A 459,799-nucleotide genomic window follows, 5' to 3' on the forward strand; every position below is an offset into this window, starting at 1 on the left:
CGCGGCGTACATCCCGGTGCTCACCCTGGTCGATCACCGCGATACCGGAGGAATCGTAACCACGGTACTCAAGCCGCTTCAGGCCTTCGATCAGCACCGGCACTACGTCGCGATCAGCGATCGCACCTACGATTCCACACATGTCAGGCGTTTCCTTGAAGACGATCGGCGCATTCTAGCCTGCGCGTCCAGCGTCGCCCTCCTGTCCGCTTAATGAAAGTGTCCGGAAAGGTGTCCGCGGACACGCGGACACTTTTCGCACCCATCCAAACCATTGAACTGAAAGGAAATAAAGTTGGCATGCATCGTGCTTGTATCGGGTACCACCCAGGCACCACCGACAGGCACGCATCGATGATCCGCGACACCTCCGCACAGGACCAGATCGTTTCCTCCGCCCCGGCAGGCACCACCCGCGCCTCCTGGCAGCGCTACCGCTGGCCGGCGCTGGGCGCCATCGCACTGCTGGCCGGCATTGGCTGGGCGGTACATGCCTGGTCCAATGCCAGCCGCTCCTTCGACAGCAGCCGCGTGCGCATCGCCGAAGTGAAGCGTGGCGACCTGGTCCGCGACATTGCTGCCGACGGCCGCGTGATCGCCGCCAACAGCCCGATCCTGTATGCCATCTCGGCCGGTACCGTGGACCTGAAGGTGGTCGCCGGCGACGTGGTCAAGAAGGGCCAGGAACTGGCAGTCATCGACAGCCCGGAACTGCGCAGCAAGCTGGCCCAGGAACAGGCCACCCTGGCCGGCCTGGAGGCGGAGTCGAGCCGCGCCGCACTGGACGCCACCCTGGCCCGCGCCAAGTCGCGCAAGGAAACCGATCAGGCCACCATTGAACGGCAGGCCGCCGACCGTGATCTGCAGCGCTACCAGCGCGGCTATGACGGCGGCGCGGTGCCGCAGATCGACCTGGCCAAGGCCAAGGACTCGCTGAAGAAGGCCGACATCACCCTGGCCAACGCCACCACCGATGCACACCTGCAGAGCCAGGGCGCGGACCTGGACGCCCGCAACAAGCGTCTGCTGGCCGATCGCCAGAAGGCCGTGGTGGCCGAGGTGCAGCGCCAGGTCGATGCGCTGACCCTGCGCGCACCGTTCGACGGCCAGGTCGGCCAGGTGCAGGCCATCCAGTCCACCAACCTGGCCGCCAACGCGCCGGTGCTGGGCGTGGTCGACCTGTCCAAGTTCGAAGTCGAGATCAAGGTGCCGGAGAGCTTCGCCCGCGACCTGGCGATCGGCATGCCGGCGCAGCTGACCGGCGGCAACGGCAAGCCGTTCCCGGGCGAGATCAGCGCGGTGTCGCCGGAAGTGGTCAACGGCGAGGTCAATGCCCGCGTGCGCTTCGCCAGCGCGCAGCCGGAAGGCCTGCGCCAGAGCCAGCGGATGTCGGTGCGCGTGCTGCTCGATACCCGCAAGGACGTGCTGAAGGTCGAGCGCGGCCCGTTCGTCGAACAGGGCAACGGCATCGCCTACGTGATGGATGGCCGCACCGCAGTGCGCCGCCCGGTGGAACTGGGCGTCAGCAGCCTGGGCGAAGTGGAAATCAAGTCGGGCGTGCAGCCGGGCGACCGCATCGTGGTCTCCGGCAGCGACCTGTTCAAGGACGCCGAACGCGTCTCCGTCAACTGATACCTGATACCTGAATCCTGGAGAGAGGACACCCCATGTACATGCTCGAAATGCGTTCGGTCGCCAAAGTCTTCCGCACCGAACAGGTGGAAACCCACGCACTGCGCTCACTGGAACTGCAGGTCAAGGAAGGCGAGTTCGTCGCCGTCACCGGCCCGTCCGGCTCCGGCAAGACCACCTTCCTCAACATCGCCGGCCTGCTGGAAACCTTCACCAGCGGCACCTACATGCTCGACGGCCAGGATGTGAGCAAGCTCGGCGACGATGCGCGCAGCCGCCTGCGCAACCAGAAGATCGGCTTCATCTTCCAGGGCTTCAACCTGATCCCCGACCTGAACCTGTTCGACAACGTCGACGTGCCGCTGCGCTATCGGAAGATGAGTGCCAACGAGCGCCGCGAGCGCATCGAGAAGGCACTGAGCCAGGTCGGCCTCGGCTCGCGCATGAAGCACTACCCGAACGAATTGTCCGGCGGCCAGCAGCAGCGCGCGGCCATCGCCCGTGCACTGGCCGGCAGCCCGCGCCTGCTGCTGGCCGACGAACCGACCGGCAACCTGGACACGCAGATGGCTCGCGGCGTGATGGAACTGCTGGAGGAGATCAACGCTGCCGGCACCACCATCGTGATGGTCACGCACGATCCGGAACTGGCCGCACGCGCGCAGCGCAACGTGCACATCGTCGACGGCCAGGTGACCGACCTGGTGCGGGAGCCGGTGCTGGCCACCCCCCCGCGCCACATCGTCGCCGTCAACGAGTGAGGGCCCGACCATGTTCGCCTACTACGCCCGATTGGCGGTGCGCAGCTTCCGCCGCAACAAGATACTGACCGCGCTGATGGTGGTTGCCATCGCGCTGGGCATCGGCGCCTCGATGACCACCCTGACCGTGTTCCATGTGCTGTCGGGCGACCCGATTCCCGGCAAGAGCGACCGCCTGTTCTATGTCCAGCTGGATGCGGCGACCGGTGCCTATGTCGCTGGCGAGGAACCGGAAACCCAACTGACCCGATTCGATGGTGAAGCGCTGCTGCGCGAAGCCAAGGGTGAACGCCAAGCGCTGATGAGCGGCGGCGGCGGCACCATCGAACCCGACAGCAGCACCCTCAAGCCCTTCAGCATTGATACCCGCTGGACGTCGGCCGACTTCTTCCCGATGTTCGAAGTGCCGATGCAGTACGGCCGCCCGTGGAGCCGCGAGGACGACGAAGCCAGGGCGCGCGTGGTGGTCATCTCCAAGGCGCTCAACGACAAGCTGTTCCAGGGCGCCAACAGCGTGGGCCGCGATCTGCGCATGGAAGGCCAGAGCTACCGCATCGTCGGTGTGATGAAGGAGTGGAGTCCCGAGCCGCACTTCTACGACCTGACCACCGGCAGCTACGGCAAGGACGAAGACCTGCTGCTGCCGATCTCCACCTCCTTCGACCTCAAGCTGGGCAACAACGGCAACATGAACTGCTTCGGCGAAAACCCCGACGGCAACAGCTACTCGCTCAATGCACCGTGCGCCTGGCTGCAGTACTGGGTGGAACTGGACCCGGCCAAGGCCGCCGACTATCGCCGCTACCTGGAAAACTACTCGACCCAGCAGCGAGAAGCCGGCCGTTTCAAGCACCCGCCGAACGTGCGCCTGCGCACGGTGATGGAATGGCTGGACTTCAACGGTGCGGTGCCCAGCGACGTGCGTCTGCAGCTGTGGCTGGCCCTGGGCTTCCTTGGCGTCTGCCTGGTCAACACGGTGGGCCTGCTGCTGGCCAAGTTCCTGCGCCGCAGCGGTGAGATCGGTGTGCGCCGTGCCCTCGGTGCCAGTCGTGGCCAGATCTTCCTGCAGTGCCTGGTGGAAGCCGGCGCGGTCGGCGTGGTCGGTGGCCTGCTTGGCATCGGACTGGCCCTGCTCGGCCTGTTCGCGGTGCGCCAGCAACCGGTGGAGTACGCCAAGCTGGCCCATCTGGACGGCAACATGCTGCTGCTCGCACTGGGCCTGACCCTGTTCGCCAGCCTCGCCGCCGGATTCCTGCCCGCCTGGCGCGCCATGCAGGTCACTCCGGCCATCCAGCTCAAGTCGCAGTAAGTACGAGAACGAGGACTCCCATGGACATCCGCCCCATCCTCAGCACCCTGCGCCGGCACAAGACCGCGGCCGCCCTGATCGTGCTGGAAGTCGCGCTGACCTGCGCCATCGTCTGCAACGCGCTGTTCCTGGTCAGCCAGCGCGTCGACAAGATCAGCATGCCCAGTGGCATCGCCGAGAACGAACTGGTGATGCTGCGGGTCAGCGGCATCGGCGAGCAGACCAACGCCATGGCCCGCACCCGCGAAGACCTGGCCTCGCTGCGCGCCATTCCCGGCGTCACCAGCGCCACCATCATCAACCAGGTTCCGTTCCGCAATGGGTCCTCCAGCAGCAGCATCTCGCGTGTGCTCGACCAGGAGCGCCCGACCACGAATGCCTCGATGTACACCCTGTCCGAAGGTGGATTGGGAACCATGGGCATCAACCTGATCGCGGGTCGTGACTTCCTGCCCAGCGAGTACAAGGACATGAAGGAGGCGACCAAGGGCGGCGCCAAGGAACAGGCGATTCCGGTGATCTTCACCCAGGCCACGGCCGCCAAGATGGAACCCAACGGCAGCGCGCTGAACAAGACCTACTACATGGGCAAGCAGCCCCTGAATGTGGTCGGCATCGTCGACACCCTCAGCACGCCCAATGGGTGGAGTGACAACTGGACCAACTCGATGCTGCTGCCGCTGCGCCGCAGCTTCGATGAAGGTGGCACCTATGTGCTGCGCACCGACCCTGCGCGCCGCGAGGAAGTGCTCAACGCCGGCGCCACTGCACTGGAGCGCAATGATCCCAACAGGCTGATGCGCGACAAGCTGACCTATGAAGACCAGCGCAAGGACTTCTTCAAGAACGACCGCGCGATGGTTGGCCTCCTGATCACGGTCAGCATCTCGTTGCTGGTGGTCACTGCACTGGGCATCATCGGCTTGGCCAGCTTCTGGGTGCAGCAGCGCAGCAAGCAGATCGGCATCCGCCGCGCACTGGGCGCCACCCGTGGGCAGATTCTGCGCTACTTCCAGACCGAGAACTTCCTGCTGGCCACGCTGGGCATCGTGCTGGGCATGCTCGCCGCCTATGCGATCAACCTTGCACTGATGAACATGTACGAGCTGCCACGCATGCCGCTGTACTACCTGCCGCTGGGCGCGCTGCTGCTGTGGGTGCTGGGCCAGATCGCGGTGTTCGGGCCGGCCCGGCGTGCTGCAGCCGTCCCGCCGGCGGTCGCCACCCGGGGCGCGTGAGATGCGCGCCCGCTGGATGCTGCTGGTGATGCTCCTGCCGCTGCCGGCTCTGGCTGGCGGTGGCAACTCGCAGACGCTGGAATGGCGCCAGGATGATGCACGGCTGGCACTGCGCTCGACCGAGGGCCAGGTGCATGTGGACGCCGCCAGCCCAGAGGCCCGCTTCGGCGTGCGCAGCGGCGATCGCATCCTGCGCGTGGACGACACTGCGGTGCGCCGGGTCGAGCACCTTGCCGGCGCCCTGCGCCACGCCACCGGCCCCACCGTCTATCTGTTGCTGCGCCGCGACAGGCGCGAAATGACAGTCCCGGTGAATGCGGCTGCCTGGCGCCTGGCGCTGGTCGCTCCGCCTCCACCGGCACCACCCCCTCCGCCAGCGCGGCGCTGACCCCGCCTGCCCCTGCGGCCACGGGTTTGGCTATGCTTGATGGGTGGCGCCGGGCTCTCCCGGTGCGTGGACACGATCGGCTCCATCGGCGCCGCCCATCCCTTTCTGCAGAACCGCTTGATGCCTTCGATCCTGATCATCGACGACAACGCCAGTGTAGGCACCGCACTGGATGTGCTGTTCTCCCTGCACGACATCGACACCCTGCAGGCGCAGAGCCCGACCGAGGGGCTGGCGCTGCTGGAATCGCAGGCGGTCGACCTGGTCATCCAGGACATGAACTTCAGCGAGGACACAACCTCCGGGGAAGAAGGTGAGGCCTTGTTCGCGCAGATCCGCGCACGCCATCCGGACCTGCCGGTGATCCTGCTCACCGCCTGGACCCACCTGAGCAGCGCGGTGGACCTGGTCAAGGCCGGTGCCGCCGACTACCTGGCCAAGCCGTGGGACGACCGCAAGCTGCTGACCACCGTCAACAACCTGCTGGAACTGTCCGAGGCGCGTCGCGAACTGGACCGGCGCCGCAGCCGTGAACTGCGTCAGCGCAATGCGCTGGAAGAGAAGTACGACCTGTGCGGCGCGGTCTTTGCCGATCCGGCCAGCGAGCGCGTCATTGCCCTGGCCTGCCAGGTCGCGCGCTCGGAACTGCCGGTGCTGATCACCGGCCCCAATGGTGCGGGCAAGGAAAAGATCGCGCAGATCATCCAGGCCAATTCGCTGGTGGCCAAAGGACCGTTCATCACGGTCAACTGCGGTGCGCTGCCGTCGGAACTGATCGAGGCCGAACTGTTCGGTGCCGAGGCCGGTGCCTACACCGGCGCCAACAAGGCACGCGAAGGCAAGTTCGAAGCCGCCGATGGTGGCACCCTGTTCCTGGATGAGATCGGCAACCTGTCGCTGGGCGGGCAGATGAAACTGCTGCGCGTGCTCGAAACCGGCCGCTTCGAGCGGCTGGGCTCCAACCGCGAACGCCAGGTCAAGGTACGCGTGGTCAGTGCGACCAACGCCGACCTGCCAGCGATGATCCGCGAGGGCAGCTTCCGCGAAGACCTCTATTACCGCCTCAATACGGTGGAACTGGTGCTGCCGCCGCTGGCCGAGCGCGCGGGCGACATCGTGCCGCTGGCCGAGCGCTTCCTGACCGCTGGCAAGCCGCTGTCCAGTGCTGCCACCGCTGCCCTGCAGCGGCACCCCTGGCCGGGCAACGTGCGCGAGCTGCGCAACGTGATCCAGCGCGCCGAACTGCTGGCCACCGGCAACCGCATCGAAGTAGCTGATCTCAACCTGCCGCGTGCAGCCGCCGCTCCGCGCCCGGCGCCCAGCGTGGGCAATGATCCCGACCGCGCGCGCATCGAAGACGTACTGGCGCGCAACCACGGCGTCATCGCGCAGGCCGCCGCCGAACTCGGCCTGAGCCGGCAGGCGCTGTACCGGCGGATGGATCGCCACGGCATCCCACGCGAATGAAACGGCGCTCGTTCACCTTCCGCCTGTTCCTGCGCCTGCTGCCGGTGCTGGCGCTGGCCGCCGCCTTGCCATGGCTGCTGGCGTACTGGATGGACCATGGCTGGGTGGTTACCACGGTGTCGGCGCTGGTCCTGCTGTCGCTGATGTGGTGGACCCTGCGTCGCGCCACCGCGCCGGTACGTTCGCTGATGCGCGCCCTGTCCGGCACCACCAGCAGCTACCGCGATGGCGAGTACAACTTCGGCGTGTACTGGCCCGGCAACGATGAACTGGGTGACCTGGTAGAAGCCCACCGCGAGCTGGGTGATGTGCTGCGCGCGCAGCGACAGGGCCTGGTGCAGCGCGAGCTGCTGCTGGACACCATGGTGCAGAACACGCCGGTGGCAATGCTGCTGATCGCTTCCGGTGGCGATGGCATCGCCCGCGTGGTGTTTTCCAACCTGGCCGCGCGCAAGCTGCTGCACGGCGGCTGGAAGCTGGAAGGCCAGCGCCTGGAAGAGGTGCTGGAACAGGTGCCGGTGGAGCTGCGCGATGCCATCGCCCGTGGCGGCGACAGCCTGTTCGCAGTACACGCCGAGGGAGAGGATGGTGATGAGGACGACGAGCAGGTCTACCACCTGTCGCGGCGCGCCTTCCAGCTCAACGGCCGACCGCATGACCTGCTGCTGGTGCGTCTGCTGACCGCCGAGCTGCGGCGCCAGGAAGTGCAGACCTGGAAGAAGGTGATCCGGGTGATCAGCCACGAGCTCAACAACTCGCTGGCGCCGATCGCATCGCTGGCCCATTCCGGCGGTGTGCTGGTGCAGCGCGAACGCTTTGATCGGCTGCCGGAGATCTTCACCACCATCGAAGACCGTGCGCGCCACCTGGAAGGTTTCATCCGCGGCTATGCGCGCTTTGCCAAGCTGCCGCAACCGCAGTTGCAGACCGTGCACTGGGCACCGTTCCTGTCCAGCATGCGCCAACAGATTCCGTTCGGCATGGAGCACGAGCCGGACGAGGAACTGAGCAGCCGCATCGACATCGCACAGTTCGGGCAGGCGCTGTTGAACCTGCTGAAGAACGCACATGAAGCCTGCGCCGAGGCTGATCCGCCGAACGACGATGTGCAGGTGCAGCTGACGCGGTTGCCGCAGTGGCTGCGCCTGGACGTACTCGACCGTGGCAAGGGCATGAACGAGCAGGTGCTGCAGAACGCGTTGATGCCGTTCTATTCGACCAAGCGCAACGGCACCGGATTGGGCCTGGCCTTGACCCGCGAGATCGTGGAAGCGCATGGCGGCCGGGTATCACTGCAGAATCGCGGCGATGGCGGGTTGTGCGTGTCGATCCTGTTGCCGGTGGGTTGAGCGGGAAGATCCACGCCATGCGCGGATGTGCCGACCAAGGCCGGCAGCTACCAGACGCGCCGCATCACCACCCGCAGGTTCATCGGGAACCCCAGCGCGGCCTCTTCGGCCATCACCGCGCGCAGGCCATCGTTCCACTCCGCCTGCGGCACTACCGCGAACCCTTCGCTGGCATAGAAGGCCGCATTCCACGGCACGTCGGACAGCGTGGTCAGCACCGCGGCTGCGTAGCCCCCGCCCCTCGCCTGCGCCATTGCGTGGCGCAGCAATGCACGGCCGTGGCCACGCCGCGCGTGCGTGGGATCCACGTCCATCTGCAGCACATGGAACTCACCGCACAGTTCGCCGGCCAGCAGGTAACCCGCAACGCCACCATCAGCTGCATCGACCACCCACAACTGACCGCGCTGCAAGCCCTCCTGCAGGGTCTGCAGGTCCAGCCCATGGCCGGCGAACACCGTGTAGGCCGGATGACCTTTCAGCAGTTCGCCGGCACGTTGCTCAATGGCAGGCAGCGCACCGAGCTCTTCGGCGCGCGCTGCACGTGGCTCAGGACTTCTTGAGCGGGCGCTTCCAGCCATCGATGGTTTCCTGTCGTGCACGTGCCAGGGTCAGCTTGCCATCCGGGGCGTCGCGGGTGATGACCGAACCGGCGGCAATCGTCGCGCTGTCGCCAATGGTCACCGGTGCTACCAGCGAACTGTTGGAACCGATGAAAGCGTTGTCGCCGATGGTGGTGGTCGACTTGTTGACGCCGTCGTAGTTGCAGGTGATGGTGCCGGCACCAATGTTCACCTTGCTGCCGATCACCGCGTCGCCCAGGTAGGTCAGGTGGTTGGCCTTGCTGCCCACTCCCAGGGTGACCTTCTTGGTCTCGACGAAGTTGCCCACGTGCACGCCGTCGGCCAGCACGGTACCGGGGCGCAGGCGGGCGAACGGTCCTACCTGCGCAGCACCTTCGGTGATCACGCCTTCCAGGTCGCAGTGCGCACGCACTTCGGTGCCCGGGCCGAGATTGACGTCCTTCAGCCGGTTGAACGGTCCAATGGTCACGCCATCGCCCAGCACGATGTTGCCCTCGAGCACGACGTCAACATCGATCAGCACGTCGTTGCCGACACTGACAGTACCGCGGATGTCCAGGCGCGCCGGATCACGCACGCGCGCACCCTGCGCGCACAAAGCGCGCACGGCGCGGCGCTGCCAGGCGCGCTCCAGCTGCGACAGCTGCCAGGGATCGTTTGCACCTTCGGCTTCCTGTGCATCAGCCACCAGCGCCATCTCGGCCGGGGTGTACTCATGCGCGGCGAAGGCGAACACGTCGGTGAGGTAGTACTCGCCCTGTGCATTGCTGTTCGACAGCTGCGACAGCCAACGGCGCAGCGCGGTGGATTCGGCGGCGATGATGCCGGTATTGATCGTGCGTACGCGCAGCTGGTCGTCGTTGGCGTCCTTCTGCTCGACGATCGAGCCGACCTTGCCCTCGGCGTCGCGCAGCACGCGGCCATATCCGGTCGGATCATCCATCTCGGCCACCAGCACGGCCAGCCGACCGGGCTGCGCCAACAGGTCACGCAGGGTCTGTGCGCGGATCAGCGGCACGTCGCCGTACAGCACCAGCACCTGTGCGGCATCGGGCACCTGCGGCATCGCCTGGGCGACCGCATGGCCGGTGCCCAGCTGCTGCGCCTGCTCGGCCCACTGCAGGTCGGGCTGGCCGGCGAAGTGCTGGCGCACCGCTTCACCACCATGGCCATAGACCACATGGATCGCCGCCGGTTCCAGTTCGCGGGCGGCCGCGATCACGTGCGCCAGCATCGGCTGGCCGGCGATCGGCTGCAGCACCTTCGGCAGCACCGATTTCATGCGCTTGCCGGCGCCGGCGGCGAGGATGATGACGTGCAGGGGTTGGGTCATGGGAGCGGCAATCCGTGGTTCGTTGCCCGTGATTCTAGAGCGTAGGCCGTTAACATGGATGTCCTCCTGCCTTCACCACGCCCATGACCCTCGTCCGCCAGGGAAGCACCTACCTCGTCATCGGGCTCATGCAGCTGCTGGTTGACTGGCTGGTGTTCGTTGTCACCACCGCGCTGGGGTTGCCGATAGTACCGGCCAACGTCGCCGGACGCCTGGCCGGGATGCTGCTGGGCTTCTGGCTCAACGGCCGTTACACCTTTGCCGAGGCAGGCACGCACAAACTGGGCTGGAGGCGCTTCGCGCGCTTCTTCGGGCTGTGGCTGCTGTTGACCGTGGCCAGCACACTGCTGGTAAGCCTGGTCGACCACACACTGGGCCTGCAGTACACCTGGCTGGCCAAGCCACTGGTGGAAGGCGGGCTGGCCGGCGCGTCCTTCCTGCTGATGCGCTACGTGGTGTATCGCTGACGCGGCGCAGGGATCGGGATCGGTAGAGTCGACTGTCAGTCGACTGCTCTTCCATCAGACCGCGAAAATCCCGCGCTGCGCGCGATAGTCGACTGACAGTCGACTCTACCCAGTCGGCCCTGCCCCACCAGCCAAACAAAAACGCCGGCGCAGGGCCGGCGTTCTCGTGGATGCAGCGCGAGAAACCTCAGTGCTTGAGGGTCTTGCGCAGGCGCTCCAGCGCCTGCAGCTGGACAACAGCTTCAGCCAGCTTCTGCTGGGCTTCGGCCACTTCCATCGCTTCGCCGCGATTGGCCAGGATGCGCTCGGCTTCTTCCTTGGCCTTGCGGACCGAGGCTTCGTCGATGTCCTGTGCGCGGATCGCGGTGTCGGCCAGCACGGTCACGACCTGCGGCTGCACTTCCAGGATGCCGCCGGAAATGGCGAAATCCAGCTGCTCGCCGTTCGGCGTGGTCACCACCACCTTGCCCGGCTTCAGGCGGGTGATCAGCGGCGCGTGCTTGGGCGCGATGCCCAGTTCGCCCAGCTCACCGGTGGCCACGACCAGGGTCGCTTCACCACGGAAGATTTCCTGCTCGGCGCTGACGATGTCGCAACGGATGGTGCTCATGGAACTCTCTTCGCTAGGGGGCGGGTGTTACCCACCGCAGGGGTTTCCGCAGCGGTGGGCGCAGGCCCACCCCGTGTCACGGATGGGACAGGCCGAAGCCTGTCCCCGCCGCATCAGGCCTTCTCGGCCATCTTCTTGGCCTTCTCGACCGCTTCTTCGATGCTGCCGACCATGTAGAACGCCTGCTCCGGCAGGTGGTCGTACTCGCCATCGACGATGGCCTTGAAGCCACGGATGGTGTCCTTCAGCGACACGTACTTGCCCGGCGAGCCGGTGAACACTTCGGCCACGTGGAACGGCTGGCTGAAGAAGCGTTCGATCTTGCGTGCGCGCGACACGGCCTGCTTGTCTTCTTCGGACAGTTCGTCCATGCCCAGGATGGCGATGATGTCCTTCAGTTCCTTGTACTTCTGCAGGGTCTGCTGGACGCGCTGGGCGGTGTCGTAGTGCTCGTGGCCGATGACCAGCGGGTCCATCTGGCGGCTGGTGGAATCCAGCGGGTCGACTGCCGGGTAGATACCCAGCGAGGCGATCGAACGCGACAGGGTCACGGTCGAATCCAGGTGGGCGAAGGTGGTCGCCGGCGACGGATCGGTCAAGTCATCCGCGGGAACGTAGACGGCCTGGATCGAGGTGATCGAACCGTTCTTGGTCGAGGTGATGCGCTCCTGCAGGACGCCCATTTCCTCGGCCAGGGTCGGCTGGTAACCCACTGCCGACGGCATGCGGCCCAGCAGTGCCGACACTTCGGTACCGGCCAGGGTGTAGCGGTAGATGTTGTCGACGAACAGCAGCACGTCCTTGCCCTTGCCGTTCTCGTCCTTCTCGTCGCGGAAGTACTCGGCCATGGTCAGGCCGGTCAGCGCAACGCGCAGACGGTTGCCCGGCGGCTCGTTCATCTGGCCGTACACCATCGCGACCTTGTCCAGGACGTTGGAGTCCTTCATCTCGTGGTAGAAGTCGTTGCCCTCACGGGTACGCTCACCCACGCCGGCGAACACGGACAGACCGCTGTGCGCCTTGGCGATGTTGTTGATCAGTTCCATCATGTTGACGGTCTTGCCGACGCCGGCGCCGCCGAACAGACCGACCTTGCCGCCCTTGGCGAACGGGCACATCAGGTCGATGACCTTGATGCCGGTTTCCAGCAGCTCGGTGGCCGGGGACTGGTCTTCGTACGACGGCGCGTCGCGGTGGATTTCCCAGCTGTCGCTGGCGGCCACCGGGCCGGCTTCGTCGATCGGACGGCCAAGCACGTCCATGATGCGGCCCAGGGTACCGGCGCCGACCGGCACCGAGATGCCACGGCCGGTGTTGACCGCAACCAGGTTGCGCTTCAGGCCATCGGTGGAACCCAGCGCGATGCAACGGACCACGCCGTCGCCCAGCTGCTGCTGGACTTCAAGGGTGATCTCGGTGTTTTCCACCTTCAGTGCGTCATACACCTTCGGCACCGACTCACGCGGGAATTCGACGTCGACGACGGCGCCGATGATCTGAACGATCTTGCCCTGACTCATTGCTGCATCCTCTAAATGTGTGCTTTGAACGAACGCGGTCAGACTGCTGCCGCGCCGCCGACGATTTCGGAAATTTCCTGGGTGATCGCTGCCTGGCGCGCCTTGTTGTAGACGAGCTGCAGATCGCCGATCAGCTTGTTGGCGTTGTCGCTGGCCGACTTCATCGCGACCATGCGTGCGGCATGTTCGGACGCGACGTTCTCCAGCAGCGCCTGGTACACCAGCGATTCGATGTAACGCGTCATCACGTGCTCGAGCACGGTCGCGGCATCGGGTTCGTACAGGTAGTCCCAGTCGTGATGGGCGACCTGCTTCTCGGCGGCCGGCAACGGCAACAGCTGATCGAAGCTGGCCTTCTGCGTCATCGTATTGATGAAGCGGTTGTAGACCAGGTACACGCGATCGATCTTGCCTTCGGTGAAGGCATCGAGCATGACCTTGATCACGCCGATCAGCGATTCCAGCTTCGGCACGTCACCGATGTGGGTCACGCTGCCGACCATGTTGACCTTGACCCGGCGGAAGAAGGTCGACGCCTTCTGGCCGATCGTCACCATGTCCACTTCGGCACCCTTGTCCTGCCAGGCCTTGGCTTCACCCAGGAGCTTGCGGAACAGGTTGTTGTTGAGGCCGCCAGCCAGGCCGCGATCGGAAGAGATCACGATGAAACCGACCCGCTTGACCTGCTCGCGCTCGACCAGGAACGGATGCTGGTAGTCGGTACTGGCCTGCGCCAGGTGGCCGATCACCTGCTTCATCGCCTGCGCGTACGGACGCGAGGTCTTCATCCGATCCTGCGCCTTGCGGATCTTGGAGGCCGAGACCATTTCCAGGGCGCGCGTCACCTTGCGGGTGTTCTGCACGCTCTTGATCTTGGTTTTGATTTCGCGTCCGCTTGCCATCTTTGATTCCCGTAGAGCGGGGCTCTGCCCCACTGCATTCAACGGTGTGGCGGGGCCAGGCCCCGCCACACGTTCGTCTTACCAGCTGCCGGTGGTCTTGAACTCGGCGATGCCCTTCTTGAAGGCACCTTCGATGTCGTTGTCCCAACCGCCGGTGGCGTTGACCTTGTTGATCAGCTCGCCCTGGGTGTTGGCGAAGTGGGCGTGCAGGCCTTCTTCGAACGCCAGCAGCTTGTTGACCGGCACGTCGTCGAGGTAGCCCTCGTTGACGGCGTAGATCGACAGCGCCTGGTTGGCGATCGACATCGGCGCGTACTGCTTCTGCTTCATCAGCTCGGTGACGCGCTGGCCACGCTCCAGCTGCTTGCGGGTCGCTTCGTCCAGGTCCGAGGCGAACTGCGCGAACGCAGCCAGCTCACGGTACTGGGCCAGCGAGATGCGGATGCCGCCCGACAGCTTCTTGATGATCTTGGTCTGGGCCGAGCCACCGACGCGCGACACCGAGATACCGGCGTTCACGGCCGGGCGGATGCCGGCGTTGAACAGGTCGGTTTCCAGGAAGATCTGGCCGTCGGTGATCGAGATCACGTTGGTCGGAACGAACGCGGAAACGTCGCCCGCCTGGGTTTCGATGATCGGCAGCGCGGTCAGCGAACCGGTCTTGCCGGTGACCTTGCCTTCGGTGAACTTCTCGACGTACTCCTCGGACACGCGGGCAGCGCGCTCGAGCAGACGGGAGTGCAGGTAGAACACGTCACCCGGGTAGGCTTCACGGCCCGGCGGGCGCTTCAGCAGCAGCGAGATCTGGCGGTAGGCAACGGCCTGCTTGGACAGATCGTCGTACACGATCAGCGCGTCTTCGCCGCGGTCCATGAAGTACTCACCCATGGTGCAGCCCGAGTAGGCGCTGATGTACTGCATGGCAGCCGATTCGGAAGCAGTGGCGGCAACCACGACGGTGTGTGCCAGCGCGCCGTTCTCTTCAAGCTTGCGCACGATGTTGGCGATGGTCGAAGCCTTCTGGCCGATCGCAACGTACACGCACTTGATGCCGGTGCCCTTCTGGTTGATCACCGCATCGATGGCCATCGCGGTCTTGCCGGTCTGGCGGTCGCCGATGATCAGCTCACGCTGGCCACGGCCGATCGGGATCATCGAGTCGACCGACTTGTAACCGGTCTGCACCGGCTGGTCGACCGACTTGCGCCAGATCACGCCCGGTGCAACGCGCTCCACCGGAGCGGTCAGGTCGGTACCCAGCGGGCCCTTGCCATCGATCGGCTCGCCCAGGGCATTGACGACGCGGCCCAGCAGTTCCGGACCAACCGGCACTTCCAGGATGCGGCCGGTGGTCTTGGCAACGTCGCCTTCGCGCAGGTGCTCGTAGCCGCCCAGGACCACGGCGCCGACCGAGTCGCGCTCCAGGTTCAGGGCCAGGGCGAAGCTGTTGTTCGGCAGTTCGATCATTTCGCCCTGCATCACGTCGGCCAGACCGAAGATGCGCACGATGCCGTCGGACACGCTGGTCACGGTGCCTTCGTTGCGCGATTCCGCGGCCAGCTTGACCTTCTCGATGCGGTTCTTGATCAGTTCGCTGATTTCGGAGGGGTTGAGCGTGGTTGCCATCGTCAAGTCCTAGTGCCGGCAGCGGGGCCGGACGTTAAATGAATTCAGTTAGCGAGCGCGGTCTGCAGACGGGCCAGCTTGCCCTTCAGCGAACCATCGATGACCACGTCACCGGCGTCGATCACGGCGCCACCGATCAGCGAGGCGTCGACCGCGGTGGTCACTTCGACCTCGCGGTTGAAGCGCTTGCGCAGCGCGGTCTTGATCGCGTCCAGTTCACCGGCCGAGAGTTCGGCGGCAGAGGTCACGTTGGCCTTGACCACGTGCTCGGCATCGGCGCGCAGGGCGTCGAACATGCCGGAGATTTCCGGCAGCAGCGGCAGACGATGCGATTCGGCCAGGATGGCCAGGAAGCGCGAGTAGGTCTCGCCGTGGGTCACCGGCGCCAGCAGGGCGACGGCGTCGTCACGGCCCAGCTCCGGGTTGGCGAGCAGGGCCGCCACGCGCGGGTCGGCGGCGACGTGGGCGGAGAACGCGAGGGCGTCCGACCACGGCGCGAACGCGCCTTCGTCGCGCGCGGTCGCGAACGCGGCGCGGGCGTACGGGCGGGCAAGCGTGAGGGCCTGGCTCATCCTTAGATCTCCGAGGCCAGCTCGTCGAGCAGCGCCTTGTGGGCGTTGGCGTCGATTTCGCGCTTGAGCAGCTTTTCGGCACCGGTCACGGCCAGCGCGGACACCTGCTTGCGCAGATCTTCACGGGCACGATTGGCGGCGGCGTCGATCTCAGCCTGGGCCAGATCCTTCTGACGGGTGGCTTCGGTGATCGCTTCGGTACGGGCAGCATCAACGATCTGGTTGGCACGCGCGTGGGCCTGATCGATGATCTCGTTGGCCTTGGTGCGGGCTTCCTTCAGCGCTTCGTTGACCTTCTCCTGCGCCTGGGCCAGATCTTTCTGGCTGCGGTCGGCAGCAGCGAGGCCTTCAGCAATCTTCTGCTGGCGCTCTTCGATCGCGTTCATCAGCGGCGGCCAGATCTTGGTCGCGATGATCCAGATGAGACCAGCGAAGGCGAGCGCCTGCGCAAGAAGGGTGAAATTGATATTCATGGTTAGCTCGATCGCTGGTTTCGGGGTGGACGCGCCGCCGAAGCGGCGCATCCGGCCTTCATCCGAAACCGGGTGCATCAGCACCCGGTCGTCTCAAACCGCTGTATCAGCCGGCCAGAGCCTTGGTGACGGCGCCAGCAAAGGCAGCCGACAGCGGGTTGGCGAAGGCCAGCAGCAGGCCGACGGCGACCGAGATGATGAACGCGGCGTCGATCAGGCCAGCGGTGATGAACATGCGCACCTGCAGGACCGGGATCAGTTCCGGCTGGCGGGCGGCCGACTCCAGGAACTTACCAGCCATGATGGCCAGACCCAGACCGGCGCCCAGCGCGGCCAGGCCGATCATGATGCCGACGGCAAGGGCGGTGGAGCTCTGAATCTGCGCGAAGTTGGTCAGGACGGCGAAGTACATGGTTATCTCCAGGAACTTAAGTTGCTAAGGGTGATGAAACGGATGAAGGTTGAAACGCGTTGAAGCTTGAAACTCAGTGAGCGTCTTCCGACAGGCTCAGGTACACGATCGACAGCATCATGAAGATGAAGGCCTGCAGCGGGATCACCAGCAGGTGGAACAGCATCCAGCCGAGGCCGAACGCACCACCGGCAATGGCACCGAAGAAACCGGCACCACCCAGCACCCAGATCAGCAGGAACACGATTTCGCCGCCGAACATGTTGCCGAACAGTCGCATCGCCAGAGAAATCGGCTTGCTCAGCCACTCGACGATGTTGAGGATCAGGTTGAACGGCATCATCCACTTGCCGAACGGCGCCGTCAGGAATTCCTTGATGAAGCCGAGCAGGCCCTTGGACTTCAGCGCGAAGAACAGCATCAGGAAGAACACGCTGAAGGCCATGCCCAGGGTGGCATTGACGTCAGCGGTCGGCACCGGCTTCCAGTAGTGGACGCCCGCCCATTCCAGCGGCTTGGCGATGAAATCGGCCGGGATCATCTTCAGCAGATTCATCATCAGGATCCAGAAGAAGATCGTGATGGCGATCGGCGTCACCAGCTTGCTCTTGCCGTGGTAGGTGTCCTTGGCCTGGCGGTCGACGAACTCCAGGCAGATCTCGACGAAAGCCTGCCACTTGCCCGGCACGCCGGCGGTGGCCTTGCGGGTTCCCAGCCAGAACGCGACAACAATCACCAGGCCCATCAGGACCGCGGTGAGGAAGGTGTCGACGTGGATGTGCCAGAACATACCCTCACCCTTGCCGACCGGCGCGGTCAGGTTGTGCAGGTGATGCTGGATGTAGCTGGTAGGGGTTAGAGCCTCGCCCGCCATGTGTCCGGAACCTTAGTTAATTGAATTCTGTCAACGCCTGGCCATGGCCAGGACCTGGAACATCAGACCGACGGCGATACCGGCCAACAGCGCCAATGCAGGCAGCTTGAAGACCAGGAACCCCACCAGCAGGACGCCGAATACCACCACCCACTTGGCGACGATCGCAATGATCAGGCGAGCCATCGCCGATCCTGCGGCCAGTGCCCCACCGCCCAGTGCCATCCGTGCCGCAACCCAGCCACCGGCCGAAATGGCCACACCGGACGCCAGCGCGCCGAGGGCATACTTCGGACCAACCAGCAGGAAGGCCAGGGCCAGGACAGCCACTGCGGCCAGCGGGTAGACCGCGGCGCGCAGCATCAGTCGCCGACCCGCATCAACGGAGTTCAGCACAGGACGTCCCGCGTGGTTGCAAGTGGAAGGCTGAGGCAACTACAGCAAGGGGGGCCTCATCGAGCCGCCAAATTATAGCAATGGGACAATTTGCGAGACAACCGCTGCCTGTTCATCCCGGGAAGCCGCAAGTTGCGGTAGCGCTTACATTTTTGCGTGCCACCCGGGGGACAATGACGTCCGCGCGATGTTGCAGCGCAGCATTGAACTTTGGTCGCAGGCCACGGAACTTTCGCCGCAGCGTGCCGGTCCGATCTTTCGACCTGCCTGCAGCAACCTCGTCGACGCTTCGCCCCGCAGGTCCCACGATGGCCCCGAAGCCCCGCTCCGGGGCCATCTTTTTTGCATCGTCGCGACAGCGCTGAACCGTGCACATGCCGTGGACCATACGTTCACGGATGGTGGACGGCGCCGTCCGGCACAGTGGTCTTCATTCTGATGAACCACTGCAAGGACTCTTCGATGCGCCCCGTACCCACCCTGCTCGCCCTTTCTCTGCTCGCCGCCGGCGCTTCGTTCGCCACAGCCGCCCACGCCGCTGAAGGCGATGACCGCTTCGCCCTGCGCCTGGGTGCGATGAACATCGACTCGGACAACACCCTTCGCGGCAAGACCAACGTCGCCGGCCAGGACATCGGTTTCTCCGAGGACTTCAAGCTGGGGGGCAAGGAATGGGAGCCGCGCATCGACGGCATGTTCCGCATCAGCAACCGCCAGCGCCTGCTGTTCAACTACTTCAAGTACGACAAGGACCGCCGCGAGACCCTTGGCCAGGACATTTCCTTCGGTGACGTCAACGTGCCGTCCGGCAGCTTCGTCAAGGGCGAGCTGAAGTACCAGGTCGCCAGCCTGGTCTATGACTACTCGGTGGTGGACACCGATACCTTCGACCTCGGCCTGCAGCTGGGTGCCGAGTACGCCAAGGTCAGCAGCAAGGCCTACGCCGATCTGGGTACCGTCTATGAGGGACAGTTCCTCAACGAGAAGACCGACGGCGTCGCTCCGGTGGTTGGTGCGCGCCTGAGCTTCACGCCGTCGGAGAAGTGGATGATCACGCTGCAGGGCCAGTACCTCAACACCCGCTGGGGCAGCTTCGATGACTACAAGGGCGACTTGAGCCGCGCCAACGCCATCGTCGATTACCGCTTCACGAAGAACTTCGGTGTGTTCGCTGGCTACGACTGGTTCAAGCTCGACGCGGACAAGAAGGGCAGCGACGGCACCATCGGCCTGAAGCAGGAGTTCAAGGGCCCTGTGGCCGGCGTCAGCTTCGTGTTCTGATCCCCCGCCCCTTCCACGGCACTCTCTCTCCTGGCGCGGCCTCCGGAACATCGGGGCCGCGCTTTTTCTTTGCATCGTCGAGCAGAGAAGTAGGTTGGTCGAGCGCTGGGGGGAGAGGGGCTTGCGTGCGAATGTCCCCCGGCGCCGGCCTGCGGCCGTCACCTCCTCCTTTACTTCGCACGCAAGCCCCTCTCCCCCCGCGTGTCAGGCATCCACGCGGCCTTTGCAGTGGCAGTGGCTCTACTTTCCGCAAGCCGAGCCGCTGCGCGGGTGGCAGGCATTTCGACAAAGTAAAGGAGGAGGCGACCGCCGCAGGCGGGCGACGGGGGACATTTGTCGAAATGCCTGCCACCCGCGCAGTGGCCCGGACCCTCGCGATGACAACAGCCGAAGACCTCCCCGCAGCCAACAAAAAAACCCCGGCAGAGGCCGGGGCTTTTCGTTCGGAACGGCGCGGGCGCCTTACTTCTTCTTCGGCATGTACAGATCGGTGATCGTGCCGTCGTAGATTTCCGAGGCCATCGCCACCGATTCGCTCAGCGTCGGGTGGGCATGGATGGTGTGGCCGATGTCTTCGGCTTCGGCACCCATCTCGATGGCCAAGCCGATTTCGGCCAGCAGGTCACCGGCATGCACGCCAACGATGGCACCACCGATGATGCGGTGGGACTCTTCGTCGAAGATCAGCTTGGTAAAGCCCTCGGTGCGGCCGATGCCGATAGCGCGGCCGCTGGCGGCCCACGGGAACTTGGCCACGCCGACCTTCAGGCCCTTGGCCTTGGCTTCGGTCTCGGTCACGCCGACCCAGGCGATTTCCGGGTTGGTGTAGGCCACCGACGGGATCACGCGGGCCACCCATTCCTTCTTGTGGCCGGCAGCCACTTCGGCGGCCAGCTTGCCCTCGTGCGTGGCCTTGTGGGCCAGCATCGGGTTGCCGACGATATCGCCGATGGCAAAGATATGCGGCACGTTGGTGCGCATCTGGCGATCCACCGGGATGAAGCCACGGTCGGTGACCTGCACGCCGGCCTTCTCGGCATCGATCTTCTTGCCGTTCGGCGAGCGGCCAACAGCCACCAGCACGCGGTCGAAGGTGCCCTGCGCCAGCGCGGGCGACTGGCCTTCCTCGGCGGCTTCGAAGGTCACGGTGATGCCCTTGGCATCGGCGCTGACGCCGGAGGCCTTGGTCTTCAGGTGCACGTCGATGCCCTGCTTCTTCAGGCGGTCAGCCAGCGGCTTGACCAGGTCCTTGTCGGCGCCCGGCATCAGCTGGTCCATGAACTCGACCACGGTGACCTTGCTGCCCAGCGCGCCATACACGGTGGCCATTTCCAGGCCGATGATGCCGCCGCCGACAACCAGCAGCGAACCCGGCACTTCGGCCAGTTCCAGCGCGTCGGTGGAATCCATCACGCGCTTGTCGTCCCACGGGAAGTTCGGCAGCTTCACTGCCTGCGAACCGGCGGCGATGATGCACTTCTGGAAGCGCAGCAGCTGGGTGCTGCCGTCAGCCGCGGTGATTTCCAGCTCGTTGGCAGAGACAAACTTGCCGACGCCCTGCACGCTGCGGACCTTGCGCTGCTTGGCCATGCCGGCCAGGCCCTTGGTCAGCTGGTTGACGACCTTTTCCTTGTACTGGCGCAGCTTGTCCAGGGTGATGGTCGGCTTGCCGAACTCGACACCGAAATCACCGGCGTGGGCCACTTCGTCGATGACCGCTGCAGCGTGCAGCAGCGCCTTGGACGGAATGCAGCCCACGTTGAGGCAGACGCCGCCGAGGCTGGCGTAGCGCTCGACCAGCACCGTATCCAGGCCGACGTCGGCGGCGCGGAAGGCAGCGGTGTAGCCGCCCGGGCCGGAGCCCAGCACGACCATTTCGCATTCGATGTCGGCCTGCTTGCCGCTGGACAGCGCCGGCTTCGGCGCAGCAGGTTCAGCCGGGGCGCGGTGCGACGGGGTCACCGGCGGCTTGCTGGCCGGAGCGGCCGCTGCCGGGGCCGGCGCGGCGGCCTTGGCCGGGGCTTCGGCGGCACCTTCGGCGTCCAGCACCACGACCACGGCGCCTTCGGACAGGGTGTCGCCCAGCTTGACCTTGATTTCCTTGACCACGCCGGTGGCCGAGGACGGCACTTCCAGGGTGGCCTTGTCCGACTCCAGGGTCACCAGACCCTGATCCTTCTTCACCGTGTCGCCGACGGCGACCAACACTTCGATCACCGGCACATCACTGTAATCGCCGATGTCGGGAACCTTGACTTCAATCGTGGCCATGGTGGGTTTTCCTCGTGCCCGCCCGGCGGCGCCGGCGGGCTGTGTCACTGCATCTGTTCACGCGGCCGCGCAGGGGCGGCGGCCGCACGGTGGGGGCGAAGCGGTGCCTTACAGCAGCACGCGGCGCATGTCGGCCAGTACCTGCGACAGGTACGTGGTGAAGCGTGCGGCCAGGGCGCCGTCGATGACGCGGTGGTCGTAGCTCAGCGACAGCGGCAGCATCAGCTTCGGTGCGAATTCCTTGCCGTTCCAGACCGGCTGGATGGACGACTTGGAGACGCCGAGGATGGCCACTTCCGGTGCATTGACGATCGGGGTGAACGCGGTGCCGCCGATGCCGCCCAGCGAGCTGATCGAGAAGCAGCCGCCGCTCATGTCGGCCGGGCCCAGCTTGCCGTCGCGCGCCTTCTTGGCCAGTTCGCCGGTTTCCTGCGCGATCTGCACCACGCCCTTCTTGTCCACGTCGCGGATGACCGGCACGACCAGACCGTTCGGGGTGTCGGCGGCGAAGCCGATGTTGAAGTACTTCTTCAGGGTCAGGTTCTCGCCGCTGGCATCGAGCGAGGCGTTGAACTCCGGGAACTTCTTCAGCGCCGCGGCACTGGCCTTGATCAGGAAGGCGAGCATGGTCAGCTTGATGCCGGCCTTCTCGTTTTCCTTGTTCAGCGCCACGCGCAGGCCTTCCAGGTCGGTGATGTCGGCCTGTTCGAACTGGGTGACGTGCGGGATCATCGCCCAGTTGCGGGCCAGGTTCGCGCCGGAAATCTTCTTGATGCGCGACAACGGCTGCACTTCAACGTCGCCGAACTTGCTGAAGTCGACCTTCGGCCACGGCAGCAGGTTCAGGCCACCCCCGGCAGCGACAGCAGCACCGCCGGCAGCCGGCACGCCGCCGCTGAGTGCGGCCTTGACGAACTTCTGCACGTCACCCTTGGTGATGCGGCCACCCTTCTCAGTGCCGTTGATCTGCAGCAGGTCCACGCCCAGTTCGCGGGCGAACACACGCACCGCCGGGGTGGCATACGGCACCTTGGCCGGCAGCACGCCATCGGCGTTGAACTGCACCGGCGGGCTGGTCGGGGTACCGGCCGAGGCGATCTCGCGGGCCGCCAGCTTGTCCGGCTGCGCCGGCACAGCGACCGGCTCGACCTTGGTGGCGGTCTCGGCGGCAGCCGGAGCGGCAGCAGCGGCTGCCTTGGTCGGCGCCGGCACGGCAGCGCCCTCGGCCTCGATGATGGCGACCACATTGCCCTGCGACAGATTGTCGCCGACCTTGACCTTCAGTTCCTTGACCACGCCAGCCACCGACGACGGCACTTCCATGGTGGCCTTGTCGCTTTCCAGCGTGACCAGGCCCTGGTCCTTCTTGACCGTGTCGCCGACGGCGACCAGCACTTCAATGACCGGAATGCCGGAATAGTCGCCGATATCCGGCACCAGCGCTTCAACCGCACCACCGCTGGCAGCCGGAGCGGCCGGCGCAGCTGCGGCCGGGGCCGGCGTGCTCTGGGTGGCAGCGGCCGGCGCTGCGGCCTTGGCCGGTGCCGGGGCGGCAGCAGCCGGCTTGGCAGCCTCGCCTTCAGCCACTTCGATCAGCGCCACGACCTTGCCCTCGGACAGGGTGTCACCGACCTTGACCTTGATCTCCTTGACCACGCCGGCCACGGCCGACGGCACTTCCATGGTCGCCTTGTCGCTTTCCAGCGTCACCAGGCCCTGGTCCTTCTTGACCGTGTCGCCGACGGCGACAAGCACCTCGATTACCGGGATATCGCTGTAGTCACCGATATCGGGGACAAGTGCTTCCTTGATTTCGGCCATGGGGATAACTCCGGCAATCTGGTGTAGGGAAACGTCTATTGTGCGGCCAGCGGGGGCCAGCGCCAACCGTTACAGGTGTTTTCAGTACGCACGCAGCCGGGACACGCTGTTGCCCATGGGTTGCGGCTGCATCCAGTCGGTAGCGTATTGTCCGGACGATGTCCGCTTCATGTCGCCAGTGCGTCGGCCACCGGCTGCCAGGCCAGGCGCAGGCGCGGCAACGACCACGCGGCATTGGCCGGGCTGGTGGATGGCAGCGCCAGCAGCGTCGGCGGGGCTTCCAGGCGGGGCAACACCCAGCGCTGGAATGCCTGCAGCGACGCACCACCGTTGCAGCCGATCAGCTCCAGCTCAGGAAGCGAAGCGATCAGTGCCGGCAGCGCATTGGGCACTTCCGTGCCGCGCACGATATCCGCATCCAGGCTGCCGCGCCGCTCGCACTGGCCGATCACATCCCACAGGCCGACCTTTGCCGCCGCCAGGGCCTGCAGCCGTTGTGGGTAGGCCAGTCCTGCGTCAAAGCCGCAGATATCGGCCAGCAGCGGCCAGAAACGATTGCGTGGATGGGCGTAGTAGCGCTGCTCCTGTAATGACGCAACGCCGGGCATCGAGCCCAGCAGCAGCACCCTGCAATCCGCCTTCACCTGCGCTTGCAGGCCGATGCACAACGTTGCTTCGCTCACATCTTCTCCAACTGCATGAATGCCACTGATGGTCGGAAAGCCCATGAAAACAGGCTTTCCGCTCCAGTCGCTGAACAAGGAAAACTATTTTTTAACGCGCGTCGGATTCGATTCATGTTGGGGCGACTACGGTGTGCTCGCCCCGCAACCGGGGGCCCAAAACAAGAAACATTAGGAGATACCCCCATGCGCTCCATCCGTATCCTGAGTCTCGCCCTGCTGACCTCCGCCGCATTCGCGCCGGCCGCTTTCGCCCAGGACAGCAGCACCACCGATACCGCTTCGGGCAAGCATTTTGCCGTGGTTGGCGGCGTCGCGCTGCTGCAGCCGAAGAACGATCCGATCGACGGCATCAAGAAGGTCGATGGCGGCCCGGCGCCGACCGTCAGCTTCAGCTACTACATCAACGACAACTGGGCCGTTGAACTGTGGGGCGCCGCCGACAAGTTCGACCACAAGGTGAAGGGCCCGAACAACGCCCGCCTGGGCAACGTCGAGCAGCAGCCGGTCGCACTGAGCGGTCAGTACCACTTCGGCCAGGCCGACAACGTGTTCCGTCCGTTCGTGGGCGTGGGCTACTACCAGTCCAGCTTCAGCAATGAAACGCTGGCTGACGGCAGCAGCTCCGACATCCGCCTCAAGGATGCGAAGGGCGTGATCGGCACCATCGGCGTGGACATGAACATCAATTCCACCTGGTTCGCCCGTGCCGACGCCCGCTACATGCGCTCGCGCCCGGACGTGAAGGTCGGCGGCGAGAAGATCGGCGAAGCCAAGATGGATCCGTGGACCGTCGGCTTCGGCATCGGCGCCCGCTTCTGATCCAGGCAGTAACTGCTTCATTGATGTAACGCGACGGGCCCTGCGGGGCCCGTCGTCGTTTCCGTCACCCGCGTTCTGTAGAGTCGACTGTCAGTCGACTGCTTTTTCGATAGCCGAGCATGGCTCGGCTCTACAAGAGCAGTCGACTGACAGTCGACTCTACATACACACAGGATGCGGAGGCGCGATGCACGACGTCGACCTGCTGGTGATCGGTGGTGGCATCAACGGTGCCGGCATCGCCCGTGATGCCAGCGGTCGTGGCCTGCGCGTGCTGCTGTGCGAGCAGCACGACCTCGCTGCGCATACCTCCAGCGCCAGCAGCAAGCTGATCCACGGTGGCCTGCGCTACCTGGAACAGCGCGAGTTCGGCTTGGTACGCAAGGCCTTGGGCGAACGCGAGGTTGTTCGCCGACAGGCTCCTTACCTGGTCCGGCCACTGCGTTTCGTGCTGCCCTGGGAACCGCACCTGCGCCCACGCTGGCTGCTGCGCATGGGCTTGTGGCTGTACGACCACCTGGGGCCGCGCAGCCCGGCCTTCCCCGCATCGGGCGCACTGGATCTGCATCAGGACCCGCTGGGCGCACAGCTCTCGCCATCGCTGCGACAGGCGTTCAGCTATGCCGACGCACAGGTCGATGATGCGCGCCTGGTCGTCCTCAATGCGCTGGATGCCGCGCAACGCGGTGCACAGGTACGGGTCCACAGCCGCTGCGTCGACCTGCGCGCCGAACAAGGCCGCTGGCACGTGACGCTGGAAACAGCCGACGGCCAGCAGCAGGCGGTGATCGCCCGTGCCGTGGTCAATGCCGCCGGTCCGTGGGCAGGCGGCCTGTTGGATCGGATGCAGCCGCGCAGCGCCGGCCCTGCCCTGCGCCTGGTGCAGGGCAGCCACATCGTGCTGCGCCGCGCCTGGCCTGACGACAGTGCCTGCCTGCTGCAGCAGCCCGATGGCCGCGTAGTGTTCCTGCTGCCGTTCGCCCACGACCACCTGCTGGTGGGTACCACCGACACCGACTACCGCGGCGACCCGGCGCGCTGCAACGTGCTGCCTTCCGAGGTCGCCTACCTGTGCGAGGCGGCCAACCGCTATCTGCGCGAACCGATCAGCGCGGCAGATGTGGTCTGGCAGTTCGCCGGCGTGCGTCCGCTGCTGGCCGACCCCGACCCGCGCGCGGCGAAGCTGAGCCGCGACTACCGCCTGCAGCTGCAGGTGGATCCGGCACCGGCTTTGCACATACTGGGAGGGAAACTGACAACCTACCGGGTGCTGGCCGAGGAAGCGCTGGAGCTGCTGCGCCCTGCCCTGTCACAGATGGGAGCGGCATGGACCGCAACGGGAGAACCGCTACCGGGCAGTGACTGGGGTGACGCCGGGCAGGCATGCTCGCGACTGATCGCTTTGGCGCCGTGGTTGCCAGCGGACATCGCGCGGCGCTGGGCCGAAGCCTACGGCAGCCGCAGCGTGGCGTTGCTGGAGGGTGCGCAGAGCATGGCCGATCTGGGCGAGGCATTCGGTGCTGGCCTGCATGCACGCGAAGTGGCGTTCCTGCGCGAGCATGAGTGGGCGCATAGCGCCGAGGATGTCCTGTGGCGGCGGAGCAAGCTGGGCCTGCGGCTGGATGCCGCGCAGGCGGCGCGGCTGCAGGCGTGGATGACGCAACGGTAGCGCCGGGCCATGCCCGGCGGATCACGGTGACGCCGGGCATGGCCCGGCGCTACCGATGCATTAGGATTTCCCAATCGCTACCGGAGACGCTGCATGACGCCCCGCTACGTGCTGGCCATCGACCAGGGCACCACCAGTTCGCGCGCGATCCTGTTCGACCGTGCCGGCGACATCGTCGGCAGCGCGCAGCGCGAGTTCGCGCAGATCTTCCCGCAGCCGGGCTGGGTCGAACATGACCCGCGCGAGATCCTCACCAGCGTCTATGCCACGCTGACCGAACTGCTCAGCCGCGGGCAGATCGACCCGCGCCACATCGCCGCACTGGGCATCACCAACCAGCGCGAAACCACCGTGGTCTGGGACCGCGCGACCGGCCAGCCGATCCACAACGCCATCGTCTGGCAGTCGCGGCAGAGCCACACCATCTGCGAACGGCTGAAGTCCGAAGGACATGAGGCGCTGGTCCGTGAGCGCACCGGCCTGCTGATCGATGCCTATTTCTCCGCCACCAAAGTGCGGTGGATCCTCGACCACGTAGAGGGCGCGCAGCAGCGTGCCGAGCGCGGCGAGCTGCTGTTCGGCACCATCGACAGCTGGCTGGTCTGGAACCTGAGCGGTGGCCAGGCGCACGTGACCGACTACAGCAATGCCGCGCGCACCCTGCTGTTCAACATCCACACGCTGGACTGGGACGACGACCTGCTGGCGCTTCTGGACATCCCGCGCGCGATGCTGCCGCAGGTACGCGACTCCAGTTCGGTGTACGCGCACACCCGGCCGCAGTTCTTCTTCGACCATCCGATTCCGATCGCCGGCATCGCCGGTGACCAGCAGGCGGCGCTGTTCGGCCAGGCCTGCTTCCAGCCGGGCATGGTCAAGAATACCTATGGCACCGGCTGCTTCATGCTGATGCACACCGGCGCGCAGGCGGTACGCTCGCGCAATGGCCTGCTGACCACCATCGCCTGGGGCCTGGACGGGCGCGTGGAGTACGCGTTGGAGGGGTCGATCTTCGTCGCCGGTTCCGTGGTGCAGTGGCTGCGCGATGGACTGCGCATGATCGAGCGCGCCGGCGACAGCCAGGCGCTGGCCGTGCAGGTGCCCGACAGTGGTGGCGTGTACCTGGTGCCGGCGTTTGTCGGCCTGGGTGCACCCTACTGGCGCAGTGACGTACGCGGGGCGATGTTCGGCCTGACCCGTGGCACCCACAAGGCCCACTTCGTGCGCGCGGCACTGGAGGCGATGGCCTACCAGACCCGCGACGTGCTTGATGCGATGCAGTCCGATGCCGGCATCGCGCTGACCGAACTGCGCGCCGACGGCGGTGCGATCGGCAACGACTTCCTGGCCGGGTTCCAGGCCGACATCCTCGGCGTACCGCTGCTGCGGCCGCGGCTGACCGAAACAACCGCCCTGGGTGCGGCCTATCTGGCCGGGCTGGCGGTGGGGTTCTGGACCAGCCGCGAACAGATCGCCGCGCAGTGGGGGCTGGACCGGCGCTTCGAGCCGCAGATGGAAGTGGCCCGGCGCGAGAAACTGTATGCGGGATGGCAGCAGGCCGTGGCGGCCACCCTCGCCTTCCACGTGGATTGAGGGCGGTAGCGCCGGGCCATGCCCGGCGAACACCCATTCCGCCGGGCATGGCCCGGCGCTACCCCAACATCAGAACGCCGGCAGCACCGCGCCCTTGTACTTGGACTCGATGAATGCCTTCACCTGCGGGCTGGTCAGGGCCTTGGCCAGCTTCTGCACGCGGGCGTCGTCCTTGTTGTCCGGGCGTGCGACCAGGAAGTTCACGTACGGCGAATCCTTGCTCTCGATCGCCAGTGCATCCTTGGTCGGGTTGAGGCCGGCATCCAGCGCGTAGTTGGTGTTGATCAGGGCCAGGTCGACCTGGTCCAGCACGCGCGGCAGCATCGCCGAATCCAGCTCACGGAACTTCAGCTTCTTCGGGTTGGCGGTGATGTCGCGCTGGGTCGACAGTGCGTTGGCCGGGTCCTTCAGCTCGATCACACCAGCCTTGTGCAGCAGGATCAGCGCGCGGCTGTTGTTGCTCGGGTCGTTCGGGATCACCACGTCGGCGCCTTCGCGCAGCTCGGCCAGCGACTTGATCTTGCGCGAGTACGCGCCGAACGGCTCGATGTGCACGCCGATCACCTTCACCAGATCGCTCTTGCGATCGCGGTTGTAGGCATCCAGGTACGGCTCGGTCTGGAAGTAGTTGGCATCCACCTGCTTCTGCACCAGCTGGTCGTTGGGCTGCACGTAGTCATTGAACACGCGCACGTCCAGGTCCACGCCTTCCTGCTTGAGGATCGGCTTGACCACCTCAAGGATCTCGGCGTGCGGCACGGCCGTGGCGGCCACCACCAGCTTCTGCGAAGGCTCGCCGGACTTGCCGCAGGCGGTCAGGGCCAAGGCAGCGGCGAGCAGGGGCAGCAACAGGGTCTTCTTCATGGGCAAAAGGGTTCTCGGGGGGAGGGTCAGGAGTTGTCGTAGTTGCTCAGGGCAAGCTCAAGCAGCGCCTTGGCCTGCTCGCGCAGCATCACCGGTTCGACGATCTCGGCATCCGAGCCGTAGTGCAGCACGTCCATCAGCAGTTCGCGGGAGACGCTGTACGGTACCTTCAGCTCATAGCGGCCGTCGGCCAGGAAACGGCCCTGCTGCTTGGAGTGCCAGTGTTCGTCGGCCACCCAGCGAGCGGCCTTGGCGCTGAACAGGATGGTCGCCCAGCCCTTCGGTGCACCGGAGAAGATGCCGTAGCTGGCGCCGAGCTGTTCGTCGAGCTCGCTGTCGGCAACGTCGCGGGCGGTGTTGTCGACTACCCGCGCCTTGTGGATGCGGTCCACGGCGAAGCTGCGCAGGGCCTCGCGGTCGTGGTCCCAGGCATCCAGGTACCAGTTGTCGCGATAGTGGGTCAGGCGCTGCGGCGAAACGGTGCGCTTGGTCGGCTCGTCGGTAGAGCGTGCGCGGTACTCGAACGCCAGCTGGCGGCGCTCCAGCACGGCCGAGGCCACGCTGCGGAAGCTGCCCTCGTCGAACTTGCGGCCACGGTGCGGGATCACCCGCACACGGTCCACCGGCCAGTTGGAGACGCCGGCCTGGGCCGCCAGCAGGCTCTCGATGCGCTGTTGCAGCGGTGCCAGCACCGAGGACAGCACGCCGCCGCCGGTCCGTGCCAGCAGGTGCTGCGAGGCCAGCAGGGCGTGCAGCTCCTCCGAGCTCAGCCACAGGCCGGGCAGCTCGAAGCGGTCACTCTCGTCGGCCTGGTAACGGAAGCCGGCCTCGCCGTCGCCCTCGATCGGTGCCATCAGCGCATCGCGCAGGAAGGCCAGATCGCGGTAGACGGTGGCACGGGAACAACCGAGCTTGTCCTGCAGGGTCGCCACCGTCACCGGATAGCGCGCGGACTTGAGCAGACGATGCAGGGCGGTGATGCGTTCGTATCGGTCCATACCCCCGATTATGTCCGAGTCGCGGGTCTTGTGTGGGACGTTTGGGCTATCGTGGGCGCCCCGCCCCATGGAACACCCGATGCGCCGGTTGCCTGCCCTGCCCCTGCTGGCCTGCCTGCTGCTGGCCGCCTGCGATCGCGCACCGGCTCCGGCCGGCACTGAAGCCGCCGTCCCAGCCGCCGTCCCTGCCTCCGATCCGGCGCAGGCCGTGCTGGCGGCCAGCCAGCGCTTCGCCGCCCTGCGCAGCTTCCATGCCGAACTGGAGGTTCTGGGCGCGCCGCAGCCGGTACGCAGCGCCATGGACTTCGTTGCCCCCGACCGATTCCGGCTGCAGACCGCGGCCGGGCCGCAGACGATCATCGGCGACACCATGTTCCTGCAGGCCGACGGCGGGGTCCGCCAGGTCCCGACCCCGCCGGGCCTGCTCGAGCAATGGCGCAACCCGCTGCCGGCCGATGCCCTGCCCGCCGACCTGCAGGCCGAAGACCTCGGCGGCCAGTCGCTGGATGGAGTCGAAACCCGTCACTACCGGTTGCGCGGCACCCAGCCCGGCGAACGCCTGGAGTACTGGGTGGACGCACAGGGCCTGCCACGGCAGATCGTACGCAGCGGCAGCAGCAACGGCCGCAGTTTCCAGCTGCGCCTGCGCTATTCGCGCTTCAACGACCCGGCATTGCGCGTCGATCTACCCTGAATGGGCGGTGGCAGGAACGTTTCCTGAAGCGGGTTTTGGATCGATTCGGACCGCCATCACGCTTCCAGTATCATCACCGGCTGTCAACCGCTTCGGAGAAGCCCCGATGTCCCTGCGTGTGTCCCTGCTGATCCCCCTGCTGCTGTGCGCGCCGCTTGCGTATGCGCAGGATGCCTCCGAACTGGCGGCGATGTCTTCGCCGTGGAGCGGCAGCGGCGGCGAGCTCGGCTTCGCCTCGGCACGCGGCAACAGCAGCACCGAGAGCTTCAACGGCCGCCTGCGCCTGCGCTATACCGACGGCGACTGGGTGCACAGCATGGACCTGGCTGGCCTGCGTTCCAGCTCCAAGGTGACCGAGACCCGCGACGACGGCTCCACCAGCCGCCGCAACAACACCACCGCCAACCGCTACACCGGCAGTGCCGGCAGTGCGCTGCAGCTGGGCGAGCACCGCCAGCTGACCGCGACGGTGCGTACCGAGCGTGACGACTTCGCCACCTACGACCGCCAGAGTTCGTTCGGTCTGGGTTACGGCACCCGCCTGTGGAACACCGAGCGCTTCTCGTTCGACGCGCAGATCGGCCCTGGTGTGCGCCGCACCCACAGCACCGAGGACGACCGCACCCGCACCGGCATGATCGGCCGCGGCCTGTTCGACATGAAGTACTCGCTGACCGACAACACCGACCTGGTCAACACCCTGCTGGTCGAATCGGGTTCGTACAACACCTTCGGCCAGAACGACTTCGGCGTCTCGGTGAGCATGAACGAACATCTGGCGCTGAAGGCCGGCTGGCAGGCGCGTTACAACAGCGACGTAGCCGCAGACAAGCGCAAGACCGATACGCTGACCACGATGAACGTGGTCTACAAGTTCAAATAAGAAACGGGCGCCAAAGGCGCCCGTTCTTCTTTCGGTAGTGCCGGCCGCTGGCCGGCAACTGCATTCAATCGGGGCACGAGGTTGCCGGCCAGCGGCCGGCACTACCTGCGATGCCTCAGACGTTCAGCAGTTCGCCGGCACCGGCATCCAGCAGCATCTTCGCCACGCGCTGGCCCAGTACTTCCGGGTCACTGGCCGGGCCGACGGCCTCGGCGCGCACCGCGCGGCCATCACTGGCACTGCCCACCAGTCCCTGCAGGTGCAGATCCTGCCCCTGCCACTGCGCGATCGCCGCCACCGGCACGTGGCAGCTGCCATGCAACGCACGGTTCATCGCCCGCTCGGCTTCGACGCAGGCACGGGTCGCCGCGTCATCCAGGCCGGCGAACAGCGCCATCAAGCGCGCATTGCTGCCATCACATTCCACCGCAACCGCGCCCTGTGCCGGCGCCGGCAGCCACTGCGGCGGTTGCAGGCGGGCAACGATGCGCTCGCCCAGCCCCAGCCGTTCCAGCCCGGCCACGGCCAGCACGATGGCGTCGTAGCCGCCGTTGTCGAGCTTGGCCAGGCGGGTGTTGACGTTGCCACGCAGGTCCAGCAGCTGCAGGTCCGGTCGCAGCGCGCGCAGCTGCGCCTGCCGACGCAGCGACGATGTGCCAACCCGCGCACCGATCGGCAGCGCATCCAGCGAGGCGTACAGGTTGGAAACGAAGCCATCGGCCGGATCGTGGCGGGTCAGCATCGCCGGCAGCGCGAAGGGTTCGTCCAGCTCCATCGGCACGTCCTTCAGCGAATGCACGGCGCAGTCGGCCTCGCCACGCAGCATCGCCAGCTCCAGCTCCTTCAGGAACAGGCCCTTGCCACCGATGGCGGCCAGCGAACGATCGAGCACCTCGTCACCGCGGGTGCTCATCGGCACCAGTTCCACATGCAGGCCGGGGTGGGCCTGGCGCAGGCGATCGGCGACGTGTTCGCTCTGCCAGAGGGCGAGCGGGCTCTTGCGGGTGGCGATGCGGACGGTTTCCATCCGGTCATTATCGCGCCTTCGGCGCGGATACGGCCAACGGCGGAGCCCCTCGTGGATGACCGTCGTGAAAGCAACAGCCGCGCTTGGCCGGGTGGGTGGGTCGCGCAGGGGACGCTGCAAGTACGTCCTTGTAAGCTCGTAGGCGCCATCCATGGCGCCTGCGCCCCTGCGCAACCCACCCACCCGGCCCCTGACAGTTTCCGTGTGCGCCAGCCACGGAAGATCAAAAAAAAGAGCAGAAGCAGAAGCAACTGCCGACGGCTTCCGGGGTCAGATCCCTTTTCCGCAGGAAAAGGGATCTGACCCCTCTTCCCAAGCCGATAACAACAATGCTTTTGCTGTCCGATGCAGTGGAGAACGAGAGGGTGGGGCCGGGGTGGGGTTGCGGGACCGTTGGCGCCATGGATGGCGCCATCGAGCCCCCATGGATGGGTTTACGGCGTGTCCCGCCACCCCACCCCGGCCCGACCCAGCACGTAAGAACAACGAGCCGACCAACCTGCTGTTGATGTTGATGTTGCTGTTGATGTTGATGTTGCTTCAGACGTTGCTCGTCAGCAGTCGCGGCCGCAGGCCGCGCGGAACCTACAAATGCCGCAGTTCTTGCTTCAGCGTCGCCACGCAGCGGCGGCTGACTTCCAGCGGTTGCTTGCCATGCCGCAGCACCGCCTGCACCTGCCCACCCGTGCCACGGCGCAGCTCGACCAGTTCGTGGCGCGCCACCAGGCAGTTGCGATGGATGCGGATGAAGCGGCTGGCGAACTCTTCTTCCAGCGACTTCAACGACTCCTCGATCAGGTCCTCGCCGCGCGCGTGGTGCACCACCACGTACTTCTCTTCGGCCTGCAGGTAATGGATGTCGTCCAGCGGAATCAAGCGCAGGCTGCCGCGCAGGCGCGCGCACAGCATGCTGCGGGCCTGCTGCCCGCGGTGGTCCTGCGGCTGGCCATCACGGCCGGCCAGGAACGTGCGTGCACGTGCGATCGCTGCCGCCAACCGCTCGGCACGAACCGGCTTCATCAGGTAATCAATCGCGGCCGCCTCGAACGCCGACAGCGCATGCGCATCGTAAGCAGTGCAGAACACCACCGCCGGGCGCGGCTCGAAGCTGGCCAGGTGGCGGGCGGCTTCCAGGCCATCCAGCCCGGGCATCGCGATATCCAGCAGGACCAGGTCCGGCTGCAGTTCCGCGCACGCGTGCAGGGCCTGCTCGCCGTTGCCGGCCTCGGCCACCACATCCACGCCGTCCTGCGCTGCCAGCAGGCTGCGCAGGCGCTCGCGTGCCAGCGGTTCGTCATCGGCGATGACTACCCTCACGGTCGTCCCCTCACTGGATCGGCACTGTCACCTGGCAGGCATAGTAGCCCTCGCTCCAGCCGGCCGTCATCCGCGCGGTGCTGCCGAAGCGCCAGGCAAGGCGATGGCCGATGCTGTGCTGGGCATGACCCGCGCCCCGCGCCAGGGCCAGTCCCGGGGCCTGCGGGTCGGGCGCCGGATTGCGCACACGGATCTGCAGCTCATTGCCCTCGCGGACGAGCTGCAGTTCGATGGTGCCGCCCTCGGGCAGGCGCGAGATGCCGTGCAGCACGGCATTCTCCACCAGCGGCTGCAGTACCAGCCTCGGCAATGGCAGGTCCCAGGGCAGCGGCTCGTCGCGCTGCCAGCGCACCTGCAGGCGCTCGCCCAGGCGCAGCGATTCAATCGACAGGTAGCGCTCGGCCAGCTCGCATTCGTCGCGCAGGGTGGAATCACCCTCGCCCGCCCCCAAGGCTGCGCGGAACAGATCGGACAGGTCGAGCACCGCGCGCTCGGCCACTGCCGGGTCGCGATGCAGCAGGCTGGCGATCAGGTTCATGCTGTTGAACAGGAAATGCGGGCGGATCCGTGCCTGCAGCGCATCGGCCTGCGCGCGCGCGTTGGCCTGCACCTGTGCGGCCCAGCGATCACTCACATAGAAGTAGCGCAGGGCCAGTGCGGTGATCAGTGCGGTGGTTGCGGCGCTGCCGAGGGTGAAGCGCCAGAAGCTGATGCCATGGGCGAAGTTGTCCCCCAGCACCGCATACAGGGCGTGCACGATGCCGGCGCAGACCACTGCGATCAGCGCCGCCAACGCAATCGCCGCGACCGCGCCCAGCAGCTGCGGCAGCTTCGACAGCGCCTGCCGCAGCAGGCACAGGCTGGCGGTTACCGCCAGCGCCAGCCACAGCGCGAAGCCACTGGCCGACAGCAGTTCGCCAAAGGTCCAGTGGCGGCTGCCGTCGGGCGCCAGGGCCAGCACCACCACCACCAGCTCGGCCAAGCCGAGCATCGCCGCCAGCCGTGGCAGGCGGCACAGTTCCGGCATCCACGGCGGTGTGCTGGCCGGAGGCATGGCTCAGGCGGCGCCCAGGCGTTCCTGCAGCCAGTCACCCAGCGCCTGGATTTCTTCGGCGCAGACCTGGTGGGCCATCGGGTAGCTATGCCATTCCACCACCAGGCCCAGCGACTGCAGTGCCTGCGCGCTGTGCGCAGCCACTGCCTGCGGAATCACCGGATCGGCGCTGCCGTGGGCCATGAACACCGGCACCTGCACGGCACCTTCAATACGCTTGGCGGTCTCGGCTTCGGGCAGGTAGGTGGACAGCGCGATCAGGCCAGCCAGCGGCGCGGTACGCGACAGCGCGGCGGTGAGGATGACGGCACCGCCCTGCGAGAAACCGGCCAGGAAGATCTTCTCCGGTGCGATGCCACGTTCGATCTCGCGGGCGATCAGCGCATCCAGCTGCAGCACCGATTCCTGCACGCCGGTCATGTCGGCACGCGATCGGAAATCCATGCCGACGATGTCGTACCAGCCGCGCATCGGCACGCCGTTGTTGATCGTGATCGGCCGCACCGGTGCATGCGGGAACACGAAACGCAGCGCCGGCCAGTGCGGGCGTACCAGTTCCGGCACGATCGGCGCGAAGTCATGGCCATCGGCACCAAGGCCATGCAGCCAGATCACCGACCACTGCGGCGAAGCGCCGGTTTCCTGTTCCACCGTTTGCAGCATGATGCGGCTCCTTCAAGTTCGAGCCGCATTATGCCGCTGGCGCAGAGGAATCAGTACAGCGGCGGTTGCTCGGCCGCTTCCCGGCGCAGCTGGGCGGCGCGCACCAGTACCGGTGGCGGGATGTTCTCCTCGGGGATATCGAGCAGGCCAAGGCGGTGCAGGAAGGCGCCCGGGCCACGCGAGGACGTAAGTGCCACCACCGGAATGGCCAGCACCATGCCGATCACCACCGGTGCCATCCACGCCGCCAGCGATGGCGACACCGCCCACGCCAGCACGCCCATGAAGGCACCGAACACGCCCAGGCCACCGTAGCCGCGGATCAGCGCCATCCAGGATATGCCGCCGTCGTCGCGCTGCTGGGCGTCCCAGCCCGAATCGCGGCCGGACAGCACTTCGGCCACGCCACGCGACTGCACGTACATCACCACCGGCGCCATCAGTGCGGCCAACACGGTCTCCACCAGCATCGACACGAATGCACGGATCGCGCCGCCGCAGCCGCGCCGGTCGACCGAGTCCAGCAGCATCGCCAGGTACCCCAGCACCTTGGGCATCAGCAGCACCGCCATGGTCGCGGCGAACAGGCGTACCACCTGTTCCTCGTCCTGGGCGCGCCAGTACACGCTGGGCGACAGGTGCAGCAGGGCGTTGAAGTCGATGCCCTCCTGGAACAACGGGATGGCGATGCCGATCAGCATCAGCATCGCCCACATCGGCGCGGTGAAGTAATGGCCGATGCCGATCAGCATGTGCACGCGGCTGATCCAGTGCAGGCCGCGGCTGCCCACCACCTTGCCGTGCTGCAGGTTGCCCTGGCACCAGCGGCGGTCGCGCACCAGCATGTCGGTCAGGGTCGGCGGACCTTCCTCATAGCTGCCGCCCAGGTACGGCACCATGTGCGCGGCCCAGCCACCCCGACGCATCAGCGCCGCTTCGACAAAATCGTGGCTGAGCACATGGCCCCCGAACGGCTTGCGTCCCGGCAGCGCCGGCAGGCCGGCCTGATCGGCGAAGGCGCGCGTGCGGATGATCGCGTTGTGGCCCCAGTAGTTGCTCTCGGCGCCGTGCCACCAGGCCACGCCGCGGGCGATCACCGGCCCGTACACGCGGCCGCCGAACTGCTGCATGCGGGCAAACAGGGTGCGGCCACCGATCACCGAAGGCAGGGTCTGGATCAGGCCAACGTCGGCGTTGTGTTCCATGCCGGCCACCAGGCGCACGATGCTGTCGCCGGTCATCAGGCTGTCGGCATCCAGGATCAGCATCTGCGGGTAGGCGCCGCCGAAGCGGCGCACCCAGTCGGCGATGTTGCCGGCCTTGCGCGCGCCGTTGTCACTGCGGCGACGATAGAACAGCCGCCGCTGGCCGTCGGGCACGCGCTCACGCAGCTCGGCGAACACCTGCTCCTCGGCCCGTGCAATGTCCTCGCGGCGGGTATCGCTGAGCACGAAGAAGTCGAAACGTTCCAGCTGCCCGGTGGCCGCCACCGATTCGTAGATCGCCTGCAGGCCGGCCAGCAGCCGGCGCGGGTCCTCGTTGTAGGTCGGCATCAGCAGCGCGGTGCGGCTGTGCACGGTCGGCAGCGGTTTGTCCGGGTCGATGCCGAGGCGGTAGCCACGGTCGAACACGGCGGTCAGGAAGCCGGCCACGGCGCTGGCGAAGGACAGCGCGATCCAGGCGAACAGGCCTACGAACAGCACCAGCAGGCACGCTTCCAGCACGCTGATGCCGTTGCCCGACAACACCCGCCACATCATGCGCGTGGCCACGGTGGTCATCACCGCGGTGCCGCCGAGGATGTACAGCCGGCGCAGGCCGATCATGCGCGGCGAGGTGCGATGCCTGCGGACTTTCAGCTCGCCTTCGCGCAGGGTCTGCTCGGGCATCTGCAGCGGCGATTCAGCAGGCAGCAGCGCCCAGCCGGCGTCAAGCCGGGGCGTATCCGCTTCCGCGTGGATGGTCTGCACCCCCATCGCCGCCTACTCCGCGCAGTCGGCACGGCCGGCCATCCCGGCCGGGCTGCATGCACGAAGGTTCCCGGCGCGCCTTCCCGGCGCCCGCACTTGTCCTGGCTGTGCCGGCCTGTGGCCGCACAGTCGATGTCTGTCACTACCGGAACCCACACGATCTCCAACGGGGCGGAATCGAAAATGCGGCGCCAGTCTAGGGCGCTGGATGTAAGCCGCGCGCGAAGGTGTACGCCGGGATTTACCCCCATTCAGCAAACAGCAGGCGATCTCCGGGCGGGACAGCCGGATGTCGCTTGATCGCCCCAGGTACTGGATCGTAACAAACGCGAACGGTTATCATTTCATTAACCAGGCAGGTCACCGTCCTCACACGGTCGAGACCCACCCAGCTGCGCCGGTCCAATCCGCGCGCCCAACGACCCATGGAAGGGGGCTGCCTGCTGTCTGCGTGCGCCTGCTGCTTCCACCGGGTCTCCCTCCTCCGATGGAAGCCGTCATGTCCCTGTCGTCCCACCTCCGTAGCGCGCGCCTGTCGCGTACCCGCCTGGCCACTGCCCTGTCTGCCGCCTGCCTGCTAGCCCTGCCCGGCCTGGCCGCCGCCGAAGCCAGCGCCGATGCCTCCACCAAGGACCTGGATACCGTGGTGGTCACCGCCTCGGGCAACCAGCAATGGATCAAGGATGCCCCGGCCAGCATCAGCGTGATCAGCCGCGAGGACATCGCGCGCCAGCCGGTGCATGACCTGGCCACCCTGCTCAGCCGCGTTCCGGGCGTGACCGGTGGCCTCAGCGCCGTTGGCGAACAGTCCAAGATCAAGCTGCGCGGCATGCCGTCCAACTACACGCTGGTGCTGGTGGACGGCAAGCGGATGGGCAGTTCGGCCTCGACCAACTATCGCCCCGATCTGGGCCGCCAGGATCTGAACTGGATCTCGCCCGACCAGATCGAGCGCATCGAAGTGGTCCGCGGGCCGATGTCGTCGCTGTACGGCTCCGACGCCATGGGCGGCGTGATCAACATCATCACCCGCCGCATCGGCGACGAATGGAACGGCAGCGCCACCCACAGCTACACCCGCCCGGGTGACGGCAAGCGCGGCGACACCCAGCAGATCGGCGCGACCTTCTCCGGCCCGCTCGGCGAGCGTTTCGGCCTGCGCATCGGTGCAAACAGCATGCGCCGCGATTCGGACCAGTCCAATGGCGGCGTCTACGGCAATGCCTATGCCGGCGAGAAGGACCGCAATGTCGACGCACTGCTGCAGTGGAAGCTCAGCGACGCGCAGGAACTGTCGCTGGAAGCCGGCCACGGCGTGCAGCAGTCCTTCATCGATGCCTCGCTGGAAAAGCAGGACGAAGGCGCCTGGGGTGCCAGTGAACTCAAGCGCAGTTCGCTGGCGCTCAACCACGATGGCAAGTGGAACTTCGGCAACTCGAAGATCAGCGCGTACTGGACCGAGTACAAGAATGACATCGGCGCCACCGGCCGCTCCGAGGCGACCGACACGATCATCGAAGGCAGCCTGACCACACCGTTCACCCTGGGCGTTGAACACCAGTTCGCCGTGGGTGGCCAGTGGAAGCGCCAGGAACTGACCAACACCGATACCATCGGCCGCGCGCCGATCGACTACGCCGGCAACGCGGTCAACGGCTCCGACCTGCAGGTGGATACCTGGGCGCTGTTCGTCGAGGACGAGCTGAAGCTGCACCGCACGCTGGCCCTGACCCTGGGCGCGCGCCTGGACCACCATGAGAAGTTCGGCGGCCACGTCAGCCCGCGTGCGTACCTGGTCTGGCATCCGGCCGAACAGTGGACGATCCGCGGTGGCGTCTCCAAGGGCTTCCGTGCGCCCAGCCTGACCGAGAACTCGCCCAGCGCGGCCACCCAGTCCGGCGGCCGTGGCTGCACCTCGCTGATCCCGCTGGGCTATACCCGTGGCGGCTGCTACATGGCCGGCAACCCGGACCTGGATCCGGAAACCAGCACCAACCGCGAGATCGGCATCAGCTTCGACAACGACCTGGTCGATGCCGGCCTGACCTACTTCCATACCGACTTCAGGAACAAGATCGAATACGCACCGCTGGGCAAGTTCAACGGCATCTGGTGGACGCGCATGAGCAACGTGCAGCGCGCGCGTACCAGCGGCATGGAAGGCAACCTGAACTTCCGCTTCGGCGAGCACTGGCGCTGGCGCACCTCGGCGACCTGGATGAAGGAAGCCAAGAACCTGACCACCGGCAGGAACCTGATCGATACCCCGGAGTTCTCGGGCTACTCGTCGCTGGACTGGACGCCCAACACGACGTTCTCCAGCAGCCTGTCGGCGCAGTACACCGGCAAGCAGACCGGCACGGCGACGACCTTCCTCAAGGCCTACACCCTGTATGACCTGACCGCCGCCTGGAACGTCAACGAGGTACTGACCCTGCGTGGTGGCGTCAGCAACCTGGCCGACAAGAAGCTGTACGCGGAGGGCTCCACCGACTACTTCGTGGCCGGGCGCAGCTACTTCCTGAGCATGACCGCGCGCTTCTGACCGGCGACGCGCGCCGCGATCGCGCTGGCGGCGGGCCAGCGCGATCGGCGGTGTTGCGGGTTACTCGCTTTCCAGCGCGGCCGGTGCCGCGTTCTGCGTGGCCGCCGTGCGCGCACGGTCCATTGCCACCGCCAGTTGCTGGCGTGCGAGCAGTTGTTGTGCCTGCACCACTTCAGGTGTCGGCAGGAGCACCGGTCCCGGTGCGTTTTCCGGTGTAGCAGGTGTGGTCATGCAACCTCCATGGACATCCCGCCGCTGCCCGGATCCAGCTGGGGCGGCGGCGGAACTGCGCACCCTATCCTAAAAACAAGGCGGGTGGGTGACGGTGCGGCGCCCCGCCGCAGGCCCATACATGCCGGACGCGTCACATTTTTGACGGCCAAGGGTAGTTTCCTGAACCGGCGGCCTCGTATCATGTAATCGTTTTCCTACAAGGACGTAATCGTCAATGAACGCAGTCGACCTCACCCGCTTCAGCCCGAAGTGGCAGTTCCGCTTCAACTTCTTCCAGCAGCACGGCGCTCCCAAAGAGCCGGGATTCAAGCAGGCCTGGAAGGCGCTCTCCTTCGGCGACCGCCTGAAGATCAACATCAATTTCTTCGCGTTCTTCTTCGGCTTCATCTACCTGCTCATCCTGGGCATGTGGCGCAAGGCGCTGGTGGTGATCGGCATCGGCATCGTGCTGGGCATCGTCTCCCTGTTCCTGCCGGACGTCGTCGCGCGTCCACTGTTCATTGCCATGAACTTCCTGGTCGCCGCCAGCACCAACTACAGCTACTACCTGGAGCAGGTGAAGGGCAAAGCCAGCTGGAACCCCTTCGAAGGCATGTTCTGAGCGATTGCGGTTGCCGGACCCGGTTCCGGCATGCCAGCAAGCTGAAACAAGGACGCCCGGCCTTTGCCGGGCGTCCTCATTTGTGCGGGCTGTGGCTCAGGCCGCGTAGCGTGCCACGGCTACCGGCTCGGCCTGCAGACGGAAGCGCGATACTGCCACCGCCAGCTGTTCGGCCTGCTCTTCCATCGCGCGTGCAGCAGCACTGGCTTCCTCCACCAGCGCAGCGTTCTGCTGGGTGGTCTCGTCCATCTGCACTACGGTCTGGTTGACCTGCTCGATGCCCGCCGACTGCTCGCGTGACGCCGCCGAGATCTCGGCCATGATCTCGTTCACTCGACCGACCTGGCCGACGATTTCCTGCATGGTGCGGCCCGCACCGTGCACCAGCTGCGCACCGGCACCGACCTGTGCCACCGAGACGTCGATCAGCTCCTTGATCTCCTTGGCCGCGCCTGCCGAGCGCTGGGCCAACGCACGCACTTCGCTGGCGACCACGGCGAAGCCACGGCCCTGCTCACCGGCGCGCGCCGCTTCCACTGCCGCGTTCAGTGCCAGGATATTGGTCTGGAACGCGATGCCATCGATCACCGAAATGATCTCGGCAATGCGCTGCGAGGAGGCCTCGATCTGTTCCATGGTCTGCACCACCTGGCTGACCACCTGCCCACCCTCACTGGCGACACCTGCTGCGGAGCCGGCCAGGGTGTTGGCCTGAAGCGCGTGGTCGGCATTTTGGCGCACGGTGGAGGTCAGTTCTTCCATCGAAGCGGCGGTTTCTTCCAGGTTGGCGGCCTGCTGCTCGGTGCGACGCGACAGGTCACTGTTGCCGGCGGCAATCTCACCGGCGGCCAGGCGGATGCTGGCGGCCGACTGCTGGATCTGGCCGACGATCCGGGTCAGCTGCTGCACGGTACTGTTGGCATCGTCGCGCATCACTGCGAACACGCCGCGGAAGTCGCCCTGCATGCGCGCGCTGAGGTCACCAGCGGCAATCGCGCGCAGCAGCGTCGACAGCTCGGCCAGGTTGTGGTCGCTGACCTCCATCATGGTGTTGAGGGTTTCGACCATGCGGCGGAAATCGTGGTCGAAGCGCAGGGCGTCGCCGCGCACCGCGAAGTCACCGGCAGCGGCTGCAGCAGCCAGCTGCTGGATCTGATCGTTGATCGCCGCCAGATTGCTCTTGGTGGTGGCCATCGCGGCGCTGAACACTGCCTTCTCGCCCGGCAATGCTTCCATGTCCACGCTGAGGTCGCCCACTGCGTAGCGCTGCATCACCTCGACCAGGCGCTGGGTGACCGCATTGCTGGAGGCCACCAGCTGGTTGCTGTCGGCCACCATGCGGCCGTACTCGCCAGGGAATACAGAGGCGTCCATGCGGTAGCTGAGCTCGCCGGCATCGTGGCGACGCGCCATTTCGGACTGCGCGGCCATCACCGACTGCAGCTGGCCGCGCATGCCCTGCATCGCCTCCAGCAGGCGCCCCACTTCGTCATTGCTGCGCGTCGGCAGCGCACTGTCCAGCTTGCCGGCGGCGACGTCAGAGGCCACGCGCACCGCTTCGGCCAGCGGGCGGATCGCCAACCGGCGCAGCAGCACGTAGACACCTGCGCTAAGGGTCAATGCGGCCACCACGCCGACCAGCAGGGTCAGCCACAGCAGCTGGCGCGCCTCTGCCACGATCACCGCATGCGGCATCACCACGCCCAGCGCGAAGCGCTGCGGGGCATCGCCCACGCGCAGCGGCACGTACACACGCACATTGCCGGCTGCGTCCGGGGTGAAAGCTTCGAAGCGACGATCGGCAGCGATGTCGGCCAGCATGCTGCGGGTCAGTGCATCGCTGCGCGGCTTGCCGATTTCAGCGGCATTGGCCGAGGCCAGCACCACGCCATGGGGTGAGAGCAGCTCGACGCGGCCGGCGCCCATCGGCGTCAGCGTGGCGAGGTGCTTCTGCAGCGCGGCCAGCGAGAAGTCGACGGTAAACACGCCGAGGAACGTACCGTTTTCGACGATCGGCGTGCTCAGCGTGCTCATCAGCACCTGCTGGCCGCCGATGTCATAGGCATAAGGCTCGCTCACCTTCGCCAGCTTGTCGCGGCTGGGCACCATGTACCAGTCGCCGGAGCCGCTGGCGGTCTCGGTGTAGTCGGTCATCGTCGACTGCTGCGGCTTGCCATCGTGCCAGGCCCAGTAGCTCATGTAACGACCGGTGGCATCGTGCGCCTCGGTGTCGACGAATTCGGCATCCTTGCCATCAAACGCATCGGCTTCCCACATGGTGCTCTTGCCCAGCCATTCAGGATGGGTACGCAGCTGTTCGCCGAGCACGGCGGCCAGGCTGGCGCGGTCGGGCGCGTCACCACGCGCACGCTGGGCCAGCACGGCCTCGACCATGGCATCGTTGCTGGCGAAAGCCGTGCCAAGGTCGGCCGCGACCTGGCGTGCCTCGGCGGTGGCTTCGCTGGCCATGGTCTGGCGCGAGGCATTGACCAGGCTGGCGCTGGCTTGGCGATAGATCAGGAACGCGGTCAGGCCGAAGCACAGCAGCGCGATCACGGCGGTGCCGAGCATCAGCTTGTGGGCGATGCTGCCCGGGCGGCGGGCGGCGACGGAGCGGGAAGAAGGCATGGAAGGATCCGCAAGGCAGTTCAGGACGACCGGCACCGCGAGGGCACCGCGCAGGCGCGCGATCCATCGCGCAGGCCACCGGTCGCCGGGCCGGGCCCAGCGCAGGAAGCGCACCGGGTTAGCGGCCGCCCGCCAACGAGGTTGAGGTGGCCCGCCCGCACATTCCTGAACGCACTCAGGAACAGCTCAGCAAGCTGTCAGCTGCCGCCTCATTCGGCCACGCGGTCCTTGATCCACTGCGCCCTCGGCAACACCTCGATGCTGCCGGCGGCGTACTGCTGCAGCACGTCATCGGGGCCGAAGCGCGGTTGCCAGCCCAGCAGGCTGCGGAGGCGCGCGCTGTCGTAGACGCGGTCGATGCTCAGCGGCAACGGCCAGCCCCGGCGTTCGAACTCGGCCAGCAGCTGCGGCGCACGCCGGGCCAGCACCCTGCGCGGTTGGGTCGCCAGCTCAAGGCAATCCTCGCGCAGGAACGGTGTGGGTGCGCAGGCAATGTAGCGCGCGAAGGCAGCGCCCTCATCGTGCAGCAGCGCGGCATGCGCACTGGCGACATCCCGTGCGTCGATGCCGCGATGCAGGCGGAACATCGCCATACGCTCGGGCGGCTCCGGAAAGCAGCGACCCATGCGCAGTACACGCACACTGAAGTCCGCGCTCGCCGCCGCTTCGGCCAGCGCCTCGGCCTGCAGCTTGCTGCGGTGGTAGATGGTGCGTGGCAGCGGCTCGGTGTCTTCATCGATCCAGCGGCACCCACCAGCCACCACCGCATGGCCGTACAGCGCGGTGGTACTGGTCAGCACGAAGCGACGGGCACCGGCCTCCCGGGCCGCCGCCAGCAGGTGCCGGGTCGCATCCACGTTGATCTGCTGGAACACCGCATCCGGCACCAGGCCCACGTGCGGCGCATGCAGGGCGGCGGTGTGGATCACCGCGTCGACACCCTGCACCGCGCGTACGACCGCCTGATGATCGGTGACATCGGCGATGATGCGCGTCGTTGCGAACGGGCTGCGATCCAGCCCCACCACTTCATGGGCAGCGGCCAGGGCGCCGAAGATCGCACGCCCGATCCGCCCGGAACTGCCGGTCAACAGAATCTTCATTGAGTCCATTCACTCGAAGCGCCCGGGAACTACCGGGATGTTTCGATTCTAGGCACCCCGCATGTCGTCTGCGATAGGGCACGGTTGCAATTGTGCGTTCATCTTGACGATGTCGACGTGGCCAGCAACTGCCGTGCGACGAACAGTGGATCGTCTCCGCCGGCGACATCAGGCGTGACCCCGGCGCGTTCCCAGTTGCCGCCGGTACGGAGATTGATCGGTTGCCGGTCCGGAATGCTGATCTGATAGCCATCCGGCAGCAGCACAGGATCATCGAACATATGTGCGGCACCGCCACTGCGGCTGCCAACGATGCGCGCGCGACCCAGCGCCTGCAACGAATAGGCGACGTATTCGGCAGCCGAGCCGGTACGGCGGTCGATCAGTACCACCAGCGGCTTCAGGTACGCCGGCAGGCTCGCCGGTGGCAACGGCACCGGCGTACGTCGGCCACGCTGATCCAGTGCCTGCACCTGGGTGATGTTCGCCTCCAGCAAGGTACGCACCAGCAGGTCGGCGCTGCCGTCATCACCACCGCCGTTCTGGCGCAGGTCCAGCACCAGGCCATCGGTGTCGGCCAGCAGGGTGAAGGCAGCCTCCAGCTTCGGACGGGCCAGATCGAGCGGATAGAAGGTACTCAGCCGCAGGTAACCGATATTGCCCTCCAGCACCTTCACCTCGCGCACGCCGGCACCGTTGGCGCGGGCGTCGGCGCGCCAGGCCATCAGCCAGTCCTCCTGTCCGGCGTGGGCATCCACCCGCTCGACGTGGAAATGGCCATCGAATACGTCCAGGTCCTGGTTCAGGCGCGCGCTGAAGGCCTTCGGATCCGCACAGGTATCGGCGTAGCGCTGTTCGTTCGACCAACCACGCAGGGCATCGGCGATGCGGGCACCTTCCACCGCGTCCAGGTACTGCGCCTGTATCGCCGTGGCCGCCGCCTGCAGCACCGCATCCTGTGCCGGGCAGGAGGCTGCAAGCAGTGCGCCAAGCATCCACGAAACCGCCATGCCCCACCCCGCATTGATGATATGTAAGTGCTTATATATCATCGCGACCATGGATCTCCAACATGCCACCCTGGGCACCCTGCTGCGTGCCCTGCTCGATCAGCTTGACCCGGCCGTCGAGCAGGCCTATCGCGATCTGCAACTGGACTACCGACCCCGCTACACCCCGGTACTGCGCACGCTGGTGGCGCAGGGGCCCTGCCGGATCAAGGACCTGGCACTGGCCTGCGGGCTCAGCCATTCCGCACTCAGCCAGACGGTTTCAGCGATGGTGCGCGACGGCTGGCTGCACTCCGCCGTTGGCGAAGACAGCCGCGAGCGCATCCTGCAGCTGAGCCCGCATGCACTGCAGGCGCTGCCGGCGCTGCAGGCGCAGTGGCAGGCGACGGCGCGCGCGGCACGCAGCCTGGACATCGATCTCGGGCAGTCGTTGGAGCAGGTGCTCCGCGACACACTGCAAGCGCTTGAGCAGCGGCCCTTCGCGCAGCGCCTGCGCGATGGGCGCGTGCGCTGACGCGCTTACTGCTCCGCCGCCATCTCGATCTCACTGAGGAAGGTCCAGCTGCCATTGGCCCACCGAAGCTCCAGCGTGCGGCACTGCGCGGCCAGCGGCGCAGCGTTGCCCAGCACGTATTCCTCTTCGGTCGAACCGCTCAGCCCGGCCTGGGTGAATGGCGCCGACAGCATGCCGATCTTCACGGCGGCGGCGCCCGGCTCGGCACACATCACCTCCACGGCTGTCGGCGTGACGATGCCCCACCCCGGGCGGGTCATCGTATGCAGGCCGATCCAGTCCACCCGCCGGCGCTGGCCAAGATCGATGGTGATGGCGACGTTGCCATGCACGCCCACCCAGCCGGCATCCATCGGATTGCGCGGGTCGCCAACCCGGCGATCGAACAGCTCGTGGCCTGTGCTGTCGGGATAGTTCGCATCCGGCGCCACGCTGTAGCTGTAGGTGGTATGCACCGGATCGACGACGTATGAGGCACCCAGGCCGTACAACCCGCGGTAAGTGTTCATCATCCGTGGCGCTTCGGCATGGCCCTGGCCAGGGCCAACCACCTCGGACATGTGGAACTGGCTGAGCCAGGCAACGCGCTTGCCAGCCGAACGTGCACTCCACAACTGCTGGTTGATGCGCTGCACCGAGGCAGACCGGTAGGCGCCGGACAGCCCGTTGCCGGTATCCAGGAACAACGGACTGCCATGGTTGAACAGTTCGATGTCAGCCCACAGACCGCTGGCACCCAGCGCCGCCGACAGCGCCTGGTAATACGCCTCGGTGGAATGTCCCGGACGATCCCACTGGAACAACCTGGCATGCGAGGCCGCACCGATGCCGTCCTGCCATATCTGCACGTCCACGCCGGTGGCCGTGCGGAACTTCGCCGCAGCGCTGGCCACATTGGCCGGATCGATGCTGGATGACGCCAGGTAGGGCGCGACCATCACTGGCCTGGATGGCGTACTGGCTTTGAGGGCAGCAACGATCGCGCGGTAGAAGGACGCGCGGTCGGCAGGTACCTGTGCAGGCTCATCGGTGATGTACCAACCCGCGAAGGCCGGATGCGAACCGTACTGCTGGCCCAGCTGGGCCAGCGACTGCGCTGCATCCTGCGCCACCGCCGTCGCGTTCTGGCCCTGCCAGAAGGTGGCGCATTGCCCCGAGCTGTAGGTGGTGCCGACCACGACCTCCATGCCGCGCGCCGCCGCAGCATCGAGCACTGTGCCGAGTTTGCCGGGGAATCCAGCGATCCATTCGAAATCCTGCGCGCCGCTGGCGCATCCCACGCCAGCGCGCGTGGCACGGGTCTGGCCGAGGATGATCGTGTCGTTGCCCAGGTCCTGCAGCTCGTCCAGGAACAGCGGCAACTGCGCGGCCGGCAGCTGCTCATCGCTGGCCGAATAGCCAACGTGGACGAAGCTGCCGGTCAAAAGGTTACTGCCTGCATGGGCCGGCGCGGCACATGCGAGCAATACGATCAATCCAATCCTGTTCATTCTGTACGTCCCTGTCGTGGCCAAGTGAGTGGCGTCGTTGCCCATCCTAGCAACAGCGGCCGGCACCCCGCCGCGATCACCGGCACGGCTGCGCAATCGCCTACTTCCGCTGCGCCCGCGGCAGCGCGCGCCCAACGCCATTTCAAGCGGTTGATTCATTCAGCTGCGTGATCGAGCCTGCGCGCACCTTCCCCTTGGAGTTCCTCTCATGCGCACGCCACCGGCACCACTGAGCCTGGACGAACGCAACCGCCGCTGGGCCCTGGCCCGCGACATCATGGCCAGTGAGCAGCTCGATGCGCTGGTCGTGCATGGCGATCGGGAAGCCGCCGCCCCCGCCGGCTTTTCCCCGGACTGCTATTTCACCAACGATCGCCCAGGCTCGATCGTGGTATTCGTCGGCGACGAGCCGCCACGGGTATTCACCTTCGCCTCGTTGATGATCGCCGACCACCTCCAGGCCGGCCTGCGCGGCGACCTGCAATGGATCGCGCCCGAGCAGCTGTGGGTAGGAAAGTCCGGTCAGGAAGTCGGCCGCTGGCTGCAGCACTGTGGCCTGCACAACGCCCGTATCGGCGTGCTCGGGCTGGAACCATACCCGCCGTTCTACTTCGATGGTGCCATGCCTGCCCGCACCCTGCAGGGCATGCAGGCCGCAGTACCGGCGGCGCAGTTCGTACCGGTCTACCGTGCGTTCTTCCAGCGCGCCTCGGTGAAGAGCCAGGAAGAACTGGCACTGATCGCTCATGCTGCCTGGATCGGCGAATCCATGAGCGAGGCACTACGCGCCACCGCCCGCCCGGGGGTCTCCGAAGCCGAGCTGGTCGCCGCAGTCACCGCCACCTGCTTCGCGCTGGGCGGCTACACCGCCGAAGTACTGCTTGGCTCCGGGCCCGAGTATGTCGGCTGGGGGCCGCCCGCCTGGCAGTACCGTGCACAGGCGCCGCGCGTGCTGCGCGATGGCGACCTGGTGCTGTCGGAGATCTTCGCGCTGTATGGGCTGATGGAAACGCAGCATCAGGCTGCCGTCGCGATCGGCGAAGTACACGATGACATCCATCGCGCCGCTTCCGTGGCACGGACCAGCTATGAAGCCGGCCTGTCCACACTGCGTGTGGGCAACACCTTCGGCGATGTCGTCGATGCGATGGAAGCACCGCTGCTGGAAGCAGGAGGCTGGCATGTGCACCCGCTGGTCCACAGCCTCAATCCCTACGGGCCCGTTGGCTTCGGCCGTGCGCCAGGCATCGAGGTGTTGCCGGAGGCCGCGCGCTATGCGCACATCACGCCACTGCCGACGGTGGGGCGCGAGCTCCCGTTGCAGGCCGGCATGTGCTTCGCCTTCGAACCCAACTGCGCGTTCGGCCGGCACATGGCCAACATCGGCGGCACGGTCATCGTCGGCGAGCACGCCGGCGTAGCCCTCAACGACAACTCCACCTGGTTGATGCAGGCCGATGCCTGAGTTCATCGCGCACCTGCAGACACCGGCGCGACGGCGGGCGGCTGAGACACGCAGCGAACAGACCCGGACCCGGTTGCTGCAGGCTGGACTGCAGTTGTTCAGTGCACTGGGAGTGGAAGGCGTGCGCACCCGTCAACTGGTGGATATTGCAGGCTGCAGCCAATCCGCCATTCCCTACCACTTCGGCGGCAAGCTGGAACTGTATGCCGCCGTACTCAGGCGCGCCGCACAGGCCATCGCTGAACAGCTGCCGCTGCCCGCGGTACCACCCGCCGGTCCACGCCAGGCCGCACAGCAGCTGCAGCGGCTGATGCGGGCATTCGTGCACGCGCTGCTGGCTGCACCCGATGCAAGTGCGCGGACCCTGTTGCTGGCCCGCGAGCAGATCCAGCCGACGGCCGCGTTCGCCCGTGTCCACCATGAGCTGTTCGGGCCTCTGCATGCGGCATTGGCCGAATGCGTCGCTCATCTTCGAGGCGCCGATGCATCCAGCATGGAGACGGTGCTGCGTACCCACGCACTGCTCGGCCAGGCGATCGTCTTTGCTGTCTCGCACGGCGCCCTGCAGGCGCGGCTTGGAGAAACGGCAGCGGCAGCCGACGTGGAGACAATTGCAGCCATCGTCGGCGGTATGGCTCTGGCCGCAGCCCGGGCGGCGCCAGCCTGAATGGCCATAACCGTCAACCGGATGCGCAGGCCAGGTGAAGGTGGCCTCGAGAATGGCGACCTGGACTTAGCGTGCCATGCCCAAGGATGGGCACCGTCGCCGACTGCGGCGACGCCCACGCAACGGGAGACGTCACATGGCTGACCAGCAACACGGCACCTCCAGTCGGGGTTTCGCCTCGATGGACCAGGGCAAGCAGCGTGAGATCGCTGCCAAGGGTGGACGCGCTGCGCATGCGTCCGGCAACGCACATGAGTTCAGTCCCGCTGAAGCGCGCGTCGCAGGTCGCAAAGGCGGCGAAGCGATCAGCCGTGATCGACAGCACATGGCTGCGATCGGTCGCGAAGGCGGGCATGCGCGCCACGCCAATACGCGGCAGCAGCAGCAAAGCGAGTCCACGACAACGGCAGATGACCCGAAGCGTCAGCAAGGATGAGTAGCCCGTAGTCAGGCCTGCAACCGCCGCCGATGCAGGCCGATGGCCGCCAGCAGCGCCATGGCACCCGCCACGGCCATCGCCCAGCCGAAGCCACTGGCCATCGCGCTGCGGTACCAGGCCAGCATCTGCGGCGTGGACACCATCGAGGTGGGCCGCAGGATCAGCGCGCGCGCCTGCTCGGCTACCCCTGACTGCCCTGCGGCTCGCGCGGAGCTGGCGAACTGCTGCACCGCGCGCACACTCATCAGGCTGCCCAGCAAAGCGATTCCCAGGCACATGCCAGCTTGGCGCAATGCGTTCATCGTGGCCGAGGCAATACCCGCGCGCTCGGGGGGTACGCTGGCCATGACCGCCATGCCGGTGGCCGGCACCGCCAGGCCCATTCCAACCCCAAGCAGCATCAGCAACGCATTGGCGCGACCCTGCGACGTATCCGGTTCGAACGTCGTCATCGCCAACAGCGCCACCCCGGTCAGGACATAGCCCAACACCAGTGCGGTGGCCAGGCCGATATGGGTGACCAGCCGGCCGAACAGCAGCGACACCGCGCCCATCAGCAGGAACTGCGGGACCAGCTGCGTCCCCGCCAGCACCGCCTCATGGCCCTGTGCCTGCTGGAAGAACAGCGAGAGGAAGAACAGGCTGGCATAGGCGGTGAAGCCCAGCACGAACGAAGCCAGGTTGAGCATGCCGAAGCGCCGGCTGGCGAACAGGTCCAAGGGGAGCAGAGGGCGCGCCACACGACGTTCGACGACGCCAAACGCCATCAGCCCGGCAATGGCGATACCCAGGGCCAGCAGTGTCCCTGGCACCATCAGTCCGTGTTCGCCGATGGCGATCAGGCCGTAGCTGAGCGCGCCCAGGGCAACGATGCTGAGCATCTGCCCGGCCGGATCCAGTGCAGCGTGCTGCGGATGCCGCCGTTCTGGAATGGCCCAGGCCCCCAGCACGAGCGCCAGCAGGCCCAGCGGCAGGTTGATCAGGAAGATGCTCGGCCAACCGGCACGCTGCACCAGCACGCCACCGAGCATGGGTCCCAGTACCAGGGCCAGCGCACTGAACGCCGACCAGCCACCGATCGCGCGCGCGCGCTGGCGCGGATCAGGAAATGCATGACTGAGGATCGGCATCGCGCTGGGAATCAACAGCGCACCCGCGACGCCCTGCACCGCGCGCCCGACCACCAGCATCGACAGGCTGCCGGCGCAGGCGCAGAGCAACGAGCCCAGGGTGAAGGTCGCCACGCTGAGCAGCCACATCCGCCGATGGCCATAGCGGTCACCGAGCGGACCGGCCGACAGCATCAGCGCTGACAGCGCGATCGCATAGGCGTTGATCACCCACTGCAGGCCGGCCATGTCGGTCCACAATGCCAGCTGCAGGGTCGGCAGGGCGACGTTGACGATGCTGATGTCCAGCGAGGCGAGGAACGTGCCGAGATAGGCCGCCAGCACCAGGGCCGGCCGTTGGAAGCGATGCATGTACGGATCCCGCGGAGGATGTGCGCGCATCGTAGCCACTGACTGACCGTCGGTCAATGACTGACGGTCAGTCGCCTGCACAGGGCAGCTAGAATGGTGGCCGCCGCACCCGGATCACGCCCACCATGCAGACCCCAGCTGTCGCCAGGCCGCGCACCAAGCCCGCCGAAACCCGCCAGGAAGAACTGATGGACGCCGCGCAGGCGCTGTTCCTGTCGCAGGGCGTGGAAGCGACCACCATCAGCGACATCGTCGCTGCCGCCGACGTGGCCAAGGGCACCTTCTATACCTACTTCGCCTCGCGCACCGAAATCCTGCAGGCGCTGGCGCAGCGCTATACGCGGCAGTTCATGGAGGAGGTCGACCTGGCCGTGCAGCAGCAGCCCGCCAATGATGGCGTGGCGCGCCTGCGTGCCTGGATCCGCGCCAACATCGAGCTCTACGTGCGTACCCACGCGCTGCATGATGTGGTGTTCGCCAACCACCACCATCACCAGCGCGGCAATGCCGAACGCAGTGCGATCCAGCAGCAACTGCTGGGCATCCTCGAAGCAGGCAACGCCGCAGGTCTGTGGCAGCTTCCAGCGCCCAAGGTCACCGCCTCGTTGATCTATGCCGGTGTGCACGGCGCCACCGACGACCTGATCGCTGCACCGGCACCGGATGCCGATGCCTTCATCGCCGCCGTGCAGGCCGATTGCCTGCGCATGGTCGGCGTGCAACCGACCGGTGCCAAACGGCGCTGACGGACTTTCTGCCGCTCAGGTGTGGGCGAGGATGTTCAACAACCGCCCGAACGGGTCGCGGACGAAGAAGCGGCGCACGCCCCAGGGTTCATCGGCGGGGCCGTACTCCAGCGCAATGCCGGCCGCGTGCATGCGATCCAGCACCTCCTGCAGGTTGTCCACTTCGATCGACAGGTCCGGCACCGGGGTTCCGGCGCCGCCTTCGCTGGCGAAGCTGACCTGTGCCAGCGCACTGCCCTGGCCGCCATGGGTGATGATCCAGCCGTGGTCCATCAGCACCGGCATCCCAAGCAACTCGCCATAGAAAGCGGCCGCGCGCGATGGATCGGGCGTGGCAATGTTTGCGACGACGCGTTTGACGGCCATGACACGCTTCCGTTGGAAAGGACGCGTCGAGACTGCCCGACCTTGCACCCAAACAGAAGAGCCCCGTCGGTGACGGGGCCCCACGCACGGCTCAAACGGCGCGACTCACACGCCCATGCACAGGTCGACCACGCAGGTGTTGTACGCCTGCTGGCATTCACCGGCGTCGGCACCACTGGCCAGGCACATCTGATACGCCCGCCAGCACGGCTTGTCGCAGGGCTCGGCCGGTCCTGCCACCGCCACCGAACCGGTACATGCCAGCGCGAACACCGCTACTGCGATCATTTTCCTGAAAGCACGCATCGACATCACTCCTTGATAAGCCTGGTGAGCCCAGGCCGGCTCACGGTAGCGAGGCGGCCGAGAGATGGAGTGAACGCTCACGTCACGAAACATTAATCTGTTCATTAAATTTCCTTCACATAACTGGGGGTGATCGTCGCACTGCGGGGTTAACGGCCTTGTTGTCCGTCAATCAAGGAAGTTGTCTGATGAATCACCCGCTGTATGGCCGTTCGTCCCACTCCCGTTCCCCGCGCAGCCGCTTGGCGCTGGCAGTTGCCAGTTGCCTGTTGTTGGCTGCTGCCACGCCCGCCACCGCCAGCGCATCACTCGACACCTGGCAGCAACAGCGCCAGTTGCAGGCAGCTTGGGCGCAACCGGCCACTTCGGCGATCCCTTCCTCAACGGCTCAGTTTCCGGTTGCAGCACCCACAGCGGCAACCAGCACCACGGCGACCCTCGGCAATCCGGGCGACCCGGCCAGTTGGCGCACGGACGAATTCAACGCCGACTGGGGTTTGGCTGCGACCAACGCCGACCATGCCTATGCGCGTGGCCTGACCGGTACCGGCATCCGCCTGGGCGTTTTCGACAGTGGCACAGGCCTGGACCACCCGGAGTTCGCCGGCAAGAACCATCGCAGCCTGCGTCTGGCCGATGTGCTTGCCGATGGCAGCCTGTGCGACCGCGAGGTACTCGACGGCCCGGATGCCTGCTTCACCAGCGACGGCAACCAGGTTGCTATCGATTACACCCTGATTGATCCGGCCTACAGAGACCTGCTCAATCGAAACGGCTACTTCGAGGGTCCGGGCTACAACGTGCACGGCACCCATGTATCCGGAACCATCGCCGCCAACCGCGATGGCAATGGAATGCACGGCGTCGCGTTCGGCGCTGACCTCACCGTAGCCCGCCTGTTTGCCAACAGCGTGAACTACCTGACCGTCGTCGAGCGGGATGGCGGACTGTACCTGGACAGTAAGTCGGTTGCCGCGCTGGGAGCCTCCGATTCGATCTTCCCGCAGCTGTACGCACAGCTCAACGAACAGCACGTACGCGCAGTCAACCATAGTTGGGGCCTGACCAACGAACCGGACACCGCCGAGAAACTCGACTTCTATCTGTCGCATCCGGATCTTGCGGACAGCCTCGGCGCGATAGCAGAAGGCTCACGTGCCCGCGGCCTGATCCAGGTATGGGCTGCGGGAAACACCGACTCGGTCAATCCCTCACCAGAGCAGGCACCGATAGCAGGCATGTATGCATCGATGCCACGCGCCTTCACTGACATCGAGCCGTACTGGTTGGCCGTAGTCAACGTCAACCAGGCCCTGGAGCTGAGCAATCGCTCGATGCGCTGCGGCCTGGCCGCAAACTGGTGCCTGGCCGCGCCGGGTTCGAACATCAATTCGACCGTCTATGGCGAAGACTCGGTCATTGATGCCATCCCCCGCGAGGACAATGGCAATGTGATCCTCGAGGTCTCCGGTCAGGCCCCAACTTATGCCTACGGGAACCTGAGCGGCACCTCCATGGCGGCACCCCATGTAACCGGCGCGCTGGGCCTGCTGTTCGAGCGCTTCCCCTATCTGGACAGTGCGCAGGTCCGCGACGTGCTATTGACCACCGCGCGCGATCTTGGCGCACCAGGCATCGATGAGATCTATGGCTGGGGCCTGATGGACCTGCGCAAGGCCATCGAAGGCTACGGCTCGCTGCGCGTGGATACCAACGTGGTGATGAACCAGAAGGCCGGTGGCCTGAAGGTGTGGGAAGGCGACGCCTGGGATGACTGGACCAACGACATCGGCGGCGCTGGCAAGCTGACCAAGTCCGGCATCGGCTGGCTGCGCCTGAGTGGCGACAACAGCTTCAACGGCGCGGTACTGCAGGACGGCACGTTGGAATTGAACGGCACCAACACACTCACGTCAGCGGTCGAGGTCCAGGGTGGCCAGTTCCTGCTCAACGGTTCGCTGGTTTCCACCGCCTTGAACACCACTGGAGGCGTGAGCACGGTCAGCAGCAGCGGCCTGCTGAAGGACAGCAACCTGACCGTCGATGGCGGCGTGGTGTCCTTCAACGGCACGCAGACCGGCGGCACCACCACGGTCGGTTCGAACGGCCTGTTGAAGGGCATCGGCACACTGGGCAACACCCGTGTGGACGGCATCATCGCGCCCGGCAATTCGATCGGCACGCTGACCATCAACGGCAACTACGTGCAGGGTGCAACCGGCGTCTATGCCGCCGAACTTGCCCCGGGCGGCCGCAGTGACCAGTTGCACGTAACCGGCACCGCCACTCTCGGCGGTACCCTGGTCGCACTGCCGGAGCCGGGTACCTACTACCTCGGCGAGCAGTTCAATTTCATCCGCGCCGACGGCGGTGTCAGCGGCCAGTTCGCGAAAACCGATTTCAGCGCGTTCTCGCCGTTCCTGCAGTTCAGCCTGGCCTACGGTGCCAATGGCACCCGCATCGACGTGGCACGCGGCGCCTCTCTGGCCAGTGCTGCTGCCACGCCGAACCAACGCGCAGTGGCCACCAGCGCCGATGGACTGGCGATCAACCAGGGCCTGCCCAAGCCGCTGACCCAACTGTTCCCGCAACAGGTAGGTGGCGTGCTCGACGGTCTCAGCGGCGAACTGCATCCGGCCACGGCACTGGCCCTGGTCGAGGGCAGCCGCTACGTGCGTGATGCCGCGCTGTCGCGCCGTGCCGGTACCACCGCGCCAGGTGCCGACGCGGGCGATGCCACCGGCGCCTGGGTGCAGGCACTCGGCGGCAACAGCAAGCTGGATGGCAACAGCAACACCGCCCGCACCGAAGCCAACAGCAACGGCCTGTTGATCGGCATCGACCGCGAGTTCTCCGGCTGGCAGGTGGGCGTGCTGGCCGGTACCGGCCGTACCGACGTGAAGCAGCAGGAGCGTCGTGCCAAGTCGAAGATCGACAACACGCACTTCGGCGCCTACGCCAGCCACAACTGGGGCGGCTTCGGCCTGCGCGGCGGTGTGGCCTGGAGCAAGCACGAGGTGAAGAGCACGCGCGACGTGGCGTTCGCTGGCTTCAGCGACAGCCTGAGCGCACGCTACGACGCCCGCACCCGCCAGGCCTTCATCGAAGCCGGTTACCGCTTCGGTGGTCCGGAAGCCGGGCTGGAACCGTACCTGCAGGTTGCGCGCGTGGAAGTGGACCTCAAGCGCATCAACGAACGCGGTGGTGCGGCCGCCCTGCAGGGCAAGGTGGATGACACCGCAACCACGATCGCTACCGCTGGCCTGCGCTTCGACAAGGGCCTGAAGGCCTCGTTCCAGCAGGACAGCTGGCTGCACCTGCGCGGTGGCGTGGGCTATCGCCGCGCCTCTGGCGACCGCAGCCAGGTGGCCAACCTGGCCTTCGCCAACAGCAGCAGCACCTTCGCGGTCGAGGGCGCACCAATTGCCGACAACGCCGTGGTGGCCGAGCTGGGCCTGTCGGCATGGCTGACCCCGCGGCAGCAGCTGGAGCTGGGTTACAGCGGCCAGTTCGGCAGTGAAAGCCGCGACCATGGTGCCAATGCACGCTGGTCGGTCCGCTTCTAGTTCAAGGCACGTGTTCTCTTGATGGATTGGGGCGGCCTTGCGGCCGCCCCTTTTTTGTCCGCCGCCGGCCGCTATGCGCCACGTGGCAGGCAGCTTGCGGCCAGCAGGCTGGCCAGCGGCAACAGCAGCCCACAGGCCACCAGCGGCCACACCGTGTCTCCCGGCAGCAGCACGGTAGCCAACGTCCCCACGCCGGCAACGATCACGCTCTGCAGGGCGTAGTAGAGCGCCACCGCCATCCCCGAGGCATCGGCGAAATCACGCAATGCGCCGTTGGCAGCCACCGATACCACCATCACCAGGCCCACCGCGATGGCCCACATCGGCAGCACCACGCTGGCGAATGACGGCGGCCACAGCGTCGCTAGTGCCATCAGCAACGCCCCGCCGATCATCACCCACAGCCCACGCAGGAAGGTCCCGCGCACCTGCCAGCGGGCGATCAGCCTCTTCGCCAAGCGCGCGCTGAAAATCATCACCAGCGCCACCGTTGCGAACGCCAAGCCGAAGGACAGCGGCGAGTACTGCATGCGTCCAACCAGGATGCGGGGGGCGATCGAGAAGAACACGAAGAAGGTGCCCATGCCCGCACTGAAACCCAGCGTGTACACCCAGAACCCACCGCTGCGGAGGATGCGCTGCAGCACCGGGCCTGGCGCGTCGCTGCGCGGCGGGCGGGTCTCCTGCCAATGACGTTGCGCGCGCAGGCCGGCGATCAGGCCGAGCACGCCCAGCAATGCGAAGATTGCACGCCAGCCGAATGCGCCTGCCACCAACGCACCAAGGATCGGACCGAGCGCGGGCACGAAGGCCAGCATCGAGGCGAACAACCCATACAGCGAAGCACCCTCCGGCGTATCGGCATATACATCACGCACGGTGGCGAAGGTCGCCACCAGCGCCGCCGATGCACCGATCGCCTGCACGGTACGCCAGGCCAGGAACGCCGCACCGCTGCCGGACGCCGCCAGCGCTATCGACGCGACGGTGAACAGCAACGCGCCCAGCAACAGCACCGGCCGCCGCCCGATGCGGTCGGACAGTGGGCCGAACACCAGCTGGCCCACGCCGAGCACCAGCAGGTAGGCACTGAGCGTCAGCTGCACCAGCACCGGCGAGGTGCCCAGCGCGCGTGGCATTGCAGGAACCACAGGCAGGTAGATATCCATGGCCAGCGAGGCCAGGAGATCGAAGGGGGCCATCAGCACGATGGCCGACGCCAGGGAATGGGCCCAACGTGGGGCCTGTCGATTGAACATGGGGAGTCTCCGCCCAGAGTGAATCCGGCGGTGATCCATCCACTTCGCGTGCATCGCAGGGATGATCACCGCAACAACGTCTGCATCGTTGTTGCGGCTCAGCGAACTGTCTGCGGACCGTTCCCGTTGTTCATGGCGCCATCGAATACCTGTACAGGTGGCGCAAGTGTAGCAACCACCGGCAAGCGGCCGCAGCGGTCAGCCCAGCGGCAGCATGTCGATGCGCCTGCATGGCGTCTGTTTCACCTGTTCGATCAGGCGCCGCACCACCGACGAGGTCTCGGCCTGGCGGTACTGCACGGCAATGGTCGAAACGATGGTCGGCCCGGCCAGCGGCAGATAGACCATGCCCGGCAGCACCAGCGTGCGTTGCAGCACCGATGGCACGATCGCCACCGAACCGACACCGACGGAAACCTCGGCCAGCACCGCTGCCAGATGGCCGGGCTGCGAACGGATGCGTGGAATGAAGCCGCCCCGTCGCGCGACCTCCATCGCGCCGGCCGGCTGTTCCGGCATCACGAACCCTTCCCTGGCCAGCGCCGCCGGTCGCACCGGACTCCGCGCCTGCGCCAGCGGATGGGTTTCCGGCAGGGCCACGCAGAACTGGTCCTCGACCAGGGTGTGTTCACCGAAACTGTCGGGCACATCCATCGGCGGCCGGCAGAACACCACGTCCACCCGGCCTTGCTGCAGCAGCTCCGGCAGCACGCCCATCGGCCATTCGCTCACCTGCAGGTCAACGCCGGGATAGCGGTCGCGGAACCGGCTCAGCTGGTCCTGCAGCGCGCCGGCATACAACGCCGAACCCACATAACCGATCTCGATCTTGCCGATCTCGCCGCGGCCAGCCCGCCGGCCCACGGTTTCGGCCTGCTCGAACCGGCGCAGCACGTCACGTGCTTCGGCCAGGAACACCTCGCCTGCCGAGGTCAGCGCCGCCTCCCGACGTCCGCGCTCGAACAGGCGGGTCCCGAGCCGGCGCTCGATGTCCTGGATCTGCACGCTCAGGGTCGGCGTGGCGATCCCCAGCCGCAGCGCCGCGCGGCCGAAGTGCAGCTCCTCGGCCAAGGTGACGAAGTACTCCAGGTGACGGCGTTCCATGGGCGGCGATTTGTTAGGCAAAACCTAACGTACCGGGAAAACACCGAGAATGAAACAAACACCGATCGCTGCTGGAATGCCTGTCCTCTCCCTCTTGCGAGCGACCGGTGCCGCCCTCCCCCACCCCTTCCCCCGTGCCACGCAGGCTGCCCGACCGGGTCCTGCTGGTGGCCTCGCTGGGCTGCACGATGACCGTGCTCGAGACCAATGCAGTGGCGGTCGCACTGCCCGGCATCGCGCGTGACCTGCATGCCGGGTTCGCGGATATCGAGTGGGTGATCAGCGCCTACATCCTGTCATTCACTTCGCTGCTGCTGCCGGCCGGTGCCATCGCCGACCGTTGCGGCCGCCGCCGCGTGCTGCTGATCGGCATCACCGTGTTCGCCCTCACCTCTTTGCTGTGCGCGTTGGCGCCGACCGCAGCATCGCTCTACCTCGCACGGGCGCTGCAGGGCGTGGGTGCCGCATTCCTGCTGGCGCCGTCGCTGTCGATCATCGGCCACACCTTCCACGAGGGGGCCGCCAAGGACAACGCGTGGGCATTCTGGGGCACGGCGATGGGCATGATGATGGTGCTCTCGCCGTTGATCGGTGGCGCGCTTTCCACACTGTGGGGCTGGCGCGCGGTGTTCATCGCAATCCTGCCGTTCCTCGCCCTGCTCGGCTACGGCGCGCTGCGCTGGATACCGGAATCCTCCGACAGCGTGCTCCGCCCGCTCGACCCGCCCGGCATCGCCACCTTCAGCCTGGCGATCTTCGGCATCGTGCTGTTCCTGGTGGAAGGCCTGGCGCAGGGCTGGGGCGCTGCAACGGCGTTGACCGGGCTGGCCCTGGCCTTCGCCATGGGGACCGCCTTCGTCATCGTTGAGCGGGCACGGCCGCATCCCATGGTGGACCTCGGGCTGCTGGCCAGCCCGCGCTTCGTCGGCGCGCTCATCGCCATGGTCGGCTATTCGGTAAGCGCCCAGGTGATGGCCTCGATGCTGCCGCAGTACCTACAGAATGGCATGGGGCTGGGCGCGTTGGCCGCGGGTGTCGGCATGCTGCCCTTCGCCGGGGCGATGCTGTTGTTCCCTGCGATCGGCCGGCGGCTGGGCCGCCACCTGACGAGCCCTGCCGTACTGGCCATCGGCCTGTCGATCACCGCCGCCGGCAACGCCGTGGCCGGCCTCGCCGCGTGGCAGCAACGGCCATGGCTGGCATTGGTCGCGATGATCGTGATCGGTGCCGGTGGCGGCATCCTCAATGGCGAGACCTCCAAGGCCATCATCGGTGCGGCACCGCGCGACCGCGCCGGCATGGCCTCCGGCATCAGCGCCACCACGCGTTTCGTCGGCATCCTGCTGGGCTTCACCATCCTTTCCAGCGCACTGAGCCTGGGCATCCGCGAGGCGTTGGCGGCGGCGGTGCCACCCGACGACGTGCGGCCGATAGCCGATGCGATCGCCACCGGTACGTTCGCCGGCACTCACACCGCGACGTTCGCACAGGCGATCTACAGCCACGGGTTCGCCAGCGCCCTGTGGACCTCGGCCATCGCCGCAGCGCTGGCCAGCCTGGCGGTGGCACTGCTGGGACGCCCACAGCAGAGCCGCGCAGCACGCGCCTCTGCTTCACGCCGGGAGCCACACACATGCGACTGAACCTTCCACTGATCCTGCTTCTGATCGCACTGCCGGCCACCGATGCGCTGGCGGTGCCAGCCCCGCCCCTCGGTACACCGCCGCGCGATGCACTGCTCAAGCAGATCGACATGGGCATGGCCAATGCCGTGGAGTGGGAATACGCGTTCAATGCCGTTGCGTCCTGCGATGTCGCTCGGCTGGACCACGCGCTGCGCGAGCTGCATGGCAACCACCCCGTGCAGATCCAACCGATGCTGGACGCCGGCTACACCGCAACCTATCGCTCGGCCGAGCCCTATCCCCGCCTGCAGGACCGGCTGGCAGCACTGCGCGATGCCGAAATCACCTGCATGGCCATTGCCAACAGTCGCAGCCATGCCAGCGTCGTCGACAGCGCCGCTGCGCTGCTGGCGTACATCGCCGATCAGCCGCTGTAGCGACGCGATCGATGTCCAGCGGTGTACGCAACAGGAGCCTTTCCCCACGTGCAGCACGCGGCCATGATTTCCGCCGCCGCTACCGCCTGACCTGCGCAGCACTGGTCGCGATGGGCGGCCTGCTGCTGGCACGCGCGGCCGATGTACAGATCATCCACCATCGTTTCTACCTGCGGCAAGCCGAAGCGCGGATGCTTCGGCACCATCCCCTGCGTGCCCATCGCGGCACGCTCTACGATCGCCATGGCACCGTCATCGCCGGGTCAGCGCCGGTGGCTTCGCTGTGGATCGACCCCAGGGAATTCTTCGATGCATCCGGGTCGGTCGAAGCACTGGCAACGGCACTGGACGCTGATGCCACCGCGCTGGCCCGCCTGCTCGCGCGCGACCGAAAGCGGCGCTTCGTCTACCTGCCCGGCTTCCGCCGGGGTGATCCAACGAGCTTCGAAGCTCTGCTCGCCAGGGCTCCCGCCGGAGTGCACCTGCAGCGGGAGTTCAAGCGCTTTTACCCGCAGTCGGATCTGTTCGCGCAGGTCATCGGCATCACCGATATCGAAGGCCGTGGTGTGGAAGGACTGGAACGGATGTTCGAGGCGCGATTGGCGGGCCGGGCGGGCTACCGCGACGTCATCATCGACCGCAAGGGCCGCCCGGTGGAGCTGCGCGACCGCGGCCGTCCTGCGCGCGCCGGCGAGGACATCGTGTTGTCGCTCGACAGCCGCATGCAGTACACCCTCCATGCAGGCCTGGGGCCGGCGGCCCAACGCCACGGCGCTGCGGCCGCCAGCGTGGTCGTGCTGGAAGTCGGTAGTGGCCAGGTCCTGGCGATGGTCAACTGGCCCACGTACAACAGCAACAATCCCGGCGCGGGGCCGATCGACGCCCACCGCAACCGCGCCGTCACCGATGTATTCGAGCCCGGCAGCACGGTGAAGCCATTCACGGTGGCTGCGGCGCTCGATGCCGGCGTGATCACCACAACCAGCACGTTCAACACCCATCCCGGCTGGATCCGCAACGGACGCTTCACCACTCGCGACTACCAGGACCTGGGTGTACTGGATACGACCGAGGTACTGAAGAAGAGTTCAAACGTCGGCATCTCGTTGATCTCGCGTCGCCTCAGCAGCGACCAGCTTCACGACATGTTCGCGGCCCTGGGGGCCGGGCACCCGACCGGTAGCGGCTTTCCCGGAGAGCGCAGCGGTACGCTGGCCGATACGCACGCCTGGAGCGGCACCAGCAAGCAGACCATGGCCTATGGCTACGGCCTGTCGATGACCACGCTTCAGCTGGCCAATGCCTACGCCACGCTGGCCAACCATGGCGTGCGTGTGCAACCAACGTTCGAGCTAGGGCGCTCACCGGTCCGCACACGGGCGATGCCTGCACATGTTGCCGAGCAGGTACTGTCGATGTTGGCAACCACCTCTGGGCCGGGCGGCACTGCGACCCGTGCGCGCATCATCGGCTACCCGATCGCGGGGAAAACCGGCACCGCGCGCAAGGCCAGTGCCGGCGGCTATGCACGCCGCTACACATCGCTGTTCGCCGGCCTCGTTCCCGCAGACCATCCGCGCTATGCGGTCGCCGTGGTTGTTGACGATCCGGATGCGCGGCTGGGGGGCTATGGCGGCGGCACCGTCGCTGCACCGATCTTCAGCGAGCTGATCGGCCGCGTGCTGCATTTGACGGACATCGCACCTGAAACGCGGGATTGAGCCGCCTGCTGCAAAGATGGCCGGAGCGGCAATGCCGCCCCGGCCGTGACGGCCCCGGGGAGAAGGCCGCCAGTGAGCGTCAGGCCGCCTTCATGGCGTGCTTGCGGGCGCGCATGACGTTGTGGCATTCCTGCACTTCCGGAAGTAGCTGGGTCACTTCCTGGCGCACGGCCGGCGGCAGCTCGTTGTCCTTCAGCACGTCCTTGAACGCGCCAAGCAGGCGATCTTCGGATTCTTCCAGTTCGGCCACATAGCCGTAATTGGTGTCGCCAAACGCGGCACGCACCTTGCCGTAGAACTGCTGCATCGAACCGACCATGGTGCCGTGCTCGGCCGGCTTGCCGCCGCTGGCAGCAACCGAGCTGCTCAACGCCGAGACGATACGACCCTTGACGCCGGCGATGCGGGTGAACAATGCCGACAGCTCGGCATCCTTCACCTTGGTCGCGGCTTCTTCATAGAACGACTTGCCGTCGCGGGCGATCTCGATCAGGTCGTTGAGGCGATGTTCAATGGTGGACTGGGTGCTCATGGAGTCGCTCCTGTGTGCTCGAAAGTCTGTGGGGAATGGCAGCGCGATTGCGTTGCCTTCGACCCCACTGTGGCGGGTGTGCCGTGGCTGTCGGGTGAGTACGGATTGATGTGCACATCACCACATTCAACGCGCGCTGACTTCTTCATGCGCAGGCTCATTTCCATTCACGGTGAATGAGCGAATCGACGTCGATTCACCAGGGCGCGATGATGATGATCAACGCGACCAGCAGCACGATCGCCAGTACAAGCAGCAGTACATGCCTCTGCCGCCAACTGGGTTTTGGCTTTCCAGGGGTATTCACTACGCGTCTCCTTCGATCTGCAAAAGGTGCGCAGACACACTGATGCAAAGCAGCATGTGGACGCGTAGAGATTTCGTGCAGGGCCCGTGCATGAATGCAGGATCCCGCGCGCGACGATAACGCGTCCATAACGTAATCAGGATGTAAACGGAGTGTTAGGTTCCTTCCGATTCCGCACAGCGGAGTTTCAGATCGGTTTCCACGCAGCCATGCACGAAACCCATTCAACTGGATTTGGAGAGAGCCAAATGCATTACAAGTACACCCTGCTTTCACTGGCAGTGGGCACCGCCCTGGCGGCCACCTGGTCGCCGGCCGCACATGCCCAGGATGGCAGCGAGAAAACACCGAAGAACCTCGATCGCATCCAGGTCACCGGCTCGGCCATCCGCAGCGTCGACATCGAGACGCAGCAGCCCATCATCGCCATCACCCGCGCGATGATCGAACAGCAGGGCTTCACCACCATTGCCGACCTGCTGCAGAACCTCACCTCCACTGGCGCCCCGACCATTTCGCGTGCGCGCGCACTGGCTTCCGGCGAGAACGTCGGTGGCTACTACGTGAACATCCGCAACCTGGGCGCCACCCGCTCGCTGGTACTGGTCAACGGCAAGCGCCTGGGCGCCACCACCGGCGGCTACCAGGATCTCAGCCAGATCCCGATGAGCGCGGTGGAGCGCATCGACGTACTGAAGGACGGCGCCTCTGCGCTGTACGGCTCGGATGCGATCGCCGGCGTGGTCAACATCATCACCCGCAAGAACTACGAAGGCCTGGAAGTGTCCATGCAGCATGGACAGTTCAGCCAGGGCGACGGCAAGGACAGCACCTTCTCGCTGGTCACCGGTGCACGTGGTGAACGCGGCGGTTACACGCTCGCGCTGGAGTACCAGAAGTCGGACCCGGTGTTTGCCCGCGACCGTGAGTTCTCCCGGTACGGTGGTGCTGGCCCCAACTACCCCGGCGCGGACTGGAGCAACATCAGCCAGAACGGTTCGTGGTGCGATCCGGCCCTGTACAAGTGCAACACCGGTGATGCGGTGTTCAAGACGCTCAATCGTGGCGGCAACCCGAAGAACCCGAACGACTACCATCCGATCACGCCGGCCGAGTTCGCCAACGGCAACGAGCAGATGCACCTGCAGACCGGCATCGAGCGTCGCTCGCTGTTCCTCAGCACGGACTACGCGCTGACCGAGCAGATCAAGTTCACTGCCGATATCGGCTACAACGAACGCACCACCGACCAGCAGATTGCAGGTTACCCGTACCAGTCGACCAAGTTCGGTACGCCGCTGGATGCGGCCAGCGTGTTCAATCCCATCGACCACAGCATCGCGTTCAATCGCCGCCTGTGGGAGGTGCCTCGCACCACCGAAAGCAAGCTGAAGTCCCTGCGCGTCGCGCCCAGCCTGTCCGGCTACTTCGAGCTGGGAAGCAAGGCGTACGACTGGGAAGTCGGCGCACTGTTCAACCGCAATGAAGTTACTAAAACGGGCCGTGGCGACATGAGCCTGATCGCTTCCCGGCAGGCGTTGGGGCCCTCCTACCTCGACGCCAATGGTGTGGCCCGCTGTGGTACGGCGGCATCGCCGGTCTCGGGCTGCCTGGCTTGGAATCCTCTGCTGCCGTTCGGGGTCGCGGGGGCTGGCTCTCTCTCCGATCCCGAGCTGCAGCGCTTCCTGTTCCCGACGTTCAACGATACCGGCATCACCAAGACCCGCAGCTACTTCGCCAACATCTCAGGACCGGTGATCGAACTTCCCGCCGGCGACCTGTCCGTCGCCCTGGGCTACCAGTACCGCAAGGAAGAGGGCCGCTTCGTGCCCGACGCCTTCGCGCAGTCGCGGCAGAGCACGGCGCTGGGTGCCTCCACCACCGCCGGTGATTACAGCCTCAACGAGTTCTTCGCCGAAGTAAACGTGCCGGTGCTGCGTGACCTGCCGTTCGCCAGGGAGCTGACCGTGAACCTGGCCACGCGCTATTCCGACTACAGCAACTTCGGCAGCACCACCAATTCCAAGGCCAGCTTCGCCTGGCGCCCGATCGAAGAGCTGATGATCCGCGGTACCTTCGCCGAAGGCTTCCGCGCACCGAGCATCTCCGATCTGTACGGCGGCCTGGGCACCAGCTTCGAGACGTATGTCGATCCCTGCGGTACCGGCGCCACCAACAGTGTCAACGGCAATGCCGCCTGCAACGCGGCGGGCGTACCGCTTGGCTACCAGCAGCTGAACCAGAGCCTGAAGCCCTGTGCCAGCTATCCCTGTGCCACCCCCGACGAGTTCACCACCGGCTCCAATCCGAAGCTGCGCCCGGAGGAGTCCAAGAGCAAGACGGTGGGCGTGGTCTGGAGCCCGCGCTGGGTCGATGGCCTGGACATCAACCTCGACTGGTACAGCTACAAGATCACCAACATGATCATCCAGGACAGCGTCGACCGCATCCTGCGTGACTGCTACGTGCTGGGTAATGCCTCGCGCTGCGGAAGCGTAAAGCGCGCCGGTGATGGCCACATCACCAGCATGTTCTACGGCCTCGCCAACCTGGGCTCGATGGAGACCGAAGGCTGGGATCTGGGCATCCGCTATCGCCTGCCCGAGTTCTCCTTTGGCCGGTTCACCATCGACCTGCAGAACAGCTACGTCTCCAAGTACGACGAGCAGAACCAGAACTCGGCTGGCGACACGATCATGATGGGCCGGATCGGCCAGCCGGGCATTTCCCGACTGCGCTCGAACCTGGGCGTGAATTGGCAGCTCGGCAACTTCAGCACCCAGTACACCGTGCGCTACTTCTCCGGCATGGTTGAAAACTGCGTGCCGAACCGGCCCTGCACCCTGCCCGACCGCTACGCTTACGGCGAGCCGGATGCGCTGCGCAAGGTGGGTTCGAACACCTTCCACGACATCCAGGTCAGCTACAAGCTGCCGTGGGATGGCACGGTGGCATTGGGCTCGAACAACGTATTCAACCACCAGGGCCCGATCATGTTCTCCAAGCCCTCCAGCTCGTTCCCCTACTACGGCGGCTTCGACATCGGCCGCACCGTGTACGTGAAGTACTCGCAGCGCTTCTGATCGACAGGTACGTGCTCGTGGCCGGCGGAAGGGGAGTCCGCCGGCCACGATGCACACAACCTCCACTCGATCTCCATCGTTCTTCGACGGAATCTCCAAGGTTCCCGGCAACACTGATGTCATGACGGCATGGGAGCAGGACCGCATGGATCGCCACGCGCCTCGACACTGCACGCCCGTCTCCAGGTTCACCACTGAACGCGACGGTGTGGCCCGGTCCCGATCCTCCGGACGTGCCGCCGCAAGGGAAGTACGAGATGACGACGGCAGTTCGCACTGGCCTGACCGACCTGGTCACTGACGCGCAGCGGTACCTGCGCAGGATTCTCCCCGGGCTCGCCTCTGCGGTGCACCCGCTTGCCTCATCACACGCCATTCCACGCGCGATGTCCTCGCGCTATCACCTTGCCGAGCTGATGCTGTATGGGGAAACCCCTGCGATGCTTGCCGTGGCCCGCGAGCCCAGCGAGTCCAGCAGCCGCGTCATCCAGGACGTCCGCTGCCTGCGCGCTGCGGCAAATGCACTGGTCCTGTATGTCTCTCCCTATCTCACCCCCACCCAGCGGCGGTTCCTGGTGGAGGCCCATATCGACTTCGTGGTTCCGCATGCCCAGCTGTTCGCGCCCAGCCTGGCCATCGAGTTCCGCGACGCGCCCGATCACGAGAAGAAGGCCATCTCGCTGCTGCCCTCGGCACAGGCCGTGTTGATCCACGTGTTGTTGTCGGGGCAGCCGCGATGGTGGTCTCCCCGCGAGATCAGTGCGGCCGCCGGCTACACCTCCATGACGGCATCGCGCCTCTCTGCCGAACTGGTCGAACGCGGCCTGGTCGAACGCTCCACCGGTGGCCGCGAGCGCTTCCTGAAGCTGGCCGGCAACCGCGACGAGGTCTGGGCCCGGGCACAGCCATTCCTGCGCTCCCCCATCCTGAAGGAAGTGGATGTCTGCTGGGGCCCGACCGCCGAGATGCTCCGCGATGCCGGGCACCCGGCGCCGACGGCAGGCCTCGATGCACTTGCTGAAACGTCACCGATCTGCGGCACCCGCGCGCTGCACATCGATGCGTGGCGGTTGTTGGGTGCACTTCCCATGCCCGGTCCGGACTGCGTGCAGACCGCACGGCTGCAGGTCTGGGCCTATCCGCCCGCGTTCACCAGCATCGGCGATGTGGTGGACCCGCTTTCGCTCCATCTCAGCCTTCGGGGCAAACGCGGCCACGATGCGGACGCGCTGGAGCAGCGGGTGGAACAGGCGCTTGGCGGGGACACATACCCCGCATGACCGAAGCCCTATGCGGGTTGCTCGCTCGACACTGCAGCGGCGCGCCTGGCGCTGTACTCAGCGAACACCACGCCGGACACCGCCAGCAGGCCACCGCCCAGTACCCAGCCACTGAGCGATTCGCCCAGCAGCATCACCGCCAACGCTGCGGTGACGATCGGCACCAGGTTGAAGAAGCCGGAAACACGCGCTGCGCCCAGCCGGGAGAGGCCCGTCATCCAGGTCAGCGGCGCGAGAATGGATGCACAGACCGCCGCGAAGCCGATACAGCCGACCGCCGTCAGGTTGTCCACCCCGGTCCCGATCAGCAGCTGCAACGGTAGCAGGATCAGCGACGCCGCCGTGGCCTGCAGGAACAGTGACTCCAGCACCGACAGCGGGATCTTCCAGCGTTGCATCAGCACGTTGTAGGCGGCGAAGGCCAACGCGCCGACCAGCATGATCGCATCACCGCGGTTCAGGCCCTGCGTAGCCAACCGCGCCAGGTCGCCCTGGGACACCACCGCAACCACGCCGATGCTGGAGATCACCGCTCCGAGGATGGAGGTGCCACGTACCGGATGGCCCATGAACACGCGTGACAGCGCCAACGCGATCAGCGGGATCAGGGCCTGGATCACCCCCATGTTGGTAGCCGAGGTGAAGTGTGCCGCGTAGTAGGCCAGGCACTGGTACATCACGCCGCCCAGGCACCCCAGCACCAGGAAGCGGCCGAGGTTTGCACGTACGGTCGGCAGATTCTGGCACAGGCGTGGCAGGGCAAACGGCAGCAGCAGGATGGCGGCCACCAGCCAGCGGAAGAAGCCGATGTCGATCGGGCCCACTGAACCGGAGGCAAGCTTGGTGACGATGGTGTTCGCGCCCCATAGCAGGCACGCAAGGATCGGGAAGAGATAGTTCAAGACGGCAGCTGTACGCAGGGGAATGGCCAGCGTACGCTTGGCGCATATCGAGGACATCCCGAAAATGCGCCATTCCGCCTCTCGCTTGCGGCAACCGCTTGAGCCCATCCCCACCTTCAGCCAGCTGCCCGGCCCGATCTACTTCCGGCAGGGCGCAATGGAGCCCACCAACTGGGGCACGCACAGTCATCCGTGGGGACAGTTCAACTTCGTCGCACAGGGCGTCATGGAGATGAAGATCGATGGTGAGTGGATGGTATCTCCGCCCCATTACGCCATCTGGATTCCACCCGGCATGGCCCACTACTCACGCAACCGGTCGGCACTGGCCTATCGTTCGGCCTACCTTTCACCCGCGTTGTCACGCAGGTTGCCCGTGCGTTGCCATGCGTTGGAGGTGAGTCCATTGCTGCGTGAGCTGCTGCACGAACTGGCGCAACAGGGCGTGACTGATCCGAAGACACCCGCGCAGAAGCGCATGGCCGCGGTGGTGATCGATCAGATCGTCAATGCCGCGGTGCTGCCCAGCTTCCTGCCGGTCGCCAGCAGTGATGTGCTGAAGCAGGTGATGGTGCATGTGGAGAAGCACCTGAGCGCCGCCGAATCGGTGGCCGATATTGCGCGCCGCCACCACATGAGTGTGCGCAAGCTGGAGCGCCTGGCACGCAGTGAACTGGGCATGTCGCTTGGCGACTGGCGTGGGCGGGTGAAGTTCGTGCGCGCCACCGAGGCGCTGTGCACGCGCCGACCGATCAGCCGGATCGCCGAAGAGCTGGGCTACTCCGGCGTCAGCGCCTTCGCCGAGATGTTCAAGCGGCACGCGCAGTGCACGCCGGATCAGTACCGGAAGCTGCATCGGGTTGGGTGAGGGCTCGAATCGGGCGATGTCGATTTCCCGCCCCGTCGTTCGTCGGAACAGGAAAGGCGGGCCCTTCGGCCTGCAGGAGTGCCCCGATGTGCCCCATCCTCACCGCCTTCGCCACTTCCCCGGACCGCGGCCAGGGCCTGGCCCGTGACATGCGCGTGCGCTGGGCGCTGGAGGAGCTCGGCGTGCCCTACGACGTGCAGCTGCTCAGCTTTGACGAGCTGAAGCAGCCCGCGCACCTGGCCCGCAACCCCTTCGCGCAGATCCCCACCTGGCAGGACGGCGGCCAGATCCTGTTCGAATCCGGCGCGATCGTCCTGCACCTGGCCGAGCAGCATCCCGGTCTGTTGCCGACCGATCCGGATGCGCGCATGCGCGCCATCATGTGGGTGTTCGCCGCGCTGAACACGGTGGAGCCGCCCATCGTCGAGCGCTCGATGGCCTGGGTGCTGGAACGCGAGCAGCCCTGGTATGCGCAGCGCCTGCCGATGCTCGATGAGCGTGTGCGTATGCGGCTGGTGCAGCTGTCAGCGTGGCTGGGCAAAACCCTGTGGCTTGAGGGCGACTTCAGCGTCGGCGACCTGATGATGGCCTCTGTGCTGCTGCGCCTGAAGAGCAGCGGCCTGCTCGATGAGTACCCGCAGGTGGTGGCCTATGTGGGCCGTGCAACGCAGCGCCCCGCCTACCAGCGTGCGTTCGCTGCGCAGCTGGCGGTGTTCCAGAACGCCTGACGCTACGCCCGTGGGCAGCCCTCAGTGCAGACTGCGCCGGCATGCGGCCTGCACCAGCATCAGCTGCGCCACCAGGATCAGCATCGCGCAACCTGACAGCAGCCACGGGTCGATGTACCACTGCGCGTTGAAGCTGAAATCCCCGGCGGAAATGCGCTTCCAGCCGTTGAAGTGCTGCATCGCCGCGACCACGAACGCGAAGCCCCCTGCGGTGTACGACAACCAGGGCACGATGAGACCGCCCGGTCGCGCGAACAGCACCAGCACGCCCAGCACGCCGATGACCGTGCGCTGCACGCGGCAGTACGGGCAGACATAGGCCATCCCGCTCCATTCCACCGCCCAGGCCAGCAGGCTGACCAGCACGGCCGCGCCTGCCGCGATGTAGAGGACTCTGGGTGAGATCGTCAGGTTGCCATCGTGTGCCATCCCGTGTTCCTTCGTTCAAAGACCCCGGCAGGGTAGCAGCGCGGCAGGTTCAATCCTTCTTGAAAACCGTGCGCTTGCCGATCGGGCTGCTCTTGCGCGCCGTCGGCCGGGCCAGGCCGGGAATCAGGAAGTCGGTCACCTTGTGGCCCTTCTGCACCTTGGACGCCAGCCAGCGCGGCATACGCCCGCGGCCGGACCAGGTCAGGCGCTTGTACTCCGGGTCACGGTACTTGGCAGCCACTTTCCCGGTTCTGCGCCGTGCCGGTTTCCTGCGGGGAGCGGCCTCTTCGTTCGCCTCTCCGCCGAACAGCTCTTCGAGGGTATACCCCGCTTCTGCTGCTGCGGCCTTCAACATCCGCCGTACCGCACTGGCCGGACGGCGGCTGGAAATCAGCTGTTTCCGCTGTTCAGCGGCAACCACCAAGGCGCCCAGCTCCCGAAGGCTGAGCGATTCAATATCAATCGTCATGGGAGAAAGGTCTCCTGCGGACGGCCAGCTGTCAAGGCGCCTTGCCTTTGGCGTAGACACGGGCTTCACTGCCGGTGGGCTCCGATCGCCTTCGCCGGCCATCTCCGAGGACACCGACGTGAGCCACTCATCCCATTCGCTCGCTTACCTGCTTGCACGCATCCTGCTGATGGCGCTGTTCCTCATCTCCGGCCTGGGCAAGCTTGGTGATCTCAGCGGCACCCAGGGCTACATGGAAGCGATGGGCGTGCCCGGCATCCTGCTCTGGCCCACCATCGCCTTCGAGATCGGCAGCGGACTGTGCATCCTGTTCGGCTTCCAGACCCGGCTGGTGTCGGTCGTGCTGGTGGGTTTCAGCCTGGTCACTGCCTTCATCTTCCACCACAACTTCGCCGACCAGACCCAGCAGATCATGTTCCTGAAGAATCTGGGACTGGCCGGTGGCTTCCTGCTGCTGGCCTGTACCGGCGCCGGGCGCTACAGCATTGACGGCAGGGGGCGGCGCGGGTAAGCGCCGATCGGCGACCCGCACGCGCTAGCGCCGAAGCTCAGCCTCCGGCGCCAATGTGTGGAGCACCTTGCCCTGCGCATCGAGGAACTCGATCGCGCCGTAGCCTTCCGCAGTGACAGTCAGCCGCAGTCGCGTGCGGTCTGCCTTGTCGTTCAAGGCAATGGCCGGCGTGCCGTCAGGCCCGACCACCAGACCGATGCGGGTCGGTGCTTGCACCCCAGGAATCAGCTTGTTGCCCAATGCAGGCTCACGGATCAGTTTCGGCGCCTGGTTGATCGAAAAACTCACCGCGCCGTCCGGCGATACCCGCCAGCCGATCGCATCCATCGCCGGATGATCCAGAGCCAGCACTGCCATCCCACCATCGACATCGGCAGTACCGAAGCCACCACGCTCGCTGCCCTTGTCGTCATACAGCACCATGCCGGCCACGTTGAAGGCGCGCTTGTACTGCAGGCCATCGATGATCGGTGCCGGTGTCTTGCCGGACAGCGTCATGCGGATCACCCCCGTGTCATCGACGATATCGATGCGCCTTGCGGTGATGCGCTCGTGGTCCGGTGTTGCTACGCGCGTCTGCGGTGCCTTGTCGACGATCAGGCGTTGCAGGGTGTCAACCGACGGGCGCTTGGGTGAGTCGGATGGCTCGGCAGCGGCAGGCAGTGCCGCAAGGGTAGTCAGGGCGACGAACATACGGGCACTGCGCTTCATGCGGGCTCCTTGTCGTACGGATCGGCGGAAGCCGCATCATGCCACCCTTGCAGCGCCCTCTCATGAGGGAGGCGGAATTTCCGGCAGCTGGAGCCCCTGCGCCAGGGCGAATGCACGTGACGCGCGCCAGTACGCCTCAGGCGGCCTCTGCAGTTCGGGCCGGCTCCAGTAGTCATTGATGTGCAGCACGCTCATCACGTCGACCCATGCAGCGCGCGCATCGTGGACGCACATGCGCCAGCGATGATGCGGCGGAAAGTACGCGTAGTACTCAAGCGCCTGCCGCTGTGCCTGCTCTTCGTCAATCCCTGCCTGATGGATCAACGTCCACGCATGCATATGGCGCGCGTGCGCAAGCGCACCGAGATACTCATCCTCATCCAGCAAGGGAATCGGCTCGCCGCGCGCCAGGCACAGCGCGTCCAATTCGGTGTCGTATTCCAGCGAAGGCTGCGTCAGTTCCGGGTGCTGGTGCCAGTACCTTTCGCCCAGCACGTGCAGCATCGCCCAATGCCAGGGCTCGTCGTGGAAGAGCAGTTCGTGTTCGTATTCGTGGCCGGCGGTCTGGTCGGGATAACGTTCGCGTGCCTGTTCGATTGCCAGCGCTTCGGGAATCTGGCCGTAGCGCACCAGGCACCAGGCGAACAGATGCCGGCTGTCTTCGATTTCAGTGGTGAAGTCTTCCACCGGGGCGCGGGTGTCGGCATGTTCGATCCTTGCGTGTGGATCAGATGTTGCCTTGAAGGCAGTGCGCGCGGGGAAGAGGAGACCAGCTGTTCCTACAATCGTAAGTTGTCCACGGGAAACAACCACAACCTGGCCCTCACACGGCCGAGCGTTGACATGAATGGCTTAGCTAAGGAAAAGAACTTCAGCGTGCGCGATTCATGGCACCTAGACCACTCTCATTCCAATAGTCCCGGGGCGACTGATCGACGACGTGGATGAGTTCAGGCCGACCTAGCTGTACATAATTCATCGAATCGGTGAACCAAGCATAGTTCTCGCGATAAGCCCGCACTTGGGAAAGGTGAGTGCCCGTGGCCAATGCAAGGCTTCGTTCAAGCCTCTGTAGCCACTGCGGATTCCGTTGATTAATTTCCATGTTGGCTTCGACCAGCGAGTGCCGAACACTCGACCATCCCAACCCGACAGACGAGCTATACGAATGTGCCACCTCACTCGCATAGACCATTCGGAGCATCCCACTCATCAAGTCCCTCCAGTTCACGCCATGGCGCGATCGCTTCATGATCAGCGGCAAAAATTCAGATAGACGAAGAATCAACCGGGCGAGAAAGACACTTGACCGCATTGAATGGACTGGCGAGAGAGTTCCAAGTACGGTACGCGCTCCCAAGGCAAGCATGCCGATGGCTGACGACCCGTGACTTCCATCAATTGGATAAGTATCACAGGCACTGAGGAGGACGATTGGTGGCAGCGCAAGCTTGTCCCTAAGGCTCCAAATATCGAGCGGCTCGCCACCAACGATGATTGATCCTACGCCAGTCTCAGAGTCGCGCGACCCGTGACCATCAAATATCAACAAAGAGCCATTATAACCTGATACGGCATCAACAAACTCTTCAGAATTTCGCACATCCTTAAAGTTGACAATCGGCCTCTTCCCCGTCTGCCCGTCAATCTGTGTTCGCAGAGCCAGTTCAAGATGCCCGGAAATTGGATCTGATTCGGAGAAACTACGGACTACTAGTATTTCCTCTAGGCTAGCCTTCGAAACAAATATTATTTCGTTCTGCACGCATTCGGCAAACATCAAATTTCCGGGATTGCATGGAATGCGCGAAACATCGTGCCTAAGCGCTAATGGCACCCCATCCACTGGCAACAACTCGAGTGGAAGATCTGAAACTAGCGATACTTTCCCTATGCTGCGTGCAGAACCTCGGATCTCGGAAATCATTGAGTCACCCACAGAAGAGGCCATTCTGAGGGAGAGCCTCCGGGCCAGCTTGTTAAGCTTAAAGTCACGGTGCGGGCCATTTCCACGCGCACAGTTCCCAAAATCTATAAGATCTGGACGGATGCAATTCATGCCGGGATTAAGGCGCACCACCGGCGTGAGTACCAATCCGCTGTGCAGCGTGATCCCGCTTGAGAAGGCACTGAGCTCTTTGGAACGTGTCGCAAGAGCCGATCCGGCCTCCGGACCATCCAAGCCGAGATTTGATCCCGGCCTCTTGGGCATACTAATCTTTGATGCGTACCCGGTTCTCTTCGCGATAGCGTGAACAAACTCCGCGACCTGACGAGACATACCCGACTTTACGACCATCTTCCGAATATCAGAACGCGCAAGCGACCAAGTGATAGAGTCGACACAAACCGTCAAATGATTAATGTGTAACGCGAGAGCATTCTGCTGAAGGATCTTGAGGCGCATTGCACGAACTGCCCGAGCGCATCGAACGGAGCCCGTGAAGTAGAGGTTCGGAGCACTTGGCGTCATTGGCTCCTCCCCGCGCATATCGACTCGAATCCCAGCCAGCGCCAGCTCGTTTGGCCGCGTAATATTGTGAGCGTAACTCGGACAATCGACAGACAGCTTTCCCCACCTTCGCAGCGGGGCCTCCAAGAATTCTTGGCAGAGTTTCGCAAATTCCGGACTATTCTTCGACCGAACTAAGTTGCGGAAATACTCATAGAAGACTCCATCATTAGCATGATCAAGCGCAGTTGCCCGAGGCTCGCCCCCTTCTGACAGGTGAAGCCAATCACTACCAGCGGCTTCAAGTATGTCAGCCACTTGCGACGCTAGATCCGAAGTAGAGAGAACGACATTGAATGGACTTCTATCAATTGCCATCAGGATTGCGAATGCGGACATTTGAATCGGAATTACGCGCATCTTGACGATTCCAAGCTGGCGCGCATTTAGAACCGCCGTGCGATCTGAGAACAGCTCACGCATATCCATCGGCATCCGGATGACGTGCTCGAAAAGATGTGACGTCCTCAGAATCCCAGGCAAGAACTCTTGGAATAGACTCGCATCCACAAGCTCGTCATCCTCATGCGGCACCCAGTACGTCACACCGAACGTCTCTGCCATGGCATGAACGGCCGTTCGCATCTTGGCCAAATTTTCTTCCATGATTTTCGCTCCCAACATTATCATTCGACACACCCACAACCCGACTGCGCGGCCTGATGAGCACGCCGCTCATCTGAGTTAATCCTTACAACAGAACTCGAGGATACAGCCTCCACTGAACAAGTGCGCCATAGGATGTACGCGCCAGCGTCAAACGGCGCTGCAGCAAGCGGCCCCAGAGGATATGCCATCCCAGCTCATCCGTAGCATTGCAAGATTAATTTGAGCCGCATTCGCGCCGACTAGCAGCCTGCGAATCGATCTGGTACGCCTGCATAACGTACGCCGGCGCCGGTTAGCCGCGGGGGAAGTAGCGCTGCGCTAAACGAGCCCAGAGCGCAGTAGTAGCCCGATCGAGCACTCGAGACGCTGCTTGAGGTCGACCGGGCTTGCACGCCCGACCGCCAATCAGCCCTCTACAACCTCATCTGCTACGGGCTCGAACTCTGCGACAGCCGCCGATAACGCAGCCTCGTCGTCCCACTCCAAAGCGCCGGCGGGACAGTCATCCGAGCTCCTTACAAGGAACTCCAGCAGATCAAGTACTCTTTTCCTAGCCAGTGCATCCTCCCGAACTCTTAGCCACGACGCGTAAGGTTTCTCTCCTGATACGAGTTCACCAAACATTGCCACCTCGAATGTGTGCAGAGAGGCAACAAGGCGAACATCGGATGGAGAGTTCTTCACCTCTTCGAGAATCCTTCCGTTGGCTACCCATGCACTGTTTGCGACCAGCTGGCCTTTCCGATTCTTTGATCTTTGCAAATCTGCATCGTGAAGCACGGAATAGGAACACTTGAACTGGTTCAAGATCTTACAGAGCGCAACAATGGTGTACTTCCCGCGCGCCCGCACGATGTGCACATCGTGGAATTTCGCCGGATCATCTGCAATAACCTCCCGAAATGCCGCGTACTCAGTGTCCCCTTCGACGATCACCGTCCGACCACCGAAGAAGAACTCGGCAACATAGGGGTCATACATATTCAGGAGCTTCAGCCGCTCCTTGTCTTCATCGCCTAGCCTAGCCCGATCAGGACGGAAGATCGTTGTGCCTGAGACGGTTCCGGCCTGAGATCGCTCCACTCTTACAATTGAAGTATTGTTACGCGAGAGATCGATGAAAGCGGGCGAGTGAGTAGTCACCATCACTTGCCATGTTTTTCCGCCAGGAAGCGAGTAAAGCACGTTGCAAGCATCACGTACTGCGGCAGGGTGCAGGCACAGCTCAGGCTCATCCAGTAGCAGCACATGGGGCCTTTCCGTTCCTTTCGCTCCCGCTTTGTGGTCCGCGATGATCCTGAGCGCGTTCCACATAAGCGTTCGCCTGGCTCCACTGCCCTGTCGCTCCAGATCCGATTGATGCCCATCTGCAGGCCCCATTCTGAGAACTGGCGGGGCCTTGAAGAAGGATATGCTCCTGCTTAGATCGTCCTCTGGACGAGCGTCCAACGTAATACTGTAGCCTGGGAAGACATCGGCCATAGCCCTCACCAGTTCTAGACGCACCTCATCGATCGCCTCCATTGCCTCGGTTGCGACTGCCTTTTGGAGTTCCGCGACTCCCGCAAGGAGCTTTGCGTAAGCACCTTCCTTGCCCTCTTCTTCGATAAGTGCCTTGACCCGCTGCTTAGTCGCCTCCTCCAGAAGGGAAATGATGCTATCGGCTTGCTTCTTGGGATCGTCGAAGGCTTCAATCCTGTGCATCTCGGGCCTATTGGACTGAGCAACGGATGCGGTTCCCCAAGGGCCATGGTTAGCGTCCCAAGCGTTGAGCTCGACGTTGAAGCCCCTTTTCTTAGGCTTACCAGGGCAACACCAAGTCCAACGCTCCCTTACATGTCGATCTCCATTGGGTCGAACATCAATCCATTTATCAGCTGGCGGCTTACTATCAGCGAAGAGGACGGTCTCTAGTTCGATACTCGGCATGTCCTCGTCTTTCAACTCTGCACCCGTGACGTAGCCTCCAGGAAAATCCTCGGCCAGCAGGTCCCCCTTCGCGCCCGACTCCATCACAAGCTGGTACGCGCGAAGGATGGAGCTCTTCCCGGTGTTGTTCGCACCTACCAGGACAACGATGTCGTCTAGCTCGATTTCAACAGCCTGCCTGCCTATTGCCCGAAAGTTTCTAATTACTAGCTTGTGCATTCGAGCCCGCGGTGCTACCTGATCCTCGGCCACAAGCTTTTTCTCTGCGACCTTCTTCTTTTCAGTTGCCATTGCGCCCCCTGTTTTTCGAACCGCCATATTGCGGTCGCACCAATACTCGCCTCGATCGAGGCATCCTGTCTGTCAGATTACCCCTACGCAGATAGCTTTCTTATGTGGAGGTTCCTGCAATTGAGGCGTTCACCATCGTCAACGAAGCCAAGCAAGGAGCGGCGGTGATCAAGGTGAAGCGTCTTTCTCTGGCTACGAAGTGGCTTGCGCGCTGAATCCAGGCGCTCACCCGAGGCGTGTCGCACGCTAGCCGGGCCACCAGTGGCAAGGAATTCTGGGGCAAAGAGACAGTGGCGTGACATAGATGCCCGATAGCGGGACGAAAGCTGCGAATGCGGCTTAGTTCAAGTGGCTGAGGCAGCCGCCAACCCCGGATCCGAGTTCGATATATTTATATCTTACTTTTCAACAACTTGCGCCAGATCAACAATAGGTCTATACAGGTTCAATCAGACCGGACAGAGCGCGACTAGGCATGCCAGGCTCTCAGATCCCTCCCGCACCGCCCCCTCCCGGCTCGTTCTGGGCGGCACCGCCACTTGGCGTAACCGTCCCCGACAGCCCCATCTTCTCAGCGGCGGACACAGCCAGGCTGTTGGGCTTCCCCACAAGGGAGGCCCTCGCAAAAGCACGCCGAACCGGACGGCTCTCTATAAAGATGTTCCAGATTCCTGGACGTAGAGGCTGGTTCGCTCGTCGCGAAGAGGTATGCGCCTGGCTACACCAATCCCTGAACAGCGAGGAGGAAGCCCGATGAGCTAGCGAAAGCACGGGCCCTCAATAGAAAAGGCCGCACATTTGCAGTGTGCGGCCTTTGATACGGCAAACGGCTTCTCGATCCGTTGCCCGATATTGAGCTTCGCCCTCCATGCAAGTCAAGCCCCGTGGCATAGCGCCGCGCGGCCGCCCTTTGCCCGTCTGCGCTGGATCCAGCGCGGATTAGGAGGTCTCATGCCTTTATCTGCCCCAGAGTTCCAGTCGTACGTAGAGCGATTGTCTCTTTCGGCCGCTGCAATCAGCTACATAGCCGACACCCGTTCTAGTGAGCCGGCGCGATCCGTCAGATCTGTCGGATACCACAACACCGTCTGGCGCTACCCAAGCGCGAAGATGGGGTTTTCAGTGGCGCTTGAGAGTACGGAGGAGCACACATGCGCCGCTCAGCTTGAGTACGACGCAAACGTCATCGAGTACTGGGACCAGCCGCCCGCTGTAAGTCTAGATGTGTTGGATTGCCACGGGAGGAGGAGAAAGGCGAACTACGTAGCCGACTTCCTCACATTGAAGGAATCCAGCGTCGAGGTGGTCCAGGTCAAGACTGCCTCCGAGTGTGAACGCTTGGCCAGTTCCAATCCCAACAGATGGACGTGGGACGGAACGAAGGCAGCTGACCTTGCAGCTGACGCGCACTTCCAAGAAATCGGCCTAGTACACCGCGTGGTCTCTGACGGATGCTCACGAAGAATTTTCGCTGAGAACTGCTTGCTTCTGCTGCGTCTTCGGCAGGCCTCTACGCGAAGCATCGATGCTCGTCAGCTTGCTAAAGCCTGCTCCGCGCTAAGGCAGCGAAAAGTCTTCACCCTGGGCCAGCTAATGCTTGCTGCGAATACTTCCTCAGCGAATGAGGTCGTGCGGTTGATAGAGCTAGGTTCTCTCTTCACCGATCTCAATCGATGCCGCCTGTCGGTACCTGATGAGTGCCTGGCCTCCTTTGAACCTGACATCGTGACCAGTCATCTTCATCGCCTAGACATGCTGGGCACTGCAGCCGATCATCCATTCCAGCTGACACAAGCAGAGGCAGTAGAGGTCCACGGCCGATTGCTCGTCATACGTGGCCTGGTGCCTGCGATGAAGTCTGATCGAACAACGAGGCGCTGGCGCGCGCGGTTTCTCCGAGCAGGGGGTGACCCATCGGCTCTCCGCCCACTACATCGGTCAAAGGGTAATAGAACGCCCAGGCAGACACCTGAAGAATTCGCAGTGATGGATCGCGCCATCAGCACTTACTTCCTCAGCGCAGATGCCCTAAGTGTTCAGGCGGCATACTCGCAGTACCTACTTGATCATCAGCTTTCTATTGCCGAGGGCAAGCTACTAGGTAACTCAGTGGCCGCATCCAAGGAGACCTTCCGTCTTCGGTGCAAACGGCTGCCAAAGGAAATCGCTGAAGGGGCCCGGAGCGGGACAAGAGCTGCTGCAGCTTCCGCCCCACCGGTGGACCCGGCGCTGACACACCTATCTCCGGCACGGGCATTTGAGCGGGCGCATACCGACCACTACCAGTGCGATCTGCACGTAGTCGTGATTGACACCAAGCCGCCAATCACCAGCAAGCCTTGGATAACTGCACTTCGAGATCATGCCACCGGTCAAGTGCTAGCTACGTCCTTGAGCTTCAGCAGTCCAAGCAATTACAGCGTGCTGGGAGTTCTCCGCGACTGTGCACGGCGCTGGGGACGGCTCCCTGAGTCGATCGTCGTGGACAACGGAGCCGAGTTCAACTCCATATACTTTGAAACCACCCTGGCCAGCTTGGGCGTTTCAAAGCAAAGCAGGCCCCCAGGAGAACCACGCTCTGGCGGGCAGATCGAAGGGTGGTTCCGTTCGCTCAAGTCCTACCTCAGCCAGCAGCCAGGGAACACGACAAACGACGCTAGAGGACGATCAGCTACAGCAAAGTTCAAAGGACGAAGTCAAACAAGCTGGACGCTTGTAACGGCTTATCAGACCATGGATGAGTTCATCTTCAGCATCTACAACAACAACATTTCTGATGGCTGCCTTCACAGTCGATCACACGCCTCAGAGTCACTTCTAGCTGCATTCCCCGAAAGTGGAGTACCCACACCCTTCACCCGCGAGCTGCTCGCCAGAACGGCAATTCCGCTCCGGAGGCCACTGAGGCTTGATCGAGCGCGGGGAATTCGTCATTGCGCGAGATGGTACAGGCATCCCAAATTGTTCGAGTCAAGATCCGGTCGGGGACCCTTCGAAGCCTATGTCGAGCCTTGGGACGCCAATACACTCTATGTGCTGATAGACGGGCAACGTATCCCCTGCCGGCATGGCTCTCAACATGCGATTGACCTTACGACGGACTTTACGCCGGCTCTGGACTCGATACGGTTCCTGGGCAGCACCAGAGGCCGTGCGCTCCTCGCTAAAGCCGCGTCGATCGAGACAGCCAAGCTGACAAGGCGGTTCGCTGAGGCTGACAAGGCCAGGCAAAGGGCGATTAGCGTATCCAAGGCGCAGAAGCCAGCTGTGCCCCGCAAGAGGCTACCAGCGCGACGTGCCCTGATACTGCCTTATGGTCCCGGTGATGCATCATGAACAAGCATCTTCGAGAGGCCGTAAATAGCGCTCGATTTCCGCATCCTCGCTACGTTGAGGCAGTGAGGTCTGCAGCAGCATTGATCACATTCAGCGGGGATGGATCTGTGATTGCAATGGTGGGCCCACCCAGAGCGGGGAAAAGCACTGCCGGAAGGGCCGCCGCGAGAGAGGTGTACCCACACTCCAACCCGGATTCCATTCCTTACGTAGTTGTGGATTGCAGTCGAACCGATGCCGGCTACATGTCCATGCGCTACCTAACCCTAGACCTCCTCGCCCAACTCGGCCATCCGTTCTATGGCGATCCCGAGCACTCCCTAAGGCTGAAGCTTACAGAGACCAATGCGCGCCTACAGCTTCGTCGCGCGATTGAGTACAGGCGCACCAAGCTACTGATCATCGACGAGGCCCATCATCTTCTACGCGTTAAGGACCGGTCCGGACGCGAAGCCGCATTGGAATCACTGAAGTGCCTTGGGAATGAAACTGGCGCCTTGATATTTCTCATCGGCGGATACGAACTTCTCAGGGAATGCTTCTGTTCTGCTCACATGAACGGGAGGCTGTCTATCCTTCACTTTCCGCGCTACGGAACTAGCACCTCTGATGCAGGGTGCTTCGACAGGATTCTCGCATCCTATGACGTTCTACTCCCATGGGCAAAGGGGCACTCCCTTCTCGAGATGAGAGATCTCCTATACGAAGGATCACTGGGGTCGTGTGGACTTGTTGGCAACTGGATCCTTCTTGCGCTAGCGCGGATGACCTCGTTGCGATCGCAGCGGCTTCGCATGGAGCATTTCAAGTCAGCCAGGTATAAGCAGCAGCTGGCGGAGATCGCGGAAGACATCACGTTTGGCGAGTCTGCTCTCCAGCCGATTGAGAAAAATCACACAGGCATCTTGGAACTCGCGCCAACCACGGACTTCTCTGGAAGAAAAGCAGTTCGCAGACCAGGCAAGCGGCTTCCAAAGCGGGATCCAGTTGGCAACGCTGAGCGTCGGCGATGAACGCATACTTCCATGTTGCACCTATCGCCCTTGGCACATTGGAGGTTGAGTGCTTGTCCTCGCTGCTCCACCGCATTTCATATGCCCACGGCGTTTCGCGGTTTCAGTTCATATCGCACCTGCAGTCTCGCTGGTGGACCGAAACTGGAAGCCATCTCCCTCGATGTGAAGAGCTGAGATGGGACGGCTACAGTCCGAATGTCTCTATTGCGCTAACCGCACTCAATTATGCGTTTGGCTATGACTTGGAGGGAACGACCCTCGTCGCTTTACAGGGCATTTGCGCAGGAAATTGCATCGGATCCATAAAGCATGAAAGATGCTGGTGCCCTGCTTGTCTCAGGGGTGATCGTGAAGCCGGCAGGCCACCCTATGATCGTCTACTGTGGCGAATCCAAGGCGTTGAACGCTGCAGTCTTCATAAGCTTCGGCTTCGACGCAACTGCCCTCACTGCGGGTCAGGGCAAACCAAAGACAGCAGCAAAGTCGAGCTAGACCAATGCAGTACCTGCGGTCAAAGCCTATCCAACCTAACGTCTATCGGGGACTATGCGCCGCGACCGCCATTCGGTGAGGAGCAGACAGAGCAACTGATCCTCCGACTGGGAGAGGTCCGTGGAGCAGCCTCGGGTTCGCTGCAGGTGTTCCTTAGCAACGTCAGCAGCCCTACCAAGGATTGGGGAAAGCATCTTGGCGACATCTTCCACACGAGGCACTGCCCGATTCTTCCGCAGCTGACGTCGTTGATTGCAGTGGCTACCCACTTTGGTGTGGACATCGTGCAACTGATAACCTCGCCAGCTTCGGCAGCCGCCCAATCTGGATTGGAGATTGGCAATGCATCACCGCGAAAGGTGCGCAGACCAAGTTCCCACTTGCGAGCGAACCGTACCGCGTGGTTTCGGAAGGAACTGGAGGCTGCCCTCGAGGCAGGCCCGCCCTACCCTTCTACAGCTCAGTTCTGCCGCAGCCGGAACTACAGCGCCACCGCTGCCAGAAACAGCTTTCCGTGGCTTACCGGACAACTCAGTGCTCTGCATCGTGAGTGCAGCAGAGCCAAGCTGGAACGGCAAACCCTGGCTGCCGCAAAAGCGATTCGATCCATGACGCAAGATACGAAGCGCCTTCCAGTAAAGATCCGAGCGCGCCTGATTGCCGAGCAATCAGGCGCTCCCATGCATGTGGTACGGAGAATTCTGTCCGCCGATCATTAGCGGCCGAGGAGAGATGTTCGCTATCAAGCAGGACATGACGTACCGGCTGAATGTAGTACGAGAATCGATTGCGCAGGGGAACTCTTGTAGTCTCCTAGAGAAGTAGTAACAGCACTGACCAGCGAACCGGGCTTGCGTGACGACAAAGAGCCTAGCGGCTACGATCGGACTAGAGAACCACGCCGGATGAGATCGATTGCTTCGGTACATGCCTCCGCGCTGCGCATCAAATCTGCAGCTGCTACATTGACTGCATGCTTTCCATCCTTCCAGCTTAAGTAGTGACGACCGACCGGCCGATCTGCCGTCAGAAGCTCGACTGTTTCCTGCAGTAGCCGTATCCCGGTCAAGCAAACAGCACAACGCTCAACTACTGTCGTTGGCAGCGATGAAAGGTCGTCCGCATGCCGCTCAAGGGAGCCGATGCTCAATTGCTCCGCCCGCTGTGTAAGGTAAAGATCAGCGCGTGAACTTCGCTCGGGATCATCGATCGACAACGAAGCCGCGTACATCCCCATCTCCCTCGACTGCCTGGCAAGGCGAACCATATCCTGAGCCAGGAATTCCATCACCACTGTGCTGGAAGCCGCGAGTCGTTGCCGCTTATCCCTGCGGTCAGCAACGAACACTAGAACCGCGACGGCTACTGAAACAGCAGTCCAATCAACACTGAACATCTCCAACCCCGGCGTAGTCTCTAAGCGCAGCGAGCATTACCCTAGCAGGCCTCAGATTCTGCCCATGAGGAAGCACTGCTCCACGCGATGTTGATTTACCCAATTGAAGCCAACAGACGCTATTCGCTCTAGGTGCACCGGAAAGAGTCACCAAAAACAGGACGTTCCAACGCATAAGCCTGCAAAGGCCTGCTCCTGAGATGCCTCAGATCTGGCGACCGATCACTTTCAGCGCATCCTCGATAATTTTTGCTTCTGCCAGACGGCCCATCGCACGTAGCTTGGCAGCAAAGTGAGGCCAGGGTGGGAAGTTCCCCACGTAGGGTGAGGAGTCCGCCCCCCGATACATGCCACCACCGGGTCCGGTGTAAAGCCCACCGCCGGGCCCCTTGTATAGGCCACCACCAGGCCCGGTATACAGGCCGCCACCCGGGCCTGAGTAAGCGCCGCCCCCTGGGCCGGTGTACATGCCACCACCAGGGCCGGTGTACGCACCACCTCCCGGACCAGTGTAAAGGCCTCCTCCTGGGCCGGTGTAGGCGCCTCCGCCCGGGCCGGTGTACATCCCACCGCCTGGCCCGGTATACGCCCCGCCCCCAGGTCCGGTGTACATGTTTCTGGGCCACTTACCTTCATTTGCCATCAGTCACCCCGCCTACAAAGCAAGTTGCGGAAACCATCTCGGAGCGCGTAGGCCCATATTCAAGATGTTGCACCGTCTTTTCGGCAACATTCAAGTTCAGGGCTCGGGCCGGGAGGAGTAGCGCCGGCGCACCGCATCGCGCGGCGCACGGTGCATGGCTATCAGATGCTCTGCGCTATAATTTACACATCGGGATGGATTGCCAATGACCAGCAAGTCGCAGCGCCAGAAGGCACTCACTGAGGCGACAGCATCGCTCCGCTTGGAAGGCTTGCCAATTTCACGGCGCGATGATGATCTTTACACCGCGGCCATCGATGGATTGCGCCTTGGAACGCTGCGCGATGTCGTACTGGCACGTATCGGCGCCGAATTGGCATCAGCAACGAAGTCCACACGCTGATAGTACAGGCGTGCCGGTTCCACGGCCCATGCTGGACTCGCAGGGGACGGAGCAATCACTGCAGCCTCGAGCATCTCAAGCCAGGCTCGACTGGGGCTTGCTTGTGTAACGTCTCCCATCCGCTCCGCCAGGGGGCGTGCCGAAGTCCGCGCTAGCCTAGCGAGTCGGGCGCCTTTTGGTTGTTTAACCATCATAAGTTGTCCAAAACGGTCAACTTATGCCTGCAGGAACACCAGCAGCCGATCATGCACGCTGAATTGGTGGGCCCACCAGGATTCGAACCTGGAACCAAGGGATTATGAGTCCCCTGCTCTAACCGTTGAGCTATAGGCCCGGCGCAGCGTCACAGTGTAGTGGAGCCTGCGCTCAACCGGCTACCCGCCGGCGCCAAGACACACTGAAAAACCCTCAGCCATCGCTGCGCAACGCCACGCGCCTAGGCTTGCGCAACAGCTGGCTCACCCAAACCGCTCGCCCATCTCCCGCACCCGCTCGGCGTTCGCCCCCGCCAATGACCGCATTGCTGGCGACTGGATCCGCCCGTCAACAGCCACACACTGCCAGAATGCTTCAGCCACCGGTGCCGCCCAGCGCAGATGCTGCAGATCACCACTGCCCAGCGGCGCGACCGGCGACAGCGGCTCGTCCGCGCGCAACACGCCCAGCTTTGACGGCGCCAGCGACATCGGCAGCATGTCGTAGACCGGCGCCAATGGCAGCGGGCCGCGATCAATGAAGTGGAAGGCGATGTTGCCGTGGTGCATGTCGCTGTTGCCGATCAGCCGCCCGAACGCGTGGCGTCGGCCCATCGCCTGCACGGTGTCGGCCGTCAGCCAGCCTTGATCACGCAGTTCGGCGCCTGCAACCGGCCACGCTGGGGTGACCTCGCCGGTGAACGCTGACGATAGCGACAGCAGCGAGACCAGGCCTCGCCGCCCCAGCAGATCGGGCGTGCGGTCGAAGCGCTCGATTTCCAGGAAGGTGTGCGTGGGCGACTGCAGCAGTTCGCTGGACGCCGCGGCTTGTCCGGACTCGCGCAGGGCCTCAAGCGCCAGATGTTCGCAGACCAGCAGATCGCTCCAACGCTGGGCGGCGGCGCCTTCATCGGGTTGCGCGAACTTGACCAGGACCGAGCGGCGCCTGCCGTAGGCCTCTACGGTGGCGGTGAACTTGGGTTGCTCGCCACCCGGCGAGGAGCCCACGTCCTCTCCGTCCAGCGCAGCACGCGCACGCTCGCGATAATGTGCAAGACGATCGTCGGCCGCAACCCGATCGATCGGCACCTGCAACGTCTCCATCGCCGCCTCCACGGCGGCGGCACCGAGCAGCAGATCGCCCGCTTCAGTCCCGCCAGCGGTTACCAGGACCATCAACACATCGTCCGGTTGCCAGCTCTTGAGGTCCTTCGGCAGGCCGAGCGCCTGCGCACGGCCATGGGCGAAGCTGCGACCAAGAAAGCCCTGCGGTCGCAGGTCATCCAGGTACCACGGCAAGTCAGGAAAGAAGGCGGCAACGTCACCTTCGGGCGCGCGTCGCAGGTTCGGGCAGTCAGGCCCGGCATCGACGTGGAAGCCGCCTCCTACCAGCGCAATTACCCGCCCCAGCTCCTCCAGCGTCGCATCTTCGCGCAGCCGGTACAGCGGCCATTCGCTGCCGACCCGGGTGGGCCGCCGCAGCGCATAGGCGGTTGCCCGGGTGCTGCCCATGCGCACCACCTGCGGGCCACTGGCGGCCACCAGCCGGCTGAGCGCCATCCGGTCCACCCCCAGACGCTCGGCCAGCGCCGCGGCAGGTAGCGGCTGGCCGGGGGCCAGCTGAGCGATCAGATCCAGTACCTGTGGGCGTTGAGCGCGTGGCATGTGCATTACGTAATACGAAATTTGTTACGTAATTAGCATCAAAAAAGCGGGACTGCAAGCGCGGTCGTGCACCTATGAGCTTGAAAATAATGGACATATTCACGAAGAGCCAGCTTCGACGCGGGCCTTTGTTACATTATTTGTTACGTAATTATAAGTCTCAGCCAAGCAAAGGCTCGGCTTTACAGGGATGTGGTGGGCAAAGAAAAACCCCGCCGAAGCGGGGTTTCTCTCAAGGCTTCAACAGTCGCTGGAAATCAGTCGATATCCAGGAAGCTGCGCAGCTGCTCCGAGCGGCTCGGGTGACGCAGCTTGCGCAGGGCCTTCGCTTCGATCTGGCGGATGCGCTCGCGAGTCACGTCGAACTGCTTGCCGACTTCCTCGAGGGTGTGGTCGGTGTTCATGTCGATGCCGAAGCGCATGCGCAGCACCTTGGCTTCACGCGGGGTGAGGCCGGCCAGCACGTCGCGCACGGTTTCAGACAGGTTGATGTTGGTGGTGTTCTCGATCGGGGACTCCACGTTGGTGTCCTCGATGAAGTCGCCCAGATGGGAATCCTCGTCGTCGCCGATCGGGGTTTCCATCGAGATCGGCTCCTTGGCGATCTTCATCACCTTGCGGATCTTGTCTTCCGGCATGTCCATTTCCTTGGCCAGCTCCTCCGGCGTAGCCTCGCGGCCGTACTGCTGGAGCATCTGGCGGGAAATGCGGTTCAACTTGTTGATCGTTTCGATCATGTGCACCGGGATACGGATGGTGCGCGCCTGATCGGCGATCGAACGGGTGATGGCCTGACGGATCCACCAGGTCGCATACGTGGAGAACTTGTAGCCACGACGGTATTCGAACTTGTCCACGGCCTTCATCAGGCCGATGTTGCCTTCCTGGATCAGGTCGAGGAACTGCAGGCCGCGGTTGGTGTACTTCTTGGCGATCGAGATCACCAGGCGCAGGTTGGCCTCGACCATTTCCTTCTTGGCCTTGCGCGCCTTGGCTTCGCCGTAGGCCATGGCACGGCTGAGTTCCTTCAGATCGTCCAGGTCCAGCTGGGTCAGCTTCTCGATGTCGATCGTCGCCTGCTGTTCGGCGATGATCTGGTCCTTCACTTCACGCAGGGCCGAAGACCACTTCTGCTTGCGCTTCAGTGCGTCTTCCACCCACTCCAGGTTGGTCTGGTTGCCTTCCCAGGAGCGGATGAAATCCTTGCGCGGCATGCGCGCGGTGACGGTTGCCAGGTTCAGCACGCGGCGCTCATGGGACTTGATGCCGGCCATGGTGTCGCGCAGCTGCTTGGTCAGCACGTCGGTCAGCGGCAGCGGCAGCTTCAGGGTGACGAACACCGCCGACATCTCCTCGCGGAGCTTCAGCAGGCTCTTCTTGTCGCCCTTGGCCACAGCCTTCTTGAAGGCATTGAAGGCATCGCTCAGCGCCTGCATGCGCGCAGCGACTTCCTCCGGGTCCGGACCGGTCGGTGCGGCTTCTTCATCGCCGCCGTCGACATCATCGTCCTCTTCCTCGTCAGCGTCGGCGCCTGCGTCGTCACCGTCATCGGAGGCAGCGGGCGCGGCCGGCGCGGCAACTTCTTCGGCCAGGTCGTTGAAGCCGACGATCACTTCGGCCAGGCGCTTCTTGCCTTCCTTGTGGGCTTCGTAATCGTTCAACAGCGATTCGACCGACACCGGGAACTGGCCCAGTGCGGCCTGCACCTGCGAAAGGCCTTCCTCGATGCGCTTGGCGATGGCGATTTCGCCTTCGCGGGTCAGCAGCTCGACGGTGCCCATTTCGCGCATGTACATGCGCACCGGGTCGGTGGTACGGCCACCTTCGGTGTCGAGTGCGCTCAGCGCGGCGGCAGCTTCTTCGGCCGCGGTGTCATCGACTTCGCGGTTACCGGTGTTGCCATCATTGAGAAGCAGGGTTTCCACATCCGGCGCAACTTCATGGACATCAATGCCCATGCCGTTGATCATGCCGATGATGTCTTCGATCTGTTCCGGGTCGACCATGTCGTCCGGCAGATGGTCATTGACTTCGGCGTAGGTCAGGTAGCCCTGTTCCAGGCCCTTGCTGATCAGTTGCTTGATTTCGGATTGGGCAGGACGTTCGTTGGCCATGTAGTGCTCGCGCCACCGGCTAGGGAGAAATAGGGAACGTAGCATTATACCAGCCCGGGGCCCCGCCTGCCGGGCGGTGGTCCCGCAGGCTCAGGGCCTGAGAAGGAAGGTCACGGGACCGTCATTGACCAGGCTGACGACCATATGGGCACCAAATCGGCCCGTTTCCACCCCCGGCGCGTGATTTTCACGACAGATCTCGACAAATCGATTGAACCCCTGTTCAGCCTCTGCCGGCGGAGCGGCGCTGGTGAAACTCGGGCGCATGCCCGAACGGGTATCTGCGGCCAGGGTGAACTGACTGACCAGCAGCAGCCCGCCACCGGTGTCGCGCAATGATCTGTTCATCTTTCCGGCCTCGTCGGCGAACACCCGGTAGCCCAGCAGGCGCTCGGCCATCCGCTGCAGCTGGGCCTCGGTATCGCCCGGCTCCATCCCCACCAGCGCCAGCAGGCCGGGGCCGATCTGCCCCACCACTTCATCATCCACATGGACGGCGGCCTGGCTGGCACGTTGGATCAGGACGAGCATCTTGGGGCTTCCAATGAACGGGCGGGCCACGATAGCAGCGCCCTTGGCTAAACTGGCACCGATGAATCCGCAACGCAAAGCCCGGCTGGTCTACCGCGCCACCACCCTGTTCGCCCGCCTGCCCTGGCCACTGCTGCGGGGATTCGCGCGCGCCCTGGCGTGGGCGTGGATCAATCTCAACGCCCGCGAGAGCCGCGTCACCCGGCGCAACCTGGAACTGGCCTATCCGGAACTGGACCGCACCGCGCGCGACCAGCTGCACCGCGAGCTGCTGCGCTCCACCGCCCTGCAGGCCATCGAGACCCTGCGCCTGTGGAGCCAGGAACCCGCCGACAACCTGCGCCTGCACCTGAAACAGCGCCATGGCGAGGCCCTGTACGACGCAGCGCTGGCCAGTGGCAAGGGCGTGATCGTGGCCGCGCCGCACTTCGGCAACTGGGAGCTGCTGAACCAGTGGCTGGCCTCGCGCGGGCAGATCGCCATCGTCTACAAGCCGCCGGAGGACGAGGCCAGCGACGCCTTCCTGCAGATCGTGCGCGGCGGCCAGAACGTGCAGCAGGTGCGCGCCGAAGGCCCGGCCGTGCGCCAGCTGTTCAAGGTACTCAAGGACGGCGGTGCCACCGGCATCCTGCCCGACCAGCAGCCCAAGGCCGGCGATGGCGTGTTCGTGCCGTTCTTCGGTGTGCAGGCACTGACCATGACCCTGGTCAACCGCCTGGCCGAGCGCACCGGGGCCACCGTGCTGTACGGCTGGTGCGAGCGGATCGGCCCGGACATGGAATTCGCCCTGCACATCGAGCCGACCGACCCGGCCGTGGCCGACCCGGACCCGCAGGTGGCCGCCACCGCGCTCAACGCCGGCATCGAGCGGATCGCCCGCCGCGACCCGTCGCAGTACCAGTGGACCTACAAGCGCTATACCCTGCGACCACCGGGCAGCGACGAGGAAGACCCGTATGCGACCGAAGAGCATCCGCACTGAAAGCCGCTCCCGCCGGCCTGCGACAGACCGCCGCAGCACGTTGAATACGACGCTGGCGCCCCCATAGAGACACCGATGTCTGCCTCCCCCGGTCCTGCCATGTCTGCTTCTTCCCTGTTCGGCGATCCGGCCGCGATCCGCTGCGAGCGCGCGGTGGCCGAACTGCGTGCCGGTCGCCCGGTCCTGCTCCACGATGGCCAGGGCCAGCGCCTGGCGGTAATCGCCTTGGACAGCGCCACGGCCAGCAGCTTCGCCGCCTTCGCCAGTGCCGCCCGCGAGCGGCATTACCTGTTCCTGACCGCCACCCGCGCCCGCGTGCTTGGCGTGGAGGCCCCGCAAGGTGCGCGCCTGCCGCTGGCCGGTGTTGCCTTCGACGCCCTGCCCTCGTTGGGCTACCTGCGCGAGCCGGGCCCGATGCCGGACGGCTGGAGCGCCGGTGACGCCTTCGATGCCGGCGCTGTTGAACTGGCCCGGCTTGGCCTGCTGCTGCCGGCGATGGTGGCGGTGCGCCTGGACGCCGATGACCGCACCTTCGATGGCGCGGCCGAAGTCGCGCTGTGCGACCTGGCTGAAGGCGCGGCGCATGCCGCCCACGATTACGAACTGGTGGCACGTTCACCGGTGCCGCTGCGCGACGTCGGCATGACCACCTTCGCGGTGTTCCGCGGCGGCGTGGCCCAGCGCGACCAGGTGGCGATCATCGTCGGCGAACCGGACCTGTCAGCCGTGGTCCCGGTGCGGGTGCATTCCTCTTGCCTGACCGGCGACCTGTTCGGTTCACTCAAGTGCGACTGCGGCGACCAGCTGCGGCGTGGCCTGCGCAAGCTGAAGGAACTGGGCGGCGGCGTGCTGCTGTACCTGGACCAGGAAGGCCGTGGCACCGGCATCGCCGCGAAGATGCGTGCTTACGGCTACCAGCACGACGGCCTGGACACCATCGACGCCGATGCACAGCTGGGCTTTGGTGCCGACGAACGCCGCTACGGCAGCGCGGTGGCAATGCTGCGGGGCCTGGGCATCGCGCGCGTGGCCCTGCTCAGCAACAACCCGACCAAGGCGCAGCGCCTGCGCAACGCCGGCATCGAGGTGCTGGACTGTATCCCGGTCACCGGCGAGATCACCGCCGAGAACGAACACTACCTGCGTACCAAGGCCGATCGTGCCGGCCACATGCTGGATGTCGACGCGCTGATCCAGGCTGCCCAGTAATACGGCCGACCTGCTACCGTCTGCGCGATGCGGCCGTCGCCGCCATCGCCTGCCCTGCTGCCTGACGGAGCCCGCGTGACCGAAGCCTCGATACCTGCACTGCTCACCTCTGACTGGCAGGCGCTGCCAGCACGCGCCGCGCGCCTGGCAGCACTGGAAGGCGCGTTCGGCGGCCTGTTCGTGCCAGGCCTTCCGCTCGCAGCGGCCTGGTGGTTCTTCGATCTGCCCGCCGGCCTGTGGGGCGCTGCGGTCGGGCTGCTGGTGGGCATCGTGTTCGGCGCCTGGCTCGGCCGCCGGCGCCTGACCCGCACCCGCTGGCGCCTGGATGCGCAGGGACTGGGCCTGCGCCGCGATCTGATGTGGCAGCTGGAAACGCGCATTCCCATTTCGCGCGTACAGCACCTGGACCTGCGCCGTGGTCCGCTGGAGCGCCGTGCCGGGTTGGCCACGCTGATCGTGCACACCGCCGGCACCCGCATGAGCGCGGTCACGGTGAGCGGCCTGGACGAGGCCGATGCCGAGCGCCTGCGCGACACCCTCTCGCACCAGCTCGACCAGGACGCCGACGCCCTGTGAGCCAGCCGCCCCCCCTGCCCGCGTCGCTGCCCAACGGTGGCGAGGATCATCGCCTGCACCCGTGGTCGTGGCTGTTCGTGCTGCTGATGCAGCTGCGCCACTACTTCCTGCCGCTGGTGGCGCTGCTGGTGTTCGGCCAGCGCGGTGACCGCGATCCGATGTGGGCCCAGCTCATTCCGCTGTCGGCGATTGCCGTGCTGGTGCTGGTGTCGGTGCTGCAGTACCTCAGCTACCGCTACCGCATCGGCAGCGATGCGATCACCGTGCGCAGCGGCCTGCTCGCGCGCAACCGGCGCGAGATTCCGTTCGCCCGCATCCACAACGTGGAAGTGCGGCAGAACCCGCTGCACCGCCTGTTCGGCGTGGCCGAGCTGCGCCTGGAATCGGCCGGCGGCGTGCGTCCGGAAGCGGAGATGCGGGTACTGAAGCTGGACCAGGCACTGGCCTTGGAACGGCTGGTGCGCCAACGCGGGCAGGCGCCACAGGCTGACGACGTGGCCACATCAGGGCAGGTGGCCGACGCTGACAGCGAACACGTGTTGCTGCGCCTGTCGAGCTGGGACGTGGTGCGCATGGGGCTGCTCTCCAACCGCGGTTGGGCGCTGGCGATCGCCGCGTTCGGCGTGCTGTTCCAGACCGTGCCGCGGCCGGTGATGGACGACGCCCTCCAGCGCGGCGGCCGCGAGGCCTTCGGCTATGCCAGCCACCTGCACCCCGGCGTGGCCGGCGCCTTCCTGCTGCTGGCCGCGGCCTTGCTGCTGGGGTGGCTGGCACTGCGTGCGCTGTCGGTGGTGCTGACCCTGCTGCGCTACCACGGCTTCACCCTCAGTGAGCAGGAGCGCCGCCTGACCGTATCGGCCGGCCTGCTCAGCCGCACCCGCAGCAGCGTGGCGCGGCGCCGCATCCAGGCCTGGACACTGCGCGAAAGCACCCTGCATCGCTGGTTCGGCCTGCGCCAGCTGCGCATCGACAGCGCCGCTGGCGGGCCCTCGCGCGATGAGGACCGCGCCCTGCGCGAACTGGCGCCGCTGGCGTCCCGTACGCGTTGCGAGCAGCTGGTGCAGCACCTGCTGCCGCAGCTGCAGTGGCCGCCGCTGCAGTGGCAGGCCATTCCGCAGCGTGGCTGGTGGCGGTTGTGCCTGGGCGCGCTGCTGGTGGTGCCCCTGCTGGCCGTGGCCGGGTACTGGCGCTGGGGGCCCTGGGGCCTGGTAGTGCTGGCCTGGCTGCCGGTGGCACTGCTGGTCGCGCACCGGCAGATGGCGCGCATGGGCTGGTACCTGGACGATCATTACGTCGCGGTGCGCGGCGGCTGGTGGAAGCGCTGGTGGCGCTGGGCCGAACTGGACAAGGTGCAGGGCCTGCGCCTGCAGCGTTCGCCGCTGGACAAGCTGCTGGGCACCAGCAGCCTGCAACTGGACACCGCCGGTGCGCATGGCGACGTGGCGCTGACCCTGCACCACCTGCCGCGCGCGCAGGCGCAGCAGGTGATGGAGCAGTTGGCTGCGGCGCTGGCACGGCGCAAGCTGCGCTGGTAAGCACTACAGGTAGTGCCGGCCGCTGGCCGGCAACTGCAGACATCTCCCGGGTTGCCGGCCAGCGGCCGGCACTACCTCAACGCTGCGACGGGCCCCAATACCCCAGGTCCTTGCGGATCTGCAGATCGCGCAGCCAGGTGCCGAACGGCTTGCGCCGCAGCGCGCCCATTTCGCCGGACAGGAAATCCTCGGTAGCGGTGATCACCCGCTCGCTGGACAGGCCATCGCGATACGGGTGGATGGCATCGGCGTAGCGCACGATCTCCGCCTGCAGCGCGGCGTCCGGATGCAGCGCGCGCTGCAGCATTGCCGGCAGCTGCGCCGCATCGTCGAAGTCAATCATGTGCGGTTTGGGCACGCGGTTGCGGAAGGTCACCACCGGCTTGTGCTGGACGATGAACTCCGAAACGATCGACGACGTATCCGACACCAGCACATCGGCAGCACGCTGCGCGGCCATCACCTGCTCAGGCTCGATGAAACGGGCATTGGCACCGGCCAGCGCGCGGTAGCGCTCGAACAGCTCCGGCGGGCACTTCGGGTGCAGGGTCAGCAGCCAGTAGCGCTCACCGGCGGCGATGTCGGCGGCAATGTGAGCATGCAGGTGCGGGGCCGCGCTGAGCCGCTCGGTGAAGGTCGAACCGAACAGGATCACCGGGCGCTCGCCCGCCGGCGCGCGCAGCGCAGCGCTCTCGCCGCCATCGTCGCGGAACAGCGGGTCCAGCTTCGGCCAACCGGTCTCTGCTACCGCGAAATGGCCCTGCAGGGCGGCGATCTCGCGGAACGGCGCGGTGGTGGCCGGGCCCTGGGTGCAGTACAGGTCAAACATGCCGCGCACCCGGAAGTGGCCGCGCGCACTGTCCCGCTTCTCCACATTGAACCCATGGAACAGCTGCACCTTGGCCCCCGAAAGGAAGGTCGGCACCCAGTTGGCGGCGCTGAATACCGCCCGCGGGCGCATCGCCAGGGCCTGCTTCAAGCCGACGTTCGGCACGCCCGGCAGGGCACCGCCCGCGGCGCCGCCTTCGAACCAGGCTGCCACCTCCTGCCCGGAGGCGTGCAAGGCCTGCGCCAACGGGGCGAGAATAGGCAGCGCATAACGCTCCGTCGCAAACAACAGGTACCCGGCCATCATGTCCTCCACGACCGCTCCCACCGAACGGCCTCGCATCTCGGCCTGCATTATCGCGTTCAACGAGGCCGGGCGCATCGGCGACTGCCTGGCCTCGCTGTCCTTCTGCGATGAGATCGTGGTGGTGGACTCGTATTCCAGCGACGCCACCGTGGCCATCGCCGAGGCCGCCGGCGCCCGCGTGCTGCAGCGCACGTTCGAGGGCTTCCGCAGCCAGAAGGCGTTCTGCGTCGAGCAGGCCAGCCACGACTGGGTGCTGTGCCTGGATGCCGACGAACGCATCAGCCCGGAACTGCGTGCGGCCATCGAACAGGCCCGTGACGGTGGCTTCAGCGGCCATGCCGGCTATCGCTTCGCCCGCCTGTCGGAATACTTCGGCAGGTTCCTGCGCCATGGCAACGCCTACCCGGACCGGGTAATGCGCCTGTTCGACCGCCGCCAGGGCGGCTGGCGCGGCAAGCGCGAGATCCACGAGGCGGCCAGCGTCGACGGCAGCGTCGCTACCCTGCATGGCGACATGATCCACTACCCCTACCGCTCATTGCAGCAGCAGCTGGCCAAGACCGAGAAGTACGCGCGGATGATGGCCGAGCACGAATTCGCGCGCGGCAAGCGGGCCACCTTGAGCAAGCTGGTGCTGGCGCCGGCCTGGCGGTTCTGGCGCGGCTTCCTGTTCCGCGGCGGCTTCCGCGACGGCTGGCATGGCCTGGTCTACGCCTATGTTCGCGCCAATTACGTGCGACAGAAGACCATCATGCTGTGGATGCTGGGCAACGGTCAGGCGGTGGCCGACCCCGTGGTCCGTCCGGACCGGCCCTGAGCCGGCTGTGTCACACTGCCCGCGCGTTGCCTGAAGATTCCCCCATGAAAATCCTGTACACCAACTTCCACTATGGCGACGGTGGCGGCCACACCACGTACATCGTGTCGCTTGCGCGTGCCCTGCATGGCCAGCACACGCTCCACGTCGCCGCGCCCGCCGACAGCCGCCTGCTGCGTACCGTTGCCGAGGAAGGCATCGCCACCGCCGTGCCGATGGCCTTCGGCAGCGGCCTGCCAACCCTGCCGCAGCAGCTGGCCGAACAGCGCGCGCTGCGCCGGCGGGTCCGCGACGAAGGCATCGATCTGGTCCACGTCAACGGCGCGCGCGATCATCGCTTCGTGATGCAGGGCCTGCTCGGCATGCGTCGCCCGCCGATCGTGCTGACCAAGCACAACAGCAAGCCCACCAATACGCTGGGCAATGCCTTCCGTGCGCGCTGGGCCACCGACCGCGTGATCGCGGTGTCAGCCGACACCAAACGCCTGCTGGAACAGGGGCCGTACCGGCGCTGCCCGATCGACGTGGTCCGCAACGGTGTCGATCTGGAGCGCTACTCGCCGCTGCCCGCCGGAAGCGGCCACGCACTTCGCCAGCAATGGACGCGGGACCCGCTGGCGCTGGTGCTGGTCAGCAACGCCGGTACCGACGACTACAAAGGCTGGATCGACCTGGCTCAGGCCATCGTCCTGCTCCCCGACGCGGTCCGGCCCCATGTGCACATGGCGGTTGCCGGCCATCTGCCCAGCGCACAGCAGCGCGAACAGGTGCAGGCCCTGGGTGAGGTCGCCGCGCAGGTGCACTTCACCGGCCTGCTGGGTGATACCCGCGCGCTGATCGCCGCCGGTGATGCTGGCTTCGTGCTGTCCAACGACATCGAGACGATTTCCTTCGCCTGCCGCGAGATGATGGCCAGCGGCAAGCCGATGCTGGTCAGTGACTACGCCGGCCTGCCGGAGAACATCGAGCAGGGCGTGGACGGCTGGGTCGTACCCACCCGCGATGTCGCTGCGATCGCAGCGCAGGTGCAGGCAATGTACGAACAGCGGCACGCCCTGCCGACGATGGGCATGGCCGCGCGTCGCCATGCGCAGGCCGAATTCGGCCTGCAGACCTTCGCCGAGGCCACATTGGCCAGCTACGAGGCGGTGCTGGCGGCGTCCTGAGTTCCACTGCGCGGTTCGGACAGGGCCAGCAGCAGGGCCACCCAGGCGGCGTAGAACGAGGCGGTGCGCATGTCACGCAGCATCATCTCGGTGACGCCGAAGACGGCAAACGCCACGCAGATGCTCAGGCCCGCCGCAGCATGCAACCGCGATCGTTCATCACCACGCCACAGGCGTGGCAGGAACACCAGGGCGGGCGCCAGGTACACCAGCACCAGGCCCAGCCCACCCAGCACACCGTAGGTGGCCAGGAAGTACAGCAGGTCGTTGTGGGTCTCGCCGAAGTCACGCGCGACCATCGCCGAGACCTTGCCCTCGGCGGCCAGCCGCTCCAGCTCCCTGCGGAAACGATCGCCGCCACCGACACCGAACACGGGCTGCTCGCGGATCATGTAACCCGCCGCGGTCCACAGCTGCAGGCGGATGCAGACCGAGGTGTCGGCCAGATGGTCGGCACTGCAGTCGCCATACTCGTTGACACCGGCATCGATGCGATCACGCAGCGCGCCATCATGGGTGGCCATGACCCCCACGCCGGCCGCCAGCACCAGGCCCAGCAGGATCTTCATGCGGCCCAGCCGACGGCCCATCACCAGCAGCCCGATCAGCAGGAAGCAGGGAATCGCCAGCAGGCCGCCACGGGTCTGGGTCCACAGGAATGCGATCAGGCCGAGGATACCGGTAAGCAGCTTCAGCGTTGCCTCGATCCTGGTGAAACGGGTCACCGGCAGGCCCAGCGACAACAGGCTCAGCACACCGAACAGCAGGGTCAGATCGCCGTAGGTCACCGCGTTGAACTGCTGGGTCGCAGGCCGCACGCCGGTTTCCAGCGCCAGCCAGCCGATGATCGCCGCTGCCGACCACACCGCCGGCAAGGTTCCCAGCAAAGCGCGGGAGAGAATCGCGCGCGGCACCCGCAATGCAGCGAACAGGATCATCAGCATCGACAGCAGCCGCGCCGCCTTCTCCACTTCCGAGCCCTTCCAGATGCCGTGAACCGCCAGGCTGGTCAACACGCCGATCAACATCACCGCCATGCCCGCAGCCATCCAGCCATAACGCCTGGCTGAGCCGGGCAGCAGGGCCGGCGATGCCGAAGGCGTCAACAGCAGGATGATCGACAACAGGATCGCCAGGTAGAAGCCGGCGCTGCCGCCCTCCATGGTGATCATCAACAGCGTCGGCAACGCACCCAGCACCAAGGTGTAGGCGCCAGCCAGAAGGCCGGTGGTGCGGGTGTTGGGCGGGGAAAGCGGGATCACGTGATGCGGTCGGCGGGTCGGTAGCGGAAAACCGGCACGGTGCCGGGAGCGGTGCCCATTCTAGGCCAGAGCGCCCTGCCGGTTGCCGCATTCCCGCCCTGTTTATGCTTCATTCGTTCAGTCCTCATCGGGCGGGCCCTGCAGGCGATACTCACGCGCCAGCTCCGCCCTCGTCGGCGTGCACGAGCCAACCACCGCCCCGGCGGGGACCAGCCACCAGCGGCGACGATTGGAGATACCGGCCACCGCGGCCCGCGAACGGTCGACGCACCCCTGCAGCGCGTCTTCATTCACCAGCAGCCAGCGACGATGCGGCGCCAGTCGCTGCCAGCGCACGGCGGCCTGCAACTGCGCGTGCCAGCGGTCCTCGAAGCCGAAGGTCGCCGCCGGGCGATCGGCCATCAGCAGATTCTGCTCCTTCCAGGCCACCAGCCCCAGTTGCGCCTCCGGACCGATGCGCACACCGACCTCGCGCATCAGACCGCGCGCGGAGCTTGAATCGTTCAGCAGCGGGTAGCCGATCAGGCTGTACAGCACCCAAGCCACGGTCAGGGTCGAAACCAGAGCGAGATGGGCACGACGTCGCCCGAACACCCACACGCTCAGTGCCGCCCAGATCCCCATCGCCAGCACCGCCCATGCCAGCGCATCGGTGGTACCGGGCAGCAGCCCGCGATCCAGGGCCAGGCGCAGCTCGTAGCCCGGCTCGCCCAGCAGCGCCAGCGCCCCGACCAGCGCCAGGCCTGCCGCCAACAACACCGTGAACACGCCAAGCACGGCCTGCACATCGCGCCGTCTCAGCAGCCCGGGCAGCAACGGCGCCAGCGCCAGGCAGAACATCGGCAATGCCGGCAGGATGTAGACATCGCGCTTGCCATGGGGAATCGAGAAGAACAGCACGACCAGCAACCACCAGGCCAGCGGCAGCAGGTAACGTGAATCACGCCGCCGCAGGCGCCGGCGCCAGGCGGGAATCGCCCATGGCAGCGCCAGGAATGCCGGGATCCACATCGACGGCATCACACCGAAGAAGTACCACCATGGCTGGTGATGGTCCCAGGACTGCGTGTAGCGACGCGCCGTCTGCCGGAACAGGATGTCGTCAATGTAGGCACGGTACTCGTCCGAGCCGGTGCCCAGCCCGGCCAGCAGCATCGGCACCAGCCACAACGACACCGCCAGCAGGAAGGCCAGCGGCGCCAGCCAGTAGCGCCCATCGCGCGCGTGCAGGGACACACGGGGCCAATGCAGGGCCGAAGCAATGGCGGCCGGCACGATCATCAGCAACGCCAACACACCCACGCCCTTGGTGATCACCCCGATGCCGGCGAAGAACCAGCCCAGCCACCACCAGCGCCAGGCCGGGCCCAGCAGCAGGTGGCGCAGCAGGCCATAGTTGGCCAGGGTGATGAACAGCATCACCAGCGGATCGATCTGCGCCTTCTTCGCCTGGAAGGTGAAGTGCAGTGCGAACAGCAGGGCCCAGCCCGCGTACAGCCCGACCTGCCGCGTCCACAGGCGGCGGCCGAGATCGACCACGCACCACAGCGTGCCCAGCGCGGCCAGCAGCGAAGGCAGCAGGAACGCCACCCGCCAGTGGCCGACCAGGCCGTACAGCGTGGCCTGCCACCACATCAGCATCGGCGGCTTGTCCGCGTACAGTTCGGTGCCGCGATGCGGGAACAACCAGTAACCACTGTCGACCATCTGCCTGGCCACCAGCGCGAAACGTGGCTCATCCGATGGCCACGGATCACGGAGGCCCAGGCCAGCCCCCAGCACCAGCAGGGCCATCACCACCAACAACCACGTCTGGCGCGACGCGTGGGTTTTCAGCATGAGACTCGAAACGGCAGCGGGGGTCAGGCTGTTTTTAGCAGACGCGCGTAGAAGAAACCGTCAGCGTCGTTTTCACCCGGCAGCCGCTGGCGTGCCACCCCTTCGCAATCCACGCCGAACGCGTCGCCGAGCGGCTGCGCCACGGCATCCGGATGCCACTTCAGGAACGCGCGCACCTGATCGATGTTCTCGGCGCGCAGGATCGAACAGGTGGCATACAGCAGCACGCCGCCCGGGCGCAGCATCGACCAGCAGGCTTCCAGCAAGCGCGCCTGCACGCCGACCAGCGCGTCGATGTCCTCGGCACGGCGGTGGAACATCACATCCGGCTGGCGGCGGATCACGCCGGTGGCCGAGCACGGCGCATCCAGCAGGATCGCGTCGAACGGCACGCCATCCCACCATGAACCGGGATCACTGGCATCTGCGGCCAGGGTCTGTACGTGCTCACCCACGCCGGTGCGGATGTAGGTATCGCGTGCGCGCGCCAGGCGGCGGGCATCGATATCCAGTGCCAGCAGGCGCAGGCTCGGATCGCGTTCAAGCAGATGCGCGGACTTGCCACCGGGTGCCGCGCAGGCATCCAGCACGCGCGCACCAGACGCCGGCGCCAGGGCATCTGCCGCGCATTGCGCCGACAGGTCCTGCACCGACAACGCGCCTTCGGCGAACCCCGGCAGCTGGTTCACCGCAACGGGAACCGCCAGCCGCAACGCATCTGCACTGAGCGTACTTGCTTCGGCAGCGATGCCGGCTTCGGCCAGCGCTGCCAGTGCCTTGTCACGGCCGCCCTGCTGGCGGTTGGCGCGCAGCCACAGGGGCGCCGGTTGCAGGCTGGCGCTGAAGATCGCGTCGGCCTGTGCCGGCCAATCGCGTTCCACCGCATCGGCCAACCATTCCGGGAAGGCGTCGCGTGCGGGCTGCTCCGGGAAACCCTCGCGCTGTGCGCGGCGCAGGATTGCGTTGACCAGGCCGGCCTGGCGCTCGCGGCCCAGCGCGCGCGCGGCATCGACCGTGGCCGACAGTGCCGCATGCGCAGGCAGCTCCAGCACGTCCAGCTGGGCGAACCCGACCATCAGCAGCGTGCGCAGGTCGGCATCGCGGGCCGACAGCGGCTTCTGCATCCAGCCCTGCAGGGCAGCGTCATAGGTGCTGCGACGGCGCAGGACCGCGAAACACAGCGCTTCCAGCAGTGCGCGGTCGCGGCTGTCAGCCAGCTTGGGCAGCGCCCAGGCCAGTTCGGCCTTCAGCGAACGGCCACGGGTGAACACCTGTGCCAGCACGCGTGCGGCCAGCATGCGCGTGGCCGCGCCCGGCGCCGCCTTGGCGACGGAGAAATCGTTCTGCTTCGACACCGCTTATGCCCCCACGCGCAGGTCGCGGCGGGCGTTGAGGTAGTCGGCGGCGGTGATCGCCTTGCCACCCTCACGCTGCAGCACGCGCAGGCGCAGCGCGCCCTGGCCGCAGGCGATGTCGATACCGTCGCGGCTGGCCGCCAGCACCGTGCCCGGCGCCTGGCCATGGGCCAGATCCAGCGCCACTGCGCCATGGATGCGCACGCGTTCGCCAGCCAGGCTCGCCTCGGCGATCGGCCACGGGTTGAACGCGCGCACGGTGCGCGCCAGCGCGCCGGCATCCAGTACCCAGTCCAGCCGGGCCTCGGCCTTGTCCAGCTTGTGCGCGTAGGTCACGCCCTGCTCCGGCTGCGGCCGCGCGACCGGCTTGATGCCCGCGCGCAGCAGGCCCAGGCCATCAGACAGCACCTGCGCGCCGAGTTCGGCCAGCTTGTCGTGCAGCTGCCCACCGGTATCGGTGGTGGCGATCGGGAGCTCCTGGTGCAGCAGCACCGGGCCGGTATCCAGGCCAGCCTCCATCTGCATCAGGCACACGCCGGTCTTCGTATCGCCGGCCTGGATCGCACGCTGGATCGGCGCGGCACCGCGCCAGCGCGGCAGCAGCGAGGCATGCACGTTCCAGCAGCCATGGGTCGGAATGGCCAGCACCGCCTTGGGCAGGATCAGGCCGTAGGCCACCACCACCATCAGATCCGGTTGCAGGTCGCGCAGCTGCTGCTGGGCGGCCTCGTCCTTCAACGACTCGGGCTGGTAGACCGGAATGCCACGGGCCACGGCTTCAAGCTTGACCGGCGACGGCGCCAGGCCACGGCCACGGCCGGCGGGGCGATCAGGCTGGGTGTAGACAGCGACGACCTCGTGATGGCGCGCGGCCGCGCGCAGCGACGACACCGCGAATTCCGGCGTACCGGCAAAGACAATCCTCATGGCTACCCCACTTGCAGGATGGATTCGTGCAGGAAAGAAAAACGGCGCCGTCGGCCGGCGCCGTACAGCCCGCGCGTGCCGCGCAGGCACGGGCCACCCCAAGGGCGGCCCGGATTGGCGATCACGCCACGTGCTTGCGCTGCTTGGCCAGCTTCTTGCGCACCATCTCGCGCTTGAGCGGCGACAGATAGTCGATGAACAGCTTGCCGTCCAGGTGGTCCATCTCGTGCTGGATGCAGGTGGCCAGCACTTCGCCGGCCTCCAGCTCCTGCTGCTGGCCATCACGGTCCAGGTACTTCACGGTGATGGTGTCGGCGCGGGTCACGTCGGCGAAGATGCCCGGCACCGACAGGCAGCCTTCCTGGTACACCCGGCCCCCGTCCTTGGCGACGATTTCCGGGTTGATGAACACATGCGGTTCATTCTTTTCTTCACTGACATCGATGACCATGAAGCGCTTGTGCACGTCCACCTGGGTGGCGGCCAGGCCGATGCCCGGTGCGTCGTACATGGTCTGGAACATGTTGTCGACCAGTTCCTGGAAGGCCGGCGTGGTGACTTCGGCAGCGTCGATCAACGCAGCCTTGGTACGCAGGCGCGGATCGGGGAACTCGAGAATGGGGAGAAGAGCCATGGCAGTTTCCGGATTGGGGGCCGGCACGCCGGCATACGTCGCAGATTCTAGCTGCAACGCTTGCCTTGCGCCCCGGTTTCTGGACTATAGTGCGCGGACCTGTTGGGGAATCAGGGCTTCACACCTATGTTGCTTCGTTTTCGTACGGTCGTCGCCGCGGCGATGCTGACCGTGGCTGCCTATGCTACCGCCGTGGAAGTGAATGGCGGGCACCCGGACACCTATGTGGTCCGAAAAGGGGATACGTTGTGGGATATCGCCGCACGTTTCCTGCAGAAGCCGTGGCTGTGGCCGGAGATCTGGCAGGCCAATCCGCAGATCGCCAATCCGCACCTGATCTATCCCGGTGACGTGCTCAGCCTGGCCTATCTGGACCGGGTGACCGTGGCAGCCCAGCCCGGCCCGCGCCAGGAGGCTCCGATCGACGCCATTCCGCTGGCCCAGGTCGAGCCGTTCCTGAAGCAGCTGAGCGTGGTCGACAGCATCGAGCAGCTGCCCCAGGTGGTCAGCCTGGAAGACAGCCGCCTGCGCGTTTCCGGCGGCGATACCGCCTACGTGCGGCTGGCTGACGCCCAGCTGGGCCAGCGCTGGGCCGTGGTCCGCCCGACGGTACGCTATGCACAGCCCAAGCCGACCGAGGACCTGTCGGCCAATGGCGACGTCACCCCGGGCAGCGGCAACCTGTGGAAAGCCTACAGCGCACCGAACGCGCGTCGCGGCGTGCTCGGCTACGAGCTGGCCCAGCTTGCCACCGGCACCATCACCCGGGTTGCCGACGGCAAGGTCGAGGCCTCCACCCTGGTGCTGGACAAGAACGTGGGCGGCCGCGAAGTGCGTGTCGGCGACCGACTGGTCCCGATCGAGGCGAAACCGTACGACCTGCAGTTCGTGCCGCATGTACCGGCTGCGGGTGTCGAAGGCGTCGATGTGCGCGTGCTGGCTGTCACCGACATGTTCACCGCCGGGGGCCCGCGCGACGTGATCGCGATTTCGGCCGGTCGTGCCCAGGGCGTGGACAACGGCACGGTGTTCTCGCTGTGGCGGCCGGGCCGCCATGTGGCGCACCGCATGAAGTACCCGACCTCGTCACGCATGGACGACTCGCTCAGCAGCGGCGCCGGCCGGGTCTCGCTGCCAGACGAATATGCTGCGCACGCGATGGTGTTCCGTACCTTCGACAACGTCAGCTACGCGCTGGTGATGCAGGGTGTGAAGCCGGTGCGCGTGGGTTACAACGCCCTGCACCCGGACGCGAAGTAACCAGTCCCGGGTTGCCCGGCCACTGCAGGTAGTGCCGGCCGCTGGCCTGCAGACACCTCCGGCAAAGTCTGACAGCCACATGCGAAGGCGCCCTAGGGCGCCTTTGTTGTATGCACTCGATAGTGGGGGGATGACCAACCAAGCTGACGAGGCGCTGCTGCGCCTGTTGATGGCAGGCGGCGCGCTGGCGCCACGGCGGGCCCTGCTGCAGGCCGCAGGCAGCGCGGAGATTGCGATCGCGCAGGGCGCCGCGAACTGGCGCGCGCACGGCTGCACGCCGGAACAGTGCGCGGCACTGGAGCGCCCCGATACGCGGACCTGGGCGACGGGCCTGCGCTGGCTGCAGGGCGACAGCCAGCATCTGCTGGCCTTCAGCGATCCGGCCTTTCCTCCGTCCCTGCTGGACGTCCCCAACCCGCCGCTGGCACTGTTCGTGGCCGGCGACCCCAGCCTGGCCTGGCGCCCGTCGGTGGCGCTGGTCGGCAGCCGCTCGCCGACACCGGGCGGACGCGCGCTGGCAGCCCGGTTTGCCGGCTGCTTCGTCGAAGCCGGGCTGGCGGTGACCAGCGGGCTGGCCGCGGGTATCGACGCCGCCGCCCACCTGGCCGCGCTGGAGGCCGGCGGTTGCACCGTGGCAGTGATCGGCACCGGCCCCGACCGGGCCTACCCGGACAGCCATGCCCGGCTGCAGGCGCGGATCGCCGCCGAAGGCGCGGTGCTCAGCGAGTACCTGCCAGGCACACCGGCTCGTCCAGGTCACTTCCCTGCGCGCAACCGGCTGGTGGCCGGGCTGGCGCTGGCCACGGTGGTGGTCGAAGCAGCGCAACGCTCCGGCGCACTGATCACGGCCCGCCTGGCCGCCGAGGCCGGACGCGAGGTCTGCGCCCTGCCCGGCTCGGTGCTCAACCCACGCGCGGCGGGTTGCCACCGCCTCATCCGTGAAGGTGCCGCGCTGGTCGAGCGCCCCGAGGAAGTGCTGGAGCTGCTGGCCCCGGCCCTGCGCCAACAGCTGCCGGGCTTGCAATCGCGGCTGGCCACCCCCACTGAACAGGCACCGCCGGCGCTCCTGCCGGCGCGCTGGGCCGACGACCCTGACTACCAGTGCTTGTGGCGGGCCCTGGACCACAACCCAAGCGGTATGGATTCACTGATCACGCGCTGTGGATTGACGGCGTCACAGGTGTCCTCCATGCTGCTGGCCATGGAACTGGCGGGAATCGTGGTGTGCGTACACGGCCGCTACTGTCGAACTCCCTAGTTTCTTCACCTCCACAGCGTCGCGCGACGCAGGCCGAGGGGCAATGAAAGAGAGCATCCTGGACGTACTGCTGTACCTGTTTGAACACTATTTCAGCGAAGATGCGGACCTGATCCGTGACCGCGATTCGCTGCAGAACGGCCTGATCCAGGCCGGTTTCAGCCCAACCGAGATCAACAAGGCGTTCGACTGGCTCGACGCCCTGGCCGCGCAGCGGCCGAGCGTGGCCCAGGCGAGGGTCGATGGCCCCGTGCGCGTCTATCACGGTCCCGAGCTGGACAAGCTGGACGTGGAATGCCGTGGTTTCCTGCTGTACCTGGAACAGCACGGCATCCTCGACGCCGACCAGCGCGAGCTGGTGCTGGACCGGGCCATGGCCCTGGACCAGGACGAACTGGACCTGGATGACCTGAAATGGGTCGTGCTGATGGTGCTGTTCAACCAGCCCGGTTCCGAAGCGGCCTATGCCTGGATGGAAACGCAGATGTTCATGGACGAGCCAGAACCCCTGCACTGACCGTACACTTGGGGGCATAGCGCATTCAGGAGCGTCCCCGTGAGCGAGTGGTTCCACGCAGAAGGCAACCGGCAGCAAGGCCCGCTGCCGGCGGAACAGTTGGTCGAGTTGTTCCGCAACAACCAGATCTCCCTGGACACCCTGGTCTGGCGCGACGGGCTGCCGCAATGGCAGCCGTTGCGCACGGTCGTCGACGAACTCGGCCTGATCGTACCGGCACTGGATATCCCTGCGGGCGCCGCCGAACCCGAGCCGGAAGCGGTGGCGACAGCGCCGCCTCCGCCGCAGCCACCCGTGCTGCCGCCGTCCACACCCTATGCCACCAGCACGGCGACGACGGCCCTGCCGCCTCCGAAAAAGAAACTCTCCGGCTGCGCGCTCACCGCCATCATCGGCGGCGGCCTGCTGCTGGTCCTTGTGCCGATCATTGCGATCCTTGCCGCGATCGCCCTGCCGGCCTACAACGACTACACCCTGCGTGCCAAGGTCGCTGGCGCGGTGACCGTGCTGCAACCGCTGAAGGACCAGGTCCAGCATTTCGCCGATGACGAAGGTCGTTGCCCGGGCGCCAACGACGCCGGCTTCCCGGCACCTGGCGACTTCGCCCATGCCGGCCTGTCGGCGGTGAACATCGGCCGCTTCAACAACGGCCATTGCGGTATCGAAGCCACCCTGGCCGTGCCCGGCAAGAGCATCGACGGCGACCTGCTGTGGCTGGAATACGACCGCGACAGCGGCCGCTGGGAATGCACCGGCGAAAGCGACGACAAGTACCTGCCGCCGTCGTGCCGCGGTTGAGCCGCACGCACGCCAGCCCCTCCAAGGACGACCCAACAGGGAACATGCAATGACTGAGTGGTATTACGCCGAAGGACAGCAACGCCAGGGCCCTCTGCCGGTCCAGGAGATCCGCCAGCGCTTCCAGCGCGGCCAACTGAACCTGGACACCCTGGTCTGGCATGAAGGCATGGCGCAGTGGGCTGCGCTGCGCCAGGTGGTCGACGAGCTCGGACTGCAGACGCTGGCCGATGCCAGCACTGCCACCGGCAGTGGCGGTTTCGACCTGCGCGGCGACTATGCCGCCATCGACAACGGCACCGCGCCGCTGCCCGGCACCGGCGCCATCAGCAGCTCGCCGTACAACGCACCGGCCGCCGCCGGTACCGCCGGCCATGTACAGCCAGTGATGGGCGGCGAAGTGATCTACGCCGGTTTCTGGAAGCGCGTAGCGGCCTACATGATCGACTACTTCGTGCTGGTCATCCCGGGCAGCATCATCGGTGCCATCCTCGGCGTGGTCCTCGGCGCCAGCATGGGTGCGGTCGGCAGTGGCGAATCGTCCATCGAAATCGTCGCGCAGCTGGCCAGTGCGTTGATCAACCTCGGCATCGGCATGGCCTACTACACCTGGTTCCATGCCTCGCGGGGCGGTGCCACACTGGGCAAGATGGCGGTCGGCATCAAGGTCGTGCGCGGCAACGGCGAGCGCCTGACCAAGGCCCGCGCCTTCGGTCGCTACTGGGCCATGCTGCTGAGCAGCTTCACCCTCGGCATCGGCTTCCTGATGGCAGCGTTCACCGAGCGCAAGCAGGGCCTGCACGACATGATCTGCGACACCCTGGTGGTCGACCGCTGGGCCTATACCGACCAGCCGCAGCTGCAGCGTCGGGAACTGGGCACGGTCACCATCCTGGTCCTGGTCCTGACCGCCCTGCTGTCGCTGGCGGGCCTGGTCCTGCTGGTGGCAGCGGTCGGCTTCATCGCCAAGATGGCCTCATGAACGACCATCCTCACGCCTCGCTGCTTGACATGGGCTGGCCGGGCGTGATTCCTCTAATAAGGTGAAACCTGAACGCCCGGCACACTACCGGGCGTTCAGTTTATGGATTTGCCCGTGGCCGCTTCACTAATGCGGCCGTTTGCTCCACCCTAGCGGCCCCTTCCCCCGGTCCGCCCACAGACCTTTCCTGACATGCCCAAGCACCTGCTCATCGTCGAATCGCCGGCCAAGGCCAAGACGATCAACAAATACCTCGGCAAGGACTACACCGTCCTGGCCTCGTATGGGCATGTGCGTGACCTGATTCCGAAGGAAGGCGCAGTCGACCCGGACAACGGGTTCGCCATGCACTACGACGTGATCGACAAGAACGAAAAGCATGTCGATGCGATCGCCAAGGCCGCCAAGAGCGCCGACGACATCCTGCTGGCGACCGACCCGGATCGCGAGGGTGAGGCGATCAGCTGGCACATCGCCGAGATCCTGAAGGAACGCGGGCTGGTCAAGGACAAGCCGATGCAGCGCGTGGTCTTCACCGAGATCACCCCGCGCGCCATCAAGGAAGCGATCAGCCAGCCGCGCGCGATCGCCAGCGACCTGGTCGATGCCCAGCAGGCGCGCCGCGCGCTGGATTACCTGGTCGGTTTCAACCTGTCGCCGGTGCTGTGGCGCAAGGTACAGCGCGGTTTGTCCGCCGGCCGCGTGCAGAGCCCGGCGCTGCGCATGATCGTCGAGCGCGAGGAAGAGATCGAAGCCTTCATCGCCCGCGAGTACTGGTCGATCGCCGCCGAGTGCGCGCACCCGTCGCAGCACTTCAACGCCAAGCTGATCAAGCTGGACGGGCAGAAGTTCGAGCAGTTCACCGTCACAGATGGCGACACCGCCGAGGCGGCCCGCCTGCGCATCCAGCAGGCCGCGCAGGGTGCGCTGCACGTCACCGACGTGGCCAGCAAGGAGCGCAAGCGTCGCCCGGCACCGCCGTTCACCACCTCCACGCTGCAGCAGGAAGCCTCGCGCAAGCTCGGCTTCACCACCCGCAAGACCATGCAGGTGGCGCAGAAGCTGTACGAAGGCGTCGCGATTGGTGACGAAGGCACCGTCGGCCTGATCTCGTACATGCGTACCGACTCGGTGAACCTGTCGCAGGATGCACTGGCCGAGATCCGCGACGTGATCGCCCGTGACTACGGCATCGCCTCGCTGCCGGACCAGCCCAACACCTACCAGACCAAGTCGAAGAACGCCCAGGAAGCGCACGAAGCGGTGCGCCCGACCTCGGCACTGCGCACTCCTGCGCAGGTCTCGCGTTACCTGACCGATGACGAGCGCAAGCTGTACGAACTGATCTGGAAGCGTGCAGTGGCCTGCCAGATGATCCCGGCCACGCTCAACACCGTCAGCGTCGATCTGTCGGCCGGCAGCGACCACGTGTTCCGCGCCAGCGGCACCACCGTGGTGGTGCCCGGCTTCCTGGCCGTGTACGAAGAAGGCAAGGACAACAAGAGCGCCGAGGACGAGGACGAAGGCCGCAAGTTGCCGGCGATGAAGCCCGGCGACCGCATTCCGCTCGAACGCATCGTCGCCGACCAGCATTTCACCCAGCCGCCGCCGCGCTTCACCGAAGCGGCGCTGGTGAAGGCGCTGGAAGAGTACGGCATCGGCCGTCCTTCCACGTACGCCTCGATCATCCAGACCCTGCTGTTCCGCAAGTACGTGGAAATGGAAGGCCGCAGCTTCCGCCCGTCCGATGTCGGCCGCGCGGTGTCCAAGTTCCTGTCCAGCCACTTCACCCGGTACGTGGACTACGATTTCACCGCCAAGCTTGAGGACGAGCTCGACGCCGTCTCGCGCGGCGAGGAAGAGTGGATCCCGCTGATGTCGCGCTTCTGGGAACCGTTCAAGGAACTGGTCGAAGACAAGAAGGAATCGGTCGATCGCGCCGAGGCCAGCGGTGCCCGCGAACTGGGCACCGACCCGAAGACCGGCAAGCCGGTCAGCGTGCGCCTGGGCCGTTTCGGACCGTACGCGGCCATCGGCAGCACCGCCGAGGACGCCGAGGAGAAGCCCAAGTTCGCCTCGCTTCGTCCGGGCCAGTCGATGCACACCATCACCCTGGAAGACGCGCTGGAGCTGTTCCTGATGCCGCGTGCCCTGGGTGAAGACAAGGGCGAGGACGTCAGCGTCGGCATCGGTCGTTTCGGCCCGTTCGCCAAGCGTGGCAGCACCTATGCCTCGCTGAAGAAGGAAGATGACCCGTACACCATTGACCTGGCCCGCGCCGTGTTCCTGATCGAAGAGAAGGAAGAGATCGCGCGCAACCGGATCATCAAGGAGTTCGAGGGCAGCGACATCCAGGTGCTGAACGGCCGCTTCGGCCCGTACATCAGCGACGGCAGGATGAACGGCAAGATCCCCAAGGATCGCGAACCGGCGTCGCTGACCCTGGCCGAAGTACAGCAGCTGATGGAAGAAACCGGCAAGCCGGTGCGCAAGGGCTTCGGCAAGAAGGCCGCGGCCAAGAAGGCACCTGCGAAGAAGGCGGCGGTGAAGAAGGAGGCGGCACCGAAGAAGGCCGCCGCCAAGAAGGCCCCTGCCAAGAAAACGGTGAAGAAGGCTGCCGCGAAGAAGGCGCCAGCCAAGAAGGCCGTCAAGAAGGCCGCGAAGTAGATCCACGCCCTGCGTGGATAAGGGGTAGTGCCGGCCGCTGGCCGGCAACCCCCAGAAGCATCAGATGCCGGCCAGCGGCCGGCACTACCAGGGTGCCTGGTTCCACCCTATCTGCACGCAGCGGGGGGATAATGAAGACCCACGCCGGGCCGGTCGCCGCCATGAAAGAACTCACCCTGGACTCCGCTGTCGCCTCGCTCCGCGCAGGCGGCGTGATTGCCTATCCGACCGAAGCGGTCTGGGGCCTGGGCTGCGATCCCTCGCACGAAGCCGCCGTGCACATGGTGCTGCGGCTGAAGCAGCGCCCGATCGAGAAAGGCATGATCCTGGTCGCCGCCGAGCTGGCGCAGCTGGAAGGCTGGGTGCGCCTGCAGGCATTGCCCGATGCCCGCCAGCGCGCGGTGCTGGCCAGCTGGCCCGGCGCCAACACCTGGATCCTGCCTGCCGGCCCACGCGCCCAACTGTGGATTACCGGCGAGCACAGCGGCATTGCCGTGCGCATCAGTGCCCACCCGCTGGTGGCCGCGCTATGCCGCGCCTGGGGTGGCCCGCTGGTGTCCACCAGCGCCAACCTGGCCGGCGAACCACCGGCACGCAGCCGCGAGGAACTCGACCCACGCCTGTTGCGCCTGCTCGACGGCATCCTCGATGGCGAGACCGGCGGCCTGGCCCAGCCGACGCCGATCCGCGACGCGCTCAGCGGCAACGTGCTGCGCTCCTGAGCCGGCGATTGCACAGCCACCGACAATCGCGCACCCTGCCGCCATGAACCTGCTGCGTGCCACCTTGGGCCTGAGCCTGCTGCTGCCTTGGACGGCACCGGCCGCCGAGGACGTGCGCGTATACCGCTGCGTGGCCAGCAACGGTGCCGTGGCGCTGCAGGACACGCCCTGCAACAGCGGCCGCCAGGAAGTGCGCGACCTGCAGCGTCCGCGCGATCCTGCGCCGCGTGTGGTGCGCAGTGACGCCACGCCATTGCCGCCCAGCGAAACCCCGGTCATCCGCGAGCGCGAAGTACGCCACGTCTACATCCAGCCGCCGCAGCCGATGTACGAGTGCGTGGCCGAGGATGGCCGGCGCTATACCAGCGACAACAACGACGGCAATCCGCGCTGGGTCCCGTTGTGGACCAGTGTCTGGCTGCCGCATGGGCATCGTGGCCCGGCCTATCCCGGACCGCGCCCGGCCTTCGGTACACCGGTCGGGACCCCCATCGGTGAAGGCGCGGGTTATCGTCCGCCCTCGGTGGGCATGGGGGTACAGGTTCCGGCCGGCAGCGTCCTGGTGCGCGACAGCTGCCATGCGCTGCCACCGCAGGAAGTCTGCGCGCGCCTGCGTGACCGCCGCTGGGAACTGGACCGCCGCTACAACAGCGCGCTGCAGAGCGAGCGTACGGCCATCAGCAACGAACAGCGCGGCATCGACGCACGCGTGTCGCGCGACTGCCAGCGCTGAGCGCCAACCACCTTCGCAGCCTGTACGCTGTGTGCATGAAAAGAGTGATCTGGCTGGCCCTGGTGCTGCTGCCCGGCAGCGCACTGGCCGAAGAGGGCGTGATCTACCGTTGCACTTCCGGCAGCAGTGACGTCCCTACCCTGCAACGCACCCCCTGCCCCGCCGGCAGCAAACAGCAGGTGCTGCGCGTGCCCGATCCGTCCAGCACGCAACCCGCGGCGGTTGCAGCGTCCCCTGCACCTGCACCGGCCCTCATCGAAGCGCCCACGCTCGCAGCGTCCGACCCCATCGCGGCGCCTGAGGCCACAGCAGCCCCGCGGCGCGCCGACGAAGGGCGCACGATCATGGAAGCGGGCATGGTCGAACGCGAAGGCGGCGACCTGATTCTCGACAGCGCCACCTTGCGCCGCGATGCTGATGCCCAGGCCGCCAAGGACGCGTCATCCAAACCACCACCGCCATCGATCTTCCAGTGCAACGACAACCAGGGGAGTGGCTACCTGCATGAATATGAGGCTTCACCCGGGCGTTGCGAACTGTTGACGGTGCAGGGTCTTGGCGGGGTCACGCCGGAGAATGCAGCCAGCTGCGAAGTGGTACGTGATCGCTGCGAGGAACTGCCCGAAGCGCAGCGGTGCGGCGGCTGGCAGCAGCGCTTCCGCGATGCACGCGGCCGCGAGCGTTTCGCCGCACCGGAGAACCTCGACGGCGCACGCAGCGAGCGCGAGCGGCTGCAGGGCGTGCTGGAGGCCAGCAACTGTCCTGTGCCGGGGTGACGGCCACCCGGTAGTGCCGGCCGCTGGCCGGCAACTGCAATCATCTGAAGATCCTGCGGTTGCCGGCCAGCGGCCGGCACTACCACCTCATGATCAGAACCCGTAGCGCAGGAAACCACCATCCACCGCGATGCACTCACCGGTGACATAGCTGGCGGCCGGCAGGCACAGGAAGCCCACGGCCGCAGCCACTTCCTCCGGCTCCCCGATGCGGCGCATCGGCGTGCGGTTGATCACTTCCTCGTAGTAGTCCGGGTCCGACAACGGGCCGGACGTGCGCCGCGTGCGGATGTACCACGGCGCCACCGCGTTGACCCGGATGCCATCCTCGGCCCACTCGACGGCCAGGTTGCGGGTCATCTGGTGCATCGCCGCCTTGCTCATGCCGTAGACCACGCCGCTGCGCACATGGGTCAGGCCGGATACGCTGCCGACGTTGACGATGGATGACGAGGCATGGCGTGCCAGCAGGGGGTGCGCGTAGCGCGACAGTTCGAACGCAGAGAACAGGTTGGTCTCGAAGATGTTGCGCCACTCGTCCTCGGAATACTCGGTAGCCGCTTTGCTGATGTTGCCGCCGGCGTTGTTGACCAGGATGTGCAGGCCATCGCTATGGTCTTCCACCCAGTCCAGGATCTGCCGGCGGTCTTCGTCATCGGAAACATCGGCAGCCAGCGCGTGCACCTGCATCTGCGGATACACATCCAGCAGCTCGTCGCGCGCGGTCTCCAGCATGTCGATATCGCGCCCGACGATCATCAGGTCGGCACCGAAGCCAGCCAGTTCATGCGCGATCGCAAGGCCGATTCCGGCGCTGGCGCCGGTGATCAGGGCGGTCTGGCCGTCCAGGCGCCACCGTTGCTGGGTCATGTGTCCTCCGGGGCCGCGCCCGCTGTGTTTCGATGCGGCAAGGATACGCGCTCACGGCAGCTCCCTGCCCGGAATGCGACACTGCACGCACGCCCACTGCGGAGAGCCGCCATGCGCATCCTGATCGTGTCCACGTCCCTGCTGGCCGCCGTGCTGCTGGCGGCGTGCCAACGGCCGCCGACGCCCAACCCGGAGAAGCCACCGGCACCGCAGGCAATGACCCGTGCGATGCATGAGCCGCTGGACCGCGCCAAGAGCGCGCAGAAGGCCGTGGAAGATGCTGCCGCACGCGAGCAGAAGGCCGAGGCCGACGCGACGCAATGACCTGTGGGGTCAGAGCCCTTTGCGGAGCAAAGGGATCCGACCCCATGAACGAGAACGCCCGGCCGGGGCCGGGCGTACTCAGTCGATCCACGCCATGCGTGGATGGACTTCCGATCAGAACCCGCAGAAGCAGTACGCCAGTGCCTTCACCGGCGCGCCGTTGCCCTTGTCGCGGGCCGCGTTCTCGACGAAGCGCAGCTGCGTATCCACTTCCGGCATCGCACGCGCCAGCATCATCCGCGCCATGCCCGAGTCGGACAGCATCCAGGCACCGGCACGGCTGCCAGCGAAGCCGCTGACGAACTGCGCGAACGGCGTTGCCGCCTTCTCGATGTAACGTACGCGATAGGCATCGGCCTTGCCCAGCTTGGCACGGCTGGCGGCATCGGCCACCGCATCCTTCAGGCCACCGAAGGCGTCGACCAGGCCACGTTCCTTGGCCTGCGCACCGCTCCACACGCGGCCACGGGCCACTTCGTCGACCGCCTCGACCGGCTTCTTGCGGGCGTCGGCAACGCGACCGGTGAAGTCGGCGTAACCCTTGTTGATCACCGACTGGATGACCTGGCCCACCGCCGGGTCCATCGGGCGGGTGACGTCGAAGGCACCGGCGAAGCGGGTCGTGCCGACGCCGTCGGTGTGCACACCGATCTTGTCCAGCGCGCGGCTGAAGTTCGGCACCATGCCGAAGATGCCGATCGAACCGGTGATGGTCGACGGATCGGCGTAGATGCGGTCGGCATTCATGCTGATCCAGTAACCACCGGAGGCGGCCAGGTCGCCCATCGACACCACCACCGGCTTGCCGGCAGCCTGCAGGGCCACCACTTCGCGACGGATCTGCTCGGAGGCGAACACCTCACCACCCGGCGAATTGACGCGCAGCACCACGGACTTCACGTTCTCATCGTCACGCGCGGCACGCAGCAGTGCCGAGGTCGACTCGCCACCGATGCGGCCGGCCGGCAGGTCGCCACCGCTGATCTCGCCGGCGGCCACCACCACCGCCACCTGCGGACGCGAGTCCACCGGGTTGCGGCGCGCATCGAGCTGGCCCAGGTAGCTGCCGAAGTCGACGTTGCGGAAACCACCGTCGGCATCGTCGTCAGCCACGCCGCGCTCGATCATCAGATCCTCGAACTCCTCGCGGGTCTTCAGCGAGGTCACCAGCTTCTGCTGCAGGGCGAACTTGGCCAGGTCGCCACCGGCGGCGGAGATGCCTTCCGGCAGCGTGTCGATGCCGGCGGCCAGCTGTGCCGGATCCAGGCGGCGGGCCTTGGCGATGTCGCCCAGGTAGCGCTGCCACACGTCGTTCATCCAGAACAGATCGGCTTCCTTGGATGCCGGCGAAGCGGCGTCGAGCACGTACGGCTCGGCGGCGGACTTGTACTCGCCCACCTTGAACAGGTGCACGTCCACGCCCAGCTTGTCCTGCAGGCCGGTGCGGAAGTACTGGCGGTAGCGGCCCAGGCCCTCGAGCACCACCGACCCCATCGGGTCCAGGTAGACCTCATCGGCCTGCGCGGCCAGCAGGTACTGCGACTGGCCCATGCTCTCGCTGTAAGCCACCAGCTGCTTGCCGGATGCACGCAGGTCCTGCAGCGCAGCGGCCACTTCACGCAGCGACGCGAAGCCCGACGGCTGCAGCTTGTCCAGCTCCAGCACCACGCGCTCGATCTTCTTGTCTTCCTTGGCCGACTCGATCACCCGCAGCAGGTCACGCAGCTGGATCTCTTCGGCACCGTTGTCGCCCACCGCTTTGGCCAGTGCGCGGCTGACCGGGTCAGCGCTGAACTGCTCGACCAGGCGGCCTTCCGGCGCGATCACCAGGGTGGTGCGGTCCTGCAGCGATTTGCTGGCACCGGCACCCATGCCGGCGGCGATGACGAACATCACCAGCAGCAGGAACAGCAGGCCGAAGAACACCAGGTTGAGGATCAACCGGCGGGTGAAATTCATGACGTCCCACAGCCCGATGAAGAAACTGGCGACGGGGTTGCGACGCGCCGGGGGCAGCGGGGGCACGGGTTGATTCATGGAACGCTCCGGAAGGCTTCTTGCCGTACTGCCAGCATAGCCGGTGCCGCGTGATGCGGCATCGGACACAAGTCAGGGGATCGCCCGCCACGGGTCGCCGGGGCGGGCGGGACGGATCAGGACAGGCTGGACTGCCCGATGCGCAGGCTGCTGCGGCGCAGGCGCCAGCCCATCAGGATGGCGGCGGCGGTGAGGCCGACGATCAGGCCGATCCACATGCCCTGCGGGCCCATGCCCAGGCCCAGGCCGAGCCCGGCGCCGAGCGGCATGCCCAGGCCCCAGTACGCGAACATGGCGATGAACATCGGCACGCGGGTGTCCTTCAGGCCGCGCAACGCGCCCGCCGACAGCACCTGGATGCCATCCGGGAACTGGAAGGTGGCCGCGTACAGCAGCAGGGTCGAGGCCAGCCCGGCCACTGCCAGGTCGTTGGTGTAGACACCGACGATGGCGTCATGGCCGAACAGCAGCACCGCCGCCGACAGGGTCTGCGTGCCCATGATGATCGCGTAGCCGGCCCAGGCCGCACGGCGCACGCCGAAGCCATCGCCACGGCCGACCGCATGGCCGACGCGCACGGTGGTGGCCTCGGCCACGCCCATCGGGATCATGAAGCACAGCTGGGCGACGTTGATCGCGATCTGGTGCGCGGCCGCTTCATTGGCACCGAGGCGGCCGATCAGCAGCGCGGTAACGATGAACAGGCCGCCCTCCATCAGCACGGTGATGCCGATCGGCAGGCCGGTGCGCAGCAGGTCCCAGATCGCCGGCCAGCGCGGGCCTTCGAAGTGCGAGAACAGCTGCAGATGGGCGAAGCGCTTGGTGAACCACAGGTAGGTGGCGAAGGCGATCGCCTGCAGCCACATCATCACCGCCGAGGCGATGCCGAGGCCTTCGGCACCCATTTCCGGGAAGCCGAGCTTGCCGTTGGCCAGCACGTAACCCATTGGTGCCAGCACCAGCAGGCCGCCGAAGCCGATCAGCATGGTCGGCAGGGTCCAGTGCATGCCCTCGCTGAGGTAGCGCATGCAGAAGTACAGGGTCAGTGCCGGGCCACCCCAGCGCACCGCATGCAGGAACGCGGTCGCCCCCGGCACGATGTCCGGCGCGATGCCGAACGCAGGCAGCAACGGCGGCACTACGGTGAGGAAGGTGAACATGATCAGGCCCAGGCCCAGCGCCAACCACAGCGCCTGGCGGAACAGCGGGCCGATCTCGCGTTCACGGCCAGCGCCATGCAGCTGCGACACCGAGGCGGTGAGCGAGATCAGGGTACCGATCGGGATCAACATCGGCAGCCACAAGAGCGCCGTGCCGATGGTCACCGCGGCCAGGGTCGCTGTGGCGTGGTGGCCGGCAATGACGTTGTCGACGAAGGAGATCAGACCGGTGGAGACATGCCCGAGCACAAGCGGCAGGGCGAGCAGACCGGTGGCGCCGACTTCCTTGCTGAAGCGCGGCGTGGAGGTTGCAGTAGACATAAGGTGCTTGACGCGAACTGCGGTTGCGCGCGAAGGGCACAGGCACCGGGTTGCGGCCGGTCATCTTACGCGCGCAGCGCGCGCATTCCCATGACATGGCGTGAATGCTGGGTTTCAGCAGCCCCCGGCATCACGCGTTGCGATCGCGTTACGAACAGAAAAAGGGGACGGAGGGAATTAAGTCGTTTCAAGCCCGACTGTGCCGAATACGACTTAATCCCCTCCGTCCCTTTTCTTTCTACTGCCCGGCCTGGCGCTTGAGCCAGCTGTCGCGCTCGGCGGCGGGCACGGCGAGGAAGGCGCTGCGCACCGCGTCGCGTTCCTGCGGCGGCGTGCGCTGCGCGACCAGGGTCAGCTGGGCCAGCTGCGCCGGGCTGAGCTGGCGCAGCACGGCCAGCGCGGCCTCGCGCTGTTCCGGCGGCACGAAGCCAAACAGACCATGCAGCTTGGGGAATTCCAGGCCCAGCTGCGGGCCCAGCCGCCAGCCTTCGCGGAATGCCTGGTCCTGCGCCTGGAACTGCTGGCGCAGGCGCTGCTGCTGATCGGCCGGCAGCGCACTGAAACGCGCTGCAGCCTGGCGGATACGCTCACGCTCACCTTCCGGCAACGCCCGCCACGCCTCGTAGTCGGCACGGCGCTGGCGCTGCTGCTGGGCATCCAGGTGGGCAAACGCCGGCGGTGCCGCGGCGGGCGTCGGCGCCACCGTCGGAATCCCGGGCGACGGCGGTGGCAGCGGCACGTTGACGGTCTGCGGCGTGGCCGACAGCGACAGCGGCAGGGCCAGCAGCAGGCTGGCGAACACGGTCTTATTCATCGGCAGCAGCGGTTTCCAGCGTGGCGCTGGCCGGCTCCGGCCGGCTCGGCTTGGATTGCGATTCGTCCACCGGCAGCGGGCCGCCAGCGGCCGTCCACGCATACAGGTCGGCATCGGCCACCAGCGGATAGTCGCGGTCGGCCAGCATCGTGGCGTCGTCGGCAGCCTGGGCCGGGGTCGCATCCGGCGCGGCGTTGACTTTGCTCGGCGGCAACGCCTCCACCGTGACCGGACCGGCATCGCCCACCACGCCTTCCGGCAGCGGTGCATCGCTACCGAGCGCACGGCCCTGCCAATGGCGCCAGCCCAGCGCGGCGGCCAGCAGCACCGCCACGGTCAGCAGCAGGATCAGCGGACCGCGCCAACGCGGCTTGGCGTTCGCACGGCGGCGCTTGCCATTGGTGGCGGCACGCTCATCCCGCTGCGGTGCGCGCCAGCTGGAGGCAGGAGCTTCATTGTTGGTGGCCGGTGCGGCCGGTTGTTGCAGCTGCTGCAGGCGCTTGGCCGGCAGGTCGCGGATGCGCAGCTGTACCTGCTCGGCCAACTGCCGCCAGGCCGAGGCATCGGGCTGGCCGTGGGCATCGCGCGGACAGGCATCGGCCAGCAACTGCTGGTAACCGGCCTCGTCCTGGTCGAGCACGCGCATGGCAATGCCCTCCTCCAGGCTGCCGCCCACCCGCAGCAACAGCGCCAGCCGCGGCAGCGGCCCCATCTCGCCCAGCGCGGCCAACGGTGGCGCCCACTGTCCGCCCAGCGGTTCGCGCAGCGCCTGGCGCTGGCCCAGCAGGGTCCAGAAGCGGGTCGGCCACTGCGCCATCGGCAGGTCGCTGGCGACGGCGGCAAAGGCGCGCATCACCGCCACCAGGGTCTGTTCGGCACGGGCGGCTTCGCCGCACTGCAGTTCAGCCACCACCAGGGCACGGCGTTCGACGCCACGCAGGAACGCCGACAGCGCGCCGGCCGCGGTCGAGGAAACAGGGGCGGGCACAGCCGTCATCGGTCACTCCAAAGGTCTGCCGGCATGATAGCGGCAGGCCATCGACGCCCGGCAGGACTTGCGCCCGCAGGTACTTCGTGCTGCAGGTTGTGCACAGCACCACGGCCCTTGCACGGGAAACTGCGGCATCCAGCTGAATTCACTCTGTTTCAGCAATGTTTCACACTTAAGTTATTGATTTTGATTGATTTTGAAGTGTGGCGATTTTTTGACCAACCCAAGCGTGAGGCCGTCGCCATCGGCCTCCTGCGCGCCCGCCGACCGTTAACGCACAGTCTTATCCACAGAACATGTGGATAAGACTGAATCTCCAATGGACACCGATATTTAGGTGACATTTATGATTCAACGGGCGTCGCCCGGCCGCCCTCGCGCCTGCCATCCGCGTGCGCATGGCCCGTTACACTGCCCCGATGCTTTCACCGATTCCGACCCTGCAGGTCGCCCTGCCCGTCCCGTTGCCCCGCCTGTTCGACTACCTGTCGCCGGAGGGCGAGGCTCCCGCGGTGGCGGTTGGCTGCCGCCTGAAGGTGCCGTTCGGCAACCGCGAGCTGGTTGGCGTGGTAGTCGGCCATGGCCAGACCGATGACGGTCAGGGCCTGCGCCAGGCGCTGGCGTGGTGCGACCCGCAGCCGCTGCTGCAGGGCGAGCTGTGGCAGAGCCTGCAATGGCTGTCGCGCTATACCCATGCGCCGCTGGGCGAGGTGCTGAGCACCGCACTGCCCGGCCCGCTGCGCCACGGTGAAGCCCTGCCCGACACCCATCACTGGGGCTGGCAGCTGACCGCAGAAGGCCGCGCCCAGCGCGATAAGCTGCGCGCCGGCAGCCGCCCGCGGCAACTGGCCGAACTTCTGGCAGAAGTCATCGTGGATGAGGACGTGCTGGGTGAACGCATGCAGGACTGGCGCACCGCCGCGCGCAGCCTGGCCAAGCGTGAGCTGGCCGAGCGCGTCGCCCTGAGTGTGGCCCCGCAGCACGCGCAGCCGCTGCCCGGCCCTACCCTCAACCCGGACCAGGCCGAGGCCGTGGCCGCGATCAACGCCGCCGAGGGTTTCCAGCCGTTCCTGCTGGATGGCGTGACCGGCAGCGGCAAGACCGAGGTCTACCTGCAGGCGATCATCCATTGCCTGGCACAGGGCAGGCAGGCGCTGGTGCTGGTGCCGGAAATCGGCCTGACTCCGCAGACCCTGGCACGCTTCCGCGGCCGCCTCGGCATCGCCGTGCACGCGCTGCATTCGGGCTTGAACGACAACGAGCGCGCACGCGTCTGGGCGGCCGCATCACGCGGTGAAGCACGCGTCATTGTCGGCACCCGCTCGGCGGTGTTCACGCCATTGCCGCAAGCCGGCCTGCTGATCGTCGACGAGGAACACGACGGCAGCTACAAGCAGCAGGACGGCATCCGCTATCACGCGCGCGATTTCGCTCTGGTGCGCGCCAAGGCACTCGGCATCCCGGTGCTGCTGGGCAGCGCCACGCCCTCGCTGGAAACCCTGCACAACGCCTATGCCGGGCGCTACACCCACCTGCGCCTGAAGCAGCGTGCCGGCGATGCACGGCCACCGCGCGTGCGAATCCTGGATGTACGCAAACGGCCGTTGCATGACGGCCTCTCGTCCGATGTGCTGGCCGGAATCGGCGAACACCTGCAGCGTGGCCAGCAGGTGCTGGTGTTCAAGAACCGTCGCGGCTACGCGCCGGTGCTGCTGTGCCATGACTGCGGCTGGACCGCCCCCTGCAACCGCTGCGATGCACCGATGACCGTGCATGGTGGCGGCCGTCGCCTGCAGTGCCACCACTGCGGTGCGCGGCAGCCGGCACCGCTGGCCTGCCCGGCCTGTGGCAGCCTGGCGCTGCAGCCGCAGGGTATCGGCACCGAACGCCTGGAAGAGCACCTCACCGCGGCCTTCGCCGATTTTCCGGTGGTGCGCATCGACCGCGGCACCACCTCGCGACGTGACGCGCTGGAACATCAGCTGGCGAAACTGGGCGACCAGCCCGGCATCCTGGTCGGCACGCAGATCCTGGCCAAGGGCCACGACCTGCCCAAGCTGACCCTGGTGGTGGTGGTGGGCATCGACGAAGGGCTGTTCTCGGCCGACTTCCGTGCCAGTGAAAAACTGGCACAGCAGCTGATCCAGGTCGCTGGCCGCGCCGGCCGTGCACGCGATCCCGGCGAGGTCTGGCTGCAGACCCACCATCCCGGGCATCCGTTGCTGGAAACGCTGGTGAGCGGCGGCTACCACCCATTCGCGCAGGCCGAATTGAACCAGCGCGAGGCCGCCGGATTCCCTCCGTTCGCGCACCTGGCGTTGATGCGTGCCGAAGCCCAGCAGATCGAGCATGCCAATGCCTTCCTGCTGGCCGCGCGGCAATTGCTGGGCGAACAGAACGTGGTCGAGGCCTACGGGCCGATGCCGGCGCCGATGCCGCGCCGCGCCGGCTACCAGCGCACCCAGCTGCTGCTGTCTGCGCTGCAGCGGCCGCCGTTGCACGGTGTGCTTTCGCACTTGGTGCCGCAGTTGTACGCGCTGCCGGAAGCACGCAAGGTGCGCTGGTCGCTGGATGTGGATCCGACGGACCTGTATTAAGGGCACGCGCAGAACCCGCCGGGGGGGCCGACCCCGATGGCCTGGGGTCGGATCCCTTTTCGCAGAAAAGGGCTCTGACCCCGAACGCCTTCGCTTACGTCAGCGGCGACATCACGCCGCGCTGGTAGGCCGGCCGCTCGCGCAGGCGGGCGTACCAGTCGGCCAGGTGTGGCAGTTCCGGGCGCTGGATCGGCAGTTCGAACCAGGCATAGATCAGCGAGCCCAGCGGGATGTCACCCATCGCGAACGTCTCGCCCGACAGCCACGGCTGTTTGGCCAACGTGGCGTCGGCCATCGCCAGGTAGTCGCCGGCGCGCACGATGGCGGCATTGATCCGCGCTTCGTCGCGGTCAGCCGGGGCGGTGCGCATGATGCCCCAGATCAGGTCACTGTAGATCGGCGCCATCCGCGAAGTGCTCCAGTCCATCCACTTCTCGGCCTGGGCGCGTTCCATCGGGTCCTCGGCGTACAGCGTACCCAGCGCGTAACGCGCGCTCAGGTAGCGCACGATGGCGTTCGATTCCCACAGCGGCAGGCCATGGTCCTCGATCACCGGCACCAGGCTGTTGGGATTCATCGCCTGGTACTCCGGTGTCTGCGTGCCGCCATGGCTGCCACCGACTTCGATGGATTCATACGGCAGGCCGATCTCCTCGGCACACCACAGCACCTTGCGGACGTTGCTGGAATTGCGACGGCCCCAGATCTTCAACATGCGGGTTTTCCTTGCTGGCAATGCGAGCGGCAACGATACGCCTGATCGGAGTGGGTATGTGGGTGGCGGATGTGGAATCGGGCATCTGGGGCTTGCCGGCCAGCGGCCGGCACTACCGGTTCTTCTTTGGCCAGCAGCCGGAGCTACCGGTTCTTTTTCGGCAGCGCGCGCACGTAGGAGGACTTGCCGTCCTTCTTCAGCTCGAACAGGCCAATCGCTGCCAGCAGGTCACTGAGCTTGCCGTAGCCATAGTTGCGCGGGTCGAACGAGGCCTGGTTGCCGATCTGGCTGCCGACCGGGCCCAGGTGCGACCAGCCATCCTCGCCCTCGGCCGAGGACACCGCACGCCGCAGCATCTTCACCAGCCGCGTATCGCTGCGCATTTCCGCGCCGCTCTTGCGCGGACGGGCATCGTCATTGGCCACCGGTTCGTTCGGTGCCTGCTCGTTCGATGATTGCTCGACGTCCTGCACGCTGGCATGGGTCTGGCCCAGCGCTTCCAGATAGGTGAACTTCGAGCAGGCGTTGACGAACGGTTCCGGCGTTTTCTTTTCACCGAAGCCATAGACCTTCACGCCATCGGTCAGCAGGCGCATCACCATCGGGGTGAAATCGGCATCGCTGGACACAATGGCAAAACCATCGAGGTTGCGCGCGTACAACAGGTCCATGGCATCGATCACCATCGCCATGTCCGAGGCGTTCTTGCCCTTGCTGTAGGCGAACTGCTGGATCGGGCGGATCGCGTACTCGTGCAGCACCGCCTCCCATCCCTTCAACCGTGGGCTCTTCCAGTTGCCATAGGCGCGGCGCACGTTGGCCACGCCGTAGCGGGCGACTTCAGCCAGGACCTCGTCGATCTTCGAGGCCGGCGCGTTGTCGGCATCGATCAACAGGGCGATGCGCTTTTCCGGTTCGCTCATGGATTCCTCGCGGGCGGTTGCCTGAACCCGAGTATCGCCGATCCGCGCGGGCGCTGACGTGACAACCGCCTGCCGTGCGAAGATGCCAAGCGCTTCCCCCATGCCCCCACTGGAGTGAGTCGATGAGTCGCGAGCGCGTTCCCCACCTGGTTGTTGTCGGCGGCGGTTTTGCCGGTCTCTGGGCCACCCGTGCCCTGGCCCGCGAGCGCATACGCATCACCCTGGTCGACCGCCGCAACCACCATCTGTTCCAGCCGCTGCTGTACCAGGTGGCCACCGCCGGCCTGTCCGCCCCGGATATCGCCGCACCGCTGCGCCACATCCTCGGCCACCAGCGCAATGTGGAAGTCCGCCTCGGCGAAGTGGTCACCATCGACAAGCAGGCCCGGCAGATCCGCATGGCCGATGGCAGCACGCTGGACTACGACACTCTGCTGCTGGCCACGGGTGCCACCCACGCCTACTTCGGCAACGACCAGTGGGCCGATGATGCCCCCGGCCTGAAGACGCTGGACGATGCCATCGCGCTGCGCCGCAAGCTGCTGCTGGCATTCGAACGTGCCGAGGCCGAACCGGACCCGGCGAAGAAGGCCGCGTGGCTGAGCTTCGCCGTGGTCGGCGGCGGCCCCACCGGTGTTGAACTGGCCGGCACCTTGGCCGAAATCGCGCGGCATACGCTGCGCAATGAGTTCCGCCACATCGACCCGGCCAGCGCCAAGGTGCGGCTGGTCGAAGCCGGCCCGCGCGTGTTGTCTTCGTTCCCGGAAGTGCTTTCGCTGAAGGCACGGCGGCAACTGGAAAAACTGGGCGTGGAAGTATTGACCGGTACCCCGGTGAGCGACATCGACAGCCAGGGCTTCAAGCTCGGCGATCAGTTCGTACCGGCCCGCACCGTGGTCTGGGCCGCCGGTGTGGCCGCTTCACCGCTGGCGCGCACCCTGGATGTGCCGCTGGACCGCGCCGGCCGCGTGCAGGTGCAGCCCGACCTCACCCTGCCTGACCACCCGGAACTGTTCGTGGCCGGCGATCTGGCCGCGCTGAACCAGGCCAACGGCAAGCCGGTGCCTGGCGTGGCACCCGCCGCCAAGCAGATGGGCAAGTACGTGGCCGAGGTGATCCGCGCGCGCCTGCACAACAAGCCGGCACCAGGTCCCTTCAAGTACGCCGACTTCGGCAACCTGGCCACCATCGGCCGCATGGCCGCGATCGTGCACCTGGGCAGGCTGCAACTCTCGGGCGTCCTCGCCTGGTGGTTCTGGCTGGCCGCACACGTGTTCTTCCTGATCGGTTTCCGCAACCGCGTCGTGGTGCTGCTGAACTGGGCGGTGGCGTACTGGAGCTACCAGCGCAGCGCGCGCATCATCTTCGGTGACGACCAGGAAGACCGGCGACCCCGACGGTAGTGCCGGCCGCTGGCCGGCTGCTGCGCGGTCGGATCCCTTTCCGCAGGAAAGGGCTCTGACTCCGTCAACATCATCCACGCATGGCGTGGATCTACCGGTTCATCGGGCCGCCCGGCACCCGCTGTTTCGACCAGGTGCGGCAGAAATCCTCCTTCCTCGCGGTGTCGGCAATCTGCGCGGTACTCCAATGCCGGGTGATCCAGATTGTCAGTACGGTACTGCTGAGATGCCAGCGCAGCATGTCGTGCCTTGGCTGCCGCATCAGGTGGCGGCGTGCAACCCAGAACGCTTCGCGCTCGACATCAGTCGCCTTCTTCAACGCCTCAGGATCGAAGAACCGCGTCGTGAAGCTCCATGGATTCATCGGCTGGAATCCCGTGCGCTGCTCACTGCTGCATGCGGCCACACCACTGGGCGCACGGTCTGCCGGCTGCGGCCGGCCTTCCACCAGCGCCAGCCCGAGCAGGTACAGCAGGCCAGGCAGCAGCGCGATACCGGCGACCAGTACGACGACGGAGATCCATGCTTTGCCGGCGGCACGCATCGCTCTACAGCGCCTTCGGCTTCGGATACCACAGTGCGTTGACGATGACCCAGCGCTGGTCGAAGCGCCCCATGTGGAAGTAGTCGACGAACCACGGGGTTTCCAGCCGCACCGAGGCCGCGTTGCCGGTCACGTCCAGCACCGTGCAGCGGCGGTTCCATTGATCCTTCGGGGTCTTCAGCGCGCCCTGCTTCGTCAACGAAACCAGTTCTTCCTTCGACATGCGGCGCAGGCCCAGCCGTTCGTCGGGTGTATCGCCGAGGACCGCGCGCTTGGCCAGGTCCGGGTGCAGGGAGCGGGCGACGCGTTGCGGGTCGGCCTCCAGCTGGCCGTCGACGTAATCGTGGCAGGTGGCTTCGATGGCCGCGATCGTGGCCGGGTCGGCGGCGGGGCTTGTCGCACCAGCAACAGCGAGCAACATGGCAAGCGTGGACATCCTGGTCTCCAAGGCTGGGGCGGGATGATCATGGCATGGGCGGCGTACTTACCCACGCGTGGCGCGGATCTATTGCATCAGGCCCATTTCGTCGACGCCCAGCTGCATGTACATGAACGCGGCCGCTTCGTCGGTCATCGGCTGGCCCTTCGGGAAACTGTCGAGCCAGGCGGTGATGCGCGCATGCCGATGCTTCAGTGCATCGGCCATCGCGCGCTTTTCCGCGTCGGTGGCACGTTCCTGCATCTCGTCGCGCAGCAGGTCATCGCCGATGCCCCATTTTTCGGCCAGCGGAATCAGGTCGACCAGATCGGGCGGCACTCGGTCACGGCGCAGGTGGATGGGGTCAGCAGTGGCCGGGCCACGCTGCGCGGCCAGCTCTGCGGCGGTTCCGATCTGCCCGTGCTGCAGTGGCGGCGAGGTCGGCGCCTGGGCGCAGGCCGGCAAGGTCATGCAGGTGGTGAACAGCAGCATCCAGCAGGTCTTCATCGGACCAATCCTATGTCCATGGCTGTGGCGATCATGGCATGGGCGGCGTCTCCATCCACGCAAGGCGTGGATCTACAGGACCGGTGCCTGCAGCCAGGCCAGTTTGCGTTCGCGCGGCTGCTGCTTGAGCTGCCATTCGGCGCGCGAGGCGGCGGCCCGGTCCGGGTACTCGCGCACGGCCAGTACGCGCAGCGGCGGCCGCGCCCGGGTGTAACGCGCGCCCTTTCCGGCCTGGTGGGCAGCGAAACGCGCGTCCACGTCGGTGCTGATGCCGGCGTAATAGCTGCCATCGCGGCATTCGAGCAGGTACAGGAACCACGGGCGCAGGGACGAGGCCATGGCCGGATTATGCCGTGTTGCACTGCAGCGGATATACTGGCGCCCGAATGCAGGAGAGAGGCGCCGCGCTGGCGCCCGCCGAAGGCGCAGGCTCCCATGATCGCTCAGGCCGGTGGGCTGGAATCCCACCAACCATGCATTCGACTCGCCGAGCTGGAGAGAGGTCACCGGGCTTGCCCGGCACGATCCGCCGAAGGGGCACGCGGCCCATGCCGCTGAACTCTCAGGCAAAAGGACAGCGGGAGCGGCACCGGTCATCGTCATCCCGTCATTGCGCAGGCAGTGGCGGTACACGCGCATGGCCGGCCCCACCGCGCCCGGAGCCTGTCCCATGCTGCTGTCCATCATCTACCTGATCGCCATTTCCGCCGAAGCCATGACCGGCGCGCTGTCCGCCGGCCGCCGCCGCATGGACCTGTTCGGTGTGATCATGATCGCCTGCGTTACCGCCCTCGGCGGCGGATCACTGCGCGACATCCTGCTCGGTCACTATCCGCTGGGCTGGGTGAAGCATCCCGAGTACCTGGGCTTCACCGTGTGTGCGGCGCTGATCGCCACCTGGGTCGCACGCTGGATGCACCACTTCCGACGCACCTTCCTGGTGCTCGATGGACTGGGCCTGATCGCCTTCACCCTGATCGGCTGTTCGATCGCACGTGAGGCCGGCCATGCCATGCCGATCGTGCTGATTGCCGGCATGCTGACCGGCGCCTTCGGCGGCGTGCTGCGCGACATCCTCTGCAACGAGGTGCCGCTGATCTTCCAGAAGGAGCTGTACGCGATCATCGCGCTGCTGACCGGCGCGGCCTACCTGTTGCTGCTGCACTGGGGCGTGGCCGACGCCACCGCGATCTTGTGCTGCCTGGGCGGCGGCTTCGCGCTGCGCCTGCTGGCGATCCACTACCGCTGGGAAATGCCGAAGTTCGTCTATCACGACGAAGTGCATTGATTGTTTGACGGTAGTGCCGGCCGCTGGCCGGCAACACGGCACGCGCCCGCAGATTCCGGCAGGTTGCCGGCCAGCGGCCGGCACTACCGAATGCGTTGCATGACCATGGTCATGCGGCATTGGCCGGGGTGATTGGCTACCATTGTCACCCCGTCGCTGCCGCGACGGCATCCAGCCACGCCGCGCCCGCGGCCCCGCCAGACAACTCCCTCCCCGCTGCCCGTGGTGCCGTGAACGCGCCGACGGGCCCGCATGTCCCTGCGCGCGCAGGGCGCAGGATGCCCCATGTCTGTCGCCGAAAATTCCCGCTTCCGTCGTGCCCGCCTGTTGTGGGCGGTGCTGGCCATCGCCCTCGTCGCCGTTCTGGCGTGGTGGCTGTGGCCCCGGAACGGCGCCGGCAGCAGCGACGATGCGCCGGGCAAGACGGTGCCGGTACGCGTGGCACGCGCCAGCGCCGAGCCGCTGGTGCTGCGCCTGAAGGCGGTCGGTACGGTCACCCCGCTGCACAGCGTGGTGGTACGCAGCCGCGTGGATGGCGAACTGCTACGGCTGCATTTCCAGGAAGGCCAGCAGGTGAAGGCCGGCGATCTGCTGGCGCAGATCGACCCGCGCCCGTATGAAGTGAAGCTGGCACAGGCGCAGGGTACCCAGCAGCAGAATCTGGCCGAGCTGGAAAACGCCGAGCGCCAGCTGCAGCGCTACCGCGAACTGCAGAAGCAGAACTACGTGTCCGGGCAGGAACTGAGCGACCAGCAGAGCAAGGTGCGCCAGCTGCAGGGCCGCCGCCTCAGCGATCAGGCGTCTGTTGATGAAGCGCGCCTGCAGCTGCAGTACACCCGCATCACCGCGCCGGTCAGTGGCCGCGTCGGGCTGCGCCGGTTGGACGTGGGCAACCTGGTGCGCGCCAGCGATGCCGAAGGCCTGGTGACGCTGGCGCAGACCGCGCCGATCAGCGTGCTGTTCACCGTGCCCGAACCCGAGCTGCCTGCGCTGCTCGATGCCGTGCAGGCGCAACCGGCACTGGCGGTGGAAACCTGGGACCGCGAAGAACGCCGGCAGCTGGCCCGCGGCTCGCTGTCCAGCGTCGACAACCGCATCGATACCACCACCGGCACATTGAAACTGCGTGCGCACTTCGACAACCACGATCTGGCGCTGTTCCCCAACCAGTTCGTCAACGTCCGCCTGCAGCTGGGCGAGCAGCCCGCGCTGCTGATTCCCGATGCCGCCGTGCAGTTCGGCAGCCAGGGCAACTACGTGCATATCGTCGACAAGGACAGCAAGGCACAACGCCGCACCGTGGTGCTCGGTCCGGCCGATGATGGACGCGTGGCCGTGCGCTCCGGGCTGGCCGCAGGGGACAAGGTGGTGATCGAAGGCATCGACGGGCTGGAAGACGGCACGGCGGTGGAGATCATCACCGAGGAGGCCGCGACCAAGGCCGGCGCATGAACCTCTCGCGCCCCTTCATCCTGCGCCCAGTTGCAACGACTCTCCTGATGGTGGCGCTGCTGCTGTCCGGTGTACTGGCCTATCGCCTGCTGCCGGTGGCGGCGCTGCCGCAGGTCGATTACCCGATCATCCAGATCACCACGCTGTATCCGGGGGCCAGCCCCGAACTGACCACACGCACCATCACCGCACCGCTGGAGCGCCAGCTCGGCCAGATTCCCGGCCTGAAACGACTGTCGTCGACCAGTTCCGGTGGCGCCTCGGTCATTACCCTGCAGTTCGGGCTGGAGGTGTCGCTGGGTGTGGCCGAGCAGGACGTGCAGGCCGCCATCAACGCGGCGGGCAGCTTCCTGCCCGGGGACCTGCCGGTGCCGCCGGTGTACCGCAAGGTCAACCCGGCCGACACCCCCATCCTGACCTTGGCGGTGACCTCGCAAGGCCTGTCGCTGCCGCAGGTGCACGATCTGGTGGATACGCGCATCGCCCAGCGCCTGGCGCAGTTGCCCGGCGTCGGCCTGGTCAGCCTGGCCGGTGGCCAGCGCCCGGCGGTGCGCATCCAGGTCAATCCAGCGGCGCTGGCCGCCAACAACCTGGGCATGGACCACATCCGCACCGCCATCGCCGCCGCCAACGTCAACCTGCCCAAGGGCAGTTTCGATGGCCCGATCCGCGCGGTGATGCTCGATGCCAACGATCAGATGCGCAGCGTGGATGAGTACCGTGCCCTGATACTGGCCTGGCGCGACGGCGCGCCGCTGCGGCTGGGCGATGTAGCCACCATTACCGATGGCGCCGAGAACCGCCAGTTGGCTGCGTGGAGCGGTACCACGCCGGCAGTGCTGGTGAACATCCAGCGCCAGCCCGGCGCCAACGTGATCGCCGTGGTCGAGCAGGTGCGTACGCTGCTGCCGCAGCTGCAGGCCACGCTGCCCGCCGGCGTGCAGATGAATGTACTGAGCGACCGCACCGAATCGATCCGCGCGTCGGTGCGCGGCGTGCAGAAAGAACTGGTACTGGCCATCGGCCTGGTGGTGCTGGTCACCTGGGTGTTCCTGCGCAATCTGCCGGCCACGCTCATTCCCAGCGTCGCGGTGCCGCTGTCGCTCATCGGCACCTTCGCGGTGATGCTGCTGGCCGGCTATTCGCTCAACAACCTCACGCTGATGGCGCTGACCATCGCCACCGGCTTCGTGGTGGACGATGCCATCGTGATGCTGGAGAACATCGCCCGCCATCTGGAGGAAGGCGAAAGCCCCCGCGAGGCGGCGCTCAAGGGTGCAGCGGAAATCGGCTTCACTCTGGTGTCGCTGACCGTTTCGCTGATCGCGGTGCTGATCCCGCTGCTGTTCATGGCCGACCTGGTGGGCGCACTGTTCCACGAGTTCGCGGTAACGCTGGCGGTAGCCATCGGCATCTCGCTGCTGGTCTCGCTGACGCTGACGCCGATGCTGTGCGCGCGCTTCCTGAAGCCACATGCGAAGGGGTCAGAGCCCCACGGGGATCTGACCCCGGCCCAAGGGTCGGATCCCGCCAGGGCTCCGACCCCAAAACCAGATGTCTTCGACCGCATCATCGCCGTCTACGACCGCCAGCTGCGCTGGGTGCTGCAGCGCCAGCCGCTGATGTTGCTGGCCACCGTTGCCACCCTCGCACTGACCGTGGCGCTGTACTTCGCCGTGCCCAAGGGTTTCTTCCCGGTGCAGGATGCCGGCCTGGTGCAGGGCATCAGCGAAGCGCCGCAGGCGATCTCGTTCCAGGCCATGCGCGAGCGCCAGCAGGCGCTGGCCACGGCCATCGAAGCAGACCCGGCGGTGGCCAGTGTGTCCTCCTACATCGGCGTGGACGGCAACAACGCCACGCTCAACACCGGCCGCCTGCTGATCGAACTGAAGCCGCATGGCGACCGCGATGGCGCTGCGGTGGTGATGGCGCGGCTGCAGCAGCGCGTATCGAAGATTCCGGGCATCACCCTGTACCTGCAACCGGTGCAGGAGCTGGGCATCGAGGACCGCATCAGCCGCAACCAGTACCAGTTCACCCTGACCACGCCGGATCTGGAAACGCTGGAAAGCTGGACACCGAAGCTGCTGCAGGCCTTGCGCCAGTCGCCGGCACTGCGTGATGTCGCCAGCGATCTGCAGATGCAGGGTCGGCAGGCGCGCGTAGCAATCGACCGCGATGCGGCGGCGCGCCTGGGCGTAAGCGTGGAAGCGGTAGCCGATGCCCTGTACAACGCCTATGGGCAGCGCCAGATCTCGACCATCTTCACCCAGGCCAGCCAATACCGGGTGGTGCTGGAAGCCGATCCGGCGCGCCAGCCGGGACCGGAAGCCATCACCGGCCTGCGCGTGCGCAACAGCGCCGGGCAGACCGTACCCCTGGGTTCGGTAGCGCGGGTAGAGGTGGGTCCGTCCGCACTGCTGCGCAATCACGTGGGCCAGTTCCCGGCGGCCACGCTGTCGTTCAATCTTGCCCCGGGTGCTTCGCTGGGCGAAGCGGTGGATGCCGTGCACGCCGCGCGCGCGCAGGTGAACCTGCCGCAGAGCATCGAACTTCGCCTGCAGGGCGCGGCGGCCGCCTTCAGCAGCTCGCTGTCGTCCACGCTATGGCTGATCCTGGCGGCCGTGGTGGTGATGTACATCGTGCTGGGCGTGCTCTACGAGAGCTTCATCCATCCGATCACCATCCTCTCCACCCTGCCCTCGGCCACCGTCGGTGCGCTGGCGGCACTGTGGGTAAGCGGACGCAGCCTGGACCTGATCGCGGTGATCGGCATCGTGCTGCTGATCGGCCTGGTGAAGAAGAACGCGATCATGATGATCGACTTCGCACTGGACGCGCAGCGCACACGCGGCATGTCACCGCGCGAGGCGATCCATCAGGCCGCGCTGCTGCGTTTCCGGCCGATCCTGATGACCACGCTGGCCGCGCTGTTCGGCGCAGTGCCGCTGATGCTGGCCAGTGGTTCCGGCGCGGAGCTGCGGCAACCACTCGGCTGGGTGATGGTGGGCGGGCTGCTGGTCAGCCAGGTACTGACCCTGTTCACCACGCCGGTGATCTACCTGGCCTTTGATCGCCTGCAGCGTGGCCGTGCGACGTCCCCGGTGGCCGTTGACGAGGCGCGCGCGTGACCCCCATCGCGCGCCTGGCGCAGGCCTGCGTGCAGCGCCCGGTAGCGACGATCCTGCTGGCGGTGGCGCTGGTGCTGGCCGGCCTGCTGGCATTGCGCCTGTTGCCGGTGGCGCCGCTGCCACAGGTCGATTACCCGGCCATTGAAGTCAGTGCCAGCCTGCCCGGCGCCTCGCCCGAGTCGATGGCAGCCACCGTCGCCACGCCGCTGGAGCGCGCACTGGGCAGCCTGCCCGGCATCTCACGCATCGACTCGGCCAGCACCCAGGGCCAGACCCAGATCGAACTGAAGTTCGTACTCGGCCGCGACATCGATGAGGCAGCGCGTGAAGTGCAGGCCGCCATCAATCTTGCACGCGGGCAGTTGCCCAGTGGCATGCCCGGCATGCCGCAGTACCGCAAGGTCAATCCCTCACAGGCACCGATCCTGGCGCTGGCACTGACCTCGGACACGCGTTCGCCAGGCCAGCTGTATGACCTGGCCTCCACCGTGCTGGCGCAGAAGCTGTCGCAGGTGCCGGGCGTGGGCGAAGTGCAGGTGGGCGGCAGCGCCTTGCCCGCCGTGCGTGTATCGCTGGACCCGAATGCACTGAACCATGCAGGCCTGGCGCTGGAGGACGTGGCCCAGGCCATCGGCCGCGCCAACGCCATGCGCCCGCTGGGTGCCGTGGGCGATGACCGCCAGCAGTGGCAGCTGGAAGCGCCGCTGCAGCTGCGCCAGGCCGCGCAGTACCGCGAACTGGCATTGAAGGTCAGCGACGACCGCACGCTGCGGCTGGGCGATGTCGCCGCCGTTGCCGATGGCGTGGAAGACCGTTACGCCAGCGGCTTCCACAACGAACGCCCCGCCGTGCTGCTGATCGTCAGCCGCCAACCCGGCGCCAACATCATCGCCACCGTTGATGCCATCCAGGCGCAGCTACCGCAACTGCATGCGCTGTTGCCCTCCAGCGTGGACATGCGGCTGGTGATGGACCGCTCGCCGGTGATCCGCGCCACCCTGCACGAAGCAGAGCTCACGCTGGTGCTGGCGATCGTGCTGGTGGTGCTGGTGGTGCTCGGCTTCCTCGGCCACTGGCGTGCAGCGTTGGTGCCCAGCGTGGCGATTCCGGTGGTGCTGTTCGGCACGCTGGCGCTGATAGCGCTGATGGGCTTCTCACTCAATACGCTTTCATTGATGGCGCTGATCGTCGCCGCCGTGCTGGTGGTGGACGATGCCATCGTGGTGCTGGAGAACATCGCCCGCCATCGCGAACTGGGCGCCGACCGCTGGCAGGCGGCAGTACGGGGTGCATCGGAAGTCGGTGCCACGCTGCTGTCGATGAACGTTGCACTAGCCGTGGTGTTCGTCTCCATCCTGTTCCTGGACGACTTCGTCGAACGCCTGTTCCGCGAATTCTCGTTGACCCTGGTGGCGGCCATGACGGTCTCCGTGCTGGTCGCGCTGAGCCTGGTGCCGATGCTGTGTGCACGATTGTTCGTGGATGCCGCGCAGCAACCCTCGCGCTGGCAGCGGGGCAGCAATGCGCTATTCGAACGTGTGCGCAGCGCCTACCTGCGCACGCTTCAGGCCAGCCTGCGCCGGCTGCGCTGGCCGTTGCTGGCCTTCGTTGCAGTCATCGCGCTTAACACGTGGCTGTTCCAGCAGGTGCCCAAGGGCATCGTGCCCAAGCAGGACACCGCGCAGCTGCGCGGCTTCGCGCGCGGCGATGACGGCCTGTCCTTCCAGGCCATGCAACCGAAGATCGATGCGTACAGGAAGCTGTTGCTGTCCGATCCGGCCATCGAGGACATCATCGGCTACATCGGTGGCAGCAACGGGGTCAACAACGCCTTCATCATGATCAAGATGAAGCCGCTGGCCGAGCGCAAGGTGTCCAGCCAGCAGGTGATCGACCGCCTGCGCGCGCGGCTGCCCAAGCTGCCCGGCGGCAATCTCTATCTGTGGGTGGACCAGGACATCCGCCTGGAGGGCGCCGGCAGCAGCGGCAAGTACGAGTTCCAGCTGCTTTCAGCCGATACAGCGCCCCTGCGCGAATGGGCACCGAAGGTGGCTGCCGCCCTGCGTGGCCTGCCCGAACTGGTTGACGTGGAAGCACAGGGTGAAGCGGGCATGCGCCAGGTGGTGCTGGATATCGACCGCGAAGCAGCCGCGCGCCACGGCGTGGACCTGCGCACGGTGGCCAATATGCTCAACAACTCCTTCAGCCAGCGCCAGGTCGCCACGCTGTACGACAGCCTCAACCAGTACCGCGTGGTGATGGAGCTGGACCCGAAGCACACCCAGGACCCGGGCACGCTGTCACGCCTGCAGGTGATCGATGGCAACGGCCAGCGCATTCCGCTGTCGAGCATCGCCAGCTGGCGCTATGGCATGGCACCGGACCGGGTGTACCACAGCGAGCAGTTCGCCTCGATCTGGATCGAGTTCGCGCTGGCACCGGGGATGGGCCTGGAACAGGCCACGCAGGCGATCGATGGTGCGATGTCGAAACTGATGCTGCCGCGTTCGGTCCAGGGAAAACTGTCCGGTGAAGCCGGCGGGCTGGATCAGCTGCGCGCGCGCCAGCTATGGCTGGTGCTGGGCGCCACGCTGGCGGTCTACCTGGTGCTGGGCATCCTCTACGAGAGCTTCCTGCAGCCGCTGGTGATCCTGTCCACCCTGCCCTCGGCCGGTGTCGGTGCGCTGCTGGCGCTGTGGCTGTTCGGCAACGAACTGAACCTGATCGCCCTGCTCGGCCTGTTCCTGCTGGTGGGCGTGGTGATGAAGAACACCATCCTGCTGGTGGATTTCGCGCTGGCCGGCGAGCGGCGCGGGCTGAGCGCGCAGGATTCAGTGATGGAAGCCGCACGGTTGCGCCTGCGGCCGATCCTGATGACCTCGCTGGCAGCGCTGCTGGGCACGCTGCCGCTGATGCTGGCCAACGGCGAAGGCTGGGAGCTGCGGCAACCGCTGGGGATCGCCATTGTGGGCGGGTTGCTGGTCAGCCAGTGGCTGACGCTGTACACCACCCCGGCGATGTATCTGGCCTTGGCGAGGATTCGGGCGAAGCGGTGAATGTGGGGCGGGGAATTCATCCACGCGTGGCGTGGATCTACCGTCAATGCCGCACGATGAACCCGCCGGACCGGCCGCTGGATGGCGCCTGCAGCTCCTCGTTGAAGGCTGCCTTGATGGCCTCGACCACCACGTCACGGTCCATGCCCTCACTGGTCACCAGCGCGTCGGCAACGTGCTGGGCAACGTCGGCAAGAATTCGCCCCCAGGCACGTTCTTCGCGGATGTCGGGGCGATCCTCGTACAGCCCCACTTTCAATGATACATGCAGCCCGCGCTCAGCGATCCACACGCGAATCATCTCGACCGAAGATTCGTCGCGTTGGGCAGCTTCAGGGATGATCAGTTCTTTCATGGCGGCAGCCGCAAGGAGAAGTGATCGCATTGTGGCCCACATCCATGCATGGCGTGGATCTACTGCGGACCTTGAGTAGAGTCGAGCTTGCTCGACTGCCATTAGTGCACGTTTTTCCGCAGTCGAGCAAGCTCGACTCTACGTGTCCAAGGCGGATCATCGCACTGTGCGGACTGGACCACTTGGCGTGCCGGGTGCGACCCGACGGGCCCGCGACAAATGTGGCCTCCAGCGGGTCGTAGCCGTCATTGCCAGGGACGGCGAATCGTCCACGCATGGCGTGGATCTACTGCCACCCCGGCGATGTACCTGGCGCTGTCGCTCATGCGCAGCGCCAGGCGCATCGCCGGTGCAGATGGGCCGGTCTCCAACTCCGACCGGCCCTGATCGCGGCCGCACCCCCGCAGGCGCTGGCCGCCATCCACACACGTGCCGCACTCAGGCGGCTTCCATCAAGCTGCTTCGGATACCTTCACGTCGCGACGGGCGCGCACGGCCGCAGCCAGTCGCTCCAGCACCGTCACGGTGGTGTCCCAGTCGATGCAGCCATCGGTGATGCTCTGCCCGTAGACCAGCGGCTGGCCTTCCACCAGTTCCTGGCGACCACCGACCAGATGGCTCTCGATCATCACGCCAACGATGCGCTGTTCACCGTCTTCCAGCTGAACGGAGATGTCGTCGATCACCTTCGGCTGGTTCTCCGGGTTCTTCAGGCTGTTGGCATGGCTGGCGTCGATCATCAGACGCGTCGGCAGCTTGGACTTGGCCAACACCTGGCAAGCCTCGGCAACACTGCCTGCGTCGTAGTTCGGCTGCTTGCCGCCGCGCAGGATCACATGGCAATCCGGGTTGCCGGTGGTCGACACGATGGCGGTACCGCCCTGCTTGGTGACCGACAGGAAGTGATGAGGATTGGACGCCGCACCCACCGCGTCAGCGGCGATCTTCACGTTGCCATCGGTGCCGTTCTTGAAGCCGACCGGGCACGACAGCCCCGAGGCCAGCTCGCGATGCACCTGGCTTTCGGTGGTGCGTGCGCCGATCGCGCCCCATGCCACCAGGTCGGCGATGTACTGCGGCGAGATCACGTCGAGGAATTCGACACCGGCCGGCAGGCCGAGCTTGTTGATGTCGCGCAGCAGGCCACGGGCAATGCGCAGGCCCTTGTCGATCTTGAAGCTGCCGTCCAGGTCCGGGTCGTTGATCAAGCCCTTCCAGCCCACCGTGGTGCGCGGCTTCTCGAAGTACACGCGCATGACGATCTCCAGCTCACCGGCCAGCGCGTCACGCAGCGGCTTCAGGCGCTGGGCGTACTCGATGGCGGCCTTCGGGTCGTGGATCGAGCACGGGCCTACCACCACTGCCAGGCGGTCGTCGCGGCCGTGCAGGATCTGGTGCAGGGCCGCGCGCGAGGCGCTGACGGTGTCGGAGGCTTCATCGTCACAAGGCAGCATCGCCAGCAGCTGGGCAGGCGGTGTCAGCGGTTCGATGGTGCGGATACGCAGGTCGTCGGTGTGCGGGGGCATTGCAGGAGATCTCCGGAACGTTGGGGGTCCCCAGCGTGGCGGCATGAAAAAAGCCGCCAGGTTCGCTGGCGGCTTTCGGGAATGCGTCTGAAGCTTTCTTCAGGGTGAGCGCAGTCCTTCCTCCGCCAGTGGCTTCGGAAAGTAATACCAGTAAAAGCTGGTGGGGGCTGCGTTCATGGGATCTATTGATAGCACAGCTTTTGCGCAGTGCAAAATGTTTCATCCGCAACTGGGGATGCGGTTCAGCGATGTGCCCGCTTGAGACGACTACGCGGCGGCACGCATGCAAAGTCGCTCATCTGCCATGCACTTCCACATCCAGCAGCAGGCCTTCATGGATGTCCGCCCAGCGCTCCAGCACGCGGTCCAGCTCCTGCCTGGCTTCGTCCAGCTGCTCGGGGTTGAGCAGGGAGCGCGCGGTGTAGAGATCGGAGACCAGCTGCCGCAGGGTCGCTTCCGGAATGGCCACCGACGGCCCCTCCTGCCCCGGCAACTGCAACGCCGGGCTGTCGCCAAGAGGGCCGAACAGCGTGACCTGGAGCTTGCTCTGCATGATCAACTTCCCTGCGGACGGACATGGGCAATGCACTGTTTACCGTGTCCGGGTGACAGGCGCATGTGCCACCCCTGCCGAGGACCGGGATCTGCCTGCGTCTGCCGCCCCGCTACAAGGCGGCCAGGTCGGCCAGGTGCTGGGTCATGCTGTCCACCGCGCCCACCGCATGGGTGGTGGTGAAGTAGTCGTGCCAGCCGGTGGCGGCGATGCCCGCCATCAGCGCGTCGGTCTCCTCGCGGCTGGCGCAGCACCAGACTGCATAGAACTGCTCACCACAGCCGTGCGGTACGCCCGTGGCAATGCGGCCCATCGCCAGCGGCGTGATGCGGGCTGGATCGAACTGCTGCATACCGGCGCCGATGCCGGCGAAGAAGGCATTCCGCTGCTCGGGCGGGAGTGTGGTCCAGGCAGGTGTGGCGGTATAGAGCTCAATGAAGGTGTGCGGCATGGTGGTCTTCCCTGAGGTGGTCGATTGGCGTCCGCCGGGCATGGCCCGGCGCTACCGGGATTGCAGCGAGCGCAGTGCGCGCTTGCGGATGTAGGCGTTGGCGGCGCTGTCGTGTTCGCGCTGCCAGCGTGTGCAGAGATCACGCAGCCACTGTGGCTGCGTCTTGCCAGCATCGTTGAGCCAGTTGCCAACCGAATCCTGCACATAGCGCATGGGATCGTTGGCGAGTGCTTCCAGCACCGGCAGCGCATGTTCCGGATGCTGCTTGAACAGCGCGATATGCGTGGCCCAGACGCCGCGCGGGCGCAGCGCCTCGCAGGCGAAGCGACGCAGGTATGGCGATGCGTCCTGTGCCCACGGCTGCAGGTACTCCAGCGCCTGCATCGGCGCAGCAACGATGTCGGCACGCAATGCCAGCCACGCCCATTCGCGCACGCCGAAGTGCGGGTCATCGGCCAGCGGTCGCATCGCCTGCAGCTTCGTTGCCAGCGTTGTAGAGGCATCGCTGCCGATCAGATAGCAGGCCCAGCCACGCACGGTGTCGGAGCTGTGAGCCTGCCAGAGCGCAGGCGCGCCCTGTCCCGCCCCGCGCAGCAGCTGTGCGGCCAAATCCATGCGCTGGGTGATGCCCTTGTCTGCAGCGTCGCGCATGCGTTGCAGCACCTCCGGTGCAAGCGCGGGGGCTACCACCTGCAGCAGCGCAGCGAAGTCCACTGCAAGGCACTCGGCCAGATGGGTCGTCGCGACGCTGCCACTGTTGAGCGCACACAGGCGCTCTGCGGCGATGGCACCGCTCATGCCGCAGTCTGACGCCCGGCGTCGGTGTGCTGCCAGACCTTGTGCAGCAACTGCGAAAGCTGCCGCTGTTCACTCGCCTCCAGGCCATTGAACAGTCCACCGATCCACTGCGTGTGCTGGTCGAACAATGACTCGGCCAGGCGCGCGCCCTTTGCGGTCAGCACGATCTGCAGGCGGCGACCATCCTCGGCATCGCTGCGACGCTGCAGCAGGCCTTCGCGCTGCAGGCCATCGAGCAGGCCACTGATGGTGGCGCGGGTGACGGCTGCACGCTCGGCAAGTTCATGCGGCGGCAGCGTGCCACCGGCACCGTGCAGCAGGAACAGCACGATGAAGCGCCCCTCGCTGAGACCCTGTGGCGCCAGACGTGTGGCGCAGTCGCGATCGATCGACGATGACAGCGACAGCAGCTGGAAGCACAGGTGCAGCTGCGCGACGTTGGCATGGCCTCGTCGCTGTGCCTCGTCCAGCAAGGCATGGTGCTTGGCTTCGATCATCATTCATATCCATATGATTAGGCGCCTAATTATAAATCAGGAAGATGATGTCCAGTCAATCGACATGCGATGTCAGGAGGCCGATCCCAGCACCAGGCGTGCGATCAATCCCCCTCCGTCACGCTGCAGCAGCTGCAGTTCACCCGCATGCCGTCGTGCCACATTGGCGGCGACGGCCAGACCGAGGCCGGTCCCACCGGTGGCACGACTGCGCGAGCTTTCGCTGCGCTGGAAGGGTTGCAGCAGGCGCACGCGATCGGCCTCGGCGATGCCCGGTCCGCGATCCATCACGTCCAGCTGCATGCGATTGCCTGCCATGGCAACCCGCAGGTGCACGGCACCGGCATAGCGAGCGGCGTTGTCGATGAGGTTGTCGATAGCCCGCCGCAGCAGGAGCGCATCCCCCTGCCACGGCAGCACGTCCGGTCCCTCTGCAGAGATATCGACACCGCGCAGCAAGGCGCTCTGCACGCATTCCTCCAGCAACGCGGCCACGTCCAGTACTCGCAACTCCAGCGGTTGCAGCTCCCCGCGCGCGTAATCGAGCACCTGCTCGATCATCGTGTCCATGCGCTCGATGTCGGCCACCATCCGTGCTGCCTGTGGCGGCGGTGCAAACTCCGCACGCAGGCGCAGGCCGGTCAGCGGCGTGCGCAGGTCGTGCGCCACGGCCGCCAGCATGCGGGTCATGTCCTGCGCCTGGTCGCGCAGGCGCTCACGACCGCTGCTGATCGCTGCGGCCAGCACCTGCACCTCGCGTGGGCCATCGTCCGGCAGCGGCGTCCCGTCCTGCAGGTCAACCCGCGCACTGGCTTCGGCCAGCCGGCGCAGGGGCCGTCCGATGCGAAGCGACGCCCAGGCCGCCAGCGGTGCCAACAGCACCGTGCCGGCCAACAGTGCAAGCAGAACCTGACCGCGCCAGGCCGCCAGATCACTGTGATCGCTGCCGACCACCTGCCAGCGATCATCGGCCTGGCGCACACCCAGCTCGAACGGCGGCCACTGCATGGCGGTCAGCAGTGCCGCCTGTGACGACAGCACCCCGGCACGCCCTGAAGCATCCAGCACCGTGCCGCCCTCGATGACCTGCACATCGGGGGCCTTGCCCTGCCCGGTCCAGACCAGGCGCACGTGATCCACCGGTACACCCAGCTGCAAGGCGGCCAGTTCGGTCAGCCAATCGCTGCTGCGGCCTTCCGGCGCCGAACTGACGACGGATAGATGCAGCCCCAGCGGCGCCGCCGCCTGTTCCCCCTGCAGTACCTGCAGGGCCTGATCCAGGCGCATCGGTGGCGGCGCCGGTCGTGGCATCCAGCCCACCACCGCGACGCTGACCAGGGTGGCCAGCAGCAGGCTGGTGAGGGCCAGCATCGCGATCCAGCGCGCAGTGGACCAACGCGCACTCACAGCACCTGGACCTCGGCATCGAAGCGATAGCCCTCGCCACGCAATGTCTGTACCAGGGCTTCAGCGCCGGGCGCGGCCTGCCCCAGCTTGCGACGCAGGCGGCTGATTGCCAGGTCGATGGCACGATCCACGCTGTCGCTCGGCTCGCTGCGGCTCAGCTGCAGCAGCTGCTCGCGCGCCAACACCCGCCCTGGACGTTCGGCCAGCACCAGCAGAAGAGAGAACTCACCACGGCTCAGTACCAGCTCCGCTCCATCCGGTGCGATCAGGCGGCGCTGTTCGGGCAGCAGCCGCCAGCCGGCGAAGCGCATCTCACTCGCCACCTGGGTGCGCAGCTTGTCCTGCCGGCGCAGCAGCGCACGCACCCTTGCCAGCAGCTCACGCGGATCGAACGGCTTGGCCAGGTAATCATCCGCGCCCATCTCCAGACCGATCACCCGGTCCGGGGCACTGCCCATCGCCGACAGCATCAGGATCGGGATCGCCCGTGCCTGCAGCCGGCGGCAGACCGACAAGCCATCCTCGCCGGGCATCATCCAGTCGAGGATGATCACATCCGGTCGTTCGGCCTGCAGCAGCATATCCAACGCCATGGCACCGGCCGCCACGCGCACCTGGTAGCCATGCAGCAGCAGGCAGTCGGCGATGGCGTCTCGGATGCTGGCGTCGTCATCGACGACGATGACCCGGGCGGGAGCGTTCATGTGCTCAGTATCAGCCAGCTGTGTATCAGGACGGTATCAACGCCGATATTCCCGCGATACGCCCGTGCCCGCCAATGGGCTCTCCACCCTCACTGCGGAGACATCCCGTGCGCCTCACCCTGCTTCCCCTGCTTGCTGCCTCGCTGCCTGCGCTGGCGGCCGATGCTCCCGAACACGTACTGCCGATGTGGATGCAGGGGGGTCATCCGGCCGTGGCTGTCTCGCTGGACGGGCGTGCCGAACCACTGCGTTTCGTGGTCGACAGTGCGGCCGGTGCAACCCTGGTGGATGACCGTGTGGCCCGGCGCTATGGCCTGGAAGACACCGATGCGGCGGTTTCGCATGCCCAGGGTGCCAGCGCAAAGGCGGCCGCGCTGCGGAGGATGCGCACCACCTCCTGGCGGCTGGGCAGCTGGCAGCTGCAGGCCAGCGGCACGCAGGCCGACCTGTCCTCGTTGGCGAAGGATGATGAAGCGGCCATTGATGGCCTGGTCGGCAACGACCTGACCGGGCGCTGGGACACGCGTTGGGACTTCGGCCGTGGCGAGCTTGCCTTGTGGACGCCGGGGCGTCTCGCGCTGGATGGAAACGGCTGCCAGGCCAATGCCCTGCCCGATCGCAGTGCCGGCCTGCGCCAGTTCGGCTTCATCACGCTGGCGCTGGGCGAGACCGGTGTGGAAGCCATCGCCGTGGTCGATACCGGCGCGGCGCAGACCGTGCTCAATGCCGAAGCCGCCCGTGCGCTGGGCGTGCGCACCGACGGCAGCGACATCCGCGTGCGGGTACGTGAGAAGGGCACCGAGGGCCTGGGCGGCGGGAAGCAGGCCACCTGGCTGTACACCCTGCCGAGCATGACCAGCGCTGGCTGGCGGCATCCACCGATGGAAGTCCGGATCAGTGAACTGCCCGTGTTCAAGGCGATCGGCCTCGAGACACGACCCGCGCTGATTCTCGGCGCCGACGCCATGCAGGGTGGACAGGTGGACATCAGCGCCGGGGCGTCACGCATCTGCCTGCGCCGGCCGGCCCGCTGAGCGCCGGCCGACGCCATTCCTACTGTGCTACCAGTCCATCACCCGCGGCGCCGGCCCCGGGTGCGACGGGAACAATGGCAGCACCTCTTCGGCCAGTTCCTGCAGCACCTCATCTGCGGGCCGATCGGCGAACTGGATGCCCAGCGCGGCGTGGTTGACGCCTGCCCGCTGCCAGGCCTGCAGCAGGTCGATCAGGCCCTTGCGGCCGGTGCGCAGGGTATAGCCCCCTTGCAGCGGCGTGCGTGGATGATCCGGGTCATCCACCAGGTCGATCCATTCGTTGGTCACGTGCGGGCGGAAGCCGCCGTCCGGGATCAGCGCGCGCCACGCGCGGATCTTCGCGGCCAGCCGTTGCGGACCGGCATCGTCATGGGTGGCCTCGGGATAGGTCAACCAGCCATCGGCATGCTGGCCGATCCACTCCAGCGGCTGGCGTGCGCCACCGGTGACAACCAGCGGAATGCGGCCACTGACCGTAGGCGGCAGCAACTGCACGCCCTGCTCGGCCCAGGCATGCGTCATCCGCCCGTCCGCGCCCGGCTGCAGCCAACGGCGCATTTCACCCATGGCGCTGGCGAAGCGCTCACCGCGCGCCGCGTGCTCCAGTCCGTAGGCGGGAAACTCCAGCGGACGATCACCGGAGGCAACGCCCATCACCAGGCGGCCACCGGACAGCTGATCGACCGACGCCGCCGTCTTGGCCAGATCGATCGGATGGCGCAGCGGCAACACCACGCTGCCGGTGGCCAGCGCTACGCGCTGCGTGCGCGCCGCCAACCATGCAAGGTAAGTGAACGGGTCGAACAGCTGCCCCGCATCGCCGAACATCGGGTCGTACAGCGGCACATCACGCACCCACACCGCAGCAAAGCCGTGGCGGTCGATGTCCTCCACCAGCCGCGCCTGGCCCTGCAGCACGGCCATGTCACCCTGATAGAAGCGCAATGGCAGGTAGATGCCCAGGGTCAGTGCATCGGCACGGAACATGCGCTGGTAGCCCGGGTGCATGGCAAAGGCCGGGGCCGACGCACCCGGCATCACGATGGAGTCGTTCATGAGCGTCGTCTCCTTACGGGCCGGTGGCCGGTTCGGGCAGCTGCACGCCGCGCTGTACCGCAGGGCGTGCGGCAACGCGCGCGTACCACGCGCTCAGATGGCGATGCTGCGAGATATCGATATCGATGATGTGGGCGATATGCAGCCAGCCGAAGTGGGCGATGTCGGCGATCGAGTACTGGTCACCGGCCAGCCACTCGCGCCCGTGCAGGCGCTGGTCGAGCACGGCGAACAGATCGTCGCTCAACCTTCGATAGCGTTCGATTGCGGCCATGTCGGGCCGTTGTGCGAAGTACTCGAAGTGCACGCGCTGGCCGAGGATCGGGCCGACGCTGGCGGCATGAAACATCAACCAGGTCAATGCCTGCCAGCGTGCAGACGGCTCGGAAGGCAACAACGCGTTGCCCTGCTCAGCCAGGTACATCAGGATCGCCGCGGATTCGAAAATGACGATGCCACGCGCGCGATCCTCCAGCACCGGGATGCGGCCATGCGGATTGAGCCGCAGGAATTCGGGATGTCGGTGCTCGCCTTCGTCGATGCGGACGTGATGCAGGCGATACGGCAGGCCCAGTTCTTCCAGCGCGATGGTGGCCTTGAAGCCATTGGGCGAGCTGTCGGTGTACAGGTGCAGCGAAGGTTCGTTCATGGGGTTCCTGGACGGCAGGGAGCGACGGCACGCGCCAGCCTTCGATGCACGAGGGCCGACGATGCGGAAACAGGCGCTGCAGCAGCCGTGCAGGCAGTCTAGGAAAAGCCGGCGTGGCGTGGAAACGATGTCTTCTGCACGGGGAGTTGAGCCTGGCTCAACTTGCGAGGCAGGTGCGCGACAGCCTGCGCCACGGCCGATATGCTGTCGCCGCGCGGTGGATGCCGGCGAAGCAACGGGAGAACGGAATGGGTGCGGTTTTGCCGCTGCTGGGCCTGCGGGCCTTTGTTGAAACCGGCCGCCACGGCAGCCTGACCGCTGCCGCCGAAGCGATGGGGGTGACACCCGGCGCAATCAGCCAGCAGCTGCGACAGCTGCAGGAACGCCTGGGCGTGAACCTGTTCGATCGCACCCGTCATGGCGTGGTGCTCAGCGCGGCGGGCGCGCGCGTGTACCCGGAACTGCTGCTGGCTTTCGAGCAGATCGCACAGAGCCTGCAGACACTCGAACGCTGGGAAACGCGGCGCACGCTGCGTATCAGCGCCGCACCCAGTTTCGCCGCGCAATGGCTGGCGCCACGCCTGGGCGAATTCAGCGCACTGCAACCGCAGGTGGATGTGCAGCTCGATGCCAGCCCGGCGCTGGCCGACCTGCGCCGCGATGGTGTGGACATCGCGATCCGCCACGGGCTGGGGCGCTACCCCGGCCTGCATGCAGAGCATCTGCTGGCGCCGGTGCTGCTGCCAGTGGCCAGCCCTGCGCTGCTTTCCAGCGCCCCCGCCGTGGGCACCGTGCAGGATTGCCTGCAACTGCCGCTGCTGCAGGATGCCGATCGCAGCGACTGGCGGCTGTGGTTCCAGGCACTGGGTCTGGCAACCGATGATCGACTTGAGCGCGGCCCTGCTTTCGATGACGACCTGTTGCTGATCCGTGCGGCGGTGGCCGGGCAAGGCATCGCGCTGGTACGCGACATTCATGCGGCCGAAGAACTGGCCAATGGGCACCTGCAGGTGGTGATCGACCAACCATGGCCGCAGGCCTTCGCCTACTACGCAGTGACGCGCGCCGATGCAGATGGCAATCCGGCGCTGCCTGCCTTCCTGGCGTGGTTGCGCGCAGCGCTGCAGGGCCAGTAGATCCACGCCATGCGTGGATGATTCCCCCGCTTACCGCGCCTGCTCGAAGAACATCAGGTACACCAGCCGGCCGTTGTCCGGACGGTCACCGAATGCCGGGCCGGCGGTGTGCCAGAACCAGGGCCGCAGCAGCACCAGGCGGTTGAAGCGCATCGGGATGCGCATCGTCATCTCCCACTGGCTGTCGTCGCTGCTGTCGCGCTCGATGATGTCGCGGTGCATGTCGCCGCCATTGGCATAGCCCAACGCGGCCAGCTCGCTGGCGTCCAGGGCCATCCGTTCGGTGTTGGTGCGGCGATGACGGAAGAACTCGGTGCCGCCCTCGCAGTGCTCTGGTGCGCTCAGGTAGAGAATGCCGGACCAGTGCGAGTGATCGGTGTGCACTTTCGCGCGGCCGACATCCCCGGCCAGGGTCAGACGGAATTTGCCATGCGACTGCAGTGGGTTGACCGGTCGCAACGGTTCATTGACCAGCCGCGACGCAGCTTCGGACAGGCCGTCCAGCTCCAGCCGCTCCAGTGAGTTGCGACCGGGGAATGCACCTTCCTGCGCCGGGTAGGTCAGGCCCAGTGCCGCCTGGCGCAGCCCCTGCGCATCGGCCGGGGAGAGGAAGTCGTCAACGACAATGAACGAGGTAGGCATGGTCACCGAGCGTAGCGATGCGCTGCCGTGGCGGCAACCTGGCAACGAAAAACCCCGCCTTGCGGCGGGGTTCTTCAGTGCAGCAGGGAAGCGTGCCGACCAGGGTCGGCAGCTACCGGTGCAGGCGCGGACCTTAGAAGTCCATGCCGCCCATGCCACCCATGCCGCCCATGCCACCGGCGCCACCCATGGCCGGCTCGTCCTTCTTCGGAGCTTCGGCAACCATGGCTTCGGTGGTGATCATCAGGCCAGCGATCGAAGCTGCGTTCTGCAGCGCCGAACGGGTCACCTTGGTCGGGTCCAGGATGCCGAACTGCAGCATGTCACCGAACTCGCCGGTGGCGGCGTTGTAGCCGAAGCTGCCGGTGCCTTCCTTGACCTTGTTGACGATGACCGACGGCTCTTCGCCGGCGTTGGCGACGATCTCGCGCAGCGGGGCTTCCATCGCGCGCAGGGCGATCTGGATGCCGTGGTTCTGGTCTTCGTTGGCACCCTTCAGACCAGCCAGCGCGGAGACCGCACGGACCAGGGCAACGCCGCCGCCCGGGACCACGCCTTCTTCAACGGCTGCACGGGTGGCGTGCAGGGCGTCGTCGACGCGGTCCTTCTTTTCCTTCATTTCGATTTCGGTCGAGGCACCGACCTTGATCACGGCAACGCCGCCGGCCAGCTTGGCCACGCGTTCCTGCAGCTTCTCGCGGTCGTAATCCGAGGAGGTGTCCTGGATCTGGGTCTTGATCTGCGCAACGCGCGAATCGACCGCAGCCTTGTCACCCACGCCATCGATGATGGTGGTGTTTTCCTTGGAGACCTGCACCTTCTTGGCGCGGCCGAGATCCTTGATGGTGGCCTTTTCCAGCGACAGGCCCACTTCTTCGGAGATCACGGTGCCGCCGGTCAGCACGGCCATGTCTTCCAGCATCGCCTTGCGACGGTCGCCGAAGCCCGGAGCCTTGACGGCCACGACCTTGACGATGCCACGGATGGTGTTGACCACCAGGGTCGCCAGCGCTTCGCCTTCGACTTCTTCAGCGACGATCAGCAGCGGCTTGCCGGCCTTGGCGACGCCTTCCAGCACCGGCAGCAGGTCACGGACGTTGGAGATCTTCTTGTCGTGCAGCAGGATGAACGGGTCATCCAGATCAGCGGTCTGCGACTGCTGGTTGTTGATGAAGTACGGGGACAGGTAGCCGCGGTCGAACTGCATGCCCTTGACCACGTCCAGCTCGTTGTCCAGGCCCGAGCCCTCTTCAACGGTGATCACGCCTTCCTTGCCGACTTCCTTCATCGCGTCAGCGATGATCTGGCCGATCGACTCGTCCGAGTTGGCCGAGATGGTGCCGACCTGGGCGATCGCCTTGTCGTCAGCGGTCGGCTTGGAGATGCTCTTCAGCTCGTTGACGGCGGCCACGACGGCCTTGTCGATACCGCGCTTGAGGTCCATCGGGTTCATGCCGGCGGCAACAGCCTTGGCACCTTCGCGGATCAGGGCCTGGGCCAGCACGGTGGCGGTGGTGGTGCCGTCGCCAGCGTCGTCGTTGGTGCGGGAAGCAACTTCCTTCACCATCTGCGCGCCCATGTTCTCGAACTTGTCAGCCAGTTCGATTTCCTTGGCGACGGAGACGCCGTCCTTGGTGATGGTCGGAGCGCCGAAGCTCTTTTCCAGCACGACGTTGCGGCCCTTCGGGCCCAGGGTGGCCTTGACGGCATTGGCGAGAACGTTGACGCCGCGCACCATGCGCGAACGGGCGTCTTCACCGAAACGAATATCCTTGGCAGCCATTGCGATTACCTCGATGTTTGCGCCGGGCCGGGCCCGGCGACGAAAAGGGATGTCTTACAGAAAAGCAGGTCGCGCCGAGGCTCAGCCGATGACGGCGAGCACGTCGTCTTCGCGCAGGACCTTGTACTCGACGCCTTCGCTCTTGTACGAGCTGCCGGCGTACTGGCCGTAGATGACCTTGTCACCAACCTTCAGGGACGGCGCACGCACGCTGCCGTTGTCCAGCGGCTTGCCCGGGCCCACGGCCACGACTTCACCCTTGGTGGACTTTTCCTTGGCCGAATCCGGAATGACGATGCCACCGGCGGAGATTTCGTCGGCTTCGATCGGCTTGACCACAACGCGGTCGTGCAGCGGCTTGATGCTCATGAGAGACCTCTTAAGTTATTGATTGGTCTAAAAAAGTCCGGCGATGTTAGCAGTCACACCAGGCGAGTGCCAGCAACGCGCGTGAAAAAGCCCGACAAGTCGGGAGCACGACAGAGATGGAGACCTCCACAGGCCTTTCAAGGGCCGATCCCGAAATTTTTCTCCGGGCCCGGAAACCTCCTTCCCTGCGTGGACGCCTGTATAGGGATGCAGCGCCGCAAGCCAAGGGGGGAATAGGTGACATTTGGTGACCAATGTCCCACTGTCAGATATCTGACGTTCATTTACGACAAAGTGTCACTGGATCGGCCTTAGGCTCGGCCGCGCATTCCCAATCACAAGGAGTAGTCGATGCGATTGCTGTCCCCGCTTGCCGCTGCCTGCCTGCTTGCACTGGCCGCCGCGCCGGCCCAGGCCGAGGTCTTCATCAACGAACTGCACTACGACGACAGCACCGCCGCCGGCGACGTCGGCGAAGCGATCGAGGTCGTGGCCACAGCCGGTGAGGATCTGTCCGGCTACCGTCTGTACCTCTACAACGGCAGCAATCCGTCGGCGGCCGTGGTCTACGCCAACAACCCCGTGCCTGCCGGTACCGCTGCAGGCTGCGGCAGCGCCAGCATCGCCGTGGTCACCTACCCGACCAACGGCCTGCAGAACGGCCCGAACGATGGCATTGCCCTGGTCGACGCCAGCGGCAAGGTGGTCCAGTTCCTCAGCTACGAGGGCGCCATCACCGCGTCCGGCGGCCCCGCGGCCGGCATGACCAGCCAGAACATTCCGGTGGCCGAGACCAACAGCACGGCCCCGGGCACCTCGCTGCAGCTGACCGGCAGTGGCAGCCAGTACGCCCACTTCACCTGGGCCGAGTCGGCCAGGCAGACCTTCGGCAGCTGCAACAACGGCCAGACCTTCAGCGGTGGCGGCACCCCGGGCCCGAACACGCCGCCGTCGGTGTCCACCACCACCCCGGCCCAGGGCAGCAGCACCTTCCCCGCCGCCGCCGACCTGGAAGTGGTGTTCAGCGAGACCGTGAACCTGGCCAGCGGCGCGTTCGCCCTGAGCTGCGGCACTTCCGGCAGCGTGCCGCTGACCTTCCCGTCCAGCGGCCGCAGCGTGAAGCTGTCCACCAACACTGCACTGGTGGCCGGTGAAGCCTGCCGCTTCGACATCCGCGCCGCGCGCATCACCGACCTGCAGGGCGCACACCCGGCCGCCGACAGCCGCATCGCCTTCACCGTGGCCAGCACCGGTGGCAATCCGGACCCGGGCAACCCGGGCGTGCCGGCCGGTTACTACTCCAAGGTCAACACCAGCAGCCCCAGCCAGCTGCGCTGCTCGCTGCACGCCACCATCAAGGGCCACACCGCCTACCCGTACAGCGGCTCGGGCACCAGCACCTGGACCATCCTGGAGATCGCCGACGAGGATCCGAACAACAGCGGCAGGATCCTGGATGCGTACCGCAACCGCAGCTACGCCAAGGTGACCGATCGCGCCGGCAGCGGCGGCGGCCTGAAGTACAACCGTGAGCATACCTGGCCGAACTCGCTGGGCTTTGCCAGCACCACCGGCGACAAGGGCCTGCCGTACGCCCCGTACACCGACACCCACATGCTGTACCTGACTGACGCACAGTGGAACGCCGACCGCGGCAACAAGCCGTTCGGCAAGTGCGACGCCAACTGCGGCGAGCGTGCCACCGAGGCCAACAACGGCCAGGGCGGCGGCAGCGGTGGCTATCCGGGCAACTCGAACTGGGTACGCACCCCGGACGGCAACGGCGGCACCTTTGAAGTATGGGGTGCACGCAAGGGCGACATGGCGCGTGCGGTGCTGTACATGGCCATCCGCTACGAAGGCGGCAAGGATGCGGCCACCGGCCAGTCCGAGCCGGACCTGGAGCTGACCGACGACCGCAGCAAGATCGTCAAGACCAGCAGCTCGCCGGCCTACATGGGCCTGCTGTCGACGCTGATCGACTGGCACCTGGCCGACCCGCCGAGTGCTGCGGAACGCGCCCGCAACGACGTGGTCTACAGCTTCCAGGGCAACCGCAACCCGTTCATCGACCACCCCGAGTGGGCCACCCCGGCCCTGTTCACCTCGGCCAAGCCGGCCACCTGCCAGCTGGCCAACTGACCGCGCAACGCAGCGGTCCACTGCCGCCGCCGGGCCCTGACCCGGCGGCGGCCCTATACTCGACGGTCATGTCGACCGTCGATCCCGTCCTGCTGCTGTTGACCACCTGCCCGGACCGGGCCAGTGCCGAGCGCATCGCGCACGCGCTGGTTGGCGAGCGCCTGGCCGCGTGCGTCACACGACTGGAGGGCGCGCAGTCGACCTACCGCTGGCAGGGCGAAGTCACCACCGACACCGAACTGCAGCTGCTGGTGAAGACCACCGCGAGCCGCGTCGATGACGCAATCGCCCGGATCGTCGAACTGCATCCGTATGAACTCCCGGAGTGCATCGCGGTCGAAACCCGGGCCGGCCTGCCGGCGTATCTGGACTGGATCCGGGCACAGACCCGGGAGGACACTGATTGAAGACTTTGTTTGCGCGTGGCGCCGCCCTGTGCGCCCTGTTGTGGCTCTCGCTGCCGGCCTTCGCGCTGGATGAGAAGGACCTGCTGCCGGTGGACCAGGCGTTCGCGCTGACCGCGACCGCCCCCGAACGCGGCCAGGTGCAGCTGCAGTTCAAGATCGCGCCGGGCTACTACCTGTATCGCCACCGCACCAGCGTCAAGGCCGACCCGGCCTTCAACGCCGGCGCGCTGCAGATGCCCAAGGGCGACAAGCACCACGACGATTTCTTCGGCGAGGTTGAAACCTATCGCGAGCGGCTGCAGGCCACCCTGCCCGGCGCACCGACCGATGCAGCCGGCACCATCAGCCTGGAAGTGCGTTACCAGGGCTGCGCCGACGCCGGTGTCTGCTATCCGCCGCAGAAGCGCGTGGTGCAGGTCACCCTGCCCGGCGGCGGTGCACAGGCGGCGGCCCCGGCCGCACGCCCCGGTGCGGCCAGCCCGTTCAACAACCCGCTGGCCGGTGCCGGCAACAGCGGCGGCCTGCGCCTGCCGGGTGCAGCCAGCAACAGCCAGGCGCTGCCACTGCCGTCGGAGCAGGCATTCGGCTTCGATGCCATTGCCAGCGATGGCAACACCCTGCTGCTGCGCTTCAGCCCGGCGCCGGGCTACTACCTGTATCGCGACCGCACCTCGCTGAAACTCGAAGGCAGCGCCGGCGTGCTGGCCGACAAGCCGCGATGGCCGGCCGCACAGTCGCATCGCGACGAGCACTTCGGCGATGTCTCGGTGTACTTCAACCAGGTGGAGGTGCCGCTGCCGCTGCGCCGTTCTGTCGCCGACGCGGTCGACAGCACCCTGGTAGTGACCTTCCAGGGCTGCCAGACCGACGGCATCTGCTACCCGCCGATGACGCGGCGGGTGAAGCTGTCGATCCCGGCCGGCAGGATCAACGCCAGCGCCGACCAGGCGCCGCCGCGCAGCGAGGTGCTCAGCCCGCTGCCCACCGCTACCGGTGCTCCGCGCGAGGCTGCCAATGGCGCGCCGCTGCGCCTGCTGCCGACCGTGCCCAACACCGATGCAACGGCCCCGGTCGCAGCAGGTGACGGCGCTGCCAGCAGTGAATTCGCCGCCGATGCACAGGGTGACAACGCACTGCGCACGCGCCCGCCGGCGACCACGCCGAACCCGGACCGTTCGTTCCTGTGGGTCCTGCTGCTGGCCCTGGCCGGCGGCCTGGTGCTGAACCTGATGCCGTGCGTGCTGCCGATCCTGTCGCTGAAGGTGCTCGGCCTGGCACAGAGCGGTGAAAGCCCGCAGCGCGCGCGCAGCCATGCGCTCTGGTACACGCTGGGCGTGCTGGTCGCGTTCGCGGTGATCGGAGCGTTGATGGTCGGCCTGCGCGCGATCGGCAACGCGGTCGGCATCGGCTTCCAGCTGCAGCACCCGGGCGTGGTGGCCGCACTGGCCTACGTCATGTTCGCAGTGGGCCTGAGCCTGTCCGGGGTGTTCACCCTCGGCGGTGGCCTCGGCAACCTCGGCCAGTCGCTGGCCAGCCGCAGCGGCCCGGCCGGAGACTTCTTCACCGGTGCGCTGGCCTGCGTGGTCGGCAGCGCCTGCGTCGGCCCGTTCATGGGCGGCGCTGTGGCCTATGCATTCATCGCAACGCCGCTGCAGGCGATGACTGTGTTCCTGTTCCTCGGCCTCGGCCTGGCCCTGCCGTTCCTGCTGATCGGCTTCGTGCCGGCGCTGGCACGCCGCCTGCCCAAGCCGGGCCCGTGGATGGAAACGCTCAAGCACGTGCTGGCTTTCCCGATGTATGCCACCGCGCTGTGGCTGCTGTGGGTGCTGGGCAAGCAGCGCGGCGTGGACGGCATGTCGCTGGTGCTGGGTGGCCTGCTGCTGTTCGCTTTCGGCCTGTGGCTGTTCGAACGCAACCGTTGGACCGGCCCGCGTGCCGTTGCCCTGCTGGGCGTGCTGCTGGCCATCGCCGCACTGGTGCCGGCCTGGGGCGTCACCCAGTTGGCGCCGCCAGCGCGCGCCGCACAGGCGGCCACCGACAACGTGGTCGAGTACTCGCCGCAGCTGCTGGACCGCCTGCGCGCCGACAAGCGCGTGGTGTTCGTCAACATGACCGCCGACTGGTGCGTGAGCTGCAAGGCCAACGAGCGCGCGGTGCTGTCGCGGCCGGAGTTCAAGGAACTGCTCAAGCGCACCAATGCGGTGTACATGCGCGGTGACTACACCAATGTCGATCCGCAGATCACCACCTTCCTGGAAGAGCACAAGGCCGTGGGCGTGCCGCTGTACGTGGTGTATGGCCCCGGCGCGCCGCCGACCGTGCTGCCGACCCTGCTGACCCAGGCGGTGGTCGAGGAAGCGCTGCTGCGCACCGCACGATGAAATGGCAACGGCCAGCGCTGCTGTGGACAGCGGTGCTGGCCGCCGGCCTCGGCCTGTGGGCCGGGTACCGGCTGGCACCAACGCCGACTGCACCTGCCGCAGCGCCGGTCGCTTCCCCTGCCGCCCCCGCGACGCCTGCGCTGCAGGTGGGTGACCCACTGCCTGTTCTGACGCTGCCGGATCTCGAGGGCCGACCGCTCGACCTGCACCAGCACTTCGCCGGTCGCCCGCTGCTGATCAATGTCTGGGCCAGCTGGTGCGCCCCCTGCGTGGAAGAGATGCCGGAGCTGGCACGCTTTGCCCATACCCAGGGCAGCGAAGGCGTGCAGGTGCTGGGCCTGGCATTGGATACGCCGGAAGACGTGCGCCGCTTCCTGCAGCAGGTACCGGTGGACTACCCGATCGTGATCGAGACCCCGGGCCCGCGCGACGCCAGCGTGCAGCTGGGCAATACGCAGGGACTGCTGCCCTACAGCGTGCTGTTCGATGCGCAGGGGCGATTGCAGAAGGCGAAGCTGGGACCGTTCGCCCACGGCGAGATCGACAGCTGGGTGAAGTGAGGGTTCGGCAGGGCTGCGCCCTGCACCCGCGATAGTGCCGGCCGCTGGCCGGCAACCTCAGAAGCAACAACCGGAGCAACTCCGTATTGCTGAGTGTTGGGCGGGGCGGTGTCGGAGTGCGGGGACGCTGCAAGTACGTCCCTGTAAGCTTGGCAGCCGCATCCATGCGGCTGACACCCCGCACTCCGACACCGCCCCACCTCTGACAGATTCCGATGGCTGTTGGTAGATGTCGACCTTGGTCGACACGGTAGATCCACGCCATGCGTGGATGAATCTCCATCGAAATCGAATATTTCGACAATTGAACGAAAAGCATCCACGCATGGCGCGGATCCACGGCAGGTTGCGAAGAACTGTCGAAGGCGGGGTTGGGCCGGTTGCGGGGGTGTCCGCGGCATGGATGCCGCGGCCAAGCCCCCAAGGACGGGTTTACGGCGTCCCCCGCAACCGGACCCACCCCGCCATCCACCGATAGCCAGCTTTTGACGTTGACGTTGCCTCCGCGGGTGCCGGGCGCCGCCCGGCCGATACCCCCCTGCTTGACCATAGCCGGAGCGCCACGGAGAATTCCGCGACTAATTCTCATTTGCTGTTGCGCAGGATGCGGGCGGCAGCCTTCCAGGCCCTCCTCCTTCGATGTTCAAGAACGTCCTGTTCCAACTGCACTGGCTGCTGGGCATCACCGCTGGTGCCGTACTGGCCGTGATGGGCCTCAGCGGCGCCGTGCTGTCCTTCGAGGACGAACTGCTGCGTGCCGCCAATCCCGGCTTCGCCGCGATCGCCGAGCACCATGCCGATGGCCAGCCACCGCTGGCGTTGAGCGAGCTGATGCCTTTGCTCCAGGCCGGCAGTGAGCGTCCCCTGCAGCGCCTGCGGATCGACGCCACCGGCCAGCGGCCCTCGGTGGCGCGGTTTGCCGGAGGCAAGGAACACTGGGTGTACTTCGATCCGTACAGCGGTGAGCGCTTCAGTGCCCTGCGCGGTCAGGCCTTCTTCGACTTCATCGAAGACCTGCATCGGCACCTCGCTGCCGGCGAGCGGGGCAAATGGATCACCGGCAGCTGTGCGATCGCGCTACTGTTCTTCACCCTCTCCGGTCTCTACCTGCGCTGGCCCCGGCGCTGGTGGCACTGGCGCAGCTGGTTGGCGGTGGAGTGGAAGCGCAGCGGCCGTGGCTTCCTGTGGAGCCTGCACTCGGTGGTCGGCACCTGGGTGCTGCTGATCTACCTGATGAGTGCGTTGACCGGCCTGTGGTGGTCGTTCGACTGGTACCGCAGTGCCGCCAACACGCTGCTGGGCGTGACTCCGGCTGCGAAGCTCAAGGTTGCCGCCGACGCGGCACTGGACCTGGATCGCATCGAGGCCACGCTGTATGCATTACCGGGCGCGCGCAACGGGTACATCGACCTGCGCCTGCCGGAGAAGCCCGGGCAACCGCTCAATGTGCGCGTGATGGCCGGTGATCCGGCGCAGCGCGGCGGCCACCACGATCGCGCACATGACCTGCTGCAGCTGGACCCGGCCAGCGGTGCGATCCTCGATGCCCGCCCGTATGCAGGCCAGGGCGCCGGTGGACAGCTGGCCACCAGCGTGTTCGCGCTGCACTCGGGCAGCTACTTCGGCGTGCCCGGGCGCGTGGTGGTGATGCTCAGCAGCCTGGGCATGAGCCTGTTCTTCATCACCGGCTGGATGCTCTACCTGGACCGCCGCCGCAGCCAACGCACCGCGCGTGGGCTTCGCCAGTCGCTGCCGGTAACCACTGGCGATGGCAGCAACACACCCTGGCTTGTGGCGCACGCCAGCCAGAGCGGGCTGGGCGAGCAGCTGGCCTGGCGCGCAGCCGCGCAGCTGCAGGCCGCCGGGCACACGGTGCAGGTGTTGCCATTGGCTCGCGTTGACGCCACGCAGCTGGGGCGTACTGCGCATGCGCTGCTCGTGCTGAGCACTTTCGGCGATGGCGAACCACCGGATGCGGCGCGACGCGCTTCGCGGCTGCTGCTCGCACAGCGCGTGGACCTGTCGGGCCTGCAGTTCGCCCTGCTCGCGCTGGGTGATCGCCAGTACCCGCACTACTGCGGTTTCGGCCGCCAGGTCGATGCCTGGCTGATCGGCAACGGCGCGCGCCCGCTGTTCGAGCGCATCGATGTCGATGCTGCCTCGGTACCGTCCCTGCGCCAGTGGCAGCAGCAGCTGGGCGCGTTGACCGGCATCACCACCGATGACAGCGTGCTGCCGGCTGCCACGCAGATGCATGACTGGCGCTTGCTCGGCCGCGACCGTCTCAATCCTGGCAGCATCGGTGGCGCGATCTGGCGTATCCGTCTTGCCGCGCCCGCCGAGGTGCGGTGGCAGGCCGGTGACATCCTGCATATCGCACCCCGCCACAATGCAGGGCACGCCAGTGCAGTGCTGAAAGCGCATGGGCTGGATCCACTGCAACCACTGCTGGTGGAGGGCAACCCGCGCACGCTGTTGGCCCTGGCCAGCGAGCGCGAACTGCCAGATGCAGACGCCGCGCTGGCGGTGCAGGATGCCTGCCTGTGGCTACGCGGACTGCCGTTGCTGCCGGGCCGCGAGTATTCGATCGCCTCGTGCACCGATGACGGCGCAGTGGAACTGGTGGTGCGCCTGGTACATGACGCAGCCGGTCGTGCCGGACTGGGTTCGGGGTGGCTGTCACTGCATGCACCGATCGGCGCCAGCATCATCGCCCGCGTGCACCGCAATCCCGGGTTCCATCGCGTGCCGGGCGCGCCGATGCTGCTGATCGGCAACGGCACCGGCATCGCTGGCCTGCGCAGCCTGTTGCGCGAAGCCGCCCATGCTGGCGAGCACGGGCATTGGCTGCTGTTTGGCGAACGCCAGCGCGCGCACGACTTCCTGTTTGCCGAAGAAATCGAGGCCTGGCAGGCCGATGGCCATCTGTCGCGGGTGGACCTGGCGTTCTCGCGTGATGGCGACGGCGGCTACGTGCAGGATCGACTGCACGCTGCAGTCGATGCGCTGCGCGACTGGATGCAACATGGCGCGGTGATCCATGTCTGCGGTTCGCTGCAGGGCATGGCCGAAGGCGTGGACCAGGTACTGCGCGCTGCGCTGGGCGATGACGCGGTGGAAACGCTGCTGGAGAACGGGCGCTACCGGCGCGACGTGTACTGAGCCATCCCGCCGGGCATGGCCCGGCGCTACCGCTTCAATCTGCCTCGGGTAGCGCCGGGCCATTCCCGGCGACCGCGGTCATGCCGCGCGTGCGGCCTGCCGCGCCGGCTGCAGCTGGAACGCCCCCACCGCCTCGGCCAAGGCATGCACCTGCGCCTGCATCTGTGCGGTCGAGGCGCCGGCCTCTTCCACCAGGCTGGCGTTGCGCTGGGTGCTGGCCTCCATCTGCACGATGGTCTGGTTCACCTGCGCGATGCCGGCATGCTGGTCCTGCGACGCGCTGCGGATGCCGGCCAGCAGGTCAGCCAGCTGCTGCACGCTGCCGACAATCTCGCCCATCGTGGTGCCAGCCTGTTCAGCCTGCTGGTTGCCTTGCCCGACACGCGCCACCGAATCCTCGATCAGCCCCTTGATCTGCTTGGCCGCCTCGGCGCTGCGCTGTGCCAGCAGGCGCACTTCGGCGGCCACTACAGCGAAGCTGCGACCCTGCTCTCCGGCGCGCGCCGCTTCCACCGCCGCATTGAGCGCAAGGATATTGGTCTGGAAGGCGATGCCATCGATCAACTGGGTGATGTCACCGATGCGTCGCGAGGCTTCGCTGATGCCGTGCATGGTCGCCACCACCTGGCCGACGGCCTCACCACCTCGTCGTGCCACCGTCGCTGCGCCCTGCACCAGTGCATCGGCGCGGCCTGCGGCGTCGGCGTTGCGGCCGACCGTGTCGGTCAGCTCATGCATCGACGCTGCGGTCTCTTCAAGGTTGGCCGCCTGCTGCTCGGTGCGCTGTGACAGATCGTGGTGACCGGCAACAATCTCGCCAACACCCGTATCCAGACTGGACGTAGCCTGCTGGATGCGGGTGACAATGCGGCCCAGCTGCGCCACGGTGGCATTGGCATCGTCGCGCATGCGTGCGAACACGCCCTGCAGATCGCCCTCCATGCGCACGCTGAGGTCACCGCGTGCCAGCGCGGCCAGCAATGCCTGCAGATCGCCGAGGTTGGTTTCGAAGGTCGCCAGAAGCCGGTTGATGCTGGTCGACAGCGTACGCACGAAGCCTTGCTTGCCGTCCAGCGCGATGCGCCCGTGCAGGTCACCATGTGCAGCGGCATCGACCAGTGCCGCGACCTCGGTTTCCAGCAGGGTTTCCAGCGCCCGGCTGCGCCATTCCACCGCAACACCGAGGAAATGGCCCTCGTCGATGATGGCGTTGGCGATCAACTGGTAGCGCACGCCGGCGTGGCCGATCTCGCGCTCCTCGCGCTGGCGCACGCCGGCCAGGCTGGCCAACGCCGGATGCAGGCGCACCGCATCGCTGCCCACCAGCTCCTCGGCCTGCAGATCCAGCAGCTGCAGCAGCGCAGGGTTGGCATAAGCCACCTGGCCTTCGGCATCGACCACCATCAGGCCGGTCTGTGCGCTGTCCAATGCCTGTCGCACGCGGGTATTGCCGCGCGCTACCGCACGCTCGGTTTCGATACGCGCGCGCAGGCGCTGCTGCATGTCGACCAGGCGCTGGGCCAGCTGGCCGATTTCATCGTTGGCGTTGTAGACGCGCAGCGTGGTGTCCAAGCGGTCGTCGGCAATGTCGCTGGCGAAGCGCAGGGTGTCCTGGATCGGCTGGCGTACCGCGCGCAGCACCAGTACCAGGCTGGTGATCAGCACACCGGCAACCAGCAGCAGGGTCAGTGCGAACAGCACGCTCATGGTGCGTGCCCCGGCCTGCTGGCGCGCCTGTGCCTTTCCCAGCGCGGCGACCTGGGCCTGCTGGAAGGCGGCCAGCGCTGGTGCGACGCTGGCCGCAGTGTCCAGCAGCGACTGCGCTTCCACATCCAGGCCGACGCGGGCCGCGGTGTAGCCCAGCAGCGCGACCTGATAGTTGTCCATGCCGGTGCGCACGGCTTCCTGCACATCGGTGGGCAGGCCCACCAGTGCGAGGTCGAACGGCAGCTTCTCCTCGCTGGCACGGTCGGCATGCACGGAATCGCCATCAAGCAGCAGCAGCGCTTCCTGTCGGCGCATCTTCTGCAGGGACAACCCCAACGACGGCCGCTGCAGCGCATCCACCTGCACCTGCAGGGTGTCTGCGGCCTGCTGCAGCTGTGCGGCAAGGCCGGCATCGCCACGACCCATCTCATCGACGCGTTCGAACAGGGCGACCACACCCTGCGAGAACGCGCCGGCGGCTTCGGTCAGCGCCTGCAGCGCCTTGCGCCGTCCGGCATCCATCGGTATCGCGCGCAGTGCCTGAAGATCGGCCTGCAGCGCCTTCTGCGTCGCCAGCAGCTGCGCGCGGTCGGCATCGTCGAAACTGCGTGCATACTGGGTCTGCAGGCGGCGCGCTTCCGCCACCCGCGTGGCGAGGCTGGCGGCGAGATCGCTGCCGCGCTGGTAGCTGGCCTGGTCGTGTGCGGCCCGCGTGCTGCTGTGCCCGGTCCAGGCATGGACGGCGGCGATCGCGATCAGGCCCAGGCCACAGACCCACAGGGTCGCCTTGAGCTTGTTGGCCACGCTGAGCCGGTGCGGCTGCAGCCACAGCAGCAGGCCGGGGGACGCCGAGCGCAACGCGGCAAGCCGCATGCGCAGGGACCGGAGGTGGGGGACAACGGCCGACATGACAGACTCCAGGCGGAAGGACGCACCTGTATCGGCTGGATGTGGAGCAACTTTAGGCGTTTTTTCATCCGTGGCGGCGGTCGCCGATGGATACGGCCTTTGTACCGGGCCCAGGCGACGGGGGCATGACACCGCTATAGCGCTTGACCTCAACCCCGGTTGCGGGAGCACAGTGGACCTCCCTCCCCCGACCGGTGCCCGCATGACGACGCTCGATGTCCCCCGCTACCTGCAGCGGCTTCAGCTGGATGCGCCACCGCCGTTGACACTGGCCGGCCTGATCCTGCTGCAGCAGCGCCACAACGCACTGCTGCCGTTCGAGACCCTCAGCTGCCTGCTGCGCGATGCCGTGCCGATCGACCTGGACAGCGTGCAGCGCAAGCTGCTGGACGAACGCCGCGGCGGCTATTGCTTCGAGTTGAATGGCGGCCTGCTGGCGCTGCTGCAAGCGCTGGGCTTCGATGCGCGGCCACTGAGCGCGCGCGTGCTGCTGGCGGCAAAGGACGGCGAGCTGACGGCGCGCACCCACCTGCTGCTGCGCGTGCAGGTGGAGGGGGATGACTGGCTGGTGGACGCCGGCTTCGGCAGCCTGACCCCGACCATACCTCTGCGCCTGCACGATGCGCAGCCACAGGCCACACCGCACGAGCGCTATCTGCTGCAGCGGCTGCCCAACGACGGAGATTTCGTGCTCTCTGCCGAATCCAACGAGGGCTGGCGGGCGATGTATCGCTTCGACCTGCAGGCGCCGGCGCCGATCGACAACGTGGTGGGCAACTGGTACGTGTGCACCCATCCGGATTCGAGCTTCCCCGGCCAGCTGCGCGCGTCGCTGACCGGACCGGACTGGCGCCGCACCATCGGTAGCGGCAACTACACCGAATACCGGCCCGGGCAGGCACCGGACAAGCGTCCGCTGCATGATGTTGGCGACGTGCGCGAGGTGTTGCAGCAGCGCTTTGGCATGCAGCTGCCGGACGACCCGCGGCTGGACCCGGCGATCAACGATTGGTTGCAGCGCTCGCGTGCCGCGACGCTGTAGAGCCGAGCCTACGCTCGGCTGAGGCCTTTTCGCGATTGCCAACAGCAGCCGAGCATAGGCTCGGCTCTACAGAATCCTGTGCGCCTGCAACGCAATGCGGTTGCCTTCGCTGTCGCGGATCTCGGCCACGCGCCAGTCGCCGGCATCGGCGGGGCCGAAACGTAGTTCGGCTCCAGCCTGCAATGCTCGCTCGAGGCTGGCATCAAGGTCATCGACCCCGATGTAGATGCGCGCGCCCTGTTCTGACGGCCGGTAGTCCGCCCCCTGCACCAGCGCCATGCTGGCCCCTGCCGCTTCATCGGCGAATGGCAGGTAGGCCATCCGGCAATCGTGCAGCAGGATCGGTTCGTCCACCTGCACCTGCAACCACTGCTGGTAGAAGGTGATGGCACGGGCCAGGTCACTGGACGGGATCTCGACATGCAGGATCGGGTTCATCCGCGCAGGATAACCGGACGCTGACATCGCCTGCGCAGCAGCACTGGCATGCTGGACGCCCCCCTGTTCCGCGGAGCCCTGCATGTCCCTGGCCGATCATCGAAGCACACTGGCACCGCAGGGTTTCCTGCGCGTGGCGATCAACCTGGGCAATCCGGTGCTGGCGCAGGGCGATGCACGCTCACCGCGCGGCCCCTCGCTGGAACTGGCCACAGCGTTGGCGCAGCGGATCGGCGTGCAGGCACGTTTCACCTGCCACGACGCAGCGGCGTCGGTAGTCGCCGCAGCAACCGAAGATGCCTGGGACCTGGCCTTCCTGGCCATTGATCCGGCGCGGGCCGACCGCATCGCCTTCAGTGCCCCATACGTGGAGATCGAAGGCACCTACCTGGTGCGCGAGGACAGCCCTGCGCAACAGGTGGCCGACCTGGACCGCGACGGCCTGCGCATCGCGGTGGGTCGTGGTGCGGCCTACGACCTGTTCCTCAGCCGCGAGCTGCGCCACGCCATGATCGAGCGAGCGGACACTTCGGCGGCCGCCATCACCCTGTTCGATCAGCGGCGTCTGGATGCCGCCGCTGGCGTGCGCCAGCCGTTGGCGGCATGGGCACAGGCCCATCCTGGCCACCGCGTGCTGGCCGACCGTTTCACCGCGATCCGGCAGGCGGTCGCGGCACCTGCGTCACGCCCGCCCGATGCGCTGCAGGCATTGTTCGAGGAAGTGGAGGCGATCAAGGCAGGCCCGTTGCTGGCTGAAGCATTCGCCCGCGCCGGACAGGCGGTCACGCTGGTGCGATGACTGTAGAGCACAAGCAGTCGAACATGGCTCGACGCTACAAATGCGCGTCTGCCATGTGCCGCACGTGCTCGGCGGCCTGCGCATGCAACCAGTCGCGGAAGGCGAGAAAACCACGATGACTGGCAGAGCGCTGCGGGTACACCAGCCAGTGCGGCCAGGCGGTCTTCAGGCGCTGGCTGGACAGCGCGACCAGCTGGCCGGAGTCGAGCAGCAAGCGCGCCCGGGTCACACGTCCCAGCGCCACGCCCACGCCATCCAGTGCGGCGCGATGATGCGCTTCCGAATCATCCAGCACCGCTACGAAGCGCGGCGGTGGGCTCTGCCCGCTCAAGGCGAACCACGCGCCCCACGCGCCGTCGGGATCACCCAGCAGTGGCCACTGGGTCAGCGGCACACGGTCGATACCGCCCATGCGTTCGATCAGCGCCGGGCTGGCCATCGGCAGCAGCCACTCGTCAAACAAGGGCTCCACCACCAGCCCCGGCCAGTGCCCGCTGCCCAGCCGCAACGCCGCATCGAACTGCCGCTGCCGCTCGAAATCGATCAGGCGTTCACTCGACTGCAGGTTGATCTCGATCTGCGGGTGCGCAGCGACGAAATGTCCCAGCCGCGGCACCAGCCACGCCGAGGCCATGGATGGCACCGCGCTGATCGTCAGCACGTGCTCGGCACGCGCCGCATATGGCTGGAAGGCGTCATTGATCGCATCCAGATGCGGACCGACCTGGTCGAGCAGGCGCTGCCCTTCCAGGGTGAGGGTGACGCCACGTGGCTGGCGGATCAGCAGCGGCTGCCCGAGTCGCTCCTCCAGCTGGCGCATCTGGTGGCTGAGTGCGCTGACGGTCAGGTTCATCGACGCCGCGGCACGCGACAGGTTGCCCAGCCGGGCGGCAGCCACGAAACCCTGCAGGGCATGGAGGGGTGGGCGGGACATCAGGCTTGAATTCCTCTCAAGGCAAGCTTGCGGAAATGTCGCTTTTTGCCCGCCCATGCTGCCCGTATCGTGCAATCCACTCAAGTGGAGGTACGCACATGAACATCTTCAGCGGCCTGTTGTTCCTGCATGGCCACGTGACCAACGCCGAGCTGGCGCGGCAGCTGGCCTGCCCGTCGCCGACGCCCAGCACCACCCCCGGTAGTGCCGGCCGCTGGCCGGCAACCTCGTCGACCGGGAAACCTGCAGCTGCCAGCCAGCGCCCGGCACTACCCTAGCGCTGCAGCGCTTCCTGCACCGCCGCAGCCACGTCGGTGTTGTCGATGTAACTGCCGTCATTCCAGCGCACATGCTGGCGGTAGCCCGCATCGACACCACGCACGCGCTTGCCCAGCAGTTCCGCACCTGCGCCCTTGGCCCACAGCGGCACCAGTGCATTGGAGTGGTTGCCGGTGGGCCGGAAGCTCATTCCTGGCATGTGCCCGCGGCCGTTGTTGCGCACCGGTTCGAAGGCCACGCTCTGTGCATCCGGGCCCATCGGCATGCTGTTGTCGTGGTCGGTGGTGACGATCAGCAGGGTGTGTTCCCAGCCACCGTTGCGTTCGATCCACTCGATCACTGCCGTCACCGCGTCGTTGAACTCTACGGTTTCTTCGATCAGCCGGCCGTACTGCGGCTGGTCGCTGCACTGCCCGTAATGCCATTCGGTGCCACAGGCGCTGGTGTGCGCGGCCCAGTCGGTAGCGCCACCTTCAACCATCAGGAACAGGCCCTTGGATGAACGCTGCTGCAGGAACCGCAACGCACCGCGGGTCATGCTCGCAAGATCCGGCACGCTGTCGATCTTCCTCACACCGGAAGGCGTGGTCGCATCCTTGCCCACCACCTGCAGCTGCCGCGCCTGCTGCAGCGTGTTGGCCACGCGCGGCACGCCGATCAGCGGCCGGTCAGCCGGCAGCCGTCCCTGCGCCAGTGCAGCGAATTCCTCCTTGCTGCGGATCAGGCGCCACGGTCCCGCCGGATTGCCGCCAATGGAGGTGCCGGCTTGCAGCTGCTGCCAATCCTGCTGCGACACCCATTCCCACGGGTTCGCGCAGCCCTCGGCCTTCGCCGCACCCGCATCCCCGCCGCAGGCACGGCCATCAACGCTGTAGCCGGGACCACCGGTGCCCATCACCAGGTCCATGTGGCCCTGCGCCAGCATCTGATGGGCGATGGCGTGGTAGTTGTTGCGCGACTCGTTCTGCGCAGCGAACGCGGCCGGCGTGGCATGTGCGAACGGCACCGAGGTGACCACGCCGGTGGCCATGCCCAGGCGCTTGGCACGCAGCGTGTTGAACTCGACCGCGTTGCCGTCATTGTTGTAGTTGATGGCGTTGTTGTAGGTCTTGATGCCCGAGGACAACGCCGTGCCCGCCGCTGCACTGTCGGTGGCGACCGCGGCCAGGTACTGGTAGCCGGCGAACGGCAGGTCCTGCGCCGGCACCGGGGAGTCATCCCACGCTTTGGCCGCGTCGTAGCCCAGGGTCTGTGCGTTGTCGCGGGTCGGCTGGCTGCTGGCGTTCAACGGGAAGGTCGCCACCGCCAGGCGCTGCGGAAAGTCCGCATACGGTGCGCCTTCGCGGCTGCCGTACTGCCAGTAGGCCGCCGCATCCCAGGTACCCCAGCCAGCACCGTCATTGATCATCACGATCACGTTGTGCGGGCGGGCTTCGGCAGGGGGAACAGCATCGGCGCGCAGATTCGGCTGGCAGCCGCTCAGGGTGGCCAGTACGGCCAGGATCGACGGGCACAGCCAACGTCGCGCAACGGGTCGGGTCATGGTCTCCTGCAGACGGATCAGCGACGGATCGCGCCGCTTTTGTAACGTTATAGCATTGCTATGTTGCAGGAGTATGCGGGTGCCACCGCGGCAGCGCCCAAGGGGCCGGACCCGCCGTCGGATCCGGCCGACGGCCTCAGGATGCCGTGTCCTGCGGCAACGTCAGCGAGCTGCCATCAACGAACACCACGGCTTCCGGCGTCCATACCACCGTGTACTTGCTCTCGTCCAGGCTGGCCAGCTTGCGGTCATTGCTCTTGGTCTGCGCGAAGCGCACCGAACGGCTGCCCTGCCAGATCACGCTCTGGCCGGCCGGAATGGTCACGTCATTGGTGATGGCGAATCCGGAAATTTCCTCGCCGAACAAGTCGCGTACCGACACATAGCCCTTCACGCCGGCGATGTCCTTGCCGGTGTTGTTCTGATACCCGAAATCCACGACCAGCAGTTCGTCAGTGGTGATGCCGTGCGAACGCTGCACTTCGATGTCCTTGGACACCACGGTGACGGTGACCGCCTCGCGCAGCGGCTTCATCGCGGCTTCGCGACGCGCTTCAAGTTCCGCCTTCAACGCGGCCTGGCGCGCTTCCTCGGCCTTGCGCTCTTCGATGAAGCGGCGCTGCTCTTCCACGGCCTTGCCCAGCGTCATGCCCGCTGGAATACCCTGGCCTTCCTTGCCGCCGAACACACCGGCCATCTTCGAGGTCAGGGTCACACGCACGATGTAGGCGGCGGCCAACTGCTGTTCTTCAGGGGTGAGCTTCTCCAGCTCGGGCTTGATCGTGGCCAACTGGTCCACGTCCTGCGGAATCACCGTGTTCTTCGGGTTGGCGCATGCCACCAGCATCAGGCAGGCCAGGCCGGTGACGATCAGACGCTTCTTCATGGATGTCCCTTCGCTACTGAAAAATCGGGCTTTCCGGCCCGGCGGAGGCGCAACGTTACCGTACTTGCTGGCACATTCGTACGGGTCGACGCACAGGCAAGATTCATGCCGGAAGCCGATCCACACACCCGTGATCCGCTATCCTCGTGCGGCGTTCCCGTACAGCCCTCCCGACATGCCAGCACCGCCGACCGCGCTCTCCTCCATCACCATCGAAGCCAGTACCTTCGAGGTGATCCATCAGGACAACGCCGGGGTCGCACGGCAGCCGGCGTCGCTGACCAAGCTGATGACCGCCTACGCAGCGTATGCGTGCCTCGAAGAAGGGGGTCGCACGTGGGACGAGGCGGTCACCATTGCCGCTGAAGACGTGCACGTGGTGGCCGATGATGAAACGCGGATGGGCCTGGTGCCCGGCGAAAAGGTCAGCCTGGCACGCTTGCTGGAAGGGTTGATGATCGTCTCCGGCAATGATGCGGCGCTGGCCATCGCGCGCCATCTGGACGGATCACAATCTGCATTCCTGGACCGCATGAACCAGCACGCACGCCAGCTCGGCCTGCGCAGCACCTGGTTCGCCAGCGTCTCCGGCATCACCACGCCGCACCATGCGTCCAGCGCGCGCGACATGGCAGTGCTGGCGGCCTGCCTGCTGAACGATCATCCGCAGATTCTGGCGGTCACCGCACAGCGCGCGTTCGCGCACGGCAGCTTCAGCCGCAACAACCAGAACGCTCTGCTTGGCGATGACGGCGTGGATGGCTTGAAGACCGGCTACACCCAGGCCGCGGGCTTCTGCCTGGCCGCCACCGCCTGCCAGCCTGTGCCAGGGCGCGCGCATCCGGTACGGCTGATCACAGTGGTGCTTGGCTCGGACAGCCGTGACGCACGCGATGCCCTGGCGCGCGAACGGCTGGCCGCCGGATTCGCTGCGCTGGCCGGCAGCACCGCCGACGCCTGAGCGGCTCAGCGCCGTTTGACGGTGGCCACGATCAGGCGCTGCAACTCATGTTCGGCCTCCCTCTTGTCCAGGGCACCGGCGGCTACCCCTTCTGACAGGGTTTCGGCAGCACCGAGAATCGCCCAGCGTCCCGCCAGCGGCACCGAGCCATCGGCGGCGAACGGGCCCAGCCAGGCGTCGCAGTTGTCAATGAAGTCCTGCTGGTAACGCCGCCGCACCTCGTGCAGTTCCGGTGCGCCGACCAGCGCTGCAAGGATGCCCTGCACTTCACTGCCCTGGCTGAGGATGCAGTCGATGTAGCCCGAGGCGATGGCCGCCGCACGATCGGTGAGTTGCGCCCTGGCGCGGCCGATGCGCTCGTTGTACACCACCGTCTGCCGGCCGTCGTAGTCGTCATAGAGCGCGGCCAGCAGACCATTGCGGGTCACGAAGTGATCGTAGGCCACCGGCTTGGTCACGCCTGCGGTCTCGGCCAGCCGCCCCAGCGTCAGCGCGTCGGTACCTTCGTCTCCGACCAGCGCCCAGGCCACGTCCAGCAACTGGCGGGCGCGTTGCTCACGGGTCAATCGGCGGCGCGTGGGAGCGGCGTTGGCGGGCATCGGCGGAACAGGGCATCAGTGCATCGGAGTGCCGATTTTACGACCGATCTCGCCTGCCGACTGCAGATGCCCCTCGGCTGCGCCGGAATCGGCGTCCAGCAGCAGTTCCGAAGACAGTACGCGCGCGCCGCAGTAGTCGAAGATGCCCATGTCGATCTGGGCCTTCATCGCCGCGCCGTAGCCGCGCCGCTCGATCATCTCCGCACCCGCGCCGCCGATGCCGACCAGGTGCACGCGCAAACGCTGCAGCTTCTTCTGTACCTTGCCGTCGGCACCGTCCTGGTAGGCCCAGCCCTGGGTGAACACGCGGTCGATCCAACCCTTCAGCAGGGCGGGGAACGACCACCAGTACAGCGGGTAGACCAGTACCAGTGTGTCGGTGGCGTCCAGCCGCGCCTGCTCGGCGGCGACGTCGGCCGGAACTGCGCCGGTGCCACGGAACAGCGCCTGGTCCTGTGGGTTGAAGCGTGGATCGAAACCTTCGGCCATCAGGTCGGCGTGGGTCACGGTGTTGGCGGCATCCGCCGCGGTGATGGCTTCGCCGATGCGCTTGGCGATGGCATGGGTCAACGAGCCGGATTCAGGATGGGCGGTAACGATGAGGCTGTGCATGGGGGATGTCCGGAATTCACTAACTACCAATAGTAAGTAGTGGCGGCCGGGATACCAGCGCCATGCGTGGGACGCTGTTTCCGCATCCGCCGTATAGTGCGGCGCTTCCCCCAGAGACAGCCGAGAATGGATCGACGCCTGCTTCTCCCTTTGCTGGCCCTGCTGCTGTCGGTCGTGCTGCCATCGGCCTTCGCAGGCGAACTCAGCCCCAGTGATTCAAAGGCATTGCGTCAGGACGTGCAGGCGATGCTGGATGCGTTCGGCCGCGGCGATGCGGAGCTGATCATCGCGCGCACCCACCCCAGCCTGAAGCAGCTGGCCGGCGGCGATGACGCCTATGCACGGATGACCCGCGATACCGTGAAGGAACTGCGCAAGTCGGTCACCGTCATCAGCGACGAAGCCGGCATGCCCGGCCGCACCTACGCCGCTGGCGACGAAGAGGTCAGCTTCGTGCCACGCCAGTCACTGTTGCGCGTGCGCGAGTCGCCGATACGCAGCACCTCGTTCATGGTCGCTGTACGCCGCGTGGGAACTGCGGACTGGCGTTATCTCGATGGCACCGCGCTGCTGGACAACCCCGGGCTGCTGCGGCAACTGCTGCCGGCGCTGGAGCCGGAAGTGTCCATGCCCAAGGGCGGGATGGAGGCGCTGTAGTCACGGCCTCATCCGTCCACGCATGGCGTGAATCTACTGCCAGTCAGTTCACCTGGGCCTGCACCGGGGTGCCGTCAGCGGCGGAACAACGCGTTCAACGCCGCGCCCGAGGCCGCCTGCTGCAGGCCATCGAAGCGGCCGTCCTGCACGATCGGCTGGGTGGCCTGCATCAAGCCACCCCACGCCGCACGCGCCAGCGCACCGCCGAGGCTGACCCGGCGCACGCCAAGTGCGGCGATGTCCTGCAGGCTCAGCGGCGTCGGCCCACCGACCAGCAGGTTCACCGGCTTCGAGCCCGCAGCGGCGACCACCGCACTGATCTGTTCGCGTGTACTGATGCCTGGTGCATACAGCACATCGGCACCCGCTTCGGCATAGGCGCGCAGCCGCTGCAGCGCGTCCTGCAGATCGGGCACGCCGACGAAGAAGTTCTCCGCCCGGCCGATCAGCAGCACCTCGCCGCCGGCACGGTCGATGGCCGCGCGCGCTGCACGCAGGCGCTGGACCGCCTCGTCGATCGGCCTCAACGGCGCATCGGCCACGCCACTGGCGTCCTCGATCGACAACGCGGCGACGCCGGTATCGATTGCCGCCGCCACGGCCTCCTCCACCGCGCGCGGTGTGGCGCCAAAGCCATCACCGAAATCGGCGTTCAACGGCAATGGCGTCGCCGCCACCATCAGCCGCAGATGTTCCAGCGTGGCCTGCAGCGAAACCGCGCCGTCCGACCGCCCCTCGCTCCAGGCACAGCCGGCGCTGGTCGTGGCCAGCGCCTGGAAGCCCTGCCGCTGCAGGTAGCGGGCGCTGCCCACATCCCACGGATTGGGCAGCACGAAACAACCCTGTGCATGCAGTTGGCGGAAGGTCGCGCGCTTGCGCCGGGTGTCGGCATCGGGCGAGGTCATGACGGGCTCCAGGGCGGCAGACCTGCACCCTAGCCCGCCGATCGGCCGCGCTCAATGACATCGCGGGTGAACGGGCATGAGGTGATGCTGCCTGCTTATTGGACGCTGCCGAGGCAGGTGCCTGAGCGTGCTTGCCTGCCCCCGCCGCACGCTGCCATGGAGCCCTTCATGCACCCGGACCCACAGACTTCCGCTACCGACGCCTTGTTCGATGCCGACGACGACGCCCAGTGGGCCGACCTGCTCTCGCCCACGCGCCGGCGGCTGATCGCCTCGGCCGGGCTGGCCGCCGGTGGCCTGGCCAGCGCTACCGCTGCCGCCGCGCCGCCGCGCGCCGAGGCCGCTGTGAACACGACCGAGCCGGGCCGCCCCGGTTTCCGCGCCCTTGTTCCGCCCGCGCCCCAGGGCCGCAGCCCCTGGGGCGAGGCCACGGCCAGCGAGCCGACGCCGCGTCCGGCCAGCGTGCGCCCCGGCGAGGCCACCCTGCCGGCCACCCCGCGTGCCTACACCGACATCAAGAGCTATCACGCGCATATCTACTTCGATGAAGACAGTTTCGAGAAAGCCGCACTGCTGCGACGCTGGGCCGCCGAACGCTTCCCGGTGGAGCTGGGCAACTGGAACCTGGAGCCGCGCGGCCCGCACGTCACGCCCTCGTTCTACTTCGGCTTCACCAACGACCTGCTGCCGGTACTGGTGCCGTGGCTGCAGCTCAACAGCCTGGGCCTGACGATCCTGATCCATCCCAATACTGGCGATGGCCGCGCTGACCACCTCCATTACGCGTTGTGGGTGAACCGCGCACAGCCGGTGAACGCCTACAACTGGCCGGCGCCGAAGCCGGGCGAGCAGGAGCCGCTGGAAGAAGTGTTTCCGAACGTGGTGCCGACGGTGCCGCTGGAGACGTGAGGGGTGCCAGATGGCTCAGTGATGGGCGCGTAGCTTGATGCACACGGAACTCCCACATCCACGCATGGCGTGGATCTACGGCATCACGGCCCATCGCAGCGTCAGCCATCGCCCACCCTGACGCCATCGTCGGTCTACGTGCACGCATCCCCCGCCTGCACGGCGTTCAGCGCGCCTTGATCCAGCGCCCGCCATACGGCCACAAGCCCTTCGGCAGATTTCAAACGTTAGATTGAAACGCGCCAAACTTCGCCGAACTGGACAGCATCCGCCGGTTCCGCCAGACTGCCGCCCTTTCCCGTCTTCCGGATCCCATGGCGAAGCTGCTGGTCCTGCACGGCCCCAACCTCAACCTGCTCGGCACCCGCGAGCCGGAGGTCTACGGCCACACCACGCTGGCCGACATCGACCAGGCGCTGGCCGCCCAGGCGTCCACTGCCGGGCACGCGGTGGAGAGCCTGCAGTCCAACGCCGAGCACGTCCTGGTGGACCGCGTGCAGGCCGCGCGCAATGACGGAACCGCTTTCATCCTGATCAATCCGGCCGCCTTCACCCACACCTCGGTGGCCCTGCGCGATGCGCTGGCAGCGGTGGCGGTGCCGTTCATCGAGATCCACCTGTCCAACCCGCATACCCGCGAACCGTTCCGCCAGCACAGCTACTTCAGTGACAAGGCCGTGGGCGTGGTCTGTGGCTTCGGTGCCGACAGCTATCGCTATGCGATGGATGCAGCGCTGGCACGCGTGCGGGTGGCCGGCGCGTGATGATGCTGCCGCGCGTGCTTGCCAGCGTCGTGCTGTGGGCCGGCATCTGCGGCGCGGCCACGGCGTTCGACCGCAAGGACGAAGGCATCGACTGTGCGCACCCGACCACCACGATGGAGAGCGACCTGTGCGCCTCGGACGTAGCGGCGGCTGCAGACGCTGAACTCAATACCGTGTACGCCCAGGCGCGCCAGCAGCTGCGCACGCCGGACCACGGTGGCAGCTGCAGCTACTGCGGCGAGGCCGAACAGCAGCTGGTGCTGGCCCAGCGTGCCTGGATGCAGCTGCGCGACCACGACTGCAACGCCGTCTATGCACTCAATTCCGATGGCACGGCGCGCAACGGCGCACAGATGCGCTGCCTGACCACCCTCGCGCGCGACCGTACGCGGCAGCTGCGCGAGTTCTACGAACTGCTTTGACCCGAGCGCGACGCGCTTCCCACCACACTGACATCAAGAGCAAAGAGGCCACCATGGATCTCCGCAAAATCAAGAAGCTGATCGACCTGCTGGAAGAGTCGAACCTGGCCGAAATCGAAATCAAGGAAGGCGAAGAGTCGGTGCGCCTGTCGCGTGCCCCGGTGGCCGGCTATGCCGCACCTATGCCGGCACCGGTGTATGCCGCCCCGGCCGCCCCCGCACCGCAGGCGATGCCGATGCAGTCGCCGACCGAAGCCTCCACCGGCGGCACCGCCAAGCCGGGCCCGGCGCTGCCGGAAGGCCACGTGCTGCGCTCGCCGATGGTCGGCACCTTCTATGCCTCGGCCGCCCCGGACAAGCCGGCCTTCGTCAGCGTTGGCCAGCAGGTCAAGGAAGGCGAAACCCTGGCCATCATCGAAGCGATGAAGATGTTCAACCCGATCGAGGCCGACAAGTCCGGCACCATCGTCGCCATCCTCGGCGAGAACGGCCAGCCGGTGGAGTTCGACCAGCCGCTGTTCGTGATCGGCTGAGGGGCACGCCATGCTCGACAAAGTCGTCATTGCCAACCGAGGGGAAATCGCGCTGCGCATCCTGCGCGCGTGCCATACCCTGGGCATCCGCACGGTGGCCGTGCATTCCACGGTCGACCGCAACCTCAAGCACGTGGCCATGGCCGACGAGTCGGTCTGCATCGGCCCGGCGCCGTCGCCGCAGAGCTACCTCAACATCCCGGCGCTGATCGCCGCGGCTGAAGTCACCGACGCCCAGGCCATCCACCCGGGCTACGGCTTCCTGTCGGAGAACGCCGACTTCGCCGAGCGCGTGGAAGAGTCAGGCTTCATCTTCATCGGCCCCAAGGCGGACACCATCCGCATGATGGGCGACAAGGTCGAAGCCATCCGCGCAATGAAGTCCGCCGGCGTGCCGTGCGTGCCCGGCTCGGGCGGCCCGCTGGGCGATGACATCGTCGCCAACACCAAGATCGCCCGTGAGATCGGCTACCCGGTCATCATCAAGGCGGCCGGTGGCGGTGGTGGCCGCGGCATGCGCGTGGTGCACGCCGAAGCCTCGCTGAAGACCTCCATCGAAACCACCAAGAGCGAGGCCAAGGCCGCGTTCGGCAATGGTGAGGTCTACATGGAGAAGTTCCTGGAGAACCCGCGCCACGTGGAGATCCAGGTGCTGGCCGACGGCCAGGGCAATGCCATCCACCTGGGTGAGCGCGACTGCTCGATGCAGCGCCGCCACCAGAAGGTGGTGGAAGAAGCACCGGCGCCGGGTATCAGCGCCGAACAGCGCGAGCAGATCGGCAAGGTGTGTACCGAGGCCTGCGTGCGCATCGGCTACCGCGGCGCCGGCACGTTCGAGTTCCTGTACGAGGACGGCCGCTTCTACTTCATCGAAATGAACACCCGCATCCAGGTGGAGCATCCGGTCACCGAAATGGTCACCGGCATCGACCTGGTGGCTGAGCAGCTGAAGATCGCCGCCGGCCAGAAGCTGTCGATCAAGCAGAGCGACGTGGTGCTGACCGGCCATGCCATCGAGTGCCGCATCAACGCCGAAGATGCTGAAACCTTCGTGCCGAGCCCGGGCACCATCACCGGCTTCCATCCGCCGGGCGGCCCCGGCGTGCGCGTGGACACCCACATCTACAGTGGCTACCGCGTGCCGTCGAACTACGACTCGATGATCGGCAAGCTGATCGTGCACGGCCCGGACCGCGAGACCGCCATCGCCCGCATGCGGGTGGCACTGAGCGAAATGGTGGTGGACGGCATCAAGACCAACATCGCGCTGCAGCAGCGGATCATGCGCGACAAGGGCTTCCAGGCCGGTGGGCAGAACATCCACTACCTGGAAAAGCGCCTTGCCGAACGCAAGAACAAGCCGATCGCGTTGACCTGATCGGCGCCAGGTGCTGGACATGAAAAGGGCGGGGATATCCCCGCCCTTTTCTGTTTCTCTTCCGGTAGCGCCGGGGCCATGCCCGGCGAAATGGCAACGAAGCGCGAGGCCGCCGGGCATGGCCCGGCGCTACCTTCAGTGCGCGTCGGCCGCCGTCGCCGGAATCTGCGATTTCGCCAACGGGCGGACACCATTGGGCGAGGTCGGGTCGACGATCACCATGGTCTCGGTCGAGCCGTCGGGCCACACCACCTGGAAGGTGCTGCCGGCCGGCAGCGAGGCGAACGGCATGCCGCTCTGCGCGCGATACACCGCTGCGACCTGGCTGGCGCCCGCGCGGCGCACGTCTTCCTGCGCCTTCACCGTGGTCAGCTCCACCTTTGATAGATGCCGGTAACGATCTTCATAGGTGTCGATCATCAACAGGCCAACCGCACCGGCCGAATAGGCCACGAACAGCGCCACCCAGAACCAGAATTTGGCCCCATGCAGGAATCGACGGTAATTCATTGCCCGTCCCTCTTTCCAACCAATCGCTTGATCCATTGCCTCATCTTCCCCGCACCTTGCCGCGAAACCGCAGCGTCATACACGAAATCCCGGAAATCCTGCGTTCCATCCTGCGAACAGATCCCTCCGTTCGCACAAAAGCTGTTGACCAGCACGCTGTCTGCTCCACACGGTAGACCGAGTTCGCAGGCCGCAAGCCGCCATGCCAGTTCACTGAGCTGTTCGCCGGCCACCAGGCCGTTCAGCGCTCGATCGCCCGAGGCGCGCACGCCCATGCCCGGCGCGATGGCCATGAATGCCTCCGGATCGCGCGAAGTGCGCACCCGCTCGACCAGGTCGCGGCGGTACTCGGGGCTGTCCTGCAGCGGCTCGCCTTCGGCGAACAATGCTGCCTCGGCCGCAAGGTTGCCCTGCACAGCCGCCTTGCGGCGCTCGGCCAGCACCAGCGGCGGCCCCAGCTTGTCGCCGGGCACGAAGCCACCGCAGCGCTGCGCGACACGTTCGCGTGCCTGCACCATCGCCGGCGCGGCGGTCAGCCCCGATCCGGCCAGCACGTTGTTGTCCAGGCGGTAGCCGCCCGGGTCGACCGCATACTGTGCGCAGTAGTCATAGACCCTGCTGAGCATCCAGCGCGCCTCGTGGTTGCCTTCATCGGCCTGCACGCGCAGGCGCTGCGCGTAGGCATACAGATCGGTGGCATCTTCGATATCGGCACGGAGATCCAGTGGCAGGCCTGAAGGCAGCGCGTTGCCGCGCTCGAAGGCCGCCAGCCGGCGCGCCAGTGCTTCCGGCATCACCTGCAACGCTGCTGCGCTGCCATCGGCGACCGCGACGCCCGGCAGGTCTGCCTCCACCGTGGACGGCGCCACATGGCCGCTGGCCCGATACCCGGCCACGCCCAGCACGGCCACCGCCGGCAGCACGAGCAACCAGGTTTTCAGGGTCGGAGCAAAGGCCATTGGCGGCGGTGGAGCATCACGGCGCACAGGAAAGCACGGAGTTTAGCAAGGCCCGGCAGGCCTGTCTGAACCGGCGTCGTTCATCCCAGGTCGGCATCTCAGGCAATACGGAGACGCCCCGATGGTCTAGCATGGCCCCCTTTCCCGCGATTGCCCCCACTGCCATGCCGTTCCTGGAACTGACCCTGCGCTGCACCGAAGCGACCCAGCCCCGCTATGAAAACGCGCTGGAGGACGTCGGCGCACTGGCCGTGACCCTGCTTGATGCCGAGGCCGATACCAGCAACGAGCAGGCCATTCTCGAGCCGGGCGTGGGCGAAACGCCTCTGTGGGACACCCTGGTGCTGAGCGCGTTGTTCCCCGCCGACAGCAATGCGCTGTTGCTGCTGGCCGCACTGGAAGCATTCGATCCGGAACTGGACTGGAGCGGCGGCAGCTTCCGCGCGGTCGAGGACGAGGACTGGGAACGCGCCTGGCTGGACCAGTTCCAGCCGATGGATTTCGGCAGCCGGACCTGGATCGTGCCATGGAACCATGAACTTCCGGAGGCCGCGCAGGCCGCCGATGCCGCCGTGGTGCGACTGGATCCGGGCCTGGCGTTCGGTTCGGGCACCCACCCGACCACCGCGCTGTGCCTGCGCTGGCTGGACCAGTTGGCCGTGGATGGCCTGCTGCAGGGCCAGCGCGTGCTCGACTTCGGCTGTGGTTCGGGCATCCTCGCGCTGGCCGCACTGAAGCTGGGCGCGGCTGAGGCAATCGGCGTCGACAACGACCCGCAGGCACTGGTGGCGACCGCCGACAACGCCGAGCGCAATGGCGAACAGGCACGCATGCACGTGTACCTGCCACAGGACGAACCCGTCGCGACCTATCCGGTCGTGGTCGCCAACATTCTTGCCTCGGCGCTGGATGCGCTGGCCGAACTGCTGGCCGCGCGCGTCGCTGCCGGCGGTCGCATCGCCCTGTCGGGCATCCTGCACGGCCAGGAAGGCGAACTGCTGCAGCGCTATGCGCCGTGGTTCGACGACCTGCAGGCGACCCAGGATGGCGACTGGATGCGCATCACCGGCGTGCGCCGCGCCTGATCGTGGTTGAATGACCGCTGGATCCGAGCCCGCGCCCTGAGCATGTCCGAGCCGAACCCACCGCGCCGTCCGCTGGCCACCTTCCTGCGCCCCACGTCGGAAGGTGATGCCGCGCCTGCGACCGAAGCGCACACGCCGGACGCAGCCGCGCCGGTGCCCATTGCTGCAGCACCGGCTGAACCTATCGACCCTGTATCGCAACCGGCAGCGATGAAGCACCACCACGATGACACTGTCATTGCCGATGAGGCAGTGCGCATCGAGCCCGTACCGGCTGCGGTACAGGCAACCGCCGTTGCCAGCGACGCGCCCAGCTTCCTCGGTGCCGCACGCGCGCGCAGGCTGCCGACGCCGCGCTGGCACTGGCTGCTGGTCGCCGGGCTGGCCCTGCTGCTGGTCCTGCAAAGCGTGCTTGCCGATCGCGCGCGACTGGCCGCCGACGCCGGCAATCGTGCGTGGCTCGGGGCGCTGTGTGGCGTCCTGCGCTGCACCCTGCCCGCCTGGCATGAACCGACCGCGTTCACCATGACCAGCCGCGAGATCCGGCCGCTGCCCAACCAGGCGGGTGTCCTGCAGGTGCAGGCCAGCATCCGCAACGATGCACGCTGGGCGCAGGCCTGGCCGGCACTGCGCCTGTCGCTGTCCGATGCGGATGGCCGGGTGATCGGCAGCGCAGTTTTCACGCCGGCGCAGTATCTGGGTGAAGACCCCGGTGCGGCCCTGCTGGAACCGGGACAGAGCGCGCGTATTGCCTTCCGTGTACAGGAGCCGGCTGCGTCCACCGTCGCATTCACCTTCGACTTCCTGTGACCAGGATGGACACGACTGGCCGTGGCAGGTCGGGCACGCTCGCGCTAGACTGACCGCCACCACCTCGTCCGGCCGCGCGCTCCGCGCGCACGGGCCAACCGAATCGGGAACCCCCTTGAACGCTGTCCTTTCTCGTCCTGACAACAGTCGTGGCGCTGCCCGGCCACCGCTGCGTGAACATGTCGCCCAGTCCGTGCGCCGTTACCTGCGTGACCTTGATGGCTGCGACGCGGACGATGTCTACGAGATCGTGCTGCGCGAGATGGAGATCCCGCTGTTCGTGGAAGTGCTCAACCACTGCGAAGGCAACCAGAGCCGGGCTGCAGCGATGCTGGGCATCCACCGCGCCACCCTGCGCAAGAAGCTGAAGGAATACGGCATCAGCGCGTAAGCGCGCACGAGGGTCGTGCCGGCCGCTGGCCGGCAACCCCATGAACGATGGCAGGATGTTGCAGTTGCCGGCCAGCGGCCGGCACTACCGGTAGATCCACGTCATGCGTGGATGACGGCCCAGCGGCATCAACCGCCGCCGCCCGCCTTCCAGTAGTACCGCACCACGTGGAAGAACACCGGCGCCGCGAAGCACACTGAATCCAGCCGGTCGAGCATGCCACCATGGCCCTCGATCATGTGGCCCCAGTCCTTGATGCCACGGTCGCGCTTGATTGCCGACATCACCAGGCCGCCCCAGAATCCCATCAGGTTGATCAGCAGCGACAGGCCGAACGCCTGCAGCGGCGTGAACGGGGTGATCCACCACAGCGCCGCGCCCAGCGCGCTGGCACTCAGCACGCCGCCCACGAAGCCCTCCACCGTCTTCGACGGCGACAGTTTCGGTGCAATCAGGCGCCTGCCCAGCAGCTTGCCCCAGATGTACTGCAGCACGTCCGAGGACTGCACCACGATCACCAGGAAGGCGAACAGCAGCACGTTGCGCGCCGGGTCGTAACCGGGCACACGCAGGTTCAGCAGCAACGGCACGTGCGAAATGCAGAACACGCAGATCATCAGGCCCCACTGCACCTTGGAGGTACGTTCCAGGTAGTGGGTGGTGTCGCCGCCGATGGTGGCCAGGATCGGCAGGAACAGGAACGCGTAGACCGGGATCAGCAGCGTGTACATGCCGTACCAGTCGATCCACACCAGGTAGTACTGCCACGGCAGCACGATGTAGAAGGCGGCAAGCAACGCGTAATAGTCACCTGACCGCGTGGGTGCCAGGGTAATGAACTCGCGCAGTGCGAACAGCGAGATGATCGCGAACAGCACGATCACCCCGGCACGCCCGAAGAACAGCGCCAGCCCGACCACGATCGCCATCACCCACCACGCGCGGATACGCGAGACCAGGTTGGCGATCACCGCGCTGGGCGCGCCGCGCTGGCGCCACCGCAATGTCTCGGCCACCAGCGTGGCCAACACCAGCACCGCACCGACGCCAGCGAACAGCAGACTGGTTTGCTGGCCGACGCTCTGCGTAGCCAGGTCACCAGACACATCGATCAGGAAGCTCATGCCTTGCCCCCGTTCGGCGCCAGGTCCAGCAGCGCCTGCCTGCTGCGTGCCAGGAAGGCGGCCTTGTCCTCATCGGCCCGCAGCCGTAGCGGCGTACCGAAGGTGGCCGTACACAGCAATGGCAGCGGCAGGAAACGGCCCTTGGGCATCACCCGCTTCAGGTTGTCGATCCACACCGGTACGAACTCCAGCTCCGGCCGTTGCCGTGCCAGGTGATAGATGCCGCTCTTGAACGGCAGCAGCGGCTCGTCGCCGATGTTGCGCGTACCTTCTGGAAACAGGATCAACGAACAGCCCTCGTCCACCGCATCACGCAGTACCTGCAGCGGATCCTGATGGCGGTTGCCCGCCTCGCGTTCCACCAGTACGCCATTGAACACCGCATCGATCAGGTACCTGCGCAGGCCATCGCGCTGCCAGTACTCGGCGGCAGCCACCGGCCGCACCTGCCGCCGCAGTGCCGGCGGCATCGACGACCAGATCAGCACGAAGTCGCCGTGGCTGGCATGGTTGCCGTAGTACACGCGATGCTCGCTGGACGGCGCACAGCCGACCCACAGCGCGCGTGCACCGGTCACTACATGGATGGCCGCACTGCTGGCCCGGGCGATCAACTCAGCAAACATCATCGTCTCCCCTCAGGTCTGCGGCCACAGCACGGCCAGCAGCAGCGCGGCAAACTGCAGCAGCGTTGCCGCGAACTGGCGTACCAGCAGACGGCGCATGCCCATCCAGCGTGCGTCCCAGCCGCGCAGCGGCGCCTGCGCGTCCAGCCTGCGCAGGCCGGCCGTGTGCAGCGCCTGATCCACCCGTTGCGCGGCCTGCTCACCCTGCAGCGCTTCCTGCTGCAACAGCCGCAACAGGCTGGCATCGAGCTGCACACGCACCGCGTAGTACGCCTGCAGTACGCCGGCAACCACACTCAGCAACAGCAGGCCGGCAGCGACCATCGCCAGCCCAGGCTCGATGCCCAACAGCAGAAGCGCCACCAGCAGCAGGCCCAGCGACAATGCCGCAGGCAGGCGTCCCTGGCGCAGCAGCAGGTGCATCATCGGCAGATCGGGTCCGGCACTCATGCTGTTCTCTCCTGCGCGGCGGCGGCCGCGATGGCCTGCAGATGAACCTCGTGCAGCACGATGGACGGCCGCGCCGCGCGCACCATCGCCACGGCATCGACCACGTTGCACGCACGACCACTGCGCAGCAACCAGGTCGCCACGCTGGCGGCACTGCGCGAATAACCCAATGCACAGCAGACCAGCACCGGCCCCTGCGCGCGCAGGCACTCAATGGCATCGGCAGCGTCGCGCAGCTGCGCGGGGGTCGCCACCACCAGGTCCAGCATCGGCACGCCGGCATACGCTGCACCCGGCGCGCAGCAGGAAAGCTCGGCACAGGTATCGACCACGCCCCGCAGCGGCGCCGGCAGCGCGGTACACGGCAGGCGTCCCAGCCAGACCTCATCGGCCACCTGGACCGGCTGCGGCGCGCGTCGCGTCCACAGCCGCGAATTGATCCAGGCGGCGGCCAGATACGGCGCCAGCAACCAGCGTGCCGCCATGGTCAGGCGACCATCGGCACGCTTCTGGAACACCGCCGTACCGAGCCCCGCATACGCCAACGCCACCAGCAGCAGCGATACCACCGGCCACAGCAGCCACAACGCCGCGCCACGCAGAAGCACCACCGGCACCAGCAATGCAGCGGCCCCCAGCAGGTACAGCGTTGCCAGGCGCCAACGTTTGGCGTCACGCGCGGTGCGCCAGGCGCGCAGCGGCGGCGTGCCCTGCTCCGGCCACAGCCAGACGCACAGCCAACCGGCCAGCAGGCCGGTCGGGATATCGATGAAATGATGCTGGAATGTGGTCAGCACCGAGACGCCGATCAGCAGCGCCCACACATGCAGCACCCCGCGCCAGGCGCCATGCAGGTACTGCGCGAACTTCACCCACAGCACGATCAGCAGCACGATGTGCAGCGAGGGCGCCTGGTTGAACGGCTTGTCAAAGCCCAGCAGCACATCGAACAACCAGCCGAACACACCATCGATCTCGGGCCGCTGGAAGCTGAAGCGCAGCGGCCACAGCAGGAAGCAGGCCACGGCGATCAGCTGCGCACTGAGCAGGCGCAGCGCATGCCGGTCCAGTTCCAGCCGGCGCCTGCACAGGAAGAACGAGACCGCATAGAACAGGTCGATCGACCAGTACGGCACGATCGTCCACGGCACGAACGGAATCTGCGTTTCCCAGCCGAACGCCATCACCGGCAGTTCGGCATGGCGCCCGGCCATCCAGTTGGCAAAACCATAGCTGGCGAAGAAGAACGGCCCCAGCAGGGCCAGCCACAGCAGGGCGCGTCGCCAGGGACGCGCCTCGCTGGCCAGTGGGGTCGCTGCCAGCGTCGCCATCACGCGATCCGGCGCGCCAGCGACACGGTGAAGATGCCGAAGTCGTCGATGCGCTGTGCAACCTTCTGGAAGCCGGCCAGGCGCACCAGCTCATCCATCTCGTGCTGGGTGCGACGGCGCATCACCCATGCCACGCCATCGCGATGGCTGGTCAGCGCGCGCGCGATGAACTCCAGCTGCGGATGCCACGGCTGGCCGGTGTAGGCCAGGTAGCCGCCGACCGGCACCGTCGCGGCAATCCCCTGCAGCGATCGCAGCACCGCATCGTTGTCCGGGAACAGTTCATACAGCCCAGACACCACCGCCAGCGTGGGTGCGGGGTCCACGGTCGCCAGCTGCGCGGGATCGAACGCATCGCCCTGTTCGAAGCGGGCGATATCGGTCGCGCCGAGGCGTTCGATCAGCGCCCTGCCCTGGGTCACGTTCAGATCGCTGAAATCGCGCAGCACGATGCGGTCCGCACGCTGCTCGCCCGTTCCCAGCGCTTCCAGCACGTAGCGGCCATGACCAGCGGCCACGTCCAGCACGCGTACCGGCGCGCCCTGCCCGCGCAGGCGCTGGGCGGCATCGCGCAGCAGCTCCTGCAGGTGCTTGCCACGCACGCGGATGCCGCGCCAGCCGATCGCATCCAGGTAGTTGCGGTCGATCATGCGCCCCAGCGGGCCCTTGCCGCGTGCTTCGTCGCGGTAGATGTAGTCGAGCGTGCTGCCCGAATCGAAACCGGTCTCCAGGCCCAGCGCGATGCCTTCAGACAGCGTGCCACCGAAGCGCAGGCCGCCACGCACCACACGCCAGCGCAGGTCGGCCAGGCTGTTGCGCTCTGGCGGCCAGGCCAGGATCTCCGATTCCTCGAAGGTCGGCCCATGCCGATGCGCATCACGCCGTGAAAGTTCGCGCAGCGGCTCGGCAAAGCGGGCCTGGATGAAGCTGCGGATGCGCGCCAGTGCCGGCGCGCGATCACGTTCACCCAGGGTGTCATGGAAGAAGCCAGGCAGGTGCACGCGCTCCTTGATCGGGCTGGACAGGCGCTCGTAGAAGCGATCCTGCGGACCGCGATGGACCACGAAATCCGAGCCGGAGACCAGCAGCTGCACCGGCACGCTGATCGCCTGCGCATCGGACACGATGCGGTCGGCCGCCTCGTACAGGCCCAGCAGCACACGCACCGAGATCGGCCGGGTGATCAGCGGATCGGTGCGGTAGCTTTCCACCCGTGCCGGATCGTGCGTGAGCCACTGCGGCTTGACGTAGCTGTTGACGAAGAAGTTGCCGCGCAGCTTCTGCATCAGCGTCAGCCCAGCACGAGCGAACGGCACGTACAGCTTCACCTTGAACGCCGGCGATGCCATCACCAGCGCACGCAGGCGCGGTGCGTAATCGTGCACCCAGGTCGCGGCGACCACCGCACCCACGCTCTGCGCGATCACCACGATGTCTTCCACCGCGATGCCGTGCTCAGCGCCGATGTGGGCAATGAAGCTGTCCAGATCACGCACCAGCGCCGGGAAGCCCGGTGCATCGCCACGCGCGCCGGGCGAACGGCCATTACCGCGTGCATCCCAGGCGAAGAAGGCGGTGTCGGGCAGATCCAGCTCATCGACCAGGTGGGTGACCCGCCCGGAGTGCTCGTGGCCGCGGTGCAGCAGCACGATGGCCTTGGTGGCCGGCGTTGCAGTGGTGCCCGCCCAGTACCGGTAGAACAGCGGTACCTGGTCGAAGCTGTGGAATTCCCGTTCCTGCGCCTGACGCATGCAATCTCCTGATTGTCTTCTTGTATCTGCTTGATTAGTTCGGCGAAACCGCCGCTTCCCGCAGTCCGCGACGGACGCGATTGATCATCGTCAGCACGCACAGCACCGCCATGGCCGCGGCCACGCCAGTGACCGTCATCGCGCCAACCCACTCAAACGCCAGCAGCAGGCCCAGCACGCCGATGACGAACGCGCGGTCGCTCTTGCCCATCGGGCCGTCATAGCGACGGTTGGCACCGACCATCAGCCCCAGCACGCCGGCGTACTCGCTCAGGGCCGCCGTCCAGGCCAGCAGCCACAGCGCTTCCGGGCGCACGCCCGGCACGCTGAGCAGGCTCAGGTACAGCGCCGCGTCGGCGATAACGTCACACAGCTCGTTCAGATAGGCGCCCAGCCGCGACTGCTGGCCGAACTCGCGGGCCAGCATGCCATCCACGGCGTTGAGTGCCATGCGCAGGAGCATCCACAGCGGCAGCAGCAGGTACAGCAGGGGCTGGGCCGGCGCGCAGCACCACACGGCGGCAGCCACCAGCAGCGAGACCACGGCGGCGGCCACGGTCACCGTATTGGCGGTGATCCCCATGCGGTACAGACCGCGTACGGCTGGACGCAACAGGTCCTGGAAACGTCCTTTCAATGCATAGATCGACATGATCCGTACCCGCTGATCCTTGGCAGTGCGGGCACAGCCTACCCCATCAAATACGGGTACCGGCAAGTTCCGCCGGGCCCAGCCAGTCCTGCCATGGCAGCTGCGGATCGATATGGCAGCGCAACCAGACCGCGTCATGGCTGCGCTGCATGGCATTGCGCACCGCCTGCACGGCCCGCTCCCGCGCCCCAACATCGGCGAACCCCGCCTGCAGCGCCAGCAGCCGGTACACACCGCCGGGCGAGCGCTGGAAGTGGATGATGCCGCCGGCAGGCAGCACGATGGCGCCCTCATCCAGGTCATCGGCGTACAAATACAGCTCGAACGGGTCCAGCCAGCACTGCGCGTGCATTGCCTGCAGCAGTTCGGCCACGCCCGGCGCGCGCCGGTAGGGCGCGATGGCATCGCCATACCAGCACTTGTTGTCGTCCAGGTAGACCTTGAACTCCAGCCGCCGCCAGCGCCGGCGTTCACGGCGCTGCACGTCCCAGGACAGGATCTCAGCCTGCTCACCCCAGCGCTCGGCGGCTTCAGCCTGCAGCGTCGGTACATCGGCCGAGCCGCACCAGCCCGCGACCTGGCCACAACGCGCGTGGCGCACATAGCGGGCCAGGAACAGCAGCGCCCCTTCGGCATCGAGGGCGGCCTGCAGGCGCTTGGCGACGGTCATGGGACGGCATCCTGCACACGGGGACAGGCGGCACCGTGCCGTGCCCGGCGGTGGCTGACAAGCCCGCGAATCGTGCCCATCACGGTCAAGCCGGCCTTGAACGCGGCGAATCTGCTCCTGCGGCACCCGCCACCGGCCCCCACCGCCTACAATATCGGCCCCGCTCCGCTGCCGATTCTGTCCCATGACTGCTGATCTGTTGCCCGTCCGCCGGGCCCTCCTCTCCGTTTCCGACAAGACCGGTCTGGTCGAGCTGGCCACTGCGCTGGCGGCACGCGGCGTGGAGCTGCTGTCCACCGGCGGCACCGCCAAGGCGATCCGCGATGCGGGCCTGGCCGTGAAGGACGTGGCCGACGTCACCGGCTTCCCGGAAATGATGGACGGCCGGGTCAAGACCCTGCACCCGATGGTGCATGGCGGCCTGCTGGGCCGTTCGGGCCTGGATGATGCGGTCATGGCCGAGCACGGCATCGGTGCCATCGACCTGCTGGTGCTGAACCTGTACCCGTTCGAGTCGGTCACCGCCAAGGCCGACTGCAGCCTGGCCGACGCGGTCGAGAACATCGACATCGGCGGCCCGGCCATGCTGCGTTCGGCGGCCAAGAACTTCGCCCGCGTGGCAGTGGCCACCGACCCGTCGCAGTACGCCGAACTGCTGGCCTCGCTGGAGGCCAACAACGGCCAGCTGACGGCCGCCACCCGCTTCGCGTTCTCGGTGGCCGCGTTCAACCGCGTCGCCCAGTACGACGCCGCGATCAGCAACTACCTGTCGGCGGTCACCGCTACTGACACGGCGGTGCCGGTGCGTGCCGAGTACCCGGCACAGATGAATTCCACCTTCGTGAAGGTGATGGACCTGCGCTACGGCGAAAACCCGCACCAGAGCGGCGCGTTCTACCGCGACCTGTACCCGGTGCCGGGCACGCTGGCCACCTTCCAGCAGCTGCAGGGCAAGGAGCTGAGCTACAACAACCTGGCCGATGCCGATGCGGCGTGGGAATGCGTGCGCCAGTTCGACGCGCCGGCCTGTGTCATCGTCAAGCACGCCAACCCGTGCGGCGTGGCCGTCGGTGCCGGCAACGGCGATGCCTATGAGCTGGCCTACGCCACCGACCCCACCAGTGCCTTCGGCGGCATCATCGCCTTCAACAAGCCGCTGGATGCAGCCACCGCCAAGGTGATCCTGGACCGCCAGTTCGTCGAAGTGCTGATCGCTCCGGACTACGAGCCGGCCGCGCTGGAATACGCGCAGAAGAAGGCCAACGTGCGCGTGCTGCGCATCCCGCACGGCGACGGCCTGAACAACTTCGACAACAAGCGCGTGGGTTCCGGCCTGCTGCTGCAGTCCTCGGACAACCGCGGCATGACCCGCGACGAACTGAAGGTGGTCAGCAAGCTGGCGCCGACCGACAAGCAGTTCACCGATCTGCTGTTTGCCTGGAAGGTCGCCAAGTTCGTGAAGTCCAACGCGATCGTCTATGCCAAGGACAACCGCACCATCGGTGTCGGCGCCGGCCAGATGAGCCGCGTGTACTCGGCCCGCATCGCCGGCATCAAGGCAGCCGACGCGAACCTGGTGGTGGAAGGTTCGGTGATGGCCTCCGATGCGTTCTTCCCGTTCCGCGACGGCATCGATGCCGCGGCTGCTGCCGGCATCAAGGCGGTGATCCAGCCGGGCGGTTCGATGCGCGATGCCGAAGTGATCGCCGCCGCCGACGAACATGGCCTGGCCATGGTGTTCACCGGCGTGCGCCACTTCCGCCATTGATCCTGGAGCGACACGGATGTCCACAGTTTCGATGAAATCGCTGGCCGCCCTCGCCCTCGCGGGTGCGGCCATGCTGGCGGGCTGCAAGCCTGCTGCCGAGCCCGGCGCGGGCCCGAAGGCAGATGCGCCGGCGGCGGCCCCCGCCTCACCGGCGCAGCATGTCAGCCGCACCGCAAGACTGCAGGCTTTCCTGGTCCAGCGCTACGGCAGCAACGCCACGCTCTCCGCTGAATGGCGCGGCCGCTGGACCGACGATGGCGACACCCATGCGGTGGACTGGCAGGTCTGCGCGGAACAACCGGTGGTGAGCGGGGACAGCTGGCAGCAGTTGTTGGCCGTGTGCGGTGCGCTGGTTGATGGCGCGCATATCGACCCGGGAACCATCGAGTTCTTCGTGCTGCGCCCCAAGGGCGATGGCTTCGAGGTGACCAGCGAACTGACCGGCGAGCGCTTCGGCAGCGGCGGCCAGCCCGGCACCGCCAGCGTCATTCGCGCCGGCAGCGACTTCTATGGTTTCCGCGTCGAGGACGGCTGGTTCGGGCAGGGCTTCTCGCTGCTCTCGCAGTCACTGATCCTGCCGGGCCCGAACGGCCTGGTTGCCAGTGGCAGCGTGCGCAGCCATATCGACAATGATGCCCAGTACGAGTGCGACGCCAGCACCGACCCCGACACGGCCAACGACTGCCGCACCCGCCGTTTCAGCATCGATTTCGCACTGCGTTTCGACGACAGCGACCGCAGCGCGCGGGTCTGGCCGCTGCTGATCGAAGAAACCGGCACCACCTGCGGTGGCAAGCAGGTCCGGCAGGAACACCGCTTCACCCTGGACCCGAAGACCTGGGCCTATTCCTTCCCCGAAGCGCTGCGACGCGAAGGCTGCGAGTGAGGTAATCGACCAGCATGAATAGCTTCCTCGGCGAACTGATCCTCTACCGCACCGACGACGGCCGGACGGAGGTCCACCTGCGCGCTGCGGAGGGGACGGTGTGGATGACCCAGGGCGAGATGGCCGAACTGTTTGATACGACCAAACAGAACATCAGCCTGCATGTGCGGAGAATCCTGGAGGAAGGCGAGCTTGCCGCCGATTCAGTTGTCAAGTTTGACTTGACTACTGCTGCCGATGGCAAGCGATACAGGACGCAGCTTTATCGACTTGAACTGATCCTGGCAGTCGGATTCCGGGTGCGGTCACCACGCGGTCGCCAGTTCCGACGCTGGGCAGGCTCAGCACTGGCCGAGTACCTGCTCAAGGGCTTCCTGCTCAACGATGAAAGGCTGAAGGATGCCGAGCGCGCTGACTACTTCAAGGAACTGCTGCGTCGCATCCGCGATATCCGCAGCTCCGAGAAGCGCTTCTACCAGACGCTGCGCGACCTGTTCAAAGCTACCAGCAGCGACTATGACGGTACGGCACAGACGGCCAAAGCGTTCTTCGCCACGATCCAGAACAAGCTTGTCTACGCTGTCACCGGTCGCACCGCCGCGCAGTTGATCGTCGAACGTGCCGATCCGGACTCGGCGACCCTCGGCCTGACCCACTGGAGTGGTGACCGCATCAGGAAGTCCGATGCCTTGGTCTCCAAGAACTATCTGGCGCAACCAGAGCTGGAACAACTCAACCGCTTGGTAACCATGTTCCTGGATTTCGCCGAGGACCGCGCCGAGCGTCGCGTCGAGATGCGGATGTCGGACTGGATTGCTCAGACGGATCGGTTCCTGGACTTCAATGAGCGCGCGATTCTGGAGGGCGCGGGGCAGGTCTCGCACCAACAGATGGCGACAGTCATTGCCGAGCGCTACCGCCAGTTCGACGAACAGCGCCGCAGTGGTGACCGAATCGTGTCCGAGCAGGAAGTAGATGAGGATCTCCGCCAGCTCGAAGCAGAAGCAAAAGCACTCATCGCTGCAGCACCGAAGCGCGAGGATTGAGCAGTACCCCTCCCCCACCACCGTTTTCCTTCCTGATTCCCAGTTCGGATACTTCCCAAATGAAGAAGATTCTTGTCATCGGCTCTGGCGGCCGCGAACACGCCCTGGCATGGAAGCTGGCCCAGTCCTCCCGTGTCACCGAAGTGATCGTGGCGCCCGGCAACGCCGGCACCGCCAGCGAAGACAAGTGCCGCAACGCGGCAGTGAAGGTGACCGATATCGACGGCCTGCTGGCGTTGGCGCAGGCCGAAGGCGTAGCGCTGACCGTGGTCGGCCCGGAAGTGCCGCTGGTGGCCGGCGTGGTCGACCGCTTCCGCGCTGCCGGCCTGCGCATCTTCGGGCCGACGGCTGCCGCCGCGCAGCTGGAAGGCAGCAAGGCCTACGCCAAGGACTTCCTGGCCCGCCACAACATCCCCACCGCGTTCTACGCCGTGCATACCGAGGTAGACGCCGCGCTGGCCTACATCCGCGAGAAGGGCGCACCGATCGTGGTCAAGGCCGATGGCCTTGCCGCTGGCAAGGGCGTGATCGTCGCAATGACCCTGGCCGAAGCCGAAGACGCGGTGCGTGACATGCTCTCCGGCAACGCGTTCGGCGATGCCGGTGCACGCGTGGTCATCGAGGAATTCCTCGACGGCGAGGAAGCCAGCTTCATTTCGATGGTAGACGGCGTGCATGCGCTGCCGATGGCCACCTCGCAGGACCACAAGCGCGTTGGCGACGGCGATACCGGCCCGAACACCGGCGGCATGGGCGCGTACTCGCCGGCCCCGGTGGTCACGCCGGAAGTGCACGCTCGCGTGATGCGCGAGGTGGTGAACCCGACCGTGCGGGGCATGATTGCCGACGGTATCCCGTTCACCGGTTTCCTCTACGCCGGCCTGATGATCGATGCCAGCGGCGCGCCGAAGGTGATCGAATTCAACGTGCGCTTCGGCGACCCGGAAACCCAGCCGGTGATGCTGCGCCTGCAGTCGGATCTGGTGGAGCTGGTGGAAGCCGCCATCGATGGCCGGCTGGACCAGGTGGAAGCGCAGTGGGACCCGCGGCCGTCGCTCGGCGTGGTGCTGGCGGCCAGCCCATACCCGGAGTCGCCGATCACCGGTGATGTGATCTCCGGCCTGGACGACGTACCTGCCAGTGCCAAGGTGTTCCATGCCGGTACCACGCTGGACGCGCAGGGCCACGTAGTCAGTGCGGGCGGTCGCGTGCTGTGCGTGGCCGCACTGGGCAACAGCGTGCGCGATGCGCAGGCCAACGCCTATGCCGGCGTGGCCAAGGTCAGCTGGGCCAACGAATTCCACCGCAACGACATCGGTTGGCGCGCGATCGCACGCGAGGGGTGAGGCCGGCATCAGGTTATCCACGCTTGGCGTGGATGGAGGCCCGGCCTTGCCGGGCCTCCTCCCGAATCACTGTCGTTGTGTTCAATCAGGTCGCGCCGTGGACGGCCGCGATTTCCTTGCCCGCGAACTGTCGCACTCGGATCACGCCCAAGACAAAGCGCCTCGTAGATCTTCAAACGAGGCGTATCGATGACGCCATGACCGTGCAGGCTCACAGCAGCGTCGTATATCGCCTCCAGTAGTGTTTCTTTTGCACGCGTTCCCTTCGGAGCCATGATGAGTGCACACCTTCTGCGCCGTTTCGCATATCCCAGCAGAATCAGCTCGTCAGTTCGATAGCTGATCGCGTCAGACCATGGCTGCACTGCAGCCACGCATGGCGTGGATCTACTGGTTCTGAATAGCTGGGGTAGATCCACGCCACGCGTGGATTGAACACCCAAAAAAGAAAAGGCCCGGCAGTGCCGGGCCCTTTCATTGCTTCAACGCCAACCCGCCTTACGCGGTGAACAGCGCCTTCATCTTCTTCAGCGCATTGGCTTCAACCTGGCGGATACGCTCGGCCGACACGCCGTACTCGTCGGCCAGCTCCTGCAGCGTCACCTTGCTGTCGGCATCCAGCCAGCGGCGGCGGATGATGTCACGCGAACGCGCATCCAGCTCGGCCAAGCCTTCGCGCAGCAGCTGCATCTGGTTGTCTTCGCTGTCGGCACGCTCGTAGGCCATCGACGGGTCTTCGTCATTGGCCACGAGATAAGCGGCCGGCGACGGCGGCGCGTGCTCGTTGTCCTCATCGGTCGGCGCATCGAAACCGATATCGCGACCGGACAGGCGCGACTCCATTTCCATGACCTCGCGCTCGGACACGTTCAGATCCTTGGCCACCGCGCTGACTTCGGCCGCGTTCATCCAGCCCAGGCGCGTCTTCGACTTGCGCAGGTTGAAGAACAGCTTGCGCTGCGCCTTGGTCGTGGCGACCTTGACGATGCGCCAGTTCTTCAGGATGAACTCGTGCATCTCGGCACGGATCCAGTGCACCGCGAAGGAGACCAGGCGCACGCCCATTTCCGGGTCGAAGCGCTTGACCGCCTTCATCAGGCCGATGTTGCCTTCCTGGATCAGGTCGCCCAGGGCAAGGCCGTAGCCGTTGTAGCCGCGGGCCACGTGCACCACGAAGCGCAGGTGCGAATGCACCAGCTCGCGGGCGGCGTCCAGATCGTTGCCGTCGCGGAAGCGACGGGCCAGGTCCTGTTCGTCATCGACCGACAACACCGGGATCTGGTGCACGGCACCGATGTAGGCGTCCAGCGAACCGAGCGCACTGGGAATCGGGAGATTGTTTGCCACAAGGGCAGTAGAGGTGTTCTGGCTCATAGGCACCCATCTTAGCAGTCCGGGATTTGGACTGCTAAAGGAGGAAAAAGTTCCAGCATCCTATTGATGCAACACTGGTCCCAAACAGAGCCCTACCGTAGCGCGATTTGATGACAGTGGCGAGCACGCTTTTCGGGATTCACAATCCCTTGGAATTCAATCAATTACCCACCGGAAACCGGCGATTTCCGGTCAAGCGGAGCTGAACGGGCCGTCCTGGAGGTCCATTCAGGCCAGGAGACGTTGCCCGGTGTTCAGGCCCGAGGGCTGAGGGTCGTCCCTTTACTACTAAGAAACCCGTTGACAGCCACCCGGCGACATGCTCCGATGCATCAACTAATTCATACGTAGAAGCGCATGGCCCGCCCTGTCTCGCAGAATCCCACTCCCGCCGAGCAGGCCATCCTGGACATCCTCTGGGACAAGGGCGAAGCGTCCGTGCGCGATGTGGCGGATGTGCTCGGCCAACAAAAGCCGGTCGCGTACACCACGGTGCTGACCATGTTCAACGTGCTGGCGAAGAAAGGCTTTGTCAGCCATCGCCAGGAAGGTCGCGCCTACATCTATCACGCCACGCTCAGCCGCGAACAGGCCCGCCGGCAAGCGCTTGACCATCTTCTGCATCAGTTCTTCGACGGCTCACCGAACGTGCTGGCACAACACTTGGTGGACGAACGCGAAATCGACCGCAATGAACTGCAGGCACTGCAGCAGCGCGTCAGCGATGCCAGGGCCGGGAGGAAGGAATGAACCTCATCGACCTGGCAATGGCATTGGGCGTACGACAGTTGCTGTTGTCCACAATTGTGCTGCTGCCCGCGCTGTGGCTGGCACGGCGGCAGGCCCTCAGTGCCGAACAACGCTCCTGGCTGCTGACCGCAGCGATGGCAGCGGCCCTGCTGTTGCCACTCAGCGCGTTCCTGCCGGGCTGGTCGACCACCCTGCCCGCACCGGCACCGCCCGCAGCCGCGTTCCACCCCATGCCCGGCGAAGGGGCAACGGCGGAAGAAGCCATCTTCGAAGCCGGACGACAGCCCGACATCTACTACGTCGAACTGCCGAAAACCCTGCCGACACTGCTTGCACTGCTGTGGCTGCTGGGCACCCTGTGGCTGGGCATGCGCCTGCTGGACGCGATGCTGCACGCACGCCGGCTGCGGCGGCTGGCGCAACCGGCGACCGCCGGACTGCGCGCGGTCCTGGCCGACATCGTGCCCGCCCACGTGATGATCGCCACCTGCGCCGTCGACGGGCCGATGGTCGTCGGCCTGTGGCACCCGCAGATCCTCCTGCCCCGTCCCTTGCTGGCACGCCTGGACAACAACGTGCTGCGCGACATCGTCCGCCACGAGGTTGCACACCTGCAACGGCGCGACCTGTGGACAAGCACGCTGCTGCGGGCGGGAACAGCGCTGTTCTGGTGGAATCCGCTCCTGCACCTTGCCCAGGCACGCCTGGCGGTACTGCGCGAGATGGCCTGTGATGCACGCGCTGCGATGCAGGCACGCGAACCGCTGGACTATGCAGGTTCGCTGCTGGCCAGCGTCGAACAGCTGCAGGCCCTGCGCGAGGAGGCGCCGACGCTTGCACTGGGTATGTTCAGTGCGCGCAGCCAGCTGGCGCAGCGCATTGATCAGCTGGTGGACGCCGGGCCACCCACACCCCGGCACCGCAGCCTGTTGGTGCTGGGCCTGCTGCTTCTGCTGGCCTGCACCGGCACCGCCGTGGCTATCTCACCACGGCTCGCCCCATCACCGGCTGCGAGCGCCTCCGATACGCGCGTCATCAAGCTGTTCCAGGCCGCCAGCACGCATGACGTCGCGCAGGTCCGTCTGTTGGCGGCGGCCGGCGTCGATCTTGATGCACGCGTGCTCGGTGATGGCACGGCGCTGATCCAGGCCATCCGTGCACGCGATCCGGCGATGGTCGACACGCTGCTGCAACTGGGCGCCGACCCTGATCGTGCCGCACTGGGCGAAGGCAATCCGTTGATCGTCGCTTCCGCGCTGGGCCTGCAACCCATCGTCGAGCAACTTGTGCAGGCTGGTGCCGACGTCAACCGGGTCGTGACCTATGACGAGACGCCACTGATAAATGCCTCGCGCGAAGGGCACCTGGTCACCGTGCAGTTCCTGCTCGCGCACGGCGCCGACATCAACCTGGGCGTGGAAGCCGACGGCTGGCTGGGGCGCTGGCGGACACCGCTGAACCAGGCTGGCAACGCGGCCGTGCGCGATTACCTGCTGGCGCAGGGCGCCCGCCGCGAACGACGCTGACGCCTCCGCCGCATCACCTCCTGCACTGCGGCGGTAACCCGTTCCACCCGCAACGACCGGACGCGACAGGCGTGCGTGGCAACGCGTGCGCCGATCCCGCCCCTCTTCCACTCCTGCAAGGATGTCGATGATGAACCGCCTGTTGCTGTGTTCACTGCTGGTCTGCCTGACCCCGTTCCACGTGATGGCCACTGACGCCAGCGCTGAAGACGCTGCGCGCTTTGCGCAGGCAATGGCCCATGGCCTGCGCCCCAGCACCGCGCAGCTGGGCGCCGCGCTGCCGCAGTGGTCGATCGAAGAACGCCTCGCCCACTACAAGGTACCGGGTACCGCAGTTGCGGTGATCCGCGATGGCAAGGTGGTGTACGCCGCCGGATACGGCCTGCGCCAGGCGGGCACGCGCGACGCGGTGGATGCCGATACCGTGTTCTCGGTCGGCTCGGTCAGCAAAATGGGCACTGCGGCAACCACCCTGAAGCTGGTTGCTGCCGGCAAGGTCTCGCTGGAGGAGAACATCGACCATCGCCTGCGCCGCTGGCACCTGCCTGCCGATTCGCAGGGACAGCACCCGCCGATCAACCTGCGCATGCTGCTCTCGCACACTGCCGGCTTCAACGTGCATGGCTTCCAGGACTACCAGCCCGCCGAACGCCTTCCGACCTTGCTGCAGACACTGGATGGACTGGCGCCTGCAAAGAATGAGCCGGTACGCCTGATCCACGCACCCGGCCAGCAGGTCGACTATTCCGGTGGCGGCTACACGGTGGTGCAGCTGGCGATCGAAGATCTGACCGGCAGAGCATTCGCTGAGGTCGCACAACGCGAGGTTTTCTCGCCACTGGGCATGTCGCGTAGCACGTATCAGAATCCCTTGCCTGCCGGCTACGGCAACGTTGCCCATGCGCACGACAACAAGGGCCTGCCGGAGGCCCTGCCACGCGGCTGGCAGAGCTTTCCAGAACAGGCGGCGTCGGGGCTGTGGACCAGCGCCAATGACATGGGCCTGTTCGTCGCGGCCTTGCTGCGCAGCATCCGCACCAAGGATGGATGGCTGCCGCAGTCGTTGGCCCTGCAGATGGTCAGCGAAGTGGCCCCGGCCGGCCGGGGACTGGGGCCGGAGCTCGCCGGCTACGGCGCCGCCCGGCGCTTCTTCCATAACGGCAGCAACGACAGCTACCACGCCGGTATCGAGGGATATCCGGAAAGCGGCGACGGCTTCGTCATCCTGACCAATGGTGACAACGGGCCGGCGCTTCGCGCAGAAATCCGCAACGCCCTGTCCGATGTGCTCGGCCACAACGCCAAACCACTCATCCGCACATTGGACCCAGCGTTTCTGCGGGACAGCTATCCTCGCTTCAGCGGCCGGTTTGTCCTCGACGATGCGTTGCCGATGGATGTCCGCGGCGGACTGGCCGACTGGTTCGAGGCCCAGACGCTGGACGTGCAGGCGAATGAAGGTGGGCTGGAACTGCGCCTGCCAGGTCGAGACAAGGCCATCGCACTTCAGCCCGTGACGCCGGTGCGCTTCCTGGCCGGCAGCGCAGGTGCGGAACTGCTGTTCCATCGCGGAGGCGACGGTACGGTACAGGCCCTCAGCGTGCTGGCCGATGGTGCGCGTGCGTACTACCGCCGCGACAAAACCCACTGAATCTGCATCGCTCCTCCCTGTGGCATAGGCCGGGCGCGGGCCCGGCTTACGCTCAGAGCGCCGAACGCGGCGGCAGCGACCAGTCGATCGGGGCCTGCCCGCGGCGCTGCAGGTACTCGTTGGCCATCGAGAAATGGCGGCAGCCGAGGAAGCCGCGATGGGCCGACAGCGGCGACGGATGTGGCGACTTCAGCACGCGATGGCGGCGGGTATCGATGACCTTGCCCTTCTGCTGCGCATAGGCGCCCCACAGCATGAACACCAGCCCTTCGCGCTCACGGTTGAGCACGTCCACCACGTGGTCGGTGAAGCCTTCCCAGCCGCGCCCCTGATGGGCGCCGGCCTTGCCCTCTTCCACCGTCAGCACGGCATTGAGCAGCAGTACGCCACGCTGCGCCCACGGAATCAGGCAGCCATGGTCCGGGCGCGGGATACTGAGATCGCTCTCGATCTCCTTGTAGATGTTCAGCAGCGACGGCGGCACCGGCACGCCCGGCGGCACCGAGAAGCTCAACCCATGGGCCTGGCCACGGCCGTGGTACGGGTCCTGGCCGAGGATGACCACCTTCGCCTGTTCGAACGGCGTGGCATCGAACGCGGCGAAGATCTGCGGGCCGGGCGGGAACACCGCCGCGCCACTGGCCTTGCGCTGGCGCAGGAAGCTGGACAGCTCGCGCATCTGCGGCTGCAGCAGGTAATCGCCGACATGCTGCTTCCAGCTCGGTTCCAGCTGGATCGTCGGGGTGTCGGCTACTTCATCCATCATCGAATCAGGGGTCCATCGTTCAATCGGGCCAGCCGCAGCTGGAACAGCACCTTGGTGACCAGCAGCCGTTCTTCGATCGGCTTGAGCACCAGGTCGTTGGCGCCGGACTGCAGCAGCCCGGTCTGGTTGTGCGGATTGCCATCGCCGGTCATCACCAGCACCGGCAGGCGGCGCTTGCCGTAGCCGAAGTCCACGCGCACGCGCTGCACCACGTCGCGGCCGCTCAGTTCACCCTTCAGGGTGACGTCGGTCAGCACCAGGTCGATGCGGTGGCGGCTGCGGCCCAGCGACTCGGCGGTGAGCAGGGTGAACGCCTCTTCGGCGCTGACCACGTGCAGCACATTCAACTGCTGGCGCTCCAGCATGCGCTTGGTGGCCTCGGCCACCACGCGGCTGTCCTCGATATAGAGGATGGTGGCGCCGGGAATGGTCTGCGGCTGCACATAGCCGCGGATGAAGGTCGCCAGTGCCTCATGGCCCAGCGCCTTGTCGAAATAGTCGGTGACGTACTCGGTGAAGCGGCGCTGCTCCAGGTGCTGCTGGGCGTCGCCGGAGACCACGATCACCGGTACATAGGCCTGGCCAGCGGCTTCGCGGATCATCCGCGCCAATGCCAGGCCGTCGCCATCACGCAGGGTCAGCGAGGTGGTCACCAGGTCCACCGGACCCTGCGCCAGCGCCTGCTGCGCTTCCTCGATGCTGTCGCAGCCGATCACCTCCACGCCGGGCAGGTCACGCCTCAGCACGTCGGCGATCAGCTTGCGTACCAGCTTCGAGCCATCGACCACCATCACCCGCGTCGCGGGCCCCTCAAGGTGCTTCAACGCTTGCGGTTGCATGCCGGCCTCAGGTGTCGGTCGGTCGGGTCTGGCGCAGGAAATGGCCGGTCACCAGCCACGCTCCCAGCCAGCCCAGCAGCAGCGTGCCGAGCAGGACCAGGCCGCCATGCAGCAGGTCCAGGCCGTGCAGCACGAACGGGCTGCCGTAGCTGCGCGAGAGTTCGGCCAGCGGCATGCGCAGCGCGGCACCGGCGGCGGCGATCAGGGCCAGCGCCACCGCGCCGGCGCCCAGGCCATACCAGGCGCCCAGGTACAGGAACGGACGGCGGATGAAGCCATCGCTGGCACCCAGCAGCTGCAGCACGCCGATCTCTTCACGGCGGGCCTGGATGTCCAGGCGCACGGTGTTGCCGACCACCAATGCGGCACCGACGCCAAGCAGCACCGACAGCACCTGCACCAGCCGCGCGCCAAAGGCGAGCCAGGCATCCAGGCGCTGGCGCCACAGCGCGTCGTGTTGCACCAGGTCGGCCTCGGGCAGGCTTTCCAGCGCGCGCGCCAGGCGCGCATCGTCCTTGCCCTGGCCGGGAGTGATCACCAGCAGCGAGGGCAGCGGGTTGTCGTTGAGCGCATCGATCGCCTCGCCGAGGCCGGCATCGCGCAGTTCCTGCAGGCCCTGCTCGGGCGTACGCACGTTCACTTCGGCAACGTCGTCGCGGTCGCGCAGCTGCCCGGCCAGGCGCAGTGCGCCGGGGCCATCGACATTGCCCTTCAGGAATACGTTGATGTCGCGCGACTGCTGCACGCTGCCGGCGAACTGCTTGAGGTTGTCCAGCGCGATCGACAGCCCCAGCGGCAACGCCAGTGCCAGTGCCATGACCATCACCGTCAGCAGGGTCGCCCACGGCTTGCGGCAGGCGCGGCCAAGGCTGAACACCACGCTGTGCACGTGGTGCTGGAACCACACACCCACGCGCGAGGGGGCGGCGGCTTCGCTGTTTTCGTTCTTCGCCATGGTTACTCCGCCAGGTCCTGCGGCGAGATGTCATCCACCAGCCGGCCGTGATCGAGGATCAGCACGCGCTTGCGCATGCGGCGCAGCAGCGGCAGGTCGTGGCTGACCACCAGCACGCTGGTGCCGCGCGAAGGCAGCTCAGCGAACAGCGCCATGATCTCCGCCGCCAGGGTCGGGTCGAGGTTGCCGGTCGGCTCGTCGGCCACCAGCAGCTTGGGTTCGCCGACGATGGCGCGGGCGATGCCGACGCGCTGCTGCTCGCCGGCCGACAACTGCGAGGGCAGCGCCTTCTCGCGGTGTCCCAGGCCCATCCGTTCCAGTACCGAGCGCACCCGCTTGTTGATGTCGCCACGGCGGGTGCCGCGCAGGATCAGCGGCAGTGCCACGTTCTCGGCAATCGAGCGGTCCATCAGCAGGCGGTGGTCCTGGTAGACCGCACCGACCGCGCGACGGTGGCGGGGCACATCGCCGCCGCGCACCTTCAGCAGGTTGCGCTCGTCGAACACCACCGCGCCACGGCTGGGCCGCTCGTCCAGGTGGATCAACTTGAGCAGGGTGCTCTTGCCCGCACCGGAATGGCCGGTGACGAACAGCATCTCGCCCGGCGCGACCTCGAAGCTGACATCGGTCAGCGCCTCGTGGCCACCGGCGTACTGTTTGCTGACATTGTCGAAGCGCAGGACACTCATGCCCCGATTATGCAGGACCAGCGCCGCCGATCGGTAGCGCCGGGCCATGCCCGGCGGATTTTTCGATCTGCCGCTGCGCTCGCCGGGCATGGCCCGGCGCTACCTGCTGCATCGGCGGGTGCCGACCGTTGGTCGGCACACCGGTCAAGGTCACCCGACCAACGGTCGGGTGCTACCCGCTGATCGGCAGCGCCGATCAGCTGCCCGACAGCATCCGGCGGATCTTGCGGCCGATGCGGGTCAGGAACGAATCACCGGTATCGGCGGCGGTGCGCACCGGCTTGGCCACCACCTGCACCGGGGTAACCGGGCCGGCGCCATTGCCGGCCTTGGCCTGCACGCCTTCGGCACCTTCGACCGGACGGCCGTGGCGACGACGACGGCGCTTGCGCGGCTTGTGCTCGCCATCCACTGCCACGTCCGGTGCACCTTCGGCACGCGGCGGGCGCGGCGGACGCGGGGCCTGGGCCGCAGCAGCTTCGGCGCCGGCAACCGGGGCGGCAGCAGCCTGTTCGCCTTCCACGCGCGGCTTGCGCGGGCCACGCGGGCGGCGTTCGCCGCTGCGCTCGCCGTCACGACCACCGCGGCCACCGCCACTGCCAGAGCGGCCACCACTACGGCCGCCGCCACGACGCTCTTCTTCGGCGGCGCGGGCTTCGCGCGCTTCACGGAAGATCTGGCCGACGCTCTCGTTGTCCTCGCCGTCCTCGCCTGCCGCCGGGGCCGGGCGTTCCGGGCGCGGCAGCGGGGTCAGCAGTTCCTTGGTGACCGGCTCGGACGGAATCTTCTGCTCGATGTAGGCCTCGATGTCCGGCAGGCCCATCGCGTAGCGCTCGCAGGCGAAGCTGATCGCATCGCCCTCTTCGCCCAGGCGCGCGGTACGGCCGATGCGGTGCACGTAATCTTCAGCGTCGAACGGCAGGTCGTAGTTGTAGACGTACTTGATGCCATCGATGTGCAGGCCGCGCGCGGCCACGTCGGTGGCGACCAGGATTTCCAGCTGGCCCTTCTGGAAGCGGTTGAGCAGGCTCTCGCGCTTCTTCTGCGGCACGTCGCCGGACAGCACGCCGACGCGGTAGCCGGCCTTTTCCAGCGAACGGGCCACGCGCTCGACGAACACCTTGGTGTTGACGAAGACCATGGTGCGGGCGCCTTCGCTGCGCGACAGCAGGCCCAGCAGCAGCGGGATCTTCTCGTCGTCGGCCGGGAAGTAGATGCGCTGGCGCACGCGGGCGGCGGTGATGGTCTCGGCTTCGACCACCAGCTTCTGCGGCTCGTTCATGTGCTCGTAGGCCAGCTCCAGCACGCGGTGGCTGAGGGTGGCACTGAACAGCAGGGTCTGGCGGGTGGTGCGCTCGGGCATGCGGCGCAGCAGGAAGCGGATGTCCTTGATGAAGCCCAGGTCGAACATGCGGTCGGCTTCGTCCAGCACGCAGATCTCGCAGGCGTGCAGCGAGACCACCTTGTGCTGCTTGACGTAGTCGATCAGGCGGCCCGGGGTGGCGATGATCACGTCCACGCCCTGCTGCAGGATCTCGCGCTGCTTGTCGTAGTCGACGCCGCCGTAGACCAGCGCGAAGCGCAGGCCCAGGTCGGAACCGAACTTCACCGCATCCTTGTGGATCTGGATGGCCAGTTCGCGGGTCGGCGCCAGGATCAGCGCACGCGGGTCTTCCGGCTTGCGGTCGGCCAGGGCCGGGCGGGTCAGCAGGCGGTTCACGACAGCGACCAGGAAGGCCAGCGTCTTGCCGGTACCGGTCTGCGCCTGGCCGGCAACATCACCGCCGGGCAGCGCGACCGGCAGGGTCAACGCCTGGATCGGGGTGCAGCGGGTGAATCCGGCTCCTTCAAGGCCAGCCTGCAGGGCCGGATGCAGCTCGAAGGAGGAAAAGGTCAAATCGGTCAGCGGTTTGTCGCTCATGAGTCCGTCTTGGTATGGCCACCGGCCAGCGGGCGGGCGGCACTGCATCGTCTGGGGGCACCGTCGCAAACTGCGGCCCCTGCGGCGGGTCGGCGGGCCGGGACCACCGGGTCCGCGCGCCGCTCAATGTCCCAGTTTAACGCACTCGGGCCGACAAACCGGAATGGCCTGTCTCATGGCGCCGAGAGACGCTAACCCTTCACCCAGCAACACCGGGCTTGAACGGCCCTGCAGGGAGCGCTGGTGTCGCCCGCTGCCAGCCCCATGTACAGGAAGACAGTGAAATCCGACACATATCAGGCTTCGAAGCGATCACGATACGCTGGGTTCCAGCCGGCGCCTGTCCCTGCCCTGCGATAGGGGTACACTGCCGGCCGTGAGCGTCCAGGCATCCCGCCGAACGCACCGCGGCAGTGCGCCGCGAGGCAACGACGAGGGTCGCGCCACCGGGCATGGCCCAGTTCACCCACCTCCGGCATGGCCGGGTGCAATCCAAGACGAGAAACCAAGATGAGCGACAAGGTTGTACATGTCGGCGACGCCGACTTTGATAGCGCAGTGCTGAATTCCAAGGAACCGGTGCTGGTCGATTTCTGGGCCGAGTGGTGTGGCCCGTGCAAGATGATCGCCCCGGCGCTGGACGAACTGGCCGATGCCTACCAGGGCCGCGCCAAGATCGCCAAGGTCAACGTCGACCACAACCGTGCGCTGGCCGCCAAGTACCACGTGCGCTCGATCCCGTACCTGGTCGTGTTCAAGGACGGCGAGAAGGTCGGCGAGCAGATCGGTGCGGTGGGCAAGGCCCAGCTGGCCGGCCTGCTGGACAAGGCGCTGGCCTGATCCTGCGTGACCACACCGGCGGCCGCCACCTGCGGCTGCCGGTGGGCGCATACCGCGCCAGCATGAATGCAGTTCCCGGTGACCCTTGCACGGCGCCGCGGGCCGATGATAGTGTCGGCATATCCGGCCGCGTTCGCGTGCCGCACCCTCTGGACGCAGTTTCTTCCAGACCCATTCCCAACGTTCGCCGCCCCAGCCGGGCGCTCGCACCTTCAAGCGAGGAATAACGCTCTTGTCCGATAACACTCCCGAAACCGGCAGCGCCGAAGCGCCCGCCGAAAAGCGCGTGCGCAAGCCCCGCGTAGCCAAGGCTGCCGCTCCGGCCGCCGCCGAAACCAGCGCCGCACCGGCGCAGCCCGCCCTGCCGCTGGCAGCCGCGCCCGAAGCGCCGGCACCGGCCGCAGCGGCCCCCGCGCCGAGCGCGCCCGCCGCCGAGGCCCCTGCCAGCAGTGGCGGCGGTGACGGTGGTGAGGGCCGCGAATCCGGCCAGCCGCGGCAGCAGAACCACCAGGGCGGTGGCCAGAACCAGAACCCGTACAACCAGAACCAGCAGGGTCAGGGTCAGGGCAATCGCCGCGACCGTTTCCGCAACCGCCGCGATCGTGATCGCAATGGCGGCGGCGGCGGTGGTCGCTTTCGCGATGACGGCATGCCCAACGACAACGGCGAGCAGCAGCCCTTCGTGCCGCGTCCGCATGCCAGCGTGCCGGAAGGTTTCCCGGTCTACTCGCTGAGCGACCTCAAGCGCATGCCGGCACAGAAGCTGCTGGAGATCGCCGAACAACTGCAGATCTCCGAAGGCGTGGCGCGCGCGCGCAAGCAGGACGTGATCTTCGCCCTGCTGAAGGTGCTGACCCGCCATGGTGACGGCGTTGCCGCCGACGGCGTGCTGGAAATCCTGCCGGACGGCTTCGGCTTCCTGCGCGCGGCCGAAGCGAGCTACCTGGCCGGCCCGGACGACACCTACATCTCGCCCAGCCAGATCCGCCGCTTCAACCTGCGCACCGGCGACCACCTGTCCGGCCGCATCCGCTTCCCCAAGGACGGCGAGCGCTACTTCGCGCTGTCGATCGTGGACACCATCAACGGTGAGCCGCTGGAAGCATCGAAGAACAAGGTGCTGTTCGAGAACCTGACCGCACTGTTCCCGCGCCGCCGCTTCACCCTGGAGCGTGGCAACGGTTCGTCGGAAGACATCACCGGCCGCATCCTCGACCTGATGGCGCCGCAGGGCAAGGGCCAGCGCTCGCTCATCGTTTCCCAGCCGAAGGCGGGTAAAACGATGATGATGCAGCAGGTGGCCACGGCCATCACCACCAACCACCCGGACGTGCACCTGATCGTGCTGCTGATCGACGAGCGCCCGGAAGAAGTGACCGAGATGCAGCGCACCGTGCGCGGTGAAGTCATCAGCTCGACCTTCGACGAGCCGGCCGCGCGCCACGTGCAGGTGGCCGAAATGGTCATCGAGCGCGCCAAGCGCCTGGTCGAGCACAAGAAGGACGTGGTGATCCTGCTCGACTCGATCACCCGCCTGGCCCGCGCCTACAACAACGTGGTGCCGAGCTCGGGCAAGGTGCTGACCGGTGGTGTGGACGCCAACGCCCTGCACCGTCCGAAGCGCTTCTTCGGTGCCGCGCGTAATGTGGAAGAAGGCGGCAGCCTGACCATCATCGCCACCGCGCTGGTCGACACCGGCTCGAAGATGGACGAGGTGATCTACGAAGAGTTCAAGGGCACCGGCAACAGCGAAGTGCACCTGAGCCGCCGTATCGCTGAAAAGCGCGTGTTCCCGGCCATCGACATCAACCGTTCCGGCACCCGCCGCGAAGACCTGCTGATCGAGCCGGAGCTGCTGCAGAAGATCTGGATCCTGCGCAAGCTGCTGCATCCGATGGATGAAATGGCCGCGATGGAGTTCCTGCTCGACAAGATGAAGAACACCAAGTCCAACGACGAATTCTTCGGTTCGATGAAGCGCTGAGCCCCGGCCCGGTCCTGCATTGGAAGGAAACCTGCCGCTCGCTGCGGCAGGTTTTTTTTTGCCTGCAGGGCGACCCACTTCACTTCGCCGCCGCCGACTTTTGGCGATAATCCGCCAGCCCCCTGCCCGGCCATGCCGGCCTGGCCACCGATTCCCGCTGTCGCCCCTTCCGGAGAACCGGTCGGGTCCAGCCTCCTGCCGGATCCGTCGACGCATGCCAACGCTGTCCCCCCGCCTCAACCTGGGCAAGCTGATCCTCGCCCTGGCCCTGCTCAGCGCCATCATCGCCCTGGCCAATACCCTGCTGGCCAGCTATCGGGTGCAGCGCGACCAGCTGGTCGGCAACACCCTGGAAGCCAACCGCGTCTACGCCACCAAGCTGGCCGAAACCACCCAGAACTTCCTGCTGGCCGCGCAGCAGGAGCTGGCCTATGCCGCCACCCGCCTCGGCCAGGGCGACCTCGATCCGACGCAGGCCCAGGATGAAGCCAGCCGCCTGCAGCTGCAGACCAACAGCTTCAACTCATCGCTGGTGGTGGACGCCGATGGGCTGGTGATCGCCACCTCGCCGCAGACCCTGCAGCTGCAGGGCGAGATACTGCACAGCGTCGGCAACAACGCGGCACTGGCAGCGCGCCAGCCGATGATCAGCGACCCGTACCAGTCGGCCACCGGCAAGCTGCTGGTCTCGCTGTCGCACCCGATCTTCGACCGCCAGGGCCACTATCGCGGTTACGTCAGCGGCACCCTGTACCTGCGCCAGCGCAGCGCGCTGCATACGCTGCTGGGCAAGCACTACTACCGCGACGGCTCCTATCTGTACGTGGTCGACCGCCACGGCCGCCTGCTGTACCACGCCGATGGCGATCGGGTGGGCGACTACGTGGTCGGCAACCCGGCAGTGAAGGCGGTGGTGCGCGGCGAACGCGGTGCGCAGCAGGTACGCAACAACCGTGGCGTGTCGATGCTGGCCGGTTATGCGCCGGTGCCGGCCACCGGCTGGGGCATCATCGCCCAGCGCCCGACCGAATCCACCCTGCAGCCGCTGTCGCGGTTGATGACGGCGGTGATCTGGAACGCGATTCCGCTGGGCCTGCTGTCGCTGCTGGTCACCTGGTGGTTCGCCCGTCGCATCTCGCTGCCGCTATGGCAGCTGGCGCGCAACGTGCAGGGCGGCGAGGACACCGGCAACGCGATCAACCACGTCAGCGGCATCCGCGCCTGGTACTTCGAGGTCGCCCAGCTCAAGCAGGCGGTGCTGCACAGCTTCAACGCGCTGCAGGACCGGATCGGCACGCTCAACCGTGCCAGCCGCACCGATCCGCTGACCGGCCTGCTCAACCGCCGCGGCCTGCAGCAGGCGCTGGATGCGCTGCAGGTGCAGGGCATCCCGTTCGCGATCCTGGCGCTGGACATCGATCGCTTCAAGACGATCAACGATGCCCATGGCCATGACGTCGGTGACGCCGCCATCGTCCACATCGCCGACCAGATGCGCCGCTACTCGCGTGACAGCGACATCCTCTGCCGCGCCGGTGGCGAGGAGTTCCTGCTGTTGCTGCCGGGCATCGGCACCGAATCGGCGCGACAGGCCGGCGAGCGCCTGCGCCAGCACATTGCCGACCATCCGTTCGAGCCAGTTGGCACCATCACCGTGTCGCTGGGCGTGGCGCATTTCCCCAGCTTCCATGTCGACGCCGAGCAGGCGCTGCGGCTGGCCGACAAGGCGCTGTACCTGGCCAAGGAACAGGGTCGCAACCGAGTGGTGGTGTACCCGTACGCGGATTGACGCGGAGCCGGGCTGGCCGGCTCCGCAGTGATCGTCAGCCCTGCTCCAGCGGGGTCAGCAGGCGCAGGCCGCGCCTGGCGCCGTCCACCATGTAGATGCCGCCCTCGGGCAGCAGGTCGCTGCCGGCCTGCTCGATCGGGTCCGCCTTGCGCCACGGCACGGTCTGCCGCGGGCCAGGAATGAAGGCACGCCAGCGGCCATAGCGCTCCGCTCCATTGGGATCATCGTTCAGGCCGAAATTCACCGGTATGCGTACCGTCCAGGTGTCGCGGGTGCTGGCCTCGCCGGTGGTCGGTGGGTTGAACGTCCACTTGCGGGCACTGCTGACGGCGGCCTTGGCCAGGATCTCGCGCATCTTGGCGAGGGTGCGCTCGCGTCCGACCACGGTCATGTTCACCTGCTCGGCAACGACATCGGCCACCCTGCCGTCACGCGCGATCTTGACCACCAGCAACACTTCACCCTGCCCACCGCTCCGATAGACCTCTTCCGGATAACGAGGGGGTGTCATGCGCCCTTGGGTCACCGAATCGGTGGCTTTCTCATCGTACTCGCTGAAATTGACGCTGGTCATGCTGACTTCGTAGCCACCATCGGCCATGGCCTTGCCCCGCAGGCGCACCCGCAATGGTGCACGCGCCGCCACCGCCTTGCCATCGCGCAGGGTGGGTTCGAAGCGCCAGCCACCAATGGTGCCCTCCACGAAGGACGCGATGCTCGGAGACAGCATCGACTTCTGGTCCAGTACCAGCGAACTGACCGCGCCCTCGGGCGTGACCTCGATATGGCCAGAGAGCACCATGCTCATCTCCGCGGTGGCACGCACCGCGCGCGTGGTCTGCGCGCTGGCGTCGCCAGCAAGCAGGGGAGCGCCGGCACCAACGGCCAACGCGAGAGCGAGGAACAGGGGGGGACGCATCATTGCCGGATCCTTGGTGATGAGCGCTGAGCGTAGCGCAGTCTTCACACCCGGGACAGCTCGGCCCGGCTACGCCAGCCGGTGCGCGCCAGCATAGGGTGGCGTATCCGGATAATCCGCGCGGGCGAAGCGTTCCTGCAGACCCTGCCACCACGCCGGATCGAACAGATGCCGGTAGTGCTCGCGTACCGCCGCCAGCTCGCTGGCAGGCAGGCCCATGAACGGGCCGAAGCGCTCGGGAAACACATCGCGCGGCCCCACATGGAACCAGGGCTCGTCGGCCATGGCCTCCTCCGGCGTGCGCGGCTGCGGCCAGGCACGGAACACGCAGTCACTGACCAGGCAGAGCTCGTCGTAGTCGTAGAACACCGCACGGCCATGCCGCGAGACGCCGAAGTTCTTCGGCAGCATGTCGCCGGGGAAGATGTTGTTGCGCGCCATGTCGGTGATTGCCTGCGCGTAGTCGAGCACCGCCGCGCGCACCGCCTCACCGCCCTGCTCACGCAGGTAGAGATTCAACGGGCGGAAGCGGCGCTGCACGTAGCACAGGTTGATCTCGACCTCGTCGCCATCCAGCCGCACGCTCTGCGCGCACTGCTGCAGCAGTTCCTCCAGCAATGCCGGAGCGAAGCGGTCACGTGGGAAACGCAGGTGGCGATACGGTTGTGCGTCCAGCAGGCGGCCGACACGGTCCAGGTTGAACACCAGCGCATACTTTTCTTCCACCTGCTGCCGCGACATCGCCTTGGGCCAGGCGAAGCGATCGCGGATCAGCTTGAACACCAGCGGGTAGCTGGGCAGGGTGAACACCGCCATGACCATGCCCGGCGTGCCTTCGGCATGCACCAGGCGTTCCTGCGGATGCTCGTTGAAGTGGCGGAAGAAGGTTCGGTAGCGCTCGGTCTTGCCCTGCTTGGCCCGGCCCAGCACTGTGTAGATCTCGTCGATCGGCTTGCCCGGCAGCAGGCTGCGCAGGAACACCACGGCATCGCCGACCGTGGCCAGATTAGCCTGGAAATAACTGCGTGACACGCCGAACAGGTGGGCGACATCGCGGCGCCGGGTCAGTACCGCATCGGCACGCAGGCCACGCTCGTCATTGACCAGGGCGATCACGCACGGCGAGAAGCGATGCTCGCCGAACACCCGGCCGACCAGATAAGCACGGCGCTCGCGGTAGAACACGGTATCCAATAGCTCGATGCTGCGCACCGGCGTGTCGCCCCAATGCGTGAGGTCATCCTGCAGGCGTACGGCGATCGCTGCCGCACAGCGCAGCTGGTGAGCATAGGGAATATCGAAGCGGTAATCGGCCAGTACCCTCTGCAGCGCCTCCACCGGTCGCGTCGGCGAGACGGCATAGGTATGCCGGGCGACCGGATGGGTGATGGCATCGGACGGTTCGACATCAAAAGCAATGAACTCCAGCGCCGGATCCACGCCACGAGTGGCGAACAGCCGCCGCGACAACGTGTTGTAGAAGGTCTTGTACAGCTCAGCGTCGATCAGCCCCTGCAGCAGCGCGCTGTACTCCGCGTGCACCTGCAGCCACAGCGCGCGCTCGCCGATCACCTCACCGGCCAGGCGACGCAGCGCGTCCATCTGTTCGGCGATGCACAGGTCGTACAGGGCAATGCGCTCGACCGCATCCTGGCGGGCACCAGCCCAGTCGCGCTGCTCGAAACGCAGGCGGGCGCGAACGGTGATCGCCGCGAAGCGGGCGTGGTAATCCTCGAAACCATCGCGGATGGCGCCGGCGATGCGCGGCGCCAGTACGGTTGCGATGACAGGCTGGGACATGCACGGCTCGGCAGGGAGACGGGTATCCACCATACGCCGGCGTGTGTGATGCCGTCGAGCGCAGAGGTAGTGCCGGCCGCTGGCCGGCAGCCCCTGGACCGCCGGTGGATCCATGCAGATGCCGGCCAGCGGCCGGCACTACCGGCTCAGATCGCCAGTTCGGCCTCCACGTCCTGCACCTTGCGCCGGGCCAGCGCCAGGTTGGATTTGGTCCGGTCCAGCACGATGTAGAAGAACAGGCCCTGCTTCTTCGCCACCGGACGCATGATGTGGTACGCCTTGCCCAGCGAGATCAGGATGTCCTCGATGCTGTCGTTGAGGTTCAGCGACGCGGCGGTCTTCATCTTGGCGCGGATCACTTCGGTGTTGCCGGCGGCGGCCACTTCCATGTCCATGCCGGCACCGGCCTCGCCCAGCAGCATGCCGCTCTCGTAGTCGACCAACGCTACTGCCTGCGCGCCGTCGATGCCCATCAGTGCGTTCAACGATTCATTCAATCCAGCCACGTCGCACCCCTTGTCGATGTTGGTTCGAGCCCCTCGTTCCCCTGCGGCCGGGCTCACGATCCGCCGAGTTCTGCCAGGATCGCCTGGCCACATTCCCTGCTCTGCCACAGCACCTGGCCGATCACGCTGCGCTGGTCGCAGGCCGCCATCAGCAGCAGCGGTGCGCGCCCTTCAGCTTGGATCGCCAGCATCAGCACCTTGCCGCCCGCCGCTTCCAGCATCAGCGTCTGCAGATCGCCCAGCAGCAGTTCGCGGCCAACTGCCGCGGCCAGCGCCAGCATCGCGCTGGTCATCGCCGCCAGCCGCTCGCCGCGCCCTTCGGCACCGGCACTCACCAGCGCAAAACCATCGACGCTGGCCAGCACGACCGTGCGCACGCCTTCAACACGCTGCAGCAGATCCTGCAGCAAGGGCTGCAGGCGCTCTCGCTGGCCGGCATCAGGCAGTACCGCCGCCTGCCCGTCAGCCATGCGCAACCACCAGCGCGTGCGCTTCCATTTCGCTCATCAGCACATCCATCAGCAGCAATCCCTGTTCGCGGTCGCGGGCATCCACCGCCAGCAGCGGCAGCGGTTGGTCGTCCAGGCTGGCGCGGGCACTCCAATCGTCCAGCAACGCATCCGGCATCTGGTCGAGGTGAGTCACTGCCACCACCAGCGCCAGCCCACCTGCGAAGGGCCGCAGCACCTGCAGGTAGGCGTCCAGCTCGGCCGCCACGCCCGCGCGGCGCGCATCCAGCAGCAGCACCGCACCACGCGCGCCCTGCAACAGGATCGGCCACAGGAAATCAAAACGTTGCTGCCCAGGCGTTCCGTACAGTCGCAGGCGCTCGCCGTTGGGCAGGTCGATATCGGCATAGTCCAGCGCTACGGTGGTCGAGGCCTTGTCCGCACCCATACGGTCACTGTTGGCAACGTCGGTGTCGATCACCGCACCGGCGGCAATACTGCGCACCAGGGTCGACTTGCCGCTGCCCATCCCGCCCAGCACCACCACCTTGTGCTCACGCATTGCGCTCGCCCCCGCGCAGGTGCCGCCACAAGCGGGCCAACAGGCCGCTATCGGTTCCGTTGCTGCGCATCGACATTACCGGTGCGGCCGGCGCCAGCTGCAGCTGTGCATAGCCGCACAGGTAGGCGGCATGGATGAAATCGCGCACCGCCGCAGCCGGCAGCTCGAGCAGCATCGCGCACTCTTCAACCGTGCACGCGCGCTTGAGCAGCAACGAGCACAGGCGGAAGCCATCGTGGTCGTGCCCCAGCACGCGGAAATCCGGCCAGCGCAGCAGCTTCACCGACGCGCTGCGCAGGCGTTCATCCAGCACCTGCCAATGGCGGCTGCGCTGCGCCCATTGCCACAACAGCGGCCGCAGCGGTTGGCGCGGCCGCTCGCCGGCCAGCGCCTGCAGGCGCGCCGGCGTCAACGCATCCAGCTGCAGGCGTTCGAAGCCATCGGCAAGACGTTCCACGAGGGCGGCCGCCGGCTCCTGCAGCAGCACCGCCTGGTCGTGTTCCAGATCCATCAGCAGCAAGGGCTCGCCGGCATCGCCGAGCAAGGCCTGTCCCTGCCGCAGCGGCAAGCGTTCGCGCAGCAGGCGGGTGATGGCATGCGCGCCATCGGCCAGGCGGATCGGTGCAGGTGCGTGCATGGCCAGGGGCTCCACTGCCAACTGCATGCCGCGCAATGCGCGGCCGATGGCACCGTCATCAAGTACATCCTGGTGGCCATCGCCGTCACGCAGCTGGCCACCCAGGTCCTCGATCCAGCACTGCAGGCGCGGGCGTTGCTGGCGCATGCGCTGGGCCGCATTGCGCAGCGCCGGGGTATCGCGGATGACCAGCAGGTCACAGTCGTCCAGGTCCTGGCTGCGGCGGATCTGGCCATCGGGCAAGGCCGAGGCCAACCGCAGCCGCTGCAACAGGGCGTGCTCACCCTGGATGTCGGTTCCCACTACCAGCACGCGTGCCATCGGTGTTCCCCGTGCGACCACCTCCCCGGTGGTCTCGCGTCGCCAAGGCTAGGGCATCGCCAACGGCGGCCGTCGTGATCGACTGCTCAGATCGAGGGCGCTTGCAGATTCACTCTTATCGGTTCTGCGACGGCTATCGTGGGCAAGTTTCATGCCCCTTTGACGGCATTCCGACAGCCGATGGATGTCACGCTTTCCGGCTGGGGTCAGAGCCCTCTGCGGTGCAGAGGGATCCGACCCCAGAGCCCACCGCGGCCCGCAAAAAAACCCGCGCCGAAGCGCGGGTTCCTGTGTCACGGCCGAGCGGCGATGGATCAGCCGCGCAGCTGCTCCAGTGCGGCGTTGAAGGTCGCACTCGGGCGCATTGCGGCCGCGGCCTTGGCCACGTCCGGGCGGTAGTAGCCGCCGATGTCCACGGCCTTGCCCTGCACCGCGATCAGCTCGTCAACGATCTTCTGCTCGTTGTCGGTCAGCGCCTTGGCCAGCGGGGCGAAGCGGGCCTTCAGTGCGGCGTCTTCGTCCTGCGCGGCCAGGGCCTGCGCCCAGTACAGCGCGATGTAGAAGTGGCTGCCGCGGTTGTCGATGCCACCCAGCTTGCGCGACGGCGACTTGTCGTTGTCCAGGAACTGGCCGTTGGCTTCATCCAGCGCCTTGGCCAGCACGCGGGCGGCAGCGTTGTCGTAGCGGTTGCCCAGGTGTTCCAGCGACGCGGCCAGGGCCAGGAACTCACCCAGCGAATCCCAGCGCAGGTAGTCCTCTTCAACGAACTGCTGCACGTGCTTCGGGGCCGAACCACCGGCGCCGGTCTCGAACAGGCCGCCACCGGCCATCAGCGGCACGATCGACAGCATCTTGGCGCTGGTGCCCAGCTCCATGATCGGGAACAGGTCGGTGAGGTAATCGCGCAGCACGTTGCCGGTCACCGAGATGGTGTCCTCGCCCTTGCGGATGCGGTCCAGCGAGAACGCGGTGGCTTCCACCGGCGGCAGGATGCGGATATCCAGGCCGGCGGTGTCGTGGTTCTTCAGGTACTGCTCGACCTTTGCGATGACCTGCGCGTCGTGGGCGCGGGCGGCATCCAGCCAGAACACGGCCGGGGTGCTGCTCAGGCGGGCGCGTTCGACGGCCAGCTTGACCCAGTCCTGGATCGGCGCGTCCTTGGTCTGGCACATGCGCCAGATGTCACCGGCTTCCACGGCGTGCTCGAACACCACGGTGCCGGCATCATCGGTGACCTTGACCACGCCATCAGCGGCGATCTGGAAGGTCTTGTCGTGCGAGCCGTACTCTTCGGCCTTCTGCGCCATCAGGCCGACGTTCGGCACCGAACCCATGGTGGCCGGATCGAAGGCGCCGTGCGCCTTGCAGTCGTCGATGACGGCCTGGTACACGCCGGCGTAGCAGCGATCCGGAATGACCGCCTTGGTGTCCTGCAGCTTGCCTTCGGCGTTCCACATCTTGCCGGAGTCGCGGATCATCGCCGGCATCGAGGCGTCGACGATCACGTCGCTCGGCACGTGCAGGTTGGTGATGCCCTTGTCCGAGTTGACCATGGCCACGCCCGGACGCTGTGCGTACTCGGCGGCGAGGTCGGCTTCGATCGCAGCGCGGGTGGCTTCCGGCAGCGACGGCAGGCGTGCGGCCAAGTCACCGATGCCGTTGTTCGCATCGAAACCGGCCTGCTTCAGCGCGTCGGCGTGCTTGGCCAGCACGTCCTTGTAGAACTCGTTGACCGCCACGCCGAACATGATCGGGTCGGAGACCTTCATCATGGTCGCCTTCAGGTGCAGCGAGAACAGCACGCCCTGGGCCTTGGCATCGGCGATCTGCTCGCCGATGAAGGCGGCCAGTGCCTTGCGGCTCATGACGGCGGCGTCGACGATCTCGCCGGCCTTGACCGCGGTCTTTTCCTTCAGCACGACGGTGCTGCCGTCATTGCCGTGGAAGGTGATCTTCAGCGAACCGGCGTTGGCCAGGGTGGCCGACTTTTCGCTGCCGTAGAAATCACCGGCGGCCATGTGCGCGACGTGCGACTTCGAATCCGACGCCCAGGCGCCCATGCGGTGCGGGTGCTTGCGCGCGTAGTTCTTCACCGAGAGCGGTGCGCGGCGGTCCGAATTGCCTTCGCGCAGCACCGGGTTCACCGCGCTGCCCTTGACCTTGTCATAGCGCGCCTTGTAGTCGCGCTGCTGGTCGTCAGCCGGGGTTTCCGGGTAATCCGGCAGCGGATAGCCCTGGTCCTGCAGTTCCTTGATGGCCGCCTTCAGCTGCGGCACCGAAGCGGAGATGTTCGGCAGCTTGATGATGTTGGCGTCCGGGGTGGTCGCCAGCTGGCCCAGCTCGGCCAGGTCGTCGCTGACCTTCTGCGCGTCGCTCAGCAGTTCCGGGAACAGCGACAGGATGCGGCCGGACAGCGAGATGTCACGGGTTTCCACCGCGATGCCTGCAGTGGAGGTATAGGCGTCGACGATCGGCAGCAGCGACTGGGTGGCCAGGAACGGTGCTTCGTCGGTCAGCGTGTAGAGGATCTTGGACATGGGGGACTTGGACTCTGTAGCAATGCTCAGGGGAAGGCCGGCGCCAGCGCCGGGCCACGTGCAACCGTGTCACTTCCCCCGCCGCCGTCAGGGTGGGCGCGCGGCGGGGAAACCCCTGCATTGTCGCGTTTTCAGCCGCGCGGGGCAAAGCCGCGCCATACGCGCCGGTACTGCAACGCAGTGATTCGTTCGGCCGGGCTTGTGCGGCGATGATGCGTTCCCATCAGACCCACGTCATGCGTGGATGAGGAAGAACCCGCCGTTTCAGTAGATCCACGCCACGCGTGGATGAGACTCCGCCATCGCGCAAAAAAAAGACGCAGCCTCGCGGCTGCGTCCATCGTGAGCCCTGCCGGGAGAGAGTCGGCAGGACTTACTTGACCTCGAACTCCTGCGGCGTTCCGGCCGCCTTGCCATCGACGGTGACTTCGGCGCGGTACTTGCCGGCCGGCCAGCCCTTTGCATTCTTGAAGGTGACGTTGGTGGTTTCCGCACCGCTGGTGTTCAGGGTCGCGTTCTGTTCGCCGGCCACCTGGCCGTCCTGGAAGGTCAGCTTGGCGCCGACATTCACGTTGTTGGCGGCACCGTCGGTCTTGACCGAGACGATGACGTCATCCTTCGGAGCGAACAGTGCCGCCGTTGCAACCGACTTGTCGGCGGCAGCGGTCTTGCCCACGGTGACCGCCGAGACGCTGACAGCAGCGGCCTCAGCCATCGGCGGCGGTGCGCCGGTCATCGGCGCCGGTGCCGGCTCGGCCGGAGCGGTTGCGGCGGGCGCGGCATTGCTGTCGGTCGACTCTTCTTTCTTCTTGCAACCAACCAAGGCAACGCTGCCCAGCAGGGCGGCGATCAGGGCGGTCTGGAGCGGGGTGGTCTTGATCATTCGGGGTTCCTCCCAGGGATTGTCGGACGGCGTTCGGCCGGCTTACTTCGGCGGCAGTTTCAGGGTCTGGCCCGGGAAGATCTTGTCCGGGTCATCAAGCACATCGCGATTGGCTTCGAAGATCTTCTTCCAGGCATTGGCGTCGCCCAGATGCTGCTTGGCGATCTTCGACAACGAGTCACCCTTCTGCACGGTGTAGGTGCCGCCGCTGACGACGTCTGCGGTGCTGTCCACCGAAGCGCTGACGCCAGAGAAGTCCGCCTTCGGCACCTGCTCGGCGGTACTGTCGACACTGCCACTGACGCCGGAGAAATCGGCTTTCTTCTCGGTACTCATCCACAACTCCCGTCTGCATGACTACGTGGTTCGCACGGTGCCATGGAGGTTGTTAAATGGGGATGGTGCAGATGTGAAGCCGCCCCCGGGACGGCTGAACAATCGGGTCTCAAGCGGTAGCGCCGGGCCATGCCCGGCGGCTTTGGCTCTGGCCGCTGCGCTCGCCGGGCATGGCCCGGCGCTACCTGTGACAGAGCGGCACCACGGTAGTGCCGGCCGCTGGCCGGCTTGGCCTGCACGCGGGTTCCACGCGGTTGCCGGCCAGCGGCCGGCACTACCCGTAACCGCCTGCGGCGGTTACTGGCGCAGTTCGCGGTAGGTCGCAGCCGGGGCGGTGATGCCAGGGCTGGCGCGCCAGGGGTTGATGTCCAGGCCACCACGACGGGTATAGCGGGCCTCCACCTCCAGCCATTGCGGCTGGCAGCGCGCGGACACTTCGCTGAAGATCCGCTCAACGCACTGCTCGTGGAACTCGGCGTGTTCGCGGTAGCTGACCAGATAGCGCAGCAGGCCCGCGCGATCGATCTTCGGCCCGCAGTAACGCAGGCTGACCGTGGCCCAGTCCGGCTGGCCGGTCACCGGGCAGTTCGACTTCAGCAGTGCCGAGACCAGCGTCTCCTCCACCACCTGGCTGGTATCAGCCGCAAGGAAGTCCGCCTGCGGCGGGCCGTAGCAGTCGATGTCCACGTCCAGCCCGTCGATGGATTCGCCCAGCGGCGTCTCGCGCAGGCCCGGCAAACCGAACGCGACCTGGACCGGCGCACCGGCACACGCCGACAGATCGGTCACCAGGCGTTCGCGCAGTGCCTCGACGCTGTCGATGCGGGTGCTGTTGAGGGAGTTGAGGTACAGCTTGAACGACTTCGATTCGATCAGCCGCGGCGAGGTGCACGGCACCTGCACGGTAGCGACGGCAACCTGCGGCTTGCCACGCGGGTCGAGCCAGCTCAGCTCGAAGGCATGCCAGCGGTCATGGCCGACGAACGGCAGCGCGGCGTCATCGAGGCCGATCTCGGCGCGGGCACCGCTGCGCGGGATGGGAAACAGCAGGCCGGGATCGTACTGCGACGGGTAACTGACCTCGCGACCGAGGCTGGAATCCTGTGGGGTGTTCATGCTGCTTATTGTATCGCGCGGAGGGCGGGCCTTCGGCCGGGCCGGCCAACGGCGGAGCCCCTCCGTGGTGGTTGTGTTGGATGGTCGCGAAAGGCGGTCTATCGGCCTGGCCGGGTGGGCAGGCGGGTCGGGGGACGCCGTTAACCCGTCCTTGGGGGCTTGGCCGCGGCATCCATGCCGCGGACACCCCCGCCCCGCCTACCCACCCGGCCCCTGACAGTTCCCTGCACGCGGCCACCACCACGGGAAAGATCAGAAAAATCAAAATCAAAAGCCAATCCTTCAGACATTCCGGATGTCTGCCCGTGTCGACCAAGGTCGACACCCACCAACAGCCGCGTGAACCTGTCGGGGGCGGGGCGGTGTGGGCCTGCAGGACCGTTGGCGCCATGGATGGCGCCATCGAGCCCCCATGGACGGGTTTACGGCGTGTCCTGCAGGCCCACACCGCCCCGCCCAACCAGCAGAAATCCAGCACCGCTTTTGACGTTGACGTTGATTCAAGCGGGTGCAGGGCTGCAAGCCCTGCCGGAAACCCTCACCCCGCAGGAGTGCCGGCACCGTTCAAGTAATCCAGGCTCACCTGCAGCAACGCCCGCAACCCGACATCCAACGCCTTCTCGTCCAACAGGAACTTCGGTGAATGGTTCGCCGGTGCCGTCGCCGGATCGATGCCCATGCTGGTCGAACCGACGAAGAAGAACATCCCCGGCACTTCCTTCGCGTACAGCGAGAAATCCTCCGCGCCCATCTGCAGCGGCGGCTCGTACACGTTGTCCTTGCCCACCACCGCCTGCAGGCTCGGCAGCATCTTCGCGGTCAGCGCCGGGTCGTTCACCGTGGCCGGGTTGCCTTCAGACTCGTAGATGTCGGTCACCGCCTTGGCACCGTGCGCGGCGGCAGTGTGCTCGGCCACGTTGCGCAGGTCGGCGAAGATCTGCTGGCGCATGCCTTCATCGAAGGTGCGGATGGTGCCGACCATCTCCACTTCATCGGGAATGATGTTGTAGCGGATGCCGCCGTTGATCGCGCCGAAGGTCAGTACCGCCGGCTGCTTGGACAGGTTGGCGCGGCGGCTGACGATGGTCTGCGCGGTGCCGACCAGGTCGGCGGTGGCCACGATCGGATCAACACCATTCCACGGCGCCGAGCCATGCGTCTGCCGACCGATCACCTTAATCCCGAAACGATCCGAAGCCGCCATCAACGGGCCACCACGCACGGCGATCTGCCCAGCCTGCACGCTTGAGAAGACGTGCAGGCCGAACACGGCTTCCGGCTTGAAGTCGGCGAACAGGCCTTCCTTCAGCATCAGGGCAGCACCACCCTCTTCCGGCGGCGGCGCGCCTTCCTCGGCCGGCTGGAAGATCAGCATCACCTGGCCCGGCAGGTCTTTCTTCATCGACACCAACGCTTCGGCCACGCCGAGCAGGGTGGCGGTGTGCGCATCATGGCCACAGGCATGCATCACGCCAACGGTCTGCCCGCGGTACTGGTCGGTGGCCTTGGAGGCGAACGGCAGGCCGGTCTGTTCGGTCACCGGCAGCGCGTCCATGTCCGCACGCAGGGCGATCTTCGGCCCGGGCTTGCCACCTTCAATGATCGCCACCACGCCGTGGTGGGCGATGCCGGTCTTCGGCTTCAGGCCCATCGCACGCAGGCGCTTGGCGACCTCGGCCGAGGTGCGCACCTCACGGTTGGACAGCTCCGGGTGCTGGTGGAAGTCGCGCCGCCACTCCACCACCTTGGCCTGCAGCCGCTGGGCGGCGGCGGTCACTTCCGGGCGCTGCGCGTCCTGGGCGTGGGCGAGGGCCGGCAAGGCCAGCAGCAGGGCGGACAGCAGCAACGAACGGCGCATCACGATCTCCACGGCAGGGGGTTCCAGCTGAATGTAGGGCAACACCGCCGTCACGGGAACCTCCGCGGCCGGATCCGGTCTTAGCGCCCGTCCCATCCGTCATGCAGGAAACGTGATGTGGCACAGGTATGCTTTGCGCATTGCCAACCGGGGCGCCGCCCCGTCCAGCCCCCTTGGAGTCCTTGAATGTCACGTGTTTGGAAGATCGTGCTGCTGGTCGTGGCGGTACTGGTGCTGGCCGTGGTCGGCCTGCGCGTACTCGGCGGGGGCAAGGACAAGGCCGGTGGCCCGGCGGCAGCTGCGCGCCAGGGCGGTGAAGACCCGGATGCCGGCCCGGTGCCGGTGACCGTGGTGGATGCGGCACGCCAGGACGTGCCGGTCTATGCCAGCGCGCTGGGTACGGTGACCGCAATGAACACCGTCACCGTCAGCCCGCAGGTTGGCGGCCAGCTGATGAGCCTGAATTTCCGCGAAGGCCAGGAAGTGAAGAAGGGCGATGTGCTGGCGGTGATCGACCCGCGCACCGCCCAGGCCAGCTACGACCAGGCGGTGGCATCCAAGCGCCAGAACGAGGCGCTGCTGGCCACCGCGCGTTCCAACTACCAGCGCTCGAACGCGCCGGAGTATCGCCAGTTCGTCGCCAAGACCGATCTGGATACACAGCGAAACCAAGTGGCACAGTACGAAAGCGCAGTCGCGGCGAACGAGGCCAGCATGCGCTCGGCGCAGGTGCAGCTGCAGTACACCAAGGTCACCGCGCCGATCACCGGCATCGCCGGCATCCGTGCGGTCGACGCCGGCAACGTGGTCAACGCCGGCACCGCACTGGTCACGCTGACCCAGATCCATCCGATCCACGTGCTGTTCAACCTGCCCGAGCGCCAGCTCGGCGATGTGCGCCAGGCGCAGGCCGCCGGTGCGGTACCTGTCGCGGCACTGGACCGCGCCGATTCGCATGTGCTGTCCGGCGACGGCAAGCTCGACGTGGTCGACAACCTGATCAGTGCCGACAGCGGCACGTTCAAGGCGCGCGCGATCTTCGACAACACCGACAACGGCCTGTGGCCGGGCCAGTTCGTCAACGTGCGCATGCAGCTGCGCACGATTGCCGGTGGCGTGGTCATTCCGACCCAGGCGGTGCTGCGTGGCCCGGACGGCGAGTACGTCTATGTGGTGCAGGGCGACAACACGGTGAAGATGCAGACCGTGCGCAGCGGCGTGGAAGTGGGCGACAGCCAGGTGCAGATCGCCGAAGGCCTGAAGGGCGGCGAGCGGGTGGTCAGTGAAGGCCAGTTCCGCTTGAAGCCGGGCAGCAAGGTCACCGCGCTGAAGCCGGGCGAAACCCCGGCGGTGCCGACCGAAGCCGAGCTGAAGGCGGCCGAGCAGAAGAACGCTGGCGGCGGTGGCCGTCGTGGCGGCGGCCCGCGCTGAGCGCAGGCTACCGACCTCCCTCGCGCCGGCAAGCCTGCCGGCGCTGCCATTGAAGTGCCAGCAAGGATCAGTCCGTGGGCTTTTCGACGATCTTCATCCGCCGTCCCATCGCCACCTCGCTGCTGATGGCGGGCCTGTTGCTGCTGGGCATCCTGGGTTACCGCAAGCTGCCGGTGTCGGCGCTGCCGGAAATCGATGCGCCCAGCCTGGTGGTCACCACCCAGTACCCCGGTGCCAACGCCACCACCATGGCCTCGCTGGTCACCACGCCGCTGGAGCGCCAGTTCGGGCAGATCTCCGGGCTGGAGCTGATGACCTCCGACTCGTCGGCCGGGTTGTCGACGATCATCCTGCAGTTCTCGATGGACCGCGACATCGACATCGCCGCGCAGGACGTGCAGGCGGCGATCCGCCAGGCCACCCTGCCCTCGTCGCTGCCCTACCAGCCGGTCTACAACCGGGTGAATCCGGCTGACGCTGCCATCGTCACCTTGAAGCTGACCTCGGACACGCGCCCGCTGCGCGACGTCAACAACTACGCCGACTCGATCCTCGCCCAGCGCCTGTCGCAGGTGCAGGGCGTGGGCCTGGTCTCGATCGCCGGCAACGTGCGCCCGGCCGTGCGCATCCAGGTCAATCCGGCGCAGCTGTCGAACATGGGCCTGACCCTGGAGCAGCTGCGCAGTGCGCTGACCCAGGCCAACGTCAACGCACCGAAGGGTTCGTTGAACGGCAAGACCCAGTCCTACAGCATCGGCACCAACGACCAGCTGTCCAGCGCCGCCGAGTACCGCGACACCATCATCAGCTACAAGAACGGACGTCCGGTGCGCCTGTCGGATGTAGCCCAGGTGATCGATGGCGTTGAGAACGATCAGCTGGCCGCCTGGGCCGATGGGAAGCCGGCGGTGCTGCTGGAAGTGCGTCGCCAGCCCGGCGCCAACATCGTGCAGACCGTCGAGCGCATCCGCGCCCTGCTGCCGCAGCTGCAGGGCGTGCTGCCGGCCGACGTGCACCTGGAGATCTTCAACGACCGCACCGAGACCATCCGCGCCTCGGTGCATGAAGTGCAGTTCACCCTGATCCTGACCATCGGCCTGGTGGTGGCGGTGATCTTCGTGTTCCTGCGCCGGCTGTGGGCCACGATCATTCCCTCGGTGGCGGTGCCGCTGTCGCTGGCCGGCACCTTCGCGGTGATGGCCTTTGCCGGCATGTCGCTGGACAACCTGTCGCTGATGGCGCTGGTGGTGGCCACCGGCTTCGTGGTCGACGATGCGATCGTGATGATCGAGAACATCGTGCGTTACATCGAGCAGGGCAAGAGTGGCAAGGAAGCGGCCGAGATCGGTGCACGCCAGATCGGCTTCACCGTGCTGTCGCTGACGGTCTCGCTGGTGGCGGTGTTCCTGCCGCTGCTGCTGATGCCCGGCGTTACCGGCCGCCTGTTCCACGAGTTCGCGTGGGTGCTGAGCATCGCGGTGGTGCTGTCGATGCTGATCTCGCTGACGCTCACCCCGATGATGTGCGCCTACCTGCTCAAGCCCGACGCACTGCCCGAGGGCGAGGACGCGCATGAGCGTGCGGCGGCGGCCGGCAAGCAGAACCTGTGGACGCGCACCGTGGGCCTGTACGAGCGCAGCCTGGACTGGGTGCTGGACCACCAGCGCCTGACCCTGGCCGTGGCCGGCGGCGCACTGGTGCTGACCGTGCTGCTGTACGTGCTGATTCCCAAGGGCCTGCTGCCCGAACAGGACACCGGCCTGATCACCGGCGTGGTCCAGGCTGACCAGAACATCGCCTTCCCGCAGATGGAGCAGCGCACCAAGCAGGTGGCCGAAGCGCTGCGCCAGGACCCGGACGTGACCGGCGTGTCGGCGTTCATCGGCGCAGGCAGCATGAACCCCACGCTCAACCAGGGCCAGCTGTCGATCGTGCTGAAGGAACGCGGCGAGCGAGACGGCCTGGACAAGATCCTGCCGCGCCTGCAGAAGGCCGTCGCCGGCATTCCAGGTGTCGCGCTGTACCTGAAGCCGGTGCAGGACGTGACCCTGGATACCCGCGTGGCCGCCACCGAGTACCAGTACTCGCTGTCGGACGTGGATTCGGCCACGGTGGCCACCCAGGCCACGCGCCTGACCGAAGCGCTGCGCAAACGCCCGGAACTGGCCGACGTCGACAACAACCTGTCCAACCAGGGCCGTGCGCTTGAGCTGAACATCGACCGCGACAAGGCCAGCGTGCTGGGCGTGCCGATGCAGACCATCGACGACACCCTCTACGACGCGTTCGGCCAGCGCCAGATCTCGACCATCTTCACCGAGCTCAACCAGTATCGCGTTGTGCTGGAAGTGGCGCCGGAGTTCCGCACCAGCACCGCGCTGATGGAGCAGCTGGCCGTAGCGTCCAACGGCGCCGGTGCGCTCACCGGCACCAATGCCACCAGCTTCGGCCAGGTCACCTCGTCGAACTCGTCGACCGCTACCGGCATCGGTGCGCAGAACACCGGCATCACCGTCGGCGCCGGTAACATCATCCCGCTGTCGGCGCTGGCCGAAGGCAAGGTCAGCAGCGCGCCGCTGCTGGTCAGCCATCAGCAGCAGCTGCCGGCAGTGACGGTCTCGTTCAATGTGGCACCGGGCTATTCGCTGTCCGAAGCGGTGCGGGCGATCCAGGAAACCAAGGACAGCCTGGACATGCCCACCCACCTGCATGCCGAGTTCATCGGCAAGGCTGCCGAATTCACCGGCAGCCAGACCGATGTGGTGTGGCTGCTGCTGGCGTCGCTGGTGGTGATCTACATCGTGCTGGGCGTGCTGTACGAGAGCTACATCCACCCGATCACGATCATCTCCACGCTGCCGCCGGCCGGTGTCGGTGCGCTGCTGGCGCTGATGCTGTGCGGGCTGAGCCTGTCGGTGGATGGCATCGTCGGCATCGTGCTGCTGATCGGCATCGTCAAGAAGAACGGCATCATGATGGTGGACTTCGCGATCGAGGCACGCCGCGCCGGTGCCAACGCGCACGAAGCGATCCGCCGTGCCTGCCTGCTGCGCTTCCGCCCGATCATGATGACCACGGCTGCGGCCATGCTCGGCGCGCTGCCGCTGGCGCTGGGTACCGGCATCGGTTCGGAGCTGCGCCGCCCGCTGGGCATCGCCATCGTCGGCGGCCTGCTGCTGTCGCAGCTGGTGACCCTGTACACCACGCCGGTGATCTACCTGTACATGGAACGCTTCTCCGAGTGGCTGGCACGCCGCCGTGAACAGCGCGCACTGCGCGATGGTTCTCTGCAGGAGCCGCAGGCATGATCCACGCCCCGCTGCCGTGGCGGGCCGCATGATGAACCTGTCCGGTCCCTTCATCCGCCGTCCGATCGGCACCGCGCTGCTAGCCATCGGCCTGTTCATGGTCGGCCTGATCTGCTACCTGCGGCTGGGCGTGTCGGCGCTGCCGAACATCGAGATCCCGGTGATCTTCGTGCACGCCAGCCAGTCCGGTGCCGACGCAGCGACCATGGCCTCGACGGTCACCGCGCCACTGGAACGCCACCTCGGCCAGCTGCCCGGCATCGACCGCATGCGCTCGTCGAGTTCGGAAGGCAGCTCGCTGGTGTTCATGATCTTCCAGAGCGGCCACAACATCGATTCGGCCGCGCTGGACGTACAGACCGCGATCAACTCTGCGCAGGCCGACCTGCCCTCGGGCATGGGTTCGCCGATGTACCAGAAGGCGAACCCGAACGACGACCCGGTGATCGCCATCGCGCTGACCTCGCAGACGCAGTCGGCCGACGAGCTGTACAACGTCGCCGATTCGCTGTTGGCGCAGCGCATCCGCCAGATCAGCGGCGTGGCCTCGGTCGACATCGCCGGTGCCTCGACGCCGGCGGTGCGTGTGGACGTCAACCTGCGCCTGATGAACGCACTCGGCCTGACCGCCGATGACCTGCGCAACGCGGTGCGTGCGGCCAACGTGACCTCACCCACCGGCTTCCTCAGCGATGGCAACACCACCACCGCGATCATCGCCAACGATTCGGTCGCACGCGCTGCCGACTTCGCCGACCTGGTGGTGAAGACCCAGGGCGATGGCCGGGTGATCCGCCTGAAGGACATCGCCAACGTCTACGACGGCCAGCAGGACGCCTACCAGGCGGCGTGGTTCGACCACAAGCCGGCGGTGGTGATGTACGTGTTCACCCGCGCCGGCGCCAACATCGTGGAGACCGTGGACCGGGTCAAGGCGCAGATTCCCACGCTGCGTGATTACCTGCAGCCGGGCACCACGATGACACCGTACTTCGATCGTACGCCGACCATCCGCTCGTCGCTGCACGAAGTGCAGATCACCCTGCTGATCAGCCTGGCGATGGTGGTGCTGACCATGGCGCTGTTCCTGCGCCGGCTGGCACCCACGCTGATCGCCGCCGTGACCGTGCCGCTGTCGCTGGCCGGTGCCGCGCTGGTGATGTACGTGATGGGCTTCACCCTGAACAACCTGAGCCTGCTGGCGCTGGTGATCGCGATCGGCTTCGTGGTAGACGACGCGATCGTGGTGATCGAAAACATCATGCGCCACCTCGACGAGGGCATGCCGCGGATGCAGGCGGCGCTGACCGGTGCACGCGAGATCGGATTCACCATCGTCTCGATCACCGCCTCGCTGGTGGCGGTGTTCATCCCGCTGCTGTTCGCCAGCGGCATGATGGGTGCGTTCTTCCGCGAGTTCACCGTTACCCTGGTCGCGGCCATCGTGGTGTCGATGGTCGTCTCGCTGACGCTGACCCCGGCGCTGTGCAGCCGCTTCCTCAGTGCCCACGACCACAAGGCGGCGCCGTCGCGCTTCGGCCGTTGGCTGGATGCCGGCCACGAGCGCATGCTGCGCATCTACACCGTGTTCCTCGACTTCTCGCTGCGCCACGCGTTGCTGCTGTCGTTGACGCCACTGATCCTGATCGGCGTCACCATCTTCCTGTTCGGCGCAGTGAAGAAGGGCGCGTTCCCGCCGCAGGACACCGGCCTGATCTGGGGCCGCGCCAACTCCAGTGCCACCGTCTCCTTCGAGGACATGGTCGCCCGCCAGCGCCGCATCACCGACATGCTGATGGCCGACCCGGCGGTGAAGACCGTGGGCGTGCGCCTGGGCAGCGGTCGCCAGGGCTCCAGCGCGCAGTTCAACGTCGAGCTGAAATCGCGCAAGGAAGGCCGACGCGAAACCACCGCGCATGCACTGGCACGCCTGAGCGCCAAGGCCGACCGTTACCCCGACCTGCAGCTGCGCCTGCGCGCGATCCAGGACCTGCCCAGCAACGATGGCGGCGGCTCCAGCCAAGGTGCGCAGTACCGTATCTCGCTGCAGGGCAATGACCTGGCGTCGCTGCAGGAATGGCTGCCCAAGCTGCAGGCGGAGCTGAAGAAGAACCCGAAGCTGCGCGATGTCGGCACCGACGTCGACAATGCCGGGCTGCGCCAGAACATCGAGATCGACCGCGCCAAGGCCGCGCGCCTGGGCGTCTCGGTCGGCGCCATCGATGGGGCGCTGTACGGCGCGTTCGGCCAGCGCCAGATCTCGACGATCTACTCGGACATCAATCAGTACAGCGTGGTGGTCAACGCCCTGCCCTCGCAGACCGCTACGCCGGCGGCACTGGACGAGGTGTACGTGCGGGCGCGCAATGGCGAGATGGTGCCGATCACGGCGATGGCCAAGCAGATGCCGGGGCTGGCGCCGTCGCAGATCACCCACGAGAACCAGTACACGACGATGGACCTGAGCTACAACCTGGCGCCGGATGTGAGCATGGGTGAGGCCAAGGCGATCATCGACGCCACCGTGGCCGGCATGCGCATGCCGGGCGACATCCGCCTGGCTGATGACGCCGGCTTCGGCTTCAACTCCGACCCCAGCGACATGCTGATCCTGGTATTCGCGGCGATCCTGACCGTGTACCTGGTGCTGGGCATGCTGTACGAGAGCTTGATCCACCCGGTCACCATCCTGTCCACGCTGCCGGCGGCCGGCGTGGGCGCGCTGCTGGCGCTGTTCGGCACCAACACCGAACTGTCGGTGATCTCGATGATCGCGCTGGTGCTGCTGATCGGCATCGTCAAGAAGAACGCGATCATGATGATCGACTTCGCGCTGGTGGCGCAGCGCGAGCATGGGCTGGCACCACGCGAAGCGGCGCGCGAGGCCAGCATCGTGCGCTTCCGGCCGATCATGATGACCACGATGGTGGCGATCCTGGCCGCGGTTCCGCTGGCGATCGGCCTCGGCGAAGGGTCCGAGCTGCGTCGTCCGCTGGGTATCGCGATGATCGGCGGCCTGCTGTTCTCGCAGAGCCTGACCCTGCTCAGTACGCCGGCGCTGTATGTGATCTTCTCGTGCCTGGCCGAGCGCTGGCGGGCACGTCGCGCACGCAAGCGCGAAGCGAAGCTGCTCAAGCGCGCGCAGCAGGCGTAGAAGGGCCATCCACGCATGGCGTGGATCTACTGGTAGAGCCGGCCGCTGGCCGGCGTTCTCCATACAGCCAATCTGCCGGCCAGCGGCCGGCACTACCGTGGATGCAGATGGTGGATGCAGATGGTGGATGCAGATGGTGGATGCAGATGGTGGATGTGGATGGTGGATGTGGATGGTGGGTGTGGATGGTGGGTGCGGACCGTTGGTCCGCACGCTTCCGGGTTTGACGCGCCGTAACGAAAAGAGAACAATTCTCATCCAGCCATGGTCCTGCGCCCCTTCTCGGCGCCCCGCTGCCATCTCCGGCCAGCCTGCGTGATCCCAGCCACTGCCCCTTCCCCCACCCGTGGGCGGATGGCCTGTGGCCGTCCGTCGAGGACCACCATCGATGCTGCCTTCCCTTTCCCCCCGCCTGGCCCTGCTGGCCGTCGCCCTTTCCGCCGCCTGTACCGCCCATGCCGAAGCGCCGGCCGGCAGCCGTAGAGCCACCGATCTGGATGCAGTGAAAGTCACCGCCGAACGCACCCATACCGACGCTGGCGCACTGGGCGACCGCGCCCTGCGCGACACTCCGTTCGCGATCACCGCTGTTGGCCGCGAGCAGATCGAGCAGCGCCAGGTGGTCTCGCTGGGCGAAGCCTTCCTGCTCGACCCTTCGGTCAGCACCCAGGTCAGCGCCTATGCCAGTGGCTGGAGCTCGCCCATCCGCAACCGCGGTCTGGAGCTGAACTACGACAGCTACCGGGTCAATGGCCTGCAGGTCTCGTCCTGGGGCACCGAATGGCCGCTGGAAGTGATGGAACAGGTCGATCTGCTGAAAGGCCCGGGTGGATTCCTGTATGGCTTCGGCACCCCCGGCGGCATCGTCAACTACATCACCAAGAAGCCGACGGACACGCCCACCTTCTCCGCCCAACTGGGCTGGCGCGAACAGGGCATCGTCAGCGGCGGCATCGACGTTGGCGGCCGCTTCGGCAACGAGCAGATGTTCGGCTACCGCTTCAACGCCTTCCAGGAAAAGGGCGAGACCTTCAACGGCGGCCATGTCGATCGCAAGGTGGGTGCACTGTCGCTGGATGCGCGCCTGAGTGATGCGCTCACCTGGACCTTCGATGGCGTGTTCCAGTCGCGCGAGCTGCGCGAGGAATCGCCGCAGTACTACTTCCGTGGCCTGACCTCGTTGCCGCGGCCGATCGCCGGAGATACCGACAACAGCGTACCCGGCACCTACTACGACACACGCTCCAGCCTGCTGTCGACCGGCTTGAACTGGCAGATCAACAGCGACTGGAAGGCCAGCCTGAGTTATGGCGTCACCACTTCATGGAACGACGTCAACAAGATCTTCGCCTACATCGACGATCTCAACGGCGACTACGACGTCAATGTCTACGAGCTGGGTGGCAAGAGCGAGTGGAAGCTGGCCCAGGCGATGTTGCAGGGCAGCTTCCGCACCGGTCCGCTGCAGCATCAGGTGGTGGCGGGTATCAGCCACCAGACCGGGCTGGGCTGGGACCGTCCCTACGAGTGGAACCTGATCGGGCGCGCCAACCTGTACCAGCGCCATGCCATCCGCCACGACGCCGTCGGTTCTCGGGTGATGACCCGCGGCGACGAGACGGTGCAGCAGGCGGTGTTCGCAAGCGATACGGTGAACCTCGGCAGCGGCTGGTCGGTGCTGGCGGGCTGGCGCTACAACGACTTCGAAACCAAGGGGCGATACCACACCTACCCGGTCACCCCGACCTACGCCGTGATGTTCAAGCCCAGCGAGGCGGTCACCCTTTACGCCAGCTACATCGAGTCGCTGGAAGCGGGCAGCCGCGTAGGCAACAGCTACATCAACGCCGGTGACGTGCTCGATCCCACCATCAGCAAGCAGTACGAGATCGGTGCCAAGGTCGAAGCGGCGCGTTGGAATGCGAACGTGGCCGCGTTCCGGCTGGAACGTGGTGCCAACATCGATGAGCTCACGCCGGCCGGCAAGCGCCTGGTGCAGGACGGCATCACGCTGTACGAAGGCATTGAAGCCAGTGCTGACCTGCACCTCAACGATGCACTGACCGTCGGCGGCGGCGTCACCTGGCTGGATCCGACCTACGACAAGCTGTCCCCGGGCAGCGCCGCACAGGAAGGCAACCGTACCGCCGGTGCTGCGCGCTGGAGCGGCGTACTGCACGCCACCTACCAGCTGCCGTGGGTAGACGGCTTGGAAACCTATGCCGCCGTGCGCTACTACGGCGATGTCTGGTACGACGCCGACAACACTCTGAAGCTGCCCGACTACACGCTGGTGAATGCAGGCATCGGCTATCGCCTGCTGGCGTCCGGCCATCCGGTGACCCTGCGTGCCAGCGTCGAGAACCTGGCCAACCGCAGGTACTGGTCCAACGCCGGCGCCGGCCTGCCGCGCACGTTCGCCGTGAGCGTGCGGTTCGACATGTAGTACCCGACAAACCGGTAGTGCCGGCCGCCGGCCGGCTCCTCGCACCTCCGTCCGGGCGCATGAGAGCCGGCCAGCGGCCGGCACTACCGGGTATTCCTTCGCGGGCTGTCCCCTTCACCCCGCACCCGCAATAATGGTGGGAGACCCTTCCACCGAGCCTGCATGCCCGCCCGCCAATCCAGTCTCAGTCGCCTGTGGGCCCACGAGAAGGCCAGTTATGGCCTGCGGGTGTTCATCGCCCTGACCGCAGCTGTCGCCGTGTGCTGGCAGCTGGATGCACTGACCGCGCTGCCCGGCGTGTTCCTGGGCATCATCGCCAGCGCCATCGCCGAGACCGACGACAACTGGTGGGGCCGGACCAAGGCCGTGGCGCTGTCGCTGCTGTGCTTCTGCCTCGCCGCAGCTTCGGTGATCTGGCTGTTCCCCTGGCCATGGATCTTCATCGGCGCGCTGGCGCTGTCCACCTTCGGCCTGACCCTGCTGGGTGCGCTCGGCGAGCGCTATGCGTCCATCGCCCAGGCCACGGTGACGCTGGCGATCTACACCATGATCGGGCTGGAACAGCACGGTGCCAGCGATCTGCACAGCGCGCTGGAAGCGGTCAGCCACCTGCTGGCCGGTGCGGTCTGGTACGGCCTGCTGTCGATCCTGTGGACCACGCTGTTCGCCAACCGACCGGTGCGCGAACGGGTGGCGCGCCTGTATGTGGAACTGGGCCGCTACCTGCAGCTGAAGGCCGCGCTGTTCGAACCGGTGCGTGAGGCCGACCTGCAGCGTCGCCAGCTGGACCTGGCCGAACAGAACCGGCGCGTGGTCGGTGCGCTCAACGAAGCCAAGACCGCGATCCTGGCCCGCTTCGGCCGCTCCGGGCGGCCGGGCGTCAATTCCGGCCTGTACCTGCGCCTGTACTACATGGCGCAGGATTTCCACGAGCGCGCCAGCTCCTCGCATTATCCGTACGGCGCGCTGGTCGATGCGTTCTTCCACAGCGACGTGCTGTACCGCTGCCAGCGCCTGCTCGACCTGCAGGGCCAGGCCTGCGCGCGGCTGGGCGAGGCGATCCGCCTGCGCCGTCCGTTCGTGTATGGCGAAAGCAACCAGCAGGCCGGGCGCGACCTGGCCGATGCGCTGGCCTACCTGCGCGACCAGCAGCGCCCTCAATGGCAGCGCCTGCTCGGATCACTGGACCTGCTGGTGCACAACCTGCGCAGCATCGAGCGCCGCCTGCTCGATGCGGAGCGTTCCGAGGCCAGCCTCGACAACGTTGACACGCGCCTGCGCGACAGCAACCCGCATAGCCTGCGCGAGATGGGCGTGCGTATCCGCCAGCAGCTCACGCCGGGCTCGGTGCTGTTCCGCCATGGACTGCGCATGGCGCTGGCACTGATCGCCGGCTTCGCGGCGATCCGCTTGTTCAATGCACAGAACGGCTCGTGGGTGCTGCTGACCATCGTGTTCGTGTGCCGCCCCAACTTCGGCGCGACCCGCCAGCGCCTTGCACAACGCATCGTCGGCACGCTGTTCGGCCTGGTGCTGACCTGGGCACTGCTGCAGCTGTTCCCACAGCTGCACGTACAGCTGCTGATCGCGCTGCTGTCGGCGCTGCTGTTCTTCTTCACCCGCACCGACCGCTACCTGGTAGCGTCGGCGGCGATCACGGTGATGGCACTGACCTGCTTCAACCTGATCGGCGACGGCTTCGTGCTGATCGTGCCGCGCATGGTCGATACGCTGCTGGGCTGTGCGATCGCCGCCGCGGCCGCCTTCCTGATCCTGCCCGACTGGCAGGGCCGGCAGCTGCATCTTGTGCTGGCGCGGGTGCTGGACACCGCCGCGCGCTATCTGGATTCGGTGCTGGGCCAGTACCGCAGCGGCATGCGTGACGATCTGGCCTACCGCATTGCCCGCCGCGACATGCACAACGCCGACGCCGCGCTGTCCACCGCGTTGTCGAACATGCTGCGCGAGCCTGGCCATGTGCGTCGCAACCTGGATGCCGGCTTCCACTTCCTGGCGCTGTCCAATACGCTGCTCGGGCACCTGTCGGCCCTGGGTGCGCACCGCGACCAGGTGGACAGCTACGCCGGCGATCCGCTGGCGCTGGCTGCCGGTGAGCGCGTTCGCAAGGCGCTGCAGCAGCTGGCGACGGCCCTGACCGCACGGCAACCGGTAGCGGAGGACGACAACGATGCCGATCGAGCCGTGGCTGCCGAACTGGAACAGCTCGACGAGGGCATGCCACCCAAGCTGCAGCTGATCCGCACCCAGATGGCGCTGGTGCTGCGGCTGCTGCCGAAGGTGCGGGCGGCGGCCAACGAGGCGGTACGCACGCTCACCTGACAGCCTGCCGCCGGGCATGGCCCGGCGCTACCGCCAACGCAACATCATGTTGCATCCAGTGCTGCATCCCGATCACGCGCTGGCGCGGATACTGGGCGATCCCCTGCCCCGGATTCCTCCATGAAGATCGAACTCACCGGCCGTACCGCGCTGGTCACCGCCTCCACCGCAGGCATCGGCCTGGCGATTGCCCAGGGACTGGCCGTCGCCGGAGCGCGGGTCATCCTCAATGGCCGCAGCACCGACAGCGTCGAGCGCGCCCGCCAGCGCCTGCTCGACGCCGTTCCAGGCGCCGATGTGCTTGGCGTGGCAGCCGACCTGTCCGATGCGGCCGGTGTCGATACGCTGCTGGCCGGCTTGCCCAAGGTCGACATCCTGGTCAACAACGCCGGCATCTTCGGCCCCGAGGACTTCTTCGAAACCAACGACGCGACCTGGGAGCGCTACTGGCAGACCAACGTGATGTCCGGCGTGCGCCTGTCGCGGGCGCTGCTGCCGGCGATGGTTGATGCCGGCTGGGGCCGCGTGCTGTTCATCTCCTCCGAGTCGGCCCGCAACATTCCCGCCGACATGATCCATTACGGGGTCAGCAAGACCGCGCAGCTGTCGCTGTCGCGCGGCCTGGCCAAGCGCGTGGCCGGCAGTGGGGTCACCGTCAACGCGGTGCTGCCCGGACCCACCCTGTCCGATGGTTTCGCGGCGATGTTCGAAGATGAACGCCAGCGCAGTGGCAAGCCACTGGAGCAGATCGGCCGCGAGTTCGTGATGGCGCACCGGCCGTCTTCGCTGATCCAGCGCACCGCCACGGTCGAGGAAGTGGCCAACATGGTGGTGTACCTGGCCTCGCCGCAGGCTTCGGCCACCTCCGGTGCAGCGCTGCGCGTGGATGGCGGCGTGGTCGACGATATCGTCTGAGGCCTTTCAAAGTGTGCGGACCAACGGTCCGCACCCACAGGTCCGCACCCACAGCGGATAGGCAGGAATGCTAGGCTGCGCCGGTCAAGGAGGCTCCATGTCCGGTCACAACCAGTTCGCCCTGCTGCGCCAGCGCCGTTTCCTGCCGTTCTTCGTCGTGCAGGCGCTCGGTGCGTTCAACGACAACGTGTACCGGCAGGCGATCATCAGCATGTTGCTGTTCATGGCCGTGCCGGAGGAAGAACTGGGGCTGTACGCCACGCTGGCACCGGCCATCTTCATCCTGCCGTACTTCCTGTTCTCGGCACTGGCCGGGCAGATCGCCGACAAACTGGAAAAATCGCGGCTGATCGTGATCACCACCAGCATGGAGATCGTGATCATGTCGCTGGCGGCCACCGGGTTCCTCACCCAGAGCCTGCCGGTGCTGCTGATCGCGCTGTTCTGTACCGGCATGCAGTCGACGTTGTTCGGCCCGGTGAAGTACTCGGTGCTGCCGTCGGTGCTGAAGCCCGAAGAGCTGACCGGCGGCAACGGCCTGGTCGAGATGGGCACCTCGATGTCGATCCTCTCCGGCATGATCGTCGGCGGCCTGGTGTTCACCGTGGCCGGCAGCCACGGTACGGTGGTGGCGGCGTGCGCGATCATCGCGCTGGCGATCTGCGGCAACATCGCCGCGCGGCTGATTCCCAAGGTCGATGCTGGCGACCCGAACCTGAAGATCAACTGGAACCCACTGCCGGAATCGCTGGCGGTGCTGCGCATGGCGCGTCAGCAGAAGGCAGTGCGCAACGCGATCCTGGGCGTGTCCTGGTTCTGGTTCGTCGGCACCGTGCTGACCTCGCAGCTGCCGGCCTATGCGGTGACCAACCTCGGCGGCGAACCGACCCTGTACATCTTCGCCCTGGCCCTGTTCTCGGTCGGCACCGGCGTTGGCTCCCTGCTGTGCGAGAAGCTGTCGGCGCGGACGGTGGAAATCGGCCTGGTGCCGCTCGGTGCGTTCGGCATGACCGCGTTCCTGCTCGACCTGTACTTCGCCCGCAGCGGCGAGGCGACCGTGCACGGGCTGGCCATCGGCCCGTTCCTGCAGCAGCCTGGCAGCATCCGTATCGTCATCGACCTGATCGGCATCGGCTTGTTCACCGGCATCTTCGTGGTGCCGCTGTTCGCGCTGATCCAGAGCCGCACGCCGAAGGCGCAGATGTCACGCGTGTTCGCCGCGCTGAACATCCAGAACTCCGGCTTCATCGTCGGCGCCGCGTTGCTGTCACTGGCTGCGCACAAGCTGCTGCACTGGACCATTCCGCAGCAGTTCCTGGCGCTGGCCATCGCCAATGCACTGGTGGCGATCTACATCTTCACCATCGTCCCCGAATTCCTGATGCGCTTCCTCAGCTGGGTGATGGTGCGCACGCTGTACCGGCTGCGCCCGCACGGCATCGAGGCCAACGTACCCGACGAAGGCGCCGCGCTGCTGGTCTGCAACCATGTCAGCTACATGGACGCGCTGATCCTGTCGGCGACGATCCCGCGCCCGGTGCGCTTCGTCATGTACTACAAGATCTTCAACATTCCGGTGATGCGCTGGATCTTCCGGACCGCCAAGGCGATCCCGATCGCCGGCGCGCGCGAGGACCCGGCGCTGATGCAGCGCGCGTTCGACGAAATCGACGCGGCGCTGGCCGAAGGCGAGCTGGTGTGCATCTTCCCCGAGGGCGCGCTGACCCGTGACGGGCAGATGGCACCGTTCAAGTCCGGGGTGGAGAAGATCCTCGAACGGCGGCCGGTGCCGGTGGTGCCGATGGCGCTGCGCGGCATGTGGTCGAGCATGTGGAGCCGACGTGATACCCGGCTGGGCCGCATGCGCGTACCGCGCCGTTTCCGCGCCACCATCGAAGTGGTCGCGGCGCCGGCGGTGGATGGCCACACCACCTCCGCCCCGGTGCTGGATGCCCAGGTGCGGGCCCTGCGCGGCGATCACGCCTGACGAGATAGGCCCGCCGCGCGGGCGCGGCAAACTCCCCCACATACGTCACCGTCCAGTGGCGTACGCGACATGCCGTGACTGTAAACGCATACATGCAACGCCGGTTGCGGTAGATTACGCACCCACAGGGGGGAGGTCCGGCCGATTCATCACGGCCGGCCACCAAGGAATGGAGTCTCGCTTTGAATCAACCACCACCGCTCAGCCGTCCGGTCTACATCCCCAACCACTTGGTCTGGGCGATCCTGACGACGCTGTTCTGCTGCCTGCCGTTGGGCGTGGTGTCGATCGTCTATGCCTCCCAGGTCGATGGCCGCCGCGCGGCTGGCGACCTCCCGGGGGCCTACAGCGCGTCGCGCAAGGCGGGCTGGTGGGCGGTGGCTTCGGCCGTGTCCCTGCCGGTCCTGTTGCTGTTGTGGTTCGGGCTGTTCGGCGGCTTGGCCGTACTGGGCGCTCTTTCCGACCAATGATTCACCACCACCACCCATCAAGGAGCTTGAACCCATGAATACTGCTACTCCGCAGGTCCCGAACAACCTGGTCTGGGCCATCCTGACCACCCTGTTCTGCTGCCTGCCGGCCGGCATCGTGTCGATCGTCTACGCCGCACAGGTCAACGGCAAGCTGGCTGCTGGCGACATTGCCGGTGCCCAGGACTCCGCTGCCAAGGCCAAGAAGTGGGCCATCTGGTCGGCCATCGCCTGGGCCGTGCTGGTCGTGCTGTACGTGCTGTTCTTCGTTGTGCTCGGCGGCATGGGCGCGATGAGCAACAGCGGCTACTGATACGCCTGGACGGATCCGGCGCCTGCGCCGGATCCGTTGTTGCATGTCCGCGCTTCCCGCTCGTTCCCGACTCGCCCGCTGGGCACCGCTGCTGGTCTCCGCCGGCCTGGCCGTGGGTGCCACGGTGGTGCTGCGCAACGTCAATCCGTATGTCGCCGGCAATCCCCTGCCGAGCTGCCCGCTGTACGCGCTGACCGGCCTGTACTGCCCGGGCTGTGGCAGCACCCGCTGCCTGTATTCGCTGGTCCATTTCGACCTGCCCGGCGCGATGGCGATGAACCCGCTGCTGGTCATCAGCCTGCCGTTCCTGTTGCTGATGCTGCTGAACATCGCCGGCATCCGCCCCCGTGTGCTCGACCCGCTGATGCGGGTACTGGCCAATCCCGTGTTCTGGCTCTGGGTGCTGCCCGGGTATGCGCTGCTGCGCAACCTGCCGTGGGCACCGTTCACTGCGCTGGCACCGATCTAGGTTTCCAGCCAACGGCGCAGCCCCTCGTGGTGGGCGACGTTTGTCGATCATGGGGTTGGCCGGGCGGGATGGGTTTGCGGGGGACGCCGTGAATCCGTCCGTGGAGGCTTGGCCGCGGCATCCATGCCGCGGACACCCCCGCAAACCCATCCCGCCCGGCCACGGACAGTTTCCGTGCGCGTCCACCACGGGAAAGAAAGAGAAGATCAAAAGCGAAAGCGGATCGCTTCGCTGCGCTTGCTCGGAGCCGAGCATGGCTCGGCTCTACAGAACAACCGTCACCGGGAAACTGTCGGGGGTGGGGCGGTGTGGGGCTGCAGGACCGTTGGCGCCATGGATGGCGCCATCGAGCCCCCAAGGACGGGTTTACGGCGTGTCCTGCAGCCCCACACCGCCCCGCCCAACCATCAGCAATCCAGAGCTGCTGTTGCTGTTGCTTCTGCAGGTGCAGGGCTGCAAGCCCTGCAAAAGCCACTACGTCACCCAGCCTGCAATCACCAGCAGGGCGAGGATCGCCAGCCACAGCAGCAGCATCCGCCACACCAGGCTCATCGCATCACGCAGGTCCGGCAGCCGCTGCCATACCGGCAACAATCCCGCCTCGGTGTAATCGTGCGCGTCCTCGCGCAGCTCAGCATTGACACTGGCCCGCGCCACCGCGCCGAGGAAGCCGATGTCACCGGCCAGGCGTTCGCCATGGGCCTGGCGCCAGGCCTTCCACGCCGTATCGAAGTTGCCCACCAGCGCCATCGAGAACGCCATCAGCTGCGCCACCGGCCACTCGATCCAGCCCAGCAGGCGCTGCGCCAGCGCCAGCGGCTCCACCGGCACGCGGGCGCGCATCGGGCTTTCCGCCATCAGTGCCAGCAACCGGTAGCCCAGCGCACCGGCCGGGCCCAGCAGCAGGAACCAGAACAGCACCGCGAACCAGCGCCGCAGCGCGTTGAGTACGGTCGCCTCGACCAGTGACGGAATGTCCTCACGCAGGCTGCCACCGGCCGCCTGCAGGTTGCGTACCGCGGCCTGGCGCGTCGCCGCGTCATCGGCATCGATGATCGCTTCGATATCACGGTCCAGGTCGCGCGGGCCCCAGCACCACGCCAGCACCGCCACGCCCAGCAGCAGCGATGGCAGGCCGAACAGCACGCCGCGCAGCAGCCACGCCAGCAGCGCCATCAGCAACAGCGGCGGCAGCAGCGCCAGGGCGACGCCTGCCGGCCCCTGCCAGGCCTTGCCACCCCGCGCGTCCAGCCAGCCCAGCCAGCGCCGGAAGCCGTCGAAACGGCGCAGCGAAGCGGCAGCGGCCGGGGCCACATGGCCCAGGGCCAGTGCTACCAGCACGGCGGCCAGAGTGGTGAACATGGCAGGTCTCCCTACGAAACAGAACGCTAGGCGTCGCTACCTTACCTGTCGCAGCGACGCCTCCCGCGGTGGATCGCACTGTAACCCGAGGCGTGTTCAGGTGGCGGCAATGCTGGCATCAGCGCAAGCCTTGCAGCCCCTCGCCATCAGCCCCGCTGCTGGCGGTACCAGTGCTCGATCAGGCCCCGCGAAATCGAGATCGGCGGCGACAGGCGGATGCCCTGGCCATCGTCCTCGACATCACGTGCCAGTGCCGCGCCGACCTCGTCGGCACTGAACCAGCGCGCATCTTCCAGCTCTCCGTCCACGGTCGGCAGGTCATCCTGCGCCTGTGCACGGAAGCCGATCATCAGCGCGCCCGGGAACGGCCACGGCTGCGAACCGAGGTATTGGCAGGCACTCACCCGCACCTTGCTCTCCTCGTGTACTTCGCGCACTACGGTCTGTTCGAAGGTCTCGCCGGGTTCGACGAAGCCGGCCAGCACCGAGTAACGGCGCGGTGCCCAGTTCGACTGCCGGCCCAGCAGCAGCCGGCCCTGGTTCTCCACCGCCACGATCACCGCCGGGTCGACCCGCGGGTAGTGCTCGGTGGAACACTGCGCGCAGCGGCCGACGAAGCCGCCACGGGAGAACGCCACGGCCCCGCCGCACACGCCGCAGAAGCGGGTGCGCGAATGCCAGTAGGACATGCCGCGGGCGTAGCTGAAGGCGGTCGCATCGGCCATCGACCACAGCAGCGCGGCTTGGCGCAGGTCGAGCCGGCGCGGCGCGGCAACAGTAACGCTGGCGGCTTCGACCGAGAACCAGGCCTGCTCGCCGCGCAGGCCGAGGAAGACTGCGGCACCGGGACCACCGCCGATGTCGGCGCCGGTCAGCGCCAGTGGCTGGTCGTCATCGCCGGTGAAGGCGGTACCGTCCTGATCGAGCACGAGGATGCGCGCGCCCGGCCACAGGCGCGCCAGTGCATCGGCATCGTCGCGCAGGGCATCGGCGCGCTCCAGCGGTTCGCCCACGAAGGCGAAACCGGAAAGCGGCGAAGAAGTATTGGGCATCCGACAAGCGTGCCGTCAATCGATGCGGGTGGCAAGCCGCAGGCTTTGCGGAAACCAGCTGTGGGGTGGAGCTTGCTCCCCACACCTTGTCGCGCAGGGGGCAGGCCCCGCGCCCTGCTTACATGCTGAAGCTGCTGCCGCAGCCGCAGGTGGTCTTGGCGTTCGGGTTGCGGATCACGAACTGGGCACCGGTCAGGCTCTCGGTGTAATCCACTTCGGCGCCCATCAGGTACTGCAGGCTCAGCGGGTCGACCAGCAGGGTCACCCCGCTGGTCTGCACCGCAAGATCGTCCTCGGCACGGTTCTCGTCGAACTCGAACCCATACTGGAAGCCCGAACAGCCACCGCCTTCGATATACACGCGCAGGGCCAGGTCGAGGTTGCCCTCTTCCTGGATCAGGGATTTGACCTTGGCGGCCGCCGACTCGGTGAAGTTCAGCGGGCGCTCCAGCGACTGGTAATCGGGCGCGGCAACCGGGGTGGCGCCGGGCAGGGAGACTAGCGTGCTCATGGCCTCAGCATGGGGGTGCCGACGATGGCTTTCAAGCCATCGCCTCGGCCAGCTTGCGGCGCGCGGCGGTGTCACCCTTGCCGCCATTGGCCTCATCACCTTCCGGGGCCGGCAGGGCCGCCATCGGGGCGCTGGCATGGATCAGGCGGCCGTTCAGCTGGGCACCCGCATTCATCTCCACCACCTGGTAATGGACATTGCCGTTGACCCGCGCGCTCGGGGTCAGTTCGACTTTCTCGGTAGCATGCACGTCACCGTCGAGGCGACCGCTGATGACGACCACCTGGGCACGGATCTCACCCTCGATCACGCCATGCTCGGCGACCGTCAGGGTCGCGCCACTGGCACCTTCGGCGGCGATCACCTTGCCATGGATGCGGCCTTCCACGTAGAGCCCGCCACTGAATTCCACATCACCGCGGATCACCACCTGGTTGCCGATCAGGGCATCCACCACCAGCTGGCCTTCACGGTTGGATTTGCTGCTTCCGAACATCTGCCTACTCCCCTTTGGCGGCCGGCGCACCGGCCTGTTTCCAGTCGAATACCTGGGTGGTGCCCCCCGCACCACTCCCCAATGTCACCCGCACGCGTTGCGGGGTGAAGTCAGCCGGCAGCATCACGCTGCCGCTGATCTGCTGGAAGTACCGGAACGAGTAATCCTGTCCCGGCACCTTGCTGCGCTGGTGCAGATCATCCCAGCTGATCGTGGCCAGCTTGCCGTTCTTCACGCCTTCCACGGTGAAACGCATCTGCCCCTGGCTGATGGCACCGCGGTTGAGATTCTGGGTCAGCACGGCGGTGTACTGCCAAGTGCCGGCCGCTTCCGGGCTGAACTCGATGGAATGGGTGTTCAGGCCCTTGCGCTGGCTGGTTGAACCCACCAGGCGCTCGTAGAAGGCGACGTCGGCGCGCAGGCCGGCGATTTCTTCGTCACGCTCGGCCAGCGAGGACTGCACCTCGGTGTTGGCGGCGCGGCTGATGCGGTCGGAGGCTTCCAGCGTGGCCTGTTTCTGGCGCAGCTCGGTCAGCTGCGTCTGCAGGCCCTCGGCACGCTTCTCGGCGGCCTGCAGGCGCTGGCCCTGCGCATCGCGCGGCGTGGCCATCCAGCAGCCACCCAGCGCGGCCAGCACCAGGCTGAGCAGCCAGATGCCACCGATCACCAGCAGGCGGCGACGGTCCATCGGCGGTTGCGGCGCGCCGGGCAGGCGCACCTGCACGCGCATGGGAGGGCGGTTGTTCATGGGTGGTTTCCGGGGCATCGCGAGGGCGACACCGATACGGCCCCTGTGGCAAACGACGGGCTAGTGTATGACAGGACAGGTGGGTTTCCTGCGCAGGGAGCGGCGGCGGTCTGTGGCGTTCAGGCACGCCATCACCGATAGTGTGGCCCCCTGCACAGTTCCGCCGCCGGAGCATCGCCATGACCGAAGCCCACCTGTTCGTGATCGGCATCCTGCTGGCCTGGCTGGCCGGTATCCGTGTCTACCTCACCGTGTTCGGCGTCGGCCTGGCCGGCCTGCTCGGCTGGGTCGATCTCCCACCCGCCCTGCAGGCCACTGAGTCATGGTGGGTGCTGGGCACCTCGGCGGCGCTGGCCGTGGCCGAGTTCTTCGCCGACAAGATTCCCGGCGTGGACTCGGCCTGGGACCTGGTGCAGACACTCGCGCGCGTGCCTGCCGGCGCCTTCCTCGCCGCCGCCACGCTGTCGCCCGATGGGCAGCTGGGCACCGGCGCGCTTGCTGCCGGCGCCGGTGTCGCGTTGGCCAGCCATGGCCTGAAGGCCGGCACCCGCGCGTTGCTCAATACCTCGCCGGAACCAGCCAGCAACTGGGTTGCCTCCGCTGCCGAAGACACCGTGGTGATCGGTGGCCTGGCCCTGGCCCTGGCACACCCGTGGATCGCGCTGATCGTGGTGCTGGCCTGCAGCCTGGCCGGTGCCCTGCTGGTGTGGATGGTCTGGCGCACCTTGTGGAAAGGCGTGCGCTGGCTGGCGCGCGGCGTCTCCGCAGACGGTCCGCGACAGCCCGGCACCGGTTGAACGTCGGGCTTGTCGCATAATGGACGCGAACACCAGGAGCACCGATGGCCGCAAACGAATCCCCCGCGGGCGCCCGCCCGGGACGCGCTGAAACCCCTCCGGCCGATCATTGGCAACGCTGGGCCGCTGACCCGGCAAGCGCGGTCGTAGTGGCACCGGCGGCAACGCCGTCGTTGGCCACAGTCGACACGCCGGCGACGATCGGCAGCGCACCGCCGCCGCTGCCCGGCCCGGGCGCACTGGCTGAAGCAGGCAACAACGACCAGGCACCGCCGCCCTCCGATTCGCCCTACCGCGTGCTGATCGTCGAGGATGACCGCGCCCAGGCCCTGTTCGCGCAGAGCGTGCTGCACGGTGCCGGGATGCAGGCGATCGTGCACAGCGATGCCGATGGCGCGCTGCAGGCCATCAAGGAACATCGCCCCGATCTGATCCTGATGGACCTGCACCTGCCCGGCCTGGACGGCATGCGCCTGACCGCGCTGATCCGCCAGCAGCCTGGCCTGCAGCTGCTGCCAATCGTGTTCCTCAGTGGCGATCCGGACCCGGAGCGCCAGTTCGAGGTGCTCGACAGTGGTGCCGATGACTACCTGAGCAAGCCGATCCGCCCCCGCCACCTGATCGCGGCGGTGGCCAACCGCATCCGCCGCGCACGTGCCCAGGCCGCGACCCTGCCCGGTGCTACCGGCGCACCGGCCACCAGCAATCCGGAAACCGGCCTGCCGACCCGCCACCACGTGCTGCAGCAGCTCAACACCGCGCTCGCCCACCGCGACCACGGGGGCGTGTTCTTCATTGAAGTGGCCAGCGCGCTGGGCCTGCGCGAGCGCTACGGCTATGCCGCGTTCGAGCGCCTGATGGTGCAGGCCGGGCAGCGCCTGGCTGAGGCCGGTCATCCGCACCTGCTGGCGCGCTTGAACGACAATAGTTTCCTGCTGCTGGCCCGCAGTGCTGACGAAGACAGCCTCGAAGGCATCGCCGCGACCCTGCGCGAGCAGTTGTCGGCGCGGGCCTTCGTGATCCGCGACGACGAATCGGTGCACCTGCGCGGCGTGGTCGGTTACGCGCCGATGTCGCCGGGCTTCGACGATGCCAACAGCGCGCTGGAAGCGGTCGAACGCACCACCCTGCAGGCGCGGCTGCTCAGCGCCGGCGTCGCCGGCCATGTGCATCGCCAGGCGATCACCGAACAGGAACACCTGGCCCTGCTGGAAGGCCAGCTGGAACTGGCGTACCAGCCGATCGTCGCCGTCGCCGGTGGCAACACCGCGCAGTACCAGCTGCTGCTGCGCCTGCGCCAGGCCGATGGCACGGTACTGGCTGCCGGCCAGGTGATTCCGGCTGCGGAAGCGGCAGGCCGCATCGCTGATCTCGACCAGCAGGTGATGGACCATGCGCTGGGCCTGCTCGATCTGTACCGGCATGCCACACAACCGTTGAACCTGTTCGTCTCGCAGTCACTGCGTACCCTGCAGCGCGATGCCTTCGCCGACTGGCTGCTGGAATCGCTGCAGCGGCGCGACCTGCCCGGTAGTGCGCTGGTGATCGACGTACGCCTGCCCGACGCGTTGATCCACACCGTGCCACTGCAGCAGTTCTGCCAGCGCATGGCCGGCGCCGGCGTGCGTTTCTGCCTGAGCCAGTTCGAACCCAGTGCCGACGCCGATGCGTTGCTGACCCAGCTGCCGCTGTCGTTCGTGCGCATGGCCGCGCGCTTCTCCAGCAGCCATGCCAACCCGGCCACCCGCGAAGAACTGCGCAGGGCGATCGAGCAGGCGCATGCCGCCGGCCTGCAGATCATCGGGCAGCAGATCGAAGACCCGCAGGCCGCCGCCGCGATGTGGGTCGGTGGCGTCGACTACATCCAGGGCAACATGGTGCAGTCGGCCGGCAGTGACCTGAACTTCGACTTCCACAACGCGGTGCTCTGACGTGCCGCTGTGGGGCGCGCTGCTGGTTGCCCTTGCTGCGGCCGCCATCGTGCTGCTGATGGGCCTGCGCCTGCGCACGCGCAACCGTGCGCTGGCCAGCCTGCAGCGCGAGCGCAGCGTACTGGCCAGCGAGCGCGACCAGCTGCGCCGCACCACCGAACGCCAGGGCCAGCTGGAACAGCAGCTGCTGCAGGCCAAGCAGGCCGCCGAAGCGGCGGTGCTGGCCAAGGGCGAGTTCCTGGCCACGATGAGCCATGAGATCCGCACGCCGCTCAACGGCATCCTGCCGATGCTGGAGCTGATCGCACGTGGACCGCTGGGCGAGGACCAGCGACAGATGCTGGCCACCGCCTCGGCCAGCTCGCAGCAGCTGCTGCGCATCGTCGACGACATCCTCGATTACTCGCGCCTGGAAGCGCAGGCGCTGGAACTGGAGATCACCAGCTTCAACCTGCGCGAGCTGCTCGATGGCGTGGTGCAGCTGATGCAGCGCGCCGCCGATTCGAAGGGCCTGGTACTGGGCCTGCAGCTGGACCCGTCGGTACGGCTGCCAGTGCGTGGTGACCCGGTGCGCCTGCGCCAGGTGCTGAGCAACCTGCTTGCGAACGCGATCAAGTTCACCGCGCGTGGCCAGGTGCAGCTGCGCGTGCAGCGGCTGGGCGAAGGTGCCGCGCAACACCAGCTGCGCTTCGAGATCACCGATACCGGCATCGGTATCGACCAGGCACTACAGGCGCGACTGTTCCAGTCCTTCAGCCAGGCCGATGCCTCGACTACCCGCATCTATGGTGGCACCGGCCTGGGCCTCGCCATCTGCAAGCGCATCATCGACCTGATGCAGGGCCGCATCGGCGTGCAGTCCACGCCGGGCCAGGGCGCCACGTTCTGGTTCGAGATTCCGCTGCTGAAGGTACCCGGCGATCTGCCCGCGATGGCGCGCACACCCGCAGCGCTGCTGTTGTTCAGTGCCGATGCCACGCTGCAGGCACGCGTCGAGCGCGTCGCGGCCCACCATGGCCTGCAGGTTCAGCCGCTGCCGCAACTGGATGCACTGGTCGAACGCCTGCGCGCGGTGCCGCGCCCTGGCCGGCAGGCACCTGCCTGGCTGCTGGTTGATGCACGTGCGCGCCGCAACGGCGAGGTGACGCTGCAGCGGGCATTGGCCGAACGTGGCGAGGACGACGCACTGCGGGTGCTGTGGCTGCAGGATGAGGCGCTTTCGCCGCACCCGCGCCAGCACCAGCTGCCCGCCCATTTCGACGATGCCGCCCTGCATGCGCTGCTGGCCGTTCCGGTGGCGCATGCGCGCCCGGCTGCGCTGCTGGCCAACGCGGAAGACGGGCAACCGGCTGCGGCGTTGCCGCCGCTGCACCTGCGCGTGCTGCTGGTGGAAGACAACACGGTCAACCGCATGGTGGCCGAACAGCTGCTGCGGGTATTCCAGTGCGAGGTGCGCAACGCCAGCGATGGCGAACAGGCACTGCTCGCGCTGCGCGAGGGCGGCGTGGACGTGGTGCTGATGGACTGCCAGATGCCGGTGCTGGATGGCTACGCCGCCACCCGCCAGTGGCGCGCCGAGGAAATGGAAGCCGGTCGCCCGCGGTTGCCGATCATCGCGATGACCGCCAATGCCATGGCCGGTGACCGCGAACGCTGCCTGCAGGCCGGTATGGATGACTACCTGTCCAAGCCGATCGCGCGCGCCACGTTGCATGCGCTGTTGCAGCGCTGGGGGGGCGGTAGAGCTGCATCACCTGCACGGCCTTCTGTAGAGCCGAGCCATGCTCGGCTGACGGCCAATAGCAGTCGCGCTCCATCAGCCGAGCATGGCTCGGCTCTACAAGACGATGACAGCCGGGTCGGCTCCAAGCCACAGCCGGTGCTTGACCGCGGTGTTCTGGACGAACTGCACGCGGTGATCGGCGATGCCGCGCTCCAGATCGTCGCGGTGTTCCTGGAAGATGCACCCGCAATGGTGCAGCAGCTGCAGCAGGCCGCGCAGAACGGCGACGAGCCGCGCCTGCAGGCGCTCGCGCACACCCTGAAATCATCCAGTGCGAATGTGGGCGTGTTGTCGCTGTCGGCGGTCGCGCAGCGCATCGAGCAGGAAGCCCGTGCCGGCAGCCTGCAGCGCCCCGCCGTGGCGGTGGCGCTGCTGGTTGCGGAATTCGCCCGCGCGCGCGTGGCGCTGACGGGCTACCTGGCACAGCATCGGTAGCGTCGAGCTTGCTCGACCGTCGCCATGCTGATCACAGTCGAGCAAGCTCGACGCCAGGTCACTCTTCCAGCTTGCTCAGCAGGTACTTCGGCTCACCGATACGCTCGATCAGGTCAAGCTGGGTTTCCAGCCAGTCAATGTGCTCTTCCTCCGAATCGAGGATCTTCACGAACAGCTGGCGGCTGACGTAGTCGCCGACTGAATCGGAATAGGCCACGGCCTCGCGCAGGGTGACCACGCCGTCGCGTTCCAGCGACAGGTCGCACTGCAGGATCTCGGTCGGGTTCTCGCCGATGCGAAGCTTGCCCAGCGCCTGGAAGTTCGGCAGGCCTTCGAGGAACAGGATGCGGTCGGCGAGCATGTCGGCATGCTTCATCTCGTCGATCGATTCCTTGTACTCGTGTTCGGCCAGTTCCTTGATGCCCCAGTTCTTCAGCATCTTGGCGTGCAGGAAGTACTGGTTGATCGCGGTCAGCTCGTTGTAGAGGACCTTGTTGAGGAATTCGATGACCTTGGTGTCGCCCTTCATGGGGGTGCTCCTGCGCGCTGAAAACGCAGGCACTTTAGCGCCTTGCGCGCGCCGGTGAAGGAACGCGAATCGTGCGCATTGGCCTGTGCGGCACGCAGTGAAGGAAACGAATGCGCGGCGTCAATGCGCCGCGAAAGAAGTCGCTCAGGCGACCTGTGCCAGGCCGAGCACCGGCAACGGCAGGTCGTGGGTGGCGTGCGCCTTGGCCAGCAGCTCGCCGGCCATGTCCAGGCAGGAACCGCAGGTGGCGCCACAGCCGGTACGCATGGTCAGCTCGGCCACCGACGTGACGCCATGGCTGGCGGCTTCGCGGATCTGGTGGTCGGTGACTCCGTTGCAGATGCAGACGTACACAGGCGTGAACCGGGCTGACAGGCCAGAGGCGGCCTGTTGGCTATTCCAATGGAAACGAGAATGGTTGTCAATCAGAGACCTGAACCATTCTCGATACCGTTCAGCAGTTTACGTCGGCGGGACGTCGCCCTGCGCCTTCTTCGGCCAGTAGCCGCGGCTGCGCGGACGCTTTCGCGGGCGATCGTGGCCAGCCGTGTGGCCAGGCATCCAGGCCTCGGCAGCGCTCTTGGGCATGGCCGTGACGCCCTGCCCGGCCACCCCCTGGGCCAGCGGAGCCAGATGTCGCAAAGCACGTGCGTAGACGCCGCGCTTGAACATCACCACGTGCTCCACCGGGTACCAGAAATCCACCCATCGCCAGTGGTCGAACTCCGGCGAGTCGGTGTGGTCCAGGCACACATGGGATTCGTCACCGGTCAGGCGCAGCAGGAACCAGACCTGCTTCTGGCCGATGCAGACCTGCCGCTCGTTGCGGCGGATGGCCCGCGCCGGCAGCTTGTAGCGCAGCCAGCCGGGCGTTGCCCCGAGCACTTCCACGTGCTCAGGCAGCAGGCCGGTCTCTTCCTGCAGTTCACGATACATGGCCTCGACAGGCGTCTCGTCGGTATTCATGCCACCCTGCGGGAACTGCCAACCGTCCCGGCGCACGCGTCGTGCCCAGAACACCTGGCCGTCCTGCCGCATCAGCACAATGCCGACGTTCGGTCGATAGCCGTCCGGATCGATCACGATGCGGACTCCTAAAAAATCTACTGGTTGGGACTATCCCATGCCGTCTGTCGGCCTACAAGCACGACACAAAAGTGTTGACAGGGTCGATACACATCAGCAGAATAGCGGGCTCACCAAGGCTATGTAGCTCAGCCGGTTAGAGCACAGCACTCATAATGCTGGGGTCGGTGGTTCGAGTCCACCCATAGCCACCACACTGAAATTCAAGTTGTTTTTCAGTGTGAAGAGTGAGAAAATAGTTACACGTTACATTGCCCCTTAGCCAAGCGGTAAGGCACCTGACTCTGACTCAGGCATCGGTGGTTCGAATCCATCAGGGGCAGCCAAATTAAAAGCAAAAGGCCAGATCGAAAGATCTGGCCTTTTGCTTTTAATTTGGTCGCGCATTCCACCTTATCCCCGCACCTGTCGGCGCGCCCCCTTGAACAACAAGGGGGCTCCTCTCCAGAGATAGATTCGGGGTCGGATCCTTTTCCAAAGGAAAGGGCTCTGACCCCACCCCATCTGGCCGGCAACCTCGAAATGCATACCCCCAGAACGACAAAAGCCCGGCCGAAGCCGGGCTTTTGCTTTTCCAACCAGCGGGCCCCCGAAGGAGCCCAACCAGGCACGGTAGATCAGCGCTTGGAGAACTGGGTGGCGCGACGGGCCTTATGCAGACCGACCTTCTTACGCTCGACTTCACGGGCGTCACGGGTCATGAAGCCAGCCTTGCGCAGCTCGGACTTCAGGGTTTCGTCGTACTCGACCAGCGCACGGGCGATGCCCAGACGGATCGCACCGGCCTGGCCGGTGGTGCCGCCGCCAGCGGCGGTGACCAGGATGTCGAAGCTTTCGGTGTTCTTGGTCAGCTCGAGCGGCTGGCGCACGATCATGCGCGCGGTCTCACGACCGAAGAACTCGTCCAGCGGACGGCCATTGACGGTGATGTTGCCCGAACCCTTGCGCAGGAACACGCGAGCGGTGGAGGACTTGCGGCGGCCAGTGCCGTAGTTTTGAGTGATAGCCATGATTAGATATCCAGAACCTGCGGCTGCTGTGCGGCGTGCGGATGCTCAGTGCCGGCGTAGACCTTGAGCTTGCGGTACATCTGGCGACCCAGCGGGCCCTTCGGCAGCATGCCCTTGACGGCGGTCTCGATCACGCGCTCCGGGTGACGCTCCAGCGCCTGAGCCAGGGACTCGGTCTTCAGGTTGCCGATGTAGCCGGTGAAACGGTGATACATCTTGTCCTGCAGCTTCTTGCCGGTGACGACAATCTTTTCTGCATTGATGACGACCAGGTAGTCGCCGGTATCAACGTGCGGGGTGTAGACCGGCTTGTGCTTGCCACGCAGACGGCGGGCCAGCTCGGTGCAGAGACGGCCCAGGGTCTTGCCCTCGGCGTCGACGAGGTACCAGTCGCGCTGGACGGTCTCGTTCTTGGCAGTGAAAGTGCTCATGAAGAACTCTAGTTAGGTCGGGCTCATTGCGGCGAAGGACTCACCGGAACTCTGCCACGCGTTGTGAAAGATGAAGCGTAAGAGGCGGGATTGTACGCAGGTCAAGCCCCCGGTGCAAGCTGCCCCCAGCCGCGGGTTGGCAGGGGGTCGGGGCCGGGCGAGAATCGCGGGGTCTTCCGCCCCATCGCGTACCGCCATGACCGTGCTCCGCCAGACCACCCCGCTGGACCATCTGCTGACCCAGGCGCAACGAGCCCTGGACACGGTCTTCGGCAATCCGCCGGCGGCCCGCCCCTACCCGGCCGCGGATACCGACGAGCCGGGCATGGACAGCGCCGAGCGCCGCCACGCGGCCGGCCTGATGCGGATCAACCACGTGGGCGAAGTCTGCGCACAGGGCCTGTACTTCGGCCAGGCCGCCGTGGCCCGCGACCCGGCCACGCGCGAACACCTGCTGGAAGCGGCACAGGAAGAAACCGACCACCTGGCGTGGTGCGCCACCCGGCTGGGCGAGCTGGACAGCCGCCCAAGCCTGTTCAACCCGCTGTGGTATGCCGGCAGCTACACCATCGGCACCCTGGCCGGGCTGCGCGGCGACGGCTGGAACCTGGGCTTCGTGGTCGAGACCGAGCGCCAGGTGGAGGCCCATCTGGACGAACACCTGGTCGACCTGCCCCCAGGCGACCTGCGCAGCCGCGCGGTCATCAAGGTGATGAAGGACGACGAGGCTCGCCACGCGGAGCACGCCGAGCAGGCCGGCGCACGCCGCCTGCCGTTCCCGATTCCGGGCGCGATGGCGCTGGCCTCCAAAGTGATGAAGACCATCGCTTACCGCATTTGACCGGGGCGCCCCCACCAACGGTGGGGGCCTACCCAAGGGCACGATGGGCCCCGACGGTGGGCCCCGACGGTGGGGCCCGACCGTTGGTCGGGCCGCCTTAGTTCGGCGAGACCAGCTTCAGGCCGATCACACCCGCCACGATCAGGCCCACGCAGGCCAGGCGTGCCGGCGACGCGCTGTCGTTGAACAGGTAGATGCCCAGCACCGCCACGCCCATGGCGCCGATGCCGGTCCAGATCGCATAGGCCGTGCCGACCGGGATGCTCTTCATCGCCTGGCTCATCAGGTACAGGCTGATCAGCGCGGACACCACCGTGGCGGCGGTGGGCAGGGGTTTGCTGAAGCCTTCGGAGTACTTCATTCCGAGGGCGAAACCGATCTCGAACAGGCCGGCCAGCAGCAGGTAGATCCAGGGCATGGGTGGGGGCTCCTTACCTTTTTTGAAAAAACGAAACGGCCCGGTGTTTTCACACCGGGCCGTGGGTCGGTACATCACCGTGGAACTATACAGTGCGCAAAGCGCAGGTTCCACGGGGCGGGTCGTCCCGCCTGGGCAGCGATGCCTGCCGGCATCGCGCATGGGGCTTACTCGGACAGGTTCCGGCCGTGGAACAGCTCTTCGATCTCGCGCTTGAGCAGCGCTTCGATCTTCATGCGTTCCTTGAACGACAGGTTCTTGGCCTTCTCCTCGAACAGGTACTGGTCCAGGTCGAAGTCCTTCAGGTGCATCTTCGTGTGGAAGATGTTTTCCTGGTAGACGTTGACGTCGAACATCTCGTAACGCGACTTGATGTTCTTGGCCAGGAAGTTCTGGATCGAGTTGATCTTGTGGTCGATGTAGTGCTTCTTGCCCTTCACATCGCGGGTGAAGCCACGCACGCGGTAGTCCATGATCACGATGTCCGATTCCAGACTCTCGATCAGGTAGTTCAGCGCCTTCAGCGGCGAAATGACGCCACAGGTAGCCACATCGATGTCGGCGCGGAAGGTCGCGATACCTTCCTGCGGGTGCGTTTCCGGATAGGTGTGCACGGTGATGTGCGACTTGTCCATGTGCGCGACCACGGCATCGGAGATAAGCTCCTTGCCGGCCTGCTTCTTGTCGATCACCGGTTCTTCGGAGATCAGGATCGTCACCGAGGCACCCTGCGGATCGTAATCCTGGCGGGCCACGTTGAGGATGTTGGCGCCGATGATCTCAGCGACATCGGTCAAGATTTGAGTCAGCCTGTCGGCGTTGTACTCTTCATCGATGTATTCAATGTAACGCTGACGCTCCTCTTCGGTGCGCGCGTAACACACGTCATAGATGTTGAAGCTCAGCGCCTTGGTGAGGTTGTTGAAACCCTGCAGCCTCAGGCGAGGCAACGGCTTGACCACGGCGGTCGATTCCTGTGTAAGAAGGGAAAGGGTGAATTATGGGGCAAACTGTCCCCGGGGGGAACGTGAAGACCGCTCACATCTGGCACACTGTTTGCCCTTAACAATTGCGCTGGTTAAGCTCCGCTATCGACCCCGTGAATCCGTTCATGCGCAGAGGGAGCGCTCCTATCGTGTCAACCGTGCGCCTAGCTAGCAGTCCACTGGCCCTGGATATCGCCACAATCGATCGTTTCCTGGCGCACAGCCACAGGCGGCGATACCCCACCCGTACCGACGTCTTCCGACCCGGTGACCCGGCGGGAACCCTGTATTACGTCATCAGCGGCTCGGTTTCGATCATGGCCGAGGAAGATGACGATCGCGAGCTGGTGCTGGGCTACTTCGGTGCCGGCGAGTTCGTCGGCGAGATGGGCCTGTTCGTTGAATCGGACCGCCGCGAGGTGATCCTGCGGACCCGTACCGCCTGCGAGCTGGCCGAAATCAGCTACGAACGCCTGCACCAGCTGTTCCTCGGCCCGCTGTCGGCCGATGCCCCGCGCCTGCTGTACGCGCTGGGCCAGCAGATCTCCAAGCGCCTGCTCGACACCAGCCGCAAGGCCAGTCGCCTGGCGTTCCTGGACGTCACTGACCGGATCGTGCGCACCCTGCACGACCTGGCACAGGAGCCGGAGGCGATGAGCCACCCGCAGGGCAGCCAGCTGCGCGTCTCGCGGCAGGAACTGGCCCGTCTGGTGGGTTGCTCGCGCGAAATGGCTGGCCGCGTGCTGAAGAAGCTGCAGACCGACGGCCTGCTGCATGCACGTGGCAAGACCGTGGTGCTGTACGGCACCCGTTGATCGTTGAGCATTCGCCGGGCATGGCCCGGCGCTACCCAGGATCACCGGCGACGGTAGCGCCGGGCCATGCCCGGCGGATCGCGGGACATGCGACCTACCATCGCATGCCCCGCACACCCGCTTCCGCTAGGCTCGGTGCATGGAACTGAGCAGCGAATTCTGGTGGTTCATCCTCATCGGCCTCGGCGCACAGCTGGTGGACGGCGCTTTGGGCATGGCATTCGGCCTGGTGTCCTCGTCGGTGATGCTGAGCATGGGCCTGCCACCGGCACAGGTCAGCGCCAGCATCCACACTGCGGAAGTGTTCACCACCGGCGCCTCAGGTGTGTCGCACCTGGCAGCCGGCAATGTCGATAAGCGCCTGTTCCTGCGCCTGGCCCTGCCCGGCGCAGTCGGCGGTGCCGTGGGCGCCTACGTGCTCACCCAGATCCCTGGCGACATCATCCGGCCACTGATCTACCTGTACCTGCTGGTGCTGGCCATCATCATCCTGGCCCGCGCGGCCGGGCGCTGGATGCCCAAGGGCGAGATCCGCCGGGTGCCGGTGCTGGGCTTCTTCGCCGGCCTGCTCGATGCCAGCGGCGGCGGCGGCTGGGGGCCGGTGGCCACCTCCACCCTGCTCGCCCGTGGCGGCCAGGCGCGTACCACCATCGGTACGGTCAACGCGGCCGAGTTCATCGTCACCCTGACCATCTCGGCCACCTTCCTGCTGTCGATGGGCGTGCAGCACCTGCAGATCGTCGCCGGCCTGCTGATCGGCGGCATGATGGCCGCGCCGGTGGCGGCGATCCTGGTCAAGCGGGTGAAGGAGCGCTGGGTGCTGGTGGCCGTCGGCGTGCTGGTGCTGGCCATCAGCCTGTTCCAGATCGGACATGCGCTGACCGGGTATCTGGCGCGCTGATCGTTTGCCGGCCAGCGGCCGGCACTACCAGGACGGAAAAGGGGTAGTGCCGGCCGCTGGCCGGCAAATCCATTACCGTGCGGCGGGATCAGGCCTTGTCGCCGCCGCGGTCGACGCAACCCCAGTTGAGGATGCGGGTACCGGCCGGCAGCACGCGGCGGAAGAACTCCACGCGGCCCGGTTTCGGGTTGACCACGACCGGCGCCTTCGCCGCCAGCAGCAGCGGCAGGTCGGCGGTGCTGTCGGAGTAGGCGATGTCGATATCGCCGTAGCCGCGCTCGCGCAGCATGCGCATCTTTTCTTCGTTGTGGCAGTGGCGGGTCGGGCCAACACCGCCCAGCCGCGGGCCGACCTCGGTACCGATCACCGGCACGTCCTGATGGGCCACGAAGGCCAGGATCGCGCGTGCAAGTTCCGGTGGCGCGCCGGTGGCGACCACCACGCGGTCCCCCTTGGCACGGTGCGCGGCGAACACCTCCAGCGCCTGCGGCAGCAGCTTGGCGCGCATCTGCGCCTCATTGCGCAGCACATAGGCGTCGATGACCTTGTTGAAATCGCGCGCACGGTGCAGGCCGAAACTGCCGATCCACACATAGACCGAAATGCCGGTACGGCGGGTTGGCAGCATCGCCACCAGCGGCCCGGCGATCGGGGTGACCAGCAGCGCCGCCAGCATCCGCAGCGGATTGCGCTTGATCAGCGAAGCGAACAGATGCGTGCCCGAATCGCCGTCGTACAGGGTGTGGTCGAAGTCGAAGACCACCAGCGGCGCATCCTCGCGCGGCGTTGGATAGTGCGTTTTCATGCCGCGAAGAATAGCTGACGCAGGCCCTCGCCCGGCTCTTCCACGCGCATGAAGGCCTCGCCCACCAGGAACGAGTGGATGCCGGCGTCGCGCATCAGCGCCACGTCCTGCGGGCCGAGGATGCCGCTCTCGGTGACCAGCAGGCGATCGCGCGGCACCGCCTTCTGCATGTCCAGCGTGGTCTGCAGCGACACCTCGAAGGTGCGCAGGTTGCGGTTGTTGATGCCGATCATCGGTGCCGGCACCTGCAGCGCACGCTCCAGCTCGTCGATGTCGTGCACTTCCACCAGTACGTCCATGCCCAGCGACATCGCCAGTTCGGACAGCGTGGCCAACTGCGTGTCGTCCAGCGCGGCGACGATCAGCAGGATGCAGTCGGCACCCAGCACACGCGCCTCATACACCTGGTAGGCGTCGATCACGAAGTCCTTGCGCAGCACCGGCAGCGTGCAGGCGTCACGGGCCTGCTGCAGGTAGGCATCAGCACCCTGGAAGAAGTCCACATCGGTCAGCACCGACAGGCAGCTGGCGCCGCCGAACTCATAGCTGACCGCGATGTCGGCCGGGCGGAAATCCGGGCGGATCACGCCCTTGGACGGGCTGGCCTTCTTCACCTCGGCGATCACCGCCGGGTCGCCGTTGGCCACCGCCGCCTGCAGCGCGCGCACGAAGCCACGTACCGGCGGGGCGCTGGCCACGGCGACCTGCAGGTCCTCGAGGGGACGCTGGGCACGGCGCTGGGCCACTTCTTCGGCCTTGCGGGCCAGGATCGTCTGCAGGATGTCGCTCATCGTCGTCGGTTCAATGCGGGGGCGGTGAGGACGGCCATTATCGGCCATCGAGGGGGTCAGGCTGAACCGCGCGCTCAGGCTACCAGCGTGCGGGTGGTGTCAACGTACTGCTGCAGGCGCTGACGGGCGCTGCCGTTGGCGATGGCGGCACGGGCGCGGGCCAGGCCGTCGCCGATGTCGCTGGCCACGCCGGCCACGTACAGCGCGGCGCCTGCGTTCAGGGCCACGATGTCCAGCGCCGGGCCGGGGGTGTTGTCCAGCACCGCACGCAGCATGGCAATGGACTGCTCCGGGCCGTCCACGCGCAGGTTGCGGCTGGCCGACATGGCGATGCCGAAGTCCTCCGGGTGGATCTCGTACTCGCGCACCTTGCCGTCGCGCAGTTCGCCAACCAGAGTGCCGGCGCCCAGCGAGATCTCGTCCATGTTGTCGCGGCCCCAGACCACCATGGCGCGCTCGGTGCCCAGCTCGCGCAGCACCCGCGCCTGGATACCCACTAAATCGGGGTGGAACACGCCCATCAGCACCGACGGTGCGCTGGCCGGGTTGGTCAGCGGGCCAAGGATGTTGAAGATGGTGCGCACGCCCATCTCGCGGCGGACCGGCGCAACGACCTTCATCGACGGATGGTGGATCGGCGCGAACATGAAGCCGATGCCGGTCTGTTCGATGGCCGCGGCCACCTGTGCCGGCTGCAACTCGATGGCCGCACCCAGCGCTTCGACTGCATCGGCGCTGCCGGACTTGGACGACACGCTGCGGTTGCCATGCTTGGCCACGCGCGCGCCGGCGGCAGCCGCGACGAACATCGCGCAGGTAGAGATGTTGAACGTGTGCGAGCCATCGCCACCGGTGCCGACGATGTCGACCAGGTGGGTGCTGTCAGCCACCGGCACCGCCAGCGCGAACTCGCGCATTACGGTGGCCGCCGCGGCGATCTCATCGATGGTTTCCTTCTTCACGCGCAGGCCGGTGAGGATGGCAGCGGTCATCATCGGCGACACGTCGCCGCGCATGATCTGCCGCATCAGGTCGACCATTTCGTCGAAGAAGATTTCGCGGTGTTCGATGGTGCGTTGCAGGGCTTCCTGGGGGGAGAAGCTCATGGGAATGCTCCTAGGATCAGGCCGCCGGACGCTGCAGGAAATTACGCAGCAGGGCGTGGCCGTGTTCGGTGAGGATGGATTCGGGGTGGAACTGCACGCCTTCCACCGGGAACTGGCGGTGGCGCAGGCCCATGATCTCTTCGATCGAGCCGTCGTCGTTCTCGGTCCAGGCGGTCACTTCCAGCGCGTCGGGCAGGCTGTGCTTGTCCACCACCAGCGAGTGGTAGCGGGTGGCCTGGTAGCGGTCCGGCAGGCCGGCGAACACGCCCTTGCCTTCATGGCGGATGGGCGAGGTCTTGCCGTGCATGATGTTGCCGGCGCGGATGACCGTGCCGCCGTAGACCTGGCCGATGCCCTGGTGGCCCAGGCAGACGCCGAGGATCGGCGTGGTCGGTCCCAGGCGCTCGATCAGCGCCAGCGACACGCCCGCTTCGTTGGGCGTGCACGGGCCGGGCGAGATGACGATGCGTTCGGGCTTCTGCGCGGCGATCTCGTCCACGCTCATCGCATCGTTGCGCACCACCTTCACCTCGGCACCCAGCGTCTGCAGGTACTGCACGAGGTTGTAGGTGAAGCTGTCGTAGTTGTCGATCATCCACAACATGGTCAGGTTCCGTCGCTTATCAGGAAAATGGCGTATACGTTTTCGGTGTAGGTGATGGGGCCGGCTTCGATGGATTCGCGTTCAGCGGGCGCCGGCGCCGAGGCCGGTGCGTAGCTGCCGGTCACCGAGATCCTGTCGAGATACTCACCATCCTCGCCCAGCTGCGGCCATTGCCCGGCCTGGATGCCATAGGCAAAGTTCGGCGCCACATCGGAGATGCTGTACAGGCCGCGCACTTTTGTTCCATAGGCCTTGGCCAGCCCCTGCGCGGACTCGCGGGTCTTGGCCGCGGCCTCGCCCTTGAGCTCGCGGCGCAGCGCCACTTCGCCCGAGTAGGTCGGGGCAACACTGCTGACCTGCACGTTCTCATTGGCCTTCAGCGCACCCAGCACGTCCTGCATCTGCTTCACGCTGGCGAAGCTGGCGCGCAACTGGCGCGACACCTGGGTACCCATGAAGACCTGCCGGCTCTGCTCAAAGCGGGTTGCCGGACCGATCCGCAGGTTGTCCGCACGTACGCTGCCTTCCACCGCCTTGTACTGCTTGAACAGCGCCAGCACGCGGGCAACGTTGTCCTGCACGCGGCGGCGCGCTGCATCCGCATCCATGTCGGTCTCTTCGATGTTCAACTGCAGGCCGAACCGGTCCGGCATCACCACGCGGCGCGCCTCGCCCTTCACCAGCAGGTGCGGCTGCGAGGGAATGGTGTTGGCCTGCGCCCACGCAGACGGGGCCATCGTGGCCAGCAGTGACGACCACAGCAATGCGCTCAGCAGCTTCATGCGGTACTCCTTGTCTTGAATGGGAACAGCGGAAGGTGCCGCGGCGTCGGCCACGGCACGGCAGAACTCACAGGCCCTTGGCGGCCTGGGCGACGGCGCGGAACAGCGCGCGGCCCTTGTTCATCGTCTCGTCCCATTCCTTGTCCGGGTCCGAGTCGTAGACGATGCCGGCACCGGCCTGCACATACAGGCGGCCATCCTTGATCACCGCGGTGCGGATCGCGATCGCGGTATCGGCATCGCCGTGCCAGCCGATGTAGCCGATGCTGCCGGCGTAGACATTGCGCTTGATCGGTTCCAGCTCGCGGATCACTTCCAGCGCGCGGATCTTCGGCGCACCGCTGACCGTACCGGCCGGGAAGGTGGCGCGCAGCACGTCGGCGTAGCTCAGGCCCGGCTGCAGCTGCCCGGTCACTTCGCTGACGATGTGCATGACGTGGCTATAGCGTTCGATCACGAACTGCTCGCCCACTTCCACGGTGCCGGCCTTCGAAACACGACCGGCGTCGTTGCGGCCAAGGTCGATCAGCATCAGGTGCTCGGCGCGCTCCTTCGGATCGGCCAGCAGCTCGGCTTCCAGCGCCTGATCCAGTTCGGGCGTGGCACCGCGCGGGCGGGTGCCGGCGATCGGGCGCACGGTCACTTCACCATCCTGCAAACGCACCAGGATTTCCGGCGAGGAACCGACCACCTGCAGGTCGCCGACATCCAGGAAGTACATGTACGGCGAGGGATTCAGTGCACGCAGCGCGCGGTACACATCCACCGGGCGCGCCTTGAACGGCACGCTCAGGCGCTGGCTGAGCACCACCTGGAAGATGTCGCCGGCACGGATGTATTCCTTGCTGCGCTGGACCGCATCGACGAAGCCTTCGCGGGTGAAGCCGGAGACGAAATCGGACTCGTCCAGCACGTCGCTGTTGAGCGGTGCGGGATAGCCGGCACCCGGTGCGCGCAGCTTGGCGGTCAATGCATCCAGGCGTGCCAGCGCCTGCTCGAACGCACCCTCGACACGCGGGTCGGCATGCACGATCAGGTACAGCCGGCCTTTGAGGTTGTCGAACACCGCCAGCTCGTTGGAGTCCAGCAGCAGGATGTCCGGCGTGCCCAGCTCGTCGCGGCCGGCCGGCGGGGCCAGGCGCGGTTCGATGTAGCCAATGCACTCGAAACCGAACCAGCCGACCAGGCCACCGGTGAAGCCCGGCAGGCCTTCCAGCTTCGGTACCGAGTGGGCGCTGCGAAGCGCCTCGACTTCGGCGAAGGGATCGGCCACTTCGCGGGTGTCGACCACCTGGCCATCCTCGCGCACGGTCAGGGTGTGGCCGTGGAAGGCGTACACGCGACGTGCCGGCAGGCCGATGATCGAGTAACGACCAAAGCGCTCGCCGCCTTCGACGGATTCAAACAGGTAGGTATTGGGGCCGTCGGCGAGCTTCAGATAGACCGAAAGCGGCGTGTCCAGGTCGGACAGCACTTCGCGGACAACGGGAATATGGGTGTGGCCTTCAGCGGCCTGCTGCAGAAACTGAGCGTGCGAGTTCAAGACGACTTTCCTTCCGGGACACAGCGTTATGGGGACGGACGACGGCAACAGGCCACCATCGCCACCAACGGCGTGCGGAAGAAAGGGTATGCGGGGTCGTCAGGCTGGACACCCTTTGACTGTATCGCAGCTTGGGCGGGAGGGGAACCCTGTGAAACTGAATCACTGGACGCCTGGGGCCGGCCACGGGGACCGATGACGGGGACCGGTAGGGTCGACTGTTGGTCGACTGCTCTTCGTTCCGACGGCGTAAAACCCCGCGCTGCGCGCGCAAGTCGACTGACAGTCGACTCTACCCCTGCCGGCCCTGCAACCCCTGCCCACCCAGCAACGGGCAGTCGGCCGGCAGATGCATCCTCACCCTGCCCGGCACGCACTCGATGCGGAAGTGGCGGGCCTGTACCGGCTCGCCGTCCAGGTTGAGCGTCAATGGGCGCTCGGATTCCACCTGCAGCCACGGCAGGCGCGCGCGCGTCGCCAGCTGTTCCAGCGCGGCCTGGGTGCCGGACTTCAGCATCTGGCCAAGCGTGGCGGTGACCTCACCTTCCAGCTCCGGAAGCACCGTCACGTCCAGCTGCCCGTCATCGATCAGTGCCTGTGGGCACAACTGCTGGCCACCACCGGCCTGGCGCCCATTGCCGATGCCGAGCGCAATGAAGTCGCCTTCCCAGGCGAAATCCGGGCCCGACAGCCGCGCGTTGATCGGCTCGATCCGCCCCAGCTTTGCAATGCCGGTAATCACGTAGGCCAGCCCGCCCAGCATCTTCTTCAAGCCGGCATCGGTCTCCACCGTCACCTGCGTGCCGAAGCCCCCGCTGGCGAGATTGGCGCACCACCAGGGCGTGCCATCGGCGTCTACGCGCAGCAGATCGATGGCATGCGGCGTGGCCTGCCCGATCAAGGCCAAGGCCGCCTTCGGCTCGGTCGGGATGCCGGCCGCAGTCGCGAAGTCGTTGGCGGTCCCCATCGGGATCAGCGCCAGCGAGGGCAACGCATCTGCCGGTTCCTCGCGATGCGCCAGCGTTTCTGCAACCGCGCTGAGTGTGCCATCGCCGCCGGCAGCAACAATCACGTCCACGCCATGGTCGATGGCCTCGGCCACGTAGCGCTCGGCGTCGCCGTCCTCCCAGGTCACCCGCACGTCCAGCTGCACGCCCTGCCCGCGCCAATGGCCGACGGCGTCGCGCAGCTCCTCGTTGCCTGCGGATTTTCCGTTGAGGATCAGGCGCCAGCGCGGGGTGGTCATGCGGTGCTTCCAGGACGGGGGTGGCACAGGCTAGCAATGCGCCGTTTGTCCGCAGTGAATGTCACGCAGGTGTCATTCAGCTACTGGAGAATGGAAGGCCATAGCAGGGACGACGGATGGAGGCAGGATCAGCCTCCCACGCATGCAGCAAGGCCACGCCAGTGTTTGGCGTGGCTTTTTTTTTGGGTGCGTAGGGAGTGCGAACCAAGGTTCGCACCCACCGGGTTGCGGTTCGCACCCACCCGATGGGTAGATCCACGCCATGCGTGGATGCACTTCGCCTCAACCGTTGGCGAAATCGTGCAGCGCCTGGCCCTGCAGCCGGTACACGGTCCACTCGTCCTGCGGTTTCGCGCCGACGGCGGTGTAGAACTCGATGGCCGGGGTGTTCCAGTCCAGCACCGACCATTCAAAACGGCCGCAGCCTTCGGCCACGGCCTGGCGCGCGATGTATTTCAGCAGCGCCTTGCCCGCGCCTGAGCCCCGCTTCTGCGGGCTGACGTACAGGTCTTCCAGGTAGATGCCCTTGCGGCCGAGCCAGGTGGAATAGTTGTAGAAATACACCGCATAACCGATCGCTTCACCGTCGGCTTCGCAGATCAGCGCGCTCGCCGTGGCGTCGGCGCCGAACAGGCTTTCGGCGATGCCGATCTCATCGGTCTGCACCGAATGCTCGGCTTTCTCGTAGATGGCCAGTTCGCGGATGAACTGCAGGATCAGGCCGGCATCGGCAACGGTGGCCGAGCGAATGTTCAGGAGTGCCATGGGCAGAAAAAGAGGACGGAGGGGTCAAGCGAGCTTAATCCCCTCCGTCCCTTTTTTGTCAGCGCGCCGCGGCGACGTTGGCGCGCATCTGCGCGATCACGTCCTGGTAGCTGGTCTTGGCGTTGAAGATGGCCGAACCGGCGACGAAGGTGTCGGCACCGGCCGCAGCGATCTCGCCGATGTTGTCGGCCTTCACGCCACCGTCGATCTCCAGGCGGATGTCGCGGCCGCTGGCATCGATCTTCTTGCGCACCACACGCAGCTTGTCCAATGCCGAAGGAATGAAGGCCTGGCCACCGAAGCCCGGGTTGACCGACATCAGCAGCACCAGGTCCAGGTCATCCAGCACCCAGTCGAGGATGTCCACCGGGGTGGCCGGGTTCAGCACGATGCCCGGCTTGCAACCCAGCGAGCGGATCAGCTGGATGGTGCGGTGCACGTGGCGGCTCGCTTCCGGGTGGAAGCTGATGTAGGTGGCACCGGCCTCGGCGAAGTCCGGGATGATGCGGTCCACCGGTTCGACCATCAGGTGCACGTCGATCGGCGCGGTCACGCCGTGCTTGCGCAGGGCCTGGCAGACCATCGGGCCGATGGTCAGGTTCGGCACGTAGTGGTTGTCCATCACGTCGAAGTGGACCCAGTCCGCGCCGGCGGCGAGGACGTTGTCGACTTCCTCGCCGAGGCGGGCGAAGTTGGCGGACAGGATGGAGGGGGCGATGAGGCAGTTGGACATGGCCGGGCCTTGCAACGGTAGGAAAGGGGGTCAGCGCTTGCGCAGGGTCTTGATGCGGTCGTAGGCGGCGTTGATCCGCCGCGACTTCTGCTCGGCCTGCTGCTGCAGCTCGGGGGCCGCGCCACCGAGCTTGTCAGGGTGGTACTGGGAAATCAGCTTGCGGTAGGCGCGCTCGACCTCGGCATCGGTGGCCTCGGAAGTCAGCCCCAGCTCCCGGTACGGGTTCTCCTTGTTCAGGCGGAACCAGTCCGAATCGAAGGCATGGCCGATCAGCAGGCCGATGACCGCACCGAACAGCGGATTGGGCCGGAACAGCAGCGCGCCGGCGATGAATCCGAGCAGTTTTCCGTACCAGCGCATGGCGCCCCAGGGTCGACCGGCGAAATGGACGCTCATTTTACGTCACAGCGGGCCCGGACCGCTTTACACTAGGCCGCCCGCTGGTCAGCGGGCCCGCCGGGTCCGTTGGGCAGCCGTATCGACGAAGCCCCAGGAGTGCCCGTGCCAACCACGCTGTTGCAATCCGATCTCCCCGGCCTGCCCTTGCGCCACCGCGGCAAGGTGCGTGACGTGTTCGATATCCCGCGCGAGCGGCTGCCAGCCGGGACCCCACCAGGCGACTACCTGCTGATGGTGGCCACCGATCGCCTGTCGGCCTTCGATGTGGTCCTGCCCGACCCGATCCCGGGCAAGGGCGAGATGCTCTGCCAGGTCTCCAACTTCTGGTTCGCCAAGACCGCGCACCTGATGCCCAACCACCTGACCGGCATCGATGTGGCCAGCGTGCTGCCCGAGGGCGTGGACCCGGCCCTGTACGCCAAGCGCGCGGTGGTCACCCGCAAGCTGAAGCCGGTGCCGGTGGAAGCGATCGCCCGCGGTTACCTGATCGGCAGCGGCTGGAAGGACTACCAGCGCACCGGCAAGGTCAGCGGGATCGACCTGCCCGATGGCCTGCGCCAGGCCGAGCAGCTGCCCGAGCCGATCTTCACCCCCTCGACCAAGGCCGCCGTGGGCGACCATGACGAGAACATCGATTTCGATGCGATGGTGAAGCAGGTCGGTGCCGAGATGGCCGAGCGCGTGCGTGATGCCACCCTGCGCATCTACAAGTTCGCCGCGGACTACGCCCGCGAGCGCGGCATCATCCTGGCCGACACCAAGTTCGAGTTCGGTACCGACGCCGATGGCCGCCTGTACATCATGGACGAGATGCTGACGCCGGATTCCTCGCGTTACTGGCCGGCCGACGAGTACGAAGTGGGCACCAGCCCGCCGAGCTACGACAAGCAGTTCGTGCGCGATTACCTGGAGACGCTGGACTGGGGCAAGACCGCCCCGGGCCCGACCATCCCGGCCGAGATCATCGAGCGCACCCGCGCCAAGTACGGCGAGGCGCTGCAGCGCCTGGCCGGGATCAGCGTCGACTGATCCCCCTGCGCCCCCGGCCGGCCCGGCTGGGGGCGTTCTGAATGCGGTACTGCCGGCCGCTGGCCGGCAACCTCGCGAACCTGCAGCCAGGCATGGCCTGGCTCTACTGCCGGTTGCCTGGGGTAGTGCCGGCCGCTGGCCGGCAACCTCGCGAACTCGGCTATGCTCTGGATTGCCGGCCAGCGGCCGGCACTACCGTTGTCCGGGGAAGCAACGCAGCATGCAGACCACCACCGAGCTTGCGCGGCCGATCGACCGCTATTTCGCCAGCTATTCCGACGACCACCGCAATGTCATCAACCAGCGCATCCACGTGGTGGCGGTGCCGGCGATCCTGTGGTCGGTGGTGGCCCTGTTGTGGTGCGTGCCGCCGCTGATCACCTGGTTCCAGTACGGCATCTGGTCGGCGTTCGCGATGTTCAGCGCCTGGTGTTTCTACAACAAGCTGTCGCGCTCGCTGGGCATCGGCATGCTCATCCAGTTCTTCGTGTTCGGCTGCCTGTGCCGGCTGCTGGAGGCGGAAATCGGCCTGCACAACCTGTTCTGGCTGGCGGTGGGCGTGTTCGTGGTGGCCTGGATCGCACAATTCATCGGCCACACGTTCGAGGGCCGCAAGCCCAGCTTCCTGACCGACCTGACCTACCTGCTGATCGGCCCGGCCTGGGTGATGGCCAAGGCCTATCGGAAGCTCGACTGGCGTTACTGACCCGACCACGACCGGCAAGAGCTGTTGTTTCCTGAACGGGCAGATTCCGTCACCCGTAGTCCACGGCGGCCCTGCCAGCCTGCGCCGGTGACCCGCCCCCCACCTCCCGCCCGTCGACGGCAGCCCCTGTGCGACAGGGCCTGCGGTCTCCCTGCGTGGGCGTAGGGTGATCCCCGAGGGCAACCCGGGAGCGACTGCAGGAACGTGATGTTGCGCCGCAGAAAAAATGAATCAGCGAACGTTACATGCAATTGATCGCTGTTCGATGGGTTTCGGCGACATTTCGCAGCCTGTTATCCTCCCTGACCTGCTCGTGAATCATGGATTCCCTGCATGCTCCCCAGCCTGCCCCTGCTGCTGGCCCTGCCGTTCCTGATGGCAGTGGCTGTTGCGGCCTTCCCCCGTAGTTCGCGCTCGACTGCTGCCTGGCTGGCGGCGCTGGCGCCGTTGGGCGGGCTGGCCATCCTCGGCTGGCTGACCCCATCGGTGCTCGACGGCCAGGTGGTGCGGACGATGGTCCCCTGGCTGCCGCAGATCGGCCTGGACTTCACCCTGCGCCTGGACGGGCTGGCCTGGATGTTTGCCGGGTTGGTGCTGGGCATCGGCGCACTGGTGGTGCTGTATGCGCGCTACTACCTGAGCAGCCAGGACAACGCACACCGCTTCTATACCTACCTGCTGCTGTTCATGGGCGCCATGCTGGGCATGGTGGTATCGGGCAACCTGCTGTTGCTGATGATTTTCTGGGAAATGACCAGCATCAGCTCGTTCCTGCTGATCGGCTTCTGGTCGCACCGCCAGGACGCCCGCGAGGGCGCGCGCATGGCGCTGGTGATCACCGGCGGCGGTGGTCTGGCCCTGCTCGGTGGCGTGCTGCTGATCGGCCGCATCGTCGGCAGTTTCGACCTGGACGTGGTGCTGGCCGCAGGCGAACAGATCCGCGCCAGCGCGCTGTACCCGTACGCGCTGTTCCTGGTGCTGGCCGGCATCTTCACCAAGAGCGCGCAGTTCCCCTTCCACTTCTGGCTGCCGCACGCGATGGCCGCGCCCACGCCGGTCTCGGCCTACCTGCACTCGGCCACCATGGTGAAGGCCGGTGTGTTCCTGCTGGCGCGCCTGCATCCGGCATTGGCCGGCAGCGATCTGTTCTTCTACACGGTCAGCGGCATCGGCGCGCTGACCCTGCTGATCGGTGCCTGGAACGCGATCTTCCAGCACGACCTGAAAGGCCTGCTGGCCTACTCGACCATTTCGCACCTGGGCCTGATCACCCTCCTGTTCGGCCTGTCCACGCCGATGGCGGTGGTGGCCGGCGTGTTCCACATCCTCAACCACGCCACCTTCAAGGCCTCGCTGTTCATGGCCGCCGGCATCATCGACCACGAAACCGGCACCCGTGACATGCGCAAGCTGGGTGGCCTGCGCAGGCTGATGCCATTCACCAGCGCGCTGGCGATCATCGCCTCGCTGGCGATGGCTGGCATCCCGTTGCTCAACGGTTTCCTGTCCAAGGAAATGCTGTTCGCCGAAGCGCTGACCGCCGGTGGCGGCCCGGGCGCGATGCGCACGGCCGTATCGATCGCGGCGCTGCTGGCCGGTGTGTTCGGCGTGGCCTACAGCCTGCGCTTCGTGCACGACACCTTCTTCGGCCCCGGCCCGCACGACCTCGACCGCGTTCCGCATGAGCCGCCGCGCTGGATGAAGGTGCCGGTGGAACTGCTGGTGGTGATCTGCGTGGCGGTGGGCATCGCCCCGGCACTGACCGTGGCGCCGGTGCTGCATGCCGCTGCGGCCTCGATCCTCGGCAACGCCATGCCCGAGTACAGCCTGGCCGTATGGCACGGCTTCAACCTGCCGCTGGCGATGAGCGCGATCGGCGTGGTCGGCGGCGTGGCGCTGTACTTCGGCCTGCGCAGGCTGATCAACCTGCACGGGGTGACCAATACCAGCCCCGGCCGCAACGTGTTCCACCGCCAGCTGGACCTGCTCTCAGCCGCAGCACAGCGACTGACCAACGGCATCGCCAACGGCAGCCTGCAGCGCATGCTGCTGGGCCTGGTGCTGGTGGCGATCGTGGTCGCCGCCGCGCCGTTCGTGGCCAATCCGGCCTCGCCGAACTGGACCGCGCCGCAGCCGATCCCGCTGCTGGGCTGGGCGCTGTGGCTGGTGATGATGGCCTGTGCGGTCGCCACCCTGCGCGTCTACAAGCAACGCCTGCTGGCGGTGCTGCTGGTCGGCGGCGTCGGCCTGATGGTGGCGCTGACCTTCGTGTTCCTGTCCGCACCGGACCTGGCGCTGACCCAGCTGCTGGTGGAGATGGTGACCCTGGTGCTGATGCTGCTGGGCATGAACTACCTGCCTGCGCAGTCCGGGCCGGAGCGCCCGCGCTGGCGCAAGCGCCGTGACGCGGTGATCGCGATCATCGCCGGTGCCGGCCTGGGTGCGCTGGCCTACACCGCGATGACCCTGCCGCCGAACACCATGGCCGGCGAGCTGCTCGCCCGCGCCCTGCCCGAGGCCTACGGCCAGAACGTGGTCAACGTGATCCTGGTCGACTTCCGCGGCTTCGATACCTTCGGCGAGATCACCGTGTTCGGCATTGCCGCGCTGGTGGTACACGCACTGCTGCGACGCACGCGGATGGCACCGGAGCAGATCATGCCCGGCCCGCCGATCAAGCTGCCGGTGCCAGCCGACCTGGCCCAGATCATGTTCCCGCTGACCCTGACCGTGTCGATCTTCCTGTTCCTGCGCGGCCACAACGCGCCCGGCGGTGGCTTCATCGCCGGCCTGGTGCTGGCCGTGCCGCTGCTGATCCAGTACGTGATCCAGGGCACCGCATCGGTGGAATCGCGCTTCGGCTTCGACTACATCCGTTGCATCGGCATGGGCCTGCTGATCGCCATCCTCAGCGGCAGTGCGTCGATGCTGTTCGGCGTGCCGTTCCTGACCAGCGGCCACCTCGACCTGCACCTGCCGCTGATCGGCGAGGTACCGCTGGCCAGCGCGATCGGCTTCGATATCGGCGTGTACCTGGTGGTGTTCGGAGGCGCGATGCTGATGCTGTCGATGATGGCCACCGTGAAACCCTCTCGTACCCGCACCGCGCGCAAGGGCGAGATCGACCTGCAACGCCGCTCGGCACGTACCGGGGAGATGCACTGATGGAACTGGCCCTGGCCTCCGCGATCGGCGTGCTGACCGCCATCGGCGTCTACCTGCTGCTGCGCGCACGCAGCTTCGATGTGATCCTGGGCATGACCTTCCTGTCCTACGCCACCAACCTGCTGATCTTCGCCGGTGGCCGTGTGGTGCTGGGCAAGGCGCCGGTGCTGCAGGAGGGCGTGGACAGCAACCTCGGCAACTACACTGATCCGCTGCCACAGGCGCTGGTGCTGACCGCCATCGTCATTGCCTTCGCGATGACCGCAGTGAGCATCGTGCTGGCCATGCGCAGCCGCAGCGACAACCACAGCGACCACGTGGACGCTCACGAGCCGGATGACGACCTGCAGGATGAGGGTGTGCCGCCGCGCCAGGGCGAGGACCGCGCATGAACCACCTGGTGATCCTGCCGATCCTGGTTCCCCTGCTCGGTGCCGCGCTGTCGCTGTTCGTCGAGCACCGCCGTTATGGCCCGAAGGTGCAGCGCGCGGTGGCCTGGACTTCGCTGTCGGCGCTGGCGCTGGTGGTGGGCCTGTTGTTCGCCACCACCGCCAGTGGCGATATCAGCGTCTACCTGCTCGGCGACTGGCCGTCGCGGCTGGGCATCGCGCTGGTCGCCGACCGGCTGTCGGCGTGGATGCTGCTGACCACCCTGCTGCTGGCCATTCCCTGCCTGCTGCATGCCTGCTCGGGCTGGGACCGCCGCGCACCGCACTTCCATGCGCTGTTCCAGTTCCAGCTGGTCGGCCTCAACGGTGCGTTCCTGACCGGCGACATCTTCAACCTGTTCGTGTTCTTCGAGGTGATGCTGATCGCCTCCTACGGCCTGCTGCTCAGTGGCGGCCGCGGCCTGCGCATGCGCATCGGCCTGCACTACGTGGTGTTCAACGTCACCGCCTCGACGTTGTTCCTGATCGCGCTGGGCCTGCTGTACGCCTCGCTGGGCTCATTGAACATGGCCGAGCTGTCGCAGCGCATCGCCGAGGTGCCGCCGGCACAGCTGACCCTGGTGAAGGCGACGATGGGCCTGTTGCTGCTGGTGTTCTGCGCCAAGGCCGCACTGATGCCGCTGTACCTGTGGCTGCCTGAAGCCTATTCGCGCGCGCCGGCCGCCGTGGCCGCACTGTTCGCGATCATGACCAAGGTCGGCCTGTATGCGGTGCTGCGCATCCAGATGCTGTGGTTCGGCGACGATGCCGGTGCGATGGCCGGCTATGGCCGCGACTGGCTGCTGTGGGCCGGCGTGGCGACACTGGTGCTCGGCGGCCTCGGTGCACTGGCTGCGACCCGCCTGCGCGTGCTGATCTCCTATCTGGTGATCGTCTCGGCCGCCACGCTGTTCATCGCCTTCTCGGTGGGCACGCCGCAGGTGCTGTCGGCCGGCCTGTACTACCTGCCGCACAGCAGCTTCGTCGCCGCCGCGCTGTTCCTGATCGCCGACCTGATCCGGCGCCGCCGTGGTGGCGCCAGCGACCGCAAGGAAGTGGTGGCACCGATGCCGGGCAAGGAAACGCCGGCGGTGCTGTTCCTGATCGCCGCGGTGTCGGTGGCTGGCCTGCCGCCGCTGTCCGGCTTCCTGGCCAAGGCCGCACTGCTGGCCGGCATGCCGGCGCAGTACACCGGCCCGGTGTGGACAGCCGTTCTTGTCAGCAGCCTGCTGGTGATCATGGGCCTGACCCGCGGTGGCATCCGCCTGTTCTGGCGCGTGCCGCCAGTCGATCCGGATGCGCCGCCGCCGCGCAAGGCACGGCTGCGCCGGGTCGAGCTGTACGCGGCCTGCATCCTGCTGGCCTATGGCATCGGCATGACCCTGGCCGCTGCACCGCTGATGCGCTACACCGACGCCACCGCCGCACAGCTGCTGCAGCCCGGCGAATACGTGCAGCAGCTGCGCGCGACCGCACCGGAGATCCGCCAGCCATGACCGCCCAGCGCTCCCTGTTCCGCCGCATCATTCCCTCACCGATGCTCAGCATCATGGTGGTGGCGTTCTGGCTGCTGATGTCCGACAGCTTCACCGTCGGCCAGACCGTGCTCGGCCTGGTGCTGGGCGTGGTGGTGCCACTGTTCGCCGCGCGCCTGGACCGCGAATTCGCCCGCATCGGTACTCTGCGCCCGCTGCCGAAGCTGCTGTGCGTGACCCTGTGGGACATCCTGATGTCCAACATCCGCGTCGCCCTGCAGGTGCTGGGACCGGAGAAGAACATCCATCCGGGCTTCATCTGGCTGCCGCTGGACATCGCCAACATCCACGGCATCGCCGCGCTGACCAGCATGATCACGCTGACCCCGGGCACGGTTTCGGCCGCGCTCAGCGAAGACCGCAGGTTCCTGCTGGTGCATGTGCTGCACCTGGAAGACCCGCAGGCGCTGATCGATACGATCAAACGACGTTACGAAGCCCCGTTGATGGAGATTTTCCCATGACTGGATTCCAGATCATCCAGACCACGCTGGTGGTGTGCATGCACGTGGTCGGCCTGGCCATGCTGCTGGCTACCTGGCGCCTGCTGCGCGGACCGACCGTGCCCGACCGCATCCTTGCGCTGGATACGCTGTCGGTGACCGCCATCGCCGAGCTGATGCTGTTCGGCATGTACCTGAACTCCGCGATCTACTTCGAGGCTGCCCTGGTCATCGCCATGCTCGGCTTCGGCAGCACCGTGGTGCTGAGCAAGTTCGTGCTGCGCCGGGACATCGTCGAATGATCACCGCGATCCAGATCGGCCTGTCGATCCTGCTGCTGTTCGGCTGCTTCTTCATCCTGGTCGGTGCGCTGGGCCTGGTGAAGCTGTCCACGTTCTTCAAGCGCCTGCACGCGCCGACCAAGGCCAGCACGCTGGGCGTGGGCTGCGTGCTGGTGTGTTCGGTGTGCTACCACATCTTCCTCGGCCAGGATCCGCAGCCGCGCGAGCTGCTGATCACCGTGTTCCTGTTCATCACCGCACCGATCAGCGCGCACATGATGGCCAAGGCCGCGCTGTCGCTGCTGATGGAAACCCGCCCCAGCCTGCCCGGCAACGAACCGGCTGCCGAAGAGCAGCTGCCGCCGCCGGAGCCGGTGCGTGAGGAAGAAGGTTCGCAGGGCCGGTAACCCCGGTAGAGGCCGACCTTGGCCGGTACGGAGCCAACCGCATCCACGCATGGCGTGGATCTACCGACCGCAATGCCCGGTAGAGGCCGACCTTGGTCGGCGCTTTGTTGCTGCGAGTGCCAACCAAGGTTGGCAGCTACCAGGTGATCGGTGGTGGGTGCCGACCGTTGGTCAGTACGGAGCCAACCGCATACACGCATGGCGTGGATCTACCGACCGCAATGCCCGGTAGAGGCCGACCTTGGTCGGCGCTTTGTTGCTGCGAGTGCCAACCAAGGTTGGCAGCTACCGGGTGATCGGTGGTGGGTGCCGACCGTTGGTCGGCACGGTGTTCTTGGCACCAACGGCAGCCGAGCATGGGCTCGGCTCTACAACCCCGGTGCGCCCACCAGCAGCAGCTCCAGCATGAACCAGCCCAGGAACGCGACCAGCAGGATCGCGCCTTCGCCGCGGCTGATCTTCAGGTCGCCACGCAGCATCGGGTACAGCACCAGCGCGAAGGCCAGCAGTGCCGGTAGTTCCAGGCGCACGAACGAGGCCGGCAGCGCCAGCGGCTGCAGCACGGCCATCGCACCGATCACCAGCAGCAGGTTGACCACACTGGAGCCCAGCACGTGGGCCATCACCATGTCGCCATGGCCACGGCGTGCCGCAGCGATCGCGGTTGCCACCTCCGGCAATGCGGTACCGATCGCGACCGGCAGCAGACCGACCAGCAGCGGCGTCCACCCCAGTGCAACACCGAAGTCCGCCGCCGCACCGACCACCAGGCGGGCACCCCAGTACAGCGCCAGCGCCGCGATCACCACGCGCAGCACATTCAACGGCAGGCTGGTACGGCTCAACGCGGATTCGGCGATCGCCGCCTGCACCTCGGCGCTCTCGCTGCGGCCACGACGCAGCAGCACCACCTGCACGATGATGAAACCAGCCACCAGCACGCCGCCTTCCCAGCGCGCCAGGCCGCCATCAAGACCGAACAGGATCAGCACCACGCCCGCCGCCAGCAGCGACCACCACAGTACCGTCTGCAATCGCGCGCGCAGCAGCAGCGGCGCAGCCATCGCAGCGACGGCCAGGGTCAGGCCCAGGTTGACGATGCTGCTGCCCACCGCGTTGCCCAGCGCCAGCTCCGGCTGACCGACCGCCAGCGCGCGTGCGTTGACCGCCAGTTCCGGCAGCGAAGTGGTCACTCCAAGCAGCAACAGGCCGGCCGTGAACGGACTGGCCCCGAAGCGTTGCGCCAGGCCGGACACGGCCTTGACGATGGAGTCCCCGCCCAGCGCCAGCAGCAGCAGGCCAAGCAGGAACCAGGCAATTGCAATGGCGATCATCGAGCACTCCCCCAGCGGTCGTGGCGCGATTCTACGCTTGGCCCGTGCGCAAGGCTGGGCCGTGGATCAAGGATCAGCCACAGCCTTCCACATAATCGACCTGCGGAGTCTGGCCCACCCGCCACGCGCCGACCCGGCCGTCCGCGCCGAGCGCGAAGTCGATCACCGCACCGCCCTCCTGCGCCGGCCGCACGCGCAGGTGCTGGGCCTTCTCGTCGTACTTGTCGGGGACGACATCACCACGCTCGGGATACAGCACCTGCAACTCGCCCAGGGTCATGCCGACCTTGCCGCCGCCCGGTGCGATGACCGCAGCACTGTGCACGTCATAGCGCACCAGCTTGCGGCCTTCGATCATCAGGCGCGGATCCTCGGCATTCTGCGGTCGCAGGAAATAGCAGCCATCGTTGCTGTCGTCGACCGGCAGCGGTTTGCCGGCAGCATCGCTGCCCAAGCCCTGCAGCGGGGTGCCGAAGCCGCTGCGGACCTCAGCGATGCCGGCGCCCAGCTTCGCGCCGGCGAAGCCCTCCAGGTGCGCGGGACTGTCCTCGCGGCGGTCATTGGCTGGACGGGCTGCCAGATCAGGATCCGTCGACTGCGCGGGCCCGGTCGCCGCAGCGGTTTCGGCCGGGGTATCGCTGCCACTGCCGGCCGCCCCCTGTTTGTCCTGGCCGCCGCAGGCGGTGAGCGAAAGCAGCAACAGACCAGCAATCGGAAGGTGCTTCATCGGTGCGGTTCCCTGGCACGAAGGTGGCTGCACGCTAGCGCAGCAGATGTGCAGGCATTGCATTGTCATCGCCGTTTCATCGCCTTCGTTCAGGCTCGGCGAGCACCGACTTGGCTGTCCCTTCCATGCAACCGCGCAAGACCGATCTCGCCCGAACTGCGCTGCAGGCCCACCGCGCGCCGCTGGACATGCGCCAGCGCCGGCTGCTGATCCTGTGCGACGGCCAGCGCACCATTGCCGACCTGACCGGCCTGCTCGGCCAGGACGCACCTGCGATGGTCATCCAGCTGGTGCAGGCGGGCTATCTGAGTACAGGGCCGGCCGCACCTGTCCCCTCTCCCGGGCCGGCCGCCGGATCCGTCGCTGCCCCGCCCGCACCGGCGCCGTTGCCGCCTGCGGCCACACCGGTCGAACGCCGCCGCTCGCTGGTGGCCGCGCGCATCTATGTGCTGGGCATCCTGGAGATGCAGCGCCACCCGCAGGCGGCAGCACTGTTCCGCGACCTGCAGCAGGCGCGTGCGGAAGACGAGGTGTTGCAGCGGCTGCAGTCGGCGATGCAGATGCTGCCCGGGCTGACCTCGGACGGCTACTGCCAGCGCGTGCGGCAACGCCTGCTGGAGGCGCTGCCGCTGGAGCATTGCGACGCGTTCGCGGAGGCCGCCTGAAGAAAAGGGGACGGAGGGGATTAAGTCGCAATCAGCACACGTGTGCCGATTGCGACTTAATCCCCTCCGTCCCTTTTTCGGGTCAGCGGTAGTTGTTACGCAGGCCGTTCCAGCACTGCTGGTAATCGCCCTGCCGATGGCCGGCAGCCAAGGCCTGCGCGGTCGGGCGGATCACCGCGCGGGTCTCGAACATGAAGGCCATCGTGTCCTTGATCACGTCCGGCTTGGACAGGTCCGCGTTGGAGGCCTTGTCGAAGGTCGGCGCATCCGGGCCGTGGCCGCTCATGCAGTTGTGCAGCGAGGCGCCGCCGGGCACGAAGCCTTCGGCCTTGGCGTCGTAGGCGCCATGCACCAGGCCCATGAACTCGCTGGCGATGTTGCGGTGGAACCACGGCGGACGGAAGGTGTTCTGTGCTACCAGCCAGCGCGGTGGGAAGATCGCGAAGTCCATGTTGCTGGTCCCCGGCGTGTCGCTGGGCGAGTGCAGCACCAGGAAGATCGACGGGTCCGGATGGTCATGGCTGATCGAGCCGATGGTGTTGAAGCGGCGCAGGTCGTAGCGGTACGGCGCGTAGTTGCCGTGCCAGGCCACCACGTCCAGCGGCGAATGGTCGATCGGCGCGCGCCACAGGCGGCCCTCGAACTTGGCGATCAGCTCGAAATCACCGTCAACATCCTCGAACGCCGCGTGCGGAGTTTCGAAGTCGCGCGGGTTGGCCAGGCCATTGGAGCCGATCGGGCCGAGGTCAGGCAGCTTCAGCAGCGCACCGTAGTTCTCGCAGATGTAGCCGCGGCTCGGGCCATCGGGCAGTTCGACGCGGAACCGCACGCCACGCGGGATCACCGCGATCTGCTGCGGCTCGATCTCGATCACGCCCAGCTCGGTCAACAGGCGCAGCGCGCCCAGCTGCGGCACGATCAGCAGTTCGCCATCGGCATCGTAGAAATAGCGGCCGACCATGTCGCGGTTGGCGGCGTAGAGGTGGATACCCACACCGGCATGCGCATCCGGCGAGCCGTTGCCACCCATCGTATACAGACCTTCGACAAAGTCGGTCGGCAGCTCCGGCAGCGGCAACGGGCTCCAGCGCAGCTGGTTCGGCGACGCCGGCTGCGCAGCGAAATCGCACTGCAGCTGCGACTGCGCGAACGGGGTGAACTCACCATGGGTTACCGCCGGGCGGATCCGGTACAGCCAGCTGCGGCGATTGCTGCCACGCGGCGCGGTGAACGCGGTGCCGGTCAACTGCTCGGCGTACAGGCCGTGGGCCACCTTCTGCGGCGAGTTCTGCCCGACCGGCAGCGCGCCGGCGACGGCCTCGGTGGCGAATTCGTTGCCGAAGCCGGACTGGTAGCCGCGGGCGGTGATGGCGGGGGACATGGGGGCTCCTGGGTACGGCGGGACCGGAACGGAAAGCAGCCGAGCATGGCTCGGCTCTACAGATGAGCAGGCGCCGGGACTGGCCCGGCGCCTCCCGGAACGTTACAGCACGCCGCGGCGGATCTGGTCGCGCTCGATGCTTTCGAACAGCGCGGTGAAGTTGCCTTCGCCAAAGCCTTCGTTGCCCTTGCGCTGGATGATCTCGAAGAAGATCGGGCCGATGCAGTTCTGGGTGAAGATCTGCAGCAGCTTGCGCTGGTGGGTTTCCGGATCAGCGTCGATCAGGATCTTGTTCTTGGCCAGGCGCGCCACGTCTTCACCGTGGTTCGGCACGCGCTGGTCGATCACGTCGAAGTAGGTCTCCGGAGTGTCGAGGAAGTCCACGCCCTGCGCACGCATCGCTTCGACGGTCTCGTAGATGTTCTCGGTGAAGCAGGCGATGTGCTGGATGCCTTCGCCCTTGTACGCATCCAGGTACTCGTTGATCTGGCTCTTCGGGTCGGACGATTCATTCAGCGGAATGCGCACGATGCCGTCCGGCGCGGTCATCGCCTTGGACACCAGGCCGGTCTTCAGGCCCTTGATGTCGAAGTAGCGGATCTCGCGGAAGTTGAACAGGCGCTCGTAGTAGTCCGACCACTGCTGCATGTTGCCGAAGTACAGGTTGTGGGTCAGGTGGTCGATGAAGGTCAAGCCGAAGCCCTTCGGGCGCAGTTCGGCGCCGGCGATCAGCTCGTAGTCGCCATCGAAGATGCTGCCGGCGCTGCCGTAGCGGTCGACCAGGTACAGCATGCAGTCGCCGATGCCCTTGATGACCGGCGCGCTGACCGCCTTGCTGTCCGGCTTGAAGGCGATGGCTTCGGCGCCGTTGCCCAGCGCGGTCTGGTAGACCTCCTGGCCCGGCTTCTTGAAGCGGATGGCGAAGCCGCAGGCGCACGGGCCGTGCTTTTCGGCGAAGTCCGAAGCGAACGAATCCGGGTCTTCATTGACCAGGAAGTTGACGTCGCCCTGGCGATAGACGGTAATCGGACGCTGCTTGTGCTTGAGCACCGCGCTGAAGCCCATCTTCCGGAAGTACTCGTGCAGCTCCTGGCCACGGCCGGCCGGGGCGGCGAATTCGACGAACTCGAAGCCGTCGATGCCCATCGGGTTCTCGAAGGTGGTGACCTGCATGCCGGGGTTGGGGTGCGAGGCGGTCGGGACTGCGGTATTCATGGCGTGGCTCCGAATCGGTACCGCATCGGTACAAACCAGGTGCGGGCAGGTAGGGACCCGGCGAGAATGCAGGGTCTGGACCTACCCCTTATAGTTACACTTGAAACCACCAGCAAGGTGCACCGCAACATGAGCCCCGCCGATCCCGTTTCGACCCGCCTGCGTTCCTCGCACGTCCTGCTCGACCTGGAACAGTTCCTGCCGTACCGGCTGAGCGTGCTGTCCAACCGGGTCAGCGGCAACATCGCCAAGCTATACGGCGATCGTTACGGTCTGGCGATCCCCGAGTGGCGGGTGATCACCATCCTGGCGCTGTACCCGGGTTCCTCGGCCAGCGAGGTCTCCGACCGCACGGCGATGGACAAGGTGGCAGTCAGCCGCGCCGTGGCCCGCCTGCTGGAGCGTGGCTTCATCAAGCGCGAGACCCATGGCGACGACCGCCGTCGCTCGGTGCTGGCGCTGTCGGCAGCCGGCTTCGAGGTCTACGAGACCATCGCGCCGATGGTGATCGAGATCACCCGCAAACTGATGTCGGTGCTGAGCGACGAGGAAGAGCAGGTGCTGGAGAAGCTGATCCTGCGCCTGGCCGGCGACGGCCTGGAGCGGATGGGCGAAGGGGTCTGAAAGAAAAAGGGGACGGAGGGGATTAAGTCGTTTTGTGCCCCAGGTCGCGGATGTCGACCCTGGTCGGTAGCGGAACAGTGGCTGGGCGATTGTCGTCCGCCCCCTTTGTTCTGACGCGACCCGCTCTTTGGCGGGCCGTGGGCGGGACGCAAGCGAGGCCATCGAACGCATTCACTTCCCGCAGATCCCGTCCTCGGGTGTCGCCCTCGCCCGCCGACATTTCCGCAGATGCACAGGACCATCAACGCCGAGCTGACCCTGCTGTACTGGCGAATAGGCCGCCGCATCCATGTGGATCAGATGGCTGGGCAACGGGCCCGCTACGGAGAGCTTCTCTTCACCCGGATCGCAAAGGCACTGTCTGCCGAGTTCGGCACGTCCTTCGGTGAGAAGAGCCTGCGCCGGATGGTGCAGTTCTCCATCGCATTTGCAGACGAGCAGATTGTCGTATCGCTGATACGACAATTGAGCTGGACCCACTTCATCGCGCTGATCCCGCTTGCGGATCCGCTCAAGCACGATTTCTATGCACAGATGGCCGGCACCGAGGGCTGGAGCGTGCGCACGCTACGCCAGCGCATCGATTCGATGCTGTATGAGCGCACCGCGCTTTCCAGTCAGCCCGAGCAGACCATCGCCGATGAGTTGGCGGCACTCCGCGGCAACCAGCAGCTGTCTCCAGGGCTGGTACTGCGTGATCCCTACGTACTGGATTTTCTTGGCCTGAAGGACAGCTGGGACGAGCAGGACCTGGAAAGCGCGATCCTTCGCGAGATGCAGGGCTTCCTGCTCGAACTTGGCACGGGCTTCAGTTTCGTCGCTCGCCAGAAGCGCATCCAGATCGACGGCGATGACTTCCATCTGGACCTGCTGTTCTACAACCGCCGCCTGCGTAGGCTGATTGCCATCGAGCTGAAGATCGGCGAGTTCAAGCCTGCGTACAAAGGACAGATGGAGCTCTATCTGCGCTGGTTGGACCGCCATGAACGTGAGGACGGTGAGCAAGCGCCGTTGGGCATCATCCTCTGCACAGGGAAGAAGGCGGGCCAGATCGAATTGCTGGAGCTGGACCGCTCAGGCATCCATGTTGCGGAATACCTGACCACCCTGCCCTCTCGTGAGGTCCTCAAGCAGAGATTGCAAACCGCCATGGAGCGGGCCCGGCAACAGATGGAGAACCTGCCGCCCAGCCCTCTGTAGTTCCACTGCACCCACGCCTCAGCTCAGATGCTTGCGCCGTGCATGGATCCACGGCACTGCGAGCGCGGCGATGGCGCCACCGGCGAAGCCCAGCGAAGCCGCAACCGTGGCCGCTTCGACCGCCCCTGGCAGCGCCAGCGCCGCGGCCACCAGCAGCAGCGACGGCAGGCCGACGAAGGTGCCCAGGAAGAAGTGCCAGCGCGGCGACCAGGTGTTGAGCTGCAGCAGGCTGACCGGTTGCCAGGCATCGGACGCTGCATCCTCGGCGATCTTCGCCACCACCTTGCCCAGGTCCACTTCCGGCAGCGCGCGCCCCTGGCGTGCGGTCGCCAGCAGCTCGGCCACGGCCTCCACCGGCGGGAAACTGGACGGCCACGCCACCGGTGCCGGCACGCCGTAGGCGGTCAGCAGCGGCACGCTCAGCCACGGCGCCACCAACGGGCGCATGCGGCGCCGGCCATGCACGCACCAGATCTGTGGCTGGCCGTGGGCGGTGACGCTGTACAGCGCCAGCTCCCCGGCTGGTGGGTAGCCGAGCATGGTCACCCGCGCCGCCAGGCTGTCCTGGCCCATCGCGCGCAGGAATCCAGGACGGCTGCGCCCTTCCTGCATCCACGCCAGGCCGAGTGCACCCACCAGATAGGCCTCGGCCACATCCTTGCTGCCGGCAGTGGCGCGCTCATCACTGGCCAGGTACCAGGCCAGCGATTTCGGTTCGGAGACATCGTCCAGGCCCCAGCGGCTGTCATCGCCCAGCACATGGCGCACCGGCAGGCGTGCGGGCGCGGTTTCGCCACGTTCGCCCGGCTGCAGGAACGGCAGTACGCCCTGGATGAAGGTGGACAGTTCGATGGCACGCACGCCATGGCCCTGCCATTCCGGCGGCAGCAGCCCGGCCAGCTGGCCTTCGGCGGCCAACGCATCGAGCCGTGATTTCTGCTCGACCAGTTTCTGCACCGCACCCTTCAGCACCACGTTGTCGGGCAGCGCGATCTGCGGCAGGCGGTGACGCGGCGGTGCCAGTTCAACGGTATCCCCGCCGGTACCCGCGTCATCCAGCAGCGCCTCCTGCGGGGGCAGGGTCACGCCCTCATCTGCTCCGCCCTCGGCCAATGCGCTGGCAGGTTCGGGCAATCGTTCGGCGTGGTCGCTGTGCATGGGCGTTCCGGTAGGTTGCATCGACGGGGCGTCGACTGAAGTCCTTGCCGGTAGCGGCGTGCACGCAGTGAAATTGAGACACCGATTCGGAGAGTGTGACGGCGCGCGCAATAGATCCACGCCCTGCGTGGATGCACTTCTGTGCCGACCAACGGTCGGCACCCACCGAGGTTGCTGGCCAGCGGTTGGCAGCCATCAGAGCCTGCTGACCAGCAGGCGGCACCCAGCGAGGTTGCCGGCCAGCGGCCGGCACTACCGGTCAGGTGCCCACTGCTTGAGGAACGCGGTCACGCGCGCGGGCTGGAAAGTTTCGCCCTTGCGCAGCTCACCAGTCGCCTGCGATACCAGCAGTCCACCATCGGCATCGAGCACCAGCAGATACGGGTAGTCGCGTTCCATCATCGGGAACTGTGCGAAGAAGGCGGTGTTGGGCTGCTCGTCGCTGGCGTTGACCTTCACCCACACATAGTGGGCGTCGCGGAAGCGGCGCAGGTCGCCATTGCCTTCCACCAGTTCGTCCAACGCATGGCAGCGCTCGCAGGCGGCGTTGCCGACCTCGAGCAGGATGCGCTTCTTGCCACGCTGGGCTTCCACCTTGGCGGTGGCCAGGTCATTGGCCGGGTCGCGGGCCGGGTCGAACTGAGCACCGAGCCCTGCGATGGCGGCGATGTCCGCCGCCACCGGGGTGTTGCCCGAGGCCACCGGTTCGCTGGGGTCAGCGACCGGTGGCTCGGTGGGTCGGGTATCCAGGGGCTGCGTAGGCTCGGCGACGGCAGGCGGTTGCGGTTGGGAACAGGCGCCGATCAGCGCCGCACAGACCACCACCATTGCACCACCGAGCTTGCTACGCATGCCTTCTACCCTCTCATCATCATTTGACGCCGTGCATCAGCTTGTTGATCAGCGGGGCGACCAGGAACAGCACCACGCCGGAGCCGATCAGAGCCCAGAACCCGAAGGTATACCCCTTCAGTGCCGACTCGACCGTCATGCCGCCTTCACCACTCACAACGCCGGCGAAGATGCCCGACAGATTGTTGCCGATGCCGGTGGACAGGAACCAGCCACCCATGCCGAAGCCGACCAGGCGCACCGGGGCCAGCTTGGTCACCATCGACAGGCCGATCGGCGACAGGCACAGCTCACCGACGGACTGGATGACGTAGACCATGAACAGGGTCCAGAACGGGATCTTGCCGTCCACCACCATCTGCGACAGCGCATACATCAGCAGGGCGAAGGCGGCGCCGTTGAACAGCAGGCCGAGGCCGAACTTGCGCGGAATCGACGGATTGGCGCGGCCCAGGGCCACCCAGATCCAGGCGATGATCGGCGCCAGGGTGATGATGGCCACCGAGTTGACCGACTGGAACCAGGCGGTCGGGAAGGTCCACTCACCCATCTGGCGGTTGACGATGTTCTCGGCCAGGAAGGTGAACGAGCTGCCGGCCTGTTCGAAGAACATCCAGAACATCACGTTGAAGGCGAAGATGATCAGCATGGCGATCACGCGGTCGCGCTGCACCTTGCCCTCGCGGATGCCCTCGACCAGCAGCAGCACGGCCAGCGCGGCGAACATCACGCCCAGGATCCAGGCCAGCGCGGTGGCGCCGGTGGCCAGCAGGAAGTAGGCCACCGGAATGGCGAACAGCGAGCCCACCAGCACCATGACGACACGGCCGAAGCCTTCAGCGCCGGCCGGCGGAGCACCGATGCCCTTCAGGCCGGCACGTCCGACGTAGAACCACACCAGCGAGATCAGCATGCCCACGCCCGAGGCGATGAACACGACCTTGTAGGACGGCATTTCCGAGGTGCCGAAGACCTTGCGGGCCAGGTACTCGGTCAGCACCGGGGCGATCATCGCGCCGATGTTGATGCCCATGTAGAAGATGGTGAAGCCCGAATCGCGACGCTCATCCTTCAGGCCGTACAGCTTGCCGACCATGGTCGAGATGTTCGGCTTGAACATGCCGTTGCCGACGATGATCGTGGCCAGGCCGAGCTTGAACAGATGCTCTTCCGGCAACGAAATCATGAACAGGCCGGCGGCCATGATGACTGCACCGGTCAGGATCGAGCGCTGGTACCCCAACACCCGGTCGGCCACGTAGCCACCGAAGATCGCCGCGGCGTACACCAGCGCCAGGTAGGCACCGTAGATGCGACTGGCGTCGGCTTCACCGGCGGCACTGCCATCACGGAACTGGGCGACGATGTACAGCACCAAGGCCCAGCGGATGCCGTAGAACGCAAAGCGTTCCCAGAACTCGGTCATGAACAGCATCCACAACGGGCGCGGGTGGCCCATCATGGTCTTGAAGTCCGGCACGGCCGGCTCTGGGGTGTTCGCAGTGGCGTTCAAGCTCATGCGGATTTCCTGGTTCGGTGGATGACGAGCACGTCCGATGTGCAGTGGAGCAACGCGCGAGGATCACCGACTTCTGGCGTTCACGTCAAATACACGCCGTTTGAGGCAGGTGCCGGCCTGCTCGCTGAACTTGCATCTGAAACGATCCAGCCGCCGGCCGGGAACCAAGCTGAATGGGAGTCAGGCCAGATCGGCCGGGGGTGCGGCCTGCAGGCTGGTGCGCACCTGGAACAGTTCCGGGAAAAAGGTCAGTTCCAGCGCCTTGGCCAGGAAGCCGACGCCGGACGAGCCGCCAGTGCCGCGCTTGAAGCCGATCACCCGCATCACCGTGCGCATGTGACGGAATCGCCACAGCTGGAACGCGGTCTCCAGGTCCACCAGGTCCTCGCACAGCGAATACTCGCGCCAGTAGCGGTCGGTGTCCTGGTAGATGCGTTCGAAGACCGGCTGCAGTGCGTCATCGGCCACATGCGGCTGGGTCCAGTCGTGGGCCTCGTACACCGCCGGGACGGCGTGGCCGAAACGGGTCAGGTACTTCAGGAATTCCTCGTACAGGCTCGGCGCTTCCAGTGCCGTGCGCAGCTGCGCCTGGCCGGCCGGGTCGTGCTCGAACACCTGCAGCATCTGCGCGTTCTTGTTGCCCAGCAGGAACTCGATGTAGCGGTACTGCAGCGACTGGAAGCCGGAGGACGGGCCCAGCACGTCGCGGAAGCCCATGTACTCGGACGGGGTCAGCGTTTCCAGCACCGACCACTGCTCGGTCAGCTGGCGCAGCACCTGCTTGCTGCGCGCCAGCACCTTGCGGCACTGCCAGACTTCATCACGCTGCAGGAAGCCGATCGCGGCACGCAGTTCGTGGCCGAGCAGCTTCAGCCACAGCTCCGAGGTCTGGTGCTGGATGATGAAGAGCATCTCGTCGTGGTGCGGCGGGTTGGACAACGGCTGCTGCGCGCTGAGCAGCTGGTCCAGCCGCAGGTAGCCGCCATAGGTCAGCCGCCCCTGCAGATCGGTGTGGATGCCAGCTTCGAGATCGCGTTGGTTGTTGTCGACGGACATGGGCGGGACCAGATCGGGGGCGGCAAGGGTAGCGCGTTGCCGCCATGCTGGCAGCCGCCGCGTCCATACCGGGGCGTCCGGGCGCCCGTGGAGCATCCCCTGATATGGGGGCTGCGCGTGGAACCGTTCGGGCCGTTGCACGGACAGTCAGCCAGAGGCGTATTCTGATGCTTTGCAGCAACGACTGAATACGTTGTTGTTATTGGCCCCCCACCCGCCGGCAGGGGTAAAACAGGGCGTCGCCGTGTTGCGCCGCAGGAAGGCTATTCCGTACGCGTTCCTTAACATGGCGATTCATATCATTTGTAACTTCTCTGTCGAAGGTGCAGTACGCAATGACGGTTGCCGCTGAATTCAAGATCGAATACCTGCAGTACCTGGACGTGGACGGCAAGCTCGTCCGCGATGACCTGCCCGCGTCGCTGCGCGACCCCAAGGTCCTGGTACCGCTGTTCAAGCAGATGCTGTTCGTACGTACGTTCGACAGCAAATCCATCGCGCTGCAGCGCACCGGCAAGCTCGGCACCTATGCCGCCTGCCTGGGCCATGAAGCTGCGCACGTGGGTATCGGCGCTGCGATGCAGAAGGACGACGTGTTCGCACCGTCCTACCGCGAGTATGGCGCGATGTTCATGCGCGGCGTGCGCCCGCACGACGTGCTGATGTACTGGGGCGGCGACGAGCGCGGCAACGACTACGGCGGCAACGCAGCCAAGGACTTCCCGTTCTGCGTGCCGATTTCCACCCAGTGCCTGCATGCCGCAGGCGCCGCGCTGAAGTTCAAGCTCAACAAGGAACCGCAAATCGCGGTGGCCGTGTGTGGCGACGGCGGCAGCTCGAAGACCGACTTCTACGCGGCACTGAATTCGGCCGGCGCCTACAAGCTGCCGCTGATCCTGTGCATCGTCAACAACGGCTGGGCCATCTCGGTCCCGCGTTCGGCCCAGACCGGTGCCGAAACGCTGGCACAGAAGGGCCTGGCCGGCGGCCTGCACTGCCTGCAGGTGGACGGCAACGACCTGATCGCAGTGCTGGCGGCGATGGAGCAGGCGCGCGAACGTGCGCTGGCCGGCGATGGTGGCACCGTGCTGGAACTGATGACCTACCGCCTGTCCGACCACACCACCGCCGATGACGCGCGCCGCTACCGCGACGACGCCGAAGTGAAGGATGCCTGGCAGCGCGAGCCGATGCTGCGCCTGCGCAAGTACCTGATCAATGCGGGCGTCTGGAGCGAGGAAGAAGAAACTGCTTGGGTCGCCCAGTGCGGCACGCGCGTGGACGAGGAAGTGAACCTGTACCTCAACACGCCGGTGCAGCCGGTCGAGGCGATGTTCGATTTCCTCTACGCCGATCCGCCGCAGGACCTGCTGGCCCAGCGTGCCCAGGCGATCGCCCTGGAGCAGCGCCATGGATGAGATCAAGAACGGCGCGCCCGGCGCGCACACCAACGCCGCCGACAGCGCCGCCGTCGCGCGCGGAGAACAGAGCATGACCACCACCCCCATCACCCTGATCGAAGCCATCACCCAGGCACTGGCCTGGGAGCTGGAGCACGACCCGTCGGTGCTGGTGCTGGGCGAGGACGTGGGCGTCAACGGCGGCGTGTTCCGCGCCACCGCCGGCCTGCAGCAGCGCTTCGGCTCCGAGCGCATCCTCGACACCCCGCTGGATGAAACCACCATCGCCGGCCTGACCATCGGTCTGGCGGCACAGGGCATGAAGCCGGTGGCCGAAGCCCAGTTCGACGGTTTCATGTACCCGATGGTCGACCATATCGTCTGCCATGCCGCACGCCTGCGTTACCGCACGCGTGGCCGCCTGCACTGCCCGATGGTGCTGCGCGTGCCGTGGGGCGGTGGTATCCGCGCACCGGAACACCACAGCGAAGCCAACGAGGCGATCTTCACCAACGTGCCGGGCCTGCGCGTGGTGCTGCCGTCGTCGCCGCAGCGTGCCTACGGCCTGCTGCTGGCCGCGATCCGCGAGCCGGATCCGGTCATCTACATGGAGCCCAAGCGCATCTACCGCCAGTACAAGGAAGTGGTCGTCAACGACGGCGAAGCCTTGCCGCTGGACGTCTGCTTCGTGCTGCGCGACGGCACCGACGTGACCCTGGTGACCTGGGGCGCGCAGGTGAAGGAAGCGCTGGAAGCGGCCGACAAGCTGGCCGGTGAAGGCATCAGCGCCGAAGTCATCGACGTTGCCACGCTGCGTCCGCTGGATTTCGCCACCATCGCCGAATCGGTGGCCAAGACCGGCCGCTGCGTGATCGTGCAGGAGGCCCCGAAGACCGCGGGCTTCGGCGCCGAGATCGCCGCGCGCCTGGCCGAGGAATCGATCTACGACCTGCTGGCCCCGGTCGAGCGCGTCACTGGCTACGACACCCACATTCCGCTGTTCCGCCTGGAAATGAAGTACCTGCCGAGCGTTGAGCGGATCGTGGCTGCGGCCAAGCGCGCGGTGGCGGCCGGCTGACATGCGGGCCCGCCTCCTGGGGGCTTACCGCAGCCAGTATCCCAACCCGCTCCGGTTCCGCACCGGCCAGATCGTCGAAGTAGGTGTACGTGACGAGGAATGGCCGGCGTTTGCCTGGGTACGCACCAACGATGGGCGCGCTGGATGGGCGCCCATCGCCTGGTTGCAGCTGCTGGACGAGGGTCGCGCCGAAGCGCTGTGCGACTACGACGCCCGCGAGCTGGATGTGGAAAGCGGCGAGATGGTGAAGCTTCATCACGAACACGGCGGGTGGTGGTGGTCCGAGCGCGCCAATGGCGCGACGGGTTGGCTGCCGGCCCGCGAACTGGAACTGCTGGAAGAGAACTGCAAATGAGCCAGACCAAGAACTTCAACCTGCCCGACCTGGGCGAAGGCCTGCCGGACGCGACCATCGTCGAGTGGTTCGTCAAGGAAGGCGATGTGATCAAGCTGGACGAGCCACTGGTCTCGATGGAGACCGCCAAGGCCGTCGTCGAAGTGCCGTCGCCGTTCTCCGGCACGGTGCTGAAGCTGTCCGGCGCTGCCGGCGACATCATCCCGACCGGTTCGGTGCTGGCCAGCTTCGCGCTGGACCCGAACCTGCCGCAGCGTGCCGATGGCCAGGACACCGGCCACAGCCACGGTCATGCAGCGCCGGCCGCTGCACCGACCCCGCCGCCGCTGCCGGCCGCTGCCGCACCGGTGGCCGCCGAAGCCGCCAAGCCCGCCGCCGCCGAACGTGATGACGCCGGTACCGTGGTCGGCGCGATGCAGAGCTCCAACGCCGTGCACGCCGAACAGGCGCTGGCCGTCGGTGGCGTCAAGGCCGTACCGGCCGTGCGTGCCACCGCGCGCAAGCTGGGCGTGGACCTGTCCCGCGTACGCGCCACCGGCGCCGATGGCGCGGTGACCATGGCCGACGTCAAGCAGGCGGCTGCGGATGGCAGCGCAAAGATCGGTGCCGCTCCGGCGCCGGCCGCTGCTGCCGCCTACGCCGCGCCGGCACCGGCGCAGGTGTCTGCCCCGGTGCAGAGCGAAGCGCGCACCCCGCTGTCCGCCGCCGGCAAGCCGATGCGCACCCAGCCGCCGGGCGTGGTCGCCAAGGGCCAGCCGGAACCGCTGAAGGGCGTGCGCCGCAACATGGCGCGGGTGATGGCCGATGCGCACAGCAAGGTCGTGCCGACCACGCTGAACGACGACGCCGACATCCACGCCTGGCTGCCGGGCAACGACGTCACCGCGCGCCTGGTGCGTTCGATCGTGGTCGCCGCACAGAAGGTGCCGGCGATGAACGCCTGGTTCGACGGTGAAGCACTGACCCGCACCCTGCACGCCCAGGTCGACATCGGCATTGCCGTGGACACCGACGACGGCCTGTTTGTGCCGGCCCTGCGCAATGCCGACATGCTCGACGCACGCGGCATCCGCGAAGGCGTCAACCGCCTGCGCGAGCAGGTGGAATCGCGTTCGATCGCCGCCTCGGAACTGAGCGGCTACACCATCTCGCTGTCCAACTTCGGCATGTTCGCCGGCCGCTACGCGACCCCGGTCGTGGTGCCGCCATGCGTGGCCATCGTCGGTGCCGGCCGTGCCCGCCACCAGATGACCCCGGTGATGGGCGGCGTGGAAGCGCACAAGGTAATCCCGCTGTCGGTCACCTTCGACCACCGCGCGGCCACGGGTGGTGAAGCGGCACGCTTCCTGCGCGCGATGATGGACGATTTGGCGCTGGCCAGCTGATCGGCCACCTTATCGGTGGGTGCCGACCTTGGTTGGCACATGAAACTGATTGGTGGGTGCCAACCTTGGTTGGCACATGAAGTGGAGAAACGCCGGGCAATGCCCGGCGTTTTTTTGTGCCTGCTCCGTCGCACCCCATCTACGCATGGACGTGGATCTACTGGGCTCTCCGACGGTCGGGCGAGAGCGCAAGGGGGCATTTTGAGAATAGTTGCATGGATTCCCAAGAGCAGCTCGATAGCATTGAGCCTCTCTGCAGACGTCGAACTTCCGTGATTGAGACACCACCCACACTCGAAGAATTCATGAAGGCGGGCAATGATTTTTTCCGCGCCTCTCCATTCTTCCTACGGTTGACGAGGGATGAGGATCCGTCAGACACGAACTGGGTCCTTGGCATCATCTTCCTGCGCTGGCTCGCCCGAAATCACGCTTTCCTTGACGCATCGGTCGGCTCTACGGTGGCAGCCGCCCCCTCGCCGACAGACACCCTGGCATGCATCGAAGCTGCCTTCCAGGACGAAATCCCCGGTGCTGCGTTCGACCCGGAATTGCTGGAGTTCACCGTTCGCTACTTCTGCATGGCCGCACCCTACTTGTCGGACTTCTTCTCGTTGTTCCCTCAAGACGCCATGCCTTCGCCGAACGCCATGTGGGACAAACAGGAGCAGGTTTACGCAATTATCGACTCCCGCCTGCAGTCATGGCGCAACGGCGAGCCAATCGTCCGCGCGGTCATTCCCAATGCCGATCAACAAAGACATGCCAAACCGTCTACACCGCTGGACGCTGACGTCTGGATCACGACGCTGGCAACGCTATCGGATGCTGCGGTCACCCACGAAGGATGCTGTGCATACGCCGACCACTTCTACACGCCTCTGACGAAACCAGCGTCAGTAGAAGTCGTTTTGGCGGTCATGAAGGAATTTCTTCGGAACCCGCCACATGACGCGTCGATCATGTGTGCAGCAGAGAACTTCCTGTCGGATATTCCGCTCTCCCGCTACATCAAAGCGTATTCCATCCTCGCACCCGACCTATTGGACGTCTCTTCAGATGCTGCGCTCAATCTCTTCAACTATCCGGGCAGTGAATTAACGCCACGCCAGGTCCGACAGTTCATCAAAGAGCTCAGGCGATGCAATCCAGGCCGCGACGTGGTCGCAGAGCTGGCCCAGCTGGCCGTTGAATGGGATTCGGAAGACGACGAGATATTCTCAATCGTCGTCGACGCAGCGCAGAAGCAAGGGTAGGTCCAGGAGCCAGCAAGTGCCGGCCCCCTCCCTTGATCAGTTCCGCGCGACCATGCCCTCGGCACGGCTGTACACACGCAGACGGTGGCCATCCGGGTCTGCCCCGACAAAAGTGTGGCCGAATTCCAAGGTCACCGGTGCCTGCAGAATCCGCACGCCGAGCGCTTGCCACGCATCGTGCATCTGCTGCACGGCCTCCGGGTCGGCGACCAGCATCGCCAGTTCGGCGGCACCGGCCTGCGCGGACACCGGCGGCTGCACGTCATCGCGTTGCCACAGGCCCAGTGCGGCGCCATCGCCGAGCAGAAACAGGGCGAAACCGGGCGACTGCTCGACCGGTGGCTTGCCGAGAATACCGCGGTAGAACGTGGCGCTGGCGGCGACGTCGCGCACGTACTGCAGCAGGGTGCTGGGCGTGAACATGGGGAAGCTCCGTTGTTGGGAGCGCTCATGGTGGAACGAGCCTGCTGACGGATTCTGTCAGTAGTGGCGAGCGTGCTCGACTGCCGTTGCCCTCGCCCTGGTAGAGGTCGAGCTTGCTCGACTGCTGTTCGCGAAGATCAAGGGCAGTCGAGCAAGCTCGACATCTACCAGGAGCAAGGAGCAAAGGCCGCCCTGCCCCAGCAGCAGGAAACGAAACGCGGAAGCAGGCGGGCAAACCCGACGCTACGAACGGTCCAGCCAGTCTGGGGCGATGCCCTGCGCCTTCTGCCAGCGCCGCAGCAGGGTGGCGCGCGGCACGGGGTAGTGATCTTCCAGTGCACGCACCTGGCGGATGCGGTCCAGGCGGAAATGGCGGAAGTCCTCTCGGCTCTCGCACCACGCCGCCAGCATCGGCACTTCATCGAAGTAGCCCAGCGCGAACGGCCAGACGATGCGCTCGGTACGTTGGCCCTGCGCATCCTGGTAGCCGAACTGCAGTCGTCGTTGTGCACTCACCGCCTCACGCACAGCCTGCAGGCGCGCAGCAGGAACCTTGGTCGCCGCACGCGAAGGGCCAACGCGCAGGCCGCTATCACGCAGCGCTTCGCGCCGCGCGGCAGGCAACACATGCGCGATGCGCGCCAGGGCATCGCGTGCGGCCTCGGCCAGCGCAGGCTCAGTGCGCGCCGCAACCCAGCGCAGGCCAAGCACCAGTGCATCGATCTCGGCGGGCGGCAGGGTCATCGGCGGCAGGGTATCGCTCGGCGCCAGCTGGTAGCCGATGCCGGCTTCCCCGCGCAGGTCAGCGCCCTGCTCGCGCAGGGTCTCGATATCGCGGTACAGCGTACGCAGGCTGATGCCCAGGGCTTCGGCCAGCACCTGCCCGGCCACCGGCCGCCGATGGCGGCGCAGCAACTGCAGCAGCTGGGTCAGGCGCAGCGCACGCGACATCAGCCGGCCAGCGCGCTCGATGCCACCACGTGTTCACCCGGTTGCGGGGCGAGTGCGGCCTCGACCAGTGCCTTGGCAATTTCGCTGGCCGGATTGATCCGCCACGCCCGTGGCAGTACTGGCCCCAGTGCGCCGAGTACCGTCAATGCGAAACGCTCGCCGCGGCGCACCTCGTTACGCTCGCCACCAATCAACCCTGGACGTACCAGCGTCAGCGAAGCGAAGTCGAGCGCGCGCAGGTCATGCTCCAGCTCACCCTTCACCCGGCTGTAGAAGATCGACGACTGCGGGTTGGCACCGGCTGCGGAGTTCAGCACATAGGTCTGCGCACCCTGCGCCTGCGCCAGCCGGGCGAACGCCAGCGGGTAGTCATGGTCGATGCGATGGAAGGCCTCGCGGCTGCCGGCCTGGGCAATGGTGCTGCCGAGCGCGCAGATGACCGCGTCCACGCGCGCCCACTCGGCTGCAGCGGGCAGTGCATCGAAGGCCAGCACCGGGTTCTCAAGCGTCCCGTGGGTCATGCCCAGCGGGCGGCGGGTGGGAGCGACCACGGCACTACAGCGCGGGTCGTCCAGCAGCCTGCGCAGGGTCAGCCCGCCCACCAGCCCGGTCGCCCCCAGCAACATCACGCGCATCACCACCTCCACTGCGGCATCCTGTCGCCCATCCTAGCCGTTCAAGCCGTCGGCGGCCGCGCCGATATGCTGGAACCAGTCCCTGCCAGCCCCCAGGATTTGCTCCATGACGGACCAGCCCGACCACCGCCCTGCCCCCGGTACCGCCCTTGGGCCGCCGGCACGCGTGCGCGCGGTGGTCGATGACGGGCTGGGAGACCGCGTGGTGCTGCAGGGCGGCGGTGGCGTGGCCCTGCAGCAGCTGTTCGCCGGGGCCGATGCGCCGGAACCGCTGCTGGCCGCGTTCGCCAATGGCATGGCCACCCTGCCCGGCGAACTGGGCGATATGGGCGACCGCCTGCAGTCGGCGCAGGCCAGCGCCGATTGGCCGCGCTATGGGCGCGCGATGCGGCAGCTGATCGACAAGTACATCCGAACCATCGAACAGCATTCGCCGGATGGCCAACCCGAAAGCCTGCGCCTGTCCGAGCAGCTGCGGTTGCTGCTGGGTGGCGCGGTGGTGGCCCTGCTGCAGCACGACCCGGACCTGCGCGAGCAGGCGCAGACGCTGGCCATGCAGCTGCGCCAGTGGCAACCGGGCACGGCGCTGGAACCGATCGAACAGGGCGTGCGCGAGCTCGGCCACCAGGTCGGCGTGCGTGCCGAGAGCTGGCAGGAGCAGCAGGCGCTGCTGCTTGAGCTGTTCGCGCTGCTGCTGGAGAACGTCAGCGAACTGCTGGACGACCGCAGCTGGCTGCAGGGCCAGATCGCGGCGGTGCGCCATCTACTGGACGGACCGCTGGAAGCCGAAGCGGTGGAGCGCACCCGCGCCGAGCTGCGCGAAGTGATCTACAAGCAGGGCCTGCTGCGCCAGGGCATCGACGATTCGAAGGCGGCGATGCGCGGGCTGATGGGTGAGTTCATCGAGCGCATGGATGGCATGGCCACCAGCACCGGTGAGTACCACGACCGCATCGGCAGCTATGCACTGCAGCTGCGCGAGGCACGCAGCATCGCCGACCTCAACCAGCTGCTGCAGGAAGTGATGCGCGATACCGGCAAGGTGCAGCAGCAGGCCGCGCAGGCGCGCGATCATCTGGCCAGCGCGCGCCAGGAAGTGGAACGTGCCGAGCAGCGCATCGCCGAGCTTGAGCAGGAACTGCGCGCGGCCGGCGATCTGGCCCGCATCGATCCCCTGACCCAGGCACTGAACCGCCGCGGCCTGGACGAACTGCTGCAGCGTGAGCTGGCCCGCGCCGCGCGCAACAACTCGCCTTTGGGCGTGGCGATGATCGACCTGGATGATTTCCACCAGACCAACGATGCGCACGGCCATGCCGGTGGCGATGCACTGCTGCAGCACCTGGTGGCCGTGTGCAAGCTGCTGCTGCGCGCCACCGACGGCATCGCGCGGCTGGGTGGCGACGAGTTCGTGCTGGTACTGCCTGAAACCCAGGGTGCCGACAGCATGGCCACCGTGCAACGCCTGCAGCGCTCGCTGGCGCACCGCTTGTTGACCGTGCAGGACCAGCGCGTGCCGGTGCACTTCAGTGCCGGGCTGGCGCAATGGCAGCCTGGCGATGACACCGAAGCGCTGCTGCGGCGCGCCGATGACGCGCTGTATGCGGCCAAGCGGCAGGGCAAGAACCGGGTGCAGGCAGGGTAGTTTCCCGGTACACCGGAAACTGCTTCGGTAGGTGCCAACCTTGGTTGGCACACGCGGGAAACAAAGCGCCGACCAAGGTCGGCCTCTACCGGACAAAGGACCGTTGCTTACTTCCCGCGCAGCTTCTGGAATCCGGTCACCGCCGCCAGCACGATGGCGCCGGCGATGATGCCCACCACCATGTTGGCCACGGCGCTGATCAGCCAGCCCCACTGTCCTTCACCGCCCAGCCCCTGCACCGCGTGGTGCAGTGCCGGCACGTTGTGCACCAGGATGCCGCCGCCGACCAGGAACATCGCGATGGTCCCGGCCACCGACAGGAATTTCATCAGCCACGGCGCCGAAGCCACCAGGCCACGGCCGAAGGCAGCAATGGCACCGCCCTTGCGCGACAGGTACAGGCCGACATCATCAAGCTTGACGATGCCCGCCACCAGCCCATAGACGAAGACCGTCATCGCCAGTGCAACCACGGCCAGGGTGACCACCTGGTTGGTGAACGGTGCGGTGGCGACCACGCCCAGGGTCAACACGATGATCTCGGCCGAGAGGATGAAGTCGGTGCGGATCGCACCTTTTACCTTGTCCTTCTCCCACGCCACCATGTCCACCTCGGCATCGGCCAGCGCCTTGCGGCGCTCGGCCTGGCGCTCGGCATCGTCGTCGGAGGAATGCAGGAAGCGATGCGCCAGCTTCTCCACGCCCTCGAAGCAGAGGAAGGCACCGCCGATCATCATCAATGGCACGATCAGCGGCACGTTCCAGCCACGGCTGTGCAGCCACGCCTCCAGCGCGCTGATCGCCAGTGCCGCCGGTACCAGGATCACCTTGTTGACCAGCGAGCCCTTGGCCACCGCCCACACCACCGGCAGTTCGCGGTTGGCGTTGACCCCGGTGACCTGCTGCGCGTTCAGCGCCAGGTCGTCGCCGAGCACACCGGCGGTCTTCTTCGCCGCGACCTTGGTCAGGACCGAGACGTCGTCCAGCAGGGAGGCGATATCGTCGAGCAGGGCAAACAGGCTGGCACCGGCCATGGGGCGTCCAAGTGAGGGAATGAGCGGATTCTGACCGATCCGGCGTGGACTGCGGAAGATATCGGGTTCACCACGTGACGACCCCGCCCCGGCCAGACTGGGGCGTGATCCCGTTCCGCCGGGCATAGCCCGGCGCTACCGGCCGTCGTCTGCAAGGAGTTCCGCTTGAGCAATCCGCCCACCACCAATGGCAACCCTCCGCTGGTCAAGGGCATGAACCGGCGCAGCCAGATCCTGCGCCTGCTGATGCGCTATCGCCATTCGGGTGTGTTCTCGGGCATGAACCTGGACGCCGCCAGCAACCAGGCCGACGTGCCCGCCGATGGCAACCCGGAGCAGTTCGTCAGCGATCTGGAAGCCCTGGGGCCGACTTTCGTCAAGCTGGGCCAGATGCTGTCCACGCGCCCGGACATGGTGCCGGTGGAGTTCGCTACGGCGCTGGAGCGCATGCAGGAAAAGGTGGCCGAGATTCCGGTCGCTCGCATCCATGCCATCGTCGAACAGGAGCTGGGCGCGCCGGTGAACAAGCTGTTCGCCGCGTTCGATCCCGAGCCACTGGGCTGTGCCTCGATCGCGCAGGTGCATCGCGCGGTGCTGCACGATGGCCGCCAGGTAGCGGTGAAGGTGCAGAAACCCGAGGTCGCCGCGCAGCTGCGCTCGGACCTGGAGGCACTGCGCAGCTTCGCGCTGGCCGCGGACCATCTGACCCAGGTCGGCCGTCGGGTGCGCCTGCGCGATTGGCTCAACGAGTTCGCCAAGACCCTGATGCAGGAGCTGGACTACCACGCCGAGGCCGAGAACCTGGCCCGTTTCGGCCGCCATCTCAGGCCGTTCCGCCGACTGTGGATACCGCAGCCGCTGTGGGATTACAGCAGTCAGCGCGTGCTGACCATGGAACTGGCCACCGGCGTGCGCGTGGATGCGATTCCCGATGTGCGCCGCACCGAACAATCGATGGACCCACTGGCCGCGGCGCTGATCCGCGGCTACCTGGACCAGATCTTCGTGCACGGCGAGATCCATGCCGACCCGCATCCCGGCAACCTGCGGGTGATGCCCGACGGACGGCTGGCGATCTTCGACCTGGGCATGGTCGCGCACATGCCGCCGCGCCTGCGCGAGCGCCTGCTGAAGATCCTGTTCGCGGCGGTCGATGGCCGCGGCGAGGAAGTGGCCGACGACCTGATCAGCATCAGCACGCGGCTGGAAGCCTTCGACGAAGAGCGCTACCTGCGCGAGACCGGTCAGCTGATCGCGCGCTACGCCGCCAGTGGCAGCTTCTCCGAAGGCCGCGTGGTGCTGGACATGGTGCGCATCGCCACCGCCTGCGGCCTGCGCACACCGCCGGAGCTGAGCCTGCTCGGCAAGGCCCTGCTCAATCTGGAAACCGTATGCCGATTGCTGGCGCCGGACCTGGATACCCGTCGCATCGTCGAGCGCCAGCTGCAGCACGTGATGCGCGCACGCCTGAAGAAATCGCTGTCTGCCGCCAACCTCGCCAGCGAGGCGATGGAGCTGCAGCAGCTGCTGCGCGACGGACCGCGCAAGCTGTCGGACATCATGGCGCTGCTGGCCGAGAACCGCCTGCAGATGAAGGTGACCGGCCTGGAAGAATCGCGGTTGATGGAGAACCTGCAGAAGATCGCCAACCGCGTCGCCGCCGGCATCATCAGTGCGGCCTTGATCATGGCCGCGGCGATGATGATGAAGATCGACACCGGCTGGCATCTGTTCGGCTATCCGCTCATCGCGCTGGTGCTGCTGCTGATCGGCGTGGTACTCGGGCTTGGCATCGTCACCAGTGCATTGTTGTTCGATCGTCGTGCGCGGGCACGCGAAGAACGTGGGCACCGCTAGCGCATCAACGAAAACATCCGTATTCATGCGGTTTTTAATGCAATCCAACGAACCCTTTCACGCTCGTTTTACCTTCTGAGCGCGATTGCGCGCGCGTTCTTTCAACAAACATTTCAGTCAGGTTCGTGCATGCACTATCGGGTCATCGGCCTGTCATGTGTATGTGCTTGCGACAGCGCCGGTCGGATGGACACGCGTCGGTACGACGTCCATCAACATCCCGTCACTGCCGAAGCTGCCTATGCTCTGGATACTGTTGTTGTCGTTCCTGCTGCTGTGCTGGCTGTTCCTCGCGTCCGGCAAATGGGTGTGGTGGAAGGCCGGTTCGCTCTCGCTGCTGCTGCTCATGCTCAGCGCATGGTGGCTGATCGACAAGTTGTCCGGTGATGGGCTCAACGCTGCAACCCTGTATCACCTCGGCGCCGATATGGAAGGCGCCGGTGTCTCCGACTTCAAGGGCTACATTGCCGGCTTCATCGTGCTGGCGCTGGTCTCGCTGCTGCCGCTGTTCGCGACGCGGGTGAAGCGCTGGCGCCGGACCGGCCACGGTGGCGCGTTGTTCGCCGGTTTCGCGGCCGTGTGGGTGGCCACGATCATGATCAGCCCGCTGGCCCGCGACGGCCAGCGCCTGTACCAGCAGCTGCGTCCGGTCGACTTCGCCCGCATTGCCCCCGAGTACCAGGTGCCGACGCAGCCGCTGCAGCGTCCGCGCAACATCGTCTGGATCTACGGCGAAAGCCTGGAACGTACCTATCTGGACGAGAGCGTTTTTCCGGGCCTGATGCCCAACCTCAACCGCTTGGCCTCCGAGTCGCTGGACGTGCGCGGCCTTGCCTCCGCCGAGGGTAGCGGCTGGACCATCGCTGGCCTGGTGTCGTCGATGTGCGGCGTGCCGCTGACCACCTCGCAGGGCGATGAGAACAGCATGGATCGCATGGGCAGCTTCCTGCCCAAGGCCGTGTGTCTGGGCGACTACCTGAAGCAGCAGGGCTACACCAATCATTACCTGGGCGGTGCAAACGGCCAGTTCGCCGGCAAGGGCCAGTTCCTGGCCAGCCACGGCTTTGATGAAGTCCATGATCTGGCATGGTTCAAGCAGCAGAAGAAGATCGGCCGCATCCACTACTCGGCGTGGGGCGTGCACGATGACGTGCTGCTGGATACCGCCTACCAGCGCTTCGAGCAGCTCTCGCGCGCCGGTTCGCCGTTCATGCTGACCACGCTGACCATGGACACCCACCACCCGGCCGGTCATCTGCCGGTGTCGTGCAAGGGCGAGCGCTACCAGAGCCAGTACGGCAACATCAACATGCTCAACGCGCTCAAGTGCAGCGACCGCCTGATCTCGCAGCTCGTCGAACGCATCCAGGCCAGCCCGTACGGCAAGGACACGCTGATCGTCATCGCTTCCGACCACCTGGCGATGCCCAACGATCTGACCCATATCCTGACCCGGCAGAAGCGCGAGAACCTGCTGCTGTTCCTGGGTGATGACATTGCCCCGCAGCAGCTCAGCGCCGACGCCGGCACCACGCTGGATTCGGGTGCGACCCTGCTCAGCCTGCTGGACCCGAACCTGAAGACGATGGGCTTCGGGCGTTCACTGATCGATACCCAGCGCGCGCCCAGCGCCAGCGTGGCCACCCAGCGCGATGGTGGCCGCGATTACCCGCAGTACCTCGCCTTCGCCCGTTCGCTGTGGCTGGGCGAACCGACCCGCGAGCTGAAGATCGATGGCGATGACCAGGTGGTGGTCGGCCTGCAGCACGTGCAGCCACCGGTGTTGCTGGAGTACGACAAGGACTGGGGGTTGAAGTCGGTGTATCTGGAAAACACCTCGCGCCAGTTCGATGATGCCAACCCGGACAACACGCTGGCCTACGTCGACCGTTGCACCGCATTCGAGGATGGCTCGGCCGATGGTGACTGGTGCGCCCTGCTGGTCAACCGCGACAACGGCATCAAGCTGTACCGCGACAACGACCTGCGCGGGGGCATCGCGGTGGATGCACCACTGGACGCATTCCAGGGCCCGCGCCCGAGCGTGCGCCAGGCACACATGATCACCCAGAAGGGGCGCCGTACCCGTGCCGGCCAGTACATGCTGCAGCTGGTTGCGAGCACGCGCCCGGATCGTGGTTTCTGGATCGAGGCGGTGTCCTCGCAGCGCAAGGTGGTACTGGCGCAGCAGTGGGTGCAGCCCGATGCCAACGGCAAGATCAACGTGTCGTTCGGGCTGGATCACGAAGTGGATGATCTGGAGATCCGCGCGTGGTTGAACCACGCCGAGAAGCTGGCGGTGGACACATTCGCACTGGTGCCATCCCGCAGCCGACCACGAGGGTAGGGGTTTCTTTGCAGGGCTGCGCCCTGCACCTGCCGAAGCAACAGCCGAAGCAACAGCCGAAGCAACAGCAACGGCAACAGCGGGCATTCCGTGGTTTGGTGGGGTGGTGCCGGAGTGCGGGGACGCCGCAAGTACGTCCCTGTAGGCTTGACAGCCGCATCCATGCGGCTGACACCCCGCACTCCGACACCGCCCCACCTCTGACAGATTCCTGCGTCTGTCGGTGGGTGTCGACCTTGGTTGACACTTCTGTCAGATATGGAAATCAATCTGGGGTCAGATCCGTTTTCCTCCGGAAAACGGATCTGACCCCAAGAGCATTTCCGACAGACCGCAGCAAACTGTCGAAGGCGGGGTGGGTCCGGTTGCGGGGGTGTCCGCGGCATGGATGCCGCGGCCAAGCCCCCATGGGTGAGGGCGCTTTGCTTGCGAAGCACTGCTTCGCAAGCGCCCGAACGCACAGCCGCCAGCGGCTGGGCCGGCCTGGGGGTTTACGGCGTCCCCCGCAACCGGACCCACCCCGCCATCCCACAGGAAACCAGCTTTTGCCGTTGCCGTTGCCGTTGCTGTTGCCTTTGCTCCGGCTTGTAGCGGGTGCAGGGCGCAGCCCTGCAAAGAAACCCCTACTCCTGCGGATCGCGGGTGATGTGGATGTCGGTCGGGGTCGACAGCGGGATGTTCCGCTCCGCCAGGATCTGCAGCAGGCTGAAGTACAGATCGCTGCGGGTGGCGTAGACCTGCCGCGGGCTGGCCACGTACGCGAAGCTGTTGATGGTGATCTGGCCACCGGCAATGCTGTCGATGTAGACCGTCGGCGCCGGCTGCTTCAGCACGTTGGTGTGTGCGGTATACGCATCCAGCAGCGCCTGCCGCAGGTTGCCGACATCGGTGCTGGGCGGCACCGCGAACTGGATCTGGATGCGGCCCTGGTTGTTGCCCATCGTCATGTTGCGCACGGTCTTGGTGACCAGCTCGGAGTTGGGCACGATCAGGGTGGACTTGTCGCCCACCTGGATCTCGGTCGAACGCAGGCTGATGCGGCGGATGTCGCCCTCCTGGTCGCCCAGCTTCACCCAGTCGCCGATCTTCACAGGACGCTCGGCCAGCAGGATCAGGCCGGAGACGAAGTTCTGTGTGATCACCTGCAGGCCGAAACCAATACCCACTGACAACGCACTGACGAGCAGCGCCAGCTTGGTCAGCTCCAGCCCCATCGCCGTCAACGCCCAGATCACGGCGAGGATGATGCCAACGTAGCGGGCGACGGTACTGACCGAGTTACGCGCCCCCAGGTCCAGTTCGGTCTTGGGCAGGTAGGTATCGGTCAGCCAGCGCTGCACCAGCTGGGTGATCGCCAGGCCGGCCAGCAGCACCACAACCGCCAACACGATCTGCATCGGCTTCAGGGTGGTTCCGCCCAACGGAATGCCCGTGGTGAGCAGCGAAGTGAATCGCTCCACCACCGCACCGATGTTGCCGAACGGCGCCACCAGGGCAAGCAGCGTGAGCAGCACGACCACGGTACGCAGCGCCGCCGACAGCAGCACGCCGGCCTGCTCCAGCCGCGATACGCTCAGGCCGGTGCTGAGCAGAATGGTCTGGCCCACCTTGCTGTCGGCATTGAGCATCCACGTGCTCAGGTCATCGACGAATTTGAACAGCAGCGTCGCCGCCAGCACCACGATGCTGCCGCCGATCAGCTGCTGGTTCACGAACTTGGCGAAGTTCAGATAGCCCAGCAGGGTGGCGATGATGGCCGCTACTACCGCGACGTTGCCCGCCACGCGTGCCAATACCAGCCAGCTGCTGCGGCGCACCGGTGTGGCCGCGCCCACGCCATCGGCCTGCGCCTCCAGCTTGGCCTCGGCCTCGGCGGTCTGCCGGCGATGCAGGCGCGCCAGGGTCACCAGCATGGCCATGATCAGGCCGAGGTAGGTCAGCGCAATCAGGCCATCCAGCGCCACCGTGGTGACGTCGCTGGTACGTGTGGCCTGATCGAGGGCGACCAGCACCGTGCTCAGCCAGGCCAGCGCCGCCGCGCCCCACGCGTACTTGCGCAGCTTGAGCGCGGCGGTGTCATCCAGATTCAGCAACCGCCACGACGGCCGCTTGGGAACCAGCATGCAGGCGCTGAGTGCCGCAATGAACGCAGCGCGGAACGTTGCGGTCTCCAGCCCGTCGGCCACCACCTGCAGGCGCGGCGCAATCGCATTGATGGCATCCAGCGCCGCCATCAGCACCACCACGGCATAGCCGGGCAGCAGCGTGCCCACCAGCAGCAGCCACATGGCCAGGCCGGAGCGCCGCAGGCGGCCATCGGGCGCACGCTCGGACGCGGCAAAGCGGCGACCCAGCCGGCGCAGCCACAACCGCAGCGGGAACATCATGACCAGTGCAGCCAGCAGGCCCAGCAACGGCGTGCCCCAGCCGTTGGCCCGGATGCCGGCGACGAACGTATCGCGCCCCTGCTCGGCCAACGGCGCGACGCGTGCGATATCGATCGGCAGGCGCTCGGCAACCTTGCTCCACAGCGCGGGCGACAACGGCGAGGCAACCTTCTGCCCCAGTTCTTCGGTACGTTGCGCGGCGCGCTGCTGGTCGATGTCGGTCGCCAGCTGCTGGGCGCGCACGGCACTGGTCTTGGCCTGCGCTACCGACGCGGCCAGTCCGTCGCGTTGTTTGTTGATGCTGCGCCGTTGCGCCGCCAGTTCGGGCGGCTCGGTGGTGCCCTCGGCAGGCGTGCCCAACTGCGCCAGCTGTTCGTCGAGGCGGACGAGCTGTGGCTGCAGCTCCTTTTCCAGCGCCTCGGCGTCACGCCGTACCTGCGAGGCATTCTCGGACAGCATCGCCAGCGTCTCGATGGCTTCAGCGTCGCCGCGCTTGCGGTCGACCTCCTTCAGCTTCGCATCGATATCTGCCAGCTGCTGCTTCGGCGTGGGCGCATCATCCTGCGCCAGCACCGGCGCGGACAGCAGGAAGACGCTGCACAGCATCAGGACCCACCAGGGGCCCCGTGCACGGATCGATCGCAGGAAAGAAGACAAGCCAGCCACACCGGTTCGCGCGGACCACCGCGCCTGCGCGCGACTATACGGCAGAGCCGGTCAAGGGCGGATGGGTGGCCCCGGCAGCGTCGAGCATCAGTACTTCAGGCGCAGCTCTTCCACCGTCGGCTGCTGCAGCGCGTACCAGTCCTGGAACTCTTCCTCGGTAATCTCATCGGGCGCATATACCGCCACCGGGTGCCAGTCGTGGTCGGTCGGCAGCGGCTGGCGCGGGCCGGCACGCAGGCTGTAGGCCACGCCTTCGTAGTCGACCAGGTCATCGACCTGCGGCCACTGTTCGCGTGCGAACGCGGATTCACTCTTCAACAGGATCACCTGGTACATCGGCACCTCCACCTCGGTTGGATCAGGAAAACACGGCGCTGGCTGCAGGATACCGCCGCGCCGGTGACAACGGGCGCTCCGCCGGGGCGACGGAACGTTCTGGACACGGCCATCGCCCCGGCTTCACCCGCCCATGGCAAGGCCATCGGCATCGTGGAGGCCCACCCCTGCCACGACCGCCGATGACCGAGCACCCGCCGCTGAAGACCGTCGCCGACCTCAAACTGCCCCGCTACCTGGGCACCTGGTATGAGATCGCGCGCCTGCCGATGCGCCATGAACCGGAAGGCTGCACCGACGTGTCGGCGCACTACACCCTGCTCGACAACGGCAACGTCGGCGTCACCAACCGCTGCCGAATGGACGGCGAGGTCGAAGAAGCCACCGGCGAGGCCTGTGCCGTCGACAACGACAGCGCGCGGCTGGAGGTGAGCTTCCTGCCCAAGGGCCTGCGCTGGTTGCCGTTCGCCAAGGGCGACTACTGGGTGATCCAGGTCGCTCCGGACTACAGTGTGGCGCTGGTCGGCAGCCCCGATCGCAAGTACCTGTGGCTGCTGGCCCGCGAGCCGCGCCTGGACGCGACCGTGCAGGACCATTATCTGGCGGCCGCCCGCCTGCAGGGCTTCGATCTGTCCGAACTGATCCAGACCCCGCATACCGGCCGTCCCACCGCCTGAGCAGCACACGGCCATGGACCTGAAGAGCGGTTACCCCTGGTGGGCGGTACGCAATGGATTGATCCAGGCGTTTCCGCCATTGGAAAAGGACCTGCGCTGCGACGTGCTGGTGGTCGGTGGCGGCATCACTGGCGCGCTGATTGCCAACGAACTGTCCCGGCATGGCCACGACGTGGCGGTGATCGAGCAGCGCGACATCGGTTGGGGCAGTACTGCGGCCAGCACCGCGCTGCTGCAGTACGAGATCGATACCCACCTGCTGGAGCTGGCCCAACGCTATGGCCAGGACGCCGCCGCGCTGGCCTACCGGGCCTGTGCCGAGGCGATGCCGGCGCTGGGTGAGGTGTCGCGTGGGCTGGACGTCGATTTCCAGCGCATGGACAGCCTCTATCTGGCCAGCCGCCATCGCGACGTACCACGCCTGATGGCCGAGGGTGAGGCGCGGCGCGGCATCGGTCTGGATGCCCGCTGGCTCGGCCCGGAGGCACTGCAGGAACGCTTCGACGTGGACGCCGGTGGTGCCCTGCTCACGCGCCAGGCGGCACGGGTCGATCCCTATCGCCTGACCTATGCGCTGCTGCAGCGCGTGCGCCGGCGCGGCGGCAATGTGGTGCATGACCGTACGGTGCTGCACACGCTCACTCCCTCCGCACGCGGCGTGAGCGCCCTCACCGAGGGCGGCGCCACGATTCACGCCCGCCATGTGGTGCTGGCAATGGGCTACGCCAACCAGACGTGGCTGCATCAGCACGTCGCACGTAACCGCAGCAGCTACGCCTTCATCACCGACCCGATCGATGCGGACGTGCTGGGCCGCCTGCGCAACACGATGGTGTGGGAGAGCGCACGCCCGTACCTGTACCTGCGCGCCACCGGCGACCGCCGCCTGCTGGTGGGCGGGCTGGACGACGCCATCGACATCCCCGCCCGCCGCGATCGGCGCGTAGAGCGCAAGGCGGACAAGCTGATGAAGCAGCTGCTGCATTGGTTCCCGCGGCTGGACCCGGTGCCGGCGTTCTCCTGGGCCGGCACCTTCGCCGAAACCGCCGACGGCCTGCCGTTCTTCGGCCCGCACGATCAATGGGGGCCACGGGTGCACTTCGCCATGGCCTACGGCGGCAACGGCATCACCTATTCGATGATCGGCGCGCAGCTGCTGCGGGCCCGGATCGAGCGGCGCAAGCACCCGTTGCAGGGGCTGTTCGGGTTCGGGCGGCTGTGACCTGCAGCCAGGCATGGCCTGGCTCTACCCCAATCCGGCGCCGACAGGCATCATTCAAGCAGCCCCTGCTAGCGTCGGCCTGTACCGCCGCGTGTTGCGTGGCCACCTGTCCGCTGGAGCGCCGTCATGATCCGCCCCCTGACCCTGCTGCTGTGCCTGGCCCTGCCGGGAACCGTGCTGGCCCAGTCCGCTGCTGGCGCGACCGCGCCGCAGGCGACCGGGCTGGACCTGTCGCTGCCGCAGGCACCGATGCGCTATCTGAACGATGCGAGCCTGAAGCAGGACCCGCCGGGCACGTTCTACGGCGACAAGAGCGGCCCGCGCGTGCACGACGACGCGAAGATCGCCGACGTCACCGACGACAAGGTCAAAGTATCCGGCAGCTTCACCACCGGCATCGGCTATTCCAAGAACGGTGGCAACAGCCACTACAACGCCGCCACCCTGAACCTCAGCAAGAACTACACCACCGATGAAGGCAAGACCCATGGGGTCAACGTCAACATCCACGTGAGCGAAGGCAAGGGCCCGGGCTTCTACGGCCCGTACGGCGGCTACTACGGCCGCGGCCCGGGCTACTGGGATTACCCGCCGCCGTTTGGTTGGTAACGACCTGCGGGTAGCGCCGGGCCATGCCCGGCGGCTTGATGCATCCGCTGCGCGCGCCGGGCATGGCCCGGCGCTACCTGGGCGTCAATCCAGCCAGCCGTCGCGCTCGCTGTGCAGGATGCGGCCGTCATAGCCGCTCAGGCGCACGTCCACCTTCTGGTTGCGGGCATTGCGCGCTTCCAGCGACCAGGTCGCGCCATCGCGTTCCAGCGAATGGATCTCGCGCAGGCCATGCGCCTGTGCCCGTGCCAGCACCTGCTCGGTGGTCAACAGCGCGCGGCCGCTGTGCTCGTCGAAGATCTCGCCGGTCTTGGGGTCTACGTAGACCTCGCTGAAGCGGCCATCGGCGCGGCTCACGTCAGCCTCCCACAGGCCATCATCGCGTTCGATCTCGTGGATCTGGGTGTAGCCGGCCTTGCGCAGGGTCTGTTCGACCTGGGCCATGCCCAGCGGTGCGGCCTGTACAGCCGGTGCGATGGCCAGCAGAGCAACAGTGGCGAGGGTGAGCGACTTCAACATGGGGGTTCTCCTGTTCGTGTTCGTGGCCGGACCATCCCGGCAACGCCACGATGCACCCCGTGGTTAACAGCGCCTTAGCCGCCCCTGTTAGCCAACGGTTAGTCACCACCAGCACACTCACACCCGTTCCCCTTACCTTTCCGCATCCACCATGCTTGCGATCCTGCCCCTGCTGCTGGCCCTGGCCAGCGCCCCGACCGCCGCCGCGCCTGCACAGGACCCGGCGCAGCAGGTCGCGCGCCGCGCCGTGCAGCAAGGCCGTTACGTGCCATTGGAAAGCGTGGTGCGCGATGCCCTCAAGCGCTACCCGGGCCAGCTGCTGGAAGTGGAGCTGGACGACGGCGTCTACGAGGTGGAGATCCTGCGCGCAGACGGCGTGGTGGTGGAGCTGGACTATGATGCGCGCAGCGGAAAGCTGCTGAAGACGGAGCTGGACGACTGATGCGCATCCTGTTGGCCGAAGACGATACTGCGCTGGCACAGCGCCTGCTGCCCCTGCTGGAACAGGCCGGCTACGTGGTGCACGCGGTTACCGACGGGCGCGAGGCCGAGGAAATCGGCCAGATCGAGGATCTGCAGGCCGCCATCGTCGACCTCGGCCTGCCCGGGCTGGATGGACTGAGCGTGATCGAGCGCTGGCGCGGCAATGGCCGCAGCTTTCCGGTGCTGGTGCTGACCGCACGCGGGCGCTGGCACGACAAGCTGGCCGGCTTCGATGCCGGTGCCGACGACTACCTGACCAAACCCTTCCAGGCCGACGAACTGGTGCTGCGCCTGCGCGCGCTGATCCGCCGCAGCCATGGCCATGCCAGCCCGCGCCTGCGCTGCGGCCCGCTGCAGCTGGACGTCAACGCCGGCCGCTTCGAACTGGACGGGCAGGCGCTGCCCCTCAGTCCGCAGGAGTTCCGCCTGCTCAGCTATTTCATCCACCACAGCGGTCAGGTGATCGGCCGCGACCGGCTGGGCGAACAGGTGTTCGACGGCGGCCATGACCCGGACTCCAACGCGCTGGACGTGCTGCTCGGGCGGGTGCGCCGTAAGCTCGGCATCGATCTGATCCAGACCGTACGCGGCCAGGGTTGGCGGCTGGCCGCGCCGTGAGCCGGCAACCCTCGCTGCGACGGCGCCTGCTGCTGGCTGGCGGTGTCGGCCTGCTGCTGGTCTCGCTGCTGGCCAGTGCACTGCTGGGCGAGCTGTTCAAGCGCAGCGCGCGTGACCGCCTCGACCACGAACTGCAGCAGGACATGCTGACCCTGCTGGCGCAGGCCGAAGTGGATGCGGACGGACAGCTGCGCCTGCGCCAGGAACCCAATGACGCACGCTTCCAGCGCGTGTTCTCCGGTGCCTATTGGCAGATCGGCGGTGCCGATGGCCGCGTGCTGCTGCAGTCGCGTTCGCTGTGGGATGAAACCCTGCCCGTCACAGCCGGCGGGCCGGCCACGCGCAATCTGAGCGGGCCGCTGCAGCAATCCCTGCGCGCACGCGTGCAGCAGGTTCGCCTGCCACGCGCCAGCGAGCCGTTCGTGGTCGTGGTCGCCACCGACCGCAGTGCGCTGGATGCGGATGTGGCCGCATTCCGTCAGCGCACGGCCATCGCCCTGGCCGTGCTGGTTGCCGCGTGGCTGGCGGTGCTGGCCAGCCAGGTGCACTTCGGATTGCGCCCGCTGCACCGCCTCGGTGCGCAGCTGGAACGGGTGCGGCGCGGCGACGCGCAGCGCATCGATACTCAGGGGCTGGGTGCGGAGGTCGCACCGCTGGGCGAGGAGCTCAACGCGCTGCTGGAGCATCAGCAACGCATGGTCGCGCGCGCGCGCACCAGCGCACAGGATCTGGCGCATGCGCTGAAAACCCCGCTGAGCGTGCTGGCCACCGAGGCCGACAGCGACGGCGCTGACTGGCGGGCGACCGTGCGTGAGCAGAGTGCTCGCATGCAGGCCAGTGTTGACCGTTACTTGGCTGCCGGACTGGCCGCCGACCATCGACAGCGGACCGACGTGGCGGCAGTCGCACAGGCGCTGTGCCGGTTGATGGCACGCGTGCATGGCGAACGCGGCATTGCGTTCACGGCGGCTGGTATCGATCCGACGCTGCAGTTCGCCGGTGCCAGGGCGGACCTGGAGGAGATGCTGGGCAATCTGCTGGATAACGCCGGCAAGTGGGCGAAGCAGCAGGTGGACGTCACTGCAGACACCAGCGAAAGGCAGTTACGCATAGAGGTACGCGATGACGGCCCCGGGCTGGCCGCAGACGCGCTGGAACAGGTCACCCAGCGTGGGGTGCGCCTGGATGAGCGCGAGGGCAGCAGTGGGCTGGGCCTGGCGATTGTGGGTGATATCGCTGCCAGCTATGGCGGGCGGTTGGCGCTGGAAAATGCACAGCCGGGATTGCGGGCCACGTTGTGGTTGCCGGTGGCGTGAGGCGGCCAACCTGACGGCGGGTAGTGCCGGCCGCTGGCCGGCAACCACGTGGTCACCGGGAACGCCGTTCGCCGCGCATCCGGTGGGTGTCGACCTTGGTCGACACGCATCAAAAGCGCCGACCAAGGTCGGCATCTACCAAAGCAGTGCATCGGTTCCGTCGGCCATCGTGCATCTGGCAGGCGCCGACCTTGGCCAACCCAACGGTGGGTAGTGCCGGCCGCTGGCCGGCAACCACGTGGTCACCGGGAACGCCGGTCGCCGTGCACCCAGTAGGTGTCGACCTTGGTCGACACGCATCAAAAGCGCCGACCAAGGTCGGCATCTACCAAAGCAGTGCATCGGTTCCGTCGGCCATCGTGCACCCGGTAGGTGTCGACCTTGGCCAACCCAACGGCGGGTAGTGCCGGCCGCTGGCCGGCAACCACGTGATCACCGGGAACACCCTGCGGAAGCCGGCCAGCGGCCGGCTCTACCAAGCGCCAATCCGACCGGTCGCCGTGCACCCGGCAGGTGTCGACCTTGGTCGACACGCACCCAGCATCAACGGTGGTGCATCCACCAGCAATCAATCGCGTCCAGCACGATGTGGATCATCAATCCGATGCCCACCAGCCGCGTCTTCTTCGGCACGCACAACCCCGCATAGACCGCAATCGCCGGTGCAGTGTGCAGCGGATGGAACCCGATGCTGCAGCGGTTCGGTGCATAGATCGGATCGGCCAGCAGATGGTCCAGATCAATGATCCAGCCCAGCAGCATCAGCAGCCACGCCGAGGCGAAGCGCTTGCGCCAGAACAGCCATGCCAGCAGGGCTGGCACGGCGGCATGCAGGAACAGGTGGAAGATCGCGCGCGCGCTCATCGGGGCCGGTAGCGCTGGGCCATGCCCGGCGTTCCCGTTGACCTCAGACCAGCGGTTCGTCGGACAGGTAGGTGTAACCGGTCAGGCCGGCTTCCAGCGCCTCCGACAGCTCCTGCGCACGTTCCGGCGACAGCTGCGCCTCGGCCACGCGCTGCGCATAGGTCGCACGCAGCTCGTCCAGGCGGTAACCCACGTAATCCAGCATCACGTCGGTGGTGTCACCACGGCGCTGCTGGGTGATGGCGTAGCCATCGGCATCGGCCAGCACTTCCACCGCGTCGGTATCGCCGAACAGGTTGTGGATGTCGCCCAGGATTTCCTGGTAGGCGCCGACCATGAAGAAGCCGATGCGGTAGCTCTCGCCCGGCTTCATCTTGTGCAGCGGCAGCGAGCTGTCCAGGCTCTCGTTCTCGACATAGGTTTCCACCATGCCGTCCGAGTCGCAGGTCATGTCGGCGATGATGCCGCGACGGTCCGGGGTTTCGTCCAGGCGCTCGATCGGCACGATCGGGAACACCTGGTCGATCGCCCACACGTCGGGGATCGATTCGAACACGCTGAAGTTGACGAAGTACTTGTCGACCAAGCGCTCGTTCAGTTCATCCAGCACCGGGCGATGGCTCTTCTCGTCGTAGCTCAGGCGCGCACGCACGCCGTGGGCGATGGCGTAGAACAGATCGTCGATGCGCGCACGCTGCGGCAGGTCGATCTGGCCCAGCGCGTAGCTGGCCAGGCCTTCGGCGTGGAAATGCTGCGCTTCCTGGAACAGTTCCACCGCCGGGCGCACGTCCAGCTCGTCGTGGATCTCGCGCAGGTGGCGGATCGCCGCCGGCTCGTCGTCGTGCTGGTCCGGTACGCGGCCTTCCTGCGCCTCTTCCACTTCCGAAACGTTGGCGATCAGCACCGCGTGGTGCGCGGTCATCGCACGGCCGCACTCGGTAACGATGCGCGGCGGGGTCAGGCCGAATTCTTCGCAGGCATTGGCCAGCGGCTGCACGATGTTGCTGGCGTAGGAATGCAGGCCGTAGTTGATCGAGCAGAAGCTGCGCGAGCGCGTGCCTTCATAGTCCACGCCCAGGCCACCGCCCACATCGACGTGGGTGATCTTCGCGCCCAGGCGCGACAGCTCCACGAAGTAGCGGGTGGCTTCGCGCATGCCGTTGGCGATGTCGCGCACGTTGGAAATCTGCGAGCCCATGTGGAAGTGAAGCAGGTTCAAGCAGTCGGCGTACTCGGTGTCACGCAGCGACTTCCACAGGTCCAGCAGCTGTCGCGGCGACAGGCCGAACTTGGCCTTGTCGCCACCGCTGTTCTGCCACTTGCCGGCGCCCAGCGAGGCCAGGCGCATGCGCACGCCCAGACCCGGCTTCACGTCCAGCGCCTTGGACTCTTCCAGCACCAGCTTCAGCTCGGACGGCTTCTCGATGACGATGAAGGTCTGCAGGCCCAGCTTGCGGCCGATCAGGGCCAGGCGGATGTACTCGCGGTCCTTGTAACCGTTGCAGACGATCAGGCCACCCGGGCGCGACAGCGCCAGCACCGCCATCAGCTCGGGCTTGCTGCCCGCCTCCAGGCCGAAGCCTTCGCCGTGGTGGCTGGCCAGGGTGCCGGCCACGCCACGGGTCTGGTTGACCTTGATCGGGTACACGGCGGTGTAGCCACCGCTGTACTCCCAGTCCTGCTGGGCCTGGCCGAAGGCCGCCTGCAGCTTGCCCAGGCGCTGGCCCAGGATGTCCGGGAAGCGCACCAGCAGCGGCAGCTTGGCGCCAGCTGCGCGCGCAGCGTCCACCACCTTGGGCAGCGACACCACCGGGCCGTCTGCCCCGGTCGGTCTCACCACCATGTGCCCGGCCTGATCCACGTCGAAGTAACCGTCCGCCCAATGCGGGATCGAGTAGGTCTTGCGGGCTTGGTCGAGGGACCAATCGGTCATTGCAGTCGGCCTTGTTGGCAATAAAAGGGGGGGCATGATAACGCCTATATGCCCACAGGTTCGTTATCATGCGCGCCCGCGCCCGTGGCAGGTTCCAACCTGAACGGGCCGATCCGTCCGGATGTGGCATCTGTGCCACGCGGCCCCGCCCGCCAGCCCGGCTTCACCCCTCCGAACAGGACTGTTTTCCCATGACTGACAGCAACAACTGGTACATCGAACACTTCGAGCGCACGGGCTCGGCCATCGGCTACCGCATCACCGGCAAGCTGGACGAGGTGCAGTCGCCGTTCCAGAAGATCGAGATCTTCCGGACCACCGACTGGGGCAACCTGATGACCATCGACGGGGCCATCATGCTGACCAGCAAGGACAACTTCTTCTACCACGAGATGATCAGCCACCCGGTGCTGTTCACCCACGCCGCGCCCAAGCGCGTGGTGATCATCGGCGGTGGCGACTGCGGCACCCTGCGCGAAGTGCTCAAGCACAAGGGCGTGGAGAGCGTGACCCAGTGCGATATCGACGAGCAGGTGACGGTGATGGCGCGCAAGCACTTCCCGGAACTGTGCGACTCCAACGATGACGCGCGCGCCGAGCTGCTGTTCGACGACGGCGTGGCCTACATGGCCAACTGCCCGGCTGGCAGCGTGGACGTGGTGATCGTGGACTCGACCGATCCGGTCGGCCCAGGTGAAGGCCTGTTCAACAAGGCCTTCTACGCAAGCTGCTTCAAGGCCCTGAAGGACGACGGCATCCTGGTGCAGCAGTCCGAATCGCCGCTGATGCAGCTGGAGCTGATCAACGAAATGCGCACCGAGATGGGCAAGGCCGGCTTCGGCTCGTTCAAGACCCTGCCGTTCCCGCAGCCGTGCTACCCCACCGGCTGGTGGAGCGTGACCCTGGCGCGCAAGGGCGAAAGCAGCTTCGACTTCCGCCAGGCCGACTCGGCCGCCAAAACCTTCGAGACCCTGTACTACACCGCCGCGCTGCACACCGGCGTGCTGGTGACCCCGCCGTTCGTGCAGGCGGCGCTGAAGTAATGCGTGCCGACCAACGGTCGGCACCCGCCCATGCAAAAGAAAAACCCGCGCTGGCGACAGCGCGGGTTTTTTCATGTTCCGGTAGTGCCGGCCGCTGGCCGGCAACCTCATGTAACGATCAAAGCGCCCAGATACCGGCGATCACCGCCAACACCAGGCCCCACTTGATGACCTGATACGCCACCACGCTGCGCTCGCGCAGTGCCTTGGCCTTCAGGCGCACCTTGTAGACGCTGCCAAAGGCCTTGTTGACGCCACCGGTCGGGTCACCCGGCAGGTTCGGCGAGACACCACCGGCCAGCAGCGTGGCCGCCACCGCGCGGTTGAACAGGCCCGGCAGGCCGAAGCGCAGCGGGCGGGCGATGTCGCAGAACAGGATCACGCGATCATCCGGCGTCTCGTTGTGCGCGTGGTGGATGTAGGTCTCGTCGAACATCATCCACTCGCCGTCGCGCCAGCTCTTCTTGATGCCGTCCACTTCGATGTAGCAGCCGTCGTTGTTGGGCGTGGCCAGGCCCAGGTGCAGGCGCAGCGAACCGGCGAACGGGTCGCGGTGCGGGCGCAGTTCGCTGCCCGACGGCAGCTGCGCGAACATCGCCGCACGCACGTCCGGCAGCGACTCCAGCAGCGCCGTGGTCTTCGGGCACATCGCCTTGGCCGACGGGTGCGACGGGCCATACCACTTCAGGTAGAAGCGCTTCCAGCCACGGCGGAAGAACGAATTGAAGCCGGCATCGTTGAACGTGCTGGAGGCCGCGATCGCCTGCGCATCGCGCAACGCCAGCGCCTCGTCGCGGATCATCTGCCAGTTCTGACGCAGCGGCTCCAGCTGCGGGAATTCCTTGGCCGGGTCCAGGAACGGCGTGGTCGGCACCTTCGAGAACATGTACATGACCACGTTGATGGGGGCCATGAAGCTGGAATGGTCCAGCAGCTGGCGCGACCAGCGCGCGCGGACCTTGCCACGGAAGTGGATGTACAGCACGCAGGCGACGAACAGCGCTGCGATGACGATTTTGATGATCAAAGCACTTTCCTCCAGCCGCAGCCGGAACGGGAAACAGGGCGATGCACGGCCGGACGGCCAGCACCGGTGGGGACCGCGGCAGGGGACGGGGACGTGCCAGGAAGGGGCGGCCGCCGATGTCGCGAATTAACAGCTTATGGTCGGCAGGCCGTGCGTCGGGGTCAAGCTGGACGTGCGTGACGTTCAGCGGGCCGCGGATGAACGAAGCGGAGCGACACGCAACCTATTGATTCTGAGAGAACCATCGGCCAAGTGAGACATAATTGTCCGATTGAGCGCGACGAACTGTTCCAGCCACGACCCCGACATTTCTCCGACAAATCGTGGAATAGCGAACTGGCGAGTACTAAAATTAACGAAAACTTAGTAACTCCCTGTAACACCGGTTCGCTTGACGCTTTGCGCCACCCACCGGGTCGTCCGAGACCCCGACATGTATCTTCCTGCTCTCCCCCCCTCCTCCTGCGGCGATGACGCCGCCACCCCGCTGCTGCTCAAGCGCGGCGAACGCTTCCTGGCCCCCGACGTCTACCGCACTTGCCTGGACGGGCGCGAGGCGGTCATCAAGGACTATTCCCGCTACCGCGGCACTCCCGTTTCACTGATCGCGCGACTGATGGTGCGACGTGAAGCCCGCATGCTGCAGCGCCTCGGCGGCTGGAAGCATGCCCCCGCGCTGCTCGGCACCCTCGGTGGCCTGGCGCTGGGCATGGAGTTCATTCCCGGCCAGACCCTGAGCACTGCGCAGGCCGTGGGCAATGAAGTGTTCGAGCAGCTGCAGCACGCGCTCAGCCGTTTGCACGCCGCCGGCATTACCCATAACGACCTGCATGGCACAAATGTGGTGGTCAGTGGCGGCGTGCCGGTGCTGCTGGACTTCACCTCGGCCTGGCGGGCCCCGCGTTGGCTGCGCCGCAACCCACTGAGCCGCCAGATGCGCCGCAGCGACATGAAGAACCTGCTGAAGATCCGCCAGCGCGTAACCGGCCAGGCGCCGAATGCTGCGCAGGCCGCGCTCGTGGCCGACCCCGGCTGGGTCGCCGCCGTGCGCCAGGGCTGGAAGCGGTTCTACAAGTGGGCCAAGCGCCGGTAGGGGTCGAGCTTGCTCGACCGCTTTACCGCTCCTTGTAGAGTCGAGCCATGCTCGACTGCTCTTCCTGCATCGCGCGAAATGCAGTCGAGCATGGCTCGACTCTACAGAAACCGGGTTACAACGCGTCCGCGTCCAACTCACCGGTACGAATACGCACCACGCTCCCCAGGTCGTACACGAACACCTTGCCGTCACCAATCTTCCCGGTGCCTGCCGCCTTCACGATCGCCTCAACCACGGCCTCAACCTGGTCATCGGTCACCGCCACTTCCAGCTTCACCTTCGGCAGGAAATCGACCACATACTCCGCGCCGCGGTACAGCTCGGTATGGCCCTTCTGGCGACCAAAGCCCTTCACTTCCGTCACCGTGATGCCGGTAACCCCACGCTCGGCCAGCGCTTCGCGCACGTCGTCGAGCTTGAACGGCTTGATCACCGCCATGACCATCTTCATCGCTTATCTCCTGTCTTCCGGCGTGGAGGATAGCGCCTGAACACGGCCCGTGCGAAGCCGCTGCGGCCTGTCCGGGCAGTGGGTGCCGGCAGTATCCTTGTGCCCGAATGGCCTGCCCGCGCCGGATGCACGGGCCCACCCCCACGGAGCACCCCATGATCGACCTGAACCAAATCGATGACCTCGCCCGTCGCCTCAGCGACCTGGTGCCGCCGGGCCTGCGCGAATCGCGCGAGGAACTGCAGGCCACCTTCAAGAGCGCGCTGCAGGCCGGCCTGGCCAAGCTCGACCTGGTCACCCGCGAGGAATTCGAAGTGCAGCGCGCCGTGCTGCTGAAGACCCGCGAGAAGCTGGATGCGCTGGAAACCGCCGTGCGCGAACTGGAAGGACGCGGCACCGCAGAATGAAAAAAGGAGGCGCACCGCGCCTCCCACTATAGAGTATTTCCCGGATGGGGCCTTGCAGCAAGGCCCACCGGGCGCCCTAGACTCGCCGGCCTGTCGATCCGGCAGGACACGCAGGGGCAGTGCCGATGGCGCAGGACACCGAATGGACACCCGTTTCGCATGACACCTGCGACCAGGTCGCCGGGCCGTTCTACCATGGCACCCGCGCTGATCTGGCGGCGGGCGAGTTGCTGAGTGCGGGCTACCGCTCCAACTATCGCGACAGCGTGGTGATGAACCACATCTACTTCACCACGATTGCCAAGGGCGCCGGGCTGGCTGCGGAGATGGCCCGGGGTGAAGGGCGGCCACGCGTGTATGTGGTGGAGCCGACCGGGCCGTTTGAAGACGACCCGAACGTGACCAACAAGAAGTTTCCCGGCAACCCGACGCGGTCGTATCGGAGTGCGCAGCCGTTGCGGGTTGTGGGGGAGATTGTGGAATGGGAGCTTTACGACGCTGAATTCGTTCGGCAGTTGAGGGCGTTTGTTGCTTCGGGGAGTGGGGAGATCATCAATTGATGACCTACTGGCGTTGGGCGTTGCGCACTTCTTCATCGGCTTCATAGATGTCCAGCCCGAGCTCAATGCCGCGCTCACCAATGGCGAGCAGCGCGCGGGGCGAAAGCGAGACACCACCGTTGCTGCTGCCCATGAAAAGACCGCAGAACAGATCAGGCCGGAAGCGCGCCAGAGACTGCCATACGGCGAGATCGCCGGTGAGCTGATCGAGGATCTCGAAGATCTGCGCTTCCAGATCTTCAGGTTCACGCCGAGGGGCACTGAGTCGCCAGCTTCCGGTCCTGGCGGTACGCACGGAGCCTGATTGGCTGCCTCTGATTTCCTGGCCCTTGTGATGCGATGCAGTTGGAGTCGCTCCGAGCAAGGCACTGACTTCCTCGGGCAGGAGGTCGTCTCCGAAGAATCGGAGGGTTACCAGGGAATGATCGAATGCGGCCATGGGTATGCAGTTGTATTTTTCCGAATCTCTTCCAATCTGTACGTCTCATCGACGTCAGATCAGCTATCGGCCGCAAGCGGACCACCAGATGGGCAACAATTGTCTACAGTCCCCTGGGCGATTCAGGCCCAAAACAGATCTTCCCCGTCAGCCTAGAATTGATTACCGTTGCAAGAAGCCGAATGAAAATTTTACTTATACCGTGACTATCACTAGACACGGAAGTCAACGGCACATCGCTGATAGAACTGGAGCTCAGAAAGTCAGCGCTTGCTAAGCACCCTCAGCATCCATACCCAGGTCGTCGATAACAACTACGAAATCAAAGAATATGACCTCATACGACTTCAGAACACTGAACGACAAAGAATTCGAAGTTTTGTGCTGCGACCTGCTCAGCAGGATGCTCTCAAAGAACTTTGAACGTTTTAAACCCGGCAGAGACGGTGGAGTGGATGGCCGCTATTTCTCCCCAGATGGCGAGGTTGTTCTTCAGTGCAAACACTGGGTGAACACTCCCATTGATCACCTTATAAGACATCTTGAAAAATCCGAGGCTGCAAAAGTCGCCAAAATAAAACCAATCCAATACTTTATCGCGACTTCACTCCCGCTATCAAGAGCGGACAAGAATAGAATATTCAAGATATTTTCACCCTATATCGCATCAGAGTCTAACATCTTGGGCGCAGAGGATCTTAACGACATCCTCAGCAGGGAGTCGGAAGTTGAGCGACGCCACTACAAATTGTGGCTCGCGAGCACAACTGTTCTCCAGACGCTGCTCAATTCAGCGATTCATGGTCGCAGCGACTTCCTCCTTTCTGAAATCGTGGAGCAGAGGGCTCGTTACGTGCAAACTGGCAGTCACGATGCCGCCCTCACTAAACTTAATAATAAGAATGTCGTAATAATCACAGGAGATGCTGGAGTTGGGAAGACCACCCTCGCTCGAAACCTGCTCTTACCCTACGCGTCAGATGGTTATGAAATTTTCTCTATATCCGACAGAGTCGACGAGTCTGAAAGCGTTTTCCAGAAAGGGAAGCGGCAAATTTTTTATTTCGACGACTTCCTGGGGAGCAACTACTTGGATGCTATTTCAGGAGGATTCGGGACTCAGATATCTCAGTTTATCAGGAGAGTTAAATCAGACCCGTCAAAGCGATTCATCCTGACATCGAGAACCACGATTCTAAATCAAGGAAAGATGCTGATCGGAGCTCTGTCGGATCAGAACATCGCCAAGGATGAATTCGAAATATCGCTCCAATCCATGACCGTCATCGAGAAGGCGAAAATTCTTTACAACCAGATGTGGCATTCAGACATGGGTCACGAATACAGGGAGGAGATCTACAAAGACAAAAGGTACTGGGCTATAATTAATCACAAGAATTACAACCCGCGAATCATCTCTTATATAACCGACAGCCACCGACTGGAAGACATTCCAGTCGCTGAGTTCTGGCCCCACACACTAGAGATGCTGAACAATCCCGCCGATGTTTGGTCGCATCCGTTCGATGCACAGCACGACGACTATGGGAGAGCGCTCATTATATTGGTCGCACTTAACGGACGGGCAATTAGTCAGGGCGATTTGTCAGACGCCTACTACAGGCATGTAAATCGAAAATCATTTTCCTCAGCGAGGGGCCAGCAAGATTTCATTCGAAATCTCAGACAGCTTTGCGGCTCAATGCTAAACCGGACGGTTCACTCCAGCCGGGAAATCATAAGCCTCTTCAACCCTTCAATTCGAGATTTTCTACTTAGACGATATAAATCGGATCCGAAGGTTATTGGCGATGCCATTAGCTCATTAAGGACCACTGACTCACTAACCACCGCCATATCGCTACTCGCGAACTCAACCTTGGACAACAAATTCACCCGCACACTCCTAAGTTCAATTGCAGGTGACGCGGATGCCTCGGATTATGTCGGATACTCATCACTATACGTTGCTCGCCTATACACTTTCTTGTATAAGAATAATCGCACCGTCTCTGAGCATGACATAGCGCTAATAGGAAGAGCGTCAGCATTTGTCGATGCGGAGGATCTACCCCGACAGTTTGAAGAAATTATTGATCTGTACATTATTGCCAGGAGCCACGGGCTCTCTGCACCAATCTCGATTGATGCCTTCATTGAACAGGCATGCGACAAAGATCCTTCGATGGACGAGCTTAGCAAGCTCGCCAGCTTGATGGATGCGTCTGGCCGTGTGCCGGCAACAAACGGTACTTTCAGAGAGGCGGTTCTGGCCTTCTTTCTTGACCAAATTTATTATGAGTTCCCCGCCGAGGATGTGTTCGAAGGTCTCTCCTGGGATGAGGACTGGTGGGAAGCAAAGACGCAACTCAAGGATCAGCTCCGCTTGCGCCTAGAGAAAGTTGGATTATCTGAAGATGAAGACTTGGTGCTAGAGATAACCGACAGCTACGATTTTGATGATCAGGCGTACGGGTACTTCCGAGGCCGCGAAGAGGAGAATGATCGAAGCTATTACGGTGGCGGCAATATGGCCAGAGACATTGACGACTTGTTCGATAGAAGCTAGCTCCCCCACCAAGACGCAGTAGACAACCACCAATCGCACTCGGTGCCCGCTTCCGGCTAGGAGCGGACGCTCGCAATATCTCCAACCACGCCCAATCGCGAAGCAGTTTGGCCCTGAAAGAATTTTCGTGCCGGTCCCTACTTGAACAGCTCCAACAGATCCCTGTCTTCATGCCGTTGTTCCCACGTGGAGAGAAAACAGAAGCTCACACCACTTTGCATGGCAGCCTTCTGAAACCCGGCCAGTTCTTCCTTCGTGATCGGGTACTCCACCGGATCAAAGTGCAGAATCCCCCACGGCTTGACGAAAGAGAACCCGGGCAGGAGTTCCGAGAAGATCGCCTTGAGCAGGGGCCGGATATTCGAGAAGTCCTTGATCGGACCCGCGCGATTACCAAGCGCGTGGCACTGGCGACGGATGGTCCTGTCTCCACCCACCACGCGCGCAATGAAGTGGTCCTGGTGCACTCGAACGTAGATCAGCTGACGGCGAAAAATCCTCATCCCTTTCTCAACTCCACACGCTCAATAATCGTCCATGTGCCTGCATGCTCTTTCATCAATGCGCCGACTACGTCTCCAGCGCGCTCGAATTGCGGCGCACCAGGTACAACGCCACCAGGAATGGCCACAGCGAGTTGATCGACGAGAACAGGCGCTGGGTCAGCCCCCGATAGCCTTCCGGGTCCGCGCCAACCACGTTCAACCAGAGATAGACAATCCCCGCGATGCTCACCGCAGCGGTCACGGCGTACGCCCTTCGGTTGGCAGACCAGGCGCTCAATTCGATGTGCGACATCGCCGGTGCAATGATGTTTGCGATACCGATGGTGTAGAAGCCGTGCATCGGATGGCCCATGGGCCAGAGCCCGTTGGTCAGCATGGAGATGCCAAAGATCATCCAGCAGATCGCACCCACGGCAATCCGGCGGCCGGACTCCCGCCATGCCCCGATGGCAAATGCTACGAAGCCCACACCGGAGCCAATGGCAGCAATCCTGGCGCAGATGCTTGCGAGCGTCGGCGCCTGCAGCAGTTCGCTGGCGTGCTGTGCAAGCGGGTTGTAGCCCGGCGCGAATACGGCGGCAACGCTGGTCCAGAACAGGAACCACGGAAGCGGGACCAGACCCGCGCAGAGAAGCAGTCGGCTGCGGCGTGACACGTACGGTGGTCCTTGTTTGGCCTGTGCCAGTGGGTGGAATCCAGACGAACGCCGCAGAACCTTCCTACTGCGGGCAGGACGATTGTGAGTGACTACAGCAGTAGTCAGATTGCGCGCGGCACTCGGAAGGTTCAATAGGCAAGAAGTCATTTAAACCATCCAGCGGGTGTCGCAGCGGTTCGGTTGCATGAGCGATCACACATGTCCGATGGGCGAGTGCTGTCGCATTTGCCGCGCCTTACATCTCTGACGGAAGGTTCTGTCGACTCCGTTCCAGAAGTGCCGTTCCGCCTAGCACACCAAGGCTCTCGCCCCTTTCCACGCTATGCGACAATGCCGAAAACGTCTCGGGTTTTGGCGGCATTGACCCCTACCCCTTGGCATTCCCAACTACGTCAGGCAACTCTGGTATCGCCACCGAAAACGGGTGGCCGGGCCTCGAAAACCCGAGCTATTAGGATGTTGTTTGCACTTGCCAGCCGGCATCGCCTTGCGTGGTGTCGGCTGGCATTCCGTCTGCCGGCTATGGCGGGCGGGGCGTGGGGGCCTTGTGCCCGCCGGTTTCTTCCTAATAGCCCGGTTTTCGAGCCACGCTCTGCCCGCCACCTTTATCGGTGGCGGCTTCCGCCTGCTTGCACGGAGCCCGTCATGACCACGCCACACTCCCCGCCCCCGCGCCCCATCCAGGAAGCGCCCTCGGCCGCTCCGGCCCTGGATCCGAACAGCCTCATCGCCAGCCTGCACGCCATCGGCGCTGGCGCTGCGGCCGACGGACAGCCTTGGCCCGAGCGGCATCACCTGCGCAGCCGGCAGATGCAGTTGTCCGACGCCGACTGCGCGCTCACCGGCCAACGCATCGTGCAGGAGATCCTGCTGGCGGCCGAGCGCACGCGCCAGAACGGCGAGCCGGAGCAGTACGTGGGCGACCGGGTGATGGAGGGGCTGGTGATGGCCGACCTCGCGCTGACCGCCTTCATCCACGAGCGAATGCGACCCAAGGATTGAGCGCGCATATGGCGCGGCGTTTTCTGTCTGTGTGCGGAGTGACGAATGAATCGCAGCGCCCTCTTCTGCATTGTTCCGAACTTTCCCGGGATTCACGCGAATCGGGCACCTCGGGCACCGTTTCGGCGCAACTTGTGGCTGCACTGAAGCCCAGCTAGCATCGGTCCAACGGCTTTCCCGTTCTGCCCCCGCATCCATAGATGGACGCCCCCGTGACCGAATCGACCGCCACTGAAGTTTCAACCGAAGCCGCATCTCACAAGGGCGAATTCTTCCTGATCGACGCCGGCCTCCTGGGCAACGGTAAGGTTCCCGGTGTAGAGATCGCCAACGAAGAGAAGCTGATCGATCCGGGGATGAATGTCGTCTCGCGTCCTGACGGAACGCCAGACCAGTATCCGGAGCGTCCCCACCTGGTTCATGTACCTGAGAAGGGCGCAATGCCACGCGATCTGGAAGAGCTCGCAGGCATCTGGATTGTGTCGGAGCCGTTGAAGCAGCTGTTTGAACGGATGGACCCCGAAGCGTTTGCCTTTGTGGCCTGCGACTTCAGCCTTGCCGACGGCAGCCCCGGCCCTCGGTACTACCTGGGCAATGTGCTGCGCAGGCTCGATGCCCTGGATGAAGCCGCTTCCCGCGTGAGAATCAAGCTCGACCACAACTATCAGACCGGCGAGGACGAGAAGCTTTACAGCCTCGTTGGAGGAGCCAGCCTGGTGTTCAAACAGGACGTTGTGGGCGATGCCCATATCTTCCGCCAGGATCGCATGGGCGCACCGCCCATCTGCGACCGCGCGATGTTTGATGCATTGGCTGCGGCCAATTTCTCCGGCGTACGGCTGCGTGATGTAGCCGATCTCTAAGACGAGCTCCTTCAAACGGATTCTTGAACGAGGTGGTGCGCATGGCCGACACACCGGTTTTTCAGGGACACCATCTGATCGAACAGAATGCGTTCGAGCAAAGCCAACTGCTGAAGTCGCTTGCCAGGAGTGGTCATTTCACGCTCCACGGACCCAACAACATTCTCAACCTGCCCGCGAACCCCGCGCTGGCAACCCGCCTGGGTATTTCGCCACACTCAGGCGGCCCGTTGAGTGCCTACTCGGATCAACTGAAGTTCGTTCTCGAGGACCTCACGGAAACCTACGATGGCCGAACCCTGCTGGCGAAGGATTCTCCGCCGGATGTGCGCGCTGCCGCCGTCGAGCGTATGGGTGCCCGCATCCAGGACCTGGAATACACCCTTCGCGCCGGCATCCTCAACGGCGACCTGGTCACCAACACGCCCGAGAACATGACCGCGGCGGAAGCCAACGCCAAGATCCGCACCTTCTTCTCCGATCTGGACGGCTACCAGCGCACCCACGCCGCGCAGATTGCGGAACTGAAGACCCTCAACCCCTCCGAGTTGCGCTGGCGCGCTGTCACCCAGTCCGAAGCCAATGTGAAGGCGGCGCTGGATGCCATCGACGAACCCGGCAACTCGACCCTGAGCGAGCGCTGGGGTGGCCGCGCATCGATGGGCACCGCGATTCAGGAGGCCAACCAGGGCGGTCGCCTGCCGCTGACCGAGCACACCGCTGCCCGCGTACGCACTGCGTTCAACCCGGAAATGCCACTGACCATCGTGCGCCCTGGCCCGGCAAGCACGGCTCCGGAACTGGCTGGCTCTGCAGGGCGAGCGGGCGCTGCAGAAGGTGCCGCCGAAGCTGCCGCCGCGCGCGGACAGATTACCGGCGCCCGCGTACTCGGGGCCGCGGGCGTCGCCGCACTGGCCGTGGACTTCGCCATCACCGGCCACCGCGTGGCCGAGTTGCGCAGCGAGGGCAACGACGCCGGCGCAAAATCTGCGGCCACCCACTTCGTGGGGCGCACTGCGGGTGGCTTTGGCGGCGGCTTCCTGTTGGGCGCAGGGTACGGAGTCGTTACCGGCTCGTGGACCGGACCAGGTGCGCTGGCTACCGGACTGCTGGGCGGCGTGGCCGGCGGCTTCGCCGGTGAGTACTGGGCCCAGTACCAGGACAAGAAAGCCGTTTACACCCAGGTGGACCGCAGCGGCAACGAATGGAGCCGCGACCCGGAGGATGCAGAGGGCACCTGGAGCCGCAGCGTGCGCACACCGCAGCCCGACGGAAGCTACCGCGAGATCACGATGGTCGCCGGTGGCCGGCTGGTGGACGAGCTGAACTACAAAGCCGCCAACGACTCCTATTCACTGGGCATGGCCAACCTGCCCAAGCCGCAGAACCCTTTCAAGCTTGATGCAAGCGGCGAGAGCATGCCCCCGCGCGAGCCGTTTGAAACCAACCGACACTACGTGCGCAATCCGCACAACGGCGAATGGAACCTCTCCATCCACTCAATGATTGATGGACGCGTCCCCTTTGACTACAGCGTGCCCGTCGGCCCGGAAAAGTCCGACCAACTGGAACGGGAATCGCAGCGCATCATTGCCCAGAACGCCTTGAACACGCCGGAGGCGCTCGCCGCCCGTTACCAGGTGGCGTTCAACCAGTACAACTGGCACGAGTTCGCCACCATTGAGCCGGTACCGGAGGTGATCACCAACGCGCTGACCCAGACGCAGCCCCTGCGCGCCTCCAACGGCGAGAAGTACACGCAGGATGCCAACGGGCAGTGGCAAACGCCGGGTTGGGTGTATGGCACCAACCCGGCCGAGGGCAGCATCATTGAGGAGCTCAATCGTACGCGCCAGAGCCAGCAGGCCGGCGTACAGGAGCTGACGTCCATGGCCGACATCGCCCGGGCCAACCCCACGCCGACCGAGTACGGCCTGCGCAGCCAGGTGGTGGACGCCTACCGTAGTGCCGGCATTGTGCGCAGTGCCGAAGAGATTGATGACGCCGTAGCCGCCGTTGCCCAGGATCACGCACGCGCCGTGCCCGACTTCGGCACGTTCACGCTGCAGGTACAGAAGGATGGCTCGCTGGCCACACTGGCTGGGAAAGATGACGAGCGCATGCAGATCGTTTCCGTCACCACGCCAGAGGAGATTGCTCAGGCACACGTGCGGCGCACGACCTCAGAACAAGAGCAGCAACCTGCGGGCGTCGCACCGGATGCACCTTCGCCACACACCTCCAGGCCTGCCACGCAGCACGACGCTGACGTAGACCGGCACCACAGCACAGCCCTGCGCCCAGGTGGCAGCGGGCTGCTGGAGCAGTTGCGCTCGTCGGTAGCCATGCTGGATGAAAGGAACAACAAGCCGTGGGACCAGAGCAGCGACCGCCTGCTGGCCAGCGCCTACCGGCTTGCGGCAGAAGCCGGGTTCAAGCCCGGCGACACAGTAGACATGGCATTGAGTGAAGCCACCGAAACCCGTGCTGCGGGTACCACGCTGTTCGTGACGCGCTCCGGGCTGGGCGCGTCATCAGACCCTGCCGCCAACCGGGTGCAGATGCCAACACAGGACGCCTTGGCGATCGCACCGGAGCAGCAATATGCAGCGGCCAACCGGAGCCTCGGCGCTCAGGACCGGGAGCAGTCGCAGCAGCTGGCGCAAGCGCAGGAGCGGCAGCAGGAAGAGAGCCGGCAGGGGCCGCGGATGGGCTGATGGCAGCGGTTCTGGCTGATCAACGTCGATCCACTTGATACCGGGCGAGTTCCGGCGCTCACGTTGCAGAGACTGGGTGCCGCGAAGGAAGAAGGCTGGCTCCAGGCACCTGTCGGAATCCTCCTAGCTGCGTCGCCAACAATCCCCGATATCCCTGCGCAGAGCACCTGCCGCACCATCAAGCGTCTCTTCGCAGGAACCCACACATGAGCCTGGCGCTGGTCCACAGCCGTGCCCGCGCCGGGGTCGATGCCCCACTGGTGCGGGTGGAAGTGCACCTCTCTGGCGGCCTGCCTGCCACGCAGATCGTGGGCTTGGCCGAGACCAGCGTGCGCGAATCGCGCGAGCGCGTGCGTGCTGCCCTGCTCTGCGCGCGCTTCGACTTTCCGCAGCGGCGCATCACGTTGAATCTCGCGCCGGCCGACCTGCCCAAGGAAGGCGGCCGCTACGACCTGGCCATTGCACTGGGCATTCTAGCGGCCAGCGGCCAGGTCGATCCGCAGTCGCTGCTTCAGTACGAATTCCTGGGCGAGCTTGGCCTGACCGGTGAACTGCGGCCGGTAGCCGGAGCGCTGCCGGCCGCGATTGCGGCAGCAGAGGCAGGGCGCATTCTGGTGGTGCCACCCGGGAATGCGGCAGAAGCAGCTCTGGCCGAGCACGCTGATGTGCGAGTGGCGCGCACGCTGCTGGAATGCTGCGCTGGGTTGGGGAACCCACGCCTGCTGCCGCCCGTAGAGCGCGTGGACACGACGCCGTTACCGCTGCCCGATCTGGCCGACGTGCGCGGGCAGGCGCATGCACGACGCGCATTGGAAGTTGCCGCAGCGGGTGGGCACCATCTGTTGTTGATCGGCAGTCCAGGCTGCGGCAAGACGCTGCTGGCCTCACGCCTGCCCAGCCTGTTGCCGGACACCGAGGAAGTCGAGGCGTTGCAGCTGGCTGCGATTGCCTCAGTCAGTGGCGAAGGGTTGGACCCAAGACGATGGCGGCAGCGGCCCTTTCGGGCGCCGCACCACAGTGCCAGTGCGGCGGCGCTGGTGGGTGGCGGCAATCCCCCCTGCCCCGGTGAAATCTCGCTGGCCCATCATGGTGTCCTTTTCCTCGATGAGCTTCCAGAGTGGAACCGCAGTGCGTTGGAAACCCTGCGCGAGCCGCTGGAGTCCGGCCACATTCGCATCGCCCGCGCGGCGCGCAGCGTGCAGTATCCGGCGCGGTTCCAGCTTGTGGCAGCGATGAACCCCTGCCCGTGTGGCTGGGCCGGTGACCGCAGCAATCGCTGCCTGTGCAGCGATGAGCGGATCAACCGCTATCGCGCACGCGTGTCCGGTCCGTTGCTGGACCGAATCGATCTGCATATCGGCGTGACGCGCATGGATGCGGTGGAGCTGCGCGAGAGCACGCCGCTGGGTGAGCCCAGTGCATCGGTACGCGCACGGGTGGAAGCCGCGCACGCCCGGCAGCAGGCGCGTGGCGGGCTCAATGCCCATCTGCCACCGGCGGCGCTGCGGGCGTGCACGAAGCTGAGCGAGGCCGATCAGGATCTGTTGGAGCAGGCGATTGAGCGTCTGCAGCTTTCTGCGCGGGCGATGCACCGGATTCTGCGGGTGGCGCGCACGATTGCTGATCTGGCGGGTTGTGAAACGATCCAGACGGCGCATCTGGCTGAGGCGATCGGTTACCGGCAGTTGGATCGGGGAAAGCCTTAGAAATGCCGGTCGGGTTGGCTCTTGGTGGAGTCGACCGTTGGTCGACTCGCGCGCGAAGCGCGGCCTTCTGTGAAGTAGATGCAAAGAGCGGTCGACTAACAGTCGACCCCACCAAGGGCAGGCATCACGCCGCGGAATCCACCCGCCCACGCCTCGCCAGCAACGCCACCCGACGGCTGACCAGCGCGTGCAGCTCCGCCAGCTCCGACGCCCGGTCAGCCGTCATGTTCCCGCCGAACAACACCCGCGACAACGCCGCCTCGTCGCTGTCGTCCGGGTGCTGCCACCGGTCCCGGTACACCTTCTGGCACACCAGCCAGGCCCGCCGCAGCCCGCCACCGGGCAACGGACGCACCACGCGCTCGTAGACGTGCCAGAACTGGTACTCGGCCTGCAGGTCGATCACAGGCGCTGCGGACAGCGCCTGCCGGGGCCGTCCCGGGCTCCGGATGTCGAACAACGGTGATCGCGGGTTGTACTGAGCCATGTAGACAGGATGACCCAGCAACATTGTGGGAACCTTGCGTCGCCGCCAGAAAATCGCTGCCCATTGCGCAAGACGGGTTTCTGGATGGGTTTGGGGTCGGATCCCTTTGCACCGCAAAGGGCTCTGACCCCGCCCTTCGTTACCTCAGAACGCCATCGACGTACTGAACATCAGCTGCCGGGGCGCGCTGCGCTGCAGGGTCTGGTAATCCCCCGAGAACGACGACCCGGCGATGGTGGCGGTGCCGATGTTGTGGCGGTTGAACAGGTTGCTCACGTCCAGCCGCAGCTCGAGCCCCGGCACCGCGCTGTCCGCACCGAAGCGGTAGGCGGCATAGGTGTTGACCTGCCAGAAGGTCGGCACGCGGATGTCGTTCTCGTAGGTGAAGGGCTGGCGCAGATAGGAGGTGCTGGTGGCACCGAAGCGCCAGTCACCGAAATGCGCCGACAGGTCGCTGACCAGCGAGATCTGCGGGTAGCCCGGCTGGGCGTTGCCCTTGATCGGGTACACCGTGTCGCCCACCACGAAATCGCTGTCGTAGTACGAACGGGCCACGGCTACGCCCTGGTAGAACTGCAGGTGATCGGTCAGGTCGGCGGTGATGCCCAGGTCGGCACCGATCACGTGCATCTTCGGCATCAGCCGCACGGTGTTGATCTGCGCGAACTGGGTGCCGATGGCCGCCGACAGCAGGCGGTTGCGGATGTCGTTGTAGAACACATCGCCGGTGATTGTCAGCCGGTCGAAGCGATGCGACGCGCCGACGGTCAGGTTCCAGTTCTTCTCCGGGCGCAGCGTGCCGGCCACGCGGTCGAACTCTTCCTGGTCGGTGATGGTCCACGCCGAGGCGGTGTAGCCGATGTTGCCGCGCTGGGCCACGCGGTAGCCGTTCATGGTGTTGGCCAGGTCGATGAAGGCATCGGTGGATTCGGTCGGGCTCCAGAACAGCGAGACATGCGGCAGGAAGTTGCTCTTCGCGCGCAGCGTGCCGTTCACCGGCCGGTCCTTGGCATCACCCAGGCCGCCACCGCTGGTGCGGAAGTCCACGGCCTTGAAGCCAACGCCCAGCTTCAGCGTGTCGTTCAACACGATGTCGTCCTGCAGGTAGAACTGGCGCGAGCGGGTCACCCAGCTCGATGCGTTGTCGGTCTTGAACGCGGGGCCATACACATCGAACGGGCCGGTGGCCTTCAGCGGCGGGCCCTCGCCCAGCAGCGGCTGCTGGTACCACTCGGTCTTGGCCGCGGCCTTGCTCTTCTCCTGCCAGAAGCCAGCGGTGAAGGTGTGCGCGCCGGTCTCGAACTGCAGGTTGAGCATGCCGCCCAGGCGATTCACACGCGGCGTCTGCACCTGTTCGGAGAACGGTGCGCCGTTGGGCGACGGCACGGTCGGATCGGTCAGCGTGGCCTGGGTGTGGCTGTTGGCGTTGTACAGCTGCACGTTGCCACTCAGGGCCGGGGTAATCTGGAAGCGATGGTTGATCGAGGACACGCGGTCGCGGGTGATCTGGCCGGTGTCGTACGGGATCAGTTCGGACAGCTCACCGCAGGTATAGGCGCCGCAGGACTTGTCCGCATTCTCCGGCGAGGCCACGTACCACGCCCAGGCATAATCGGGATAGAAGATGTCGGCCTTCCAGCCCAGCTTGCGGATCATGTCGAACGAAATGTTGTTGTAACCCCAGACCTTGGCCTTGCTGTCGGACAGGAACACGGTGAAGTCGCCCCAGGCAACGTCCTGCTGCAGCTTCAGGTCGCCGCGCAGGAAGTTCTGGGTGCCCTCGCCCTGGTACTTGTCGGCGGACACGCGCTGCAGGTCGACCAGCACCTTCGGGCCGTGCTCACCGAGTTGGCCGCTCTGCCCGGACACGGTGGTGACCAACGTGTTGTTGCTGCCCACGCCCTGTTTCACGCGCAGGCTGGACGTGTCCTGCAGCTCGCGCAGGCGGTATTCCAGGCTGCCGCCGTTGACGCTGCTGGAGAACACGCTGACCGGTGCGCCGCCGGGGCTGACCGTGATCGCGCCGATGCCATCGGGCACGCCCACGTTCACCACGCTGGTGCCGGTGAGCGAGAGGAAGCCGTTGTCGTTCAGTGGCACGCCTTCGAAGGTGATGCCCATTTCGTTCATGCGGAAGCCGCGCACGAACAGGCTGGTGGCCGAGATGTCCAGGCCCAGCCCGTCGGTGGCGGTGTAGCTGGCGCCGGGTACCTGCTTCAGCATGGCCAGGCCGTTGTTGCCGGTGACCATCGCGTCGAGGTCTTCCGCCTTGATGATGTAGCGGTTGGGACCGACCACCTGGGTGGGTGCAACGGCGGCGCCGCGCGGCGTGGCGATCACCTGCAGCGCGTTCAAGGTGGTGGGGGTGTCATGTGCTGCGTCGTGCGTTTCTGCGGCATACGCCGGTGCGGCGATGGCCGTGATGATGGCAAGGGCGAGGCGCGTCGTGGGTGGGGTGTTCATGGGCAGATCCAGGGTGCAGGGAGAGAGCGGCGCAGGCGCACGCCCAGCACGTTGCAGCACCGGTGTCGGCGCTTTGGCTGGCGATGCGATTGCGTTGAGGGAGTGACGGCGCGGTGCGCGCCGGTCAGCAGACGAGGACGATCATCTGCTGCGGGATTCGATGGGGTGATTTCGACGTGCGAAATTCTTGCATCGCACTGCCGCATTCGCCATTGCGCGGTGGTACAGCGCGGATGGCGATGGGGATGGGTGGGCTATACGTGGGTATAGCCTGGGTCGGCGCATACGGTGCGCGTGTGCCAACCAAGGTTGGCGCCTACCGGGGCGGATGGGGTCTGGTAGAGGCCGACCTTGGTCGGCGCTTGCCGCTTGTGTGTGCCAACCAAGGTTGGCACCTACCGGGGCGTGCAAGGTTGGCACCTACCAGGGCATAGGGGCGCGCGGTTACTGCAGGACGAAACGCTCAATGGCGCGCGCCACGCCTTCGTCTGCATTGCTGGTGGTCTCGAACCGCGCCACCGCCTTCACCGCGTCGATGGCATTGCCCATCGCCACGCTGGTACCGGCGTACTGCAGCATGGTCAGGTCGTTCTCCTGGTCGCCGATGGCCATCACGTTGGCGCGGTCGATGCCCAAGTGCTCGGCCAGCTTCTGCAGGCTTGGGCCCTTGCCGGCGCGGTGGTCGAACACTTCCAGGAAAAACGGTGCGCTCTTCAGCACCGCGAAGCGCTCGGTCAGTTCGCTGGGCAGGCGCGCGATGGCGGCATCCAGCACGTCGGGCGCGTCGATCATCATCAGCTTGATGAAGGACATCGACGGGTCCATGTCTTCCACGCGGCGATAGGACAGCGGCATCCGCGAGAGATGCGAGTCGGCCACGGTGTAGTAGCTGATGTCCTGGTTGGGCGTATACATGCGCCGGCTGTCCAGCGCCTGGAAGTGCACACCCAGGTCTCGGGCCACCTGCTCGCAGAACAGGAAGTTGTCGAAGCTGAGCGGATACTCGACCACGGTTTCGCGCGTGCCGATGCGCTGCACCAGGCCACCATTGCAGGCGATGCAGTAGTCGTCGTCGCCGGTGATGCCCAGCTCGTGCAGGAACGGTGCCAGGCCGGGAACCGGGCGGCCACTGGTCAGCACGATGTGCACGCCCAGCGCGCGCGCCTGCGCGATCGCCTGCTTGGCCCGGACGGTGAGCGTGTGGGTGGGGTCCAGCAGGGTGCCATCCATGTCGATGGCGACCAGTTCGATGGTCGATTGCCTGCGGCCCATGTCCATTGCGTTCAACTCGTGCGGGGCACGCCAGTTTAACCCCTCATGCCCGGTTCACCTCTTTGCCCACGTTGGCCGGGATACTGCGGGAGCCTGTGCGTCCCCCACCGCAGGACGGCCCGCTGACCGCCCTTCCCTGGAGAACCTTGCGACGCATGACCTACCGTGCCCCCGAAACCAATGACAGCGCGCCCCTGGCCGAGCAGATCGAGCAGATGATCGACGAGCTGCCCGGCGACCAGGTCAGCGTCGGTACCCTGCTCAGCGCACTGGGCGATGAAGGCCTGCTGCTGATCGTGATCCTGCTCTCGGCCATCTTCATCATTCCGGTGTCGATTCCCGGGCTGAGTACCGTGTTTGGCGCCTCGATCCTGCTGATCGGCCTGAGCCGGGTGCGCAACCGCCCGCTGTGGGTGCCGCAGAAGCTGGCGCGCCGCGAGATCGCCACCGACAAGCTGAAGGCCAACCTGGGCCGTGCGCTGAAATGGGTGCACCGCATGGAGCGGCTGTCACGGCCGATGCGGCTGGCGGTGATGGTGCGCTCGAAGAAGATGATGCGCCTGAACAACCTGATGCTGGTGTTCGCGACCCTGCTGCTGATGGCGCCGGCCGGGCCGATTCCGTTCAGCAATACCTTGCCGGCGCTGGCGCTGATGTCCTTTGCGATCGGCTTCATCCAGCGCGATGGTGCGGCGGTGGCGGCTGGTTATGGTTTCGTGGTGGCTACGGTGGTGTATTTCGGCGTGCTGCTGGGTGGCGTGGGGTTTGCCGCCGAGTCGGTGTTCAGTGGATTCCGCGCTGCGCCTTCGGAAATGTAGCGCCGAGCCCATGCTCGGCTGCTTATGGCCTTCTGTAGAGTCGAGCCATGCTCGACTGCTGCTGGCAAAAGCAGTCGAGCATGGCTCGGCTCTACACAGGCCAGTTCAAAGCAGCCGAGCGTGGCTCGACTCTACAGAGCTACTTGGCCGACACCCGCCACACCACGTCGCCCACGTCGTCGGCGACCAGCAGTGCGCCTTCGGCATCCATCGCCATGCCTACCGGTGCGCCCATCAGGGTCTTCTCGTCCTTGGAGGCGAAGCCGCTGACCACGGTCTGCGGTCGCCCGGTCGGCTTGCCGTCCTTGAACGGTACGTAGACCACTTCGTAGCCGCTCAATGGTGAGCGATCCCAGCTGCCGTGCTCGCCGATGAAGGCGCCGCCGTGGTACTGCGCCGGCAGTGCCTGGCCGGTGTAGAACAGCAGGCCCAGCGGTGCCACGTGCGAGCCGATGGCGTAGTCCGGCGTGATGGCTTTCGCCACCAGGTCCGGCCGCTGCGGCTGCACGCGCTCGTCCACGTGCTGACCGTAGTAGCTGTAGGGCCAGCCGTAGAAGCCATCTTCCTTCACCGAGGTGAGGTAATCGGGCACCAGATCCGCACCGATTTCATCGCGTTCGTTCGCCACGGCCCACAGCGTGCCGGTGCTCGGCTCCCAGTCCAGTCCGGTCGGGTTGCGGATGCCCGACGCAAAGATGCGGCTGCCACGGGTGGCCACGTCCACTTCCAGCACCACCGCGCGGCGGTATTCAACTGCCAAACCATTCTCGGTGATGTTGCTGTTGGAGCCCACGCCCACGTACAGCTTGCTGCCATCGCGGCTGGCCAGCAGTTCCTTGGTCCAGTGGTGGTTGATGGTGCTGGGCAGGTCGGTGAACTCGCGGCCCTTGTCGGACATGCGGGTTTCGCCCGGCACGTAGTGGTACTGCATGATGTTGCCGGTGTTGGCCACGTACAGCGTGTCACCGATCAGTTGGATGCCGAACGGCGAATGCAGGCCTTCGATGTACACGTGCTGGGTCCAGGTGTTCGTGCCCGGTGTGCGGCGCAGCAGGGTGACCCGGTTGCCGCCCTTGCCGGCCTTGCCCGAGCGCGCCTTCACCTTGCCGGCGATCCACTGCTTGGGCGTGGTGACCGGCTCTTCGCCGGGGCCATTGCCTTCCACCACCAGCACATCGCCGTTGGGCAGGGTCAACAATCGCCGCGGATGCTGCAGGTTGGCGGCGATGCGTTCGATCTTCAGGCCTTCGGCCACGGTGGGTGACTGGCCGTCGGCCCAACCCACGCCTTTGGGCACCTGCATCGGCGGCATCAGGAAGTTCTTCGGTGCCGGCAGAGGCGGCTTCGCACCCGACTGGTCGGTGGGGTGGTATTCGGCCTTGCCGGCACAGGCCGACAGCATCACGACCAGCGCCAGGGCGCCCACGGTAGGCAGGATGTGCTTAGCCATGACGACCTCCCTGCAGCACCGGCGGCTGCAGCGACAGCAGGATCAGGCCCAGGGCGATCAGGGCCACGGTCAGCGCCGACAGGATCGTGCCCGGCACCGCGACGGCATACGCATCGCGGCTGTGCACGAAGGCGTTCCAGATGGCCAGCAGCACCGCGACCAGGTTGAGGAAGAAGTCGATGCGGTCGATGCGGGTGGCGGTGCCGTTGCGGCGCCAGACCGCGAACAGGTTGATCAGGCGCGGAATGATGGCGATCAGCAGGCCGAAGGTGATCAGCCAGGCGGCGGACTTGCCCCACATCACCTCGGCGCTGTTGAGGTAGATCGCGTCGAAGATCAGCGCGCCGACGAAGAAGCCGAAGGGTATCGGGTTCAACAGGCTGAACAGCGTGGTGCCGAGGCCGCGATGGGCCTGGGCCAGAGGGTTGACCATCATCGTGCTCCGATGCGGAAGGGTGCACGGGCTGTAGTAGCACAGCCGGATGTGAGGGCGCGCGATGACATCGGGTAGATCCACGCCATGCGTATATACGCGTGCCAACCAAGGTTGGCACCTACCAGATGCGGGACACGGCAGTCGTCATTCCCCCACGGCATAAGTGTTTGTGACGCAATCGGCACATCTACAGATTGGTTCCGTGAAGAGGTAGGGGGTTCTTCGTTGTGTCGCGTTTGGCTCGTTGCGATGGGGCAGTTCCGCCCCGCCGTCCTGCCATGCCGATTCACAACAGAAGGATTCGTGTATGAAGCGACACACGCAACGCTCCGCGCCACCGCGCTCCGCGCGCCTGGCCCTTGCCACTGCCCTGGTGCTGGGCAGCCTGGCCGCCACCGCCCAGGCCCAACAGGCTGATCCGCTGGCCGGGCGTCAGTGGCATCTGCTCAACACCGGACAGGCCGTACTGGGCGATACCCTGCCGGTGGCTGGCAACGATCTGAACGTGGATGGCCTGTTCCGCAATGGCATCCGTGGCCAGGGCGTCACCATCGCCATCGTCGATGACGGCCTGCAGATCGCACACCCGGACCTGGCCGCCAACGTTGCGGCGGTCGCCGGCAAGAACTTCGCCAACCAGAGCAACAACCCTTCACCGTCCAATCCGGACCGCGACAATCACGGCACCATGGTCGGCGGCATCGCCGGTGCAGTAGGTGCCAACAACCTGGGCGTGCGCGGCGTGGCCCCGGCGGCCACCCTGAAGGGCTTCAATTTCCTGGCCTCCAATGCCCAGGGCAATTCGAATTCCAACATCGAGTACTCGTGGTGGGACGGCGCCGAAGTGGCCGACGTGGGGGTCTTCAACAACAGCTGGGGCTCCAGCCCGGGCAACCCCAACCTGCCGCTGGCCTACAGCCAGAACGACATCGCCGCCTATGAGCAGGCCATGTCCGGCACCCGTGGCGGCCGCGGTGGCATCTACGTGAAAGCCGCCGGCAACAACCACAACAACGGTGCACGCTCGGATGGCACCGACATCTGCTCGGCAGACACCAAGAACCGCAACACGGGTTGCATTCCGGCCGGCCGCGACCCGCGTAACAACCTGTTCAACGTGATCACCGTTGCCGCCGTGCGCGCCGATGGCGTGCGCTCGTCCTACTCGTCCACCGGCTCGGCGCTGTGGGTGTCCGGCTTCGGCGGTGAGAATGGCTGGCAGCGGCAGGTCGTGCCGGGGCAGCTGGCGATCCGCTACGATCCGGCCATCCTCACCACCGATGTCACCGGCTGCGCGCAGGGCAGCAACAAGAACACGAGCCTGCGCAACACCTTGGACGGCGACCAGTCTGCCATCGACAGCACCTGCAACTACACAGGAAAAATGAACGGCACCTCGGCGGCCACGCCGATGGTGTCGGGCGTGGCGGCGCTGCTGCTGGAGACCAATCCGAACCTGTCCTACCGCGATGTGAAGTACATCCTGGCCACCACCGCCACCCGCACCGATCCGAACCGGGCAGCGGTGACCCACTCCGACGGCCGCGTGCTGGTGCCGGGCTGGACGGTGAATGCCGCCGGCCGTGCCTACAGCAACTGGTACGGTTTCGGTGTGGTCAACGCGGCACGCGCGGTACAGGTCGCAGAAGACTTCCAGCCGCTGGGTGCACTGGTGGATAGTGGCTGGCGCAACACGACGCGTACCGTGGCCATCGGCAATACTTCGGCGGCCGCGGCGCGCCTGACCTTCCAGCTGGCCAACGGTGCGCGCAACATCGAGAGCGTGCAGCTCGGCTTCCGCGTCAACCACAGCAACACCCGCCAGCTGCAGTTCGTGCTGATCTCGCCCAGCGGCACCCGCAGCGTGGTGCAGCCGGCATTCACCGCGATCGGCTCTGGCCTCAATGGTGTGCAGCGCAACTTCACCAACTGGGACCTGCTGTCCAGCAATGCCTTCCTGGATGAGAACGCCACGGGCACCTGGACACTGGAAGTAACCGACCTGGGGCAAGCCGCGAACGCAGCATCGCGTGGCAACCTCGAATTCTTCAAGATCCGCGTTCTGGGGCACTGATGATGAAGACGACCATTCTGTTGAGCACCCTCGCCCTCGCGGCGATGACCACCACCGCCTGGGCACAGAGCTCGGGCCAGACACCTCCGGCGAAGACCTTGTCGACCGTAGACACGCAGCAGTTGAAGGCGGAGGCCACCGGCCGTTCGTTCAATGTCGGCGGCTCGCGCTTCCAGCTGGCGCCGTCGGCAACCGTGCAGCAGGCCAGCGGCGGCCAGTTCAGGATCACCACCGGGGCTGATGCCAGCGCGGCGGCCGTCGGCACCCGCAGCAAGCGGTCCACGGATGCGTCTACCGGTGTGGCCGCACGTGCGGATGCCGGTGCCAGCAAATTTGCGGCCGCCGTCTCCAACGATGGCGCACCGGTCGTGGCGACCTCGCGGGTCAAGGTGTTCTTCACCGATGCGGCCTCCGCCCAGCGTGCGGCCACCGCCACCGGCGGCACCGTGGTGAAGGTGTCCAAGGCCTCGGGCCGCGCGATTGTGGAGTACCCGTCGGTGAATGCTGCACTGGATGCGACCACCAAGCTGCTGTCGACCGCCGGCATCAAGGCGGCCGAGCCGGACGTGGTGCAGTGGGAAGAAACCAAGTAAGGCGTTGAGTGGTGCCCCTGGCCGGTTGGCTCTCCTGGCCGGCCGGGGGATTGGTGTGTGGGGGTGTGCCGACCAACAGTCGGCACCCACCAGATTCATTCACTGCGTGTCGACCAAGGTCGACCCCTACCGGGCGGCGAGCGTGTCGCTGTGCTTGAGGTGGCAGCTGGCCAATGCATCGTTGCCGGCGGCCGGGTGGCCCGGCTCCAGCAGCAGGCGCTGCACGTCGGAGAACAGCTTGTCCACCGGCATGCCGTAGGGTGCGAACAGGCGGAGGCGGCCTTGACGATCAAACACGTAGCCGCCGGCGATGTGGCTCATGGTGTAGGTCTCCGGCACCTGGCCGGGTTCCTTTTCGTAGAACGCCTTGAAGTCGCTGGCCATCGCGGCCAGTTGCGCTTCGTTGCCGACCAGTGCGATCGCCTTGGGGTCGAAGGCTTCCACGTAGGTGCGCGCAACCTCCGGCGTATCACGCGCTGGGTCGACACTGACGAACACTACCTGCAACTGGTCGGCATCCTTGCCCATCAGGTGCTTGACCTGGCTGAGCTCGACCATGGTCGTCGGGCAGACGTCCGGGCAGCTGGTGAAGCCGAAGAACAGATAGGTCACCTGCCCCTGCAGGTCCTTCGGCCCACGCACGGTGCCGTGGCTGTCGGGCATCGACCACTGCTGGCCGAGCTCTTCGCAGGCGATGTCCTTGGAATAGAAGTCCATGCGCGACTGCGCACTGCAGCCGGCCAGCAGGCCAATGGCCAGGCCTGCCAGCAGCGGCAGGCGGAAACGGGGAGAGAACAACGAACGGACAACAGCAGCAGGACGCTTCACGGGTACCACCAACGCAGGTGCGGGCGGGGTCTCGGTCAGGCCTGCCCTTGGGGGGAAAGAGGACGGAGGTGCCGGGGTGATCGTGCGGTCCATGCCGATCACCCCGGCCACGGTCAGTTGATCATCATGTGGTAGTGCATGCTCCAGATGATCCAGACCGACAGTGCGACGACGATGAACAGGATCACCAGGGTGAACACGAAGCTGGCCAGGTTCCAGCCACCTTCGGACTTGCGGTCCATGTGCAGGAAATAGACCAGCTGCACCAGGATCTGCGCCACCGCGAAGCCGACCAGCAGGAACAGCGTGAGCGGCCGCGACAGCACCGGGTTCATCACCAGCGCGAACGGCACCACGGTCAGCAGCGCGCACAGCACGAAGCCGATCAGGTAGGACTTGGTGGAGCCGTGCGCATTGCCGGCGCGCGAGGTTTCGACGTGGGCCATGTCAGAAGGCTCCGATCAGGTAGACGAAGGTGAAGACGCAGATCCACACCAGGTCCAGGAAGTGCCAGAACAGGCTCAGGCACGACACGCGGGTGATGTTGGTCGGGGTCAGGCCGCGGCTGTAGACCTGGTGCATGACCACCGCCATCCAGATCAGGCCGCTGGCCACGTGCAGGCCGTGGGTGGCGACCAGCGCGAAGAACGCCGACAGGTAGGCACTGGTGCTGGGGCCCGCGCCTTCGTGGATCAGGTGCGAGAACTCGTAGATCTCCATGCCGATGAACGAGGCACCGAGCACGAAGGTCACGCCCAGCCAGCGCAGCACCGCCGAGGTGTCGTGGCGATGCATCGCCAGCACGGCCTGGCCGTAGGTGATGCTGGAAACCAGCAGCAGGAAGGTCTCGGCCATCACGAACGGCAGCGAGAACAGGTCCTTGCCGGTGGGGCCGCCGGCGTAGGCGGTGCTGAGCACTGCATACGAGGCGAACAGCGAACCGAACAGCACCAGGTCGGACATGAGGTAGACCCACATGCCGAACACCTTCATGCCGCCCTGTTCGTGGCCATGGTCGTGTTCGTGGTGGTCCTCGTGCGCCTGCGTGTCGCTGGCCAGCTCGGGGCGGGTCAACAGGTTCATGCGCGTACCTCCTTCAGCTTGGCAAGGTTGGCCGCTTCGGTGCGCGCCACCTCTTCGGAACTGACGTAGTAGTCCACGTCCTCGTCATAGGACCGCACGATCAGGGTCACGATCATCGCGATGAAGCTGGCCGCGGCCATCCACCAGATGTGCCAGACCAGGGCGAAGCACAGCACCAGGATCCAGATGTTGAGGATCAGCGGTACGCCGGTGTTTTTCGGCATGTGGATAGGCGCGTACTTCTTCGGCGGCGGCGGCAGGCCACGCTTCTTCGCTTCGTGGAAGGCATCCAGCTCATCGGCCTTGGGCACCACGGCGAAGTTGTAGAACGGCGGCGGCGACGGCGTGGCCCATTCCAGCGTGCGTGCATTCCACGGGTCGCCGGTCACGTCCAGGTTGCGCTTGCGGTCGCGCACGCTCACGTAGATCTGCACCAGCATCAGGATGATGCCCGCGAACACGAACAGTGCACCGATGAAGGCAGCGATCAGGTACGGCGTCCACGCCGGGTTGTCGTACTGGTTCATGCGGCGGGTCATGCCCATGAAGCCGAGCATGTACAGCGGCATGAAGGCCAGGTAGAAACCGATCACCCAGCAGGCGAACGACCACTTGCCCAGGCGCTCGTTGAGGGTGAAGCCGAACACCTTCGGGAACCAGTAGGCGAAGCCGGCCAGGTAGCCGAACAGCGCGCCGCCGATGATGGTGTTGTGGAAGTGCGCGACCAGGAACAGGCTGTTGTGCAGCAGGAAGTCCGCACCCGGGATGGCCAGCAGCACACCGGTCATGCCACCGATGGTGAAGGTGACCAGGAAGGCGATGGTCCACAGCATCGGCACGCTGAACTCGACGCGGCCGCCGTACATGGTGAACAGCCAGGTGAAGATCTTCACGCCGGTGGGGATGGCGATGATCATCGTCATGATGCCGAAGAAGGCATTGACGCTGGCACCGGAGCCCATGGTGAAGAAGTGGTGCAGCCAGACGATGAACGACAGGATGCCGATCGCCAGCGTGGCACCGACCATCGACTTGTAGCCGAACAGCTTCTTGCGCGCGAACGTGGCAGTCACTTCAGAGAAGATGCCGAACGCCGGCAGCACCAGGATGTACACCTCCGGGTGGCCCCAGGCCCACACCAGGTTCACGTACATCATCGGGTTGCCACCCAACGTGTTGGTGTAGAAGTTGAAGTCCAGGTAGCGGTCCAGGGTGAGCGCACCCAGTGCCACGGTCAGGATCGGGAAGGCGGCGATGATGATCACGCTGGTGACCAGCACGGTCCAGGTGAACACCGGCATCTTCATCAGGGTCATGCCCGGTGCACGCATGCGCAGGATGGTGATGAACAGGTTGACGCCGGTCAGCAATGTGCCGATGCCCGAAGCCTGCAACGCCCAGATGTAGTAATCGACACCCACGCCTGGACTGAACTCGATGCCCGACAGCGGCGGATAGGCCACCCAGCCGGTCATGGCGAATTCGCCGACACCCAGCGAGATCATCATCAGCGCTGCGCCGACCACGAAGATCCAGAAGCTGAAGGCGTTGAGGAACGGGAACGCCATGTCGCGCGCGCCGATCTGCAGCGGCACGATGATGTTCATCAGGCCGACCACGAACGGGGTGGCCACGAAGAAGATCATGATCACGCCGTGCGCGGTGAAGATCTGGTCGTAGTGCTCAGGTGGCAGGAAGCCGTCACTGCCCGGGCCAGCCGCCGCCAGCTGCGCGCGCATCATCAGCGCATCGGCAAAGCCACGCACCAGCATGACCAGCGCCACCACCACGTACATGATGCCGATCTTCTTGTGGTCCACGGTGGTGAACCAGTCACGCCACAGCGGGCCCCACAGCCTGAAGTACGTCACCGCGCCAAGCAGCGCGAGGCCACCCAGCACCATGGCCGCCAGCGTGATCACCACGATCGGCTCGTGCAGTGGCACGGCCTCCCACGTCAATTTACCCAACATGTTCGTTACTCCTGGGAAACCTGGGCACCGCCGGCAGGACCCGCAGGGGCCGCAGCAGCGGTGTTCTCACCGACACCGATAAACTGGTCGATGACCTTCTTGAACAGCAGCGGTTCGACGCTGGAGAAGTGTTGTACCGGCGCGTTGCGCGACGGCGCGGCCAGCGCCTTGAACTCCGCGAAACTGAGTGCGTCCGGCGCGCTGCGCACCTCGGCCACCCAGCGCTCGAAGTCTTCGTTGCTGCTGGCGGTGGCGATGAACTTCATGTTCGAGAAGCCATGCCCGCTGTAGTTGCCGGACATGCCACGGAACTGGCCAGGCTCGTTGGCGATCAGGTGCAGCTGCGTGCGCATGCCGGCCATCGCGTAGATCTGCCCACCCAGCTGCGGGATGAAGAAGGTATTCATCGTCGAGTTGGAGGTGATGTTGAACGCCAGCGCGCGGTTGGCCGGGAAGTTGAGCTGGTTGACCGTGGCGATGCCCAGGTCCGGATACACGAACACCCACTTCCAGTCAGTGGCGATCACGTCCACATGCAGCGGCTCACCGGCGACGTCCAGCGGCTTGTACGGGTCCAGCTCGTGGGTGGAGGTCCACACGATCACTGCCAGCACCGCGATGATGATCAGCGGCACGCCCCAGACCACGATCTCCACCTTGGTGGAGTGCGACCAGTCAGGCATGTATTTCGCTTTGGTATTGCCGGCGCGGTAGCGCCAGGCGAACACGAAGGTCAGCACGATGGCCGGCACCACCACGATCAGCATCAGGCCGATGCAGATCAGGATCAGGTCGCGCTGGGCGATCCCGACCATGCCTTTCGAATCCAGCAGCACCCAGTCGCAGCCCGTCAGAGCGATGCAAGCCAGGGCGACCAGCGCCAGGCGGATGCGGTTCCAGCAGATATTCATTGGAGGTCAACCCTGTTGAAGAAGCGCGCTTGACCGGCTCGCCTGCGCGCAGCGCCCGGGCGTGGAGCGGCTACACTGTGGGTACGAGGTCGCCTACAAAAAGGTGAACCACTCCAATCAAGCCCATACAAGATACAGCATTGTATGGACTTGTGCATCTGCACGTATGGAAAAAACTGACCGATGACGCCACCTGCCGCCGGCCGCCGCCTGAAACACCCCAATCGCACCTGGGTTCGCCCCTTCCGCGAGGGCGCCGGCCCGCTGTATCTGCAGATTGCCCAGCAGGTGCGCGAGGCGGTGGATGACGGCGTGCTGCGCCCGGGCGACCGCCTGCCGCCGCAGCGCGACCTGGCCCAGCAGGTGGGCGTGGACCTGACCACGGTCACCCGCGCCTTCGCCGAGCTGCGCCAGGCCGGCCTGCTCGATGCCCAGGGCGCCGGCGGCACCTTCATCGCACTGTCGGCCGGCAACCGCAGCACCTCGGTCGACCTGAGCATGAACATCCCGCCGCTGCTGGGCAGCGCGCCGTTCGCACAGGGCATGGAGACCGGCTTCCAGCACGTCGGCCAGCAGCTGGGCCAGGGCGAATTGATGAGCTACCACGTCGGCGCCGGCACTCGCGAGGACCGCGCCGCCGCGGTGCAGTGGCTGGCGCCGATGCTGGGCACGGTGGGTGCCGACCAGGTGGTGATCTGCCCCGGCGCGCAGACCGCGCTGTGCGCGCTGATCCTGGCCCGCACCCAGCCGGGCGAGCTGATTGCCGCCGAGCAGCTGACCTACCCAGGCCTGTTGGCTGCCGCGCGGGTGCTGCAACGGGGCGTGGTGCCGGTGGCGATGGACGCCGAGGGCATGCTGCCGGAGGCGCTGGAGGAGGCCTGCCAGCTGCGCCGCCCGCGCCTGCTGTACCTGGTGCCGACCATCCAGAACCCGACCACGGCGACGATGTCGGCACAACGCCGGCAGGCCCTCCTGGCCGTCGCGAAACGCCACGATCTGACCGTGATCGAAGACGATCCCTACTGGTTGCTGGCCGGGGACGCCGCACCGCCGCTGGCCGCCCACCGCGACGCAGGCTGCCCGGTGTACTACATCTCCACCCTGTCCAAGTGCCTGGCACCGGGCCTGCGCACCGCCTACCTGGTGGTGCCGGCCGGCGAACCGATGGAACCGGTGCTGGACGCCCTGCGTGCGATCGCGCTGATGCCGACCCAGTCGATGGTAGCGGTGGCCTCGCAGTGGATCCGCAGCGGCCAGGCCCAGGACATGGTGCAGCGCTTCCAGCAGGAGCTGCGCGAGCGCCAGGCCATTGCCGCCCGTTACCTGCCGGCCCGCGCCCAGGCGCATCCCGCCGGCCTGCATGTGTGGCTGCCACTGCCGCCGCGGCTGGACCAGTACCGGTTGATCCAGGCCGCACAGGAGCAGGGGCTGGGCATTGCCAGCTCGGACGCCTTCAGCGTGGAAGAGCCGCCACCGGGCAACGCGATCCGCCTGTCGTTGGGTGGCGCGGTTGACCAGGGCGCGCTGGCCGGGGCGCTGGCCAAGCTGAACGAGATCCTGTCTGAAGCTCCCGAGGCCCGGCACAACGCCATCGTCTGAACGGGTGCATGGCGCTTTATCCATACAAGATGATATTTTGTATGCAATGTATGGATGAAGGGACGTGCATCGATGCGCGCCGAGAAACTGAAGTTCCACCTGGTGATGGCCGGGTGCGGTGGCTTTGTGGTGCTGATGCTGGCCGCGCTGGCCTGGGTCTGCCTGCAGCCACAGACCGTGGACGTACAGGCCGCCGAACGCCACGCCATCGAGCAATGCGTGCAGCGCAGCGAGGATCCGTCGCGTAGCGAGATCCAGCGCCGCGCTCAGGCCGATTCCTGCCGCGAGATGCGCAAGCAGTACGTGCACAAGTTCGGCCGGGAAGATTCCTGATGGGCGCAGCCGCGCCGCGTCGCCGCTGGCTGCTGCCGACGATGATCGCCCTCGCCTGCCTGTTCATGGCCGGCGTCGCGGCTGCGCTGTGGCAGTACTTCGGCTACAGCGCGCAGTCCACCTTCACCGAACAGGCCATCGTCTTCGACGATTCGCAGCTGCGCCTGCCGGCCGACCTGGCCGGTGATACCGGCCGCATCCGCGTGGTGCATTTCTGGGACCCGGCCTGCGGCGTGTGCAATCGCGAGACCGGTGCGCACCTGAGCTACCTGATCAGCATGTACCGCCGCGCCGGCATCGACTTCTATGCCATCCGCCGCCCGGGTACGCAGGGCGAGCTGCCCGAGCCGCTGCGCAACAAGGTGATCAACCTGCCGACCATTGATGGCATCGAACACATCCCGGCCAGCCCCGCCGTGGCCATCTGGGACCGGCACGGCCACCTGGCGTACGCCGGCCCGTACAGCATCGGCATGGTCTGCAATTCGGCCAACAGCTTCGTCGAACCACTGCTGGACAGACTGGTACGCGGCGAGACCGTGCGCCCGAAAGGACTGCTTGCCGTGGGCTGCTACTGCCCCTGGCAGGCCAAGCGCTGAGGACGCGCAATGACATCACTGACGCTGGCCGGTGTGGCCGCCGCAAACAACAACGGCGGTCACCTGTCCGAACCGACCGATGGTTGTGGACAGGCTCCCGCCGTTGGAAGCAACGATACGCCCCGACATGCTCCGTACATGCCGCGACCGGATGTCGCAGCCCGCGAATGGGTGCAGGACGTGCTCGCGCACAACGGGCCGATCTACCTGCGCATCGTCAATTCGCTGGAACGCACGGTGCGCCGCGGTGGTCTCGCACCGGGACAGCGCCTGCCCTCGCAGCGCGCGTTGGCGCAGCAGCTCGGTATCGACCTGACCACGGTCACCCGCGCCTTCGATGAAGCACGCAAGCGTGGACTGATCGAAGCACGCGGGCCACAGGGCAGCTTCATCGCACCGCCCAAGGCGGGTTTTGACCAGGCCGTCGATCTCAGCATGAACGTGCCACCGGTACCCGACGCCGATGCACTGGCGGAAATGCTGCGTCGAGGCGCAGCGGCGGTGCTTGCGCGCAGCAGTGCACCGAACCTGATGACCTATCACCTGGGCGGTGGCAACCCGACCGACCGCCACGCCGCGGCGCGCTGGCTGCAGCCGATGCTGGGCACGGTGGACGATGCTCGCCTGCTGCTGACCGAAGGTGCGCAGGTGGCGCTGGCCGCGATCCTGCTCAGCCAGGGGCGCGAGGGCGATGCGATCCTCTGCGACCGGCTGGTGTATCCGGGTCTGCTGCAGGCGGCCGCCGCACTGGGACGGCGGCTGGTCACGGTGGAGGGCGACGAGCACGGCATGTGCCCGGAGGCGCTGGCCCGCCGGGCGCGGGAATGTGGCGCGCGCCTGGTCTACCTCAACCCAACCTGCCAGAACCCGACGGCGCTGACCGTGCCCACTGCGCGGCGCGAGGCGCTGGCGCGGGTACTGGAACACGAAGGCCTGCTGGCGATCGAGGACGATCCGTACTGGCATCTGGCCGTCACCGCGCCCATTCCGTTGGCGACGCTGGCACCGCGACACGTGTTCCATGTGGCCACGCTTTCAAAGGTGATCAGCCCCGGCCTGCGTACCGCGTTCGTGCAGTGCCCGGGCGCCGCCCATGCCGAGGCGATGGCCACTGCACTGCGTGCCACACGGTTGATGGGCCATCCGCTGGTCTCTGCGCTGGCCAGCCAGCTGCTGCTGGATGGCTCGGCGCAGGCGCTGCTGGCGCAGGTCCGCGAGGAAGCGCGCGAGCGCACGCGGATGGCGCGGTATCTGCTGGCACCCTCGTTGCTGGAGCGCGCCGATGGGCTGCACGCATGGTGCCGGGTGCCAGCGCCGTGGACCGATGCCACGCTGGTGCGTACGGCGCAGCTGCAGGGCCTGGCGATCGCGCCTTCATCGGCGTTCTGTCCGCCGGGCGCGCCGTTCGCGAGCGGGGTGCGGCTGTCGCTGGGATTGGCTGCCGACCGGCGGCAACTGGAAAACGCGCTGCGGCGGATCGATCGTTTGTTATTGTCCGATGCGTTGCCGGCGATAGAACGGTAGCGCCGGGCCATGCCCGGCGGAAGATTCCCCGGCGCGGACGGAATGTGCCAACCAAAGTTGGCGCCTACCAAAGCAGGATCAGGCCAGCGCGGCCAACGCCTGCACCAGCGCATCCATCTGCCCGGGGCGGGTGAACACCGATGGTGTCACCCGCACGCAGGCGCCGGAGTCCAGGCCATCGCGATGGGTGGTGAATATCCGATGTTCATCCAGCAGCCGTTTCTGCAGCGCCTGGTTGTCTTCCACCGAGGCATGGCCACGCAGGCGGAAGCTGGCCAGTGCACTGGCCAACGCCGGATCCGGCGACGACAGCACCTCGATATGCGCCATCTGCCGCGCCGCCACCGTCCAACGCTCACGCAGGTAGCGCAGCCGCGCCTGCTTGTTCGCTGCGCCGATACGCTGATGCAGCGCGATGGCCTCGGGCAGCGCCAGATAGGCGGCGAAGTTGACCGTGCCGGTGTGCACGCGACTGCCCAGGCGGCCGTCGTCGGTCTCACCCATGTACGGATCCAGGTCGGCCACGCGTCCTTTGCGCACGTACATCGCGCCCACGCCCACCGGTGCGCCGATCCACTTGTGCAGGTTGATGCCAACGAAATCGGCCTTCAGGTCCGGCACCGCGTAGTCGATCTGGCCAAAGCCATGTGCGGCATCGACAATCACATCGATGCCGCGTGCCCGCGCACGCTCGGTGAGCTCGGCCACCGGCAGCACCAGCCCATGGCGGTGGCTGACCTGGGTCAGCAGCACCAGTTTCAGGCGCGGCAGGCGCGCGAACGCCTCATCGTAAGCCTGCAGGATCTGCTCATGGGTGGGCACCACAGGCAGTGCGATGCGCTCGACCTGCACGCCACGACGCTGCTGCAACCAGCGCATCGCGTTGATCATGCTGTCGTAGTCGATGTCGGCGTACAGCACCTGGTCGCCCGCGGCCAACCGGTTGTAGCCACCGATCAGCGCCAGCATCGCTTCGGTGGCGCCACGGGTCAGCGCGATTTCGTCGGCGCCGACGCCAAGCATGTCGGCCACCTGCCGATGCACGGCCAGGTACTGCGCCGGGAACGCGTGGCGACCGTACCAGGCATTGCCCCGGTTCACCTCGGCGGTATGCCGCTGGTAGCTGGCCAGGGTCTGCTTGCCCATCGCGCCCCAGTAGCCGTTCTCCAGGAGGTTCACTTCATCGGTGATGTCGAAGTGGCTGGCGACGGCGGACCAGTACGACTCGTCACGGGCCAACACATCCGGCGTCGTGGAAGGTGCAGGAATGTCCATCGGCACAGCGTAGCGCGCGGCTGCCGGAGCAGCCAGCGCGGCAAGCGCTGCACTGGCCGGCAACAGCGCACCTGCGCGCAGCAGGGAGCGACGGCTGCGGTCCATCAGAAGCTCAGCCGGTACTGCGCGTACACATTGGCACCATCGGTATCGTACGGCGCGTTGCGCGAATAGATCAGGCCACGGCTGGCCTGGAACGTGGCTTCGTCCGGGTAGCGGTCGAACACGTTGTCGGCGCCCACGCTCAGGCTGTGGTGTTCGTTGATGCGATAGCCCACGGCCAGGTCGAGGAAGGTCATCGCACCGAACTGCTGGTAGATATCGCCGGTGGCATTGCCGGTGGAGTCGGTCCACTTGCCGTAATAGCGCACGCGTGCCATCAACGACCACGCGCCGATGTCCCAGCTGCCGGTGAAGCTGCCCTTGTGCTCGGGCAGGCGGTCTTCGAACAGCACGCGCTGGGTTTCGTTCGTGGCCACCGAGGTGCTGCCGTTGTCAACGCGGGTCTGGTTGTAGTTGTAAGCCAGGGTCAGCGTCATCCGCCCCGCGCCGAGGTCGCGCAGGTAGTTGCCGACCACATCCACGCCGGTGGTGGTGGTGTCGAAATCGTTGGTGAAGTAGTTCACCGAGGTATAGCCCAGCGGATTCGGCGTGCCGGCCGGAATGGCGAAGCTGGCCGACTGGCTGAAGCGGTCGCTGAGCGTGATCCGGTAGACATCGACCGACCCGGACAGGCCCAGGTCGGTGCGCCAGGTCAGGCCCAGCGAGGCCGTGCGCGATTCTTCCGGGGTCAGCGGCTTGGCACCCAGCAGCTGCGCCAACGGATCGCTGGGCGACAGGCGGCCACTGGTGAAGATCTGCAGCGTGCGCGTGTCCAGGCCCTGGGTGGTGCTGGTGGTGTTGAGCTGGGCCGGCGTGGGCGCGCGGAAGCCGGTGGAGAGCGTGCCGCGCAGCGCCACGTCCGGGGTGATCGCAAAACGTGCCGACAGCTTGCCATCCACCGTGCTGCCGAAGCTGGAGAAGTCTTCATAGCGACCGGCCGCGCCGATGCTCCAGCGCTCGCCCAGTGGCACTTCCATGTCCACGTAGGCGGCCTTGCTGCGCTGGCTCCACTGCCCGGCCTGGCTGGCCGAGAAGCCCGGCGCGCCGTTGGAATTGGCTTCCAGGCCCGCCGCAGCGCCACGACCCACCGCATACGAGGCCGGGTCGCCGGCGCGCACCTGGTAGGTCTCCTGGCGGAACTCGGCACCGAAGGCGATGTTGACCGGCTTCGGCAGCGCAGCCACATCCCATTCGTAGTTGAAGTCCGCATTGGCGTTCTTCTCGGTCTGGGTCAGCCGGCCGAGGTCGAAGGAGGTCGGGCTGTCCGGGCCCAGCGAGGCGTTGATGGAGTTGTCCAGGCTGTAGTCGATGGCATTGCGGCCATACGAGGCGCTCAGGTCCCAGCGCAGCTTGGGCGTGATCTCACCACGCAGGCCCGCGACCAGCTGCAGGTCGTTCTGGGTGTTGCCGTACTGCGGGCTGAAGCCCACCGGATACAGCGAGCGCAGGTTCCAGCCCGGGAAGATACTGGTCGTACGGTACGCGCCGGTGGTGGTATCGGGGTTGCGCCAGTTGAAATCGCTGACGCCGTCGCTGTGGCTGTACAGGCCGAAGACATACAACTCCAGGGTGTCGCTGGCATTGGCCTTCAGGTTGAAGCCCACGCGGCGGCTTTCCAGCTCCGGCTGGCCCCAGCGCTGTACCGGGTTGGGCACGTCCAGTTCGGGATGCGCGGCCTGGAAGGCGATGGCGTCGGGACGCTGGCGCGTGCGTGAGGTCGCGTCGGAGTTCGACGATTCGGCGAACAGGGCGAGGCTGCCGTAGTCGCCCAGCGCCCAGCCGGTACGCGCACTGAAGTCGCGCGAGCCGCCGTCGCCCTGCGCGTACTGCGAATAGCCCGCAGTGATCTCGGTGCCGGGGCTGTCCTCCAGGATGATGTTGATGACACCGGCGATGGCATCCGAGCCGTACTGCGCCGACGCGCCATCGCGCAGCACTTCGATGCGCTTGATGGCGCTGGTCGGAATCTGCGCCAGGTCGGCGGCCTGTGCGCCGCGGTTGCCCAGCAAGGCACTGCGATGGAAGCGGCGGCCATTGACCAGCACCAGCGTCTGGTCCGGCGACAGCCCACGCAGCGTGGCCGGGCGCACGAACACCTGGCCATCGGCCATCGGCAGGCGCTGCACCACGAACGACGGCACCAGTTGCGCCAGCACGTCCTTCAGATCGGTCGACTCGACGGACTTGATGTCTTCCTTGGTGAACACGTCCACCGGCGCCAGCGTTTCGAACTGGGTGCGGTTGGAGGCGCGGGTGCCGGTGACCAGCATCGCGTCGAGCTGGGTGGGCGCCGCACGGCTGCTGCCCGCGGCATCGACCGCATCGGCCTCCGCTGCGATCGCGCCTCCTGCGCTGGCCATGGAAAGGGCAAGGAGGATGGAACGCGAAAGCTTCGAACGATGCACGGCAGGGCTCCGGGAGGACGCGACAGGGCCAGCACCTGTGCGGACACAACAGGCCTGGACAAGGCGCGCAGTCTCGGCGCGATGTGTGAAGGAGCCATGACGTCAGTACGACAGCTTGATGCTGCAAGGGCGCACGCGCAGGCAGTGGACGCAGCGCTGCGGCGATTTGGCCTGTCCCTGCGGTAGTGGCCGCCGGGCATGGCCCGGCGCTACAGTGGGTTCGTCCACGGAGGATCGATCATGCGTCTGCTGCACCTCACTCTGCCGGTATCCGATGTCGGTACCGTGGCCAGCTACTTCCGCGATGTACTGCAGCAGCGCGTGGTCGGCAATCATGTGCACATCGGCTGGAGCACGATCGAACTGCAGCCGGCCGGTGATCATCCGGTCGGTGGCGTGCACCTGGCCTTCAACGTACCGGACAACCGCTTCAGCGAGGCGATGACCTGGCTGCGCGAACGTACACCCCTGCAGCGCAACCCGGAAGGGTTGGACTACTTCGCGCTGGAAAGCAGCTGGCAGTCGCAGTCCGTTTACTTCACCGGTCCCGACGGCCTGATCCTGGAACTGATCGGCCGCCGCCGCTTGCCGGCCAGCGCGCGCGAAGGCGCGTTCCATGGCAGCGAGCTGACCTGCCTGAGCGAAGTCGGCCTGCCCAGCCACGACGTCGACACCGTGCGGGCACAATCACAACAGCGTTTCGGCCTGCAACCGATCAGTACGCCCTCGCCGCAGTTCGCGCCGATGGGCGACGACGAGGGCCTGCTGATCGTGGTCGCTGCCGATCGCCGCTGGTTCCCCGAACAGAAGGACCTGCCCAATGCACAGGGCCTGCAGCTGCGGGTGGGGGATGTCGCCGGCATCGGCGAACTCTGCGACGACGCACTGGGCTGGCGCGTTGCCTCGACCTGAGGCGACGCGCCAAGCGTGACGCGCGCTACTGCATGCGCGCGCCCTGCCCTGCCTCGATCTGCGCATGCAGCGCCTGCAGCTGCGCCGCCGTCTGGTTGAACACCTGCAGATCGGCATCCACCAGGGCCGCCCAGTCAGGTGCGTGCCCCAGCAGTTGCGCCACCTGCTCGTTCGGCGCGCGGTCGAAGCCCTCGCCAAGCACGGCAAGATAGCGCTCACGGAACCCTTCGGGGTCGCGCTGGTCCTGCACATACAGCTGCACGGCCAGCAGCCCCGCATACAGGTAGTTCACCAGATAGTTCGGGTCTTCATACATCAGGCGCTTGCCGATCCAGCTGTTGCGCAGCTGCGGATAGCGCTCCGGTTGCTGGCCGAAACGCGCCAGCACCTGGCCGGTCAGCGCGTCCAGGTCATCGGCGGTGCCCAACGTGCCCGCGGCCACGCCCCGATAGATCGACTGCTCCAGCTGCGCTTCCTCGGAAGAGGTGAACAGCTGCAGCACCATGTCGTCCAGCAGCGACTTCAGGTAATAAGCTTTGGCACGCGGATCCTGTGCCTGCTGGTAAAGCTGGTCGCGGAAGCGCAGCTCGTTGTAGATCGCGAACGCCTCGGTCAGCCACTGGCTGCCATTGCGCTGCAGCGGCGACGCATGACCGCGCTGCATCCATTCACCATGCACGGCGTGACCGGCTTCATGTGCGATCTCGACATCGCTTTCCAGATCACCGCTACGCACGCCAACGAACAACAGCGCCGGCACACCGGGAGCGCTCACCGAGAACGCGTCCTGGCTGCGGTCACCGCGTTCGGTGGCCAGATCCATGCGCTGGTTGGCCGGATCGAGCAGCGCGCGCAGTTCGGCGACGTACGCAGGCCCCAGATGCTGCATGGCATCGGCGGCGTTGTCGCGCAGCTGCACCAGCGTCAGCACCGGTGGCGTGTATCCCGCATCGGGCAGCGTGGTGTCCCAGACCTGCGGCGCGTCGATGCCGGATCGCGCAGCGTGGTGCAGCAGCATGTCCTGATAAGCACGACGGTCGCCGGCGTGCTGTTCGATCGCTACCAGCGTTGCATCCACTGCGGCGGTATCCAGGCCCATGCGCTGGTAGCCACGTGCCGGCGCCGAACCATCGCCCTGCAGGCGTGCGGCGGCATCGTTCACCTGCACCAGCCCCAACAGCACCGAGGCCATCGGCTCACGGCGCGACTGCAGCCCCTGCCAGTAGCCCTTCCACCCCGCTTCGCGCAAGGCGCGATCCGGCTGCAGGGCCAATGCCCGCTTGTCGTGCCCGGTGTCCCAGCGCCGACCATCACGCTCGATCTGCGGGTACTCGGCACTGCGCAGGATCTGCCCACGCAGGCGCGCGAAACCATCCAACGCCGGATCGGCCAACGCGTCCACGGCCTCGTCCAGCACAGCGTTGGCCGGGGTGGCAGCCTCCTTCAGCGCCCGTGTGCGCAGGAAGCCATACGGTGCTGCCCACGCCGCATCTGCAGGCGCCTCGCGCAGGGCGGCACGACCACTGCGGGCGATGCGGCTGCACAGCCCCATTGCCTGCTCCATCGCCTGTGCCGGGCGAAGATCGCGCGCGTTGCGGGCGGACTGCAGATGCAGGTAGCCGAGATGACGCAGGCATTGCGCCTCCAGTGCCTCGGCCTGCTGGAAGCGTTCTGCCGGTGCAAGATTGGACGCCTGCTGCAGGGCTTCAACACGCTTGCCCAGCGCTTCACGCGTAGCCTGTTCGGCGGTGGCGTTGGCGAAGTAGGCGCGGTCATCGGCATGCACCGACTGTGCCTGGACGCCGCTGAAGGGGGCCATCGCCAATACAGCGACGACGGCGGTGGTGGTGGCGTGCTTCCTGAAAGCCTGCATCGGCGTCTCCCTGCCTGGACCAGGCCTCGAGCCTAGCAGCCGCTGCCCCGCCGTGCCTGTGCCGGATCAGGCTTCAGATCGACTCGTCCTCACGTTTGACCAGCAGCCAGCAGGGCGACTGCGCGAAGGTGTAGGTCTGCTGGTCGCTGCTGTCCGGCGTGCGGATCTGCACCTGGCGTTGCCCGTCAGCCAGCGTGCTGATCTGCATTTCGCGGCCCTGCCCGGCCAAGGCGGCGGGATCGGGCATCACCGGCCACTCGACATCGGCCCGCGCCAACCGGCTTTCCACCTTGCGCGGCTCCGGCTCGGCCTCGGCATCGATGTAGCTGTCCAGCAGCGGATCGGCGGTGGCCTTTTCCTGCAGGGTGATCTCGTTGCCGAAGTGCTTGAGGAACGCATCGAATTCCGGGTAGGGGCATTCACTGCTGGCAGGTACCGATGCGGGTTGGACCGCTGCCGCCGTGGACGACGGCGCGGGAGGTGCAGGTGCGGTTTCCGTGGGCGTCGATTGCGGAGCAGGTCTGCAGGCGACCAACGCTACGCCAACGGCGAGCACCAGCAGTGCCTGGAAGCGATATCGACGCATGGGCTCATCCTGAATCCGTTTCAGTCGCCCCATGCTACCGCGCGTCCTACAATTCCGGCATTCCGCCTGTCCGAGACGCCCCATGCACCGCCTCCTGCTCCTGATCGGCCTGCTGCTGCCCGCGACGGTGGCGATGGCCGTCGATGTCCGCCAAGGCGATCTGCTGTTCGTCACCGCCGGCCACAGCGGCCTCAGCGCCGCCATCGACGATGCCACCGGCAAGCAGGGCGCGCCCAGCTTCGATCACGTCGCGCTTGTCGCTTCCGCGCCGAAGGGCTGGGAGGTATTGCATGCCGACGAGAAGGGATCGCGGCGGCAATCGCTGTCCGAGTTCCGCCAGGACGCGAGAGCAAAGCAGCGGCAGATCGTGGTCTATCGCCTGCGCGCACCGCAGCAGGCGGCAATCAAGGATGCAATCGCCACCGCGCGCACGATGCTCGGCAAGCCGTACAACACGTCGTATGTGTTGAACGATGACAGCTACTACTGCTCGGACTTCATCGAACGTGCGTTCCGTGCGCACCACGTGTTTGCGCTGCAGCCGATGAACTTCCGCAACCCGCAGACCGGGGAGATTTCCCAGCACTGGATTGACCTGTATCGCGGCATGGGAATGGAGGTGCCGCAGGATCAGCCCGGCAGCAATCCCAACGACATGTCGGCGGCACCGGTGTTGCAGCGCATTGGCGTGCTGGAATAAGCGAAGCCCCGCACGTGGCGGGGCTTCACCGGTCACTCCGCATGCACGGCGCAATCATTCTTCTTCGTCGTTGCCGCCCTGCTGCTGGTTCTGGTTGCGCTTCTGCTGTTCCTGCTGCTGTTGCTGCTGCTGGTCACGGCCACGACCCTGCTGCTGATCCTGCTGGTTCTGCTGGCCCTGTTGCTTCTGGTTCGGGTTCTGGTTCTGCTGTGCCATGTCCGATCTCCAAAGCCACTCGCGGAATGCGGTGGACGTGGCCATCGTCTGCAGCGAATGGTTAATCACGCGTGGGTGGGCGGCTACATCTGTGTGTACGCCTGTGAATGAACGCGCAGAAGCCCTTGTGGCACAAGCGGCTGAAGGATTCATGCGGGTTCGGCATGTGTTCATGCCATCGTCGACGGTGCGCGCATTCATGGCGTTCGCAGCCGGAAACACGCGCTGAACGAGGCTGGCTTCCCGACCCGCGCAGGGAAGCCAGCCCTGCATTCAGGGCATCACCGGCGGCACATAGGCCAGGGTCATGCCCAGCAGCCACAGCAGGCCCAGCACCAGCGGGATGTGCACCAGCAGCTGGATGAAGGTGAAGCCGACGATGTCGCGCGCCTTCAGGCCCAGCACGCCCAGCAATGGCAGCATCCAGAACGGGTTGATCAGGTTCGGTAGCGCTTCGGCCGCGTTGTAGACCTGCACCGCCCAGCCCAGGTGTGCCTTCAGTTCGTTGGCGGCCTGCATCACGTACGGCGCTTCGATGATCCACTTGCCGCCACCGGAGGGCACGAAGAAGCCCAGCACCGCCGAGTAGACGCCCATCACCAGCGCGAACGTATCGGTGCTGGCTACGTGCACGAACAGGCTCGACAGCCGGTGCGCCAGCGTCTGTCCATCGCCGCCGGCAGCGTGGGTGAGAATCATCGCGATACCCCCGTACAGCGGGAACTGGATCAGCACACCGGTGGTGCTCGGTACCGCCTTGGCGACCGCGTTGAGGAAGCTGCGCGGCCGCCAATGCAGCAGCAGGCCCAGCGAAATGAACAGGAAGTTGTAGGTGTTGAGGTTGGCGATGGCCGTGACCAGCGGCTTGTTGGCGAACTCGTTGAACAGCCAGCCGAACGCCAGCAGTGAGAGCAGCACGGTCAGCAGCGGGCTGTATTCCAGCCATTCGCCCGGGCGCGTGCGGCGCTGCAGTGGTTCCGGCTCGGCCTGCGCGGCGCCGGGGAAGTCTTCAGCGGTGCGCGCACTGCCGGCCGCCGGCGCGGTCAGCCAGGCGATCAACAGCGAGACCAGGATCAACACCGCGGTCAGTGCGATCGACTGCCACAGGAAAATGGTTTCGGTGAACGGCAGGACGCCGGTGATCTCGACCAGCCCCGGCGGCATGCTGGCCGGGTTGGCCTGCAGCTGCGCGGCCGACGAGCTCAATCCCATCGCCCACACCGCACCCAGACCGAGATACGCCGAGGCACCAGCCGCGCGGTAGTCCATGCGCAGCTCGGTACGGCGGGCCAGCGCGCGCACCAGCAGGCCGCCGAACACCAGCGAGAAGCCCCAGCTGAGCAGCGAGGCCAGCATGCTGACCAGGCCCACGTACACCACCGCACCACGGCCGGTACGCGGCACCCGGGCCAGGAAATCGATGAAGCGTGCGACCACCGGTGCAGTGGCCACGGCATAGCCACCGATGACCACGAAGGCCATCTGCATGGTGAAGGGAATCAGGCTCCAGAAGCCATCACCGAAGGCGCTGGCGGTGGCCTGCGGGGTCGAGCCGAAGCCCATCGCGGCCAGCGCGACGATGACCACGCCCAGCACCGCAAACACGTACGCATCGGGGAACCACTTTTCCGCCCAGGCGGCCGAGCGCAGCGCAGCGCGCGCCATCCAGCCGTCCTGTACTGCTGCCGTCGAGGCCATCGCCTACCCTCCCAGGTTCGATGGATCGATTCTGGGCGGTGAGGTGCAGGCTGTCAGCCACCTATTGGTCGTAGGTGGCGGAATGGTAGTGCCGGCCGCTGGCCGGCAACCTCGGGACCGCATGCGGCTGCAGCCGGCCAGCGGCCGGCTCTACCAGATCCAAGGATCGTCGTAGGTGGCGGAGGCTGGTAGTGCCGGCTGCTGGCCGGCAACCGCGGGATCGCATGCGGGTGCAGCCGGCCAGCGGCCGGCTCTACCAAACTCAAGGATCGTCGTAGGTGGCGGAGGCTGGTAGTGCCGGCCGCTGGCCGGCAACCTCGGGACCGCATACGGGTGCAGCCGGCCAGCGGCCGGCTCTACCAAACTCAAGGATCGTCGTAGGTGGCGGAGGCTGGTAGTGCCGGCCGCTGGCCGGCAACCTCGGGACCGCATGCGGCTGCAGCCGGCCAGCGGCCGGCTCTACCTCACCCTGGGCTCAGCGCAGCGCGAGGTCCACGGCGATGCCGGCGAACAGCGCGGCACCCACCCAGTTGTTGTGCAGGAACGCCTTGAAGCACGGGCCGCGCTCGCGGTTGCGGCAGATCCAGAACTCGTACACCACCAGTGCGGTGGCCACGGCCACGCCCACCAGGTAATAGCCACCCAGCCCGCCGCGCACGCCGACCAGCGCCATGGTCGCCAGGAACAGCGCGTACAGCACGCCCTGGATGACCAGGTCGAGATCACCGAACAGGATCGCGGTGGAATGCGAGCCCATCTTCAGATCGTCCTCGCGGTCGACCATGGCGTACCAGGTGTCGTAGGCGGTGGACCACAGGATGTTGCCGGCATACAGCAGCCAGCCCAGCAGCGGCACCTCGCCCTGCACGGCGGCGAACGCCATCGGGATGCCCCAGCCGAACGACATGCCCAGGTAGACCTGCGGCAGATGGGTGTAGCGCTTCAGGTACGGGTAGCTGGCGGCCAGGAACACACCGATGAAGCTGAGGCCAATGGTCAGCCCGTTCAGGGTCAGCACCAGGCCGAACGCCACCAGCATCAGCACGGCGAACAACGCCAGCGCAGCGCGGCCACTGATCGCACCGGTGGCCAGCGGGCGCGCCTTGGTGCGCTCCACGTGCGGATCCAGCCAGCGGTCGGCGTAGTCATTGATGACGCAACCGGCCGAGCGGGTCAGCCACACGCCGGCGGTGAACACGAACAGCGTCCACAGCGGCGGCATGCCGCCCGCAGCCAGCCACAACGCCCACCAGGTGGGCCACAGCAGCAGCAGCGTGCCGATCGGGCGATCAGCGCGCATCAGACTCCAGTAATGCCGCCAACGCGGCGTCGCCGGCGACTGCGGCGAAGTGAGGGGGGTATCAGCCATGGCGATAGGATACTCCTGCCCCTCTGGCAGGGCTTTGCCCATGGGGGGAGATTTGTTCGGCGAAACTGGATAGAATGCCGGTCCCGCACCGCTTCATGGCGCTGCGATGCCCGCTCCGGCACTGGTCGGTGGCGCGGCGGTTCTACAACGCGCCCGTAGCTCAGCCGGATAGAGTAGTGGCTTCCGAAGCCATTGGTCGGGGGTTCGAATCCCTCCGGGCGCGCCATCTTCCCCTCTTGTTGCCTGCACACTGCCAGCCCGCGCTGGACGATGCCGTGCGCTTCATCAACACTGCGCGCATGACGCCACCGGATCTGCTGAAGCTGGCGGCAGGCGCTGCGATTCTCGGCCTGGCCGCGTTGTCCACCGGAGTGAGCTTCGGCCGCGCCCGGCGTGGCAACCACCTGCTCACCACCTTCTTCGCCTGTTTCGCCGCCGCCAACCTGTTCGGACTGGTGCTGTTGGGTGGGCAAGCCTGGCTGTCGGCCGACGCCGTGCGCTGGCTGCGGGTCATCGAGGTGCCACTGGTCTATCTGCTGGGTCCGCTGCTGTACGGCCATGCGCGTGCGCTGCTGGCGCCGCTGCATCCGCGCGCGCAGCCGTTGCCGCTCGCGCATCTGCTGCCGGCCATGCTCGCGTTCGTCATTTCCCTGTTGAACGCTGTTGCGCCTTTCGAGGCTTCGCCGTTGGGCCATGCCCTGTTCCGGCTCAGCTTCCATGGCTGGCTGCTGCAGGGCGTGCCCTATCTGCTGGCCACGCTGTGGCTGTCATTCCGTACGTCCTCGACCACACAGGGAACGGCCATCCAGCGCAGCGGATTGCGCGGGCTGGCAGTTGTGATGGCCAGTTGCTGGCTTGCCAGCGCGATGAACCGGTGGCCGCCGGATGCCGCTCCGCTGATGGCCAGCATCGGGCTCAGTCTGCTGACCACGGCCGGCATGTACCTGCTGGCGTGCCGAGTGGTGCGCCAGCAACTGCGCGCGCCAGTGAGCATCGCCGCACCGGGCGTGGGGAATCTCATCCCCGCGCCCATCGAAGACGTCGCCGTCGCACGTTACGAGCGCTCGGGCATCGACGCAGTGCAGTGCGCGGCCATCGCCAGCGCGCTGACCGCATTGATGCAGGGCGAACGCCTGCATGAGGCCCCGGGACTCGACCTCCAGGGCTTGAGCCAGCACAGCGGCTGGTCACCCAACCAGGTCTCGCAGGCGCTCAACCAGGGTCTGGGCCAGAGCTTCTCCGAGTTCGTGACCGGCTTCCGCATCACGGCCGCGAAGTCCCTCCTCTCCGATCCGGCTGACCCACGCAGCGTGCTGGACATCGGCCTTGCCGCCGGCTTCGGCAGCAAGTCCACCTTCAACAGTGCGTTCAAGCGCGCCACCGGGCAGACACCCAGCGAGTACCGCCGCAGCCGCGCCACGTCCGGCTGAACGTCCAATCCTTCACGCCCGGTCGAACGACGCCCGGCGCTGCGTTGCCATCAGCGCTCGACCCGACGAAGAAGGTGATGCAATGCGATGGCAACGGATGATGTTCGGCCTGCTGTGGATGCTGGCGGTTCCTGCGCAGGCTGCGGTGGGGGATGCGGCGGGTGTGCTGGCCCGGGCCCGTGCAGCCAGTGGCGGCGAGCCGTGGCTGTCGGTACAGCGCCTGCAGGCTGAGGGCGAGCAGTCGGTCGGTGGCTTGCAAGGCCGCTGGCAGCTCAACCAGGACCTGCGCGCCGGGCGCTATGCCGAACAGGCGCAGCTGGGGACCTTCACCGTTGCGCAGGGTTTCGACGGGAAGCTGTCGTGGCGCCGCGACTACGGCGGCGAAGTAGGCCTGCTGGATGGCACCGTGCCACGCCGCACTGCCCGCACGCAGTCGTGGCTGGCCACTCGCGCCTACTTGTCCAGCGCGTATCCGGCCTCGCGCTTTGCAGGCCCACGTACCGAGGTCCACGACGGACAGCGCTATGACGTGCTGTCGACGACGCCGGAGGAAGCGGACCCGATCGAGCTCTGGTTCGACGCGCGCAGCGGCCTGCTCGGCCGGGTGGTCATCGCCTCCCCCCGCACACCCACCGCCACCACGCTGGAGGACTACCGGGCGGTCGATGGCCTGCTGCTGCCCCATCGCATCATCACCGATACGCTCGATTCCCAGGGCCGAGCCGATCCGCGACTGCGCAGCCACGTGCAGGTGCAGCGCTACCGGGTGGACAGCCCTGTGCCGGATGCGCTGTATGCACCACCGGTGATGGCCGACGACAGCTACATCGACGATGCCAGCGGCACAACCCACGTCCCGTTCGATCTGATCAACAACCATGTCTACGTCGAGGCCGAGGTGGACGGCCAGCCGGCACGCTTCCTGGTGGACACCGGCGCCATCAACCTGCTGACACCGACTGCCGCCAAGCGTCTGGGGCTGACCGCCAACGGTCGCCTGAGCGTGCATGGTGCCGGCGACAATGCCAGCGACCTGGGCCTGGCACAGGCCCGCCACCTGCGCATCGGTGGCGCGCACCTTGCAAACCCGGTGTTCCACATCATCGACCTCGGCCAGCAGATCAACTCGATGGGCGTACCGCATGATGGCTTCATCGGCTACGAGACCTTCCTGCGCTTCGTCACCACCTTCGACTATGGTGCGCGCGTGCTCAGCTTCACCCGGCCGGGCCACTACCATCCACCCGCCAACGCGGTGGCACTGCCGTTCGAGCAGGACGACCGCGCACCGGTACTGAATGGCGAACTGGACGGCATCCCGCTGCGGCTGTGGCTGGACACTGGCTCACGCAACTCGCTGAGCCTGAGCAGCCCATTCGTGCGTGCTCATCATTTGTTGGAGAAGTACCACGCCAGCGAGGAGGCGGTGCTTGGATGGGGCCTCGGTGGCCCGGGCCGCGCGCGACCGGCCCGGCTCGGTGTGCTGCGCATGGGCAGCATCAAGGTCAGCGACCTGGTCGGTGATCTATCCACCACCGACAAAGGAGCGCTGGCCCTGGCCGACTACGGTGCGATTCTCGGTGGCGGCGTGCTGCGTCGCTTCTCCATGGGCATCGACTACGACGCCAAACGCCTCTATCTGGTGCCCAACGCTGAAAGTACGCAGGCCGATGCCTTCGACCGCAGCGGATTGTGGCTGCAGGCCGAGAACGACGCATTGCGGGTAGCGGATGTAGCGCCGACCAGCGCCGGGGCGCGTGCGGGGCTGCGCAAGGATGACCGCATCATCATGATCGACAGCGAGGCAGTGGCCACGCGGATACTGGGTGACTGGCGTGCGCTGCTGCGCGAGCGTCCCGTTGGAACCCGTTTGAGCATCCGCTATCTCCGCGACAGCCGGCAGGTGGATACCGAGCTGGTGCTGGCGGACCGGGTGAAGGAGCGGTGGCCTGCCGATTGAGCCAGGACGGATGCGAACACCGTGGAATATCCATCGACAGCCATCATGGAATGCCGCTGCGCGGCGCCGGTTCTGCGGTGCCGCCGGTGGATGGTCCGCCCGGCCTGCGCGCGTAGCTGTAATCGGGATCCCGGCAGGCGCGCATGATCGGACTTCGTGCGTGCCTGATTACGCCGGGGAACCAGCACAACGCCAGCACCACGGCCCAGATCACAGCCAACCAGAACCATCGGCCCAAGGCATAGGCCCAGATCATGGGCAATGCAGCCAGCAGCACGATGATCTGCGTATACAGCAGGTAGAGCGTGTGCAGGCCCAAGCGGGGATCCGAGCGCAGCATCACGCCACATCCCCTGCATGCCGTCTTCGCCTGCCGTCTCGATGCGGAAAGCAGCGGGAATCGCTGCCCGGCAGCGCCGCAAAGTGGACAGGTGAAGGTCAGCAGGCGCATCAGGCAAGCTCCTCTCTGTCGATTGACATCAACTGCCGGGCACGAAGCCGAGCCTAGCATGGGCCTGTTAGGGGGCGCCGCAAACAGCAACGCCGGGCATGGCCCGGCGTTGTGTTCAAAACAGTCGAGCATGGCTCGACTCTACAAGAGCGAATCAATACTTCCCGTCGAACGCGAAGATCGGCTTGCGCTGCTTCCACGCGCCAGCGGTGAAGTCCGGGAACTCCAGCGTCTGGAAGCTGTTGGCGATGGACTGCTCGCTCAGCGGCGTGATCGCACTCCAGGTCACTGCGTCGTAGATGTCGATCGGCATCGGCGCCTTGGCCTTCAATGCTTCCACGAAGGCGTGGATGACGAACCAGTCCATGCCACCATGACCAGCGCTGGCAGCGGTCTCGGCATTCTGCTTCCACAGCGGGTGCTCGTACTCGTCCTGGTACTTCTTGAACTCTTCCCACTGGTGCGGCGGGCTGCGGCCTTCGATGTGGATCGAATGGTTCACGTCCATCCACAGGCCCTTGGTGCCCTGCACGCGGAAGCCCATCGAGTACGGGCGGGGCAGCGAGGTGTCGTGCTGCAGCAGGATGGTCTCGCCGTTCTCGCAGGCCAGCGTGGTGGTCACGATGTCACCCAGCTTGAACTTCACCTTGGTGCTGGGGTGGGTGGTGCCGCCACTCTTGGCCACGGTGTACTCGTGCAGGCCGCGTGCCTTGGTCGCGAAGGCGTTGATGTGGGTGAAGCGGTTGCCGCGATTGATGCCGGTGTACATCGCGCACGGGCCGATGCCATGGCTGGGGTACAGCTCACCATTGCGCTCCACCGAATGCTCGGTGCGCCAGCGTGCTTCGCTCCAGCCCTTGGGACCGAACTCCACGCCGCTGTCGTAGGGCTGGTTCGGGTCGCCGGAATTGAACTTCACGCCGCGCAGGTCGTGCTGGTAGCCGGCCTGCAGGTGCACCAGCTCGCCGAACAGGCCCTGGCGCACCATCTGCAGCGCGGCCATCACGTCGCGGCGGTAGCAGACGTTCTCCAGCAGCATGTACGGGGTGCCGGTGCTGAGCTGGGTCTTCAGCACGTCCCAGTGATCCTGCAGGGTGATGCCGGCCACCACTTCGCAACCCACCGCCACGCCGGCCTGCATCGCGGCGATCGCCATCGGCGCGTGGTACTCCCACGGAGTGGCGATGATCACGCCATCGATGCCCTTCTGTTCCAGCAGACGCTTCCAGGCATTGGTATCGCGACCCTGGCCGTAGGTCTTCGGTGCCGGCTTGCCGGCCTTGCTGACCATCTCCACGGCGCGGCCGAGCATGATCGGCTCGATATCGCAGACGGCGACAACCTCGACGTCGTCGCGGCGCACCAGTTCCTTCAGCAGCACCAGGCCACGCATGCCGGTACCGATCATGGCCAGGCGCACCTTGCGCCCGCGTGCCCATGCCGGGGTCTGCGGCAGCAGGCTGCTGGCGGCGACAGCGGCGCTGGCCGCGATGAATTCCCTACGCTTCATGGCAAACATCTCTCCTCTTGGCAGCGTGCCGGCCGAAGCCGGCACGCCAGGTCACGCAAACGGAATTACTTGAACCGATAGCCGATGGTCACACTGTAACCACGACCGAAGATCGTTGCGTAGTCACTGGAGTCACCCAGGAAGCTGTTCGGGTCGTAGAACGGCAGGCGGTTGAACAGGTTCTTGACCGTGAAGCTCAGGTTCCACGCATCATCCGGGCGCCAGGTGACGCTCATGTTGGCGGTCCACCACGACGGTGCACCATCACACTTGCTCTTCTGCAGGGCCAGGTAGCCGCCGGTGCAGGTTTCCTTGTTGTTGCTCTTTTCGTCGACCTGGTCGGTGGCCCACTTGGTGCCGCCCACATAGTTGACGAACATGCTGGTGGTCACCTGCTTGTAGGTCCAGTCGGCATTGAGCGTGGCACGCAGGCGCGGGTTGTTGTAGTAGCCCACCACATCGCCGTAGTACCAGCCGCTCGCTTCGTCCATGTAGAAGCGGTTGCGGTTGGCGATGGTGGCAGCCAGACCGATGTTCAGGTTGCCCCAGTCACCCAGCGAGAAGCGGCTGCGCGCGTCGATGTCGAAACCGTCGATCAGGGTCTTGCCACGGTTCTTGTACTGGCCCACCACGCTGGCCACGTTGCCGGCGGAGTAGCCTGGCAGCGTCGAGGGGCAGTTCACGCCGCTGGCCGGGTCGGCGCACATCGCCGCCAGCTGCGCCAGGTTGGCCCGGTCGCTGTCGGTGATCGGCGAACGCGACGAGGAGATGATGTCTTCCATGCGGCGGTAGTCCGGCGCAACGATCTCATTGTCACGGTAGATGAACCAGTAGTCGGCCGACACCGACAGCCAGGTTGCCGGCTCGTAGACGAAACCGAGGGTGGCGATCTTCGCCTTCTCCGGCTTCAGGTCCTTGTTCGGCTGGGTCATGCGCGCCACGGTGCGGCTGCAGTCGACGTTCAGCAGGGTCTTGCCGAGATCGACGTCACCCGGGCGCTGCGACCTCAGCAGCAGGTTGGCGATGGCGTTGGTCTCATTGCAGCGCAGCTCGTCACGGTAGCCGCCCAGCTGCGCGAACACGCCGCCGTTGCCGGACTCGGCCAGGCTCGGTGCACGGAAGCCGGTGGAGTAGGTGCCGCGCAGCATCAGCTGATCGAACGCCTGGTACTTGAAGCCGATCTTCGGCGCGATGTTGGCACTGAAGTTCGGGTACTTGTCCACGCGCACCGCCGCATCCAGTTCCAGCTTGTCAGTGATCGGCGCCACGGTCTCGGCGAACAGCGCGTAGGTGTTGCGCTTGCCGTCGAACCAGGAGCCGCCCTGCTGGGTGATCAGGCCGTTGGCCGCATCGGCGTTGCCCGGGGTGTAGAAGGTTTCGCGGCTTGCATTGAAGCCGAACGCGGCGCGCATCTCACCGGCCGGCAACTGGAACAACGGGCCTTCGATCTTGCCGTCCAGGGTGTGCAGGCGGGTCCACGACTGGATGTCGAAGGTCGGGAACGCTTCACGGATCAACGCAGCGTTGGCTTCGCTGATCTCGCCGAACTTGTACGCCGGGTGGTCGGAGATGATCACGCGGCCGGTACCCGGATCGATCGTGTAAGGGCCGAAGGCCTTCTCGAAGCCCTTGGTGTTGACGTTGATCGTCTGATAGGTGGTGGAGTGGGTACCCGCACTGGCGAACGCGGCCTCCCAGTTCCAGTCACCCCTGCTGCCGCGTGCACCGGCCAGCACGCGGTAGCTCTTGTCGGTGTTGCGCTGGCCGAAGTAGTTGGCGCCGGCATCCTGCAGCAGGTAGTTCAGGCCGACCACGCCGCCCATCATCGCCTTCATTTGCGGGCTGGCGTGGTTGTACTCGTTGTTCGGGCCCAGGAACGGGTACAGGAACTGGTTGACGTTGTTGCCGGTGTTGCGCGAGAACCAGCTGGTCGGGTTGCCGGTGGTGGTGCCGTAGGTGCGCGGCGTGCCGCCGTTGGCGCGCAGGTCGATGTCGGTGTAGGTCGCCTCGGCGAAGATCTCGGTGCTCTCACCCACCAGGAAGGTGCCGTTGAGATAGGCGGTGTTGCGCTCGGACTTGGCGCCGGCATCGATCTCGTTGTTCATCCAGGTTTCCCAGACGCAACGCGGACCGGCCGCCTCACTGGTCAGCACGTTCTTGCAGCCCGGTGCGGCTTCCTGCACGCGGCGGCCGGTGACCGGATCGAAGGCGAAATAGCTGCCCGGGTTGAACTCGCCCGGCTTGCTGCCCACGCCCAGGCGCAGGTCGTTGAGATAGTTCGGCTTGTTGACGTAGTACTGGTCAGGCCGCTTGTCGTAGAAGTCGCTCAGCGGAATCGCGTCGCGGCGGTACATGTTCACCGCGCCGTAGATGTTGAAGCGGTTCTCGGTCAGGTCGCCGAAGCCGGCGGTGATGCTGGCCTGGCGCTCGCCATAGGAGTCGATGCGCGAGGAGGTATCGTTGGTGAAGCTGACCTCGGCGCCCTGGAAGTTGCGCTTGGTGATCACGTTGATCACGCCGGCCACCGCATCGGTGCCGTACACCGCCGAGGCGCCGTCGGTCAGCACTTCCATGCGCTCGATGGCCGCAGCCGGGATCGCATCGATGTTGACGAACTGGGTCTGGAAGCCTGCCGGCGCACCGTAGTACGACAGGCGACGGCCGTTCAGCAGCACCAGCGTGCCCTGTGCACCGAGGCCACGCAGGTTGGCCTGCGATGCGCCATCGGAGCCGGTGAACAGCGAGCGCGAATCCTGCTGCGCTGGCCGCGCGGCCGGCAGGTTGTCGAGCACCTGCAGCAGCGTGCGCGCACCCATGTTCTGGATGTCCTGCTTGCTGATCACCTGCACCGGCGACGCGGTTTCAACGTCGGTACGGCGGATGTTGGAGCCGGTGACCTCGATGCGGGCCAGGTCGGTGGCCTTGTCCTTGCTCTCTTGGGCAACGGCAGGAACGGCGACCGACAGCAGCACGCCGGCGATGGCCAGCGACAGCGGGGCGATGGAACGACAGGGGGGGCGGTGGTGGTGGGCGGGCAACATCGGGGTTCTCTCCTGGCAGGGGTGCGGCGCAACTGAGTGAGCGCGTGGGCGTTCGGCGGGCAAAACGCTCCCGGGCCACGGCCATGAGGGCCGTAGTCGGAATGGGCGGGGGAGGAGCGGTGTTACGTAGGGGTCATGGGGCGACGATGCTGGCGGAGTCGCCCTCCTGGCCGATCAGTACGGCGTTGGCCCAGTTGGCGCAGACCTGGGCGGGTTGGCTGCCCTGCGCACCCAGCGTGCGCAGGCTCAGGGTGGAAAGGCCTCGGATATCCAGCTCCGGCTTGACCACGCCGGGCGCCTTCACCAGGCCGCTGTCGTACAGCAGGCGGTTGTCACCCCAGACCTGGAACTGCAGGCCACCGGCGCTGCGGCAGGCGTCGTCGATGCCGAGATCGGCACGCAGCAGGTGCCAGCCGCCCTGCAGGCGCAGGTCGATGCGGCTGTTGGCGCCGACGCCCAGGCCACGACGGAACTGCAGGCCGTTCATGCGCATGCCGGCGTCGCCACGGAAGGACTGGTCGGTGCGCAGCTGGCTGGCCAGCGCGGCCGGCACCGGCAGCTCGGAGAGATAGCGCTGCCGGGCCGGACGCTCCGGTTCCTGGTGTTCGAGGATGTGGAAGGTGGACAGCGCGATCGGGCCGACGTCGCGCGGCTGCAATGCATCGAAGGCGCGGGCGCTGCCCTGTGCGGCGGTAACCATCGGGTCGGTGCTGCTGGCGCCATCGCCCTCTGGGTTCTGCACGCTCAGCACGCGGAAGCGCAGCAGGCGTCCGGCATGGGCCGGGAAGTCGATGCGCTGCACGCCTTCCTTCAACTGCAGGCGGCCACGGGTGATCGGCTCGCCCCACTCGCCATTGCTGTCGCCCAGGTAGACCTCATAGTCGCGGACCTGGCCGTGCTTCCAGTTCTTGTCGTTGCGCGGTGCGATGTCGATGCCGTCGATCATCCTGCGCTCGCCGAAGCCGATCACCCACTCATGTGCACCGGTGCGCACGGCCTGGTTGCGCACGCTGCGGAACCAGGTGCCCGGATCGTCGTCGAAGGCATTTTCCAGCGCATGGCCGGGCTCTTCGGCCGGGCGGTTGACCACCAGCAGGCTGTCGGCCGGCAGTTCGCGGCCCAGCACCGGCGCGGCCGGATAGGCATCGTCGGCAGCAGCGACGGCCACCGCGAAGTCCAGCTGCAACTGCAGCGGTTGGCGGATGTCCTGCGCGGCGGTGCGCACATGCACGGTGCCACGGCGCTCCTTGGCATCGAAGTACCAGCCTTCGCTGGCGTTGTTGAACGCCGCCGCATCGGCCAGCGCCGGCAGCGCGCGACCACCAGCCTGCACCGCGCGTGGCGCCTGGCGGCTGAGCACGCGCAGGCCATAGCGACGCTGCGCCAGCTGGCCGTTGTACTGGCCCTGCACCGCGTCGATCTGCACCTGTACCGCACCACTGCCTTGCGCAGGTGCCTGCACGCGGATCTGCTGCGTGCTCGATTCACCCTGCTGGTAGCGGCGGGTGTTGCCATCGTCTTCGTACAGCGTGTACTGCGACTCGCCCTGCGGGTACAGGTCGAACGTCACTTCATCCAGCGGCTTTTCGCCGTCGAACAGCATCGACGGGTACATCGGCAGGATCGCACCGGCACGCACGAACACCGGCAGCGTGGCCAGGTCCACCTGGCGGTCGAGCTGGCGACCGTCGGCGGCGGCCTGCACGCGGCGGCCATCCCAGTAGTCGATCCAGCCACCAGCCGGCAGATGGATGTCGCGGCGCCAGCCACGGCTGGCCGCCTGGCTGCGGTACACCGGCGCCACCAGCAGGTCGCGGCCGAGCAGGAACTGGTACTTGTAGGTTTCATCCTGCGCGTGCGGGTCGCGCGGGTTGTCCCACATCAGGCCACGCACCGGCGGCGCGCCGGTCTGTGCGGCCTCGTGCACCAGCCCGTACATGTACGGGGTCAGGCGCATCTTCAACTTCAGGTAATCGCGGTTGATGCTGCGGTAGGGCTCGTCGTACCACCACGGGTGCTTGCGCGCGTTCGACGACCAGCCGCTCATGCCCATCAGCACCGGCGTGAACGCCTTCCACTGCAGGTCGCGGGTGAAGGTCTCGGCGCTGCCGCCGAAGATCGCATCGACATCGCCGCTGGCATAGGCCATGCCGGACAGGCCCGACCCGACCAGGGTCGGCACGTGCCAGCGGATGTAATCCCAGCTGCTGCTCTGGTCGCCGGTCCATGCCACCGCATAGCGCTGGATGCCGGCCCAGCCCATCACCGTCCACAGGAACGGGCGCGAATCGGAATTGTCGAGGATGCCGTTGAAGGCCTGGCGATTGGCGTCCATCGCGAACTGGTAGCCCTTGCCGGTCCAGGCCACGTCCAGCTTCTGCACGCGGCTGCCGGCCTTGCCCACTTCCCAGGCGATCTTGTCGACACCGTTCTCGGTCCACAGGCCGGTGCGGAAGCCGTACTTGGCCAGCCCCTTCACCGTTTCCGGCAACTGCTTGTAGCCGCAGCCGTAACCATCATTGGGCAGGATCCAGCCACCGGGCATGTCGTTGGCGCGGTACTGCTTGGCCACCGAGTCGATCACATCCGGCGTGGTGCCGGTTGGGCCATCGCTCCAGCCTTCGGGCACGGTGCCGGGCTTCTTGCTGTTGTCGCCGTCGTTGTAGCAATCGGCATCGCCGTAGGACAGCGCCCAGCGCGCCACCATGTTCGGGCGGCCGGTCAGCTGGGTATAGCGCTCGATCAGTTTCGGCAGATCGGCGCCGACGAAGTAGTACGCATCGAAGCGGTCTTCGCGGTGCAGCAGCGCGGCCTGGTCAGCCTCGCGCAGGTCGTAGCTGCCATCGCTCCACGTGTTGCGCAGCATGCCCCAGCCGCGGCTGCTCAGCAGCATCGGTGCCGGGCTGGGGCGGTCGCCCTCTTCCCAGCCGCCGGAATAGGACACTTCCAGCTCGCGGCCCTTGAACTGGTAACGGCCATTCTGCTGGCCACCACCGTAATAGCCTTCATCGGCCTGCGAGGACAGCACCTGCACGCTCTGCGTGGCATCCAGGTCCAGCGGCTGCAGTTCCTGCCACAGCGCGGTGGGCTGACCGTTGTCCAAGCGCTCCAGGCGCAGGCGCAGCGGTTGCCGCTGCACATGCAGCACCAGCGCATCGGTGCGTACGCGGATTTCCTGCGCGTCTTCTTCCAGCTGCGCCTGCACGTTCGCCTTGGGCTGCGGCAGCACGATCGGCGCGGCCTTGTCGCCTGCACCGGTGAGCTTGCCGTTGCGGCCGGCCTGCACGCGGATGATGTCGGTGGCCGGCAGTTCGATGCGGATGCGCGCGCCCTTGTCGGTCTGCAGGTCCCAGCCCTGCACGCCGTCGCGGCTGGCGCTGGCGCTGACCGAACGCAGGTTGCCGACCGGCTCGGCCTGGGCCGGCATGGACGCCAACATCAATGCCGGCAACAGGGCCAGCATCAGCGGCGAGCGACGAACGCAGATTTCCACACGGACTCCCAACCCGTTCACCGGGCGTTTCGAAAGCGGTTGGGCCGACTCTAGGGCAGCGATTCGAAAGATGTCAACAAATTGAAAGGAAAAAGGAAGATATATTCCTTTGAAACGAAAGTTGTTGCGTTGCAATACTTTGTGTAAGCGCTTGCAGACCTCTGTTAAGCGTTGTGCGATACGGCATTTGCCCACACCTTTCGTTTTCCCGAGGCACCCGCCCGTGGAAAAGGCGTCAGTTCTTTTTCTTTCTTTTTACTTTCGGTATTTGACATTTCGAAAGAAAACACAGATCGTGCGCTGGCCCAACTGGAACCTCTGAATGGACGTCACCCTGCTTTCCGATGTGTCCGCCTGGCAGCGCCTTGGCGGAGCCGATACCGCTACCGAAATCGCGCAGCAGCCTGCGCTGTGGGAGGCCCTCGCACAGGACCTGTCGCGTGCCCGCGACCGCCTGCAGGCCTTCCTCGGCGACAGCCTCAATGATCCCAACCAGCGCGTGCTGTTCACCGGCGCCGGCAGCTCCGGCTTCATTGCCGAAATGGTGGCCGATGCAATCAACGCGCAATGGCCGGCCGATGTGCGCGTGGTGCATACCACCAGCCTGCTGACCCACCCGGCGCTGTACCTGCAGCGCGAGCGCCCGACCCTGCTGGTCTCGTTCGGCCGCAGCGGCTCCAGCCCGGAAAGCGTGGCGGCGGTGGACCGCGTGCGCAGCGACGTGGATGACGCGCGCTTCCTCGACATCACCTGCAATGCCGATGGCGAACTGGCCCGTCGTGGCGCCGGCCGTGCCGATACCTGCACCCTGCTGATGCCGTCGGCCAGCTGCGACCGTGCCTTCGCCATGACCAGCAGCCTGACCTGCATGCTGCTGGCCGCACTGACCGTGTTCGATCATTCGCCGTGGGATGCGCGCGTGGCGCGCCTGAAGCACATTGCAGCGCTGGCCCGCGAAGGCCAGGCACAGTGGGATGCACCGGTGGCGGCGCTGGCGCAGCGCCCGTTCAACCGCATCATCTATCTCGGCAGCGGCCCGCTGGAAGCGCTGGCACGCGAGTGCGCACTGAAGGTGCTGGAGCTGACCGCCGGCCGCGTGCTGGCGCTGGCCAACACGCCGCTGGGCTTCCGCCACGGCCCGAAGTCGACGCTGGACGGCAACACCCTGGTGGTGGTGGTGCGCAGCGTGCAGCCGCTGGCGCGCCGCTTCGAACAGGACCTGCTGGAAGAACTGCGCCGCGATGGCGTGGCCGGGCAGGTACTGGCGATCGGCCCGCATTCGGATATCGGCGCCGATGACGAGTACACCCTTACCGTACCGGCACTGGATGATCCGTGGCTGGCGCCGGTGTGGCTGGGCTTCGCGCAGCTGTTCGCGCTGCAGCGCTCGGCTGCGCTCGGCCTGACCCCCGACAACCCGTTCCCGGACGGCACCGTCAACCGCGTCGTCAAGGGCGTCACCATCCACCATGGCTGAGCTGATCGCCCACGCCTGCTACGGCATCGACATCGGCGGCACCAAGATCGAGCTGGTGGCGTGCGATGCGGCGATGCAGGTCACCTGGCGCCGCCGGGTGGCCACGCCGCAGGGCGACTACGACGGTTTCCTGCAGGCGGTGGTGACCCTGGTCGCCGAGGCCGATGCCGCGCTGGGCCGCAGTGATGCGGCCATCGGCATCGCTCTACCCGGCGTGCGCGACCGCCGCAGCGGCCGCCAGCTCAGCGCGAACGTGCCTGCGTTGACCGGGCACAGTGTGGCCGCCGACCTGCAGGCACGCCTGCAACGTCCGCTGCATTTCGGCAATGACCTGCAGTGCTTTGCCCTGTCTGAAGCACACGGCGGTGCGGCCGACGGCTATCCCAGCATGTTCGGCGCCATCCTCGGCACCGGCGCGGGTGGTGGTTTCTGCCTGCAGGGCCGCCTGCTGTCCGGTTTCAACGGGCTGGCCGGCGAATGGGGCCACTGGAGCGTGCCCGGTCATCTGCTGCAGCGCCACGGCCTGCCGCTGATCGACTGCGCCTGTGGCCTGCAGGGCTGCGTGGAGCGCTATGTGTCCGGCAGCGGCGTGGCGATGATCGAACGCCACCTCGGTGGCAGCGCCGCAGATGCCAGCGCGGTGATTGCATTGGCCGAAGCCGGCGACGCCCGCGCGCGCAAGGCGCTGGACATCCATCGCGACCTGCTCGGCCATAGTCTGGCCGCGCTGGTGCTGGCGCTGGACCCGCACGTGATCGTGCTCGGCGGTGGTCTTTCACAGTACGCGCCGCTGTACCAGCAGCTGCCCGACGCCATCGCCGCCCATCTGTTCAAGGGTGTGCAGGTGCCACCGATCGTGCCACCACGCTTCGGCGATGCCGGTGGCGCACGTGGTGCTGCCCTGCTCGCCTGCCAACCCTCGTTTTCCTGATGTCCGGAGCCTGACCATGTCCCCGTTGCAGACCCTGCTTGCCTCCCACCGCGCCGGTGCCAACGTCGGCCTGTACAGCGTCTGCTGCAGCAACGAGCAGGTGCTGCGCGCGGCCATGCACGTGGCGCTGGCACACGGCACCGTGCTGCTGATCGAGGCCACCTCCAACCAGGTCGACCAGTTCGGCGGCTATACCGGCATGACCCCGCCGCAGTACCGCGACTACGTCGGCACTCTGGCCGATGAGGAAGGCTTCCCGCGCGAACGGCTGATCCTGGGCGGTGACCACCTCGGCCCGAATGCCTGGCAGAAGCGCCCGGCTGCCGAAGCGATGACCCACGCGCGCGTGCTGATCGAAGCCTACGTCGCCGCCGGTTTCCACAAGATCCACCTGGACTGCAGCATGTCCTGCGCCGATGACCCGGTGCCGCTGCCCGATGCAATCGTCGCCGCGCGTTCGGCCGAGCTGGCCGAGATCGCCGAACGCACCGCCGCCGAACACAGCCTGCCGCCGCCGGTCTACGTGATCGGTACCGAAGTGCCGATTCCCGGTGGCGAAGCCTCGCTGGCCGAAGGCCTGCAGGTGACCACGCCGGCCGCCGCCGCGCAGACCCTGGCCATCCACCAGCAGGCGTTCGATACGCCGCAGCTGCGCGAGGCGTGGCAGCGCGTGATTGCGATGGTGGTGCAGCCGGGCGTGGACTTCGACCACAGCAGCGTGCACGAGTACGACGCGGCCGCCGCCAGCACGCTGGCCGGCTTCCTCGAACAGCAGCCGCGCATCGTGTTCGAAGCGCATTCCACTGACTACCAGCGCGAAAGCGGCCTGCATGCACTGGTGCGCGACCACTTCGCCATCCTCAAGGTCGGCCCGGCCGCCACCTTCGCCTACCGCGAAGCACTTTTCGCGCTGGCCGCGATCGAGGCTGAACTGCTGCCGGCCGCACAGTGCTCGCGCCTGCCGCAGGTGCTGGACGAGGTGATGGTGGCGCAGCCGAAGTACTGGCAGTCCTATTACCAGGGCGATGAGGCCGCGCTGCGCCTGTTGCGCAGTTACTCCTTCAGCGACCGCTGCCGCTACTACTGGGGCGAGCCGGCGCTGGTGCAGGCGGTGCAGACTCTGTTCGCCAACCTGGAGCAGCATGCGCCGCCGCTGGTGCTGCTTAGCCAGTACCTGCCGGAGCAGTACCGCGCCGTGCGCGAGGGCCGCCTGGCCAACACGCCCACCGCACTGGTGCAGCACCGTATCGGCCTGTGCCTGGGCGAATACGCCCGCGCCTGCAGCGCCAACCAAGCCGGAACCCGCGCGCAGAACGCAGGTTCGGCTGCCGCCGTTGCTGCGAACGGCTAATCTCCCCCCTTTCCCCGCGAAACCGAGAATGGCCATGCGCAACACCCGCTCCCGCCGGCAACAGATCCTGCAGCTGCTGATCGAGCACGGCTCGGTGCAGGTGGCCGATCTGGTCGAGCGCTTCGGCGTGTCGGCGGTGACCATCCGTGCCGACCTGACCCACTTCGAGTCGCAGGGCCTTGCCAACCGCACCCACGGCGGCGCCACCCTGGTACGCACGCCGCCACAGGAACAGGACATCCACGAGAAGGACGCGCTGAACCTGCCGCTGAAGGAATCGATCGGTGCGCGCGCCGCGCGCCTGGTACAGCCCGGCGACAACATCATCATCGATTCCGGCTCGACCACGATGACCTTGGCCCGCCACCTGCGCGCGCATCGCGATGTAACGGTGATGACCAACGGCCTGAACATCGCCTGGGAACTGGCCAATGCGGCCGGCATCACCGTGCTGCTGACCGGTGGTCTGCTGCGCCAGCAGTCGCTGTCGCTGCAGGGCAGCCAGGCCGAAGCCAGCCTCAACTCGTACAGCTTCGACACCCTGTTCCTGGGCGTGGATGGCCTGGACCTGCAGTTCGGCCTGACCACCCACGATGAAGCCGAAGCCCGCCTCAACCACCGCATGGTCGAGCGCGCACGCCGTATCGTGGTGCTGACCGACGCCTCCAAATTCGGCCGCGTCAGCCTGCACCGCATCGCCCTGCTGGATCAGATCCACGCCATCATCACCGACGCCGGCATTGACGACGCAACCCGTGAGGGGCTGCAACGGCTGGGCATCGAAGTGATCATCGCCGAGCCCGCCGCATGACCGACACCCGCACCCTGCATGGCCGCATCCTCACCCCGCTGGGTTGGCGGCGTGGCTACGTCCACTTCGATTCGCAGGTGCGCCAGCTGCAGGTGGATGACCACAGCGGTGCTGACGACCTGCAGCTGCCGGTGATCCTGCCCGGCTTCATCGACCTGCATGTGCATGGCGCGGCCGGCGTGGACCTGATGCAGGGCGGCGACGTGGCACGCACCATCGCCCGCACCCATCTGCGCTTCGGTACCACCACGCTGCTGGCGACCACCATGACCGCCGGGCTGGACGAGATCGAGCACGCGCTGCAGGGCGTGGCCGCCACCATGGCGGCACCCGATGCAGACGCCGCCAGCATCGTCGGTGTGCATCTGGAAGGACCGTTCATCAGCCCGCAGCGTCTGGGTGCGCAGCCCAATCGTACGATCGAGGCGACGCTGGCGCTGGTGCAGCAGCTGCACGCACTGGCTCCGATCCGGGTAATGACGCTGGCACCGGAGATCGGCGAGCACACCGCATTGATTCCCGCGCTTTCGGCAATGGGCATCCGCGTGCAGCTCGGCCACAGCGCTGGCACCTACGAGGAAGGCGTGGCCGCGCTGCAGGCCGGTGCCTCCGGCTTCACCCACCTGTTCAACGGCATGACCGGCGTCGATCACTATCGCCCGGGCATTGCGGCGGCGGCGCTGGCACATGCGCAGTACGCCGAGATCATTCCCGACCTGCAGCACATCCACCCCGGCGTGATCCGCCTTGCCGCGCGAGCGATTCCGCGCCTGTACGCGGTGACCGACGCAACCGCCGCCACCGGCATGCCCGATGGCGAGTACGCCTTGGGCGAACAGCGCGTGCACAAGTGCGGCGGCTGCGTGCGCCTGGCGACCGGCTCGCTGGCCGGCAGTGCACTGACCATGGACCAGGCGCTGCGCAACCTGGTGCGTGTGGGCCTGGAGCTGGCCGATGCCTCGCAACGTGTTTCCACCTTCCCGGCCGCGTATCTCGGCATGGACGATCGCGGCCGCATTGCGCCCGACGCCCGCGCCGACCTGGTGGTGCTGGATGCCGAACTGCGCCTGCAGCAGGTGGTGGTGGGCGGGCGGGTAGTTGATTTGAACGCCGCAAACGCCTGATATCTGCGTTTTTGTAGAGCCGAAGGCAATGGCAGGAGCCATTGCCAACGTCGCTTGCGACGGCCCGGAGGGTGCCGATCAGGACGATCGGCATAGCCATGCTCGGCTCACCGCGCGAAGCGCGGCATGGAGAACCTCAATATCGGAACGGAAAGCAGCCGAGCATGGCTCGGCTCTACATGAAGCGCGCAAGCGCAATGCCTCAGCCCCGCACCATCCCCGTTATTCCAGGAATACGCCGATGACCGCAGCCGCCGCACCTGCCGTACCCGCTTCCACCGCTCCGCGCTGGCCCGTACGCTACCTGCTCTTCATCGGCGGCCTCGGTGGCCTGCTGTACGGCATCGACATCGGCATCATCGCCGGCGCCCTGCCCTATCTTGAAGCCACCGCCAGCCACGCCTGGCAGCTCAGCAGCCAGCAGCTCGGCTTCGTCGTGGCGGCGGTGCTGCTGGGCAGCGTGCTGTCCTCGCTGTTCGCCGGCATGGTCGCCGACCTGATCGGTCGCCGCGGTGCGATGCTGCTGGCCGGCCTGCTGTTCACCGCCTCGATCCCGATCATGGCACTGGCCTCCGGCTACACGCCGCTGCTGCTGGGACGCCTGCTGCAGGGCATCAGTGGCGGTTTGATCGGCGTGGTGATTCCGCTGTACCTGGCCGAAGTGCTCAGCCCCGAGCGACGCGGGCGCGGCGCGGCCATGTTCCAGCTGCTGCTGACCATCGGCCTGGTGCTGGCGGCGCTGATCGGCCTCTATCACGCGCATGCGGTGGATGCCGCCGCTGAAGCCGTGCGCTCATTGCCGGTGGCGCAGCAGGCGCAGGAGCTGTTTGCGGTGAAGGACCACGCCTGGCGCACCATCTTCTGGACCTGCCTGGCACCGGGCCTGCTGTTCTGCGCCGGCATCTTCTGGCTGTCCGAATCGCCGCGCTGGCTGGTGCGTCGCGGCCGCATCGATGATGCCCGCCGCAGCCTGCAGCGCGTGCTGCCCGCTTCGGAGGTCGAGCCGACGCTCGCACAGATCCAGGCGCCGGAATCCAGCAGCAACAGCGGCAAGCGCGACCCGCTGCTCAGCCGCCGCTATGTGGTGCCGTTCGTGCTCGCCTGCGTGGTCCTGGCCTGCACCCAGGCCACTGGCATCAACTCGGTGCTGGCCTATGCGGTGAACATCCTCAACCAGGCCGGCCTGTCCGGCTCGGTGGCCAATGGCGCCGACGTGGCGATCAAGCTGCTCAACGCGGTAATGACCGTGGTCGCGCTGCTGCTGGTCGACCGCAAGGGCCGCAAGTTCCTGCTGATGCTTGGCAGTGGCGGCATCTGCGTGGCCCTGCTGGCCGCGGCGACACTGTTCTTCCAGGCCGAGCGCGGTCGCACCGACGTGCAGCCGCAGCTGCAGGCGGCGGTCAGCGGCGATGGCCTGCAGCTGGTACTGGACGATGCGCAGTGGCATCGCTTGGGCGCTGGCATCGACAGCGAAGGCCGGCCGATGCAGTTGACCGTCTCCTACGCCTACGGTGACTTCACCAATGTGCGTGCCCTGCGCAGCGACAACCTGATTGATCGCGAGCTGCGCATCGAGCGCGCCGGCACCGTGCAGCCGGACAGTGTGATCGGCGCGTTCTTCCGCAAACTCCATCTGAACCCGTTCGCCGACCCGGCCGCTGCGGCGCAGGCGCCGCTACGCATCGAACAGGCCCGCATCGGCCCGGTGCCGCCACCGGCACACGGCTGGGCAGTGGCCGCCTGCATCCTGGTGTTCGTCGCGTTCTTCGCGGTCGGCCCCGGCGTATGCGTGTGGCTGGCGCTGTCGGAGCTGATGCCGAACCGCATCCGCTCCAATGGCATGAGCATCGCGCTGCTGATCAACCAGTTCGTGTCGACCACCATCGCCGCGATCTTCCTGCCCACCGTGGGCCACTACGGCTACGCCAGCATGTTCGTGTTCTGGGCGGCGTGCACCTTCGTGTTCTTCCTGGTGGCCGCGTTCTGGCTGCCGGAAACCAAGGGCAAGTCGCTGGAAGAGATCGAAGCGCGGTTCGCCCGGTAGCGGTCGACCTGGGTCGACCTCCGCGCGCAGCGCGGGGGTATTGGCGCGCCCGTCATTCGCCCGTGATGTGCCTGGCCAGCTCCCGCGCCTCGGCAACGCTGGACAACCCGCTCAGCATCATCGATTCACCGAACGGCCCCTGCACCGTCGCCACCATCAGCACGCGGCCATCCACGCTGAGCGCAGCACGCTGGCCCACCAAGGCAGCGGTGCCATCGTGGATGCGCTGATGTGCCTCCGGCCGATAGCGGATCTGCAAGCCGGGCTGCTGGCTGGCGTCCAGCACATAGCGCACATCGGCGATGTCGGCACTGCCGGCAATCGGCGGCTCGCGCAGGGCCAGGGTCTCGCCCTGCCACTGCGCCGGCGTACCCTTGCCCGCCGCATCGACCGCACTCAGGCGCACTTCCACGCCGGGGCGTGGCGCATGATCTTTGCCTGCCAACGCACCGGGCGTAGCGCCCGGCATGCATCCGGTCAAGGCCAGCGCTGCGCCCAGCAGGAGCGGACGCGCGCCCCTCACTTCAGCTTCCGCAGCTTGAACGCCACCAGCACCTGCAACAGCCCGTACAGCAGGCTGCCGATACCGATCCACAGTGTGGTCACCGCCACGCCTGCATACGGGTTGGCCGCGAACAACAGGCCCAGCACCACCGCCAGCACGCCACTGAGAATCAGCAGCCACTCGCCCTGGATATGCTTGCGTACGCGGATCGCGAACACGATGCGATAGATGCCGGCCACCAGCAGCCATGCCGCCAGGAACAGCACCAGCACGCTGGCGGTGGCCAGCGGATTGATCACCGCCAGGATGCCGAAACCCAGCGAGGCGATGGCATACAGTGCCAGCCAGCCACGCGAGGCACCGCTGCCGCCGCTGACCAGTGCGAACAGGCTGATGACACCTTCAACGATGGCCATCACGCCCAGCGTCCACGCCAGTACCATCGCCGCCGACAGCGGCCAGCCGATGGCGATGATGCCGAAGCCCAGCGCGACCAGCCCATACAACAGCAGGATCCACCAGCTACGGCCGACCGCCGACAACAAGGGAGACAAGGGGGAATTCATGGCCACTCCTTCGATCCGGAACCGGGTTCATCCTAGCCCCTGGTGATGAAGAGGGCGATCACGGCGCCCGCGCGCAGACCCATACGCGCACCTCGTCCACTCCCACCCACCGCAGCGTCTCCGCAACCTCCATCACCGTGCTGCCGGTGGTCATCACATCGTCCACCACGGTCAGTCGCGGCGGCACCGGACCACGTACATCGAACGCATCGAACAGGTTTTCCCTGCGCTGTTCGGCCGTACGCTCGGACTGCGGCGCGGTATGCCGCCGCCGGTACAGCCCCTGCCAGACCGGCATCGGCAGCAGGCGGCACAGTTCGGCGGCCTGGTTGTAGCCGCGCTGGCGCAGGCGCCGCCTATGCAGCGGCACCGGCACCAGCGGCGGGCACCACCAGGGCGGCGGTGCGCGTTGCATCAACTGTGCGAGCAGGCGACCGGCGGCGAGGTCCTGATGGAACTTGTACCGCACCAGCAGCTGGTCGACCGGCGGCAGGTACAACAAGCTGGCATGGGTAGCGGCCTGCGGTGGCGCTTCCTCGCGGCAGCTGCCGCAGACGATCAGGGCGTTGTCCGGCAACGGCAATGCGCAGCGCAGGCAGGCGCGGCCGGCCCACGGCAGGTCGGCAAGGCAGGTGCGGCACAGGTCAAGATCATCGTGGCCCGGGTCGCCGCAGACCAGACACCGCAGTGGCAGGAGCACGCGAAGCAGCGCTGCGGGCCAATCCGCCGGTAGAGGGAGGTAGGCAAGAGGCATACCCCAACCTGCCCGCGCAACGATGCCGGAACCATCACCGGCAACCACACCGGACGGTCAGGAAAGCGGACGCAGTGCTGTCGGCCGTCTCATCGGGTCAGTCACGCAGGGAGGCCCGCCAGGCCACCAGGGCGGCGGCGGCGCGCTGGGTCCTGTGCTCATCCGGATTGACGCCCATCTCATTGCGGGCCATGCCGGCAAGGGCCGCACACACTTCCTGTTCGCCTGCACCGCGCAGCAGCTGGGACTCGATGCGATCTGCGTAGGCCGCGTACTCGCCACGGCAGTCCGGATTGGCCTGGATGCCTATTGGATCCCATACGTAGTGCAGGACTTCATCCACCGCTCGGCCCAGTGCACCGCGCCTGCGGTCTGCCGCCTGGCGGACCTCCTTCCAGTGTGGCGTGTTGTGCAGTGCCTCGAACGGCATCGGCACTGGCGACAACAGGTAGGAGATGCCGTCTTCGTCCTGCTTGACATGCCAGACGCCAACACCAACATCCGCCATGTGCTCGGACAGCGGGAAAACGAAGGCGGGCAGCCACAACAGCTCGATGCGGCCATCTCCCTGCCAGCCCAGCGCGGTGAACATCCCGGCTGCGGTCTCCCGGTAGGCCTGCGCGGCAGGCTCGCCGACCAGTTGCCCCGGATCCAGCATGAACACCCGGTTGTCGATGTACTCGACCACGCTGCCATGGAACTCGCGCAAGCGCTCGGGCGGATAATCGATGACCTGTTCAGGGGCGATGGTGTAACTCACTTCGTGAAATCCTTTCCGCTGGAAGGCGAGTGCGGCGCCACGGCGGGCATCATCAACACCTCCGCCAGACCACGATAGATCGGCACGCGGCACACCAGCCCGGACACGCCGCGCGCGATCAGCACCGTGGCCAGGATCGGCAGCAGCAGATCGCCGCTGTCGGTCAGCTCCAGCGAAATCACCGCCGAGGTCAGCGGTGCCTGGGTGACGCCGGTCAGATAGGCGCACATGCCCAACAGCACGAACGCACGCGGATCCACACCCGGCATCAGCACCGCGAGGTTGTGCCCAAGGCCGGCACCGACCGCCAGCGCCGGCGAGAACAGGCCACCGGGGATGCCCGCCACGTAGGACGCCAGATTCGCCAGCAGCTTCATCAGACCGAATTCATGGCCCACCATCGCCTGCCCCTGCACCAGGCTGCGCGCCTGCTCGTAGCCGGTGCCGAACGCGCCTTCGCCGAAGACCAGGGCGAGCAGTACCACCACCAGACCGCAGCCTGCGGCCAACAGAACCGGATGCCGCTGCCGCAGTTGCCCGAGCCAACGCGGGCGGCCCGCCGCACTGGCCAGCACTGCGCGTGCGAACAGCCCGCCCAGCAAGCCCGCCACCACGCCGCACAACAGGATCGCCAGCCAGCCCTGGCCCAGCGGCAGGCGTGCGCTCACATGGCCGAAGTAGGTGTAGTTGCCCAGCAGGCCAAGCGACACCACGCCACCAACGATCACTGCGGTCAGCAAGGTGCCGGAAAACCGATGCTCGAAACGGCCGCTGAGCTCCTCGATGGCAAAAACGATACCGGCCAGCGGCGTGTTGAATGCCGCCGCGATGCCTGCCGCGCCACCGGCCAGCAGGAAGTGCGAGAGCTCGCGCGGGTCCTTGAAGCCAAACCAGCGGCCGAACAGGTACATCAGGCTGGCACCCACATGCACGGTGGGCCCTTCGCGCCCGACCGACGCGCCGCCGAGCAGCGACAACGAGGTCAGCAGCAGCTTGCCCGCCGAGACCGCGGGCGAAAGATTGGTCCTGCGGAACGACTCATCCGGCTTGTCCAACGCGGCGATGACCTGCGGAATGCCGCTGCCCCGCGTGGGCTTCAGCACGCCCGCGGTCAACCAGGCCAACAGCGCGAAGATGCCGGGCGTAAGCAGCAGGGCCCACCACGGCGAGTGCGCGGTGATGCGCTGGAACAGATGGAAGGCCGCGTCGCTGGCCTTGGCGAACAGGATGGCCACCAGTGCCACGGCCACGGCGCCGCCCCAGAGCGCGGCACGGCGACGCCAGGCCTCGCTGAGAACCAGCGCGGTGATGCGGCCGCGGAGGCGGTGGAGATCGGTCATGCGGGGCAGTCTGGACGCTGCGGAGGAAGGCGGACAGCGGGTACTGTGGCTGAAGGCCTTGCAGGATGTGGTGAATACGCTCACGCGCCGGGAACCGCATGCTTTGGCAGCAATGGCACGCCGTCCCACATGCGTGAAGGCCGGCCGATTCCTACCGGGTTCGTCCACCGCGCCTCGTGGAGGTAGCATTGCAGCCGCTGCCCTCTGGGGAGGGGTGCAGCTCCGCCGGCAACGAAAGGCCGCCACCGCTCGTCATCGCGGTAGCGCTTGCCAGCACCTGCGTGCCGACATCTGCGTGAATTGCTTCGTTCTCGACATCCTCAATGACAATGGAGTGTGAGATGAATGCCTACGACCCGCTGGATCACATCATCCATCTTCGTGATGGCACGCTGCAGGAATCAGACCTTCGCCGGATTGTCGGTCGCGCGCTGCAGGCCAGGTCACCTTCCGGAATCGTCATCCATGTACATGGCGGCCGCGTTTCGCAGAAGCGTGGACGGCGCATCGCAGAAACCCTGCATGACCCCTATGTGCGGGCACAGGCCTACCCCTTGTTCTTCGTCTGGGAAACGGGTGACATCGAAGCTCCGTTGAACAACCTGGGCGAGATCCTGGGTGCAGTACTCGCCAAACTGCTCTTCAGGAAAGTCCAGGACAAGATCCTGGAAAAGCTCGGCGGTGAACAGGCATTCACGCCCGGCATGAAGATCCTCAACGCCGCGCCACCCGACGAGGAAAGCCTTTCGGCAGATCTCGCACAGGAGTTCGCTGAAGATCCCGAGGTGAACCAGGCCCTTGCCGAGGCCCGGGAGGATTACAGGGAGGCGACGCTGACGCCCGTAAACAAGATGCTGGCACATGAACCGCCAGCCGAACACGCGGCCATCGTCAACGAGCGCACGGCAATGGAACTGTTTGGCACTCCGTCACCCAACAAGGCCGTAGCATTGAACTGGATCGCGCTGGCCATCAAGGTGGCCAGACTGGTGATACGCGTATGGCAACGCCAGCACAGTGGCCGGGGGCGGCCAGGTGCCGTCTCCGCCGTGATCGTGGAAGAAGTACTGCGAGAGTTCTATCTCGATGACGTGGGGCGCATCGGCTGGTGGAATCCCATGAAGAAGGATGCACAGGATTCATTCGACGGCCCGGCATCGGGTGGCGTCAGATTCCTGCGCGAGCTGCACAGGCAGTTGCAGTCCGAAGCCTCTGTTCCCCGCATCACGCTCGTCGGCCACAGCGCCGGCAGCATCTTCCTGTGCGAGCTGTTGGACCAGGCAGCGCAGATCCTTCCGGATCTGACGTTCGACCTTATTCTCGAAGCGCCTGCGGTGACGTGTCGTCGGTTCGCGCATGCCATCTCGAAGCACGAGAACCGCATCGGGAGGTTCCGGCAATTGGCGATGAGGGATGCCGACGAAGCCAGCGAGCGTTCACTGTTCTTTCCCGGTTCGCTGCTCTACATCGTGTCCAACATCTTCGAAGATGCTGCCGATGAGCCTCTGCTCGGCATGGAACGCTTCTTCACCCGGGAGAGCGTCTATAGCAACTCTGCGGCGTGGGCAGACATCTCGGCCTGCCAGGCGTTCTTCGCCCGGAAAGGAGAAAGCGCGGTGAGCTGGTGGACCCTTGATGACCTCAATGCCGACCAGCGCGAAGGTTGGGGCCACGGCTACTTCGATGACGGTCCCTTCATCCTCGGCAAGGTGACCGCGTTGATCAGCGAAACACCGCACACGCCTTGATGCCGATCACTTTTCGCGCTCGACGACAGAAGCAACGCGCCGGGCGGGATCGCCCGGAGTGCAAACACTGTAAACCATGTGAACATGAATATTGTTGACAGCCTGCGCACGCCCACCCACACTGCCGCCCTCGCTCCACTCGTACCCAGGGTCCCGCCATGGCTGCTGCCATCCGCCACGACTGGCAACACGACGAACTGCAGGCGCTGTTCGATCTGCCGTTCCCCGAGCTGCTGTTCCGCGCCGCAGCGGTCCATCGCGAGCACTTCGACCCAGCCCAGGTGCAGGTCTCCACGCTGCTGTCGGTGAAAACCGGTGGTTGCCCGGAAGACTGCGCGTACTGCCCGCAGGCGCAGCGCTACAACACCGGGGTGAACGCGCAGAAACTGATGGAGACCGACGCAGTGCTGGCCAAGGCACGCCAGGCCAAGGCCGCCGGTGCCTCGCGCTTCTGCATGGGTGCCGCGTGGCGTTCGCCGAAGGACCGCGACATCCCGAAGGTGGCGGCGATGATCGCCGGGGTGAAGGCGCTGGGCCTGGAGACCTGCGCCACGCTGGGCATGCTCAGTGGCGGGCAGGCGCGTGCGCTGAAGGATGCGGGACTGGACTACTACAACCACAACCTCGACACCGCGCCGGACTACTACGATTCGATCATCCACACGCGCCAGTACCAGGACCGCCTGGATACGCTGGAGCACGTGCGCGATGCTGGCCTGAAGACCTGCTGCGGCGGCATCGTCGGCATGGGCGAGACGCGCGCGCAGCGTGTCGGCCTGCTGCTGGCGCTGGCCACGTTGCCGGCGCATCCCGATTCGGTACCGATCAACAAGCTGGTGCAGGTGGCGGGCACGCCGCTGCATGGCAGCGCCGAACTGGACCCGTTCGAGTTCGTGCGCATGATCGCGGTGGCACGCATCGTCATGCCGCGCTCGATGGTGCGGCTGTCGGCCGGTCGCGAGGCGATGAGCGATGAACTGCAGGCGCTGTGCTTCGTCGCTGGTGCCAATTCGATCTTCTACGGCGACAAGCTGCTGACCACCGGCAACCCGGAGAGCGAGCGCGACCTGGCGCTGTTCGCGCGGCTGGGACTGCAGCCGATGGCGGTGCAGGTGGATGCCGAGGGCCACGACCACGGCGGTACCGTGCACGCCGATATCAGCGCCGATGCGCCCGGCTGTGGCTGCGCTCACGCGGCCTGAGACGGGACACAGGCAGGCGTCGCGGCAACGCGCTACCCTAGCCGCCCCGTCGTCGCATTCAGCCACCATGGCCCGCCCCGACCTGACCGCCCGCCTCCACGCCCAGCGCGCCCTGCGCGATGCCCAAGGCCGTCGCCGCACGCGGCGCACGGTCACCCGTCGTGATGGCGTACGCCTGGAAGTGGACGGCCAGTGGCTGACCGGCTTCTGCAGCAACGACTACCTGGGCCTGGCCCAGCAGTTCAGCGTGGTCAACGCGTTGCAGGACGCCGCCGCACGCGAAGGCGCTGGCGCCGGTGCCTCGCACCTGGTCTGTGGTCACCACGCCATGCACGAAGCGCTGGAACGCGAAGTGGCCGAGTGGCTGGGCTATCCGCGTGCGCTGCTGTTCGGCAGTGGCTTCGCCGCCAACCTGGCGGTTCAGCAGGCACTGCTGAGCGAAGAGAACGACGTCTGCGTGCAGGACAAGCTCAACCACGCCAGCCTGCTCGATGCCACGCGGCTGGCCGGTGCACGCCTGCGCCGCTATCCGCACCTGGATACCGAAGGTGCAATGCGTCAGCTCAAGCACGCGCCCGATGGCGCGGCCATGCTGGCCACCGACGGTGTCTTCAGCATGGATGGCGACATCGCACCGCTGCGCGCTTTGTCGCTTGTGGCACGCCTGCAGCAGGCGCTGTTCTACGTCGATGACGCGCACGGTGTGGGCGTGGTCGGTGATGGTCGCGGCGCCGTCGCGGCCGCTGGCCTGAGCGTGGACGATGTGCCGCTGCAGCTGGTCACGCTGGGCAAGGCACTGGGCGGTTCCGGCGCGCTGGTGCTGGGCCGCGACGACCTGATCGAGCATCTGGCCGAAACCGCACGTCCCTACATCTACACCACCGCCGTGCCACCGGCGATGGCAGCGGCGGCCCTGGAAGCAGTACGCCTGGCGCGCCGCGACCACTGGCGCCGCACCAAGCTGACCGACCTGATCGCGCTGTTCCGCAGTGAAGCGCGTCGCCATGGCCTGGACCTGATGGCTTCGGAAACGCCGATCCAGCCGCTGCTGTGCGGTGATGACCATACCGCCGTGGCGATGTCCACGGCGCTGGAACAGGCCGGCTGGCTGGTCGGTGCGATCCGCCCGCCGACGGTGCCGGAAGGCAAGGCACGCTTGCGCGTGACGCTGTCCGCGCTGCATACGCCGGAACAGGTGCGTGGCCTGGTGGAGGCCATCGCCAACGCGCGCGATCGCGTGACCCTGGCCGTGCGTGAAGCCGCGCCACCGCCGCTGCCCGCCTTTGCCTGAGTTCCGTGTAGTTCCCCATGCATATTGAAGTGACCGGCCGTGGGCCGGACCTGGTACTGATCCATGGCTGGGCCCTGCAGGGCGGTGTGTTCGCGCCGCTGGTGCAGCGCCTGGCGGACCAGTTCACCCTGCACCTGGTCGACCTGCCCGGCCATGGTCACAGCCGCGACGACACCACGCCGCTGCGCCTGCCGTTCGTGGTCAATGCCATTGCCGCGGCCACGCCGCCGGCGGTGTGGTGTGGCTGGTCGCTGGGCGGCCTGTTCGCGCTGCATGCGGCGGCCACCCTGCCGAAGGTGCGCGGGCTGGCGATGATCGCCGCCACGCCGCGCTTCGTGCGTGGCGAAGACTGGCCGCACGCGGTGGAACCGGCGGTGTTCGAACAGTTCGGGCGCGAGCTGGCCAGCGACTTCGGTGGCACCCTGGAGCGCTTCTTGGCGCTGGACGTGATGGGCTCGGCGCACGCCCGCGAGGAGCTGCGCACATTGCGCCAGCGCCTGGTCGAGCGCGGTGCACCCACCGAGCGCGCGCTGCTGGAGGGCCTGCGGCTGCTGGAAAGCACCGACCTGCGTGGCGCGCTGCCGACGCTGGGCAAACCCAGCCTGTGGATCGCCGGCCAACGCGACCGGCTGGTCTCACCGGCAGCGATGCAGGCCGCCGCGGCACTGGCCCTGGGCGGGCAGGCGCTGACCATCGCCCACGGCGGCCATGCGCCCTTCCTCGGCCATGCCGACGAAGTGGCCGCCGCCCTGCAACACTTCGTTGCCGGCCTGTCACCGGCCGATGGCGGACAATGAGCGCCTTCCGAATTCCGCAGGACTGACGCATGGATCTGGGTATCAATGGCCGCTGGGCACTGGTCTGCGGCGCAAGCAAGGGGCTGGGCCTGGGCTGCGCGCGTGCGCTGGTGCGCGAGGGCGTCAACGTGGTGATCATGGCTCGTGGTGAAGCTGCGCTGCAGGTCGCCGCTGAAGAGCTGCGCGCGCTGGCCGGCGCCGCCGAGGTACGCGCGGTCGTCGCCGACGTCACCACCGAGGCCGGCCGTACCGCAGCGCTGGCCGCGTGCCCGCAGGTGGACATCCTGGTCAACAACGCCGGTGGCCCGCCGCCCGGTGATTTCCGCACCTTCGAGCGTGACGACTGGATTGCCGCGCTGGACGCCAACATGCTGGCGCCGATCGCGCTGATCCGCGCCACCGTCGACGCGATGATCGAACGCGGCTTCGGCCGCATCGTCAACATCACCTCATCGGCGGTGAAAGCCCCGATCGACATTCTGGCGCTGTCCAATGGTGCGCGCAGTGGCCTGACCGGCTTCGTCGCCGGCCTGTCGCGCCGCACCGTGGCCCACAACGTCACCATCAACAACCTGCTGCCCGGCCAGTTCGACACCGACCGCCTGCGTGCCAACTTCGCCCACAGTGCCGGCAAGGACGGCGATGCTGGCGAAGTGGCCGAACGCCGCCGCCAGCAGATCCCCGCCGGCCGCTTCGGCACGCCGGATGAATTCGGCGCCGCCTGCGCGTTCCTTTGCAGCGCACAGGCCGGTTACCTCACCGGGCAGAACCTGCTGATCGATGGCGGCGCCTACCCCGGTACGTTCTAAGAGACTTTCGCAATGCCGTCCCACTTCGATGCCCGCCATGTCCGCCGCGCGTTCGCCCGCGCCGCCAACAGCTATGACGCCGCCGCCGCCCTGCAGCGCGAGGTGCAGTCGCGGCTGATCGAATCGCTGGACTACCTGGAGGCACGCAAGCCCGAGGTGGTGCTGGACATCGGTGCCGGTACCGGACACGCCAGCGCGCTGATGAAGAAGCGCTGGCCGAAGGCGCAGGTGATCGCGCTGGACGTGGCGCTGCCGATGCTGGACCAGGCCAAGCGCCAGGCCGGCTGGTGGAAGCCGTTCCAGCGCCTGTGCGGTGACGCCGCCGCGCTGCCGCTGGCCGACAACAGCGTGGACGTGATCTTCAGCAACCTGTGCCTGCAGTGGGTGGACGACCTGCCGGCGGTGTTCGCCGGGTTCCGTCGCGTACTCAAGCCGGGCGGCCTGCTGGTGTGTTCCACCTTCGGCCCGGAAACGCTGGTCGAGCTCAACGAAGCATTCGCCGCTGCCGATGACCGCCCGCACGTGAGCCGCTTCGCGCAGATCGCCCAGTTCGGCGATGCGCTGATGATGGCCGGCTTCCGCGACCCGGTGCTGGACCGCGACCTGTTCACCCTGACCTACGACGACCTGCCGTCGCTGATGCGCGAACTGCGTGCGATGGGCGCGACCAATGCCCGCGTCGACCGCCGCCACACGCTGACCGGGCGTGGCCGCTTCGCTGCTGCTGCGGCCGCCTACGAGCCGATGCGCCGCGCCGACGGCAAGCTGCCGAGCAGTTGGGAGGTGATCTATGCCCACGCCTGGGCGCCGGACCCGGGCGCGCCGATCCGCGAAGGTGGGCATGACGTGGCATCGGTGCCGGTGTCGGCGATTCCGATCCGGCGCAGGCAGACCTGATCGTCCGGTAGTGCCGGCCGCTGGCCGGCAACCTAATGATTCCATGGTGGGCATCTGCCGGCCAGCGGCCGGCACTACCGCATGCCACGCCGTACGCGAATCGCTCTGGTAGGTGCCAACCTTGGTTGGCACTCACCCAAGGCAGTCTTCCGCCTCAGGTATTGGCCGGCGAACTCAGCGGCGGGCGCACCAGATCGCGGTGGAAGAAGTAGATCTCCTGCACCAGGAAGCGCCAGCTGGTGTGGAAGCTGCGGAAGCGCGTGCTGGGCGTGGACGAGGCCAGCGCGTCGATCCCCAGTGCCTTGCTCAGGCGCAGCGCGCGCGCCATGTGCAGCGGGTCACTGACAATGATCACCCGGTGCAGGTCACGCTGCTCCATCAACCGCTTGGCTTCGACCAGATTCTGCACGGTGTTGCGCGAGGCGGTCTCGATCAGGATCGCATCGTCCGGGATGCCGTGCTTGAGCGCGTAGCGTCGCGCCACCTGTGATTCGGAAAAGCGTGCACCGGTGCCGCCATAGCCACCGGTGAAGATCAGCAGCGGCGCGTAGCGGGCCTCGTACAGGTCCAGGCCATGGCGGATGCGTTCTTCGAACACCGGTGATGGCTTGGCGTCATAGGCCGCCGCACCCAGCACGATGATGGCGTCGGCCTTGGCGGCCTGGTCGCGTTCACCAACCCACACGATCCACGCGGTCACGCCCAGCAGCCAGATCACCAGCAGGACAAACAGCCGCCACAGCCAGCCCAGCAGGCCGGTGCGATGCCGCTGCCGGTCGCGGCTCACGGCGCCCCCCAGCGCAGCGCTGGCAGGTCGACGTTGCCGCCGGACAGCACCAGCCCGACGCGCAGCCCTGCAAAGCGCTCAGGTTGCGCCAGCACTGCGGCCAGCACGGTGGCCGAGGACGGTTCGACCACCTGCTTGAGGACCTCCCACAACAGGCGCATCGCGGCCATTGTCGCCACGTCGTCGACCACGATCACCTCGGCGCCGGCCGCGCGCAGCAGCGCGAAGTTGGGTGCGCCGATCAGGGTGCGCAGTCCATCGCAGATCGTGTCCGGGGTGAACGCGCCCAGACGCTCGCCTGCAGCCAGCGAGCGCGCGGTGTCATCGGCGCCGGCCGGTTCGGCCAGCACCAGCCGGGTCTGCGGGCTGGCGTGCTGCAGGGCCAGCGCAGTGCCGCTGGCGAGGCCGCCGCCGCCCACCGGCACCACCAGCACGTCGAACGGGCCGTCGCTGTGCAGCAGTTCCAGGGCAGCAGTGCCCTGCCCGGCCATCACCGCCGGATCGGTATAGGGGTGGACCAGGGTCGCGCCGGTATCGGCCTGCACCTTGGCGCAGGTGGCTTCACGGTCGGCGATGGTCGCCGGGCAGTGCCAGAGCGTGGCGCCATGCCGGGCAATATTGGCCAGCTTGGCCGCCACCGCGCCTTCCGGCACCACCACATGGCAGGGAATGCCCCGGGTGCGCGCGGCCAGCGCCAGCGCGGCGCCATGGTTGCCGGAGGAATGGGTCACCACGCCGGCACCGGCGCGGCCGGCATCCAGCGACCACACCGCATTGCAGGCACCGCGGAACTTGAACGCGCCACCACGCTGAAGGTGCTCGGCCTTGAAGGCCAGCTGTGCCCCGGCCAGCGCATCGAGCGTGTGCGAGCGCAGCACCGGGGTCACGCTGGCATGCGGGGCGATCCTCGCGGCAGCAAGCAGGACGTCGTCGGCGCGGGGCAACAGTGAATCGCTCATGACGCAAGATTAACGTATGCCCCCGCGCTGGCGACCGGGGCACAGGTCATGCCAGCATGCGGGCCTTCACCTCCATTCATCCTGGCCGGTGGAATTAAGGGTCGATTCAATGCCCGCGCACGAAGCTGACTGCACACCCGTCCTCTGGGGGGACCCACCATGAAAACGCGCTTGATGCTTGCCGGTGGCCTGATGCTGGCCCTGACCGGCTGCACCACCTACGACTACGTCGGCGGTGGCCGCGGTGGCGGCTACTACCACGGTGCGCCGTCGGTGGAATACCGCTACCCGGCCGGCTATCCCTACAACTCCGGCTACCCGTACTACGGCGGCTATGGCGGTTACTACGGTGGCTACGGCAATCCGTACTACTCGCGCCCGATCTACCGCCCGCCGCACAACCACCGCCCGCCGCCGCGTCCGGGCAATGGCGGCGAGAACCGTCCGCCGCCGTCGCGCCCGTCCTACAACGGTGGTTCGCCGTGGCGGAACATGGATTCGATGCGACGCCCGCCGCAGTCCAACGTGCAGCCGTCGGCGCCCCCGCCGCAGGCCCGTCCGGCGCCGGCGCCGAGCGCACCGAGGATGAACGGTTCCCCCTGGCGCAACATGGATCGTGGGACGCAGCGCACAGTTGAGCGCTGAACCGTCTTGCATTTCACACGGTCTAAGCCGCAATCTACGGGGATGGTGACGGCCCGCGTCACAAAGTGACAAAAACGACACGGGCCGCCGCAAAAAGCTCTACGTCGATATCCGACAGGAACATCTGGATCCCCCCTGTTCCGGCCCTGTCGGATGTCGGCACCTCTGAAGGCAGACGGCCCCGCAATGCGGGGCCGTTTGTTTTGGGGCCTTTCCCGGCGACCCCAAAAAAACAGGGCCGGACAGTCCCCCGACTGCCGGCCCCCTGCTCCCCCACCATGCGCCTGTACCGGCCCCTGTTCCAATTCCGGTCACGGGCGCCTACGGCGCCAGCCACGGTGGGTGCTATTGGGTTATCTGCAAAAATCCTGCCAACTTTAGGGCTGATTTCGACGCCGGGCGGCTGGCGACGTCGTCCCGGCCCGGAATGGCGCTAAAATCGCCACCCCGGCGCCGCCCCCGGCCGCGCCCGCCCCCAGCTGAACAGCACCCATGAACCCGTCCTTCCATCGTTACGACGTCATCGCCATCGGCGGTGGCCACGCTGGCACCGAAGCCGCGCTGGCCGCGGCCCGCACCGGCGTGCGCACCCTGCTGCTGACCCACAACATCGAAACGGTGGGCGCGATGAGCTGCAACCCGGCCATCGGTGGCATCGGCAAGGGCCACCTGGTCAAGGAAATCGACGCCCTGGGCGGTGCGATGGCGCATGCCGCCGACCGCGCCGGCATCCAGTGGCGCACGCTCAACGCCTCCAAGGGTCCGGCCGTGCGTGCCACCCGCTGCCAGGCCGACCGCAACCTGTACCGCATGGCGATCCGCGCGATCGTTGAAGGCGAGGCCAACCTGACCGTGTTCCAGGCCGCCGTCGATGACCTGGTCATCGAAGGCGACGCCGTGCGCGGGGTCATCACCCAGACCGGCCTGCGTTTCGACGCCGAAGCGGTGGTGCTGACCGCCGGCACCTTCCTGGCCGGCAAGATCCATGTCGGGCCGACCCAGTACGCCGCCGGCCGCATGGGCGACCCGCCGGCCACCACGCTGGCCGCGCGCCTGCGCGAGCGCCCGTTCCAGGTCGACCGCCTGAAGACCGGCACGCCGCCGCGCATCGATGGCCGCTCGCTGGACTACAGCGTGATGGACGAGCAGCCCGGCGATTCGCCGCGTCCGGTGATGTCCTTCCTCGGCTCTGTGGACGAGCATCCGCAGCAGGTCAGCTGCTGGATCACCCACACCACCGAACAGACCCACCAGATCATCCGCGACGCGCTGCACCGCTCGCCGCTGTACAGCGGCCAGATCGAAGGCATCGGTCCGCGCTACTGCCCGTCCATCGAAGACAAGGTGGTGCGCTTCGCCGAGAAAGCCAGCCACCAGATCTTCGTCGAACCCGAAGGCTTGGGCATCGTCGAGATCTATCCCAACGGCATCTCCACCTCGCTGCCGTTCGACGTGCAGCTGGAGATGGTGCGCAGCATCCGCGGTTTCGAGAACGCGCACATCACCCGTCCCGGCTATGCGATCGAGTACGACTTCTTCGATCCACGCGGGCTGAAGGCCTCGCTGGAAACCAAGCTGGTCAACGGCCTGTTCTTCGCCGGCCAGATCAACGGCACCACCGGCTATGAAGAAGCGGCCGCGCAGGGCCTGCTGGCCGGCCTCAACGCCGCACGCCAGGTGCGCGGGCTGGACGGCTGGTGCCCGCGCCGCGACGAGGCGTACCTGGGCGTACTGGTGGATGACCTGATCACCCACGGCACCAACGAGCCGTACCGCATGTTCACCAGCCGCGCCGAGTACCGGCTGCAGCTGCGCGAAGACAACGCCGACCAGCGCCTGACCCCGGTCGGCCGCGGGATGGGCCTGGTCGATGATCGCCGCTGGAGCGCGTTCGAGACCAAGCAGGCGGCGGTGGACGCCGAGCGTGCACGCCTGGGCGCGCTTTGGGCGACCCCGGCCAATGCACTGGGCCGCGAAGTGAACGAAACACTGGGCGTGGCGGTCAGCCGCGAAACCAACGTGCTGGACCTGATCAAGCGCCCCGAGCTGGATTACGCCGCGCTGATGCAGGTGCCTTCGCTGGGCCCGGCGGTGGCCGATGGCAAGGTGGCCGAGCAGGTGGAGATCGGCGTGAAGTACGCCGGTTACCTGGACCGCCAGCGCGAGGAGATCGAGCGCCAGCAGCGGCACGAAGCCACGCCGATCGCTGAAGCCTTCGATTACGCGACGGTGCGCGGGCTGTCGGCCGAAGCGCTGCAGAAGCTGGAGCGCGTACGCCCGCAGACCATCGGCCAGGCACAGCGCATTCCGGGCATGACCCCGGCAGCGATCTCGCTGCTGCTGGTGCACCTGGAACGCGCACGCCGGGGACGCGTGGCGTAAAGCGTGTGGTAGCGCCGGGCCATGCCCGGCGAGCGCAGCGGTACGCGAAAATCCGCCGGGCATGGCCCGGCGCTACCGCACGCGTTACTGCGCGTCCGCCCCACCGCCCAGCACCTTGAACAGCGTCACCCGGTTACCCGCTTCCTGCTGCTGCAGGGCGATCAGGTCCTGCTGCGCAGCGTACAGGCTGCGCTGTGCATCCAGCGCCTGCAGGTAGCCGTCCAGCCCGGTGCGGTAACGCGCATCGGCCAGCGTATAGCTGCGCTGGCTGGCGGCGACCAGCGCACGCTGGGCCTCCATCTGCGCGATCAGGTGATCCCGCGTGGCCAGCGCATCGGCCACTTCACTGAAGGCCTGCTGGATTGCCTTCTCATACTGGGCGATGCCGATGTCCTTGCCGATCTTCGAGGCATCCAGCGAGGCCTTCAACGCGCCGGCGTGGAATATCGGTGCGGTGATGCTGGGCGCGAACGACCAGCCGCGGGTGCCGGCCGAGAACAGCGTCGACAACGCGGTGGAGCTGTGGCCGTAGTTGGCGGTCAGCGTCAGCGTCGGGAAGAACGCGGCGCGCGCGGCACCGATATCGGCATTGGCTGCCTGCAACGCGTGTTCGGCGGACAGCACGTCCGGGCGCTGCAGCAGCACGCTTGAGGGAAGGTTGGCCGACAACGGTGCCAGCGCCACGGTGCCATCCAGTGCCTGCGCGCCGGGCAGCAATGCCGCGTCCAGCGGCGCGCCCACCAGCAACTGCAGCGCATCGCGATCCCGCGCCTGCTGGGTCTGCAGCTTGGCCAGCGCAGCGCGCGCGGCTTCCACGCTGGTCTGCACCTGCGACAGGTCCAGGCCCGAGGCCAGGCCCTGTGCATGGCGGGCCTCGGTGCGCTGCAGGGTCTGCTGCTGGCTGTCCAGGGTCTGCCGGGTGAACGCCAGCGACTGCTCGTCCGCCGCCAGCGCCAGCCACGCCGTGGCCACTTCGGCCACCAGGCTGGTGCGCGCGGCGCGCTGGTTCTCGGCGCTGGCCAGCCAGTTCTGCAGGGCCTCGTTGTTCAGGCTGCGGATGCGCCCGAACAGGTCCAGCTCCCAACTGCTGATACCCACCTGCACGGCATCGGATTCGGTTATCTGGGTGGCACCGGTCTCGCTGTTGGCATCACTCACCCGCGAGCGGGTGACACTGCCACTGGCATCCACCGACGGCAGCAGCGCCGCGCGCTGGATGCGGTACTGCGCGCGTTCCTTCTGCACCTGCAGCACCGCCACGCGCAGGTCGCGGTTGTTCTGCAGCGCCAGCGCGATCACCTGCTGCAGGCGCGGTTCCAGGAACACCTCGCGCCACGCCGGCATCGTCAATACCGGCTCGGCCTCGCCCGTGGCGGCATTGCCGATCTGCGCCGGCACCGGCGCCTCGGGGCGCTGGTAGTGCGGGGCCATGCTCACGCAGCCGCCCAGCACCGTGGTCATCGTTGCGGCCGCCAGGGCGCGCAGCAGCATCGGCTTCATGGGTTTGCCTCCGCGGCAGTGGCATCGGCCGGCGCGCGGCCCGGGAACAGGCGGCGCACCAGCAGGTAGAACAGCGGCACGAAGAACATGCCCAGCACCATCGAGGCGACCGTACCACCGGCCACGCCCGTACCCAGCGAACGGCGCGCGGCCGAACCGGCGCCGGTGGCGAACACCAGCGGCAGCACGCCCATCAGGAACGCCAGCGAGGTCATCACGATCGGCCGCAGCCGCAGGTACACCGCCTGTAGGATCGCCTCGCGCGTGCTCTTGCCCTGCTGCTCGAGGATGCGTGCGAACTCGACGATCAGGATGCCGTTCTTCGCCGCCAGACCAATCGTGGTCAGCAGCCCAACCTGGAAGTACACGTCGTTGTTGAGGCCACGCAGGTTCATCATCAGCACGGCGCCGAACACACCCACCGGCACCGCCAGCATCACCGCGAACGGCACCGCCCAGCTTTCATACAGCGCGGCCAGGCACAGGAACACGAACAGCAGCGAGATGGCATACAGCATCGGCGCCTGGTTGCCCGAGAGCTGCTCCTGGTAGGCCATGTCCGACCACGCGTGGCTGAAGCCTTCCGGCAGTGTGTCGGCCAGGCGCGCGATCTCAGCCATCGCCTCACCGGAACTGACGCCCGCTGCCGGCTGCCCGGTGATTTCCATCGCTGATACGCCGTTGTAGCGCTGCAATGCGGCCGGCGCACTGGTCCAATGCGTGCTGATCAGCGACGACAGCGGCACCATCTGCCCGGCCTGGTTGCGCACGCTCCAGCGCTCGATGTCCTGCGGCTGCATGCGTGCTTCGGCCGTGCCCTGGATGAACACCTTCTTGATGCGGCCCTTGTAGATGAAGTTGTTGACGAAGTCGCCGCCCAACGCCGCGTTCAAGGTGTCATTGATGTCCTGTGGATTCACGCCCATGGCCTGCGCCTTGGCGTCGTCCACCTTCACTGCGTACACCGGCGCGTCTTCCAGGCTGGCGTAGCGCACGTTGACCAGCTTCGGATCCTTGGCGGCCTCCTTCAGCAACGTGTTGCGCGCAGCCACGGCGGCGGCATGGCCGGCACCGCCTTCGTCCTGCAGTTCCAGGGTGAAACCGCCCGCGTCGCCCAGGCCGAGGATGGCCGGTGGCGAGGTGATGAATACCTGCGCATCGGGCACGCTGGCCATGGCCGCGGTCAAGCGCGCGGCGATGGTATCGGCATCGTCCTTGCGGTCATCCCAATCCTTGAGCCGGATGAAGGCCTGGCCGACGTTCTGGCCGCTGCCGGTGACACTGAAACCGGCGGTGGCCTGGATCGAGAGCACGCTGTCGTCCTTCACCGCGGCCGCACTGAGGCGATCCATCACTGCACGGGTCTGCTCCAGGGTGGAGCCGGCTGGCAGCTTCACCAGCGCGTTGAGCATGCCCTGGTCCTCATCGGGCAGGAATGCGCCGGGCAGGTGCCACAGCAGCAGGCCTGTGGCCACGCTCAGCACCAGGTAGAACAGCACACCCAACGCGCGCCGGCCGAGGAAACCATCGACGCGATGGCGCAGGCCATTGGAGGTGCGCTCGAAGCGGTGGTTGAACCAGATGAAGAACTTGCCCAGCAGGCTCGGCTCGCCGCCGTGATCGCCATGCGGATGGCCGCCCTTGGGAATCTGATGCAGGATGCTGCCGCACAGCGCCGGGGTGATGGTCATCGCCACCAGCACCGACAGGATCATCGCAGCGGCAATCGTCACCGAGAACTGGCGATAGATCACGCCGGTGACACCGCTGAAGAACGCCATCGGCAGGAACACCGCGGTGAGCACCAGCACGATGCCGACCAGCGCGCCGGTGATCTGGCCCATCGCCTTCAGCGTGGCCGGCTTCGGTGCCAGCCCTTCGAAGGTCATCACCCGCTCCACGTTCTCCACCACCACGATGGCATCGTCCACCAGCAGGCCGATGGCCAGCACCAGTGCGAACATGGTCAGCGTGTTGATCGAGTACCCGAACGCCGCCAGCACGCCGAACGTGCCCAGCAGCACCACCGGCACCGCGATGGTCGGGATCAGCGTGGCCCGCCAGTTCTGCAGGAACAGGTACATCACCAGCACGACCAGCGCGATCGCCTCGATCAGGGTGATCACCACTTCCTTCAGCGAGATGGTCACGAACGGCGTGGTAGTGAATGCCACGTGGGCGGTGTAGCCGTGTGGCCAGTACTTCTGCAGCTGCTGCAGCCGTGCATCGATGGCCTTGGAGACGGCGATCGCGTTCGCACCGGCATTGAGTTCAATGCCCAGCGAGGCCGACGGCTTGCCGTTGAAGGTGCTGATGCTGTCGTAGCTCTCCGGCCCCAGACCGATCGTCGCCACGTCGCCCAGGTGCACCACGCTGCCACCGGCGTCGGCCTTGAGCACCACCTGCGCGAACTGCTCGGGGGTGTGCAGACGGCTGCGCGCGGTCACCGTGGCGTCCAGCTGCTGGCCCTTCAGCGCCGGCTGGCCGCCCAGCTCACCAGCCGACACGTCGGTGTTCTGCGCCTGCAGTGCGGTCTCGATGTCCGACGGCATCAGTGCGTACTGGCGCATCTTTTCCGGGTCCAGCCAGATACGCATGGCGTATTCCTGGCCGATCGGCTGGATGTTGCCGACGCCGCTGACACGGCTGATCTGGTCGTCGATGCGCGCCTCCATGAAGTTGGCGACATCGAAGTTGTCCATGCTGCCGTCTTCGCTGGTGAACGACAGCACCTCGAAGATCGAACCGCTGGACTTGGTGATGGTCAGCCCATTCTGCTGCACCGCCTGCGGCAAGGTGGCCATGGCCGCCTGCAGCTGGTTCTGTACCTGTACCTGCGCGGTGTCCGGGTTGGTGCCGGTGGCAAACACCAGGTTGACCTGCGCCGAGCCATCGGAGGCGCTGGTGGAGGTCATGTACATCAGGTGGTCCAGGCTCTGCTGGGACTGCTCGATGACCTGGGTGACCGCGTTTTCCACGGTCTGCGACGAGGCACCGGTGTAGGTGGCGCGGATGGTGATGGTGGGCGGGGCGATCTGCGGGTAGCGGTCCACCGGCAGGATCAGGATTGCGAGCAGGCCGAGCAGGCTGACCGCGATGGCGATCACCCAGGCGAAGATCGGCCGGTCGATGAAGAAACGAACCATGCGCGGCAGGCCTCAGTGCGACGTTTCGTCGGTGTTGCCGTTCGGGTCGATCGCCGGCATGGCGGCCAGCTGCGCGGTGGTGGCCGCTATCGCCTTCACCTGCTGGCCGAGCGAAACCGCACTGCCGTTGCTGACGATCACCCGCTCACCGGCCTTCAAGCCCTGCGTGATCTGCCACTGGTTGCCCACCACCTGACCAATGCCGACCCGGCGTTCCACCACATGGTCCCTGGCGTCGAGCAGGCGCAGCAGCGGCTCGCCGCGTTCATTGCGCAGCACCGCCTTCTGCGGCACCAGCAGCGCGCGCGCATCGGTGGCCATCGGCAGCACCGCCTTCAGATACATCCCCGGCAACAGCAGGCCGTCCGGGTTCGGAATGACCGCACGCAGCACCACGTTGCCGGTGCCCGGATCGACCGCACTGCCGACGAACTCCAGGGTCCCTTCATGCGCGTACGTGCTGCCGTCCTCCAGCAGCACCTTCACCTGTGCCTTGCCATCGATGGCCTTCACCAGGCCGGCATCGAGCTGCTTGCGCAGTGCCAGCATCTGCGTGCTGGACTGGGTCACATCCAGGTACACCGGATCCAACCGTTGAATGGTCGCCAGCGCCGCGTCCTGGCCGGCAGCGACCAGCGCGCCGGCAGTGACGCTGGAGGTGCCGATGCGGCCGTCGATCGGTGCGCTGATCCGGGTGTAGTCGAGGTTGATGCGGGCGGCCTGCAGCGCAGCGCGCGCGGCAATCACATTGGCCTGCGCCTGCTTCAGTGCCGAAGTGGCATCGTCGGCATCCTGCTTGCTGGCCGCATCCAGGCCCAGCAGCGTGCGCGTGCGCTCGGCCTTCGGCTGCGCCGACAGCACGGTGGCCTCGGCCTGCGCCAGCTGGCCACGAGCAGTATCGAAGGCGGCCTGGTACGGCGCCGGATCGACCTGGTACAGCAACTGCCCGGCCTTGACCTGCTGGCCTTCGGTGAACAACCGCTGGCGGATCAGCCCGCCGATCTGCGGCCGTACCTCGGACACCTCGAACGGCACCGCCCGACCAGGCAGGGTCTGCTGCAGCGCCAGCGGCTGCGCGCTGGCGGTAATGACGCCGACTTCAGGCGTGGCTGGCGTTTCGGACCTGCCCGCCGAGCAGGCCGCCAGGGACATCAGCAGGGGCAACAGCAGCGGATGGGGGGAGCGGGACAGCGGGCGCGGGAGTGACATGGGGGGCGTGGGGGCCTTGCGTTGACCCGTGCACGCTGCCGTGGAACTGTGCAGAGAATATGGAGAATGTGCGACCGGCTCAGCTGGCGCTTGCTTTCAGCGCCGCATGCGCCGCTAATGGCCTCCGCGATGGTGAAGATTCGACTCAAATTCGGCCTGACCGCGAAGACCTTCCTCGCGATCTTCACCGCCTGCCTGCTGGTGCTGGCAGTGAACGGCATTGCCAGTCGCGTTGCGTTCCAGACCGGCTTCCTGGACTACCTCAACGACCAGGGCGACCTGCGCATGCAGCGCCTGATGCCCCACCTGCAGCGCGAGTACAGCGCGCACGGCGGCTGGGAGCATCTGCGCGGTGACAGTGACCGCTGGGCGCGGCTGCTGCGTCCGGATCTGGCCCATGGACACGAGGGACCGGTGCCGCCGCTGTCCGACCAGACCGGCGTACCGTCGCGGCTGGGCCTGTTCGATGCGCGCCACCGGTTCGTGGCCGGCAACCCCGATGCCACCAGTGATGACGAGCCGCATCCTGTGCAGCTGGACGGGCACACCGTCGGCTGGCTGGGCATGGTGCCGTTCCAGACGGTCATCGCCACCAACGATCTGAACTTCTACAACACCCAGGTGCGCGCCTGGTGGGTGATCGGCGTCGCCCTGCTGCTGGTGACGGTGCTGCTGGCCTGGCTGGTGTCGCGTGCGCTGCGCCAGCGCCTGGCCAAGCTGGCCGCGGCCACGCACCGGCTCGCCGCCGGTGACTACGCCACACGCATCGAACGCACCAGCGACGACGAACTGGACGCGCTGGTCAACGACTTCAACCGGATGGCACAGGCGCTGGACGATACCGAGCGCAACCGCCGCGCGTTCATCGCCGACATCTCGCACGAGCTGCGCACGCCGCTGGCGGTGGTGCGCGCCGAGCTGGAAGCGATCGAGGACGGCATCCGTCCATTGGACCGCGCCAACCTCGGTGGCCTGCAAAGCGAGATCCGCCAGCTGGGCAAGCTGGTCGACGACCTGCACGATCTGTCGATGACCCAGTCCGGCGGCCTCGCCTACCGCTTCGCGCCGCTGGACCTGGTGGCGCTGCTGCGCAGCGAACTCAATGGCATGCGCGTGCGCTTCTCCGCGGCGGGGCTGGCCCTGGAAGAAGCGCTGCCCGCCACGCCACTGCAGGTATCCGGCGACGAACGGCGCCTGCAGCAGGTCCTGGCCAACCTGTTGGAAAATGCGCTGCGCTATACCCATACCGGCGGCCGCGTACGTGTGCAGGCGGCTCGCGTACCTGCCGGCGTGCAGCTGATCGTGGAAGACACCGCACCGGGCGTGCCGGCCGACAAGTGCGCGCTGCTGTTCGAGCGCTTCTACCGGGTGGAGAGTTCGCGCAACCGTGCCAGCGGCGGCAGCGGGTTGGGCCTGGCCATCAGCCACAACATCATCCTCGCCCACCACGGCCACATCCACGCCGAGCCCTCACCACTGGGCGGGCTGCGCGTGGTCATCACCCTACCGGAGCCTGCATGAGCACGTCCCCCGCTGCGTCCGCGAAGATCCTGATCGTCGAGGATGAGCCACGCCTGGCCTCGGTCCTGCGTGACTACCTGGCGGCCGCCGGCATGACCAGCGAATGGGTGGACGATGGCGGCCTGGTGATCGACGCGTTCGCGCGCTACCAGCCTGACCTGGTGCTGCTGGACCTGATGCTGCCGCAGCGCGATGGCGTGGACCTGTGCCGCGAACTGCGCGCAGCCAGCGACGTACCGGTGATCATGGTCACCGCGCGGGTGGAAGAGATCGACCGCCTGCTGGGCCTGGACATCGGTGCCGACGACTACATCTGCAAGCCGTTCAGCCCGCGCGAGGTGGTCGCGCGGGTGGTGGCGGTGCTGCGCCGCTATCGCCCGGACCCCGCTGCACGCGCCAACAGCGGCCTGCACATCGACGAACCGGCGGCACGCGCCACCTGGAACGGCAAGGGCCTGGACCTGACGCCGGTGGAGTACCGCCTGCTGCGCACCCTGCTGGCCACGCCCGGCCGGATCTGGGCACGCGATGAACTGCTCGACCGCCTCTATCTGGACCATCGCGTGGTGGTCGACCGCACCGTCGACAGCCATGTGCGCAACCTGCGCCGCAAGCTGTCCGATGCCGGCATGGAAGGCGAGCCGATCCGCTCGGTATACGGGATGGGTTACAGCTACGAACCGTAGCGGGTAGTGCCGGCCGCTGGCCGGCAACCGCGCGGCACGCCTGGATTTCCGTGGTTGCCGGCCAGCGGCCGGCACTACCCGTGCGCACCTGCGTTACACTCGAGCACGCTCGACATCAACGAATCACGACTGCATGGACGACATTCACCCGATCGCGCCGGACAAGCGCGCCGCCCTCCTTTCCACCCTCGCCGGGATCGAACAGCGCCACGATGTGCGTGTGCTGCTTGCCTGCGAATCGGGCAGCCGCGGCTGGGGCTTCTCCTCGCCGGACAGCGATTACGATGCACGCTTCATCTACGTGCATCGCCAGCCGTGGTACCTCAGCGTCAACGAATCCACCGGTCCCGGCGAAGCACAGCGCGATGTGATCGAGCTGCCGATCGACGAGGAGCTCGATGTCAGCGGCTGGGACCTGCGCAAGGCACTGCGGCTGGTCTCCAAGTCCAATCCAACGCTGATCGAGTGGCTGCGTTCGCCGATCGTGTATCGGCAGGAGGACGCTGCGGTGGCGCAACTGTGGGAGGCGGCGAAGGAGTTCTATTCGCCGCTGGGCAGCTGGTGGCACTACATGAGCATGGCGAAGACCACGTACAACCGCCATCTGGGCGAGCCCACCATCAGTACCAAGAAGTACCTGTACGTGCTGCGTGCCCTGCTTGCCTGCCAGTGGATCGAAAGCGAATCCACGCCGCCGCCCATGGCCTTCGAGGACCTGCTGGACCGGCTGCTGCCGGACGGTCCCGTGCGCGACGCCATCGATGCCCTGCTGGTGGTGAAGCGAGCCAGCGCCGAAGTCACGGCCCGTCCGCGCGTCGTCATCATCAGCGACTACATCGACCACGCAATGGCCGTGCGCGCCGCGCAGGCCCCGACGCTGCCGGCTGGACAGGGCGACAGCGCGTGGCTGGACGTGCTGTTCCGGAAGATGCTGGCCGAACACGCGCCTGCATAGGCGACCGCGCCTGCTTCTGGTAGTGCCGGCCGCTGGCCGGCAACCTCATGGCGCGCCTGGATTGCCGTAGTTGCCGGCCAGCGGCCGGCACTACCCCGTGGTCCGCACGCGGCGTGCGGACCACGCGGGTATCATCGTCGTGAACGCCCTGATTTCCGGAGACACGATGAACCCGCTGCGCCCTTTCCGCGACAAGATGCCCGTCCTCGGCGAGCGCGTGTACATCGATCCGGCCTGCACCCTCATCGGTGACGTGGAACTGGCCGATGACGTGTCGGTGTGGCCGGGCACGGTCATCCGCGGCGACGTCAACCATGTGCGCATCGGTGCACGCACCAACGTGCAGGACGGCACCATCATTCACGTCAGCCACCACAGCCCGTACAACAAGGCCGGCTACCCGACCCTGATCGGCGAAGGCGTGACCGTCGGCCACGGCTGCATCATCCATGCCTGCACGATCGGCGATTACAGCCTGATCGGCATGGGTGCCTGCATCCTCGATGGCGCCCGCGTGGAGCGCCATGGCTTCGTCGGTGCCGGTGCGGTGGTCGGCCCGGGCAAGGTGGTGGGTGAAGGTGAGCTGTGGGTGGGCAACCCGGCCCGGCCGGCACGCACGCTGAGCGACAAGGAGATCGAGGCGCTGCATTACTCGGCCGACCACTACGTGCGGCTGAAGGATGAATACCTGGGCTGAGCGGCCAACGCCGCCATGCGGCTCTGCTAAAGTCTGGGCCCGACCAGGACCTGTCGAGACCCCCATGCCTGTGGCTGCCTGCCGGAGAGGACTCCGGCGCCCACAACGAAGGCCATCGCGCTGATGGCCGCACCGATGCTCGATACCTACCGCGAGGTGGTGACGCCGGAGGGTGTGCCGCTGCAGTTGCCGGCGGCCGGTCCGGTGCCGCGGGCGATGGCCTGGCTGGTCGATCTTGGCGTGCGCATCGCGGTGCTGGTGCTGATGTCGTTCCCGCTGGCGCTGCTGGACAAGTTCGGCACCGGGCTCTACCTGGCGCTGATGTTCCTGGTCTACTGGGCCTACCCGATCATCTGCGAAGCGCTGTGGGGCCGCACCCTGGGCAAGCGTGCGCTGGGCCTGCGCGTGCTCGCCCGCGATGGCGCGCCAGTGGGCTGGATGGCCGCGGTCACCCGCAACCTGCTGCGCACCGTGGACATGCTGCCGTTCGGCTATGCACTGGGCCTGATCAGCAGCCTGTTTGATCCGCATGGCCGCCGCCTCGGTGACCTGGTGGCAGGCACCGTGGTGGTGCACGCACCGGCGCTGTACCTGCCGCCACCGCCGACCATCGACAGCGTGCTGGCTCCGCCACAACCGTTGCGGCCGGAAGAGCAGGCCGCGCTGATGGCCTTTGCCGAGCGCGCACCTCGACTGTCGCCGGCGCGCCAGCAGGAGCTGGCCGGCATCGCCGAACCGCTGACCGGTACCCACGGCCAGATCGGTGTGCTGCGCCTGTACGCGATGGCCAACTGGCTGCTGGGACGGCGATGAAGCAGGAACAGTTCGTCGCCCGCTACCAGCAGGAATGGCAGGACCTGGAGCAGTGGCTGCTGCTGCGTGCTGGCGTGTCGCGCCGCACGCGCCGGAAGGCCAGTGGTCTGTCGCTGCACGACACCGCCTTCCCGCAGCGCTACCGGCGCCTGTGCCAGCAGCTGGCGCTGGCCCGTGAGCGCGGCTACAGCCCACAGCTGGTGCAGCGCCTGCAGCAGTTGATGCAGCAGGGCCACAGTGTGCTGTACCGCACACCGCCGACGCGCTGGCGCGCGGCGCTGGAATTCCTCGTGGCCGACTTCCCGCTGCTGGTGCGCAGCCAGGCACGCAGCATGTGGGCGGCGCTGGCGATGTTCGCGCTGCCAGCGCTGGCCTGCTTCGTGCTGGTGCAGGTCTATCCGGACCTGATCCACATGCTGATGGACAACCGCCAGATCGCCGAGATGGAGCGCATGTACGATCCCGCCGCCGAGCGCCTGGGGCGTGACAGCGGCACCGACTGGATGATGTTCGGCCACTACATCATGAACAACATCAGCATCGCCCTGCGTACCTTCGCCAGCGGCCTGCTGGCCGGGCTGGGCACGCTGCTGGTGCTGCTGTTCAACGGCGTGATCATCGGTTCGGTGGCCGGTCACCTGCAGCACATCGGCCACGGCGACCCGTTCTGGCGCTTCGTGGTCGGCCACGGTGCCTTCGAGCTGACCGCGATCGTGATTGCCGGCGGCGCCGGCCTGCAGCTGGGCATGAAGCTGCTGGCACCGGGCCGGCGCAGCCGCCTGGATGCACTGGTCGACGGCGGCCGCATCGGCGCCCGGCTGTGCCTCGGCGTCGCCTTCATGCTGCTGGTCGCGGCCTTCATTGAAGCGTTCTGGTCATCGATCGCCGAAGTACCGGCGTGGGGCAAGTTCAGCGTGGCCGGCGTGCTGTGGGCCGGCGTGCTGCTGTGGCTGTGGCGCGGCGGACGCGGAGGCAGCGATGCGCATTGACCACCTGGACGTGGTGTTGCGGGCGCGCAGCGGCTGGGAAGCCATGGAGCTGGGCAATGCCCTCGCCCGCCGCCACGCGCGTGCGGTGTGGGGCAGCTGGTTGCTGGCCAGCGCACCGCTGTTCGTGATCTTCAACGCGCTGGGCTGGTGGCTGGATGCGTTCGGCTGGGCCTGGCTGGCGATGTGGTGGTGCAAGCCGCTGTTCGAACGCGCACCGCTGTACGTGCTGTCACGCGGCATCTTCGGCGAGCCGGTCGGTACGCTGGCGGCGCTGCGCGTCCAGCGTCACTGGGGCAACAGCGGTTTCTGGGGCTACCTGGGATGGCGCCGCTTCAGCGTGCTGCGCAGCCTGTGCCTGCCGGTGAACCTGCTGGAGGGCAACGCCCCCGCCCAGCGTGGTCCACGTCGGCGCGCGGTGGCGGCCGGTGCCGCTGGCGCCGCACTGGTGCTGACCATGGCCTGCATGGCCTTCGAAGCGGCGCTGGTATCGGGCGCGATCGGCGCAGTGTTCATGTTCATGCCGCTGGAGCTGATGTCCGAATCCTGGCGCGCGGCGTGGGACATGATCGGCCGGGATACACCGGCGTGGGCGCGGCTGGGTTTCAACCTGGCGTGCTGGCTGGCCTCGGTGATGATCGGCCCGTTCTTCGTCGGTGGCGGCTTCGGCCTGTATCTGAACCGGCGCACGCAGATGGAAGCCTGGGACGTGGAAATCGCCCTGCGCCGCCTGCGCGATCGCCTGCTGCCGGCCGCATCGACGCTGGCCCTGCTGCTGTGCCTGGCGCTGCCACTGGTCTCCGCACCGGTGCATGCGCAGGACGCAGATGCCGGGCCGGAGCGTGTGCTGGGCAAACCCAGCGACGTCGGCGCCGATGCGGGCGACGACGAAGCCACGATCGACCCGGCCAACACCCCGGCAACGATCTTCGGTACATCGCCGGTGGACACCGCCGGTTTCCGCCAGGCGGTGAATCGTGCCTATGAGGATCCGCTGCAGCGCCCGACCCGTCAGATCACGCACTGGAAGCCGATCGAAAAGGCCGAGGAAAAGAAGAAGGAAGACAAGTCGCTGCAGAGCGACAGCAGCAACAATGGTGAGCGCAAGCGGCGCAAGGACGGCATCGCCTGGCTGGCACGGTTGGCCGAGTGGGGCCTGTGGGGCCTGCTCGGCGTCCTGCTGCTGGTGCTGCTGCTGACCGCACGGCTGTGGCTGCCGTGGCTGCGCGGCAGCGGGCGGCGCAAGGTCGAGGCGGCACCGCAGGTGGTGGAGGAACAGGTGACGTTGCCGGTGGTGCTGCCGCCGGACGTCGCCACCCAGGCCGGCCTGTTGTGGGACCAGGGCCGGCCACGCCAGGCACTGGCGCTGCTGTACCGTGCCAGCGTGCGTACCGTCGGCGAGCGCAGCGGCATCGCGTTGCCACCCGGCGCTACCGAAGCACAATGCCTGCGCGCCTCGCGGCGCATGCCCGAAGCAGCCGACCGTGATCTTTTCGCGCGCATCGTGCGCATGTGGCAATACGCTGCCTATGGTGGACGCCTGCCCAGCCGCAGCGATTTCGACGCGCTGGCCGAGACCCTGCGCCAGCAGTACCGGTGGCAGGCATGAGCCCGCGCCTGTTCTGGTCGTTGCTGCTGGGCGTGCTGGTGCTGTTCGGCGTGCCGCTGACCATCCTCTACCTGCGCACGCACGAGCGGGTCACCGAAACGCTTCCGCTGCCGCCGCAGGGCGAGGCCGCCTACAACCCGCTGTACGTGCTGGGCCAGGCGCTGCGCGCCGACGGCATCGACGTGCACGCGCGGCCGCGGCTTGAGCTGCAGCAGATGGCGCTGGCGCCGCACGACACCGTGGTGCTGTTGCAGGACAGCAGCGAGCTGCCGGCACCCACCGTGAAGCAGCTGCTGGACTGGGTCGACCGTGGCGGCCATCTGCTGGTGCGCACGCCGCCGCCGGCCGAGGACGATGCCAGCAGCACGCAGGGGCCGCTGCTGGACCAGCTGGGCGTGGACAGCCTGTTCCAGCGCAGCGACTGCCAGCCGTTCCACATCGACGACGACACCGGTCACAGCGAATTCTGCGGTGGCCGCCGCTTCACGCTGGGCTTTGCCGCCAAAGCGCAGGCAGAGCGACGCTGGGGTGGTGATCGCGATCTGGTATTCGCGCGCCTGCGCCACGGACAGGGCAGGGTCAGCGTACTGGCCGACATGGAGTTCATGCGCGGCGATGTCGACTCGCCTGCAGCGCGGCTGGCGGCTGCCGCCGGCAAGGCCAGCGACGGCCTGCATGATCCTGCCCACCGCGACCTGACCCGCTACCTGCTCGATCCGAACTACGGCAAGGGGGCGGTCTGGCTGGTCTATGCCAGTCAACCGCCATCGCTGTGGGCGCGCCTGTTCTACCAAGGCTGGCCGTTGTGGGTGCCTCTGCTGCTCGCTTTGCTGGGCTGGTTGTGGGGCCGCTCGCAGCGCTTCGGCAGCCTGCTGCCGTCACCGGTGCTGGAACGCCGCTCGCTGCTGGAGCACGTACGTGCCAGTGGCGAACTGCTGCTGCGCTTCGGTCACGGCACGCGCCTGTACGAAGCCGTGCTCGCGCTGTTCCTGCACCGCCTGCGCCTGCGCGCGCCGGTTGCCGCCGCACTCGATGGCGCGCCGCGTGACCAGGCCATCGCCGAGCTGCTGAAGTGGCCGCAAAGCCGCGTCGCCAGCGCGCTCTCACCCCCTCCGCCGCACGATTCCTCCGCCCTGCGCGAGCGCATCCGCTTGCTGCTCCAGATGAGATCCCTGCTATGACCGAAGTCCCCGAGCTGCCGGCGGCCGCCAACGCCCGCCTGATCGAACGCGTCGATGCCATCCGCGACGCCATCGGCCACGCTTTCATCGGCCAGGCCGAGGTGCTGGACCAGATCCTGGTGGCCCTGCTCGCCGGCGGCCACGTGCTGATCGAGGGCGTCCCCGGACTGGGCAAGACCCTGCTGGTGCGAGCGCTGGCACAGGCCCTGGAGCTGGACTACGGCCGCGTGCAGTTCACCCCCGACCTGATGCCCAGCGACGTCAGCGGCCACGCGGTGTACGACCCGAAGAGCGAGAGCTTCAAGATCCGTCGCGGTCCGGTGTTCACCAACCTGCTGCTGGCCGACGAGATCAACCGTGCACCGGCCAAGACCCAGTCGGCGCTGCTGGAAGTGATGCAGGAAGGCCAGGTGACCATCGAAGGCAAGGCCTTCACCCTGGCGCCGCCGTTCATGGCACTGGCCACGCAGAACCCGCTGGAGCAGGAAGGCACCTACCCGCTGCCGGAAGCACAGCTGGACCGCTTCCTGCTGAAGGTCCTGATCGACTACCCGCAGCTGGAGGACGAGAAGCGCATGGTGACCGCGATCACCAGCGGCCGCGCCGCCAGCGATTTCGACCTGAGCCAGGTGCCGCGCGTGCTCGGTGCTGGTGAGCTGCTGGAACTGCAGCGTGCCACCGCCGCGATCACGGTTGACGACGAAGTGATCGACTACGCGGTACGAATCGTTGCCGCCACTCGGCAGTGGCCGGGTATCGCGGTCGGCGCCGGCCCGCGTGGCAGCATCGCGCTGGTGCGTGCCTCGCGTGCACAGGCGGTGCTGGCCGGTCGTGATTTCGTCACTCCGGATGATGTGCGCGACATCGCGCGCCCTGCGCTGCGCCATCGCATCGCGCTGGCACCGGAACTGCAGATCGAAGGCCAGGACGCCGACGACGTGCTGGGCGCACTGCTGGCCAAGGTGGAAGCGCCGCGTCGATGAGACCGGCACCGCTGCTGCTGTTGCTGCTGCTGGCCTGGGCCGCGCTGGGCGGCCTGGTGCTGGGCGGCGTGCTGCCGCGCTGGAGCTGGGCGCTGGCGGCGCTGGCGATTGCCGTGCCGGCGTTGATGGATCTGTGGCGGCAGTCGCGGCGTCCGTCGCCGCAGGTGCAACGCGAGCTACCCGAGGCGCTGGCACTGGGCGTGCGTCGCGAAGCCGCGCTGCGCCTGCAGGCCGAACAATCGATGACGGTGCAGGTGTTCGACCTGGTGCCCGGCGGCTGGCCGCTGGAATCACTGCCGCAGCGCGTACGCCTGCAGGGCGGCAGTGCCTCCACCCTGCACTACCACCTGCAGCCGCTGCAGCGTGGGCATTTCCGCTTCGAAGGCGTGCACCTGCGCATGCGCTCGCCGTGGCGGCTGTGGTGGCAGCAACGCACGCTGCCGCCCGCACTGGACGTGCGGGTCTATCCGAACTTCGTGCCGCTCACCCGGTTTGCGTTGTTCAGTGCCGACCAGGCCTCGCGGCTGGTCGGTGCACACGTGAAGCGCCGCCGCGGTGAAGGCACCGACTTCCATCAGATGCGCGAATACCGCGTGGGTGACAGCCTGCGCCAGCTCGACTGGAAGGCCACCGCACGTGCGCGCAAGCTGATCTCGCGCGAGTACCAGGACGAGAAGAACCAGCAGTTGCTGCTGATGCTCGACAGTGGTCGGCGCATGCTGGCCAGCGAAGGCGGGCTCTCGCACTTCGACCACGCGTTGAACGCCTCGCTGGTGGTGGCCTACCTGGCGCTGCGCCAGGGCGATGCCGCCGGCCTGTTCGCTGCCGGTGGCGAACGCCGATGGGTGGCGCCGCAGCGTGGCATGGGCACGGTCGAGCACCTGCTGCGCGCCAGCTACGACCTGCAGCCGCGTGCGGTGGCCACCGACTATCTGGCCGCCGCCACCGAGGTATCGCTGCGACAGCGCCGGCGTGCGCTGGTGATGCTGGTCAGCAACGTGCGCGACGAGGACATCGAAGACCTGCTGGCGGCGGTGCGCCTGCTGCAGCGCCGCCATCTGGTGTGCGTGGCCAGCCTGCGCGAACGCGAACTGGACGCTGCGCTGGAAGGTGACGTGCAGACCCTGGAAGACGCGACCCAGGCCGGTGCCGCTGCACTGTACCTGCAGCAGCGCGCGAAGGCGCATGAAGCGCTGCGCAGCGAGAAGGTGATGGTGCTGGACGTGACCGCCGATGCCCTGCCTGGTGCGCTGGTGGAACGCTATCTGGCGGTGAAGCGCGAGGGGTTGCTCTGATCGATGGCGCCGGGCCATGCCCGGCGGCTCTGTCGGGACCGCTGCGCTCGCCGGGCATGGCCCGGCGCTACCGGCACATTGCTCTGGTTCGCAGCCGCTCTGGTAGGTGCCAACCTTGGTTGGCACAAAACCCAACCGCCGACCAAGGTCGGCCACTACCAATTGCGGTTGCCGGCCAGCGGCCGGCACTACCCATGTCGCCCTGCCACCGGCGTCACTCGTCCTCGTCGACCTTGGGGGCGCCGCACCGTCATCAGACGTAGATCCGCGTCGGCGCCTCGTCCACGATCGCATGCGGCACGAAACGCGCACTGTCGCGGGTGATCGCGCTGTCATCCTCGCGGATGCCGATGCCACAGGCGTGGTCACCGATCACCCAGCTGCCGATCAGCGGATAACCGCCCTCGAAGCGGGTAAGCGGGTGCGCACGCTGGATGATCGCCGGGCCCTCGTACGGCCCGTCACTGCGCTGGGTGCTGCCATCGGCCAGGTGCATCTCGATGTTGGCGCCTTCGCGCGAGAACAGCGGCTTACGCACCCAGCCCGACGCCAGCGTGCTGCCGTCATCGAAATGCGCTTCCAGCAGGTTCGGATGGCCCACGTTGCGCTGCCACAGCAGCGGCAGGATGCCCTTGTTGCTCAGCACCGCCTTCCACGCCGGCTCCAGCAGCTGCACGCCCGAGCGGGGCAGCGCGCGGCCGAATTCCTCGGCCATCAGGTCTTCCAGCGGGTACAGCTTGAACAGCGTGCCGATCACCGCATCGTCCAGCGCGGTGAAGCGACCGTCCTCGGACAGGCCGATATCCTCGATGGCGATAGCCTGGCCATGCAGGCCGGCCTGCGACGCACAGTCGCGCAGGTAGTCGACGGTGCCACGGTCCTCCTCGGAACTGCCCACCGCGCTGAAATACAGCGGCGGCGGCAGCTGCGTCGCCAGCTCGCCGAAGCGTTCGACCAGCGCCTCATGGATCGCGTTGAACTGGTCGGCATGCTGCGGCAGGCGCCCGGCATTGCGCTGGTCTTCCAGCCACTGCCACTGGAAGAAGCTGGCCTCGAACAGCGAGGTCGGCGTGTCGTAGTTCAGTTCGTACAGCTTGGCCGGGCCGGTGCCGTCGTAGGCCAGATCCAGGCGACCGTACAGATGCGGCTGGCGCTGGCGCCAGCTGTCGGCGATCCAGTCGCGGTAATGCGACGGAATCGCCAGCTGGTCCATCAGGCGTTCGCTGCCGATGACATCGCCGACCAGGTCCAGCGCCATCTGGTGCAGCTCGGCGCTGGGGTCTTCGATGTCCTGCTCGATCTGGCGCAGGGTGAAGGCGTAGTACGCGCTTTCATCCCAGTACGGCTGGCCATCGATGGTGTGGAAGCGGAAACCCGCCTCTTCCGCGCGTGCCCGCCACTGGGCACGCTCGGCAATCCGGATACGCTGCATGGGTCGATCAGCCGCCGTAGCTGCCGCTGGTGCTGCGGCGTGCGCTGGTGTTGCCGAAGCCACCACGGCTGGCGGTGACCGCACGGTTCGGCTCGCTGGTGACCGGGGCCAGGCCCGCCTTGCCCGCGCCGATGCCGCTGGCGGTGTTCAGGCCGCCGCTGCCGCCCGGGGCCGGACGCGCCCAACCGGCGCTCTTGTCCTGGTAGGCCGGCGCCGACGCCGGCGCCTGCGGAGCCAAGCCGCCGCGGTTGCTCAGCATCTGCGACATGAAGAAGCCCATCATCATCGGGCCGATGAACGAGGTACCGGCCGAGGTGTGCTGCTGCACGCACTGTTCCGGCTTGTAGTCCTTCTCGCAGGCTTCCTTGCTGGCGTACTTCGGCGCGGCATCGGCGGCCTGCTTCTGCGCTTCGGCGAAGGCATTGCGGCACGACGACGGATCGCCGGTGGCCTCGGTGCAGGCCTGGACCGAGGTGTACAGGCCTTCCTGCACCTTCACTTCCGGCTCCTTCTGGCAGGCGGTGAACAGCAGCGGTGCGGCACTCATCAGCAGCAGCGCGGTGGTGCGGGAACGTTTCATGGCCTCATGCCCTGTCGACGGATCAATGCCCCAATGATGCCAAATCCGGACCAGCAACCGGAATCGGCAAAGTCCGAAAGATGAACGGACTTTCATTTTCGTCGGGCATTGGGGTCAGAGCCCATCGCGCCGCGATGGGATCCGACCCCGGGCGGCGCACCGCTCTGGCAGGTGCCAACCTTGGTTGGCACACACCCCGCGATCCCACGGATAGCCCAGCTGTTGCTGTTGAGGTTGCCGGCCAGCGGCCGGCACTACCGCGGGTGCCGGGCGCAGCCCGGCCAGACCACCTCCGGTGGTTGCAGCAGCAACCGAAAAAATTGTCCATGATCAGGCGACCCCCACGTCGTACGGCCCGCCCGTTCCGCCAGCCATGCCCGAATACCGTTCCCGTACCTCCACCGCCGGCCGCAACATGGCCGGCGCCCGCGCCCTGTGGCGCGCCACCGGCATGAAGGACGGCGACTTCCACAAGCCGATCATCGCCATCGCCAACTCCTTCACCCAGTTCGTGCCCGGCCACGTGCACCTGAAGGACCTCGGCCAGCTGGTCGCCCGCGAGATCGAAAAAGTCGGCGGCGTCGCCAAGGAATTCAACACGATCGCCGTGGACGATGGCATCGCCATGGGTCACGACGGCATGCTGTATTCGCTGCCCAGCCGCGAAATCATCGCCGACTCGGTGGAGTACATGGCCAACGCGCACTGCGCCGATGCACTGGTGTGCATTTCCAACTGCGACAAGATCACCCCCGGCATGCTGATGGCTGCGCTGCGCCTCAACATCCCGGTGGTGTTCGTCTCCGGCGGGCCGATGGAAGCGGGCAAGACCAAGCTGTCCGAGCACAAGCTGGACCTGGTCGATGCGATGGTGATCGCCGCCGACGAAAGCGCCAGCGACGAAAAGGTGGCCGAGTTCGAGCGCAGTGCCTGCCCGACCTGCGGGTCGTGCTCGGGCATGTTCACCGCCAACTCGATGAACTGCCTGACCGAAGCACTGGGCCTGTCGTTGCCCGGCAACGGCTCCACGCTGGCCACCCACGCCGACCGCGAGCAACTGTTCCTGCGCGCCGGCCGACTGATCGTCGAGCTGTGCCACCGCTGGTATGGCGGCGAAGACCCGACTGCGCTGCCGCGTGGCATCGCCACCCAGGCCGCGTTCGCCAACGCAATGACCCTGGACATCGCCATGGGCGGGTCCACCAATACCATCCTGCACCTGCTGGCGGCCGCGCAGGAAGCGGAGGTGGACTTCGACCTGACCCATATCGACGCGTTGTCGCGGCGCGTACCGCAGCTGTGCAAGGTGGCGCCGAACACGCCCAAGTACCACATGGAAGACGTGCACCGCGCGGGCGGCGTGTACGGCATCCTCGGTGAACTGGCGCGCGGTGGACTGCTGGATACCGGTGTGCCGACCGTGCACAGCCGCAGCCTGGCCGATGCCATCGCACGCTGGGACGTGGCGGTCAGCAGCGACTCGAGCGTGCAGGACTTCTTCCGTGCCGGCCCGGCCGGCATCTCCACCCAGGTGGCCTTCAGCCAGGCCACACGCTGGCCGACGCTGGACGTGGACCGTGCCGAGGGCTGCATCCGCAGCGTCAAGCACGCCTATTCGGCCGAAGGCGGCCTGGCCGTGCTGCGCGGCAACCTGGCCGTGGATGGGTGCGTGGTGAAGACCGCCGGCGTGGACGAGTCGATCCATGTGTTCGAAGGCAACGCGCGCGTCTACGAAAGCCAGGACGCGGCCGTGGCCGGCATCCTCGCCGACGAGGTGAAGGCCGGCGACGTGGTGGTCATCCGCTACGAAGGCCCGAAGGGTGGCCCCGGCATGCAGGAAATGCTGTACCCGACCAGCTACCTGAAATCGAAGGGACTGGGCAAGCAGTGCGCACTGCTCACCGATGGCCGTTTCTCCGGCGGCACCTCGGGACTGTCGATCGGCCACGTCTCGCCGGAAGCCGCCAGCGGCGGCACGATCGGTCTGGTGGAAGATGGCGACCGCATCCGCATCGACATCCCGGCGCGCCGCATCGATCTGCTGCTGGATGAAGCCACGCTGGCCCAGCGCCGCGCCGACGCCGATGCCCGTGGCTGGAAGCCGCGCGCGCCGCGCCCGCGCAAGGTCACCAGCGCACTGAAGGCCTACGCGCTGCTCGCCACCAGCGCCGACAAGGGCGCCGTGCGCAACACCGCGCTGCTGGGCGATTGACCAAAAAGGGGACGGAGGGGATTAAGTCGTTTTTGCCACGAACGACTTAATCCCCTCCGTCCCCTTTCTACTCACAGCACAGCATTCAGGGCACCAGCAGTTCGCCACCCAGGCGGCGCTCGGCTTGCGCTGAATCGCGCAGGACGATTTCAAATGGCGGCGATCCAGCCACTGTGGGTCGCGATGATGGTCCAATCGCGCATGTGTCCTCACTTACGAGTCGTCGCGGCTGACGTGTGCCGGGCACTCACGCCCGCCAGTACATCCACCGAGGGATAGCGGAGGAACGAGGCATGAGCATCGCCGCGCGGTTCAAAGCGCAGCTCCGTGCCGCTCCAAGATTCGGGATTGCCTTCCAGAACCATGCCGTGCCTGTCCAGGAATGTGGCGCGAAGGAATGCATCCAGCGCTCCCTCACCGCCCTGGAGCAGGCAGTTGCGAAGCTGCTGATCTTCCACATCATCAATCGGGATGACCCAGTAGAGGCGGTCCTGGCTGACGTCCGAGAAATCGGCGTGGACACAGAAGGAGTAAAACAGGCGACCGTCGTCAGACAACACACCCTGTATCAAACCGTCGTAATACTCGGAAAGGAATTCCGTCTTCATCTGCCTGCTCCCAGCCTTCCTGGGTATGTTAGCCCGGCGGCCAGTGATCTGCCGGCCAGCGGCCGGCACTACCCATCCTGATCCGTTATGGTGTTCCAGGAAGTCACCAACACGGAGGTTGCGATGATGTTGCTTTCCTTTGCGCTGGCCGCTGCCATGGGCACGTCAGCCGAACCGCCCAAAGCCCCGGACTGCAGCTACGACCGCGATGCGATGCTGGCGATGGAACCGGATGCGTTCGATCAGGACATGGAAGGCGGCTGGCGCACGCTGGCCGACCGTGGCTGCCACCGCGAAGCCGCTGACCTTCTCGCCGTCTATGCTGCGTTGCCGAAGGCTGCGGGCAACTCCATGATTCTGTGGCATGAAGGCCAGATGCGTGCGGAGGCGGGCCAGTACCCGCAGGCGGTGGCGCTGATGCAGCGCACCTACAAGCCCACCGACACCGATCCCGGTTACTGGAACGCCTACGTGGACGGCACGATCGCGTTCCTGCAGCGCGATCGTGCGGCGCTGGAGAAAGCGCGTGCAAGGTTGATCGCGATTCCTGCGCCGGAGCAGATTGCCAGGGCGCTGAAGGATGGGCGCTATCACTTCACGACCGCCGGCGGGCAGAAGGTGGATGCGCCGTGGCCGCCGAACCTGGACGTGCTCGATGGCTTCCTGCGCTGCTTTGATCGCGATTACCACAATGCGATGGGCAACCAGTCCTGCCGGAATCCGGAGGGCGCTTGAGCGACAGAGTGCGTGGTGGAGTCAGAGCCCTTCCTGCGGAAGGGATCCGACCCTGTGTCAGCCGATCACACGCTTGAACGGCGGCAGTGCGTCGATGATGCGCTTGCCGTAGCGGCGGGTCAGCAGCCGCGAATCGAGGATGACCACGCGGCCGGTGTCGGTGGAGGTGCGGATCAAACGACCGGCGAACTGAGTCAGCGTGCGTAGTGCGTGCGGAATCGCGATCAGGTTGAAGGCGTTGAGCCCGCGCCCTTCGAACCACTCGCTGAGGGTGGCGGTCTGCGGGTCGGTCGGCACTGCGAACGGCACCTGGGTGATGACCACCGTGGTGCAGGCTTCGCCAGGCAGGTCGAGGCCTTCGCCGAACGAGTTCAGTCCGAACAGCACCGAGCCTTCGCCTGCCGCCACGCGGCGCAGATGCTCGTCGATCAGCCGGGTCTTGGACATCTCGCCCTGCACCAGCACCTGCTTGCGGCGCGCGGCCGACATCAGCCCGGCCACCTTCTCCATCTTCCAGCGCGAGGTGAACAACACCATCGAGCCCTTGGCCCAGTCCAGTTCGGTGTCGAGGTAGCGCGCCACTTCGCGCGGATGGCCTTCGCGGTCGTCCGGCGTGACCGGGAACTTCGGCACGATCAGCTCGGCCTGGTTGGGCAGGTCGAACGGCGATGACAGCGAGACCATCTCGGCCTCTTCGGGAATGCCGTTGTCGATCGCCAGCGACTGGAAATCGCCACCGCCGGTCAACGTCGCCGAGGTCATCACCACCGAATCCACTTCATCCCACAGCAGCTTGCGCAGCACGTGCGCGGCCGATACCGGCGAGCCGTGCAGCACCAGATCGCCGTCGCGGGTGGCGGTGACCCAGCGTGCCATCGGCGGCGCGCCGTCCTTGTCTTCGCGGCGCCACGCCTGCCACAGGTTGTACTGCTGCTCGATCATTTCCAGCGCCATGCCCAGGTTGCGCTGCAGGCGCTCGCGCGCGGCATCGCCCTGCTTGCCCTTGGCCACCTGCGCGGTGGCGGCATGCGCCCAGTTGTAGAGGCTGCGGGTGTCGTCGGCCAGCGCTTCGATCGGCTCGCGCCAGGCCTCGGGCAGGCGGCCGTTGGCCGCGCGCCACATCGGCTCTTCATCGGCCGGTGCCGGCATCCACACCCGTTCGATGTGGTCGCGGAACGCACGCAGCTGCTTGGCCACGTTGCTGGCCACGTCGATCGCTTCGTTGGGCAGCAGGTTGCCCAGGCGATCCTTGTCGACCGCGCGGTAGGCACCGGCAATCAGGATCTGCAGGCGGCCTGTGCGCTTGGCCATCTCGTCCAGCGCCAGGCTGGCCGCGCCCTGGTCGATCGCCACGTTGCCGATGTGATGGCCTTCGTCCAGCACCAGCAGCATGTCCGACGGCGGTGCGATCAACGGCTGGCCGTTGTCGCTGTCGCCGATCGACAGCGCCGACAGCAGCAGCGCGTGGTTGGTGACCACGATCTGTGCGTCACGCACCGTATTGCGCGAACGCAGCACCGCGCACTGCGCCGAATAGGCACAGCGGCGCCCGGCACAGCCCGAGGCCGGCGTGGTGATGCGGCTGCGCAGGCCGGGACTGATGGTCTCCGGCGCGTTGTCGATGTCGCCATCCCAGCTGCCGCCGGTGAAGGCATCGGTCAGGCGCTTGGCGATGTCCATCTCGATCGGCGCCAGCGGCCGGTCGAACAAGGGCGCGTCATCCTCGAACATGCCGCCCTGGGAACCCTCGCCCTGCGCTTCGGCAGCGTTGCGCGTGCACAGGTAGCGGGTACGGCCCTTGGCCAGCGCGACGGTCGCTTCCAGGCCGGTGGCTTTCAGGAAATTCGGAATGTCGCGCTCGACCAGCTGCGACTGCAGCGCCACGGTACCGGTGCTGATCACCAGCTTCTTCTTGCTGGCCAGCGCGATCGGTACACCTGCGGTGAGGTAGCCCAGGCTCTTGCCAACGCCGGTGGGCGCTTCGACCACGCCGACGCCACCGCTTTTCGACAGCGCACGCGACACCACGCCGATCATCTGGCTCTGCGAGCGGCGGGTGGAGAAGCCGGGCGTATTGGCCTGCAGCGTCGTGTACGCCTTGCGGATCGCGTCCTTCAAGGGGTCATCGAGCGTGCGCGGAGCGGCGACGGTTTCGGTCACGCCGGGAAGTACCGTGGCTGGATCGGGCCGGTCATTGTCGCATGGCCGGCCGCGTTCACCGTCGCTGGCACCCTGAACGGGCCAGCGACGACGCCAGACGGCGGTCACGGTCCGATGGCCGGACCGCTCATGGGCCAGATACGCCGGGCATGGCCCGGCGCGACCGGTCAGGACGCCGGGATCGTGCGGGTACGCAGCAGGCGCACCAGCGCCCACACCAGCAGCACCACGCCGATGGCCTCGACCATCGCCAGCGCGAAGTGCAGCACGCCAAGGATGGCACTCATGCCCGAGATGGCGTCGAAGTTGCCGCTGTTGATCAACCACATCGGCAGGATGCCGGCGGCCATGCCGCCGAGGCTGGACAGCAGCAACAGCACCAGACCGACCAGGGCGCCGGTGCGGGTGGCATCACGCGGTGCGCCGACCACCCAGACCAGGCCCACGCACAGTGCGATCAGCACCGGCAGGCGCACGCCCACGATGCTCAGCACCGTCACCATCAGGGTCGTGTTGTCCATCGATCAGTCCTCGCCGGCAAGCACGGCGGCACCTTGCCGCAGCGTCTGGTAGACCTCGTCGGTCTGCGGACGTACACCGTGCCACTGCAGGAAGCTCTCGGCGGCCTGCTCGACCAGCATGCCCAGGCCATCCACGGTATTGCGGCAGTTCGCTGCGCGCGCCCAGGCCAGGAAGGCGATGGCGGCCTCGCCGTAGTTCAGGTCGACGGCGGTGGTCATCGAGTTGACCAGCGACAGCGGCAGCTTGAACTCGACGTCGCGGTCGCGGCCGGCCGAGGTGGCGTTGACGATCAGCTCGAAGTCGCCCAGCTCGCGCAGGTCTTCCCAGTAGCGGCTGATCGCGCGGCCCGGCTCGCCCATGGCATCGATCAGTTCATCGGCGCGTTCCGGCGTGCGGTTGACCACCACCAGTTCGGTGATTCCAGCATCGAGGAAGGCCGGAGCGACGCTGCGCGCGGAGCCACCGGCACCGATCAGCAGCATGCGGCGGCCACGCAGGTCCAGGCCGTGGCGGTCGGTCAGGTCGCGCACCAGGCCGATGCCGTCGGTGGTGTCACCGTGCCAGCGGTCGCCCTTGCGCAGCAGCGTGTTGACCGAACCGGCGCGGCGCGCACGTGCAGTCAGCGTGGTGCACACCGAGAACGCGGCTTCCTTGTGCGGCGAGGTGACGTTGGCGCCGACACCGCCGTCGGCGGCGAACGCCTCCAGGCCGGCCAGGAACGCATCCGGGGCCAGGTCGATCGCGCGGTAATCCACCGCGATGCCTTCCTGGCGACCGAACGTCGCGTGGATCTGCGGCGACTTCGAGTGGGCAACGGGGTGTCCGAAGACGGCGTAACGGTCGGTCATGGAATCCTCAAGCTGGCTAGACTGGTGCTCTTTCGTGCACGGACCCGGATGATGCGCATCACCCCGCCCCTGCTGGTGCTTGCCGCCAGTCTACTCTCTGCCCCCGTGGCGATGGCGTTGAACGAGTACGGCATCGAAGGCATGGGCGTGGTCTCGACCCGCGCCGACGAGGGCCGCGCCACGATCAGTGCCGATGGCCAGCGCATCGTCTTCGCCCGCCGTGGCGAAGCTGGCTGGAGCCTGTGGGAGGCGCGCGTGGTGGCCGGCCGCTGGCAGCAGGCGCAGGCCTTGCCGGTAGGCGTGGCCGGTGAGGCCCGTGATCCCTACTTCAGCCGCGACGGCCGCTGGCTGCTGTTCGCGGCCGGCCGCGAGGGCAAGCTGGCGCTGTATCGGGCCGCTCTCGCCACCGATGGCCGACTGGGTACCGCGCAGCTGCTGGCGGGCGACGCGGGCCGCCGGGAAGAGCGTGGGCCGGCCCTGAGCGCGGATGGCAGGCAGCTGTTGTTTGCCCGCCAGCAGGGCCGTGGCGCCGGCTGGGACCTGTTCGTGGCGACGCTGGATGCGCAGGGACTGCGTGGCCCGGCCAGCGCACTGAGCGCGTTGAACAGCGCCGACGACGAGACCGACGGCGACTGGCTGGGGCATGACGGCGCCGTGGTGTTCAGCCGCGGCAACGGCACGACCACGCAGGTGTGGAGCAGCGGCTGCGCGTGGAGCGGCGTGGCGCTGCAGCCGCTGGGTCTATCGTTCAACCAGGCCGGCGGCTGGACCGGCGCGCCGATGATCGACAACGCCAAGCCCGGCGAGATGATGGTCGCCAGCAGTGCGGCGAAGGCACCGCGTGCCGGGGGCGTGGATGTGTACCGGTTGGCCGTGCCGAAGGTGGCGGCGGTGGCCGGGTGCCTACCAGGCGCACGGTGACGGCGAACGCCAACCAAGGTTGGCACCCACCCGTCAGCGCGACAACACCTTGGCGCGCTGCTGTTCGTACTCCACCTCGCTCAGCTGGCCGTTGTCCTTGCGCTGGTTAAGCGCGGCCAGTTCGGCCTGCACGCTGTCCGGCAGGGCCTGTTCACGGGCGACATGGCGGGCGGCGGAGAGCTGCTCCGGCGGGCGCTTGCCGGCCCACCAGGCAGCGATGAAGACACCGACGATGATGGCGCCGAACACCAGCGTACCGATGCCCCAGATCAGCCATTGCATCCATCCCAGTTCGGGGCCCATCGCGTAATCCTCCGTCTATCGTGGCGCTATTGTCAGCGCTCGCGCAGCCATCGCGCCACCTGCGGCGCGAAATAGGTCAGCACGCCATCGGCGCCGGCCCGCTTGAAGCCCAGCAGCGACTCCAGCACGCAGGCGCGCTCGTCCAGCCAGCCATTGGCGAAGGCGGCTTTCATCATCGCGTACTCGCCGCTCACCTGGTAGGCGAAGGTCGGCACGCCGAACGTTTCCTTCACCCGGCGCACCAGGTCCAGGTACGGCATGCCCGGCTTGACCATCACCATGTCGGCACCCTCTTCCAGGTCCAGCGCGATCTCGCGCAGGGCCTCGTCGCCGTTGGCCGGATCCATCTGGTAGGTCTTCTTGTCGGCCTTGCCGAGGCTGGCCGCACTGCCCACCGCATCGCGGAACGGGCCGTAGAACGCCGAGGCGTACTTGGCCGAGTAGGCCATGATGCGCACGTTGATGTGGTTGTCGGCATCCAGCGCACGACGGATCGCGCCGATGCGGCCGTCCATCATGTCCGAGGGCGAAACGATGTCGACACCGGCTTCGGCGTGCGATACCGACTGCTTGACCAGCGCCTCGACGGTGATGTCGTTCAGCACATAGCCCTTGTCGTCGATGATGCCGTCCTGGCCGTGGGTGGTGTACGGGTCCAGCGCCACGTCGGTCATCACTCCCAGTTCCGGGAAGCGCGACTTCAGCGCGCGGATCGCACGCTGCGCCAGGCCGTCCTCGGCCCACGCCGCCGACGCGTCCAGCGACTTCAGCGACGGGTCGATCACCGGGAACAGGTCGATCACCGGAATGCCCAGCTCCAGCGCCTCTTCGGCCACCTTCAGCAGTTCTTCGATGGACAGACGCTCCACGCCCGGCATCGACGGTACTGCGGTGCGGCCGGCGAGTTCGTGCACGAACACCGGGTAGATCAGGTCGTCGGTGGTCAGCGTGTTCTCGCGCATCAGGCGGCGCGAGAACTCGTCATGGCGCATGCGGCGCGGGCGGTAAAGCGGATGAGACATGGCAGGCTCCGAGGAGTGGCTATTGCAACAGGTAGCCCTGCGGCAGCAGGGGTTCGGGCAAGGGGCGTTCGCCGAGCGCGTCGAGCTGGTCGATCTCGATCGTGCGCACCAGCGCGTCCAGCGGCAGGTCGTTCGGCTCCAGGCCGAACGGGTCTTCCATTTCTTCGCCCAGCTGGTCCAGGCCGAAGAAGGCATAGGCCAACACCGCCGACAGCACCGGCGTGCCCCAGCCCAGCGAACTGGCCAGGCCGAACGGCAGCAGCACGCAGAACATCCACGCACAGCGGTGCAGCAGCAGGGTGTAAGCGAACGGCAGCGGCGTGGTGAGAATGCGCTCGCAACCGGCCTGGATCGACGACATCGCGTGCAGGCGTTCTTCCAGCTGGGTGTAGAGGATCGGGTCCAGCTCACCGCTGCGCAGTGCCTGTGCCAGTTCGGCGGCGATCATCGACAACAGCGCGTCGGGCACGTTCTCGCGCTGGCCCAGCTGTTCGCGCTGGCGCTTGTCCAGCCACGGCAGCGCTACCAGGGCGACGATACGCCCGCGCAGGCGACCGGCCAGGGCATGGGCGAAGGCGGTGGTGAGGTAGGCGATGCGGCGACGACGGCCGGTGTCATCGGCCAGCAGCAGGTTCACCTGGCGGGCCAGCGATCGCGATTCGTAGACCAGCTGGCCCCACAGCTTGCGGCCCTCCCACCAGCGCTCGTAGCAGGCGCTGTTGCGGAAGCTGAGGAAGATCGACAGCACCAGGCCAAGCAGGGTGAACGGCGTGACCGAGACGCGCTCGATGCCGGTCGGCGGTGCCAGTTCCACCACAGCGGCCACGGCGATGGACAGGATCAGGATGGCCAGCACCTTCGGCGCGATCGCTTTGACGATCGAGCCGCGCAGGATATACAGCAGTTGCCAGCCGTGGGGACGGGGTCGGATGATCATGGGGCAGCCGCGCCGGGCGCGGATTCACAGGCACGCGGGGGGCTCGCGCAGCCATTCATTGTACGCCCCTGCCCGGCCACGGGCCGTGCGCCTGCGACGCCCTGTCGCACCCCGGCCCGGGATCAGACCACGCCGCCGCCCAGGCCCAGGCGCAGGATGCCAACCACCACCACGATGCCGTTCAGCACCAGCCCGGCCCAGGCCCGGCCACGCTTGGTCGGGTGGGTGAACAGGATGCCCAGCGCGGCGATCACCGCGCCGACGGCGGCAAACGGGATCAGGAACCAGTTGCCCCAGCCCAGCAGCGGAATCAGCGCCAGGATCATCCACAACAGCGCCAGTACGCCCCACAACAGACTGATCACACCCATGCCGCTCTCCCGCAGTTGGTTCCTGCCCCAACCATAGACGTTCCCGCTGTCGCCGCCTACTGCCATTGGCAGGGCTGTCACCCGCACCATGCTAGCGTGCTGCCGTGCGTGCCCTGGCCCGGGTGTTGGCGCCGATTCAGAGTGGCCCGCCGATGATCGCAACCAGTCCTACAGGGGTCGTGCCATGAACATCCGTTGGGCCGCGTTGGCGGCCATCCTGCTGGTCGCCGCTGGCTGCGCCAGCACCTCCAAGGTGATGCTGGGCCGCGCCCGCGCACCGATCGATCCGGCGCTGGTGCAGATCTATTCGACGCCACCGGCCGGCTCGCAGGAAATCGCACAGCTGGAATCAGCGTCTGCGGTGGGCTTCGGCACCCAGGGCCAGACCGATGCCGCCGTGGCCCGCCTGAAACGTGAGGCTGCGGCGCTGGGCGCCAACGGTGTCGTGTTGATGGGCGTGGGCAGCAGCGGTTCGCCGGTGGGCATGTCGGTCGGCGCCGGCACGTTCGGCTCGCATGTCGGCGGAGGCGTCGGCATCGGCATTCCGACCACGCAGAAGCGCGCCGCCGGCGTCGCGATCTGGGTGCCGAATCCGGCACCGCCCGCGCGATTGCCGACACAGGTGATCACACCGCAGCGTTGACGCAGCAGCGTCAACGCGGGTAGCGCCGGGCCATGCCCGGCGAGCGCAGCGGAAAAAACCAGATGTCGCCGGGCATGGCCCGGCGCTACCGTTATTTTTTCTGGTACTTCGGCACGAACACCTTGTTCACCGCGTCGGCCAGCTGGTCCGGCGGCAGCAGGCCCTGGTCGAGCAGGAAGTTGTTGAACGCCAGGCGGTCGAACTTCGCGCCCAGTGCCAGCTCGGTCTGCATGCGCAGTTCCAGGATGCGGGTGTAGCCGTAGAAGTAGCTTCCGGCCTGGCCCGGCATGCGCACCATGTAGCGGTCCAGCTCCTGGGTGGCCATCGCCTTGGACAGGCCGACCTGCTCCATCAGCACGCGCTCGCCATTGGCACGATCGGTCAGACCAAGGTTGAGCATCGGGTCGAGCATCGCGCGCGCGGCACGCAGCAGGCGGAACTGCAGGGCGATCATCTGACCGTCCAGCGGCTCGTACGGCACCATCTCGGCTTCGGCGTACAGCGCCCAGCCTTCCACGTTCACCGAATTGAACGCGAACATGGTGCGCGCCAGCGAGATGCCGCGCTCGACCATCGCGGTGAACTGCAGTTCGTGGCCGGGACGGCCTTCATGCGCGCTCAGCGTCCACGCCGCCGCACCGAAGTTGAAGTCGTCGTACTGCGCACCCGGACCGGCGGCCGGATTGCCCAGCGGCAGCACGAAGGTGCCCTGCTGCCCGGTGTTGTTGACCAGCGGCGCCGGCAGGAAGTGCGGCGCCGGGCTGGCGGCGCTCTCGGCGGCCGAACCCAGGCGCATCTGCATGGCGCGCTTGGGCACGTCGACGATGGCGTGCTCACGGATCAACGGATCGATCGCGTCGATCACCTTGCGGTAGTGGCCTTCCAGATGATCGTCGGCGATCTTGTCGGCCTTCAGCGCGCGGATCACCGCCACCGGGTCGCTCGGGTCGGCTACCTTCAGGCCCTTGTCCTTCACCACCAGCGGCGCCAGCTGCTGCATCGCCGAGCGGGTTTCCATGAATTCCAGCTGCGCGCGCTGCATCAGCAGCTTCGGGTCGATGTCGATGCCGACCTGCTTGAGCTGGTACGCGTACAACGGTGCCGGCAGGCGTGCATCGGTACGCGCCTTCGGCAGCACCTCCTTGCGGGTCCAGTCAGCGTAGTCCTTCATCTGCCCGGCCAGGGTCTTCATCGCCTCGTCGGCACCGGCGATCTGGTACTTCTTCAGCAGCGACTCGATGCCGGTGATGTAGGTCTCGACGTTGTCCAGCGACTGCTGCACTTCGATCTTCGTCGGCTGCAGCAGGCTGCTGTCCTTCAAGTGCTCTTCATAGCGCTGGCGCGCCAGCGTGGTGAACGCGGTGCCGCCGGGCTGCAGGCCGGCATAGGCCTTGAGGCGGTCGATCGCCTTGGCCCGGCGCTCGGCCGGCACCTGGTCGGACAGCAGCAGGTTGAGGCCGCTGAACACCGTCTGCGGCGCGTCGCTCCAGGGCAGCAGGTACTTCTCGTTGAGCTCGCTGCCTTCGATGTTCTGGCTGGCGGCGTGGATCATGATCTCCAGGTCCTGGCGGACATTGGGATCCTTCTCGGTGGCCAGCTTCGCCTTCAGATCGTCACGCGCCTTGGCCATCGCGGCGCGATAGCGCTTGCTGTTGTCCGGGCCAAGATCGGCCACCTTGTCGTCGTAGCCAGGCACGCCGAAGAAGCCGGTTTCCTCCGGCTGGAACGGTCCCTGCGCATCAAGCAGGATCTGCGCCAGCGCATTGCTGCGGGCGACCCAGGCGGGGCTGGCCGGGGTGGCGGCCTTGGCGGCGGGTGCCGCCAGCGCCGGCGGTGCGGACAGCAGCGGGGCGGCAGTCAGGGCCAGGGCAACGGCCAACGCGATCGGCTTCATGGGACACTCCAGCAAAGGGTTGCCCGCAAGTTACGCGCTCAGGGCGGCGGCGACAATCGGCGGGAGGTCACGGCGCGGCTGATGGGTAGAGTCGACTGTCAGTCGACTATCGCGCGCAGCGCGGGGTTTTCAGGCGTCTTGTGGAGAGCAGTCGACTAACAGTCGACTCTACATGGTCGCCCTTACCCGGTCGCGTGACCGAAGGTCACAGCACGGCAGTGAGTGGGCAGTCGCCACGCTCGCGGCAGGCCTGCAGTTCGCACTCCTGTGCGGCCTCGTCGTCATCAAGCGCGGTCAGGTCGAAGGTCTGCTTGTCTTCCCCCAGCACGTACATCACCGGGTAATCCCATACGTCATCGCTGCGGGTGCCCTTCACGAACAACCGACCATGCGCATGCGGTCCTTCAAGGGCCACGGTCAGGCCAACATCACGCTGGCCGTTGATCGCGGTCTGCATGCTGCCCAGTGGCATCGATCCGGTGCGCAGCGGCTCGCCGAAGGCTTCCACCAGTTCGATGCTGCAACCGGCGCGGCGCAGTGCTTCGCGCATCGGTGGGCTCTCGCGTGCCGCCTCGCTCCAGCGCAGCACGCTCCAGGTCACCACGCCCCCCACCGCGCCCAGCACCAGCACCACCGTCAACGGCATCGCCCAGCGCCAGTGTCGGCACCACCAGCTGGCAGGCCTCTGGCCATGGGCGGGAATCGGCGGTGGCAGGGTCATCGGCGGGCTCCTTCCCGGCTGGCAATCAAGGCTTCAGGCAACGTCCCAGGAAGGCTTCGGCGACGCGGTAGCGATGCAGCGCATCGGCACCGGACAGGCCATGCTTGGCGCCCGGATAGGTCATCAGTTCGAACGGCTGTGCACGCTTCTGCAGCGCACTCATCAGGCTGGTCGAGTTGGTGAACAGTACGTTGTCATCGGCCATGCCGTGGATCAGCAGCAGCGGCGAGCGCAGGCCTTCGATATGGGTCAGCACGCGCGCTTCGCGGTAACCCGCTTCGTTGCGCGCCGGCAGGTCCATGTAGCGTTCGGTGTAGTGGCTGTCGTACAGGCCCCAGTCGGTCACCGGCGCACCGGCCACGCCACAGGCGTACTGGTTCGAGGCCTTGGCCAGCAGCATCAGGGTCATGTAGCCACCGTTGGACCAACCCTGCACGCCGATGCGCGCCGGGTCCACCCACGATTGCTGCTTCAGCCAGGTCACGCCGCGCAGCTGGTCGGTCACTTCCACCGTGCCCTGCTTGCCGTACAACGCGCCCCCGAAGTCACGGCCACGGCGCGGGGTGCCGCGGTTGTCCAGCGAGAACACCACGTAGCCCTGCTGGGCCAGGTACTGGTTGAACAGGTGGTCACCACGGCCGGGCCAGCTGTCGGTGACGGTCTGGCTGGCCGGGCCACCGTAGACGTACACCGCCACCGGGTAGCGCTTGTTCGGATCGAAGCCGGCCGGCTTGATCAGGCTGTAGTTGAGCGGGGTCTTGCCGTCGGCCGCGGTCAGCGTGCCGAACTCGATCGGGCGCTGTGCATCGCGGTAACGCGCATAGGGATGCTTCGGGTCCGCCAGATCGTTCTCGAGCAGGGTGGCTATCTTCTCGCCATTGGCGCGGAACAGCTCGATCTGCGGCGGCGTGGTGCTGTTGGACCAGCTGTCGACATAGACGCTGGCATTGCGGGCGAAGCTGGCGCTGTGCATGCCCGGCGCCTTGGACAGGCGCTGCGGCTCACCGCCCTGCAGCGACACCGCATAGATCTGGCTTTCGCGCGAGGTCTCGATGCCGGCGCGGAAGTAGGCCTTGCCGGCCTTCTCATCGACCGCCAGCAGTTCGTCCACCGGCCAGTTGCCGTGGGTCAGCGCAGTGGCCTTGCCCTTGCTGTCGATGCGGTACAGATGCTGGAAACCGGTGCGCTCGGACGACCACAGCACGCTGCCGTCATCGAGGAAACGCAGGCTGTTGTGCAGCGGCACCCAGGTCGGGCTGGTCTCGTGGGCGAGCACGCGCTGGCGGTTGGAATCGAGCGCCACTTCCACCAGGTCCAGCTGCCTCTGGTCGCGCGACTGGCGCTGGAAGCTCAGGTGCTGCGCATCGCGCCAATCGACACGAGCCAGATAGATGTCCTGTTCCTTGCCCAGGTCGACCCAGCGCGGCTGCGCATCGGCGGCCGGTGCGATCACGCCCAGCTGCACGCGCACGTTGGCGTCGCCCGCGGCCGGGTAACGCTGCTCGATCACGTCGGTGCGGTCGGCGTAGACCTCGTAGCGCTTCTGCACCGGCACCGGTGCCTCGTCGATGCGGGCGAAGGCGATGGCCGAATCGTCCGGCGCCCACCAGTAACCGGTGTGGCGGTCCATCTCCTCGTCGGCGACGAACTCGGCCACGCCGTTGCCGATGGTGGTGCTGCCGTCGCGGGTCAGCTGCAGCTGCTTGCCACTGGCCAGGTCGATCACCCACAGGTTGCGGCCGCGGATGAAGCTGACGAAACCGCCCTTGGGCGACAGCTTGGCGTCGGTGGCGAAACCTTCACCGTGGGTCAGCTGACGTACCGCCGCCTGGCCCTGCTGCTTGAGGTCGTACAGGTACAGCTCGCCGCCGAGCGGAAACAGCAGGCGCTGCGCGTCGGGCGACCACTGGTAATCGACGATGCCGGTCATCGCGGCGATGCGCTGGCGCTCGCGGCGGGCCTTTTCCTCGTCGCTGAGGGTCTCGGTGCCGGGCAACACCACCTTCGAATCCACCAGCAGGCGGGTCTGGCCGCTGCCGATGTCGTAGGTCCACAGGTCCAGCTGGTTGCGGTCGCTGTCCTTGCCGCGCAGGAAGCTGACCTGCGAACCGTCGGGAGCGACCTTCGGCTTCATCAGGGTCGGGCCGGACAACGGCAGCGGGCCGGTGATGGCTTCCAGGGTCAGCTTTTCAGCGTGGGCGGCAGTACTGGTGGCGAGCATGAGGGCGAGCGAAGCGAACAGGTGGCGCATGAAGGGTCCCGGCAAACGGCAGGTCCGCCCCCGGTGGGTGCAGGGCGGTCGTCCCCCATCCTAACCAAGCCCGTGCGGGAAGACAGCATGACCTTCTGCCCATGCTGCGGTGCTGGGGTCAGAGCCCTTTGCGCTGCAAAGGGATCCGACCCCTGGACCACCGTCCTGGGTCAACGCTGGCCGAACAGGTGCTTGCGCTCTTCGTCGCTGAGCGGCTTGCCGGCGTTGGGGTTCACCTGCTCACGCAGGGCATAGGCGCGCTGGGTCGCCGGGCGTGCGGCAATCGCTTCATGCCAGCGCTTGAGGTTCGGGAACGCGGCGAAATCCACCGGCAGCTTGTCGTAGGCGCCGATCCACGGGTAGCTGGCCATGTCGGCAATGGTGTACTCGTCGCCGGCCAGGAAGGCGTGCTGGGCCAGGCGCTTGTCCATCACCCCGTGCAGGCGGCGTACTTCGTTGTCGTAGCGCTCGACCGCGTAGGGGATCTTTTCCGGCGCGTACACATTGAAGTGGCCCATCTGGCCGCTCATCGGGCCCAGGCCAGCCATCTGCCAGAACAGCCATTCCAGGGTGGTGACGCGGCCGCGCGGGTCGCTGGGCAGGAACCGGCCGGTCTTCTCGGCCAGGTACAGCAGGATCGCGCCGGACTCGAACACGCTCTGCGGGGTGCCGCCATCGGCCGGGGCATGGTCGACGATGGCCGGCATCTTGTTGTTGGGCGAGATGGCGAGGAATTCCGGCTTGAACTGGTCGCCCGAGCCGATGTTGACCGGGTGGATGCGGTATTCCAGGCCGGCTTCTTCCAGCAGCAGGGTCACTTTGTGGCCGTTCGGGGTGGGCCAGTAATACAGGTCGATCATGGCGGCGGCTCGGGGTGCGGAAAGGAACCCGAAGTCTAGTGCGAGAGTTGGGTTGGCACCGTCACGGCGGGCCGGTAACCTCGCCTCTCCCCCGCAACGCAGCATCCTCCGCATGAGTGCAAACCGCCCGCCGCTCTCCCCGCTGTCCACGCTGATCTTCGCCTCGCGCTGGCTGCAGCTGCCGCTGTACCTGGGCCTGATCGTGGCGCAGTGCGTCTATGTGTTCCTGTTCGGCAAGGAACTGTGGCACCTGATCTCGCATTCGGCCTCCATGGGTGAACAGCAGATCATGCTGATCGTGCTGGGCCTGATCGACGTGGTGATGATCTCCAACCTGCTGGTGATGGTGATCGTGGGTGGCTACGAGACCTTCGTCTCGCGCCTGCGCCTGGAAGGCCACCCGGACCAGCCGGAATGGCTGAGCCACGTCAACGCCAGCGTGCTGAAGGTGAAGCTGGCGATGGCGATCATCGGCATCTCCTCGATCCACCTGTTGAAGACCTTCATCGCCAGTGGTGCGCTGGGTGGCATTCCGCTGTGCACGCCGGAGCAGATGAGCGTGGCCGCCGCCAACATCGGTGTCGCCCGCTGCTCGATGCTGACCCCGGACGGCGTGCTGTGGCAGACCATCATCCACTGCGTGTTCATCCTGTCGGCGATCGGCATCGCCTGGACCGACAAGCTGATGTCCAACAGCCACAGCAAGGCGCACGACAAGGCGCACGACCACTGATGTAACGGCCACCAGCGACGCATTGCCGCTGCCCTGTTCCGGCCATCGCCCTTGTACGCGGCGGTGGCCGGGATGCTAGATTGCTCCCTCGCCGTTGCCGGCGGTGGCGTCGGGAAACGTCACCCTGCCGCGCCCGGACCGCTGGTCCCGGCCATGCATATCAATGATTTACGTCACGTCGTCTTCTAGAGGGGAGCAGGATGTCGCACGTCTCAACGATCACCGCCGCGCGCCGGTGGCTGCCGGTTGCCCTGGCACTGGCACTGGCCGCCTGCTCGGGCAAGGAAGAAACCCCGGCGCCCGCACCCGCCACGACGCCCGCCGCGGCTACATCGACAGCACCGGTGGTCGCCGCCAAGGTGCAGTCGATGGGCACCGAACAGCTGCGCGAATCGGCCAGCCAGGCGCTGCGCGAGAACCGCATGTATGCACCGGCCGGCGACAACGCCATCGAGTACTACCTGGCGCTGCGCGACAAGACGCCGGACGACGCCTCGGTGAAGAGCGCGCTGACCGATCTGCTGCCCTACACCCTGATCGCCGCCGAGCAGCACCTCGGCCGTGAGGACTACCCCGAAGCGCAGCGCCTGGTGGCGCTGATCGAAAAGGTGGACGCCTCCGCCCCCGCCCTGCCGCGCCTGAAGGAAGGCCTGGCCAAGGGCGTGGAGAACGCGGCCAAGCGCACCGAGACTGAAGCCGAGAAGGCAAAGAAGGACGCCGAAGACCGGACCAAGCAGCAGGCCGAACAGCAGCGCCTGACCGAGCAACGCGCCAAGGAAGCCGATGCGGCCAAGCAGATCGCCGCGCAACAGGACGCCGCGCGCCGCGACAGCGAGCGCCAGGAAGCCGAGCGCCAGGCCACCGCCCGCCGCGAGGCCGAGCAGAAGCAGCAGCAAGCGGCCGCCCAGCAGGCCAGTGCCGCACGCCAGGCCACGGCAGCGGCGGCACCGAGCCTGCGCCCGGTCAGTACGCCGGCACCGCGCTATCCGGCCGAGGCGCTGCGCGCAGGCACTTCCGGCGAAGTGCTGGTGGAGATCACCGTCGGCACCGACGGCTCGGTAGTCAACGCCCGAGTGCTGCGCGCGACACCCGGCCGCGTCTTCGACCGCGAAGCCCTGAACGCGGTCAAGCGCTGGCGCTTCGAGCCGGTCAACGCACCGGTCACCACCCGCCGCACCCTGGTGTTCGCACCGGGCGGCGGCTGACCGCCAAAAGGGGACGGAGGGGATTAAGTCGTTTCCGCCCCCTCCATGACGCCAAGGCCCGGTCCGTCCGGGCCTTGTCCGTTTCAGCAGACGCTGTCGATCAGGCGTTGCAGCGCCGGATCACGCGCGGCCAGCACCTGGAACAGGCCCAGCGCATGCAGACCCGGCAACAGTGCGCGCAGGTCGGCCTCGGCGGTGGTGCGGAGGGTGGGATCACTGGCCGGGTCCTGCCAGTCGCGGACACTGGCCAGGAACGCGCCAACGCTGCCCTTGCGTACGGTGAGGCCGTTCACCTGCACGTCGTTCTGGTGATCGGGGAGGATGTCCTGTGGCTGCATAGGGAAGCGCTCCGTTGAAGTTGGCTCCAGTGTCGGGGCCCGGACGCGACGTTTCTGCCGTATAACTGCCAATCGATATGGCAGATCAGACAACCACCGTATTACTCGACCCCGCGTTGGCCGATGCCGCCGACGGACCGGTGGTGCTGGCGGCCCGGCTGCGCCAGCACGGTATGCGTCGCACGGCCCGCCACCAGCATGCACGCGGCCAGCTGCTGGGTGCACAGCAGGGGCTGCTGCGGATCGCCGCCGACGACCTACACTGGCTGCTGCCCGCAGGTCACGTCGCCTGGATACCGCCCTTGCTGCCTCACGCGCTGCTGAGCGCAGACGGGTTCGATGGCTGGAGCCTGTACTTCAACGCCGAGGCCTGCCTGGGTCTGCCCTCCACACCGCGCATTTTCCAGCCCAATGCACTGCTGCAGGCGGCGACAATACGTGCGCTGCGATGGCCCCATCGGCCGCTGGATGCTGCGCAGGCACGACTGGCCGGTGTGATCGCCGATGAGATTGCCGCCAGCACGCCTCTGCCGCTTGCCCTGCCACAACCACGTGACCGGCGACTGCAGAAGATCGCCGCCGCACTGGCGCGCGCACCGCACGACAACCGCAGCATCGAGGACTGGGCCACCCGCAGCGGTCTGTCCAGCCGCAGCCTGGCGCGCCATTGGCTGGCCGAGACCCACATGACGCTGAGTCAATGGCGGCAACGCCTGCGGGTGCTGCTGGCACTGCCACGCCTGCTGTCCGGCGAGCCGGTGATCAGCGTCGCGCTGTCCATGGGCTACGACACACCCAGTGCCTTCATCGCCGTGTTCAAGCGCGAGATGGGGGTGACGCCTGCAAGGTATGGAAAAGGGGACGGAGGGGATTAAGTCGCTTCTGCCCTACCCCACACCATCTCGCGGCATCGCCTGATGCCCTCCGCAGTTACAGCCGCGGCACGCTGGTTGCTCCTCGGACCCGTGAGCTCCCATGCCTCGACAAGCACGCCTGATGCTGGCCGGCCAGCCTTACCATGTAACCCAGCGCGGAGTGAACAAGGGGGCGATCTTCGTTGACGATATAGACCGCCAGTTGTTTCTGCATCTGTTGCACGGCGCCTTCCTGAAACACCATGTCGCGCTGCACGCATACGTACTGATGGGCAATCACGTCCATCTATTGGCCACACCCTCCACTCAGGTCGGCTTGGCCAACGCGATGCGGATGCAGGGCAACAACTATGTCCAGGCGTTCAATCAGCGGCATGAGCGCAGCGGACCTCTCTGGCAGGGCCGATTCCATTCTTCGATGGTGGACAGTGATGCCTACTTGCTCAGCGTCTATCGCTACATCGAACTCAATCCCGTTCGCGCAGGCATGGCAGCCCATGCGGAAGATCACCCATGGTCGAGCGTGCATGGAAACCTGCAGCGCCGCGATGATCCGATGCTGACGGAACATCCCGCCTTTCAGGCACTGGCCCCGACCAAGCGACAGCGGACGACGCTCTATGCGCAGTTCCTGCGGGATCTGAATGCGTCCGCCGACCTGCCTGCAATCCGCGCCCACAGTACTGCGCAACATCCATTGGGAAATGCGACGTACTTGCAAATGGTGGAAGAAACACTGGGGCGACCGGTGGTGCTGCGCAAGCGGGGACGCCCCCGAAAGGCGGGGATGGGAGAGGCAGAAACGACTTAATCCCCTCCGTCCCCTTTTTCCGGTCAGCCGGAGATCGCCAGGCGCTCGTTGTGGTAACGGCGCACGACGGCGAACCACAGCAGTGCGGCCAGGCCGAGGCTGGCACCGAGATAGATGGCCCACACCGCCGGCGTGATCGTCTCATGGCGGATCACCTTCAACAGCATCTGGTTCTGCGACAGGAACGGCACGGCGTACTGCCACAGCTCGCTCTTCAGCGGGTACGCCACCAGTGCGTAGCCAGGCATCATCGGCAGCAGCATCAGCCAGGTCATATGGCTCTGCGCTTCCTTCATGCTCTTTGCCGCCGCCGACAGGAAGGTCAACAGCGAGGTGCCGATCATCAGCATCGGCACCATCACCAGCAGCATCTGCAGCATCGAGGCGACGTTCATGTTGAACTGGCGGCCGATGTTGCCGGGCGCGATCTGTGCGCTCACCTTGAATGCGACCAGGGTCAGCAGCAGTGACACGAAGCCAACCACGCAGGCAGCCGCGATCTTGCCGCTGACGATCGCGCTGCGCGAGCCGGGCGTGGCCAGCAGCGGTTCCAGTGACTGCCGCTCGCGCTCGCCGGCGGTGGCGTCCATCACCAGATAGGCACCGCCAATGAACGAGGTCAGCGTGAGCAGCACCGGCAGCAGCATCGACAGGATCATGCCGCGCTTGGCCTCGGCACTGGCCAGGTCCTGGCGTGCCACGTCCAGCGGCCGCGCTACCTGCGCGTCGACGCCACGCGCCATCAATCGCAACGCACCGACCTGGCCGTTGTAGGTGGCCAGCGCCGCTTCCAGCCGCGCACTGGGCACTTCAGCGGCACGGCGGGTACTGTCCTTGATCACTTCCACCAGCGCCGGCTTGCCGTCGGCCCAGTCCTTGCCGAAGTCATCGCTGATGCGCAGCGCCACGTCGATGTCCTGGCTGCGGATGGCCTCGGCCAGGTCCTTCGGCGCCGGTGCGGTATTGAGCCCCTGTGCGGCGAGGAAGCGCACCAGGTTCGGCGCATTCTCTGCACCGATGGTTGGAATCTGCAGCGGCTGTTCGATCTGGGTGCGTACCCGGCTCTCGGCCAGCTTGCCCATGCCCAGCAGCAGCACCGGGTACAGCAGCGGCCCGAACAGCAGGGTCAGCAGCAGCGTGCGGCGATCACGGGAAAGGTCGCGCAGTTCCTTGCGCATCACCGTCATCAGGGTCGTCATCATGCTCATGCGTGCAGGCCCTCTTCGCTGCCGATCAGTTTCACGAACGCGTCTTCCAGGTTGGATTCGCCGGCTTGCGCACGCAGTTCATCGGCGCTGCCGGCAGCCATCACCGTGCCCTTGGCGATGATCACGATGTGATCGCACAGCGCGGCCACCTCCTGCATGATGTGGCTGGACAGGATCACGCAGCGGCCCTCTTCGCGCAGGCCCAGCAGGAAGCGGCGCAGTGCGCGCGTGGTCATCACGTCCAGGCCGTTGGTCGGCTCATCCAGAATGACGTTGCGCGGGTCGTGCACCAGCGCGCGGGCGATCGCGGTCTTGGTGCGCTGGCCCTGCGAGAAGCCATCGGTCTGGCGGTCGAGGATGTCACCCATGTCCAGGGCATGCGACAGCACTTCGATGCGTTCGCGGATGCGCTCGGCCGACAGGCCATGCAGCTCGCCGAAGTAGGCGATGTTCTCGCGCGCGGTCAGGCGCTTGTAGACGCCACGCGCATCGGGCAGCACGCCAAGGTGGCGGCGTACTTCCACCGGATTGCGTGCGGCGTCGACACCATCGACGCTGATGCTGCCCTGGTCCGGGGTCATCAGCGTGTACAGCATGCGCATGGTGGTGGTCTTGCCGGCACCATTGGGGCCCAGCAGGCCGGTGATGCGGCCGTCCTCGGCGCGGAAGCCGACATTGGAGACCGCCTGGATGCGGCCGGTGCGGGTGTCGAAAGCCTTGTGCAGGTTGTCGGCGACGATCATGGTTCCCATCCGTTGAACGAGGTGAACGCCGGCACGTAGCTCAGCGTGTCCAGGCAGCCGGCATCCAGCGCCTTGGCATCGGTCTTGTCGATGAACTGGCCGAGCAGGCGCGGCATGCAGCCAGCACTCAGCGTGCCGTGGCCCTGGCCGCGGGCGACCAGCGCGCGGCCATTGGGCAGGCCCTTGAGGACCTGTTCGGCATAGCGCGGTGGCGTCACCGGGTCGAGTTCACCGGACAGCAGCAGCGCCGGTACGTCGCTGCGCAGCGGCACGGCATTGGCCGCTGGCGCCGGCTGGTGCGGCCATACCGGGCAGGCCGCGAAGAAGGCACTGGCCACGTCGTTGCCGAACAGTCGCTCCGGGTCCTCGGCCGGCGCCTTGTAGCGCGGCGCATCCTCGCTGCAGATCACCGACCACTGCATGCCTCGGTTGATCTGGAAATCCATGCTGCGGTTCGCACCGCGTGCCAGCGACGCCAGCGGTGCATAGCGGCCATGCGCGGCTTCATCGAGCACCAGCGGCAGCAGCGAGGAATACTGCGGCACATAGGAGAAGGCGAACGCCAGGCCGATCACGCTGTCCGGACTCAACACATCCTGTCGGGTCTGGTTGGTGCCGGGGTCGCGATACTCCACCGAGACCGGCGCACGGCGCAGGGTCTCGACCACGCTGCGCAGCTGCGCGCGGGTGTCGGTCGGGAAGCGTTTGCTGCAGGCGGCATCCTTGCGGCACTGCGCCGACTGCAGGGCGATCGCATCCTCGAACGTCGTGGCGAAGTCACCGCCCACCACCAGTTCATTGGGCACTACGCCATCGATGACGATGCTGCGGGTGTGTTGCGGGTAGGCGCCGGCATAGCGCTGGGCCACGCGGGTACCGTAGGAGCCGCCGACCAGGTTGAGCTGGTTCACACCGAGCGCCGCACGCACTGCATCCAGATCAGCAATCGCCTCGGTGGTGGTGTAGAAGCGCGCATCGGCGCGCCCCTGCAGCGAAGCGGCGCAGCGCTCGGCGTAGGCGCGCAGCGACGCTTCAGTGGGTGCGGCATCCTCGTCCATGGCCAGTTCCTTGCCATCCGCGCCAAGGCAGCTGAGGGGGTTGGAGCCGCCGGTGCCGCGCTGGTCGATCAGGAACACATCACGCTGCTTGCGCACCTGGCGCAGCGCGGTATCGACGATGACCGCCACTTCGCTGGCCGCCTGGCCGGGGCCACCGGCCAGGAAGAACACCGGGTCGGGCTGGCTGGAGCCGCTGCTGCCCGATTCCAGCCAGGCAATGCGCAGGCCGATACGTCGGCCATCGGGCTGGGCCCGGTCCTCCGGCACCTGCAGGGTGGCGCACTGCGCTTCCACGTTGGCGCTGGCGCCTTCTGTAGACAGCGTGCAGGGCTGGAAGTCGATCGTGCCGAAATGGCGGCTGGGTGCATCGCTGGCGCCTTCGGCGCCGGGTGATGGTGACTGGCTGCAACCGGCAAGCATCAGGCTGGCTAACGCTGCGGCCAACGCGAGGTGGTGTCTGTGCATCGTGCTCGTTTCCCCTGGAGGACGTTCCTGGCAACCACGACGGGCTGCCGCGGAAGATGTGACTCAACTTACACGGGCACGGCGTCGTCGGCGATGGGCAGACGCGAAATCTCCGCCGGCGTGGCGCAGACCAGGCGATCGCGGCCCGCGGCCTTGGCCCGGTACAACGCGGCATCAGCCGCTGCCAGCAACGTCGACAGGTCACCCTGGCCCTCGTCCATGGCCAGGCCGATGCTGGCGGTGACGCTCACCGGCCCACTGGCCAGCAATGCAGGGTACTGCTGCAGGCGGGTGCGGATTGCCACTGCCCGCTCCATCGCAGCGCGTTGCGTGCGTCCCTGCAGTACCAGCACGAACTCTTCGCCTCCATAGCGGCCCAGCAGGTGATCGTGGCCCTGCACGCAGTGCTGCAGCAGGTCAGCGAAGTGGCGCAGTACCTGGTCTCCGGCCAGGTGGCCGCAGCGGTCATTGACCTGCTTGAAGTGGTCGACGTCGACCAACAGCAGGGCCAGCGGACGGCCCTGCCGGCGCGACCGCTGCAACTGCACCTGGCCATCGGCCAGCACCGCGCTGCGGTTGAGCAGGCCGGTCAGGCCATCGGTGCGCGCGGCATGCCGCAGATCGACCAGCATGCGCTCGACCAGCAGCAGCACCATCGCGAAGCAGCGCGCCAGTTCCAGCATCACCCCGGCAATGTAGGTGACGAACATCGGCGAGCCGGTACGCATGATGTCCTCGCCCGCATCGGGTGCCACCGGCAGGAACAGGCGCACGGCGTACAGCGCAGCCTCGGCCAGGAACACCGCCGCCGCGAGCCGGCAGCTGGTGCGCTGCTGCGCCGGTGCATGTCGCAGCAGCAGCCATGCGATCCAGCCATCGACGATCAGCGCGAACACACTGAACACCTGCAGGCGCAGGTGCAGGTTCGGCCAGAGCACCAGGAAGGCGAAGATGCAGGCCATGAACGCAGCTGCCATCAACAACGGCCGCCACAGCGGCAGCGGCTGTTCCAGATGCAGCGCCACGCCGCGCAGCATCAACACCGCGCAACCGGCCATCGCCGCATTCCCGGCCAGTATGGCCGGCGCCAACGGCAGGTAGGGTCGCAGCGCCAGCAGGGTCACGCCCAGGGTCAGCAGCCATAGACTTGCGGTCCACAGGCGCAGCACTGGTTGCCCGCGCAGCACCACCAGCAGCAATGAGAACCCCACGGCGATGCCGATGCAGAGCAGGAAGCCAAGCACGGTGATGGTGGGGAAATCCAGGGACATGCGGCGCTCGTCGACCGGGGCGGCGCGCGCATCTTAGCGCCTTGTGGTGCAGTCCCCATGGCGCTGTCCGGTCCGGGGGTGATGCGGGGTCGGAAAACGGCGAGCAGGTCCGGCGACGCATGCGCAGACTCCGTAGGAAATCCAAGGAGACCTCCATGCACACCTGGTACCTCGGTGGCCTCGACCACCGCCCCTTCCAGCACCTGTTCGAGAAAAGTGAGCGCGAACTCGCAGCGCTGGGCATCCAGCGTCGCTGGGCCGGCGAGAGCGGCGGCCATCCCTGCCGGATCAGCCTGAGCGATCCACCCAGTGGCAGCGAACTGCTGCTGTTGTCGCATGTCCATCTGCCCCTGCACTCTCCCTATCACGCCTCCGGTCCGATCTTCGTGCAGCGCGGGGTGACCCGTTGCGTGCTGCCAGCGGGCGAGGTACCTCCCTATGTGCAACGGCGGATGATCTCGCTGCGCGCCTATGACCACGCTGCGCTGATGCTGGCTGCGCAGGTCTGCGCCGGCACCGACGTCGCCACGCAGCTGGACACCCTGTTCGCCGACCCAGCGGTGGCCTTCGTCCAGTTGCACAACGCGGCACATGGCTGCTTTTCATGCCAGGCCGATCGGATCGACCGCGAGATTGCCCAGCAGGTTCTCCACGACGTGATCGATGCCACGCCTGTCGCGTGACCGCCAACGCATACGTTCAGCCCCACGTGAAGCTGGCGGGAAGGGCTTCACACCCACAGTCACGGATCGGCGCTTCCGTGGTTCCTCAGCCTGCATCGCGACTCGATACTCGCCGTGGTGCCGCCGAAAGTCCGCCGTGCAGCGCAGCTCCTGCGGTCACCGTTCTCTTTCGACGACCACAAGGAAGCGCCATGTCATTCCGATCCACACCGCTGTTGCTGGCCACCTCGTTCGCCGCTGCGGGCCTCTGCCTGGCAGGCAGCGCGTTCGCCCACGGTACCATGACCACGCCGATCAGCCGCGTCTATGCCTGTTTCCAGGGCAACCCGGAGAATCCGACCAACCCCGCGTGCGCCGCCGCCAAGGCCGTCGGTGGTTCGCAGGCGTTCTACGACTGGAACGGCATCAATCAGGCCAACGCCAACGGCAACCACCAGGCCGTAGTGCCCGACGGCAAGCTGTGCAGCGGCAACAACCCGACCTTCCGCGGGCTGGATGTGAACCGCAGCGACTGGCAGACCACTCCGATCCAGGCAGACGCCAACGGCAAGTTCACCTTCGTATTCAAGGCAACCGCACCACATGCCACGCGCGACTGGCGCTTCTTCGTCACCCGCGACGGCTGGCAACCGGGCAGCCCATTGCGTTGGGCCGACCTGCAGGAATTCTGCACGCTGGGCAACACGCCGCTGTCGGCCGATGGCACCTACAAGCTGCAGTGCACGCTGCCGCAGCGCAGTGGCCAGCATGTGATCTACAACACGTGGCAGCGCTCGGATTCGACCGAAGCGTTCTACACCTGCATGGACGTGCGCTTTGAAGGAAGCGGCGGCAGCACCCCGCCGGCAGCGCAGTGGCAGGACGCCGGCCCGGTCACCGCGCGCGGCGAGCTGCCGGTTGGCACGACCCTGGCGCTGCGCGTGTTCAATGCCAACGGCAATGATGTCGAACGCGTGGAAGCGATCCTGGCCAACGGCCAGACCGCGGCCGCGCAATGGCCGTTGGCGCTGGCCCGCAAGGTCAATGCCAGTGCCCAGCATGCGCGCGTGGGCGTGCTCAACAACGGCGTGATCACGCCCTCCGCTTCGGCCACCGACAATCGCGTGTACCTGAAGAACGGCAACCGCTTCCAGCTCGACACCAAGGTGCCGGACCCGGGCACGCCGTCACCGGGCGGCGATTTCGACCACGTATACCCCGCCGGCATCGGCAGTTACGTGCCGGGCCAGACCGTGGTGAAGGGCAGCGATGGCAAGCTGTACGCCTGCCGCCCGTTCCCGGAAGGTGCATGGTGCAACGTCAACGCCGAAGCCTATCGGCCGGGTGCAGGCGCGGCCTGGCGTGATGCGTGGATCGCGTACTGAGGCAGTGATGCGGGAGGCGGTGCACAGTGCACCGCCTTTCGCCCGGATGGCGGCACAGTGAGCACCGTGTTGCAGATCGATCACGGCCTTCATCGATTTCAAACTTGTCCGATGTTGCCGACGGCCCTGCATGTGAAGACTGCGCGAGGTTTCCAACACTTCGCAAAGGAGTTCCTGCATGCACCTGTCCCACCGGGCAGTCCTCGCTCTGTCCGTCGTTGCCGGCCTGGCCTTGTCCGGCAGCGCCCTCGCCCACGGCACCATGTCCAAGCCGCTCAGCCGCGTGAAGCAGTGCCACGAAGGCAATCCGGAAAACCCGACCAACCCGGCCTGTGCCGCGGCCAAGGCCATCGGCGGCGCGCAGCCGTTCTATGACTGGAGCGCGATCGCGCATGGCAACGCCAATGGCAACCACCGCGACCTGGTGCGCGATGGCGAGCTGTGCAGCGCCAGCATCCCCAAGTACCGCGGCCTCGATCTGAATCGCAGCGACTGGCCGACCACGCCGGTGCGCGCCGATTCGCGTGGCCGCTACACCTTCGAGTTCCTGGCGCCGGCGCCGCACGCCACCCGAGAGTGGAAGTTCTACGTGACCCGTGACGGCTGGCAGCCGGGCAGCCCGCTGCGCTGGGCCGACCTGCAGGAATTCTGCACCCTGGGCAACGTGCCGCTGTCCGAAGGCGGTGTCTACAAGCTGGACTGCCCGCTGCCCAAGCGCAGTGGCCAGCACATCATCTACAACACCTGGCAGCGCTCGGATTCGCAGGAAGCGTTCTACACCTGCATGGACGTGCGCTTCGAAGGTGGCGGTGGCGTGGTTCCGCCGCCGCAGTGGCAGGATGCCGGCGCGGTGACCGCCAATGGCGCACTGGACGTGGACAGCACCGTGACCCTGCGTGTGTTCAATGCCAACGGCAACGACCTGGAGCGCGTGGAAACCAAGCTGGCCGCTGGCCAGACCAGCCCGACGCAGTGGCCGCTGGCCCTGGCCCGCAAGGTCAACGCCAGCGCACAGCACGCGCGCGTGGGTGTGATGAAGAACGGCGTGATCACGCCGGTCGCCTCGGCCACCGACAACCGCGTGTACCTGAAGCCGGGCAACCGCTTCCAGCTGGAAACCCAGGTACCCGGTCCGGGCCCGATCGATCCGGTCGATCCGCCGGGCGGCGACTTCGACTTCGTGTATCCGGCCGGCCTCGGCAGCTACAAGCCGGGCGAGACCGTGGTGAAGGGCACCGACGGCAAGCTGTATGCCTGCCGCCCGTTCCCGGAAGGTGCATGGTGCAACATCAACGCCGATGCCTACCGCCCGGGTACCGGCTTTGCCTGGCGCGACGCCTGGATCGCGTACTGAGGCAGGGCACCGGGGGCGGCGTGATGCCGCCTCCGGTGAGCATTTCAAGGCGCCATGGGGTTGCCGGCCAGCGGCCGGCACTACCCTGGCTTACTTGCTGCTGACGTACTTCTCGCGGCGGATCTGCGGGTTGCCCAGGCCCGCGGCCTTGAGCAGCTCGGCACAGGCATCGACCATGTCCGGGTTGCCGCACAGATAGGCGATGTCAGTGGCCGGGTCCGGGGTGAAGCCGGACAGCGCCTGCTGGACGTAGCCGTGCTGCACGTCCGGGTGCGGATCGGCCGGCAGTTCGCGCGACAGGCACGGCACATAGCGGAAGTTCGGATGCTTTTCGGCGAAGCTGTAGAAGTCTTCGCTGTACAGCAGCTCACCCGGGCTGCGCGCGCCCTGCAGCAGCACGATCTGCACACCGCGCTCGGCCATGGCCTTTTCCAGCAGCGGTAGCATGGAGCGGTACGGGGTGACGCCGGTACCGGTGGCAATCAGCAGGTAACGGGCGTTGTGGTCACCGGGATTCAGGCAGAAGCGGCCGTAGGGGCCGGACGCGCTGATCTGGCCGCCCTGCTGCAGTGCCTCGAACAGGGCCGTGGCGGCGCCGCCGGGTACGAAACTGACCGCGATATCCACCGCCTCGCCCGGGCCCAGCGCGTGGTCGTGGATGGTCGCCAGCGAGTAGCTGCGCTTGGTTTCGGTGCCGTCGGCGTAGCTGAAATGGACCTGGATGAACTGGCCGGGCTGGAAATCCAGCGGCTGCCCATCGTCACGCACGAACTGGTAGTGGCCGACGGTCGGGGCCAGCATGCGGCAGCCGACCAGCTTGAGGGGGAATTGAACAGGCACGACTTTTCGGGACAGTGTGTAGCCGGGGCAAGCCCTCGGGGTCTTCTATAATAGCCCCTCCCCGCCCCTCTCCAGCGCCAGCCCATGGGCGCGAAGGCTTCGAGCTTGGCTTCCCTGAACGATACGGCGCCCGCCCTGCGCGTGCGCGACCTGCGCAAGACCTATGACAACGGCACCCAGGCCCTGAAGGGGGTTTCCCTGGAAGTGGCCCCGGGCGACTTCTTCGCCCTGCTCGGCCCCAACGGTGCCGGCAAGTCCACCCTGATCGGCATCATCAGCTCCCTGGTCAACCTCAGCGAGGGCCAGGTGGAAGTGTTCGGCAGCGACCTGGTGCGCAACCGCAGCGCCACCATGCGCCTGATCGGGCTGGTGCCGCAGGAAATCAACTTCAACCTGTTCGAAAAGCCCTTCGACATCCTGGTGAACTACGCCGGTTTCTATGGCGTGCCGCGCGAGGAAGCCGAGCAGCGTGCCGAAGAGGAACTCAAGCGCGCCCACCTGTGGGAAAAGGCGCAGGTGATGAGCCGCACGCTGTCCGGCGGCATGAAGCGCCGGCTGATGATCGCCCGCGCGATGATGACCCGCCCGCGCCTGCTGATCCTGGACGAGCCGACCGCCGGCGTGGACATCGAGATCCGCCGCGACATGTGGCGCGTGCTGAAGGAGATCAATGCCGCCGGCACCACGATCATCCTCACCACGCACTATCTGGAAGAAGCCGAGTACCTGTGCCGCCACCTGGCGATCATCAACCACGGCCAGATCGTCGAGCAGGGGCCGATGCGCACCCTGCTGGCCAAGCTGGACGTGGAAGGCTTCCTGCTGGACATCGACGGTGACCTGCCGGCGCAGCTGCCGGTGATCGAGGGAGCGACGCTGACCGCGCCGGACCCGCACACGCTGGACATCGACATGCCGCGCGCGATGGACCTCAACCGCGTGTTCGCCACGCTCAACGAGGCCGGTATCCGCGTGCGTTCGATGCGTACCAAGAGCAACCGCCTGGAGGAGCTGTTCGTGCGCCTCACCGGCAACCTGGAGAAACCCGCATGAGCACCACCGAGCTGACCGACGGCCAGCGCAACCGCGTCGCACTGATGACCATCGTGCGCCGCGAAGTCGCCCGCATCATGCGCATCTGGGGCCAGACCCTGGTACCGCCTGCGATCACCATGACCCTGTACTTCCTGATCTTCGGCGGCCTGATCGGCTCGCGCGTGGGTGACATGGGCGGCTACAGCTACATGCAGTTCATCGTGCCGGGCCTGGTGATGATGAGCGTGATCCAGAACAGCTACGGCAACATCAGCTCCTCGTTCTTCGGCGCCAAGTTCGGCCGCCACGTGGAAGAGCTGCTGGTCAGCCCGATGCCGAACTGGGTGATCCTGTGGGGCTATGTGGCCGGTGCGGTGCTGCGAGGCCTGATGGTGGGCGTGATCGTGCTGATCATCGCGATGTTCTTCACCCCGGTGCGCATTCCGCATCCGCTGGTGACGCTGACCACGGTGATCCTGGGTGCGACGATCTTCTCGCTGGCCGGCTTCATCAATGCGGTGTACGCGAAGAAGTTCGATGACGTGGCGATCGTGCCGACCTTCATCCTGACCCCGCTGACCTATCTGGGTGGCGTGTTCTATTCGGTGAAGCTGCTGCCGGGCTGGGCCGAGGCGGCGACGCATGCGAATCCGATCTTCTACATGGTCAATGCGTTCCGCTATGGCCTGCTGGGCAGCAGCGATGTGCCGGTGGTGGTGGCGTATGCGCTGATGATCGGCTTCGTGGTGGTGCTGACGGCGCTGGCGCTGTGGCTGCTGCGTCGCGGCGTGGGCATGCGCAGCTGAGGGTTGCCTGCAGGGCCTGCGGCCCTGCACCCGCCGAATCAACGTCAACGTCAACTTCTACGGCAACGTCAAAAGCTGGCATTCCGTGGGTTGGCGGGGTGGATCCGGTTGCGGGGGACGCTGCAAGTACGTCCATGTAAGCTCGGTCGCCGCATCCATGCGGCTCACGCCCCCGCAACCGGACCCACCCCGCCTTCGACAGGTTTCTGCGATCTGTCGGGACAGCGTTCTCCGCTGCTGCTGGTAGGTGTCGACCTTGGTCGACACGGTAGATCCACGCCATGCGTGGATGAAGCGTTCCTGTAGAGCCAAGCCGATGCTTGGCTCTTTTCGTTTCGGATTACGGCTAGGCTGTGGCGATGAAGATCACTTCCATTCCGTTGGACAAGGCCGTGTCGGATGGTCCGATCGATGCGTTCAGCCACGTCCTGCTGAGCGATTCGCCTACGCTGGATGAGGTGCTCGGTTGCCTGGCCTCGCTGCAGGCGGCTGATCCCCTTCATCGTTATCTATGCACGCTCGACGATGTCGGCCAGTGCCGCTACACCAGCATGCACGCGTCCGATGACGAACGCATCGCGCTGTACGAGGACGAAGACCCGGCGACGCCGGAAGATGCGTTGGCGGCACGCGGGCGGTTGCTGGCGCACGTCGTCGCGCAGCTTGAGCATTCCACGCATCGGCTGCAGTGGACAGCGCTGGCGGGTACGTTGATGTGCAGCGGCGAGGACATCGAGGCGCTGGTCGCCGCCAATGCGAAGCCGGATCTCATCATCGATGACGTGGTCTGCGTGCAGCAGGTACCCGTGGCCCGCGATGACCTGCTGATTGCCACCGTGCCCAACGGCTACTTCAGCGCGGACTGGGACCTCTTCCAGAACCACGCCCTGATCCGGCACCTTCAGCAGCGATACGGCTACCGCCTGTTCGGACTCGGTGCGTCGTGGCTCGGCTTCCAGCGCGACCGCGCACCGTCACTTGCAGAAACGCACGCGTTGGTCGCTGACCTTCAGCGCGTCTACGCTGCCGGAACGCACGACACGTGGGCACAACTGGCTGCAACGCTGGCCACCCGCACCACACTGCTATTGGGCTACACCGAAGACTTCAGCGAACAGCTGCCCTGAGCACCGCTCCACACGAGCGAGCGCAGCGAGCGACCCGCTTCCGCCTTCGCTTTTGATCTGTTTTCCGTGGTGGCCGCGCCCGGAACATGTCCGTGGCCGGGCGGGTAGGTTGCGCAGGGGCGTGAGCCGCATGGATGCGGCGACCGAGCTTACAGGGACGTACTTGCAGCGTCCCCTGCGCGGCCTACCCGCCCGGCCTACCCCAATGAACAGTGCTTTCCGCGAACCACCACGAGGGGCTCCGCCGTTGGCCGCAATCTCCGGCACAATCGCACTCCTGATTCCCCAGAAAACGGTGAACGTGCAATGCGCATCCTGATCCTCGGCGCCGGCGGTACCGGCGGTTACTTCGGCGGTCGCCTGGCTCAGGCTGGCGTGGACGTGACCTTCCTGGTGCGCCCCGCACGCGCCGCCCAGCTGGACCGCGACGGCCTGGTCATCCGCAGTCCGCTCGGCGACGCCAGCTTCCCGGTGCAGCACGTCACCGCCGACGCCCTGCCCGCGCTTGCCGCACAGAAGCCGTTCGATCTGGTCATCCTCAGCTGCAAGGCCTACGACCTGGACAGCTCGATCGATGCCATCGCGCCGGCAGTCGGTGCGAACACCACCGTGCTGCCGATCCTCAACGGCCTGCATCACTACAACGCGCTGGACCTGCGCTTCGGCCGCGACGCCGTGCTCGGCGGCCTGTGCTTCATCAGTGCCACCAAGGCCCCCGACGGCGCCGTGCTGCACTTGGGCAAGCCGGCCAAGCTCACCTTCGGCGAACGCGATGGCGGTGCGATCTCCACGCGCGTGCGTGCCTTCGCCGCCGCCTGTGCGCAGGCCAACCTCGATCACCTGGCCAGCGAGCATATCGGCCAGGAACAGTGGATCAAGTACACCTTCCTGACCGCGCTGGCCGCCGCCACCTGCCTGCTGCGCGCGGATATCGGCAGCATCGTCGCCACCGATGATGGCGAGGCGATCGTGCGTGGCCTGTACGACGAGTGCCTGGCCGTGGCCGAAGCCGCCGGTGAGCCGATTCCCGATGCCGCGCAGGACACCGCCCGCGGCACCCTGACCCAGGCCGGTTCGGCGTTGAAGGCCTCGATGCTGCGTGATCTGGAAGCCGGCCAGCAGGTGGAAGCCGCGCAGATCGTCGGCGACATGCTGGCGCGCGCGCGCAAGGCCGACCAGGAAGGCCTGTTGCTGCAGGTCGCCTACAGCAGCCTGCAGGCCTACCAGGCACTGCGCGCCGCGTGAGCGACACGATGCAGGCCAGCGCCCTGCCCACACGGATGTTGATCCTCGGCATGGGCTGGAGCGGATGCGTGCTGGCCACGCATCTGCAGGCGTTGGGCGTACGTGTGGTCGGCACGGTGCGCGACCCCGCGTCGGCACCGCACGATGGGCTGCTGCGCCATCAGCTACGCGCCGACGCCACGCCATCGACGGCCCTGCTTGATGAGATCGCGCAGGCCGAGGCCGTGCTGTGCAGCGTGCCGCCCGACGCCGAGGGTGACCCGGCGCTGAGTCTGCTGCTGCCGGCACTGCAGGAAAGTCCGGCACTTCGCTGGGTGGGCTATCTGTCATCCACGTCGGTCTATGCCGATCGGGCCGGCGGCTGGATCAACGAAACCAGCGTGGCCGATGCCACTGAAACGACCGGCATGCAACGCAGACGCGCCGAGGACCAGTGGCGTGCGCTGGCGGAGCAGCGCGGTATCGCCTCGGCAGTATTCCGCCTGCCCGGACTGTATGGACCGGGGCGCAATGCGCTGCTGCAGCTGGCGCAGGGACGTGCGCGCCACGTAGTGCGTCCTGGGCTGGTATTCAACCGCCTGCACGTGCAGGATCTGGCGGCGGTGATCATCGCCGCGATGCGGCGACCCGCCTTGAATGGCCTGTACCTGCCCAGCGACGACGAACCCGCACCGCCGCAGGATGTGCTCGCATATGCCGCGCAGCTGGGCGGCTTCGCGATGCCGCCTGCAATGGCGTGGGATGACCCGGCAGTAAGCCCGACGCTGCGGCGCTTCTACGAGAGCAGCAAGCGCATCGACAGCACCGGTACGCGCGGGGCACTGGGCTGGGAGCCGAGCTTCCCGACGTATCGGGAAGGGCTGCGGGCGCTGGCCGCTTCGCAACCTTGCGGCATCTGATGCGGTAGTGCCGGCCGCTGGCCGGCAATCAAGATGTGCTGCCGGCCAGCGGCCGGCACTACCCGATCAACCCGCGTCGGGCAGGTGGAAGAACGTACGCGTCGCCGCAGTCGCATTGGCTGCGGTTACCGCCACGTCTTCGCCCCGATCGCGCGCCAGTTCCTCGACGATGTGCGAGAGGAACATCGGTTCGTTGCGGCGGTCCTTCGGCATCGGCTTCAACGTGCGCGGCAGCAGGTACGGTGCGTCGGTCTCGATCATCAACCTGTTGGCCGGGATGTTCTTCACCAGTTCGCGCAGGTGCGCGCCACGGCGTTCGTCGCACAACCAGCCGGTGATACCGATGTACCAATCCTGGTCCAGGTAGTCGAACAGCTCGTCGCGTTCGCCGGTGAAGCAGTGCACCACCGCAGGGCCGATGCGACCCTCGAAGTTCTTCATCTGTGCCATGAAGTCGGCATGCGCGTCTCGCTGGTGCAGGAACAGGGGCTTGCCATTGTCCGCGGCCAGCTGCAGCTGGCGCTCGAACGCACGGTGCTGGGCCGGGCGCGGCGAGAAGTCACGGAAGTAGTCCAGCCCGCACTCGCCCACCGCCACCACTTCCGGGTGCGCATGCAGCGCGCGCATCTCGGCATCGCATTCCTCGGTGTATTCCACAGCGTGGTGCGGGTGCACGCCGGCGGTGGCATACAGGAAACCCGGGTGCTGCTGCGCCAGCTGCACGGCCAGCGGCGAGTGCTCGCGGCTGGCGCCGGTAATGACCATCTGCACCACGCCGGCCTGCCGTGCGCGGTCCAGCACGGCGTCGCGGTCACGGTCGAAGGAGTCGTGGGTCAGGTTGGCGCCGATATCGATCAGGTGCATGGTCATCGCGGGGGAAAAGTGCCCGCGCATTGTACCTGCGGCTGCCGTGGCCCTTTATCCTTTGCACATGAACGCCCCGCTCTTCCCGATTTCCCCGCTGTTGCCGCAGATCCAGCAGCACCTGGCCACGCAGCCGCGGCTGGTGCTGGAGGCCCCGCCCGGCGCCGGCAAGACCACCCAGGTGCCACTGGCCCTGCTCGATGCGCCGTGGCTGCAGGACCGGAAGATCATCATGCTGGAACCGCGCCGGGTGGCAGCGCGCAGCGCCGCACTGTTCATGGCGCGGCAGCTGGGCGAAGAGGTGGGCGGCACCGTCGGTTACCGCATCCGCTTCGAGAACAAGGTCTCCGCGCGTACGCGGATTGAAGTCGTCACCGAGGGCATCCTGACCCGCATGCTGCAGGACGACCCGATGCTGGAAACGGTCGGCGCGATCCTGTTCGATGAATTCCACGAACGCCACCTCAGTGGCGACCTCGGCCTGGCCCTGGCGCTGGACGTGCAGGCGCAGCTACGCGAGGACCTGCGCCTGGTGGTGATGTCGGCCACGCTGGATGGCGAGCGACTTGCCCGCTTCCTTGATGCGCCGCGCCTGAGCAGCGAGGGCCGCAGCTACCCGGTGACGGTCAGCCATTTCCCGGCGCGCCGCGACGAGGCGCTGGAGCTGCAGGTCCGCCGCGCCGTGCAGCAGGCGCTGGCCGAGCATCCCGGTGACCTGCTGGTATTCCTGCCCGGCCAGCGCGAGATCGCGCGGGTGCAGGCCGGGCTGCAGGAATCGCTGGATGCCGGCGTGGAAGTGCTGGCTCTGCACGGTGAGCTGCCAGTGGAACAGCAGGCGCGGGTATTGCAGGCGTCCAGTGATGGCCGCCGCCGCGTGGTACTGGCCACCAACGTCGCCGAGTCCTCGGTGACGCTGCCCGGCGTGCGCGTGGTGATCGACAGCGGCCAGGCACGCGAGCCGCGCTACGACCCCAACAGCGGCTTCACCCGGCTGGACGTGGTGGCCATCGCGCAGGCATCGGCCGACCAGCGCGCGGGCCGCGCCGGCCGTGTCGCCGAGGGCGTGGCGTGGCGGCTGTGGCCGCAGTCGCAGCGGCTGGAGCCGCAGCGCCGCGCCGAAATCGATCAGGTCGAGCTGGCCGGACTGGCGCTGGAACTGGCCGCCTGGGGCAGCAGCGACCTGCGCTTCCTCGATCCGCCACCGGCCGGCCCGATGGGTGCCGCCCGCGAACTGCTGCAGCGGCTCGGCGCGCTGTCCAGCAGCGGCGCGATCACCGCACTCGGCCGGCGCGTGCTGGCGCTGGGTACGCATCCGCGGATGGCGGCGATGCTGCTGGCGGCGCCCGGTGCACGTGCGCAAGCCCTGGCCGCCGACCTGGCCGCCTTGCTGGAGGCGCGCGACCCGCTGCGCCAGGGCGGTGACGCGCTGGCGGCGCGTTGGCGTGCGCTGGCGGCGTTCCGCAATGGCCGCGCACCGGGCGACGCCAACCGCAGCGGCCTGGCCGCGATTGATGCCGCCGCCAAACAGTGGCGACGTCGCCTGCGCTGCGATGCCGCACCGCCGGCCAGCATCGAAGCCCATGAACTCGGTGACCTGCTCGCACACGCCTTCCCCGACCGCATCGGTTTCCAGCACCCCAGCGACCCGCTGCGCTACCTGTTGGCCAATGGCCGCAGCACGCGCCTGCACGAATTGAGTGACCTGCGCGGCGAACCCTGGCTTGTGGCCAGTGAACTGCGCTTCGAGGCACGCGACGCACTGCTGCTGCGTGCAGCACCGGTGGACGAAGACCAGCTGCGCAAGGCGTGGCCGGAGCGCTTCGTCACAGAAGACGTGGTGCGCTGGGACAGCGAGCGCCGCGCCCTGGTGGCACTGCGCGAGACCCGTTTCGACCGCATCGTGCTGGACAGCCGCTCGGCCGGCCGGGTCGATCCGCAGCACGCCGCACAGGCCCTGACCGATGCGGTCGCCGAACTTGGCCTGCAGGCCTTGCCGTGGACCGAAGGCCTGCGCCAGTGGCAGGCACGGGTGGAATCGCTGCGGCGCTGGATGCCCGAGCTCGGCCTGCCCGATTGCAGCGACGACGCCCTGCTGGCCACGCGCGCGCAATGGCTGCAGCCTGCGTTCGCCGGCAGGACGCGACTGGATGCGCTGGATGAATCCAGCTTCGGCGAAGCGATGAAGTCGCCTCTGGAGTGGTCACAGCGTCAGCTGGTCGAGCGTCATGCGCCGACCCGCATCACCGTGCCGTCCGGGCTGGAGCGGCCGATCACCTATGCGCTGGACAGCGAGAGCGGCGAACCGCTGCCGCCGGTGCTGGCGGTGAAGCTGCAGGAACTGTTCGGCCTGGCTGACACCCCGCGCATCGCCGACGGCCGCGTGCCGCTCACCCTGCACCTGCTCTCGCCCGGTGGCCGCCCGCTGCAGGTCACCCAGGACCTGCGCAACTTCTGGGAAAACACCTATGCCGAAGTGAAGAAGGAAATGAAGGGCCGCTACCCGCGCCATCCGTGGCCGGATGATCCGTGGACGGCGACGGCCACGCACCGGGCCAAGCCGCGCGGCACCTGACCGGTAGTGCCGGCCGCTGGCCGGCAATGCTCTCCACATGGTGCTCCGAGGTTGCCGGCCAGCGGCCGACACTACCGGCTGTGGACCCTGCCTGATCCTGAATGGCTGCGGTAGAGTCACACCACGTGCGACCCCGACTGACATACCGTTTACGGGCAACGCGCGACACTGGACTTCGACCCGAGGCAAAGGACCCCCCGCATGAGCAAGCTGACCGTAATCACCGACCGCGCTCTGGAGCGCGCCCTGGAGCTGGCCCACACCGCCGGCGACGGCCTCAAGAGCGCCGGTGGCAGCCTGCGCAGTGCCGACTGGATCAAGACCGGTGCCGCCATTGGCGCGGTGAAGACTGGCGGCAAGGCCGCGACCAGGTTCGCGCGCCGCAACCCGGCAGTCGCCGTGGCTGCCGCAGCCGTTGGCGTCGGCCTGCTTGGCTATGCGCTGTACCGCAAGCAGCAGAAGAAGAAGGCCGCGCAGGGCCATGTGGTGAACGGCCAGGCCCAGCGCATCAATGCGCGCGACCGCCGCAACGACACCGTGGTCGACGAGCACAGCGACATCGGCAGCGACGCCTGAGTCTGCCGGGGTCAGAGCCCTTCCTGCGGAAGGGATCTGACCCTTGAAGCTGCAGGTCCACCGGGGTCGGATCCCTTCCGCAGGAAGGGCTCTGACCCATCAGCTACATGAGGGCCGGACACCGGAAGGTATCCGGCCCTTTCTGCATCAACCGATCTGCCGCCACTGCCCCGGCTGCAGGTCGTCCAGCCGGTACGGCCCCATCGACACGCGTACCAGCCGCAGCGTCGGCAGGTTCACCGCCGCAGTCATCCGCCGCACCTGGCGGTTGCGGCCCTCGCGGATCGTGATCGCCAGCCAGCTGTCGGGTACGGTCTTGCGGAAGCGAACCGGCGGATCACGCGTCCACAGCGACGGCGCCGGATCGAGGCGCTCGATCTTCGCCGGCAGGGTCGGCCCGTCATTGAGCACCACGCCCGTGCGAAGCTGCTGCAGCTGTTCGTCGCTGGGCATGCCTTCCACCTGCACCCAGTAGGTCTTATCCGCCTTGTGCTTCGGGTCGGTCAGCTTGTGCGCCAGCGTACCGTTGTCGGTCAACAGCAGCAGGCCCTCGCTGTCATGGTCCAGGCGCCCGGCGGCATACACGCGCGGCGGCAGGCCGAACCCGGCCAGCGTCGGCCGCGGCGGCACGCTGCGGTCGGTGAACTGGCAGAGCACGTTGAAGGGCTTGTTGAAGGCAATCAGCATTGCGGGCACGGCAGTCGGCAGGTGGGGCATTGTCCCATTCCCGCATCGCCGCCGCGATCACCGGCTACTCAGCCGAAGACCTTCCTTTCCATCAACAGCGCAACAAGCACCAGCACGACGCCGCACGTGGCGGCAGCGTTGGCGCGGTACCGCAGCCGCGCTACCGGTGGGCAGGTCCTGCGCGCGCGTTCGTCCAGCAGGCAACCAACCAGCAGCACCGCAAAACCTGCCGCCGCCACGAGGTCATGCACGTGACCAGCATGGAAGACGAAGGCGTACAACCGCGGCAGCGCCATCAATGCGAAGGCGAAGTACAGCACTTTCTTCAACAGGACACTCCATTGACGGCAGCGCCGGGCATTGCCCGGCAGCCACCCATTCCGTCCAACTCCGCGCTGCGTGCTCACCGGGCTGCGGCCCAGCCCACCCCTTACGGCTTGATGAAGCGCAGGGTCATGCGGTCGCTTTCGCCAATGTCCTGGTACTTCGCATCATCGGCCTTGTCGTGCTGGTTGGTCGGCGGCAGCGTCCACACGCCGTTCGGGTGGTCCTTGGTGTCACGCGGGTTGGCATTGACCTCGCTGCGCGCGTCCAGCTTGAAGCCGGCGGCTTCGGCCATCGCGATCACCTGCTGCTGGCCGACATAGCCGGTGTCATCGTCGTCGGCCACATCGGCCTTGGCGCGATGCTCGACCACGCCCAGCACGCCGCCCGGCTTGAGCACGTTGAAGAAGCCCTGGAACATGCCCTGCGCCTGGCCGGCCTTGCGCCAGTTGTGCACGTTGCGGAAGGTCAGCACCACGTCGGCTGAACTGGCCGGGCCGAACACCGGCTTGGCCGGATCGTAGGCGACCACGGCGGTCTTGCCGAACTGGGCCGGCGCAGCGGCGTACTTCTTTTCCAGGCTGTCGCGGCTGCGCTGCTGGTAGTCACGGCCACGGCCTTCGGCAACGGCCATCGGATCGACCACGGCGGCAACGTAGTGGCCCTTGTCGTGCAGCAGCGGCGCCAGGATCTCCGAGTACCAGCCGTTGCCGGGGGTGATCTCGATGACGGTCTTTTCCGGCGCCACCTTGAAGAACGACAGCGTCTGCGCCGGATGACGATAGCCATCGCGCTTGACGTTGTTGGCATCACGGGTCGACGCCTTCACCGCCGCATCGATGGCCGGTGACACCTGGATCTTCGCCGGCGCTACCGTGGCCGGTGCGGCGAACGCGGGAACAGCGGCAAGCAGGGCCGAAGCAAGCAGCAGGCGGCAACCACGCAGGGACGAAGCAGGCATCATCGGAGCGACTCCAGCGGAAGATGCGGCGAGACTAGCAGCCGCGGCGTCCCAGGTGTTCACAAAACGTTAGCTGCGTGCGCATCGCGGAACACTGTTTTGTGGTCACCGCCGCAGCGCGGTCACACAACGCGTTCTATTCTGGAGCACTTCCCCCAAGGAGTCCGTGCCCATGACGGCAACCCGCGAACTGGGCCGTTCCGGCCTGCATGTACGTCCGCTCGCCTTCGGTGGCAACGTGTTCGGCTGGAGCGCCGATGAGAAGGCCAGCTTCGCCCTGCTCGATGCCTTCGTCGATGCCGGCTTCAACCTGGTCGACACCGCCGATGTGTATTCGGCCTGGGTGCCGGGCAATGCCGGCGGCGAATCGGAAACGCTGATCGGCAAGTGGTTTGCCCGCAGCGGCAAGCGCGACCAGGTGGTGCTGGCGACCAAGGTGGCCAAGTGGGCCGAGCGCCCCGGCCTGACCCCGGACAACATCAATGCCGCCGTCGAGGATTCGCTGCGCCGCCTGCAGACCGATGTCATCGATCTTTACCAGGCCCACGAGGATGATGAGTCGACGCCGCTGGAAGCAACCCTGGCCGCGTTCGGCCGCCTGATCGAAGCCGGCAAGGTGCGCGCCATCGGCGCCTCCAACTACAGCGCCACGCGCCTGGCCGATGCGCTGAAGGTGTCCACCGACTATAAGCTGCCGCGTTACGAAACCCTTCAGCCCGAATACAACCTGTACGACCGCGCCGGCTACGAGACCGAACTGGAACCGCTGGTGCAGCGCGAACAGATCGGCGTGATCGGCTACTACGCACTGGCCAGCGGCTTCCTCAGCGGCAAATACCGCACGCCGGCCGATGCGGCCAAGAGCCCGGCACGTGGCGAGACGGTGGTGAAGCGCTATCTGAACCCGCGTGGCCTGCGCATCCTGCAGGCACTGGATGACGTGGCCAGCAAGCACAACGCCAGCGCTGCGCAGATCGCACTGGCGTGGCAGATCGCGCGACCATCGATCACCGCGCCGATCGTCAGCGCCACCAGCGTCGAGCAGCTGCACGATCTGTTGGCCGCAGCCAACGTGTCGCTGAGCGTGCAGGATGTCGCACAGCTGGATGCCGCCAGCGCGGAAGGCTGAGTTGTAGTGCCGGCTGCTGGCCGGCATTGCACAACAGCGAAGAAAATAATTGAACAAAATGGTTGCACGCGACTAAATCGTGGTTTATCGTGCGCACCTCGTTTCAACAACCAATGGAAACTTTCCTTGAACGCGCATTCCGTCGCCATCGCCAAACTGCTGCCATGCCTGCGCATGGACGTGCTGGCGCGCGCGTTCGGCAAGGAAGACCAGCTGACAACGGCCTGATACCCGCCCTGCGGAGATCGGCCACCCCGATCTCCGAGGCTTGACGACGCCCTCGGAACGCAAGTCCCGGGGGCGTTTTCGTTTGCGTCGGCACAAGGACCCGCGATGCCAGAACTGCACCCCGCGCGGCAACCCGCCGCTCACTGAGCCAGGTTTTTCCTGCCCCGTCGAAGGATTTACTTCGCGCGATCGGCAGCGCCTGGACATTATCTGCATCGCACCCAAACATTATCGCTCGCGATAATGTCGGTGGCCTGCACCCTCGATTTTCCAACGGTCCCGTTTCCACCACGGGCTGGTGCGCGCGGCGTTGCCGTGGCGTATGCCGGAGGTCGCGGACATGCCATCGCCTGGATCGCCTGCTGGAAGCAGGCGCCGGTTCGCCGGTACGCGGTTCGATTCCGCGCGATCCCCAACTGGATAGCTCAGCTTGGTCAGAGCAACGGATCCCTAATCCGTCTGTCGTGGGTTCGATTCCCACTCCAAACCACATGACCTGTCACGTCATGACTTGAAGCAACACCCGGGGCGCAAGCCCCAGCGGCCATCGTCGCCGTCCACGGACGTCGCCTGCGGGCAGGAACGTGGAAGGCAACGGACCGCACGCCGGGCCCCGGCCCGCCGCCACTGCCAGCCACGTTCCGCACCGGTGCTGCCTGCCGGGAACGACGATGGCAGCAGTGCCGGTGCGCCGAAGGCTCCGCGCGCGGACCGTCCGCCGATGGCCGCCCTCTTCCGCTGGCTGCACGTGGTGTGCAGGCGGCCTCGCCACGACCTGATCGACCCGGGTCATGGCGATCCATTCGCAACGGGTCGAACCACCAGAGCCATACAAGGAGAGACTCCCATGTTCTGGACCATCAAGGTCGTGATCGGCGACGGCGAGCGCGGCCTGGTGTATCGCAACCGTCGTTTCCAGCAGATCCTGCTGCCGGGCGTGCACCGCCTGTCGCCGTTCGGCGGCCGCCCGCACGTGGACATCCACACTGCATCGAAGGGCGCGGCCTACACCGGCAACGACCAGGACAGCCTGATCGAGGCGCTGGGCGCACGACTGGACACGCACTTCGTGCTGGCCAACGTCGGCGCCAGCGAGGTCGGCCTGTTGCTGCGCAACGGCCGCATCGATGAAGTCCTGCCGCCGGGCAGCCGCCGTCTGTACTGGCGGGGTTCGGTCGACACCCAGGTGCGCGTGATGGCGCTGGGTGACGAGCCGCGCATTGCGGCGGACGTGCAGCAACGCCTGGGCCAGCTGGGCGTGCTGCCGCGTGTGGCGGTGATCAGCACCGTGCCGAGCAAGTCGGTCGGCCTGCTGTTCATCGATGGCACGCTGCGGCAGACGCTGGACGCCGGCCTGCACGCGTTCTGGAACTTCAACGGCAACGTGTCGGTGGAGCGTGTGGAGCTGCGTGCGCGTTCGCTGGACGTGTCCGGCCAGGAACTGCTCAGCCGCGACAAGGTGACCCTGCGGGTGAACCTGGCCGCGACTGTGCAGGTGGTCGACCCGGTGCGTGCACACCGCACGCTCAGCAATGCCGACGAGTTCGTCTACCGGCAGCTGCAGTTCGGCCTGCGCCAGGCGATTGCCGCGCGCAGCCTGGACGAGCTGCTGGGCGACAAGGCCGCACTGGACGGCGAGATCGCCGCGCATGTGCAGGCCGCGATCGAGGGCCACGGCGTGCGCTTGCTCGGCGTGGGCATCAAGGACGTGATCCTGCCGGGTGAGATGAAGGAGATCCTCAACGGTGTGGTGCTGGCCGAGAAGCAGGCCCAGGCCAGCGTGATCCGCCGTCGTGAGGAGGCCAACGCCACGCGTTCGCAGCTCAACACCGCAAAGCTGATCGAGGACAACCCGGTGCTGATGCGCTTGAAGGAGCTGGAGGCACTGGAGAAGGTCACCGAGAAGATCGACAAGCTCACCGTGTTCGGCGGCCTGGATGGCGTGCTGAAGCAGTTGGTGACGATCAGGTAGGGGGTCGCGGTGGCGCAGGGACGCGCCGCCGGCCCATCAAGGACAAACACAAAGACATGGACACTCAACACAACTATCAATGGCTGCACGCCGAGGGCACCACGCCGATCAAGGGCTGGGTCAACGGTGTGCCGCTGGAGGCGCAGGCGCATGAGCAGCTGCGCAACATCGCCGCGATCCCGTTCGTCGGGCCGTGGGTGGCCGTGATGCCGGACGTGCACCTGGGCAAGGGCGCGACCGTGGGCTCGGTGATCCCGACCCGCGGTGCGATCATCCCGGCCGCGGTCGGCGTCGACATCGGCTGCGGCATGGCCGCCGTGCGTACCACGCTGCGTGCCAATGACCTGCCCGATGACCTGCGGCAGCTGCGCAACAGCATCGAGCGCAGCATCCCGGTCGGCAATGGGCGCGGCGGCGAGCACCACCGCATGCCCGACAGCATCCATACCCGGTTGGTGCAATCCGGGCTGGCCGCCGGCCTGGAGAACATCAAGGACAAGCACCGGAAGATCCGTACCGACAAGCTGGATCGCCAGCTGGGTACGCTGGGCGGCGGCAACCACTTCATCGAACTGTGCCTGGACGAGACGGACACGGTGTGGGTGATGCTGCACAGCGGTTCTCGCGGTACCGGCAACCTGATCGGCACCTACTTCATCGAGAGGGCGCGCGAAGAACTTGCGCGCCGTGTGCTCGGCTTCCACCTGCCGGACAAGGACCTGGCGTTCTTCATGGAAGGCGAGCCGCTGTTCGATGACTACGTCGAAGCAGTGTCGTGGGCGCAGGATTACGCCAGGCAGAACCGCGAGGCAATGATGTCGCGGGTGCTGGCCGAGATGCGCCACCGGCTGCCGAAGTTCCAGCTGGCGGCGATGGCGGTGAACTGCCACCACAACTACGTGCAGAAGGAGACGCACCACGGCCAGGAGCTGCTGGTGACGCGCAAGGGCGCGGTCAGTGCCCGCGAGGGCGAGCTGGGCATCATTCCCGGCAGCATGGGCACGCGCAGCTACATCGTGCGTGGCAAGGGCAACGCGGACAGCTTCCACAGCTGCAGCCACGGTGCCGGCCGGGTAATGAGCCGTGGCGCTGCGCGCCAGCAGATCACGCTGGCCCAGCACCGCGAGGCCACCGCACACGTGGAATGCCGCAAGGACAGCGGCGTGCTGGACGAGTCGCCGGCGGCGTACAAGTCGATCGACGATGTGATGGCCGCGCAGCTCGACCTGGTCGACGTGGTGCACACCCTGCGCCAGGTGCTGTGCGTGAAGGGGTGATGGAACGGTGCCGGCCTCGGCCGGCACCTGCTCGACGGGCACGGGCGAATGGATGCCCGGGATCCGTAGCGTCGAGCTTGCTCGACTGCTCTTCCACGCCATGCGTGGATGCAAAGGCGCCGACCAAGGTCGGCGGCTACCTGTGCAGCGATCAGCGCGGCACGCTGTCCTCGGCCACCAGCGCATGATGCACGCCGATCCCCGCGCGCACGCCCTCGGCAGCGGCCAACGTGATGTTGCCGACGGTGGTTGCATCGCCTGCGGCGTATACGTTCGGCACCGAGGTCTGCTTCATCATGTCGACCTCGATCAACACGCCCAGCGGGCTCTCGACCAATGTGCAGCCCAGCTGCTGCACCAGCGGCGTGGCCATCGCCTGGGTAGCCGGCACGAACAACGCTCGCTGTGCGATACGGCGGCCGTCAGCCAGCTCCACTTCCAGCCAGGTCGGCTGGTCGCCGTGTACGCCCAGCACCGGCGAGGTCTCGATCCGCACACCGCGCTGCTGCATGGCGGCGTGTTCCTCATCGGTGATCTCCAGACCCATGCTGAAGAACGTGACGTTGCCCCAGTCGGCGAACAGCGGCGCCTTGCTGGCGGACATCGGATGGCCGCCGAGCAGGCCGATGGCACCACCACCAACTTCGTAGCCGTGGCAGTAGGGGCAGTGCAGCACAGTGCTGCCCCAGCGCTCGGCCAGTCCGGGCAGTTCCGGCAGCTGGTCGGCGATGCCGCTTGCCAGCAGCAGCTTGCGCGCGGCCAGCACCTGGCCATCGGCGGTACGCACTTCCACGCCTTCGGCGGTGGTGCGGGCGTGCTCCACTTCGGCATGCACCCAGCGCACCGTGGGATAGTCGAGCAGCTGTTGGCGCGCGGTTTTCAGCAGCTCGGCGCCGCTGATGCCATCCAGCCCCAGCACCCCGTGCGAATGACTGGCGAAACGATTGCGCGGTGAACCGGCGTCGATGACGGTGACCGGGCGACGGGCACGGGCCAGGATCAGGCCGGCGGCAATGCCGGCATAGCTGCCGCCGACGATGAGCACATCAGGATTCATGGTGACCTTCCAGGGAACGGTGATGGGCAAGATGGCGGGCGAAGTCGGCGCCGAGCTGGTCCAGCGTGGTCGCCTGCAGGCGCTGCTCAAGCAGCCGCTGCGCCTCGCGCGCGCCTTCGAGCAGGGCGCTGTTGACCAGCTGCTGGATCGGGCAGCCACCACCGGAATCGCGGGCACCGACCTGCACCAGCGGCGGTGCACCCACGGCCAGGTAGATGTCATGCAGGGTGATCGCTGCGGCGTCGCGGGCCAGCACGCTGCCGCCGCCATGGCCGCGCGTGCTGCGCACCAGGCCGGCCCTGTGCAGTTGCGCCAGCAGGCGGCGGATCACTACCGGATGGGTCGGCAGGCACGACGCCAGCTGTTCGGACGTACGCGGTGCGGCATGGCCGACCAGGTGCGCCATCACATGCAGGGCGTCAGAAAGCGGGCTCGCGGATTTCATGTAACGACAATAGTTACATTTAATTCCTCTGTCGAGGGTCTGCTTTCGTTCCATATGGACACATCTGTCCTATGAAATAGTTTCTTCACATCACTAAACGAAACGCGAATGTGATGCGCATCCCACTTCAGGGTATGCGCATCGGGTCGATACCGCATTGCCCCTTCCCGAGAGTCCTTCCACATGAATGCGTCTGTCCGTGCTCCGCGCCTGCAGTCCAAGCTGCTCGGCGCGGTTTCCGTTGGTCTGGCCGTGGTCCTGCTGTGTGCTCTGGCCGGCCTCGCCTCCGCCTGGTTGAAACTGTCCACCGAGGTTCCGCCCGAAGTCGCCCACAGCCGCGACGCCGAGCGCCTGCAGCGCGAGTTCCGCGGGCAGGTGCAGGAATGGAAGAACGTACTGCTGCGTGGCCACGACGACGCGTTGCGCCAGCGCCACCTGGACGCCTTCGACAGCGAGGGCCGTCTGGTCGAACAGCTGGCCAAGGGCCTGGTCAGCAGCCCGGATGCACGCACGCGCGAACTGGCGCAAGCGTTCATCGGCCTGCACGCGCAGCTGCAGCAGGACTATCACGCGGCGCTGCAGGCATTCGCCGAGGCCAGCTACGATCCCGCCGCCGGCGACAATCTCGTGCGCGGCAAGGACCGCCCGGTGGCAACCGCGCTGGATGCGTTGAGTACGCACGCCACGCAGGTGGCCGAAGCGGCGGTAGCGGCCCGTTCGCAGCAGGCGCGGCAGACGCTGCTGCTGTGCGCGGCGCTGACCGTGCTGGCCGCCGTGTTGCTGCTGATGGGGCTGGGCTGGTGGCTGCGGCGTGCGGTGGTGCAGCCGGTGCTGGCGGTGGAGGCCGCTGCGCGCGCAGTGGCCGCCGGTGATCTGGAGCATGTTGTGCAGGTGCGCAGCCGCGATGAGATCGGTCGGCTCGCGCAGGCCATGCAGGCGGTGCAGTCCACACTGCGCGGCGTGCTCGATGCGCAGGCCACGATGGCACAGGCGCATGAAGCCGGCACCATCAGCCACCGCATGGACGCCAGTGCCTTCCCCGGCGCATTCGGCGAAATGGTCGCCGACAGCAACGCGCTGGTCGATGCGCACATCCAGGTAAAGCTGCGCGCGATTGCGATCATGGGCCGTTACGCCATCGGTGACCTCAGCCAGGACATGGAGCGGCTGCCGGGCGAGAAGGCCGTGATCACCGACGCGCTGAATACCGCCAAGGTCAATCTCGGCATGATCAATGGCGAGATCCGCCGCCTGGCCGAAGCCGCTGCCGCCGGTGACTTCAGCCAGCGTGGCGACAGCGCGCGCTTCGAGCATGACTTCCGCGCGATGGTCGATGGCTTGAACCGGTTGATGCAGACCACCGAGCAGAACCTCGGCGAGGTCTCCAGCATGCTGCGTGCGATCGCCGATGGTCGCCTCGGCGCGCGCATGCACGGCGATTTCCAGGGCGTGTTCGCGCGCATCGCCGGCGATGCCAACGCCACTGCCGCGCAGCTGGCGACCATCGTCACCGACATCAAGCACGCCTCCGGCAACATCCACACTGCGGCTGCAGAGATCGCCGCCGGCAACAATGATCTGTCGCGCCGTACCGAGCAGCAGGCGGCCAATCTGGAAGAGACTGCAGCATCGATGGAAGAACTGACCTCCACCGTGCGCCAAAACGCCGAGCATGCACGCCAGGCCAACCAGCTGGCGATCGGCGCGCACACGGTCGCCTCGCAGGGCGGCAGCGTGGTCGGCCAAGTGGTGGCGACGATGGGTGCGATCGAGACCTCGTCACGGCAGATCGCCGAGATCATCAGCGTGATCGATGGCATCGCATTCCAGACCAACATCCTGGCGCTGAACGCGGCAGTGGAAGCCGCGCGGGCCGGCGAACAGGGCCGCGGCTTCGCGGTGGTCGCCAGTGAAGTGCGCACGCTGGCGCAGCGCTCGGCGGCGGCCGCGAAGGAGATCAAGGCATTGATCGAAGCCTCGGTTGAGCAGGTCGGCCACGGCGCGCAGCGCGTGCGCGAGGCCGGTGACACCATGGCCGAGATCGTGGCATCGGTGCAGCGCGTGACCGACATCATGGCCGAGATTTCGGCGGCCTCGCAGGAGCAGAGCGCGGGTATCGAGCAGGTCAGCCAGACCGTGATCCAGATGGATGGCACCACCCAGCAGAACGCCGCGCTGGTGGAGGAAGCCAGTGCCGCCGCACGCAGCCTGGAACAACAGGCGAACCGACTGATCGACGCGGTGGATGTGTTCGATCTGTCGACCACAACAGCGGCGAAGGACGCGTTGGCGCGTGCGGCCTGAGTGATCCGGTTGCCGGCCAGCGGCCGGCACTACCCGTGCGATGTGCCGGCCGCAGGCCGGCAGCGTCCGCCGCCACATGGGTAGCGCCCGACCGTTGGACGGGCGACGGCAGGATCAGTGCGGACCAACGGTCCGCACCCACCAGAGCGGCCGCGCCCACCGGCGCGTGCGGTAGTGCCGGCCGCTGGCCGGCAACTTCAGCGCACGTAGTCGCTCTGCGCCATCGCGTCGGCCAGGTAATCCACGAACGAGCTGATCCGCGACGACACGGCGGTGTTGCGGTAGTACACCGCATGGATCGGCTGGTACACATCCAGCGTCTGCGCCGCCAGCACCTGCACCAGGGTGCCGGCGCTGCGGTCGCGATCGGTGACGAAGTCGGACAGGCAGGTGATGCCCACGCCTTCCACCGCCAGCCGGCGCAGCGTCTCGCCACTGGATACGGCAATATCCGGGCGCACCAGCAGCAGCCCATCCGACTCTCCGGGCAGCGGCCAACGGTTGAGTGATTCCGGCTCGTTGAAGCTGAGCAGCGTGTGCTGGCCCAGTGCGGCGACGCTGGCCGGTTCGCCGTGCCTGGCCAGGTAGGCCGGGCTGGCCACCAGCCGCAGCTGGCAGCGGCCCAGCAGCCGCGCATGCAGGGTGGAGTCGGCCAGCGGGCCGATCCGGATCGCCAGATCGGTGCGCCGTTCGAGCAGGTCGATGTAGCGGTCGGAACTGTTCAACTCCAGCTGCACTTCCGGGTAACGCGCGCGATAGCCGGCCACCAGCGGCGCGATCACGTGCAGCACGAACGGCATCGCCGCATCCACGCGCAGGCGCCCTGCCGGGCGCTCGCGGCGCGCCGCCATCTGTTCCTCGGCCGATTCCACCGCATCGATGATCGCCCGCGCATGGCGCAGGAACGCCTCGCCTTCGGCGGTCAGGTGCAGGCGGCGGGTGGTACGGGTCAGCAGGGTGATCCCCAACTTGTCCTCCAGCCGCCCCAGCGCGCGGCTCACGCCCGAGGGTGTCTGCCCCAGCTGCTCGGCGGCGGCACTGATCGAGCCGCTGTCGATCACCGAAAGGAACGCCTGCATTTCATCTAGAGTGGTCTTCATGTCCCTATTATTGACTGCACGGCAATAGTGATTGGCGTGAAGACCGGTTTTTCGGCAAAGGTCGGCGGCGCAGACTGCGCAGCCTCTTCCTCCTGCTGGACCCTGTCATGACCCGTGGCATTCCCCTCGCCCTGCTGGCGTTGACCCTCGGCGCCTTCGCCATCGGCACCACCGAATTCGTCATCGTCGGCCTGATCCCGACCATCGCCGGCGACCTGCAGGTCAGCCTGCCCTCGGCCGGCCTTCTGGTCTCGCTGTACGCGCTGGGCGTGGCCATCGGTGCGCCGGTGCTGACTGCGCTGACCGGACGCGTACCGCGCAAGCAACTGCTGGTGGCGCTGATGGTGTTGTTCACGCTCGGCAATGTCGTCGCCTGGATGGCACCCGGGTATACCTCGCTGATCATCGCCCGCATCCTCACCGGCCTGGCGCACGGCGTGTTCTTCTCGATCGGCGCGATCATCGCCACCGCCGTGGTGCCGAAGGAGAAGGCGGCCAGTGCGATCGCCATCATGTTCACCGGCCTGACCGTGGCACTGGTGACCGGCGTGCCGCTGGGCACCTTCATCGGCCAGCATCTGGGCTGGCGCGCGACCTTTCTGGCGGTGGCCGGCCTCGGCGTGGTCGCACTGATCGGCGCGCTGTTGTTCGTTCCGCGCAACCTGCCGCAGAGTGCGCCGGCCAGCCTCCGTCAACAGCTGGCCGTGCTCGGCCAGCCACGCCTGCTGCTGGTCTATGCGATGACCGCGCTGGGCTACGGTGGCACCTTCCTGGCCTTCACCTATCTGGCGCCGATCCTGCAGGACGTCACCGGCCTTCCGGCCAACGCCGTGAGCCTGGTGCTGCTGGTGTACGGCGTGTCGGTGGCGATCGGCAACCTGTGGGGCGGGCGCATGGCCGACCGCTTGGGTCCGGTGCCCGCGCTGAAGCGCATCTTCGGACTGCTGGCACTGGTGCTGTTCGTGCTCACGTTCACTGCCTACAACACCTGGTTGATGCTGCTGACGGTGCTGGCGCTGGGTGCGGTAGCGTTCGGCAACGTGCCCGGCCTGCAGGTCTACGTGGTCAAGCAGGCGCAGCGCTATGCACCGCAGGCCACCGACGTGGCCTCAGGCCTGAACATCGCCGCGTTCAACGTCGGCATCGCCATGGGCGCCTCGCTGGGCGGCCTGGTGGTGGAGCACATCGGCCTGATGCATACCCCATGGCTGGGCGCGCTGGTGGTCGTACTGGCCTACGCGCTGACCGTGCTCAGTGGCCGCCTCGACCGCCGCGATGGCGTCGACCACCGCGCCGACGGCATTGCCGCCACCGCGCATTGATCCATGCAATGCACCGTTGCCGGCATGCATACGGTGCCTGTCCTACCCTCTTCCCTCTGCTACTCCCTTCCCCCCGTTGGAGCTTCCCATGACTGTCCCCGCTTTTGGTCTCGGCACCTTCCGCCTGAAGGACCAGACCGTGATCGACTCGGTGCGCAATGCGCTGGAGGTCGGCTACCGCGCCATCGATACCGCGCAGATCTACGGCAACGAAGCCGAAGTCGGCCAGGCCATCGCCGAGTCCGGCGTGTCGCGTGATGATCTGTACCTGACCACCAAGGTGTGGATCACCGAGTTCAAGCGCGATGCGCTGCTGGCCAGCCTGCGTACCAGCCTGGAGAAGCTGCGCACCGACCGCGTCGACCTGGCGCTGATCCACTGGCCGTCACCGAATGGCAAGGTCGATGTGCCGATGGAGGAATACTTGCCGGCACTGGCCGAAGCCAAGGCGCAGGGGCTGACCAAGGCGATCGGCATCTCCAATTTCACCATCGCGCAGACCCGCAAGGCGATCGAGATCCTCGGTGCCGAAGCCATCGCCACCAACCAGATCGAGATCCACCCGTACCTGCAGAACCGCCTGCTGGTGAAGTTCCTGCAGGACAACGGCATCCACATCACCGCCTACATGAGCCTGGCTTATGGCGAAGTGCTGAAGGACCCGGTGATCCAGGCCATTGCCGGCCGTCACCAGGCCACCCCGGCGCAGGTTGCGCTGGCCTGGGCGCTGCAGCAGGGCTTCTCGGTGATCCCGTCGTCGACGAAGCGCGAGAACCTGGCAGCCAACCTGGAAGCAGCGGCCGTGCGATTGACCGACGAAGACATGGCACAGATCGCCAAGCTGGATCGTGGCCATCGCCTGGCGAATCCGGAAGGGATTGCCCCGGCCTGGGATTGAGGCCAACCGCGGTTACGGATCGGAATCGGTCGGTGCCGACCTTGGTCGGTACCGACCTCTGGTCAGTCGATGACACATCGTGCCGACCAAGGTCGGCACCTACCAAAGGCAGAGCTATCCCTCGCCTTGCAGCAACCATCCACGCATCGCCGCACTGACCTCGTCCGGCTTTTCCATCGGTGCCAGGTGCCCGCAATCGGGCACCACCACCAGCTGCGAATGCGGCACCAGGGCGTGCACCTCCTCGCTCACCGCCAGCGGCGTGATTCGGTCGTTCGCACCGCACACGATCAGCAATGGATCGCGGTAGCCAGCCAGCACATCATGGCCATCACGGCGTTCCAGCGCGCTCTGGCGCAGGAACACTTCCGCCCCCAGGCGAGCGGTCATGTCGCGCACACGCTGCACCAGCACGTAGTCATCCAGCCGCGAGGCATCGATGTAGCTTCGCATCAGCGCGTCACCGAAGCCGTGGAATTTTCCCGGCAGGCGCACGCTGGCACGTTGGCTACGGCGCTGCTCGGCACGTTCCGGCGAATCGGCATGGATCGAGGTATCGATCAACGCCAGCTGTAGCACGCGCTCGGGCGCGATGCGCAGGATCTGCTGAGCGACGAAGCCGCCGAGCGAGAAACCTGCCAGCGCAAAGCGCTCCGGCGCCTGAGCCAGTACATCCTGGGCCACGGCCTGCAGGGTTTCACCGCGGGTCTGGTCGCCCACCGTGCAATCGGCGATGTCGGCAAGATCAGCCAACTGTGAGCGCCACAGCTCGGCATCGTTGAGCAGGCCGGGCAGTAGCAACAGGGGAATACGGTCGGTCATGGGGCTATTGTCGCGCCATCACGGTGACGGAGCCATGCTGCAACGGGCGGTTGCATTGTAGAGTCGAGCTTGCTCGACTGCTCCACAGCCAGTCGAGCATGGCTCGACTCTACAGAAGGCAACGATACGGACGCGACCATGGCAGACCCCTACAACAGCGGTACCCCTTCCCCGCCTGCGCTGCGCTTCGACGACTCGCTGGTCACCACCGCCTTCGAGCTGCCGGGCCATCGCATCGTGCGCAATCTGGGCGTGGTACGCGGCATCACCGTGCGCTCGCGCTCGATCGTCGGCAATTTCCTCGGCGGTATACAGACGATCTTCGGCGGCAACATCACCATCTACACCGAACTGTGCGAACAGGCTCGCGAGGAAACCTACCGCGACATGGTCAAGCACGCGCGGCAGCTGGGCGCCAACGCGATCATCGGCATGCGCTACGACGCCACCGATGTGATGACCGGGCTGACCGAAGTGCTGTGCTACGGCACGGCAGTGGTGGTGGAACCGATGCGATAGCCTGGTCGTAGTGTCGAGCTTGCTCGACTGCTTTCGATGGCAACAGTCGAGCGAGCTCGACTCTACAGCGGTGCCGCCGGCACCTCGACCTGCTGCACCGGCAGGGTCACCACCATCACCGTCGGGTCATCCGGGTCCAGCTTCGTCTTGAAGCCCAGGCTCTGGCACATCGCCAGCATGGTGCTGTTCTCGCGCAGCACCTGTCCTTCGACCACGTCCAGGCCCAGCCACTTGGCGTACTCGATCATGATTGCCATCAGCCGCCAGCCGATGCCGTGTCCCTTCAGGTCCGAGCGGATCAGGATGCCGTACTCGCCGCGGTGGTAATCGGCATCGGCGTGCAGGCGCACCGCGCCGAGCATTTCGCCACTGCGCGGTTCGATCGCCACCAGTGCGATCGAGCGTGCGTAATCGAGCTGGGTCAGGCGCGCGATGAACTCGTGGCTGAAGTGCTTCACCGACTGGAAGAAGCGCAGGCGCAGATCCTCGTCGCTGACGCGGGCGAAGAACGCACGGAACAACGCGTCATCCTCCGGCCGCACCGGACGCACGAAGGCGCGGCCGCCATCGGACAGTTCGATGGTGCGCTCCCACTCCTTCGGGTACGGGAACACCGAGAAGCGCGGATGGCCACGGCCCTTGTGCAGGATGCGCGACGGCGCCACCGCCACGCGTGCGTCGAGGGCGAGGATGCCCTTGCCGTCGACCAGCAGCGGATTGATGTCCAGCGTACGCACTTCGGGAATGTCGGCGGCCAGCTGCGCCAGCTTGACCAGCGCCAGGGCCAGTGCGCGCTCGTCGGCGGCAGGCACATCGCCATAGGCCTTGAGGATGCGCGAGGCACGGGTCTGGCCGATCAGCTCATGGGCCAGGCGCAGATCCAGCGGCGGCAGCGCCAACGCCTTGTCATTGATCACTTCAACCGCGGTACCGCCACGGCCGACCACGATCACCGGACCGAACGTCGCGTCATCGGCAATGCCGACGATCAACTCGCGCGCCTTCGGGCGAACGATGGTCGGCTGCACCAGCAGGCCATCGATGCGCGCATCCGGCCGCAGCTGGCGTGCGCGCGACAGGATCGCGTTGGCCGCGCTCTGCACCGCCGGCAGCGTGGACAGGTTCAGGCGCACGCCGTCCACTTCCGACTTGTGCGGAATGTCCGGCGACAGGATCTTCAGCGCCACGCTGGCGCCACGCTCCAGCAACGGCTGCGCCAGGTCCATTGCCTCGTGCGCATCGCGCGCATGCATCACCGGCGCGGAGGGAATGCCGTAGGCCTTGAGCAGTTCGTGGGTGGCCAACGGGTCCAGCCATTGCTGGCCGTTGGCCAATGCCGCATCGACCAGCGCGCGTGCGGCCGCCGCGTCGACACTGAAGTCCTGCGGCAGGCTGGGCGGTGTTTCCATCAGCGCGTTCTGCGCTTCGCGGTAACGCACCAGATGCTGGAAGCCGCGCACCGCTTCGGCCTCGGTCGGATAGGTCGGCACCCGTGCCGCGTTGAGCGTGGCGGTGGCCTGGTCATCGTTGCCCAGCCACACCGCGAATACCGGCTTGTCGCGGTGATGGCGCGGGCGCAGTCCGAGCGTGCGGGTAAGCGCCTGTGCGGCGTCTGCGGATGAAGTGAATGCGGTCGGCACGTTGACCACCATCACCGCATCATTCTCGTTGTCAGCCAGCAGCGCCTCGATGGCGGCGGCATAGCGGTCACCATCGGCGTCGACCACGATGTCGACCGGGTTGCTGCGCGACCAGCCCTGCGGCAGCACGGCGTCGAGCTTCTCGACCGTGCTGTCGGACAGGTTGGCCAGCGTGCCACGCAGTGCAATGAGCTGGTCCACGGCCAGGCGGCCGACACCGCCACCATTGCTGAGAATGGCCAGGCGACGACCGGGGAAGGTCCCCAACCGGCCCAGCGATTCGGCGGCCGTGAACAGTTCGTCCAGCGCGCCCACGCGCAGCAGGCCGGCGCGGTTGAACGCGGCGCCATACACGTCGTCGGCGCGGGCCAGGGCCTGCACATGGGTATCGCGGCTGCCCGGCTGCACGCGCTCGGCGCGGCCGGACTTCACCACCACCACCGGCTTGGCGCGGGCGGCGGCACGCGCGGCCGACATGAACTTGCGCGCATCCTTGATCTGCTCGACATAGAGCAGGATGGCGCGGGTGCGGTAGTCGGTGGCGAAGTAGTCGAGCAGGTCACCGAAGTCGACGTCCATCGTGTCGCCCAGCGAGACCACCGCGGAAAACCCGACCGAGCGCGCCACGCCCCACTCCACCAGCGCGGCGGCAATGGCCGAGGATTCGGAGATCAACGCAAGATCACCGGCCTGCGGGAAGTGCGCGGCGATGCTGGCATTGAGCCGTGCGTGCGGTGCAATCACACCCAGGCAGTGTGGGCCGAGGATGCGCAGGCCATGCTTGCGCGCCACCGCCTCCACCTGCGCCGACAGCGAGCCCGGGCCGTCACCCAGATGGGCGGTGAGGATGATTGCGGCCTGCACGCCGCGTTCGGCAGCGGTGCGCACCACCTGCGGCACGATCGACGCCGGCGCGGTGATCACCACCAGATCCGGCACCCAGTCCAGGTCCTTCAGCCGCTTCACGGTGCGGATGCCATCGATTTCGGCATGCCGCGGGTTGATCCACGCCACCTTGCCGGGGAAGCCGGTGCCGCGCAGGTTGCGCATCACCGCACGTCCGGCCGAGCGCTGACGCGGGCTGCCGCCGATCACCGCGACCGACTGCGGACGGAACACGGACTGCAGGTGGTAGGTACTCATGCGCCTACGGTACCCAAAAAAGGGGACGGAGGGGATTAAGTCGTTTGTGCCACAAACGACTTAATCCCCTCCGTCCCCTTTTTGTTACAGCAGCGTGCCGTGCAGGATCATCGCGGCGATGCTGAAATAGATCACCAGCCCGGTCACGTCCACCAGGGTCGCCACGAACGGGGCCGAGGCACTTGCGGGATCGAAGCCGAGCCGCTTGAGGATGAAGGGCAGCATCGAGCCGGACAGCGAGCCGAAGGTGACGATGCCGACCAGCGCCGCGCCGATGGTGATCGCCAGCAGGATCCAGTGCTCGCCGTAGTCGTGCAGGCCACCCAGCTGCCAGATCACGATGCGTACGATGGCCAGGCAGCCGAGGATGGCGCCCAGCACCATGCCGGTCGGAACCTCGCGCAGAGCCACTTTCCACCAGTCGCGCAGGCGCAGCTCGCGCAATGCCAGGCTGCGGATCAGCAGCGAGGTGGCCTGCGAACCGGAGTTGCCGCCCGAACTCATGATCAGCGGAATGAACAGGGTCAGCACCACCGCGCGCGCCAGTTCATCCTCGTAATGCTGCATCGCGCTGGCGGTCAGCATTTCGCCCAGGAACAGCACGCTCAGCCAGCCGGCGCGCTTGCGCAGCATCTCGAAGAAGCCGATCTGCATGTACGGCTTGTCCAGTGCTTCCATGCCGCCGAACTTGTGCGCGTCTTCGGTGGACTCTTCGATCAGCGCATCGAGCACGTCGTCGACGGTGACGATGCCAAGCATCTGCTGCTGCGCGTCGACCACCGGAATCGCCAGCAGATCGTGGCGGCGGATCAGCCGCGCCACTTCCTCCTGGTCCATCAGTGCATCCACGGTCACCGGCGGATTGACCTGGGCCACGTCCAGGATCGACTCCTCGGGCAGGCCGGTGATCAGCCGGCGCATGGTCACCACCTGCTGCAGTTGCTGGCTGGCCGGGTCCAGCACGTAGATCGCGTACACCGTCTCGCGGGTACGCTCGACCTGGCGGATGTGCTGCAGGGTCTGCGCAACGGTCCAGCTGGCGGGTACCGCCACGTACTCGGTGGTCATCAGCGCGCCGGCGGTGTTCGGCGGGTAGCTGAGCAGCTTCTGGATGGCCTGGCGGGCATCGGTGCCGAGCAGCGGGATCAGCCGCGCGCGTTCTTCTTCGTCCAGCTCGTGGACGATGTCGGTGGCACGGTCGTCGGCCATCAGCCCCAGCAGGGCCGCGGCGCGTGCCGGCGGCAGCGCGGCCACCAGCTCGCCGCTGCGGTGCAGCTCCGGTGCTTCGAGCATCTTCACCGCGCGCGGCAATGACAGCGCCGCCAGCGTTTCCGCGGCGCGCGTCAGTTCCAGCGTATTGAGGAAT

General features: G+C 66.4%; 408 protein-coding genes, 5 tRNA genes and 2 riboswitches (2 of these 415 running past the window's edge). Of the genes, 200 read left to right on the top strand and 213 right to left on the bottom strand.

What is annotated here, in order from left to right:
* A protein-coding gene (gene glmS, locus SMAL_RS17775; RefSeq protein ID WP_012512162.1) for a glutamine--fructose-6-phosphate transaminase (isomerizing) crosses the window boundary here: on the bottom strand, positions 1-142 show its 5' portion. The gene continues 1,697 nt to the left of window position 1, outside the view; the window shows 142 of its 1,839 coding nt (coding positions 1-142); the start codon lies at positions 140-142; its stop codon lies off the left edge, out of view.
* Between the two features lie 212 nt (positions 143-354).
* On the opposite strand from glmS, the gene SMAL_RS17780 reads away from it, so the two are divergent.
* From SMAL_RS17780 to SMAL_RS17810, 7 genes are all read left to right on the top strand, one after another.
* Positions 355-1,632 carry an efflux RND transporter periplasmic adaptor subunit gene (locus SMAL_RS17780; protein WP_012512163.1) on the top strand — a complete coding sequence of 426 codons (1,278 nt, stop codon included), beginning with the start codon at positions 355-357 and terminating at the stop codon, positions 1,630-1,632.
* A gap of 35 nt (positions 1,633-1,667) precedes the next feature.
* Entirely contained in the window at positions 1,668-2,393 is a 726-nt protein-coding gene (locus tag SMAL_RS17785; RefSeq protein WP_006394322.1) for an ABC transporter ATP-binding protein, read from the top strand.
* A gap of 10 nt (positions 2,394-2,403) precedes the next feature.
* The gene (locus SMAL_RS17790) at positions 2,404-3,702 is read left to right on the top strand and encodes an ABC transporter permease (RefSeq protein ID WP_012512164.1); all 1,299 of its coding nucleotides are present in this window, start codon (positions 2,404-2,406) and stop codon (positions 3,700-3,702) included.
* A gap of 20 nt (positions 3,703-3,722) precedes the next feature.
* Complete coding sequence (locus SMAL_RS17795; RefSeq protein ID WP_012512165.1) at positions 3,723-4,940, top strand: ABC transporter permease; 1,218 nt, start codon at positions 3,723-3,725, stop codon at positions 4,938-4,940.
* Between the two features lies 1 nt (position 4,941).
* Positions 4,942-5,328 carry a PDZ domain-containing protein gene (locus SMAL_RS17800; protein WP_012512166.1) on the top strand — a complete coding sequence of 129 codons (387 nt, stop codon included), beginning with the start codon at positions 4,942-4,944 and terminating at the stop codon, positions 5,326-5,328.
* A 120-nt stretch (positions 5,329-5,448) separates the two neighbouring features.
* Positions 5,449-6,795 (top strand): sigma-54-dependent transcriptional regulator, encoded by a 1,347-nt coding sequence (locus SMAL_RS17805; RefSeq protein WP_012512167.1) that lies wholly within the window; start codon positions 5,449-5,451, stop codon positions 6,793-6,795.
* Entirely contained in the window at positions 6,792-8,144 is a 1,353-nt protein-coding gene (locus SMAL_RS17810; protein WP_006394396.1) for a sensor histidine kinase, read from the top strand. The genes SMAL_RS17805 and SMAL_RS17810 overlap by 4 nt, the downstream gene beginning before the upstream one ends.
* 47 nt (positions 8,145-8,191) lie before the next feature.
* Here SMAL_RS17810 and SMAL_RS17815 read toward each other — a convergent pair whose 3' ends face one another.
* Entirely contained in the window at positions 8,192-8,725 is a 534-nt protein-coding gene (locus tag SMAL_RS17815) for a GNAT family N-acetyltransferase (protein ID WP_006394398.1), read from the bottom strand.
* A complete protein-coding gene (gene glmU, locus SMAL_RS17820; protein ID WP_006394399.1) occupies positions 8,694-10,061 on the bottom strand; it encodes a bifunctional UDP-N-acetylglucosamine diphosphorylase/glucosamine-1-phosphate N-acetyltransferase GlmU in 1,368 nt (455 codons plus the stop codon). Before glmU ends, SMAL_RS17815 begins: the two co-directional genes overlap by 32 nt.
* An 83-nt stretch (positions 10,062-10,144) precedes the next feature.
* Here glmU and SMAL_RS17825 point away from each other — a divergent pair, with 83 nt between their 5' ends.
* Positions 10,145-10,528: a GtrA family protein gene (locus SMAL_RS17825; RefSeq protein WP_006394401.1), complete on the top strand. Its 384-nt coding sequence runs from the start codon at positions 10,145-10,147 to the stop codon at positions 10,526-10,528.
* Positions 10,529-10,715: 187 nt separating this feature from the next.
* On the opposite strand, the gene SMAL_RS17830 is transcribed toward SMAL_RS17825, so the two are convergent.
* The 9 genes from SMAL_RS17830 to SMAL_RS17870 all read right to left on the bottom strand — a co-directional run bounded on the left by SMAL_RS17830 (position 10,716) and on the right by SMAL_RS17870 (position 17,913).
* Positions 10,716-11,138 (bottom strand): F0F1 ATP synthase subunit epsilon, encoded by a 423-nt coding sequence (locus tag SMAL_RS17830; RefSeq protein ID WP_005411127.1) that lies wholly within the window; start codon positions 11,136-11,138, stop codon positions 10,716-10,718.
* Between the two features lie 113 nt (positions 11,139-11,251).
* On the bottom strand, positions 11,252-12,658 hold the full coding sequence (atpD, locus tag SMAL_RS17835; protein WP_006394537.1) for a F0F1 ATP synthase subunit beta: 1,407 nt from the start codon (positions 12,656-12,658) through the stop codon (positions 11,252-11,254).
* A gap of 38 nt (positions 12,659-12,696) precedes the next feature.
* The gene (atpG, locus tag SMAL_RS17840; RefSeq protein WP_006394538.1) at positions 12,697-13,560 is read right to left on the bottom strand and encodes a F0F1 ATP synthase subunit gamma; all 864 of its coding nucleotides are present in this window, start codon (positions 13,558-13,560) and stop codon (positions 12,697-12,699) included.
* A gap of 78 nt (positions 13,561-13,638) precedes the next feature.
* Positions 13,639-15,186, bottom strand: a complete 1,548-nt coding sequence (atpA, locus tag SMAL_RS17845; protein ID WP_012512168.1) for a F0F1 ATP synthase subunit alpha — start codon at positions 15,184-15,186, stop codon at positions 13,639-13,641.
* 44 nt (positions 15,187-15,230) lie between these two features.
* Positions 15,231-15,758 carry a F0F1 ATP synthase subunit delta gene (locus SMAL_RS17850; RefSeq protein ID WP_012512169.1) on the bottom strand — a complete coding sequence of 176 codons (528 nt, stop codon included), beginning with the start codon at positions 15,756-15,758 and terminating at the stop codon, positions 15,231-15,233.
* A gap of 2 nt (positions 15,759-15,760) precedes the next feature.
* Positions 15,761-16,231, bottom strand: a complete 471-nt coding sequence (locus SMAL_RS17855; protein WP_012512170.1) for a F0F1 ATP synthase subunit B — start codon at positions 16,229-16,231, stop codon at positions 15,761-15,763.
* A gap of 106 nt (positions 16,232-16,337) precedes the next feature.
* On the bottom strand, positions 16,338-16,643 hold the full coding sequence (gene atpE, locus SMAL_RS17860) for a F0F1 ATP synthase subunit C (protein WP_005411133.1): 306 nt from the start codon (positions 16,641-16,643) through the stop codon (positions 16,338-16,340).
* A 73-nt stretch (positions 16,644-16,716) separates the two neighbouring features.
* On the bottom strand, positions 16,717-17,517 hold the full coding sequence (atpB, locus tag SMAL_RS17865) for a F0F1 ATP synthase subunit A (protein WP_006394651.1): 801 nt from the start codon (positions 17,515-17,517) through the stop codon (positions 16,717-16,719).
* 30 nt (positions 17,518-17,547) lie between these two features.
* On the bottom strand, positions 17,548-17,913 hold the full coding sequence (locus SMAL_RS17870) for a hypothetical protein (RefSeq protein WP_006394654.1): 366 nt from the start codon (positions 17,911-17,913) through the stop codon (positions 17,548-17,550).
* A 462-nt stretch (positions 17,914-18,375) separates the two neighbouring features.
* Between SMAL_RS17870 and SMAL_RS17875 the strand changes: the two genes are divergently transcribed.
* A complete protein-coding gene (locus SMAL_RS17875; protein WP_012512171.1) occupies positions 18,376-19,194 on the top strand; it encodes a hypothetical protein in 819 nt (272 codons plus the stop codon).
* A 462-nt stretch (positions 19,195-19,656) separates the two neighbouring features.
* On the opposite strand, the gene lpdA is transcribed toward SMAL_RS17875, so the two are convergent.
* From lpdA to SMAL_RS17890, 3 genes are all read right to left on the bottom strand, one after another.
* On the bottom strand, positions 19,657-21,465 hold the full coding sequence (gene lpdA, locus SMAL_RS17880; RefSeq protein WP_012512172.1) for a dihydrolipoyl dehydrogenase: 1,809 nt from the start codon (positions 21,463-21,465) through the stop codon (positions 19,657-19,659).
* A 108-nt stretch (positions 21,466-21,573) separates the two neighbouring features.
* Positions 21,574-23,286, bottom strand: coding sequence for a dihydrolipoyllysine-residue acetyltransferase (aceF, locus tag SMAL_RS17885; RefSeq protein ID WP_012512173.1), 1,713 nt, complete (start codon positions 23,284-23,286; stop codon positions 21,574-21,576).
* Between the two features lie 167 nt (positions 23,287-23,453).
* A complete protein-coding gene (locus SMAL_RS17890) occupies positions 23,454-23,969 on the bottom strand; it encodes a DNA-deoxyinosine glycosylase (RefSeq protein ID WP_006394728.1) in 516 nt (171 codons plus the stop codon).
* A 186-nt stretch (positions 23,970-24,155) separates the two neighbouring features.
* Between SMAL_RS17890 and SMAL_RS17895 the strand changes: the two genes are divergently transcribed.
* The 3 genes from SMAL_RS17895 to glpK all read left to right on the top strand — a co-directional run bounded on the left by SMAL_RS17895 (position 24,156) and on the right by glpK (position 28,053).
* Positions 24,156-24,791: an OmpW/AlkL family protein gene (locus SMAL_RS17895; RefSeq protein WP_012512174.1), complete on the top strand. Its 636-nt coding sequence runs from the start codon at positions 24,156-24,158 to the stop codon at positions 24,789-24,791.
* A 187-nt stretch (positions 24,792-24,978) separates the two neighbouring features.
* Positions 24,979-26,460: a glycerol-3-phosphate dehydrogenase gene (gene glpD / locus SMAL_RS17900; RefSeq protein ID WP_012512175.1), complete on the top strand. Its 1,482-nt coding sequence runs from the start codon at positions 24,979-24,981 to the stop codon at positions 26,458-26,460.
* Positions 26,461-26,553: 93 nt separating this feature from the next.
* Positions 26,554-28,053, top strand: coding sequence for a glycerol kinase GlpK (glpK, locus tag SMAL_RS17905; RefSeq protein ID WP_012512176.1), 1,500 nt, complete (start codon positions 26,554-26,556; stop codon positions 28,051-28,053).
* A gap of 69 nt (positions 28,054-28,122) precedes the next feature.
* On the opposite strand, the gene SMAL_RS17910 is transcribed toward glpK, so the two are convergent.
* Positions 28,123-28,917 carry a MetQ/NlpA family ABC transporter substrate-binding protein gene (locus SMAL_RS17910; protein ID WP_006394939.1) on the bottom strand — a complete coding sequence of 265 codons (795 nt, stop codon included), beginning with the start codon at positions 28,915-28,917 and terminating at the stop codon, positions 28,123-28,125.
* A 26-nt stretch (positions 28,918-28,943) separates the two neighbouring features.
* Complete coding sequence (locus SMAL_RS17915) at positions 28,944-29,915, bottom strand: helix-turn-helix transcriptional regulator (RefSeq protein WP_012512177.1); 972 nt, start codon at positions 29,913-29,915, stop codon at positions 28,944-28,946.
* A 79-nt stretch (positions 29,916-29,994) separates the two neighbouring features.
* Between SMAL_RS17915 and SMAL_RS17920 the strand changes: the two genes are divergently transcribed.
* Both SMAL_RS17920 and SMAL_RS17925 read left to right on the top strand, forming a co-directional pair.
* A complete protein-coding gene (locus SMAL_RS17920) occupies positions 29,995-30,609 on the top strand; it encodes a LolA-like protein (protein WP_012512178.1) in 615 nt (204 codons plus the stop codon).
* Positions 30,610-30,715: 106 nt separating this feature from the next.
* Positions 30,716-31,492, top strand: coding sequence for a DUF481 domain-containing protein (locus SMAL_RS17925; protein WP_012512179.1), 777 nt, complete (start codon positions 30,716-30,718; stop codon positions 31,490-31,492).
* 115 nt (positions 31,493-31,607) lie between these two features.
* Here SMAL_RS17925 and hemC read toward each other — a convergent pair whose 3' ends face one another.
* The 5 genes from hemC to mdoH all read right to left on the bottom strand — a co-directional run bounded on the left by hemC (position 31,608) and on the right by mdoH (position 37,529).
* The gene (hemC, locus tag SMAL_RS17930; protein WP_012512180.1) at positions 31,608-32,519 is read right to left on the bottom strand and encodes a hydroxymethylbilane synthase; all 912 of its coding nucleotides are present in this window, start codon (positions 32,517-32,519) and stop codon (positions 31,608-31,610) included.
* A gap of 585 nt (positions 32,520-33,104) precedes the next feature.
* The gene (locus SMAL_RS17935) at positions 33,105-33,836 is read right to left on the bottom strand and encodes a LytR/AlgR family response regulator transcription factor (protein WP_006395075.1); all 732 of its coding nucleotides are present in this window, start codon (positions 33,834-33,836) and stop codon (positions 33,105-33,107) included.
* Between the two features lie 10 nt (positions 33,837-33,846).
* Entirely contained in the window at positions 33,847-34,890 is a 1,044-nt protein-coding gene (locus tag SMAL_RS17940) for a sensor histidine kinase (protein WP_198283146.1), read from the bottom strand.
* Between the two features lie 3 nt (positions 34,891-34,893).
* Positions 34,894-35,553, bottom strand: coding sequence for an alpha/beta hydrolase (locus SMAL_RS17945; RefSeq protein ID WP_012512182.1), 660 nt, complete (start codon positions 35,551-35,553; stop codon positions 34,894-34,896).
* Between the two features lie 50 nt (positions 35,554-35,603).
* On the bottom strand, positions 35,604-37,529 hold the full coding sequence (gene mdoH, locus SMAL_RS17950) for a glucans biosynthesis glucosyltransferase MdoH (protein ID WP_012512183.1): 1,926 nt from the start codon (positions 37,527-37,529) through the stop codon (positions 35,604-35,606).
* A gap of 493 nt (positions 37,530-38,022) precedes the next feature.
* Here mdoH and SMAL_RS17955 point away from each other — a divergent pair, with 493 nt between their 5' ends.
* On the top strand, positions 38,023-40,068 hold the full coding sequence (locus SMAL_RS17955; protein WP_012512184.1) for a TonB-dependent receptor domain-containing protein: 2,046 nt from the start codon (positions 38,023-38,025) through the stop codon (positions 40,066-40,068).
* Between the two features lie 60 nt (positions 40,069-40,128).
* On the opposite strand, the gene SMAL_RS21145 is transcribed toward SMAL_RS17955, so the two are convergent.
* On the bottom strand, positions 40,129-40,299 hold the full coding sequence (locus SMAL_RS21145) for a hypothetical protein (RefSeq protein WP_169050326.1): 171 nt from the start codon (positions 40,297-40,299) through the stop codon (positions 40,129-40,131).
* A 217-nt stretch (positions 40,300-40,516) separates the two neighbouring features.
* Between SMAL_RS21145 and SMAL_RS17960 the strand changes: the two genes are divergently transcribed.
* On the top strand, positions 40,517-40,903 hold the full coding sequence (locus SMAL_RS17960; protein WP_006395308.1) for a DUF2628 domain-containing protein: 387 nt from the start codon (positions 40,517-40,519) through the stop codon (positions 40,901-40,903).
* Between the two features lie 96 nt (positions 40,904-40,999).
* On the opposite strand, the gene SMAL_RS21290 is transcribed toward SMAL_RS17960, so the two are convergent.
* The 3 genes from SMAL_RS21290 to SMAL_RS17975 form a co-directional block, all read right to left on the bottom strand.
* The gene (locus SMAL_RS21290; protein WP_012512185.1) at positions 41,000-43,531 is read right to left on the bottom strand and encodes a methyl-accepting chemotaxis protein; all 2,532 of its coding nucleotides are present in this window, start codon (positions 43,529-43,531) and stop codon (positions 41,000-41,002) included.
* A 209-nt stretch (positions 43,532-43,740) separates the two neighbouring features.
* Positions 43,741-44,634, bottom strand: coding sequence for an NAD-dependent epimerase/dehydratase family protein (locus SMAL_RS17970; RefSeq protein ID WP_012512186.1), 894 nt, complete (start codon positions 44,632-44,634; stop codon positions 43,741-43,743).
* A gap of 98 nt (positions 44,635-44,732) precedes the next feature.
* Positions 44,733-45,644, bottom strand: a complete 912-nt coding sequence (locus tag SMAL_RS17975) for a S41 family peptidase (protein WP_041864589.1) — start codon at positions 45,642-45,644, stop codon at positions 44,733-44,735.
* A gap of 49 nt (positions 45,645-45,693) precedes the next feature.
* Here SMAL_RS17975 and SMAL_RS17980 point away from each other — a divergent pair, with 49 nt between their 5' ends.
* On the top strand, positions 45,694-46,158 hold the full coding sequence (locus SMAL_RS17980; protein WP_006395482.1) for a MarR family winged helix-turn-helix transcriptional regulator: 465 nt from the start codon (positions 45,694-45,696) through the stop codon (positions 46,156-46,158).
* Positions 46,159-46,163: 5 nt separating this feature from the next.
* Here the strand turns inward: SMAL_RS17980 and SMAL_RS17985 are convergent, their stop codons facing one another.
* A complete protein-coding gene (locus SMAL_RS17985; RefSeq protein ID WP_229298158.1) occupies positions 46,164-47,582 on the bottom strand; it encodes a DUF4434 domain-containing protein in 1,419 nt (472 codons plus the stop codon).
* A 274-nt stretch (positions 47,583-47,856) separates the two neighbouring features.
* Here SMAL_RS17985 and SMAL_RS17990 point away from each other — a divergent pair, with 274 nt between their 5' ends.
* The 3 genes from SMAL_RS17990 (at position 47,857) to SMAL_RS18000 (ending at position 50,216) form a co-directional block, all read left to right on the top strand.
* Positions 47,857-49,113 (top strand): M24 family metallopeptidase, encoded by a 1,257-nt coding sequence (locus SMAL_RS17990; protein WP_006395487.1) that lies wholly within the window; start codon positions 47,857-47,859, stop codon positions 49,111-49,113.
* Entirely contained in the window at positions 49,106-49,780 is a 675-nt protein-coding gene (locus SMAL_RS17995; RefSeq protein ID WP_006395489.1) for a CerR family C-terminal domain-containing protein, read from the top strand. The genes SMAL_RS17990 and SMAL_RS17995 overlap by 8 nt, the downstream gene beginning before the upstream one ends.
* A 136-nt stretch (positions 49,781-49,916) precedes the next feature.
* On the top strand, positions 49,917-50,216 hold the full coding sequence (locus tag SMAL_RS18000) for a KGG domain-containing protein (protein ID WP_006395495.1): 300 nt from the start codon (positions 49,917-49,919) through the stop codon (positions 50,214-50,216).
* 11 nt (positions 50,217-50,227) lie between these two features.
* Here SMAL_RS18000 and SMAL_RS18005 read toward each other — a convergent pair whose 3' ends face one another.
* Positions 50,228-51,700: an MFS transporter gene (locus SMAL_RS18005; RefSeq protein WP_012512188.1), complete on the bottom strand. Its 1,473-nt coding sequence runs from the start codon at positions 51,698-51,700 to the stop codon at positions 50,228-50,230.
* Between the two features lie 125 nt (positions 51,701-51,825).
* Between SMAL_RS18005 and SMAL_RS18010 the strand changes: the two genes are divergently transcribed.
* Positions 51,826-52,446 (top strand): TetR/AcrR family transcriptional regulator, encoded by a 621-nt coding sequence (locus SMAL_RS18010; protein WP_012512189.1) that lies wholly within the window; start codon positions 51,826-51,828, stop codon positions 52,444-52,446.
* A gap of 15 nt (positions 52,447-52,461) precedes the next feature.
* Here SMAL_RS18010 and SMAL_RS18015 read toward each other — a convergent pair whose 3' ends face one another.
* Together SMAL_RS18015 and SMAL_RS18020 are read right to left on the bottom strand one after the other, a co-directional pair.
* Positions 52,462-52,812 carry a VOC family protein gene (locus tag SMAL_RS18015; RefSeq protein WP_006395500.1) on the bottom strand — a complete coding sequence of 117 codons (351 nt, stop codon included), beginning with the start codon at positions 52,810-52,812 and terminating at the stop codon, positions 52,462-52,464.
* A gap of 105 nt (positions 52,813-52,917) precedes the next feature.
* On the bottom strand, positions 52,918-53,118 hold the full coding sequence (locus SMAL_RS18020) for a hypothetical protein (protein ID WP_012512190.1): 201 nt from the start codon (positions 53,116-53,118) through the stop codon (positions 52,918-52,920).
* Positions 53,119-53,306: 188 nt separating this feature from the next.
* On the opposite strand from SMAL_RS18020, the gene SMAL_RS18025 reads away from it, so the two are divergent.
* The gene (locus tag SMAL_RS18025; RefSeq protein WP_012512191.1) at positions 53,307-56,684 is read left to right on the top strand and encodes an autotransporter domain-containing protein; all 3,378 of its coding nucleotides are present in this window, start codon (positions 53,307-53,309) and stop codon (positions 56,682-56,684) included.
* 71 nt (positions 56,685-56,755) lie between these two features.
* On the opposite strand, the gene cml is transcribed toward SMAL_RS18025, so the two are convergent.
* Together cml and SMAL_RS18035 are read right to left on the bottom strand one after the other, a co-directional pair.
* Positions 56,756-57,943, bottom strand: a complete 1,188-nt coding sequence (cml, locus tag SMAL_RS18030) for a CmlA/FloR family chloramphenicol efflux MFS transporter (RefSeq protein ID WP_012512192.1) — start codon at positions 57,941-57,943, stop codon at positions 56,756-56,758.
* Positions 57,944-58,141: 198 nt separating this feature from the next.
* A complete protein-coding gene (locus SMAL_RS18035; protein ID WP_012512193.1) occupies positions 58,142-59,047 on the bottom strand; it encodes a LysR substrate-binding domain-containing protein in 906 nt (301 codons plus the stop codon).
* A 107-nt stretch (positions 59,048-59,154) separates the two neighbouring features.
* Between SMAL_RS18035 and SMAL_RS18040 the strand changes: the two genes are divergently transcribed.
* Genes SMAL_RS18040 through SMAL_RS18050 form a run of 3 tightly spaced genes read left to right on the top strand, consistent with a single transcriptional unit; the run spans position 59,155 to position 62,830 of the window.
* Positions 59,155-60,690 (top strand): MFS transporter, encoded by a 1,536-nt coding sequence (locus tag SMAL_RS18040; protein WP_012512194.1) that lies wholly within the window; start codon positions 59,155-59,157, stop codon positions 60,688-60,690.
* Entirely contained in the window at positions 60,681-61,109 is a 429-nt protein-coding gene (locus tag SMAL_RS18045) for a hypothetical protein (protein WP_012512195.1), read from the top strand. The genes SMAL_RS18040 and SMAL_RS18045 overlap by 10 nt, the downstream gene beginning before the upstream one ends.
* A gap of 11 nt (positions 61,110-61,120) precedes the next feature.
* A complete protein-coding gene (locus SMAL_RS18050) occupies positions 61,121-62,830 on the top strand; it encodes a peptidoglycan D,D-transpeptidase FtsI family protein (RefSeq protein WP_012512196.1) in 1,710 nt (569 codons plus the stop codon).
* Between the two features lie 79 nt (positions 62,831-62,909).
* On the opposite strand, the gene SMAL_RS18055 is transcribed toward SMAL_RS18050, so the two are convergent.
* Positions 62,910-63,362, bottom strand: coding sequence for a PA2169 family four-helix-bundle protein (locus tag SMAL_RS18055; protein WP_006395575.1), 453 nt, complete (start codon positions 63,360-63,362; stop codon positions 62,910-62,912).
* 555 nt (positions 63,363-63,917) lie between these two features.
* Between SMAL_RS18055 and SMAL_RS18060 the strand changes: the two genes are divergently transcribed.
* Entirely contained in the window at positions 63,918-66,752 is a 2,835-nt protein-coding gene (locus SMAL_RS18060; RefSeq protein ID WP_006395577.1) for a TonB-dependent receptor plug domain-containing protein, read from the top strand.
* A 257-nt stretch (positions 66,753-67,009) separates the two neighbouring features.
* A complete protein-coding gene (locus tag SMAL_RS18065; RefSeq protein ID WP_012512197.1) occupies positions 67,010-68,032 on the top strand; it encodes a helix-turn-helix domain-containing protein in 1,023 nt (340 codons plus the stop codon).
* A gap of 8 nt (positions 68,033-68,040) precedes the next feature.
* Here SMAL_RS18065 and SMAL_RS18070 read toward each other — a convergent pair whose 3' ends face one another.
* Entirely contained in the window at positions 68,041-68,991 is a 951-nt protein-coding gene (locus tag SMAL_RS18070) for a DMT family transporter (protein WP_198283147.1), read from the bottom strand.
* Positions 68,992-68,998: 7 nt separating this feature from the next.
* Here SMAL_RS18070 and SMAL_RS18075 point away from each other — a divergent pair, with 7 nt between their 5' ends.
* Positions 68,999-69,802: an AraC family transcriptional regulator gene (locus tag SMAL_RS18075; RefSeq protein ID WP_012512199.1), complete on the top strand. Its 804-nt coding sequence runs from the start codon at positions 68,999-69,001 to the stop codon at positions 69,800-69,802.
* 86 nt (positions 69,803-69,888) lie between these two features.
* Entirely contained in the window at positions 69,889-70,530 is a 642-nt protein-coding gene (locus SMAL_RS18080; RefSeq protein ID WP_012512200.1) for a glutathione S-transferase family protein, read from the top strand.
* A gap of 21 nt (positions 70,531-70,551) precedes the next feature.
* On the opposite strand, the gene SMAL_RS18085 is transcribed toward SMAL_RS18080, so the two are convergent.
* Both SMAL_RS18085 and SMAL_RS18090 read right to left on the bottom strand, forming a co-directional pair.
* Positions 70,552-70,959 carry a hypothetical protein gene (locus SMAL_RS18085; RefSeq protein WP_012512201.1) on the bottom strand — a complete coding sequence of 136 codons (408 nt, stop codon included), beginning with the start codon at positions 70,957-70,959 and terminating at the stop codon, positions 70,552-70,554.
* Between the two features lie 49 nt (positions 70,960-71,008).
* Complete coding sequence (locus tag SMAL_RS18090; RefSeq protein ID WP_012512202.1) at positions 71,009-71,428, bottom strand: H-NS histone family protein; 420 nt, start codon at positions 71,426-71,428, stop codon at positions 71,009-71,011.
* A 118-nt stretch (positions 71,429-71,546) separates the two neighbouring features.
* Between SMAL_RS18090 and SMAL_RS18095 the strand changes: the two genes are divergently transcribed.
* Positions 71,547-71,939 (top strand): DoxX family protein, encoded by a 393-nt coding sequence (locus tag SMAL_RS18095; protein WP_006395621.1) that lies wholly within the window; start codon positions 71,547-71,549, stop codon positions 71,937-71,939.
* Positions 71,940-71,963: 24 nt separating this feature from the next.
* Here SMAL_RS18095 and SMAL_RS18100 read toward each other — a convergent pair whose 3' ends face one another.
* From SMAL_RS18100 to SMAL_RS18110, 4 genes are all read right to left on the bottom strand, one after another.
* Positions 71,964-72,650 (bottom strand): hypothetical protein, encoded by a 687-nt coding sequence (locus SMAL_RS18100; RefSeq protein WP_012512203.1) that lies wholly within the window; start codon positions 72,648-72,650, stop codon positions 71,964-71,966.
* A gap of 60 nt (positions 72,651-72,710) precedes the next feature.
* Positions 72,711-73,337: a hypothetical protein gene (locus SMAL_RS18105; protein ID WP_012512204.1), complete on the bottom strand. Its 627-nt coding sequence runs from the start codon at positions 73,335-73,337 to the stop codon at positions 72,711-72,713.
* Between the two features lie 184 nt (positions 73,338-73,521).
* The gene (locus SMAL_RS21065; protein WP_157628475.1) at positions 73,522-75,786 is read right to left on the bottom strand and encodes a hypothetical protein; all 2,265 of its coding nucleotides are present in this window, start codon (positions 75,784-75,786) and stop codon (positions 73,522-73,524) included.
* 390 nt (positions 75,787-76,176) lie between these two features.
* Complete coding sequence (locus SMAL_RS18110) at positions 76,177-77,991, bottom strand: ATP-dependent nuclease (protein ID WP_012512206.1); 1,815 nt, start codon at positions 77,989-77,991, stop codon at positions 76,177-76,179.
* A 1,986-nt stretch (positions 77,992-79,977) separates the two neighbouring features.
* Here SMAL_RS18110 and SMAL_RS21355 point away from each other — a divergent pair.
* From SMAL_RS21355 to SMAL_RS18125, 4 genes are all read left to right on the top strand, one after another.
* The gene (locus SMAL_RS21355; RefSeq protein ID WP_489660300.1) at positions 79,978-81,327 is read left to right on the top strand and encodes a hypothetical protein; all 1,350 of its coding nucleotides are present in this window, start codon (positions 79,978-79,980) and stop codon (positions 81,325-81,327) included.
* Positions 81,324-82,340: an ATP-binding protein gene (locus tag SMAL_RS18115; protein WP_012512208.1), complete on the top strand. Its 1,017-nt coding sequence runs from the start codon at positions 81,324-81,326 to the stop codon at positions 82,338-82,340. Before SMAL_RS21355 ends, SMAL_RS18115 begins: the two co-directional genes overlap by 4 nt.
* Positions 82,337-83,554, top strand: coding sequence for a TniQ family protein (locus SMAL_RS21345; RefSeq protein ID WP_012512209.1), 1,218 nt, complete (start codon positions 82,337-82,339; stop codon positions 83,552-83,554). The genes SMAL_RS18115 and SMAL_RS21345 overlap by 4 nt, the downstream gene beginning before the upstream one ends.
* Before the next feature lie 1,525 nt (positions 83,555-85,079).
* The gene (locus tag SMAL_RS18125; protein ID WP_041864592.1) at positions 85,080-85,277 is read left to right on the top strand and encodes a hypothetical protein; all 198 of its coding nucleotides are present in this window, start codon (positions 85,080-85,082) and stop codon (positions 85,275-85,277) included.
* 258 nt (positions 85,278-85,535) lie between these two features.
* On the opposite strand, the gene SMAL_RS18130 is transcribed toward SMAL_RS18125, so the two are convergent.
* From SMAL_RS18130 to dtd, 4 genes are all read right to left on the bottom strand, one after another.
* Positions 85,536-85,611 (bottom strand) — tRNA-Ile (locus SMAL_RS18130).
* A 124-nt stretch (positions 85,612-85,735) separates the two neighbouring features.
* Positions 85,736-87,136 (bottom strand): type II toxin-antitoxin system HipA family toxin YjjJ, encoded by a 1,401-nt coding sequence (gene yjjJ / locus SMAL_RS18135; protein WP_041864687.1) that lies wholly within the window; start codon positions 87,134-87,136, stop codon positions 85,736-85,738.
* Positions 87,137-87,393: 257 nt separating this feature from the next.
* Positions 87,394-89,250, bottom strand: a complete 1,857-nt coding sequence (gene rpoD, locus SMAL_RS18140; protein WP_012512211.1) for an RNA polymerase sigma factor RpoD — start codon at positions 89,248-89,250, stop codon at positions 87,394-87,396.
* Positions 89,251-89,340: 90 nt separating this feature from the next.
* Positions 89,341-89,781 carry a D-aminoacyl-tRNA deacylase gene (dtd, locus tag SMAL_RS18145; RefSeq protein ID WP_012512212.1) on the bottom strand — a complete coding sequence of 147 codons (441 nt, stop codon included), beginning with the start codon at positions 89,779-89,781 and terminating at the stop codon, positions 89,341-89,343.
* A 61-nt stretch (positions 89,782-89,842) separates the two neighbouring features.
* Here dtd and SMAL_RS18150 point away from each other — a divergent pair, with 61 nt between their 5' ends.
* From SMAL_RS18150 to SMAL_RS18165, 4 genes are all read left to right on the top strand, one after another.
* A complete protein-coding gene (locus SMAL_RS18150) occupies positions 89,843-90,763 on the top strand; it encodes a lauroyl acyltransferase (RefSeq protein WP_012512213.1) in 921 nt (306 codons plus the stop codon).
* A gap of 75 nt (positions 90,764-90,838) precedes the next feature.
* Positions 90,839-91,972, top strand: coding sequence for a GTP cyclohydrolase II RibA (gene ribA / locus SMAL_RS18155; RefSeq protein ID WP_012512214.1), 1,134 nt, complete (start codon positions 90,839-90,841; stop codon positions 91,970-91,972).
* 27 nt (positions 91,973-91,999) lie between these two features.
* Entirely contained in the window at positions 92,000-92,548 is a 549-nt protein-coding gene (locus tag SMAL_RS18160; protein WP_012512215.1) for a PH domain-containing protein, read from the top strand.
* Entirely contained in the window at positions 92,545-94,083 is a 1,539-nt protein-coding gene (locus SMAL_RS18165) for a PH domain-containing protein (RefSeq protein ID WP_012512216.1), read from the top strand. The genes SMAL_RS18160 and SMAL_RS18165 overlap by 4 nt, the downstream gene beginning before the upstream one ends.
* A 76-nt stretch (positions 94,084-94,159) precedes the next feature.
* Here the strand turns inward: SMAL_RS18165 and SMAL_RS18170 are convergent, their stop codons facing one another.
* Positions 94,160-95,218 carry a CDP-glycerol glycerophosphotransferase family protein gene (locus tag SMAL_RS18170; protein WP_032973195.1) on the bottom strand — a complete coding sequence of 353 codons (1,059 nt, stop codon included), beginning with the start codon at positions 95,216-95,218 and terminating at the stop codon, positions 94,160-94,162.
* Between SMAL_RS18170 and SMAL_RS18175 the strand changes: the two genes are divergently transcribed.
* Both SMAL_RS18175 and SMAL_RS18180 read left to right on the top strand, forming a co-directional pair.
* Positions 95,217-96,035 carry a glycosyltransferase family 2 protein gene (locus tag SMAL_RS18175; RefSeq protein WP_012512218.1) on the top strand — a complete coding sequence of 273 codons (819 nt, stop codon included), beginning with the start codon at positions 95,217-95,219 and terminating at the stop codon, positions 96,033-96,035. The two genes, SMAL_RS18170 and SMAL_RS18175, sit on opposite strands and share 2 nt — an antisense overlap.
* Positions 96,036-96,079: 44 nt before the next feature.
* A complete protein-coding gene (locus tag SMAL_RS18180; RefSeq protein ID WP_012512219.1) occupies positions 96,080-97,201 on the top strand; it encodes a glycosyltransferase family 4 protein in 1,122 nt (373 codons plus the stop codon).
* Here SMAL_RS18180 and SMAL_RS18185 read toward each other — a convergent pair.
* The 5 genes from SMAL_RS18185 to def all read right to left on the bottom strand — a co-directional run bounded on the left by SMAL_RS18185 (position 97,174) and on the right by def (position 103,218).
* Positions 97,174-98,463 carry an O-antigen ligase family protein gene (locus SMAL_RS18185; RefSeq protein ID WP_006395824.1) on the bottom strand — a complete coding sequence of 430 codons (1,290 nt, stop codon included), beginning with the start codon at positions 98,461-98,463 and terminating at the stop codon, positions 97,174-97,176. The genes SMAL_RS18180 and SMAL_RS18185 overlap by 28 nt on opposite strands.
* 117 nt (positions 98,464-98,580) lie before the next feature.
* Positions 98,581-100,302, bottom strand: coding sequence for an ArnT family glycosyltransferase (locus SMAL_RS18190; protein ID WP_012512220.1), 1,722 nt, complete (start codon positions 100,300-100,302; stop codon positions 98,581-98,583).
* A 23-nt stretch (positions 100,303-100,325) separates the two neighbouring features.
* Positions 100,326-101,657, bottom strand: a complete 1,332-nt coding sequence (gene rsmB / locus SMAL_RS18195) for a 16S rRNA (cytosine(967)-C(5))-methyltransferase RsmB (RefSeq protein ID WP_012512221.1) — start codon at positions 101,655-101,657, stop codon at positions 100,326-100,328.
* Positions 101,658-101,660: 3 nt separating this feature from the next.
* On the bottom strand, positions 101,661-102,584 hold the full coding sequence (gene fmt / locus SMAL_RS18200) for a methionyl-tRNA formyltransferase (RefSeq protein ID WP_006395830.1): 924 nt from the start codon (positions 102,582-102,584) through the stop codon (positions 101,661-101,663).
* Positions 102,585-102,705: 121 nt separating this feature from the next.
* Positions 102,706-103,218 (bottom strand): peptide deformylase, encoded by a 513-nt coding sequence (gene def / locus SMAL_RS18205; protein WP_006395832.1) that lies wholly within the window; start codon positions 103,216-103,218, stop codon positions 102,706-102,708.
* Positions 103,219-103,344: 126 nt separating this feature from the next.
* On the opposite strand from def, the gene SMAL_RS18210 reads away from it, so the two are divergent.
* From SMAL_RS18210 to SMAL_RS18250, 9 genes are all read left to right on the top strand, one after another.
* On the top strand, positions 103,345-104,478 hold the full coding sequence (locus tag SMAL_RS18210) for a LysM peptidoglycan-binding domain-containing protein (protein ID WP_006395834.1): 1,134 nt from the start codon (positions 103,345-103,347) through the stop codon (positions 104,476-104,478).
* Positions 104,479-104,608: 130 nt separating this feature from the next.
* Positions 104,609-105,736, top strand: coding sequence for a DNA-processing protein DprA (gene dprA, locus SMAL_RS18215; RefSeq protein WP_012512222.1), 1,128 nt, complete (start codon positions 104,609-104,611; stop codon positions 105,734-105,736).
* A 43-nt stretch (positions 105,737-105,779) separates the two neighbouring features.
* Complete coding sequence (locus SMAL_RS18220; protein WP_005411195.1) at positions 105,780-106,253, top strand: DUF494 family protein; 474 nt, start codon at positions 105,780-105,782, stop codon at positions 106,251-106,253.
* A 39-nt stretch (positions 106,254-106,292) separates the two neighbouring features.
* Positions 106,293-107,051 (top strand): pilin, encoded by a 759-nt coding sequence (locus SMAL_RS18225; protein ID WP_012512223.1) that lies wholly within the window; start codon positions 106,293-106,295, stop codon positions 107,049-107,051.
* Positions 107,052-107,100: 49 nt separating this feature from the next.
* Complete coding sequence (locus SMAL_RS18230; protein ID WP_006395961.1) at positions 107,101-108,033, top strand: RDD family protein; 933 nt, start codon at positions 107,101-107,103, stop codon at positions 108,031-108,033.
* A gap of 192 nt (positions 108,034-108,225) precedes the next feature.
* The gene (locus SMAL_RS18235; RefSeq protein WP_012512224.1) at positions 108,226-110,700 is read left to right on the top strand and encodes a DNA topoisomerase I; all 2,475 of its coding nucleotides are present in this window, start codon (positions 108,226-108,228) and stop codon (positions 110,698-110,700) included.
* Between the two features lie 131 nt (positions 110,701-110,831).
* A complete protein-coding gene (tsaC, locus tag SMAL_RS18240; RefSeq protein ID WP_012512225.1) occupies positions 110,832-111,422 on the top strand; it encodes an L-threonylcarbamoyladenylate synthase type 1 TsaC in 591 nt (196 codons plus the stop codon).
* A 43-nt stretch (positions 111,423-111,465) separates the two neighbouring features.
* On the top strand, positions 111,466-112,155 hold the full coding sequence (locus SMAL_RS18245) for a hypothetical protein (RefSeq protein WP_012512226.1): 690 nt from the start codon (positions 111,466-111,468) through the stop codon (positions 112,153-112,155).
* 35 nt (positions 112,156-112,190) lie between these two features.
* Positions 112,191-112,931 carry a hypothetical protein gene (locus SMAL_RS18250; protein WP_012512227.1) on the top strand — a complete coding sequence of 247 codons (741 nt, stop codon included), beginning with the start codon at positions 112,191-112,193 and terminating at the stop codon, positions 112,929-112,931.
* A gap of 93 nt (positions 112,932-113,024) precedes the next feature.
* On the opposite strand, the gene SMAL_RS18255 is transcribed toward SMAL_RS18250, so the two are convergent.
* A complete protein-coding gene (locus SMAL_RS18255; protein WP_012512228.1) occupies positions 113,025-113,801 on the bottom strand; it encodes an SDR family oxidoreductase in 777 nt (258 codons plus the stop codon).
* A 111-nt stretch (positions 113,802-113,912) separates the two neighbouring features.
* On the opposite strand from SMAL_RS18255, the gene SMAL_RS18260 reads away from it, so the two are divergent.
* Entirely contained in the window at positions 113,913-114,125 is a 213-nt protein-coding gene (locus tag SMAL_RS18260) for a hypothetical protein (RefSeq protein WP_012512229.1), read from the top strand.
* Positions 114,126-114,239: 114 nt separating this feature from the next.
* Here the strand turns inward: SMAL_RS18260 and sppA are convergent, their stop codons facing one another.
* From sppA to SMAL_RS18280, 4 genes are all read right to left on the bottom strand, one after another.
* Positions 114,240-116,162, bottom strand: a complete 1,923-nt coding sequence (sppA, locus tag SMAL_RS18265) for a signal peptide peptidase SppA (RefSeq protein WP_012512230.1) — start codon at positions 116,160-116,162, stop codon at positions 114,240-114,242.
* Between the two features lie 116 nt (positions 116,163-116,278).
* Complete coding sequence (locus SMAL_RS18270) at positions 116,279-117,643, bottom strand: MATE family efflux transporter (RefSeq protein ID WP_006396212.1); 1,365 nt, start codon at positions 117,641-117,643, stop codon at positions 116,279-116,281.
* 238 nt (positions 117,644-117,881) lie between these two features.
* Positions 117,882-118,457, bottom strand: coding sequence for a DUF3106 domain-containing protein (locus tag SMAL_RS18275; RefSeq protein WP_012512231.1), 576 nt, complete (start codon positions 118,455-118,457; stop codon positions 117,882-117,884).
* Complete coding sequence (locus SMAL_RS18280; RefSeq protein ID WP_012512232.1) at positions 118,450-119,454, bottom strand: hypothetical protein; 1,005 nt, start codon at positions 119,452-119,454, stop codon at positions 118,450-118,452. Before SMAL_RS18280 ends, SMAL_RS18275 begins: the two co-directional genes overlap by 8 nt.
* A gap of 413 nt (positions 119,455-119,867) precedes the next feature.
* On the opposite strand from SMAL_RS18280, the gene SMAL_RS18285 reads away from it, so the two are divergent.
* The gene (locus tag SMAL_RS18285) at positions 119,868-122,045 is read left to right on the top strand and encodes a primosomal protein N' (protein WP_041864688.1); all 2,178 of its coding nucleotides are present in this window, start codon (positions 119,868-119,870) and stop codon (positions 122,043-122,045) included.
* Between the two features lie 94 nt (positions 122,046-122,139).
* Here SMAL_RS18285 and SMAL_RS18290 read toward each other — a convergent pair whose 3' ends face one another.
* On the bottom strand, positions 122,140-122,760 hold the full coding sequence (locus SMAL_RS18290) for a glutathione S-transferase family protein (protein WP_012512234.1): 621 nt from the start codon (positions 122,758-122,760) through the stop codon (positions 122,140-122,142).
* A 143-nt stretch (positions 122,761-122,903) separates the two neighbouring features.
* Complete coding sequence (locus tag SMAL_RS18295) at positions 122,904-123,683, bottom strand: NYN domain-containing protein (protein WP_012512235.1); 780 nt, start codon at positions 123,681-123,683, stop codon at positions 122,904-122,906.
* Positions 123,684-123,805: 122 nt separating this feature from the next.
* Between SMAL_RS18295 and SMAL_RS18300 the strand changes: the two genes are divergently transcribed.
* Entirely contained in the window at positions 123,806-125,086 is a 1,281-nt protein-coding gene (locus tag SMAL_RS18300; protein ID WP_006396222.1) for an NAD(P)/FAD-dependent oxidoreductase, read from the top strand.
* A gap of 91 nt (positions 125,087-125,177) precedes the next feature.
* Here the strand turns inward: SMAL_RS18300 and SMAL_RS18305 are convergent, their stop codons facing one another.
* The 4 genes from SMAL_RS18305 to SMAL_RS18320 form a co-directional block, all read right to left on the bottom strand.
* Entirely contained in the window at positions 125,178-125,630 is a 453-nt protein-coding gene (locus tag SMAL_RS18305) for a hypothetical protein (protein ID WP_012512236.1), read from the bottom strand.
* Between the two features lie 4 nt (positions 125,631-125,634).
* Positions 125,635-126,066, bottom strand: a complete 432-nt coding sequence (locus SMAL_RS18310) for a nuclear transport factor 2 family protein (RefSeq protein ID WP_006396224.1) — start codon at positions 126,064-126,066, stop codon at positions 125,635-125,637.
* A gap of 69 nt (positions 126,067-126,135) precedes the next feature.
* Positions 126,136-126,555, bottom strand: coding sequence for a hypothetical protein (locus SMAL_RS18315; protein WP_006396225.1), 420 nt, complete (start codon positions 126,553-126,555; stop codon positions 126,136-126,138).
* A gap of 72 nt (positions 126,556-126,627) precedes the next feature.
* A complete protein-coding gene (locus SMAL_RS18320) occupies positions 126,628-126,894 on the bottom strand; it encodes a GIY-YIG nuclease family protein (RefSeq protein ID WP_012512237.1) in 267 nt (88 codons plus the stop codon).
* A 40-nt stretch (positions 126,895-126,934) separates the two neighbouring features.
* Positions 126,935-127,024: riboswitch (glycine riboswitch) on the top strand.
* A gap of 13 nt (positions 127,025-127,037) precedes the next feature.
* Positions 127,038-127,143, top strand: a riboswitch (glycine riboswitch).
* Positions 127,144-127,225: 82 nt separating this feature from the next.
* On the opposite strand from SMAL_RS18320, the gene SMAL_RS18325 reads away from it, so the two are divergent.
* The 4 genes from SMAL_RS18325 (at position 127,226) to SMAL_RS18340 (ending at position 135,482) form a co-directional block, all read left to right on the top strand.
* Positions 127,226-127,843: a trimeric intracellular cation channel family protein gene (locus SMAL_RS18325; protein WP_012512238.1), complete on the top strand. Its 618-nt coding sequence runs from the start codon at positions 127,226-127,228 to the stop codon at positions 127,841-127,843.
* A 285-nt stretch (positions 127,844-128,128) separates the two neighbouring features.
* Positions 128,129-129,295, top strand: a complete 1,167-nt coding sequence (locus tag SMAL_RS18330) for an MdtA/MuxA family multidrug efflux RND transporter periplasmic adaptor subunit (protein WP_012512239.1) — start codon at positions 128,129-128,131, stop codon at positions 129,293-129,295.
* Positions 129,292-132,426 carry a multidrug efflux RND transporter permease subunit gene (locus tag SMAL_RS18335; RefSeq protein ID WP_012512240.1) on the top strand — a complete coding sequence of 1,045 codons (3,135 nt, stop codon included), beginning with the start codon at positions 129,292-129,294 and terminating at the stop codon, positions 132,424-132,426. The genes SMAL_RS18330 and SMAL_RS18335 overlap by 4 nt, the downstream gene beginning before the upstream one ends.
* Complete coding sequence (locus SMAL_RS18340) at positions 132,423-135,482, top strand: efflux RND transporter permease subunit (RefSeq protein ID WP_012512241.1); 3,060 nt, start codon at positions 132,423-132,425, stop codon at positions 135,480-135,482. The genes SMAL_RS18335 and SMAL_RS18340 overlap by 4 nt, the downstream gene beginning before the upstream one ends.
* 43 nt (positions 135,483-135,525) lie before the next feature.
* Here SMAL_RS18340 and SMAL_RS18345 read toward each other — a convergent pair whose 3' ends face one another.
* The 8 genes from SMAL_RS18345 to SMAL_RS18380 all read right to left on the bottom strand — a co-directional run bounded on the left by SMAL_RS18345 (position 135,526) and on the right by SMAL_RS18380 (position 141,773).
* On the bottom strand, positions 135,526-135,837 hold the full coding sequence (locus SMAL_RS18345) for a DUF5076 domain-containing protein (RefSeq protein WP_012512242.1): 312 nt from the start codon (positions 135,835-135,837) through the stop codon (positions 135,526-135,528).
* Positions 135,838-136,289: 452 nt separating this feature from the next.
* Positions 136,290-137,363: a 3-deoxy-7-phosphoheptulonate synthase gene (locus tag SMAL_RS18350; protein WP_006396512.1), complete on the bottom strand. Its 1,074-nt coding sequence runs from the start codon at positions 137,361-137,363 to the stop codon at positions 136,290-136,292.
* A gap of 295 nt (positions 137,364-137,658) precedes the next feature.
* A complete protein-coding gene (locus SMAL_RS18355) occupies positions 137,659-137,916 on the bottom strand; it encodes a hypothetical protein (RefSeq protein WP_006396514.1) in 258 nt (85 codons plus the stop codon).
* Between the two features lie 112 nt (positions 137,917-138,028).
* The gene (locus SMAL_RS18360) at positions 138,029-138,367 is read right to left on the bottom strand and encodes a DUF6616 family protein (protein ID WP_012512243.1); all 339 of its coding nucleotides are present in this window, start codon (positions 138,365-138,367) and stop codon (positions 138,029-138,031) included.
* Positions 138,368-138,418: 51 nt separating this feature from the next.
* Entirely contained in the window at positions 138,419-139,165 is a 747-nt protein-coding gene (locus tag SMAL_RS18365) for a DNA alkylation repair protein (RefSeq protein ID WP_012512244.1), read from the bottom strand.
* A complete protein-coding gene (locus SMAL_RS18370) occupies positions 139,162-139,662 on the bottom strand; it encodes a MarR family winged helix-turn-helix transcriptional regulator (protein ID WP_041864595.1) in 501 nt (166 codons plus the stop codon). The genes SMAL_RS18365 and SMAL_RS18370 overlap by 4 nt, the downstream gene beginning before the upstream one ends.
* 72 nt (positions 139,663-139,734) lie before the next feature.
* The gene (locus SMAL_RS18375) at positions 139,735-141,033 is read right to left on the bottom strand and encodes a sensor histidine kinase (protein WP_012512246.1); all 1,299 of its coding nucleotides are present in this window, start codon (positions 141,031-141,033) and stop codon (positions 139,735-139,737) included.
* A 32-nt stretch (positions 141,034-141,065) separates the two neighbouring features.
* Positions 141,066-141,773, bottom strand: a complete 708-nt coding sequence (locus SMAL_RS18380) for a response regulator transcription factor (RefSeq protein ID WP_012512247.1) — start codon at positions 141,771-141,773, stop codon at positions 141,066-141,068.
* Positions 141,774-141,847: 74 nt separating this feature from the next.
* Between SMAL_RS18380 and SMAL_RS18385 the strand changes: the two genes are divergently transcribed.
* Positions 141,848-142,807 carry a retropepsin-like aspartic protease gene (locus SMAL_RS18385; protein ID WP_176698939.1) on the top strand — a complete coding sequence of 320 codons (960 nt, stop codon included), beginning with the start codon at positions 141,848-141,850 and terminating at the stop codon, positions 142,805-142,807.
* 27 nt (positions 142,808-142,834) lie between these two features.
* Here the strand turns inward: SMAL_RS18385 and SMAL_RS18390 are convergent, their stop codons facing one another.
* A complete protein-coding gene (locus SMAL_RS18390; RefSeq protein ID WP_012512248.1) occupies positions 142,835-143,863 on the bottom strand; it encodes an LLM class oxidoreductase in 1,029 nt (342 codons plus the stop codon).
* Positions 143,864-143,876: 13 nt separating this feature from the next.
* Positions 143,877-144,512: a glutathione S-transferase family protein gene (locus tag SMAL_RS18395; protein WP_006396593.1), complete on the bottom strand. Its 636-nt coding sequence runs from the start codon at positions 144,510-144,512 to the stop codon at positions 143,877-143,879.
* A gap of 248 nt (positions 144,513-144,760) precedes the next feature.
* Here SMAL_RS18395 and SMAL_RS18400 point away from each other — a divergent pair, with 248 nt between their 5' ends.
* Complete coding sequence (locus tag SMAL_RS18400) at positions 144,761-145,648, top strand: LysR substrate-binding domain-containing protein (protein WP_012512249.1); 888 nt, start codon at positions 144,761-144,763, stop codon at positions 145,646-145,648.
* 30 nt (positions 145,649-145,678) lie between these two features.
* On the opposite strand, the gene SMAL_RS18405 is transcribed toward SMAL_RS18400, so the two are convergent.
* The 3 genes from SMAL_RS18405 to SMAL_RS18415 all read right to left on the bottom strand — a co-directional run bounded on the left by SMAL_RS18405 (position 145,679) and on the right by SMAL_RS18415 (position 148,442).
* Positions 145,679-146,290: a DUF6445 family protein gene (locus SMAL_RS18405; protein ID WP_012512250.1), complete on the bottom strand. Its 612-nt coding sequence runs from the start codon at positions 146,288-146,290 to the stop codon at positions 145,679-145,681.
* A 133-nt stretch (positions 146,291-146,423) separates the two neighbouring features.
* Positions 146,424-148,073, bottom strand: coding sequence for a chaperonin GroEL (groL, locus tag SMAL_RS18410; RefSeq protein WP_012512251.1), 1,650 nt, complete (start codon positions 148,071-148,073; stop codon positions 146,424-146,426).
* A gap of 81 nt (positions 148,074-148,154) precedes the next feature.
* Positions 148,155-148,442, bottom strand: a complete 288-nt coding sequence (locus SMAL_RS18415) for a co-chaperone GroES (protein ID WP_006396661.1) — start codon at positions 148,440-148,442, stop codon at positions 148,155-148,157.
* Between the two features lie 351 nt (positions 148,443-148,793).
* Here SMAL_RS18415 and SMAL_RS18420 point away from each other — a divergent pair, with 351 nt between their 5' ends.
* The 5 genes from SMAL_RS18420 to SMAL_RS18440 all read left to right on the top strand — a co-directional run bounded on the left by SMAL_RS18420 (position 148,794) and on the right by SMAL_RS18440 (position 157,094).
* Positions 148,794-150,584 (top strand): endonuclease, encoded by a 1,791-nt coding sequence (locus tag SMAL_RS18420; protein ID WP_012512252.1) that lies wholly within the window; start codon positions 148,794-148,796, stop codon positions 150,582-150,584.
* Between the two features lie 68 nt (positions 150,585-150,652).
* The gene (gene cutA, locus SMAL_RS18425) at positions 150,653-150,991 is read left to right on the top strand and encodes a divalent-cation tolerance protein CutA (RefSeq protein WP_006396762.1); all 339 of its coding nucleotides are present in this window, start codon (positions 150,653-150,655) and stop codon (positions 150,989-150,991) included.
* The gene (locus SMAL_RS18430; RefSeq protein ID WP_012512253.1) at positions 150,988-153,372 is read left to right on the top strand and encodes a protein-disulfide reductase DsbD family protein; all 2,385 of its coding nucleotides are present in this window, start codon (positions 150,988-150,990) and stop codon (positions 153,370-153,372) included. Before cutA ends, SMAL_RS18430 begins: the two co-directional genes overlap by 4 nt.
* On the top strand, positions 153,369-153,932 hold the full coding sequence (locus SMAL_RS18435; RefSeq protein WP_012512254.1) for a TlpA family protein disulfide reductase: 564 nt from the start codon (positions 153,369-153,371) through the stop codon (positions 153,930-153,932). The genes SMAL_RS18430 and SMAL_RS18435 overlap by 4 nt, the downstream gene beginning before the upstream one ends.
* A 639-nt stretch (positions 153,933-154,571) precedes the next feature.
* On the top strand, positions 154,572-157,094 hold the full coding sequence (locus SMAL_RS18440) for a PepSY domain-containing protein (protein ID WP_012512255.1): 2,523 nt from the start codon (positions 154,572-154,574) through the stop codon (positions 157,092-157,094).
* Between the two features lie 78 nt (positions 157,095-157,172).
* Here SMAL_RS18440 and SMAL_RS18445 read toward each other — a convergent pair whose 3' ends face one another.
* Positions 157,173-159,710, bottom strand: a complete 2,538-nt coding sequence (locus SMAL_RS18445; protein WP_012512256.1) for a methyl-accepting chemotaxis protein — start codon at positions 159,708-159,710, stop codon at positions 157,173-157,175.
* A gap of 202 nt (positions 159,711-159,912) precedes the next feature.
* On the opposite strand from SMAL_RS18445, the gene SMAL_RS18450 reads away from it, so the two are divergent.
* On the top strand, positions 159,913-160,752 hold the full coding sequence (locus SMAL_RS18450; RefSeq protein WP_012512257.1) for an arylamine N-acetyltransferase family protein: 840 nt from the start codon (positions 159,913-159,915) through the stop codon (positions 160,750-160,752).
* A gap of 66 nt (positions 160,753-160,818) precedes the next feature.
* Here the strand turns inward: SMAL_RS18450 and SMAL_RS18455 are convergent, their stop codons facing one another.
* A complete protein-coding gene (locus SMAL_RS18455) occupies positions 160,819-161,190 on the bottom strand; it encodes a VOC family protein (RefSeq protein WP_012512258.1) in 372 nt (123 codons plus the stop codon).
* A gap of 82 nt (positions 161,191-161,272) precedes the next feature.
* Between SMAL_RS18455 and SMAL_RS18460 the strand changes: the two genes are divergently transcribed.
* A complete protein-coding gene (locus SMAL_RS18460; protein WP_012512259.1) occupies positions 161,273-161,989 on the top strand; it encodes a transporter substrate-binding domain-containing protein in 717 nt (238 codons plus the stop codon).
* 34 nt (positions 161,990-162,023) lie between these two features.
* Here the strand turns inward: SMAL_RS18460 and SMAL_RS18465 are convergent, their stop codons facing one another.
* Positions 162,024-162,923: a LysR substrate-binding domain-containing protein gene (locus SMAL_RS18465; RefSeq protein ID WP_006397123.1), complete on the bottom strand. Its 900-nt coding sequence runs from the start codon at positions 162,921-162,923 to the stop codon at positions 162,024-162,026.
* 98 nt (positions 162,924-163,021) lie between these two features.
* On the opposite strand from SMAL_RS18465, the gene SMAL_RS18470 reads away from it, so the two are divergent.
* Entirely contained in the window at positions 163,022-163,201 is a 180-nt protein-coding gene (locus tag SMAL_RS18470) for a hypothetical protein (protein WP_041864596.1), read from the top strand.
* Here SMAL_RS18470 and SMAL_RS18475 read toward each other — a convergent pair.
* Both SMAL_RS18475 and SMAL_RS18480 read right to left on the bottom strand, forming a co-directional pair.
* The gene (locus tag SMAL_RS18475; RefSeq protein ID WP_012512260.1) at positions 163,198-164,745 is read right to left on the bottom strand and encodes an alkaline phosphatase; all 1,548 of its coding nucleotides are present in this window, start codon (positions 164,743-164,745) and stop codon (positions 163,198-163,200) included. The two genes, SMAL_RS18470 and SMAL_RS18475, sit on opposite strands and share 4 nt — an antisense overlap.
* Positions 164,746-164,881: 136 nt before the next feature.
* A complete protein-coding gene (locus SMAL_RS18480) occupies positions 164,882-165,631 on the bottom strand; it encodes a hypothetical protein (RefSeq protein WP_012512261.1) in 750 nt (249 codons plus the stop codon).
* A 175-nt stretch (positions 165,632-165,806) separates the two neighbouring features.
* Here SMAL_RS18480 and SMAL_RS18485 point away from each other — a divergent pair, with 175 nt between their 5' ends.
* Positions 165,807-166,592 carry a D-alanyl-D-alanine carboxypeptidase family protein gene (locus SMAL_RS18485; RefSeq protein ID WP_041864597.1) on the top strand — a complete coding sequence of 262 codons (786 nt, stop codon included), beginning with the start codon at positions 165,807-165,809 and terminating at the stop codon, positions 166,590-166,592.
* Positions 166,593-166,597: 5 nt separating this feature from the next.
* Here SMAL_RS18485 and SMAL_RS18490 read toward each other — a convergent pair whose 3' ends face one another.
* A complete protein-coding gene (locus SMAL_RS18490; protein ID WP_012512263.1) occupies positions 166,598-167,191 on the bottom strand; it encodes a TetR/AcrR family transcriptional regulator in 594 nt (197 codons plus the stop codon).
* A gap of 15 nt (positions 167,192-167,206) precedes the next feature.
* On the bottom strand, positions 167,207-167,803 hold the full coding sequence (locus SMAL_RS18495) for an NAD(P)H-dependent oxidoreductase (protein WP_012512264.1): 597 nt from the start codon (positions 167,801-167,803) through the stop codon (positions 167,207-167,209).
* Between the two features lie 126 nt (positions 167,804-167,929).
* Between SMAL_RS18495 and SMAL_RS18500 the strand changes: the two genes are divergently transcribed.
* Positions 167,930-168,460 (top strand): hypothetical protein, encoded by a 531-nt coding sequence (locus SMAL_RS18500; RefSeq protein WP_012512265.1) that lies wholly within the window; start codon positions 167,930-167,932, stop codon positions 168,458-168,460.
* 74 nt (positions 168,461-168,534) lie between these two features.
* Here the strand turns inward: SMAL_RS18500 and SMAL_RS18505 are convergent, their stop codons facing one another.
* Complete coding sequence (locus SMAL_RS18505; protein ID WP_012512266.1) at positions 168,535-169,365, bottom strand: isocitrate lyase/PEP mutase family protein; 831 nt, start codon at positions 169,363-169,365, stop codon at positions 168,535-168,537.
* A 168-nt stretch (positions 169,366-169,533) separates the two neighbouring features.
* Between SMAL_RS18505 and SMAL_RS18510 the strand changes: the two genes are divergently transcribed.
* From SMAL_RS18510 to accC, 5 genes are all read left to right on the top strand, one after another.
* Positions 169,534-170,274, top strand: a complete 741-nt coding sequence (locus tag SMAL_RS18510; RefSeq protein ID WP_012512267.1) for a DOPA 4,5-dioxygenase family protein — start codon at positions 169,534-169,536, stop codon at positions 170,272-170,274.
* Positions 170,275-170,588: 314 nt separating this feature from the next.
* Positions 170,589-171,038: a type II 3-dehydroquinate dehydratase gene (gene aroQ, locus SMAL_RS18515; RefSeq protein WP_012512268.1), complete on the top strand. Its 450-nt coding sequence runs from the start codon at positions 170,589-170,591 to the stop codon at positions 171,036-171,038.
* Entirely contained in the window at positions 171,038-171,460 is a 423-nt protein-coding gene (locus SMAL_RS18520; protein WP_012512269.1) for a lysozyme inhibitor LprI family protein, read from the top strand. Before aroQ ends, SMAL_RS18520 begins: the two co-directional genes overlap by 1 nt.
* 53 nt (positions 171,461-171,513) lie before the next feature.
* Positions 171,514-171,993, top strand: a complete 480-nt coding sequence (gene accB, locus SMAL_RS18525) for an acetyl-CoA carboxylase biotin carboxyl carrier protein (RefSeq protein ID WP_006397184.1) — start codon at positions 171,514-171,516, stop codon at positions 171,991-171,993.
* 10 nt (positions 171,994-172,003) lie between these two features.
* A complete protein-coding gene (gene accC / locus SMAL_RS18530; protein WP_006397186.1) occupies positions 172,004-173,371 on the top strand; it encodes an acetyl-CoA carboxylase biotin carboxylase subunit in 1,368 nt (455 codons plus the stop codon).
* Positions 173,372-173,506: 135 nt separating this feature from the next.
* Here the strand turns inward: accC and SMAL_RS18535 are convergent, their stop codons facing one another.
* Together SMAL_RS18535 and SMAL_RS18540 are read right to left on the bottom strand one after the other, a co-directional pair.
* Positions 173,507-173,881, bottom strand: coding sequence for a hypothetical protein (locus tag SMAL_RS18535; protein WP_012512270.1), 375 nt, complete (start codon positions 173,879-173,881; stop codon positions 173,507-173,509).
* The gene (locus SMAL_RS18540) at positions 173,878-174,840 is read right to left on the bottom strand and encodes a hypothetical protein (RefSeq protein WP_006397195.1); all 963 of its coding nucleotides are present in this window, start codon (positions 174,838-174,840) and stop codon (positions 173,878-173,880) included. The genes SMAL_RS18535 and SMAL_RS18540 overlap by 4 nt, the downstream gene beginning before the upstream one ends.
* Positions 174,841-175,004: 164 nt before the next feature.
* Between SMAL_RS18540 and prmA the strand changes: the two genes are divergently transcribed.
* The 3 genes from prmA to fis all read left to right on the top strand — a co-directional run bounded on the left by prmA (position 175,005) and on the right by fis (position 177,126).
* Positions 175,005-175,925: a 50S ribosomal protein L11 methyltransferase gene (prmA, locus tag SMAL_RS18545; protein WP_012512271.1), complete on the top strand. Its 921-nt coding sequence runs from the start codon at positions 175,005-175,007 to the stop codon at positions 175,923-175,925.
* Between the two features lie 42 nt (positions 175,926-175,967).
* Positions 175,968-176,735 carry a DUF3426 domain-containing protein gene (locus SMAL_RS18550; protein ID WP_041864598.1) on the top strand — a complete coding sequence of 256 codons (768 nt, stop codon included), beginning with the start codon at positions 175,968-175,970 and terminating at the stop codon, positions 176,733-176,735.
* Positions 176,736-176,850: 115 nt separating this feature from the next.
* Positions 176,851-177,126, top strand: coding sequence for a DNA-binding transcriptional regulator Fis (gene fis, locus SMAL_RS18555; protein ID WP_006397198.1), 276 nt, complete (start codon positions 176,851-176,853; stop codon positions 177,124-177,126).
* Between the two features lie 128 nt (positions 177,127-177,254).
* Here the strand turns inward: fis and SMAL_RS18560 are convergent, their stop codons facing one another.
* Genes SMAL_RS18560 through SMAL_RS18590 form a run of 7 tightly spaced genes read right to left on the bottom strand, consistent with a single transcriptional unit; the run spans position 177,255 to position 183,730 of the window.
* Positions 177,255-178,250 (bottom strand): phosphatidate cytidylyltransferase, encoded by a 996-nt coding sequence (locus tag SMAL_RS18560; protein ID WP_012512273.1) that lies wholly within the window; start codon positions 178,248-178,250, stop codon positions 177,255-177,257.
* Complete coding sequence (locus tag SMAL_RS18565; RefSeq protein ID WP_041864690.1) at positions 178,247-178,876, bottom strand: lysophospholipid acyltransferase family protein; 630 nt, start codon at positions 178,874-178,876, stop codon at positions 178,247-178,249. The genes SMAL_RS18560 and SMAL_RS18565 overlap by 4 nt, the downstream gene beginning before the upstream one ends.
* A gap of 12 nt (positions 178,877-178,888) precedes the next feature.
* On the bottom strand, positions 178,889-179,326 hold the full coding sequence (locus tag SMAL_RS18570) for a hypothetical protein (RefSeq protein WP_006397202.1): 438 nt from the start codon (positions 179,324-179,326) through the stop codon (positions 178,889-178,891).
* The gene (locus SMAL_RS18575) at positions 179,323-180,657 is read right to left on the bottom strand and encodes a phosphatase PAP2/dual specificity phosphatase family protein (RefSeq protein WP_012512275.1); all 1,335 of its coding nucleotides are present in this window, start codon (positions 180,655-180,657) and stop codon (positions 179,323-179,325) included. Before SMAL_RS18575 ends, SMAL_RS18570 begins: the two co-directional genes overlap by 4 nt.
* Positions 180,657-182,408, bottom strand: coding sequence for a bifunctional alpha/beta hydrolase/class I SAM-dependent methyltransferase (locus SMAL_RS18580; protein ID WP_012512276.1), 1,752 nt, complete (start codon positions 182,406-182,408; stop codon positions 180,657-180,659). The genes SMAL_RS18575 and SMAL_RS18580 overlap by 1 nt, the downstream gene beginning before the upstream one ends.
* Positions 182,409-182,442: 34 nt before the next feature.
* Positions 182,443-183,060: a CDP-alcohol phosphatidyltransferase family protein gene (locus SMAL_RS18585; RefSeq protein ID WP_012512277.1), complete on the bottom strand. Its 618-nt coding sequence runs from the start codon at positions 183,058-183,060 to the stop codon at positions 182,443-182,445.
* 46 nt (positions 183,061-183,106) lie between these two features.
* Complete coding sequence (locus tag SMAL_RS18590) at positions 183,107-183,730, bottom strand: hypothetical protein (RefSeq protein ID WP_012512278.1); 624 nt, start codon at positions 183,728-183,730, stop codon at positions 183,107-183,109.
* Positions 183,731-183,914: 184 nt separating this feature from the next.
* On the opposite strand from SMAL_RS18590, the gene purH reads away from it, so the two are divergent.
* From purH to purD, 4 genes are read left to right on the top strand one after another with little or no spacing between them, the layout of a single operon-like run.
* Positions 183,915-185,498 carry a bifunctional phosphoribosylaminoimidazolecarboxamide formyltransferase/IMP cyclohydrolase gene (gene purH, locus SMAL_RS18595; RefSeq protein WP_012512279.1) on the top strand — a complete coding sequence of 528 codons (1,584 nt, stop codon included), beginning with the start codon at positions 183,915-183,917 and terminating at the stop codon, positions 185,496-185,498.
* Between the two features lie 16 nt (positions 185,499-185,514).
* Entirely contained in the window at positions 185,515-186,384 is an 870-nt protein-coding gene (locus SMAL_RS18600) for a hypothetical protein (RefSeq protein ID WP_012512280.1), read from the top strand.
* A gap of 14 nt (positions 186,385-186,398) precedes the next feature.
* Positions 186,399-187,430 carry a RhuM family protein gene (gene rhuM, locus SMAL_RS18605; protein ID WP_006397453.1) on the top strand — a complete coding sequence of 344 codons (1,032 nt, stop codon included), beginning with the start codon at positions 186,399-186,401 and terminating at the stop codon, positions 187,428-187,430.
* Between the two features lie 59 nt (positions 187,431-187,489).
* Positions 187,490-188,776 (top strand): phosphoribosylamine--glycine ligase, encoded by a 1,287-nt coding sequence (gene purD, locus SMAL_RS18610; protein WP_012512281.1) that lies wholly within the window; start codon positions 187,490-187,492, stop codon positions 188,774-188,776.
* Positions 188,777-189,274: 498 nt separating this feature from the next.
* Here the strand turns inward: purD and rpoH are convergent, their stop codons facing one another.
* Positions 189,275-190,150 carry an RNA polymerase sigma factor RpoH gene (gene rpoH, locus SMAL_RS18615; protein ID WP_006397457.1) on the bottom strand — a complete coding sequence of 292 codons (876 nt, stop codon included), beginning with the start codon at positions 190,148-190,150 and terminating at the stop codon, positions 189,275-189,277.
* Positions 190,151-190,507: 357 nt separating this feature from the next.
* Here rpoH and SMAL_RS18620 point away from each other — a divergent pair, with 357 nt between their 5' ends.
* From SMAL_RS18620 to SMAL_RS18630, 3 genes are all read left to right on the top strand, one after another.
* Positions 190,508-190,900, top strand: a complete 393-nt coding sequence (locus tag SMAL_RS18620) for a BlaI/MecI/CopY family transcriptional regulator (RefSeq protein WP_012512282.1) — start codon at positions 190,508-190,510, stop codon at positions 190,898-190,900.
* The gene (locus tag SMAL_RS18625) at positions 190,897-192,426 is read left to right on the top strand and encodes a M56 family metallopeptidase (RefSeq protein WP_012512283.1); all 1,530 of its coding nucleotides are present in this window, start codon (positions 190,897-190,899) and stop codon (positions 192,424-192,426) included. Before SMAL_RS18620 ends, SMAL_RS18625 begins: the two co-directional genes overlap by 4 nt.
* 130 nt (positions 192,427-192,556) lie before the next feature.
* Positions 192,557-194,077, top strand: coding sequence for a serine hydrolase domain-containing protein (locus tag SMAL_RS18630; RefSeq protein WP_232273998.1), 1,521 nt, complete (start codon positions 192,557-192,559; stop codon positions 194,075-194,077).
* Positions 194,078-194,129: 52 nt separating this feature from the next.
* On the opposite strand, the gene ung is transcribed toward SMAL_RS18630, so the two are convergent.
* The 5 genes from ung to rhlB all read right to left on the bottom strand — a co-directional run bounded on the left by ung (position 194,130) and on the right by rhlB (position 199,247).
* Positions 194,130-194,843, bottom strand: coding sequence for a uracil-DNA glycosylase (gene ung / locus SMAL_RS18635; protein ID WP_012512285.1), 714 nt, complete (start codon positions 194,841-194,843; stop codon positions 194,130-194,132).
* On the bottom strand, positions 194,840-195,682 hold the full coding sequence (locus tag SMAL_RS18640) for a response regulator (RefSeq protein ID WP_012512286.1): 843 nt from the start codon (positions 195,680-195,682) through the stop codon (positions 194,840-194,842). The genes ung and SMAL_RS18640 overlap by 4 nt, the downstream gene beginning before the upstream one ends.
* A 7-nt stretch (positions 195,683-195,689) precedes the next feature.
* Positions 195,690-196,637: a permease-like cell division protein FtsX gene (gene ftsX, locus SMAL_RS18645; protein WP_012512287.1), complete on the bottom strand. Its 948-nt coding sequence runs from the start codon at positions 196,635-196,637 to the stop codon at positions 195,690-195,692.
* 2 nt (positions 196,638-196,639) lie between these two features.
* Positions 196,640-197,326, bottom strand: a complete 687-nt coding sequence (ftsE, locus tag SMAL_RS18650) for a cell division ATP-binding protein FtsE (protein ID WP_005419728.1) — start codon at positions 197,324-197,326, stop codon at positions 196,640-196,642.
* Positions 197,327-197,522: 196 nt separating this feature from the next.
* Positions 197,523-199,247: an ATP-dependent RNA helicase RhlB gene (rhlB, locus tag SMAL_RS18655; RefSeq protein ID WP_012512288.1), complete on the bottom strand. Its 1,725-nt coding sequence runs from the start codon at positions 199,245-199,247 to the stop codon at positions 197,523-197,525.
* Between the two features lie 510 nt (positions 199,248-199,757).
* Here rhlB and trxA point away from each other — a divergent pair.
* From trxA to SMAL_RS18670, 3 genes are all read left to right on the top strand, one after another.
* Positions 199,758-200,087 carry a thioredoxin gene (gene trxA / locus SMAL_RS18660; protein ID WP_005411275.1) on the top strand — a complete coding sequence of 110 codons (330 nt, stop codon included), beginning with the start codon at positions 199,758-199,760 and terminating at the stop codon, positions 200,085-200,087.
* A gap of 232 nt (positions 200,088-200,319) precedes the next feature.
* Positions 200,320-202,071: a transcription termination factor Rho gene (gene rho, locus SMAL_RS18665; protein ID WP_012512289.1), complete on the top strand. Its 1,752-nt coding sequence runs from the start codon at positions 200,320-200,322 to the stop codon at positions 202,069-202,071.
* A 214-nt stretch (positions 202,072-202,285) separates the two neighbouring features.
* Positions 202,286-203,860, top strand: a complete 1,575-nt coding sequence (locus SMAL_RS18670) for a sensor domain-containing diguanylate cyclase (protein ID WP_012512290.1) — start codon at positions 202,286-202,288, stop codon at positions 203,858-203,860.
* Positions 203,861-203,894: 34 nt separating this feature from the next.
* On the opposite strand, the gene SMAL_RS18675 is transcribed toward SMAL_RS18670, so the two are convergent.
* From SMAL_RS18675 to SMAL_RS18725, 11 genes are all read right to left on the bottom strand, one after another.
* Positions 203,895-204,782: an energy transducer TonB gene (locus tag SMAL_RS18675; RefSeq protein WP_012512291.1), complete on the bottom strand. Its 888-nt coding sequence runs from the start codon at positions 204,780-204,782 to the stop codon at positions 203,895-203,897.
* A gap of 66 nt (positions 204,783-204,848) precedes the next feature.
* On the bottom strand, positions 204,849-206,579 hold the full coding sequence (gene aceK / locus SMAL_RS18680; protein ID WP_012512292.1) for a bifunctional isocitrate dehydrogenase kinase/phosphatase: 1,731 nt from the start codon (positions 206,577-206,579) through the stop codon (positions 204,849-204,851).
* A gap of 146 nt (positions 206,580-206,725) precedes the next feature.
* A complete protein-coding gene (locus SMAL_RS18685) occupies positions 206,726-207,085 on the bottom strand; it encodes a hypothetical protein (RefSeq protein ID WP_012512293.1) in 360 nt (119 codons plus the stop codon).
* 53 nt (positions 207,086-207,138) lie between these two features.
* Entirely contained in the window at positions 207,139-207,555 is a 417-nt protein-coding gene (locus SMAL_RS18690; protein WP_006398057.1) for a roadblock/LC7 domain-containing protein, read from the bottom strand.
* Positions 207,548-208,096 (bottom strand): GTP-binding protein, encoded by a 549-nt coding sequence (locus SMAL_RS18695; protein ID WP_006398059.1) that lies wholly within the window; start codon positions 208,094-208,096, stop codon positions 207,548-207,550. The genes SMAL_RS18690 and SMAL_RS18695 overlap by 8 nt, the downstream gene beginning before the upstream one ends.
* A complete protein-coding gene (locus SMAL_RS18700) occupies positions 208,089-209,054 on the bottom strand; it encodes a hypothetical protein (protein WP_012512294.1) in 966 nt (321 codons plus the stop codon). Before SMAL_RS18700 ends, SMAL_RS18695 begins: the two co-directional genes overlap by 8 nt.
* Positions 209,055-209,368: 314 nt before the next feature.
* Complete coding sequence (locus tag SMAL_RS18705) at positions 209,369-211,591, bottom strand: NADP-dependent isocitrate dehydrogenase (RefSeq protein WP_012512295.1); 2,223 nt, start codon at positions 211,589-211,591, stop codon at positions 209,369-209,371.
* 373 nt (positions 211,592-211,964) lie between these two features.
* The gene (locus tag SMAL_RS18710) at positions 211,965-212,474 is read right to left on the bottom strand and encodes a hypothetical protein (RefSeq protein WP_006398268.1); all 510 of its coding nucleotides are present in this window, start codon (positions 212,472-212,474) and stop codon (positions 211,965-211,967) included.
* Between the two features lie 42 nt (positions 212,475-212,516).
* The gene (locus SMAL_RS18715; RefSeq protein WP_005419771.1) at positions 212,517-212,810 is read right to left on the bottom strand and encodes a LysM peptidoglycan-binding domain-containing protein; all 294 of its coding nucleotides are present in this window, start codon (positions 212,808-212,810) and stop codon (positions 212,517-212,519) included.
* Positions 212,811-213,107: 297 nt separating this feature from the next.
* Positions 213,108-213,926 carry an NADPH-dependent 7-cyano-7-deazaguanine reductase QueF gene (queF, locus tag SMAL_RS18720; RefSeq protein WP_012512296.1) on the bottom strand — a complete coding sequence of 273 codons (819 nt, stop codon included), beginning with the start codon at positions 213,924-213,926 and terminating at the stop codon, positions 213,108-213,110.
* A 538-nt stretch (positions 213,927-214,464) separates the two neighbouring features.
* The gene (locus SMAL_RS18725; RefSeq protein ID WP_012512297.1) at positions 214,465-215,784 is read right to left on the bottom strand and encodes a M20 family metallopeptidase; all 1,320 of its coding nucleotides are present in this window, start codon (positions 215,782-215,784) and stop codon (positions 214,465-214,467) included.
* A gap of 186 nt (positions 215,785-215,970) precedes the next feature.
* Between SMAL_RS18725 and SMAL_RS18730 the strand changes: the two genes are divergently transcribed.
* From SMAL_RS18730 to SMAL_RS18775, 10 genes are all read left to right on the top strand, one after another.
* Entirely contained in the window at positions 215,971-217,215 is a 1,245-nt protein-coding gene (locus tag SMAL_RS18730; RefSeq protein ID WP_006398429.1) for an efflux RND transporter periplasmic adaptor subunit, read from the top strand.
* A 74-nt stretch (positions 217,216-217,289) separates the two neighbouring features.
* The gene (locus tag SMAL_RS18735; protein WP_006398468.1) at positions 217,290-220,523 is read left to right on the top strand and encodes an efflux RND transporter permease subunit; all 3,234 of its coding nucleotides are present in this window, start codon (positions 217,290-217,292) and stop codon (positions 220,521-220,523) included.
* 31 nt (positions 220,524-220,554) lie between these two features.
* A complete protein-coding gene (locus tag SMAL_RS18740) occupies positions 220,555-223,677 on the top strand; it encodes an efflux RND transporter permease subunit (protein WP_041864691.1) in 3,123 nt (1,040 codons plus the stop codon).
* 388 nt (positions 223,678-224,065) lie between these two features.
* The gene (locus SMAL_RS18745) at positions 224,066-226,123 is read left to right on the top strand and encodes a TonB-dependent siderophore receptor (RefSeq protein WP_012512299.1); all 2,058 of its coding nucleotides are present in this window, start codon (positions 224,066-224,068) and stop codon (positions 226,121-226,123) included.
* 162 nt (positions 226,124-226,285) lie between these two features.
* On the top strand, positions 226,286-228,463 hold the full coding sequence (gene yccS / locus SMAL_RS18750; RefSeq protein ID WP_012512300.1) for a YccS family putative transporter: 2,178 nt from the start codon (positions 226,286-226,288) through the stop codon (positions 228,461-228,463).
* 120 nt (positions 228,464-228,583) lie between these two features.
* Entirely contained in the window at positions 228,584-229,378 is a 795-nt protein-coding gene (locus SMAL_RS18755) for an SDR family NAD(P)-dependent oxidoreductase (protein WP_012512301.1), read from the top strand.
* A gap of 97 nt (positions 229,379-229,475) precedes the next feature.
* Positions 229,476-231,365: an MFS transporter gene (locus tag SMAL_RS18760; protein WP_012512302.1), complete on the top strand. Its 1,890-nt coding sequence runs from the start codon at positions 229,476-229,478 to the stop codon at positions 231,363-231,365.
* Positions 231,366-231,547: 182 nt separating this feature from the next.
* Positions 231,548-231,835 carry a CD225/dispanin family protein gene (locus tag SMAL_RS18765; protein WP_012512303.1) on the top strand — a complete coding sequence of 96 codons (288 nt, stop codon included), beginning with the start codon at positions 231,548-231,550 and terminating at the stop codon, positions 231,833-231,835.
* Between the two features lie 34 nt (positions 231,836-231,869).
* Complete coding sequence (locus SMAL_RS18770) at positions 231,870-232,148, top strand: CD225/dispanin family protein (RefSeq protein ID WP_005411298.1); 279 nt, start codon at positions 231,870-231,872, stop codon at positions 232,146-232,148.
* 43 nt (positions 232,149-232,191) lie between these two features.
* Positions 232,192-232,617, top strand: coding sequence for a DUF2752 domain-containing protein (locus SMAL_RS18775; protein ID WP_006473646.1), 426 nt, complete (start codon positions 232,192-232,194; stop codon positions 232,615-232,617).
* Positions 232,618-233,091: 474 nt separating this feature from the next.
* Here SMAL_RS18775 and ampE read toward each other — a convergent pair whose 3' ends face one another.
* From ampE to SMAL_RS18800, 5 genes are all read right to left on the bottom strand, one after another.
* Positions 233,092-233,979 carry a regulatory signaling modulator protein AmpE gene (gene ampE, locus SMAL_RS18780; protein ID WP_006398758.1) on the bottom strand — a complete coding sequence of 296 codons (888 nt, stop codon included), beginning with the start codon at positions 233,977-233,979 and terminating at the stop codon, positions 233,092-233,094.
* Positions 233,980-234,125: 146 nt separating this feature from the next.
* The gene (nudC, locus tag SMAL_RS18785) at positions 234,126-235,031 is read right to left on the bottom strand and encodes an NAD(+) diphosphatase (protein ID WP_006398759.1); all 906 of its coding nucleotides are present in this window, start codon (positions 235,029-235,031) and stop codon (positions 234,126-234,128) included.
* 118 nt (positions 235,032-235,149) lie between these two features.
* Positions 235,150-235,542: an iron-sulfur cluster insertion protein ErpA gene (erpA, locus tag SMAL_RS18790; protein WP_012512304.1), complete on the bottom strand. Its 393-nt coding sequence runs from the start codon at positions 235,540-235,542 to the stop codon at positions 235,150-235,152.
* A 31-nt stretch (positions 235,543-235,573) separates the two neighbouring features.
* On the bottom strand, positions 235,574-236,038 hold the full coding sequence (locus SMAL_RS18795) for a bactofilin family protein (protein ID WP_006398829.1): 465 nt from the start codon (positions 236,036-236,038) through the stop codon (positions 235,574-235,576).
* A gap of 4 nt (positions 236,039-236,042) precedes the next feature.
* Positions 236,043-236,786 carry a DUF6776 family protein gene (locus SMAL_RS18800; protein WP_012512305.1) on the bottom strand — a complete coding sequence of 248 codons (744 nt, stop codon included), beginning with the start codon at positions 236,784-236,786 and terminating at the stop codon, positions 236,043-236,045.
* A gap of 179 nt (positions 236,787-236,965) precedes the next feature.
* Here SMAL_RS18800 and SMAL_RS18805 point away from each other — a divergent pair, with 179 nt between their 5' ends.
* Genes SMAL_RS18805 through SMAL_RS18815 form a run of 3 tightly spaced genes read left to right on the top strand, consistent with a single transcriptional unit; the run spans position 236,966 to position 241,732 of the window.
* Positions 236,966-237,583 (top strand): DUF4126 domain-containing protein, encoded by a 618-nt coding sequence (locus SMAL_RS18805; RefSeq protein WP_006398831.1) that lies wholly within the window; start codon positions 236,966-236,968, stop codon positions 237,581-237,583.
* Between the two features lie 44 nt (positions 237,584-237,627).
* A complete protein-coding gene (locus SMAL_RS18810; protein ID WP_006398832.1) occupies positions 237,628-239,514 on the top strand; it encodes an EAL domain-containing protein in 1,887 nt (628 codons plus the stop codon).
* A 1-nt stretch (position 239,515) separates the two neighbouring features.
* Positions 239,516-241,732, top strand: a complete 2,217-nt coding sequence (locus SMAL_RS18815; RefSeq protein ID WP_012512306.1) for an ATP-binding protein — start codon at positions 239,516-239,518, stop codon at positions 241,730-241,732.
* A gap of 58 nt (positions 241,733-241,790) precedes the next feature.
* On the opposite strand, the gene bfr is transcribed toward SMAL_RS18815, so the two are convergent.
* The 3 genes from bfr to SMAL_RS18830 all read right to left on the bottom strand — a co-directional run bounded on the left by bfr (position 241,791) and on the right by SMAL_RS18830 (position 243,344).
* Positions 241,791-242,261, bottom strand: coding sequence for a bacterioferritin (gene bfr / locus SMAL_RS18820; protein WP_005419804.1), 471 nt, complete (start codon positions 242,259-242,261; stop codon positions 241,791-241,793).
* A 144-nt stretch (positions 242,262-242,405) separates the two neighbouring features.
* A complete protein-coding gene (locus SMAL_RS18825) occupies positions 242,406-242,615 on the bottom strand; it encodes a (2Fe-2S)-binding protein (RefSeq protein ID WP_012512307.1) in 210 nt (69 codons plus the stop codon).
* A gap of 108 nt (positions 242,616-242,723) precedes the next feature.
* Positions 242,724-243,344: an RNA pyrophosphohydrolase gene (locus tag SMAL_RS18830; protein ID WP_012512308.1), complete on the bottom strand. Its 621-nt coding sequence runs from the start codon at positions 243,342-243,344 to the stop codon at positions 242,724-242,726.
* A gap of 120 nt (positions 243,345-243,464) precedes the next feature.
* Here SMAL_RS18830 and SMAL_RS18835 point away from each other — a divergent pair.
* A tRNA-Met gene (locus SMAL_RS18835) sits at positions 243,465-243,541 on the top strand.
* 58 nt (positions 243,542-243,599) lie between these two features.
* Positions 243,600-243,673, top strand: a tRNA-Gln gene (locus SMAL_RS18840).
* A gap of 291 nt (positions 243,674-243,964) precedes the next feature.
* Here SMAL_RS18840 and rpsI read toward each other — a convergent pair.
* Together rpsI and rplM are read right to left on the bottom strand one after the other, a co-directional pair.
* Positions 243,965-244,357 (bottom strand): 30S ribosomal protein S9, encoded by a 393-nt coding sequence (gene rpsI / locus SMAL_RS18845; RefSeq protein WP_005411311.1) that lies wholly within the window; start codon positions 244,355-244,357, stop codon positions 243,965-243,967.
* Between the two features lie 2 nt (positions 244,358-244,359).
* Positions 244,360-244,788, bottom strand: coding sequence for a 50S ribosomal protein L13 (gene rplM / locus SMAL_RS18850; RefSeq protein ID WP_006398837.1), 429 nt, complete (start codon positions 244,786-244,788; stop codon positions 244,360-244,362).
* Positions 244,789-244,984: 196 nt separating this feature from the next.
* Here rplM and coq7 point away from each other — a divergent pair, with 196 nt between their 5' ends.
* Positions 244,985-245,629 carry a 2-polyprenyl-3-methyl-6-methoxy-1,4-benzoquinone monooxygenase gene (coq7, locus tag SMAL_RS18855; protein ID WP_012512309.1) on the top strand — a complete coding sequence of 215 codons (645 nt, stop codon included), beginning with the start codon at positions 244,985-244,987 and terminating at the stop codon, positions 245,627-245,629.
* Positions 245,630-245,726: 97 nt separating this feature from the next.
* Here coq7 and SMAL_RS18860 read toward each other — a convergent pair whose 3' ends face one another.
* On the bottom strand, positions 245,727-246,047 hold the full coding sequence (locus SMAL_RS18860; RefSeq protein WP_005411314.1) for a DMT family transporter: 321 nt from the start codon (positions 246,045-246,047) through the stop codon (positions 245,727-245,729).
* Positions 246,048-246,214: 167 nt separating this feature from the next.
* Positions 246,215-247,009 (bottom strand): adenosylmethionine decarboxylase, encoded by a 795-nt coding sequence (gene speD, locus SMAL_RS18865; RefSeq protein WP_006473908.1) that lies wholly within the window; start codon positions 247,007-247,009, stop codon positions 246,215-246,217.
* A 149-nt stretch (positions 247,010-247,158) separates the two neighbouring features.
* Between speD and crp the strand changes: the two genes are divergently transcribed.
* Together crp and SMAL_RS18875 are read left to right on the top strand one after the other, a co-directional pair.
* Complete coding sequence (crp, locus tag SMAL_RS18870; protein WP_010482649.1) at positions 247,159-247,848, top strand: cAMP-activated global transcriptional regulator CRP; 690 nt, start codon at positions 247,159-247,161, stop codon at positions 247,846-247,848.
* 139 nt (positions 247,849-247,987) lie between these two features.
* Positions 247,988-248,749, top strand: coding sequence for a sulfite exporter TauE/SafE family protein (locus tag SMAL_RS18875; RefSeq protein ID WP_012512310.1), 762 nt, complete (start codon positions 247,988-247,990; stop codon positions 248,747-248,749).
* An 88-nt stretch (positions 248,750-248,837) separates the two neighbouring features.
* Here the strand turns inward: SMAL_RS18875 and SMAL_RS18880 are convergent, their stop codons facing one another.
* From SMAL_RS18880 to SMAL_RS18925, 10 genes are all read right to left on the bottom strand, one after another.
* Positions 248,838-249,554, bottom strand: coding sequence for a haloacid dehalogenase-like hydrolase (locus tag SMAL_RS18880; RefSeq protein WP_012512311.1), 717 nt, complete (start codon positions 249,552-249,554; stop codon positions 248,838-248,840).
* Complete coding sequence (trpC, locus tag SMAL_RS18885; RefSeq protein WP_012512312.1) at positions 249,551-250,345, bottom strand: indole-3-glycerol phosphate synthase TrpC; 795 nt, start codon at positions 250,343-250,345, stop codon at positions 249,551-249,553. Before trpC ends, SMAL_RS18880 begins: the two co-directional genes overlap by 4 nt.
* A gap of 74 nt (positions 250,346-250,419) precedes the next feature.
* On the bottom strand, positions 250,420-251,451 hold the full coding sequence (gene trpD / locus SMAL_RS18890) for an anthranilate phosphoribosyltransferase (protein WP_012512313.1): 1,032 nt from the start codon (positions 251,449-251,451) through the stop codon (positions 250,420-250,422).
* A 16-nt stretch (positions 251,452-251,467) separates the two neighbouring features.
* Positions 251,468-252,055: an anthranilate synthase component II gene (locus SMAL_RS18895; RefSeq protein ID WP_012512314.1), complete on the bottom strand. Its 588-nt coding sequence runs from the start codon at positions 252,053-252,055 to the stop codon at positions 251,468-251,470.
* Positions 252,056-252,057: 2 nt separating this feature from the next.
* Entirely contained in the window at positions 252,058-252,837 is a 780-nt protein-coding gene (locus SMAL_RS18900) for an SIMPL domain-containing protein (RefSeq protein ID WP_012512315.1), read from the bottom strand.
* A gap of 67 nt (positions 252,838-252,904) precedes the next feature.
* On the bottom strand, positions 252,905-254,380 hold the full coding sequence (gene trpE / locus SMAL_RS18905; RefSeq protein ID WP_012512316.1) for an anthranilate synthase component I: 1,476 nt from the start codon (positions 254,378-254,380) through the stop codon (positions 252,905-252,907).
* 292 nt (positions 254,381-254,672) lie between these two features.
* Positions 254,673-255,626, bottom strand: coding sequence for a lipid kinase YegS (yegS, locus tag SMAL_RS18910; protein WP_012512317.1), 954 nt, complete (start codon positions 255,624-255,626; stop codon positions 254,673-254,675).
* A 282-nt stretch (positions 255,627-255,908) separates the two neighbouring features.
* Positions 255,909-256,391: a GNAT family N-acetyltransferase gene (locus SMAL_RS18915; protein ID WP_012512318.1), complete on the bottom strand. Its 483-nt coding sequence runs from the start codon at positions 256,389-256,391 to the stop codon at positions 255,909-255,911.
* A gap of 58 nt (positions 256,392-256,449) precedes the next feature.
* Entirely contained in the window at positions 256,450-257,124 is a 675-nt protein-coding gene (gene rpe / locus SMAL_RS18920; RefSeq protein ID WP_006399038.1) for a ribulose-phosphate 3-epimerase, read from the bottom strand.
* Between the two features lie 30 nt (positions 257,125-257,154).
* Positions 257,155-257,484 carry a J domain-containing protein gene (locus SMAL_RS18925; protein ID WP_006399039.1) on the bottom strand — a complete coding sequence of 110 codons (330 nt, stop codon included), beginning with the start codon at positions 257,482-257,484 and terminating at the stop codon, positions 257,155-257,157.
* Positions 257,485-257,625: 141 nt separating this feature from the next.
* On the opposite strand from SMAL_RS18925, the gene SMAL_RS18930 reads away from it, so the two are divergent.
* The 8 genes from SMAL_RS18930 (at position 257,626) to SMAL_RS18965 (ending at position 265,517) form a co-directional block, all read left to right on the top strand.
* Positions 257,626-258,552: a phosphoribosylaminoimidazolesuccinocarboxamide synthase gene (locus SMAL_RS18930; RefSeq protein WP_006399041.1), complete on the top strand. Its 927-nt coding sequence runs from the start codon at positions 257,626-257,628 to the stop codon at positions 258,550-258,552.
* A 220-nt stretch (positions 258,553-258,772) separates the two neighbouring features.
* Positions 258,773-259,258, top strand: a complete 486-nt coding sequence (locus SMAL_RS18935) for an Mpo1 family 2-hydroxy fatty acid dioxygenase (RefSeq protein WP_012512320.1) — start codon at positions 258,773-258,775, stop codon at positions 259,256-259,258.
* Between the two features lie 333 nt (positions 259,259-259,591).
* Entirely contained in the window at positions 259,592-262,423 is a 2,832-nt protein-coding gene (locus tag SMAL_RS18940; protein WP_012512321.1) for a monovalent cation/H+ antiporter subunit A, read from the top strand.
* Positions 262,423-262,815 (top strand): Na+/H+ antiporter subunit C, encoded by a 393-nt coding sequence (locus SMAL_RS18945; protein ID WP_006399164.1) that lies wholly within the window; start codon positions 262,423-262,425, stop codon positions 262,813-262,815. The genes SMAL_RS18940 and SMAL_RS18945 overlap by 1 nt, the downstream gene beginning before the upstream one ends.
* Positions 262,812-264,347, top strand: a complete 1,536-nt coding sequence (locus tag SMAL_RS18950) for a monovalent cation/H+ antiporter subunit D (RefSeq protein ID WP_012512322.1) — start codon at positions 262,812-262,814, stop codon at positions 264,345-264,347. Before SMAL_RS18945 ends, SMAL_RS18950 begins: the two co-directional genes overlap by 4 nt.
* Positions 264,344-264,850, top strand: coding sequence for a Na+/H+ antiporter subunit E (locus SMAL_RS18955; RefSeq protein ID WP_006399169.1), 507 nt, complete (start codon positions 264,344-264,346; stop codon positions 264,848-264,850). The genes SMAL_RS18950 and SMAL_RS18955 overlap by 4 nt, the downstream gene beginning before the upstream one ends.
* On the top strand, positions 264,847-265,131 hold the full coding sequence (locus SMAL_RS18960) for a K+/H+ antiporter subunit F (RefSeq protein ID WP_006399171.1): 285 nt from the start codon (positions 264,847-264,849) through the stop codon (positions 265,129-265,131). Before SMAL_RS18955 ends, SMAL_RS18960 begins: the two co-directional genes overlap by 4 nt.
* Entirely contained in the window at positions 265,128-265,517 is a 390-nt protein-coding gene (locus SMAL_RS18965; RefSeq protein WP_006399173.1) for a Na+/H+ antiporter subunit G, read from the top strand. Before SMAL_RS18960 ends, SMAL_RS18965 begins: the two co-directional genes overlap by 4 nt.
* A gap of 368 nt (positions 265,518-265,885) precedes the next feature.
* On the opposite strand, the gene SMAL_RS18970 is transcribed toward SMAL_RS18965, so the two are convergent.
* On the bottom strand, positions 265,886-266,851 hold the full coding sequence (locus SMAL_RS18970) for a sodium:calcium antiporter (RefSeq protein ID WP_012512323.1): 966 nt from the start codon (positions 266,849-266,851) through the stop codon (positions 265,886-265,888).
* 73 nt (positions 266,852-266,924) lie between these two features.
* Positions 266,925-267,578: a hypothetical protein gene (locus tag SMAL_RS18975; protein ID WP_012512324.1), complete on the bottom strand. Its 654-nt coding sequence runs from the start codon at positions 267,576-267,578 to the stop codon at positions 266,925-266,927.
* Positions 267,579-267,703: 125 nt separating this feature from the next.
* On the opposite strand from SMAL_RS18975, the gene SMAL_RS18980 reads away from it, so the two are divergent.
* Entirely contained in the window at positions 267,704-268,243 is a 540-nt protein-coding gene (locus tag SMAL_RS18980) for a hypothetical protein (protein WP_006399178.1), read from the top strand.
* Between the two features lie 82 nt (positions 268,244-268,325).
* Here SMAL_RS18980 and hmgA read toward each other — a convergent pair whose 3' ends face one another.
* Together hmgA and hppD are read right to left on the bottom strand one after the other, a co-directional pair.
* Complete coding sequence (hmgA, locus tag SMAL_RS18985; RefSeq protein ID WP_012512325.1) at positions 268,326-269,624, bottom strand: homogentisate 1,2-dioxygenase; 1,299 nt, start codon at positions 269,622-269,624, stop codon at positions 268,326-268,328.
* Positions 269,625-269,726: 102 nt separating this feature from the next.
* Positions 269,727-270,839, bottom strand: coding sequence for a 4-hydroxyphenylpyruvate dioxygenase (gene hppD, locus SMAL_RS18990; RefSeq protein ID WP_198283148.1), 1,113 nt, complete (start codon positions 270,837-270,839; stop codon positions 269,727-269,729).
* A 66-nt stretch (positions 270,840-270,905) separates the two neighbouring features.
* Here hppD and SMAL_RS18995 point away from each other — a divergent pair, with 66 nt between their 5' ends.
* Both SMAL_RS18995 and SMAL_RS19000 read left to right on the top strand, forming a co-directional pair.
* Positions 270,906-271,463: a MarR family winged helix-turn-helix transcriptional regulator gene (locus tag SMAL_RS18995; RefSeq protein ID WP_006399184.1), complete on the top strand. Its 558-nt coding sequence runs from the start codon at positions 270,906-270,908 to the stop codon at positions 271,461-271,463.
* Positions 271,464-271,691: 228 nt separating this feature from the next.
* Positions 271,692-272,663, top strand: a complete 972-nt coding sequence (locus tag SMAL_RS19000; RefSeq protein ID WP_012512328.1) for a PDDEXK nuclease domain-containing protein — start codon at positions 271,692-271,694, stop codon at positions 272,661-272,663.
* Positions 272,664-272,681: 18 nt separating this feature from the next.
* On the opposite strand, the gene SMAL_RS19005 is transcribed toward SMAL_RS19000, so the two are convergent.
* The 4 genes from SMAL_RS19005 to SMAL_RS19020 all read right to left on the bottom strand — a co-directional run bounded on the left by SMAL_RS19005 (position 272,682) and on the right by SMAL_RS19020 (position 277,248).
* A complete protein-coding gene (locus tag SMAL_RS19005) occupies positions 272,682-273,821 on the bottom strand; it encodes a hypothetical protein (protein WP_012512329.1) in 1,140 nt (379 codons plus the stop codon).
* 252 nt (positions 273,822-274,073) lie between these two features.
* Positions 274,074-274,673, bottom strand: a complete 600-nt coding sequence (locus SMAL_RS19010) for a thioredoxin family protein (RefSeq protein ID WP_012512330.1) — start codon at positions 274,671-274,673, stop codon at positions 274,074-274,076.
* A gap of 19 nt (positions 274,674-274,692) precedes the next feature.
* On the bottom strand, positions 274,693-276,192 hold the full coding sequence (locus SMAL_RS19015; RefSeq protein WP_006399302.1) for a peptide MFS transporter: 1,500 nt from the start codon (positions 276,190-276,192) through the stop codon (positions 274,693-274,695).
* 180 nt (positions 276,193-276,372) lie between these two features.
* Positions 276,373-277,248 carry a tryptophan 2,3-dioxygenase gene (locus tag SMAL_RS19020; RefSeq protein ID WP_012512331.1) on the bottom strand — a complete coding sequence of 292 codons (876 nt, stop codon included), beginning with the start codon at positions 277,246-277,248 and terminating at the stop codon, positions 276,373-276,375.
* A gap of 335 nt (positions 277,249-277,583) precedes the next feature.
* Between SMAL_RS19020 and pdhA the strand changes: the two genes are divergently transcribed.
* From pdhA to SMAL_RS19045, 5 genes are all read left to right on the top strand, one after another.
* On the top strand, positions 277,584-278,666 hold the full coding sequence (pdhA, locus tag SMAL_RS19025; RefSeq protein ID WP_006399306.1) for a pyruvate dehydrogenase (acetyl-transferring) E1 component subunit alpha: 1,083 nt from the start codon (positions 277,584-277,586) through the stop codon (positions 278,664-278,666).
* Entirely contained in the window at positions 278,659-279,726 is a 1,068-nt protein-coding gene (locus tag SMAL_RS19030; protein WP_006474353.1) for an alpha-ketoacid dehydrogenase subunit beta, read from the top strand. Before pdhA ends, SMAL_RS19030 begins: the two co-directional genes overlap by 8 nt.
* Before the next feature lies 1 nt (position 279,727).
* Positions 279,728-280,081 carry an SH3 domain-containing protein gene (locus SMAL_RS19035; protein WP_012512332.1) on the top strand — a complete coding sequence of 118 codons (354 nt, stop codon included), beginning with the start codon at positions 279,728-279,730 and terminating at the stop codon, positions 280,079-280,081.
* Positions 280,078-281,466 (top strand): dihydrolipoamide acetyltransferase family protein, encoded by a 1,389-nt coding sequence (locus SMAL_RS19040; RefSeq protein ID WP_012512333.1) that lies wholly within the window; start codon positions 280,078-280,080, stop codon positions 281,464-281,466. The genes SMAL_RS19035 and SMAL_RS19040 overlap by 4 nt, the downstream gene beginning before the upstream one ends.
* Before the next feature lie 305 nt (positions 281,467-281,771).
* A complete protein-coding gene (locus SMAL_RS19045; RefSeq protein ID WP_012512334.1) occupies positions 281,772-282,722 on the top strand; it encodes a hypothetical protein in 951 nt (316 codons plus the stop codon).
* A 36-nt stretch (positions 282,723-282,758) separates the two neighbouring features.
* Here SMAL_RS19045 and SMAL_RS19050 read toward each other — a convergent pair whose 3' ends face one another.
* From SMAL_RS19050 to SMAL_RS19060, 3 genes are all read right to left on the bottom strand, one after another.
* Positions 282,759-283,145 (bottom strand): VOC family protein, encoded by a 387-nt coding sequence (locus tag SMAL_RS19050; RefSeq protein WP_012512335.1) that lies wholly within the window; start codon positions 283,143-283,145, stop codon positions 282,759-282,761.
* A 243-nt stretch (positions 283,146-283,388) separates the two neighbouring features.
* Positions 283,389-284,096 carry a helix-turn-helix transcriptional regulator gene (locus SMAL_RS19055; protein ID WP_006360668.1) on the bottom strand — a complete coding sequence of 236 codons (708 nt, stop codon included), beginning with the start codon at positions 284,094-284,096 and terminating at the stop codon, positions 283,389-283,391.
* A complete protein-coding gene (locus SMAL_RS19060) occupies positions 284,096-284,731 on the bottom strand; it encodes a Rossmann-fold NAD(P)-binding domain-containing protein (RefSeq protein ID WP_012512336.1) in 636 nt (211 codons plus the stop codon). Before SMAL_RS19060 ends, SMAL_RS19055 begins: the two co-directional genes overlap by 1 nt.
* A 106-nt stretch (positions 284,732-284,837) precedes the next feature.
* On the opposite strand from SMAL_RS19060, the gene SMAL_RS19065 reads away from it, so the two are divergent.
* Positions 284,838-286,376, top strand: a complete 1,539-nt coding sequence (locus SMAL_RS19065; protein ID WP_012512337.1) for a GGDEF domain-containing protein — start codon at positions 284,838-284,840, stop codon at positions 286,374-286,376.
* Positions 286,377-286,483: 107 nt separating this feature from the next.
* Here SMAL_RS19065 and SMAL_RS19070 read toward each other — a convergent pair whose 3' ends face one another.
* Entirely contained in the window at positions 286,484-287,410 is a 927-nt protein-coding gene (locus tag SMAL_RS19070; RefSeq protein ID WP_012512338.1) for a DUF808 domain-containing protein, read from the bottom strand.
* 165 nt (positions 287,411-287,575) lie between these two features.
* Between SMAL_RS19070 and SMAL_RS19075 the strand changes: the two genes are divergently transcribed.
* Together SMAL_RS19075 and SMAL_RS19080 are read left to right on the top strand one after the other, a co-directional pair.
* Positions 287,576-289,267 (top strand): ABC1 kinase family protein, encoded by a 1,692-nt coding sequence (locus SMAL_RS19075; protein WP_012512339.1) that lies wholly within the window; start codon positions 287,576-287,578, stop codon positions 289,265-289,267.
* Positions 289,268-289,508: 241 nt separating this feature from the next.
* Complete coding sequence (locus SMAL_RS19080) at positions 289,509-291,614, top strand: phosphoglycerol transferase I (protein ID WP_012512340.1); 2,106 nt, start codon at positions 289,509-289,511, stop codon at positions 291,612-291,614.
* Between the two features lie 623 nt (positions 291,615-292,237).
* Here the strand turns inward: SMAL_RS19080 and SMAL_RS19085 are convergent.
* Positions 292,238-294,607, bottom strand: coding sequence for a DUF3772 domain-containing protein (locus SMAL_RS19085; RefSeq protein WP_050767041.1), 2,370 nt, complete (start codon positions 294,605-294,607; stop codon positions 292,238-292,240).
* A gap of 147 nt (positions 294,608-294,754) precedes the next feature.
* The gene (locus tag SMAL_RS19090) at positions 294,755-295,003 is read right to left on the bottom strand and encodes a hypothetical protein (protein ID WP_006399378.1); all 249 of its coding nucleotides are present in this window, start codon (positions 295,001-295,003) and stop codon (positions 294,755-294,757) included.
* Positions 295,004-295,185: 182 nt separating this feature from the next.
* Between SMAL_RS19090 and SMAL_RS19095 the strand changes: the two genes are divergently transcribed.
* The 3 genes from SMAL_RS19095 to SMAL_RS19105 all read left to right on the top strand — a co-directional run bounded on the left by SMAL_RS19095 (position 295,186) and on the right by SMAL_RS19105 (position 297,511).
* Positions 295,186-295,680 (top strand): lipocalin family protein, encoded by a 495-nt coding sequence (locus SMAL_RS19095; RefSeq protein ID WP_012512342.1) that lies wholly within the window; start codon positions 295,186-295,188, stop codon positions 295,678-295,680.
* A gap of 13 nt (positions 295,681-295,693) precedes the next feature.
* The gene (locus SMAL_RS19100) at positions 295,694-296,902 is read left to right on the top strand and encodes an NAD(P)/FAD-dependent oxidoreductase (protein WP_012512343.1); all 1,209 of its coding nucleotides are present in this window, start codon (positions 295,694-295,696) and stop codon (positions 296,900-296,902) included.
* A 126-nt stretch (positions 296,903-297,028) separates the two neighbouring features.
* The gene (locus SMAL_RS19105) at positions 297,029-297,511 is read left to right on the top strand and encodes a hypothetical protein (protein ID WP_006399397.1); all 483 of its coding nucleotides are present in this window, start codon (positions 297,029-297,031) and stop codon (positions 297,509-297,511) included.
* Positions 297,512-297,595: 84 nt separating this feature from the next.
* Here SMAL_RS19105 and SMAL_RS19110 read toward each other — a convergent pair whose 3' ends face one another.
* Entirely contained in the window at positions 297,596-298,030 is a 435-nt protein-coding gene (locus tag SMAL_RS19110) for a PepSY domain-containing protein (RefSeq protein ID WP_012512344.1), read from the bottom strand.
* A gap of 151 nt (positions 298,031-298,181) precedes the next feature.
* Here SMAL_RS19110 and SMAL_RS19115 point away from each other — a divergent pair, with 151 nt between their 5' ends.
* From SMAL_RS19115 to SMAL_RS19125, 3 genes are read left to right on the top strand one after another with little or no spacing between them, the layout of a single operon-like run.
* Positions 298,182-298,472, top strand: a complete 291-nt coding sequence (locus tag SMAL_RS19115; protein WP_012512345.1) for a PepSY domain-containing protein — start codon at positions 298,182-298,184, stop codon at positions 298,470-298,472.
* Positions 298,472-299,131: a response regulator transcription factor gene (locus SMAL_RS19120; RefSeq protein WP_012512346.1), complete on the top strand. Its 660-nt coding sequence runs from the start codon at positions 298,472-298,474 to the stop codon at positions 299,129-299,131. The genes SMAL_RS19115 and SMAL_RS19120 overlap by 1 nt, the downstream gene beginning before the upstream one ends.
* Positions 299,128-300,447: a sensor histidine kinase gene (locus SMAL_RS19125; RefSeq protein WP_012512347.1), complete on the top strand. Its 1,320-nt coding sequence runs from the start codon at positions 299,128-299,130 to the stop codon at positions 300,445-300,447. Before SMAL_RS19120 ends, SMAL_RS19125 begins: the two co-directional genes overlap by 4 nt.
* 543 nt (positions 300,448-300,990) lie before the next feature.
* On the opposite strand, the gene SMAL_RS19130 is transcribed toward SMAL_RS19125, so the two are convergent.
* Both SMAL_RS19130 and speA read right to left on the bottom strand, forming a co-directional pair.
* Complete coding sequence (locus tag SMAL_RS19130; protein WP_012512348.1) at positions 300,991-301,311, bottom strand: DUF6122 family protein; 321 nt, start codon at positions 301,309-301,311, stop codon at positions 300,991-300,993.
* Between the two features lie 43 nt (positions 301,312-301,354).
* Complete coding sequence (gene speA / locus SMAL_RS19135; RefSeq protein WP_012512349.1) at positions 301,355-303,244, bottom strand: arginine decarboxylase; 1,890 nt, start codon at positions 303,242-303,244, stop codon at positions 301,355-301,357.
* A 191-nt stretch (positions 303,245-303,435) separates the two neighbouring features.
* Here speA and speE point away from each other — a divergent pair, with 191 nt between their 5' ends.
* Complete coding sequence (speE, locus tag SMAL_RS19140) at positions 303,436-304,287, top strand: polyamine aminopropyltransferase (protein WP_012512350.1); 852 nt, start codon at positions 303,436-303,438, stop codon at positions 304,285-304,287.
* 118 nt (positions 304,288-304,405) lie between these two features.
* On the opposite strand, the gene SMAL_RS19145 is transcribed toward speE, so the two are convergent.
* Positions 304,406-305,311 (bottom strand): aspartyl/asparaginyl beta-hydroxylase domain-containing protein, encoded by a 906-nt coding sequence (locus SMAL_RS19145; RefSeq protein WP_041864692.1) that lies wholly within the window; start codon positions 305,309-305,311, stop codon positions 304,406-304,408.
* A 436-nt stretch (positions 305,312-305,747) separates the two neighbouring features.
* Here SMAL_RS19145 and SMAL_RS19150 point away from each other — a divergent pair, with 436 nt between their 5' ends.
* The gene (locus SMAL_RS19150; protein ID WP_012512352.1) at positions 305,748-306,407 is read left to right on the top strand and encodes an RIO1 family regulatory kinase/ATPase domain-containing protein; all 660 of its coding nucleotides are present in this window, start codon (positions 305,748-305,750) and stop codon (positions 306,405-306,407) included.
* 115 nt (positions 306,408-306,522) lie between these two features.
* Here the strand turns inward: SMAL_RS19150 and SMAL_RS19155 are convergent, their stop codons facing one another.
* Positions 306,523-306,861: a P-II family nitrogen regulator gene (locus SMAL_RS19155; protein WP_005411374.1), complete on the bottom strand. Its 339-nt coding sequence runs from the start codon at positions 306,859-306,861 to the stop codon at positions 306,523-306,525.
* A gap of 155 nt (positions 306,862-307,016) precedes the next feature.
* On the opposite strand from SMAL_RS19155, the gene ubiK reads away from it, so the two are divergent.
* Together ubiK and arr are read left to right on the top strand one after the other, a co-directional pair.
* Positions 307,017-307,268, top strand: a complete 252-nt coding sequence (gene ubiK, locus SMAL_RS19160) for a ubiquinone biosynthesis accessory factor UbiK (RefSeq protein WP_012512353.1) — start codon at positions 307,017-307,019, stop codon at positions 307,266-307,268.
* A gap of 125 nt (positions 307,269-307,393) precedes the next feature.
* Complete coding sequence (gene arr, locus SMAL_RS19165; RefSeq protein WP_012512354.1) at positions 307,394-307,828, top strand: NAD(+)--rifampin ADP-ribosyltransferase; 435 nt, start codon at positions 307,394-307,396, stop codon at positions 307,826-307,828.
* 4 nt (positions 307,829-307,832) lie between these two features.
* Here arr and SMAL_RS19170 read toward each other — a convergent pair whose 3' ends face one another.
* Positions 307,833-308,267 carry a DUF4279 domain-containing protein gene (locus SMAL_RS19170; RefSeq protein WP_012512355.1) on the bottom strand — a complete coding sequence of 145 codons (435 nt, stop codon included), beginning with the start codon at positions 308,265-308,267 and terminating at the stop codon, positions 307,833-307,835.
* 331 nt (positions 308,268-308,598) lie between these two features.
* On the opposite strand from SMAL_RS19170, the gene SMAL_RS19175 reads away from it, so the two are divergent.
* Positions 308,599-310,836 carry an nSTAND3 domain-containing NTPase gene (locus tag SMAL_RS19175; RefSeq protein ID WP_012512356.1) on the top strand — a complete coding sequence of 746 codons (2,238 nt, stop codon included), beginning with the start codon at positions 308,599-308,601 and terminating at the stop codon, positions 310,834-310,836.
* A 137-nt stretch (positions 310,837-310,973) separates the two neighbouring features.
* Here SMAL_RS19175 and SMAL_RS19180 read toward each other — a convergent pair whose 3' ends face one another.
* Both SMAL_RS19180 and SMAL_RS19185 read right to left on the bottom strand, forming a co-directional pair.
* Entirely contained in the window at positions 310,974-311,339 is a 366-nt protein-coding gene (locus tag SMAL_RS19180; protein ID WP_012512357.1) for a hypothetical protein, read from the bottom strand.
* 67 nt (positions 311,340-311,406) lie between these two features.
* Positions 311,407-311,997 (bottom strand): DUF998 domain-containing protein, encoded by a 591-nt coding sequence (locus SMAL_RS19185; protein WP_012512358.1) that lies wholly within the window; start codon positions 311,995-311,997, stop codon positions 311,407-311,409.
* 648 nt (positions 311,998-312,645) lie between these two features.
* Here SMAL_RS19185 and SMAL_RS19190 point away from each other — a divergent pair.
* The 4 genes from SMAL_RS19190 (at position 312,646) to SMAL_RS19205 (ending at position 318,288) form a co-directional block, all read left to right on the top strand.
* Positions 312,646-313,002, top strand: a complete 357-nt coding sequence (locus SMAL_RS19190) for a hypothetical protein (protein WP_012512359.1) — start codon at positions 312,646-312,648, stop codon at positions 313,000-313,002.
* 200 nt (positions 313,003-313,202) lie between these two features.
* Positions 313,203-313,865 (top strand): imm11 family protein, encoded by a 663-nt coding sequence (locus SMAL_RS19195; protein WP_012512360.1) that lies wholly within the window; start codon positions 313,203-313,205, stop codon positions 313,863-313,865.
* 41 nt (positions 313,866-313,906) lie between these two features.
* Positions 313,907-316,582 (top strand): XVIPCD domain-containing protein, encoded by a 2,676-nt coding sequence (locus tag SMAL_RS19200; RefSeq protein WP_012512361.1) that lies wholly within the window; start codon positions 313,907-313,909, stop codon positions 316,580-316,582.
* Between the two features lie 206 nt (positions 316,583-316,788).
* Positions 316,789-318,288 (top strand): YifB family Mg chelatase-like AAA ATPase, encoded by a 1,500-nt coding sequence (locus tag SMAL_RS19205; protein ID WP_012512362.1) that lies wholly within the window; start codon positions 316,789-316,791, stop codon positions 318,286-318,288.
* Between the two features lie 124 nt (positions 318,289-318,412).
* Here the strand turns inward: SMAL_RS19205 and SMAL_RS19210 are convergent, their stop codons facing one another.
* From SMAL_RS19210 to yidA, 3 genes are all read right to left on the bottom strand, one after another.
* Entirely contained in the window at positions 318,413-318,799 is a 387-nt protein-coding gene (locus SMAL_RS19210) for a hypothetical protein (RefSeq protein ID WP_012512363.1), read from the bottom strand.
* A 120-nt stretch (positions 318,800-318,919) separates the two neighbouring features.
* Positions 318,920-321,238 carry a TonB-dependent receptor gene (locus SMAL_RS19215; RefSeq protein ID WP_012512364.1) on the bottom strand — a complete coding sequence of 773 codons (2,319 nt, stop codon included), beginning with the start codon at positions 321,236-321,238 and terminating at the stop codon, positions 318,920-318,922.
* 444 nt (positions 321,239-321,682) lie between these two features.
* Entirely contained in the window at positions 321,683-322,516 is an 834-nt protein-coding gene (yidA, locus tag SMAL_RS19220) for a sugar-phosphatase (RefSeq protein WP_012512365.1), read from the bottom strand.
* Positions 322,517-322,665: 149 nt separating this feature from the next.
* On the opposite strand from yidA, the gene SMAL_RS19225 reads away from it, so the two are divergent.
* Positions 322,666-323,328, top strand: a complete 663-nt coding sequence (locus tag SMAL_RS19225) for an exopolysaccharide biosynthesis protein (protein ID WP_012512366.1) — start codon at positions 322,666-322,668, stop codon at positions 323,326-323,328.
* A gap of 139 nt (positions 323,329-323,467) precedes the next feature.
* Here the strand turns inward: SMAL_RS19225 and SMAL_RS19230 are convergent, their stop codons facing one another.
* Both SMAL_RS19230 and SMAL_RS19235 read right to left on the bottom strand, forming a co-directional pair.
* Positions 323,468-324,778 (bottom strand): PQQ-dependent sugar dehydrogenase, encoded by a 1,311-nt coding sequence (locus SMAL_RS19230; RefSeq protein WP_012512367.1) that lies wholly within the window; start codon positions 324,776-324,778, stop codon positions 323,468-323,470.
* The gene (locus tag SMAL_RS19235) at positions 324,771-325,211 is read right to left on the bottom strand and encodes a DUF2231 domain-containing protein (RefSeq protein WP_012512368.1); all 441 of its coding nucleotides are present in this window, start codon (positions 325,209-325,211) and stop codon (positions 324,771-324,773) included. The genes SMAL_RS19230 and SMAL_RS19235 overlap by 8 nt, the downstream gene beginning before the upstream one ends.
* A 310-nt stretch (positions 325,212-325,521) precedes the next feature.
* Here SMAL_RS19235 and SMAL_RS19240 point away from each other — a divergent pair, with 310 nt between their 5' ends.
* Positions 325,522-327,288, top strand: a complete 1,767-nt coding sequence (locus tag SMAL_RS19240) for a S8 family serine peptidase (protein ID WP_012512369.1) — start codon at positions 325,522-325,524, stop codon at positions 327,286-327,288.
* Positions 327,288-327,881 carry a S8 family serine peptidase gene (locus SMAL_RS19245; RefSeq protein ID WP_006399785.1) on the top strand — a complete coding sequence of 198 codons (594 nt, stop codon included), beginning with the start codon at positions 327,288-327,290 and terminating at the stop codon, positions 327,879-327,881. The genes SMAL_RS19240 and SMAL_RS19245 overlap by 1 nt, the downstream gene beginning before the upstream one ends.
* Positions 327,882-328,007: 126 nt before the next feature.
* Here the strand turns inward: SMAL_RS19245 and SMAL_RS19250 are convergent, their stop codons facing one another.
* From SMAL_RS19250 to cyoA, 5 genes are all read right to left on the bottom strand, one after another.
* Positions 328,008-328,679, bottom strand: a complete 672-nt coding sequence (locus tag SMAL_RS19250; RefSeq protein ID WP_032973547.1) for an SCO family protein — start codon at positions 328,677-328,679, stop codon at positions 328,008-328,010.
* A 143-nt stretch (positions 328,680-328,822) separates the two neighbouring features.
* Positions 328,823-329,155 carry a cytochrome o ubiquinol oxidase subunit IV gene (cyoD, locus tag SMAL_RS19255; RefSeq protein ID WP_006399830.1) on the bottom strand — a complete coding sequence of 111 codons (333 nt, stop codon included), beginning with the start codon at positions 329,153-329,155 and terminating at the stop codon, positions 328,823-328,825.
* A gap of 1 nt (position 329,156) precedes the next feature.
* Positions 329,157-329,792 (bottom strand): cytochrome o ubiquinol oxidase subunit III, encoded by a 636-nt coding sequence (cyoC, locus tag SMAL_RS19260; protein ID WP_012512371.1) that lies wholly within the window; start codon positions 329,790-329,792, stop codon positions 329,157-329,159.
* Entirely contained in the window at positions 329,789-331,765 is a 1,977-nt protein-coding gene (cyoB, locus tag SMAL_RS19265) for a cytochrome o ubiquinol oxidase subunit I (protein ID WP_012512372.1), read from the bottom strand. Before cyoB ends, cyoC begins: the two co-directional genes overlap by 4 nt.
* A 5-nt stretch (positions 331,766-331,770) precedes the next feature.
* Positions 331,771-332,676, bottom strand: coding sequence for a ubiquinol oxidase subunit II (gene cyoA, locus SMAL_RS19270; RefSeq protein WP_006399836.1), 906 nt, complete (start codon positions 332,674-332,676; stop codon positions 331,771-331,773).
* Between the two features lie 183 nt (positions 332,677-332,859).
* On the opposite strand from cyoA, the gene SMAL_RS19275 reads away from it, so the two are divergent.
* Genes SMAL_RS19275 through SMAL_RS19290 form a run of 4 tightly spaced genes read left to right on the top strand, consistent with a single transcriptional unit; the run spans position 332,860 to position 336,731 of the window.
* A complete protein-coding gene (locus SMAL_RS19275) occupies positions 332,860-334,275 on the top strand; it encodes an aminotransferase-like domain-containing protein (RefSeq protein WP_006399838.1) in 1,416 nt (471 codons plus the stop codon).
* A 54-nt stretch (positions 334,276-334,329) separates the two neighbouring features.
* Entirely contained in the window at positions 334,330-334,608 is a 279-nt protein-coding gene (locus tag SMAL_RS19280) for a hypothetical protein (RefSeq protein ID WP_005414763.1), read from the top strand.
* A complete protein-coding gene (locus tag SMAL_RS19285) occupies positions 334,608-335,207 on the top strand; it encodes a DUF6436 domain-containing protein (protein ID WP_006399841.1) in 600 nt (199 codons plus the stop codon). The genes SMAL_RS19280 and SMAL_RS19285 overlap by 1 nt, the downstream gene beginning before the upstream one ends.
* Before the next feature lie 9 nt (positions 335,208-335,216).
* Positions 335,217-336,731 (top strand): aminotransferase-like domain-containing protein, encoded by a 1,515-nt coding sequence (locus SMAL_RS19290; protein WP_012512373.1) that lies wholly within the window; start codon positions 335,217-335,219, stop codon positions 336,729-336,731.
* A gap of 78 nt (positions 336,732-336,809) precedes the next feature.
* On the opposite strand, the gene SMAL_RS19295 is transcribed toward SMAL_RS19290, so the two are convergent.
* Both SMAL_RS19295 and SMAL_RS19300 read right to left on the bottom strand, forming a co-directional pair.
* On the bottom strand, positions 336,810-338,111 hold the full coding sequence (locus SMAL_RS19295) for an aminotransferase class V-fold PLP-dependent enzyme (RefSeq protein ID WP_012512374.1): 1,302 nt from the start codon (positions 338,109-338,111) through the stop codon (positions 336,810-336,812).
* Positions 338,111-340,513, bottom strand: coding sequence for a TonB-dependent receptor plug domain-containing protein (locus SMAL_RS19300; RefSeq protein WP_012512375.1), 2,403 nt, complete (start codon positions 340,511-340,513; stop codon positions 338,111-338,113). Before SMAL_RS19300 ends, SMAL_RS19295 begins: the two co-directional genes overlap by 1 nt.
* 240 nt (positions 340,514-340,753) lie before the next feature.
* Here SMAL_RS19300 and SMAL_RS19305 point away from each other — a divergent pair, with 240 nt between their 5' ends.
* The gene (locus SMAL_RS19305; protein WP_012512376.1) at positions 340,754-341,425 is read left to right on the top strand and encodes a VOC family protein; all 672 of its coding nucleotides are present in this window, start codon (positions 340,754-340,756) and stop codon (positions 341,423-341,425) included.
* Between the two features lie 25 nt (positions 341,426-341,450).
* Here the strand turns inward: SMAL_RS19305 and SMAL_RS19310 are convergent, their stop codons facing one another.
* Together SMAL_RS19310 and SMAL_RS19315 are read right to left on the bottom strand one after the other, a co-directional pair.
* Positions 341,451-343,298 carry a M3 family metallopeptidase gene (locus SMAL_RS19310; protein ID WP_012512377.1) on the bottom strand — a complete coding sequence of 616 codons (1,848 nt, stop codon included), beginning with the start codon at positions 343,296-343,298 and terminating at the stop codon, positions 341,451-341,453.
* Between the two features lie 73 nt (positions 343,299-343,371).
* A complete protein-coding gene (locus tag SMAL_RS19315; RefSeq protein ID WP_012512378.1) occupies positions 343,372-343,884 on the bottom strand; it encodes a hypothetical protein in 513 nt (170 codons plus the stop codon).
* An 82-nt stretch (positions 343,885-343,966) separates the two neighbouring features.
* On the opposite strand from SMAL_RS19315, the gene SMAL_RS19320 reads away from it, so the two are divergent.
* On the top strand, positions 343,967-344,584 hold the full coding sequence (locus SMAL_RS19320; protein ID WP_012512379.1) for a YiiX/YebB-like N1pC/P60 family cysteine hydrolase: 618 nt from the start codon (positions 343,967-343,969) through the stop codon (positions 344,582-344,584).
* A gap of 54 nt (positions 344,585-344,638) precedes the next feature.
* Here the strand turns inward: SMAL_RS19320 and SMAL_RS21150 are convergent, their stop codons facing one another.
* The 3 genes from SMAL_RS21150 to ubiA all read right to left on the bottom strand — a co-directional run bounded on the left by SMAL_RS21150 (position 344,639) and on the right by ubiA (position 347,867).
* Entirely contained in the window at positions 344,639-344,800 is a 162-nt protein-coding gene (locus SMAL_RS21150; protein WP_167796845.1) for a hypothetical protein, read from the bottom strand.
* A gap of 273 nt (positions 344,801-345,073) precedes the next feature.
* Positions 345,074-346,498 (bottom strand): short-chain fatty acid transporter, encoded by a 1,425-nt coding sequence (locus tag SMAL_RS19325; protein ID WP_012512380.1) that lies wholly within the window; start codon positions 346,496-346,498, stop codon positions 345,074-345,076.
* Positions 346,499-346,973: 475 nt separating this feature from the next.
* Positions 346,974-347,867: a 4-hydroxybenzoate octaprenyltransferase gene (ubiA, locus tag SMAL_RS19330; protein WP_041864600.1), complete on the bottom strand. Its 894-nt coding sequence runs from the start codon at positions 347,865-347,867 to the stop codon at positions 346,974-346,976.
* Positions 347,868-348,016: 149 nt separating this feature from the next.
* Here ubiA and SMAL_RS19335 point away from each other — a divergent pair.
* From SMAL_RS19335 to SMAL_RS19345, 3 genes are all read left to right on the top strand, one after another.
* Positions 348,017-348,093, top strand: a tRNA-Arg gene (locus SMAL_RS19335).
* A gap of 49 nt (positions 348,094-348,142) precedes the next feature.
* Entirely contained in the window at positions 348,143-349,297 is a 1,155-nt protein-coding gene (locus SMAL_RS19340) for a helix-turn-helix transcriptional regulator (protein ID WP_232053991.1), read from the top strand.
* An 82-nt stretch (positions 349,298-349,379) separates the two neighbouring features.
* The gene (locus SMAL_RS19345) at positions 349,380-351,257 is read left to right on the top strand and encodes an aspartyl protease family protein (protein ID WP_012512383.1); all 1,878 of its coding nucleotides are present in this window, start codon (positions 349,380-349,382) and stop codon (positions 351,255-351,257) included.
* Positions 351,258-351,300: 43 nt separating this feature from the next.
* Here SMAL_RS19345 and SMAL_RS19350 read toward each other — a convergent pair whose 3' ends face one another.
* The 4 genes from SMAL_RS19350 to SMAL_RS19365 all read right to left on the bottom strand — a co-directional run bounded on the left by SMAL_RS19350 (position 351,301) and on the right by SMAL_RS19365 (position 359,752).
* Positions 351,301-351,708 (bottom strand): hypothetical protein, encoded by a 408-nt coding sequence (locus SMAL_RS19350; RefSeq protein WP_012512384.1) that lies wholly within the window; start codon positions 351,706-351,708, stop codon positions 351,301-351,303.
* A gap of 154 nt (positions 351,709-351,862) precedes the next feature.
* Positions 351,863-353,218 carry a Gfo/Idh/MocA family protein gene (locus SMAL_RS19355; RefSeq protein WP_012512385.1) on the bottom strand — a complete coding sequence of 452 codons (1,356 nt, stop codon included), beginning with the start codon at positions 353,216-353,218 and terminating at the stop codon, positions 351,863-351,865.
* A 65-nt stretch (positions 353,219-353,283) separates the two neighbouring features.
* Positions 353,284-356,259 carry a TonB-dependent receptor plug domain-containing protein gene (locus SMAL_RS19360; protein WP_012512386.1) on the bottom strand — a complete coding sequence of 992 codons (2,976 nt, stop codon included), beginning with the start codon at positions 356,257-356,259 and terminating at the stop codon, positions 353,284-353,286.
* Between the two features lie 133 nt (positions 356,260-356,392).
* The gene (locus SMAL_RS19365; RefSeq protein ID WP_012512387.1) at positions 356,393-359,752 is read right to left on the bottom strand and encodes a TIM-barrel domain-containing protein; all 3,360 of its coding nucleotides are present in this window, start codon (positions 359,750-359,752) and stop codon (positions 356,393-356,395) included.
* Positions 359,753-360,074: 322 nt separating this feature from the next.
* On the opposite strand from SMAL_RS19365, the gene SMAL_RS19370 reads away from it, so the two are divergent.
* The 6 genes from SMAL_RS19370 to SMAL_RS19395 all read left to right on the top strand — a co-directional run bounded on the left by SMAL_RS19370 (position 360,075) and on the right by SMAL_RS19395 (position 367,490).
* Positions 360,075-361,229: an SIS domain-containing protein gene (locus SMAL_RS19370; RefSeq protein ID WP_012512388.1), complete on the top strand. Its 1,155-nt coding sequence runs from the start codon at positions 360,075-360,077 to the stop codon at positions 361,227-361,229.
* On the top strand, positions 361,222-362,160 hold the full coding sequence (locus SMAL_RS19375; protein ID WP_006399924.1) for an ROK family protein: 939 nt from the start codon (positions 361,222-361,224) through the stop codon (positions 362,158-362,160). The genes SMAL_RS19370 and SMAL_RS19375 overlap by 8 nt, the downstream gene beginning before the upstream one ends.
* A 16-nt stretch (positions 362,161-362,176) precedes the next feature.
* A complete protein-coding gene (locus tag SMAL_RS19380; RefSeq protein ID WP_012512389.1) occupies positions 362,177-363,511 on the top strand; it encodes a D-tagatose-bisphosphate aldolase, class II, non-catalytic subunit in 1,335 nt (444 codons plus the stop codon).
* Between the two features lie 34 nt (positions 363,512-363,545).
* Positions 363,546-364,322, top strand: a complete 777-nt coding sequence (locus SMAL_RS19385; protein ID WP_012512390.1) for a DeoR family transcriptional regulator — start codon at positions 363,546-363,548, stop codon at positions 364,320-364,322.
* Positions 364,319-365,446, top strand: coding sequence for an N-acetylglucosamine-6-phosphate deacetylase (gene nagA, locus SMAL_RS19390; protein WP_012512391.1), 1,128 nt, complete (start codon positions 364,319-364,321; stop codon positions 365,444-365,446). The genes SMAL_RS19385 and nagA overlap by 4 nt, the downstream gene beginning before the upstream one ends.
* Positions 365,447-365,687: 241 nt before the next feature.
* On the top strand, positions 365,688-367,490 hold the full coding sequence (locus SMAL_RS19395; RefSeq protein ID WP_012512392.1) for an MFS transporter: 1,803 nt from the start codon (positions 365,688-365,690) through the stop codon (positions 367,488-367,490).
* 52 nt (positions 367,491-367,542) lie between these two features.
* Here the strand turns inward: SMAL_RS19395 and SMAL_RS19400 are convergent, their stop codons facing one another.
* From SMAL_RS19400 to SMAL_RS19425, 5 genes are all read right to left on the bottom strand, one after another.
* A complete protein-coding gene (locus tag SMAL_RS19400; RefSeq protein ID WP_041864601.1) occupies positions 367,543-368,013 on the bottom strand; it encodes a SecDF P1 head subdomain-containing protein in 471 nt (156 codons plus the stop codon).
* Positions 368,010-368,561 (bottom strand): HdeD family acid-resistance protein, encoded by a 552-nt coding sequence (locus SMAL_RS19405; protein WP_012512394.1) that lies wholly within the window; start codon positions 368,559-368,561, stop codon positions 368,010-368,012. Before SMAL_RS19405 ends, SMAL_RS19400 begins: the two co-directional genes overlap by 4 nt.
* A 58-nt stretch (positions 368,562-368,619) precedes the next feature.
* Complete coding sequence (locus tag SMAL_RS19410) at positions 368,620-369,315, bottom strand: ComF family protein (protein ID WP_012512395.1); 696 nt, start codon at positions 369,313-369,315, stop codon at positions 368,620-368,622.
* A 97-nt stretch (positions 369,316-369,412) separates the two neighbouring features.
* Positions 369,413-370,075, bottom strand: coding sequence for a hypothetical protein (locus tag SMAL_RS20640; protein WP_012512396.1), 663 nt, complete (start codon positions 370,073-370,075; stop codon positions 369,413-369,415).
* A complete protein-coding gene (locus SMAL_RS19425) occupies positions 370,072-371,415 on the bottom strand; it encodes a chloride channel protein (protein WP_012512397.1) in 1,344 nt (447 codons plus the stop codon). The genes SMAL_RS20640 and SMAL_RS19425 overlap by 4 nt, the downstream gene beginning before the upstream one ends.
* Positions 371,416-371,756: 341 nt before the next feature.
* On the opposite strand from SMAL_RS19425, the gene SMAL_RS19430 reads away from it, so the two are divergent.
* From SMAL_RS19430 to bioC, 6 genes are all read left to right on the top strand, one after another.
* The gene (locus tag SMAL_RS19430) at positions 371,757-373,163 is read left to right on the top strand and encodes a hypothetical protein (RefSeq protein WP_012512398.1); all 1,407 of its coding nucleotides are present in this window, start codon (positions 371,757-371,759) and stop codon (positions 373,161-373,163) included.
* 158 nt (positions 373,164-373,321) lie between these two features.
* Positions 373,322-374,365, top strand: coding sequence for a biotin synthase BioB (gene bioB, locus SMAL_RS19435; RefSeq protein WP_006400133.1), 1,044 nt, complete (start codon positions 373,322-373,324; stop codon positions 374,363-374,365).
* Between the two features lie 67 nt (positions 374,366-374,432).
* The gene (gene bioF / locus SMAL_RS19440) at positions 374,433-375,656 is read left to right on the top strand and encodes an 8-amino-7-oxononanoate synthase (RefSeq protein ID WP_012512399.1); all 1,224 of its coding nucleotides are present in this window, start codon (positions 374,433-374,435) and stop codon (positions 375,654-375,656) included.
* Between the two features lie 17 nt (positions 375,657-375,673).
* Complete coding sequence (gene bioH, locus SMAL_RS19445) at positions 375,674-376,453, top strand: pimeloyl-ACP methyl ester esterase BioH (RefSeq protein ID WP_012512400.1); 780 nt, start codon at positions 375,674-375,676, stop codon at positions 376,451-376,453.
* 29 nt (positions 376,454-376,482) lie between these two features.
* Positions 376,483-377,262, top strand: a complete 780-nt coding sequence (locus tag SMAL_RS19450) for an SDR family oxidoreductase (protein WP_012512401.1) — start codon at positions 376,483-376,485, stop codon at positions 377,260-377,262.
* Positions 377,263-377,274: 12 nt separating this feature from the next.
* On the top strand, positions 377,275-378,159 hold the full coding sequence (bioC, locus tag SMAL_RS19455; RefSeq protein WP_012512402.1) for a malonyl-ACP O-methyltransferase BioC: 885 nt from the start codon (positions 377,275-377,277) through the stop codon (positions 378,157-378,159).
* A gap of 154 nt (positions 378,160-378,313) precedes the next feature.
* On the opposite strand, the gene SMAL_RS19460 is transcribed toward bioC, so the two are convergent.
* Positions 378,314-378,958: a YdcF family protein gene (locus SMAL_RS19460; RefSeq protein WP_041864602.1), complete on the bottom strand. Its 645-nt coding sequence runs from the start codon at positions 378,956-378,958 to the stop codon at positions 378,314-378,316.
* Positions 378,943-379,905, bottom strand: a complete 963-nt coding sequence (locus SMAL_RS19465; protein WP_012512404.1) for a pyridoxal-phosphate dependent enzyme — start codon at positions 379,903-379,905, stop codon at positions 378,943-378,945. Before SMAL_RS19465 ends, SMAL_RS19460 begins: the two co-directional genes overlap by 16 nt.
* A 159-nt stretch (positions 379,906-380,064) precedes the next feature.
* Between SMAL_RS19465 and SMAL_RS19470 the strand changes: the two genes are divergently transcribed.
* Both SMAL_RS19470 and mnmG read left to right on the top strand, forming a co-directional pair.
* Positions 380,065-380,550, top strand: coding sequence for a hypothetical protein (locus SMAL_RS19470; protein WP_012512405.1), 486 nt, complete (start codon positions 380,065-380,067; stop codon positions 380,548-380,550).
* Positions 380,551-381,042: 492 nt separating this feature from the next.
* The gene (gene mnmG / locus SMAL_RS19480) at positions 381,043-382,932 is read left to right on the top strand and encodes a tRNA uridine-5-carboxymethylaminomethyl(34) synthesis enzyme MnmG (protein ID WP_012512406.1); all 1,890 of its coding nucleotides are present in this window, start codon (positions 381,043-381,045) and stop codon (positions 382,930-382,932) included.
* 84 nt (positions 382,933-383,016) lie between these two features.
* On the opposite strand, the gene smeC is transcribed toward mnmG, so the two are convergent.
* From smeC to smeA, 3 genes are read right to left on the bottom strand one after another with little or no spacing between them, the layout of a single operon-like run.
* A complete protein-coding gene (gene smeC, locus SMAL_RS19485) occupies positions 383,017-384,432 on the bottom strand; it encodes a multidrug efflux transporter outer membrane subunit SmeC (protein WP_012512407.1) in 1,416 nt (471 codons plus the stop codon).
* Positions 384,429-387,578 (bottom strand): multidrug efflux RND transporter permease subunit SmeB, encoded by a 3,150-nt coding sequence (smeB, locus tag SMAL_RS19490; protein ID WP_012512408.1) that lies wholly within the window; start codon positions 387,576-387,578, stop codon positions 384,429-384,431. The genes smeC and smeB overlap by 4 nt, the downstream gene beginning before the upstream one ends.
* 12 nt (positions 387,579-387,590) lie before the next feature.
* The gene (smeA, locus tag SMAL_RS19495) at positions 387,591-388,787 is read right to left on the bottom strand and encodes a multidrug efflux RND transporter periplasmic adaptor subunit SmeA (RefSeq protein WP_012512409.1); all 1,197 of its coding nucleotides are present in this window, start codon (positions 388,785-388,787) and stop codon (positions 387,591-387,593) included.
* A 117-nt stretch (positions 388,788-388,904) separates the two neighbouring features.
* Between smeA and baeS the strand changes: the two genes are divergently transcribed.
* The 10 genes from baeS (at position 388,905) to SMAL_RS19545 (ending at position 399,513) form a co-directional block, all read left to right on the top strand.
* A complete protein-coding gene (gene baeS, locus SMAL_RS19500) occupies positions 388,905-390,308 on the top strand; it encodes a sensor histidine kinase efflux regulator BaeS (protein ID WP_041864604.1) in 1,404 nt (467 codons plus the stop codon).
* Positions 390,305-390,994, top strand: a complete 690-nt coding sequence (locus SMAL_RS19505; protein ID WP_012512411.1) for a response regulator — start codon at positions 390,305-390,307, stop codon at positions 390,992-390,994. Before baeS ends, SMAL_RS19505 begins: the two co-directional genes overlap by 4 nt.
* Positions 390,995-391,127: 133 nt before the next feature.
* Positions 391,128-391,949 carry a nucleotidyltransferase domain-containing protein gene (locus SMAL_RS19510; RefSeq protein ID WP_006400370.1) on the top strand — a complete coding sequence of 274 codons (822 nt, stop codon included), beginning with the start codon at positions 391,128-391,130 and terminating at the stop codon, positions 391,947-391,949.
* Between the two features lie 166 nt (positions 391,950-392,115).
* The gene (locus SMAL_RS19515) at positions 392,116-392,646 is read left to right on the top strand and encodes a gamma carbonic anhydrase family protein (protein ID WP_006400490.1); all 531 of its coding nucleotides are present in this window, start codon (positions 392,116-392,118) and stop codon (positions 392,644-392,646) included.
* Between the two features lie 123 nt (positions 392,647-392,769).
* Positions 392,770-393,459: an RDD family protein gene (locus SMAL_RS19520; RefSeq protein ID WP_006400492.1), complete on the top strand. Its 690-nt coding sequence runs from the start codon at positions 392,770-392,772 to the stop codon at positions 393,457-393,459.
* A complete protein-coding gene (locus tag SMAL_RS19525; protein ID WP_012512412.1) occupies positions 393,456-394,448 on the top strand; it encodes a stage II sporulation protein M in 993 nt (330 codons plus the stop codon). Before SMAL_RS19520 ends, SMAL_RS19525 begins: the two co-directional genes overlap by 4 nt.
* A complete protein-coding gene (locus tag SMAL_RS19530) occupies positions 394,438-396,054 on the top strand; it encodes a DUF4129 domain-containing protein (RefSeq protein WP_012512413.1) in 1,617 nt (538 codons plus the stop codon). Before SMAL_RS19525 ends, SMAL_RS19530 begins: the two co-directional genes overlap by 11 nt.
* Positions 396,051-397,235, top strand: a complete 1,185-nt coding sequence (locus SMAL_RS19535) for a DUF4350 domain-containing protein (RefSeq protein WP_012512414.1) — start codon at positions 396,051-396,053, stop codon at positions 397,233-397,235. The genes SMAL_RS19530 and SMAL_RS19535 overlap by 4 nt, the downstream gene beginning before the upstream one ends.
* Entirely contained in the window at positions 397,232-398,218 is a 987-nt protein-coding gene (locus tag SMAL_RS19540; RefSeq protein ID WP_012512415.1) for an AAA family ATPase, read from the top strand. Before SMAL_RS19535 ends, SMAL_RS19540 begins: the two co-directional genes overlap by 4 nt.
* On the top strand, positions 398,215-399,513 hold the full coding sequence (locus tag SMAL_RS19545; protein WP_012512416.1) for a DUF58 domain-containing protein: 1,299 nt from the start codon (positions 398,215-398,217) through the stop codon (positions 399,511-399,513). The genes SMAL_RS19540 and SMAL_RS19545 overlap by 4 nt, the downstream gene beginning before the upstream one ends.
* A 253-nt stretch (positions 399,514-399,766) precedes the next feature.
* On the opposite strand, the gene SMAL_RS19550 is transcribed toward SMAL_RS19545, so the two are convergent.
* Both SMAL_RS19550 and SMAL_RS19555 read right to left on the bottom strand, forming a co-directional pair.
* Complete coding sequence (locus SMAL_RS19550; protein WP_012512417.1) at positions 399,767-400,945, bottom strand: glutathionylspermidine synthase family protein; 1,179 nt, start codon at positions 400,943-400,945, stop codon at positions 399,767-399,769.
* Between the two features lie 7 nt (positions 400,946-400,952).
* On the bottom strand, positions 400,953-401,525 hold the full coding sequence (locus SMAL_RS19555) for a DUF1190 domain-containing protein (protein ID WP_012512418.1): 573 nt from the start codon (positions 401,523-401,525) through the stop codon (positions 400,953-400,955).
* Between the two features lie 373 nt (positions 401,526-401,898).
* Between SMAL_RS19555 and ilvD the strand changes: the two genes are divergently transcribed.
* Positions 401,899-403,737: a dihydroxy-acid dehydratase gene (gene ilvD, locus SMAL_RS19560; protein ID WP_012512419.1), complete on the top strand. Its 1,839-nt coding sequence runs from the start codon at positions 401,899-401,901 to the stop codon at positions 403,735-403,737.
* 209 nt (positions 403,738-403,946) lie between these two features.
* Here the strand turns inward: ilvD and SMAL_RS19565 are convergent, their stop codons facing one another.
* A complete protein-coding gene (locus SMAL_RS19565) occupies positions 403,947-404,345 on the bottom strand; it encodes a hypothetical protein (protein WP_012512420.1) in 399 nt (132 codons plus the stop codon).
* Between the two features lie 123 nt (positions 404,346-404,468).
* On the opposite strand from SMAL_RS19565, the gene SMAL_RS19570 reads away from it, so the two are divergent.
* Positions 404,469-405,080: a hypothetical protein gene (locus SMAL_RS19570; RefSeq protein ID WP_012512421.1), complete on the top strand. Its 612-nt coding sequence runs from the start codon at positions 404,469-404,471 to the stop codon at positions 405,078-405,080.
* Between the two features lie 57 nt (positions 405,081-405,137).
* Here SMAL_RS19570 and dinG read toward each other — a convergent pair whose 3' ends face one another.
* From dinG to aroE, 3 genes are all read right to left on the bottom strand, one after another.
* Positions 405,138-407,240 carry an ATP-dependent DNA helicase DinG gene (gene dinG / locus SMAL_RS19575; protein WP_012512422.1) on the bottom strand — a complete coding sequence of 701 codons (2,103 nt, stop codon included), beginning with the start codon at positions 407,238-407,240 and terminating at the stop codon, positions 405,138-405,140.
* A 167-nt stretch (positions 407,241-407,407) separates the two neighbouring features.
* Positions 407,408-407,761 (bottom strand): hypothetical protein, encoded by a 354-nt coding sequence (locus SMAL_RS19580; RefSeq protein WP_006400655.1) that lies wholly within the window; start codon positions 407,759-407,761, stop codon positions 407,408-407,410.
* A gap of 3 nt (positions 407,762-407,764) precedes the next feature.
* Complete coding sequence (gene aroE, locus SMAL_RS19585; protein WP_006400656.1) at positions 407,765-408,610, bottom strand: shikimate dehydrogenase; 846 nt, start codon at positions 408,608-408,610, stop codon at positions 407,765-407,767.
* 48 nt (positions 408,611-408,658) lie between these two features.
* Here aroE and SMAL_RS19590 point away from each other — a divergent pair, with 48 nt between their 5' ends.
* Positions 408,659-409,531 carry a TolB family protein gene (locus SMAL_RS19590; protein WP_012512423.1) on the top strand — a complete coding sequence of 291 codons (873 nt, stop codon included), beginning with the start codon at positions 408,659-408,661 and terminating at the stop codon, positions 409,529-409,531.
* 33 nt (positions 409,532-409,564) lie between these two features.
* Here SMAL_RS19590 and SMAL_RS19595 read toward each other — a convergent pair whose 3' ends face one another.
* The 4 genes from SMAL_RS19595 to SMAL_RS19610 all read right to left on the bottom strand — a co-directional run bounded on the left by SMAL_RS19595 (position 409,565) and on the right by SMAL_RS19610 (position 412,164).
* On the bottom strand, positions 409,565-409,834 hold the full coding sequence (locus SMAL_RS19595) for a hypothetical protein (protein ID WP_012512424.1): 270 nt from the start codon (positions 409,832-409,834) through the stop codon (positions 409,565-409,567).
* A gap of 32 nt (positions 409,835-409,866) precedes the next feature.
* Positions 409,867-410,856, bottom strand: a complete 990-nt coding sequence (gene hemB / locus SMAL_RS19600) for a porphobilinogen synthase (protein WP_006400669.1) — start codon at positions 410,854-410,856, stop codon at positions 409,867-409,869.
* A 19-nt stretch (positions 410,857-410,875) separates the two neighbouring features.
* Complete coding sequence (locus SMAL_RS19605; protein WP_012512425.1) at positions 410,876-411,793, bottom strand: bestrophin family protein; 918 nt, start codon at positions 411,791-411,793, stop codon at positions 410,876-410,878.
* Between the two features lie 122 nt (positions 411,794-411,915).
* Complete coding sequence (locus tag SMAL_RS19610) at positions 411,916-412,164, bottom strand: hypothetical protein (protein WP_012512426.1); 249 nt, start codon at positions 412,162-412,164, stop codon at positions 411,916-411,918.
* Positions 412,165-412,348: 184 nt separating this feature from the next.
* Between SMAL_RS19610 and SMAL_RS19615 the strand changes: the two genes are divergently transcribed.
* Positions 412,349-412,807, top strand: coding sequence for a hypothetical protein (locus SMAL_RS19615; protein WP_010482223.1), 459 nt, complete (start codon positions 412,349-412,351; stop codon positions 412,805-412,807).
* Between the two features lie 91 nt (positions 412,808-412,898).
* Here SMAL_RS19615 and SMAL_RS19620 read toward each other — a convergent pair whose 3' ends face one another.
* The 4 genes from SMAL_RS19620 to SMAL_RS19635 all read right to left on the bottom strand — a co-directional run bounded on the left by SMAL_RS19620 (position 412,899) and on the right by SMAL_RS19635 (position 418,533).
* Positions 412,899-414,701 (bottom strand): DUF885 domain-containing protein, encoded by a 1,803-nt coding sequence (locus tag SMAL_RS19620; RefSeq protein ID WP_012512427.1) that lies wholly within the window; start codon positions 414,699-414,701, stop codon positions 412,899-412,901.
* Between the two features lie 205 nt (positions 414,702-414,906).
* Positions 414,907-415,422: a cytochrome c oxidase assembly factor Coa1 family protein gene (locus SMAL_RS19625; protein ID WP_006400851.1), complete on the bottom strand. Its 516-nt coding sequence runs from the start codon at positions 415,420-415,422 to the stop codon at positions 414,907-414,909.
* Between the two features lie 25 nt (positions 415,423-415,447).
* Entirely contained in the window at positions 415,448-417,673 is a 2,226-nt protein-coding gene (locus SMAL_RS19630; RefSeq protein WP_006400853.1) for a S9 family peptidase, read from the bottom strand.
* Positions 417,674-417,843: 170 nt separating this feature from the next.
* A complete protein-coding gene (locus SMAL_RS19635; RefSeq protein ID WP_012512428.1) occupies positions 417,844-418,533 on the bottom strand; it encodes a glutathione binding-like protein in 690 nt (229 codons plus the stop codon).
* Positions 418,534-418,645: 112 nt separating this feature from the next.
* Here SMAL_RS19635 and SMAL_RS19640 point away from each other — a divergent pair, with 112 nt between their 5' ends.
* Both SMAL_RS19640 and SMAL_RS19645 read left to right on the top strand, forming a co-directional pair.
* A complete protein-coding gene (locus SMAL_RS19640; RefSeq protein ID WP_006400856.1) occupies positions 418,646-419,266 on the top strand; it encodes a TIGR00645 family protein in 621 nt (206 codons plus the stop codon).
* Positions 419,267-419,466: 200 nt separating this feature from the next.
* Positions 419,467-420,471 carry an energy transducer TonB gene (locus tag SMAL_RS19645; protein WP_012512429.1) on the top strand — a complete coding sequence of 335 codons (1,005 nt, stop codon included), beginning with the start codon at positions 419,467-419,469 and terminating at the stop codon, positions 420,469-420,471.
* 83 nt (positions 420,472-420,554) lie between these two features.
* On the opposite strand, the gene SMAL_RS19650 is transcribed toward SMAL_RS19645, so the two are convergent.
* Positions 420,555-420,809 (bottom strand): hypothetical protein, encoded by a 255-nt coding sequence (locus SMAL_RS19650; protein WP_012512430.1) that lies wholly within the window; start codon positions 420,807-420,809, stop codon positions 420,555-420,557.
* 77 nt (positions 420,810-420,886) lie between these two features.
* On the opposite strand from SMAL_RS19650, the gene SMAL_RS19655 reads away from it, so the two are divergent.
* A complete protein-coding gene (locus tag SMAL_RS19655; RefSeq protein WP_012512431.1) occupies positions 420,887-421,684 on the top strand; it encodes an AraC family transcriptional regulator in 798 nt (265 codons plus the stop codon).
* Between the two features lie 100 nt (positions 421,685-421,784).
* Positions 421,785-422,495, top strand: coding sequence for a transposase (locus tag SMAL_RS19660; protein WP_006400927.1), 711 nt, complete (start codon positions 421,785-421,787; stop codon positions 422,493-422,495).
* 23 nt (positions 422,496-422,518) lie between these two features.
* Here SMAL_RS19660 and SMAL_RS19665 read toward each other — a convergent pair whose 3' ends face one another.
* From SMAL_RS19665 to SMAL_RS19680, 4 genes are all read right to left on the bottom strand, one after another.
* Positions 422,519-423,703: an ABC transporter permease gene (locus SMAL_RS19665; RefSeq protein WP_012512432.1), complete on the bottom strand. Its 1,185-nt coding sequence runs from the start codon at positions 423,701-423,703 to the stop codon at positions 422,519-422,521.
* On the bottom strand, positions 423,700-424,446 hold the full coding sequence (locus SMAL_RS19670; RefSeq protein WP_012512433.1) for an ABC transporter ATP-binding protein: 747 nt from the start codon (positions 424,444-424,446) through the stop codon (positions 423,700-423,702). The genes SMAL_RS19665 and SMAL_RS19670 overlap by 4 nt, the downstream gene beginning before the upstream one ends.
* Positions 424,443-425,969 (bottom strand): alpha/beta hydrolase, encoded by a 1,527-nt coding sequence (locus SMAL_RS19675; protein ID WP_012512434.1) that lies wholly within the window; start codon positions 425,967-425,969, stop codon positions 424,443-424,445. The genes SMAL_RS19670 and SMAL_RS19675 overlap by 4 nt, the downstream gene beginning before the upstream one ends.
* 68 nt (positions 425,970-426,037) lie before the next feature.
* Entirely contained in the window at positions 426,038-427,240 is a 1,203-nt protein-coding gene (locus SMAL_RS19680) for a GGDEF domain-containing protein (protein ID WP_012512435.1), read from the bottom strand.
* A 155-nt stretch (positions 427,241-427,395) separates the two neighbouring features.
* Here SMAL_RS19680 and SMAL_RS19685 point away from each other — a divergent pair, with 155 nt between their 5' ends.
* From SMAL_RS19685 to SMAL_RS19695, 3 genes are all read left to right on the top strand, one after another.
* Complete coding sequence (locus tag SMAL_RS19685; RefSeq protein ID WP_012512436.1) at positions 427,396-427,923, top strand: DUF1203 domain-containing protein; 528 nt, start codon at positions 427,396-427,398, stop codon at positions 427,921-427,923.
* A 191-nt stretch (positions 427,924-428,114) separates the two neighbouring features.
* Positions 428,115-429,287 (top strand): lytic polysaccharide monooxygenase, encoded by a 1,173-nt coding sequence (locus tag SMAL_RS19690; RefSeq protein ID WP_012512437.1) that lies wholly within the window; start codon positions 428,115-428,117, stop codon positions 429,285-429,287.
* 178 nt (positions 429,288-429,465) lie between these two features.
* Positions 429,466-430,641, top strand: coding sequence for a lytic polysaccharide monooxygenase (locus SMAL_RS19695; RefSeq protein WP_006401059.1), 1,176 nt, complete (start codon positions 429,466-429,468; stop codon positions 430,639-430,641).
* 90 nt (positions 430,642-430,731) lie between these two features.
* Here SMAL_RS19695 and SMAL_RS19700 read toward each other — a convergent pair whose 3' ends face one another.
* On the bottom strand, positions 430,732-431,481 hold the full coding sequence (locus SMAL_RS19700; RefSeq protein ID WP_006401061.1) for a ferredoxin--NADP reductase: 750 nt from the start codon (positions 431,479-431,481) through the stop codon (positions 430,732-430,734).
* Positions 431,482-431,565: 84 nt separating this feature from the next.
* Here SMAL_RS19700 and SMAL_RS19705 point away from each other — a divergent pair, with 84 nt between their 5' ends.
* The 5 genes from SMAL_RS19705 to SMAL_RS19725 all read left to right on the top strand — a co-directional run bounded on the left by SMAL_RS19705 (position 431,566) and on the right by SMAL_RS19725 (position 436,593).
* Positions 431,566-432,534: an ABC transporter ATP-binding protein gene (locus tag SMAL_RS19705; RefSeq protein WP_006401063.1), complete on the top strand. Its 969-nt coding sequence runs from the start codon at positions 431,566-431,568 to the stop codon at positions 432,532-432,534.
* Positions 432,531-433,322 carry an ABC transporter permease gene (locus SMAL_RS19710; RefSeq protein ID WP_006401065.1) on the top strand — a complete coding sequence of 264 codons (792 nt, stop codon included), beginning with the start codon at positions 432,531-432,533 and terminating at the stop codon, positions 433,320-433,322. The genes SMAL_RS19705 and SMAL_RS19710 overlap by 4 nt, the downstream gene beginning before the upstream one ends.
* Before the next feature lie 359 nt (positions 433,323-433,681).
* Complete coding sequence (locus SMAL_RS19715) at positions 433,682-434,449, top strand: hypothetical protein (RefSeq protein ID WP_012512438.1); 768 nt, start codon at positions 433,682-433,684, stop codon at positions 434,447-434,449.
* Between the two features lie 306 nt (positions 434,450-434,755).
* Positions 434,756-435,694 carry a 2-dehydropantoate 2-reductase gene (gene panE / locus SMAL_RS19720; protein WP_012512439.1) on the top strand — a complete coding sequence of 313 codons (939 nt, stop codon included), beginning with the start codon at positions 434,756-434,758 and terminating at the stop codon, positions 435,692-435,694.
* Positions 435,695-435,729: 35 nt separating this feature from the next.
* Complete coding sequence (locus SMAL_RS19725) at positions 435,730-436,593, top strand: NAD-dependent epimerase/dehydratase family protein (RefSeq protein ID WP_198283160.1); 864 nt, start codon at positions 435,730-435,732, stop codon at positions 436,591-436,593.
* A gap of 66 nt (positions 436,594-436,659) precedes the next feature.
* On the opposite strand, the gene SMAL_RS19730 is transcribed toward SMAL_RS19725, so the two are convergent.
* Positions 436,660-437,457 (bottom strand): TatD family hydrolase, encoded by a 798-nt coding sequence (locus tag SMAL_RS19730; protein ID WP_032973737.1) that lies wholly within the window; start codon positions 437,455-437,457, stop codon positions 436,660-436,662.
* Positions 437,458-437,524: 67 nt separating this feature from the next.
* On the opposite strand from SMAL_RS19730, the gene hrpB reads away from it, so the two are divergent.
* On the top strand, positions 437,525-440,029 hold the full coding sequence (hrpB, locus tag SMAL_RS19735) for an ATP-dependent helicase HrpB (protein WP_012512442.1): 2,505 nt from the start codon (positions 437,525-437,527) through the stop codon (positions 440,027-440,029).
* 201 nt (positions 440,030-440,230) lie between these two features.
* Entirely contained in the window at positions 440,231-440,605 is a 375-nt protein-coding gene (locus SMAL_RS19740; protein ID WP_006401326.1) for a hypothetical protein, read from the top strand.
* Between the two features lie 147 nt (positions 440,606-440,752).
* Here the strand turns inward: SMAL_RS19740 and SMAL_RS19745 are convergent, their stop codons facing one another.
* The 3 genes from SMAL_RS19745 to SMAL_RS19755 all read right to left on the bottom strand — a co-directional run bounded on the left by SMAL_RS19745 (position 440,753) and on the right by SMAL_RS19755 (position 442,580).
* The gene (locus SMAL_RS19745; RefSeq protein WP_041864699.1) at positions 440,753-441,292 is read right to left on the bottom strand and encodes a pseudouridine synthase; all 540 of its coding nucleotides are present in this window, start codon (positions 441,290-441,292) and stop codon (positions 440,753-440,755) included.
* 68 nt (positions 441,293-441,360) lie between these two features.
* Entirely contained in the window at positions 441,361-441,612 is a 252-nt protein-coding gene (locus tag SMAL_RS19750) for a hypothetical protein (protein WP_232274035.1), read from the bottom strand.
* 110 nt (positions 441,613-441,722) lie between these two features.
* Entirely contained in the window at positions 441,723-442,580 is an 858-nt protein-coding gene (locus SMAL_RS19755) for a class I SAM-dependent methyltransferase (protein WP_012512445.1), read from the bottom strand.
* 169 nt (positions 442,581-442,749) lie between these two features.
* On the opposite strand from SMAL_RS19755, the gene SMAL_RS19760 reads away from it, so the two are divergent.
* The 4 genes from SMAL_RS19760 to SMAL_RS19775 all read left to right on the top strand — a co-directional run bounded on the left by SMAL_RS19760 (position 442,750) and on the right by SMAL_RS19775 (position 447,183).
* Positions 442,750-443,706, top strand: coding sequence for an aldo/keto reductase (locus SMAL_RS19760; RefSeq protein WP_006401335.1), 957 nt, complete (start codon positions 442,750-442,752; stop codon positions 443,704-443,706).
* A gap of 644 nt (positions 443,707-444,350) precedes the next feature.
* Positions 444,351-444,424, top strand: a tRNA-Arg gene (locus tag SMAL_RS19765).
* 357 nt (positions 444,425-444,781) lie between these two features.
* The gene (locus tag SMAL_RS19770; protein ID WP_012512446.1) at positions 444,782-445,906 is read left to right on the top strand and encodes a slipin family protein; all 1,125 of its coding nucleotides are present in this window, start codon (positions 444,782-444,784) and stop codon (positions 445,904-445,906) included.
* Between the two features lie 56 nt (positions 445,907-445,962).
* Positions 445,963-447,183 carry an RtcB family protein gene (locus SMAL_RS19775; protein WP_012512447.1) on the top strand — a complete coding sequence of 407 codons (1,221 nt, stop codon included), beginning with the start codon at positions 445,963-445,965 and terminating at the stop codon, positions 447,181-447,183.
* A 151-nt stretch (positions 447,184-447,334) separates the two neighbouring features.
* On the opposite strand, the gene SMAL_RS19780 is transcribed toward SMAL_RS19775, so the two are convergent.
* Complete coding sequence (locus SMAL_RS19780; RefSeq protein ID WP_012512448.1) at positions 447,335-448,240, bottom strand: NAD(P)/FAD-dependent oxidoreductase; 906 nt, start codon at positions 448,238-448,240, stop codon at positions 447,335-447,337.
* Positions 448,230-448,685, bottom strand: a complete 456-nt coding sequence (locus tag SMAL_RS19785) for an Rrf2 family transcriptional regulator (protein ID WP_012512449.1) — start codon at positions 448,683-448,685, stop codon at positions 448,230-448,232. The genes SMAL_RS19780 and SMAL_RS19785 overlap by 11 nt, the downstream gene beginning before the upstream one ends.
* A gap of 183 nt (positions 448,686-448,868) precedes the next feature.
* On the opposite strand from SMAL_RS19785, the gene SMAL_RS19790 reads away from it, so the two are divergent.
* The gene (locus tag SMAL_RS19790) at positions 448,869-450,989 is read left to right on the top strand and encodes a methyl-accepting chemotaxis protein (RefSeq protein ID WP_012512450.1); all 2,121 of its coding nucleotides are present in this window, start codon (positions 448,869-448,871) and stop codon (positions 450,987-450,989) included.
* 197 nt (positions 450,990-451,186) lie between these two features.
* Here SMAL_RS19790 and SMAL_RS19795 read toward each other — a convergent pair whose 3' ends face one another.
* Positions 451,187-452,089, bottom strand: a complete 903-nt coding sequence (locus SMAL_RS19795) for a LysR family transcriptional regulator (protein WP_006401534.1) — start codon at positions 452,087-452,089, stop codon at positions 451,187-451,189.
* A 107-nt stretch (positions 452,090-452,196) separates the two neighbouring features.
* Here SMAL_RS19795 and SMAL_RS19800 point away from each other — a divergent pair, with 107 nt between their 5' ends.
* On the top strand, positions 452,197-453,411 hold the full coding sequence (locus SMAL_RS19800; protein ID WP_012512451.1) for an MFS transporter: 1,215 nt from the start codon (positions 452,197-452,199) through the stop codon (positions 453,409-453,411).
* 88 nt (positions 453,412-453,499) lie between these two features.
* Positions 453,500-454,309: a 2,5-didehydrogluconate reductase DkgB gene (gene dkgB, locus SMAL_RS19805; RefSeq protein ID WP_012512452.1), complete on the top strand. Its 810-nt coding sequence runs from the start codon at positions 453,500-453,502 to the stop codon at positions 454,307-454,309.
* Between the two features lie 114 nt (positions 454,310-454,423).
* Here dkgB and SMAL_RS19810 read toward each other — a convergent pair whose 3' ends face one another.
* Entirely contained in the window at positions 454,424-455,131 is a 708-nt protein-coding gene (locus SMAL_RS19810; RefSeq protein WP_012512453.1) for an alpha/beta fold hydrolase, read from the bottom strand.
* Positions 455,132-455,269: 138 nt separating this feature from the next.
* On the opposite strand from SMAL_RS19810, the gene SMAL_RS19815 reads away from it, so the two are divergent.
* A complete protein-coding gene (locus SMAL_RS19815; RefSeq protein WP_012512454.1) occupies positions 455,270-455,650 on the top strand; it encodes a YbjQ family protein in 381 nt (126 codons plus the stop codon).
* Positions 455,651-455,712: 62 nt separating this feature from the next.
* Here the strand turns inward: SMAL_RS19815 and SMAL_RS19820 are convergent, their stop codons facing one another.
* Both SMAL_RS19820 and mgtE read right to left on the bottom strand, forming a co-directional pair.
* Positions 455,713-458,433: a bifunctional acetate--CoA ligase family protein/GNAT family N-acetyltransferase gene (locus SMAL_RS19820; RefSeq protein WP_012512455.1), complete on the bottom strand. Its 2,721-nt coding sequence runs from the start codon at positions 458,431-458,433 to the stop codon at positions 455,713-455,715.
* An 84-nt stretch (positions 458,434-458,517) separates the two neighbouring features.
* A protein-coding gene (mgtE, locus tag SMAL_RS19825; RefSeq protein ID WP_012512456.1) for a magnesium transporter crosses the window boundary here: on the bottom strand, positions 458,518-459,799 show its 3' portion. The gene runs 89 nt beyond the window's last position; 1,282 of the gene's 1,371 nt are visible here — the last part of the coding sequence; its start codon lies beyond the right edge, outside the window; its stop codon occupies positions 458,518-458,520.

It is taken from the genome of Stenotrophomonas maltophilia R551-3 (assembly GCF_000020665.1).
Lineage (GTDB): Bacteria > Pseudomonadota > Gammaproteobacteria > Xanthomonadales > Xanthomonadaceae > Stenotrophomonas > Stenotrophomonas maltophilia_L.

Coding starts and splice junctions, on each gene's coding strand:
- SMAL_RS17780 (WP_012512163.1), top strand. CDS start 355: ATGATCCGCGACACCTCCGCACAGGACCAGATCGTTTCCTCCGCCCCG.
- SMAL_RS17785 (WP_006394322.1), top strand. CDS start 1,668: ATGTACATGCTCGAAATGCGTTCGGTCGCCAAAGTCTTCCGCACCGAA.
- SMAL_RS17790 (WP_012512164.1), top strand. CDS start 2,404: ATGTTCGCCTACTACGCCCGATTGGCGGTGCGCAGCTTCCGCCGCAAC.
- SMAL_RS17795 (WP_012512165.1), top strand. CDS start 3,723: ATGGACATCCGCCCCATCCTCAGCACCCTGCGCCGGCACAAGACCGCG.
- SMAL_RS17800 (WP_012512166.1), top strand. CDS start 4,942: ATGCGCGCCCGCTGGATGCTGCTGGTGATGCTCCTGCCGCTGCCGGCT.
- SMAL_RS17805 (WP_012512167.1), top strand. CDS start 5,449: ATGCCTTCGATCCTGATCATCGACGACAACGCCAGTGTAGGCACCGCA.
- SMAL_RS17810 (WP_006394396.1), top strand. CDS start 6,792: ATGAAACGGCGCTCGTTCACCTTCCGCCTGTTCCTGCGCCTGCTGCCG.
- SMAL_RS17815 (WP_006394398.1), bottom strand. CDS start 8,725: ATGGCTGGAAGCGCCCGCTCAAGAAGTCCTGAGCCACGTGCAGCGCGC.
- glmU (WP_006394399.1), bottom strand. CDS start 10,061: ATGACCCAACCCCTGCACGTCATCATCCTCGCCGCCGGCGCCGGCAAG.
- SMAL_RS17825 (WP_006394401.1), top strand. CDS start 10,145: ATGACCCTCGTCCGCCAGGGAAGCACCTACCTCGTCATCGGGCTCATG.
- SMAL_RS17830 (WP_005411127.1), bottom strand. CDS start 11,138: ATGAGCACCATCCGTTGCGACATCGTCAGCGCCGAGCAGGAAATCTTC.
- atpD (WP_006394537.1), bottom strand. CDS start 12,658: ATGAGTCAGGGCAAGATCGTTCAGATCATCGGCGCCGTCGTCGACGTC.
- atpG (WP_006394538.1), bottom strand. CDS start 13,560: ATGGCAAGCGGACGCGAAATCAAAACCAAGATCAAGAGCGTGCAGAAC.
- atpA (WP_012512168.1), bottom strand. CDS start 15,186: ATGGCAACCACGCTCAACCCCTCCGAAATCAGCGAACTGATCAAGAAC.
- SMAL_RS17850 (WP_012512169.1), bottom strand. CDS start 15,758: ATGAGCCAGGCCCTCACGCTTGCCCGCCCGTACGCCCGCGCCGCGTTC.
- SMAL_RS17855 (WP_012512170.1), bottom strand. CDS start 16,231: ATGAATATCAATTTCACCCTTCTTGCGCAGGCGCTCGCCTTCGCTGGT.
- atpE (WP_005411133.1), bottom strand. CDS start 16,643: ATGTACTTCGCCGTCCTGACCAACTTCGCGCAGATTCAGAGCTCCACC.
- atpB (WP_006394651.1), bottom strand. CDS start 17,517: ATGGCGGGCGAGGCTCTAACCCCTACCAGCTACATCCAGCATCACCTG.
- SMAL_RS17875 (WP_012512171.1), top strand. CDS start 18,376: ATGCGCCCCGTACCCACCCTGCTCGCCCTTTCTCTGCTCGCCGCCGGC.
- lpdA (WP_012512172.1), bottom strand. CDS start 21,465: ATGGCCACGATTGAAGTCAAGGTTCCCGACATCGGCGATTACAGTGAT.
- aceF (WP_012512173.1), bottom strand. CDS start 23,286: ATGGCCGAAATCAAGGAAGCACTTGTCCCCGATATCGGTGACTACAGC.
- SMAL_RS17895 (WP_012512174.1), top strand. CDS start 24,156: ATGCGCTCCATCCGTATCCTGAGTCTCGCCCTGCTGACCTCCGCCGCA.
- glpD (WP_012512175.1), top strand. CDS start 24,979: ATGCACGACGTCGACCTGCTGGTGATCGGTGGTGGCATCAACGGTGCC.
- glpK (WP_012512176.1), top strand. CDS start 26,554: ATGACGCCCCGCTACGTGCTGGCCATCGACCAGGGCACCACCAGTTCG.
- SMAL_RS17910 (WP_006394939.1), bottom strand. CDS start 28,917: ATGAAGAAGACCCTGTTGCTGCCCCTGCTCGCCGCTGCCTTGGCCCTG.
- SMAL_RS17915 (WP_012512177.1), bottom strand. CDS start 29,915: ATGGACCGATACGAACGCATCACCGCCCTGCATCGTCTGCTCAAGTCC.
- SMAL_RS17920 (WP_012512178.1), top strand. CDS start 29,995: ATGCGCCGGTTGCCTGCCCTGCCCCTGCTGGCCTGCCTGCTGCTGGCC.
- SMAL_RS17925 (WP_012512179.1), top strand. CDS start 30,716: ATGTCCCTGCGTGTGTCCCTGCTGATCCCCCTGCTGCTGTGCGCGCCG.
- hemC (WP_012512180.1), bottom strand. CDS start 32,519: ATGGAAACCGTCCGCATCGCCACCCGCAAGAGCCCGCTCGCCCTCTGG.
- SMAL_RS17940 (WP_198283146.1), bottom strand. CDS start 34,890: ATGCCTCCGGCCAGCACACCGCCGTGGATGCCGGAACTGTGCCGCCTG.
- SMAL_RS17945 (WP_012512182.1), bottom strand. CDS start 35,553: ATGCTGCAAACGGTGGAACAGGAAACCGGCGCTTCGCCGCAGTGGTCG.
- mdoH (WP_012512183.1), bottom strand. CDS start 37,529: ATGGGGGTGCAGACCATCCACGCGGAAGCGGATACGCCCCGGCTTGAC.
- SMAL_RS17955 (WP_012512184.1), top strand. CDS start 38,023: ATGTCCCTGTCGTCCCACCTCCGTAGCGCGCGCCTGTCGCGTACCCGC.
- SMAL_RS21145 (WP_169050326.1), bottom strand. CDS start 40,299: ATGACCACACCTGCTACACCGGAAAACGCACCGGGACCGGTGCTCCTG.
- SMAL_RS17960 (WP_006395308.1), top strand. CDS start 40,517: ATGAACGCAGTCGACCTCACCCGCTTCAGCCCGAAGTGGCAGTTCCGC.
- SMAL_RS21290 (WP_012512185.1), bottom strand. CDS start 43,531: ATGCCTTCTTCCCGCTCCGTCGCCGCCCGCCGCCCGGGCAGCATCGCC.
- SMAL_RS17970 (WP_012512186.1), bottom strand. CDS start 44,634: ATGAAGATTCTGTTGACCGGCAGTTCCGGGCGGATCGGGCGTGCGATC.
- SMAL_RS17975 (WP_041864589.1), bottom strand. CDS start 45,644: ATGGCGGTTTCGTGGATGCTTGGCGCACTGCTTGCAGCCTCCTGCCCG.
- SMAL_RS17980 (WP_006395482.1), top strand. CDS start 45,694: ATGGATCTCCAACATGCCACCCTGGGCACCCTGCTGCGTGCCCTGCTC.
- SMAL_RS17990 (WP_006395487.1), top strand. CDS start 47,857: ATGCGCACGCCACCGGCACCACTGAGCCTGGACGAACGCAACCGCCGC.
- SMAL_RS17995 (WP_006395489.1), top strand. CDS start 49,106: ATGCCTGAGTTCATCGCGCACCTGCAGACACCGGCGCGACGGCGGGCG.
- SMAL_RS18000 (WP_006395495.1), top strand. CDS start 49,917: ATGGCTGACCAGCAACACGGCACCTCCAGTCGGGGTTTCGCCTCGATG.
- SMAL_RS18005 (WP_012512188.1), bottom strand. CDS start 51,700: ATGCATCGCTTCCAACGGCCGGCCCTGGTGCTGGCGGCCTATCTCGGC.
- SMAL_RS18010 (WP_012512189.1), top strand. CDS start 51,826: ATGCAGACCCCAGCTGTCGCCAGGCCGCGCACCAAGCCCGCCGAAACC.
- SMAL_RS18015 (WP_006395500.1), bottom strand. CDS start 52,812: ATGGCCGTCAAACGCGTCGTCGCAAACATTGCCACGCCCGATCCATCG.
- SMAL_RS18020 (WP_012512190.1), bottom strand. CDS start 53,118: ATGCGTGCTTTCAGGAAAATGATCGCAGTAGCGGTGTTCGCGCTGGCA.
- SMAL_RS18025 (WP_012512191.1), top strand. CDS start 53,307: ATGAATCACCCGCTGTATGGCCGTTCGTCCCACTCCCGTTCCCCGCGC.
- cml (WP_012512192.1), bottom strand. CDS start 57,943: ATGTTCAATCGACAGGCCCCACGTTGGGCCCATTCCCTGGCGTCGGCC.
- SMAL_RS18035 (WP_012512193.1), bottom strand. CDS start 59,047: ATGGAACGCCGTCACCTGGAGTACTTCGTCACCTTGGCCGAGGAGCTG.
- SMAL_RS18045 (WP_012512195.1), top strand. CDS start 60,681: ATGCGACTGAACCTTCCACTGATCCTGCTTCTGATCGCACTGCCGGCC.
- SMAL_RS18050 (WP_012512196.1), top strand. CDS start 61,121: ATGTCCAGCGGTGTACGCAACAGGAGCCTTTCCCCACGTGCAGCACGC.
- SMAL_RS18055 (WP_006395575.1), bottom strand. CDS start 63,362: ATGAGCACCCAGTCCACCATTGAACATCGCCTCAACGACCTGATCGAG.
- SMAL_RS18060 (WP_006395577.1), top strand. CDS start 63,918: ATGCATTACAAGTACACCCTGCTTTCACTGGCAGTGGGCACCGCCCTG.
- SMAL_RS18065 (WP_012512197.1), top strand. CDS start 67,010: ATGACGACGGCAGTTCGCACTGGCCTGACCGACCTGGTCACTGACGCG.
- SMAL_RS18070 (WP_198283147.1), bottom strand. CDS start 68,991: ATGTCCTCGATATGCGCCAAGCGTACGCTGGCCATTCCCCTGCGTACA.
- SMAL_RS18075 (WP_012512199.1), top strand. CDS start 68,999: ATGCGCCATTCCGCCTCTCGCTTGCGGCAACCGCTTGAGCCCATCCCC.
- SMAL_RS18080 (WP_012512200.1), top strand. CDS start 69,889: ATGTGCCCCATCCTCACCGCCTTCGCCACTTCCCCGGACCGCGGCCAG.
- SMAL_RS18085 (WP_012512201.1), bottom strand. CDS start 70,959: ATGGCACACGATGGCAACCTGACGATCTCACCCAGAGTCCTCTACATC.
- SMAL_RS18090 (WP_012512202.1), bottom strand. CDS start 71,428: ATGACGATTGATATTGAATCGCTCAGCCTTCGGGAGCTGGGCGCCTTG.
- SMAL_RS18100 (WP_012512203.1), bottom strand. CDS start 72,650: ATGAAGCGCAGTGCCCGTATGTTCGTCGCCCTGACTACCCTTGCGGCA.
- SMAL_RS21065 (WP_157628475.1), bottom strand. CDS start 75,786: ATGTTGGGAGCGAAAATCATGGAAGAAAATTTGGCCAAGATGCGAACG.
- SMAL_RS18110 (WP_012512206.1), bottom strand. CDS start 77,991: ATGGCAACTGAAAAGAAGAAGGTCGCAGAGAAAAAGCTTGTGGCCGAG.
- SMAL_RS21355 (WP_489660300.1), top strand. CDS start 79,978: ATGGATCGCGCCATCAGCACTTACTTCCTCAGCGCAGATGCCCTAAGT.
- SMAL_RS18115 (WP_012512208.1), top strand. CDS start 81,324: ATGAACAAGCATCTTCGAGAGGCCGTAAATAGCGCTCGATTTCCGCAT.
- SMAL_RS21345 (WP_012512209.1), top strand. CDS start 82,337: ATGAACGCATACTTCCATGTTGCACCTATCGCCCTTGGCACATTGGAG.
- SMAL_RS18125 (WP_041864592.1), top strand. CDS start 85,080: ATGACCAGCAAGTCGCAGCGCCAGAAGGCACTCACTGAGGCGACAGCA.
- yjjJ (WP_041864687.1), bottom strand. CDS start 87,136: ATGCCACGCGCTCAACGCCCACAGGTACTGGATCTGATCGCTCAGCTG.
- rpoD (WP_012512211.1), bottom strand. CDS start 89,250: ATGGCCAACGAACGTCCTGCCCAATCCGAAATCAAGCAACTGATCAGC.
- dtd (WP_012512212.1), bottom strand. CDS start 89,781: ATGCTCGTCCTGATCCAACGTGCCAGCCAGGCCGCCGTCCATGTGGAT.
- SMAL_RS18150 (WP_012512213.1), top strand. CDS start 89,843: ATGAATCCGCAACGCAAAGCCCGGCTGGTCTACCGCGCCACCACCCTG.
- ribA (WP_012512214.1), top strand. CDS start 90,839: ATGTCTGCCTCCCCCGGTCCTGCCATGTCTGCTTCTTCCCTGTTCGGC.
- SMAL_RS18160 (WP_012512215.1), top strand. CDS start 92,000: ATGCGGCCGTCGCCGCCATCGCCTGCCCTGCTGCCTGACGGAGCCCGC.
- SMAL_RS18175 (WP_012512218.1), top strand. CDS start 95,217: ATGTCCTCCACGACCGCTCCCACCGAACGGCCTCGCATCTCGGCCTGC.
- SMAL_RS18170 (WP_032973195.1), bottom strand. CDS start 95,218: ATGATGGCCGGGTACCTGTTGTTTGCGACGGAGCGTTATGCGCTGCCT.
- SMAL_RS18180 (WP_012512219.1), top strand. CDS start 96,080: ATGAAAATCCTGTACACCAACTTCCACTATGGCGACGGTGGCGGCCAC.
- SMAL_RS18190 (WP_012512220.1), bottom strand. CDS start 100,302: ATGCTGAAAACCCACGCGTCGCGCCAGACGTGGTTGTTGGTGGTGATG.
- fmt (WP_006395830.1), bottom strand. CDS start 102,584: ATGAGGATTGTCTTTGCCGGTACGCCGGAATTCGCGGTGTCGTCGCTG.
- def (WP_006395832.1), bottom strand. CDS start 103,218: ATGGCTCTTCTCCCCATTCTCGAGTTCCCCGATCCGCGCCTGCGTACC.
- SMAL_RS18210 (WP_006395834.1), top strand. CDS start 103,345: ATGTTGCTTCGTTTTCGTACGGTCGTCGCCGCGGCGATGCTGACCGTG.
- dprA (WP_012512222.1), top strand. CDS start 104,609: ATGACCAACCAAGCTGACGAGGCGCTGCTGCGCCTGTTGATGGCAGGC.
- SMAL_RS18220 (WP_005411195.1), top strand. CDS start 105,780: ATGAAAGAGAGCATCCTGGACGTACTGCTGTACCTGTTTGAACACTAT.
- SMAL_RS18230 (WP_006395961.1), top strand. CDS start 107,101: ATGACTGAGTGGTATTACGCCGAAGGACAGCAACGCCAGGGCCCTCTG.
- SMAL_RS18235 (WP_012512224.1), top strand. CDS start 108,226: ATGCCCAAGCACCTGCTCATCGTCGAATCGCCGGCCAAGGCCAAGACG.
- tsaC (WP_012512225.1), top strand. CDS start 110,832: ATGAAGACCCACGCCGGGCCGGTCGCCGCCATGAAAGAACTCACCCTG.
- SMAL_RS18245 (WP_012512226.1), top strand. CDS start 111,466: ATGAACCTGCTGCGTGCCACCTTGGGCCTGAGCCTGCTGCTGCCTTGG.
- SMAL_RS18250 (WP_012512227.1), top strand. CDS start 112,191: ATGAAAAGAGTGATCTGGCTGGCCCTGGTGCTGCTGCCCGGCAGCGCA.
- SMAL_RS18255 (WP_012512228.1), bottom strand. CDS start 113,801: ATGACCCAGCAACGGTGGCGCCTGGACGGCCAGACCGCCCTGATCACC.
- SMAL_RS18260 (WP_012512229.1), top strand. CDS start 113,913: ATGCGCATCCTGATCGTGTCCACGTCCCTGCTGGCCGCCGTGCTGCTG.
- sppA (WP_012512230.1), bottom strand. CDS start 116,162: ATGAATCAACCCGTGCCCCCGCTGCCCCCGGCGCGTCGCAACCCCGTC.
- SMAL_RS18270 (WP_006396212.1), bottom strand. CDS start 117,643: ATGTCTACTGCAACCTCCACGCCGCGCTTCAGCAAGGAAGTCGGCGCC.
- SMAL_RS18275 (WP_012512231.1), bottom strand. CDS start 118,457: ATGAATAAGACCGTGTTCGCCAGCCTGCTGCTGGCCCTGCCGCTGTCG.
- SMAL_RS18280 (WP_012512232.1), bottom strand. CDS start 119,454: ATGACGGCTGTGCCCGCCCCTGTTTCCTCGACCGCGGCCGGCGCGCTG.
- SMAL_RS18285 (WP_041864688.1), top strand. CDS start 119,868: ATGCTTTCACCGATTCCGACCCTGCAGGTCGCCCTGCCCGTCCCGTTG.
- SMAL_RS18290 (WP_012512234.1), bottom strand. CDS start 122,760: ATGTTGAAGATCTGGGGCCGTCGCAATTCCAGCAACGTCCGCAAGGTG.
- SMAL_RS18295 (WP_012512235.1), bottom strand. CDS start 123,683: ATGAGCGAACCGGAAAAGCGCATCGCCCTGTTGATCGATGCCGACAAC.
- SMAL_RS18300 (WP_006396222.1), top strand. CDS start 123,806: ATGAGTCGCGAGCGCGTTCCCCACCTGGTTGTTGTCGGCGGCGGTTTT.
- SMAL_RS18305 (WP_012512236.1), bottom strand. CDS start 125,630: ATGCGTGCCGCCGGCAAAGCATGGATCTCCGTCGTCGTACTGGTCGCC.
- SMAL_RS18310 (WP_006396224.1), bottom strand. CDS start 126,066: ATGTCCACGCTTGCCATGTTGCTCGCTGTTGCTGGTGCGACAAGCCCC.
- SMAL_RS18315 (WP_006396225.1), bottom strand. CDS start 126,555: ATGAAGACCTGCTGGATGCTGCTGTTCACCACCTGCATGACCTTGCCG.
- SMAL_RS18320 (WP_012512237.1), bottom strand. CDS start 126,894: ATGGCCTCGTCCCTGCGCCCGTGGTTCCTGTACCTGCTCGAATGCCGC.
- SMAL_RS18325 (WP_012512238.1), top strand. CDS start 127,226: ATGCTGCTGTCCATCATCTACCTGATCGCCATTTCCGCCGAAGCCATG.
- SMAL_RS18330 (WP_012512239.1), top strand. CDS start 128,129: ATGTCTGTCGCCGAAAATTCCCGCTTCCGTCGTGCCCGCCTGTTGTGG.
- SMAL_RS18335 (WP_012512240.1), top strand. CDS start 129,292: ATGAACCTCTCGCGCCCCTTCATCCTGCGCCCAGTTGCAACGACTCTC.
- SMAL_RS18345 (WP_012512242.1), bottom strand. CDS start 135,837: ATGAAAGAACTGATCATCCCTGAAGCTGCCCAACGCGACGAATCTTCG.
- SMAL_RS18350 (WP_006396512.1), bottom strand. CDS start 137,363: ATGCCCCCGCACACCGACGACCTGCGTATCCGCACCATCGAACCGCTG.
- SMAL_RS18355 (WP_006396514.1), bottom strand. CDS start 137,916: ATGCAGAGCAAGCTCCAGGTCACGCTGTTCGGCCCTCTTGGCGACAGC.
- SMAL_RS18360 (WP_012512243.1), bottom strand. CDS start 138,367: ATGCCGCACACCTTCATTGAGCTCTATACCGCCACACCTGCCTGGACC.
- SMAL_RS18365 (WP_012512244.1), bottom strand. CDS start 139,165: ATGAGCGGTGCCATCGCCGCAGAGCGCCTGTGTGCGCTCAACAGTGGC.
- SMAL_RS18370 (WP_041864595.1), bottom strand. CDS start 139,662: ATGATCGAAGCCAAGCACCATGCCTTGCTGGACGAGGCACAGCGACGA.
- SMAL_RS18375 (WP_012512246.1), bottom strand. CDS start 141,033: ATGCTGGCCCTCACCAGCCTGCTGCTGGCCACCCTGGTCAGCGTCGCG.
- SMAL_RS18380 (WP_012512247.1), bottom strand. CDS start 141,773: ATGAACGCTCCCGCCCGGGTCATCGTCGTCGATGACGACGCCAGCATC.
- SMAL_RS18385 (WP_176698939.1), top strand. CDS start 141,848: ATGGGCTCTCCACCCTCACTGCGGAGACATCCCGTGCGCCTCACCCTG.
- SMAL_RS18390 (WP_012512248.1), bottom strand. CDS start 143,863: ATGAACGACTCCATCGTGATGCCGGGTGCGTCGGCCCCGGCCTTTGCC.
- SMAL_RS18395 (WP_006396593.1), bottom strand. CDS start 144,512: ATGAACGAACCTTCGCTGCACCTGTACACCGACAGCTCGCCCAATGGC.
- SMAL_RS18400 (WP_012512249.1), top strand. CDS start 144,761: ATGGGTGCGGTTTTGCCGCTGCTGGGCCTGCGGGCCTTTGTTGAAACC.
- SMAL_RS18405 (WP_012512250.1), bottom strand. CDS start 146,290: ATGCCTACCTCGTTCATTGTCGTTGACGACTTCCTCTCCCCGGCCGAT.
- groL (WP_012512251.1), bottom strand. CDS start 148,073: ATGGCTGCCAAGGATATTCGTTTCGGTGAAGACGCCCGTTCGCGCATG.
- SMAL_RS18415 (WP_006396661.1), bottom strand. CDS start 148,442: ATGAGCATCAAGCCGCTGCACGACCGCGTTGTGGTCAAGCCGATCGAA.
- SMAL_RS18420 (WP_012512252.1), top strand. CDS start 148,794: ATGCGATTGCTGTCCCCGCTTGCCGCTGCCTGCCTGCTTGCACTGGCC.
- cutA (WP_006396762.1), top strand. CDS start 150,653: ATGTCGACCGTCGATCCCGTCCTGCTGCTGTTGACCACCTGCCCGGAC.
- SMAL_RS18435 (WP_012512254.1), top strand. CDS start 153,369: ATGAAATGGCAACGGCCAGCGCTGCTGTGGACAGCGGTGCTGGCCGCC.
- SMAL_RS18440 (WP_012512255.1), top strand. CDS start 154,572: ATGTTCAAGAACGTCCTGTTCCAACTGCACTGGCTGCTGGGCATCACC.
- SMAL_RS18445 (WP_012512256.1), bottom strand. CDS start 159,710: ATGTCGGCCGTTGTCCCCCACCTCCGGTCCCTGCGCATGCGGCTTGCC.
- SMAL_RS18450 (WP_012512257.1), top strand. CDS start 159,913: ATGACGACGCTCGATGTCCCCCGCTACCTGCAGCGGCTTCAGCTGGAT.
- SMAL_RS18455 (WP_012512258.1), bottom strand. CDS start 161,190: ATGAACCCGATCCTGCATGTCGAGATCCCGTCCAGTGACCTGGCCCGT.
- SMAL_RS18460 (WP_012512259.1), top strand. CDS start 161,273: ATGTCCCTGGCCGATCATCGAAGCACACTGGCACCGCAGGGTTTCCTG.
- SMAL_RS18465 (WP_006397123.1), bottom strand. CDS start 162,923: ATGTCCCGCCCACCCCTCCATGCCCTGCAGGGTTTCGTGGCTGCCGCC.
- SMAL_RS18470 (WP_041864596.1), top strand. CDS start 163,022: ATGAACATCTTCAGCGGCCTGTTGTTCCTGCATGGCCACGTGACCAAC.
- SMAL_RS18475 (WP_012512260.1), bottom strand. CDS start 164,745: ATGACCCGACCCGTTGCGCGACGTTGGCTGTGCCCGTCGATCCTGGCC.
- SMAL_RS18480 (WP_012512261.1), bottom strand. CDS start 165,631: ATGAAGAAGCGTCTGATCGTCACCGGCCTGGCCTGCCTGATGCTGGTG.
- SMAL_RS18485 (WP_041864597.1), top strand. CDS start 165,807: ATGCCAGCACCGCCGACCGCGCTCTCCTCCATCACCATCGAAGCCAGT.
- SMAL_RS18490 (WP_012512263.1), bottom strand. CDS start 167,191: ATGCCCGCCAACGCCGCTCCCACGCGCCGCCGATTGACCCGTGAGCAA.
- SMAL_RS18495 (WP_012512264.1), bottom strand. CDS start 167,803: ATGCACAGCCTCATCGTTACCGCCCATCCTGAATCCGGCTCGTTGACC.
- SMAL_RS18500 (WP_012512265.1), top strand. CDS start 167,930: ATGGATCGACGCCTGCTTCTCCCTTTGCTGGCCCTGCTGCTGTCGGTC.
- SMAL_RS18505 (WP_012512266.1), bottom strand. CDS start 169,365: ATGACCTCGCCCGATGCCGACACCCGGCGCAAGCGCGCGACCTTCCGC.
- SMAL_RS18510 (WP_012512267.1), top strand. CDS start 169,534: ATGCACCCGGACCCACAGACTTCCGCTACCGACGCCTTGTTCGATGCC.
- aroQ (WP_012512268.1), top strand. CDS start 170,589: ATGGCGAAGCTGCTGGTCCTGCACGGCCCCAACCTCAACCTGCTCGGC.
- SMAL_RS18520 (WP_012512269.1), top strand. CDS start 171,038: ATGATGCTGCCGCGCGTGCTTGCCAGCGTCGTGCTGTGGGCCGGCATC.
- accB (WP_006397184.1), top strand. CDS start 171,514: ATGGATCTCCGCAAAATCAAGAAGCTGATCGACCTGCTGGAAGAGTCG.
- accC (WP_006397186.1), top strand. CDS start 172,004: ATGCTCGACAAAGTCGTCATTGCCAACCGAGGGGAAATCGCGCTGCGC.
- SMAL_RS18535 (WP_012512270.1), bottom strand. CDS start 173,881: ATGAATTACCGTCGATTCCTGCATGGGGCCAAATTCTGGTTCTGGGTG.
- SMAL_RS18540 (WP_006397195.1), bottom strand. CDS start 174,840: ATGGCCTTTGCTCCGACCCTGAAAACCTGGTTGCTCGTGCTGCCGGCG.
- prmA (WP_012512271.1), top strand. CDS start 175,005: ATGCCGTTCCTGGAACTGACCCTGCGCTGCACCGAAGCGACCCAGCCC.
- SMAL_RS18550 (WP_041864598.1), top strand. CDS start 175,968: ATGTCCGAGCCGAACCCACCGCGCCGTCCGCTGGCCACCTTCCTGCGC.
- SMAL_RS18560 (WP_012512273.1), bottom strand. CDS start 178,250: ATGAGCTTCCTGATCGATGTGTCTGGTGACCTGGCTACGCAGAGCGTC.
- SMAL_RS18565 (WP_041864690.1), bottom strand. CDS start 178,876: ATGTTTGCTGAGTTGATCGCCCGGGCCAGCAGTGCGGCCATCCATGTA.
- SMAL_RS18570 (WP_006397202.1), bottom strand. CDS start 179,326: ATGAGTGCCGGACCCGATCTGCCGATGATGCACCTGCTGCTGCGCCAG.
- SMAL_RS18575 (WP_012512275.1), bottom strand. CDS start 180,657: ATGGCGACGCTGGCAGCGACCCCACTGGCCAGCGAGGCGCGTCCCTGG.
- SMAL_RS18580 (WP_012512276.1), bottom strand. CDS start 182,408: ATGCGTCAGGCGCAGGAACGGGAATTCCACAGCTTCGACCAGGTACCG.
- SMAL_RS18585 (WP_012512277.1), bottom strand. CDS start 183,060: ATGTCGATCTATGCATTGAAAGGACGTTTCCAGGACCTGTTGCGTCCA.
- SMAL_RS18590 (WP_012512278.1), bottom strand. CDS start 183,730: ATGACCGTCGCCAAGCGCCTGCAGGCCGCCCTCGATGCCGAAGGGGCG.
- purH (WP_012512279.1), top strand. CDS start 183,915: ATGACTGCTGATCTGTTGCCCGTCCGCCGGGCCCTCCTCTCCGTTTCC.
- SMAL_RS18600 (WP_012512280.1), top strand. CDS start 185,515: ATGTCCACAGTTTCGATGAAATCGCTGGCCGCCCTCGCCCTCGCGGGT.
- rhuM (WP_006397453.1), top strand. CDS start 186,399: ATGAATAGCTTCCTCGGCGAACTGATCCTCTACCGCACCGACGACGGC.
- purD (WP_012512281.1), top strand. CDS start 187,490: ATGAAGAAGATTCTTGTCATCGGCTCTGGCGGCCGCGAACACGCCCTG.
- rpoH (WP_006397457.1), bottom strand. CDS start 190,150: ATGAGCCAGAACACCTCTACTGCCCTTGTGGCAAACAATCTCCCGATT.
- SMAL_RS18620 (WP_012512282.1), top strand. CDS start 190,508: ATGGCCCGCCCTGTCTCGCAGAATCCCACTCCCGCCGAGCAGGCCATC.
- SMAL_RS18625 (WP_012512283.1), top strand. CDS start 190,897: ATGAACCTCATCGACCTGGCAATGGCATTGGGCGTACGACAGTTGCTG.
- SMAL_RS18630 (WP_232273998.1), top strand. CDS start 192,557: ATGAACCGCCTGTTGCTGTGTTCACTGCTGGTCTGCCTGACCCCGTTC.
- ung (WP_012512285.1), bottom strand. CDS start 194,843: ATGATGGATGAAGTAGCCGACACCCCGACGATCCAGCTGGAACCGAGC.
- SMAL_RS18640 (WP_012512286.1), bottom strand. CDS start 195,682: ATGCAACCGCAAGCGTTGAAGCACCTTGAGGGGCCCGCGACGCGGGTG.
- ftsX (WP_012512287.1), bottom strand. CDS start 196,637: ATGGCGAAGAACGAAAACAGCGAAGCCGCCGCCCCCTCGCGCGTGGGT.
- ftsE (WP_005419728.1), bottom strand. CDS start 197,326: ATGAGTGTCCTGCGCTTCGACAATGTCAGCAAACAGTACGCCGGTGGC.
- rhlB (WP_012512288.1), bottom strand. CDS start 199,247: ATGAGCGACAAACCGCTGACCGATTTGACCTTTTCCTCCTTCGAGCTG.
- trxA (WP_005411275.1), top strand. CDS start 199,758: ATGAGCGACAAGGTTGTACATGTCGGCGACGCCGACTTTGATAGCGCA.
- SMAL_RS18670 (WP_012512290.1), top strand. CDS start 202,286: ATGCCAACGCTGTCCCCCCGCCTCAACCTGGGCAAGCTGATCCTCGCC.
- SMAL_RS18675 (WP_012512291.1), bottom strand. CDS start 204,782: ATGATGCGTCCCCCCCTGTTCCTCGCTCTCGCGTTGGCCGTTGGTGCC.
- aceK (WP_012512292.1), bottom strand. CDS start 206,579: ATGTCCCAGCCTGTCATCGCAACCGTACTGGCGCCGCGCATCGCCGGC.
- SMAL_RS18690 (WP_006398057.1), bottom strand. CDS start 207,555: ATGGCTGACGGGCAGGCGGCGGTACTGCCTGATGCCGGCCAGCGAGAG.
- SMAL_RS18695 (WP_006398059.1), bottom strand. CDS start 208,096: ATGCGTGAGCACAAGGTGGTGGTGCTGGGCGGGATGGGCAGCGGCAAG.
- SMAL_RS18700 (WP_012512294.1), bottom strand. CDS start 209,054: ATGGCACGCGTGCTGGTAGTGGGAACCGACATCCAGGGTGAGCACGCC.
- SMAL_RS18705 (WP_012512295.1), bottom strand. CDS start 211,591: ATGTCCAAGATCCTCTACACGCTGACCGACGAAGCACCGTTCCTGGCC.
- SMAL_RS18710 (WP_006398268.1), bottom strand. CDS start 212,474: ATGATCAAGACCACCCCGCTCCAGACCGCCCTGATCGCCGCCCTGCTG.
- SMAL_RS18715 (WP_005419771.1), bottom strand. CDS start 212,810: ATGAGTACCGAGAAGAAAGCCGATTTCTCCGGCGTCAGTGGCAGTGTC.
- queF (WP_012512296.1), bottom strand. CDS start 213,926: ATGAACACCCCACAGGATTCCAGCCTCGGTCGCGAGGTCAGTTACCCG.
- SMAL_RS18725 (WP_012512297.1), bottom strand. CDS start 215,784: ATGCGCCGTTCGTTGCTGCTGTCCGCCCTGCTGCTGGCCTTGCCGGCC.
- SMAL_RS18730 (WP_006398429.1), top strand. CDS start 215,971: ATGTCACGTGTTTGGAAGATCGTGCTGCTGGTCGTGGCGGTACTGGTG.
- SMAL_RS18740 (WP_041864691.1), top strand. CDS start 220,555: ATGAACCTGTCCGGTCCCTTCATCCGCCGTCCGATCGGCACCGCGCTG.
- SMAL_RS18745 (WP_012512299.1), top strand. CDS start 224,066: ATGCTGCCTTCCCTTTCCCCCCGCCTGGCCCTGCTGGCCGTCGCCCTT.
- yccS (WP_012512300.1), top strand. CDS start 226,286: ATGCCCGCCCGCCAATCCAGTCTCAGTCGCCTGTGGGCCCACGAGAAG.
- SMAL_RS18755 (WP_012512301.1), top strand. CDS start 228,584: ATGAAGATCGAACTCACCGGCCGTACCGCGCTGGTCACCGCCTCCACC.
- SMAL_RS18760 (WP_012512302.1), top strand. CDS start 229,476: ATGTCCGGTCACAACCAGTTCGCCCTGCTGCGCCAGCGCCGTTTCCTG.
- SMAL_RS18770 (WP_005411298.1), top strand. CDS start 231,870: ATGAATACTGCTACTCCGCAGGTCCCGAACAACCTGGTCTGGGCCATC.
- SMAL_RS18775 (WP_006473646.1), top strand. CDS start 232,192: ATGTCCGCGCTTCCCGCTCGTTCCCGACTCGCCCGCTGGGCACCGCTG.
- ampE (WP_006398758.1), bottom strand. CDS start 233,979: ATGTTCACCACTCTGGCCGCCGTGCTGGTAGCACTGGCCCTGGGCCAT.
- nudC (WP_006398759.1), bottom strand. CDS start 235,031: ATGCCCAATACTTCTTCGCCGCTTTCCGGTTTCGCCTTCGTGGGCGAA.
- erpA (WP_012512304.1), bottom strand. CDS start 235,542: ATGAGCACGCTAGTCTCCCTGCCCGGCGCCACCCCGGTTGCCGCGCCC.
- SMAL_RS18795 (WP_006398829.1), bottom strand. CDS start 236,038: ATGTTCGGAAGCAGCAAATCCAACCGTGAAGGCCAGCTGGTGGTGGAT.
- SMAL_RS18800 (WP_012512305.1), bottom strand. CDS start 236,786: ATGAACAACCGCCCTCCCATGCGCGTGCAGGTGCGCCTGCCCGGCGCG.
- SMAL_RS18805 (WP_006398831.1), top strand. CDS start 236,966: ATGACCGAAGCCCACCTGTTCGTGATCGGCATCCTGCTGGCCTGGCTG.
- SMAL_RS18810 (WP_006398832.1), top strand. CDS start 237,628: ATGGCCGCAAACGAATCCCCCGCGGGCGCCCGCCCGGGACGCGCTGAA.
- bfr (WP_005419804.1), bottom strand. CDS start 242,261: ATGAAGGGCGACACCAAGGTCATCGAATTCCTCAACAAGGTCCTCTAC.
- rpsI (WP_005411311.1), bottom strand. CDS start 244,357: ATGGCTATCACTCAAAACTACGGCACTGGCCGCCGCAAGTCCTCCACC.
- rplM (WP_006398837.1), bottom strand. CDS start 244,788: ATGAGCACTTTCACTGCCAAGAACGAGACCGTCCAGCGCGACTGGTAC.
- coq7 (WP_012512309.1), top strand. CDS start 244,985: ATGACCGTGCTCCGCCAGACCACCCCGCTGGACCATCTGCTGACCCAG.
- SMAL_RS18860 (WP_005411314.1), bottom strand. CDS start 246,047: ATGCCCTGGATCTACCTGCTGCTGGCCGGCCTGTTCGAGATCGGTTTC.
- crp (WP_010482649.1), top strand. CDS start 247,159: ATGCGCAGAGGGAGCGCTCCTATCGTGTCAACCGTGCGCCTAGCTAGC.
- SMAL_RS18875 (WP_012512310.1), top strand. CDS start 247,988: ATGGAACTGAGCAGCGAATTCTGGTGGTTCATCCTCATCGGCCTCGGC.
- SMAL_RS18880 (WP_012512311.1), bottom strand. CDS start 249,554: ATGAAAACGCACTATCCAACGCCGCGCGAGGATGCGCCGCTGGTGGTC.
- trpC (WP_012512312.1), bottom strand. CDS start 250,345: ATGAGCGACATCCTGCAGACGATCCTGGCCCGCAAGGCCGAAGAAGTG.
- trpD (WP_012512313.1), bottom strand. CDS start 251,451: ATGAGCTTCTCCCCCCAGGAAGCCCTGCAACGCACCATCGAACACCGC.
- SMAL_RS18895 (WP_012512314.1), bottom strand. CDS start 252,055: ATGTTGTGGATGATCGACAACTACGACAGCTTCACCTACAACCTCGTG.
- SMAL_RS18900 (WP_012512315.1), bottom strand. CDS start 252,837: ATGAAGCTGCTGAGCGCATTGCTGTGGTCGTCACTGCTGGCCACGATG.
- yegS (WP_012512317.1), bottom strand. CDS start 255,626: ATGACCACCCCGCGCTGGCGCCTGATCCTCAACGGAAAATCCGCAGGC.
- SMAL_RS18915 (WP_012512318.1), bottom strand. CDS start 256,391: ATGGCACTCCTGAACATTCGCTCGGCCACCGTTGCCGATGCCGGCCTG.
- rpe (WP_006399038.1), bottom strand. CDS start 257,124: ATGTCCAACTGCCTCATCGCCCCCTCCATCCTGTCCGCCAACTTCGCC.
- SMAL_RS18925 (WP_006399039.1), bottom strand. CDS start 257,484: ATGCGCTGGTACGGAAAACTGCTCGGATTCATCGCCGGCGCGCTGCTG.
- SMAL_RS18935 (WP_012512320.1), top strand. CDS start 258,773: ATGCAGACCACCACCGAGCTTGCGCGGCCGATCGACCGCTATTTCGCC.
- SMAL_RS18940 (WP_012512321.1), top strand. CDS start 259,592: ATGCTCCCCAGCCTGCCCCTGCTGCTGGCCCTGCCGTTCCTGATGGCA.
- SMAL_RS18945 (WP_006399164.1), top strand. CDS start 262,423: ATGGAACTGGCCCTGGCCTCCGCGATCGGCGTGCTGACCGCCATCGGC.
- SMAL_RS18950 (WP_012512322.1), top strand. CDS start 262,812: ATGAACCACCTGGTGATCCTGCCGATCCTGGTTCCCCTGCTCGGTGCC.
- SMAL_RS18955 (WP_006399169.1), top strand. CDS start 264,344: ATGACCGCCCAGCGCTCCCTGTTCCGCCGCATCATTCCCTCACCGATG.
- SMAL_RS18960 (WP_006399171.1), top strand. CDS start 264,847: ATGACTGGATTCCAGATCATCCAGACCACGCTGGTGGTGTGCATGCAC.
- SMAL_RS18965 (WP_006399173.1), top strand. CDS start 265,128: ATGATCACCGCGATCCAGATCGGCCTGTCGATCCTGCTGCTGTTCGGC.
- SMAL_RS18970 (WP_012512323.1), bottom strand. CDS start 266,851: ATGATCGCCATTGCAATTGCCTGGTTCCTGCTTGGCCTGCTGCTGCTG.
- SMAL_RS18975 (WP_012512324.1), bottom strand. CDS start 267,578: ATGAAGCACCTTCCGATTGCTGGTCTGTTGCTGCTTTCGCTCACCGCC.
- SMAL_RS18980 (WP_006399178.1), top strand. CDS start 267,704: ATGCAACCGCGCAAGACCGATCTCGCCCGAACTGCGCTGCAGGCCCAC.
- hmgA (WP_012512325.1), bottom strand. CDS start 269,624: ATGTCCCCCGCCATCACCGCCCGCGGCTACCAGTCCGGCTTCGGCAAC.
- hppD (WP_198283148.1), bottom strand. CDS start 270,839: ATGAATACCGCAGTCCCGACCGCCTCGCACCCCAACCCCGGCATGCAG.
- SMAL_RS18995 (WP_006399184.1), top strand. CDS start 270,906: ATGCAGGGTCTGGACCTACCCCTTATAGTTACACTTGAAACCACCAGC.
- SMAL_RS19000 (WP_012512328.1), top strand. CDS start 271,692: ATGCACAGGACCATCAACGCCGAGCTGACCCTGCTGTACTGGCGAATA.
- SMAL_RS19005 (WP_012512329.1), bottom strand. CDS start 273,821: ATGCACAGCGACCACGCCGAACGATTGCCCGAACCTGCCAGCGCATTG.
- SMAL_RS19010 (WP_012512330.1), bottom strand. CDS start 274,673: ATGCGTAGCAAGCTCGGTGGTGCAATGGTGGTGGTCTGTGCGGCGCTG.
- SMAL_RS19015 (WP_006399302.1), bottom strand. CDS start 276,192: ATGAGCTTGAACGCCACTGCGAACACCCCAGAGCCGGCCGTGCCGGAC.
- SMAL_RS19020 (WP_012512331.1), bottom strand. CDS start 277,248: ATGTCCGTCGACAACAACCAACGCGATCTCGAAGCTGGCATCCACACC.
- pdhA (WP_006399306.1), top strand. CDS start 277,584: ATGACGGTTGCCGCTGAATTCAAGATCGAATACCTGCAGTACCTGGAC.
- SMAL_RS19030 (WP_006474353.1), top strand. CDS start 278,659: ATGGATGAGATCAAGAACGGCGCGCCCGGCGCGCACACCAACGCCGCC.
- SMAL_RS19035 (WP_012512332.1), top strand. CDS start 279,728: ATGCGGGCCCGCCTCCTGGGGGCTTACCGCAGCCAGTATCCCAACCCG.
- SMAL_RS19040 (WP_012512333.1), top strand. CDS start 280,078: ATGAGCCAGACCAAGAACTTCAACCTGCCCGACCTGGGCGAAGGCCTG.
- SMAL_RS19045 (WP_012512334.1), top strand. CDS start 281,772: ATGAAGGCGGGCAATGATTTTTTCCGCGCCTCTCCATTCTTCCTACGG.
- SMAL_RS19050 (WP_012512335.1), bottom strand. CDS start 283,145: ATGTTCACGCCCAGCACCCTGCTGCAGTACGTGCGCGACGTCGCCGCC.
- SMAL_RS19055 (WP_006360668.1), bottom strand. CDS start 284,096: ATGTCGCGTGCGCTGCGCCTGACCCAGCTGCTGCAGTTGCTGCGCCGC.
- SMAL_RS19060 (WP_012512336.1), bottom strand. CDS start 284,731: ATGCGCGTGATGTTGCTGGGGGCGACCGGGCTGGTGGGCGGGCTGACC.
- SMAL_RS19065 (WP_012512337.1), top strand. CDS start 284,838: ATGACGGACCAGCCCGACCACCGCCCTGCCCCCGGTACCGCCCTTGGG.
- SMAL_RS19070 (WP_012512338.1), bottom strand. CDS start 287,410: ATGGCCGGTGCCAGCCTGTTTGCCCTGCTCGACGATATCGCCTCCCTG.
- SMAL_RS19080 (WP_012512340.1), top strand. CDS start 289,509: ATGCTCTGGATACTGTTGTTGTCGTTCCTGCTGCTGTGCTGGCTGTTC.
- SMAL_RS19085 (WP_050767041.1), bottom strand. CDS start 294,607: ATGCTGTGCAGCGTCTTCCTGCTGTCCGCGCCGGTGCTGGCGCAGGAT.
- SMAL_RS19090 (WP_006399378.1), bottom strand. CDS start 295,003: ATGTACCAGGTGATCCTGTTGAAGAGTGAATCCGCGTTCGCACGCGAA.
- SMAL_RS19095 (WP_012512342.1), top strand. CDS start 295,186: ATGACCGAGCACCCGCCGCTGAAGACCGTCGCCGACCTCAAACTGCCC.
- SMAL_RS19100 (WP_012512343.1), top strand. CDS start 295,694: ATGGACCTGAAGAGCGGTTACCCCTGGTGGGCGGTACGCAATGGATTG.
- SMAL_RS19105 (WP_006399397.1), top strand. CDS start 297,029: ATGATCCGCCCCCTGACCCTGCTGCTGTGCCTGGCCCTGCCGGGAACC.
- SMAL_RS19110 (WP_012512344.1), bottom strand. CDS start 298,030: ATGTTGAAGTCGCTCACCCTCGCCACTGTTGCTCTGCTGGCCATCGCA.
- SMAL_RS19115 (WP_012512345.1), top strand. CDS start 298,182: ATGCTTGCGATCCTGCCCCTGCTGCTGGCCCTGGCCAGCGCCCCGACC.
- SMAL_RS19120 (WP_012512346.1), top strand. CDS start 298,472: ATGCGCATCCTGTTGGCCGAAGACGATACTGCGCTGGCACAGCGCCTG.
- SMAL_RS19130 (WP_012512348.1), bottom strand. CDS start 301,311: ATGAGCGCGCGCGCGATCTTCCACCTGTTCCTGCATGCCGCCGTGCCA.
- speA (WP_012512349.1), bottom strand. CDS start 303,244: ATGACCGATTGGTCCCTCGACCAAGCCCGCAAGACCTACTCGATCCCG.
- speE (WP_012512350.1), top strand. CDS start 303,436: ATGACTGACAGCAACAACTGGTACATCGAACACTTCGAGCGCACGGGC.
- SMAL_RS19150 (WP_012512352.1), top strand. CDS start 305,748: ATGTATCTTCCTGCTCTCCCCCCCTCCTCCTGCGGCGATGACGCCGCC.
- SMAL_RS19155 (WP_005411374.1), bottom strand. CDS start 306,861: ATGAAGATGGTCATGGCGGTGATCAAGCCGTTCAAGCTCGACGACGTG.
- ubiK (WP_012512353.1), top strand. CDS start 307,017: ATGATCGACCTGAACCAAATCGATGACCTCGCCCGTCGCCTCAGCGAC.
- arr (WP_012512354.1), top strand. CDS start 307,394: ATGGCGCAGGACACCGAATGGACACCCGTTTCGCATGACACCTGCGAC.
- SMAL_RS19170 (WP_012512355.1), bottom strand. CDS start 308,267: ATGGCCGCATTCGATCATTCCCTGGTAACCCTCCGATTCTTCGGAGAC.
- SMAL_RS19175 (WP_012512356.1), top strand. CDS start 308,599: ATGACCTCATACGACTTCAGAACACTGAACGACAAAGAATTCGAAGTT.
- SMAL_RS19180 (WP_012512357.1), bottom strand. CDS start 311,339: ATGAGGATTTTTCGCCGTCAGCTGATCTACGTTCGAGTGCACCAGGAC.
- SMAL_RS19190 (WP_012512359.1), top strand. CDS start 312,646: ATGACCACGCCACACTCCCCGCCCCCGCGCCCCATCCAGGAAGCGCCC.
- SMAL_RS19195 (WP_012512360.1), top strand. CDS start 313,203: ATGGACGCCCCCGTGACCGAATCGACCGCCACTGAAGTTTCAACCGAA.
- SMAL_RS19200 (WP_012512361.1), top strand. CDS start 313,907: ATGGCCGACACACCGGTTTTTCAGGGACACCATCTGATCGAACAGAAT.
- SMAL_RS19205 (WP_012512362.1), top strand. CDS start 316,789: ATGAGCCTGGCGCTGGTCCACAGCCGTGCCCGCGCCGGGGTCGATGCC.
- SMAL_RS19210 (WP_012512363.1), bottom strand. CDS start 318,799: ATGTTGCTGGGTCATCCTGTCTACATGGCTCAGTACAACCCGCGATCA.
- SMAL_RS19215 (WP_012512364.1), bottom strand. CDS start 321,238: ATGAACACCCCACCCACGACGCGCCTCGCCCTTGCCATCATCACGGCC.
- yidA (WP_012512365.1), bottom strand. CDS start 322,516: ATGGACATGGGCCGCAGGCAATCGACCATCGAACTGGTCGCCATCGAC.
- SMAL_RS19225 (WP_012512366.1), top strand. CDS start 322,666: ATGACCTACCGTGCCCCCGAAACCAATGACAGCGCGCCCCTGGCCGAG.
- SMAL_RS19230 (WP_012512367.1), bottom strand. CDS start 324,778: ATGGCTAAGCACATCCTGCCTACCGTGGGCGCCCTGGCGCTGGTCGTG.
- SMAL_RS19235 (WP_012512368.1), bottom strand. CDS start 325,211: ATGGTCAACCCTCTGGCCCAGGCCCATCGCGGCCTCGGCACCACGCTG.
- SMAL_RS19240 (WP_012512369.1), top strand. CDS start 325,522: ATGAAGCGACACACGCAACGCTCCGCGCCACCGCGCTCCGCGCGCCTG.
- SMAL_RS19245 (WP_006399785.1), top strand. CDS start 327,288: ATGATGAAGACGACCATTCTGTTGAGCACCCTCGCCCTCGCGGCGATG.
- cyoD (WP_006399830.1), bottom strand. CDS start 329,155: ATGGCCCACGTCGAAACCTCGCGCGCCGGCAATGCGCACGGCTCCACC.
- cyoC (WP_012512371.1), bottom strand. CDS start 329,792: ATGAACCTGTTGACCCGCCCCGAGCTGGCCAGCGACACGCAGGCGCAC.
- cyoB (WP_012512372.1), bottom strand. CDS start 331,765: ATGTTGGGTAAATTGACGTGGGAGGCCGTGCCACTGCACGAGCCGATC.
- cyoA (WP_006399836.1), bottom strand. CDS start 332,676: ATGAATATCTGCTGGAACCGCATCCGCCTGGCGCTGGTCGCCCTGGCT.
- SMAL_RS19275 (WP_006399838.1), top strand. CDS start 332,860: ATGACGCCACCTGCCGCCGGCCGCCGCCTGAAACACCCCAATCGCACC.
- SMAL_RS19280 (WP_005414763.1), top strand. CDS start 334,330: ATGAAGGGACGTGCATCGATGCGCGCCGAGAAACTGAAGTTCCACCTG.
- SMAL_RS19285 (WP_006399841.1), top strand. CDS start 334,608: ATGGGCGCAGCCGCGCCGCGTCGCCGCTGGCTGCTGCCGACGATGATC.
- SMAL_RS19290 (WP_012512373.1), top strand. CDS start 335,217: ATGACATCACTGACGCTGGCCGGTGTGGCCGCCGCAAACAACAACGGC.
- SMAL_RS19295 (WP_012512374.1), bottom strand. CDS start 338,111: ATGGACCGCAGCCGTCGCTCCCTGCTGCGCGCAGGTGCGCTGTTGCCG.
- SMAL_RS19305 (WP_012512376.1), top strand. CDS start 340,754: ATGCGTCTGCTGCACCTCACTCTGCCGGTATCCGATGTCGGTACCGTG.
- SMAL_RS19310 (WP_012512377.1), bottom strand. CDS start 343,298: ATGCAGGCTTTCAGGAAGCACGCCACCACCACCGCCGTCGTCGCTGTA.
- SMAL_RS19315 (WP_012512378.1), bottom strand. CDS start 343,884: ATGCGTCGATATCGCTTCCAGGCACTGCTGGTGCTCGCCGTTGGCGTA.
- SMAL_RS19320 (WP_012512379.1), top strand. CDS start 343,967: ATGCACCGCCTCCTGCTCCTGATCGGCCTGCTGCTGCCCGCGACGGTG.
- SMAL_RS21150 (WP_167796845.1), bottom strand. CDS start 344,800: ATGGCACAGCAGAACCAGAACCCGAACCAGAAGCAACAGGGCCAGCAG.
- SMAL_RS19325 (WP_012512380.1), bottom strand. CDS start 346,498: ATGGCCTCGACGGCAGCAGTACAGGACGGCTGGATGGCGCGCGCTGCG.
- ubiA (WP_041864600.1), bottom strand. CDS start 347,867: ATGGCTGATACCCCCCTCACTTCGCCGCAGTCGCCGGCGACGCCGCGT.
- SMAL_RS19345 (WP_012512383.1), top strand. CDS start 349,380: ATGCGATGGCAACGGATGATGTTCGGCCTGCTGTGGATGCTGGCGGTT.
- SMAL_RS19350 (WP_012512384.1), bottom strand. CDS start 351,708: ATGCGCCTGCTGACCTTCACCTGTCCACTTTGCGGCGCTGCCGGGCAG.
- SMAL_RS19355 (WP_012512385.1), bottom strand. CDS start 353,218: ATGAAGCGTAGGGAATTCATCGCGGCCAGCGCCGCTGTCGCCGCCAGC.
- SMAL_RS19360 (WP_012512386.1), bottom strand. CDS start 356,259: ATGTTGCCCGCCCACCACCACCGCCCCCCCTGTCGTTCCATCGCCCCG.
- SMAL_RS19370 (WP_012512388.1), top strand. CDS start 360,075: ATGGACGTCACCCTGCTTTCCGATGTGTCCGCCTGGCAGCGCCTTGGC.
- SMAL_RS19375 (WP_006399924.1), top strand. CDS start 361,222: ATGGCTGAGCTGATCGCCCACGCCTGCTACGGCATCGACATCGGCGGC.
- SMAL_RS19380 (WP_012512389.1), top strand. CDS start 362,177: ATGTCCCCGTTGCAGACCCTGCTTGCCTCCCACCGCGCCGGTGCCAAC.
- SMAL_RS19385 (WP_012512390.1), top strand. CDS start 363,546: ATGCGCAACACCCGCTCCCGCCGGCAACAGATCCTGCAGCTGCTGATC.
- nagA (WP_012512391.1), top strand. CDS start 364,319: ATGACCGACACCCGCACCCTGCATGGCCGCATCCTCACCCCGCTGGGT.
- SMAL_RS19395 (WP_012512392.1), top strand. CDS start 365,688: ATGACCGCAGCCGCCGCACCTGCCGTACCCGCTTCCACCGCTCCGCGC.
- SMAL_RS19405 (WP_012512394.1), bottom strand. CDS start 368,561: ATGAATTCCCCCTTGTCTCCCTTGTTGTCGGCGGTCGGCCGTAGCTGG.
- SMAL_RS19410 (WP_012512395.1), bottom strand. CDS start 369,315: ATGCCTCTTGCCTACCTCCCTCTACCGGCGGATTGGCCCGCAGCGCTG.
- SMAL_RS19425 (WP_012512397.1), bottom strand. CDS start 371,415: ATGACCGATCTCCACCGCCTCCGCGGCCGCATCACCGCGCTGGTTCTC.
- SMAL_RS19430 (WP_012512398.1), top strand. CDS start 371,757: ATGAATGCCTACGACCCGCTGGATCACATCATCCATCTTCGTGATGGC.
- bioB (WP_006400133.1), top strand. CDS start 373,322: ATGGCTGCTGCCATCCGCCACGACTGGCAACACGACGAACTGCAGGCG.
- bioF (WP_012512399.1), top strand. CDS start 374,433: ATGGCCCGCCCCGACCTGACCGCCCGCCTCCACGCCCAGCGCGCCCTG.
- bioH (WP_012512400.1), top strand. CDS start 375,674: ATGCATATTGAAGTGACCGGCCGTGGGCCGGACCTGGTACTGATCCAT.
- SMAL_RS19450 (WP_012512401.1), top strand. CDS start 376,483: ATGGATCTGGGTATCAATGGCCGCTGGGCACTGGTCTGCGGCGCAAGC.
- bioC (WP_012512402.1), top strand. CDS start 377,275: ATGCCGTCCCACTTCGATGCCCGCCATGTCCGCCGCGCGTTCGCCCGC.
- SMAL_RS19465 (WP_012512404.1), bottom strand. CDS start 379,905: ATGAGCGATTCACTGTTGCCCCGCGCCGACGACGTCCTGCTTGCTGCC.
- SMAL_RS19470 (WP_012512405.1), top strand. CDS start 380,065: ATGAAAACGCGCTTGATGCTTGCCGGTGGCCTGATGCTGGCCCTGACC.
- mnmG (WP_012512406.1), top strand. CDS start 381,043: ATGAACCCGTCCTTCCATCGTTACGACGTCATCGCCATCGGCGGTGGC.
- smeC (WP_012512407.1), bottom strand. CDS start 384,432: ATGAAGCCGATGCTGCTGCGCGCCCTGGCGGCCGCAACGATGACCACG.
- smeB (WP_012512408.1), bottom strand. CDS start 387,578: ATGGTTCGTTTCTTCATCGACCGGCCGATCTTCGCCTGGGTGATCGCC.
- smeA (WP_012512409.1), bottom strand. CDS start 388,787: ATGTCACTCCCGCGCCCGCTGTCCCGCTCCCCCCATCCGCTGCTGTTG.
- baeS (WP_041864604.1), top strand. CDS start 388,905: ATGGCCTCCGCGATGGTGAAGATTCGACTCAAATTCGGCCTGACCGCG.
- SMAL_RS19505 (WP_012512411.1), top strand. CDS start 390,305: ATGAGCACGTCCCCCGCTGCGTCCGCGAAGATCCTGATCGTCGAGGAT.
- SMAL_RS19510 (WP_006400370.1), top strand. CDS start 391,128: ATGGACGACATTCACCCGATCGCGCCGGACAAGCGCGCCGCCCTCCTT.
- SMAL_RS19515 (WP_006400490.1), top strand. CDS start 392,116: ATGAACCCGCTGCGCCCTTTCCGCGACAAGATGCCCGTCCTCGGCGAG.
- SMAL_RS19520 (WP_006400492.1), top strand. CDS start 392,770: ATGGCCGCACCGATGCTCGATACCTACCGCGAGGTGGTGACGCCGGAG.
- SMAL_RS19525 (WP_012512412.1), top strand. CDS start 393,456: ATGAAGCAGGAACAGTTCGTCGCCCGCTACCAGCAGGAATGGCAGGAC.
- SMAL_RS19530 (WP_012512413.1), top strand. CDS start 394,438: ATGCGCATTGACCACCTGGACGTGGTGTTGCGGGCGCGCAGCGGCTGG.
- SMAL_RS19535 (WP_012512414.1), top strand. CDS start 396,051: ATGAGCCCGCGCCTGTTCTGGTCGTTGCTGCTGGGCGTGCTGGTGCTG.
- SMAL_RS19540 (WP_012512415.1), top strand. CDS start 397,232: ATGACCGAAGTCCCCGAGCTGCCGGCGGCCGCCAACGCCCGCCTGATC.
- SMAL_RS19545 (WP_012512416.1), top strand. CDS start 398,215: ATGAGACCGGCACCGCTGCTGCTGTTGCTGCTGCTGGCCTGGGCCGCG.
- SMAL_RS19550 (WP_012512417.1), bottom strand. CDS start 400,945: ATGCAGCGTATCCGGATTGCCGAGCGTGCCCAGTGGCGGGCACGCGCG.
- SMAL_RS19555 (WP_012512418.1), bottom strand. CDS start 401,525: ATGAAACGTTCCCGCACCACCGCGCTGCTGCTGATGAGTGCCGCACCG.
- ilvD (WP_012512419.1), top strand. CDS start 401,899: ATGCCCGAATACCGTTCCCGTACCTCCACCGCCGGCCGCAACATGGCC.
- SMAL_RS19565 (WP_012512420.1), bottom strand. CDS start 404,345: ATGAAGACGGAATTCCTTTCCGAGTATTACGACGGTTTGATACAGGGT.
- SMAL_RS19570 (WP_012512421.1), top strand. CDS start 404,469: ATGATGTTGCTTTCCTTTGCGCTGGCCGCTGCCATGGGCACGTCAGCC.
- SMAL_RS19580 (WP_006400655.1), bottom strand. CDS start 407,761: ATGGACAACACGACCCTGATGGTGACGGTGCTGAGCATCGTGGGCGTG.
- aroE (WP_006400656.1), bottom strand. CDS start 408,610: ATGACCGACCGTTACGCCGTCTTCGGACACCCCGTTGCCCACTCGAAG.
- SMAL_RS19590 (WP_012512423.1), top strand. CDS start 408,659: ATGATGCGCATCACCCCGCCCCTGCTGGTGCTTGCCGCCAGTCTACTC.
- SMAL_RS19595 (WP_012512424.1), bottom strand. CDS start 409,834: ATGGGCCCCGAACTGGGATGGATGCAATGGCTGATCTGGGGCATCGGT.
- hemB (WP_006400669.1), bottom strand. CDS start 410,856: ATGTCTCATCCGCTTTACCGCCCGCGCCGCATGCGCCATGACGAGTTC.
- SMAL_RS19605 (WP_012512425.1), bottom strand. CDS start 411,793: ATGATCATCCGACCCCGTCCCCACGGCTGGCAACTGCTGTATATCCTG.
- SMAL_RS19610 (WP_012512426.1), bottom strand. CDS start 412,164: ATGGGTGTGATCAGTCTGTTGTGGGGCGTACTGGCGCTGTTGTGGATG.
- SMAL_RS19615 (WP_010482223.1), top strand. CDS start 412,349: ATGAACATCCGTTGGGCCGCGTTGGCGGCCATCCTGCTGGTCGCCGCT.
- SMAL_RS19620 (WP_012512427.1), bottom strand. CDS start 414,701: ATGAAGCCGATCGCGTTGGCCGTTGCCCTGGCCCTGACTGCCGCCCCG.
- SMAL_RS19625 (WP_006400851.1), bottom strand. CDS start 415,422: ATGACCCTGCCACCGCCGATTCCCGCCCATGGCCAGAGGCCTGCCAGC.
- SMAL_RS19630 (WP_006400853.1), bottom strand. CDS start 417,673: ATGCGCCACCTGTTCGCTTCGCTCGCCCTCATGCTCGCCACCAGTACT.
- SMAL_RS19635 (WP_012512428.1), bottom strand. CDS start 418,533: ATGATCGACCTGTATTACTGGCCCACCCCGAACGGCCACAAAGTGACC.
- SMAL_RS19640 (WP_006400856.1), top strand. CDS start 418,646: ATGAGTGCAAACCGCCCGCCGCTCTCCCCGCTGTCCACGCTGATCTTC.
- SMAL_RS19645 (WP_012512429.1), top strand. CDS start 419,467: ATGTCGCACGTCTCAACGATCACCGCCGCGCGCCGGTGGCTGCCGGTT.
- SMAL_RS19650 (WP_012512430.1), bottom strand. CDS start 420,809: ATGCAGCCACAGGACATCCTCCCCGATCACCAGAACGACGTGCAGGTG.
- SMAL_RS19655 (WP_012512431.1), top strand. CDS start 420,887: ATGGCAGATCAGACAACCACCGTATTACTCGACCCCGCGTTGGCCGAT.
- SMAL_RS19660 (WP_006400927.1), top strand. CDS start 421,785: ATGCCTCGACAAGCACGCCTGATGCTGGCCGGCCAGCCTTACCATGTA.
- SMAL_RS19665 (WP_012512432.1), bottom strand. CDS start 423,703: ATGAGCATGATGACGACCCTGATGACGGTGATGCGCAAGGAACTGCGC.
- SMAL_RS19670 (WP_012512433.1), bottom strand. CDS start 424,446: ATGATCGTCGCCGACAACCTGCACAAGGCTTTCGACACCCGCACCGGC.
- SMAL_RS19675 (WP_012512434.1), bottom strand. CDS start 425,969: ATGCACAGACACCACCTCGCGTTGGCCGCAGCGTTAGCCAGCCTGATG.
- SMAL_RS19680 (WP_012512435.1), bottom strand. CDS start 427,240: ATGTCCCTGGATTTCCCCACCATCACCGTGCTTGGCTTCCTGCTCTGC.
- SMAL_RS19685 (WP_012512436.1), top strand. CDS start 427,396: ATGCACACCTGGTACCTCGGTGGCCTCGACCACCGCCCCTTCCAGCAC.
- SMAL_RS19690 (WP_012512437.1), top strand. CDS start 428,115: ATGTCATTCCGATCCACACCGCTGTTGCTGGCCACCTCGTTCGCCGCT.
- SMAL_RS19695 (WP_006401059.1), top strand. CDS start 429,466: ATGCACCTGTCCCACCGGGCAGTCCTCGCTCTGTCCGTCGTTGCCGGC.
- SMAL_RS19705 (WP_006401063.1), top strand. CDS start 431,566: ATGGGCGCGAAGGCTTCGAGCTTGGCTTCCCTGAACGATACGGCGCCC.
- SMAL_RS19710 (WP_006401065.1), top strand. CDS start 432,531: ATGAGCACCACCGAGCTGACCGACGGCCAGCGCAACCGCGTCGCACTG.
- SMAL_RS19715 (WP_012512438.1), top strand. CDS start 433,682: ATGAAGATCACTTCCATTCCGTTGGACAAGGCCGTGTCGGATGGTCCG.
- panE (WP_012512439.1), top strand. CDS start 434,756: ATGCGCATCCTGATCCTCGGCGCCGGCGGTACCGGCGGTTACTTCGGC.
- SMAL_RS19725 (WP_198283160.1), top strand. CDS start 435,730: ATGTTGATCCTCGGCATGGGCTGGAGCGGATGCGTGCTGGCCACGCAT.
- SMAL_RS19730 (WP_032973737.1), bottom strand. CDS start 437,457: ATGCACCTGATCGATATCGGCGCCAACCTGACCCACGACTCCTTCGAC.
- hrpB (WP_012512442.1), top strand. CDS start 437,525: ATGAACGCCCCGCTCTTCCCGATTTCCCCGCTGTTGCCGCAGATCCAG.
- SMAL_RS19740 (WP_006401326.1), top strand. CDS start 440,231: ATGAGCAAGCTGACCGTAATCACCGACCGCGCTCTGGAGCGCGCCCTG.
- SMAL_RS19745 (WP_041864699.1), bottom strand. CDS start 441,292: ATGCTGATTGCCTTCAACAAGCCCTTCAACGTGCTCTGCCAGTTCACC.
- SMAL_RS19755 (WP_012512445.1), bottom strand. CDS start 442,580: ATGATGCCTGCTTCGTCCCTGCGTGGTTGCCGCCTGCTGCTTGCTTCG.
- SMAL_RS19760 (WP_006401335.1), top strand. CDS start 442,750: ATGACGGCAACCCGCGAACTGGGCCGTTCCGGCCTGCATGTACGTCCG.
- SMAL_RS19770 (WP_012512446.1), top strand. CDS start 444,782: ATGTTCTGGACCATCAAGGTCGTGATCGGCGACGGCGAGCGCGGCCTG.
- SMAL_RS19775 (WP_012512447.1), top strand. CDS start 445,963: ATGGACACTCAACACAACTATCAATGGCTGCACGCCGAGGGCACCACG.
- SMAL_RS19780 (WP_012512448.1), bottom strand. CDS start 448,240: ATGAATCCTGATGTGCTCATCGTCGGCGGCAGCTATGCCGGCATTGCC.
- SMAL_RS19785 (WP_012512449.1), bottom strand. CDS start 448,685: ATGAAATCCGCGAGCCCGCTTTCTGACGCCCTGCATGTGATGGCGCAC.
- SMAL_RS19790 (WP_012512450.1), top strand. CDS start 448,869: ATGAATGCGTCTGTCCGTGCTCCGCGCCTGCAGTCCAAGCTGCTCGGC.
- SMAL_RS19795 (WP_006401534.1), bottom strand. CDS start 452,089: ATGAAGACCACTCTAGATGAAATGCAGGCGTTCCTTTCGGTGATCGAC.
- SMAL_RS19800 (WP_012512451.1), top strand. CDS start 452,197: ATGACCCGTGGCATTCCCCTCGCCCTGCTGGCGTTGACCCTCGGCGCC.
- dkgB (WP_012512452.1), top strand. CDS start 453,500: ATGACTGTCCCCGCTTTTGGTCTCGGCACCTTCCGCCTGAAGGACCAG.
- SMAL_RS19810 (WP_012512453.1), bottom strand. CDS start 455,131: ATGACCGACCGTATTCCCCTGTTGCTACTGCCCGGCCTGCTCAACGAT.
- SMAL_RS19815 (WP_012512454.1), top strand. CDS start 455,270: ATGGCAGACCCCTACAACAGCGGTACCCCTTCCCCGCCTGCGCTGCGC.
- SMAL_RS19820 (WP_012512455.1), bottom strand. CDS start 458,433: ATGAGTACCTACCACCTGCAGTCCGTGTTCCGTCCGCAGTCGGTCGCG.